This is a genomic window from Photobacterium leiognathi, assembly GCF_030685535.1.
Taxonomy (GTDB): Bacteria; Pseudomonadota; Gammaproteobacteria; order Enterobacterales; family Vibrionaceae; genus Photobacterium; species Photobacterium leiognathi.
Map to the genome: position 1 here is coordinate 461,371 of NZ_CP131599.1, position 461,373 is coordinate 922,743.

Annotated in this window: 409 protein-coding genes and 17 pseudogenes (1 of these 426 only partly in view); 225 read left to right on the forward strand and 201 right to left on the reverse strand. The window is 39.2% G+C overall.

All coding sequences use genetic code 11. From position 1 onward, the window contains the following. On the forward strand, nucleotides 1-482 hold the 3' portion of the coding sequence (locus tag Q7674_RS02185) for a rod shape-determining protein (RefSeq protein ID WP_045064594.1). It extends 13 nt beyond the left edge of the window; the window shows 482 of its 495 coding nt (coding positions 14-495); its start codon lies off the left edge, out of view; the stop codon is at nucleotides 480-482. Between the two features lie 2 nt (nucleotides 483-484). On the opposite strand, the gene Q7674_RS02190 is transcribed toward Q7674_RS02185, so the two are convergent. From Q7674_RS02190 to Q7674_RS02200, 3 genes are all read right to left on the reverse strand, one after another. Then, nucleotides 485-1,147, reverse strand: a complete 663-nt coding sequence (locus Q7674_RS02190; protein ID WP_045064593.1) for a DNA alkylation repair protein — start codon at nucleotides 1,145-1,147, stop codon at nucleotides 485-487. A gap of 35 nt (nucleotides 1,148-1,182) precedes the next feature. Further along, the gene (locus Q7674_RS02195) at nucleotides 1,183-1,761 is read right to left on the reverse strand and encodes a DJ-1/PfpI family protein (RefSeq protein ID WP_045064591.1); all 579 of its coding nucleotides are present in this window, start codon (nucleotides 1,759-1,761) and stop codon (nucleotides 1,183-1,185) included. 195 nt (nucleotides 1,762-1,956) lie between these two features. Continuing rightward, nucleotides 1,957-2,274 carry a hypothetical protein gene (locus tag Q7674_RS02200; RefSeq protein ID WP_023934639.1) on the reverse strand — a complete coding sequence of 106 codons (318 nt, stop codon included), beginning with the start codon at nucleotides 2,272-2,274 and terminating at the stop codon, nucleotides 1,957-1,959. Nucleotides 2,275-2,583: 309 nt separating this feature from the next. Between Q7674_RS02200 and Q7674_RS02205 the strand changes: the two genes are divergently transcribed. Both Q7674_RS02205 and ykgO read left to right on the forward strand, forming a co-directional pair. Beyond that, nucleotides 2,584-2,838, forward strand: coding sequence for a type B 50S ribosomal protein L31 (locus tag Q7674_RS02205; RefSeq protein ID WP_305422439.1), 255 nt, complete (start codon nucleotides 2,584-2,586; stop codon nucleotides 2,836-2,838). Between the two features lie 5 nt (nucleotides 2,839-2,843). Continuing rightward, the gene (gene ykgO, locus Q7674_RS02210) at nucleotides 2,844-2,987 is read left to right on the forward strand and encodes a type B 50S ribosomal protein L36 (RefSeq protein WP_023934641.1); all 144 of its coding nucleotides are present in this window, start codon (nucleotides 2,844-2,846) and stop codon (nucleotides 2,985-2,987) included. A gap of 112 nt (nucleotides 2,988-3,099) precedes the next feature. Here the strand turns inward: ykgO and Q7674_RS02215 are convergent, their stop codons facing one another. Beyond that, nucleotides 3,100-3,375, reverse strand: coding sequence for a nitrogenase-stabilizing/protective protein NifW (locus Q7674_RS02215; RefSeq protein WP_008989615.1), 276 nt, complete (start codon nucleotides 3,373-3,375; stop codon nucleotides 3,100-3,102). 150 nt (nucleotides 3,376-3,525) lie between these two features. Here Q7674_RS02215 and Q7674_RS02220 point away from each other — a divergent pair, with 150 nt between their 5' ends. After that, nucleotides 3,526-4,170: a LysE family translocator gene (locus Q7674_RS02220; RefSeq protein ID WP_045064587.1), complete on the forward strand. Its 645-nt coding sequence runs from the start codon at nucleotides 3,526-3,528 to the stop codon at nucleotides 4,168-4,170. A gap of 90 nt (nucleotides 4,171-4,260) precedes the next feature. Here the strand turns inward: Q7674_RS02220 and sigZ are convergent, their stop codons facing one another. The 3 genes from sigZ to Q7674_RS02235 form a co-directional block, all read right to left on the reverse strand. Beyond that, nucleotides 4,261-4,818 carry an RNA polymerase sigma factor SigZ gene (gene sigZ, locus Q7674_RS02225; protein WP_045064585.1) on the reverse strand — a complete coding sequence of 186 codons (558 nt, stop codon included), beginning with the start codon at nucleotides 4,816-4,818 and terminating at the stop codon, nucleotides 4,261-4,263. Between the two features lie 95 nt (nucleotides 4,819-4,913). After that, nucleotides 4,914-5,606 (reverse strand): glutathione S-transferase family protein, encoded by a 693-nt coding sequence (locus Q7674_RS02230; protein WP_045064583.1) that lies wholly within the window; start codon nucleotides 5,604-5,606, stop codon nucleotides 4,914-4,916. A gap of 105 nt (nucleotides 5,607-5,711) precedes the next feature. Further along, nucleotides 5,712-6,188 carry a DM13 domain-containing protein gene (locus Q7674_RS02235; RefSeq protein ID WP_045064582.1) on the reverse strand — a complete coding sequence of 159 codons (477 nt, stop codon included), beginning with the start codon at nucleotides 6,186-6,188 and terminating at the stop codon, nucleotides 5,712-5,714. A gap of 215 nt (nucleotides 6,189-6,403) precedes the next feature. On the opposite strand from Q7674_RS02235, the gene Q7674_RS02240 reads away from it, so the two are divergent. Next, nucleotides 6,404-7,045 carry a DUF3313 family protein gene (locus Q7674_RS02240; RefSeq protein ID WP_045064580.1) on the forward strand — a complete coding sequence of 214 codons (642 nt, stop codon included), beginning with the start codon at nucleotides 6,404-6,406 and terminating at the stop codon, nucleotides 7,043-7,045. 31 nt (nucleotides 7,046-7,076) lie between these two features. Here the strand turns inward: Q7674_RS02240 and Q7674_RS02245 are convergent, their stop codons facing one another. The 4 genes from Q7674_RS02245 to Q7674_RS02260 all read right to left on the reverse strand — a co-directional run bounded on the left by Q7674_RS02245 (nucleotide 7,077) and on the right by Q7674_RS02260 (nucleotide 10,405). After that, on the reverse strand, nucleotides 7,077-7,865 hold the full coding sequence (locus tag Q7674_RS02245) for a nucleotidyltransferase family protein (protein ID WP_045064578.1): 789 nt from the start codon (nucleotides 7,863-7,865) through the stop codon (nucleotides 7,077-7,079). 206 nt (nucleotides 7,866-8,071) lie between these two features. Beyond that, entirely contained in the window at nucleotides 8,072-8,863 is a 792-nt protein-coding gene (locus tag Q7674_RS02250; RefSeq protein WP_045064576.1) for a nucleotidyltransferase family protein, read from the reverse strand. Between the two features lie 714 nt (nucleotides 8,864-9,577). Next, nucleotides 9,578-9,931: a HopJ type III effector protein gene (locus Q7674_RS02255; RefSeq protein ID WP_045064574.1), complete on the reverse strand. Its 354-nt coding sequence runs from the start codon at nucleotides 9,929-9,931 to the stop codon at nucleotides 9,578-9,580. Between the two features lie 81 nt (nucleotides 9,932-10,012). Next, nucleotides 10,013-10,405, reverse strand: a complete 393-nt coding sequence (locus Q7674_RS02260) for a DUF2750 domain-containing protein (protein WP_305422443.1) — start codon at nucleotides 10,403-10,405, stop codon at nucleotides 10,013-10,015. A gap of 169 nt (nucleotides 10,406-10,574) precedes the next feature. Here Q7674_RS02260 and Q7674_RS02265 point away from each other — a divergent pair, with 169 nt between their 5' ends. The 3 genes from Q7674_RS02265 to Q7674_RS21905 all read left to right on the forward strand — a co-directional run bounded on the left by Q7674_RS02265 (nucleotide 10,575) and on the right by Q7674_RS21905 (nucleotide 13,765). Further along, nucleotides 10,575-12,116, forward strand: a complete 1,542-nt coding sequence (locus Q7674_RS02265) for a phospholipase D family protein (RefSeq protein WP_244149355.1) — start codon at nucleotides 10,575-10,577, stop codon at nucleotides 12,114-12,116. Nucleotides 12,117-12,415: 299 nt separating this feature from the next. Next, nucleotides 12,416-13,459: a sigma-54-dependent transcriptional regulator gene (locus Q7674_RS02270; RefSeq protein ID WP_305422445.1), complete on the forward strand. Its 1,044-nt coding sequence runs from the start codon at nucleotides 12,416-12,418 to the stop codon at nucleotides 13,457-13,459. A gap of 9 nt (nucleotides 13,460-13,468) precedes the next feature. After that, nucleotides 13,469-13,765 (forward strand): helix-turn-helix domain-containing protein, encoded by a 297-nt coding sequence (locus tag Q7674_RS21905; RefSeq protein ID WP_305422447.1) that lies wholly within the window; start codon nucleotides 13,469-13,471, stop codon nucleotides 13,763-13,765. 61 nt (nucleotides 13,766-13,826) lie between these two features. On the opposite strand, the gene Q7674_RS02280 is transcribed toward Q7674_RS21905, so the two are convergent. Further along, the gene (locus tag Q7674_RS02280; protein WP_045064573.1) at nucleotides 13,827-14,678 is read right to left on the reverse strand and encodes an endonuclease/exonuclease/phosphatase family protein; all 852 of its coding nucleotides are present in this window, start codon (nucleotides 14,676-14,678) and stop codon (nucleotides 13,827-13,829) included. Nucleotides 14,679-14,955: 277 nt separating this feature from the next. On the opposite strand from Q7674_RS02280, the gene Q7674_RS02285 reads away from it, so the two are divergent. Beyond that, complete coding sequence (locus Q7674_RS02285; RefSeq protein ID WP_008989601.1) at nucleotides 14,956-15,378, forward strand: hypothetical protein; 423 nt, start codon at nucleotides 14,956-14,958, stop codon at nucleotides 15,376-15,378. Between the two features lie 61 nt (nucleotides 15,379-15,439). Here Q7674_RS02285 and Q7674_RS02290 read toward each other — a convergent pair whose 3' ends face one another. Further along, on the reverse strand, nucleotides 15,440-16,546 hold the full coding sequence (locus Q7674_RS02290) for a GGDEF domain-containing protein (protein ID WP_045064571.1): 1,107 nt from the start codon (nucleotides 16,544-16,546) through the stop codon (nucleotides 15,440-15,442). 328 nt (nucleotides 16,547-16,874) lie between these two features. Between Q7674_RS02290 and nrdD the strand changes: the two genes are divergently transcribed. From nrdD to Q7674_RS02310, 4 genes are all read left to right on the forward strand, one after another. Continuing rightward, a complete protein-coding gene (nrdD, locus tag Q7674_RS02295) occupies nucleotides 16,875-19,001 on the forward strand; it encodes an anaerobic ribonucleoside-triphosphate reductase (RefSeq protein WP_045064570.1) in 2,127 nt (708 codons plus the stop codon). Nucleotides 19,002-19,109: 108 nt separating this feature from the next. Then, entirely contained in the window at nucleotides 19,110-19,586 is a 477-nt protein-coding gene (gene nrdG / locus Q7674_RS02300; RefSeq protein WP_045064568.1) for an anaerobic ribonucleoside-triphosphate reductase-activating protein, read from the forward strand. Nucleotides 19,587-20,107: 521 nt separating this feature from the next. Next, nucleotides 20,108-22,189, forward strand: a complete 2,082-nt coding sequence (locus tag Q7674_RS02305; protein WP_305422450.1) for an EAL domain-containing protein — start codon at nucleotides 20,108-20,110, stop codon at nucleotides 22,187-22,189. 123 nt (nucleotides 22,190-22,312) lie between these two features. Next, nucleotides 22,313-22,576 (forward strand): DUF2960 domain-containing protein, encoded by a 264-nt coding sequence (locus tag Q7674_RS02310; RefSeq protein ID WP_008989596.1) that lies wholly within the window; start codon nucleotides 22,313-22,315, stop codon nucleotides 22,574-22,576. 51 nt (nucleotides 22,577-22,627) lie between these two features. On the opposite strand, the gene Q7674_RS02315 is transcribed toward Q7674_RS02310, so the two are convergent. After that, entirely contained in the window at nucleotides 22,628-22,984 is a 357-nt protein-coding gene (locus Q7674_RS02315; protein WP_045064565.1) for a nucleotide pyrophosphohydrolase, read from the reverse strand. A 148-nt stretch (nucleotides 22,985-23,132) separates the two neighbouring features. Between Q7674_RS02315 and Q7674_RS02320 the strand changes: the two genes are divergently transcribed. Continuing rightward, nucleotides 23,133-24,464: an IS4 family transposase gene (locus Q7674_RS02320; protein ID WP_305422452.1), complete on the forward strand. Its 1,332-nt coding sequence runs from the start codon at nucleotides 23,133-23,135 to the stop codon at nucleotides 24,462-24,464. A gap of 41 nt (nucleotides 24,465-24,505) precedes the next feature. Here the strand turns inward: Q7674_RS02320 and rarD are convergent, their stop codons facing one another. Next, nucleotides 24,506-25,411 carry an EamA family transporter RarD gene (gene rarD, locus Q7674_RS02325; RefSeq protein ID WP_023934693.1) on the reverse strand — a complete coding sequence of 302 codons (906 nt, stop codon included), beginning with the start codon at nucleotides 25,409-25,411 and terminating at the stop codon, nucleotides 24,506-24,508. 273 nt (nucleotides 25,412-25,684) lie between these two features. On the opposite strand from rarD, the gene Q7674_RS02330 reads away from it, so the two are divergent. Next, the gene (locus Q7674_RS02330) at nucleotides 25,685-26,038 is read left to right on the forward strand and encodes a DUF2750 domain-containing protein (protein ID WP_008989593.1); all 354 of its coding nucleotides are present in this window, start codon (nucleotides 25,685-25,687) and stop codon (nucleotides 26,036-26,038) included. Nucleotides 26,039-26,111: 73 nt separating this feature from the next. Here Q7674_RS02330 and Q7674_RS02335 read toward each other — a convergent pair whose 3' ends face one another. After that, nucleotides 26,112-26,876 carry a 1-acylglycerol-3-phosphate O-acyltransferase gene (locus tag Q7674_RS02335; protein ID WP_045066169.1) on the reverse strand — a complete coding sequence of 255 codons (765 nt, stop codon included), beginning with the start codon at nucleotides 26,874-26,876 and terminating at the stop codon, nucleotides 26,112-26,114. 628 nt (nucleotides 26,877-27,504) lie between these two features. Beyond that, a complete protein-coding gene (locus Q7674_RS02340) occupies nucleotides 27,505-27,987 on the reverse strand; it encodes a GNAT family N-acetyltransferase (protein WP_023934695.1) in 483 nt (160 codons plus the stop codon). Nucleotides 27,988-28,215: 228 nt separating this feature from the next. Between Q7674_RS02340 and Q7674_RS02345 the strand changes: the two genes are divergently transcribed. Then, the gene (locus tag Q7674_RS02345; protein ID WP_042117932.1) at nucleotides 28,216-28,737 is read left to right on the forward strand and encodes an NlpC/P60 family protein; all 522 of its coding nucleotides are present in this window, start codon (nucleotides 28,216-28,218) and stop codon (nucleotides 28,735-28,737) included. Nucleotides 28,738-28,795: 58 nt separating this feature from the next. Here the strand turns inward: Q7674_RS02345 and Q7674_RS02350 are convergent, their stop codons facing one another. The 3 genes and pseudogenes from Q7674_RS02350 to Q7674_RS02360 all read right to left on the reverse strand — a co-directional run bounded on the left by Q7674_RS02350 (nucleotide 28,796) and on the right by Q7674_RS02360 (nucleotide 32,207). Then, complete coding sequence (locus Q7674_RS02350) at nucleotides 28,796-29,320, reverse strand: protein disulfide oxidoreductase (protein WP_023934696.1); 525 nt, start codon at nucleotides 29,318-29,320, stop codon at nucleotides 28,796-28,798. 11 nt (nucleotides 29,321-29,331) lie between these two features. Continuing rightward, nucleotides 29,332-31,438 (reverse strand): annotated as a pseudogene (locus Q7674_RS02355) (protein-disulfide reductase DsbD family protein). 226 nt (nucleotides 31,439-31,664) lie between these two features. Then, the gene (locus Q7674_RS02360) at nucleotides 31,665-32,207 is read right to left on the reverse strand and encodes a hypothetical protein (RefSeq protein ID WP_045066170.1); all 543 of its coding nucleotides are present in this window, start codon (nucleotides 32,205-32,207) and stop codon (nucleotides 31,665-31,667) included. Nucleotides 32,208-32,283: 76 nt separating this feature from the next. Here Q7674_RS02360 and Q7674_RS02365 point away from each other — a divergent pair, with 76 nt between their 5' ends. Then, complete coding sequence (locus Q7674_RS02365; protein ID WP_045066171.1) at nucleotides 32,284-32,763, forward strand: glutathione peroxidase; 480 nt, start codon at nucleotides 32,284-32,286, stop codon at nucleotides 32,761-32,763. Here Q7674_RS02365 and Q7674_RS02370 read toward each other — a convergent pair whose 3' ends face one another. Further along, nucleotides 32,764-33,693, reverse strand: coding sequence for a CHAD domain-containing protein (locus Q7674_RS02370; RefSeq protein WP_045066173.1), 930 nt, complete (start codon nucleotides 33,691-33,693; stop codon nucleotides 32,764-32,766). A gap of 224 nt (nucleotides 33,694-33,917) precedes the next feature. Here Q7674_RS02370 and hppD point away from each other — a divergent pair, with 224 nt between their 5' ends. From hppD to rimK, 3 genes and pseudogenes are all read left to right on the forward strand, one after another. Next, on the forward strand, nucleotides 33,918-34,988 hold the full coding sequence (gene hppD / locus Q7674_RS02375; protein ID WP_023934701.1) for a 4-hydroxyphenylpyruvate dioxygenase: 1,071 nt from the start codon (nucleotides 33,918-33,920) through the stop codon (nucleotides 34,986-34,988). 164 nt (nucleotides 34,989-35,152) lie between these two features. Next, nucleotides 35,153-35,614, forward strand: a pseudogene (locus Q7674_RS02380) (ATP-dependent zinc protease family protein). Between the two features lie 5 nt (nucleotides 35,615-35,619). Then, the gene (gene rimK, locus Q7674_RS02385; protein ID WP_008989581.1) at nucleotides 35,620-36,522 is read left to right on the forward strand and encodes a 30S ribosomal protein S6--L-glutamate ligase; all 903 of its coding nucleotides are present in this window, start codon (nucleotides 35,620-35,622) and stop codon (nucleotides 36,520-36,522) included. 74 nt (nucleotides 36,523-36,596) lie between these two features. Here the strand turns inward: rimK and Q7674_RS02390 are convergent, their stop codons facing one another. Both Q7674_RS02390 and Q7674_RS02395 read right to left on the reverse strand, forming a co-directional pair. Beyond that, nucleotides 36,597-38,126, reverse strand: a complete 1,530-nt coding sequence (locus Q7674_RS02390) for a phospholipase D family protein (RefSeq protein ID WP_008989580.1) — start codon at nucleotides 38,124-38,126, stop codon at nucleotides 36,597-36,599. Between the two features lie 204 nt (nucleotides 38,127-38,330). Beyond that, nucleotides 38,331-39,350 (reverse strand): Preprotein translocase subunit SecY, encoded by a 1,020-nt coding sequence (locus Q7674_RS02395; RefSeq protein ID WP_305422457.1) that lies wholly within the window; start codon nucleotides 39,348-39,350, stop codon nucleotides 38,331-38,333. A gap of 411 nt (nucleotides 39,351-39,761) precedes the next feature. Between Q7674_RS02395 and Q7674_RS02400 the strand changes: the two genes are divergently transcribed. After that, nucleotides 39,762-40,247, forward strand: coding sequence for a hypothetical protein (locus Q7674_RS02400; RefSeq protein WP_305422459.1), 486 nt, complete (start codon nucleotides 39,762-39,764; stop codon nucleotides 40,245-40,247). 57 nt (nucleotides 40,248-40,304) lie between these two features. Further along, nucleotides 40,305-40,556 (forward strand): hypothetical protein, encoded by a 252-nt coding sequence (locus Q7674_RS02405; protein WP_045066175.1) that lies wholly within the window; start codon nucleotides 40,305-40,307, stop codon nucleotides 40,554-40,556. 106 nt (nucleotides 40,557-40,662) lie between these two features. Here the strand turns inward: Q7674_RS02405 and Q7674_RS02410 are convergent, their stop codons facing one another. Then, a complete protein-coding gene (locus tag Q7674_RS02410; protein ID WP_045066176.1) occupies nucleotides 40,663-41,910 on the reverse strand; it encodes a GGDEF domain-containing protein in 1,248 nt (415 codons plus the stop codon). Nucleotides 41,911-42,056: 146 nt separating this feature from the next. Beyond that, nucleotides 42,057-42,638 carry a DUF1415 domain-containing protein gene (locus Q7674_RS02415; RefSeq protein ID WP_023934704.1) on the reverse strand — a complete coding sequence of 194 codons (582 nt, stop codon included), beginning with the start codon at nucleotides 42,636-42,638 and terminating at the stop codon, nucleotides 42,057-42,059. Between the two features lie 149 nt (nucleotides 42,639-42,787). Between Q7674_RS02415 and Q7674_RS02420 the strand changes: the two are divergent. Continuing rightward, nucleotides 42,788-44,175, forward strand: a pseudogene (locus Q7674_RS02420) (IS4 family transposase). A 45-nt stretch (nucleotides 44,176-44,220) separates the two neighbouring features. Here Q7674_RS02420 and Q7674_RS02425 read toward each other — a convergent pair. Then, the gene (locus tag Q7674_RS02425; protein WP_045063720.1) at nucleotides 44,221-46,245 is read right to left on the reverse strand and encodes an exoribonuclease II; all 2,025 of its coding nucleotides are present in this window, start codon (nucleotides 46,243-46,245) and stop codon (nucleotides 44,221-44,223) included. Nucleotides 46,246-46,987: 742 nt separating this feature from the next. Here Q7674_RS02425 and Q7674_RS02430 point away from each other — a divergent pair. Next, nucleotides 46,988-48,871, forward strand: a complete 1,884-nt coding sequence (locus Q7674_RS02430; protein WP_008989113.1) for a DEAD/DEAH box helicase — start codon at nucleotides 46,988-46,990, stop codon at nucleotides 48,869-48,871. Nucleotides 48,872-49,195: 324 nt separating this feature from the next. Here Q7674_RS02430 and Q7674_RS02435 read toward each other — a convergent pair whose 3' ends face one another. Next, nucleotides 49,196-50,842 carry an ABC-ATPase domain-containing protein gene (locus tag Q7674_RS02435; protein WP_045063721.1) on the reverse strand — a complete coding sequence of 549 codons (1,647 nt, stop codon included), beginning with the start codon at nucleotides 50,840-50,842 and terminating at the stop codon, nucleotides 49,196-49,198. 235 nt (nucleotides 50,843-51,077) lie between these two features. Between Q7674_RS02435 and Q7674_RS02440 the strand changes: the two genes are divergently transcribed. Next, complete coding sequence (locus Q7674_RS02440; protein ID WP_045063723.1) at nucleotides 51,078-51,425, forward strand: gamma-glutamylcyclotransferase family protein; 348 nt, start codon at nucleotides 51,078-51,080, stop codon at nucleotides 51,423-51,425. A gap of 72 nt (nucleotides 51,426-51,497) precedes the next feature. Here Q7674_RS02440 and Q7674_RS02445 read toward each other — a convergent pair whose 3' ends face one another. Beyond that, nucleotides 51,498-51,875, reverse strand: a complete 378-nt coding sequence (locus tag Q7674_RS02445) for a DUF2541 family protein (RefSeq protein WP_008989534.1) — start codon at nucleotides 51,873-51,875, stop codon at nucleotides 51,498-51,500. A 443-nt stretch (nucleotides 51,876-52,318) separates the two neighbouring features. Continuing rightward, a complete protein-coding gene (locus Q7674_RS02450; RefSeq protein ID WP_045063725.1) occupies nucleotides 52,319-54,247 on the reverse strand; it encodes an alpha/beta hydrolase family protein in 1,929 nt (642 codons plus the stop codon). A 123-nt stretch (nucleotides 54,248-54,370) separates the two neighbouring features. Between Q7674_RS02450 and Q7674_RS02455 the strand changes: the two genes are divergently transcribed. The 3 genes from Q7674_RS02455 to Q7674_RS02465 all read left to right on the forward strand — a co-directional run bounded on the left by Q7674_RS02455 (nucleotide 54,371) and on the right by Q7674_RS02465 (nucleotide 56,871). Beyond that, the gene (locus Q7674_RS02455; RefSeq protein WP_045063727.1) at nucleotides 54,371-54,856 is read left to right on the forward strand and encodes a GNAT family N-acetyltransferase; all 486 of its coding nucleotides are present in this window, start codon (nucleotides 54,371-54,373) and stop codon (nucleotides 54,854-54,856) included. 352 nt (nucleotides 54,857-55,208) lie between these two features. After that, entirely contained in the window at nucleotides 55,209-56,105 is an 897-nt protein-coding gene (locus Q7674_RS02460) for a phosphotransferase (RefSeq protein ID WP_305422463.1), read from the forward strand. Between the two features lie 76 nt (nucleotides 56,106-56,181). Then, entirely contained in the window at nucleotides 56,182-56,871 is a 690-nt protein-coding gene (locus Q7674_RS02465) for a putative ATP-dependent zinc protease (RefSeq protein WP_237156734.1), read from the forward strand. A gap of 91 nt (nucleotides 56,872-56,962) precedes the next feature. Here Q7674_RS02465 and Q7674_RS02470 read toward each other — a convergent pair whose 3' ends face one another. After that, nucleotides 56,963-57,775: a DUF2797 domain-containing protein gene (locus Q7674_RS02470; RefSeq protein ID WP_023934714.1), complete on the reverse strand. Its 813-nt coding sequence runs from the start codon at nucleotides 57,773-57,775 to the stop codon at nucleotides 56,963-56,965. Between the two features lie 310 nt (nucleotides 57,776-58,085). Here Q7674_RS02470 and Q7674_RS02475 point away from each other — a divergent pair, with 310 nt between their 5' ends. Then, nucleotides 58,086-58,451 (forward strand): DUF3703 domain-containing protein, encoded by a 366-nt coding sequence (locus Q7674_RS02475; RefSeq protein ID WP_045063730.1) that lies wholly within the window; start codon nucleotides 58,086-58,088, stop codon nucleotides 58,449-58,451. 50 nt (nucleotides 58,452-58,501) lie between these two features. Here the strand turns inward: Q7674_RS02475 and Q7674_RS02480 are convergent, their stop codons facing one another. The 4 genes from Q7674_RS02480 to Q7674_RS02495 are packed head-to-tail and all read right to left on the reverse strand — an operon-like array spanning nucleotide 58,502 to nucleotide 62,035. Beyond that, a complete protein-coding gene (locus Q7674_RS02480) occupies nucleotides 58,502-59,365 on the reverse strand; it encodes a metal ABC transporter permease (RefSeq protein WP_045063732.1) in 864 nt (287 codons plus the stop codon). Next, the gene (locus tag Q7674_RS02485; protein WP_045063734.1) at nucleotides 59,358-60,251 is read right to left on the reverse strand and encodes a metal ABC transporter permease; all 894 of its coding nucleotides are present in this window, start codon (nucleotides 60,249-60,251) and stop codon (nucleotides 59,358-59,360) included. The genes Q7674_RS02480 and Q7674_RS02485 overlap by 8 nt, the downstream gene beginning before the upstream one ends. A 9-nt stretch (nucleotides 60,252-60,260) precedes the next feature. Further along, nucleotides 60,261-61,124, reverse strand: a complete 864-nt coding sequence (locus Q7674_RS02490) for a manganese/iron ABC transporter ATP-binding protein (protein WP_045063735.1) — start codon at nucleotides 61,122-61,124, stop codon at nucleotides 60,261-60,263. Next, nucleotides 61,124-62,035, reverse strand: a complete 912-nt coding sequence (locus Q7674_RS02495) for a metal ABC transporter substrate-binding protein (RefSeq protein ID WP_201798091.1) — start codon at nucleotides 62,033-62,035, stop codon at nucleotides 61,124-61,126. Before Q7674_RS02495 ends, Q7674_RS02490 begins: the two co-directional genes overlap by 1 nt. Nucleotides 62,036-62,243: 208 nt before the next feature. On the opposite strand from Q7674_RS02495, the gene Q7674_RS02500 reads away from it, so the two are divergent. After that, nucleotides 62,244-62,933 (forward strand): SDR family oxidoreductase, encoded by a 690-nt coding sequence (locus Q7674_RS02500; protein WP_045063737.1) that lies wholly within the window; start codon nucleotides 62,244-62,246, stop codon nucleotides 62,931-62,933. 29 nt (nucleotides 62,934-62,962) lie between these two features. Next, on the forward strand, nucleotides 62,963-63,475 hold the full coding sequence (locus tag Q7674_RS02505) for a GNAT family N-acetyltransferase (protein ID WP_023934722.1): 513 nt from the start codon (nucleotides 62,963-62,965) through the stop codon (nucleotides 63,473-63,475). 110 nt (nucleotides 63,476-63,585) lie between these two features. Here the strand turns inward: Q7674_RS02505 and Q7674_RS02510 are convergent. From Q7674_RS02510 to Q7674_RS02535, 6 genes and pseudogenes are all read right to left on the reverse strand, one after another. After that, nucleotides 63,586-63,919 (reverse strand): annotated as a pseudogene (locus Q7674_RS02510) (DMT family transporter). Between the two features lie 193 nt (nucleotides 63,920-64,112). Then, entirely contained in the window at nucleotides 64,113-65,807 is a 1,695-nt protein-coding gene (locus tag Q7674_RS02515) for a bifunctional diguanylate cyclase/phosphodiesterase (RefSeq protein ID WP_045063739.1), read from the reverse strand. A gap of 252 nt (nucleotides 65,808-66,059) precedes the next feature. Beyond that, complete coding sequence (locus Q7674_RS02520) at nucleotides 66,060-66,992, reverse strand: amino acid ABC transporter permease (protein WP_045063741.1); 933 nt, start codon at nucleotides 66,990-66,992, stop codon at nucleotides 66,060-66,062. 5 nt (nucleotides 66,993-66,997) lie between these two features. Next, on the reverse strand, nucleotides 66,998-67,810 hold the full coding sequence (locus Q7674_RS02525) for a transporter substrate-binding domain-containing protein (RefSeq protein WP_023934725.1): 813 nt from the start codon (nucleotides 67,808-67,810) through the stop codon (nucleotides 66,998-67,000). A 29-nt stretch (nucleotides 67,811-67,839) separates the two neighbouring features. Further along, entirely contained in the window at nucleotides 67,840-68,658 is an 819-nt protein-coding gene (locus Q7674_RS02530) for an amino acid ABC transporter permease (RefSeq protein ID WP_045063743.1), read from the reverse strand. 7 nt (nucleotides 68,659-68,665) lie between these two features. Continuing rightward, nucleotides 68,666-69,406 carry an amino acid ABC transporter ATP-binding protein gene (locus Q7674_RS02535; protein WP_045063744.1) on the reverse strand — a complete coding sequence of 247 codons (741 nt, stop codon included), beginning with the start codon at nucleotides 69,404-69,406 and terminating at the stop codon, nucleotides 68,666-68,668. A 450-nt stretch (nucleotides 69,407-69,856) separates the two neighbouring features. On the opposite strand from Q7674_RS02535, the gene aroG reads away from it, so the two are divergent. Beyond that, the gene (gene aroG / locus Q7674_RS02540) at nucleotides 69,857-70,909 is read left to right on the forward strand and encodes a 3-deoxy-7-phosphoheptulonate synthase AroG (protein ID WP_045063746.1); all 1,053 of its coding nucleotides are present in this window, start codon (nucleotides 69,857-69,859) and stop codon (nucleotides 70,907-70,909) included. Between the two features lie 134 nt (nucleotides 70,910-71,043). Here aroG and Q7674_RS02545 read toward each other — a convergent pair whose 3' ends face one another. From Q7674_RS02545 to Q7674_RS02560, 4 genes are all read right to left on the reverse strand, one after another. Further along, nucleotides 71,044-73,077 carry an acetoacetate--CoA ligase gene (locus Q7674_RS02545; protein ID WP_045063748.1) on the reverse strand — a complete coding sequence of 678 codons (2,034 nt, stop codon included), beginning with the start codon at nucleotides 73,075-73,077 and terminating at the stop codon, nucleotides 71,044-71,046. A 22-nt stretch (nucleotides 73,078-73,099) separates the two neighbouring features. Continuing rightward, on the reverse strand, nucleotides 73,100-73,729 hold the full coding sequence (gene maiA / locus Q7674_RS02550) for a maleylacetoacetate isomerase (protein WP_045063750.1): 630 nt from the start codon (nucleotides 73,727-73,729) through the stop codon (nucleotides 73,100-73,102). 62 nt (nucleotides 73,730-73,791) lie between these two features. Next, a complete protein-coding gene (locus tag Q7674_RS02555; protein ID WP_045063751.1) occupies nucleotides 73,792-74,784 on the reverse strand; it encodes a fumarylacetoacetate hydrolase family protein in 993 nt (330 codons plus the stop codon). 17 nt (nucleotides 74,785-74,801) lie between these two features. Further along, a complete protein-coding gene (locus Q7674_RS02560; RefSeq protein ID WP_045063753.1) occupies nucleotides 74,802-75,947 on the reverse strand; it encodes a homogentisate 1,2-dioxygenase in 1,146 nt (381 codons plus the stop codon). Nucleotides 75,948-76,479: 532 nt separating this feature from the next. Between Q7674_RS02560 and phhA the strand changes: the two genes are divergently transcribed. From phhA to Q7674_RS02585, 5 genes are all read left to right on the forward strand, one after another. Next, nucleotides 76,480-77,310: a phenylalanine 4-monooxygenase gene (gene phhA / locus Q7674_RS02565; RefSeq protein WP_305422475.1), complete on the forward strand. Its 831-nt coding sequence runs from the start codon at nucleotides 76,480-76,482 to the stop codon at nucleotides 77,308-77,310. Then, nucleotides 77,294-77,635: a 4a-hydroxytetrahydrobiopterin dehydratase gene (locus tag Q7674_RS02570; protein WP_045063755.1), complete on the forward strand. Its 342-nt coding sequence runs from the start codon at nucleotides 77,294-77,296 to the stop codon at nucleotides 77,633-77,635. Before phhA ends, Q7674_RS02570 begins: the two co-directional genes overlap by 17 nt. A gap of 284 nt (nucleotides 77,636-77,919) precedes the next feature. Continuing rightward, a complete protein-coding gene (locus tag Q7674_RS02575; protein ID WP_045063757.1) occupies nucleotides 77,920-79,254 on the forward strand; it encodes a paraquat-inducible protein A in 1,335 nt (444 codons plus the stop codon). Nucleotides 79,255-79,284: 30 nt separating this feature from the next. Then, nucleotides 79,285-80,928, forward strand: a complete 1,644-nt coding sequence (gene pqiB / locus Q7674_RS02580; RefSeq protein ID WP_305422477.1) for an intermembrane transport protein PqiB — start codon at nucleotides 79,285-79,287, stop codon at nucleotides 80,926-80,928. Further along, a complete protein-coding gene (locus Q7674_RS02585) occupies nucleotides 80,928-81,500 on the forward strand; it encodes a PqiC family protein (protein ID WP_305422479.1) in 573 nt (190 codons plus the stop codon). Before pqiB ends, Q7674_RS02585 begins: the two co-directional genes overlap by 1 nt. A 274-nt stretch (nucleotides 81,501-81,774) precedes the next feature. On the opposite strand, the gene Q7674_RS02590 is transcribed toward Q7674_RS02585, so the two are convergent. From Q7674_RS02590 to Q7674_RS02615, 6 genes are read right to left on the reverse strand one after another with little or no spacing between them, the layout of a single operon-like run. Beyond that, nucleotides 81,775-83,895: a type I secretion system permease/ATPase gene (locus Q7674_RS02590; RefSeq protein ID WP_045063760.1), complete on the reverse strand. Its 2,121-nt coding sequence runs from the start codon at nucleotides 83,893-83,895 to the stop codon at nucleotides 81,775-81,777. A 1-nt stretch (nucleotide 83,896) separates the two neighbouring features. Further along, complete coding sequence (locus Q7674_RS02595; protein ID WP_305422482.1) at nucleotides 83,897-85,825, reverse strand: bifunctional diguanylate cyclase/phosphodiesterase; 1,929 nt, start codon at nucleotides 85,823-85,825, stop codon at nucleotides 83,897-83,899. Between the two features lie 13 nt (nucleotides 85,826-85,838). Then, entirely contained in the window at nucleotides 85,839-86,492 is a 654-nt protein-coding gene (locus Q7674_RS02600; protein ID WP_045063764.1) for a transglutaminase-like cysteine peptidase, read from the reverse strand. Between the two features lie 15 nt (nucleotides 86,493-86,507). Then, the gene (locus Q7674_RS02605) at nucleotides 86,508-87,098 is read right to left on the reverse strand and encodes an OmpA family protein (RefSeq protein ID WP_045063765.1); all 591 of its coding nucleotides are present in this window, start codon (nucleotides 87,096-87,098) and stop codon (nucleotides 86,508-86,510) included. Nucleotides 87,099-87,110: 12 nt separating this feature from the next. After that, the gene (locus Q7674_RS02610; protein WP_023934741.1) at nucleotides 87,111-88,421 is read right to left on the reverse strand and encodes a TolC family outer membrane protein; all 1,311 of its coding nucleotides are present in this window, start codon (nucleotides 88,419-88,421) and stop codon (nucleotides 87,111-87,113) included. Between the two features lie 4 nt (nucleotides 88,422-88,425). Next, entirely contained in the window at nucleotides 88,426-89,820 is a 1,395-nt protein-coding gene (locus Q7674_RS02615) for an HlyD family type I secretion periplasmic adaptor subunit (RefSeq protein WP_023934742.1), read from the reverse strand. 414 nt (nucleotides 89,821-90,234) lie between these two features. Here Q7674_RS02615 and Q7674_RS02620 point away from each other — a divergent pair, with 414 nt between their 5' ends. Together Q7674_RS02620 and astB are read left to right on the forward strand one after the other, a co-directional pair. Further along, on the forward strand, nucleotides 90,235-105,183 hold the full coding sequence (locus Q7674_RS02620) for a retention module-containing protein (RefSeq protein WP_305422484.1): 14,949 nt from the start codon (nucleotides 90,235-90,237) through the stop codon (nucleotides 105,181-105,183). A gap of 241 nt (nucleotides 105,184-105,424) precedes the next feature. Continuing rightward, entirely contained in the window at nucleotides 105,425-106,759 is a 1,335-nt protein-coding gene (gene astB / locus Q7674_RS02625; RefSeq protein ID WP_045063769.1) for an N-succinylarginine dihydrolase, read from the forward strand. 74 nt (nucleotides 106,760-106,833) lie between these two features. On the opposite strand, the gene Q7674_RS02630 is transcribed toward astB, so the two are convergent. Both Q7674_RS02630 and lysM read right to left on the reverse strand, forming a co-directional pair. Further along, nucleotides 106,834-107,286 carry a YidB family protein gene (locus tag Q7674_RS02630; protein WP_008989028.1) on the reverse strand — a complete coding sequence of 151 codons (453 nt, stop codon included), beginning with the start codon at nucleotides 107,284-107,286 and terminating at the stop codon, nucleotides 106,834-106,836. Nucleotides 107,287-107,308: 22 nt separating this feature from the next. Then, entirely contained in the window at nucleotides 107,309-107,740 is a 432-nt protein-coding gene (gene lysM, locus Q7674_RS02635) for a peptidoglycan-binding protein LysM (protein ID WP_305422486.1), read from the reverse strand. Nucleotides 107,741-108,197: 457 nt separating this feature from the next. On the opposite strand from lysM, the gene Q7674_RS02640 reads away from it, so the two are divergent. Continuing rightward, nucleotides 108,198-108,719 (forward strand): DUF2058 domain-containing protein, encoded by a 522-nt coding sequence (locus Q7674_RS02640; RefSeq protein ID WP_008989030.1) that lies wholly within the window; start codon nucleotides 108,198-108,200, stop codon nucleotides 108,717-108,719. 93 nt (nucleotides 108,720-108,812) lie between these two features. On the opposite strand, the gene Q7674_RS02645 is transcribed toward Q7674_RS02640, so the two are convergent. Next, nucleotides 108,813-109,262, reverse strand: coding sequence for a hypothetical protein (locus tag Q7674_RS02645; RefSeq protein WP_045063772.1), 450 nt, complete (start codon nucleotides 109,260-109,262; stop codon nucleotides 108,813-108,815). 458 nt (nucleotides 109,263-109,720) lie between these two features. Here Q7674_RS02645 and Q7674_RS02650 point away from each other — a divergent pair, with 458 nt between their 5' ends. Next, entirely contained in the window at nucleotides 109,721-111,427 is a 1,707-nt protein-coding gene (locus Q7674_RS02650) for a phospho-sugar mutase (RefSeq protein WP_045063773.1), read from the forward strand. Between the two features lie 202 nt (nucleotides 111,428-111,629). Continuing rightward, nucleotides 111,630-111,806 (forward strand): ATPase, encoded by a 177-nt coding sequence (locus tag Q7674_RS02655; protein ID WP_008989033.1) that lies wholly within the window; start codon nucleotides 111,630-111,632, stop codon nucleotides 111,804-111,806. Nucleotides 111,807-111,901: 95 nt separating this feature from the next. Here the strand turns inward: Q7674_RS02655 and brnQ (Q7674_RS02660) are convergent, their stop codons facing one another. The 4 genes from brnQ (Q7674_RS02660) to yjjG form a co-directional block, all read right to left on the reverse strand. After that, a complete protein-coding gene (brnQ, locus tag Q7674_RS02660; RefSeq protein WP_045063775.1) occupies nucleotides 111,902-113,236 on the reverse strand; it encodes a branched-chain amino acid transport system II carrier protein in 1,335 nt (444 codons plus the stop codon). A 162-nt stretch (nucleotides 113,237-113,398) separates the two neighbouring features. Beyond that, the gene (locus Q7674_RS02665; protein WP_155395148.1) at nucleotides 113,399-113,539 is read right to left on the reverse strand and encodes a hypothetical protein; all 141 of its coding nucleotides are present in this window, start codon (nucleotides 113,537-113,539) and stop codon (nucleotides 113,399-113,401) included. Between the two features lie 266 nt (nucleotides 113,540-113,805). Further along, a complete protein-coding gene (brnQ, locus tag Q7674_RS02670) occupies nucleotides 113,806-115,122 on the reverse strand; it encodes a branched-chain amino acid transport system II carrier protein (RefSeq protein ID WP_080892201.1) in 1,317 nt (438 codons plus the stop codon). Nucleotides 115,123-115,486: 364 nt separating this feature from the next. Beyond that, nucleotides 115,487-116,158, reverse strand: a complete 672-nt coding sequence (gene yjjG / locus Q7674_RS02675) for a pyrimidine 5'-nucleotidase (RefSeq protein ID WP_023934753.1) — start codon at nucleotides 116,156-116,158, stop codon at nucleotides 115,487-115,489. A gap of 270 nt (nucleotides 116,159-116,428) precedes the next feature. On the opposite strand from yjjG, the gene Q7674_RS02680 reads away from it, so the two are divergent. Then, nucleotides 116,429-116,677: a GlsB/YeaQ/YmgE family stress response membrane protein gene (locus tag Q7674_RS02680; RefSeq protein WP_008989037.1), complete on the forward strand. Its 249-nt coding sequence runs from the start codon at nucleotides 116,429-116,431 to the stop codon at nucleotides 116,675-116,677. Nucleotides 116,678-116,746: 69 nt separating this feature from the next. Here the strand turns inward: Q7674_RS02680 and Q7674_RS02685 are convergent, their stop codons facing one another. Further along, nucleotides 116,747-117,649: a chemotaxis protein gene (locus Q7674_RS02685; protein WP_107229601.1), complete on the reverse strand. Its 903-nt coding sequence runs from the start codon at nucleotides 117,647-117,649 to the stop codon at nucleotides 116,747-116,749. A 521-nt stretch (nucleotides 117,650-118,170) separates the two neighbouring features. On the opposite strand from Q7674_RS02685, the gene Q7674_RS02690 reads away from it, so the two are divergent. The 8 genes from Q7674_RS02690 to Q7674_RS02725 all read left to right on the forward strand — a co-directional run bounded on the left by Q7674_RS02690 (nucleotide 118,171) and on the right by Q7674_RS02725 (nucleotide 124,599). Further along, nucleotides 118,171-120,252, forward strand: coding sequence for a glycosyl hydrolase family 18 protein (locus Q7674_RS02690; protein ID WP_045063778.1), 2,082 nt, complete (start codon nucleotides 118,171-118,173; stop codon nucleotides 120,250-120,252). Nucleotides 120,253-120,377: 125 nt separating this feature from the next. Beyond that, nucleotides 120,378-120,530, forward strand: a complete 153-nt coding sequence (locus Q7674_RS02695) for a hypothetical protein (protein WP_008989040.1) — start codon at nucleotides 120,378-120,380, stop codon at nucleotides 120,528-120,530. Nucleotides 120,531-120,690: 160 nt separating this feature from the next. Beyond that, nucleotides 120,691-120,936: a hypothetical protein gene (locus Q7674_RS02700; RefSeq protein ID WP_045063780.1), complete on the forward strand. Its 246-nt coding sequence runs from the start codon at nucleotides 120,691-120,693 to the stop codon at nucleotides 120,934-120,936. A 116-nt stretch (nucleotides 120,937-121,052) separates the two neighbouring features. Next, on the forward strand, nucleotides 121,053-121,883 hold the full coding sequence (locus Q7674_RS02705; RefSeq protein ID WP_045063781.1) for a GGDEF domain-containing protein: 831 nt from the start codon (nucleotides 121,053-121,055) through the stop codon (nucleotides 121,881-121,883). A gap of 149 nt (nucleotides 121,884-122,032) precedes the next feature. Further along, complete coding sequence (locus Q7674_RS02710) at nucleotides 122,033-122,701, forward strand: SH3 domain-containing protein (RefSeq protein ID WP_045063782.1); 669 nt, start codon at nucleotides 122,033-122,035, stop codon at nucleotides 122,699-122,701. 161 nt (nucleotides 122,702-122,862) lie between these two features. Continuing rightward, a complete protein-coding gene (locus Q7674_RS02715; RefSeq protein WP_023934759.1) occupies nucleotides 122,863-123,615 on the forward strand; it encodes a TatD family hydrolase in 753 nt (250 codons plus the stop codon). Nucleotides 123,616-123,771: 156 nt separating this feature from the next. Beyond that, nucleotides 123,772-123,921 carry a hypothetical protein gene (locus tag Q7674_RS02720; RefSeq protein ID WP_008989045.1) on the forward strand — a complete coding sequence of 50 codons (150 nt, stop codon included), beginning with the start codon at nucleotides 123,772-123,774 and terminating at the stop codon, nucleotides 123,919-123,921. Nucleotides 123,922-123,930: 9 nt separating this feature from the next. After that, complete coding sequence (locus Q7674_RS02725; protein ID WP_045063783.1) at nucleotides 123,931-124,599, forward strand: glutathione S-transferase family protein; 669 nt, start codon at nucleotides 123,931-123,933, stop codon at nucleotides 124,597-124,599. A 91-nt stretch (nucleotides 124,600-124,690) separates the two neighbouring features. Here the strand turns inward: Q7674_RS02725 and Q7674_RS02730 are convergent, their stop codons facing one another. From Q7674_RS02730 to Q7674_RS02755, 6 genes are all read right to left on the reverse strand, one after another. Then, complete coding sequence (locus tag Q7674_RS02730; RefSeq protein WP_008989047.1) at nucleotides 124,691-125,680, reverse strand: LBF_2804 family protein; 990 nt, start codon at nucleotides 125,678-125,680, stop codon at nucleotides 124,691-124,693. 227 nt (nucleotides 125,681-125,907) lie between these two features. Then, a complete protein-coding gene (locus tag Q7674_RS02735; RefSeq protein WP_045063784.1) occupies nucleotides 125,908-126,333 on the reverse strand; it encodes a hypothetical protein in 426 nt (141 codons plus the stop codon). Nucleotides 126,334-126,520: 187 nt separating this feature from the next. Then, a complete protein-coding gene (locus Q7674_RS02740; RefSeq protein WP_305422493.1) occupies nucleotides 126,521-127,900 on the reverse strand; it encodes a D-alanyl-D-alanine carboxypeptidase family protein in 1,380 nt (459 codons plus the stop codon). Nucleotides 127,901-128,102: 202 nt separating this feature from the next. Continuing rightward, nucleotides 128,103-129,026 (reverse strand): DnaJ C-terminal domain-containing protein, encoded by a 924-nt coding sequence (locus Q7674_RS02745; protein WP_023934764.1) that lies wholly within the window; start codon nucleotides 129,024-129,026, stop codon nucleotides 128,103-128,105. A gap of 237 nt (nucleotides 129,027-129,263) precedes the next feature. Then, nucleotides 129,264-131,159: a molecular chaperone DnaK gene (gene dnaK / locus Q7674_RS02750; protein ID WP_305422494.1), complete on the reverse strand. Its 1,896-nt coding sequence runs from the start codon at nucleotides 131,157-131,159 to the stop codon at nucleotides 129,264-129,266. A gap of 247 nt (nucleotides 131,160-131,406) precedes the next feature. Next, a complete protein-coding gene (locus Q7674_RS02755; protein ID WP_006644850.1) occupies nucleotides 131,407-131,847 on the reverse strand; it encodes an Hsp20 family protein in 441 nt (146 codons plus the stop codon). A 591-nt stretch (nucleotides 131,848-132,438) separates the two neighbouring features. Here Q7674_RS02755 and Q7674_RS02760 point away from each other — a divergent pair. Both Q7674_RS02760 and Q7674_RS02765 read left to right on the forward strand, forming a co-directional pair. After that, entirely contained in the window at nucleotides 132,439-133,704 is a 1,266-nt protein-coding gene (locus Q7674_RS02760) for an efflux RND transporter periplasmic adaptor subunit (protein ID WP_045063786.1), read from the forward strand. Further along, on the forward strand, nucleotides 133,701-136,823 hold the full coding sequence (locus Q7674_RS02765) for an efflux RND transporter permease subunit (protein ID WP_045063787.1): 3,123 nt from the start codon (nucleotides 133,701-133,703) through the stop codon (nucleotides 136,821-136,823). Before Q7674_RS02760 ends, Q7674_RS02765 begins: the two co-directional genes overlap by 4 nt. Before the next feature lie 52 nt (nucleotides 136,824-136,875). Here Q7674_RS02765 and Q7674_RS02770 read toward each other — a convergent pair whose 3' ends face one another. Both Q7674_RS02770 and Q7674_RS02775 read right to left on the reverse strand, forming a co-directional pair. Beyond that, the gene (locus Q7674_RS02770; RefSeq protein ID WP_045063788.1) at nucleotides 136,876-138,213 is read right to left on the reverse strand and encodes a YadA-like family protein; all 1,338 of its coding nucleotides are present in this window, start codon (nucleotides 138,211-138,213) and stop codon (nucleotides 136,876-136,878) included. A gap of 243 nt (nucleotides 138,214-138,456) precedes the next feature. After that, nucleotides 138,457-138,795, reverse strand: coding sequence for a Csu type fimbrial protein (locus Q7674_RS02775; protein WP_237156736.1), 339 nt, complete (start codon nucleotides 138,793-138,795; stop codon nucleotides 138,457-138,459). A 285-nt stretch (nucleotides 138,796-139,080) separates the two neighbouring features. Between Q7674_RS02775 and Q7674_RS02780 the strand changes: the two genes are divergently transcribed. From Q7674_RS02780 to Q7674_RS02835, 12 genes and pseudogenes are all read left to right on the forward strand, one after another. Then, complete coding sequence (locus tag Q7674_RS02780) at nucleotides 139,081-139,431, forward strand: hypothetical protein (protein WP_061012723.1); 351 nt, start codon at nucleotides 139,081-139,083, stop codon at nucleotides 139,429-139,431. 12 nt (nucleotides 139,432-139,443) lie between these two features. After that, complete coding sequence (locus Q7674_RS02785) at nucleotides 139,444-139,629, forward strand: hypothetical protein (protein ID WP_023934771.1); 186 nt, start codon at nucleotides 139,444-139,446, stop codon at nucleotides 139,627-139,629. A gap of 185 nt (nucleotides 139,630-139,814) precedes the next feature. Beyond that, nucleotides 139,815-140,138, forward strand: coding sequence for a metalloregulator ArsR/SmtB family transcription factor (locus tag Q7674_RS02790; RefSeq protein WP_080562923.1), 324 nt, complete (start codon nucleotides 139,815-139,817; stop codon nucleotides 140,136-140,138). A 61-nt stretch (nucleotides 140,139-140,199) separates the two neighbouring features. Continuing rightward, nucleotides 140,200-140,919, forward strand: a complete 720-nt coding sequence (gene arsH / locus Q7674_RS02795; RefSeq protein WP_023934772.1) for an arsenical resistance protein ArsH — start codon at nucleotides 140,200-140,202, stop codon at nucleotides 140,917-140,919. Between the two features lie 4 nt (nucleotides 140,920-140,923). After that, nucleotides 140,924-141,985: an ACR3 family arsenite efflux transporter gene (gene arsB / locus Q7674_RS02800; RefSeq protein ID WP_045063789.1), complete on the forward strand. Its 1,062-nt coding sequence runs from the start codon at nucleotides 140,924-140,926 to the stop codon at nucleotides 141,983-141,985. A 4-nt stretch (nucleotides 141,986-141,989) separates the two neighbouring features. Beyond that, nucleotides 141,990-142,409: an arsenate reductase (glutaredoxin) gene (gene arsC / locus Q7674_RS02805; RefSeq protein ID WP_008989061.1), complete on the forward strand. Its 420-nt coding sequence runs from the start codon at nucleotides 141,990-141,992 to the stop codon at nucleotides 142,407-142,409. Between the two features lie 250 nt (nucleotides 142,410-142,659). Beyond that, nucleotides 142,660-143,466 carry a GIY-YIG nuclease family protein gene (locus Q7674_RS02810; protein WP_045063790.1) on the forward strand — a complete coding sequence of 269 codons (807 nt, stop codon included), beginning with the start codon at nucleotides 142,660-142,662 and terminating at the stop codon, nucleotides 143,464-143,466. 213 nt (nucleotides 143,467-143,679) lie between these two features. Then, nucleotides 143,680-144,360: a hypothetical protein gene (locus tag Q7674_RS02815; protein ID WP_045063791.1), complete on the forward strand. Its 681-nt coding sequence runs from the start codon at nucleotides 143,680-143,682 to the stop codon at nucleotides 144,358-144,360. A gap of 169 nt (nucleotides 144,361-144,529) precedes the next feature. Then, nucleotides 144,530-145,600: a hypothetical protein gene (locus Q7674_RS02820; RefSeq protein WP_045063792.1), complete on the forward strand. Its 1,071-nt coding sequence runs from the start codon at nucleotides 144,530-144,532 to the stop codon at nucleotides 145,598-145,600. A 328-nt stretch (nucleotides 145,601-145,928) separates the two neighbouring features. Beyond that, nucleotides 145,929-146,810, forward strand: coding sequence for an NAD-dependent epimerase/dehydratase family protein (locus Q7674_RS02825; protein ID WP_045063793.1), 882 nt, complete (start codon nucleotides 145,929-145,931; stop codon nucleotides 146,808-146,810). Between the two features lie 389 nt (nucleotides 146,811-147,199). Next, nucleotides 147,200-148,414 (forward strand): hypothetical protein, encoded by a 1,215-nt coding sequence (locus Q7674_RS02830; RefSeq protein ID WP_052679874.1) that lies wholly within the window; start codon nucleotides 147,200-147,202, stop codon nucleotides 148,412-148,414. Between the two features lie 360 nt (nucleotides 148,415-148,774). Next, nucleotides 148,775-149,003, forward strand: a pseudogene (locus tag Q7674_RS02835) (IS1 family transposase); the annotation flags it as partial. An 811-nt stretch (nucleotides 149,004-149,814) separates the two neighbouring features. Here the strand turns inward: Q7674_RS02835 and Q7674_RS02840 are convergent. From Q7674_RS02840 to Q7674_RS02870, 7 genes and pseudogenes are all read right to left on the reverse strand, one after another. Then, entirely contained in the window at nucleotides 149,815-150,948 is a 1,134-nt protein-coding gene (locus tag Q7674_RS02840; protein WP_045065035.1) for a M14 family metallopeptidase, read from the reverse strand. Nucleotides 150,949-151,106: 158 nt separating this feature from the next. Further along, entirely contained in the window at nucleotides 151,107-151,427 is a 321-nt protein-coding gene (locus Q7674_RS02845) for a c-type cytochrome (RefSeq protein ID WP_023934494.1), read from the reverse strand. Between the two features lie 106 nt (nucleotides 151,428-151,533). Continuing rightward, a pseudogene (locus Q7674_RS02850) lies at nucleotides 151,534-152,724 on the reverse strand (dihydrolipoamide acetyltransferase family protein). After that, nucleotides 152,721-153,704, reverse strand: coding sequence for an alpha-ketoacid dehydrogenase subunit beta (locus Q7674_RS02855; protein ID WP_045065039.1), 984 nt, complete (start codon nucleotides 153,702-153,704; stop codon nucleotides 152,721-152,723). Before Q7674_RS02855 ends, Q7674_RS02850 begins: the two are co-directional and overlap by 4 nt. Continuing rightward, entirely contained in the window at nucleotides 153,697-154,803 is a 1,107-nt protein-coding gene (gene pdhA / locus Q7674_RS02860; RefSeq protein WP_045065040.1) for a pyruvate dehydrogenase (acetyl-transferring) E1 component subunit alpha, read from the reverse strand. Before pdhA ends, Q7674_RS02855 begins: the two co-directional genes overlap by 8 nt. Nucleotides 154,804-155,040: 237 nt before the next feature. Further along, nucleotides 155,041-155,982 (reverse strand): DNA ligase, encoded by a 942-nt coding sequence (locus Q7674_RS02865; RefSeq protein WP_052679894.1) that lies wholly within the window; start codon nucleotides 155,980-155,982, stop codon nucleotides 155,041-155,043. Nucleotides 155,983-156,141: 159 nt separating this feature from the next. Next, nucleotides 156,142-156,684 carry a hypothetical protein gene (locus Q7674_RS02870; RefSeq protein ID WP_023934489.1) on the reverse strand — a complete coding sequence of 181 codons (543 nt, stop codon included), beginning with the start codon at nucleotides 156,682-156,684 and terminating at the stop codon, nucleotides 156,142-156,144. Between the two features lie 309 nt (nucleotides 156,685-156,993). On the opposite strand from Q7674_RS02870, the gene Q7674_RS02875 reads away from it, so the two are divergent. Further along, the gene (locus tag Q7674_RS02875) at nucleotides 156,994-157,698 is read left to right on the forward strand and encodes a hypothetical protein (RefSeq protein ID WP_045065042.1); all 705 of its coding nucleotides are present in this window, start codon (nucleotides 156,994-156,996) and stop codon (nucleotides 157,696-157,698) included. Nucleotides 157,699-157,764: 66 nt separating this feature from the next. Here Q7674_RS02875 and Q7674_RS02880 read toward each other — a convergent pair. After that, nucleotides 157,765-159,234 (reverse strand): annotated as a pseudogene (locus Q7674_RS02880) (FAD-dependent oxidoreductase). Between the two features lie 527 nt (nucleotides 159,235-159,761). Here Q7674_RS02880 and Q7674_RS02885 point away from each other — a divergent pair. From Q7674_RS02885 to Q7674_RS02900, 4 genes are all read left to right on the forward strand, one after another. Further along, entirely contained in the window at nucleotides 159,762-160,805 is a 1,044-nt protein-coding gene (locus Q7674_RS02885) for an OmpA family protein (protein ID WP_045065044.1), read from the forward strand. A 127-nt stretch (nucleotides 160,806-160,932) separates the two neighbouring features. Continuing rightward, nucleotides 160,933-161,361: a hotdog fold thioesterase gene (locus Q7674_RS02890; RefSeq protein ID WP_045065046.1), complete on the forward strand. Its 429-nt coding sequence runs from the start codon at nucleotides 160,933-160,935 to the stop codon at nucleotides 161,359-161,361. Between the two features lie 6 nt (nucleotides 161,362-161,367). After that, nucleotides 161,368-161,604 carry a DUF3389 domain-containing protein gene (locus Q7674_RS02895; protein ID WP_023934481.1) on the forward strand — a complete coding sequence of 79 codons (237 nt, stop codon included), beginning with the start codon at nucleotides 161,368-161,370 and terminating at the stop codon, nucleotides 161,602-161,604. Nucleotides 161,605-161,770: 166 nt separating this feature from the next. Beyond that, nucleotides 161,771-162,817, forward strand: coding sequence for an outer membrane beta-barrel protein (locus tag Q7674_RS02900; RefSeq protein WP_045065047.1), 1,047 nt, complete (start codon nucleotides 161,771-161,773; stop codon nucleotides 162,815-162,817). Nucleotides 162,818-162,872: 55 nt separating this feature from the next. On the opposite strand, the gene rodA is transcribed toward Q7674_RS02900, so the two are convergent. Next, nucleotides 162,873-163,964 (reverse strand): rod shape-determining protein RodA, encoded by a 1,092-nt coding sequence (gene rodA, locus Q7674_RS02905; protein WP_045065049.1) that lies wholly within the window; start codon nucleotides 163,962-163,964, stop codon nucleotides 162,873-162,875. A 262-nt stretch (nucleotides 163,965-164,226) separates the two neighbouring features. On the opposite strand from rodA, the gene Q7674_RS02910 reads away from it, so the two are divergent. Next, on the forward strand, nucleotides 164,227-165,138 hold the full coding sequence (locus tag Q7674_RS02910; protein ID WP_080892235.1) for an ROK family protein: 912 nt from the start codon (nucleotides 164,227-164,229) through the stop codon (nucleotides 165,136-165,138). 79 nt (nucleotides 165,139-165,217) lie between these two features. Here Q7674_RS02910 and Q7674_RS02915 read toward each other — a convergent pair whose 3' ends face one another. Beyond that, on the reverse strand, nucleotides 165,218-166,378 hold the full coding sequence (locus Q7674_RS02915; RefSeq protein ID WP_045065050.1) for an MFS transporter: 1,161 nt from the start codon (nucleotides 166,376-166,378) through the stop codon (nucleotides 165,218-165,220). A gap of 799 nt (nucleotides 166,379-167,177) precedes the next feature. Further along, nucleotides 167,178-168,131, reverse strand: coding sequence for a ribosome biogenesis GTPase YlqF (gene ylqF / locus Q7674_RS02920; RefSeq protein WP_045065052.1), 954 nt, complete (start codon nucleotides 168,129-168,131; stop codon nucleotides 167,178-167,180). A gap of 214 nt (nucleotides 168,132-168,345) precedes the next feature. On the opposite strand from ylqF, the pseudogene Q7674_RS02925 reads away from it, so the two are divergent. Beyond that, a pseudogene (locus Q7674_RS02925) lies at nucleotides 168,346-168,552 on the forward strand (IS4 family transposase); the annotation flags it as partial. Nucleotides 168,553-168,558: 6 nt separating this feature from the next. Here the strand turns inward: Q7674_RS02925 and Q7674_RS02930 are convergent. Further along, nucleotides 168,559-169,419, reverse strand: coding sequence for a helix-turn-helix transcriptional regulator (locus Q7674_RS02930; RefSeq protein WP_305422602.1), 861 nt, complete (start codon nucleotides 169,417-169,419; stop codon nucleotides 168,559-168,561). A 146-nt stretch (nucleotides 169,420-169,565) separates the two neighbouring features. Between Q7674_RS02930 and Q7674_RS02935 the strand changes: the two genes are divergently transcribed. Genes Q7674_RS02935 through Q7674_RS02960 form a run of 6 tightly spaced genes read left to right on the forward strand, consistent with a single transcriptional unit; the run spans nucleotide 169,566 to nucleotide 175,056 of the window. Further along, complete coding sequence (locus Q7674_RS02935) at nucleotides 169,566-170,861, forward strand: MksB family condensin complex protein (protein WP_305422506.1); 1,296 nt, start codon at nucleotides 169,566-169,568, stop codon at nucleotides 170,859-170,861. Then, nucleotides 170,833-171,402, forward strand: a complete 570-nt coding sequence (locus tag Q7674_RS02940) for a condensin complex protein MksE (RefSeq protein WP_045065057.1) — start codon at nucleotides 170,833-170,835, stop codon at nucleotides 171,400-171,402. Before Q7674_RS02935 ends, Q7674_RS02940 begins: the two co-directional genes overlap by 29 nt. After that, entirely contained in the window at nucleotides 171,396-171,533 is a 138-nt protein-coding gene (locus Q7674_RS02945) for an ATP-binding protein (RefSeq protein ID WP_237156737.1), read from the forward strand. The genes Q7674_RS02940 and Q7674_RS02945 overlap by 7 nt, the downstream gene beginning before the upstream one ends. Before the next feature lie 27 nt (nucleotides 171,534-171,560). Beyond that, entirely contained in the window at nucleotides 171,561-172,754 is a 1,194-nt protein-coding gene (locus tag Q7674_RS02950) for an Mks condensin complex protein MksF (protein WP_237156738.1), read from the forward strand. Further along, the gene (locus Q7674_RS02955; RefSeq protein WP_305422508.1) at nucleotides 172,709-174,178 is read left to right on the forward strand and encodes an Mks condensin complex protein MksF; all 1,470 of its coding nucleotides are present in this window, start codon (nucleotides 172,709-172,711) and stop codon (nucleotides 174,176-174,178) included. Before Q7674_RS02950 ends, Q7674_RS02955 begins: the two co-directional genes overlap by 46 nt. After that, on the forward strand, nucleotides 174,175-175,056 hold the full coding sequence (locus Q7674_RS02960) for a DUF7281 domain-containing protein (protein ID WP_045065058.1): 882 nt from the start codon (nucleotides 174,175-174,177) through the stop codon (nucleotides 175,054-175,056). The genes Q7674_RS02955 and Q7674_RS02960 overlap by 4 nt, the downstream gene beginning before the upstream one ends. 157 nt (nucleotides 175,057-175,213) lie before the next feature. On the opposite strand, the gene Q7674_RS02965 is transcribed toward Q7674_RS02960, so the two are convergent. Then, on the reverse strand, nucleotides 175,214-177,211 hold the full coding sequence (locus tag Q7674_RS02965; protein ID WP_305422511.1) for an FUSC family membrane protein: 1,998 nt from the start codon (nucleotides 177,209-177,211) through the stop codon (nucleotides 175,214-175,216). 602 nt (nucleotides 177,212-177,813) lie between these two features. On the opposite strand from Q7674_RS02965, the gene Q7674_RS02970 reads away from it, so the two are divergent. After that, nucleotides 177,814-179,442, forward strand: a complete 1,629-nt coding sequence (locus Q7674_RS02970; protein ID WP_045065062.1) for a methyl-accepting chemotaxis protein — start codon at nucleotides 177,814-177,816, stop codon at nucleotides 179,440-179,442. Between the two features lie 183 nt (nucleotides 179,443-179,625). On the opposite strand, the gene Q7674_RS02975 is transcribed toward Q7674_RS02970, so the two are convergent. Then, the gene (locus tag Q7674_RS02975) at nucleotides 179,626-179,877 is read right to left on the reverse strand and encodes a DUF2999 family protein (protein WP_008989100.1); all 252 of its coding nucleotides are present in this window, start codon (nucleotides 179,875-179,877) and stop codon (nucleotides 179,626-179,628) included. 323 nt (nucleotides 179,878-180,200) lie between these two features. Here Q7674_RS02975 and Q7674_RS02980 point away from each other — a divergent pair, with 323 nt between their 5' ends. Both Q7674_RS02980 and Q7674_RS02985 read left to right on the forward strand, forming a co-directional pair. Then, on the forward strand, nucleotides 180,201-180,632 hold the full coding sequence (locus Q7674_RS02980) for a septal ring lytic transglycosylase RlpA family protein (RefSeq protein WP_305422513.1): 432 nt from the start codon (nucleotides 180,201-180,203) through the stop codon (nucleotides 180,630-180,632). A gap of 44 nt (nucleotides 180,633-180,676) precedes the next feature. Next, nucleotides 180,677-181,435 carry a hypothetical protein gene (locus Q7674_RS02985; protein ID WP_305422515.1) on the forward strand — a complete coding sequence of 253 codons (759 nt, stop codon included), beginning with the start codon at nucleotides 180,677-180,679 and terminating at the stop codon, nucleotides 181,433-181,435. 82 nt (nucleotides 181,436-181,517) lie between these two features. Here the strand turns inward: Q7674_RS02985 and Q7674_RS02990 are convergent, their stop codons facing one another. The 3 genes from Q7674_RS02990 to Q7674_RS03000 form a co-directional block, all read right to left on the reverse strand. Next, nucleotides 181,518-182,309, reverse strand: coding sequence for a DUF2076 domain-containing protein (locus Q7674_RS02990; RefSeq protein WP_045065065.1), 792 nt, complete (start codon nucleotides 182,307-182,309; stop codon nucleotides 181,518-181,520). A 344-nt stretch (nucleotides 182,310-182,653) separates the two neighbouring features. Continuing rightward, nucleotides 182,654-183,355 (reverse strand): HAD family hydrolase, encoded by a 702-nt coding sequence (locus tag Q7674_RS02995; protein WP_008989104.1) that lies wholly within the window; start codon nucleotides 183,353-183,355, stop codon nucleotides 182,654-182,656. A 154-nt stretch (nucleotides 183,356-183,509) separates the two neighbouring features. Continuing rightward, the gene (locus Q7674_RS03000; RefSeq protein ID WP_008989105.1) at nucleotides 183,510-183,833 is read right to left on the reverse strand and encodes a hypothetical protein; all 324 of its coding nucleotides are present in this window, start codon (nucleotides 183,831-183,833) and stop codon (nucleotides 183,510-183,512) included. A gap of 228 nt (nucleotides 183,834-184,061) precedes the next feature. On the opposite strand from Q7674_RS03000, the gene Q7674_RS03005 reads away from it, so the two are divergent. Then, nucleotides 184,062-185,801: an amidohydrolase gene (locus Q7674_RS03005; RefSeq protein ID WP_305422518.1), complete on the forward strand. Its 1,740-nt coding sequence runs from the start codon at nucleotides 184,062-184,064 to the stop codon at nucleotides 185,799-185,801. A gap of 82 nt (nucleotides 185,802-185,883) precedes the next feature. On the opposite strand, the gene Q7674_RS03010 is transcribed toward Q7674_RS03005, so the two are convergent. Next, the gene (locus tag Q7674_RS03010; protein ID WP_008989107.1) at nucleotides 185,884-186,375 is read right to left on the reverse strand and encodes a hypothetical protein; all 492 of its coding nucleotides are present in this window, start codon (nucleotides 186,373-186,375) and stop codon (nucleotides 185,884-185,886) included. Between the two features lie 454 nt (nucleotides 186,376-186,829). Here Q7674_RS03010 and Q7674_RS03015 point away from each other — a divergent pair, with 454 nt between their 5' ends. Beyond that, nucleotides 186,830-187,117: a PepSY domain-containing protein gene (locus tag Q7674_RS03015; protein WP_305422520.1), complete on the forward strand. Its 288-nt coding sequence runs from the start codon at nucleotides 186,830-186,832 to the stop codon at nucleotides 187,115-187,117. Nucleotides 187,118-187,172: 55 nt separating this feature from the next. Here Q7674_RS03015 and Q7674_RS03020 read toward each other — a convergent pair whose 3' ends face one another. Then, entirely contained in the window at nucleotides 187,173-187,358 is a 186-nt protein-coding gene (locus Q7674_RS03020) for a hypothetical protein (protein ID WP_008989109.1), read from the reverse strand. A gap of 489 nt (nucleotides 187,359-187,847) precedes the next feature. Beyond that, nucleotides 187,848-188,627 (reverse strand): DsbA family protein, encoded by a 780-nt coding sequence (locus tag Q7674_RS03025; RefSeq protein ID WP_023934463.1) that lies wholly within the window; start codon nucleotides 188,625-188,627, stop codon nucleotides 187,848-187,850. Nucleotides 188,628-188,899: 272 nt separating this feature from the next. Between Q7674_RS03025 and aphA the strand changes: the two genes are divergently transcribed. Continuing rightward, nucleotides 188,900-189,619 (forward strand): acid phosphatase AphA, encoded by a 720-nt coding sequence (gene aphA, locus Q7674_RS03030; protein WP_045065067.1) that lies wholly within the window; start codon nucleotides 188,900-188,902, stop codon nucleotides 189,617-189,619. 47 nt (nucleotides 189,620-189,666) lie between these two features. Here the strand turns inward: aphA and Q7674_RS03035 are convergent, their stop codons facing one another. Then, entirely contained in the window at nucleotides 189,667-189,996 is a 330-nt protein-coding gene (locus Q7674_RS03035) for a DUF3392 domain-containing protein (protein WP_008989574.1), read from the reverse strand. 158 nt (nucleotides 189,997-190,154) lie between these two features. On the opposite strand from Q7674_RS03035, the gene arfB reads away from it, so the two are divergent. The 3 genes from arfB to Q7674_RS03050 all read left to right on the forward strand — a co-directional run bounded on the left by arfB (nucleotide 190,155) and on the right by Q7674_RS03050 (nucleotide 192,122). After that, nucleotides 190,155-190,568, forward strand: coding sequence for an alternative ribosome rescue aminoacyl-tRNA hydrolase ArfB (gene arfB, locus Q7674_RS03040; protein ID WP_045065068.1), 414 nt, complete (start codon nucleotides 190,155-190,157; stop codon nucleotides 190,566-190,568). 126 nt (nucleotides 190,569-190,694) lie between these two features. Then, on the forward strand, nucleotides 190,695-191,144 hold the full coding sequence (locus tag Q7674_RS03045; RefSeq protein WP_305422523.1) for a hypothetical protein: 450 nt from the start codon (nucleotides 190,695-190,697) through the stop codon (nucleotides 191,142-191,144). A gap of 90 nt (nucleotides 191,145-191,234) precedes the next feature. Further along, nucleotides 191,235-192,122: an aspartoacylase gene (locus tag Q7674_RS03050; protein ID WP_045065070.1), complete on the forward strand. Its 888-nt coding sequence runs from the start codon at nucleotides 191,235-191,237 to the stop codon at nucleotides 192,120-192,122. Between the two features lie 112 nt (nucleotides 192,123-192,234). On the opposite strand, the gene Q7674_RS03055 is transcribed toward Q7674_RS03050, so the two are convergent. The 4 genes from Q7674_RS03055 to Q7674_RS03070 form a co-directional block, all read right to left on the reverse strand. Next, nucleotides 192,235-192,993, reverse strand: a complete 759-nt coding sequence (locus Q7674_RS03055) for an ABC transporter ATP-binding protein (RefSeq protein WP_008989570.1) — start codon at nucleotides 192,991-192,993, stop codon at nucleotides 192,235-192,237. 2 nt (nucleotides 192,994-192,995) lie between these two features. Beyond that, complete coding sequence (locus tag Q7674_RS03060; RefSeq protein WP_045065073.1) at nucleotides 192,996-194,039, reverse strand: FecCD family ABC transporter permease; 1,044 nt, start codon at nucleotides 194,037-194,039, stop codon at nucleotides 192,996-192,998. Next, nucleotides 194,036-195,193, reverse strand: coding sequence for an ABC transporter substrate-binding protein (locus Q7674_RS03065; protein WP_305422525.1), 1,158 nt, complete (start codon nucleotides 195,191-195,193; stop codon nucleotides 194,036-194,038). The genes Q7674_RS03060 and Q7674_RS03065 overlap by 4 nt, the downstream gene beginning before the upstream one ends. A 239-nt stretch (nucleotides 195,194-195,432) precedes the next feature. Then, nucleotides 195,433-195,906 carry a hypothetical protein gene (locus Q7674_RS03070; protein ID WP_023934457.1) on the reverse strand — a complete coding sequence of 158 codons (474 nt, stop codon included), beginning with the start codon at nucleotides 195,904-195,906 and terminating at the stop codon, nucleotides 195,433-195,435. A gap of 373 nt (nucleotides 195,907-196,279) precedes the next feature. Here Q7674_RS03070 and Q7674_RS03075 point away from each other — a divergent pair, with 373 nt between their 5' ends. Continuing rightward, nucleotides 196,280-196,918, forward strand: a complete 639-nt coding sequence (locus tag Q7674_RS03075; protein ID WP_045065076.1) for a nuclease-related domain-containing protein — start codon at nucleotides 196,280-196,282, stop codon at nucleotides 196,916-196,918. 172 nt (nucleotides 196,919-197,090) lie between these two features. On the opposite strand, the gene Q7674_RS03080 is transcribed toward Q7674_RS03075, so the two are convergent. Beyond that, on the reverse strand, nucleotides 197,091-205,886 hold the full coding sequence (locus tag Q7674_RS03080) for a retention module-containing protein (RefSeq protein WP_305422526.1): 8,796 nt from the start codon (nucleotides 205,884-205,886) through the stop codon (nucleotides 197,091-197,093). Between the two features lie 812 nt (nucleotides 205,887-206,698). Between Q7674_RS03080 and Q7674_RS03085 the strand changes: the two genes are divergently transcribed. Further along, the gene (locus tag Q7674_RS03085) at nucleotides 206,699-207,811 is read left to right on the forward strand and encodes an NADH:flavin oxidoreductase (RefSeq protein ID WP_045064769.1); all 1,113 of its coding nucleotides are present in this window, start codon (nucleotides 206,699-206,701) and stop codon (nucleotides 207,809-207,811) included. 112 nt (nucleotides 207,812-207,923) lie between these two features. Here the strand turns inward: Q7674_RS03085 and Q7674_RS03090 are convergent, their stop codons facing one another. The 6 genes from Q7674_RS03090 to Q7674_RS03115 all read right to left on the reverse strand — a co-directional run bounded on the left by Q7674_RS03090 (nucleotide 207,924) and on the right by Q7674_RS03115 (nucleotide 219,369). Continuing rightward, nucleotides 207,924-209,120: an EAL domain-containing response regulator gene (locus Q7674_RS03090; RefSeq protein ID WP_305422527.1), complete on the reverse strand. Its 1,197-nt coding sequence runs from the start codon at nucleotides 209,118-209,120 to the stop codon at nucleotides 207,924-207,926. Between the two features lies 1 nt (nucleotide 209,121). After that, the gene (locus tag Q7674_RS03095; protein ID WP_305422529.1) at nucleotides 209,122-213,039 is read right to left on the reverse strand and encodes an ATP-binding protein; all 3,918 of its coding nucleotides are present in this window, start codon (nucleotides 213,037-213,039) and stop codon (nucleotides 209,122-209,124) included. Between the two features lie 211 nt (nucleotides 213,040-213,250). Next, the gene (locus tag Q7674_RS03100; protein WP_305422531.1) at nucleotides 213,251-214,657 is read right to left on the reverse strand and encodes a response regulator; all 1,407 of its coding nucleotides are present in this window, start codon (nucleotides 214,655-214,657) and stop codon (nucleotides 213,251-213,253) included. A gap of 353 nt (nucleotides 214,658-215,010) precedes the next feature. Continuing rightward, a complete protein-coding gene (locus Q7674_RS03105; protein ID WP_107229670.1) occupies nucleotides 215,011-216,864 on the reverse strand; it encodes an ABC transporter ATP-binding protein in 1,854 nt (617 codons plus the stop codon). A 292-nt stretch (nucleotides 216,865-217,156) separates the two neighbouring features. After that, a complete protein-coding gene (locus Q7674_RS03110) occupies nucleotides 217,157-217,774 on the reverse strand; it encodes a DUF3157 family protein (protein ID WP_045064765.1) in 618 nt (205 codons plus the stop codon). A gap of 164 nt (nucleotides 217,775-217,938) precedes the next feature. Then, nucleotides 217,939-219,369: a sodium-dependent transporter gene (locus Q7674_RS03115; RefSeq protein WP_305422534.1), complete on the reverse strand. Its 1,431-nt coding sequence runs from the start codon at nucleotides 219,367-219,369 to the stop codon at nucleotides 217,939-217,941. Nucleotides 219,370-219,845: 476 nt separating this feature from the next. On the opposite strand from Q7674_RS03115, the gene Q7674_RS03120 reads away from it, so the two are divergent. Next, entirely contained in the window at nucleotides 219,846-220,544 is a 699-nt protein-coding gene (locus Q7674_RS03120; protein ID WP_305422536.1) for a DNA alkylation repair protein, read from the forward strand. A gap of 132 nt (nucleotides 220,545-220,676) precedes the next feature. Here Q7674_RS03120 and Q7674_RS03125 read toward each other — a convergent pair whose 3' ends face one another. Further along, nucleotides 220,677-221,171, reverse strand: coding sequence for a peptidylprolyl isomerase (locus Q7674_RS03125; RefSeq protein ID WP_008989555.1), 495 nt, complete (start codon nucleotides 221,169-221,171; stop codon nucleotides 220,677-220,679). A 74-nt stretch (nucleotides 221,172-221,245) separates the two neighbouring features. After that, nucleotides 221,246-222,091 carry a patatin-like phospholipase family protein gene (locus tag Q7674_RS03130; RefSeq protein WP_045064760.1) on the reverse strand — a complete coding sequence of 282 codons (846 nt, stop codon included), beginning with the start codon at nucleotides 222,089-222,091 and terminating at the stop codon, nucleotides 221,246-221,248. A gap of 424 nt (nucleotides 222,092-222,515) precedes the next feature. Here Q7674_RS03130 and Q7674_RS03135 point away from each other — a divergent pair, with 424 nt between their 5' ends. Together Q7674_RS03135 and Q7674_RS03140 are read left to right on the forward strand one after the other, a co-directional pair. After that, nucleotides 222,516-223,169: a DNA-methyltransferase gene (locus tag Q7674_RS03135; protein ID WP_045064759.1), complete on the forward strand. Its 654-nt coding sequence runs from the start codon at nucleotides 222,516-222,518 to the stop codon at nucleotides 223,167-223,169. A gap of 32 nt (nucleotides 223,170-223,201) precedes the next feature. Then, entirely contained in the window at nucleotides 223,202-223,816 is a 615-nt protein-coding gene (locus Q7674_RS03140; RefSeq protein WP_045064757.1) for a DUF1294 domain-containing protein, read from the forward strand. Nucleotides 223,817-223,877: 61 nt separating this feature from the next. On the opposite strand, the gene Q7674_RS03145 is transcribed toward Q7674_RS03140, so the two are convergent. The 4 genes from Q7674_RS03145 to gcvH all read right to left on the reverse strand — a co-directional run bounded on the left by Q7674_RS03145 (nucleotide 223,878) and on the right by gcvH (nucleotide 230,131). Further along, entirely contained in the window at nucleotides 223,878-224,510 is a 633-nt protein-coding gene (locus tag Q7674_RS03145) for a hypothetical protein (protein WP_045064756.1), read from the reverse strand. A gap of 177 nt (nucleotides 224,511-224,687) precedes the next feature. Beyond that, nucleotides 224,688-225,815: an HD-GYP domain-containing protein gene (locus Q7674_RS03150; protein WP_052679888.1), complete on the reverse strand. Its 1,128-nt coding sequence runs from the start codon at nucleotides 225,813-225,815 to the stop codon at nucleotides 224,688-224,690. A gap of 939 nt (nucleotides 225,816-226,754) precedes the next feature. After that, entirely contained in the window at nucleotides 226,755-229,634 is a 2,880-nt protein-coding gene (gcvP, locus tag Q7674_RS03155) for an aminomethyl-transferring glycine dehydrogenase (RefSeq protein WP_305422541.1), read from the reverse strand. A 116-nt stretch (nucleotides 229,635-229,750) separates the two neighbouring features. Beyond that, nucleotides 229,751-230,131, reverse strand: a complete 381-nt coding sequence (gene gcvH, locus Q7674_RS03160; protein WP_008989115.1) for a glycine cleavage system protein GcvH — start codon at nucleotides 230,129-230,131, stop codon at nucleotides 229,751-229,753. Between the two features lie 365 nt (nucleotides 230,132-230,496). On the opposite strand from gcvH, the gene Q7674_RS03165 reads away from it, so the two are divergent. Together Q7674_RS03165 and gcvT are read left to right on the forward strand one after the other, a co-directional pair. Continuing rightward, on the forward strand, nucleotides 230,497-231,123 hold the full coding sequence (locus Q7674_RS03165; protein ID WP_045064755.1) for a helix-turn-helix domain-containing protein: 627 nt from the start codon (nucleotides 230,497-230,499) through the stop codon (nucleotides 231,121-231,123). 60 nt (nucleotides 231,124-231,183) lie between these two features. Further along, nucleotides 231,184-232,302 carry a glycine cleavage system aminomethyltransferase GcvT gene (gcvT, locus tag Q7674_RS03170; protein WP_305422543.1) on the forward strand — a complete coding sequence of 373 codons (1,119 nt, stop codon included), beginning with the start codon at nucleotides 231,184-231,186 and terminating at the stop codon, nucleotides 232,300-232,302. A 257-nt stretch (nucleotides 232,303-232,559) separates the two neighbouring features. Here the strand turns inward: gcvT and Q7674_RS03175 are convergent, their stop codons facing one another. Together Q7674_RS03175 and Q7674_RS03180 are read right to left on the reverse strand one after the other, a co-directional pair. Beyond that, entirely contained in the window at nucleotides 232,560-232,724 is a 165-nt protein-coding gene (locus Q7674_RS03175; protein WP_008989118.1) for a hypothetical protein, read from the reverse strand. 196 nt (nucleotides 232,725-232,920) lie between these two features. Next, the gene (locus tag Q7674_RS03180; RefSeq protein ID WP_305422545.1) at nucleotides 232,921-234,030 is read right to left on the reverse strand and encodes a M20/M25/M40 family metallo-hydrolase; all 1,110 of its coding nucleotides are present in this window, start codon (nucleotides 234,028-234,030) and stop codon (nucleotides 232,921-232,923) included. A gap of 591 nt (nucleotides 234,031-234,621) precedes the next feature. On the opposite strand from Q7674_RS03180, the gene Q7674_RS03185 reads away from it, so the two are divergent. The 6 genes from Q7674_RS03185 to Q7674_RS03210 all read left to right on the forward strand — a co-directional run bounded on the left by Q7674_RS03185 (nucleotide 234,622) and on the right by Q7674_RS03210 (nucleotide 241,366). Further along, nucleotides 234,622-235,089 carry a 2TM domain-containing protein gene (locus Q7674_RS03185; protein WP_023934431.1) on the forward strand — a complete coding sequence of 156 codons (468 nt, stop codon included), beginning with the start codon at nucleotides 234,622-234,624 and terminating at the stop codon, nucleotides 235,087-235,089. A 234-nt stretch (nucleotides 235,090-235,323) separates the two neighbouring features. Then, a complete protein-coding gene (locus Q7674_RS03190) occupies nucleotides 235,324-237,345 on the forward strand; it encodes an FUSC family protein (RefSeq protein WP_305422547.1) in 2,022 nt (673 codons plus the stop codon). A 316-nt stretch (nucleotides 237,346-237,661) separates the two neighbouring features. After that, nucleotides 237,662-239,254: a BCCT family transporter gene (locus Q7674_RS03195; RefSeq protein WP_045064749.1), complete on the forward strand. Its 1,593-nt coding sequence runs from the start codon at nucleotides 237,662-237,664 to the stop codon at nucleotides 239,252-239,254. 201 nt (nucleotides 239,255-239,455) lie between these two features. After that, nucleotides 239,456-239,665, forward strand: a complete 210-nt coding sequence (locus tag Q7674_RS03200; RefSeq protein ID WP_045064747.1) for a KTSC domain-containing protein — start codon at nucleotides 239,456-239,458, stop codon at nucleotides 239,663-239,665. Between the two features lie 165 nt (nucleotides 239,666-239,830). Next, nucleotides 239,831-240,823 (forward strand): RelA/SpoT domain-containing protein, encoded by a 993-nt coding sequence (locus tag Q7674_RS03205; RefSeq protein ID WP_045064745.1) that lies wholly within the window; start codon nucleotides 239,831-239,833, stop codon nucleotides 240,821-240,823. A gap of 123 nt (nucleotides 240,824-240,946) precedes the next feature. Further along, the gene (locus Q7674_RS03210) at nucleotides 240,947-241,366 is read left to right on the forward strand and encodes a PACE efflux transporter (protein ID WP_045064743.1); all 420 of its coding nucleotides are present in this window, start codon (nucleotides 240,947-240,949) and stop codon (nucleotides 241,364-241,366) included. Between the two features lie 382 nt (nucleotides 241,367-241,748). Here Q7674_RS03210 and Q7674_RS03215 read toward each other — a convergent pair whose 3' ends face one another. Next, nucleotides 241,749-241,937, reverse strand: a complete 189-nt coding sequence (locus tag Q7674_RS03215; RefSeq protein ID WP_023934426.1) for a hypothetical protein — start codon at nucleotides 241,935-241,937, stop codon at nucleotides 241,749-241,751. A 299-nt stretch (nucleotides 241,938-242,236) separates the two neighbouring features. On the opposite strand from Q7674_RS03215, the gene Q7674_RS03220 reads away from it, so the two are divergent. Continuing rightward, complete coding sequence (locus Q7674_RS03220) at nucleotides 242,237-242,710, forward strand: hypothetical protein (RefSeq protein WP_023934425.1); 474 nt, start codon at nucleotides 242,237-242,239, stop codon at nucleotides 242,708-242,710. 20 nt (nucleotides 242,711-242,730) lie between these two features. Here the strand turns inward: Q7674_RS03220 and Q7674_RS03225 are convergent, their stop codons facing one another. Further along, nucleotides 242,731-244,170: a hypothetical protein gene (locus Q7674_RS03225; RefSeq protein WP_045064742.1), complete on the reverse strand. Its 1,440-nt coding sequence runs from the start codon at nucleotides 244,168-244,170 to the stop codon at nucleotides 242,731-242,733. Between the two features lie 211 nt (nucleotides 244,171-244,381). Between Q7674_RS03225 and Q7674_RS03230 the strand changes: the two genes are divergently transcribed. Beyond that, complete coding sequence (locus tag Q7674_RS03230; RefSeq protein ID WP_045064740.1) at nucleotides 244,382-244,975, forward strand: rhomboid family intramembrane serine protease; 594 nt, start codon at nucleotides 244,382-244,384, stop codon at nucleotides 244,973-244,975. Between the two features lie 77 nt (nucleotides 244,976-245,052). Further along, on the forward strand, nucleotides 245,053-245,385 hold the full coding sequence (locus tag Q7674_RS03235) for a DUF1840 domain-containing protein (RefSeq protein ID WP_023934422.1): 333 nt from the start codon (nucleotides 245,053-245,055) through the stop codon (nucleotides 245,383-245,385). Nucleotides 245,386-245,411: 26 nt separating this feature from the next. Here the strand turns inward: Q7674_RS03235 and Q7674_RS03240 are convergent, their stop codons facing one another. After that, complete coding sequence (locus Q7674_RS03240; RefSeq protein WP_045064738.1) at nucleotides 245,412-246,029, reverse strand: DJ-1/PfpI family protein; 618 nt, start codon at nucleotides 246,027-246,029, stop codon at nucleotides 245,412-245,414. 176 nt (nucleotides 246,030-246,205) lie between these two features. On the opposite strand from Q7674_RS03240, the gene Q7674_RS03245 reads away from it, so the two are divergent. After that, entirely contained in the window at nucleotides 246,206-246,409 is a 204-nt protein-coding gene (locus tag Q7674_RS03245) for a DUF2986 domain-containing protein (RefSeq protein WP_045064777.1), read from the forward strand. Nucleotides 246,410-246,555: 146 nt separating this feature from the next. Then, nucleotides 246,556-248,040: a DEAD/DEAH box helicase gene (locus Q7674_RS03250; protein ID WP_045064736.1), complete on the forward strand. Its 1,485-nt coding sequence runs from the start codon at nucleotides 246,556-246,558 to the stop codon at nucleotides 248,038-248,040. 152 nt (nucleotides 248,041-248,192) lie between these two features. Here the strand turns inward: Q7674_RS03250 and Q7674_RS03255 are convergent, their stop codons facing one another. After that, nucleotides 248,193-249,251, reverse strand: coding sequence for an endonuclease/exonuclease/phosphatase family protein (locus Q7674_RS03255; RefSeq protein ID WP_045064734.1), 1,059 nt, complete (start codon nucleotides 249,249-249,251; stop codon nucleotides 248,193-248,195). Between the two features lie 56 nt (nucleotides 249,252-249,307). Next, nucleotides 249,308-249,952, reverse strand: a complete 645-nt coding sequence (locus Q7674_RS03260) for a 3'-5' exonuclease (protein ID WP_045064733.1) — start codon at nucleotides 249,950-249,952, stop codon at nucleotides 249,308-249,310. Between the two features lie 218 nt (nucleotides 249,953-250,170). Between Q7674_RS03260 and mrdA the strand changes: the two genes are divergently transcribed. After that, a complete protein-coding gene (gene mrdA / locus Q7674_RS03265; RefSeq protein WP_305422553.1) occupies nucleotides 250,171-252,150 on the forward strand; it encodes a penicillin-binding protein 2 in 1,980 nt (659 codons plus the stop codon). A gap of 75 nt (nucleotides 252,151-252,225) precedes the next feature. Here mrdA and Q7674_RS03270 read toward each other — a convergent pair whose 3' ends face one another. The 3 genes from Q7674_RS03270 to Q7674_RS03280 form a co-directional block, all read right to left on the reverse strand. Next, the gene (locus tag Q7674_RS03270; protein ID WP_052679887.1) at nucleotides 252,226-253,956 is read right to left on the reverse strand and encodes an ATP-binding protein; all 1,731 of its coding nucleotides are present in this window, start codon (nucleotides 253,954-253,956) and stop codon (nucleotides 252,226-252,228) included. After that, nucleotides 253,956-254,492 (reverse strand): heme NO-binding domain-containing protein, encoded by a 537-nt coding sequence (locus Q7674_RS03275; RefSeq protein WP_045064730.1) that lies wholly within the window; start codon nucleotides 254,490-254,492, stop codon nucleotides 253,956-253,958. Before Q7674_RS03275 ends, Q7674_RS03270 begins: the two co-directional genes overlap by 1 nt. 177 nt (nucleotides 254,493-254,669) lie before the next feature. Further along, the gene (locus Q7674_RS03280) at nucleotides 254,670-255,191 is read right to left on the reverse strand and encodes a hypothetical protein (RefSeq protein ID WP_045064728.1); all 522 of its coding nucleotides are present in this window, start codon (nucleotides 255,189-255,191) and stop codon (nucleotides 254,670-254,672) included. A 331-nt stretch (nucleotides 255,192-255,522) separates the two neighbouring features. Here Q7674_RS03280 and Q7674_RS03285 point away from each other — a divergent pair, with 331 nt between their 5' ends. From Q7674_RS03285 to Q7674_RS03295, 3 genes and pseudogenes are all read left to right on the forward strand, one after another. Then, nucleotides 255,523-255,969, forward strand: coding sequence for a lipoprotein (locus Q7674_RS03285; RefSeq protein WP_045064726.1), 447 nt, complete (start codon nucleotides 255,523-255,525; stop codon nucleotides 255,967-255,969). Nucleotides 255,970-256,129: 160 nt separating this feature from the next. Continuing rightward, nucleotides 256,130-257,087 (forward strand): annotated as a pseudogene (gene dmeF, locus Q7674_RS03290) (CDF family Co(II)/Ni(II) efflux transporter DmeF). Then, entirely contained in the window at nucleotides 257,050-257,466 is a 417-nt protein-coding gene (locus Q7674_RS03295; protein ID WP_008989498.1) for a MarR family winged helix-turn-helix transcriptional regulator, read from the forward strand. The pseudogene dmeF and the gene Q7674_RS03295 overlap by 38 nt, the downstream one beginning before the upstream one ends. A 120-nt stretch (nucleotides 257,467-257,586) precedes the next feature. On the opposite strand, the gene Q7674_RS03300 is transcribed toward Q7674_RS03295, so the two are convergent. Beyond that, nucleotides 257,587-257,922, reverse strand: coding sequence for a hypothetical protein (locus tag Q7674_RS03300; protein WP_008989497.1), 336 nt, complete (start codon nucleotides 257,920-257,922; stop codon nucleotides 257,587-257,589). Nucleotides 257,923-258,097: 175 nt separating this feature from the next. Between Q7674_RS03300 and Q7674_RS03305 the strand changes: the two genes are divergently transcribed. After that, on the forward strand, nucleotides 258,098-258,562 hold the full coding sequence (locus Q7674_RS03305; protein ID WP_237156777.1) for a GyrI-like domain-containing protein: 465 nt from the start codon (nucleotides 258,098-258,100) through the stop codon (nucleotides 258,560-258,562). Nucleotides 258,563-259,004: 442 nt separating this feature from the next. Here Q7674_RS03305 and Q7674_RS03310 read toward each other — a convergent pair whose 3' ends face one another. After that, nucleotides 259,005-259,796: a nitroreductase family protein gene (locus Q7674_RS03310; protein ID WP_045064723.1), complete on the reverse strand. Its 792-nt coding sequence runs from the start codon at nucleotides 259,794-259,796 to the stop codon at nucleotides 259,005-259,007. A 187-nt stretch (nucleotides 259,797-259,983) separates the two neighbouring features. On the opposite strand from Q7674_RS03310, the gene Q7674_RS03315 reads away from it, so the two are divergent. Further along, nucleotides 259,984-260,952: a nucleoside hydrolase gene (locus Q7674_RS03315; RefSeq protein WP_045064721.1), complete on the forward strand. Its 969-nt coding sequence runs from the start codon at nucleotides 259,984-259,986 to the stop codon at nucleotides 260,950-260,952. A gap of 148 nt (nucleotides 260,953-261,100) precedes the next feature. On the opposite strand, the gene Q7674_RS03320 is transcribed toward Q7674_RS03315, so the two are convergent. Continuing rightward, nucleotides 261,101-261,439 (reverse strand): hypothetical protein, encoded by a 339-nt coding sequence (locus Q7674_RS03320; protein ID WP_045064719.1) that lies wholly within the window; start codon nucleotides 261,437-261,439, stop codon nucleotides 261,101-261,103. A gap of 258 nt (nucleotides 261,440-261,697) precedes the next feature. Between Q7674_RS03320 and Q7674_RS03325 the strand changes: the two genes are divergently transcribed. From Q7674_RS03325 to Q7674_RS03340, 4 genes are all read left to right on the forward strand, one after another. Beyond that, on the forward strand, nucleotides 261,698-262,408 hold the full coding sequence (locus Q7674_RS03325; RefSeq protein ID WP_162184327.1) for a hypothetical protein: 711 nt from the start codon (nucleotides 261,698-261,700) through the stop codon (nucleotides 262,406-262,408). A gap of 120 nt (nucleotides 262,409-262,528) precedes the next feature. After that, nucleotides 262,529-263,026 (forward strand): hypothetical protein, encoded by a 498-nt coding sequence (locus Q7674_RS03330; RefSeq protein WP_305422558.1) that lies wholly within the window; start codon nucleotides 262,529-262,531, stop codon nucleotides 263,024-263,026. Between the two features lie 163 nt (nucleotides 263,027-263,189). Next, entirely contained in the window at nucleotides 263,190-263,690 is a 501-nt protein-coding gene (locus tag Q7674_RS03335) for an opioid growth factor receptor-related protein (RefSeq protein WP_045064716.1), read from the forward strand. Nucleotides 263,691-263,869: 179 nt separating this feature from the next. Then, a complete protein-coding gene (locus tag Q7674_RS03340) occupies nucleotides 263,870-264,073 on the forward strand; it encodes a DUF3955 domain-containing protein (protein WP_080892229.1) in 204 nt (67 codons plus the stop codon). Nucleotides 264,074-264,170: 97 nt separating this feature from the next. Here the strand turns inward: Q7674_RS03340 and Q7674_RS03345 are convergent, their stop codons facing one another. Continuing rightward, nucleotides 264,171-265,226 (reverse strand): IS30 family transposase, encoded by a 1,056-nt coding sequence (locus Q7674_RS03345; RefSeq protein ID WP_305422560.1) that lies wholly within the window; start codon nucleotides 265,224-265,226, stop codon nucleotides 264,171-264,173. 295 nt (nucleotides 265,227-265,521) lie between these two features. Further along, nucleotides 265,522-266,004, reverse strand: coding sequence for a tetratricopeptide repeat protein (locus Q7674_RS03350; protein WP_023934392.1), 483 nt, complete (start codon nucleotides 266,002-266,004; stop codon nucleotides 265,522-265,524). A gap of 486 nt (nucleotides 266,005-266,490) precedes the next feature. Here Q7674_RS03350 and Q7674_RS03355 point away from each other — a divergent pair, with 486 nt between their 5' ends. Then, the gene (locus Q7674_RS03355; protein ID WP_023934391.1) at nucleotides 266,491-266,775 is read left to right on the forward strand and encodes a hypothetical protein; all 285 of its coding nucleotides are present in this window, start codon (nucleotides 266,491-266,493) and stop codon (nucleotides 266,773-266,775) included. A 113-nt stretch (nucleotides 266,776-266,888) separates the two neighbouring features. Here Q7674_RS03355 and Q7674_RS03360 read toward each other — a convergent pair whose 3' ends face one another. Both Q7674_RS03360 and Q7674_RS03365 read right to left on the reverse strand, forming a co-directional pair. Further along, on the reverse strand, nucleotides 266,889-267,269 hold the full coding sequence (locus tag Q7674_RS03360) for a hypothetical protein (RefSeq protein ID WP_045065946.1): 381 nt from the start codon (nucleotides 267,267-267,269) through the stop codon (nucleotides 266,889-266,891). 238 nt (nucleotides 267,270-267,507) lie between these two features. Next, nucleotides 267,508-269,814 (reverse strand): methyl-accepting chemotaxis protein, encoded by a 2,307-nt coding sequence (locus Q7674_RS03365; protein ID WP_045065945.1) that lies wholly within the window; start codon nucleotides 269,812-269,814, stop codon nucleotides 267,508-267,510. A 324-nt stretch (nucleotides 269,815-270,138) separates the two neighbouring features. Here Q7674_RS03365 and Q7674_RS03370 point away from each other — a divergent pair, with 324 nt between their 5' ends. Continuing rightward, nucleotides 270,139-270,387, forward strand: coding sequence for a DUF3297 family protein (locus Q7674_RS03370; RefSeq protein WP_008989404.1), 249 nt, complete (start codon nucleotides 270,139-270,141; stop codon nucleotides 270,385-270,387). A gap of 78 nt (nucleotides 270,388-270,465) precedes the next feature. Here the strand turns inward: Q7674_RS03370 and Q7674_RS03375 are convergent, their stop codons facing one another. Beyond that, on the reverse strand, nucleotides 270,466-271,077 hold the full coding sequence (locus tag Q7674_RS03375; protein WP_023934387.1) for a flavin reductase family protein: 612 nt from the start codon (nucleotides 271,075-271,077) through the stop codon (nucleotides 270,466-270,468). Nucleotides 271,078-271,192: 115 nt separating this feature from the next. Then, on the reverse strand, nucleotides 271,193-271,624 hold the full coding sequence (locus Q7674_RS03380) for a hypothetical protein (RefSeq protein WP_008989402.1): 432 nt from the start codon (nucleotides 271,622-271,624) through the stop codon (nucleotides 271,193-271,195). Nucleotides 271,625-272,012: 388 nt separating this feature from the next. On the opposite strand from Q7674_RS03380, the gene Q7674_RS03385 reads away from it, so the two are divergent. The 16 genes and pseudogenes from Q7674_RS03385 (at nucleotide 272,013) to Q7674_RS03460 (ending at nucleotide 285,980) form a co-directional block, all read left to right on the forward strand. Beyond that, nucleotides 272,013-274,103, forward strand: coding sequence for a TonB-dependent siderophore receptor (locus tag Q7674_RS03385; protein WP_045065943.1), 2,091 nt, complete (start codon nucleotides 272,013-272,015; stop codon nucleotides 274,101-274,103). Nucleotides 274,104-274,260: 157 nt separating this feature from the next. Further along, nucleotides 274,261-275,034, forward strand: coding sequence for a DUF3450 domain-containing protein (locus Q7674_RS03390; protein WP_023934385.1), 774 nt, complete (start codon nucleotides 274,261-274,263; stop codon nucleotides 275,032-275,034). After that, nucleotides 275,034-276,401, forward strand: coding sequence for a MotA/TolQ/ExbB proton channel family protein (locus tag Q7674_RS03395; protein ID WP_045065942.1), 1,368 nt, complete (start codon nucleotides 275,034-275,036; stop codon nucleotides 276,399-276,401). Before Q7674_RS03390 ends, Q7674_RS03395 begins: the two co-directional genes overlap by 1 nt. Then, entirely contained in the window at nucleotides 276,401-276,934 is a 534-nt protein-coding gene (locus Q7674_RS03400) for a MotA/TolQ/ExbB proton channel family protein (protein WP_023934383.1), read from the forward strand. Before Q7674_RS03395 ends, Q7674_RS03400 begins: the two co-directional genes overlap by 1 nt. Next, the gene (locus Q7674_RS03405; protein WP_045065940.1) at nucleotides 276,931-277,335 is read left to right on the forward strand and encodes an ExbD/TolR family protein; all 405 of its coding nucleotides are present in this window, start codon (nucleotides 276,931-276,933) and stop codon (nucleotides 277,333-277,335) included. Before Q7674_RS03400 ends, Q7674_RS03405 begins: the two co-directional genes overlap by 4 nt. Continuing rightward, nucleotides 277,335-277,991: an energy transducer TonB gene (locus Q7674_RS03410; protein ID WP_045065939.1), complete on the forward strand. Its 657-nt coding sequence runs from the start codon at nucleotides 277,335-277,337 to the stop codon at nucleotides 277,989-277,991. Before Q7674_RS03405 ends, Q7674_RS03410 begins: the two co-directional genes overlap by 1 nt. Next, on the forward strand, nucleotides 277,991-279,175 hold the full coding sequence (locus tag Q7674_RS03415; protein WP_045065951.1) for a tetratricopeptide repeat protein: 1,185 nt from the start codon (nucleotides 277,991-277,993) through the stop codon (nucleotides 279,173-279,175). The genes Q7674_RS03410 and Q7674_RS03415 overlap by 1 nt, the downstream gene beginning before the upstream one ends. Before the next feature lie 248 nt (nucleotides 279,176-279,423). Continuing rightward, complete coding sequence (locus tag Q7674_RS03420) at nucleotides 279,424-280,050, forward strand: PepSY-associated TM helix domain-containing protein (protein WP_305421681.1); 627 nt, start codon at nucleotides 279,424-279,426, stop codon at nucleotides 280,048-280,050. A 17-nt stretch (nucleotides 280,051-280,067) separates the two neighbouring features. Continuing rightward, nucleotides 280,068-280,592 (forward strand): DUF2271 domain-containing protein, encoded by a 525-nt coding sequence (locus Q7674_RS03425; RefSeq protein ID WP_045065935.1) that lies wholly within the window; start codon nucleotides 280,068-280,070, stop codon nucleotides 280,590-280,592. A gap of 13 nt (nucleotides 280,593-280,605) precedes the next feature. After that, nucleotides 280,606-281,437 (forward strand): annotated as a pseudogene (locus Q7674_RS03430) (DUF4198 domain-containing protein). A 92-nt stretch (nucleotides 281,438-281,529) separates the two neighbouring features. After that, a complete protein-coding gene (locus Q7674_RS03435) occupies nucleotides 281,530-281,853 on the forward strand; it encodes a hypothetical protein (RefSeq protein WP_023934378.1) in 324 nt (107 codons plus the stop codon). After that, a complete protein-coding gene (locus Q7674_RS03440; RefSeq protein WP_305421683.1) occupies nucleotides 281,850-282,446 on the forward strand; it encodes a DUF6162 family protein in 597 nt (198 codons plus the stop codon). The genes Q7674_RS03435 and Q7674_RS03440 overlap by 4 nt, the downstream gene beginning before the upstream one ends. 55 nt (nucleotides 282,447-282,501) lie before the next feature. Next, the gene (locus Q7674_RS03445) at nucleotides 282,502-283,422 is read left to right on the forward strand and encodes a metal ABC transporter solute-binding protein, Zn/Mn family (RefSeq protein WP_008989387.1); all 921 of its coding nucleotides are present in this window, start codon (nucleotides 282,502-282,504) and stop codon (nucleotides 283,420-283,422) included. Continuing rightward, complete coding sequence (locus Q7674_RS03450) at nucleotides 283,419-284,177, forward strand: metal ABC transporter ATP-binding protein (RefSeq protein ID WP_439788033.1); 759 nt, start codon at nucleotides 283,419-283,421, stop codon at nucleotides 284,175-284,177. The genes Q7674_RS03445 and Q7674_RS03450 overlap by 4 nt, the downstream gene beginning before the upstream one ends. After that, complete coding sequence (locus Q7674_RS03455; protein WP_305421685.1) at nucleotides 284,177-285,052, forward strand: metal ABC transporter permease; 876 nt, start codon at nucleotides 284,177-284,179, stop codon at nucleotides 285,050-285,052. Before Q7674_RS03450 ends, Q7674_RS03455 begins: the two co-directional genes overlap by 1 nt. A gap of 43 nt (nucleotides 285,053-285,095) precedes the next feature. Next, a complete protein-coding gene (locus tag Q7674_RS03460; RefSeq protein WP_439788035.1) occupies nucleotides 285,096-285,980 on the forward strand; it encodes a metal ABC transporter solute-binding protein, Zn/Mn family in 885 nt (294 codons plus the stop codon). A 180-nt stretch (nucleotides 285,981-286,160) separates the two neighbouring features. Here Q7674_RS03460 and Q7674_RS03465 read toward each other — a convergent pair whose 3' ends face one another. The 3 genes from Q7674_RS03465 to Q7674_RS03475 form a co-directional block, all read right to left on the reverse strand. After that, nucleotides 286,161-286,676: an NUDIX hydrolase gene (locus Q7674_RS03465; RefSeq protein ID WP_045065930.1), complete on the reverse strand. Its 516-nt coding sequence runs from the start codon at nucleotides 286,674-286,676 to the stop codon at nucleotides 286,161-286,163. An 11-nt stretch (nucleotides 286,677-286,687) separates the two neighbouring features. Next, a complete protein-coding gene (locus Q7674_RS03470) occupies nucleotides 286,688-287,740 on the reverse strand; it encodes a GGDEF domain-containing protein (RefSeq protein ID WP_023934370.1) in 1,053 nt (350 codons plus the stop codon). A gap of 228 nt (nucleotides 287,741-287,968) precedes the next feature. Continuing rightward, entirely contained in the window at nucleotides 287,969-288,892 is a 924-nt protein-coding gene (locus Q7674_RS03475; protein ID WP_045065929.1) for an alpha/beta fold hydrolase, read from the reverse strand. Between the two features lie 277 nt (nucleotides 288,893-289,169). Between Q7674_RS03475 and galE the strand changes: the two genes are divergently transcribed. Continuing rightward, entirely contained in the window at nucleotides 289,170-290,189 is a 1,020-nt protein-coding gene (gene galE, locus Q7674_RS03480; RefSeq protein WP_008989380.1) for a UDP-glucose 4-epimerase GalE, read from the forward strand. A 64-nt stretch (nucleotides 290,190-290,253) separates the two neighbouring features. Here the strand turns inward: galE and Q7674_RS03485 are convergent, their stop codons facing one another. Beyond that, the gene (locus Q7674_RS03485; protein WP_045065927.1) at nucleotides 290,254-290,850 is read right to left on the reverse strand and encodes a DUF2238 domain-containing protein; all 597 of its coding nucleotides are present in this window, start codon (nucleotides 290,848-290,850) and stop codon (nucleotides 290,254-290,256) included. Between the two features lie 223 nt (nucleotides 290,851-291,073). On the opposite strand from Q7674_RS03485, the gene Q7674_RS03490 reads away from it, so the two are divergent. Next, on the forward strand, nucleotides 291,074-292,414 hold the full coding sequence (locus Q7674_RS03490) for a DEAD/DEAH box helicase (protein WP_045065925.1): 1,341 nt from the start codon (nucleotides 291,074-291,076) through the stop codon (nucleotides 292,412-292,414). Nucleotides 292,415-292,960: 546 nt separating this feature from the next. On the opposite strand, the gene Q7674_RS03495 is transcribed toward Q7674_RS03490, so the two are convergent. The 6 genes and pseudogenes from Q7674_RS03495 to Q7674_RS03520 form a co-directional block, all read right to left on the reverse strand. Next, on the reverse strand, nucleotides 292,961-293,221 hold the full coding sequence (locus Q7674_RS03495; RefSeq protein WP_023934366.1) for an Lpp/OprI family alanine-zipper lipoprotein: 261 nt from the start codon (nucleotides 293,219-293,221) through the stop codon (nucleotides 292,961-292,963). Between the two features lie 415 nt (nucleotides 293,222-293,636). Next, nucleotides 293,637-294,257, reverse strand: coding sequence for an SCO family protein (locus Q7674_RS03500; protein ID WP_305421691.1), 621 nt, complete (start codon nucleotides 294,255-294,257; stop codon nucleotides 293,637-293,639). A gap of 136 nt (nucleotides 294,258-294,393) precedes the next feature. Continuing rightward, nucleotides 294,394-295,782 (reverse strand): annotated as a pseudogene (locus Q7674_RS03505) (IS4 family transposase). A gap of 140 nt (nucleotides 295,783-295,922) precedes the next feature. Beyond that, nucleotides 295,923-296,843: a polyprenyl-phosphate transporter gene (locus Q7674_RS03510; protein WP_305421693.1), complete on the reverse strand. Its 921-nt coding sequence runs from the start codon at nucleotides 296,841-296,843 to the stop codon at nucleotides 295,923-295,925. Nucleotides 296,844-296,975: 132 nt separating this feature from the next. Then, nucleotides 296,976-297,638, reverse strand: a complete 663-nt coding sequence (locus Q7674_RS03515) for a hypothetical protein (RefSeq protein ID WP_045066376.1) — start codon at nucleotides 297,636-297,638, stop codon at nucleotides 296,976-296,978. 492 nt (nucleotides 297,639-298,130) lie between these two features. After that, nucleotides 298,131-299,081: a chemotaxis protein CheV gene (locus Q7674_RS03520; RefSeq protein WP_045066379.1), complete on the reverse strand. Its 951-nt coding sequence runs from the start codon at nucleotides 299,079-299,081 to the stop codon at nucleotides 298,131-298,133. Between the two features lie 647 nt (nucleotides 299,082-299,728). Here Q7674_RS03520 and Q7674_RS03525 point away from each other — a divergent pair. Next, a complete protein-coding gene (locus Q7674_RS03525) occupies nucleotides 299,729-300,154 on the forward strand; it encodes a hypothetical protein (RefSeq protein ID WP_045066380.1) in 426 nt (141 codons plus the stop codon). A gap of 110 nt (nucleotides 300,155-300,264) precedes the next feature. Here the strand turns inward: Q7674_RS03525 and nagA are convergent. Continuing rightward, nucleotides 300,265-301,399: pseudogene (nagA, locus tag Q7674_RS03530) on the reverse strand (N-acetylglucosamine-6-phosphate deacetylase). Between the two features lie 381 nt (nucleotides 301,400-301,780). Here nagA and Q7674_RS03535 point away from each other — a divergent pair. Beyond that, nucleotides 301,781-303,130, forward strand: a complete 1,350-nt coding sequence (locus tag Q7674_RS03535) for an MDR family MFS transporter (RefSeq protein WP_045066381.1) — start codon at nucleotides 301,781-301,783, stop codon at nucleotides 303,128-303,130. Between the two features lie 156 nt (nucleotides 303,131-303,286). Beyond that, nucleotides 303,287-304,045: a polysulfide reductase NrfD family protein gene (locus Q7674_RS03540; protein WP_045066383.1), complete on the forward strand. Its 759-nt coding sequence runs from the start codon at nucleotides 303,287-303,289 to the stop codon at nucleotides 304,043-304,045. A gap of 141 nt (nucleotides 304,046-304,186) precedes the next feature. Here the strand turns inward: Q7674_RS03540 and Q7674_RS03545 are convergent, their stop codons facing one another. Continuing rightward, nucleotides 304,187-304,732, reverse strand: coding sequence for an isochorismatase family protein (locus tag Q7674_RS03545; protein ID WP_045066385.1), 546 nt, complete (start codon nucleotides 304,730-304,732; stop codon nucleotides 304,187-304,189). A 132-nt stretch (nucleotides 304,733-304,864) separates the two neighbouring features. On the opposite strand from Q7674_RS03545, the gene Q7674_RS03550 reads away from it, so the two are divergent. The 4 genes from Q7674_RS03550 to Q7674_RS03565 all read left to right on the forward strand — a co-directional run bounded on the left by Q7674_RS03550 (nucleotide 304,865) and on the right by Q7674_RS03565 (nucleotide 310,448). Beyond that, nucleotides 304,865-305,551, forward strand: coding sequence for a VC0807 family protein (locus tag Q7674_RS03550; RefSeq protein WP_008989261.1), 687 nt, complete (start codon nucleotides 304,865-304,867; stop codon nucleotides 305,549-305,551). 808 nt (nucleotides 305,552-306,359) lie between these two features. Then, a complete protein-coding gene (locus Q7674_RS03555) occupies nucleotides 306,360-306,851 on the forward strand; it encodes a hypothetical protein (RefSeq protein ID WP_023934354.1) in 492 nt (163 codons plus the stop codon). A gap of 312 nt (nucleotides 306,852-307,163) precedes the next feature. Next, nucleotides 307,164-308,078: a cation diffusion facilitator family transporter gene (locus Q7674_RS03560; protein WP_023934352.1), complete on the forward strand. Its 915-nt coding sequence runs from the start codon at nucleotides 307,164-307,166 to the stop codon at nucleotides 308,076-308,078. A gap of 747 nt (nucleotides 308,079-308,825) precedes the next feature. Beyond that, on the forward strand, nucleotides 308,826-310,448 hold the full coding sequence (locus Q7674_RS03565; RefSeq protein ID WP_237156711.1) for an EAL domain-containing protein: 1,623 nt from the start codon (nucleotides 308,826-308,828) through the stop codon (nucleotides 310,446-310,448). 84 nt (nucleotides 310,449-310,532) lie between these two features. On the opposite strand, the gene nagZ is transcribed toward Q7674_RS03565, so the two are convergent. Beyond that, nucleotides 310,533-311,537, reverse strand: a complete 1,005-nt coding sequence (gene nagZ, locus Q7674_RS03570; RefSeq protein WP_305421702.1) for a beta-N-acetylhexosaminidase — start codon at nucleotides 311,535-311,537, stop codon at nucleotides 310,533-310,535. Between the two features lie 292 nt (nucleotides 311,538-311,829). On the opposite strand from nagZ, the gene Q7674_RS03575 reads away from it, so the two are divergent. Beyond that, on the forward strand, nucleotides 311,830-312,327 hold the full coding sequence (locus tag Q7674_RS03575; RefSeq protein ID WP_305421704.1) for a DUF1097 domain-containing protein: 498 nt from the start codon (nucleotides 311,830-311,832) through the stop codon (nucleotides 312,325-312,327). A gap of 74 nt (nucleotides 312,328-312,401) precedes the next feature. On the opposite strand, the gene Q7674_RS03580 is transcribed toward Q7674_RS03575, so the two are convergent. Then, nucleotides 312,402-313,340, reverse strand: a complete 939-nt coding sequence (locus Q7674_RS03580) for a siroheme synthase (protein ID WP_107229558.1) — start codon at nucleotides 313,338-313,340, stop codon at nucleotides 312,402-312,404. A 131-nt stretch (nucleotides 313,341-313,471) separates the two neighbouring features. Then, nucleotides 313,472-314,590 carry a S1 family peptidase gene (locus Q7674_RS03585; protein WP_045062520.1) on the reverse strand — a complete coding sequence of 373 codons (1,119 nt, stop codon included), beginning with the start codon at nucleotides 314,588-314,590 and terminating at the stop codon, nucleotides 313,472-313,474. Between the two features lie 192 nt (nucleotides 314,591-314,782). Here Q7674_RS03585 and Q7674_RS03590 point away from each other — a divergent pair, with 192 nt between their 5' ends. Both Q7674_RS03590 and Q7674_RS03595 read left to right on the forward strand, forming a co-directional pair. Beyond that, nucleotides 314,783-315,619, forward strand: coding sequence for a DUF5718 family protein (locus Q7674_RS03590; RefSeq protein WP_045062518.1), 837 nt, complete (start codon nucleotides 314,783-314,785; stop codon nucleotides 315,617-315,619). A 47-nt stretch (nucleotides 315,620-315,666) separates the two neighbouring features. Further along, nucleotides 315,667-316,542 carry a sulfurtransferase gene (locus Q7674_RS03595; RefSeq protein ID WP_045062516.1) on the forward strand — a complete coding sequence of 292 codons (876 nt, stop codon included), beginning with the start codon at nucleotides 315,667-315,669 and terminating at the stop codon, nucleotides 316,540-316,542. Between the two features lie 88 nt (nucleotides 316,543-316,630). Here Q7674_RS03595 and Q7674_RS03600 read toward each other — a convergent pair whose 3' ends face one another. Further along, the gene (locus Q7674_RS03600; RefSeq protein WP_045062514.1) at nucleotides 316,631-317,461 is read right to left on the reverse strand and encodes a phosphate ABC transporter substrate-binding protein; all 831 of its coding nucleotides are present in this window, start codon (nucleotides 317,459-317,461) and stop codon (nucleotides 316,631-316,633) included. 303 nt (nucleotides 317,462-317,764) lie between these two features. Here Q7674_RS03600 and Q7674_RS03605 point away from each other — a divergent pair, with 303 nt between their 5' ends. Both Q7674_RS03605 and viaA read left to right on the forward strand, forming a co-directional pair. After that, nucleotides 317,765-319,423, forward strand: coding sequence for an ATPase RavA domain-containing protein (locus tag Q7674_RS03605; protein WP_045062513.1), 1,659 nt, complete (start codon nucleotides 317,765-317,767; stop codon nucleotides 319,421-319,423). Between the two features lie 76 nt (nucleotides 319,424-319,499). Then, nucleotides 319,500-320,957: an ATPase RavA stimulator ViaA gene (viaA, locus tag Q7674_RS03610; protein ID WP_107229557.1), complete on the forward strand. Its 1,458-nt coding sequence runs from the start codon at nucleotides 319,500-319,502 to the stop codon at nucleotides 320,955-320,957. Between the two features lie 61 nt (nucleotides 320,958-321,018). Here the strand turns inward: viaA and Q7674_RS03615 are convergent, their stop codons facing one another. Then, nucleotides 321,019-322,218: a transporter substrate-binding domain-containing protein gene (locus Q7674_RS03615; protein WP_305421706.1), complete on the reverse strand. Its 1,200-nt coding sequence runs from the start codon at nucleotides 322,216-322,218 to the stop codon at nucleotides 321,019-321,021. 169 nt (nucleotides 322,219-322,387) lie between these two features. Between Q7674_RS03615 and Q7674_RS03620 the strand changes: the two genes are divergently transcribed. The 17 genes and pseudogenes from Q7674_RS03620 (at nucleotide 322,388) to Q7674_RS03700 (ending at nucleotide 337,930) form a co-directional block, all read left to right on the forward strand. Further along, nucleotides 322,388-322,945, forward strand: a complete 558-nt coding sequence (locus Q7674_RS03620) for a hypothetical protein (RefSeq protein WP_045062508.1) — start codon at nucleotides 322,388-322,390, stop codon at nucleotides 322,943-322,945. Nucleotides 322,946-323,088: 143 nt separating this feature from the next. Beyond that, entirely contained in the window at nucleotides 323,089-324,510 is a 1,422-nt protein-coding gene (locus tag Q7674_RS03625) for an NfeD family protein (protein WP_045062507.1), read from the forward strand. 37 nt (nucleotides 324,511-324,547) lie between these two features. Continuing rightward, a complete protein-coding gene (locus Q7674_RS03630; RefSeq protein WP_305421711.1) occupies nucleotides 324,548-325,363 on the forward strand; it encodes a slipin family protein in 816 nt (271 codons plus the stop codon). A gap of 114 nt (nucleotides 325,364-325,477) precedes the next feature. Next, the gene (rlmF, locus tag Q7674_RS03635; RefSeq protein WP_045062558.1) at nucleotides 325,478-326,479 is read left to right on the forward strand and encodes a 23S rRNA (adenine(1618)-N(6))-methyltransferase RlmF; all 1,002 of its coding nucleotides are present in this window, start codon (nucleotides 325,478-325,480) and stop codon (nucleotides 326,477-326,479) included. Nucleotides 326,480-326,681: 202 nt separating this feature from the next. After that, the gene (locus Q7674_RS03640) at nucleotides 326,682-327,629 is read left to right on the forward strand and encodes a YbgA family protein (protein WP_008989279.1); all 948 of its coding nucleotides are present in this window, start codon (nucleotides 326,682-326,684) and stop codon (nucleotides 327,627-327,629) included. A 55-nt stretch (nucleotides 327,630-327,684) separates the two neighbouring features. After that, the gene (locus tag Q7674_RS03645) at nucleotides 327,685-327,900 is read left to right on the forward strand and encodes a TIGR02450 family Trp-rich protein (RefSeq protein WP_008989280.1); all 216 of its coding nucleotides are present in this window, start codon (nucleotides 327,685-327,687) and stop codon (nucleotides 327,898-327,900) included. A 23-nt stretch (nucleotides 327,901-327,923) separates the two neighbouring features. Beyond that, nucleotides 327,924-328,727 carry a MerR family transcriptional regulator gene (locus Q7674_RS03650; RefSeq protein WP_045062503.1) on the forward strand — a complete coding sequence of 268 codons (804 nt, stop codon included), beginning with the start codon at nucleotides 327,924-327,926 and terminating at the stop codon, nucleotides 328,725-328,727. Nucleotides 328,728-328,824: 97 nt separating this feature from the next. Beyond that, nucleotides 328,825-330,295 (forward strand): annotated as a pseudogene (gene phrB / locus Q7674_RS03655) (deoxyribodipyrimidine photo-lyase). Between the two features lie 19 nt (nucleotides 330,296-330,314). Continuing rightward, entirely contained in the window at nucleotides 330,315-330,755 is a 441-nt protein-coding gene (locus tag Q7674_RS03660; protein WP_008989283.1) for a nuclear transport factor 2 family protein, read from the forward strand. Then, entirely contained in the window at nucleotides 330,752-331,477 is a 726-nt protein-coding gene (locus Q7674_RS03665) for an SDR family NAD(P)-dependent oxidoreductase (RefSeq protein ID WP_045062499.1), read from the forward strand. Before Q7674_RS03660 ends, Q7674_RS03665 begins: the two co-directional genes overlap by 4 nt. A gap of 2 nt (nucleotides 331,478-331,479) precedes the next feature. Beyond that, on the forward strand, nucleotides 331,480-332,826 hold the full coding sequence (locus tag Q7674_RS03670; RefSeq protein ID WP_305421715.1) for an NAD(P)/FAD-dependent oxidoreductase: 1,347 nt from the start codon (nucleotides 331,480-331,482) through the stop codon (nucleotides 332,824-332,826). Beyond that, nucleotides 332,826-333,694 (forward strand): annotated as a pseudogene (locus Q7674_RS03675) (DUF1365 domain-containing protein). The gene Q7674_RS03670 and the pseudogene Q7674_RS03675 overlap by 1 nt, the downstream one beginning before the upstream one ends. Then, complete coding sequence (locus Q7674_RS03680) at nucleotides 333,687-334,925, forward strand: SAM-dependent methyltransferase (RefSeq protein WP_045062495.1); 1,239 nt, start codon at nucleotides 333,687-333,689, stop codon at nucleotides 334,923-334,925. Before Q7674_RS03675 ends, Q7674_RS03680 begins: the two are co-directional and overlap by 8 nt. Further along, a complete protein-coding gene (locus Q7674_RS03685; protein WP_045062493.1) occupies nucleotides 334,913-335,464 on the forward strand; it encodes a DUF2878 domain-containing protein in 552 nt (183 codons plus the stop codon). The genes Q7674_RS03680 and Q7674_RS03685 overlap by 13 nt, the downstream gene beginning before the upstream one ends. Further along, on the forward strand, nucleotides 335,464-336,027 hold the full coding sequence (locus Q7674_RS03690; protein WP_045062491.1) for a chalcone isomerase family protein: 564 nt from the start codon (nucleotides 335,464-335,466) through the stop codon (nucleotides 336,025-336,027). The genes Q7674_RS03685 and Q7674_RS03690 overlap by 1 nt, the downstream gene beginning before the upstream one ends. A gap of 28 nt (nucleotides 336,028-336,055) precedes the next feature. Beyond that, on the forward strand, nucleotides 336,056-336,571 hold the full coding sequence (locus Q7674_RS03695; protein ID WP_045062489.1) for a DUF3833 domain-containing protein: 516 nt from the start codon (nucleotides 336,056-336,058) through the stop codon (nucleotides 336,569-336,571). Nucleotides 336,572-336,649: 78 nt separating this feature from the next. Then, entirely contained in the window at nucleotides 336,650-337,930 is a 1,281-nt protein-coding gene (locus Q7674_RS03700; RefSeq protein WP_045062487.1) for a hypothetical protein, read from the forward strand. A 56-nt stretch (nucleotides 337,931-337,986) separates the two neighbouring features. On the opposite strand, the gene Q7674_RS03705 is transcribed toward Q7674_RS03700, so the two are convergent. Continuing rightward, nucleotides 337,987-339,627 (reverse strand): DUF2813 domain-containing protein, encoded by a 1,641-nt coding sequence (locus Q7674_RS03705; RefSeq protein WP_045062486.1) that lies wholly within the window; start codon nucleotides 339,625-339,627, stop codon nucleotides 337,987-337,989. Nucleotides 339,628-339,821: 194 nt separating this feature from the next. Between Q7674_RS03705 and Q7674_RS03710 the strand changes: the two genes are divergently transcribed. Both Q7674_RS03710 and Q7674_RS03715 read left to right on the forward strand, forming a co-directional pair. After that, nucleotides 339,822-340,217, forward strand: a complete 396-nt coding sequence (locus tag Q7674_RS03710; protein WP_045062485.1) for a VOC family protein — start codon at nucleotides 339,822-339,824, stop codon at nucleotides 340,215-340,217. Between the two features lie 205 nt (nucleotides 340,218-340,422). After that, a complete protein-coding gene (locus Q7674_RS03715) occupies nucleotides 340,423-342,183 on the forward strand; it encodes a bifunctional metallophosphatase/5'-nucleotidase (protein WP_107229556.1) in 1,761 nt (586 codons plus the stop codon). Nucleotides 342,184-342,236: 53 nt separating this feature from the next. Here the strand turns inward: Q7674_RS03715 and Q7674_RS03720 are convergent, their stop codons facing one another. Next, nucleotides 342,237-343,181, reverse strand: coding sequence for a hypothetical protein (locus Q7674_RS03720; protein ID WP_107229555.1), 945 nt, complete (start codon nucleotides 343,179-343,181; stop codon nucleotides 342,237-342,239). A 268-nt stretch (nucleotides 343,182-343,449) separates the two neighbouring features. Here Q7674_RS03720 and Q7674_RS03725 point away from each other — a divergent pair, with 268 nt between their 5' ends. The 10 genes from Q7674_RS03725 (at nucleotide 343,450) to Q7674_RS03770 (ending at nucleotide 352,854) form a co-directional block, all read left to right on the forward strand. Then, on the forward strand, nucleotides 343,450-343,641 hold the full coding sequence (locus Q7674_RS03725) for a hypothetical protein (RefSeq protein WP_008989296.1): 192 nt from the start codon (nucleotides 343,450-343,452) through the stop codon (nucleotides 343,639-343,641). Nucleotides 343,642-343,811: 170 nt separating this feature from the next. Continuing rightward, complete coding sequence (locus Q7674_RS03730) at nucleotides 343,812-344,093, forward strand: HlyU family transcriptional regulator (protein WP_045062481.1); 282 nt, start codon at nucleotides 343,812-343,814, stop codon at nucleotides 344,091-344,093. A gap of 448 nt (nucleotides 344,094-344,541) precedes the next feature. Then, entirely contained in the window at nucleotides 344,542-346,095 is a 1,554-nt protein-coding gene (gene pntA / locus Q7674_RS03735) for a Re/Si-specific NAD(P)(+) transhydrogenase subunit alpha (RefSeq protein ID WP_305421725.1), read from the forward strand. Between the two features lie 14 nt (nucleotides 346,096-346,109). Further along, nucleotides 346,110-347,495 (forward strand): Re/Si-specific NAD(P)(+) transhydrogenase subunit beta, encoded by a 1,386-nt coding sequence (gene pntB, locus Q7674_RS03740; RefSeq protein WP_305421727.1) that lies wholly within the window; start codon nucleotides 346,110-346,112, stop codon nucleotides 347,493-347,495. Nucleotides 347,496-347,665: 170 nt separating this feature from the next. Then, a complete protein-coding gene (vxrA, locus tag Q7674_RS03745) occupies nucleotides 347,666-349,105 on the forward strand; it encodes a sensor histidine kinase VxrA (RefSeq protein WP_045062478.1) in 1,440 nt (479 codons plus the stop codon). After that, entirely contained in the window at nucleotides 349,080-349,739 is a 660-nt protein-coding gene (locus Q7674_RS03750) for a response regulator transcription factor (protein ID WP_008989301.1), read from the forward strand. The genes vxrA and Q7674_RS03750 overlap by 26 nt, the downstream gene beginning before the upstream one ends. 14 nt (nucleotides 349,740-349,753) lie before the next feature. Further along, complete coding sequence (locus Q7674_RS03755) at nucleotides 349,754-350,629, forward strand: DUF2861 family protein (RefSeq protein ID WP_008989302.1); 876 nt, start codon at nucleotides 349,754-349,756, stop codon at nucleotides 350,627-350,629. 79 nt (nucleotides 350,630-350,708) lie between these two features. Continuing rightward, nucleotides 350,709-351,893: an NnrS family protein gene (locus tag Q7674_RS03760; protein ID WP_369526300.1), complete on the forward strand. Its 1,185-nt coding sequence runs from the start codon at nucleotides 350,709-350,711 to the stop codon at nucleotides 351,891-351,893. Nucleotides 351,894-352,020: 127 nt separating this feature from the next. Continuing rightward, nucleotides 352,021-352,206 (forward strand): YoaH family protein, encoded by a 186-nt coding sequence (locus tag Q7674_RS03765; RefSeq protein ID WP_045062477.1) that lies wholly within the window; start codon nucleotides 352,021-352,023, stop codon nucleotides 352,204-352,206. 123 nt (nucleotides 352,207-352,329) lie between these two features. Then, the gene (locus tag Q7674_RS03770) at nucleotides 352,330-352,854 is read left to right on the forward strand and encodes an HD domain-containing protein (RefSeq protein WP_045062475.1); all 525 of its coding nucleotides are present in this window, start codon (nucleotides 352,330-352,332) and stop codon (nucleotides 352,852-352,854) included. A gap of 107 nt (nucleotides 352,855-352,961) precedes the next feature. Here the strand turns inward: Q7674_RS03770 and nadE are convergent, their stop codons facing one another. Next, a complete protein-coding gene (nadE, locus tag Q7674_RS03775; RefSeq protein ID WP_305421730.1) occupies nucleotides 352,962-353,798 on the reverse strand; it encodes an NAD(+) synthase in 837 nt (278 codons plus the stop codon). A gap of 234 nt (nucleotides 353,799-354,032) precedes the next feature. Between nadE and Q7674_RS03780 the strand changes: the two genes are divergently transcribed. Then, entirely contained in the window at nucleotides 354,033-354,554 is a 522-nt protein-coding gene (locus Q7674_RS03780; RefSeq protein ID WP_023934309.1) for a nicotinate-nicotinamide nucleotide adenylyltransferase, read from the forward strand. A gap of 110 nt (nucleotides 354,555-354,664) precedes the next feature. Further along, nucleotides 354,665-355,114 carry a hypothetical protein gene (locus tag Q7674_RS03785; RefSeq protein WP_237156710.1) on the forward strand — a complete coding sequence of 150 codons (450 nt, stop codon included), beginning with the start codon at nucleotides 354,665-354,667 and terminating at the stop codon, nucleotides 355,112-355,114. Between the two features lie 104 nt (nucleotides 355,115-355,218). Here the strand turns inward: Q7674_RS03785 and Q7674_RS03790 are convergent, their stop codons facing one another. Next, nucleotides 355,219-355,896, reverse strand: coding sequence for an AraC family ligand binding domain-containing protein (locus Q7674_RS03790; protein WP_305421732.1), 678 nt, complete (start codon nucleotides 355,894-355,896; stop codon nucleotides 355,219-355,221). Nucleotides 355,897-356,155: 259 nt separating this feature from the next. On the opposite strand from Q7674_RS03790, the gene Q7674_RS03795 reads away from it, so the two are divergent. Beyond that, the gene (locus tag Q7674_RS03795) at nucleotides 356,156-357,268 is read left to right on the forward strand and encodes a 1-acyl-sn-glycerol-3-phosphate acyltransferase (RefSeq protein WP_023934306.1); all 1,113 of its coding nucleotides are present in this window, start codon (nucleotides 356,156-356,158) and stop codon (nucleotides 357,266-357,268) included. Nucleotides 357,269-357,317: 49 nt separating this feature from the next. Here the strand turns inward: Q7674_RS03795 and Q7674_RS03800 are convergent, their stop codons facing one another. Both Q7674_RS03800 and Q7674_RS03805 read right to left on the reverse strand, forming a co-directional pair. Continuing rightward, nucleotides 357,318-357,761, reverse strand: a complete 444-nt coding sequence (locus Q7674_RS03800; protein WP_305421733.1) for an OmpA family protein — start codon at nucleotides 357,759-357,761, stop codon at nucleotides 357,318-357,320. Between the two features lie 193 nt (nucleotides 357,762-357,954). Further along, nucleotides 357,955-358,887: a LysR family transcriptional regulator gene (locus Q7674_RS03805; protein WP_008989312.1), complete on the reverse strand. Its 933-nt coding sequence runs from the start codon at nucleotides 358,885-358,887 to the stop codon at nucleotides 357,955-357,957. 185 nt (nucleotides 358,888-359,072) lie between these two features. Here Q7674_RS03805 and chrA point away from each other — a divergent pair, with 185 nt between their 5' ends. Both chrA and Q7674_RS03815 read left to right on the forward strand, forming a co-directional pair. Next, the gene (gene chrA / locus Q7674_RS03810; protein ID WP_023934304.1) at nucleotides 359,073-360,224 is read left to right on the forward strand and encodes a chromate efflux transporter; all 1,152 of its coding nucleotides are present in this window, start codon (nucleotides 359,073-359,075) and stop codon (nucleotides 360,222-360,224) included. Between the two features lie 79 nt (nucleotides 360,225-360,303). Then, nucleotides 360,304-360,810 carry a GNAT family N-acetyltransferase gene (locus Q7674_RS03815; RefSeq protein ID WP_023934302.1) on the forward strand — a complete coding sequence of 169 codons (507 nt, stop codon included), beginning with the start codon at nucleotides 360,304-360,306 and terminating at the stop codon, nucleotides 360,808-360,810. A 113-nt stretch (nucleotides 360,811-360,923) separates the two neighbouring features. On the opposite strand, the gene Q7674_RS03820 is transcribed toward Q7674_RS03815, so the two are convergent. Beyond that, nucleotides 360,924-361,469, reverse strand: coding sequence for a YceB family lipoprotein (locus Q7674_RS03820; RefSeq protein WP_023934300.1), 546 nt, complete (start codon nucleotides 361,467-361,469; stop codon nucleotides 360,924-360,926). A 99-nt stretch (nucleotides 361,470-361,568) separates the two neighbouring features. Continuing rightward, the gene (gene rpoS / locus Q7674_RS03825; protein ID WP_023934298.1) at nucleotides 361,569-362,444 is read right to left on the reverse strand and encodes an RNA polymerase sigma factor RpoS; all 876 of its coding nucleotides are present in this window, start codon (nucleotides 362,442-362,444) and stop codon (nucleotides 361,569-361,571) included. Nucleotides 362,445-362,893: 449 nt separating this feature from the next. On the opposite strand from rpoS, the gene Q7674_RS03830 reads away from it, so the two are divergent. Continuing rightward, a complete protein-coding gene (locus tag Q7674_RS03830) occupies nucleotides 362,894-364,135 on the forward strand; it encodes an Nramp family divalent metal transporter (RefSeq protein ID WP_305421738.1) in 1,242 nt (413 codons plus the stop codon). 14 nt (nucleotides 364,136-364,149) lie between these two features. On the opposite strand, the gene Q7674_RS03835 is transcribed toward Q7674_RS03830, so the two are convergent. Beyond that, on the reverse strand, nucleotides 364,150-364,401 hold the full coding sequence (locus Q7674_RS03835) for a hypothetical protein (RefSeq protein ID WP_045062463.1): 252 nt from the start codon (nucleotides 364,399-364,401) through the stop codon (nucleotides 364,150-364,152). A 118-nt stretch (nucleotides 364,402-364,519) separates the two neighbouring features. Next, nucleotides 364,520-365,944: a tyrosine-type recombinase/integrase gene (locus Q7674_RS03840; RefSeq protein WP_237156709.1), complete on the reverse strand. Its 1,425-nt coding sequence runs from the start codon at nucleotides 365,942-365,944 to the stop codon at nucleotides 364,520-364,522. 321 nt (nucleotides 365,945-366,265) lie between these two features. On the opposite strand from Q7674_RS03840, the gene Q7674_RS03845 reads away from it, so the two are divergent. After that, nucleotides 366,266-367,000 (forward strand): GIN domain-containing protein, encoded by a 735-nt coding sequence (locus Q7674_RS03845; protein WP_045062460.1) that lies wholly within the window; start codon nucleotides 366,266-366,268, stop codon nucleotides 366,998-367,000. A 55-nt stretch (nucleotides 367,001-367,055) separates the two neighbouring features. Further along, a complete protein-coding gene (locus tag Q7674_RS03850; RefSeq protein ID WP_045062458.1) occupies nucleotides 367,056-367,406 on the forward strand; it encodes a hypothetical protein in 351 nt (116 codons plus the stop codon). A gap of 77 nt (nucleotides 367,407-367,483) precedes the next feature. Here Q7674_RS03850 and Q7674_RS03855 read toward each other — a convergent pair whose 3' ends face one another. Next, nucleotides 367,484-367,861 (reverse strand): cupin domain-containing protein, encoded by a 378-nt coding sequence (locus tag Q7674_RS03855; RefSeq protein WP_045062456.1) that lies wholly within the window; start codon nucleotides 367,859-367,861, stop codon nucleotides 367,484-367,486. Nucleotides 367,862-367,996: 135 nt separating this feature from the next. Next, entirely contained in the window at nucleotides 367,997-368,245 is a 249-nt protein-coding gene (locus tag Q7674_RS03860) for a DinI-like family protein (protein WP_045062455.1), read from the reverse strand. A gap of 263 nt (nucleotides 368,246-368,508) precedes the next feature. Here Q7674_RS03860 and Q7674_RS03865 point away from each other — a divergent pair, with 263 nt between their 5' ends. From Q7674_RS03865 to Q7674_RS03875, 3 genes are all read left to right on the forward strand, one after another. Further along, nucleotides 368,509-369,939, forward strand: a complete 1,431-nt coding sequence (locus tag Q7674_RS03865; RefSeq protein WP_305421747.1) for an amidohydrolase — start codon at nucleotides 368,509-368,511, stop codon at nucleotides 369,937-369,939. Nucleotides 369,940-370,401: 462 nt separating this feature from the next. Beyond that, entirely contained in the window at nucleotides 370,402-370,881 is a 480-nt protein-coding gene (locus tag Q7674_RS03870) for a YbhB/YbcL family Raf kinase inhibitor-like protein (RefSeq protein ID WP_008989324.1), read from the forward strand. 62 nt (nucleotides 370,882-370,943) lie between these two features. Further along, the gene (locus Q7674_RS03875) at nucleotides 370,944-371,723 is read left to right on the forward strand and encodes a helix-turn-helix transcriptional regulator (protein ID WP_045062451.1); all 780 of its coding nucleotides are present in this window, start codon (nucleotides 370,944-370,946) and stop codon (nucleotides 371,721-371,723) included. A 55-nt stretch (nucleotides 371,724-371,778) separates the two neighbouring features. On the opposite strand, the gene Q7674_RS03880 is transcribed toward Q7674_RS03875, so the two are convergent. The 3 genes from Q7674_RS03880 to Q7674_RS03890 form a co-directional block, all read right to left on the reverse strand. Beyond that, a complete protein-coding gene (locus Q7674_RS03880; RefSeq protein WP_045062450.1) occupies nucleotides 371,779-372,714 on the reverse strand; it encodes a Gfo/Idh/MocA family protein in 936 nt (311 codons plus the stop codon). A gap of 92 nt (nucleotides 372,715-372,806) precedes the next feature. Next, a complete protein-coding gene (locus tag Q7674_RS03885) occupies nucleotides 372,807-373,073 on the reverse strand; it encodes a hypothetical protein (protein ID WP_045069084.1) in 267 nt (88 codons plus the stop codon). Nucleotides 373,074-373,251: 178 nt separating this feature from the next. Then, complete coding sequence (locus Q7674_RS03890; RefSeq protein WP_305421751.1) at nucleotides 373,252-373,674, reverse strand: hypothetical protein; 423 nt, start codon at nucleotides 373,672-373,674, stop codon at nucleotides 373,252-373,254. A 106-nt stretch (nucleotides 373,675-373,780) separates the two neighbouring features. Between Q7674_RS03890 and Q7674_RS03895 the strand changes: the two genes are divergently transcribed. Both Q7674_RS03895 and lepB read left to right on the forward strand, forming a co-directional pair. Next, nucleotides 373,781-374,170, forward strand: coding sequence for a hypothetical protein (locus Q7674_RS03895; protein WP_045062447.1), 390 nt, complete (start codon nucleotides 373,781-373,783; stop codon nucleotides 374,168-374,170). Nucleotides 374,171-374,305: 135 nt separating this feature from the next. After that, nucleotides 374,306-375,196: a signal peptidase I gene (gene lepB / locus Q7674_RS03900; RefSeq protein WP_045062553.1), complete on the forward strand. Its 891-nt coding sequence runs from the start codon at nucleotides 374,306-374,308 to the stop codon at nucleotides 375,194-375,196. Nucleotides 375,197-375,291: 95 nt separating this feature from the next. Here lepB and Q7674_RS03905 read toward each other — a convergent pair whose 3' ends face one another. Together Q7674_RS03905 and Q7674_RS03910 are read right to left on the reverse strand one after the other, a co-directional pair. Next, nucleotides 375,292-376,407 (reverse strand): hypothetical protein, encoded by a 1,116-nt coding sequence (locus Q7674_RS03905; RefSeq protein ID WP_045062445.1) that lies wholly within the window; start codon nucleotides 376,405-376,407, stop codon nucleotides 375,292-375,294. 391 nt (nucleotides 376,408-376,798) lie between these two features. Then, a complete protein-coding gene (locus Q7674_RS03910; protein WP_045062444.1) occupies nucleotides 376,799-377,194 on the reverse strand; it encodes a hypothetical protein in 396 nt (131 codons plus the stop codon). 250 nt (nucleotides 377,195-377,444) lie between these two features. Here Q7674_RS03910 and trhO point away from each other — a divergent pair, with 250 nt between their 5' ends. The 4 genes from trhO (at nucleotide 377,445) to Q7674_RS03930 (ending at nucleotide 380,982) form a co-directional block, all read left to right on the forward strand. After that, nucleotides 377,445-378,428, forward strand: coding sequence for an oxygen-dependent tRNA uridine(34) hydroxylase TrhO (gene trhO / locus Q7674_RS03915; RefSeq protein ID WP_045062442.1), 984 nt, complete (start codon nucleotides 377,445-377,447; stop codon nucleotides 378,426-378,428). A 314-nt stretch (nucleotides 378,429-378,742) separates the two neighbouring features. Continuing rightward, nucleotides 378,743-379,282 carry a porin family protein gene (locus Q7674_RS03920; protein WP_305421755.1) on the forward strand — a complete coding sequence of 180 codons (540 nt, stop codon included), beginning with the start codon at nucleotides 378,743-378,745 and terminating at the stop codon, nucleotides 379,280-379,282. Nucleotides 379,283-379,420: 138 nt separating this feature from the next. Further along, the gene (locus tag Q7674_RS03925; protein ID WP_006645195.1) at nucleotides 379,421-379,681 is read left to right on the forward strand and encodes a helix-turn-helix domain-containing protein; all 261 of its coding nucleotides are present in this window, start codon (nucleotides 379,421-379,423) and stop codon (nucleotides 379,679-379,681) included. A 2-nt stretch (nucleotides 379,682-379,683) separates the two neighbouring features. Then, nucleotides 379,684-380,982: a type II toxin-antitoxin system HipA family toxin gene (locus Q7674_RS03930; RefSeq protein WP_045062437.1), complete on the forward strand. Its 1,299-nt coding sequence runs from the start codon at nucleotides 379,684-379,686 to the stop codon at nucleotides 380,980-380,982. A 72-nt stretch (nucleotides 380,983-381,054) separates the two neighbouring features. On the opposite strand, the pseudogene Q7674_RS03935 reads toward Q7674_RS03930, so the two are convergent. Beyond that, nucleotides 381,055-381,879: pseudogene (locus tag Q7674_RS03935) on the reverse strand (oxidoreductase); the annotation flags it as partial. A 5-nt stretch (nucleotides 381,880-381,884) separates the two neighbouring features. Here Q7674_RS03935 and Q7674_RS03940 point away from each other — a divergent pair. Next, nucleotides 381,885-382,074: pseudogene (locus tag Q7674_RS03940) on the forward strand (LysR family transcriptional regulator); the annotation flags it as partial. A 358-nt stretch (nucleotides 382,075-382,432) separates the two neighbouring features. On the opposite strand, the gene Q7674_RS03945 reads toward Q7674_RS03940, so the two are convergent. After that, nucleotides 382,433-383,062, reverse strand: a complete 630-nt coding sequence (locus Q7674_RS03945; RefSeq protein ID WP_052679850.1) for a hypothetical protein — start codon at nucleotides 383,060-383,062, stop codon at nucleotides 382,433-382,435. Nucleotides 383,063-383,758: 696 nt separating this feature from the next. On the opposite strand from Q7674_RS03945, the gene Q7674_RS03950 reads away from it, so the two are divergent. Genes Q7674_RS03950 through Q7674_RS03965 form a run of 4 tightly spaced genes read left to right on the forward strand, consistent with a single transcriptional unit; the run spans nucleotide 383,759 to nucleotide 389,863 of the window. Continuing rightward, nucleotides 383,759-385,222, forward strand: coding sequence for a site-specific integrase (locus Q7674_RS03950; protein WP_237156708.1), 1,464 nt, complete (start codon nucleotides 383,759-383,761; stop codon nucleotides 385,220-385,222). Further along, nucleotides 385,209-386,840 carry a site-specific integrase gene (locus tag Q7674_RS03955; RefSeq protein WP_244149326.1) on the forward strand — a complete coding sequence of 544 codons (1,632 nt, stop codon included), beginning with the start codon at nucleotides 385,209-385,211 and terminating at the stop codon, nucleotides 386,838-386,840. The genes Q7674_RS03950 and Q7674_RS03955 overlap by 14 nt, the downstream gene beginning before the upstream one ends. A 10-nt stretch (nucleotides 386,841-386,850) precedes the next feature. Beyond that, nucleotides 386,851-389,394 (forward strand): hypothetical protein, encoded by a 2,544-nt coding sequence (locus Q7674_RS03960; protein ID WP_045062435.1) that lies wholly within the window; start codon nucleotides 386,851-386,853, stop codon nucleotides 389,392-389,394. After that, on the forward strand, nucleotides 389,387-389,863 hold the full coding sequence (locus Q7674_RS03965) for a hypothetical protein (RefSeq protein WP_237156707.1): 477 nt from the start codon (nucleotides 389,387-389,389) through the stop codon (nucleotides 389,861-389,863). Before Q7674_RS03960 ends, Q7674_RS03965 begins: the two co-directional genes overlap by 8 nt. A gap of 206 nt (nucleotides 389,864-390,069) precedes the next feature. Here the strand turns inward: Q7674_RS03965 and Q7674_RS03970 are convergent, their stop codons facing one another. The 7 genes from Q7674_RS03970 to Q7674_RS04000 all read right to left on the reverse strand — a co-directional run bounded on the left by Q7674_RS03970 (nucleotide 390,070) and on the right by Q7674_RS04000 (nucleotide 397,025). Then, the gene (locus tag Q7674_RS03970) at nucleotides 390,070-390,894 is read right to left on the reverse strand and encodes a hypothetical protein (RefSeq protein WP_045062432.1); all 825 of its coding nucleotides are present in this window, start codon (nucleotides 390,892-390,894) and stop codon (nucleotides 390,070-390,072) included. 149 nt (nucleotides 390,895-391,043) lie between these two features. Further along, a complete protein-coding gene (locus tag Q7674_RS03975; RefSeq protein ID WP_045062431.1) occupies nucleotides 391,044-391,748 on the reverse strand; it encodes a hypothetical protein in 705 nt (234 codons plus the stop codon). 152 nt (nucleotides 391,749-391,900) lie between these two features. Next, complete coding sequence (locus Q7674_RS03980) at nucleotides 391,901-392,857, reverse strand: HEPN domain-containing protein (RefSeq protein WP_045062430.1); 957 nt, start codon at nucleotides 392,855-392,857, stop codon at nucleotides 391,901-391,903. A 112-nt stretch (nucleotides 392,858-392,969) separates the two neighbouring features. Next, nucleotides 392,970-393,707, reverse strand: coding sequence for a DUF4062 domain-containing protein (locus Q7674_RS03985; protein WP_045062429.1), 738 nt, complete (start codon nucleotides 393,705-393,707; stop codon nucleotides 392,970-392,972). Nucleotides 393,708-393,818: 111 nt separating this feature from the next. Continuing rightward, nucleotides 393,819-394,502, reverse strand: coding sequence for a hypothetical protein (locus tag Q7674_RS03990; RefSeq protein WP_045062427.1), 684 nt, complete (start codon nucleotides 394,500-394,502; stop codon nucleotides 393,819-393,821). A 607-nt stretch (nucleotides 394,503-395,109) separates the two neighbouring features. Continuing rightward, nucleotides 395,110-396,504, reverse strand: coding sequence for a DEAD/DEAH box helicase (locus tag Q7674_RS03995; RefSeq protein WP_107229552.1), 1,395 nt, complete (start codon nucleotides 396,502-396,504; stop codon nucleotides 395,110-395,112). Beyond that, on the reverse strand, nucleotides 396,498-397,025 hold the full coding sequence (locus Q7674_RS04000) for a VspR family transcription factor (RefSeq protein WP_107229551.1): 528 nt from the start codon (nucleotides 397,023-397,025) through the stop codon (nucleotides 396,498-396,500). The genes Q7674_RS03995 and Q7674_RS04000 overlap by 7 nt, the downstream gene beginning before the upstream one ends. 101 nt (nucleotides 397,026-397,126) lie before the next feature. Here Q7674_RS04000 and Q7674_RS04005 point away from each other — a divergent pair, with 101 nt between their 5' ends. After that, entirely contained in the window at nucleotides 397,127-397,435 is a 309-nt protein-coding gene (locus Q7674_RS04005; RefSeq protein WP_045062422.1) for a helix-turn-helix domain-containing protein, read from the forward strand. Between the two features lie 321 nt (nucleotides 397,436-397,756). Here Q7674_RS04005 and Q7674_RS04010 read toward each other — a convergent pair whose 3' ends face one another. The 5 genes from Q7674_RS04010 to Q7674_RS04030 form a co-directional block, all read right to left on the reverse strand. Then, entirely contained in the window at nucleotides 397,757-398,707 is a 951-nt protein-coding gene (locus Q7674_RS04010; protein ID WP_045062421.1) for a DUF2971 domain-containing protein, read from the reverse strand. A 37-nt stretch (nucleotides 398,708-398,744) separates the two neighbouring features. After that, a complete protein-coding gene (locus Q7674_RS04015; protein WP_045062419.1) occupies nucleotides 398,745-399,677 on the reverse strand; it encodes a hypothetical protein in 933 nt (310 codons plus the stop codon). A gap of 119 nt (nucleotides 399,678-399,796) precedes the next feature. Then, nucleotides 399,797-401,164 (reverse strand): hypothetical protein, encoded by a 1,368-nt coding sequence (locus Q7674_RS04020; RefSeq protein WP_045062418.1) that lies wholly within the window; start codon nucleotides 401,162-401,164, stop codon nucleotides 399,797-399,799. A 184-nt stretch (nucleotides 401,165-401,348) separates the two neighbouring features. Continuing rightward, a complete protein-coding gene (locus Q7674_RS04025) occupies nucleotides 401,349-401,939 on the reverse strand; it encodes a hypothetical protein (protein ID WP_045062416.1) in 591 nt (196 codons plus the stop codon). A gap of 574 nt (nucleotides 401,940-402,513) precedes the next feature. After that, nucleotides 402,514-402,666: a hypothetical protein gene (locus Q7674_RS04030; protein ID WP_155395143.1), complete on the reverse strand. Its 153-nt coding sequence runs from the start codon at nucleotides 402,664-402,666 to the stop codon at nucleotides 402,514-402,516. Nucleotides 402,667-402,850: 184 nt separating this feature from the next. On the opposite strand from Q7674_RS04030, the gene Q7674_RS04035 reads away from it, so the two are divergent. Next, nucleotides 402,851-403,666 carry a hypothetical protein gene (locus Q7674_RS04035; protein WP_107229550.1) on the forward strand — a complete coding sequence of 272 codons (816 nt, stop codon included), beginning with the start codon at nucleotides 402,851-402,853 and terminating at the stop codon, nucleotides 403,664-403,666. Here the strand turns inward: Q7674_RS04035 and Q7674_RS21945 are convergent. The 7 genes from Q7674_RS21945 to Q7674_RS04065 form a co-directional block, all read right to left on the reverse strand. Next, nucleotides 403,597-403,794 carry an adhesion domain-containing protein gene (locus tag Q7674_RS21945; protein WP_501037463.1) on the reverse strand — a complete coding sequence of 66 codons (198 nt, stop codon included), beginning with the start codon at nucleotides 403,792-403,794 and terminating at the stop codon, nucleotides 403,597-403,599. The genes Q7674_RS04035 and Q7674_RS21945 overlap by 70 nt on opposite strands. A gap of 172 nt (nucleotides 403,795-403,966) precedes the next feature. Beyond that, nucleotides 403,967-404,137 carry a hypothetical protein gene (locus Q7674_RS04040; RefSeq protein WP_155395142.1) on the reverse strand — a complete coding sequence of 57 codons (171 nt, stop codon included), beginning with the start codon at nucleotides 404,135-404,137 and terminating at the stop codon, nucleotides 403,967-403,969. A 90-nt stretch (nucleotides 404,138-404,227) separates the two neighbouring features. Beyond that, entirely contained in the window at nucleotides 404,228-404,458 is a 231-nt protein-coding gene (locus Q7674_RS04045) for a hypothetical protein (protein ID WP_045062412.1), read from the reverse strand. A gap of 87 nt (nucleotides 404,459-404,545) precedes the next feature. After that, nucleotides 404,546-405,904, reverse strand: coding sequence for an Ig-like domain-containing protein (locus tag Q7674_RS04050; RefSeq protein WP_305421779.1), 1,359 nt, complete (start codon nucleotides 405,902-405,904; stop codon nucleotides 404,546-404,548). Then, entirely contained in the window at nucleotides 405,901-406,578 is a 678-nt protein-coding gene (locus Q7674_RS04055; RefSeq protein WP_237156706.1) for an outer membrane beta-barrel protein, read from the reverse strand. The genes Q7674_RS04050 and Q7674_RS04055 overlap by 4 nt, the downstream gene beginning before the upstream one ends. A 1,758-nt stretch (nucleotides 406,579-408,336) precedes the next feature. Then, nucleotides 408,337-409,224, reverse strand: a complete 888-nt coding sequence (locus Q7674_RS04060; protein WP_107229548.1) for a C40 family peptidase — start codon at nucleotides 409,222-409,224, stop codon at nucleotides 408,337-408,339. A gap of 334 nt (nucleotides 409,225-409,558) precedes the next feature. Then, the gene (locus tag Q7674_RS04065) at nucleotides 409,559-409,864 is read right to left on the reverse strand and encodes a DUF6482 family protein (RefSeq protein ID WP_023935073.1); all 306 of its coding nucleotides are present in this window, start codon (nucleotides 409,862-409,864) and stop codon (nucleotides 409,559-409,561) included. A 131-nt stretch (nucleotides 409,865-409,995) separates the two neighbouring features. Between Q7674_RS04065 and Q7674_RS04070 the strand changes: the two genes are divergently transcribed. The 4 genes from Q7674_RS04070 to Q7674_RS04085 all read left to right on the forward strand — a co-directional run bounded on the left by Q7674_RS04070 (nucleotide 409,996) and on the right by Q7674_RS04085 (nucleotide 414,961). Beyond that, nucleotides 409,996-411,471, forward strand: coding sequence for an FAD-binding domain-containing protein (locus Q7674_RS04070; RefSeq protein WP_045062409.1), 1,476 nt, complete (start codon nucleotides 409,996-409,998; stop codon nucleotides 411,469-411,471). A gap of 131 nt (nucleotides 411,472-411,602) precedes the next feature. After that, the gene (locus Q7674_RS04075; RefSeq protein WP_237156705.1) at nucleotides 411,603-412,496 is read left to right on the forward strand and encodes a fructose bisphosphate aldolase; all 894 of its coding nucleotides are present in this window, start codon (nucleotides 411,603-411,605) and stop codon (nucleotides 412,494-412,496) included. Between the two features lie 335 nt (nucleotides 412,497-412,831). Next, nucleotides 412,832-413,974, forward strand: coding sequence for a cyclopropane fatty acyl phospholipid synthase (cfa, locus tag Q7674_RS04080; protein ID WP_045062406.1), 1,143 nt, complete (start codon nucleotides 412,832-412,834; stop codon nucleotides 413,972-413,974). Nucleotides 413,975-414,019: 45 nt separating this feature from the next. Then, nucleotides 414,020-414,961, forward strand: a complete 942-nt coding sequence (locus Q7674_RS04085; protein WP_305421784.1) for a patatin-like phospholipase family protein — start codon at nucleotides 414,020-414,022, stop codon at nucleotides 414,959-414,961. Nucleotides 414,962-414,969: 8 nt separating this feature from the next. Here the strand turns inward: Q7674_RS04085 and dtpA are convergent, their stop codons facing one another. Further along, a complete protein-coding gene (dtpA, locus tag Q7674_RS04090; RefSeq protein WP_305422610.1) occupies nucleotides 414,970-416,466 on the reverse strand; it encodes a dipeptide/tripeptide permease DtpA in 1,497 nt (498 codons plus the stop codon). Nucleotides 416,467-416,692: 226 nt separating this feature from the next. Between dtpA and Q7674_RS04095 the strand changes: the two genes are divergently transcribed. After that, entirely contained in the window at nucleotides 416,693-417,988 is a 1,296-nt protein-coding gene (locus Q7674_RS04095; protein ID WP_045062402.1) for a hypothetical protein, read from the forward strand. After that, nucleotides 417,969-418,184, forward strand: coding sequence for a hypothetical protein (locus tag Q7674_RS04100; RefSeq protein ID WP_023935080.1), 216 nt, complete (start codon nucleotides 417,969-417,971; stop codon nucleotides 418,182-418,184). Before Q7674_RS04095 ends, Q7674_RS04100 begins: the two co-directional genes overlap by 20 nt. A gap of 105 nt (nucleotides 418,185-418,289) precedes the next feature. Here Q7674_RS04100 and yciH read toward each other — a convergent pair whose 3' ends face one another. Continuing rightward, a complete protein-coding gene (gene yciH / locus Q7674_RS04105) occupies nucleotides 418,290-418,613 on the reverse strand; it encodes a stress response translation initiation inhibitor YciH (RefSeq protein WP_305421787.1) in 324 nt (107 codons plus the stop codon). 121 nt (nucleotides 418,614-418,734) lie between these two features. On the opposite strand from yciH, the gene Q7674_RS04110 reads away from it, so the two are divergent. Next, nucleotides 418,735-419,364: an HAD family hydrolase gene (locus Q7674_RS04110; protein WP_045062400.1), complete on the forward strand. Its 630-nt coding sequence runs from the start codon at nucleotides 418,735-418,737 to the stop codon at nucleotides 419,362-419,364. 80 nt (nucleotides 419,365-419,444) lie between these two features. Beyond that, complete coding sequence (locus Q7674_RS04115) at nucleotides 419,445-419,957, forward strand: ATP-dependent zinc protease family protein (RefSeq protein WP_008989355.1); 513 nt, start codon at nucleotides 419,445-419,447, stop codon at nucleotides 419,955-419,957. Between the two features lie 89 nt (nucleotides 419,958-420,046). On the opposite strand, the gene Q7674_RS04120 is transcribed toward Q7674_RS04115, so the two are convergent. Further along, complete coding sequence (locus Q7674_RS04120) at nucleotides 420,047-420,406, reverse strand: DUF3319 domain-containing protein (RefSeq protein ID WP_045062398.1); 360 nt, start codon at nucleotides 420,404-420,406, stop codon at nucleotides 420,047-420,049. 211 nt (nucleotides 420,407-420,617) lie between these two features. Between Q7674_RS04120 and Q7674_RS04125 the strand changes: the two genes are divergently transcribed. Beyond that, nucleotides 420,618-421,586, forward strand: a complete 969-nt coding sequence (locus Q7674_RS04125; protein ID WP_045062397.1) for a tyrosine-type recombinase/integrase — start codon at nucleotides 420,618-420,620, stop codon at nucleotides 421,584-421,586. 85 nt (nucleotides 421,587-421,671) lie between these two features. Here Q7674_RS04125 and Q7674_RS04130 read toward each other — a convergent pair whose 3' ends face one another. Then, entirely contained in the window at nucleotides 421,672-422,667 is a 996-nt protein-coding gene (locus Q7674_RS04130) for a D-alanine--D-alanine ligase (protein ID WP_045062395.1), read from the reverse strand. Nucleotides 422,668-423,007: 340 nt separating this feature from the next. Further along, on the reverse strand, nucleotides 423,008-423,967 hold the full coding sequence (locus Q7674_RS04135) for an SPOR domain-containing protein (protein ID WP_305421791.1): 960 nt from the start codon (nucleotides 423,965-423,967) through the stop codon (nucleotides 423,008-423,010). Nucleotides 423,968-424,255: 288 nt separating this feature from the next. On the opposite strand from Q7674_RS04135, the gene Q7674_RS04140 reads away from it, so the two are divergent. After that, the gene (locus Q7674_RS04140) at nucleotides 424,256-424,765 is read left to right on the forward strand and encodes a DUF2301 domain-containing membrane protein (RefSeq protein ID WP_045062393.1); all 510 of its coding nucleotides are present in this window, start codon (nucleotides 424,256-424,258) and stop codon (nucleotides 424,763-424,765) included. A gap of 130 nt (nucleotides 424,766-424,895) precedes the next feature. Here Q7674_RS04140 and Q7674_RS04145 read toward each other — a convergent pair whose 3' ends face one another. Beyond that, a complete protein-coding gene (locus tag Q7674_RS04145) occupies nucleotides 424,896-426,593 on the reverse strand; it encodes a GGDEF domain-containing protein (RefSeq protein WP_237156704.1) in 1,698 nt (565 codons plus the stop codon). A 299-nt stretch (nucleotides 426,594-426,892) separates the two neighbouring features. Here Q7674_RS04145 and Q7674_RS04150 point away from each other — a divergent pair, with 299 nt between their 5' ends. Beyond that, nucleotides 426,893-429,631, forward strand: a complete 2,739-nt coding sequence (locus Q7674_RS04150) for a bifunctional acetate--CoA ligase family protein/GNAT family N-acetyltransferase (protein WP_045062390.1) — start codon at nucleotides 426,893-426,895, stop codon at nucleotides 429,629-429,631. A gap of 80 nt (nucleotides 429,632-429,711) precedes the next feature. Further along, nucleotides 429,712-430,119, forward strand: a complete 408-nt coding sequence (locus tag Q7674_RS04155; protein ID WP_045062388.1) for a GNAT family N-acetyltransferase — start codon at nucleotides 429,712-429,714, stop codon at nucleotides 430,117-430,119. Between the two features lie 119 nt (nucleotides 430,120-430,238). On the opposite strand, the gene Q7674_RS04160 is transcribed toward Q7674_RS04155, so the two are convergent. Then, the gene (locus tag Q7674_RS04160; RefSeq protein WP_045062386.1) at nucleotides 430,239-432,188 is read right to left on the reverse strand and encodes a CHASE3 domain-containing protein; all 1,950 of its coding nucleotides are present in this window, start codon (nucleotides 432,186-432,188) and stop codon (nucleotides 430,239-430,241) included. Nucleotides 432,189-432,727: 539 nt separating this feature from the next. Here Q7674_RS04160 and Q7674_RS04165 point away from each other — a divergent pair. From Q7674_RS04165 to Q7674_RS04190, 6 genes are all read left to right on the forward strand, one after another. After that, nucleotides 432,728-433,066, forward strand: a complete 339-nt coding sequence (locus tag Q7674_RS04165; RefSeq protein WP_305421796.1) for a hypothetical protein — start codon at nucleotides 432,728-432,730, stop codon at nucleotides 433,064-433,066. Next, nucleotides 433,063-433,965: a hypothetical protein gene (locus Q7674_RS04170; RefSeq protein WP_305421798.1), complete on the forward strand. Its 903-nt coding sequence runs from the start codon at nucleotides 433,063-433,065 to the stop codon at nucleotides 433,963-433,965. Before Q7674_RS04165 ends, Q7674_RS04170 begins: the two co-directional genes overlap by 4 nt. 38 nt (nucleotides 433,966-434,003) lie before the next feature. Further along, nucleotides 434,004-436,388 (forward strand): intermembrane phospholipid transport protein YdbH family protein, encoded by a 2,385-nt coding sequence (locus Q7674_RS04175; RefSeq protein WP_305421800.1) that lies wholly within the window; start codon nucleotides 434,004-434,006, stop codon nucleotides 436,386-436,388. Nucleotides 436,389-436,407: 19 nt separating this feature from the next. After that, entirely contained in the window at nucleotides 436,408-436,647 is a 240-nt protein-coding gene (locus Q7674_RS04180) for a YnbE family lipoprotein (RefSeq protein WP_023935094.1), read from the forward strand. Beyond that, nucleotides 436,637-436,984: a YdbL family probable chaperone protein gene (locus Q7674_RS04185; protein WP_045062382.1), complete on the forward strand. Its 348-nt coding sequence runs from the start codon at nucleotides 436,637-436,639 to the stop codon at nucleotides 436,982-436,984. The genes Q7674_RS04180 and Q7674_RS04185 overlap by 11 nt, the downstream gene beginning before the upstream one ends. Before the next feature lie 114 nt (nucleotides 436,985-437,098). Continuing rightward, entirely contained in the window at nucleotides 437,099-438,049 is a 951-nt protein-coding gene (locus Q7674_RS04190; RefSeq protein WP_305421803.1) for a YeiH family protein, read from the forward strand. A gap of 93 nt (nucleotides 438,050-438,142) precedes the next feature. Here the strand turns inward: Q7674_RS04190 and Q7674_RS04195 are convergent, their stop codons facing one another. From Q7674_RS04195 to Q7674_RS04230, 8 genes are all read right to left on the reverse strand, one after another. Further along, nucleotides 438,143-438,748 carry a sugar O-acetyltransferase gene (locus Q7674_RS04195; protein ID WP_045062377.1) on the reverse strand — a complete coding sequence of 202 codons (606 nt, stop codon included), beginning with the start codon at nucleotides 438,746-438,748 and terminating at the stop codon, nucleotides 438,143-438,145. Nucleotides 438,749-438,919: 171 nt separating this feature from the next. Then, on the reverse strand, nucleotides 438,920-440,233 hold the full coding sequence (locus tag Q7674_RS04200; protein WP_045062376.1) for an anaerobic C4-dicarboxylate transporter family protein: 1,314 nt from the start codon (nucleotides 440,231-440,233) through the stop codon (nucleotides 438,920-438,922). Nucleotides 440,234-440,654: 421 nt separating this feature from the next. Next, entirely contained in the window at nucleotides 440,655-441,497 is an 843-nt protein-coding gene (locus Q7674_RS04205; RefSeq protein WP_045062375.1) for a tetratricopeptide repeat protein, read from the reverse strand. Nucleotides 441,498-441,735: 238 nt separating this feature from the next. Continuing rightward, the gene (locus Q7674_RS04210) at nucleotides 441,736-441,972 is read right to left on the reverse strand and encodes a hypothetical protein (protein ID WP_045062373.1); all 237 of its coding nucleotides are present in this window, start codon (nucleotides 441,970-441,972) and stop codon (nucleotides 441,736-441,738) included. Nucleotides 441,973-442,163: 191 nt separating this feature from the next. After that, nucleotides 442,164-442,853, reverse strand: a complete 690-nt coding sequence (locus Q7674_RS04215) for a histidine-type phosphatase (RefSeq protein ID WP_305421807.1) — start codon at nucleotides 442,851-442,853, stop codon at nucleotides 442,164-442,166. Nucleotides 442,854-442,923: 70 nt separating this feature from the next. Further along, nucleotides 442,924-443,532: a histidine-type phosphatase gene (locus Q7674_RS04220; protein ID WP_305421809.1), complete on the reverse strand. Its 609-nt coding sequence runs from the start codon at nucleotides 443,530-443,532 to the stop codon at nucleotides 442,924-442,926. Nucleotides 443,533-443,644: 112 nt separating this feature from the next. After that, a complete protein-coding gene (locus tag Q7674_RS04225; protein ID WP_305421811.1) occupies nucleotides 443,645-444,949 on the reverse strand; it encodes a Y-family DNA polymerase in 1,305 nt (434 codons plus the stop codon). A gap of 3 nt (nucleotides 444,950-444,952) precedes the next feature. Further along, nucleotides 444,953-445,249, reverse strand: coding sequence for a LexA family protein (locus Q7674_RS04230; protein WP_305421813.1), 297 nt, complete (start codon nucleotides 445,247-445,249; stop codon nucleotides 444,953-444,955). A gap of 389 nt (nucleotides 445,250-445,638) precedes the next feature. On the opposite strand from Q7674_RS04230, the gene Q7674_RS04235 reads away from it, so the two are divergent. Continuing rightward, on the forward strand, nucleotides 445,639-446,193 hold the full coding sequence (locus tag Q7674_RS04235; RefSeq protein WP_008989377.1) for an SPOR domain-containing protein: 555 nt from the start codon (nucleotides 445,639-445,641) through the stop codon (nucleotides 446,191-446,193). A 235-nt stretch (nucleotides 446,194-446,428) separates the two neighbouring features. Here Q7674_RS04235 and Q7674_RS04240 read toward each other — a convergent pair whose 3' ends face one another. The 3 genes from Q7674_RS04240 to Q7674_RS04250 form a co-directional block, all read right to left on the reverse strand. Further along, on the reverse strand, nucleotides 446,429-447,331 hold the full coding sequence (locus Q7674_RS04240) for a L,D-transpeptidase family protein (RefSeq protein WP_045062368.1): 903 nt from the start codon (nucleotides 447,329-447,331) through the stop codon (nucleotides 446,429-446,431). 371 nt (nucleotides 447,332-447,702) lie between these two features. Next, the gene (locus tag Q7674_RS04245) at nucleotides 447,703-448,836 is read right to left on the reverse strand and encodes a fatty acid desaturase (protein ID WP_045062366.1); all 1,134 of its coding nucleotides are present in this window, start codon (nucleotides 448,834-448,836) and stop codon (nucleotides 447,703-447,705) included. Between the two features lie 92 nt (nucleotides 448,837-448,928). Further along, nucleotides 448,929-449,411, reverse strand: a complete 483-nt coding sequence (locus Q7674_RS04250; RefSeq protein ID WP_045062364.1) for a hypothetical protein — start codon at nucleotides 449,409-449,411, stop codon at nucleotides 448,929-448,931. A gap of 205 nt (nucleotides 449,412-449,616) precedes the next feature. Between Q7674_RS04250 and msrP the strand changes: the two genes are divergently transcribed. The 5 genes and pseudogenes from msrP to Q7674_RS04275 all read left to right on the forward strand — a co-directional run bounded on the left by msrP (nucleotide 449,617) and on the right by Q7674_RS04275 (nucleotide 454,456). Next, the gene (gene msrP, locus Q7674_RS04255) at nucleotides 449,617-450,633 is read left to right on the forward strand and encodes a protein-methionine-sulfoxide reductase catalytic subunit MsrP (RefSeq protein WP_045062362.1); all 1,017 of its coding nucleotides are present in this window, start codon (nucleotides 449,617-449,619) and stop codon (nucleotides 450,631-450,633) included. Next, a pseudogene (gene msrQ / locus Q7674_RS04260) lies at nucleotides 450,633-451,301 on the forward strand (protein-methionine-sulfoxide reductase heme-binding subunit MsrQ). Before msrP ends, msrQ begins: the two are co-directional and overlap by 1 nt. Before the next feature lie 213 nt (nucleotides 451,302-451,514). Further along, nucleotides 451,515-452,141: a hypothetical protein gene (locus tag Q7674_RS04265; RefSeq protein WP_045062359.1), complete on the forward strand. Its 627-nt coding sequence runs from the start codon at nucleotides 451,515-451,517 to the stop codon at nucleotides 452,139-452,141. Between the two features lie 122 nt (nucleotides 452,142-452,263). Next, entirely contained in the window at nucleotides 452,264-453,592 is a 1,329-nt protein-coding gene (locus tag Q7674_RS04270) for an MATE family efflux transporter (protein ID WP_305421817.1), read from the forward strand. Nucleotides 453,593-453,877: 285 nt separating this feature from the next. Continuing rightward, entirely contained in the window at nucleotides 453,878-454,456 is a 579-nt protein-coding gene (locus Q7674_RS04275) for an outer membrane beta-barrel protein (protein ID WP_045062357.1), read from the forward strand. Nucleotides 454,457-454,511: 55 nt separating this feature from the next. Here the strand turns inward: Q7674_RS04275 and Q7674_RS04280 are convergent, their stop codons facing one another. The 5 genes from Q7674_RS04280 to Q7674_RS04300 all read right to left on the reverse strand — a co-directional run bounded on the left by Q7674_RS04280 (nucleotide 454,512) and on the right by Q7674_RS04300 (nucleotide 459,513). Then, complete coding sequence (locus Q7674_RS04280) at nucleotides 454,512-454,985, reverse strand: hypothetical protein (protein WP_045062356.1); 474 nt, start codon at nucleotides 454,983-454,985, stop codon at nucleotides 454,512-454,514. Beyond that, the gene (locus Q7674_RS04285; RefSeq protein WP_045062355.1) at nucleotides 454,985-455,767 is read right to left on the reverse strand and encodes a winged helix-turn-helix domain-containing protein; all 783 of its coding nucleotides are present in this window, start codon (nucleotides 455,765-455,767) and stop codon (nucleotides 454,985-454,987) included. The genes Q7674_RS04280 and Q7674_RS04285 overlap by 1 nt, the downstream gene beginning before the upstream one ends. A 150-nt stretch (nucleotides 455,768-455,917) precedes the next feature. After that, nucleotides 455,918-457,312 (reverse strand): peptide MFS transporter, encoded by a 1,395-nt coding sequence (locus Q7674_RS04290; RefSeq protein WP_045062354.1) that lies wholly within the window; start codon nucleotides 457,310-457,312, stop codon nucleotides 455,918-455,920. 411 nt (nucleotides 457,313-457,723) lie between these two features. Beyond that, on the reverse strand, nucleotides 457,724-458,680 hold the full coding sequence (locus Q7674_RS04295) for an electron transfer flavoprotein subunit alpha/FixB family protein (protein WP_045062353.1): 957 nt from the start codon (nucleotides 458,678-458,680) through the stop codon (nucleotides 457,724-457,726). Further along, on the reverse strand, nucleotides 458,680-459,513 hold the full coding sequence (locus tag Q7674_RS04300) for an electron transfer flavoprotein subunit beta/FixA family protein (RefSeq protein WP_045062543.1): 834 nt from the start codon (nucleotides 459,511-459,513) through the stop codon (nucleotides 458,680-458,682). Before Q7674_RS04300 ends, Q7674_RS04295 begins: the two co-directional genes overlap by 1 nt. A 146-nt stretch (nucleotides 459,514-459,659) precedes the next feature. On the opposite strand from Q7674_RS04300, the gene Q7674_RS04305 reads away from it, so the two are divergent. Next, nucleotides 459,660-461,366, forward strand: coding sequence for an electron transfer flavoprotein-ubiquinone oxidoreductase (locus Q7674_RS04305; protein WP_045062352.1), 1,707 nt, complete (start codon nucleotides 459,660-459,662; stop codon nucleotides 461,364-461,366). Nucleotides 461,367-461,373: the final 7 nt, after the last annotated feature.

Genomic DNA, 461,373 nt, shown 5'->3' on the forward strand with positions numbered 1-461,373 from the left:
TTTTACAAAAACTAAACCGCGATCTATTAGTTGAACTTAGCACTAAACAACTGTCTGTTCATATCTTTGGAACAGGAGAAAAGGTCGAATTATCACCTTATATTGCCATTGAAACGAAAGGTAAGAAAAAGACCGTGTTAGCGGTTGGCGACAAGGCTAAGTCTTTAGCGGGGTCAAACATTACCGTGCTTAATCCATTTGATCATAAACGCTCATTTGTCGGCAATTTTGCTTATGCAGAAAAACTGCTGCAACATGCAGTACGTGAAGTATTAAGTAAAAGTCGGTTCGCTATAAGCCCAAGAATAGTGATGCACCAGTTGGAAAAAGTTGAGGGTGGGCTAACGGATATTGAAGAGCGAGTATTAAAGGAATTAGCGATGGTGGCAGGGGCAAGGGAAGTCTTGGTCTGTAATCATCAGACTCGTATTAATGCCAACAACAGCAGTTATAGCGAGCTTAAAAAGCAATTAAGCGCGTAATATTATAGAGCCATCAATTGTTGTTGTGTGCTCTTGTCGAGTTTTTCTAATGCGTAGCGAAAAGCAGTACGTGTCATGGTGCTGTGATGCTGCGTTAAGTAGTTAATGACAGTTTCTGGGTCGTGTTTAGATAATACTTTAAGCATCCAGCCATAGCCTTTTTGTACTAGGTCATGCTTATCATTTTGTAATAGATCTGCTACGGCTAAAGGATCTAGCTGACTGTAATTATTTTTATTGATTGGGTAAATCAAGATCACCGCAGTAGCACGACGCACAGCAAAGTTAGAATGTTCAGCCCATTTCAAGACGTGATCAAATAGATGTTGATATTGTCGTAATAACTCGCCAAAAGCATGAGTGCAGAAGTCATCGCAATCATTCCAATCGGTCACATAAGTAAATAGCCAGCGTTCAAAGGTCGTAAAAGTATGTGGGGTATAGTGTTTTCTGACTCTAAATGCCCAATCGTAAGCAATGACGCCATAAGCCCAATCACCTTGTTCGAGTAAAGCATCACATTGCGCTAAAACAGCATCAATATTTTTATTGGTTAGTTTTTTAAAAACATCGGCAGAAATAGCCCGTACCTGAGCCGTTTTTACTTTCTGTTCCGGGTAACCAATATCGGTCAGAGCTTGGTGAATTGTAGTGATGATCGTCATGGCGTTTTACTTATTTGATAAATGGATAGCGTTAATTAAGGGCATTGTTTCCAACGGTATTCCATTTGATGTGCTACTTGTTCGGCAAGTACAGTACTGTGTAACTTGGCAACAAGGTGCAAGCTCATATCAATACCTGCTGAAATCCCGCCAGAAGTGGTGTACTTACCATCGGTTACCCAACGTTTATCTTCAATGACATTGAGCGTAGGAAAACGATAAATTAAATCAGGAATATCTTCCCAATGGGTTGTCACAAAAAGGTTATTTAACAAGTTAGCTTGTGCAAGTAAAAACACACCTGTACACACGGAAACCACCTGCATTGCGGTTTTATCAATTGTTCTTATCCAATTAATCACATGAGATTTGTGCATTTCTTCTGTGTGATCACCTCCGACAACAATCAATACATCAATTGGTGGGTGATCATTAAAACAATAGTCAGGTAATACATTAAATCCGCCGCGGGCAGCAACGGGCTCTATGGTTTCTGCTAATAAACTGATATTCCAATTTTTCGCGACTAAACGTTTTGCTGTACTGAAAACTTCAAAAGGACCTGCAAAATCGAGCACTTCTGCATTCTCGTAAATATAAATCCCTATATTCATGATGACTCCGCAAATGTTTAGATAAGAGCTTCAAATTATCAGCAGATGGTTGCATTGAATAGCATGAAAAAACGCAATGTGGTGCATTTGTGAGTCACTGGAGAGAAATTGGTGAAAATCGATACCAGAGAGAGGGTGGAAATGAAGTGTCAGCAAAGAGAGAAAGCGAACACTTCATTAGTCACATAAATAAAATTAGCTTGTGACTTGGCTAATGAATAAAAATACGCTGATAATCGCTGGCATATAGGCGTATTTAAGCACTTGCTTTGGCGTGAACTGTGTTAAACGTGGTGCGAAAAAGCTAAACAGTACACTGAAGTTACATAACAGGAACACAGCATAAGTTTTGATAGTGGCATCGTGATCTTTTAAAAGTTTGATTTGCGCAAGGATGATCACCACATTAAAAATCACACTGATAATACGGGTCATCTTAAATTGTGCAGATTGAAAATCATTGCTTGGATCTGGTTTGTCAGTCTTCGCGGTAACGTTAGCGGCTTGGCTCATTAATAACTGTTCCTAATTAATGCTCTGAGGATGGCAATACATGTGTCATTAAGAGGCATGTTTTCAACCATATTATTTAGATATTTTAACCACCGATAGATTTTGTGATACCCCAAACCACTGCCAAATTTTGCAATATCAAATTGTGGAATTATCTCAAAATAATAAGCCATTGGTTTACATTCGATAGCAGTTTAAATCTTTTGGTTATCATCGTTACCATTATTACTGATAACTATTCTCATTAAATGTTGATTTGTCTTTATTGTTACGTTATAACATAACAATAAAGACAAAGGAGAGTATGAGATGAAAGTAGGAATCCATCCCGAATACCGAACTGTGGCGTTCCATGACACAGGGGCTGATAAGTACATCATGGTGGGATCAACGATACAAACATCACGAACTGTTGAGATTGATGGAGAAACATATCCATATGTCACCTTGGATGTTTCTATGCACTCTCATCTGTTCTATACCGATAAGCAAAAAATGACGAAGCGTGATGGGCGTGTTGCTCGCTTTAATAAACAATTTGCGATGACAGGATTAAAGGGGTAACACTGATGCAAGTATTAAGTTCATTAAAAAGTGCAAAGCAACGTAGTAAAGATTGTCAAGTAGTTAAGCGCCGTGGACGCCTTTACGTGATTTGTAAATCAAACCCAAGATTTAAAGCGGTACAAGGCAAGGTAAAAAAGAAAAAGTAACATAATAGTGAAAAGATGACGTTCAGCTGACTAGGTATCATCAATCTTATTAAAATAACATATTGAACCTGAAGCCCATTACGAACCATCGTGATGGGCTTTAATTTTATTATCAGCGACGCTGACAACTTGTGCAGCCACGACAAGCTTGCCGTGTAGATTTGTCTAATAAAGAGCGTTGTACACGGCAGTATGCGTTTTTTAGTGCACGACGACCTGAAAACCAATCATCTGGCTTTTCCATGATCAAATAACCACCAAAACGTTTCACTAATTCCTCACGATTGGTATTGATAAACTGGCTATCGTAGCCAATTTCAAAGTAATCAAGTGCTTGCTCAATAGAAGTAAAACTCTTAATCGTGGTGAGAATGTCTGGTTTGGTCATGGTGCTGTCTCTCTATGCTGAAAGCGAAAGGTAGCACAGAGGAAAGTAACGTGTTTGGATTTTGATCTGTAGTTGGGATTGTTAATAAATTGTTTATTTATTAAGCGTTTTTAATTATGGTGGGAGTACGAAAAGAAAAAGGATGCTGAAATGGAATTGTTATTTACGACCTACCTAACAGAACTAATAGCCGTTGTTACCATTACGATTTTAACCATTATTACACCGGGACCTGACTTCCTGATTGTGGTTAGAAATAGCCTCGTTCATTCAACGCGCTCTGGTATTCTCACTGCATTAGGTGTTGCTGCTGCGATTTGGGTGCATATCTTTTATACCTTAGCAGGAATTGGTGTATTGCTTTCACAATCCATTGTGCTCTTTTCTATCGTGAAATACCTTGGTGCGGCTTATCTGCTTTACATTGGTTATAAAAGTCTAAAAAGCACAGCGAAGGCAACATTAGAAAATGGTGATTTTAAAAAGCAAGATATTAGTGCTATTGCGGCTTTTAAAATGGGTTTCTTAAACAATATGTTAAACCCTAAAGCGACGTTATTCTTCCTGAGTTTATTTACTCAGTTAGTCAGTGCATCGACACCTATCGCTATTCAAATTATTTATGGTGCCATTGTGTCGATAACGTGTTTTGCGTGGTTCTCGCTAGTCGCTGTGTTCTTAAACCGCAGTTACATTAAAAATGCTTTCCTATCGGCACAACAGTATGTTGAAAAAGTGATGGGGGCGGTGTTAATGGCTTTAGGAGCAAAGGTAGCGTTATCAAGCTCTAATTAATATCGTGTTTGCTTGAGATAAACGAAAGCGATCTGAGGATCGCTTTTTTGATCATATTAAAAATAAATGATCAGCAAGTGTCTGCTGAAATTAAGAACATTTACAGGATGGGCGATGTACTTTGGGTTGATAATCCATCAGATTACCTTGGCTATCGACAGAAAAAGTACAACATGCATTAAATAGCTGATGTAATGACTTACGGCTTTTTTGCACCTGTGACTTTAAAGTAGAGTATTTAATGCCAGTTTGTTTCGCATAGTCTTTTTGCGACATACCGTTAATTTCAATAGCGGTTAGCAGTTGTGCTTCCGCCTCAGGTAACGCATTTATAAATGGGCTCATGCATTCAGATAATTGTTGAAGAATGCTTTGCTCTTGCTCTTCATTCCAGAGTGAATTTTCTTGGCTGTCTTGATGCTCTTTTTCTACTTGTTGACGACGATAAAAATCAATAATGGTGTTTCGTGCGATTTGAAATAACCATGATTTGATTTTGCTTTCATCGTTAAGTGTTGGCAGCTTGTGATGTGTTTTGATCAGAATGTCCTGCAATAAGTCATCCACATCATCAGGGTTAGCAATATTGTTATGTAAATAACCTTTTAGCTTGCTTTGGTATGCTGACCAGATCTGCTCAATATTCACTAAGGTTTCACTCTGTTACTGAAAAGTTTTTCTACAAATTATTTCTAAAACGTAGAGAAGTGCGACTAGCACACTTCTCTTGTTATTTATCTTATTTAAGCACAGCAATTGCTAGATTGGCAGCTACATTGTTGATCTTTACAGCTGGCCAAATAAGTATTCGTCAGATAAAAATCAGTAAATTTGTCAATGAAATCAGGTGCAACAGATTTTTCAGCTAATCCTGTTTTCAGCAGGGTACTTTGCCATGTTTGTAGTTTTGGCAAACAGCAGAGAAGATCATAGCCAGTATGATCTTTGATGATTGCTGCACGGTGAAGTAAAGGTAACCATGCAATATCGACTCTGCTGATAGTGTCTGATTTAAAAAATAGCGTTTTATCAGACAGCTGACTTTCGGCTTTAGTGAATGCTTTTCGCAAGCTCTCTTCACGCTGTATAAAAGTGTCTTTATCTTTACTGCCCATCGTGCCGCATTGTGGAAGATAACTTTTGGCAGCTAAGTAACTCCACGCGCGATCTAATGCCCGTTGCTCGTTAGTTAAGCCTTGCTCTAATGGGCCATATTCATCTTCAATAAACTCAATAATGGCATCAGACTCAAATAGCGCTGTATTGTTCTCAGTGATCAATACTGGCACTTGTCCGTTGGGTGAAATGTCTAAAAACCATTGTGGTTTGTTCTTAAGGCTAATGTATTCAATCTTATAAGGAATGTTTTTCGCTTCAAGTGTAGCAGTAACACGTTGAACGAAAGGGCAGATTGTAAAGCTTACGATTTTTAACATTAGATAGTCTCACTACGTTTGTTATGTTGATACTGAGTAAGACGAGCCAGATTTTAAAAAGACGAAATTATTTTGCACAAAGTAAAAAAAATGCGGTGTTAAAGGTTACTGATACTTAGCTGCAGTAATAAATTGACCAAAAGACTCACACCAGACGATCACAGTATCGTATTTTGTTATATCAATGTTTTGAGGCACATCCACAACAAAGTTATTAAAGGTTTTCACATCGCCTATTAGCACCATATTGGTCTTTTCTTGATTAAATGCAGCTTCGGTTTCTACAAACTTAGGCGATAGATATAACTTATAGTCAGGCCCTGGAGCGAGTTTTCCCATTAAGGTGATTGTTGTTGGTGATAGCGATACTTTCCCTTCGCCCCAATGAAGAAAATCGCTGCCTTCCAAATTCTTCTGAAACTCTCCAGAATACTGTGCTTGTGAAGAAAGGTTCGATATTTCAGATGCTGCAGGCGCTGTTGGTGCAGTCAAAATAGGCAGCAAATAGATCCCAAGTGCTACACCCAATCCACCTGCCAGTAAGTGAGTGATGATAAGCGCGATTGTCTTTTTGAACGTCATAAGTTTGCCTGTGCTGAAATAATAGATTTGTATAGATATTGCTTAAAATCTATATAACTTCAAGTTGTTATTACCTTATTTCTCATAAAACTCATGGCACTGAAACAAAATAATTGAGTAATGCATTGCTGCAAAAAACTGCTTGATACAAATATTTACACCCACACAAAAATACAGTACGATATACTATATAAATTAAAGCGAAGGCAGGTGAGATGATGTTGGTAAAGTGGTGCGTAATATTTCTTATTGTTGGTCTACAAACAGGGTGTGCGTTTTTTCCTCGTGATGTTGCAATTAATGTTGAAGGGAAAAGTACCTTACATTTAACCCCACAAGATTACGACAAACTTTATATTTCTCCTGTTCAGGTCACACAAGCCAGTGATCGCCAAGTTTCTAAACGTATTGTGAGCCGACTAGAACGCTCAATTCATGATGATTTACACACTAAGTTTTCAGATAGCATTAAGGTAGTGGAGTCAGTCGACGATCGAACTTTGCAGCTTGATGTTGCGTTAGCAAAAGTACATACCTCTTTAGAAGATATGAGTATTGGTGAGCTGTTTCCGTATCGTGCAGCACTAGAAGGGATGATTTTAGTGCTAGGCGAGCGTGATAGAGATGTGCATATTGCAGCTCAATACCGTTTAAAAGATGCGAGTACGCAAGAGTTACTCGCAGAAAGAGAAACCTTGTTTACTTTAGAAGCGGTACTTGAAAATGATGAAGCACATTTGGAATATCATGAGCTACAGTCGCTTAAACCTAAGATCCAGCAAGATATTGTGTTATTTGCAACTCAGGTGGCGGCAAGTCATATCAATACTCAAACGATAGATAGCAAAACGCCCTAAGAATAGGGCGCTTGGGTAATGGGGAAGAAGATTAAACGGCAACACTGGTCGGGTGTAAGTATTGCTGCCAAGCTTCTTGGTATAAATGTAATGACTCTTGACGTAAGTTTTTAATTTTCTTCTCTTCAAACTCTGTCAGGGGGCGTTTCTCATGCAGAGCTAAACGCTCCATCTTCTGAATTTGTTCGTAAATATCATGCTCTTTACCATTCTTCACATCAGAAATGTCTTTTAGGTGAAGTTGAACTTCAGCAATGATTTTGCTGTGTGGTAGTTCAACTAGTACCTTTAAATCACGGTAGCCAGATGCGGTTGGCTTTTTGAAACGGTTTTTAACACCAACAATCGTTGCCTCTTTACTTAGTAATTCGAATGACTGCACCAGTGATGAAATGTCTTCTGCAACCAGTGAAGCACGTGCAATGTCAGTAATCTTGTTGGTTTGACCGTTTAGTTCAGTTGCAATTTTTTGTTGTGCACGTTGTGCTGATTTTACTGGTGGAATTAATGCTTCAGCTGAAGAAACAAGGCAGATGCTACGCATTAATTGTTCTAGTTCTACTTGCGCTTGTGTTGACGCTTGGTATAGCGCATCAAAGTTATTGTAAGGTTGCATGATGTTGTCACTTTTCCAAGATTGAATGCTGTATAAGCCACTAATATCACGCTGAAAGGCTTTACGGCTTGCTTGTGATAGGCGCGTAGGTGATGGTTGATCAGTAATTGTATATGCAGGCGCTACAGCAGGTGCTGCAACAACCGAACGACTTAACATACAGAACAGAATAAAGCTTGTACGTAAAGCAGATTTTATATCCATTAAACAACTCCCAACGATATTGCTTTGTTGCAATATCAACACACAAAAATGAGTAACAAAGGTGGTGTGTTTTGTCGTGCTTTATTGTCTAAATTGATACTAACAATATAACCTGAATGAACAGTAAACTCTGTGTCAATATTCATAAAATGATAAAAAAGCCGCATATAAATGCGGCTTGGATCACATAATTGAAGGCTGTTTTATTAGCTGACTAGGCTTAAAGGTGTGGTATAACTTTTCCAAGCTTGAGCATAAAGCGCTTTTGATTGTTGTTGTAGACGCTTTATCTTCATTTTCTCAATATCGTTGAGTTCACGATCCTGTGCAATGGCTAGGCGTTCGATACTTTGGATCATCTCGTAGATGTCATGCTCTTCACCATTTTTAATCTCAGCAATGGCTTCAAGGTGTAGTTGAACCTCGGCAACAAGGCCACTGTTATTAAGGCGAACAAGCATTTTGATGTCGCGGTAACCCGATGCAGCAGGTGCGCTGAAACGGTTTTTGACTTCTAATACTGACGCATGTTGAGCGATAAAATCATAGGTTTTGATCAAATCTGAAATATTGTCACACACTAGGCTGCCACGAACGATGTCTGTTAATTTATTAGTATGACCATTCAGTTCTGTGGCAATTTTTGTTTTAGCACGTTGTTGAGACTTAATGCCGGGTAGTAGAGCTTTCGACTGACTGTAAAGCGCGCTGGTTTCCAATAGCATATTAAGCTCTTGCTGAGCTGGAAATGCATTAGTGTATAGCACACTTAATTGATTGTAAGGTTGTGTAATATTGTGCGCACGCCAACTAGGAATCTGCTGTAGCTCGTTGATAGAATGCGTTAAGTTATGTAGCGTTGATTCGGTATGAATTGCTGTTAACTCATTTACTTGCTTGTGAGCTGAAGGCTGAGGCAAGGTTTGAGCAATAGGGTTACGACCAAAAGTTAGTAGCAGTAAACAACATGTAGCACGAGCTACGGAATGAACAACCATTTTTACTCCTTTAGCACAGTCCTCTAGCAAATGGCGGCTGAGGCTGTGGTTTATCTTTGAACGTCCTGTTCTGGCGCTAAAGATAATACGGAATGTTGTTTTTTGGTAATAAAATTCGTTATTTTTTTTAACCACAAATCAACATTGTGAGTAGGGTCATAAAATAAAGGGCTTTAAAAGGATAATTATGCTTTGCTATAAAGTGATAAGTAGCTTTTATTGTTTAAATAATATCCAATTCAAGTTTTTGTAGTGTTTAATCGTAGGGAATGTAAGTAATGCAGGAAAATCTATTAATTGGCTTTATCGTTATTTGGGTTGCGTTAGTGTTGGGGAGTGTGATGCTTTTTCAACGTGGTAAAGATGTGGTACGTAAACGCAAGCTTTGACCAATTTACACCGTGTTCAGTAATGTGATAATTGGTGCTTTTATTGTTTATATGCAGCCGCCTACAATGTGGATGATAGCGATTTTAGTGCTGTTAGTACCATTAACCTTACTTACTATTCGTTCAACTAAATTTTGTGACAGTTGCGGACAAGCGAGTCGATCACCTTTCTTTATGAAGCCACCACAAGTGTGTAGTCACTGTAATAAGCCGCTTAGCTGATTAACGTTACTAAATTATCTACTAAAAAAGCCATCATGACTCTTCGATATATAAAGAAAGACAATGATGGCTTTTTGTTTATGGAGGATACTGTAAACGAGGTTTAAGCTTTCGCTGTCAGTGGAAAGGTTTCAAATTGAATACCTGACCAGCCAAACTTCATGAAGTGACGAATGTTCTGATGATCGTCATTGTCAGGATGTGCTAATACATCGTTACGATAGTACTGACCAAAACAAGCCAATGTTTCTTGCTTTGAAAGCTGGTTTAATTTCGCAAAAGCAAAAATTTTGCACGAACCTTCATTAGTGCCTGCGTAATTTTTTAGCGTATCGTTATCCAGACCGTTGTAAAACGTTGCTGCTTGATAATCATAATGCTCTGCGATCACTGCCATAACTTGTGGAAATTCGACACTTTCTGGGGCGTTTTTAAGTGCTTGTAGTAATGCGTCCATTTGAGTTTTTCTCCTTATAAAAAAGGTCAGATTTGATCTGACCTTTATGTTACAAAATCTATAGTGTTAAAGCTGAATTGATTAACGCTGCTTTTTCGCTTGGTTCTTAAGCTCGTAATCTAACTCGTCTGGGTAGATCACTAAACCTTCTTGATCTTGAATTGGGAACACCACGATAGCCAGTTCGTCATCTTCAAGGCCGTGAGTCCAACGGCTATGCCATTTATTTAAAGAAATAGACTCAGCTTTACAGTTATCCCATTCACCAGTTGCCCATGCCTCGGCAAACTCTTTGTTTGACCATACAGGTACGCAATCTTCGTCGTCTGTATTTAGCATTACGCAGCCGTGTTCATCGATTAGGATCCAAATTTCGCGGTTAGCGACAACTTCTTTTACTAAATGCTTATAACGCTTTTCTGCATCAAAACCTTGGATTGTTTCAATTGCTGTCGCATCTAATGGCGTAGACATGATGTGATACCTTGATGATTATGTCGATTGGTTGTAAGAATAAATCAAAATAGAACAGAGATCTTGTTTTATCCTGTTGATATCACAATTTAATGGGGTTTCGCCATCTTCTGGTGCAAGATCCTTTTCAGGTTTTAATACTTTACTTAGTTAACTACACAAGGAGTAGGTGTTGTTACGTTTGTTGCTATCTGCTGCTACGGCTATGTCATTATCATTCATGATGGCGGGATGTAATTGGGTCTATTGGGATGAAGATTTTGACAGCTATAAAGATCTTTCTTTAACCAATCCTTATCCGTTTCACAAAGTGGATCATTTTGATCCCCAAACCGGGGCTGAGCGAAACGAGGTCATGGTATTAAACAATGGGCTGGTGGCACTCCAAGCGCGTATTGATATGATCCGTAGGGCGAAACAAACTATTGAGGTGGAGTACTTTATTTTCTCTCCTGATATGAGTGGGAAAATCTTGGTACAAGAGCTGGTAGATGCCGCTAAAAGAGGTGTAAACGTTCGGATCTTGATTGATAAATCCGCCACTGTTTTTGAATTTGATGAGTTTTATGCCGAAGGATTGAAACCTTATGGAATAGAAGTGCGTTATTACAACGCTGCGCCTATCTATTATGTCTCGACTATTAACTTTCGTAATCACCGTAAATTGTTAGTAGTTGATGATCGCGAAGCAATCACTGGTGGTCGAAATGTTGAAAATGATTATTATGATTTATCTGAGCATTATAATTTCCTCGATCGTGATTTATATGTAAAAGGCTCAATAGCGAAAGCGATGCGTGCTTCCTTTGATGCTTTTTTTGAACATGAAATCAGTGAGCGTTATCAAGCGCCCGAAATACCGAGTAGTCGTATCGAGTTACAAAAATACGAACGAAAAATGTCTGATGTAAAAGCCTTTCTCGCGCATAACCCACATGAAGCAGAGACTCGAGCAAAGATTGAAGCGATTGCTCGACCTGTATTAGCGTCAAAACCTTTATATTCCTGTCCTGAAATGACCTTTACCTCTGATGCGCCAGGTGGCTCGTTTTGGACCCGATTTAAAGATCCGTATAGCGATAATTACCGTTTTTTGCGTAAGACTATTTTCGATAAGGTAATGACGGTAGATAAAGGCTTGATTCTCGCCTCGCCGTATTTATTGAATAATCGCAAGTCAGAACACTTAATGCATGTGTTACTTGATAAAAATATCGATATGACTTTGTACAGCAACTCATTATCGTCAACGGATGCAACCTATGTGGCTGCTCAGCTTTATACCCATGTTTACGATTGGCAAGCAAAGGGGATGAAAGTGTACCTCCATGCTGGTGAATGGTTAGATGAAATGACAACGATTAGCCCATCCATTCAATCTGCACGGTGGGGGATGCATGCGAAAACCCAAGTGTATAAACGTAGTGGTGCAGGGCAAAACGAAATCATGGTAGGTACCTACAATATTGATAATCGCTCAAATCACTACAATGCAGAAATGGCACTATTTTGTCGTGGTAATGATCTGCTGGTTACCGAGGTAGAGCAAAGTATTCTTTCAAGAGCGAACAATGGCTATCAAATTGTTGGGAAAAACCAAGCAGTAGATAGCGAAAGAAAGGCAGTAAATGTGTACGGTGCAGGCGATCCTGATACCACAAAAATGAAGTTTATGTGGTTACCATCATGGCTGTTTAATTTCTTACTATAAGTAAAATGTAAATATATTCATACAATAAAATACAAGTAATTAGATATGAAAAAGATATTTATGTCTTATATTTTATTGTCAAAATGAAAATAGTATAAAAATATTACGTCAAAAAAAGATATATATTGAATGAATAAGGTCATGAAATAAAAAATATATTATTTCTTTCGCATTTTAAAATGCAAAATAACTAGTGTGTTTTTTCTTTATGTCTCGCTATTAATACGAGGCATGATATTGATTTTTTGCCTATATTGTAAAAAAGAGGGAAATAAACGATATCAGAAAAGGTGACCGCAATGGTAGCACAGTGTGATAAGAAAACATTTAAAGCTCAACTCGTTGCTATTGGCTGTACTTACGAACCTTGGATTGCGTTATTGGAGCAAACAGGATGGAAAACACATTGTTGTTATGATCTTCGTACAGCTGATGCTATCTTAGAAGAATACAGTCCTTGTATTTGTATTGTAGACTTAAGCAATAATGATTTTAGTTTGAACAGTATTTCTTTAAGGGCGAATAAAACTAAACAAGTAAAATGGATAGCTGTTATTAAAAAAGAGCAGCTAGATATGGATGCAATTTGCCAGTTTATTAATAACTACTGTGTTGACTATTTTTCAATTCCTATTCCATCGACGCATTTATTAGAAACTGTTGACTACCAACTAGGGATGTTAGAAATTGAAGCTAACTCATGGATAGAAATAGATGCTCAACAAGATATAGGTTTATTTGGGGAGTCTAAATCGATTAAACATTTAAAAGATATGGTGCGTCGTGTTGCAATGACAGATGTAAATGTCTTTATTAGTGGGGAGCAGGGAACAGGGAAAGAACTTATCGCAAATTCAATTCATAGTTTGAGTAAGCGTAGAAACGAAGGTTTCAACATAATTAACTGTGCATCACTGACCGAAGATGATGAAAAAATCGCTTTTCTCGATCCGGAAAGTAAGCATGTTACAGAGCATACAATCAAAGAGGGAACAGTATTATTAAACGGTGTTGAAGAGTTATCTAAATCGTTACAACAAAATCTGTTAGCTTATTTACAGCAACCTACTAAAGATACATTAGATGATACAAGAGAGTGTGATGTTCGGGTTATTGCGTGTTCAAGTGCAAATTTAGAGCAGGCGATTTTAAATGAAACTTTCAGCAAAGAGCTGTATTATCGTCTTAATGTTTTCCATATTTCAGTTCCGACGTTACGTGAAAGAGGGGCTGATATCATCGCGCTAGCTGAGTATTTTCTGCAAAAATATTCGAGAGAATATAATACTATCGCAACCCAATATAATGAAGAAGCCAAGCAATTATTGCTGAGATACAATTGACTAGGAAATGTGCGCGAATTGATTAACCAAATTAAGCGAGTTTCATTATTAACGGATGGTAATGAAGTTGGAGTAGAGCACTTTGACTTACCTAAGAAGATTAATATGAAGCAAAGCTTAAGAAATATTAAAGATGAAGCGGAAAAAGACGTACTGGTTGCGGTATTAGAAACGCATCGAGGTCAAGTTGCATCAGCGGCAAAAGACTTAGGTGTATCTCGTGCCACCATGTATCGACTGCTGAATAAACATAATATCGTTCCTGATGTTCGTTACTATAATGGTTCGAATTACGCGCAAGATTAATGTTTTACTAATACAATGAAGCCCACTTATCAATGAGTAAGTGGGCTTTTTTGTGTCTTTATTATGTATCAGCAAGAGTGAGATTAAATAGCAGAGGGCAGTGATCACTTAACTGGTATTGTTCAACTTGATGTTTAGCAAACTGAATTTGTTGAGCGCTATTTAATATGAAATGAACACTACTAAAACCATGATCGATAAGTTGTTTGTATTGGCGGTAATACACGCGATTGTTTTTGGTCACCTTAGCAAGGCAATTACCATTGATATTCTGACTGAGCCATTTGAGTGGTTTATTGGCGGAACTTGAGATAAAGCTATTATTGATTGATGGTGACTGATGAATACGGTGGTTAAAGTCACCCACGACAATAAACGGTACTTGCTTCGTTTGTTGATTATTTACCCATTGTTGAACTATTTGGCGCTGCAAATTCAATGTACGGCAGGCTTTCTTTTTATTATGGCTTAGTTGCTTTGGATAAAAACAGCCAGATTTGAGATGAAGGTTGGCTATTGTTATCGCATTATTGTTCAGCTTTATACTGATTACAGCGCCATAGCGTAATTTCTGTTGGTAGTGGGATGTTAAGCCTAATGAAGCGGCAGGAGAGCTAAGATCACTGATGTCATTAAGTTGTTTGGCAGAAATAGACGTTTTAACCGCAAAGCCTGTGAATTGATTTATCCCATTGAATTTATCTTCCTCGCTCATCATTCTTGATGACATAAATACTTGATACTGATCTTTGGGGAGTACCCGGTAGAGATTTTTCGCTGAGTTCACTTCTTGAAAGGCGAGTACATCAGGTTGATGAGTAAGAAAGATTTGTTTTAATGCTTGGTAGTCTTTTGCTGTTCGTTGGATGTCGTTTCTGGGATGATCCGCTAACCATTGAAAATTCCACGTCATTAACGTGAATGAATTTGCCTGACAAACACTAGCGAGTATGAATTGAATCGCAAAAAAGAATAAATACGGGATCAGGTACTCCTTATTTTTACGTTAAATTTTAAAGTGTTATTATAATATTTATGATGAAAATTCAGTTTCACTGTTACTGGTAAACGTAATTTTCTGGAGTTAGTTATCACACCACTTGAAAGCCACTCTCAATATAGTATGCAGTGTGTTATCTCAAACAAAATCTAGAGCCGCACTGTTCACTTCGTCTTAAAAGGAATCAAAGATGGAGATATTACTGCTTGACCCCGAGGTTGCGTGGGGAAAATTTAAGATCCTTGCGTGGTTTGCTGCTTTATCTATTGTGTTGGTCTATGTCGTGCTGCGTGTCGAAGCATATATGAAGTGTAAGTCATTAACCGTTAAAAGCGTTGTGCTTAAGTGCTCTTTTCTACCGATATTATTTTTAACGGTAGGCTACATAGAGCATTTAGATCGATTTTATAGTTTTGCGATTCAACCTAATGGCAATGTTATTTTGAACTATGTATTTCCAGAAGGGAAAAAGGTAGCGCTACAGCCAGAAAAAGCATGGATAGATCATGATCGTGCTGGGTGCGCTGTGTATATTAAAGCACAAGGTGAGCGCTATAAAAGTGTAATGTCTGTACGATCATCCAAATGTCGCCAAGCCGTTGAAGCGATATAACAAAACAGCCACTGACGGTTATCAGTGGCTGTTTATCTTGTATTGTTCAATGTGGTATTTACTAAGCTGCAATATAGCAATTACGTCCTGCTTCTTTGGCACTGTATAAATTGTTATCCGCCGTTTCGATAAATTGTGTTGGACGCTGATCGGGATGGTATGTCGTAATGCCTTGGCTAATGGTGACGATATTACTGATATTTGAACCTGGGTGGATAATAGCGACTTTAGATAAGTTTTCTTGAATACGCTGTGAAACAAGAATTGCACCATCTAAATCGGTATTTGGCAGCAATACAACAAACTCTTCCCCACCATAGCGAGATACACTATCGATTCCTCGTAGTAGGCTTGCATCAATGATCTTTGCCACGAGCTTTAGGCATTCATCGCCTGCAATGTGCCCCTGAGTGTCATTGAAGTTCTTAAAGTAATCAATATCAATCAAAATCATCGATAGCGGAATGTTGAGTCGTTTCGCGGTATTGATTTGCCTATCCAACTCAGATTGAAAGAAACGACGATTTTTAATTTGTGTTAGCTGATCACGAGAAGCGAGATGATTAAGCTCTTTTAATAGCTTTTTATTTTCATGTTCTTGCTGCACACGATTACTAAACCAGCGATAAAGCACACGGCGACCTGATTCTACAATAATGGCGGTGATAGCCAGCTTTTCAAATGAAAAGAGGTAAGTGAATCTGTCATCTTGCAGGGTTACCCAAGTGCTAAACAATAAAATTGGCACTACTGCTAAATATAATGCATCGCGATAGGTATAAAAGCCGAGCAAAGCAACCATAATCATGAGGTTGGCAATAACCTCAGCTGTCAGTGTTGAACCGGAAAAATTACCAAGAATTAAGACGGTTGCTCCCCAACTTAAGCCATAGACAAAGGTATAGAATGCTGCGACATAACGGTAGTTGGATGGCTCTGACGTTCGATTGAAATAGGCTAACCCAAACAGAGATAGTACAATTTGCCAGCAAAACTGGGCTGTGAGTACATATGTCGCATTATGATTGTTGTCTATGTGGTTAATCCATAATGTGGTGAGCATTACCGTTAAGATCATAAGAGAGATTTTTGATGCCCATAAAAAACCAATGCGTAGGTTCTTATAGGTAACTCTATTGATCCGCTGTGTAAGTGTTAAGCCATCCATTTATTTTATAAATCTACCTTTCTAAGTGGTCAAACAAGTTTACTTCATTAGCCATAAAAGCAAGAATTTTTTCTCAATTTTTTTTCGAAAATGACAAATAAACTTATTGACAATTGTATATAAAAAACCGCTTTCAAAAAGAATTTTGTGGCGTATCAAACGCATCGCTCGCAACGTAATCTCTCTTTAGCTGATATTGATTTGGATCAATGTTTGTTTTTGGAAAATCTCGCCTAATACCCACATCTTGTTGTTACACATATACCAAATGCCTATATTTTGTGTTTGTGTGACACTGTAATGAATCTTGAGTATTTAGGAGCCTGGTGTGAAACTTGTTGTGATTAAGCGTGATGGCTGCCGTGTACCTTTCGAAATGCAACGCATTAAAGAAGCGGTTATGGGTGCAGCTAAGTCAATCAATGACATGGAAATGAGCGAAGTGTATGCAATGTCTGTGGCAGAAGCGGCATTGGCTCAGTTTCAGCATGCTGAAGAAGTAGAAATTCACGCCATCCAAGATGCAGTAGAGAACCAATTGATGGTTGGCCCTCACCAAGCTGTTGCTCGTGCATACATTGAATATCGTCATGATCGCGATATTGCACGTGAAAAGAAAAGCCGTTTAAACAACGAAATTCGCGGCTTGATTGAACAAAGCAATGCTTCTTTACTGAATGAAAATGCGAACAAAGACAGTAAGGTGATCCCAACTCAGCGTGATCTACTTGCAGGTATCGTGGCTAAGCACTATGCGACTCAACATTTATTGCCGCGCGATATCGTAAAAGCACACGAGTGTGGTGATATTCACTTTCATGATCTGGACTACTCGCCGTTCTTCCCAATGTTTAACTGTATGCTGATTGATTTAAACGGCATGTTGACGCATGGCTTTAAAATGGGTAATGCGGAGATTGATACGCCTAAATCAATTTCAACAGCAACAGCTGTGACAGCTCAGATCATCGCTCAAGTTGCTAGCCACATTTACGGCGGCACAACGATCAACCGTATTGATGAAGTATTAGCACCTTATGTTGCCGTTAGTCATGAGAAACATTTAGAAGTGGCTAAAGAGTGGGGCATTGCTGATCCTGAGGCTTTTGCTAAAGCCCGCACGGAAAAAGAATGTTATGACGCATTCCAATCACTAGAATACGAAGTAAATACGTTACATACGGCTAACGGTCAAACACCTTTTGTTACTTTCGGTTTTGGTTTAGGTACGTCGTGGGAATCACGTTTAATTCAACAATCTATTTTGAAAAACCGTATTGCAGGTCTTGGTAAAAACCATAAGACAGCGGTATTCCCTAAACTGGTTTTCGCGATTAAAGATGGTTTAAACCACAAACAAGGTGATGCGAACTACGATATTAAGAAGCTAGCGCTTGAATGTGCTTCTAAACGTATGTACCCAGATATCCTTAACTACGACAAGTTAGTTGAAGTTACAGGTTCATTCAAAACACCAATGGGTTGTCGTAGTTTCCTTGGTACTTACGAAGAGAATGGTGAATTGATCCATGAAGGTCGTAATAACCTTGGTGTGGTAAGTATCAACCTACCTCGTATCGCACTCGAAGCGAAAGGTGATGAAGCACGTTTCTTCGAACTGTTAGATGAGCGTTTAGCACTGTCTCGTCGTGCGCTTGATGCTCGTATTTCTCGCCTTGATGGTGTGAAAGCACGTGTTGCACCAATCCTTTACATGGAAGGTGCGTGTGGCGTTCGTTTAAAAGAAGATGATGATGTTTCTGAAATCTTCAAGAATGGTCGTGCTTCTATATCACTGGGTTACATTGGTATCCATGAAACAGTGAACGCATTGTACGGCAATGAAACACACGTTTATGACAGTGAAGAACTACGTCAAAAAGCAGTAGCAATTGTTAAACGTCTTCGCGATGCAACTGATGCATGGAAGAAAGAAACAGGTTACGGTTTCAGTTTATACAGCACGCCAAGCGAAAACTTATGCAGCCGTTTCTGCGCTATTGATACTAAAGAGTTCGGTATTGTTCCTGGCGTTACAGACAAAGGTTACTACACCAACAGTTTCCACTTAGATGTTGAGAAGAAAGTTAACCCGTACGATAAGATCGATTTTGAAATGCCATACCCAGATTTAGCGAATGGTGGTTTCATTTGTTACGGTGAATATCCAAATATTCAGCACAATATCGAAGCATTAGAAGATGTGTGGGACTACAGTTACACCCGTGTGCCTTACTACGGCACTAATACTCCTATTGATGAGTGTTACGAGTGTGGCTTTACGGGTGAGTTTGAATGTACAAGTAAAGGTTTTACTTGCCCTAAATGTGGCAACCATGAACCATCAAAAGTATCAGTAACACGTCGTGTATGTGGTTACCTTGGTAGCCCTGATGCGCGTCCATTTAACTTCGGTAAACAAGAAGAAGTGAAGCGTCGCGTTAAACATATGTAATTTCATCATCATATGTGAAGAGAAAATAAATGAAGAAGTGCCTTAAACGGCACTTTTTCTTTTTAAGATTATTATTGAACAAGACATCAATGAGTGTAGGTAACCTAGATGAATTATCACAATTATTACCCTGTCGATATTGTTAATGGACCGGGCACTCGTGCAACGTTATTTGTTTCTGGTTGTATTCATCAATGCCGAGGTTGCTATAACCAAAGTACATGGCGATTAGATGCAGGGCATTGTTTTGATCAAGCAATGGAAGATCAGATCATTAATGATTTGAACGATACTCGTATCAAACGCCGTGGTTTATCGCTGTCTGGTGGTGATCCTCTACACCCAAATAATGTGCCTGATATTCTGAAATTGGTAAAACGAGTGCGAAGCGAATGTGTAGGCAAAGATATTTGGTTGTGGACGGGTTACACCTTGTCTGAGTTATCGGAGCAACAACGCGAAGTCATCGCATTGATTGATGTGGTTGTTGACGGTAAATATGAAGAAGACAAACGTGATCCATCACTGGTTTGGCGTGGAAGTGAGAATCAAGTGATTCATTATTTGAATAAAACGGAAGAATAATGTATCACGGTAGGTATTATTAACAATTTGAGTTGAAATCGGCGGCTGTTAATAAGGTTGTTGTGTTTGATTTTTATACAAAAGGTGTGATTTTTCACAATGTTAGTAAAGTTATCCACTGTTTCTGTGTATAAGTATGGGAAAAGACAGTGCATGACTTTACTGATCACAGTATGTGGATAATACGTTTAAAACATGCTGTATCAATACCTGATTGTTTTTATAAATTAATTTTATTCCTTCCAGATAAACAATCAGTTCTTAAATCATGTTTCAATAGGTAGATGAGTAACAACTTGTTACATACTTTGTGTGAAGTGATAGGTAGCACAGTATTTTATAAATTTTCAGCTGTTATATGATGGAATTATTGATAGTATAATTAACTGAAAATAATAATAAATTTACATGATTCGTGAGCTTTAAGCATTTCTATAAACACGAATGTTGGCCTTCTAAATGAAATACTTTATACAAATGGATTATAAGTATTCGTTATATAAAATGATAAGAAAATAGTTATGACTGCATATCGAGTAATGTCACAGCTTTCATCAAATAAGTACCTTGTCGCGGTATCGAATGTCTTCATTATGGCATTACCGCTGGCATTGATATCTACATTCTGTGAACTCATTGCTCTTTTTACTGATCATTACGGTTATGAGTCATTCAGTGGCACTATTCGATATGTAGGTGAAGCCACTGGGCTGATGTTTCCTATCTTGTTGAATTTCTACCTTGTTACCTACCTATCTTCCGTTAAACGAATACCTAAAGGGTTATCCATTGCCAGCGCGCTGACCGTTTATTTTATTGTCTCTTATCAATGGGGCTTTATCTCTGTCATCATGCCCTTGCCTAATAGTTTTCCTCTCTCTTTACTTACGGCCTATGTGACCTGTGAATTAATATATCGCTTAAAACAGTTTCGTATTTTCCGGGGTAGTGAACGTGATTCAGTTATCGATAGCTCGGTAAATATGATGTCAGGGGCGGTAGTTTCTATTGCAACCATGATCCTGATAAGCCAAGTGTTGCATTTTGTTTATAAAGTTGCAGTACTTCCATTTGATTTGATGCCTTCACTGGATCCAACATCATTTGTTGATGGTTTTATTTATGAATTACTGCGTGGGCTATTTTGGTCGGTAGGGATCAACGGTCATAACGTTTTACATATGTACAAAGCCGAATTGTACGACATCACAGTGATGAACATTTCGGCATGGCATAATTTTGGTTTAGATCTGAATATTATCAGTACCAACTTTTATGACTTTTTTACAGTTATTGGCGGCAGTGGTAATTTGCTCAGTCTTGTAATTTGTATGCTGTTATTTGCCAAAAGTGATGGTTATAAAGTGTTGGCGAAAGCATCATTGATCTTGTGTATCTTTAACGTTAATGAGCCTGTATTGTATGGTGTGCCAGTTATTTTTAACCCCATTATGATCATTCCTTTTCTTGTGGCACCTGCAATTGGCTTTGTTGTTGCTTATGGAGCCATGTATTTCGGCATTGTGCCGCCATTAAGCGAAATCCAAAGTTGGTTAATGCCACCTATATTGAGTGGTTATATAGCAACTGGTGGGGCAATATCAGGAGCTGTTTTACAAATCGTGATCATTGCGATTGGCGTGGCTGTTTACTATCCGTTCTTTAAAGTGATGGATAAACGTAACCTAGGTATTGGCGTTTCGGATGTTTTCTCAAACCGATTGTTTACCAGTGACGAAATTGAAGTGAAAACCCGTTTAACCAGCTTTATTCCGTCTTTACATCAGAATCTAAAAGCGCAGAAAGAGATTGAACGGCTGCAAGCAGAAGGTGAGTTTTTACTGTATTTTCAACCTCAGGTTGATGTGAAAACTAATAAAGTGATCAGTTTTGAAACGCTCATACGTTATCAAAATAATGAGGGTAAAATTCTACCTCCGACCTTTCTTGCGGCATTTAGACAGTTAGGATTAATGCCTGATTTAGATTTCTGGGTATTTGACAAGGCATTACGTGCAGGGGAGCGCTTTTCACAAGAAAATCAGCATGTGAAGCTTTCGATTAATATCTCACCTGATACGGTGCTATCGAAAAACTTTGTATCAAAGATCAAAGCGCACATTGAAGAAAGCACCTTGTCGTTTTCTCAAATTGAGATCGAAATTACAGAAGAGTTACTGGTGCAGAATGAAGTTGATGTCGCTCGTGTGATTGATCAACTGCATGATTTGGGAATAGCGGTTGCGTTGGATGATTTTGGTACTGGTTACTCATCGTTGGCGTATTTATCACGTTTTGATTTCGATAAGGTGAAGATTGACCGTACACTTGTTTTGAACCTAGATACACAACGTGGTCGTGACTTGTTTAGCCTTGCGGTGCAACTCGGTAAGATCAGTAATGCAGAGATTGTTGTTGAAGGGGTAGAAGAGCTCAAGGAAGTCGAGTTTGTCTCTTCTGTTGGTGTTCGTTACATCCAAGGCTATTACTATTATCGTCCAATGTCTCAACAAGATATTTTTGCTCAGAATTTATTGAAAGACTTTGGCTCAGAGCAAGATGAAAGTGATAACAGCCAGAGGGCAGTTACTAAGAGCGTTTAAGCTTAGGTTGAAGATAACGGGCTTAAAGGATCATTAATCAAGTCAGATAAAGTGTTAATACTTCCATATTGATGGGATATACGGTAAATTTCGTGTCCATTTTCACGCTCTACTGGGGACGTTATGTCACGCACAATTATCTATACCTACAAAAAAGAAGAAAAAGAGATCATTTTCTCTTTTGATCAATTCCGTAATATTCATGAAGCGGTTGCTGCGGCAGAAGGTATCGACTTAACGTCATTTTTAAAAATGGAACAGCAAGTAGAGGCGGTTTCTAACTCAAGTAAAGCTGCACGTGATTTCCGTGATAGCCACTTCCGTAAGCTAGGTTTTGGTAAAATTGCGTTAGCGAAGAAAGAAAACCGTGGCGTTGGTCAAAAGTAATTGAACCAAGTCTGATAGAAAAGCTGGCTTTTAACGCCAGCTTAATTGATCTTATAACTCGTTATACTTTTTAGCTGAGCCGTAGCATTTATCAACGGGGTATTTTTCGTTATTTTTTTCTAGTTTTCGTTGGCAGGCATCTGAAATATCGATATCGCATTTATCGGCTAATCTAACGAGATACATCATTACATCTGCAATTTCTTCTTCAAGTTGTTGTTTCTTTTCCACTGAAAGCTCCTCGCTTTGCTCTGGTGTAAGCCATTGGAATATTTCAGTGATCTCTGCGACTTCGCCACTCAGTGCCATTGAAAGGTTTTTTGGAGTATGGAATTGATCCCAATCTCGCTGCTCTGCAAAGGCGCGTAACTGTTGTTTTAAATGTAGAAGATCAGAACTGTTAGACATAATGCGTTACTGGTTGAGAGTTTGAATGCAGGATAAACAAAAACACCGCGCTAAGCACTAACACCTATCACTTAAGAAATTGATTGGTTGCACGATCTTTCAGATAGTTAAAAATACCCTCAGTTTTGCAAAACTGGGGGTATTTTTTATGTTGTCACATTGGCTCATTGATGTAGATGCGTTTGCAGCACCAGAATCACTCTCATTATTTCAAAGAGACTTACCTCTTGAGTGGATTCAACAAGCATTAGATGAAACCAATAAGGCCAGTATACGCAGACGAAAATTACCTGCGGAATTGGTTGTTTGGTTAATCGTTGGAATTGGCCTATATCGTAATAGATCGATAACCGATGTCTTGAATAAACTTGATTTGCAATTATCGCGATCACAAGGTGATTCTATTGCACCAAGTGCTATCCCTCAGGCGCGAAAACGATTGACAGCACAGCCTCTAAAAGCACTTTTCTCACTCACTGCCAAATATTGGACGAAAGCCGAAGATAGCGGAGACACATGGAAAGGCTTACGCCTTTTCTCTGTCGATGGAACTCAATTTAGAAGTCATGATACTCCAGAATTAGCGAGTCACTTTCAGTATGTCAAACACGGTAAGATACAGCATACAGAATACCCTATCGTCAGGTTATGTGCTTTATGCTCCCTTCGTAGTCGATTAATACACAACGTAGCATTTGGTCCCAGCAATATTGGTGAAGAGAACTATGCTAAACAGCTTATATCCTCAATAACGCCAGATTCTTTAACTATTTTTGACCGATGTTATCTTGGCGCCGAGTTGATGATTAATTGGCAACGTCAGCATGATTCGAGTCATTGGATGACTCCAATTAAATCAAATACGCGATATACCGTCATTAAGCAGCTTGATGAAGCAGGACGAGATTTGATTGTAGAAATGGATGTATCCAAATATGCAAGAGCTAAAGACCCAAGCCTTCCTGAAAAATGGCAAGCTCGATTAGTGCTTTATCCAGAAAAAACTCAAAAATATCATATCCAAGGGCTTCTTACTTCCTTAGTTGGTGAGCATTATAGCTATCAAGCTTTGCTTGATGTTTATTTCGAACGTTGGGAGATAGAAAACAGTTATGGTGAAATAAAACGTGACATGCTTGAAGATGAAATATTATTGCGTAGTCAATCAGTAGAAGGTATTGAGCAAGAAATATGGGGAATATTGATAGCTTATAATCTTGTTCGCTTAGAAATAAGTAGAATAGCGGCAGAAGCGAATGTTTCACCATTACGGATAAGTTTTATGATGGCGTTAAGAGATATTCAAGATGAATTAATGTGGTGTGCCATCGCTTCGCCAGGTTCAATTCCTCAAAAACTGAGAGCAATGAGAAAACAAGTAAAGCGTTACATATTACCTGAAAGAAAAAAACGGCCCAAGCAGAGAGCCGTTCGTATCAATAAAACTCGTTATCCAGTTCGTTCCAAACACCTTAAGTGATAGGTGTTAGCGCTAAGCACGGTGTTTAACGGTGTATATGATTAGTGAGGAAGTGCGATTTTCTTCTTTCTGTGGAACAGACTAGGCAATGCTTCAAGGGTACATAGGATCAAGCCAAACCAAATTAAACCAAAGCTTACTGCTTTTGTTTGATCAAACACTTCGCCAAACAAGAACACCGCTAGTAAGAACTGTAAGCTTGGCTCTATGTACTGCATTAAACCAACCATGGTTAAACTTGTACGGTTTAACGCTAGTGCAAAAAAGATCAATGGTGCAACGGTAACGGGTGCTGAACCGACATAAAGTAAGAATGTAGTTGCGCCTGACGTTAACGATACACTGTCGCCTGACAGATATAGCCAGATCATGTAGATAACAGCAAAAGGTGTTAATACTGCCGCTTCAATGGTTACAGAGGTTAATGCATCATACTTGATGTACTTCTTTGTTAAGCCATAAATGGCAAAGAAACTACCCATGATCAGTGATAACCAAGGTAATTCACCGTACTGCCATACTTGATAACCGATACCAATAATAGCTAATGCGACAGCTGCAACTTGGGCTTTACTAAGCCTCTCACTTAAAAAGAATAACCCTAGCGCAATAGCAAATAGTGGGTTAATGAAATAACCAAGACTAGCCGCTAAAACTTCACCATGGGTGATAGCCCAGGTAAACGCATACCAAGAAACACTCATAATACAGCCAGCAATAAAGCACATAAACAGTGATTTCTTATCTGCCAGTAGCGTGCTGATTGTAGGTAACGGGCGTTTTAGTAATAACATGACCAATAGCATAACAGGCACTGAGAAAATAATTCTAAGTGCTAATAGTTCATTGGTATTTGCTTGTGGCAGGAACTGATAATACAGAGGGAGGATACCCCAAAGTACAAAAGAAAACGCCGCCAGCATATTTCCAGCACGACGAGATTGCATTTATCTACCTAAAGTGAAATGTAAATATTTGAAATAGAATTTGTTGGCAAGAGTTTGCCATGTCGGCTAAGTTAGAGAGAACTAGTCGATAATCGCGCTATTTTGGCACTGAATCGTGATAAGTCAATAGCAACCTATCTCTATATAGCATAAAATTATAAACAATATTTAATCACTGTTTATTCGGTTTTTTGTTAAACTTCCTAAGTTAGGTTGTGGTGGTGCAAATGGCCGCTACGGCTCACTTTTAGGGCTTATAATTGAGAGAAAATGATGACTAAACTAACGTCAGATATCCAAGCTAACAAGCTAATGTTTGTTGAAGAAACACAAAATACACGTATTGTTTGGAGCCTTCGCAACGAAGAGGGTGATTGGCTATCTGTTGCTTCATCTGAGTTTGAAGATTCAGAAGTAATGCCTTTCTGGTCAAATGAAGCAGATGCGAAAGCTCAATGTGCTGATGAGTGGGCTGAGTTCCAACCAAGCGAACTGCCTTTAGATATCTTCCTAGAAGACTGGATGATCACTTTAGCTGAAGATGGTGTTCTTGTTGGTCTTAACTGGAACCAAGATCTTGAAGGTCTTGAGCTAGAGCCTAGCGATGTTGCTAAGCTTTACATCTAAGCCAGTAAAGTTCTAAAAATCGCCCCTCATTATTTTTTGCATATATAGCAAACGATGTGAGGGGCGATGTTTTTTAAGCTTCGTTCTGATGGCTGTTATCCATATCAACAGCACTTTTACGTTCTGCCAGCTCGTTATCTAATTGAGCGATTTTATCAGCCATTAATTGATGGCATTGTTCAGCCAATTCTCTTGCTTGTGTCGCTTTCAATCCTGTTGTTTGAATTGGTGGCAGCATTTCAGCAATAACAGTTCCGTTATCCCATTTGTTTAAATCAATTTTATTGTGTGTTGTGCTGATAACAACGGGAATAATAGGCACACCAGCTTCAATCGCCATTCTAAAAGCTCCTGTCTTAAACGGCAGTAATCCACGCCCTTTACTTCGTGTGCCTTCAGGATAAACCCACACAGATAAGTCACGGCTATGAATAGCATCCGCGACTTGTTGAATGGTATTACGGGCTTTAGATTTGTTTTCTCTATCAATCAGAATATTACCAGTGATCCAATAGAGTTGACCAAAGAAAGGGAGCGAAACCAGACTCTTTTTACCTAAAGAAACGGTTCTCGGACGCAGCATACCGGGCGTAGTAACGAAATCGAAAACACTCTGGTGATTGGATATATAAACAGCGTTAGGAATGTCCTGACTATTGTCTAAACCGCGCTGTTCTATCTTAACACCTGTAATTTTTTGCAGTTGGTTAAACCAGCGACAAAAAGTATATACATGTTTAGGTGCACGAGGTCGATTTATGAGGCAATAGATAAGTGCGCAAAGGGTAGTAATGATAATAAATAGTGTGGCAATTAAAATCCGTATAAAAGACAGCACATAAACTCCTTATGCTATTTACTTGAACTAACAACAGGTTAGCGCAAACTTAGCTCAAATGCTAATTGTAACAGTATTGTAATTGTATTAAGCGATTAAAGTTATACCCAAGCAACCTCAAGATGCAGTGTTCAGCGAGACGACCTTAGTTCTCAGGCGCGGCAACGATTCGGAGATATAGTGGTTCTACATTGAGAATTGTTAACAAAGTCTGAGAGCTAAGGACGCTCGCCCTTTGGGAGCGTGTCACTGAGCCGACTTCTTGCGTCAGACAACTTGGAAAGAGCTCGCTATTCCGCTTCGTTGTCTTCCTTGAATTCAACTCAGTGACTTCGCTCTGAATCAGGCATCTTGAAGTCGCTTGGGTATATTTATAAGTAATTAATATCTATAAAAAATACATAAAATATGATGTGGGATGCATATTGTTAACAGATCTAACAATTACATTTTCAGCTTTGATCGTGAAGAAAATCGCAGATGTATTTATAGATAAGTAAATTACTGGATCTTGAAAAGAAATCACGTAAGAATCACTCGCAGATAACGTTATGTTGATTTAGTAACGGTATCTCTTCTGTTGTATGGAATTTCAGGCTTGCGTTTATCGTAAGCCTTTTTTTTAAGCTTAGTTGGGTAATAGTTTTACCATATTATATCGCTCAAATTCTATTCCATTTCTTACTGCGATTTCTGTATCTATTAATTCGAAACCGAGTTGTTTAAATAAAGGCTTTGATAATTTGCTAGCCGTTACGCTAATCGTGGTTTGATGAGTTTTTATCGCTATTTGTTCCAACTGTTGATATATCGCTCTTCCAATTCCTTGACGTGATACTTGAGGTGATACGTACAGTAGCGAAACATAATTATGAGGATGCAACTGACCAAACCCAATAGCATGATTATGAGCATCAATAGCAATAATGACGTCGCCTTGTTGAAGTAATTCAGCAAATGCTTCGGGATGTTGTTGCGGATAATTTGCCCACATTTCAATTTGTGCTGAGTTATAGAAGCGGGGCGCAAGTTGAATGATAGACTGGCTGTAAATTTCAGCGAGTTGTTTTTTAAATGTATCGTTGTAATTAATGAATGTAATTGGGCGCATAGGATTTTAATATATTTCTGATATTTGAGATTAAAATTTAAAATATTGTGAACTGTATTGTCGGCTGGACGTCAAATTTATTATGATAATGTGCACTTCGTCCCTATTATTGGTATTATTTTAGGACATAATTAATTTAGTTATATGAAATTTAGTGTTGCAGGGTAAATTTTGAAGAACGGATTTAAATACAATAAATATGCATTAGTCGCATTGGCTTTAATGTCAGTGGTTGGGTGTTCTTCGACTAACTCTGTAAATGATGAAACGGCATCGAATGCTAAATCTGCAGAAACAAAGTCTGTAGGTAAGGAAATAGCATTTACCAATAGCATGTTGAAAGATGATATTCCTAAACAGTTAAAAAGGAATTCATCTATTGATACAGGTATGTTTGATGGCGTTTACCACACATGGAAGGGTACACCGTACCGCTTAGGCGGCACGACGAAGAAAGGGATTGATTGTTCAGCATTTGTACAAGTGGGTTATTCCAGTGTTTATCAAATGATGCTGCCACGTACAACGTTAGAGCTGGTGAAAAAAGGACGTAAAATTTCACGTAATAATGCTAAAGAAGGAGACTTAGTCTTTTTCCGAACGGGTCGTAATACACGTCACGTGGGCATTTATTTAGGAAATTCAGAATTCTTGCATGCTTCTCAATCAAGAGGGGTGATGATTTCACGATTAGATAATCCTTATTGGAAACGACACTTTTGGCAAATTCGACGAATGCCTAAATCGTGAGCTTAGAAATATAAAAAAGCCCAGCATAAAATTGCTGGGCTTTTTATTTGTGTAAAATTTAAAGATATTTGGCTGCGGCTATTCTCGCTAATAATCCCATAGGCGTTGTTACACCGGTAGTGGCATTAAATAGCTTGCCATTTTTTACAATCAAAATAGTGGGTGTAACGGTAATGCCTAATTCTTGGCTGAGTTGGCCGTTTGCGTCATTAATAACAGGGAATCGATAATCTTTGCTCCCCATATAAGCACGTAGCTTTCGGTCATCACCAGAGCGAATAGCAATGCTGGTTACTTTTACATTTAAATCGTTTTGATACTGCTGTAGTAAATTAATCGAAGGACTAACAAAACGACAGCTAGGGCACCATGTTGCCCATAAATACAGCACAACAGGTTGTTGATAACTACTGGTTAGCCAATCAATGTCATGTTGATTAATGGTTTTCTCTACTGATTGATGTTGTACCGAAACCTTTAGATCTTTATTACGCCAAAGATCAACAGCAATACTGATCACAGTAACAACAAGAATGATAACAATACTGCTTTTTAGCCGTCCTTGGCCTAACTTCCATGTCATTTTCTATCCCTTTACTTTTTGCTTGCTTGTTGAATAGCGTTTAGCACTTCATCGTTGGTTAAGATCACTGGTAGTGGAATACCTTCTGGGGCATTCGGGCCATAGACAATATTGAATGGCACACCAAAGCGACCATGAGATTGTAAAAAGCCTGTCACGTAATCAGATGGCTTGGTCCAATCGCCACGCATTAGCTCAATGTTGTCAGCTGATAGGGCAGAGTACACTGGCTCTTGCAGTAATACGCCAACCTTGTTTGCTTTACAGGTAATACACCAATCAGCAGTGACATCAACAAAGACAGTTTTTCCTTGTGCGACTTGCTCGGCGATCTTATCTGTATTCAGAACGTCCCAGTGATGATCATCAGCTAATGGTTTAGCCCAGTGGCTGGTGGTTAGGCTGCCTACAATTAAGCTACCTGCCACACCAAGCAGTAATACGGCGGTTGTAATAATGACACTTTTACGGCCTTTCTTACGACCAAGTTGCCATAAGATAAATAGCATAATGGCAATACCAATTGCCCAAACTACAGCTGTATTAAAGAAACTGGTCATTAAGCTTAACAGCCACACACTGGTTGCCTAGCATCATTAAGCCAAATAGGGTCTTAACACGATCCATCCATAAACCTGGCTTGGGCAATATATTCGCAAGTTGAGGGAAAATGGCAATGAGCAGCCACGGTGCAGCCATACCAACAGCTAATGCAGTGAAGATAGCAAACAAGGTGATGTAATTAGCCCCTAATGCAAACGCAACCGCAGTACCTAAAAATGGCGCACTACAAGGTGTTGCTAACAGTGTTGCAAACATCCCTTGGATAAAGTGACCTAAGTGTGAGTTATCACCTTTTGATGCCATCCATGTATTGGCATTGCTTGAAAGTCGAATTTCAAATAACCCCAACATATTGGCACCAAATAGCACGGTGATAGCGATCATAATGCCAATAAACCAAGGGCTTTGGAATTGAATACCCCAGCCAAGTGCTTGTCCTGAGAACTTCATCAGTGCTAAGAAGCCTGCAAGTAGCCAGAATGAAGTTAGAATACCTGCCGCAGAGGCAATGAATTGGGTGCGAATTTGACGCTTCTCCAATCCTTTAGCAGAAATAACGCTGCTTAGTTTCATACCCAGCACTGGCAGTACACAAGGCATGATATTAAGAATTAAGCCACCTAATAGCGCAAAACCAATGATTTCCAACAGATTGTTATTGGTGTTTGGAATGATCACTGGCTCATCTGTTGCGGTTGCTTTCATCTCAACAGCTAAATCATTATCACCAATGGTAACTTGTAGTGGTTCGCCAACAAGTTTAGGGGTGCCAAACCAACTGGTTACAGGGACTGTTGCGTAGAGGGTTTGATCTTTAATTGTCACTTTAGGCGCAAGGAAAGAGCTATCTTTAACTGCTTTTGAATGTCCATCAATCAGTACATCCGGTTTTGTCCAACCCGCTTTGTTGGTCGCAACAACAGTGACGATTTTTTTGTTCTGATCGTAAGAGACTTTGTCTAGCGTAACAGCTGGTGATGACTTAGGAACATGGCTATAGCCCTTGTTATATAAGAACATCGCATCAGTTGATGTGGTTAGCTTGGTCGGATTAAAGTCTAATGCTAATTCATAGTCAGTCAGGACACAGATGCTAGTACAAGAAGACATGGTTAGCTTACCTGCAAGAAACACAGGTTTGTTCATGTCTTTAACATGAATAGACAGCGGGAAGATAACATCATGCTTATAGCCTAAGGTTTCTACCCCTAGGAATTCATAACGCTTTGGCATCGGCCATTGCCAATCAACACTTTCAACGTTACTCGACATATCCCAATTAACAGACGGGGCAACGCCACCTTCACCTGGTGATCGCCAATAGGTTTTCCAGTCTTTATCAAGTTTGACTTCTAATAAGCCTTGGACCGTATGGTTAGCGAGATCTTTCTCACCTGTTAGTACCAAGCGTACTTGCACAGGTGGATGCTGGGGATTGGTTACCCAACCTGTCGTGATCTCCGGTGAGGCATAGGAAAGTGGGGTGAAAAAGATACTTAGCAGCGCACCGAATATGGCATAGATGAAATAAGTATTCAGATATAGTTTTTTCAATCTTGAACTCCGTGTTAACAATGCGCAGAAACATTGCAATGTTATCAAACGTGGGTGTAACGATATTAGTGTTATGACTAAATAGACCCGCTAGAGAGAAGATCTATTTCATTGAATTACAAACTTTTATCACAGTAGTAACAGACATTACTTTGTATTTTTAGTTCGTTTGTCTAAACCTAATATGGCGATATTAATCACTATTGTAGGTTCATAGTAATAGCTATTAGGATGTGAACCAATTTTTTAATTTTGTAACGAGGCTTTGCTGGGAGGATTTTTTCCCTAAATAGTAAGCCTGCATTAAGCGTTGACGTAGTAGCTCCGCTTGAGGATCTGCATTTTTCATTGTTGCCGAAGTTGTAAATAATTGCTGACAAATCGTTTCGGCTTGCTCGTTAGCGTAGCTATAGTCAATCTGGCTTGCACCTTGTACAAGTAACCACAACAGAGAAACAATGGTGTATTGTTCGCTCTCTTGATGTTGGAATTTTGAAGCATGATCTGCGCCAACAGTGTTCTCAAAGACAGACTGCATCTGGTGATAAGCTTGCTGCTGTGTATGCCATTGTTGTGACAACAGTTGGTGTTGTTGTGTCATTAAGCCTAACAGTAAATCGAGAGGTGCACGATCAGGGCGTTGTTGGCAAATATCGAGAAAACGAGGCGTAAAACTAGAGATAAATTGGTTGATAAGCACTTGATCTTCTGATGATAAATCAAGCTTCTCTATGCCGAGTGAAAAAAATAGTGATTTGAGATCTGTCATGGCATTAATATCGTACTGAAATGGTCGCACAGAATAACATGGACACCTAGCGAGTAATAATAAATAGGAAATGAGAATGACTAAAATTTACGATTTTGAAGTGAAAAACATCACAGGGGATATGCTTTCGCTTGAAAAGTACCAAGGTAAAGTGCTTTTGATTGTGAATACGGCTAGTGAATGTGGATTTACCCCACAATATGAAACATTACAGGCGCTGTTTGATAAGTATAAAGAGCAGGGGTTAGTGATCCTTGGTTTTCCATGTAACCAATTTGGTGGGCAAGAGCCGGGCACTGAAGCGGAAATAGCACAAAGTTGTTTAGTTAATTATGGTGTTACTTTCCCGATGTTCAGTAAAGTGGATGTAAAAGGTGCACAGGCAGATCCGCTATTTACTTATTTAGTCAAAGCGTTGCCTGGTGTGTTAGGAGCAAATATTAAATGGAATTTTACTAAGTTTTTAATTGCACCGGACGGTACGCCTGTTAAACGTTATGCGCCGACGACTAAACCGTTGGATATTGAGGTGGATATTGTCAAATTACTAGCATGATCATGTCTTCGCAGTGGTTTGAGAAAATTGGATAATTTCTATAATTAACTGCTGCTTATTATTCGCGTGTTGCTCCCTCATTTTATGAAGGAGCAAATTGATTGCTTTTGCCCGCCGTCCTGCTTTTTTATATTGCTCCAAATAGTGATTGAGAAAATCAATTTGTACTGCGCTATCGTTAAAATCCCCTAATTTGGATTGCATTGACTTCATGGTTTTAGCGGTGATAGTCAACGTCAGTTGTTCGGAAACAGATGAATAAAGTTCTAAACCATAACGAAGCTTCTTACATTTAATTCTTAAGGCATGAAGTTGGTTATCTTCTGTTTCTGTATTGATCGTTGCTGTGAGTTTTAAAACCTTTTTGCTGAGCTGCGTTAAAAGCCTATTAATGCTTGTTATGTTTGATGAGGTTGTTTGATTGTCTACAGCTAATAAATGTTTTAGTTGGAAGGCAATTTCACCGTGGGCTGCTTTATATTCATCACTCTTAAGCCAATGTTTATTTTTTTTATAGGTTTTCTGGCGTTGGTGCTGCAAATCATCGAAAAACCGTGCCAGCCCTAAATGATGTTTATGTTCAATCAAGCTGAAGTAATGCTCCATCTGCATTAGATAGACATCAAGATCTCGCTGTAGGTTAGTGAGTTGCATGAGATTTTTGATGGCAAGATTAAGCAGTTCAACTTGTGTTGGATTAAACAGTGAATGGTGCAGGGTTAAAATGGCTCGGATACGGCGTAATGTAACGCGGTATTGATGAAGAAATTCAGGATCATCGTCTTTAATAATGCCTTTTTCATATTGAGTACAAAAGGCGAATTCTTTTTTAAGGTAGCGACGAATGTCTGTAGCTAGCGGTAATTTTGAATCAATAGGATAAACATAGGACGTTTTTCGAGGAAGCTCAAAAGTGTCTCGTTTATGCATAATCCTACCCAAGTAATAAAAAGCACTATAAGGATTAAATATAGTTCACGGCTACGCTTTCTGCTTGAATCATAACGGTAAATACAAGCTGTAAAATCAATGGCAATAAGATGTTACAGCAATAAATTAATTAATATTCAATTTGCTAATGTGAAACTTACCACTGCAAACCACTCCCTGCTAAACGTTAAAAGAGTTATCGATATCTTTAACAGGAGACTGCAATGACTGAACTATGGAATCCTTTAGGTACAGATGGTTTTGAGTTTGTTGAATACACTGCGCCATCAGCGGAGGGCATTGAACTGTTAAAGCAATTATTCTCAAAAATGGGTTTTGCAGAAATTGCTAAACATAAGCACAAAGCGGTTTGGTTATATCGGCAAGGTGATATCAGCTTTATTGTTAATGGTGATCATTCATCACAAGCGGATCAATTTGCTAAAGCGCATGGTACAAGCGTTAATGCGATGGCATTTCGTGTTAAAGATGTCGATAAAGCGTTAGCTTATGCAGTTAAACAAGGTGCTATTATTCATCCTACACAGGCAGGTCCCATGGAGTTGAATATTCCTGCAATAGAAGGAATAGGCGGAGCCTTGTTATATTTGGTTGATCGTTATGGTGAACATGACATTTATGAAGTGGATTTTGACTACTATCACGACTATCAACAACGGTTAATGAAAGCTGATAAGGGATTGAAAAATATCGATCATCTTACTCATAACGTTCAAATGGGTAACATGAATAAATGGTCTGATTTCTACACTAGAATTGCCAATTTTCGCCAAGTTAAATATTTTGATATCAAAGGTCAGCTAACTGGTTTAAAATCTCGCGCAATGACATCCCCATGCGGCAAGATTCGTATTCCTATCAATGAATCTAGTGACGAATACTCACAAATTGCCGAATACCTAAAACAATATAAAGGCGAAGGCATTCAACATATTGCTTTAAGCTCTGATGATATTGCTACCACGGTAGCGAAATTGCGTGAGTCGGAAGTGATTTTTATGGATACGCCTGATACTTATTATGAGTTAATAAGTAAAAGGATTGACCGTCACGATGAAAATGTTGCTATGTTACAGCATCACAAAATACTGATAGATAGTGATGAAGATGGTATTTTGTTGCAAATTTTTACCGAGACCGTGATCGGACCTGTGTTTTTTGAGATTATTCAGCGTAAAGGAAATGAGGGTTTTGGTGAGGGTAATTTTCAAGCCTTGTTTGAATCAATTGAACTCGATCAAATTCGTCGTGGTGTGTTAAATGCTAAAGCTTAATTAGGGACGATTTAAGCAACGTGTTTCTCTGTTCATAAATATAAATTTGATATTTTGTCAATGTTAAATTTATGTCAGAGAGATGGTTAATGCTCGCTATACTGTAGTATTATCCTTATAAAGTATTGGATTTATTACTACTACAGCAATAGTGGGTTTGTAATATGATTAATAAAGATACAATAGTGAACAAAAATAATAAATTTCTTGTTGGGTGGCGTGAAATCGCAGCTTTACCTGACCTTGGTATCAGTGATATTCACGTAAAAGTTGATACTGGTGCACGTAGTTCATGTTTACATACGTTTAAGATTGAAGAATTTACTCGCGATGGCGAGGCATGGGTTAAATTTTGGATTCACCCAATCCACAATAACACTGAAGTAGAACAAGTTTGTGAAGCGAAAATCGCAGACAAGCGTATTGTACGTAACTCAGGTGGTGACGAACAACTACGCTACTTTATTGTTTCTACAATTGATTTTAACGGTCAGCAATGGTAAATTGAAATTTCGTTAACAAGTCGTGATAACATGGCGTTCCGTATGCTACTTGGTCGTACGGCGATGCATGAGCGTATTATTGTTGACCCGGAAGCTTCTTATCTCATTAAAACTCAAGGCTAGTTGTCATGAAAATTGGTATTTTATCTCGTAACCGTTCACTTTACTCGACAGCTCGTCTTATTGAAGCCGCAGAGCAACGTGGTCATGAAATTAAAGTGATTGATGCACTACGTTGTTACATGAATATCAACTCAGAAAAGCCACAGATCCACTTTAAAGGTGAAGATCTAGTGAATTTTGACGCGATTATTCCACGTATCGGTGCTTCTGTGACGTTCTACGGTACAGCGGTATTGCGTCAGTTTGAGATGATGGGCGTTTACACAGTAAATGAATCTGTAGCGATCAGCCGTTCTCGTGACAAACTGCGTTCAATGCAACTGCTATCTCGTAAGTGTATTGGTATGCCTGTTACTGGTTTTGCAAGCAAGCCTGATGATGTTAAAGACTTACTTGACATGGTAGGTGGTGCACCTGTAGTGATTAAACTACTTGAAGGTACACAAGGTATCGGTGTTGTACTTGCTGAGACACGTAAAGCTGCTGAAAGTGTTATCGAAGCATTCATGGGTTTGAAAGCAAACATCATGGTGCAGGAATACATTAAAGAAGCAGGCGGTGCAGATATCCGTTGTTTCGTGATTGGCGATAAAGTAATTGCAGCGATGAAGCGTCAAGGTGCTGAAGGTGAATTCCGTTCAAACCTACACCGTGGCGGTAGCGCAGCACTTGTTAAGATCACACCAGAAGAGCGTAAGACAGCAGTGGCTGCAGCGAAGATCATGGGCTTAGGCGTAGCAGGTGTTGACCTACTTCGTTCTGATCGTGGTCCACTAGTGATGGAAGTAAACTCATCACCAGGTCTTGAAGGTATCGAGAAAGCAACAGGTAAAGATATCGCGGGCATGATCATCGAGTACATCGAGAAAAATGCAGTGAAAAAATCTTCACTTCGTAACAAAGGCTAATTTAACCTAAGTTATTCTTTGTATTAAAAAAGGCGTCCATTGGACGCCTTTTTTGTTGCTAATAGAATGTTATCTTATAGCTGCTTTTCAATAGGTAATGCACCTGCAACCCAAGCGCCCATTTTTAGCAAAATACCGCTATCTGGCTCTGAGGTGTATTGTTGACCAGTTGTATCGTCATTCCATACGATGTCACCATTTTCATCAAGGGATAAGCGGTAAGCATCTTTTAGTAGTGAGTTGCTGATCTGGTTATACACTTGACCAGAAAACTCAGGAGAATCCACAATTACACCAAGCTCAGTATTTAGGTAAGCTGAACGTGGGTCAAAGTTAAATGAACCAACAAAAATCTTTGATTTATCAAGAATAAACGTTTTTGCATGTAAGCTAGTACGAGAACGGCTTAGCCACTTATGCTTCGTTTTTTGCCCTGGCTCAACTTTCACTTCATATAGCTTTACACCACCTTCAAGCATAAGCTTACGGTATTTTGCGTACCAGCCATGTACAGCGAACACATCGTTTGATGCTAATGAGTTCGTTACGATGGTGATGTTCTTACCACTTTTCGCCGCTTTTGCTAGTTCTTTAGCGCCTTCTTCTGTTGGTACAAAGTAAGGTGATACTAAGAAGAAGTCGTGATCTGCTTTTGCAATCATTTCAGATAGCTTATGTAACAGTAGATCATCTTTGCTGTTAGCCACTTTGTACGGTGTATCGTAAAGCAGCTCTGCATCCGTCCAGAATAGCGGCAGTGTTTCATCCATTAATTGTTTCACCATCGGGTGGTGCTTTAATGAACGAGCGTAATCAGTTGACATGTATTTAAGCTGAGCTTGTTTCCATTGGGCTAGTTGCTCAGGTGTAGGCTCATGTGCTTCGCTTACTAACGCCTCAATAGGGGTTGCTGGCTTACTGTTCCAGTATTCATCGAATTGGCGAGAGAATTGTGGGATCACTTTACCTAACATGATCAGGTCGAAGTCACCAAATTCTACATCGCTGTTTGCCGAGAAATATTCATCACCAATATTACGACCACCAGTGATCGCGAAAACACCATCAGCAATGATTGCTTTGTTATGCATACGACGGTTTAGACGATCAAAATCGGTCAAAAAGCTTAGTGGCTTAATCGTACGGTTTGAAAATGGGTTAAATAAACGCACTTCAACGTTAGGGTGAGCCGATAAACTTGCTAGTGCTTGATCATCACGATTTTGCATGTCGTCAAGTAATAGACGTACACGAACGCCACGCTCTGCTGCTTGGTATAAATACCAAGTTAATAGACCACTTGTCGCATCGTCACGGTAGATGTAGTACTGCACATCCAACGTTTTTTCTGCACCTTCAATAATCGCTAAACGTGCCAGTAGGGCTGCTTGGCCATCACCTAATGGGTAGAAACCTGTTTTATCTGGGTGCTTGCTCGTATAAGGCAGTGAGCTTTGGTATAGGTTGGTTTTGAAGTTATCAACATTAGAGTAGCTCGTCTGTTTTTCTGTTGATAATGGTTGCGCACAACCAACAAGAGTCAGTACACCCGTCGCGATAATTGAATGGGTGAAAAGTTTTTTATAGTGTTTTAAACGGTTCATGAATACTACAACAAAATAAATTTGGGCGAATTCTACAGAGGAATAACCTCATACGCTGTAAGGAAAGCTAGTTTATGTGATCACTGCAATATTTGATAAAACAAATATAGAAAGAAGTGTAACAAATTGAGAAATAGATAAAATCAGTCAATAAAAAAGCCCGAAATCATCACTGATATCGGGCTTTTAAGGTAATGCTATGACTTAGTTAGCTGTTGCTTCAACACCATGCCATTGGTAGTGATTATTTGGCTTCTTACTCACAATACCTTCATCAAGTAATTGCTTGAAAATCGAATCCACTTCATCAGTAGAGATGTTTAAGAATTTACTCACCGCGCGTTTGCTACAGTTTACTTTATTGTGGCTAAGGGCATCGATAGCTTGCTCATAAGGTGTTTTTGGCACCTCAGGTTCAATGACAATTTCTTCAGCCTCATGTACTTCAACATCAGTAATTTCAGATGTACCAACACTTGATGGATCAAAATGCTCTAGTAGCTTCGGTTGTTCCATCTCATTGTAACCCGCCATTTCTAACATCTGATTATGACGGAATTTATGACGGAAACGGTTTTCTTCACCAATTAAGCCAACGAAGAAAGCGGCAAAGAAATCCAACAACACTGAGAGGAATACCACTAAGCCAAGCTGCGCTGATTGCGGTGTCACATGTAATGTATCCGCTAAGCTGTCGATTAAGCCTAATACCGAACCTTGGCTCACAACAGGAATGCTATCGCGCTCCATTGCCAATTGTTGTTGCTGTTTACGTAATTCATCATTTTGTTTTTGAATACGCGTTACACCTGAAGCAATACGTTCCATTTGAATGTATTTCTCAGCAGCCACATTGTTAAGATCGATCTGTTTTTCGATCGCATCAATTTGCATGTTGTATGCATTGATCTTACTTTTTTGTACGTTTACTTCACTCTGTGCTTTATTGGTTGCACTGTTAATACCACCAATAGAGCCGCCGATAGAAATAGCCGCTAATACCGCATAGAAGGTAAAGGCTGAAAGCGTACCCGTATAGTTACGTCGTGCTTTTCGTTCACCAACTTCATACCAAGCAAAGAATTTACCTAATTCGAAAATGACAGCTAAGCCACCGAATAGGAATTTCATCAATGGATCATCATCAATAGAAAGGAATAATAGCAGCGAGAAGACAATAGAGGCGAGAATGGCTGCGCAGGTAAAACTATAAACTGTCCACATTGCGAATAATCCTTTCGGATAGCGAATGTGGCTTTTCTGATCGTAAAGCATAAATAAGTCTGGCTAATAAGCTCGTGGTCGCTTGTCGTATATAACGCCAAGCAAAAATTAAGGGCTTATAGGATACCTTAAAAAAGCGTTGAACCCTTATAAAACGTGGCTTCCAGCGTCTTTTCGATGGAATTTTACACACCGCTTTCATTGCTGTTTAAAACGCAATCAATTACTGCTTAGAAACTACACATAATGCGATGTTAAATACGATTGGTGAACATAAATAATTCATTTTGGATAAGGCGTAGCAGAATATTCATGTATTTGGATACTGGCTGTTTTTCTTAATATTCGAGCAATAGTGGAAGAAGAGTCATTATTATTTGTCATTTTGCTGACATGTTTCGATGGTGTAATTTGAATAATATTAGCAATACAGTTTTTACGGGTAGTTTTGTGAATTATCAACCACAATCGAATGCGATGGGAAGCATCGATCAACGGGTTAAGGACAACACCACACCGATTTTTTACACTGAAAGAGAGCGCGTTATGTACGAACGCTTAGGTCAGTCCTATGCGTGGTACAAAATAATGGAAGACGAATGGTTAGACATTGAGCAAAAGTGTCTTGATGCTTTTTATGCTGCATGTGCACAATTGAAAAAGTTTGATTTTCAATCTTATAAAGAAATTAGCAGCAATAAACCTCATGTTTTGTTTGAAATACAACGTGTTCAGATAAAGCATCCAGTGTCTCCGGCAGTACAAACATATTTAGATAACTTATTAATTCAACGAGATTTAATTTATCCTGAATGGCTTCGTGCTCAAAAAGCATTGGAGTATATTGAGTCTGAAAAAGCATACTTACGTGCCTTAAAAGACGTAGCACATAATTAATCCTGCTAAAAGCTGACCTATACTTATTATTAATTTTAACTGATAAGGGGGTCAGCAATGTTCTTTACCAGTGAACATAAAATGACAAATGAAGAGCAATTCTTTATTAAATCTCAATATATCGGTAGCAATTTACCCTCTGATTTACAACTTCATCTCGCCTTGGTTTATGTCGATGATCATACTTTTCAATGTGTTTGGGAAGCAGAGTCCATAGAGTCCGTTGCACTCTATGTAGAATCGCAATTGGCAGGTTGTTGTCATAGCCACTATTTTGAAGTTGATCCATTTACAGCGGTTGGCGCTTAATATCGACTCTCTAACATATTTATAGGTATATTGCTGTGTAGATTGCGGGTATCAAAAGGTAAATGATTTTTCATACAGAAAGCACTAAAGAAACTCTGGGTTATTTTTAATAGCAATCAGCCTGATGTACGCAGTTTCTCCCCGCGTTCTTTGCTTCATATAAAGCGTTATCAGCGAGTTTTAATACGCTTTCGGGCTCATGCTCTATATAGTTTTCAGCCACGCCAATACTTACTGTAACTTTGACCGATTTGGATTTTTTACGTTGTCCGCGTTCTTTTAAGCCTGCATGATCGCTGTGAGGGCGGTTATCATGATCGCGGATGATCATTTTGTATTTAGCTATCTTTTCACGCAACTCTTCGAGTAAAGGTAAACATTGCTCAATGGTTTTCCCTTTAAATAAAATCGTAAACTCTTCACCACCATAACGAAATGCTTTACCACCACCTTCTATCTGTTTTAAAAGGCTAGCTACAAGCTTTAGAACATCATCACCAGTTTCGTGACCGTATTTATCATTAAACTTTTTAAAGTGATCGACATCGATCATCGCTAAGGTAAATGTTCTGCCTAAATGTTTGAGTTCATTATCAAGGGCTCTACGTCCTGGAATTTCAGTTAGTTGATCAATAAAAGCAAGTTCATGACTACAACTAATTATATTAATTAACAGCATTAGAGCAACGATGCTAAAGGCAACGCTGGAGATAAAGGGATAGTGGAAGAAGGTAAATGTGAGAAAACTAAACAGTAAGCAGATGAATACAGCCTGATCTGAACTATGGTTACGCTTTAAGATCGTAGAAGCGTTGCTACATGTTAGCGCTAAATTCAAAACGAGTAAGATCAAAGGTAACGGGGATAAATTGCGATAGGAAAATAAGTAAACCTCCCACCACGCACTCAGATCTGAATCTTTGAAATGATGGTAAACAAGGGCAGCCCAGCCTATTTGTAGCAATAAGAAACAGCTGAATAATGCGCCAAAGCGAGAGAATAGGCGTTTGTCAGGCATGATATGTACTTGCAGAAGATTAAACGGTAATAACCCTGCGAGTAAGCTGAAAACAAGTTTAATTTCGTCATTGGTGAGAGGAGATTGTAATTGATTGATGATGATGGTGTATGCCACCAACATGATAAGAGCGACGAAACCAGTTCTACCTTGATTAAATGGCTGGCTGAGAAAGATAACAACAGAAAATAGAATGTAAGGGATATTAATAAGCAAATTTTGATAGTTTGCGAGTGTGGCAGTGCAGAATGGTAAAGCAATGAGCATTAAGGTTGCAATCGTTAGCGGGATCAGCAACCGCATGCCAGCAGAACGAAAGTGTGAAGAAAAGAGCATGAATCTAAAACCTTAATTAAGAATAAATACGTATATCTGTGAGCTAATATGAGCTGGAAATCTATCGTATTTGTAATCTTCCTTGAATGAGTAGCCGTTACAACCCGTTATTGTAGTTATATCGGCTACTACATCAATAACTTAAGTTACTGATCTTTATTTAAATAAGGAAACAGTGTTTTAATTTGCTCTGCGGTTAAATTTTCAACACACTCAATATTACGTTCAGGGATCGCTTCAGGATCTGGGTAATGCTTTAATACTTTTTCCATACTGTCTTCACGGATCAGGTGAAAAACAGGATATGGAGAGCGGTTCGTGAGGTTTTCTGCATCATCCGGTTCAGTACCATAGAAGCAGTAATTAGGATGGAAGCTAGCAATTTGATAGACACCACTTTTACCTAATTGAACGACGAGCCCTTCCACTAGATCTAAGAACTGATTGTAGTCATCAAATTCTTTAAATAAGTAAGGCGCGACAACCAATGTGGTTTCTAATTCAGAAACTGGCGTTTCATCAAGCTCTTTCAATTGGAGATAGATTGTTTCTAGTAAATCATTTTCAGTTGTATCGCTACTAACAAATATTTTGATCTGCTTGTTACGTTGCGGTTTAGCAGCAAAAGGGCAGAGATTTAATCCGATCACCACATCGTTTAGCCATTGTTCAACGGCTTTTTCAATATCTTTGATCTGTTGAGTATTCTGTTCTGTTGTTGAGTTCATGGACTGACTTTCCAATATTTTTATTATAAAAAAGGCCAGCAAAGGCCTGTCTCTTATACACAAATCCCTAAGCCAATGCTTGGGGATTTTTTTGAACTAATTTTATGTTTCATGATCTGATCATCTAAGCAATGATAAGGATGATTATGATGACCTATATAGAACCAACTCTTTGGGCTCAAAAACAATTCGGTCAAGCCGATCTTAATGACCCAAGACGAACTCAAAGACTCGTTGCTCTAGCTACCTCTCTGGCTGAACAACCTGGTATCCCTATCTCAAAACTCATCATCTCCCCAGCCGATATGGAAGGGGCTTATCGCTTTATTCGTAATGACCAAATCAAAGCAGAAGATATTGCAGAAGCTGTATTCTATGTCACAGCACAAGAAGCTTTAGAGCAACAAACACTGCTTGCATTGGAAGATACCACTTCTCTAAGTTACTCACATCACAGCATACAAGATACACTCGGGCATTCCAATCAAGGTAATCGACACCGAGCAATGTTCGTTCATTCAACATTGCTTTTTGCTCCCGAAACTCACACTGTGGTTGGTTTAATCGAACAACAACGCTGGACCCGAGATATTGACAAACGTGGTCAAGGACACCAGCACGCACTCGACCATACAAAGAAAAAGAAAGTTATAAATGGGAACAAGCATCTCGCCATGTTGCAGAGCGACTAGGCGAGAAAATGTCAGAGGTTATTTCTGTATGTGATAGAGAAGCCGATTTATTCGAGTACCTCACTTACAAGCACGAGCAACAACAACGATTTATCGTTCGCTCAATGCAAAGTCGCTGTATCGAGGAGCATGATAATCGTCTTTATGACTACGCTTCCAAGTTGTTATCAGCAGGAAGCAAAGAGCTAAAAATACCGCAAAAAGGCGGTCGTAAGTCCCGCACGGCTCATCTAGACATCAAATATGCTCCCGTGACACTTAAGTCTCCCGCCAATAAAAAAGAGTTCGATAATATCTCTCTCTACTATGTTGGATGTATAGAGCAAGGTGAGAGTGACGACAAGCTCGCATGGCATTTACTGACATCAGAGCCTGTAACGAACAAAGAGGAAGCACTTAACATCGTCAGTTATTATGAGCGTCGTTGGCTGATAGAAGATTTTCACAAGGTTTGGAAAAGTGAAGGCACGCAAGTTGAACAACTGAGAATGCAAAGTAAAGATAACTTAGAAAGGCTCAGTGTTATTTTGGCATTTATTGCTACTCGTTTACTCCAGTTAAGATTTATGAACGAATCTAAAGAGTTATCTAGTAGTTGTTGTGAACGGGTGTTAAAAGGTAAAGCGTGGAAGCTTGTGTGGTTAAAATTGGAGAAGAAAAAGCTGCCCAAAGAAGCACCAAATATATCGTGGGCTTACAAAAGTATTGCACGGTTAGGTGGTTGGAAAGATACCAAGCGGACGGGTCGCGCTTCTGTAAAGACATTATGGCAAGGATGGTTTAGGTTACAAACCATCCTTGAAGGATATGAACTAGCTAAGTCTCTTGAACACAATGACTTGTGATCAAGAGACAGAGCAAAGGCTGGCCTTTTAAGAGGTTAATAACAATTATGCTTTAACTTCTTCTTTATTCTCTTCTGTAGCAGATGCATCAGTATTTTCTGTCGCTTCTGGTGCAGGGAATTGCTTCACAGGTTTTGCAATTAGTTGGCGAGTAGTACTACGAATTTCAGCTAGTGTTACATCAAATGTGTCACCTAGCTGGTACTCTTTAATACCATCAATAGTGATAATACCTAGCTCGCCACTACAGCTAATGCGCTCTTTATTATCCAAGATAAGCGGACTTGGAATAAACGCAGATGCACCGTTTTCAAGTAGACGAACACGCATACCTGCACGGTTAATATCAAATACTTCAGCGTTAAATATGGTTGCATTTTTTACTGCATCTTTTAAAAGGCGCACGTATAACCAATCAGATACGTCACGCTCAGCCATACGGTGATGACGGCGGTGTAGTGCAATTTCATCACCTACATTATCATCAGGTTTTTGGCTTGGCTCGTTACCTGTGATCAATGCTTTTAATAGGCGATGGTTGATCATATCGCCGTACTTACGAATTGGTGATGTCCAAGTTGCGTAAACATCTAGACCCATCGCATAGTGAGGAGCAGGCGTATTTGCAACTTCACTGTAAGCTTGGAATTTACGCAGACGGTTATCTAGGTAAGTTGTTTCAAGGGTGTTTAACCAACGGCGTAATGCACTAAAGCCTTCGAGCTCAAGTAGCTGTTCTTTCTCGAACGGCGCTTCAGCTTCAGTGAGGAATTCCATTGCAGTATCCAGTTTTTCTGGATTAAAACCGCTATGAACGTTAAACACACCTGTACCGAATTTCTCTTGTAGCGCACGACCAGCACAAATGTTTGCTGTGATCATGGCTTCTTCAATCATACGGTTTGCTGTACGACGTGCATCAGTGTGGATTGCGATAACGTCGTTATCTTCGCTTAGTTCAAAGCGGTAATCTGGACGATCAGGGAACACAACCGCATTCTCTTTACGCCACTTGCTACGCGCATCAGCAAACGCATGTAGTGCACGAACTTGTGCTTCAATGATGTCGTTTGGAGCCCAGTTTTCAGTGCTGCTGTTTTCAAGGAAATCAGACACATTATCGTAAGATAGACGGCCTTGAGATTTGATCCATGCTGCAAAGAATTCGATGTTATCTTGGATAACGCCGTCTTTATCAACAGTTACACGACAACAAATAGCTGGACGCTTTTCGTTTTCGATCAGTGAACATAGCTCATCACTGAGTTCACGCGGTAGCATTGGGATATTACGACCAGGTAAGTAGATGGTAAAACCACGTTCACGGGCTTCATCATCCATCTTATCGCCAACAGCAATGTAAGACGTTGGGTCTGCAATCGCAATGGTGATATCAAAGCTACCGTCATCGTTAGCAACGGTATAGATTGCATCATCCATATCTTTGGTTGATTCACCATCAATAGTGATAAACGGTAAATCAGTCAGATCTTGGCGCTCAAGACCTTCATCTAACATATTCCAACTTTCTTGTGGTGCAGGCTCTGCGTTAGGAAGGTTGTGATGTGCAAGTGTTACCCACCAAGGTGCAATCTTATCGTTGCTATCGGTGATTTTTTCTTTGATATCGCAGAAGAAAGTCTTGTTATTATCAACAAGAGGGTGGCGAGTTAAATAAGCGACAACCCAGTCACCTTCTTTTAGTGATTCTGGATTTAGGCCTTTAGTAGCTTTCGCTTTAATCGCTTCTTTTAACTGAGGATGATCAGGCACAACGTGCAGACGATCACGAATGAGTTTTACACGACCAATAAAACGAGTGATTGATTGTTCAACCAACTCTTGTGGTTCAGCCACTTCACGTTCTTTTTCTGTACGGATAACTGCCATAACACGGTCACCGTGCATAACATTTTTCATGTATGCAGGCGGAACGAAAAAGCTTTCTTTATTATCAGTCTCTAGAAAGCCAAAACCGCGATCAGTCGCTTTGATATTACCTTCCTTTTTAGGAAGTGTTTCTTGAATTTGCTTTTTAAGCTGTGCTAACAGCGGATTATCTTGAAACATTATGCCTGGTCTCAGATTTGTAACGCTGACACTATACTTTTTTGGGTTGATAAAACCAATATTTGGCTAATGAAATTTTACGTTAACTTCGATAACAGGATAAGCCATTAGTAAATAGAAGCATGAAATTATCATAATGAAGTGAGTTTAGTCGTTATTCGAAAATATAAGAGAAAATGTAATAATATGAAAAAATAAGCTTTGTGATTAATAATCGTAATAAATGAACATTTTGCAGCCTTTAGCATGTGGAACGGCTGTTTTAGATAGCCTTATATTCTATTTTTATGATTAATTTTATATAAAATTCAAATGTTTAGTTTGTTAATTGTAATGTGGGAGATGCTTAGTTAAGCCGAGTGATTTTTCATCAATTAGCAAAAATATAAAATTAATAATAAGAAAAGGAAATGCTAGATAGATAATAAAGAAGGGTAGAATATAAAAACACTTTTATTCTATTCTAACCTCAGTTTAATGCATGTATTGTAAGTATTTACAATAACATAGTGCATCCTATCGTTGTTCTATAAAGCAGTGTGTTTGTCTGTTATTCTAATTGTTCAATAAATGGTTGCTTGGTCGGTGTTTTGTGACGTTCCTCAATTTTTTCTGGCTTTTTATCAAGTATTAGCGCACAATGCGTCCCCTATTAGTCGAGGCCCGTGCTTGAGGTTGCTGTTGCAGAACCCTTGGTAGCAAAGGGGCCCCGTTTTTAAGTTGATCATATATTGGGATCCCAATGCAAGAAACTGTTACAGAATTTCGCCAACTAGATTTGGCCGACACACTATTATCTGCACTAGACAACATGGGCTTTGTTGCTCCTACGCCTATTCAGGCTGCGTCAATTCCTCTTCTACTTACAGGTGTTGATGCACTAGGTAAAGCACAAACTGGTACAGGTAAAACAGCAGCTTTCTCACTTCCAGTTCTAAATAAAGTAAACCTATCTCAGCATAAGCCTCAAGCGATTGTTATGGCTCCAACACGTGAGCTTGCGATTCAGGTTGCCGCTGAAATGAAAACGCTTGGTCAAAACATCAAAGGTCTTAAAGTTCTTGAGATCTACGGTGGTGCATCAATCGTTGACCAAATGCGCGCACTAAAAAATGGTGCACACATTGTTGTTGGTACTCCTGGTCGTGTTAAAGACCTTATCTCTCGTAAGCAACTTCACTTAGACGAAGTACACACTTTCGTTCTTGATGAAGCTGATGAAATGCTGAAGATGGGCTTCGTTGACGACGTAACTTGGATCATGGAACAAGCACCAGAAAGTGCACAGCGTGTACTATTCTCTGCAACTATGCCTCCAATCGTTAAAGAAATCGTTGACCGTTTCCTACGTAACCCTGAGCGTATTGACGTTGCTGGTGAAAACCGCACTGTTTCTAAAGTAGAGCAGCAGTTCTGGGTTGTTAAAGGCGTAGAGAAAGACGAAGCGATGAGCCGCCTTCTTGAAACTGAAGATACAGATGCTTCAATAGTATTCGTACGTACTCGTCAAGATACTGAGCGCCTAGCTGATTGGCTATGTTCTCGTGGCTTTAAAGCTGCGGCACTTCACGGTGATATTCCTCAGTCTCTACGTGAGCGTACTGTTGATCACATCAAACGTGGCGTGATTGATATTCTAGTTGCAACTGACGTTGTTGCTCGTGGTCTTGATGTGCCACGTATTACACACGTATTCAACTACGATATCCCATTTGATGTTGAGTCATACATCCACCGTATCGGTCGTACAGGTCGTGCAGGACGTACAGGTAAAGCGATCCTACTAGTTCGCACTAACCAAATCCGCATGCTACGTACAATTGAGCGTGTAACTAAGTCTCGTATGGAAGAAATCCAACTTCCTCTACGTGATCTTGTTGCTGCAGCTCGTCTAAGCCGTTTAGGTGAAGAGCTGCAAGCTCAGAAAGAACAAACAAATGTTGATGCATTCGTTGAACTTGTTGAAAAACTACAAGAGTCAATTGAAGTTGATGCAGCAACACTAGCAGCTATGCTTCTTCAGCGTCAGCAGGGTAACCGTCCTTTATTCTACAAAGGTCCAGATCCAATGATCGCTGCAATTGAGCGTGAAGCGCAACGTCGTGAGCGTCGTGGTAACGACCGTGACCGCGGTGAGCGTGGCGATCGTCGTGACCGTGGTGAGCGTCGTTCATTCAACAGCGCTGACTGGGATACTTACCAGTTACAAGTTGGTCGTGAGCAAGGTGTTCAGGTTAAAGATATCGTTGGTGCTATCGCTAACGAGCTTGGCCTAAGCAAAGAGTTCATCGGTGCGATTAAACTAGCTCCAACTCACACGTTCGTTCAACTTCCTAAGAAGATGACTGCAGAAGTTGCAGCACAGCTTAAGAAACTACGTATTCGTCAAAACGAAGTGAAAGCGGTAGTTGTTGAAGGTGAAGTGCTTCGCGAACACCGTCCTCGTGGTGGTAACCGCGATGGCAACCGTGGTGGTTACCGTGGTAATCGTGATGGCAACCGCGATGGTAATCGCGGTGGTGAGCGTCGTTTCGATCGTAACCGTGGTAATGACAACCGTGGTGGTTACCGTGGTAACCGTGATGGTGCTCCACGCGGTGATCGTAAGCCTCGTTCAGAAGCATAATTTCGCTGAATTAAGCTAGAATCAAAAAAGCCGAGTTATTTAACTCGGCTTTTTTTATGCCTGTTATTTGGCGTTTGTACTGTTAAACTTAAACATTGCTTGTTGTGTATAAATGGATTCATCTAAAGTCGCTTTTACTCAGCAATATTTCTGTATTAATAAAGAAAGAACGCTAGTTCTTAAATACACTTAACATACATTAGATAATGTGATTGACACTAATGACCAATTATTAGCTTACCGCATAGTATGTTTAGTGATAGATAGCAAAAAGCCCGCATGATAGCGGGCTTTTACGTATTAGCTTATTGTATAAGTGGGACGTTACTTAAACTCAGCCTTACGCATACGGTTTAACACAGCCATGACTTCGATAACACGAGGCTTAGACATTTCACCGTACTTAGGCATCATTGCTGCCCAATCGTCGTGTAGCATGTTAGCAAACGCACGAGCTGGCGTTTTTTCCCAACCTTTTAGTTGTGCAAGTTGGAACCATAGGTAACCAATCGCTAATAGCTGGCTTGAATGTGCAACTTGCTCAAGTGCTTGAAGATCGACATATTCACGACCAAAGCGTAGTGATGTTTTATCTTTAACTTGAATACGGAATTTACCTTCTTCAAGTAGTGATTGTAGTGCACTACGGTTCACCTGACGTGTACGTGGTCGTACGATTACTTCCGTACCTTCAGCCTTACGACGAGTAGGGTGAGAGGCTACAACGTCACGGGCTTTTTCTGTCACATCTACAGCTTCGTAGTTGTGCATTTGAATGACGGTATCTGCAACATCAAGGTAGTCACCCGAACCACCCATTACTAACATCACTGAGATATCGTGTTGATCACGTAGTAGAGAAATACGGTCTACAAGTGGTGTGATTGGCTCATCGTCTTTACAAATCAGTGCCTGCATGCGCTCATCACGGATCATAAAGTTAGAAGCAGATGTGTCTTCATCGATCAGTAATGCTTCAGCACCCGCTTCAATAGATTCTTGTAACCAAGATGCTTGTGAAGTTGAACCTGATGCATTTTGGCTTGTAAATGCTGTTGTGTCTTTACCCATAGGTAAGTTGCTGATATATGGTGATAAATCAACGTTGTGTACACAGCGCCCATCTTCAGCACGGATCTTTGCAGCATTGTAATTGGTTACGATGTATTCACGACCATCACCTGGAATATGATCGTAAACAGAGCGCTCAATCGCACTTAATAGTGTTGATTTACCATGGAAACCACCACCGACAATTAGCGTGATGCCTTCAGGAATACCCATACCACGGATCTTACCTTTGTGCGGTGCTTCAAGCTCAACAGCAAGGTTTTCTGGGCTCATAAACGGCACAGCGTTTGGCAGTGGTAAATCACTGTTACCAGCAAGACGAGGCAGAACACTGCCGTCAGCAACGAAAGCCAATAGTTTGTGCTCTTTTAATTGTGCACGTAATGCAACTTGATCTTCTGCTGCTTCACAGTGTGCTTTTAGCTGATCCATCGGTAATTCACGGGCAATTGTTGAACGGCGGATCATCTTTGGCAGATGGAAAGTCAGCAGGTTCATGGTGCGCTTAGCAATGATAGTACGACCATCTGCAGGCAGGTTTACACGAAAACGTAATTCGATACCTTCGTCGTCAAACATAACCGCAGTACGATCTAAGATCACTTGTCCTGGCATGTCGATTAAAACGGCATTGTCTTGCTGTGATAGTTCAGCAAAGAAGCGTGCGATGAAGTCACGTGCGGCACGTTGGTATACTGGTGATTTTTCACGAAGCCATTCAAGATCCGTTAACGACCATGCACGACGGGCGCGAACACGAGAAGCTGGCGCAAAAGGATCCGTTTGAACGGTATCAATAAAGAAGTCGTAATCAACGAAGTGGTATTCACCACGTAAACTGGTGTAACTACGGTAATTATGACGGTCAATTTTATGGAGTTTGGCTTCGAGTAATTGCATATCGCCTCGATATCGTTCGTTATGGTGCAAGCACCGAGAATCTAGTGTGTTCGGGGGCAGAATATTACACTAAAGTCCGATAGTTAGCATGTAAACTTTAAACGGGATCACAAAAAAGAATATCAATGACCAGCGCTATTGTGAAAGGGGCTGCTGTTTAATCATTATATTTTAGTCAATAGCTTGCAGTGTATTAATGCTGACTATTTTGCAGTAACTAAAGAGTAGGCACCCCATGACAGAAACGATTAATGGATTATTTGTTTATGGCACATTAGCGCCAGACCAATCAAATGCTTACGTTCTAGCTGGTCTAAAAGGAAGGTGGCAGAAAGCCTATGCTGTTGGCTTTGTTTACCCAAATGGTAAAGGAGCTACTGTTGGTTATCCGGCATTTGTACCACAAGCGCAAGGTGAGCAGGTGCAAGGCTTGTTATTTAGCTCTGATGAATTAGTCGATCATTGGCCGCGAATCGATGAATTTGAAGGCGAGGGTTATGATCGTGTTGAGATCACTGTTTTACTTGAAGATGGTACGAAGCATCAGGCATTTGTGTATCGACTAAGCCCAAGTGAAATGTAAGTAGAGTCACTTTTTATAGATATAAAAAGAGCGTTCATCGATTGATTAACGCTCTTTTTTAACGGATTAAGTTTATTTACGACCGTAAACTCTAATACCAGCGCTGCCATCTTCTGCACGGCCATGTACTTGAATATCAGTTACACAGCGCTCATAAGAGAAACGACGCCAGTCCGTTCTTTCATTTTTGTCTAGCTTACGCTGGAATTGAAATACGCGTGATGAGCCATTCTGAAATTTGAAAATGACTTTCGATAAAAACACATCACGTTCAGCTTTGATCTGAATTGATTTTGCATTACGGCAAAGAGGCACAGGGATCTTTGCGTGATTATTTTTCGCTTCAAGAAGAATAGTACGACCTAATGTGAATGTATCAGCAGAAGCCGTTGTTGAAAACGCCATAGCTGACAGGATCATTGCTGCAGCCATTGTAGCTTTTAGTTTCATAAAGCAATCTCATAAGTAAGAACTGCACTAATTATAATGATGAGAATTTGAAATAGCGAAAGGATAGGTTGTAAGCAATTGTAATTTTATAACTCAGAATATATGTAAAAAAATATAGATAATATCTGTGTTTAATTGTTGATATTTATATTAAATATTGAGTTTTACTTACAATCATGAAATTGAAGATGAACAGTCAATGAATGCAGGTTTATAGAGCATATTTATTGGGTGAAATTGACATTGTGCTGACGATAGTGGCTCTCTTTAAACTGTCAGATTTGCCATTGGTTAGGAAGTGCTGCTTTTTACTATCAGCGATTTAAGATAAAAATGATAAATATTGAAACGTTCTTAAGCCTGAATGAGAAACAATGGGTCTTTTAACGGCAGTATTCGTCGTTAAGTAATGCCACCTCAACGAGATGGCATTACTATCATTGCTATTCTGCAGAACGTCCACCAATACATTGGCTTAAGAAGTTATCTACTTTTCGAGCAAGTTTCTTTGTTTGTGTTGGTGTGCCGTAATGGTGGCCTGTATTGTTCATTTCCCAGTATTGAACATCTTTTCCGGCTTTTTTGGCCGCCTCGACAAATCGACGAGATTGCTCAGGGATCACAACCGCATCATCTTCACCTTGGATCACTAACAGTGGTGCTTTCATATTATTGACGAAATTAATAGGTGATTGTTGTGAACGTTGCTGTTTCATCTTTGGATCATTAAAGTCACCAATGTAGTTCTGCCAAATATCTTCATGTCGCTTCCATGGTTCAGGGAAGTTGTTAATCATTAGCTCAAGATCCGACATACCAAAAATATCGACGCCACAAGCAAACTTATCAGGAGTAAGTGTCATGCCGACTAGGGTAGCGTAACCACCATAACTTGCTCCCATAATCGCAATATTATTAGGATCACTGATGCCTTGTTTAACCGCCCAATCGATACCATCAATCAGATCGTTATGCATCGCTTTTGAAAACTCCCCATATCCAGCGGATATAAAATCATAACCATAACCCGCAGAGCCTCTGAAGTTCACTTGAATCACCGCATAGCCACGGTTGGCAAGTAATTGTGCTTCGGTATTAAAACCCCAATAGTCGCGAGCATGAGGTCCTCCGTGAACAAGTAAAACTGTTGGGAGCTGTTTGGCTTTTATGCTGTTAGGTAGGGTTAAATAGCCATTAATATTTAATCCATCACGGCTAGTAAATTGAATCGGTTTTTGGTGTGCAAGGTACTGGGTGTAATAGTGTGACTTACTTTGTGAAAGAAGTTCTTTTTTATCAGTGACTGTATCGTAACGATAAATTTTAAAGCCATGGTCGTTATATTGGCTTAAGGTGAATTTCTCATTGTTACTATCACGACTAAAAATTAGAACACTGTTTTTACCTTTACTGTAGAACTTGTCGAGTAGCTTTTGATAAGCAGGGTGGAACGCTTTTGCCTCTTGGTAATCTGGGTAACTAAAAGCGATAGCTGGATTTAAGTTGTTATCTGAATAGTATAAATCGACATCAACACGATCATTGGCATAAAGGGTAGTTATATTGTTTGTTGTTAAATCTAACTCGAGTAACTGGATTTTATCTGTCTCGTTGTTAGCTAATATAGAAAGGGTATTTTTTTTATGGTTAAGCATCGCATGAGAGACTTTGCCATTTTCGCCAGCATCGAATAACAGTTTACCTGTACTTAATTGATATATTTCTTTCTTATTTTTTATATAAGCAAAGACTGACCCACTTTTAACGCTGTTATTAATAATAAAGCCATCGATAGCTAACTTATCATCGATCTCAAATAATAAGGTTTCTTGTTTCGTTTTTATGTTAAGGCGATAAAGGTTAAAGACTTTGGGGTCAGTACCGTTATGTCTAACAATGATATTGTCAGGATCATTTTTGAGGATATCGACGACATAAACCTGATTGTTGCCATCATAAAATGGTTTGATATGGCGTGTTGGATGCTCTGTATCTAAAAAGAATATTTTAGACTTCATATCATCGAAATTGGGAACATAGATTAAATTACGGCTATCTGGCATCCATTCAAAAAAAGAAATCCAACCATCAAACTTGCCTGTTTCAACTGTTGCTAAATTTTTAAAATGAAGTGCAGTGTAAGGATTTCCATTATTATCAAAGCTGTCTTTTAACCATGCTAACTTTTTACCATCAGGAGATATTTGGTAAGAATGGGTACCGTTTGTTGTGGTCGTGAGATCTTTAAAATCGAGTAACATGGGTAGTGTTTGGTTTGCAAGAGATTGGTGAGTTGCCTCTTTAGGTTGCACACACCCGGTTATTAATAAAAGAATGGCTATTTTTACGTATAGTTTTTTTATTAACGTCATTGTTATACCTATCCCACTGAATTGATTTTATTCACGTGAAATATATTGTGATAACAATTAATTTACGTCCAGTTTTTATTAAATATGCGATCGAGTTAATTAATATTCTTATAAGGATACGAGATGATCGAAATTAAGCCTTTTACCAACCGAGATGAAAATGCAGTTAAGCGGATTGTTGTACCTAAATCGCAAGTAAGATTTGCATCAACTGCTGAGGATTTCATTGCGAGCGCCACTGAAACTATGCATCTTTATGTGATTTATTATCACGGGAAGATCATTGGCTTTTTTAAACTAGACATTGCTTATTCTGAACAAATGAAATTTTGTCCAATCAATACGCTTGGCTTACGTACTTTTGTGATTAGTCAACATTATCAAGGTAAAGGGATAGGAACGGCAGTAATTAAAAGGATATTGCACTACACCGCAGTACACTACGCTAGATATGATGCCATATATTTAACCGTTAATTGCAAGAATCCTGCTGCGAAACGTTGCTATGAGAAAAGTGGATTTCAATTAACAGGAGATCTCTTTCTTGAAGGAGACTTTGGTCCACAAGAGGTTATGTTTGCTTATAATCATCACGACTTGAAAAGTTGAGATTAAATCTTATTAAGCTTCAAAGGAATATTCTGTATTTTGTCACATTCCTTTTAATGGATGGTGTTTTATTTTGCATTTAAGTGTGATTCAAATCATGCTTTTTATTTATCGCTAAAAAAGAGTTTTATTCACTGGTTTTTAACTGGTATAGCGCAAGTAACCTCTGAAAAAAATCAAATGTAACTAAAAGTAAAACATTTTAAGTTTTTTTTACCCTTGATACTGGTCATATTTGCTGTTCTGTTGCATTCTTAACTCATAATAAAGATTAAAAAGCCAATAAAACCAGAGTGTTATGCTTTTAAGGTATTTATTGGTTACAGTTGCTAGATAGTCCAAGGTATCGAATATGAATAAAGCTCAGCTCAAAAATATTGCTGAAAAGTCTTTTTTTGCAATGTTCCATAGAAAAGCTGATGTATGTGATATTCAGGAAACCTTTTATGGTTGGGTTGTATTTCTTGCCACAGGGAAGGCAAAGATTGTTGTTAAGTTTTCACGTGAAGTCGGTCGTATTAGTAAAGAAGTATCTTGCTTACAAAAATTACGTTCAATTGTAAGTTGTCCGGTACCTCAAATTTACTTATTCGGTCGTGAAGAGGGGTATGACTATATCGTGCTAGATTGGCTCGAAGGTCGTCCTGCCAATGAATTGCCAAATGATAAATTCGTAATTGAGACATTCCGTGAAGATTACACAGATATATTAATCGCATTACATGAGCATAATCATCCTCAGGGTTTTGAACTGACCAATGGTAAGTTTGATTGTGATTTTAATAATGCTTTCGATGACTGGATGGAAGGGGTTTATAAATACCTTTCATGTGCAGTATCGCCATTTAGTGCTCAATTAAAAGATAAATACACTGAGCTATGGGAACGTCGTAGAGAGATCCTTTCGCCTATCGCCAATGAATCATCTTCTTTCGTGCATGATGATTGCCACTTAGCGAATGTGTTATTTGATCCAAAAACATTCAAGGTTGCAGGCTTGCTTGACCCTTGTGATAGCGGTTTCAAACACCGTGAATTGGATGTGATCCACCTTTTTGATGTACGCGGCGATACACATATTGCTGAGCGTTATATTGAAAAGCGCCAACTTGATGATGGCTTTGAAGCGCGTCGCTATTTCTTTAGTTTATGGGATGATGCCAAGCACAGTCGTAATATGGGCTGGTATGATGAAAATTGGTTAACAAACAAGTTTAACAAGTTTGAATCTGTGATTCGCATGCAGTAAATAGTTGCCTGTTTTCTGTTATGGGTATTATGTTTTGTAAGGTAGGGGTATAAAAGAATAGCGAGAAGAGGTGCTTATGATGCGTATAGTAAGTGGAATATTGTTGTTTTTATTTGCTGGTGGTGTATCGCTGGCAGAAGAACGCGAAAGTATTCATTATGCTATTGCTCAAAGCCGTATTTCCCATGATTCTTTTGTACCCATTACTAAACAACCACAGAATGAATTTGAAAAACAGGCATCGGCTTACTTTTCTTTATCCACCGCACAACATGTACTACCACCAAATAGCTTTCTTGCTATTGATTCCTCGTCCTTAACGCTAGCCCATAAGAAAACCCATTCTGTAACATCTGCAATATCAAAAGAAACAGCGGAAGGTTTATATGTTGTTGGTCGTCATGAATGGATATTACTTGGAACATCGAAAGAATATTTTTCAGCTTACGTTGATCAAGCATCTAAAAATTCACGAATAGGTGTTAGTGAGTTAGTGGAATTTGAACGAGAGGGGAAGGATTGGGTGCAGTTCGTATTACAAGGAAAGGAATATAAATATGCGATCAGTGAGTGGGTGAAAGATAGTGAAAAAAGTGACGAATCACTGCCTGTGGTCAAATTGAGAACAAAGCTTGGTGAAATAAACGAAGAAATTGAATATGTGCTTATTGATGGCGGTAACGGGATTGTATTAGGCGAGAACTTCTTACGTGATCTGGCTGTACAAAATGCCAAATATGATTATATCCAAGGCAGAGTAAAATAATAAAAGCGAAGTGTTTTTAGTTATGTTTTCTCGTTGAAACATAAAAGTGCACTTCGCTTTTTAGTTATTATCTATTTTGCTGCTTATTCTATTACGCTTCAGCAATCACTTCGTAGCTAGTGAATTTGCGAATATTGATCACACCCGTATCAAAAATCAGGTACTGACCTTTAATACCTTGCAAAATGCCTTCAACCACTGGCTCTTTATCAAAATTATGTGAACTAATTTTGGTTGGGAACGCATCAACAGGGAAGTGAATATCTACGATATTGTTATCAAGATATTCTATAGCATCATCACCATATTCAGCTGTGATCTCTGCGAGTTTTGCTTTTACCTCAGGGAGCAATGCTGCTGCTTGATCAACAAGATCGATCTCTACGTTGTCACCTTTTAGCATCGCGCGCCAGTTAGTTTTATCAGCGACTAATTCAGCAATCGCCACTTCGACTAAACCTGAGATCTGACGTGTTTTTACTTTTAAAATAGCTAATGCTTGTGTCGCACCTTGGTCAATCCAACGTGTAGGTAATTGTGTATGACGGGTAATACCTACTTTTAAACCAGAGGTATTTGATAGATACACATAGTGCGGCACCATGCAATTTTCTTCGCCCCATTGTGGCTCTCGGCAGGTGCCTTTTGCGTAATGGCAGGTTTCTGGTTTCATGATGCACATATCACACGAGGCAAGTTTCTTCATACATGGAAAACAATGGCCTTGTGAGTAGCTCTTCTTGGTTTTCTTACCGCAAGATTGGCAAAAGATATTACCAGTATGAGTAAGTTTTAAATGTTTGCCGATCAAAGGGTTTAAGTGAAGACGTTGATCGCCAATAGGTAGATGATAGTCAACAACATCGTTTAAGGTTGACTTCATTTTACTTAATGTTCCTTGCATACATTGCTCGTTGCTTGTTTTTATAGTGTGGTGATTCTAGCAGTTGTTGATAGAAAGGGGCTAGAGAAGTAGGGATAAAACCCTGTTATGCATTTTCAACTAGAAAGAGTACATGAAAGAACAGAGATTTATTGATGATAGTTTTCCTCCGTGATATTGATCATTATCTTTCTCTGTTATGCGTAAACGATACATCAGCATTAATTTAAACGTGATCACTACCTAGATGATCAGGATATGGGCTGAATTATTGAGCGAGGTGATCTAGTGTCAAAAGGTCACTCAAGTATCGGCGATCATGGAGGGTGAAATGCTGAATCGATTTTCAAAAAACATTTCTTATGCAGTATTAAAAGAGTTGTCGTTAGCAAGGAAGGCGAGACGAAATAACGATGTGTTACAAGAATTTTTACATTTAGAAAATGCACATGTATTAGGGCAAAATTCCACGTATTGGCATACTAAAGTGCATTGTCACATGTTGTATTGGGCTAGACGTAACGGCGATCACCAAGAGTTAAGAGGCCAGTTACTACGTGTGTTTGGTGCGTTCACCAAAACGGCAGTAGGCCTAGTTCCTGATGGAAATACTGGTGGAAGTAATGTTAGCCCATTCAAGCCATTGCCGATATCAGCGTTGCATCAGCAAAAAATTACCCGTGCTAAGCAGATATAAAACAAAGGCTATTAAAGTAATATCATTGTTTTAATAGCCTTTTGTTCGCTTTATTCCACAGAAAGCGGTGATGATGATAATTTTTCCGTGTTTCGATTTTTAATGCTGGTATAGATAAAGACCCCAATGAAATTTGCTGTCAGTAATAAAATAATGGTGGGACCGGGAGCACTATCAATAAAAAAGCTTAGATATAAACCTAATACAGAATTAAAAACCGCTATTAGTAGTGAAATAATCAGCATTGATTGAAACTGACGAGTAAGCATAAAGGCTGTCGCACCAGGGGCTATTAGCATAGAAATAACTAAAATCATGCCAACGGCCTTTAGTGCTGTCACTATAGCTAATGAAAGCAGTGAAAGTAATCCATAATGTAATACCTTGGTCGGTAAGCCAATCGCTTGCGCATGTTGAGGATCAAAAATAAACAGTAGTAAGTCTTTTCCTTTTAGCAAACACAGAGTGACTACAAGTAAAGCAATTACGCCGCCTTCTATAATCTCCTGCCAACTAGCACCAAGTGGATCACCATAGATAATATGATCTAAATGAATATTGCTATGGATCTTAGTAATAAGCACAATCCCGAGTGCAAACATGGCAGAGAAAACGACACCCATGATCGTGTCTTCTTTGATTCTGCTGTTTTCTTTTAAATATCCCGTCGCTAACGCGCATAACATACCCGCAATAAAAGCACCAATGATAAAAGGAATAGAGAATACATACGCTAAAACTATCCCCGGTAGTACCGCATGGGAAATAGCGTCTCCCATTAAAGACCAGCCTTTTAACACCAAGAAACAGGAAAGCAATGCGGTTGGAATTGCCACTAAGATCACGATGTAGAATGCCTGCTGCATAAAGGTGAATTGAAAGGGAGAAACTAAGGTAGCTATCAGGTTATCCATTATTCATTCCTTGTTGCTTGTCAGTGAAAAATGGTGATTGTTTTAACGCTTGTTTCGCCTTTTTATATGTTGCAAGTTTTCCATATTTAGGTGCCAAGAAAAAAGTGAAGATAAAGAAAACGGTTTGTAGTAATACAATGATCCCACCTGTAGCACCGTTAATAAAATAACTTAAATAAGCGCCTAGCAATGCGCTGATCACGCCAATGAACACACTAAGAATAATGACGGTGGAAAAACGATCTGATAACAAATAAGCGGTAGCGCCTGGTATAACCACCATGGCTATAACAAGGAAAGCGCCAACCGTTTGTAAAGCAGCAACGGTACATGCACTTAAAATACTGAAAAAGAGTACTTTGAGCAGGTTAGGTGATAAGCCGATGGTTTTGGCATGATTTTCATCAAAAAATACCACCATGAAATCTCGCCATTTGATAATAAGTAGCAATAAAGAAGTACAGCCAATAAGCACGATTTGTAACGTATCTGTTGGCGTGATGGCTAAGATATTTCCCATCACAATGGTTTGAATATTAACGCTGGTGGGAAACAGTGATACAAGAAATAACCCAAGGCCAAAGAATGATGTGAAGATCAAACCAATGATCGCATCTTCTTTTAATTTGCTTTGTTGGCTGAGAAATAACATGCCAGCCGCTGCTAAACCACCGGATAGAAAGGCGCCAAATGAGAAAGGGAGGCCAATCATATAAGCACCAGCCACACCGGGTACAATGGAGTGTGATAGCGCGTCCCCGATCAAAGACCATCCTTTAAGCATTAAATAGCAAGATAAAAAGGCACAAACGCCGCCAATCAAGGCACTTACCCACATGGCATTTAGCATATAATTGTATTGAAAGGGTTCTAATAAGACATCCATATATCCCCCTTATTGATGGTGACGAGCAAGAGATTGTGACTGTTGCTCACCATTCTCTCCATACATCACCACTGGACGCTCATGATCGGAAATCACTGATAGTTGACGTTTATCATCATCTTCGTGCAGATCTTTTCCTGCTAAAATGAAGTGACGCAAAACACCACCGAAGGCTATTTTTAGATTTTCCGGTGTGAATATCTCAGACGTCTCTCCCGACGCTAAGATTGTTTTATTGATCAATACGGTACGATCGCAAAAATCAGGAATACTGCCGAGATTGTGTGTAGAAACCAACATGACTTTGCCTTCATTACGTAGTTCACGTAATAACGCCATGATTTGCTCTTCGGTTTGAACATCAACACCTGTGAATGGCTCGTCGAGGAGAATGACCTGACTTTCTTGTGCAAGTGCTCGTGCAAGAAACACACGTTTACGTTGCCCACCGGATAGTTCTCCAATTTGACGATGGGAAAAATGTTGCATGTTCACACGCTCTAAAGCGGCATTTACCTTTTCGTGATCGATTTTACGAGGAATACGCAGCATATTCATATAGCCATAGCGTCCCATCATGACCACATCCTTCACTAATACTGGGAAGTTCCAATCGATCTCTTCACTTTGTGGAACATAGGCGACCATGTTCTTTTTGAGTGCTTGTTTAGCGGAATGATTAAGGATTTCTACCTTGCCTTTGCTGGTGGGCACAAACCCCATAATGGCTTTGAATAGTGTTGATTTACCACTACCGTTGATCCCAACTAATGCGGTTATTGATCCTTGAGGGATGGAAAAAGTGGCATCATGAAGTGCGGTATGCCCATTACGGTAAGTCACTGTAATATCGTTAATATTAAGACCTAGCATTATAAACTCAGTCCTTTTGCAATGGTTTGTGTGGTGACTTTAATTAAGTCTAAATAGGTAGGTACAGGACCATCTTGTGCGCTGAGAGAGTCTACGTAGAGGACGCCAGCGTATTTTGCTCCTGTCTCTCTCGCCACTTGTTGAGCAGGTTTGGCAGATACCGTACTTTCGCTAAATACCGCATGTATGTGGTGCTCTCTGACTGCGTCTATAAGTTTACGTACCTGTTGAGGTGTACCTTGAGCATCAGCATTAATAGGCCATAAATACAGCTCTTTTAAACCGAAATCGCGGGCAAGATAAGTGAATGCACCTTCGCTTGTTACTAGCCAACGTTGCTCAATTGGAATGTCCTGAATTTGCTGGCGAATTGGCTCTATGGTTTGCTTGATTTGTTGAATGTATTGCTCAGCGTTGCGGTTATAAATGTCTGCGTTCTTAGGATCATGTTTCACCAAAGCTTGGCGAATGTTTTCAACATAAACCACGCCGTTAGTAGGTGACATCCAAGCATGAGGATTTGGCTTTCCGTTATATGGGCCTTGGGAAATGCTTAAAGGTGAAATGCCATGGGTGACAGTGACAGAAGGAACATCATGTAGATTGGCAAAAAATTTATTAAACCAAAGCTCAAGGTTTAGCCCGTTGTATAATATGAGATCTGCGCCTTGTGCACGTTTTAGATCCCCTGGAGTGACTTGATAGTTATGAATTTCAGCATTTGGTTTAGTGATTGACTCTACGATTGCAGCATCACCAGCGACATTTTTTGCCATATCCGCAATGATGGTGAAAGTGGTAATCACTTTGAACTTATCATCGGCATAACTGGTTGCACTAAATACTAAGCTAATGCACATAAGTGAAGCCGTTGTAACATGTTTCAACAGTCGCTTTGTTCCAAATCTCATCGCATTTATCCCTTAAATGAAATCAATTCTTTGAGTTTTATAGCAAAGCAAAAAATTAAATGCAAATGAAAATCATTATCGTTAAGTGGTTTGATAATATTTGTTCATTGGGGTTGTTTGTCATCACTTAAACGGTATATTGGATTAATAATCAGTTAGTTATTTATATAACTAATAATATTTTCTGTTGGCTAATTAAGGACATAACATGAAAAAAACTGTCATGATCACTGGTGCTAACCGAGGTATTGGGTTAAGTCTCGTTGAGCAATATTTAGCTCAAGGTTGGGTAGTAAATGCTACCGTACGAGCTGTAGATCCTGCGGGAGCACTTGAACAGCTGGCTGCTATACATACAGATTTAGCGATTCATGTTTTGGATGTAACGAATTACAAGCAAATGGAAAGTTTAGCTTTGCAATTACCTGTATTGGACTTGTTGATCAACAATGCAGGTTACTATGGGCCTAAAGGATACGGCTTTGGTAATACCGATGTTGATGAGTGGCGTAAAGTCTTTGAAATTAACGCCATTGCACCACTCAAATTGGTTGAGAGCCTTTATCCACTACTGAGTAAAAGTAAAACAAAGAAGATCGCTTGTTTGTCATCAAAAGTGGGCAGCATGACAGAGAATACCTCTGGTGGCGGTTACATTTATCGCTCATCAAAAGCGGCATTAAACTCTGTGGTAAAAAGCTTAAGCAATGATTTACGCGGCGAAGGGTTTACAGTACTAGCTCTGCATCCAGGTTGGGTACAAACAGAGATGGGTGGACCGAATGCACTGATTGATACCGCAACATCAGCACAAGGCTTGTATGAGGTAATAGAACAAAGCGCACCAAATAATAGCGGTGAGTTTATTAATTATGATGGTAGCCGCATCGCGTGGTAACCACAGATGAAGAGAAAAGGGAGTATGTAATGGAAAATGTCATTATTCGTCACAGTGAACAAGCTGATATTGATGGTGTTAAAGCGATTTATGAATCAGAAGTCGCGTATGGTGGCACACTCCAACTCCCATTTCCTTCTCTCGAACGTTGGGCATCACGATTATCAAATCTCCCACAAGGTTGTTATAGCTTGGTTGCTGAATACGATGGTGAAATTATCGGTCAATTAGGTTTGTCTGTTTGTGATAATCAACGTCGTAAACATGTCGCGAGTTTTGGTATGGGAGTTAAAGAGGCGTATCAAGGAAGAGGTGTGGGCTGTCAGCTATTGCAGGCAGCCTTAATGCTTAGCGATAAATGGCTCAATGTTCAGCGTATAGAATTAGAAGTGTACACCGATAATTTAGCTGCGATTAAGCTGTATCAAAAGTATGGTTTTGTTATCGAGGGTGAAGCTAAGCATTACGCGTTTAGAAATGGTGAATATGCCAATGTTTACCATATGGCACGACTACGTAGCTATGCAGAAAGTGTCGGATAATATGAGAAATACATTATAGCCAGATAATAAAAAGGCAGTCATACCTATAACTCGATCTAGTTAAAGTATATGACTGCCTTTTTGGATTTGATAATGGGTAAAATTAGACGTTAGTGACCCACTGTTTTTGAAAGTAGGTTAACAATCAGTACACCTACGATAATAAAGCCAATACCAACAATCGCAGGTAAATCTAAACGCTGACCGTAAATAAAGAAGCTAATCGTCGCTACAAGTACAATACCTGCGCCACTCCATATCGCGTACACGATACCTACTAAGCATAGTTTTTACTGTGACTGAGAGTAGGAAGAATGCAACCCCATAACCGACAAGTACGACAGTACTTGGTACCAGTTTAGTAAATTGTTCAGCTTTTGGAATAAATGACGTTGCTATAACTTCAAAAACGATCGCAATAGATAACGCTAAGAATGGTGGCATAGAGGTGATTAGTTTAAACATTGCGTATTTCTTCCATCAATTATGAGGAGCGCATTTTGCTCGAAAACAGCCGATTTACCAAGCGCTATTTATACAAATGATTATTACTATTTCGTAATAATTGAACGTGTTTAATGGTTATTAGGAATGATTAGACGATAAGCACTAACTATCGTCCAATCATTAGACATTATTAAGCATTAACTAAGGTATTTTTTCGATCGTACTTTTGCTTATACATCAGTTGATCGGCTGTAACGATAGCTTCTTGGTAATCATGCTCTATGTTAGTTACACCATAGGCAATTGAAACAAAGTTTTTAGTTGCGATTTCGATTTCATGATTCACCTGAGCTAATCGTTTATCGAATTTCTCATGAGATTCAATATTTGAAAAAATCAAAAACTCATCACCACCTAAGCGGATAACAATATCACCATAACGGAAGTGCTTTTGGATGATTTCTGCGGTTACCTTTAAAACATCATCACCTTTTTCATGACCATAATTGTCATTAATGTATTTGAAATTATTAAGGTCAATGAATGCAACATATTGATAATCATTCAAATCATTAGATAAATGATCGCGAGTGTAGCAAGATGTCAGCGAGTCTATTTTCTCTACTTTGGCATCATCTTTATCGTAGACGCTGGTCATAACAAAGAGGTTATCACCACAAATAACCTTATTTCTTTGAGTTACAAAGGTTTTCTCTTCACCATTAATGAGAACCACCTCTTCTTTTGATAACACAATATTATCTGACTCAATCAATTCCAGATCGGCTTGTAGGCAGGCATCATAGCCGGGTAAGGTTTCTTTAATCTCATCAATAGAATGACCGACTAAATCGAACCCATAAAACTGAATATGCTTTTTATTATTAAAAATTGCCTCACCATTGATATCACGGATAACAACCATACATTCAGCGTTATTTATCATAGCGTTAGCTAAAAAGTTACCGATATCAAATGACGTGTTTGAGTTATGGTAAAAGGCTGAAATAAAGTTGGAAACAATCTCTTTATTACTTTGCTTATAATTGATGTTGAAGGTATTAAATGGGTCAAACTTCAATAATTCATTAACATTGTCGAAATCATTTTTGCAAATGGTTTTGTATATTTTTTGTTCTACTTCATTGTAAAACGAAGAAATATCATCGAGTTTTTTAAAGTTATATTCAATCTTCTCATTGTTTTGTAACGCTGAGATAGGTAAAGGTTTTGAGTAATAATACCCTTGGTGAAGGAAGTTGACGTTGTACTTCCTTTCTATGTTTTTGATTAGCTGTAAATTCTTCTCGCTTTCGATACCTTCAATCACAATTAAGCTATTGGTGAGGGATGAAATATCACTCACAATACTTTCTAGCAGTTTATAAGAGAAGAAACTGGTTTCTATTTTGTTCGTAAGTAACTTATCAATTTTTACGTAGTCAAAATCAATGCTAAGTAGTATGTCAGTATTTGAGTAGCCTTTACCGTAATCATCCAACGCGATTTTTAAGCCATTTTTTTGCAAAATCTGGCAGTTTTCCCTCATTTTCTCGATATCTTCTACGTTATCGTGTTCAGTGATCTCAAGATAGAAGTACTTAAAATCCTCTTTGATAGAGAGTAGGTAAGCGATAAATTCATCGTTGATTAAACTTGTCGACGAGATGTTGATACTAACGTAAACCTGTTTATTGTTTTTCTTTATGTCAGATAAAACGTGAGTAATAACATTTAAGTCAAAATAACCTTTGTTAACATAAGTTTGTACAAAGTTCTCGATATTAACTTTCTTATCCGGTAGGCGTAATAGTGCCTCGTATGCGACAGCTTTATTTTTATAGACAATAGGTTGGTATTGAAAGTATTTAGAGCGTAAAAGCATTATTTATTCTCAATATACAATGCATAAGCATGTTTAATTATGATTAAGCCAAATTAAGGAAGAGGCTTTAAAGTGAAGGTTGACTACTCTCGTCAATATTTTGACACGAACAGTGTATTATTAAAAAGAAATAATGAGCAATGAAGCCATTTTTTTACTTAATAATAACTATGTGAGCGAATATCTAAAATTAGTGGTCTTTGGGTGGAATTGCGGCTGGTATTTACTGGTTAAATATCAACCGCAAATTGATCATGAGAGGTGACGTAAGCTACGTTTTTCTAATTTGCTAAATAGAAGAGATAAGGAAAGGCAAAGTACAAGGTATACCGCACCAACTAACAGCCAAATTTCAAAAATCAGCCCAGAAGAGTTCGCAATTTCACTGCCGACAAAGGTCATTTCTTGGATTGAGATCAGCGAGATGATCGATGAATCTTTAACGATAGAAATAAACTGCCCTGCAAGAGCGGGAACAATGCCTGCTATAGCTTGCGGAAAAATCACATAGCGAAAACGATCCCACTTTGATAAGCCAAGTGAGTCAGCGGCTTCCCATTGTCCTTTCGCAATCGCATCAATGCCGGAACGTATCACTTCAGCTATATAGGCTGCTGCAATAAGCCCTATACATAAAATGCCTGAAAACAGGTTTTCCCATAATTGTGCATCCCCAAAGAGAAAATACTGTAATCGGTTTTCATGACCGTGATAGTTACGGAATAAATCATCTAAGCCAAGTAAGGGAACCAATTGACTAGAAATAAAGAAATAGAAAATAAAAACAAAAACTAAAGGTGGAATATTACGTACAAGCTGAATGTATGCATTTGCTGGTACACGGAAAAATACTAGCGATGAACGACGACCAAGCGCAAGTAATAAACCAAACGCAGCAGCAAAAACCATGCCCCATAAACTAAGGCGAATAGTGCTGATCACACCTTGAAAGAAATAGGGTAGCTCGCCATTTCGCCCCGGTGTAAAGACTAAATCAAAAGCTTTGTGCCATTGCCAATGGTAATTAATACCAATAGATGAACGGTAATATAACCAGCCTAAAAAGCATCCTACAATTGCTAGTAAGACGTAATCGAGCAATTTGAGCTGAGGTAAAGAAAATCTTGCAGCCGAACGATTATTCGGCTGCGAAGACGTTTTCTTTGCTGTTGAGCAAGAAGACATAGTGATTATTGACCTTCTGCCACTTGGCTTTGCCAATCTACAGTGGTGAACCAGTAGTCATAACGCTCTTGTAGCCAACCATCTTGGGTGCGAAGTAAGATCCAGTTATTAAAGAAATTCAATAAATTGAAATCTCCTTGGCGAATAGCAAAACCTTCAGAACCTTGGCTTAAACGCTCTTTAAAAGGAATAAATAGCTTGTCTTTGTATTGCAGTGCCATCTGTTCAGGCTTAGGTGTCGAAGCCAGTACTGCTTGTGCGTTGCCGTTTAACACTTCTTGGAACGCTTGTGATTCATCATCGAATTGACGAAGTTTGGCTTTAGGGAAGTATTTCTTCGCTGTTTGAACTGTTACCGCCCCACGACGAACGGCTAATGTCACACTGCGTTTGTTGTAATCGGCAATGGTGAGTTTATCACCCGCTAACTCTTTACTAGCCGCAAGTTGAATACCTGAGTGTGAATAAGGAGTGGTGAAAAGAACACTCAGATTACGTTGTGGAGTAATAGACATACCACCAATGATAACGTCAAACTTGCCCGCTAATAGGGCAGGGATAATACCGTCCCAAGCTGTTGGAATAAATTCAACTTTAACGCCTGCATCTTTTGCGACACGTTTAGCGACATCAACTTCAAAACCAATTAATTCGCCTTGTTTATCACGCATAGCCCAAGGAACGAAGGTTGATAGGCCAACACGTAATGTCCCACGCTCTTTAATTTGTTCCAATGTGCCTTTTTCAGCGGCAAACGCATGGTTTACACTGAATAAAAGGGTGAATGCAGTAAGTAAAACTGCAAATATTCGCTTCATTTTTTTGTCTCCATACCGTTAAAAAGTCATTAATGTGTAGGTGTTGCTAATTTATGTTCGAGTAATGTGGCGAGTGCAGATAACAGTAAAGTAATACATAAATACATCGCAGCAATGGTGAACCAAATTTCAAATGGCATTGCTGTATCTGCAACGATATCTCTTCCTTGAGTGGTTAAATCGAAGATAGCCATAATGCTGACAATAGAAGAGTTTTTCACCAGTGAAACAGCTTCATTGGTTAATGGTGGTAAGATCCGACGTAGCATTTGCGGCAAAATGATGTAGCGATAACTATCCATTTTGCTCAATCCTAGGCTTTCTGCAGCTTCAAACTGTCCCTTAGGAATATTGATCAAACCTGCGCGAAAGATTTCAGCGGTGTAAGCACCTTGGAATAAAGATAAGGCTAAAACTGCGGTGGTAAATCGCTCTAGTCCCAGCATGGGACCAAATACAAAATAGAGTAGGTAGATTTGTACTAATAATGGCGTGTTACGGATTAACTCTATATAACCACGGGCTAATCCACGTCCAACCACAGAATGTGAAATACGCAGCAAAGCGGTGATTAGACCAAACAGCACAGTAAAGATCAGACTAATTGCTGAGATCTTTAGTGTGATAAGTAAGCCATCAATGAGCTCGGCTGAAAACCATTCACCATCTTCTTTAAAGAAAAGATATTGTGGAACACGATACCATTGCCAATGGTAGTTCATGGCATCAGCACCACTATTGAGTAACCACATAATGGCGAAAGCAATAACTGTGATTTGTAATAGCCCACTAATCACAGGTTTAAACACTTTCCAAATCGCTGAGGTTGACTGAGGTTTCGTTGTCATAACCGCCTCAGTAGCTCAGAATTTTGGTTAAAAAGCTTTGGGTGCGTTGCTGCTCTGGTGCATCAAAGAGTTCTGCTGGTGGTGCAATTTCGACAATTTCACCCTCATCCATAAACACAACGCGATCAGCCACTTTACGCGCAAAGCCCATTTCATGGGTGACGCAGATCATGGTGATACCTTCATAGGCAAGCTCTTTCATGACATCCAGCACTTCATGGATCATTTCAGGGTCGAGCGCAGAGGTTGGTTCATCGAACAACAGAATATCTGGCTTCATACATAATGAACGAGCAATTGCGACACGTTGCTGTTGACCACCAGAGAGCTGTCCGGGAAACTTATCGGCTTGATGCGCAATATGAACCCGTTCAAGGTATTGCATTGCTAAGGCTTCAGCTTCTGCTTTGGACATACCTAACGCGCGACGAGGCGCTAGTGTCAGGTTGTCTAATACCGTCATATGAGGGAAAAGATTGAAATGCTGAAACACCATTCCCACCTTCCCACGAATGGCTTTAAGGCTTTTAGGTTCGAGTGTTTTCCCGGTAACAGTGATTTCCCCTGAGTCATAGTGCTCAAGGCCATTAATACAGCGGATTAAGGTTGATTTGCCCGAGCCAGAGGGGCCACAGATCACTAAGCGTTCACCTTTGTGTATGGTGAGATCAATGTCCTTTAATGCGTGGAAATCGCCATACCATTTATTCACATGGTTAAATGTGATTACTTCGTCTTTAGCCAACAAGACGTACCTCAACTGATAAATTTATAGCTTTTGATAATAGGAAGGAAAGACTAACCTATTACAGCAATAGCTTTAACCGATTAAAATTAATAATTATTTCAATATTATATAACAATGAACCTTAAATGCTGATAAGTCACCATTTAGTTTGATAAGTGTGGATTATGTGAACGAATATTACCCATTATTTTCTTAAAATGAGAGCTTTGTATAACATAAAAGTATTTGTTTTATATCTGTATTAGGGTAGTGAAACGCATTTTGTTATGATTTATTGGACACAATAGTATTATTGATGATGTAAATTGGTTAAAAAATGTCGACTTTTATGTCAATAACCCATTGCACTAGAAGGGTTAAGGCGATAAGTTAACAACGACTATTTGGAGAAAATACACTACATCAATTTGACCGACATGGACGTAGTGTAGCGATACGGGAAGTATAAGCATGCATAAAACAGATGATGTCCGCATTAGCGAGATCAAAGAACTATTACCACCAGTAGCAATATTAGAAAAATTTCCAGCAACAGAAAGTGCTTCTGAAACGGTATATCAAGCCCGAAATGCCATTCATAATATCTTAAACGATGAAGATGACCGTCTTCTTGTTATTGTTGGCCCTTGTTCAATCCACGATACAGCAGCTGCAATTGAATATGGTCAGCGCTTGAAGGAACTACGTGATGAACTTAGTGCTGATCTTGAAATTGTTATGCGCGTTTACTTTGAAAAGCCACGTACTACCGTGGGTTGGAAAGGTTTGATTAATGACCCCTACATGGATAACAGTTTCCAACTTAATGATGGTTTACGTATTGGTCGTAAACTTCTACTTGATTTAACCGATTCTGGTTTGCCTACAGCTGGCGAGTTCCTGGATATGATCACACCACAGTATATGGGTGATTTGATCAGTTGGGGTGCGATTGGTGCACGTACAACGGAATCTCAGGTTCACCGTGAACTAGCATCAGGTCTTTCTTGCCCTGTTGGTTTTAAAAACGGTACTGACGGTAACATCAAAATTGCAACAGATGCAGTAGGTTCAGCAAGCGCACCGCACCATTTTTTATCTGTAACTAAGTATGGTCATTCAGCGATTGTTGCAACAGCTGGCAATGAAGATTGCCATATCATTCTTCGTGGTGGTAAAGCACCTAATTACAGCGCTGAAGATGTGAAAGCCGTGACTGATCAGCTAGAGAAAGAAGGTCATCGTGCTAAAGTGATGATCGACTTTAGCCATGCAAACAGCCTAAAGAAATTTGAGAATCAGCCAATTGTTTCTCAAGATGTAGGTGAGCAGATCGCAAATGGTAATAAGTCTATCTTTGGTGTGATGATTGAAAGTCATTTGGTTGAAGGTCGTCAAGATATCGTAGATGGTGTAGAGCCAACTTACGGTCAAAGTATTACCGATGCTTGTATTGGTTGGGCTGATACTGAAAAAGTGTTGCGTCAACTAGCAGCAGACGTACAAAAGCGTCGCCAAGCATAATCTAAACATTATGATTCAAGTAGAACCGACGTTGTTACAGCGTCGGTTTTTACTATGTAAACTGTTAATACATATCGAAATGGATGGTTGAAATACAGTTTTAACCAATGTTAGTAATAAATATATAGCGGTATTTATTGCAACTCCTTCCTATTTCGATATTCCTCCAAGCACTCAGGATTTGCGATAGCGCTGGTATTCACCACATGTCGCCGATGGATCACATCACGTACTGCTTTTTCTGCAATTTTGCCTGATTTGGTTCTGGGTATCGCATTCACTTGCAGGATTTTTGCTGGCACATGGTGAGGGGAGCATTGCGTTCGCAGTTGAGTCTTGATCCTGTCTATTAAGCTATTTGTTAGATGAAGGTTCGGTTGCAGCTGAACAAACAAAACAATTCGTACATCGTTTTGGTATTGTTGGGCGACAACCACTGAATCAACTATTTCATCAAACGGGTTGACTTGGCGATAGATTTCAGCAGTGCCGATGCGTATGCCTCCAGGATTAAGAATTGAATCGGAACGCCCGTAAAAGGTTAATCCGCCATGGTGAGAAATACTCACATAATCACCGTGGTGCCACGTGTTAGGGTAGGTATTCCAATAAGCGTTGAAGTATTTCTCGCCGTTTGGATCTTGGCTAAATGCGATGGGTTGATTTGGGAAACTATTGCAGCAAACAAGCTCGCCACATTGATCCGTAATTGCATCACCTTCAGCGTTATACACTTGCACATCCATGGCTAAGGCTTTGACTTGGGATTCACCTTGCCACACCGCACCAATAGGGTTACCAATGGCAAAACAGCCACAAATATCCGTACCGCCAGAAATAGACGATAGTTGCACATCTTGCTTGATATTTTGATAAACATAATCAAATTGCTCGGGCGCTAAAACAGAGCCTGTTGAGCAAATCACGTCAAGTTGAGTGAGTTTACATTCTTGGCGTGGTGATAGTTTTTGCTTTTCAATTGTTTCTAAGTACTTCGCTGAAGTGCCAAAGAGTTGCAGATGCTCTTTATCTGCCAGTTGCCACAGTTGATTGGGTTGCGGATGAAGTGGCGAGCCATCATATAAAATCAAGGTTGCACCAGAAGCTAGCCCACTGATAAGCCAGTTCCACATCATCCAGCCACATGTTGTGAAATAGAATATCCGATCTTTGGGTTTGATATTGCAGTGTAATTGATGCTCTTTAAGGTGGTTAAGTAAGGTGCCACCGACAGAATGAATTATACATTTGGGTTTACCCGTTGTGCCTGATGAATAAAGAATATAAAGCGGATGATTAAATGCTGTTGGAGTAAAACGGAGGTGAGGTGTTTCAACAATATCTTCCATTTCCGCCCAAGTGCTAAGACTAATAGCTTCGGGTAGTGGCGTTGAATTGAGTAGCAACTGGCTGATTGGCTGAGTATTTAAATAAGGAAACACAATCAGTTTTTTCACACTCGGAAGTGCAGGTAAAGCTAGGGCTAATGCTGTGATGCTTGATATGTGTTTGCCGTTATAAATATAACCATCAGTGGTGAAGATGATCTTTGGCTGAGTTTGGCTAAAGCGTTCTATCACGCTTTCTGTACCGAAATCGGGCGAGGTCGATGTCCAAATTGCACCGAGCGATGTTGCAGCCAACATAGCAATCACGGTTTGTGGAATATTGGGCATATAGGCGGCAATCACATCACCTTTTTGTATTCCTTGTTGTTGCAGATAATGGGCGACAATTGCCACTTGTTCATAAAGTTGTTGCCATGATAATCGCTGCTGCGCCTGAAGGTGATTAGTATCACTAAAGCTAAGTTCGTTGTAGAACACTAATGCATCTTGCTTTTCTAATGCAGCACTATGAGCTAATAGATTTTCCGCAAAGTTAAGCTGTGCTTCGGGAAACCAACGACGATCTTTATTAGGAATTGGGCTATTTGGTGGGCAATACGAAATGGCATTACCTTGCTTGCCAATCACGTTACAAAATTGCCATAGCTGATGCCAAAACTCATCACTGTGTTTAATAGACCAACGATGAAGCTGAGTGTAATCATGAAATAAACGGTTTTGCTGCTCGCTGATCTGCACCATAAATTGATATAGCAAACTGGTTTGAATGCGCTCTCGAGTGGGCTCCCAAAGGCATTGGTTATAATCATCGTTTGTCATTATGGCTTCTCCGTTTTAATTTCTAGCTCTCAGGTGCTGCTTTTGTAAACGGTTCAAGTTGTTCGCAATGGTGATAGATAGCTGCAATAGTTGGAAAAGGGCTAAGGTCAAATTCAAAGCGTTTGGCGTTATAGACTTGCGGTATTAAACAGATATCAGCAAGAGTTGGGTGTGTACCAAAACAAAAGTGTTCGGTGTAAGGGCTTTGTTGTAGCTGTTGTTCTAACGCGGTGAATCCTTGTTGTAGCCAATGGTGATACCAGTATGTTTTTTGCGCTGAAGTGCAATCAAATTGTTGTTCTAGTTGCTTGAGTACTCGCAAATTGTTGAGAGGGTGGATATCACAAGCAATAGAAAGCGCAAAAGAGCGGCATTGTGCGCGTTTAATTAGGTTACGTGGTAACAAGTAAGGAGTAGGGTAACATTCATCAAGGTATTCAATGATAGCTAAAGATTGATGCAATAAGGTTTGATGTTGCTGTAATGTCGGAACTAAGCCTGATGGGTTAATGGCTTGGTATTCGCTGCTGTATTGCTCGTTATTGAGTAAAGAGACATGCACGCAAGTATGATCTAACTGCTTTAGGTTTAAAGCAATTCGAACCCGGTAGGATGCGGATGAGCGAAAATAGTCATATAAGGTGAATGCCATTGCTACTCTCTTTATATTTTTAATATTAGTGTTTCGATAGTGCGCTAATTAGGCTCAATGAGTTAATGTTTTTGTTTTTGAAAAGGAACGACTGTTTGCTCTATTGCACCGAAAATAGAGTAGTCTTGAGCATCAAACATTTCTATTTTTACGGTGTCACCATATTGCATAAATGGCGTGCTTGGCTTGCCGTTTTCTATGATTTCAAGCATCCGTTTTTCAGCAATACAGCATGAGCCTGACTGACGATCTTGGTTTGAAACTGTGCCAGATCCTATGATGGTGCCAGCACTTAACTCGCGGCTTTTTGCTGCATGATGGATCAGTTGGGCAAAATCAAATGTCATATCAACACCAGCATTAGGATTGCCAAACAATTGTTGATTTAAATGCACATTGAGCCTGTTATGAACTTTGTTTTCTCGCCATATATCACCGAGTTCATCTGGAGTAATCGCGACAGGGGAAAAGGCGGATGCAGGTTTGGATTGAAAGAACCCAAAACCTTTTGCTAGCTCGTCAGGGATTAAGTTACGCAGTGATACATCGTTTACAAGCATGATTAATTTTATGTGCTGCGCGGCATCATCAACCTTGGTTGCCATCGGTACATCGTCAGTAATAATCGCAATCTCTGCTTCAAAATCGACACCCCAATCTAAATCTTCAATTTCTATTGGTTGTTCTGGGTCGAGAAATTTATCTGACATGCCTTGATACATTAGTGGATCTTGCCAAAAGCTTTTTGGCATTTCCGCGCCCCGGGCTTTTCGGACTAATTCCACGTGATTTACATAAGCACTGCCATCCGCCCATTGATATGCGCGAGGTAATGGAGAAGTGCAATGCTGAGGTTGAAAAACAAATCGGTGCTCCAATGCTTTTTTGTTTAGCGCATGGTAGAGATCTTGCAATATAGGCTCGACGTTATCCCAGTTATCTAAAGTATATTGTAAGGTTGGGGCAATATGATGAGCTGACGTTGCCCACTTCAAATCCTTTGAGACAACAATTAGCTTTCCATCACGACCGGGTTTTAGCGAAGCAAGTTTCATTGTTGATCTCCTAGCTTTTATTCATTGTGATTGTTGTGCGTAGTGTCTCGCCATGAATGGACGTAATCATGGAGTTCAACCTTATCAATGTTAGACCCAATATCGAGAGGGTTACGGCTATCAATCATGACAGCGACTTCATCGGTAAAGGGTTTTGGCTTTTGTTGACTACTTTTCAACGCCTTAGGGTGAGGACCATGAGGAAAGCCGCAAGGATGAAAAGTGATCATGCCGGGTTTGATGTTATCTCGGCTAAAAAAATCACCTTGATGGTAAAAAATGACTTCATCGTAATCGTTATTACTATGAAAAAAAGGCACTTTTAACGCATGAGGGTCGCTTTCTGTTGGGCGAGGTACAAAGGTACAGACAACAAAATTATTAGCAGAAAAAGTAGAGTGTGCAGAAGGTGGAAGATGGTAACGATGGCTCATTAACGGGCGAATATCACGCCAATTGAGTTTTAAAACGGTAACCGCTCCTTTCCAACCAATGGCATCTAACGGGTTAAATGGGTAGCCGATAACGTTAATTTGATTACGGGCTTTGAGTAAAAGTTGCCAAGATTCTTCCGTTTGTTGGGCTTTAAATGCAGCATTGATTGTGGGGTATTCCAATATCGCAGGATCGTAAATCGCATGTTCACCCACAATGCCTCTATCGACATTACGATAACTGTTATTGGTTGCCTCTATCATCAGTAAACTAACGTGGCTGGTGGTTTCAATACGCCATGATGTTGAACGGGGGATGACGATATAATCGCCCTCACTAAAACTGAGATGCCCAAAATCACAATATAAGTCACCTCTACCTTGGTGAATAAACAGCAATTCGTCACCATCCCCATTTCGCACAAGGTGATCCATATTCTTGGATGTTTGCCATAAGCGCAGTTTAAGATCGGCATTAGAAAGCAGTAATGGTGCATCCCACGGAGTGTTACCTGATTGAGGTAACGCTAAGGCATCAAAGGCTCTTGGTTTATGGTTTCCTTGCCATGAAAGCCAGCCCGTAGGTGGATGTTGATGATACATGTGGGTTGCTGGGCCGTAGAATCCCTCACGACCGCATTCACGCTCAAAACTGTCGTGGGGTAAGTCGCAATGCGCTTGTTTACTTGATAGCCCTTCAATAATTGGGAGCTGAAACCATTTATGCATTCCTTGCCTCATTAATTACTGTTGCTATAGCTTAAATGTGGTTGAAAGCAGGAAAATCGCAACGTTAGTAACAAGATGAATATTTAAAACTGTTCATTAAGCTTTACAGCGATCCGTAAATTTGTGGGTAGTGTCAGTAATGTTAGGCATTAAATCTGTGTTTTTAGTCATATTAAATAGCTGAGTGCAGGGATCAGTTCTAATCTTATATATACCCAAGCTACTTCAAGTTACTAGGTTCAGCGAGAATATCTTGGTTTGTAGACTAGGAGACGACTTGAAGATCTAGTGGATCTAAATCAAAAGTTGTCGACAACGTATACAAGCCAAGAGAACTCGCCCTTTGGGAACATGTCATAGCCCCGATTTCTGTGTCATGCAACTTGGAAATAGACAACTATTACACTTCGTTGCTTTCCTTGAACTCGAAGCTGTGACAGTGTTCTGAACACTGTAACTTGAAGTTACTTGGGTATAGACAATAATAAAAATAAAGTTGTCAGTTGGAGGTGGGCGTATAGACGGAGGCATTATGCATAATCAAAGTAGTGATCCCCGAAGCACGCATCACTATGTTTCTAAACCCGTTAATAGTAATGGGACTATAGATTGGAGTGATGAAGAGAATGCGATTTGGCATCACCTTGTTACACGTCAGCTTGAATGTATTCAGGGCAAGGCATGTGATGAATATCTTGCGGGATTGTCTGAGTTAAACTTACCCCATGATTATATTCCTCAATTAAAGGAAATTAATCGGGTACTGCTTGATGCGACAGGATGGCAATGCGTTGCTGTGCCTGCGTTGATCAGTTTTGATCGTTTCTTTTCCCTGTTATCTCGTAAACAATTTCCTGTAGCCACCTTTATTCGTACCCGAGCAGATATCGATTACTTGCAAGAGCCAGATTTTTTTCATGAAATTTTTGGACACTGCGCAATGTTAACCAATCCATATTTTGCACAATTTACCCATTTTTATGGAAAATTAGGAGCCAAAGCGACACCTGAAGAGCGCGTGTATCTTGCTAGGCTATACTGGTTTACGGTTGAATTTGGTTTGCTTAATCAAAGCGGTAAATATCAAATTTATGGCGGTGGGATTTTATCTTCGCCACAAGAAACTGTTTATGCCGCAACGAGTGAGATCCCACAACGGGTGGAATTTGATCCTGTAGAGGTGATGCGAACGCCTTATCGGATTGATATTTTGCAGCCGAAGTATTTTGTATTGCAAAACATGGAGCAGCTTTACCAAGTGACGAACCAAGATATTTTTGCGTTAGTAGCTGAAGCACAGCGAAGAGGACTACGAGCGCCCATGTTTGAGAACAAGGAAATAGTGAATGACGAGTTTAGATAAATTGAAATGTGAAGCCTGCCATTCAGGTTCACCAGCGTTAAGTGATGAAGCATTGGCTGAGCACATGGCATCGCTACCAGAATGGCAAGTAGTTAGCCCAAATGGAATTAATCGCATTACACGTGTTTTTAAATTCAGTAACTATAAAAAGGCATGGGATTTTAGCAATAAGATTTCTGAGCTTGCAGAAGAAGAATTCCATCATCCCACGATTGTTTTAGAGTGGGGGAAAGTCACAGTAACATGGTGGACCCACGATATTAATGGCATCCATTTGAATGATGTAATTTGCGCAATGAATACCGAAAAACTGTATAAAAATTAAAATAGCACTTTATTGCTTCTTTTGTTGCGTTTAATCAAATGCATATAATACACTGTTTTAAATGGATATTTACATTAATATCAAGGGTTTTTCATTTTGGAAAGTTAAAGTTTCTTGCTCTAAATGCGTTGAAGGACGACAATACGCACCTATTTACATTGAGTGTGTTTAGTTTTTTGGCTAAGCACGTCTATTCTTACTGAGTCACGCTGCAATTAATTTTATTAATAGTATTCAATAGCAAAATGGCTCAGCTAGGAATAAGGATAAAAAGAAACTTTACGATGACAACACAAACGCCACAGCAACAAACGCCATCAGATTTGATGATCGCTTGTGAAGAATGCGGGTTAGTGGTCGATATCCCTGATATACAAGACGGACAAAAAGCAGACTGTCCGCGCTGTGGACACACTTTAACCAAGAAGATCACCATGCCATATCACCGTCCACTTGCGTACGGTATTGCGTGTTTGATCATGCTAGTTCTTAGCCTCTCTTTTCCTTTCCTTTCGTTTAGCGTTAACGGAATGGGGCAACAAATCATGCTGCTTAATGCGGCTGAAACGTTGCAGCATTTTGAAAATAGCGTATTGGCTATTTTACTGATGCTAACGGTATTGGTGTTTCCTGCAATCTACATCATGTTGGTGCTGTATCTTTATGTGCGTGCCGCTCGGGTGAAACATGCAGGGCATTTATCAGGTAATACTGAAACACTGAAAATGCTTTGTCGCATTCTATTTAGAGTGCAGCCATGGTTGATGGTCGATGTTTTTTTGATTGGCGTATTAGTCAGCTTGGTGAAGATCTCTGCATTAGCACACATTGGTATGGGCTACTCTTTCTGGGCATTCTGTATTTACAGTGTACTCGTTGTGAAATGTGTATCTATGGTGGACAGAACATGGCTATGGGATCAGTTCTTTGCCATGAAGCATATTGACGGTGTGCATGAAGGGGATACTCATTTAGACAATAACCATGTGGGTTGTCATGTGTGTAACCAAATTAACCCTATGCCACAAGATCACCATACTAAATGTATCCGCTGTGAAAGTAAGTTACACGGTTATAACCCGCAGCATTCGTTGCAGTATTCATGGGCATTTTTATTAGCATCGGTTGTTTTTTATATTCCAGCTAACTTATATCCGATGATGTACACCGTGAGTTTAGGTCAAACTGAAGGCTCAACCATCATGGGTGGTGTAGTAATGCTATGGCAAATGGGTTCTTGGCCGATTGCCTTAGTGATCTTTATTGCCAGTGTGTTCATTCCGATGGCGAAAATGTTTGCGTTGGCATGGCTTTATTATTGTGCAAGTAAGAAGCCTAATGATTCGACCAACGAAGCGATTAAGCGTTTGAAAATCTATCGAATGACAGAATTTATCGGTCGATGGTCTATGGTTGATATTTTCGTGGTAGCGATTTTAGTGGCTTTGGTGCAATTGAAAAACCTAATGGCGATTTCACCCGGTCCTGCCGCTATTTGTTTTGCCACGGTGGTGGTATTTACCATGCTATCGGCAATGAGTTTCGACCCGCGTGTGTTTTGGGGTAAAGCAAAAACTAATCATGGTTCAGAGTTAAACGCTACTGAATCTAATCAGTAGCAACTAGCTAGTATTAACGAGAAACAGAAGATGAGTGATAACCAGCCAGCTAAGGCTAACGTACATAATCTGAAGCAAGTATCTGCAATCTGGATTATTCCTATTGTGGCTCTCGCTATTGGTATTTGGATGTTTGTTCAGTATCTAAATAGTAAAGGTCCAGAAATAACCATCCGCCTTCCGAATGCTTCGGGTATTGAAGTGGGTAAAACCGCTATTAAATCGCTAAATGTTAATGTTGGTGTTGTCACCAAAGTGAAATTGAGCGAAGACTACAGCTATATTACTGTTACCGCGCAGATGAATAGCGACACAGAGCGCATGTTAAAAGATGACACTAAGTTCTGGGTTGTTAAGCCTCGCATTGGTAAAGAAGGGGTAACAGGCTTAGATACGCTACTGTCGGGTTCATATATTGAAATGCAACCTGGTCGTGGTGCTAATGATAAGTATCACTTTGTTGCTCTAGAAGTACCGCCAGTTGCACCTGCTGATGCAAAAGGTTTACGTGTGGTATTAACTAGCCATGAAGCAGGTAAATTAAGTGTGGGTGATCCTGTACTTTATGATGGCTTCACTGTGGGTCGTGTTGAGAAAACAAGTTTTGATATCAATAGCAAACAAGCGAACTATCAGCTATTTATCTTCCAGCCTTACGATCGTTTAGTACGTACAACCAGTAACTTTATTATGAAATCTGGTATGAACGTACAAATGGGTGCGGAAGGCTTCAACGTTAAAATTGGCTCATTAGAATCGTTAATCACTGGTGGTGTGACATTTAAAACGCCATCCGATGATCAAGGTTTTGTCCAAAAGAAACAGCTTAAGCACTATCGTTTATTCGATAGCGTTCAGGATTACCACGAGAAAATGTACGATAAGCACATTAACTTCGTGATGCTGTTTAAAGAATCGATTCGTGGTCTAAAAGCAGGTGCGCCGATTGAATATCGTGGTATTCAAATTGGTTCAGTACAAAAAGTGCCATTACGCTTACCAACGAGCTCTGAAGGTTTTACTAGCGATCAAATCCCTGTGCTTGTACGCATCGATTTAGGTCGTGTATACAACAATCTAGATGAAGGTACGCTAGATGATCTTCGTGCTAACTTTGAAGAAGAATTCAAGAGTGGACTACGAGCAACACTGAAAACAGGTAACCTGTTAACAGGTGCGTTGTACATTGGTACAGATGTTTACAAAGGTGAAAAACCTGAGAAACCATTGAAATATGATGGTTACGATGTGTTCCCAACGAAAGAGGGTGATTTAGCCGAAGTTCAAAAACAAATCAGTATGTTATTGAATAAGTTTAATAAACTACTGGTTGAAGACACATTGAATTCTATGACTGCAACCTTGAAAGCGTCTGAGAAAACAATGAAGTCAGCAGAGCGTGTAACACAAGATCTTGATCGTCTATTAAGTCAGAAAGATACACAAACACTACCTGCAGATATTAAAGCAAGCTTGAAAGAGATCCAAACTACGCTAAATGGCTTTAGTCCAAATGCTGCACCGTACCAGAATCTACAAGGTGCATTAGCACAATTTGAACAAGTGATGACAGAGCTACAACCTGTACTACGTCAATTAAATGAAAAACCAAATTCATTAGTGTTTGGTGATGAGAAAGCGAAAGATCCTATTCCAGTTGGAGGCCGTGAGTAATGAAAAAGTGGTTATTAATTGCAGCGGTAGCGCTAGTTGGAACGGGCTGTAGCTCAACAGAGCCAGTAATGACAACTTACATGTTGCCAATGTCGACAACGGCAAATACAGCACACAATGTAAGTAATAAATCATTACTGATTGTTCGCCCTGTAGAAGTGGCGGCACATCTTGCAGGTACTGGTTTAGTTTACCAAACAAGCCCAACAGAGATTGTTGAAGCGCAACAAAATTTATGGGGTGAAGCATTAGGTAAGCAGCTAACACGACGTATTACTCAGGACTTACGCCAAAAGCAAACCAAGTTCTTACCAACACAGTTAACACCAACGCTATCAACAGCGGGTGTTCCTCGTTTGCAGGTACGTATTAACCAGTTCAATGGTGTCTACACTGGTGTTGCAGAAGTAGCGGGTGAATGGTTGTTAATCAACGGTAATGGTGATTTGCAAACGGTACACCCATTTACTTTCCGTGTGCCATTAGCCAAAGATGGCTATCCTGCACAGGTTGAAGCCTTATCTAAAGGTGTTGATGAGTTAACAACCCAGTTAGCACAATCTATTAAGTAATGACGCTAACAGCTATTTATTAAGCATCATCAATGACAAAGCCGACGTTAATGCGTCGGCTTTTTATTACTGGTTATTATTCTAGTCGACTTAACGCAACGAGAAGCGGGATATGATGATAGTGAGTTGTGAAATATAACATAAGATGAACTAAAGGCTAAATGGGTAGAAATCATAATTCTATTACAATAAATAGACGACAGAGTTCTAAATAATAAAAAAGCCGATAACAAATCAATGTTTTTCGGCTTTTTTGATTTCGTTGCTAAACGAATTAGCTTGTTTTTGGCTGAGTTACGTTACCTTCACGAAGTGATTTTAACACCGCTTCTTTAGGGCCATCAGCCACGATACGGCCCTGTTCCATAACGATAAGACGATCTACTATATCAAGCATACTGGTTTTGTGAGTGATCAGAATTAGCGTTTCTTCTGGACTCATATTATGTAGTTGGCGTTTGATAAACATTTCTGAACGATTATCCATGCTACTGGTTGGTTCATCCATGATCATCACTGGCGGATTAGATAAGAATGCTCGTGCAATCGCAATCGCCTGACGTTGACCACCGGAAATTGCATGACCACCTTCACCAATTTGTTTCTCAAGACCTGCGGCATCGTGTTGCGTAAAGGCTGTTACACCTGCACGTTCAGCAGCTGTCAGAATCTCTTTATCACTTGCTAACGGACGACCTAGGGTAATGTTGTCACGGATTGAACCAAAGAACAGCGTGATATCTTGTGGCACACAACCAATATTACGGCGAATATCAATGTGATGTAGCTGATTGATATCAGTATCATCAATTAATACAGAACCTTCCGTAGGCTTATACAAGCCCATCAGTAGACGTTCTAAACTTGTTTTACCCGAGCCAATACGACCGATAATCGCCACTTTTTCACCAGGGTTAATGGTGAGGTTAATATTCCTTAACGCTGCATGGGTGGCATTAGGGTAGGCGAATGATACGTTATCAAATTCAATTTTACCGCGAATTACAGGGCGGTGAATATAGCGCTTACCGTCTTCTTGCTCTAACGGCATTGCCATTAGCTGCTCAAGGATTGTCATCGCAGATTTTGCTTGGTTGTAACGGGTTGATAGTAAAGCAAGTTGCACTAATGGACCAACCGCTCGACCGCTTAACATGGTCGAAGCGATCAAGCCACCCATGGTTAAGTCACCGTTGGCAATTAGATAAACACCCACCACAATCATGGCAACAGATACAAACTGCTGCAAGAAGCCTGCTGTGTTTTGTACTGAATCTGTTAGGCGACGGGTTTTTAAACCCCAGTTAGACATGTGCGATACTGCTTCTTCCCAACGGTATTGGAATTGGCTTTGCGCACCAAACATCTTAACTGTTTCCAGACCTGATAAGCTCTCAATTAGGTTGGCGTGTTTTTGTGAAGAAAGACGTGAGCCTTCTTCAATGCTTCTGCGTAATGGACGCTGAATTAAGAAGCTGTAAGCCACTAAGATAAGAACGGCAACTAATGGTACTAGCGCTAATGGGCCTGCAAGAATATAAATAATAAGTAAGAAGAACAGAGCAAAAGGCAAATCAATCAAGGATGACACCGTTGCCGATGTAAAGAACTCTCGGATTGATTCAAACTCTTGCAAGTGGCGAGCAAAAGCACCGACTGACGCTGGTTTTGCTTCCATACGAATGCCCATAACACGACTAAAAATTTTAGCCGAAATAAGCAAATCTGATTTTTTACCAGCAAGATCGATAAAGTAGCTTCGAAGTAGCTTTAAAACTAAATCGAAGATAAAGATCACACTGATACCAATTGCCAGTACCCATAATGAATCAAACGCCAAGTTAGGGACAATTTTGTCGTACACCAAACGTGTGAACAGGGGAGCAGCAATAGCAAAAATATTAATTAAGATAGAGGCAATGAAAACGTCGCGGTAAATACTACGTGATTCCCACAACGTGCTCCAAAACCAGTGACCATCACGGGTTTTTAAAATCTCAGGTGAACGTTCATCATAGCGGAAACGCTTTTTGATTAAGAATAAACGACCAGCGTATTGCGCATTAAGCTCATCAAGCTTGATCCATTGTTCGCTACCATCATTTTGAGGGAGAACAACTTCGGCTTCGCCTTTTTCTTTATCAATGCTTAAAACAACACAGGCTTCACCGCCTTTTAGCAGAGCAATAACAGGAAATAGGAGTGAAGATAGCTCCCCCAACTCTATTTTGTTTTCTTTTGCCTGTAAACCTGCCTTTTCTGCTGCGCGAGGCAGTAGAAAAGGGGATAGCAAGCCATCAGTTAGGGGTAAATCTGCAATTAAGGCGTCAGGAGAGTTTGCCTGACCATAAAAGCGGCTGATGTATACGAGTGACTGAAGTAACGGATCTTTCATTTTAATTCTCGTGTTTCAACTGATCAGTAACAAAACCTTGGAAGCCGAGAATGTCCATTGCTGCTAATTTATCCATTTGCTCAGCTGTTTCAACACGTGTTGCAATTGTCTTCACAGACAGGTTATTTGCAGTACGTGTAATAGATTGAAGCACATCTGTCTTAATCTGATCATCAAGTTGCGAAGTGTATGCAAAGTCTAGTTTTACATAGCTTGGGCGTAGCTTGCTTAAGTAGCCTGTTGAGCTGAAGTTATGACCATAATTATCAATACCAAAGCGGAAACCATTCTGGTGGATAATTTCGCAAAGTAGAGATGCATTATCGATTTGTTTAATAAAGCAAATTTCAGGCAGCTCGAACAGCACTCGCTCTTTTAGCTGTGGTGTTGATTTTAACTTGCTGTTTAACCAACGAATAAAGCAGGTATCATTAATACTGCTTTGAGTAATGTTGATTGCAACAGGTACTGATTTTGGATTGTTCTCTAAGCGTTCAAATAACTGCTCAACGATATAACGGTCAAATTGAGCACCTTCATTAAGTTGTTCAATCGCTGATAAGAATTGACCTGCATTGTAACGTTGGTTGTCTTTCTTGATGTACGCAAAGGCTTCTTTATGTAGCGTATTGTTTGCTACATCAATAGCTTTCTGGAATGTGAAGTGAATAAGCTTATTAGCAATGGCCTCTTCTACTAGGGCTTTCCACTGTTGTTTTCCCAGTGTTGGCATTTCTTTCTTGTCGCTAGGTTCAATAATAGCTAGCGGCTCTTTTGGCTCTTGGCGTGCTTTGGTTAATGAGTTATCTGCACTTGATAAAAGGCTAGAAATCGTTTCATTAGCTGAACACATAACCACGCCAACTGCAGCATGGAGTGGGGCAATGCCTAAAGGATCCGAGTTTAGATCAGATGCCATTGATAGCATTTTACGACCCGCTTGGATTAACTCCTCTTTAGATGCATTTGGAGAAACTAAAGCGAACTCAGATTGGTTTAAGCGTGCAATGGTAACATCATCATTAGCTAAGTCTTTTAAACGTGATGATAGATCTTGAACCAGCTTATCACCTGATTCGTAACCGTATTGAGCATAGCTGTCTTCAATCGCATCTGCTTTTAGTAACACCATACCGCCGCTTGGTTTACGAGAAAGCCATGAGTTGATTTTTGACATTAGATAACTACGGTTAGCAAGACCCGATACAGGATCTTGGTAGGCACGAATACGTAAGTTATCTGCTTCCTGTGCTTGCTGCTCAAAGTGATTCTGCAATTGTTCACTCATAGAGTTGAACGCTGTCACAACGTCTGCAAGATCACGAGTGCTTGGCGTCGGAAGTGATGATGTAAAGTGCTGAGTTGCCATCTCTTTAGCACTTTCTTGAATTTGTTTTAGTGGCTTTAAAACTTTTTTAAGTATCACTGACAGAATTATTGCACCAATGATTGAGCATACAATAAAACCTAACATTAATTGTAACGTTGCTTTCCATAACTGCTGGTAAGCTGTTTCTGGACTACTGGTTACAGTTAAGTCTGCTAGTTGCATCCAACCGCTTGTTAGTGTTGTTGATTGCGTGATTGGTTTTATACTCACCAGCGTTTGGAACCAGTCAGGAACACCTGCAATAGTTTGTGGATATTGGCGAACTACTTTTTTATCTGAATCAAGTAGTGACAGTTTTACTTCACGGTAAAAGCTTGAGTCGAAAGTTGCATTGATCACTGATTCAGCAGAGACTATATCTTTGTCTTCAAGGTAAGGAGATAGTGCAAAACCGACTGAACTTATAGCATTGCTCAGTTCTTTTGATTGCTGATGCACGAGATAGTCTTTAGTAGTGTTAAATTGGATTGCAAAGACTGCGCTTATCAGTACAAAGAATACAATTAGCATCCATAGTAAGAGTTGTCGGTAAAGGGTCATAGGTGTTCACTCGTTAGTAAGTATTTCTAGGGCGGTGTAATATTATTTTACTAGAACGATGACGCAGATCGTTCCACAAACTTAATCGTGATGCATCGCCTGCAATTTGCGTTTGACCTTGTTTTTTAATCAACCACAATTTATTACCATTAAAGCTGTAAATAGGCAGTAAATCTTTTCTTTTTGTTGCAGGTAAAATTTTGCCTTTGAGGTTGTCTAAAATCACAGGCACAGAGGAGGGAGTTTGATAGTAGGCGACGACCATATGAAATTGATTCAATTCAAGAGCTTTTACATAAATTAGTCTCAATTTTTTATCCGGAATATCAAGATCCCTCAAGGCTTGGTATTTAGCAATACTGAAATCTTCACAGTCACCAGCCCCCACACCTACAAATTCATAAGGTGTTGCCCAGTAGTCCTCTTGTCCCCACAATTTTTGATCGCTAACAAACACGAATTGATTGAAAAAGTTGTTAACGGCACGAAGTTTTTGTCTTTCGCTTAAATGTTGCGAGTCATGGATAAGCGAGCGCCATGCTGTCGCGCGCTTGCCAGCCCGTTCCCCGTAGAATTGTTTGATTTTTTCGATCTGTTGTTTGTTGCTAGCAGCAAGTACGTTTGCTGCCAGCACAAAGCACAGTATCCAGAATATTATTTTCTTCAACGTGGATTCTATTGATTAGTTTTCACGAACTGTGTATATAGTCCATTCTTTCACAACATCACCTTGAGAGCCAACAACTTGAGCCACAACACGGCGACTTAAAGTGTTACTTTCTTCAATATCGTCAGCTTTAACTGGATCACTATCACCAAAACCTACGGTCTTAATGCGAGCAGGAGAAACACCTTCAGTGATCAGTGCTTGGCGAATCGCTTGTGCACGACGCTTAGATAATGCAACGTTGTACGCAGCGCTACCTACAGGACTTGCATATCCTTTAAGCTCAATGTGTGTATCAGGATATTTCGCTAAGAATGCGCTCATATTAGCGATGTTTTCCATGTAACTTTCTGGGATCTCTGAAGAGTCGTTAGCAAATAACACGTGAATATTATTTTCTTCAGAGTTTTTAACAAATGTTGGACAACCATCGTTATCAACCACAGCATCAATTGGTGTATCTGAACAACGGTCACGTTGATTGATCACACCATCACTGTCCTGGTCATAAAGGTTTTTAGTTTGTTTTGCCACTGGCGGCTGCTGAACTGTTAATGAACAGCCAAATAGAGATAAAGCCAGTAAACCTGTAATTACGTATTTCATTTTTAAATCCTCTTATTTAACTGACTTAGCCCAATTTTCAGGGATATCAACACGCATCTCATCAAGGATCAGACCTGTTGCGTTAAGTACACGGTACTTGGCTAAAATGCCGTCGTACTCAGCAGTTAAATAAGCTTTTCGTGCTTCAAATAATTCGTTTTCAGTGTTTAGAACGTCAAGTAGCGTACGTTGGCCGATCTTAAATTGCTTTTCGTATGCAATAACAGTACGTGCAGAAGCATCAACGTGTTCTTGTAGGAACAGTTTTTGGTTCTTCGCTAAATCCAGCGCACTCCAAGATAGGCGAGTGCCTTCTTCTAGCATGTGGTGAGCACGATCACGAATGTCTTTTGACTTATTAATTTGGTAAGCCGCACGACGAGATTTCGCTACATCACTACCACCATTAAATAGGTTGTAGCGCATTTTTAGCATTGCTTTTAGCTCGTCAGTCTTACCTTCAACACCATTTAGATCGTCACCCCATTCTTGAGAAGCTTCAATGCTAAATGAAGGGTAGAACGTACCTGTTGCTTGCTTATATTGGTATTCAGCAGCATCAACATCGTTAGCAGCCATATGTACAACAGGGTTGTACTTTTTCGCTTTTTCTAACGCATCATCAAGTGACTTAGGTAAGTAATTGACGTCAACTTCAGGTTTAACAAGATCTTTTGGATACTGGCCTACAACACGTACAAACTGGGTGATCTTGTCATGAAGGTTACTTTGTGCTGAAAGTAGGTTAGCGTTAGAGCTTGCTAAACGACCATCAACTTGTGCTAAATCGGCAGTTGAACCGATACCTGAATCAGCACGCTTTTTAATGTCTGAATACATTTTCTGGTGAACTTTTAGGTTCGACTCAGATAGAGCTAGTACATCTTCAGCATGAAGTACGTTTAGATATGCTTCTGTTGCTTTTAATGCCTTATCTTGCGCGTCAGATAATAATTGGTAACGCTCAGCTTCCGCTTCAGATTTATTACGTTGAATATCATTGTACGTAATCGAACCGTCCCAAATTAACTGGCGAATATTAATTGATGCACTACGTGGATCTGTTTCCGATTTTAAATTGGAGTTGTTGTACTTGTTGTAGCCAACACCTGCTTCAAGATCTACAGAAGGTAAATAATCACCTTTAGACGCATTGATTAACTCATGCTTACTTTGGAACTCATTGTAAGCACTTTTGATTTCTGGGTTACTGGAAATGGTTTCCGCTACTGCTTGCTCCAATGATTGCGCCATTACTGGCGCAGTAACACATTGAAGGCTAACGAGAAGAGCTGCTTTTTTTAATTTATGTTTCATTGTCATTTTATTATTCTCTTAGCGCCGTGTGACGCGCTTTGAGGACTGGTTTAAGAAGATAATCAAGAACAGAGCGTTTGCCTGTAATGATATCAGCTGTGGCTGTCATACCAGGAATAATGGGCAGAGCCTCCCCATCGGGTCCTTTTAAGCTACTTGCATCAGTACGAATCCTTACTTGGTAAAAGCTATTACCTTCTTTGTCTTGGATTGTATCTGCACTGATGGTTTCGAGTGTTCCATGTAAACCGCCATAGTTAGTAAAATCATAGGCACTAAATTTAATGATCGCTGGAAGATTTGGACGTAGGAAACCAATATCTTGTGGCGCAATTTTAGCTTCTATGAGTAACGTGTCTTCAGTTGGGACAATCTCAACCAACGGCATGCCGGGTTGAATAACACCACCAACTGTATTCACGTGGATCTTTTGAATCGTACCGTTAACAGGCGAAACAACAGTCGTTCGTTTAACACGATCTTCCAGACCAATTTGTGTTTCGCTTAGGCTTGATAACTTATCGCTTGTTTCGTTTAGTTGTGCTTGGATGTCAGAGCGGAACTGCAAAGCAATATCAACGTATTTAAACCCCGCCTCTTGAATGGCTGCTTGCGTAACAGGGATCTGCATTTTTGCTGAGTTCAGATCTCGCTTAGTATCGTTAAGTGAACGCTGTAATTTCAGCAATTCAATACGAGGTACGACACCTTCATCAGCAAGTGGTTTTGTGATGTTGTATTCTTTCAACGCAATGCCGTAACTGCTTTGTAAATTACTGACACGAGATCGTGTTTCTGCTAATTCTCTTTCTTTTTGTGATGCCTGTTGTGATGCAACTTCAAGTTGATTTTGCAGATTATTTATTTTATCCGTGAATTGGTTTAATTGACGGCGAACTAATTCGGGATGCTTTTTTTTAAATTCTTCATCAAATGCTGGCGGTTTATTTTCAACGGTCACACTATTTCGCCATTTAGTATTATCTGTTTTATTATTAACGGTTACACTGGCGAGTAGGGCATTTAAACGAAGTGAGTCAGCTTGCATTGCTGCTAAGCTTTGTGTCTTCTCTTTAAAATCTGATTTGAATTGCGTGTCATCAATTAAAAGTAAGGTTTGACCTTTCTTTACTTGCTCCCCTTCTTTAACCAGTACTTTCTTAACAATACCGCCTTCAAGATTTTGTACGACTTGTAATTGTGACGATGGAATTACCTTACCAGAGCCAGTTGTGACTTTGTCGAGTTTGGCGAAATATGCCCATACGAAAGCAGTAATAAAAAACAGCACCATTACCCATAAGATAATGCGTGCACTTTTCGGGGTATTGAGTAGTAATGCTGCTGACTTATCATCAACAAAATCTAAATTATTAGCCGAAACAGGTGCATCTTTTTTGTTCATTTATGATCCATATCGGTAGTACTTATCATTTTACGAAGACAATGATTTCGTACACCTATTAGAGAATAATTATACTGATGTTAGACGTCGATTATTATGATTGTTTTAACATTACTATCTTTGGGTGTAATATGCCACTGGCGAATAAGTAAATAGTGATATTAATTCCCTTTAGTGTGTGTGGTATTCCCAGAAAAGACCATATTTATGATAAAATATACTTATATTCTGGTAATGACATAACGATTTGACTGTTGCGTCAAATTATTGACGAATTTAATTGTAATCAATAAGAAAATCAAGTACCAATTATCATTACACTAAAGAATAAAAAAGGGCGGCCTTGTTCTTTGGGGGAATAGATGAGAATTATCAATATGTTAATTGGACTAAAAGTAGGAAGGTTCTAAAAGTATGAATCAGGTAGAAACAAAAGGTAAAAACGACATTAATCTTTTAGATGGTGAAGGATTTATTCTTGCTCCTGGAAAAGCAGTAATACCTGTCGTTAACGAATTTACTCTTCAACCTGATGAAATTTTGGTTGCTAATGGAGATGCAAGGTTCATTTTTGTAAAAGATGGCATTGAACAAGTGATCAACCAACCATGTCCAACTTGTACCATGGTGACACCTGATGGCATTCAATCTGCTGATTTAAATGAAAAGATCGCATTCAACTATGAAGGTGCTGGCAGTACGTCTTTTGCTTCGAATGATATTGATGCAATTCAATCTGCCATTTTATTGGGGCAAGACCCAACATTATTATTCGAACCAACGGCTGCTGGTAATGAATCAGCGGGTAATGTAGGTGTAAATGGCTCATCTTCAGCTGCGAGTTTTGTATCGATTAATTATGATAATGATTCAATGCTTGCTGAGGCAGGATTTGATACTGCCTACGATCCAAATCAAGCACGTAATGAGCTAGATCCTCTCGTTATTGTCCAACCTGATGGTGGCGAATCTGCATCTTTAGTGGTTACTGAAGGTGATCTTGGCGATAAAACATATCCAGTGAGCTCTTCAACATCTGTTTTAGTTGAAGCGTCCACGTTACCTCTTGACCCTCAATCTTTTGTTTTTGACCCTCTCACCGTCAACACATTATTGACTGAATTAAGCCGTGATATTACTTCTGGTGGTCAAGCTGTTACTTTCATTTATGACACTCAAGCTAATGCCATTATTGGTACGCTTGATGGCAAGCAAGTGATGTCTATTGCACTTGAAGCAACGTCAATCAACGGGCGTGATGTGACAGTTACTGTTACAACAACCATCAATCAGCCTATCGATCATACGGGTAATAATACGGATGGTTATGTAGTACACAACGGCGATCAGATTAATATTGATGTGGCTATTCAAGCGCAAGATAGCAGCGGTAATTCACTAGAAAAACCAGTTAATGTTGATATTGGTGTGATTGATGGCGCTAACCCTGAATTCGGTACAGATAAAGGTACATACATTGATGAAGCCACTGAAACGGGTAAAACCATCAGTGGTGATGTGCCATTAGATCTGGGATCTGATGCTATTGCTTCTATCCGTTTTAATGGTGAGCAAGCTGGACTGTCAAACATCACTAGTGATGGTAAACCTACGAGCTTTTCTATTAATAGCGAAGGCAATGAGCTAACCATTTTAAATAGTGACAATGAACCAGTAATGGTTGTGACTATTGCTAAAGATGGCAGTTACACCGTGACACTAACGGGTGTTATTGATCAAGATATTAATGATCTAACAACCATTAACTTAGATGTGACAGCCACTGATAAAGATGGTGATACAGCAAATGGTCAAGTTAACATCTTTGTAAAAGATGGTGCTGATGCTGCAGGTGGTGAAGTCGTTTCAATGACGTTAACTGAAGGCGATCGTGATGTTGATGGTAGCGGCACAAGCACAGGTGGCGCTGATACGACTTACCCTGTTGTCAAAACTGGTGAGTTAACCCTAGTTGCAGGTGAAGATCGCTTAGATCCGAATACCGTTGCGATTGACGCAAGCCAGCAAGCTGCACTTATTAAAGAGCTAAACACAGAGTTAACCTCTGGCGGTCAAGCATTAACATTTACGATTGATGCTAATGGTAATCTGATCGGCACGATAGCAGGTACAGATACTGTTGCGGTATGTGTTGAATTAACGCCAAAGCAAGACGGCCAAAACGTTAACGTTGAAATCAAAATTATCCAAGAATTACCACTTGATCATAATGCATCTGGTAACAGTGATGGTTTTGTTACCGTTAATGGTAATGACATTTCAATTAAAGTACCAGTGCAAGCGCAAGACGTTGAAGGCGATGCACTAGATAATGCTGCAAATATTGATATTACGATTGTTGACGGTGCGAATCCTGAGTTTGGTACTGACAAAGGCGTACTGATCAATGAAAGCACTGATGCCAACAAAATCATTAATGGTCAGATCCCTTTAGATGTGGGCTCTGATGATATTGCACATATCCACTTTAATGCTGAACAAGCAGGGCTTGCAGATATTACCAGCAATGGTGAGAAAACCACGTTCACTGTGGATGGTAACGTCCTAACTGTACTTGATTCAAACTCAAACCCTGTGATGGTAGTGACTATCGCTAACGACGGCACTTACACGGTAAAAGTGACAGGTCCTGTTGATCAGAAAAGTGAAGATCTTGCCAATATTAAGCTTGACGTAACAGCCACCGATAAAGACGGTGATACGGCGCAAGGCGAGCTAAATATCACGATCAAAGACGGTACTGATGCAGCAGGCGGTGAGAATGTACATATCACTTTAACTGAAGGTGACCGTGACGTAGATGGTAGCGGCACTAGCACGGGTGGTGATGATACGACTTATCCTGTTGTTAAAACTGGTGAGTTAACATTAGTTGCGGGTGAAGATCGTTTAGATCCAACTACCGTGACGATTGACGCAAGTAAGCAAGCAGACCTAATTAAAGAGCTAAACACCGAACTGACTTCTGGCGGCAAAGCGTTGGTCTTTACTGTTGATGCTAATGGTAATTTGATTGGTACTATTGAGGGTACAAATACGGTTGCGGTACGTGTTGAATTAACACCAAAGCAAGACGGTCAAAACGTTAGCGTTGAAATCAAAATCATCCAAGAGTTGCCATTGGATCATAAAGATTCAGGTAATGGCACTTATGTATCAGTTAATGGCGATGATATTTCTATCAAGGTACCAGTTCAGGCGCAAGATACTGATGGAGATCCACTAGAAAATGCTGCAACAGTAGATATTACGATTGTTGACGGTGCTAACCCTGAATTTGGTAAAGACGAAGGCATTACTATTGATGAGTCGAAAGACTTAAACAAGGTAATGAACGGTCAAATCCCACTTGATGTGGGTTCTGATGATATTCAGTCAATTCACTTTAATGCTGAACAAGCAGATCTTGCCAATATCACCAGTAATGGTGAGAAAACCACGTTCACTGTAGAAGGTAACGTACTAACTCTTCTTGATTCACACTCAAACCCTGTGATGGTAGTGACTATCGCTAACGACGGCACTTACACGGTAAAAGTGACAGGTCCTGTCGATCAAAATAGTGAAGATCTTGCCAATATTAAGCTTGATGTAACCGCAACGGATAAAGATGGTGACAAGGCTCAAGGTGAGCTGAACATCAATATTCTTGACGGTAAAGATGCTGCGGGTGGTGAGAATGTACACATCACTCTGACAGAAGGCGATCGTGATGTTGATGGTAGCGGCACGAGTACAGGCGGTGATGACACGACTTATCCTGTTGTTAAAACTGGTGAGTTAACCTTAGTTGCAGGGGAAGATCGCTTAGATCCAAATAGCGTTGCGATTGATGCAAGTAAGCAAGCAGACCTAATTAAAGAGCTAAACACAGAGCTAACTTCTGGCGGCAAAGCGCTGGTCTTTACTGTTGATGCTAATGGTAATTTGATCGGTACCATTGAAGGGACTGATACCGTTGCGGTACGTGTTGAATTAACACCAAAGCAAGACGGTCAAAACGTTAACGTTGAAATCAAAATTATCCAAGAGCTGCCGCTTGATCATAATGCATCTGGTAACAGCGACGGTTTTGTTACGGTTAACGGCAATGACATCTCAATTAAAGTGCCAGTACAGGCGAAAGATACCGATGGTGACCCATTAGATAACGCAGCAACAGTTGATATCACGATTGTAGACGGTGCGAATCCTGAGTTTGGTACTGATAAAGGTGTCGTGATCAATGAAAGCACTGATGCAGATAAAACCATTAATGGTCAAATCCCGCTTGATGTGGGCTCTGATGATATCGCACATATCCACTTTAATGCTGAGCAATCAGACCTTGCTAATATCACCAGTAATGGTGAGAAAACCACATTTACTGTTGATGGTAACGTTCTAACCGTACTTGATTCTCACTCAAATCCAGTGATGGTGGTGACTATCGCGAATGACGGTACTTACACAGTTAAAGTAACGGGCCCTGTTGATCAAAATAGTGCAGATATTGCCAATATTAAGCTTGATGTCACCGCAACCGATAAAGACGGCGATACCGCACAAGGTAAGTTGGACATTACGATTAAAGACGGTACCAATGCAGCTGGCGGTGAGAATGTACACATTACCCTAACTGAAGGTGATCGTGATGTTGATGGTAGCGGCACTAGCACTGGTGGTGATGATACGACTTATCCTGTTGTTAAAACTGGTGAGTTAACCCTAGTTGCAGGTGAAGATCGTTTAGATCCAACTACTGTTACTATTGATGCAAGTAAGCAAGCAGATCTAATTAAAGAGTTAAACGCAGAGTTAACCTCTGGCGGTAAAGCGCTAGTCTTCACTGTTGATGCTAATGGCAATTTGGTTGGTACCATTGAAGGTACGAATACGGTTGCTGTACGTGTTGAATTAACACCAAAGCAAGATGGTCAAAACGTTAACGTTGAAATCAAAATCATCCAAGAGCTACCACTTGATCACAACGGTTCAGTTAATGGCACTTATGTTTCGGTTAATGGCGATGATATTTCTATCAAGGTGCCAGTTCAGGCGCAAGATACTGATGGTGATCCACTAGAAAATGCTTCAACTGTAGATATTACGATTGTTGACGGTGCTAACCCTGAATTTGGTAAAGACGAAGGCATTACCATTGATGAGTCGAAAGACGTAAACAAGGTAATGAATGGTCATATTCCGTTAGATGTGGGTTCTGATGATATTCAGTCAATTCACTTTAATGCTGAGCAAACAGACCTTGCTAATATCACCAGTAACGGTGAAAAAACCACGTTTACTGTAGAAGGTAACGTATTAACTGTACTTGATTCACAATCAAACCCTGTGATGGTAGTGACTATCGCTAACGACGGCACTTACACGGTAAAAGTGACAGGTCCTGTTGATCAAAATAGTGAAGATCTTGCCAATATTAAGCTTGATGTAACCGCAACCGATAAAGATGGTGATACCGCGAAAGGTGTGCTAAATATCACGATTAAAGATGGTAATGACGCTGCTGGTGGTGAGAAGGTAACGATCACTCTAACTGAAGGTGACCGTGATGTTGATGGTAACGGCACAAGTACAGATGGTGCAGATACCACTTATCCAGTAGAAAAAACAGGTGAGTTAACATTAGTTGCTGGTGAAGATCGCCTTGTTGCGAGCTCTGTGGCTATTGATGCAAGTAAGCAAGCAGATTTAATCCAAGAGTTAAATACTGAACTGACATTTGGTGGTCAAGCGCTGACATTCAGTGTCGATACTAATGGCAACTTGATTGGTACGATTGCTGGGACTGATACGGTTGCAGTACGTGTTGAATTAACATCAAAGCAAGACGGTCAAAACGTTAACGTTGAAATCAAAATCATCCAAGAATTACCGCTTGATCATAAAGAATCGGGTAATGGCAAAGGTTTTGTAACGGTTAACGGTAACGACATTTCAATTAATGTACCTGTTCAAGCACAAGATACTGATGGCGACTCATTAAAAAAACCTGCGATTGTTGATATTACCATTGTTGATGGTGCTAACCCTGAGTTTGGTAAAGATCCCGGTACTACGATTACGGAAACTGAAACAGGCGCAACCGCAAGCGGTAAGATCCCATTAGATGTGGGCTCTGATGATATTGCGCATATTGATTTCGCGGATGATCAGCCATCACTTAAAGGTATTATGTCTAATAACCAAGCAACCCGTTATGTGGTTGATGGTAATGAAATTAAAGTTGTTATCGATGGCGGTGCGAATGATGGCGCACCAGTCATGACGATTGAAATTAATATCGATGGTAGTTATACGGTTCATCAATATCTGCCAATAGAGCAAGATAATAGCAAAGGCGATACTGTTGATATTAATCTAGCTGTTACTGCAACCGACAAAGACGGTGATGTGAGTAACACAGGCCAATTAGAAATTCATATTAAAGATGGCTTAAACCCAACTGGTGAAGGTGTTGTCGCAAACATCACCATTACAGAAGGCGATCTTGAAGATCCAAAAGCAGGTAAGGGTTACCCGGTTTCTGCGGATATGCACTTTACTGTTAATGCAACTGATGATGCATTAGTGGCGAACAGTTTGAAGATTGCAGATAGCGCACAAGCTGATTTAGTGAAAGAGCTCAATGGCTTAACGTCAAATGGTGAAGCACTGAACTTCACGGTACATACTGATGCTAATGGTGTGATCACGATTACTGGTGTGACAGCGAGTGGACAGGAAGCGGTGAGCATTACCATGACGCCATCGTCATTGGCGAATGGTGATGTCACGGTTGATTTGGCTATTAAGCAGTCTCTACCACTTGATCACCTTAATGCTGATGGAAAGTACATTGATGTTACAGACGGTAAGATCACGATTAATGTACCTGTTCAAATGCAAGATGCTGATGGTGACTCATTACAGAAACCTGTTGATGTGAATATCACTATCGAAGATGGTCAAAATCCTTCATTCGGGCATGATTCAACAGCGACCGTTGAAGAAGGTGCATCTGGTCATGGCACTGCATCTGGCACTATTGATATTGATACTGGTAGTGACCAAGTTGCGAAAGTGTACTTTACGGATCAGCAATCATCGTTAGACGGTTTAACCAGTAACGGCCATGCGACAACGTATTCATTGAGTCCAGATGGTTCAACTATCACAGTTGTATTAAAAGACAATCCATCTCAAGTTGTCATGGAAATCAAGATTGATGTGAATGGTCATTATGTTGTTGAGCAGCAGCAACCGATTGATCAGGTTGACGATACAGCTAAAGATAATGAAGTTATTAAGCTAGATGTGATTGCTCAAGACTATGACGGTGATAAGAGTAATCCAGGTCAGATCACGATCATTATTCATGATGGTGAGGATGCAAAAGGTGGTGAAACAGGCTCTATCGTTATCACTGAAGGCGACTTACAGCCAACCGCAGGAGAGCAAGGCTATCCAGTTACTGGTGATGTAACCATTGCCGTTAAAGCTGGAGTGGATCGTTTAGATCCAAATACGGTAACGATTGATGATACGCATCTTACTGCGTTAATTAACGAGCTACAGTCAGAGCTCACCGCATCGGGTGCAAAAATTCACTTTGAATATCAAGATGACCAATTAGTTGGTATTTCGGAATATGGTGAAAAAGTACTAACAGTAACCGTTTCTGCTGATCAGGCGGCTAACGGTCATGACGTTGATGTAAAAGTATCTATTACTCAGCATGCACCTTTAGATCATAGTGGTACTAACAACGACGGTTTTGTTTCCGTTAATGGCGACAAGATAGTAATTGATGTGCCAGTACAAGTTAAAGATACCGATGGCGATAATCTTGCTAATGATGTAAATGCGCAAATCACCATTAATGATGGTGCTGCACCTGTCATTATTTCTGCACCAGCACTGAGTGTTGATGAAGATGCATTAGCTGATGGTTCGCATACATCACCAGCTGGTATTACGGCTAATGGTACTATCAATGTCGATCAAGGTAGTGACTATATTGCTGACTTTAAAGTTGACGTTAAAGCTTTCAATGAGCAAAACAGTATCAAATCTGAAGGGCATGATGTTGTTCTAAAAGAGGTTGGTCCTGGCACATACCAAGGTATGGCAAACGGTCAAGTCGTATTTACTTATACCTTACTACCAAATGGTCGTTATATTTTCGATCTGAAAGGAACCATCGATCATCCAACCCAAGGTGAAGATGAGTTTAAGATTGAATTCCCTGTTTACGCCGTTGATAGAGACGGTGATACCAGCGGTACAGTTAATATTGATGTATCAATTAAAGATGATATTCCATCTGTACATGACGTAACGCTAAATACGGTTGAGCACAGCACGACGACACTTGAAAATGTGATTGTGAATACAGGTGCGGATGGTGCACACGTCACAGCATTGATTGTTGATGGGCAACATATTGATCTATCAACATTACCTGAGTCTGGCGGTTATCGTATTTATGAAGTAACAGAGAATGGTCAAAAGTTAGGTGATCTGATGATCAAGCCTAATGGTGAGACTTACTTTGCTGCGAACGATAACTTGGATCATAACCAAGAAGAAATCATTAAGAAGATTGGATTTGAGGTTACTGACGGCGACGGTGATAAGGCACAAGGTACGATCACACTGGAAGTGTCGGATAAAGATGCAACTTTAAGCTTGCAAAATAGCACAGGTCAGGAAGAAGACGGTCGTCACTCTACCGATCCTAACGATAACGTTGATGTAAATCGTGATGGTATTGCCATCAACATGAGTATTAACGTTGGTGATAACGATCGTGGTGAACACATTGGTACTGTAACGATTCATCCACAGGGTGAAGCACACGGTGTCTTTATGTTTAACGGTCAACCTTTAGCTGTAAATAGCGATGGTTCAATTACGATCCCTGCAAGTGCATTTAAAGCAGACGCTAGTGGTGAGAATTATACTCTGCAAGGTATAACCTTTGTTCCTGCAGAAGATTTCTCGACCTCTGCTAACGGCATTAAATTTGATGTTAGCGCACAAGTGAGTACCACTGATGGCGGTAATCACCCTGTAATGAATGGTGAATTCTCGATTAATGTTCAAGGTATTGCTGATACGCCAACATGGAATTCAAGCTCTGTTGATCACTATGTTGTTGACGAAGATGGCTCAAATGTTCAGTTAAGTGTGGTTGCTGATCTGCAAGATACTGACGGCTCAGAAGCACTGTTCTACTACATTACGGTACCAAAAGAGTACCAAGATAAATGTACGCTAGAAATTGACGGTAAAACGTTAGTTGAAACATCACCGGGTTCAGGTATCTACAAGGTAGATGCTGAGCAAATGAAGTCTGTTGAGGTGAATCCGGCAGATAACTTCAGTGGTGATATCAAGCTTTCCATTACCGCTGAAAGTAAAGAGTTGGACAACTTTGTTAATGGTCATCAGACAGCTGAATCAACAGCGAAAGAAATTGTTATCAACGTGAATCCTCAAGCCGATGATGGCACGTTAAAAGTGACACGTGTTGAATCGAAAGAAGATGAGCGTATTGATCTATCTACTCACATTAACTTTGTGTCGTTAGATGATAACACCGATAACTCTGAGCATTTATTCCTACAAATCTCTGCACTTCCTGAAGGTGCAGTATTGTACTTAAATAATCACATCCTGACGCCAAATGCCGATGGTATGTATGAAATTAAATATGAAGATCTAAACGGTTTATCACTTCAGCCGCCATTAGATAGCAACGTTGATTTTAGTATCTCAGTGAAAGGCGTGATCCGAGATGTCGCAACCATTACTGATGCTAATGGTAATGTGACAACGGAAACTAGCGAGAAAGTGGTTGGCCCACAATCTATTGATATTGCACTAACAGGTGTGGTTGATGCGCCAGTGATTGAATCTGATAGTGCAGATTGGAAACCATTAGAAGATGGCAAGATCGGACTTGAAACAACCATCAAAGAAGACGGTAGCGCGAAGTTTGATTTTAAAGTGGTATCAGGTGAGCACACGGTTGATGGTAAAACTGATGGTTCTGAAACCTTAAGTATTGTGGTCTCTGGTATTCCAGAAGGAGCAAAACTGTACGATCAGAACGGTAATCTTCAAACCTTGGTTTACGCTGGTGAAGATGAACATGGTCAACCTATTTATCAGGTAAACCTAACAACGTTAAACGATGTAAAAATCGTGCCGCCAGAAAATAGCTTAGAAGATATCACGCTTGATCTTCGTGTCGTAGTGACTGAAAACGACGGTGCGAGTAAGGCGTTTGATGGCGAATTGGTTATTCATGTTACGCCTGTAATTGATGCGACTGACTACGATACGGTTTCTAAAGGTTTTGAAGATCAACCGATTCAAATTGATTGGTTACCACCTGAGTTTACTGATCCGAAAGAACACATTACCGCAGTAGCGCTAAATGGTTTACCGCAAGGTTACCAGTTGTTCTTAGGTGATACGTTATTAGTTGCCGATGCATCAGGAAAAATCAGCTTTACGGATAGCCAATTACAACAGTTATTGAATGGCACTAAGTTAACCCTGCATGCGCCAGAAGATTCAGATAAAGATATTACCTTAACTTCAACAGTAACGGTATCTGAAACGGATGTTGATGGTGATAAAGAGACGGTAACGAAAGATATTACAGGTACTTTAACTGTTGATATTGAAGCTGTTGTGGAAAGCGATGGTCAGTTAGTTGTAAGTGATGACGGCAAAACTGTTACCAATATTAGTTGTGACAGTGATGGCGTTATTGATCTCTCTAATAGTGCTGACTCAGATGGCAAAATCACCTGGGTTAATGACGATAAATCCAGCTCTGAAGTTATTCAGCAAGTCGTACTAGAACCAATTCCGGAAGGTTTTGTGATTGTTGGCGGTATTAACAATGGTGATGGTAGTTGGACGATTCCTCAGTCGCAATTAGGCAACTTGCAGATCAAAGCTCCAGAAGGCTTTAAAGAGACTCTAGTGCTACAAATTAGCGCTATGGTTCAAGATTTAAGTGACGATGGTGATCCAAGTGCATTAGTGGTTAAAAAAGACACTATTACGCTTGATTTTAGTAAGAATACTGAAAGTCACGATGAAAAAGCGGCAGACATCATCATTGAAGATCACGTTGTAACGGGTACAGAAGATCACACGGTAGATTTAGGTAAACAAATTACTGATCACATCCTAAAAGTGAGTACTGTTGACGGTCATCAATTGAATGATGAGTTAACCATTGTTATTGATGCTAAAAATCTACCAGATGGGGCTTCGATTTCTGGAGCTGATTATAATCACGTAACAGGTGAGTATGTACTGAAAGTACCGGTATCTGAAAATGGTGAAGTGGACTTATCTAGCATTCACATTAACTTGCCGAAAGATTTTGCTGGTGACTTTAAGCTAGATGTGAAGTTTGTAACTACCGATACCGAAAGTGGTGATTACAAAACACAAACTAACACGATTTCAGTTCAAATCGCCCCTGAAGTGGATGGACCTAAATCGGTTGAAATCAACGTGGTTGAAACTGAAGGCTTAAACGGTGATAAGCAGCCGATCTCGTCTTCTGATGATAAAACAGAGCAAGTTTACAAAGATGTTGCTTATGAAGATGGTGATATCAAGCTCGATCTATCTGTTGCACTAAAAGATGTCAGCACTGAGCTAACTGACGGTAAAGAGAGCGTTGAGTCTGTGACATTAACGCTTAAAGACAGTGCCGATGGTGTGTTTATTGATGCAAATGGTAATGTACTAGGTTCATCTATCACCATTGATGCTAGCCAGATGGGGAATATTCATTTCCGTCCAGCCCCTGATTTTAGTGGCAAGGTTGATATTGATGTTAAAACTACTGTTGTCGATACCACTGTTTATGATGAAACGGCTGGTGGCAAAGAAGTATCAGCATCAAAGACATTTGATAACACAGTGAGCTTTGAGGTTGTTGCGGTTAATGACGATATCAAATGGCATGGCATTGATAAGCCTATTACTGGTAATGAAGACACGGCTATTTCATTGAGTGGTGTTGGTGGCTCATTACAAGACAGTGATGGTTCAGAGCACATTGTTTCAATCAAATTGGAAAACGTGCCTGATGGCTTTATCGTTCAAGGTGCGGTGAACAATGGCAATGGTGTATGGACGATTACAGCATCTGGTGAAACGTTCGATTTAAGTAACGTGAAGGTTGAACCACCAAAAGATTTCAGCGGTAAAGTTGATATCGATATTGTGGTGTATTCAAAAGAAGAAACCTTAGATAAGCCAGCTGAAAACCGTGAAACCATTACTATTGTTGTTCAGCCTGTTGCTGACAAAGTCGATACTGATGTTAATCCGAATGCATCGGGTGATGAAAATGGTTCAATCACATTAGATCTAGGTATTAAAGCTTACGATGATGAAAACACTGTTAAGCATCCTGGCTCAAATGTTCATGAAAATGGTGCTGAATCGCTACAAATCACCATTACTAATGTGCCTGATTCAAGCTCATTTACCTTACCGGATGGCGTAAAAGGTAGCTGTGAAAAACAAGCAGATGGTTCATGGATCATTAAAGTTGATGGTTCTGAGCTTGATAAATTGATCTTCCATCCAGGTGATGCGAACAATCAAACTGTGATTGACGGTAAGGTTTGGACGGGTGATTTAGACTTTGATATTCGTGCGGTGGATAACGGTGTTGTTGGTACAGATAGCGTCGCAATGGATAAAACAATCCACGTGGATGTGACACCGGATAACGATGCACCAGTAAACCATATGCCAACGGATCCGTTAACGGTTGAAGAAGACACAACATTAGTGATTAAGAATCTGCAAGTGACTGATGTAGATAGTAATGATCATAATGCTGTGATGAACATGACGGTGACGTTAAGTGTACAACATGGTCAATTAAGCATTGCTGATGGTGTCGATACAACAGGTTTGGTGATCAAAGGTAATGGTGATGGCACATTAACCATTGAAGGTGATATCACTAAGATCAATCAGCTACTAGATAAAGGCATCAATTATGTTGGTGATAAAGACTTTAACGGTACTGATAGCTTAACCATGACAACCAACGATAACGGTAATTCTGGTGCAGGTGGTGCATTAACAGATACCGATAGCGTTGATATTACAGTTACACCTGTTAACGATGCTCCAGTGAACACAGTACCTGATGCATTTACTGTTGATGAAGACAGTAGCCATGTGATCAGTGGTCTTAAGATCAGTGATGTAGATGCGAAAGAAAATGGCGCATCTGGTGACATGACGGTGACCTTAGCTGTTGGACACGGTCAATTAGCGATCATTGCAACTGATACGCAAGGTTTGAATATTACTGATAACGGTGACGGCAAGTTAGTTATCAGCGGTGATATTAATAAGATCAATGCATTGCTAGCTGACGGTATCAAATACACGGGTGATGAGAATTACGCAGGTAAAGATCAGTTAACCATGACTACTAGCGATAACGGTAACGCTGGGGCTGGTGGCGTGCTAACAGATACTGATACGGTTGATATTACGGTGACCCAGGTTAACGATGCGCCTGTTAACCATGTACCAACCAGCATTACAGCGGATGAAGACGTTGCTACTGTGATCACTGGATTACAAGTATCAGACGTCGACTTTAATGAACTACCAAATAACACCGGTATGTCGGTGCAGTTAAGTGTGGCTCATGGTTCATTAACGATCACATTGCCAGAAAACAGCCCAGTGAAAGTGGTTCAAAATGGTGCAGGTAATGTCACCCTTGAAGGTTCAATGGATGATATTAATGCCGTACTTAATAGCGGGGTAAGTTATACCGGTGATGAAAATTACAGTGGTAAAGATGAGTTAACCATTACCACTAACGATGGTGGTAATACAGGGTCTGGCGGTAACCAAGCTGCAACTAGTAAAGTTGAAATTAATGTGGCTCCTAAAGCGGATGCGCCATCATTAAGTATCAGCCCGGAACATTTACAAACAGCAGCGATCAGAAGCTCTGTTGGTACCATGTTGCCACTGATTGGCTTAATTGCTGCAGCATCAGCGGATGCATCTGAAACCTTAACCGTTAAGTTAACGAATTTAGGTTCAGGTCAGGTTGTTGATAAAGACGGTAATGTTATTGGTAAAGATCTTGGCAATGGTAATTGGGAAGTGCAGGCAGAGAAGGTTGATGGCTTGTACATCAAAGATCTTGACCAAGGTACGCACTCGATTAATGTTGTTGCGGTTTCGACTGAATCTGATGGCTCTTATGCAGAATCAGCTCCTGTAAATATCAATGTTGTAGTTGATGACTTATCACAAACAAATAATGTGATAGGCAATAACTCAAATGTTGATGGGGATAATCTGATCATCGACAGTACAGCAGCAGCAACGCTGTATGGTGGTGATGGTGATGATGTATTAGTGGGTGGCTTAGGTTCAGATATTCTTGTGGGTGGTGCTGGTGACGATATCCTATGGGGTGGTGAGCTAGGCGGTCATGGTGACGGGGTGAAAGATACCTTCCTATGGACAGCGAGCGACTTTGGCACTGCTGATGCACCAGCAACTGATAAGATCATGGACTTTGAAGTTGGTATCGATACTATCAGCCTAGGTGATGCATTAGACACGAAAGATATTCACTCATTAGCGGATTTGAATAATCGTCTAAATATCACAGAGCAAGATGGTAGCACCTTAATTCAGATCTTTAACGATCAAGACAAGGTGGTGCAGAATATCATTCTAGATGGTGTGACTAACCATGATTTATTTGGTAGTACGTCTAGTGAGATGACGGCAACGGATAAAGTGACGACGTTATTGAATAACGGCAGCCTTGAGCTTAGTAAGAACTTTGGTAATGAAGAGAGCAATGACTTAATTGCAGATAACCAAGGTGAATCACTGTTTGGCTTTGATGGTGACGATACTTTAGTTGCTGGACAAGGTAGCGATATCCTAACCGGTGGTGCTGGTGATGACCTGTTTACATGGCATGAAACATCATTGTCATCAGACAAGCCAAATGCCGATACCATTGCTGACTTTGAGCTAGGTAAAGACAAGATCGACATCCGTGAGTTGCTATCAAATGAAGGTGATGGCAGCCAATCTGATATGGATAACTTACTGAAGCATGTTAGCGCAGGTGTTGATGACAAAGGTAATGTTGAACTGGATATCACAACTGATGATGGTAAGCAGCAACATATTGTTTTAGATAACATTAACCCTGTTCATGATCTTGGTTTAATGGATGGTGCATCGTCTGCTGATATTGTGAATTCACTGTTCGATCACAATGCATTTAAGCTAGATAATACGCACTAGTTAGCAAAATATAGGAAAAAGCAGCCGAATCTGGCTGCTTTTTTTTGCCTTAAATTGCGTAGTTATTCACTTGTATACCTCAAAAATACGGCAAGATAGCGAAATCGCAAAGATCTCAAATTTCAATGAAATAATAATCTACAAATGATGACTAAATAACCACAAATAGGTTTAGTTGCTGTAAATGTAAAAACTTTGTTATTTTAATTGTTACGTGATTAGCAGATAACATGGATGAGAAATGAAAGCAGTAGAAGCAAACTTTGATGGATTAGTTGGTCCTACGCATAATTACAGCGGGCTTTCTTACGGTAATATTGCGTCTGCTAAAAACAGCGCAAAAGCCTCTAACCCGAAGCAAGCTGCCAAGCAGGGGCTGGCGAAAATGAAGACCCTTGCTGATCTTGGTTTAGTGCAGGGGATCATAGCTCCACAAGAAAGACCTGATCTTATCACATTACGTCGTTTGGGATTCTCTGGTTCTGAGCAACATATCATTCAACAGGCAGCAAAACACAGTCCGAAACTGTTGTCTTCTTGCTATTCTGCGTCGAGTATGTGGACAGCTAATGCGGCGACGGTTTCTCCCTCCGCTGATACATCAGATAAGCGGGTTCATTTTACACCTGCAAATTTGGTTAACCAGTTCCATCGCTCGATTGAGCATGTGACGACAGGAAAGCTCCTAAAAGCAATGTTTCCAAATGAGCAGCATTTTCATCATCATGATGCTTTACCAACAGTAAATCATTTTGGCGATGAAGGGGCAGCAAACCATACCCGTTTTTGTCGTGAATACGGTGATACAGGTGTTGAGTTCTTTGTTCATGGCCGCCATGCGTTTGATAATCGTTTTACTCAGCCTCAGAAATACCCAGCAAGACAAACATTTGAAGCCTGTGAAGCCATAGCACGTTTACACCAGTTAGATGAAGCTAATCTTGTTATCGCTCAGCAAAACCCTGCTGTGATTGATCAGGGTGTGTTTCATAACGATGTGATAGCTGTAGGTAATAGAAATACCTTGTTTTGCCACGAGCAAGCCTATGTTGATCAAGCTAATGTGTATGCGCAGTTAAAGCAAAAAATGGGAGATGACTTTAGGATCATCGAAGTACCAACATCAAGTGTGTCAATTGACAGTGCAATCTCCAGCTATTTATTTAATTCGCAATTATTGTCATTACCCAATGGGGAGACTGTGCTGGTTTTACCGCAAGAGTGTGAAGAAAATAGCCAAGTTAAACGCTATGTTGAGCAGTTAGTCAGTAGTCAGCAGGGTATTGATAAAGTCATGATCTTTGATTTAAAGCAGAGCATGGCAAATGGTGGGGGACCTGCATGTTTACGCTTGCGTGTAGTGCTTAATGAACAAGAACTGCAGGCTGTAAATCCTGATGTGTTAATGACAGATCATAAGTTCACTATCTTGAATCAGTGGGTAGATAAACACTATCGTGATCGTTTGGTAGAAGCGGATCTAGCGGATCCTCATTTATTGGTGGAATCACGCACAGCACTAGATGAGCTAACGCAAATACTAAACCTTGGCTCGATTTATAACTTCCAACAATGATCTTTTAAATAAACAAAAGGCGATAAGTAGAATGTCTACTTATCGCCTTTAATCATACTTCAATTAGCTGATGGTTATTTTTTACCAAACAAGCTTGAAGCTAGATTCATGATACCGTCCATGCCACCAACAGCTTGGAACAACTCAGAAGCGATATCACCGTTTGGACTTGCTTTATCAATCATGCCTGGCAAGGTTTCCTGTAAACCTGTTACAGCTTCATCTTTTGGCATTTGTAGATCGTTAGCAAAGCTTGATAACTGATCTGGATTGAAAATCTTAGCAATATCATCAGCAGAGATAGGTGAGTTCTCACCATTGCCCAACCATGATGCAACGATATTGGCTAAACCAGCACCGTTTAGTGATTGAAGGATGCTATTGAAATCAATACCTTCACCATTGCTGTTACCACCAAGTAGGCGAGCAAGTGCTGACATAATGTTGTTTTCGTTTAGGCCATCAGTATTTGCACTTGATTGAGCAAATAGTTGAGCACCAATACGTAGAATTTGTGCGATATCCATAGTTAAACCTTATTTATTTAACTTAAGCAGCTGCTGGGATACGAAGCTTTTGACCTGGGAAGATTTTATCTGGGTCAATGATAACTTCACGGTTAGCTTCAAAGATTTTCTCGTAATCAGCACCGTTACCTAGTGTTTTTTCAGCAATTTTCCATAGGCTGTCACCAGATTGAACTTCGTAGTAAGACACTTCTTCTGTTGATTCAGGTGCAGAGATGTTATCTACAACTGATTCAATACCTTCAGTATTACCTGTCATTAGGATCGCTTTTTCACGCGCTTCTGCACTATCAGCTTGGTAAGATAGTGTTGCTACACCGTCTTTTACTTCAACTTTAAGATCAGAAACACCAGGGTTATTGTCTTCAATATGCTGTGTGATTTTCTCTGGTGCTTCTTCTTCGTTACCGAATAATTTTGTGCCGATATTACGTGCGAAATCTAATAAACCCATTGTTTACATTCCCTAAATGAAGAAATAGTCATTAAAAAGACTAGATGAAAAAATAAGAAGAACTCATTTTTATTAAATTCAGTCTTATGAAAGTGTGCTCAATATCAACTCACTGTTGTATTTAGATATTGTTGTAATTTTTTATTGAGATGCGACTTAATTTCGATACTAGGTCATCGCTTATCGATAAGCTATATCCTTATAAGAAAGCATATTTTTTAAAAATGAAGAATGACAACAGTGTTTTATTACAGTATATGAAATGGTGTTCTGTTAAATTTTGAACATTGATTTATTACCTGAATAGATACCAAATATAAACCTGTTATCTGTTATATAAAAGCGGTAGGGTAATTTTTATGTTTAGGCTTGACCTGTTTTAGCGCTAAAAGTGATAATAAGCCTATAAATCAGTGGGTCTACACTGGTAATGCATGAATAAATTTATGGAGTTTCAATGGCAAAGCTAAGTCTACAAGAGCAGATGCTACAAGCAGGGCTTATTGATAAGAAGAAGCTTAAAAAGGCGGGTAAATCGTCTAAAAAATCGCGCACTCAAGCGAAAGAAGCAAAAGCTGCTGTTGAAGCAAATCGTCAGGCGCAGTTAGAAAAAGATAAAGAGCTTAACCGTGCTCGTGACGAAGAAGCGAAAGCAAAAGAGTTAGCCTCTCAGATTAAACAACTTATTGAAATGAATCGCCTTGATCGTAAAGAGGGTGATATCGGCTATAACTTTACTGATGGCTCAACAGTTAAGAAGATTTATGTTGATAAAACGATGCAAGATCAGTTGGTAAACGGTCGTTTAGCGATTGCTCGTTACCAAGATGGTTACGAGGTTATTCCTGCAGGTGTTGCAGATAAGATTGCACTTCGTGATGAGCAAAGCATCGTTGTTAATAACACTGTAGATGAAAGCATTGTTGATGAAGACGACCCATACGCAGATTTCGTTATTCCTGACGATCTAATGTGGTAAGCCGTTGCTGCTATTATTAGCAAATGCATTAAAAAGCCGATGTTAGTTATAACATCGGCTTTTTTGTTACCTTTATTTGAGCTGAAATATGGGTTATTTTTGTGCCATGGTTTCATAATGAACATCACTCATATCAACCGTGATGGTTTCCAACGCTTTCTTTCCGTTCTCACTATAACTGACCACAAACGACACAGATGGACGCTTTTCTGAATACTTGGTGGTTTTCATCCAATCCCAATGTTCAAAGGTAAAGTTAGGCTGCTTTTCTGTTACGTAATAGGTTTGCTGCGGTATCTCACCATATTGCGACACAGCAATATATAACTGCGTCTGCGGGCATTTACCATTATCACATTCGCCATTCTCGGTTAACGAATATACCTTTACCGCTAAAGGTGGAACGATCTCTTTCGGTGTTGTTGCTACTAAACGTTGGTTATTCAGTAAAAAAGCTAAATCAACATTAGTATTTTCTGTAGAGCTTTCAGCAGGAGAACAAGCGGTAAGCAGTAAGGCAAGTGAGATGAGCATCGCACGCATAACAATATCCTTATATTTAGTTAACGATAGCAGAATGAAGTATTTAATAAATATGGGGTTAGGTTACTGGGCTTTTGTCAGTGTTTAATCATCGTTATGTATGAATAACCCCATGATTTTACGTTATTACGGCAAATTCTATCGCTGCACTATTTATTGTTTGGATACTGAATTTTTTAATAGATCATTAGTGGTAGGCTAGCAATTAGTCTCACAGAGATATAACAAGGTAACGGCATTCATCGCAGTAATAACATTGTATAACGGGATAGTTACGCTATCGTTTGCGTGTGTAATAATTAAACAGATGGATGCGAACATGATAAAAATATCACTATATCTAATGCGAATGTTTATCATTTATGGTTAAGTGGTGATATTAAATATCATATAGCTATTATATGAATCAGACATTCGATAGTGATTAAGATAATCATCAACATAGCAGGACAATAATAATGAATAGTGATATCGCTCGTTGGTTGAAACGCGACCCTGATCTGAAAACACGCAATGAACTAGAACAGTTAATTGAAGACAATAACCAAGCTGAGTTAGCCGATCGTTTTAATGGTCGTCTAGAGTTTGGTACAGCGGGTTTGCGAGGTGTAGTTGGTGCTGGTCCTAATCGAATGAATAGGCTAGTTATCCAAGAAACCGCAACAGGCTTAGGTCAATATTTATTACGAACAGTTCCTGATGCTGCAAGCAAAGGCGTGGTGATTGGTTATGATGGTCGACCTGATTCACAGCAATTTGCCCACGACACCGCCTCCGTTTTAACTGCACAAGGCATTAAAGTGTATTTAACAGTAAAAGTTGCACCAACACCAGTTGTTGCTTTTGGTGTTAAACATCTTAATACCGCAGCCGCTGTTGTTGTTACAGCAAGCCATAACCCACCTGAATATAATGGTTTTAAAGTGTATTGGGGCAATGGCGCACAGATCATTCCGCCACAAGATGCAGGTATTGCAGAAGAAATTGATAAAGCCACAACACATGAATTACCACAATTATCATTAGAAGCCTCAGCAGAAAAAGGGCTTCTTGTATGGTTAGATGATGACTATTACCAAGCTTATCGTCAAACCATGAACAGTAATCCATTGTTGACTAACCATACTGAGCCTCAAGCGATTAAAGTCGCTTACACTGCAATGCATGGTGTAGGTGCTGAAATGGCAGAAACATTATTGGCTGATGCTGGCTTTACCCATATTCATAGTGTTGCTGCACAAAGAGAGCCTGACGGTGCTTTCCCAACGGTTAAATTTCCGAACCCTGAAGAAGCAGGAGCGATGGATCTCGTTATTGCAGAAGCGAAAAAACATGATGCCGTTTTAGCTTGTGCTAATGATCCTGATGCCGATCGTTTTGCTGTCGCTGTTCGCCGTGAAGATGGTGAATACCAAATGCTAACAGGGGATCAAGTGGGAACATTGTTTGGCTACTATTTATTAAGTCATGCGCCAGCAAACCAAAACCTTGTCGGTAATACCATTGTTTCATCAAGCCTATTAGGAAAAATTGCAGCTACATTAGGAGCTCGTTATTACCAAACCTTGACAGGTTTCAAATGGTTGACGAATGTTGCCATGGCACAGCAAACAGAATCCCATCAATTCCTATTCGCCTATGAAGAAGCGTTAGGTTACACCGTTGGCAGCAAAGTATGGGATAAAGATGGTTTATCAGCATTGGTTGCTTTTGCTCAACTAACGGCGGAATTACATGCCAAAGGACAAACCATTTGGGATCAACTTGAATCGATTTACCGTGAACACGGTTTATATGTCAATGCGCAACGAAGCATTGCGTTAGATCCTACAGCTGCGCCTATTGGTGACACATTGCGTGCAACACCACAGACAGAAATTGCAGGTTTGCCTATTGTTTGCACAGAAGATTATAAACAATCGTTACGTATGTTTAGTGATGGCACAGTAGAAGCGATTGAATTACCTGTCAGTGATGTTCTTATCTATCACTTACAAGGTGGAGCCCGTGTGATTGTTAGACCATCAGGCACTGAGCCTAAATTAAAATGCTACTACGAGGTAGTGGAGCCAATGTTACATGAAGACACCATGGTACATGCTCAGCAACGTGCTCAAGAGGCAATGGAGCAGTTAATTGACAAGCATCAGCAATCTATTAAGTAATTAATCACACGATTCTTTAGCTTGCTATACGGCAGTGATATGACTGGTATCACTGCCGTTTTTTATAACTGTTATCTGCTGTTTTAAATTGTGTTTCATCAAAGACTTCCCCACAGAGCCTCGTCTAATCCAGGTGCGCTCAATAGCCGTTTACGTGTATAATCAAGCCAACATTAATTATTTAAAAAGTTAGGGTTTTCCGATGCATGATTTAAATCTATCTATTCCTGATGATTTCGAAAAAGAGCCAGAGTTACCAATCCCTGAGATTGATGAGCAAAAGAAAATTGTTGCTGAATTAAAGCGTTTAGAAGAAGCAGGTGAGTTAACACCAGAAATTCTTCATGCATTTATGACTGGCGAACGTAAGCCTGAATAAGCATTAAAAAAGCCTCTGCACTGACAACAGTACAGAGGCTTTTTACTTTAGAGTAAACAAAAGCAGCGATAGCCCCAACTATCGCTGCTTTTTTATTACTCGTTGTTAGCTGTTTTTAAGCGGTAATCTACACGACCGAATTTGTTTTCAGCTGCTGCTGTGCGTCCAATGGCAGCCGTCGCAATCAGCATGAATAGAGAAGGCAGTAACCAACTAGCATGGGCATTATAAAGTGGTAATGCATCAGCGAAGAAAGTACCTAACTCTTTTGGCATTTTGCCTAAGATATTAATTGCGTCGATAGTACCGAAAGCGGTGGCTGTGACTAATACTGCTGTATGCGTTAAGCGTGATACCGTTAGTGTTGATGCTGCCAATGATGCTAACACTAGTGCAATCGCAACAGGGCAAAGTACCAAGATAGCAGGCAGACTTACTTTTAGGATATCGTTTAGACCAAAGTTTGCGATAGCGCAGGTAAGTACCACAATGATGGTCGCGGTTAAGCCAAAAGAAGCTTTAAATGTATCTTGGTAGTATTCAGCACATGCGTTAGTTAAACCAACCGTTGTCGTTAAACATGCCATTAAGATAATTGCAGCCAGTAACCATTGACCGTAATGACCAAATTCACCAGCAACATAGCGAGTAAGGATCACGCTACCATTTACGCCATGCTCAGCAATAGACGAAGACGTTGCACCCACGTAGCCCATCACAATGTAGCAAGCGGCCATTAAGGTTGCATAAATCAATGCAACTTTAATTGATGCCGACGCAATACCTTGTTGAGTTGTCACGCCTTTCGCTTTAATCGCATGAATGATCACCCAACCAAAACCAACTGCCGCAATTGCATCCATTGTCATGTAGCCTTGGATTAAGCCACTGGTTACAGCACCTGTTTGGTAATCACCATACGGAGTGGCTGGCACACCTAATGGATTTAGAAAAGCAGATAAACCAAGACCACATAATAGAAGGATCAATGCAGGTGTCATGATCTTACCGATGTAAGTCACAAGGTTACCCGGTTTAAAAGCAAGAAATAATGTCAGTGCTGAAAAGATCACTGAGAACGCAATAAGGTGATCGCTTTTGAAAAATGGCTGAATACCCATTTCATAAGCAACAGTTACCGCACGTGGCATACCAAAAGCAGGGCCAATTGCAGTAAACAGCAGAACCCAAAATGTAGTACCTAACCACTTAGGTAGTGCTTTGGTGAGGTTATTGGTATTACCAATACGACCTAATACGATAATCGTAAAAGCAGGTAGACCAACCGCTGTGATCAAAAAGCCACTCATGGCAGAAGTGAGCGAAGTACCTGCGTCTAAACCCATCGCTGGTGGAAAAATTAAGTTACCAGCGCCCAAAAAGAGGGCAAATGTCGTGAGACCTAGTACGAAGATGTCTTGTGTTTTCAAATTGGATACCTGCATTTTTTGAAGTTATAGACAAACATCGGCGTATTGCGCAATGAGCTACACATCCATGATTAAAATTGTATTCCGCAGGTTTGCTGATAGAAGATAGTTGACTTGATAGTATCCTCCGCCAGCTCGGCTGACGGAAGTTTAACCGCCAGCCTAGCGAATAATCACTAGGATAATAGCGGTAATAATTCGTGCTGTTTGTTGCAACACAGCAGCAGAAGTTTCGCCCCAACTGGTTAGCTGGTTCGATGCTAAGTATTTTCTTGTTTTATGTTCTAGCTTTGCTGAATACATAACTTAACAACTTCTGATATGTGACGAATTTAACGGCTACAACATATAAAGAAAACGTAGGGTTGTAAATGATTTTTTTATGGTGTGCGATTTTTTACTTGCAAAGGTAGATAGATTAACTATTAAAAATCAAAATATTAGTGATTTATTCAATGAAATAGTAATTTAATAAATTACTTTGAGATATGGGGAATCTACGAGGGTTAAAGAACAATAAAGGAAAAAGGCTGAAGTTAACGAAGAGAAGAGAACTTCAGCCGATAATATTATTGAGTCACAACATCACTACGACGTTGAGTCGTATGAATCACTTTACTGATCACAACCGTTGCTAAGACAGGCAGTAACCATGAAGCGTGAGCATGGAATAATGGTAACCATGTATCTAGCTCTTTTAGGATTGATGCTGGGATCTTGCCAAGAATATTTAACGCATCAATGGTGCCAAATAATGTTGCAATAACCACAATAATGGTTTGGCTCATAGAGAGTTTACGCGTTTCATTGCTTACTGTTTTTGGCATGAAAATAATAGCAATGATCAGTGATACTGCGATGGGGCATAAGATCAAAATAGCAGGTAAGCTAACTTCAATAATCGTTTCCAAACCTACATTAGAGATCAATGCTGTTAGCGACATGATCACTGTTGCACTAATAGTAAAAGGTACACGATAGGTGTTTTTATAGTATTCACCATTAGCGTTAGTTAAACCAATTGTGGTGGTTAAACATGCCATTAGTGTAATAGTCGCTAGTAGGATTTGACCAAAGGTACCAAATTCACCAGCAGCGTAGCGCGTTAAAATTTCACCACCATTGGTAGAGTTTGGCGCGATAGACGATGACGTTGCACCAAGATAACCCATCGCTAAGTAACATAGCGACATCAATACCGCATAAATACCAGCCACACGTAAGGTGTAGTAAGAAATGGCTTTATCACACTTAACGCCTGTACTGCGGATCGTTTGGATGATCACCCAACCAAATGCCACAGCAGCAATGGCATCTAGCGTCATGTAGCCTTGGATCATACCGTTAACTGTAGGGGCGGCTTTGTAAACAGCATTAGCATCGGTTGGTGAGCCTAATGGATTAACAAGTGCTGCAATAACCAATAATGCCAGCATAGCAATGAGAGCAGGCGTCATGACTTTGCCGATGTAATTAACTAACTTACCAGGCTTTAAGGCTAATACTAAAGTCAGTAGGCAAAAGAGAACGGAGAACATCATCAAGCCATCGCCATGATAAAAAGGCTTAATACCCATTTCATAAGCTACCGTCACTGCACGTGGTAGAACAAAAGCAGGGCCTAGTGTAGTTAACACTAAAAACCAGAAAGTGCGATCCATCCAGTTAGGCAGTGAAGCAGTCAGTTTATTGGCTGAGGACAAACGGCCTAAAACAATTAAGGTTAATGCAGGTAGACCAACAGCAGTAAGTAGAAAACCACCAATAGCAATTAACCAGTTTTCGCCTGCTTGTTGCGCCATCATAGGTGGAAATATTAGGTTACCTGCCCCTAAAAATAAGGCAAAGGTCATAAATCCAATAGCGGCTAGTTCTCTTCTCTTCAAACGACATACCTTCTTAATGAGTGTCAGTTTGCTGGAAGATAAAAAGAGGTGAGACAGTATCCGCCAGCAGTAACTGACGAATAAGCTTAAACGTCAGCGTTTAGTTGACGACGACGACAGAGACAAGCGCAGATGTATTCATAACAAATACAACAGAAGATACTGTTAAATTGTTTTGGCTGATTGAATACATAATATATGCGCCCGAATGAAATAATTGACCTAAAACTAAAGCTATTTAAGTGGATTGTAAAGATATAATAGGTATTTATTTGTTTTTCATTTTTCACGAACAGTGTATTTATCACCATGATGCAGCACAAAATAGTGATAAACACAGTTTATAAAATATAACCGATTGATATTACTCTAGGATTTTCTCAAGTTCTATTAGGGTAGCAACTTGATAGGTTGGGGTAATATTTTCAGGTTGAGGTTGGTTTTGATGATTAAACCAACAAGTATCAAATCCTGCATTAATGCCACCTAGAATATCTGATTGCGGATTATCGCCAACCATAAGTACACGAGATGGGTCTGGATTGCCCATTTTTTCAAGGCTGTAATCGAAAATACGACGATCAGGCTTAGCGACACCTACTTGTTCGGAAATAACGAGTAGATCAAAATAGTCGGCAAAACCTGTTCTTTCCAAACGAATGCGTTGTAGTGCAGTAAATCCATTGGTAATGATGCCTAATTTAGCTTTACCTTTTAGTGAATCTAACAAAGATTTTGCGCCTGGCAGTGGTTTACAGATGTCAGCCATAGCATTCATAAAATCATCATTGAGTTGTTGCTCGGTGGTATTGAGTTTTTTAGCCCATGGTCGAAAACGGGTTTGTTGCAATTCAGCAGCACTAATTTCTCCGTTTTGATACTGAACCCATAATGGACGATTGATTTTTTCGTACTCAATAAAGTCCGCCTCATTAAAAGCAATACCATGACGAGAAAACATAAGCTCAAGACCTTTGAATGCGTCAAAAGAAAACAAAGTCTCGTCTGCATCAAAGAGAATCCAATCGTATTTCATTTTTGCTGTAACCTCGGCGCGTTGTATTTATCTAAAAAACATCAATATTCTCGCATATTACACTAAGAGTTAGCTATTTGCTTATATAATTACGTGTGAGCATTTGAGAATGAATTGCGTGCTAAATGGATTTAAGTTGGTTAAATAATTAGCAATTGAACAATATTTTTATAAATATTCGTTATTGATAGTGAACATTGTGAAACAAGAACAGTCTAAAATTACCAAATATACGTTTTTACTATATTTAATTTTTATGTAGGAGTCCCTATGGGTATTTTTTCTTGGATCATTCTTGGTTTGATCGCAGGCGCATTGGCTAAGTTTCTTATGCCTGGTAAAGACGGCGGTGGTTGGATTGTAACAATGGCACTAGGTATTGGTGGTGCATTTGTTGGTGGTTATGTAGGTAAGTTCATTGGTTTAGGCCATGCGACGGGTGTAAATATTGGTAGTATTATCACTGCGACGCTAGGTGCATTTATTATCCTATTCATCTATAACCGCTTTATTCGCTAAGTTATTCATTTAAATGGCGAGTAAAAAGCGAGAAAGTGTCAAATTCACTGACGCTTTCTCGCTTTTATTTTAACTGATTAACGTTTTATGTTGTTCAGCACCACGTAGCATGGCGTGGATCAATTCATTCGCTTCAAACTTCGTTAATGCTTCTTGTGCCCCGACTTGGTGAGCTTGAGAAACACTGATCTCGCTCGAAAGTGAGGTGTGAAGAATAATATAAGTTGATAGTAGCGCTTCACTGTTTTTGACATTAAAGGCTAATTCATAACCATCTAATCCTGGCATTTCAATATCACTAACCAAAATATGGAATGGCTCATTAGCTTGTGCGGATGTTTGCATCATATTAAAAGCATCTTGTCCGTTTGTTGCCACAAAATAGGGTACGCTGATACTTTCTAACGCTTGAGTTAACTGTTTTCTCGCTACTGCAGAATCATCGACTAATAAGATTTTAAGAGGACGTAATGTTTCCCTTTCAACATCCGTTAACGAAGGTAATAGCGTAGAAGGATCATCAGGAAATATTTTAGAGAGTAGTAACTCTACGTCTAATAACTGAATTAGCTTGTTGTCTTCACGCATAACACCTGTCACAAAAATATCACTGCCTAAATGTTGTGGCGGAGCTTCAATGTTTTGCCAATTACATTCGGTGATCCGATCGATTCCTCGTACTAAAAAGCCAACCAGTTTACGACGGCAGTCAGTAATAATAATGAAACAGCGTTGGCGTTCTTCTCGGCTAATCGCTGGGTAGCCAATAGCTTTTGCCATATCAATAACGGGTACGGTATCTCCGCGTAGCGTAGTGGTTCCCAATACTGTGGGATGAGATTGAGGTATAACACTCAGATTGGTGTAAGGTACGATTTCTCTGACTTTAAGTGTACCTATAGCAAAGCTTTGTAAAGCAGATAACTTAAATAACAACATCCCTTGTGACGTATTAGTTGTATTCTTTATCATACCTAGTCCATTAAATTGATATTTTGTATTAATTTACTATCTTCGTAACATTGTAGCAATGAATTATGTACTTTTAAAAATACCAAGAAATAAATAAATTATATGTCAAGCAATGTGTTATAGCTGTCACATCATTATTTCCTATCAAAGTTTAATTTTTAGATCTTGCTTTAATAGTTAAATAAATAATGTTTATAAACTTTATTTTTAGTGTGAATATCCGCTCCACGAACGACTATTTTGATATTTAAAATCTATGTAACCTCATTCGCTTTATTCGTTATGTTTTAATCTTATTTAGCCAGTTAATAAAATGAGATAAACATATAAATATAATGACTGCTAATCATGATTTGTATTTACAAGGTGATTAATTAGAAAAATACAAATAAGAGATTGGTTTTATAATAACAATATAAAGCTTAATACATGGACGGTAACAGAGAAGGTAGTTGGGAACTACAGTGTATTTTCTGTTAGTTAGGTGATTGCACTATCTGTATAGATATGTGGAGTGGAATATGACAAAAATTAATAAAAAAGCATGGATTGCAAGTGTTGCAGTAGGCGCATTGCTAAGTGGCACGCCAATGAGTACTAGTGCAGCGCCTACACATAATAAAAATGTGATTGGATACTTAACGCAATGGGAAGCCTCTAAAGGTGTTGAAGCTGGGTATTCGACTCAAGGTGAAGCAACGCATTTAAACGTCAATTTAGATATTTATTCCATTATCAATTTTTCATTCTTTGGTGTTGCGAATGATGGTTCATTGCATAGTACTGATTTTCGAAATCCAGCGTTATATTTAGCAGGCGAAGAACAACAGCCCGCGCCACTATTGAATACGCAACAACATAGCGGTTGGGATTTACCTATTTTGTGGGGTGAACTCGAATACCTTAATTATTTTCCATTTAACGAAGTCTCTGATGCTGTAAATATGGCAAAAGTAAAAGAACAAGGATTTGTGAAATCAGGGCATGGTTGGTTACATCAGCCTTCTGGCATTACTGGTCATTTACCTATACCACTAAAAAAGGAGGGAGGTGCTCCAGGCTTAATTGATTTAGCACATCGTAATGGCGTTAAAGTCATGGCATCGATTGGTGGTTGGAGCATGTCTAAACATTTTCCTGCAATGGCAGCAGATCCTGTTAAAAAGGCACGCTTTTTATCTGATATTGATCGGTTAATGGCATTGGGTTTCGATGGCGTTGATATCAACTGGGAATTTCCAGGCTTTGGAGGCTTAAACTTTAACGGTAGTGTTGATGATTTCGATAATTTCGCTCAATTGATGGAAGATATTCGAGCTCGCATAGGTGCTGATAAACTACTCTCTGCTGCATTTTCAGCATCAACAACCAAACTAGAAGGTTTTGATTGGAAACGTTTAGATCAGTCAATGAACTTCTTTAATATGATGACATACAACCTTGATGGCGGTTGGTCTGATGTTGCAGGGCATAATGCGCCTTTGTATCCTTACCCTGAGCAAGAGAGTGACGCACTGAATTTAGAGTCACTGCGAACTTGGCTATTTGAACGGGGTATTGCCTCAGAGAAAATAAATTTAGGTCTGGCTTTTTATGGTAGAGGGGTACAAACAACAGCCCCTAAAGCTTATATCGGTGCTCCCACAGCCAAAAGAAATATTAGTTTTGCAATCGATGGCTCTGTATATTCAGCAGCAGATGTGACTAACTGGTCTTCACATGATGGGCAACCTAATTACAATGAAATTGTAAAAGCCACTGGCTGGGAACATCTTTGGGATGCTAATGCTGAAATCCCTTACGCTGTAAAAGAACAGTACATACTAAGCTACGACAACCCTGAATCGATCACCAAAAAAGCAGAATATGTACTTAATCATGATCTCGGTGGTGTGATTGTTTGGCAAGTCAATGGTGATATTCAATGTGAAAGTGCCTTTGTTAATTATGGTAATAATTTAAAACAATGTACTCAGTTGCGATCACCTTTAGCAGAAGCCATCGATAAGGTTTTTAGTTTTAGCGGGAAAAATACGCAGCCAGTATTAAATGTACCTTCAGTATTAACCGTTGGTTCTGGTGAGGCCTTAACGTTTTCTGTATCAGCAACAGATGTAGATAATCATTCTTTAGAATTTACTGCTGTAAACGCCATTATTACCGATCATGGTAACGGTACAGCAACCATCAGTTATTCAGCGCCAGATACAACAGAAGCGCTAACAATCAGCATTTCAGTTATTGTTTCTGATGGGCAAGCCAGTGTATCAAAATCAACGCTTGTTAATGTATTAGCTAAACCATCAGTACCGGATGTTAGTGAGTGGGATGCAAATACGGTTTACCACGGTGGTGATAGCGTGACTTATAACGGGAATAATTACACTGCACAGTGGTGGACACAAAGTGAACGACCAGACTCTTCATCAGTATGGATTGAAGACAGTGCGACAGAACCCGATACGATTGCTAAATGGAAGCTTTCAATGGCTTATAGTGGAGGGCATAAAGCAGAATATCGAGGTGATATATACCAAGCGAAATGGTGGACGAAAGGTGACAAGCCTGATAAAGCAGGTTCACCGTGGGAATTGATTAAGTAATATGACGAGTGACTGAATAAATACAGCCTATTGGGATAATGTTCGCAATAGGCTTTTTTCTCTTCAATAATTTTGTCCATGGTTATACTCATATAGGTATTAGGTCGTAACAATGGAGAAATAGAATGGAATTAACAAATAATAAAGGTGAAGTTACCGTATTGGCTGATAATTTAACTTTGAAAGAAATTGCTGAAATGGGATTTTCAATTGATTTATGTGATAGCGCCTATGATGAAAATGAACACTGGGTAGCAAAATCTGAACAAAATGAATAATAAACTAAAGAATAAAACACCTCTTTATATAAGAGGTTTTTTATTTTAATCGATTGAAAAAAGTTAAATAATTAAGGCCATGATCTAAATAGATACAGATGCAATAGTAATGGCAGAGGAGTACTGTAATGACATTACTTAATGGTTAAAGAGGCTTAAAATGAATTCAGAAGATAGGGCATTGTTAGATAACGTTGTCGCGTTAGAAGGTAAAGATTTGACGCATTTAACCAAAGAAGAGAAAAATATTTTCGATACCTTTAAAGCCCGTGAACATGAATTTGGCATCCGTGTTGAAGTGGTGTCAGAAGCACCGTTGGCTGATGTAGAGCAGGGTACTTCGCCTTATCTTATCAATGGATTAGAAAAAGCTTACCCGAACCAGATAGTTATTATAAAAGAGTGAATAAAGATTTGTCTGATCAGTGTACAATAAGTGCGCTTTGTTTCATAAATTGCTTGCGTTCAAGTTGATACCTATTATACATTTTACAAATATTGGTATATTTTATAATTCAAATTATGGTTGAAACAGTTGATGGCTATTTGACGCCTTTTTTAGTCAATTTCCCTGGGCTTTTATGTGTAAGAGACAAGAACAAACGTATTGTTTTTCTTAATGAAAGCTTAGAGCAGTGGGTACATCAATATACCAACGATTGTTTGTTAGGAATGACGTATGAAGAGCTAATGACTCGTAATGTCATTCCTAACTGTTCGATTAAGAACGTTTATCACCATAATTTGATGGTAGATCAAAACGTACGCTCATCAAGTAATGTCATCGAATGTTGTCTCGATGAAACGATAAAATATTTTGATGTTGTGGAGTTTGAAACAAGAGTAAATAACGATACTTATCATTACATGATCGCTAAAGATATTACTGATCTTTACTGCGAGAAAGAGTTGTATTTAAAAACATCATTAGTTGATGAATTAAGCGGTTTATATAATAAACGTTTTTTAAAAAGCTATCATTTTACTAATAATAGTCTGATTATCATGATTGATTTAGATAACTTTAAATTAGTTAATGATCATTATGGACATGTTAAAGGTGATGAATTAATTCAACGATTTTCTGCATTATTACGCTCAGTTTTTCGCTCAGATGATTGCGTAGTTCGTTATGGTGGTGATGAGTTTATTATCATTACCGAGAGTAATTTTATCTCAATAGTAAATCGAAGAATGAGTCATATAAAACAGTGTATTGTCAAAGAGTTTGATGAGCTTTCATTTGTCACATTTAGCTATGGTGCTGATTTTTATAAAGACGACTTTATTCAAACAATGAATAACATTGATAAAAAAATGTATGAGAATAAAAACTCAAAAATAAAAGTTTGATTGTTATTTTCTAATATTGGAATTTAATTATTCAGCCTCTTGTTCATCTTCAATTAATTTTAGATACATATTATATCTCTTAAAGGTTATGCATGGTGTAACAGTATTTTTCACCTTTTAATAAAGTCATTATGCATAGGGGATATCTTATGAAACGTTCAGTTTTGGCATTCGCAGGTATTGCAGTAGTCGCATGTATGAGTACTGCTGTATGGGCAGCAACGAACAAAGCTGATGGTGTGAAGCTATACAATGAGCCAAATGTATCAGCAAAAGTAGTCGAAACGGTTAAAGCAGATACACCATTAATTACTATTTATAAGCAAGATGGTTGGGCGAAAGTCGGAAACCCAAGTAATGGTCAAACAGGCTGGGTTAAGTTAGCAAGCACCAAAGATGTGCAAGCAGCAAAAACAAACATTCAACCAAGCCAAACAACTAAAACCGTGAAGACTGATAACGGTGAGAAAACAGTAACTAAGGGTACGGTACAAACACCACAAGGACCAATGAATTATGAAATTGTTCAGTTCCAATCTAAAGGTGATAACGCCAAGGTTGATAAAGCCTTTTTTGATCAACTGCAAAAGCAACAAATTGAAATGAACAATGTGTTTGCAAACTCATGGAATGACATGGGTGGTATGCAAATGAACATGGCAAACTTAATGGCCAAACAGCAGCAGCAAATGCAAGAAATGCAAAAGCAATTTCAACAGTTTGCTCAACAAACCATGGCACAGCAGCCAAACCATAAAATTGAGCTAAAAGATGCAGCTCCTGCACAGCCAGCAACAACACAAACGACTACCAAGTAAATGATGCTAGTTTGTTAGGAAAGCCTCCAATCGCTTTGACTCATAGAGAAAAGGCAATTGGAGGCTTTTGCGTTTAATGAAGCTAAGTCAGAGAGAAATATAGCATTAGTCATCATTTAGTTCGGTATAATCCAGATTGTATTTCAGTTGGAGAAATTACTGTGTTGACCGATATTCACTGCCACCTAGAAAGTGTTCCTCTAGAACGATTAAATAAGTATATTGCACAAAACGGACGCATTGGTGCAGTCTCCATGACGGAAAAAAGCGCGCAGCAGTTAATTCGCTTAAAGCAGCAATATCCTGCCAGTATTTATCTCTTCCTTGGTATCCATCCTGAAAAAGACTGTGACGAGACAACGATCCAAGCAGTTATTGATTTGATTTATAGCCATCGAGAACTACTCTCTGGTATTGGGGAAATTGGTATTCCGTTTTTCTATTTGGACGACAAAACCGAGCACGAAAAGCATCTAATCAAGCAGCAGGGCAGTGTATTACTAGAACGCTTTATCAAAATAGCAGCGGAGCTCTGTTTACCAGTTAATCTTCATGTAGTGGAAGATGATATCCACTATGCTTTACCGATTTTGCAACGCTATCAAATAAAAGGAGCGTTATTTCATTGGTATGAGGGGAGTGATGAAAATCTTGAATTACTTCATCAACAAGGACATTTCATCTCTGTCAGCCCTTGGATTTTTGTTGAGTCACATTACTTTGAATTTGCTAAGAAAATACCGCTTGATATGCTGCTGGTGGAATCGGATTCACCGTGCAAATACAATGGTGAAATCGGTGAACCCATGATGATCCACAATGTTATTGCAGCGTTAGCGGAGCATCATCAGCTAGCGGTAGAACAACTGCAACAGATAATTGAAACCAATACACGACGTTACTTACAACAGTAAATACACCTAAGTGGGATTGAGATAGTTTTATATTCACTTTGTTGCAATTGTGCAGGTTTATTTTGAAGCCTTTCTTATAATAGAATTCTTGCGTTGGGGAAATGGCAAGAACTTATTAATGTATTCAAAGCTTTAGTTTATTAAAAGGATTTTGTTATGACACTTTATCAAAAGTTAGCATTAGGGCTTGGGGGTGGATTGATGGTCGGTTCATTATCAACCGTTTTGCCAACCTTCCAGTTTTTCTGCTTTGTTGTTGGCTTGACGTTATGGAGCTATGTTCTTGTTACTAAAACCAAGTCATAGAGGAAGTAGATGGATATTCAAACGCAGTTGAAACTCTATTACTATCCCAATAATGCCAGTTTGGCACCGCATTTTTTACTTCATCACGTTAATGCTAACTATGAACTGGTGTTAGTCGATAAAAAATCTGATGCGCAAAAATCCCAATCGTATTTGGCATTAAATCCCGCAGGGCGTATTCCTACCTTGGTGGTAGGGGAGCAAGCGATATTTGAAAGTGCAGCCATTTGTATTCATATTTGTGAGTTATTCCCGCAGTATCAACTGATGCCGACACTTGGTGATAGTAATCGTCCATTATTTTTTCAGTGGTTAATGTTTCTGACAAATACACTGCAAGCACAGTTAATGGTTCGTTATTACCCACATCGTAATACTGAACAGCAAAGTGACATATTCAGTATCGTATCGGCACAAGAACAGCGCATTATTGAAACCCTTGCCATTATTAATGGTCAATTAGCGAAGAATCGCTATCTATTAGGCGATAAGCTTTCTGCCTGTGATTATTTCTTATTTATGTTGGCTGAATGGTCTTTTCCGCTGCCATCATCAACGTCATTTCCATATTTATCTCAATACTTAGAGCGTTTATTGTGTGAGCCGACGATTCAAGCGGTATGTGAGATTGAAGGTATCGATATCGCTTTAGTTCAAGCGAAGTTTCACGGCATTTAAGCAGTAGTAGTGACAAAAAAGCTAGCGTTACTTTTTACTCGAATACGTAGAAAAGTATCAGCTAGCTTTTTAAGTATATTAACGATGCATATTAGCAAAGTAGTGGATTGGTTTTAGACGCTTGTAATACGCCAAGTTTACACAGCAAGTCTTTCTCATTACGGGTTGGCGAACGACGGAAATAGAACAGGTATTCAGTCATTCCGATCAACTCTGATTTTTCTTCTGCTGTGAGTGCATCCACACTATCAAGCAACAAATCAACAGATTCTAATTCCGTTAAACAACATGGCTTGCTCTTGTTGAGCTGATCGTAGAAGTACTCTAAATTCACATCACATTCTTGTTTGTAGCTCTGTCTTACTGCAATTAAACGCAGCAATGCCGTGATGTAAGCTTGGCTCATTTCTTTTGCTTCAAGCTCTGCTAGTTGATTAAGTACATAGACGCGTGCAGAAATACGTAATCGCACTTCGCTTAACGCTTTTTGCTGTACCCAAGCATCCCAAAATCCGGTGATCAGGGTAGACACGAGCGGGATGTAGACACGCACACTACTACGAGAAATCGACTTCTGCAGAATCGCTTTAATTACAAAGTTACTGAGGATGTCTTTACCTGTATACAGTGCCACCTTGATGTAGCGAAACTTGCTGAATTTCTTATATGGCTTAATACCGTGAATATTTTCAACTGGCTCTGATAGTTCCATAACTGCACGTACGAGTGATGCTTTCATCTTATCGCAGAACTGGTACTTTTCGCTGGCGCGGTTAATCAAAATAGCGGTAGTAATAAAGCCGACTTCAAACAGTAAAAACAGCTCAAGACCAATAAAAATCAAGTTTACAAATGCCAACTTTAACAGGTTGTCTAAAGCTAGCCAGTTTTCGCCTAAAAGCTCTAAGTAAATCTCAAAGGAGACGATAAAAAATGTCGTGATAAATCCAATAAAGAAGGAAAGCGCAACACATAACTGACAAAGTCGTTTGTCATTGATAGTACTAAAAATGCTTTGAGTGATTGGTAAATAACGCTCAACGCGCTTCAATCCCCAACTTTCAATTTTTGCTTCAATCATGCTTCAATTATCAAGTGTGAACAGAATAAAATAATGCGTATTTAATGCGATGCGTATTTTAAGTGGCGAGGCTAGAATCACATAGCAAATTTATTTTGTAGTGCTAAAAATAAACAATAAATAAGCTAATCAGTTAAAAATAAAAAATAATGAGTTGAAAATAACTCATTATTTTTCATATGGATAAGGTTAATAAAACAGTATTTAATTGATATTGTAAATAAGTGTTACTTAGCCAGAAAACTGACGTGAGAAAGCTGTTTTTTCGCAGACTGTGCATTAGGCTCTGTTTGAGACGCTGGTTTATTCTCAGCTTTAGGGAGTAGGCGAAACACAGGCTGACCGTCTTCTTTTCTTATAAACGCCACTTCGCGATAAAGTAAATCATCACTGTCTTTTGTCGCTGCTAAGGTTTCATCTTTTAACAAAGATAAAGGACCAATCATCGCTGTACAGTGATAGATTTTATGCTCGTAATTGTTAAACAGTTTACATGGCTGATCGAGTGTGAAGGTTTCACCAGGCTCTAAGTGACGGCTGTTTTCAACGGCTCGGTTAATGTCACTGATCCCTGCGGCAAATGTGGATGTTGTTCCCATCAGTAGGGCACAGGAAAACAGTGTGAGAGATGATTTTAGTAATGTGTTGGGCATTGTTATATCCAAATAAAAGCCAATACTTTATTCGACTAAAAGTATTGGCTTTATTAGTACGATGGCTATTGCGACAGGAGTTTACTATCCGTCAGGGATAAATAAAAATACAATTATCACGGTGTTGTTTTTATTTACCACATGGTGTTTGTTGTACCATCCAAAAGCTAAGCCCAATTCTCTGCGTCTATAGACCGTAAGATGCTAGCAAGTTATGAAAATACAGTGAGATACTTGCCCAAATTCGGGTGAGCCAGCTACCTTGTTGAACGTTATTGAGCGCGATAAGTGGCTCAGTTTGAATAACGTTGCCTTTATAGGTCACGGTCATTTCGCCTAATTTATCACCCTTATTAACTGGTGCTTTGATATCACGATCAATTTGAAGCTTAGTTAGCAGATCTTTCTCATCAACACTGGAAGGAAGCACCAAGGTTAGTGGTTTATCAAGGCCTAGAGAGACAGTATTTTGTTTTCCTCCCCAAACATTTTGTTCAGAAAGTTTACTGTCTGCTGCATATAAGGTGTCTTGTTTGAAGAAGCGGAAGCCGTAATTGAACAGTGCCTTACTTTGCGCGGCAACATCATTCAGTGATTGTGTACCTAGAACAACGCCTACTAACTTCATCGGGTTATTGGGTATTTCAGCAGAGCTTACCAATGAATATCCCGCAGCTTCTGTACTGCCTGTTTTCATACCAGTCGCATATTGATAAGTGAATAATAAGCGATTGAAATTGGGTTGGCGGATATGATTGTATTCAAAATACTTTTGACTGAAAAAATGAAAGTATTGCGGGTAGTCGTTCATGATGTGCTGTCCGAGCAGCCCAAGATCATAAGCGGTTGAGAAATGTGCTGGTGCTGGCAAGCCCATGACAGTCGTGAAATGGGTATTGTGCATGCCGAGTTTAACGGCAGTCGCGTTCATCATCGAAACGAATGAAGATTGCGAGCCTGCTACGTAATTTGCCAAGGTAACAGCAGCATCATTCCCCGACTCAACAATCACACCCTGAATAAGATCTTTTACTGAAACATAAGAGCCGGGCTTCAAGAACATTCTTGAACCACCTGTGCGCCATGCAACTTCCGGCACTTGTACTTTTGAGTCTAGTGAAATTACACCGTCGGCAAGTTTTTGCTCAACAATGTACATTAGCATTAACTTGGTGGTGCTGGCTGGTGCCATACGCATGTTGGCATCATTTGAGGCAATAATCTGTCCCGTATTGGCATCCATTAAAATGAAAGCGCGTGCCTCAAGCTTAGGTGGGAATACGCGAGCCTGAGCCCACTTTTGCACCATTGTTTCTGGGATCCCATTTACACCGCCTGCTTCAACTGGCGCAGAAGGCACTTGCACACTTTCTGGGATATTGGCTTTTACATCGATAGCGCCGAAACTATTGAGTGGCGCTTGAGCGTCTTTGTATTGTGTTGCCGCGTAGTAATCACTATCAGGCATAGTGTTCGCCGCATCATTGCTAGGCGTGGCAAATACTGTGCTGGAGGAGAATAATGCAGCGATTGCTGCGGCTAAGGAGAGCTGTTTGATAGTCGTCATAGGAGTTTTAAATTTATAGTTATTCACTAAAAGCGCAATATAAAAAACGACTAGATAGGATATTGGCTATAACCAAATCATGGTGCTTAAGTCCTGCTTTCTAGCGAACTATGCGATACCCGTGTTGGTTATAGCCTTTCGTATCTTGTCTATTCCTATTCTACCAGCAGCTCCATGATAGGAACCTGAACAGCAATGATGTTTATGCAGCAGCAAATTCTGCTAATAGTTCTTTTTGGCGATCGCTTAAGTTTTGTGGTGTTTCAATGTGTAATTGAACAATTAAGTCACCAGTATTACCTTTACGATCCGTTACGCCTTTACCTTTCAGACGGAACTTACGACCATTTTGCGTGCCTTCTGGGATCTTAAGGCTAATTGCGCCACCTAAGGTATTCACTTCGATTTTACCGCCAAGGGCTGCTGTGACGAAATCAGTGGTAGCTTTACAATGTAAATTGTTGCCTTCACGTGTGTAGCGTGGGTGAGGGCGAATATTCATTTGAATATAAACATCACCTTGTGCGCCACCGTTAATACCTGGATGACCTTTACCGCTTAAACGGATACGACCGCCATCTTCGATACCTGCTGGGATCTTGATGTTTAGTTTTTTGTTTACTTGGGTGTTGCCTTCAAATACAGGCAAATCAATTACACGAGAAGCGCCATTGATAGCATCTTCTAAATCGATTTCCATGGTGTATTGTAGATCTTCACCCTTTTGAGGACGTGTTGAATGACGGCTACCGAAGCCACCACGACCACCGCGTGCATTAGAGAACATATCGCCAAACGCACCGCCGAAAATATCTTCAAAATCAGCGTAATTACCACCACCGAAGCCACCATTAAAGCCTTGATGACCACCGCCATGATGTCCGCCCCCCATGCCTGGGTTATCAAACGCAGCGTGACCAAATTGATCGTAAGCAGCACGTTTTTCTTTGTCAGTTAAAATCTCGTAAGCTGCTTTTACTTCTTTGAATTTGTCAGCAGCAGTTGGATCATCCGGATTTTTATCTGGGTGAAACTTCATTGCGAGCTTTTTGTAAGCTTTCTTAATTTCTTTTTCTGATGCAGTTTTGGCGACACCAAGAACTTCATAAAAATCACGTTTTGACATTGGTAACACCTCTTATCCCAACTGAGATAACTATCTGGAACATTCGATGGCTTATCATACCCAAAAACGATAATTGGTTTAAGCGTATTGAATGGTGAAAAGGCACAGATAGTTAGCCAAATTAGATTTACGTTTTACTGGTTGTTATTGCAGAAAAGGGCGAGAGAGATGATCTCTACGCCCGTATCTATTCTTAGCGCTAGAATGCTATCACTGATAGCATTCTATCTATAGCAATTACTTCACTTCTTCAAACTCTGCATCAACAACATCGTCGTCTTTTGCATTGCTCTGAGCATCAGCTTGTTGCTGAGTGTTCGCTTGAGTTTGAGCATGTTCCATCAGCTTTTGCGCTGCAGCCATTAGTGCTTGAGTATGTTGCTCAATGACGTCTTTGTCGTCGCCAGATTTCACATTCTCAAGTGCAGTAATTGCGCTCTCAACTTGCTCTTTATCAGCCGCTGGAAGTGCATCACCTGCTTCTGCTAATTGCTTACGTGTACTGTGGATCATGTGGTCAGCTTGGTTACGAGCCGTGACCAGTTGTTCAAATTGCATGTCAGCGTCTTTGTTTGCTTCAGCTTCTTGAACCATTTTCTCAATCTCGGCCTCAGTTAAACCACCTGATGCTTGAATCGTGATTTTTTGCGCTTCTACGGTAGCCTTATCCGTTGCAGAAACATTCAAGATACCATCAGCATCTAAATCGAATGTCACTTCAATTTGCGGCATACCACGAGGTGCTGCTTGAATTCCTTCAAGGTTGAATTGACCAAGTGACTTATTGTGCATCGCTTGCTTACGTTCACCTTGTAGTACGTGAATGGTTACCGCACTTTGGTTATCTTCCGCCGTAGAGAAAACTTGTTCTGCTTTAGTCGGGATGGTGGTGTTCTTATCAATCAAGGTTGTCATCACACCACCCATGGTTTCGATACCAAAGGATAGTGGTGTTACATCAAGAAGAAGCACATCTTTCACATCATCGGCTAATACACCACCTTGAATTGCAGCGCCCATAGCGACAGCTTCATCAGGGTTTACGTCTTTACGCGGCTCTTTACCAAAGAAATCAGCAACGGTTTTCTGTACGAGTGGCATACGTGTTTGACCACCCACTAAGATAACGTCTGTGATGTCATTCACACTCAAGTTAGCATCTTTTAGCGCTGATTTTACAGGGCTTAAAGTACCTTGTACTAGCTCATCAACCAGTGATTCCAATTTTGCACGTGTGATCTTAATATTCAAATGCTTAGGACCTGTTGCGTCCGCTGTCACATAAGGTAAGTTCACATCTGTTTGTTGTGCAGAAGAAAGCTCAATTTTTGCTTTTTCAGCAGCTTCTTTTACACGTTGCATTGCAAGTGGATCATTACGTAGATCGATGCCTTGCTCTTTCTTAAATTCATCAACAAGGTAGTTGATCAAACGAGTATCGAAATCTTCACCACCTAAGTGAGTATCACCATTGGTTGCCAATACTTCAAAGGTTTGCTCGCCATCAACGTTATCAATCTCGATGATTGAAATATCGAAAGTACCACCACCTAAGTCGTACACAGCGATAGTGCGATCGCCACCTTTTTTGTCTAAACCATAAGCAAGTGCAGCTGCTGTTGGCTCGTTGATAATACGTTTAACTTCAAGCCCTGCAATACGACCAGCATCTTTGGTTGCCTGACGCTGAGCATCGTTAAAGTAAGCAGGAACAGTAATTACCGCGGCAGTGACTTTTTCACCTAGGTATTCTTCTGCTGTTTTCTTCATTTTCTTCAGAACTTCAGCTGATACTTGAGGCGCAGCCATTTTCTGGCCCTTCGCTTCAACCCATGCATCACCATTGTCTGCTTTAACAATTTTGTATGGCATAACTGAAAGGTCACGTTGAATTTCTTCGTCTTCAAAACGACGACCGATCAAACGCTTAATTGCAAATAGCGTATTTTCTGGGTTGGTTACTGCTTGACGTTTTGCTGGTTGACCAACAAGGGTTTCACCATCGGTGTAAGCAATAACAGAGGCCGTTGTACGTTCGCCTTCGGCGTTTTCAATCACGCGTGGCATGTCGCCGTCTAATACAGAAACACAAGAGTTAGTTGTACCTAAGTCAATACCGATAATTTTACTCATAAATTTTTTCCTCAATGTATCGCATTGATTAGTTATTCTTATCTGAACTTTGTTCGATATTTTAATAAAGATAAGAAAGATCCACTTGATGAAGTGGCATCAAGATGAAGTATCAATGCAATTTAAATACGATTTCCCGATAGGGGATAAATATGATGAGCTATCAACCAGTCGATACTTGGTCGAAATAAAAGGGTGATAGCTCTTTACTCTGTTATCTATTCAAAGCTAATAAATAGCGTTGATATTACTCTTCAGTTGGCAGTGTTGCTGCTTTACCGATAGCAATTTTACGTGGTTGCATCGCTTCTGGTACTTCACGCTCTAAGTCGATATGAAGTAGACCATTTTCTAAGTTAGCACCAACCACTTTTACGTAATCCGCAAGTTGGAATTTACGTTCAAAGTTGCGCTCTGCAATACCTTGATAGATAAAGTTCTTGTTTTCTTCAGGAGCCTTAGTTCCTGTTACAACAAGCATATTTTCATTTTGAGTAAGATCTAAGCGATCTTCAGAGAAACCAGCAACAGCCATTGTGATGCGGTAATTGTTCTCATCAGTTTGCTCGATATTGTACGGAGGGTATCCGGTTGCTTGTGCTTTGTTACTGCTTGCTTCAACTAGGTTGAATAAGCGATCAAAACCAATAGCGTGGCGGTATAGGGGAGTGAAATCTACATTACGCATAGTAACTATCCTCAATAATAAGCAATAGTCTTAGTGTCGACAGAAGATATATAAAGCTGTCGTTTTACACTAAGCGGATCGATTAAGTGATCCGATAAAACAGAACTAATAAGGCATTCCCTAATCAGGCGAATCTTATTAGCATTTAGAACTCCATTTGGCAGTTCGTGTAATTAATATATGCTTCCGGAGTTATCCGGTCAACACATTTTAATAAGTTTTTCTAATCTTTTTGTTGGTTTTTATGTAACTAATTGATTTTACAAATTAACCAAGACTAAAAAAGTTGAGCATTAACAAAATTAAGCCATTTATAAGCCTGAATCGATGCGAGATTGAATACAATCTTGCTGCTCTTCATATAAAAATAAGGGCGATATTTACCTTTTCAAGGGGAAAGGTGAGAAGAGTTCAATCTTTTCGATTTGAAGTTGAACCTGATAACCGCCTGAGGTATTTCATTAAAAAGTGAACGGATTGTCTTGTTATTGCGTATAAATTTTTATTGCCTTTATAACGTCAGCAGTACTCCTGCTCTACACTAAAATAGCAAGGCTGATAATTCTAATGTGCTGATTAGGAATGGAATGAATGCATGTAATAGTAAGGCGAATATTGCCCTTAGTGATTATCGCAATCTTTATTGCGTTGTCTGTTTTACTGCTCAATAACAAAAAACGCCCTGAACAACAAAAAGCCCAAGTGAGAATGCCCGTTCTTGAAGTGATCAGAATAGAAAAGCAAGATGTCCAACTCTCGGTAGATTCTTACGGCGTGGTAGAGCCCAAATATAAAGCGGAAGTGGTTTCAGAAGTTATCGGATCTGTTAACTATATTTCACCCGATTTCGCAGTGGGTAAGTTTGTTAGTAAAGGTGACCTGTTAGCCCGACTAGATGACAGCGATTACCATGCGGATCTCGCTCAAGCAGAAGCATCTTTAGCACAAGCTCAAGCTAAACTGAAAGAAGAAATTGCCCGAGGGAAAGTGGCAAAAAAGACTTTGCGTGATGTGTCGCCTAATAAGAAGACCGCATTGGGTTTACGAGAGCCACAACGAAAACAAGAAGAAGCTAATGTAAAGTTTGCTAAAGCGGGTGTCGACCGTGCTAAACGTAATTTAGCCAAAACCGAAATTCGTGCACCATTTGATGCGCTAGTCAAAATGAAGAACATCAATATGGGAAGTTACTTAACCCAAGGTAAGTTAATTGGCGAGCTATATGGTACTGAAACTGCTGAAATTCGCTTACCTATTACCCCAAATTCTTTTTCATATCTGGATCTCAATCGGTTAGATAGCCGAAAGCTGAATATTGAAGCGCAATATGGCGATATACAAATCAATCATTGGGCTGCGAAACTTGTACGTAATGAAGGGATCATCGATAAAGATAATCGGATGATTTACCTTATCGCTGAAGTCGATGACCCTTATAACTTAAAATCCCCGCTTGATAAGCCATCGATAAAATCCATCTCGTCACTATCTACCTCGTCACCGTCTCTCACCTTACCTGTTTTGCAGTTTGGCACCTTTGTTACCACGACTATTCAAGGCAAGAAAGTCAAAGATGTGATCAAGTTACCTCGTCACGTTGTTCGCTCAGAGCAAGTTATCGTGGTAGATAGCCAAAATAAAACCCAAACCCGTCAGGTAAATGTGGTTCGCTCCGATAATGAAAATGCGTATGTAATCGGTGGGTTAGAAGATGGCGAGTTTGTTTCACTTATTAGATCTGACAGTTTAATTGATGGCACAGAAGTTAAAACTGTAATGAGTCAAAGCTACACGCCAGAGATCGCACCGTTAATGGCTGCAGAGCCTAAAGTGGTGAATGCGGGAGAATCGCCATGAAGCAAAAGGGATTGATTGCATGGTTTGCCCATAACCATGTTGCAGCGAACTTATTAATGCTGGTGGTGATGCTTGGTGGTTTGTTTTCCATTAGTTTGATCAATAAAGAGATTTTTCCTGCTTTTGCTTTAAATAGGATAATGATCTCGGCGAGTTATCCCGGCGCTTCACCAGAAGATATAGAGCAAAGTATTAACGTTAAAATAGAGCAGTCGTTAGATAACGTTAAAAACATTAAACGCATACAATCTGTGGCATCACAAGGCTCAGCCTCTTTAACTTTAGAGCTAGAGTCTGAAGCTGATCTTGAGCAAGTATTAGATGATGTAAAACAGCAAATTGAGGCGATATCCACCTTTCCCGTTAATATGGAAACCCCGTTAGTTAAACGGGCAGAATTTACTAGCAACGTTGTTTTTATCTCGCTTTATGGCGATTTGAATGAACGCCAATTAAAAGAATATGCAAAGCAAGTTCGTGACGATATTTTGCAGCAAACAGATGCATCTGATGTTGTTGTATCTGGCGTTAAAGATTATGAAATTGCCATTGATGTTTCTGAAAATGCACTGCGCAAATACGGTTTAACGTTTGAGCAGGTAGCGCAAGTTGTTCAGCAGCGTTCGATCGATTTACCTGGTGGCATGATCAAAGCCAAAGACGGTGACTTACTGGTTCGTACCAATGGTCAGTTATATAACGGTGATGGGTTTTCATCGATAGTGCTGCAAACTCGCCCTGACGGTAGTCGGTTATATCTATCCGATGTTGCGACTATTTCTGATGGTTTTATTGAAGATCGTATTTTAAACCGTTTCAACCGCGAACGTGCTGCGGTGATCCAAGTGCGTAATCTCACCGATGAAGATGCTACTAAAATTGCCGAACAAGTGGGTAAATACGTCGAACAAGCACAAACCAAATTACCAACAGGCGTATATTTAGATTCATGGGGTGATATGTCCCATTATTTGGAAGGGCGTTTGAATATGATGCTTTCCAATATGTTCTACGGCGGTATTTTAGTCTTTATTATTTTGGCGCTCTTTCTTGATATCCGCGTTGCTTTTTGGGTGATCCTCGGTATTCCCTTTTGCTTTCTTGGTACTTTGCTTTTCATGCCAACACCGCTGGTGGCAGTCTCCATTAATTTGATCTCCCTATTTGGCTTTATTTTAGTTCTCGGGATAGTGGTGGATGACGCCATAGTGGTTGGTGAAAGTGTTTACAGTGAAGTTGAAGACAAAGGACAAAGCATTGATAACGTCATAGCAGGTGCGAAGAAAGTCGCTATTCCTGCCACGTTTGGGGTGTTAACAACCATGGCTGCATTTATCCCCATGTTGATTTCAGATGCGCCTCGCACTGAGTTTTTCAAAGCTATCGCATGGGTTGTATTGCTGTGTTTAACCTTTTCATTAATTGAATCAAAATTAATCTTACCCGCGCATTTAGCACGAGCGCGATTAGCACAAGCTAAGTCGCGAACCAATGCATTATCACGGTTTAAACAGCGTTTAAACTTAGCGGTTGATCGGTTTATCAATCAGGATTATCGCCGTTTTATCTCAGTATGTATTGTGCATCGTTACAGTGTGCTAGCGACGTTTAGCGGTATTTTGATGCTAGCGATAGCCTTAGTGGTAAGTGGACAATTGCGCTGGGTCTTTTTCCCAAATCTTCCTTCGGATTATATTCAGGTGAATGTCGATATGAATATCTCTTCATCTGATGAAAATAACGCCAAAGTTGCCGCCCAAATAGAAGAAGCGTTATATCAAACTGATGCAGAAATTTTCCAAGAGCTTGGTGTTCATGTTGTCAAACACACGTTTATCAATATGGAAAATCGCCAAGACTTATTCGTTCTTGCAGAGCTGCATAAAACAGAAACGCTACCGATCACCAGTTTTGAAATCCTAAAACAGTGGCAAGCGCAATTACCGCCGTTAGTGGGAGTGAAAAATATCACCTTTGAAGCCTCTATTGGACGTAAACAAAGTGATGTGCAATTTAGCTTAAAAGGGGATGATTTGGCGCAGTTAGCACAAGCTTCAAAAGCGATGCAGCAGTTGCTATATCAATATGATGGGACATTGAATATCAAAGATGATCTTTCATCACCAACACCAGAAGTGAAACTGCAATTAACTAAAGCTGGGGAAGCATTAGGGTTGTCGTTAGCCTCATTAGCCAGTCAAGTGCGTCATGCTTTCTATGGTTATGAAGTGCAACGTGTGCTGCGAAATAACGAGGAAGTAAAGGTCATGGTGCGCTATCCACAACAAGAGCGTAGCACGATTGGCTATTTAGAAAATATGAAAGTCATTTTGCCTAATGGACGTTTTGTACCTTTTACTGAAGTGGCAAAAGCGAATATTGAATCGTCATATACAAGTATTAATCGAGTAGATAGAAAGCGCTCTGTGATTGTGTCTGCCAATGTTGATAAATCGCAAACCTCACCGTCAGATATTTATAACGACATATTAGAAAATAAGTTAGATCAGCTACGTCAGGCATTTCCGAATGTAAAATTCGCTTTAGATGGGCGAGCCAAAGATGAAAAGAACACCAAAGGCAGTTTGATCCGTGATTCTATATTGGCACTGATCACTATCTTCGCATTAATGGCGATCCCGTTACGCTCTTACAGTCAGCCGTTGATCATTATGTCGGTGATCCCGTTTGGTATTATTGGTGCCATTGCAGGGCATTACTTAGCTGGGCTTACCTTAAATCTACTCAGCGTATTTGGCATATTGGCGTTGGCTGGGGTAGTGGTGAATGATTCTTTGGTGTTGGTTAGCTTTATTAATCGGGCATTAAAGCAAGGAGTACCTTTAGAGCAAGCCGTGGTTAATGCGGGATGCTCGCGATTTAGAGCGATAGTGTTAACCTCGCTGACTACTTTTTTCGGACTTGCGCCAATTTTGCTAGAAGATAGCTTACAAGCGCAAATTGTGATCCCAATGGCGACTTCGTTGGCGTTCGGTATTTTGTTCGCCACCGTTGTCACACTGTTACTTGTTCCTTCGCTGTATTTGATCTTGGCAGACATTAAAAGAGGGATGAAGCGGTTTTATCATTGGTGGTGGCAACCACGTACATTAGAGTGATCGTTAAAACCAAACACTAACGACGTGGTTTAAGCCATCAAGTTTTCTTTTGTTAGAAACCAAAACCAACACCAGCTGAAACACCTGTATTATGTTCAGAATCATCAGAGGCAGCTAAGGTCACAATACAGCGTTTACCCACATCAAATTTACCACCGATAGCGACAGCACATTGGTTATCGTAATGAGCAGTACCTAGCCCGATAGTGTAGTGATATCCCTGACGCATCGGAATGGCACTCATCGCCATTGCACTAGCAATACCAGCATTGGCTTGATCATGGACACGATCAATATCATGGCGTAATGCGTTAACACGTTGATCTGTGTATTTGTTAGCGGCACTTAATGTGGATGCTGCATTCTGGTCACTATAGTGATTAGCTTGTTCAACAGCACTATGAGCCTGTGCATTTGTGTAACTATTGGCTTGGTGCAGCGTTGTTGTCGCTTTATTGTTGGTGTACTGGTTTGCTTTTTTTACCGCTTGCGTTTCATCTTGATCGGCATGTTGGTTCGCTTGCTTAATTGCATTAGTTGTTTGGGAATTGGTGTAGTTATTCGCTTGTTTAATCGCATTGGTTGTTTGGGTATTGGTATAATTATTTGCTTGTGTAATGCCTTGATGAAGCTGACTTACATTGACAGCATCGGTTTCAGCAATACCCGCATGAACATGTTCTAAACGACGTTGCGTTGTACTGTTACCAAACGAAACTTGCCCATCCGTTGATACTGACTGATTGCCTATCGCAATAGAGCCGGGTGTACCTGATGCAGTCGCACTATTACCGATTGTGATGTCTTTTTCACCTGCCGTTGCTTTTGTACCTATTGCCATCGAATAGTTACCATCAGCTTTACTACTTGTGCCAACTGCCATGGCATAAGCACCTTTTGCTTCACTTGTGGTACCCATAGCGGTTGTTGAGTAACCTGTCGCTTTTGCACTAGAGCCAAAAGCGATTGACGCATTACCGTTAGCTGTTGAGGTTGAGCCAAAAGCCTCGGTTTGAACACCTTTTGCGGTTGCACCAGAGCCAAAAGAAGAAGAGCTGTTACCATAAGTTTGGGCATTTGAACCAAATGATGCAGATTGATCGCCTTTACTTTTCGCTGCAATACCCACAGCAACAGCGGCATCACCATCGGCATCAGAAGAATAACCTTCAGCGACACTGGATTGTCCTTTCGCTGATGCAGCATAACCAATAGATACGGAGTTATTACTATTGGTAACAGCAGTATTATCACCAATCATGACGTTATTAGAGTATTGAGCACCTTTAGGTAATACTTCGGTTTGTTGTTCGCCTAATTTAATACTGTGTGCAAAGCAGGGTAATGTAAAAAACGACAATAATAAGTAAGTTGCTTTATTTGTTCGCATAATATGATCTCCAATATTTTTATTGGCATGAGCATATAGAGAACAATCATGAAGCGAATATAGATAGGAATAGAATGAAAGATATCAAAAATAGATTTCATGCATAAAATTAGAGCATTATGCAATCACAAGGCATGTTTAATTAATAAATAGCGAAAAATGTCAATTTTTTGACTGGTTTGATGCAATTTAGATAAACGAGATAATATTTCCGTTATTTGCTTAATATGATAAATGCGTTATTTATGTCTTATTTTCACTGCTTTTATCTTTATTCTTTTTGTCAGTTAAACATTCCGTGTAATCATTAAATCCTTTACTTTGACACTGAATCACATTTTCTTTGAGTTTATTTAGTTCGGCTTTGTTACGCACAGAATACACAGTGCCATTAGTACAAGAGATAGTGATCATGCCATTAGGTGAAAACTGGTAGCCTTCAACCTCACTACCGCAAGGATTAAAATCAACACCTGCATCAACGCTGACTTTTTTCGGCACAACTCTGACATTCTCTGTCACGCAGCCAGTTAAGCTCATAGGAGCTATGATAAGTAGTAAAAGGGCAGAAGTGGGCTTCATGTATATTTCCTGTCAGTGTCATCGTCATAAATTATGGAGAGTCTTGCCAGTGGATGCAATAACAGCAGTTGCTTGCTTATCTTTCTTGTTTCGTTGTACAGACTTTCAGCCTTATTTGACTGCTTTTTGCATGAATAATGATCCAATTGGGTCGGAATTACCATTTCTCGATGATAGTCGGTAGAATAGCGTAGTAGATTTTTGCTAAGTTAATTAAAGCCTTGCGAATTTTTAATGATGTTATACCCAAGTGGCTGGGTATGTTTATCAAAAGGGAGCAAAGATATGTTAAATGATCTGCTGTGGTTTGTTCCTTTTATCGCCTTGTTTTTGATCTTCAATTTATTTATTAGAAAGCGCAGATCGCTGCGTCGAGAAAGTGGTTTCTCTGCTTTGAAAAATCGCATTGTTTCCAGTGTTCAAGCGATGAGAGACGTTGAAGATGAAGTTGAAGACGATGAAACCGAAGCAGAAGTAGAACCAGAGCCGCCAGTAACGACAAAAAAAGCAGTGAAGCCTAAACCTGCAAAGAAACCAAGAAAGCTGAAACCAGAAGAGCACAACAATGCTCAAATTGATGGTGAACATTGGCTTCATGAAAAAGCGAAACGAACACGAAGTAAAAAAGCGCAATAGATAGGAACAGATATGACCAAAAAAGAAAAAAAGCTGTGGACAGGTTATAACTGGTTTGACGTCATCATTAGAATTGCCGTGCTTTTGGCACTGGTTTACGTAGCGATGATGATCAAAGATTTCTTCGCCGTTGATGCCTGTTTAGACGCCGGAAACAGTTTTAACTATGACACTGACAGCTGCGAAATGGACGTTTAGATTCCGTACCTCACTATTTTAATCACACTCAAACTAGGGATATTTAACCCGTTAAATATCCCTCTTTCCGCTAAATACCAGCAAACCCCTGCTTATTTTTATCTAACTTTACGTCTTTAGTTGACAAAAAATTCATCTCGTCATATATGTATAATCATATATATGAAAAATCGTATGTGAGTTTTATGGAAACACTATCATTCTTCAAAGCCATGGCGGATGACACTCGCCTTAAAGTACTTATGCTCCTTAGCTTAAAAGGGGAGCTTTGTGTCTGTGATCTACAAAATGCATTAGAGATCAGTCAACCGAAAGTATCGCGTCATTTAGCGGAACTACGTCGTAATGAACTGCTGGTGGATGAGCGTCGTGCGAAGTGGGTGTATTACAAGTTAAACCCAGCTATGCCAGCATGGATGAATGACATTATTTCAACATCGTCACAAAACAGTCATCAATATTTAGAAGACTGTCTATCTCGATTGAATAGTGATTGCTCTAACTGCTAATCACAATTTATAGCCAGATTATTTATTAAATCTCAACGATATATTGATCATAGGTCACTACATGGAAATCAAAGACTTCTCATTACCGAATCTTGATGAAAGCCAGTTTAAACCAACGGTTTCTGAAGATTTAATCGCACCAAAATCGACGCATAAGCCACGTATTTTGCTGCTTTATGGATCATTACGTAAGCGTTCATTTAGTAAGTTAGTGATTGAAGAGTCAGCACGCTTATTAGTTAAAATGGGTGCAGAAGTACGTATTTTTAATCCTGAAGGTTTACCGCTTCCTGATGCTGAAGATCCAACACATCCAAAAGTGGAAGAGCTACGAGAATTAGTGCTGTGGTCAGAAGGGCAAGTGTGGTGTTCGCCAGAGCGTCATGGTTCGATGACGGGCATTATGAAAGCGCAAATTGACTGGATCCCACTATCAATGGGGGCTGTTCGTCCTACTCAAGGTAAAACACTGGCGGTAATGCAGGTGTGTGGCGGCTCTCAGTCGTTCAATGTCGTAAATCAGCTTCGTGTATTGGGTCGTTGGATGCGTATGATCACTATCCCTAACCAATCAGCAGTAGCGAAAGCGTTTTTAGAATTTGACGATAACGATCGTATGAAGCCATCAGGCTATTACAACCGCATCGTTGATGTAATGGAAGAGCTAGTAAAATTTACGTTATTAACGCGTGATAACAGTGATTTCTTAGTTGATCGTTATTCAGAACGTGTCGAAAGCGCAGAACAATTAATGCAACGTGTAAACCAAAAAGAAGGGTAAGAAAATGGGACTGTTTGAACGTTACTTAACAGTTTGGGTGGGGGCTGCCATTATTGCAGGTATTATTCTTGGCAGTGCAATCCCACAATTATTTAGTATGGTGGCATCGCTTGAATACGCACATGTTAATATCGTCATTGCGGTATTAATTTGGTTAATGATCTTCCCAATGATGATGCAGATTGATTTCTCATCGATCAAAGATGTGGGTAAAAAACCGAAAGGCCTAGTACTAACGCTGGTGATTAACTGGTTAGTAAAACCATTTTCTATGGCATTTCTTGGTTGGCTATTCTTTAAAGTTTTCTTCGCCTCTTGGGTTGAGCCAGAAACCGCTTCTCAATACATCGCAGGTATGATCTTGCTGGGTGTTGCACCTTGTACCGCAATGGTATTTGTGTGGAGCCAAATGACCAAAGGTGATGCGAACTACACCTTGGTACAAGTATCAGTAAACGATCTGATTATGATCTTTGCTTTCGCACCGATTGCTGCATTCTTGCTAGGTGTGACAGACATTACTGTGCCTTGGGATACCCTAGTATTATCAGTGGTACTTTATGTTGTGATCCCATTAGTGGCTGGTGCCATTACTCGTAAAGCGTTAGATAAATCAAACGACCATTCTCGTTTAGATAACTTATTAGCCAAGCTAAAACCATGGTCAATTATTGGTTTGTTATCAACAGTAGTTTTATTGTTTGGTTTCCAAGCTGAAACAATTATCGCTAACCCTGAAGCGATTGTATTAATTGCTATTCCACTATTGATCCAAACCTATGCGATTTTTGCTATTGCTTACTGGGCTGCAAAACGCATGAAGCTAGCCCACAACATTGCAGCACCCGCTTGTATGATTGGTACATCTAACTTCTTTGAATTAGCAGTAGCCGTTGCGATTTCACTATTTGGTTTACATTCAGGTGCAGCCCTTGCCACGGTTGTTGGCGTGCTGGTGGAAGTGCCTGTGATGCTGTCTTTAGTATGGTTTGCCAACCGTACCCGTCATTGGTTTGATGAAAACGAAATGCCATCAAACACTATTTCAAAAGTACACGGAGAGTAAAAACATGGTTGTTATTCACCATAATCCAGAATGTGGTACGTCAAGAAACGTGCTACAAATTATCCAAGATGCAGGCTATGAGCCAGTCGTGATTGAATACATTCAAGAAGGGTGGACCAAGCCTCAGCTTCAAGCGTTATTTGCAGCGGCAAACCTAACACCACGCACAGCACTGCGTACCAGTAAATCACCAGCTAAAGAGCTCGGTTTATTAGATGAAAGCGTGTCAGATGACGTGATCCTAGAAGCCATGCTAGAGCATCCAGTGCTGGTGAATCGCCCAATCGTATGTACAGCAAAAGGCGTGAAACTGTGTCGCCCAAGTGAAGCCGTATTAGACGTATTAGAAAACTGGCCGAAAGGACCATTAATCAAAGAAGATGGCGAAGTTATCATTGATGAAAATGGTAATCGCTTGTTGTAATTAGCATTACTACGAAAGCTGTAAAACAAAATAAAAGCTCTGATGAAAGTCAGAGCTTTTTTAGTTTTCAAACCCACAACACACTATTAATTCTTTACATTATTTCTTTTCGTTAATTTTTGTGTAATGCGCTGGAAAAAATAAATAGCAATATAAAAAGTAAGGCTAAAACAAGTATGGTCACATCAACTTCAAGATTAATTAAGTAGTCAATATCAGATTCAATGTTTATGAGTAAATTGAGGTTTCTATGATTGGTTTAAATGAGTTGCTTTCATTAAAGTCTGATATGTTAGCTAAGTATAAAGTGAAGTATGTTCGCCATAAAGACAGTCGAAAAGAATACCGTGAATTAATTAAAGATAGAGAAGAGCTATTAAAGTATCAGGCTCATCAATCAAAAAATGTATTTAAAGACTGTGATTATATCATTTCATTTTTTGGTCAAGATGGTGCTAAATCTCTATTTATTGGTACATTTAAAGTTAATGGTTGGTACGAGAGTGCTGGTGAGTTTCATTATGATTTACAAGAAGTAGATATTTTTGAAGACTTTAAAGATCGTCTTGTTGTTGATTGGGGAAAAGCAACTCTCTCATGGCATCAATGGGCAAACGATAATGATAAAGAAGTCGTTGAAATGTTGCCAAAAGGCTACTTAGGTGAGTTTCCAGGATTACTCAATTTCATTCTAGACTTTGATGAATTAAAACAATTACACAATAACATTGATGCTAATAAAGAATGGTATCACCATTTGTCTTCAGTTAATGGTGTTTACCTTATTCTGGATGAAAACGCAGGAAAGCAATATATCGGTTCTGCCTATGGTAAAGATGGGCTATGGCAACGATGGAGTGAATATGCTCGCAGTGGTCATGGTGGAAATAAACTGCTAAAAGAATGTTTTGTTAACGATGCTAATTATGCAAGAAACTTTAAGTTTACTGTTTTGCAATCATTACCAAGTAATACAACCAATAAAGAAGTGATTAATATAGAAAGCCTATATAAGAAAAAATTAGGTACTCGTTTATTTGGTTTAAATGATAATTGATTTTAATCCGATAGCTAAAAATACTTCTTACTTTTATCAAAATAAATCTATCAATTAAATGTGTTTTTTGTGACTAATGCTATGAAAAATAATGATTTTTTTGAGTAAAATGCTGTTTATTTAGCGTATTAATAGAGCGTAAAAGTAAGAATGCTTATTAATATACTGTTATGCACTTGAAATTAATTGTTTTTAGTTATGAAAGGAGTAAAAATGGAATTAGTAAAAAATGGAGAGCTTCAATTTCCCGTTTATCATCAAACATCGTCAATATTTCTTAGCTCGATACAAGAAAATGGATTTTGTGGCATTAATGTTATTGAAAAATACGGGGTATTTGATTCGTTAAATAAAATTATTTCATATGCTAAAGAGCATAATATAGACATTCCGTTTGACCTATCTTATATGGTTAAACAAGAAGCAAAAAATGGTTTTAATTTTCGTCATGGGGGAGGATATGTAACTCCATCCAAAACGTCAGCTATAAGATACGCTACAAGTAATAAATTTGGTTCTGAACTTATAAGTCATACTTTAGGGTTTGCAGATACTTTAAAAAATATGGGGCATAATATTGATTTATTATTAAGCCTTGAATTATTAGATATAATGAAGTTACAGCCATTCCCGATACTATTGAAGATTACACATTTACCAGTAAATGTGTTGCAAGGGGAAAATAAAGAACATGTAGATAAAGTTTTAAGTCATATTCGAGAGTTTGCAGGTGAACCTGGAAGTAATTTATTTGAAGTCCTAACTCAACAATTAAACTTTGAGATAATTAAAAAGTTGTCGATTGATAAAATTGAAATTTATAAAATTATTTTTTCAAAGACGGGATCTCAAATATTTCCTGAATATGAATTAATTGAATTAAAACGTGCATAACAAAGCAATCAACACGATTTACTACGTTCGGCGTTGTATGTTTGTCTTTAGTTTCAGTGATTAAGGCAGTAAAATTCAACTAAGTCTGTATCGTAGTAAACGTGTTATTGCGGCGTTAGTTGCCTTCAAGCATTTACCTCATGGAAATATTTTAGAAAAGGAGCCTTAGTTGGAAGACTTTGAAATTGTCGATTTAGCAATTGACGTTTTATCGAATGTTACAAGCTTAGTAAATGAGAGCTTATACTCTGAGCTAGGCGGAGAACTCAAAATCCTATGGAGTACGAAGAATTATTTTTATGCTTGTGCTTCTGTCGGTTCAGAGGTTGATGAACCTCCCAAGCATTACATTACGTTATCTTATGAAACTGCAGTTTTGCTTTATCGCGATATTGAGCTCTATTCGAAATATATAGAGTCTGGTATAGATAATGGAATGTTTGATAAAATCTTTAAAGACTTCAATTATCCTAAAACACTTTTCTTTCATTCTGATCAAGAACTAAGCTGCAAGCAAATGTTTATAAGTGGGGTTACGTGGATTTTCTATCACGAATTGGGTCACCTCATTCAAGAGCATGGATATATAAGAAAGAAGCATGGTTGTCATGTCTGTACCGATATAGTTGACTGCGCATCTAATGATATTGAAAATCATACTGTACTCTCAGGTAGAGCTTCAGCTGTTTCACATGTTACGGAAATGGCAGCTGACTACTATGCGACAGTTTCATGCTTAATTGCGTTACTGATGCACTTCGAAGGTGAAGAGTTAGAGGCAGAGACAAGAAGTTTTACTTCTGCATTGGCTCTTGTTTTATATCGCTTTCATGGAATTAATCCGTACGAACGAACAGAAGTTCCATATGGCTCGCATCCTCAACCATTAATTAGGCTTGAGCAAACAATGCCTCTAATCTTTGAGTTTTATGACAAGTTCGATCTTGCCGATGAAAAAAGCTGCAATTTAAATAGAGCAGACCTTGTTAATATGACTTCCTGGTCATCATTCACTGCAGGAATTTTTTGGCTTAAAAAAGGAAATCAGAAAGGCATTCCGGAAGACTTTATGATTTCAGGAAGTTTACAAAGACCGGGTATGATTGAATATCATAGAGTTATGGTGGATATCTGGGATGCAATTAATCCTGAGATAGAGAAAGTTAAAAGGCACTCTAATCCATATGCTGAATTACAGTTTAGTGACCAGTACAGAAAAATTCTACAAAATGGCGGCTAGAAGGCGCCTGGTTAAAGTTAGTGTTTTGTACGAAATATAGCAACTAACAAATAAGGATATGTGTCGCGAAGCCGACACCTATCCGGAGTGTTGGACAAGCCCAAGCCACCTTATATAAGTAATTATTGGAAATATCATGAAGGGTGATGACAAAAGCAGTCGAGCGTTATCCTTGGCGTGACCAAATAACTTTAATGCTCTGATTTGTAACAAAATTCCCTTAATTACATTACATGTTGGCAATAGGGGTAATGGATAGAACATCTCATTACTTCAATGCAGGCGTTAGCTGTTAAAACAGTTTCGTGTATTCAAATAGGCAGTAAAGTTGAAAATTTTAATTACAGGTACGGCGGGTAGAGTAGGTCGTGCAATCTACATCAACTTAATGAAAAACCATGAAGTTGTTGGAATAGATAGGACACCATGTTCAACCGCTGATTACGTTGGGGATATCCGTGATACAGCTTTATTGAATAAAGCTTTAGAAGGTGTTGAAGTTATTATTCATACAGCGGCTCTCCATGCCCCTCATGTAGGTTTGGTATCTGACAATGAATTTGAAGACATTAATATAAAAGCAACCGAGCAATTAGCCTTGCTGGGTGTAAAAAAGGGCATTAAACATTTTGTGTTTACGAGCACGACAGCCCTTTATGGTTTTGCATCAACACCAGAGGGAATCGCGGGTTGGGTGAATGAAACAGTAACGCCAAGCCCTAAAACGATTTACCAGAAATCAAAGATTCAAGCAGAACAGATACTTGAAAATATCTCTAATTTATTCAATTTACCTGTCACTGTTCTTCAAATGTCTCGCTGTTTCCCTGAGCCAGTAAACTTAATGGCTGTTTATCGTTTAACTCGTGGCATTGATGCCCGAGATGTTGCCAGTGCTCATGCTTGTGCTGTAGAAAAACGTTTATCGGGTTTTAGACGTTATATCATTTCCGGACAAACACCATTTAGCAAAGCATGTTGTGAAAGGCTGTATCAAAACGCGGATGAGATTATACGAGAGTTTGCTCCAGATATTGCTGAAAGCTTCGCGAAGCGAGGTTGGCGTTTACCTCAATCACTTGATCGTGTTTATGATTCAACGTTGGCACAACAAGAACTCGCTTGGCAGCCAAAATATGGTCATGAGAGCGTCTTAAGTATGCTCGATAATGAAAGTGCTGAAGTTCTCCCGATCATAAGCAACAACTAAAAAATAAGGATATGTGTCGAGTAGTCGGCACATATTAGCTTTGGCGAAAATTTATAATTAAACCTTCTTAAAGACTGACGCATTAATGCCATTCTTTTTATTCTAGCCGAAAATCTCCTCTTAATTGATACATGTTGTTTTTCCAATTTCAAAACATGTAATCAATCACGATCAATTTAAATGGTAATCCTTAAATGAGTATTCAACCGTGTGCGGTTTGAGATAGTTAACATGTTTAGTGATGTATCTAACTAACGAGTAATGGGATGGAGTGCACTACTATCGTTATTGATGGTTGGCGTTCATTTATTTTGTTCGGTGGGGTGACTAAGGTGATATTGATAAAAATTATCTGAACGGATAGATAACCATAACGTAAGGATACAAAAATGGTAAAAAATTACTTTAGAGTTAAAAATATATTTAACTATATTGGTAGCCTTTGTTTAATTACAGCGAGTAGTTCGGCTGCTGCATTTTATGATGCATACCCTGAAAGTGAAGGGCCTTATATTAGTGGTCCAGCATCTGAAAATTTACAGTGGTTAGGTGAAGATTTCTCAAGTTACACCGATGGTCAGCAACTAGAATGTTCGAACAATAAAAATGCCATAGATCATTTTGATGTTACTTCAGGATGTTTACAGGCTAAATATGTGGACAGTTGGAAACTAGGTTGGACGGACGATAAAGTCTTTCGTGTTGTGGCGATTGGTAAAGACAGTAACGGCAGTGAAATAAAGTACACCGATCAAACGAATCAATATCGGGCGTACATTAAAACATGGAAAAATTCCGGCTCTATACCTGCGTGGTCTGGTTTACATGCGTTTGCTCGTTATCAAACATCTGATGACTTATATGTTGGCTCTATTCGTTATGACGGTAATGTCACGATTAAAGTTAAATACCAAGGGGCTTATACCACTCTTGCTCAAACCAAATTAACCAATGGCGTTAAAAACTACCTTAATACACAAGGTAAACTTGCTGTTGGTAAATGGTATGACATTCACTTTTCTGTTGTGGGTAATAAATTAACACTCGCTCTTGATGGTGTTGAACTATTGTCTGTTAACAACGATTTATTAACAGAGGGTACGATAGGTATCCGTACTGATAATCTTTCTGCTTATCTTGATGATTGGCAATTACTTCCTAGTGATTCAATTGTTGTCGATCCGCCAACCGATCCTGAAATACCAACCGATCCCGAAACACCAGCAGAAGTCGTTGAGTTTATCCCCGGAAAAACCAAAGTCATCAATGGTGATATCTATTCGTATGATGGACAGTGTTATCAAGCCAAAAATAACCCTGGTAGTTGGGAGGTTCCAAGTAATGCGTCATGGTTTTGGACTGCCGTTGAATGTGTAGATAACCCTTCGCCACCAACTGATCCTGAACTACCGACAGAGCCTGTGCCGCCAACAGATCCGCTACCACCAACAACCGCTGTTGAGTTTATACCGGGTTCAACAAAGGTTAACAATGGAGATACAGTTACTTATAACAATATTTGTTATCAAGCAAAGAACAGTCCGGGTAGCTGGGAAACGCCTAGTGCGAATTCGTGGTTTTGGGATGTGGTGACTTGCCCATAGTCACCACAATATAAAAGCCTCAGTCTAATTATCGGACTGAGGTTTATTTGCAAAACAGTTTAATAGGTTGGATAAACTAAGCGATCCTATATTAATTAACATTATAAATATTTATAAAGCTAAAGTTGTTCAGTAATGAACGGTTTTATATTTAAGTTATTGCTTATAATTATATTTGGTTAATATTGATTTTTCAGATGTCAATTATTGGTCATAACCCAAATCAGTGGCTTCGTATTAATATTGCCATCTTGTTTCTGATTTCTTTTATTGTGTGTGTTATCCAGGCTTAATGTTTATGCAATCAAAATAACCCTCCCATAAGCATGGAAAAGGGCGTTTAGGCTGGCCTCGCTTAAGATATCTTTCGACATGAGCATCTTTTAAACAGATGACTTCAGTGTCTGCACAAAAGAGTTACCTATAGAAAAACATATCGTAGGGAAAAGATTCGCTCAACGAAGTTAACGAACCAATCTGACATTGCGCTCACGATTTAAGGAGACTTGATCGTAGAGTTATAGGCTTTTCAAGAACAGAAGAAATGCATGATAAAATTATAGGGACATTCATTGAGCGGGATTTTTATTGTCCCGATTTGAATCATGACCTTATTTATACTCAATATTGTGGGCGGCGGTATTGGTGCACTTTTTTTAATCTTACCCATTTGATCTTTTTCACTTATCCGATGTTGGCAAGATAATACAATAAAGAAACGGTCACTTGATGTGACCGTTTTTGTTTGTGCGCCGAGCATGGTGTCAACCTAAGAGGTGAAAGTCCTTTACGCGCCTTGTCGAGCGGGAAGCGTTAGCCTATGCAAGGGTGTCCATAGTGAGGTGGAATCTGAAGGAAGCAAATGGCAAAACATAGCTTTGACGAATAGAAACCTGATAGTAGGCATAATCAACTTGGGTAACCTAGCAATAAATAGAACAGCCCAAAGTCTCGAACAGAAGTGTGATTATGTAAATCAGGCAGAGCTATGGGAAAGGGTGACATCTTACCTCGGGAGGTCTTATCGATTGTCTCCGTGACTAGGCTAGCAGTGATGCTAGACGAAGATTGATAAGAAGTCAGCAGAGGGCATAGTACCTAAGCAGTAGGGAAGGCCTGAACCAAGGCTTTAGATAAAACGGTAACAAATTCTCAGTGTGTGCGGAGTTTCAGTAAAGAGTAGAGTCCCTACAGCTACGTTATGAATATGCGGTGAAGTCGGAAATGGAACTGCAACTAACGAAGAGAGACAAGACACAGTGGCGTTGAAGTTAGATAGTTCATCTAGGCCAACAAATGTTGGTATACCTTGGAACCGCCGTATGCGACCCACGCTTGTACGGTGGTGTGAGAGGACGGAGGCCGCGAGGCCTCCTCCTACTCGATTGATTAAGTAGCTATTAACGCAAATGATCCATAACAACAAGCGCTGCTGCTAGGGTATCGCTACCAAAAGCAACGCTACGTTCAGGTGACCAACCGTATAAGCTATCAGGTTGGTTATTGTGATCTTTGAACGGCATTTCGATAGTGTAAGACAGACAATTAAACTGCTCAGCAACCCAGTTAGAGCCAACGGTTAGGTTTGCTTCACCTGGTTTATCTTTGTCGTAACCGTGTTCTACTTGGAACTCAGGAGTGATGGTTAACAGTGCTTGCTTGAACATATTTTCAAGGTTTTCTAGGCGAGCATCGTATGATGGAATACCTTCTGAGCCTGCAACGAAGTTATATGGGATAGCTTCATCACCATGAATATCTAGGAAGAGATCAACGCCTGTTTCAAACATCTTTTCACGGACATAGTACACTTCAGGGCTGTTTTCTAATGATGGTGTTTGCCATTCACGGTTAAGGTTTACACCAATTGCATTTAAACGTAAGTGACCACGGGCGCTACCATCTGGGTTCATGTTTGGTACTACGTAGAATACTGCTTTTTCAAGTAAAGCACGGCCTACAGTATCTGTTTCATCAAGTAGACGTTGTACTAAACCTTCAACAAACCATTCAGCCATGGTTTCACCTGGGTGTTGGCGTGCAATAACCCAGACTTTTTTCTTTTCAGTGTCGCTTGCTTCATCACCAATTACAAGCAGGCTCATATCACGGTTATCCAGTGTATGACCTAATGTTTCTAAGCGGCAGTTGTAGTGACTTTGTGCTAGATGTAGCAGATCTTGGTGGCGATCGTAGCTGTATGGTGCAAAGTAGGCAAAGTACATTGAACTGTTTTCTGGGATCACGCTAAAGCTTAATGTGTCGCCATCAAATTCAGATGGAATGCGGAACCACTCTTCACGATCGTAAGACGCTACTACATCATAGCCTTTCCAACCTTCAGGGTAAGCTGAATTTGCTAGGTCAAGAATTTTGAAGTTGTGTGTTTGCTGTGCTTCAGATTCTAAACGGAAGTGGAACCACTGGTGTAGCTCTGAATTGTTATCGTTAGGAATAGTCAGTTGAATATCGTCTTTGCTGTCAGCTTTTACGACGTTAATACTTCCACTTTCAAAGTTACTGAAAATTTTCATTTTATGTTTCTCATTATAGGTTTTAACCTCAAGTTACCACAAAGATAGACTGCCTATAATGTTTTTTCCGCTATAAACTACGGGAAATAAGTTTGTATGACTAATAAAACAACAGCCGCTGTTCACAATAGAAATAGCGGCTGTTATTAAGCTATCTATTACTTCATTTGTGCGTAATATTCAGCAATGTCAGCAATGTCTTGTTCCGATAAATTTTTAAGCTGTGCCTTCATCATTGCCGACATAGTGCCTGTACGACTGCCATCTAAATATGCCTGCATTGAGTTATAGAGGTACTCAGCTTGCTGACCTTTTAAGTTAGGGTAGTCGGGACGAGGTGCAATGCCATTGCTACCGTGACAAAAACGACAGCTTGGTGTTTTGATTTCACCTTGGCTTGCGTCACCTTTAGGCATTGCCATCAGCGAGCTTGAAAAAAGTAAGGTTGCAATACTTGCAGTAAACAGTGAGTAGCGCATAAGTTCTACTGGAAAAAGAATAGGTGTTATTCATCATAAGCGCTTGTTGCAACCTTGCAATGTTTTGTTTTTGTTAGATGTAACAAACTGTTATCGAAAGATTAGCTTACTCTATTTTGTCGTGAGTTGGATGTTCCAAACTGTGTACGAGTGCTTTAATAAAACGTGCAGCTTCACCAACGGTACAGGCACGATGATCAAAGGTGATAGACAGTGGTAGCACTTTCACACTACTGATACGTTCGCCTTCCATGATTACTTTATCCATGATTTTACCTGCGCCGACAATGGCAACTTGTGGCGGTGTTACTACAGGTGTGGCGTAGATTCAGGCAATCGCCCCATAGTTTGATAGCGTGATAGTTGCTTTTTGTAATTGATGACGACTTATCTTTCGGCCTCGAATACTGGCAGCTGTACGATCAATCCAACGACGAATACCTTCATTATGATATTGCTCAGCATGGTGCAACACAGGGACATATAAGCCGTGGGTACTATCAACGGCGATCCCAATATTGACCGTTTTATGTAAACAGCGCGTCATGGTGTCGGCATCAAACCATGCATTTAGTGCAGGTTCAATATGACAGGCATTATTAATCGCTTGGACAAGGCTGACCGTAATATCATCGTTTTTATGCCAATGGTATAAATGTGCCTCTTCAGTGATGGTGACAGCGGCAACATCATGGTGCGATTGCGCCATATTCTTTGCCATGTTGCGACGGGAGCCTTTGAGTAATTCCGTTCCCGGTGTTTGCTGTTGGTATGCCTGATAAATATCGTTATCAATAATGAGATGGTTAGCACCTGAACCGTCAATGTCTTCGATTTTTACACCTAGCTTTTGTGCTAGTAACCGAGCTGATGGCGTCGCAATTAAAGGATGTTCGGTATTGGTAATAGAGTTAGCATGAATGGCATGTACTTCGTCATAAGAGAAATGATCAATATCAACGTGCTTATCGAGTTGTGATATTTTCCCTACAACGGTCGCCGATGCGTTTTCGTTAGATTCTGGCTCTCTTTCTTCTATGGTTGATAATGCTGATGAGGTGCGCAGTTCATCGATTTCCAATAAACACTGACCAATATTGATGGTGTCGCCTTCATTACCATAGCGGTGAATAATTTTTCCACTGTATGGGGCGGGGACGTCGACGGTTGCTTTTGCTGTTTCAACAGTAACAACGACTTGATCTGTTGTGACGGTATCACCAATATTGATATGCCATTGTACAATTTCTGACTCAGCAAGACCTTCACCTAGATCGGGTAATGTGAATGCTTTCATTGCCAACCCTCCATGAGTTCACGTGCGGCATTTACAATGTCATCGTGATGGATCATAAAATAATCTTCATTGCGGTAGTAAGGCATAATGGTGTCAAACCCAGTTAACCGCTTAGGTGGTGCTTTGAGTAAACACATGGCACTTTCTGCTACTCTCGTAATGATCTCTGCACCAACCCCACAGGTCTTTACTGCTTCATGGACAACTAATAACCGTCCTGTTTTTTCTAATGAATGTAGGATAGTTGCCATATCAATGGGTTTAATGCTGGCTAAGTCAATAACTTCAAGTTCTATGCCATGATACGCTAAGGTTTCTGCGGCTTGAAGAGATTCGACCACACAGGCGCCCCAAGTGACTAAGGTAATATCTCGCCCTTCACGGAGAGTGAAACAACAATCGATAGGCAGTGCGATACCGTTGTTTTCAACTTGTGATTTTACGGTGCGATAAATGCGTTTGGGCTCAAAAAATAAAACCGGATCATTACTTCTAATGGCGCCAAGTAATAAGCCATAAGCACGCTGTGGAGATGAGGGAATGACAACTTTTAAGCCGGGAATGTGAGCAAATAATGCTTCGACACTTTCGGAATGATGTTCTGGCGCATGAATACCGCCACCAAAAGGGGCACGGAAAACCGCAGGGCAGGTTAAACGACCACGAGTACGATGACGCAGTCTTGCCGCATGGCAAACTAAGTGTTCTATGGCAGGGAAAATAAATCCTTGGAATTGAAACTCGGCAACAGGGCGCAACCCTTGTGACGCCATTCCAACGGTGATACCGCCAATGAGTGCTTCAGCCAAAGGGGTATCCATTACTCGTTTGCAACCAAAAGCTTGTTTTAAACCAACTGTTGCTCGAAAAACACCGCCGTTTTCTCCTATGTCTTCACCTAATACAACGACATTGTCATCATGTTGCATTTCATAATGAAGGGCGAGGTTAACCGCTTCTAATAATGTGATTTCAGCCATGCTCACCTCCGGGGGATTGTTTCTCCATTCGTAGTGCTTTATTGATCAAGCTGTCACGTTGGTGTTGTAAATCGTCATCAATATGTTCGTAAAGGTGATCAAAGGTAGATTCTGGTGCCTGAGCAATGAGCTCAAGGTAATTTTCGACCGCTTTATTAATGTATTTATCGCATTCGTGTTGCCACTCTATTTCTTGCTCTTCAGACCATAATCCTTGATTGATGAGGTAGGTTTTAAGGCGTGAGACAGGATCATATTGCCATGCTTGCTCAAGTTCATCGTCTGAGCGATAACGAGAGGCATCATCAGCTGTAGTGTGATCACAGAGCCGATAGCTGATAGCTTCAATTAATGTTGCGCCTTTGCCTTTTTTTGCTTTATCTAGGCTATATAACATGGCGTCGTACATAGCGACAATGTCATTGCCATCAACTAACATCCCCTCAATCCCAGCGCCTTTAGCTTTATCGACCAGATGTTCAGCATGACATTGTAAATGAAGCGGAACTGATATTGCCCATTGGTTATTATTGATGACAAAGACTAACGGGATATTCCAGATCCCCGCGCAATTTAGTGATTCGAGAAAATCACCTTTAGACGTGGCGCCGTCACCACAAGTAACCACTGTGGCTCTATGTAACCCTTTAATCTTCATGGCAGCAGCGATTCCAACGGCGTGAGAACATTGTGTCGCAATAGGTACGCAAAATGGCATATCGTCATTGTGTAATTGATTTGGTGCCGGAGGAAAATCACTGCCTAATTCATCGCCGCCCCAATATTGGAGATTTTTCTCCATGCTGACGCCGCGAGCCCATAATGCAGGCATATCTCGGTAGTAGGGGGCAAAGGTATCGGTTGGTTCCATTGCGTGACCTATGGCAATACCGATGGCTTCAGCGCCAAGATGTGAAGGATAGGTACCTAATTTTCCGGTTCTTTGTAACGCTATCGCTTTTTTGTCGTAGTGACGAACTAATACCATGTCACGATAAAAACGTAGTAATAACTCATTGCTCGCCCAATCAGGAAGAGGGTTTATAAGCTTGCCACAATGATCAATATAACGATGCATGGGTTGTGTTTGAATGGTCATCCCAAGCTCCTTGTGTTTATTGCCTCTTAACGTTAATAGTCAAAGAGGTTAATCGCTATAAAGGCTTGAACTGGATAATTTAAGTGTAACGAATTGGCAGCAACTTGCTTGAGGTTTACTGCTGATATAACAGTAAAGAAAAGAATACAGTGGAAAGGTTTGAAAATAGAGTTATCAGTTTATCTATCTTAGTCTTTTATTCTGATAACTCTGAATTACAATGAAGTAATATGCTGCTCATGAGTCAGGGGAAAGTCTAATGCGACTAAAGCGAGCAAAACGTGGGATGCCACGATCGGTATAGCCATTAAAGCGATACTGAATTGTTGTACCTATGGCTGGTGGACTTTTTCGTTGTTGGTCGGTAAAACCTGAGCCTATTTTAAAGGTTTCATTGCTCGCTGTTTTTACCCAAACCGCCCCCATTTGCCCTTGGTACTTACCGTTTCCTTCTTCGTAACCAATCACAATCGCTTCAGCATCTTGATGTTGCTTAAGTTTTAATAGCTGATTAGTTCTTCCTGCAACATATTGATTGTCACGATGTTGAAGCATTAATCCTTCGCCATGATTATTGACAACAATATCGAGCCATTGAGTGAGAATGGTAAGATCATCAACGGATTTTTGTTCAATTGCAAAAAGGTAATCATTTTGTGTTGAAATAGCACTGATGAGCTGCTGTAGATTCTGATAGCGTTGCTCAAATGGTAGAGGTGACAGTGGTAAATCAAATACCATGTATTTCACTGATCGCCATGCGTCTTCGTCAGGTGTTTTATCCATTACGATTTGAGTGAGTAACTGGAATTTACCGCGTTCGATCCATAATTCACCATCTAAAGGGGTGGTCGGGAAATGGGCGGTAAACCAATCTGGTGCATGGATTTTATTACCAGAACGTGTGATTAATTCATTACCATTCCAATAAGCTCTTATGCCATCTAGTTTCTCACTGATCAGATATTCGCTAATTGCGAAATCAAGGTAAGCTGTATCGATGTTATTGCCAGTGATTTTTTGTATATCAAGAGATTTTGCTTTCATTATCTTAAGTTCAGCGTTAGCTGAAAATGAAAGTGTTAGCATAACGAGTGCAGCCAGTGGAGCGAGGGAAGTGTTAATCGCTTTTACATAATTTTTGTGTGAACACCTATCAGGGGTAACTATATACGTCATCGCACAACCTCCTAACTACTTTAATCAAAATAAAGTATGAGAAGTTGAAGGTAATAGAAAATATTAATTTAGTTTCATATGAATGTGTTGTGTAGTCGCTCGAAATATAAGTATTTAATTTAGCAAAAAATTACTCACAAATGTGCGTTTGTTATCGTTTTAGGGCGAAGAAAACGGTGAAATTGACTCTGTTTTCTTTGTTAAGATGCTAGCTTTAGTTGTGAATTTATCTGCACATTTATAAAAGTCTTGTGCTTGCTTATTATCAGCAACAAATGACAGCGGATGCTCTAACCCTTCAATTTGAATAAGAGAACGGTTTCCATAAGAGCGAAATGTATCAATAAATAGCTTAGGACTAACATTGTCATTAGCGATAGTGGTGCTGTAGATAACTTGCTCATTATTGATTCGCTTGAAAAGGTTATGATCAACAAGATAGTTAATATCAGTTTGGGTTTTGTTGAAAATAGGCTCTTGTATTAGCTTTCCACGTGATGGTGCTGACAAGTCATTGAAATGATAAATTTTAATATCATACTTACCTTGGTGGTTAGAGGTAAGTGCTAAAACGGATTTATCTTGATAGCGCTCTTCTTTTATACGCAAAGTACAAGCTGAGCTTTTTTTGATGTATGCAGAATTTTCAAGCAATGGCGTTGAAAATGCAGATACGGTGAGAAAAAGTATAGGTGTAATCATAGTACGCACCATATTATGATAATAGTTAACAAAAAGTGTTAAGCATTTTGTCTTTATTAAAAACATTAGCGCTTACGACAACCTAAAATGTTACTAAGTGTTGTAACACTTATTTATAATACATATTTTTATTTCTGAGACGACAATCTAACTTTATTGATAGGTCTCTTTATTAAGTATGGTGTGGTGAAAATGCTCATAGCTATATTATAAACATGACAATTGTTTACATTTTAAGTGTTAAATTACGCATTAAGACATTCATAATATTTATAAATTTTTCTTTTTTATTCTTAAGGGAGAAGCAACATGGCAACAAATACTGCCAAAATTAATTGGAAACTGTCTTTAATTGCAGGGTTAGTTGCTGGTGGTGCTTTGGGGGCTGGAGCGCAATATTATAATAATGTACCTGATAATCAGGCTTACAAAGCGTTACAAGCGGAACAACAAACCTTGCTTGCTGAATTGGCTCATGAAAAAATGTTGGCAAAACAGCTTACAGAAGAAAAAACACAGTTAATGAGTGACTCTACTCAAAAGCTTATAGAGCTTAATCAGCAGCTTGATACTCAGAAAAAACAGTTATTAGCGCTAAATCAGCAATTGGAAACAATTCAAAAGCAACAGATTCAAGTTAAGAAAAAGCAGCAAGAACAAGCGAAGAAACTAGTTGTCACAAAGAAAAAATTAGACAAAGAAGTGGTGGCTTTAAAAACGCAAACTAAGCAGCAAAAAGAAGTCATTGATAACTCTAGTCAACTATTTGAACAAAAAGCAAAATTACAAAGTGAGTTAGCGGCAGCGCAAAAAGTTACCTCAGATCTAAAAGCGCAGAGCAAAAAATCCAAAAAGGCGTGTGATGAATTTAAATCTGGTGATAGCTGGAATTGGGTATCACAAAAAGATTGTGATAAATACAACGCACAGCAGGCAGAAGTAAGTAAAGCTGAAGCGAAGGAGATGAAATTAAAACAAGCTTTAGCTGAACTAAATAAAAAGATAGGTGCTTGATAACGCGTTAATCAATTTATGCCTAATTAAAAAACGCCGCTATAAAATTTAGCGGCGTTTTTTATGTTAGCCAATAGGCTGAGCTAAAGATGCTGGAAATCCACGTTCTTCAGCAATCTTCTCAGCATAACTGACGATATCATGCTTAGAAAGCTGTAAGGTGATAGGGAATGATTGCTCTCTTGTGCTTTCAACATTTAATTGGGTGATTAATTGCTTATCCATTAACTCTGAGACAATAGCGTCAGCAGCAGATAAGGCAGAAGACGCCTTTACGATCTCTGAGCGTGCGTAATTACTACCTGAGAATGAAATATCTGCTGCACGTAATGTTGGATCAGCTCCAGGGATCTGCTGCGCACCAAATAGTGGCTTACCACCGACTTCAGCATCTTTAAATGAATGTACGTATTGAGCTACATGCTTTATAGCTTTTTCTGTACGTTCAACGACTTCGGTATGTGGCTATTGGCGGTTTAGTTTTTCTTGAAATGATGCATTCAGTACTGGTTGAGCAGTACTTTTCGATGATGACACTAAACCATCTTTAAATAAGGTGATGTCTTGGGTCATACCATGCAATTGGAAATAACCATTTGGGTAGGGCGTTAATTGCGCCATACCTTTAGGTGTTCCACGCTCACCATGAATGATCAGCTCTGGCATTTCACCTTCACATTTTGCCCAATGAGTAACATAAGCGGCTTTAAATTCCACCATGCGTTCACGTGGAATATGAGCTAAGTCATCAATAGAGCCTGAACGGTAACCGCAAGCATTGATTAAGTAATCAACGGTACATTGTTGTTCGGTGTTATCTGAAGCTCTATAAGTAATCTGCCACTGTTTTGATGTCGTATCGCTCTGTACGTTCGTAACTTTAGAGGATGTTAATATATGGCAGTTATCCATTTTAGCGAGAGCAAGAGCTGTTGTTGCGGCAATACGAAATACACTTAAGCCGTACTCTTGAACCATAACAATGGGATATTTGAATTGATCCAGTTGGAGTGATTTAGCAACCGGGATCATCCATTCATCAGGCGTTACAGGGTGAGAAGGGTTCTCTAACTGTTGTAAATGCTCTAAATCTTGTCGGCTATATAAGGTGAAGTAGTCTGAAGGCTCACCTAGAACTTTATTCTTTTCATCAAGTGCGACGAGTGATTGATATGCTTCTTTAAGTACTATCAGCCTTGGGAGCAACTCGCAAGGAAAGCCTTTATCATCTATGGGTACTGCAATGACTGTTGGGCGAATATTAGCCGTATGCTTGAAAACTCTTAATGTATCAATGGATTGCTTTAATAGGTCAAGACATTGTTGCTCAGAGATCTCTCTGTAAAGGTTCCCCCCAGCATGTAAATGACAGATAGGAGGACCATTGACCAGGCTTTTTCCTTCTTCAAACAGGTTTATTGAAATTCCTAATTCAGCTAAACGAAGTGCGATTGTAGCGCCAGCTACGCCTCCACCAATTATCCCAATGGTAGCATGGGGTATACAAGCTGGTGAGTTGTTTCTCGATATATTCATAATGATTAAGCTTAAATCTGAAATTCAATAATAGTTATTTTAAATGCTTTGTCTAACATGAATTGTGCTGACTAATTGATATGCATTTTACAAGTTTCAAACTACGAGAGAAATATAAAGTTGGATCTGATTTGTTTTTATCTTTTATAGGGTGGGTTATTGACAGGTTGACTAAATGGTGGTTGGGAATATCAAAAAATATAGATATAAGCTTAGTCAATATTGCAAATGTAAAATTGCATCTTTATGAATGGTTTTATATTTGTTACTAAAATGTGATGTCGATTTCTTTTTATACGAGTAGGTTTTTATTTGTAATATTTATGAATCTTTTAAATACAGTGAGTTAAATTTATTAAATGTTACAAAAAATATTTTACTATAGCTTTTTGTGTTTTTGTTTGCTAAATTAAACCCTGTTTTTTTGATGTGTGCCGCAAAAGATAAATCTAGGTTTGTATTTGTGACGTTAAGCATCTAAAAAAGCACCTGTAGTGGCAACAATCATAAAATAAAGGATAAAAAACATGTCTAAAGCACGTTTTGCGATTTTACCTCTTGCACTTCTTATTTCTGGTGCTGTAAACGCAGCAACTGAAAACCCATTCTACGCTGGTGTTCGTGCTGGTGGCGTTCATTACGCTGATTTTGATACTAAAGATTACGCAAACGGTACTTATGGTAACGGTTCTGACGGTATCGATCGTGATGACTTCGCTGCAGGTGTTTTCATGGGTTACAACGTAACTCCTTGGTTTGCAATTGAAGGTGGTTACACTTGGTTGGGTGAAGTTACTGCTAAGTACGATGATCACCACGACCTAGGTAAAATTGAGCAACAAGCTATCGATCTAGTAGGTAAGTTCACTTACCAAGCTACTGATAAAGTAGATCTATACACTAAAGTTGGTGGTGCATGGCAGTTCACTCGTGCTAAAGGCTTTGGTCCAACAGACCGTGATGACAGCCTAATTGCAACTGCAGGTCTAGGTGCTGAATACCACTTCACTGACAACCTATCTGCACGTGCTGAATACCAGTACTACCACAACATGGAAACTAAGCCGACTGGTACAGATACTAAGATCAACTGGGATGCAAACTACTACGGCGTGAGCCTAGTTTACGGTTGGGGCGCTCCAGCACCAGTTGTTGCACCAGTAGTTGAAGAAGTTGTTGAAGCAACAACTGTTCAAGTTGAGCCAATCTCTGTAACAATGCCTTTCGCATTTGACAGCGACAAGCTAACGGCAGAAGACGAAGCACGCCTAGAGCCAATCGCTCAGCGTCTAGTTAACTTCCCTAACGCAGAACTAGTAGTTATCGGTCACACTGATAGCCGTGGTTCAGAAGCTTACAACCAGAAGCTATCTGAAGAGCGTGCTAAGACTGTAGCTCTATACCTAATGAATCACTTCAACATCGACGCTAGCCGCGTTAAAGGCGAAGGTCGTGGCGAGCTAGATCCAGTAGCTTCTAACGATACTGCAGAAGGTCGTGCTCAAAACCGTCGTGTAGACGTAACTACTCCTGGTTTCGAAATCGAATCAGAAGCAGCAGCTGCACAATAATTAACTCTTTCTGAGTTATAAAAAAAAGCGCCGAAAGGCGCTTTTTTTATGTCTGAGGTATATGGTTTATTCAGTGGTAAACTTGTAGCTTAAATGAGATGTCGCTATTTAGAGATGAGAAAACAGTATGTCTATTTGGAAACGAGAATTTAGTCTTGCGAGCTTAAATTTAACGTCAAAAAAGACCCTTATTGAACATTTAGGAATCGTATACACTGCTTTTGATGACTGTTCATTATCGGCGACCATGCCCGTTGATTATCGGACGCATCAACCGCTTGGTATGTTGCATGGTGGGGCATCTGTCGTATTAGCAGAAACCTTGGGTTCTTTGGCAGCTAATTTAGCTGTTGATACTGATAAGTATTGTGTCGGTTTAGATATTAACGCTAATCACATACAAGCAATAAGAGAGGGAGCTGTAACAGGATGTGCAACACCAATACATATTGGTGCAACGACTCAGGTATGGCAAATCGAAATAAAAGATGAACGTCAGCGTTTAATTTGTACTAGTCGCTTAACGATGGCTGTTATGACTAATAAGAAGAAGTAGTTCGTAATGATAATAGAATTTGAACAAGGAAAAATAATAGCGACGCAACATGAAGTTGTTGTGCGCATTAATGGTAATGCAAGAATTAATCTTCAAGCACAAATAGACGAGCTTACTCTTATTGCAGGTGCGAATGTGGTAACGGCTGTTGGTAGTGGAATAAATTGGTCACTGAAGTTAGATTCAAATGAACAATTACAATTACTAGCTGATGAAATAGGTATTGCGATTACTTGTTATTAGTTGCATGAATGTAATTAGTGTTAGTTATAAGTTGGCATTATTTCATTGTCACTTTATTGATAAATAAGCTAGTTGAATGATTAAATATAGAATATTATTCCTAATACAAATATTTATTAAAGCTCAATATTTGTTCAATATTTAAACAATAATAAAGAAAATGAATATGTCTAAAAAATATATCGCACTATTACCGCTTGCGTTAATTATCTCTACTGCTGCTTCTGCCGCAACTATGACCCCATTTTATGCTGGTGTACGTGTTGGTGGTGCTCATTACTCTAATTTTCAACAGAACTACCAAGATGTAACAGGTATTAATTTAAATAAAGATGATGTTGCTGCAGGCTTGTTTGCAGGTTACAACATCACGCCTTGGTTTGCTGTTGAAACTGGTTATACATGGTTAGGCGAAGCTAAATTCCAACACAATAAAATTAAACAACATGCTTTTGACTTAACAGGAAAAGCAACATGGCACTTAAATGATAAGTGGGGTGTATTTGGTAAGTTAGGTGGTAGTTACATGCTAACTGATTTCCATGGCTACGGTATTAAAGATATTGATGAGCACCTTGTTGGTACTGTTGGTGCTGGTGTGGAATATCAATTAACAGATCATTTATCTACACGTCTTGAGTATCAGCTATATCATGATCTTAAGTCTAACCCGCGTTACACAAACCAAGAGTATAATTTCGATACTCAATTCTATGGTTTAAGCTTAGTGTACAGTTGGGGAGCGACTAAGCCTGCTGTTGTCGAACCTGTTGTAAACACTGCGCCACCACAAGAAGCAAAAACAATCACAATTGAACCTGCAACAGTAAGCATTGCTTACGGTGTGAATGGAAACCATTTAACAGCTGAAGATCAACAGAAACTTCAGCCAATGATGCAGCGTTTAACTCGTTACCCAAGTGCAACAGTGGAAGTAACAGGTTATACCTCAAATACAGGCTCTGCTGCTTATAATCAGAAATTATCTGAAAAGCGTGCAAAGAATGTCGCTCACTTACTTTCTCAGTATGTAGCGAACCCAAATCAGATCACTGCAAAGGGTATGGGTGAAGCAAATCCAGTGGCTTCTAATGATACAGCGGAAGGTCGTGCAGTTAACCGTCGTGTAGAGGTGTATTCACCAGCATTGAAGTTAGCAACTGAAGATGCTGCAGAGCGTCCAGATTGCTGTGCAATGGAAAACAATTTATAAGTGCATTGCTTATAAGAAAAAAGCGCCGATAAGGCGCTTTTTTTGTTTTTTACAATTAGTTACTTGGTGCACAAATCGATTTTTTTCGCAGGCACAATGCCATGATAATACCGAAAATTGCACCTTGGGTAATGATTGCTGAGCCACCATAGCTAAAGAAAGGTAGAGGGCTACCCATAACCGGTAGTACGCCACTTACCATACCGATATTAATGAAGCTATATAAGAAAAAGCTCAGGGCAAAGGAGCCACTAACTAATCGAGCGAAAGTAGATTCAGATTGGTTTGCCAACCACAGCACACGAAATGTCATAAAGGTGTATATCGCTAAAATCACAAAACTACCTATGTATCCCCATTCTTCTGCAAAGGTTGAGAAGATAAAGTCAGTGTGACTTTCTGGAATAAAACCTAAATTACCTTGTGTTGCATCCATCCAACCTTTACCCATCATACCGCCTGAGCCAATCGCAATTTTTGATTGAATGATTTGATAGCCCGAGCCAAGAGGGTCTGATTCTGGATCTAAAAACTGCAAAATACGTTTCTTTTGGTACGTTTCCATTACAAAGTACCAAGCAAGTGGCAAGCTAACAGCAATAATACCAACCACTGAGCCAATTAACTTCCATGACATACCTGCAAAATACAGCACGAATAGCGCATACATTACGGTGAAAATGGCACCATCGAGATCGGGCTGAATAAAGATCAAACCTGCTGGAATCGCTGTCAGAATCAAACAGGTCATGATTTTCTTGAGGCTAGGTCGTCCAGCATCAATAACCAGTATCCATGCCATCATCATTGGGATAGCGATTTTTACCAGCTCTGAAGGCTGAAAACGAATAGGTCCTAAGGCTAACCAGCGTTGTGAACCATTGGTACTATCACCTAATACAAATACACCAACCAGCAGTAGGACAGTGACTAAAAATAAATAAGGCGCGCTACGCTCGTAAGCAGCTGGCGAGATTGACGACATAAATAACAGTGCGGCAATGGCAATCCCCGCACGAATTAAATGGCGTTCAATGATAGGAACACTAAAGCTACTGGCACTCCACACACTCAAAGAGCTGAATGTGATCAGAATTAAAATCGATATCAGCAATGGAACATCGATATAAGGGCGGAATTTACTCATCGTGTACTTCAATACTCACGCGAATTTACGCAGAAGATATAAATACCGACACTTTAGGTCACTTCTCGTTAGCTGCAAGATAAAAAGTGCAACGAAATGTACCGCGAGCATTTTTTTAAATAAAGTGAGTGAAAATCTAAGTGATAATTTTATTAAAAAGACATCAGAATATGCAGGAGAAAGACTAATAATAGTGATAAAGCGCTGAGAACAAAATATTAAACAAGCTATACTCAGCAAGTCAATTTTGCTGGAGAATCAGATGGATCGTTATTACTGGGGAATAGATTTAGGCGGCACGAAAATCGAATGTATTGTGATTGATCGTGAGACAGACCAAAGTGTTATCCGTGAACGCATTGCAACGGAAAGTGCAAAAGGTTATGCACACATTTTAGATCAAATAAAGACGCTCATTGATCGCTGTGCAGATAAATTAGGTCAATACCCACAATCTGTAGGGTTTGGCACTCCTGGTACATTAGATCCTATTCACGGGGTAATGAAAAACTGTAATACCACAGCTTTAAACGGTAAAGCATTAGATAAAGATCTTAATCAACAGTTGAATATTAAAGCCGTACTAGCCAATGACGCTAATTGCTTTGCTCTTGCCGAAACCCATTATGGTGCTGTTAAACGCATCAAGCCTGATGCACAAATTGTGTTTGGTATCATTATGGGAACGGGCGTTGGATCCGGTATTGTGGTTGATGGTAAATGTCTATATGGCTGTCACGGTATTGCTGGTGAATGGGGCCATAACGTTATCGAATCACAGGGCGCAGATTGCTACTGTGGCAAGCGAGGTTGTGTCGAAACCGTGATCTCAGGTAAAGGCTTAGAGCGCTATTATCGTGAAATTTCAGATCAAGATTTATCATTACCTGAAATCGTTGCTGCTGCGAAAAGCGGTAATGAATATGCCCAGAAAACCATCAAGCGTTTACGTCATTACTTTTCGTTAGCCGTTGCAAAGATCATTAATGTTATTGATCCTGAAGTTATTGTAATTGGTGGCGGAGTGGGGAATGTTGATGCGCTTTATGACAATATTGACCAGCTCATTCTTCCACATTTATTTAATCCAGAGCTAAATACCCTGATTGTAAAACCAGAGTTAGGTGACAGTGCAGGTGTATTTGGTGCTGCTGCGCTTGTGAAGCACCTTTAGCAAAGTATAAATAAAACAAAAGGCGTGGCTCATACCCTGATACAGAGTATAAGACACGCCTCTTTTCAATTGGTTATGCTTAGCTTGCCAATACTTGTGGCTTACGCTGTAGACTTGCAAATAGCATGTAAATTGCAGTTGCTAATAGCACAATAAAGAAGAAATCCATTAAGCCGTTTGTTTGTGCCATAAAGGTGTTTGCACCAATAGGACCAAGCGCAGAGCCAATGCTGTAGCTAAATAGCATCACTTGTGTTGCAGCAACAATGTAAGATGAATCTAAGTTGTCACAAGCCAATGTGATTGCAATAGGGTATAGCGCAAAAGACGACATACCAAGCAGTGCAAGTGCAGTTACTAACACAGTAAAATCAGATGATAAATGGGTAATACCCATAGCAAATACACCAACAAGCGACATCAATGCTAGCAGTAGTGTTTTACTCATTTTCACAGAGATCTTACTGATGATAGGTTGGATCACCATACCACCAAGAATGATCGATGCCATTAATACGCCCACTTGGTTAGTTGAAAGTGAGCTTTGCTTTAATGCAAGTGGCATTAAACCGTAAATACTGCCCATTACTACGCCAGAAGTCATGCAACCAATAATTGCAGGTTTACTTAAACGTGTAATTTGCTTAAACGATAATACTTGGTGCGCATCGTTGCTTGGTTGACCTTGTTTAACCAGTAACGGTGGTAAAATAGCGATAAGTAATAACGCCATAACAACCATAAAAGGAATAAAACCTTTAACGCCAAATACACCCACAGCTAATTGACCAATTGTGGTACCACCGTAAAGCGACGTCATGTAAAAGCCTAAACGTTTCGCACGCTCTTTTTGGTTATCACCAATCAATAGCCAAGATTCAACAACGACAAAGATCCCAGCAACAGCCATACCCGCGACTAAACGTGCAAATAACCATACTTCCTTATTAGGAAAAATAGGCAATACAACAACAGTTGCAGCAAGTAAGCTTAAGAAAGTAATAAATGCAACACGGTGACCAATCTTTGCAATGATTGGCTCAATCATCATTGATCCTAGAAGAAGACCAACATAATAAATGCTCGCTAACCAACTGGCATAAGAACTATCAATATTAAAATTACCTAATGATAGTGGGATCAGACTCATTAGATAGCCTGATGCAATTGCGAATACCGTTAGTCCTGCAACTGGCACAAAAACGCTATTGGTTGCGCGAGAAGTAGTGATGTCTTGCACTACCTTGATCTCCAAATAAAAGAGGTTGTAATTAACTGTCTTTATTAAGAATTTAACGCTATGAATGCGAATATCCAGAAATCAAGGAATGATCACTGGAGCTAGAAGACAGCACTGATTATAAAGGTGTTTCGACTGAAAACGCGGCGATTATTCATCTAATATTCACATTAGTAAAATGAGAAAAACTAATGAGAAAATGCATTTCTGATAATATTCAATAATGACGAAAAATAATCATTAGAGTTGTGTTTATTCTAATGGTCATAGGAAAGAGGATTTATTGCTTAATATATTTATTATTAAGGGATTAGCGCAGAAATGAGCTAATAAATGTGATTTTCAGCCAAAGAAATAGTTAGTGTTGTAATCGTTGCTTTATGTATAAAAAGCACTAATTTGGGTTAAATTTTTTTAAAATTGTATATACCCAAGCGACTTCAATATGCTTGATTCAGAGCGAAGTCACTGAGTTGAATTCAAGGAAGACAACGAAGCGGAATAGCGAGCTCTTTCCAAGTTGTCTGACGCAAGAAGCCAGCTCAGTGACACGCTCCCAAAGGGCGAGCGTCCTTAGCTCTCAGACTTTGTTAACGATTCTCAATGTAGAACCACTATATCTTCGAATCGTTGCCGCGCCCGAGAACTAAGGTCATCTCGCTGAACACTGCATCTTGAGGTTGCTTGGGTATAAGCCAACTAGCAAACTAACACGATGTTTGGATTACAAATAATAAAAAACCACCTGCTATAACAAAGTAGTGTTAAGGCGAGGTGGTTTTTAGATAAAAGCTATCAATTAGCGTTTATTTTTCAGGTAGCGCTTACGGCGTTCTTCTTTCGTTTTTGCTTTTTGCTCTGCTTTACGTTCAGCTTCAATGGCAACATCAATTAACTCTTGAGTGATCATCTCTGGATGCTCTAGAGTAATGTGACCCAGTGTACCGTTGCGTAATTCATTGATGAGAATGACAGACGCTTTGTGCAAGTCAACACGACCTCCACCTTTTAAACAACCACGCTTGCGTCCGATCTCTTCCATTAGCTCAATTTCAGATTCAGGCAGAGCATCATCAAGGCTATAACGTGCCTTAATCATATCTGGGTATGCTTTGATCAGGTACTCAATTGTAAAGAAAGCCACATCGATGTAATCCATCGCTGTATCTTTAATTGCACCTGTTGCAGCAAGGCGGAAACCACTGTGAGGGTTTTCAACTTTCGGCCATAGAATTCCCGGTGTATCAGAAAGCAGTACGCCGTTATCTAGGTTAATGCGTTGCTGTTGGCGTGTTACAGCGGGTTGGTTCCCCGTGATAGCTACAGTTCGGCCAGCAAGTGCATTGATAATGGTTGATTTACCAACGTTTGGAATGCCCATGATCATGGTACGAATTTTTTTGCCTGCTTCTTCACGGTGAGGTGCAAGCTTACGGCATAAATCCATGATCTGGTTAACTTCGTTGATATTTTCAGTGGTGATTGCAATCGCTTTAACGTTTTGTTCTTTTTCTAAATGCTCAATCCAAAGTTGAGTCATTTCGGGATCAGCTAAGTCACGCTTATTTAGTACTTTAACGACAGGCTTGTCGTTTTTATCACGAAAAGTTTTGATCAGTGGGTTTTCACTACTAAACGGGATGCGAGCGTCTAAAACTTCAATGATCACATCAACTTTCGGTAGCGCTTCCTCAATCTCTTTACGAGCTTTGTGCATATGGCCCGGAAACCACTGGATACTGTTACTACTCATTTGATTTATATACTCTTTATTTGTTCTGTGTGTCCCTTGGGGTACAACCAGGGGTACTAAAAGTTTCTGCTAGGGAGATAGATACTTTATCGTTAATAAAGACTTTACTGCCAAGCGCTTAAAATTGTGGCTAAGTTTATCATAATTGATGTGAGTTGACTCTCTACTAGCAAAGCTATCGTTTTAGTTTCTATGTGAACGACGCAGAACGGTCTTTGTTAACTCAACCTTGCTTTTTGCTCCCGAAACTTAAACAGTCGTTGGTTTAATTGAACAACAACGTTGGACACGAGATATTGAAAATCGCGTGCAGGGGCACCAGCATGCAACTCGACCATACGAAAGAAAGTTATAAATGGGTGCAGCATCTCGGCATGTCGCAGAGCGACTAGGCGATAAAATGTTAGATATTATTTCTGTGTGATACCTAAAAGAACAAATACGGCTTCAATTCCTCAAAGTTCCCCACAATAATCTGCTGCCCTTTAGGATTCGAATCTAGCACATTAATATCGATGTTGTAGCTATCGAGAACATAGCGAACCAAAGCAGCATTGGTTGGTATTGTGAGTGTACCATTTTCCATACCGTAGTCATGGGCAACGACAGCTGCCTGAGCTTCTGTCAGTCTTGGGTCAGGTATCAACTCAATAGTGAGAGGAGTATTCCATCGGTCATCGTTGGACTTCCCCATTATATTTTTAGCCTCAAGGTATGGAATGCCTCTTATACGGCTGAGGACAAAATCACGATAATCATTTGCATATTCACAATAGGCCCGAACATGCCAGCGTAGAGTTGTGCAAACGAGGGAATGAGGAGAGATAATCCTTTCTACTTCTAGCCCATCTTTTAGCGATGTGTAGCTTATATCGACACGTTTTTTCTCTCTGATAGCTTGAACTAAAGGACGCAAGATTTGTGGTGATATATTACGAGTTACAGGGCGGATCATGGCAACATTTTCAAAACCCATATCCAGTTCTTTAAATGTGATGGTCATATCTGCACTTCTTGAAAGTATGTGCAAATATTCATCAGCATGACCTTTTGTTACTTGTGGGCTAAAGCCATCACTGGGCTTGTAGCCTTTCAGCTGTTTATCATAAACAAGGTTTCCTGGCGCGATATCTGTTAGATAGGTGTTGATGTCTTTCGAAGCTTGCTGCCTACCAATGCCAAAGCTCTTGATCAAGTGATTGGTTGTTAACCGTCCTTCCCACAGTGCGATGACTTCTATCATTCTGTAGCGGAACAGTAGATCCCAACGTATTGACCATTTGCTCATCATCTAACTCCTGTCTATTTATGCGATGTGTGTATGTAATCAGTATTTACCTGTCGTCATTGGCGTCATAATATTTTAAGGGTATCTAAGAGTCAACGCAGAACAAGGTTTGTTGGGATCTAATTTTACAATTAAGGCAATGACAGATGGCGGCACCTAAAAGTCTCACCTTTCATCTACACCAACATTGGGAGGTGGTTGAACAGTTAACTCGGCTTTCGAGAGAGTTTCCAGCATTTGAGCTAAGAGTACTTGAGCAAGTGATCAACCAGTACAAAAGTAAAAATATGGAAAGTAATGCTGTGCTCACCAGCCTTGTTAATGCAGATATATTGCAGCCTATCAATCGCAGTAGCGATTATCAGCTAAACACGCTAGTTGTAGACTTTGTCAGAGGCTTAACCCAAGAACATGAGTTAGGTCTATCAGCAGTGCTAAAAGCGCGAGTGGATGCGATTAAAGTCGCCACCAGCCAAGTGTTAGAAGGGCTCGATGTGGCTGACAACGATTTACTTCGTACTGGCGCGAACAGGCTGTCGGAACTGGTTAGAAAAATTACCCAACAGTTAATTCAGGACAAACAAGCCATCTTTGAAATAGCAGAAGTGGCGAAGTCTGCGAATACCAGTGTCCCAATTGAACGCCGTTACCGTGAAGTGTTGGAGGTGTATGACCAATACGTAGAACCCATGAATGAAATGATGGATAGCGGTCTTGGAGGTAGTTTCTACCCCTTATTAGAAAAGGCTGAAGAAGCACTCGATACTGCCGTTGACATACTTTCCATGCGCGGGTCTTTGTATCAACAAAGGCTGGCAATGCGTCAGATAGCTTATCAAGTCAAAGATCTTCGATATCAAGGACGAGTCATTGCTCAGCAATGTGCCGACACTTTGTTGCCATTAAGAGAGGAAGCTAGGCAGCACAATCAACTTTCAGTGGTGATTAGCAAGCAGCTAAGCCAAGTTCGTAAGAAGGGTTTAGCGCGAGGACTGAATGCCGAAGGTTTGCCTATGTGGAAAAGTAGCCGCGTGACTAAAATTCAATTGGGTAATGAAGTACGTGAGTTGATGGCAGAATTTTTGGACTTTGAGCCTAGCTCGATACCGTTCCCAGATGAAGAGGAAGTCCCAACCAGTCCAATGATCAACTGGGTTGATGAAGAGCTTCTGAGGAAACAACTTGCTGACTCGCTACCGATCAAGAATCTAATGACGTGGCTCAGAGAAAACTACCAGTGTATACCAGATGCCGAGCTGTTGCGGCTCTATCACGAGCTTGTCCGTGACTCTCAGTGGCAAAGCACATTAGGGGCGAGCTCAAGTACTACAATGCTAAACACAGTAGCCGTAACCTACCACCCTCACGAAATTAAGATGTTGATTGGCTCAACAAATGCGAAGGATATTGATAATGCAAACGAGCAAAATCGATTTAAATGAGCTGGCTCATTTGACTGAGCTATTTAACCTTTTTAACTCTGGTCGGCATCTCAACCGCTCGACGGATGTAGCTCTATGGCATGAGTTAGAACAGCTATCAGAGCAGTACCAGCGCCTATTTACTAGCTTAGGTTTTGATTTGCGCATTGATGGACGGGGTTTTGCTTGGTTTCATGATGAAGAAGGTAACCCGAACATCAATAAACAATCACGCCAGTTAGGACTATTGCTGATGGTGATATTTGACCATCAAGCTGATAGCGGCCGCTCTCTTGGTCAGTTTTACCAATGGACGATTGATAATGCCTTGCTAGCTGAGGTCTATGAAAAGCATCAAGAGCTTTTGGATGCAGAAGAGATCGACCTGGATGGATTAGCAAAGATACTCGATAATGCGGTGCGAAAAGGTTTTGCTGTTCGAGAGAGCAATCATTGGCGTTTGCTGCCTTCGGTATATCGCTACCTAGATCATTTCGAAGCTATTACAGAACAAGCATCTGAAAGCGATGTGGCCGCTTATGAGGAATGTGTATCATGCTAAGTTACGGTTTCCAACGTTTAGCGTTAATTGGCAGTGCTGGTTATCAGCGAGCTGAACTTCCCCTTGATGACTCCGTATCATTAATCGCACCAAATAACCACGGTAAAACAAGCCTAATCAACGCACTCTAATTTCTGCTCATCATCGATCAAAGAAGGATGGATTTTGGCTCTCATACATTAGAGAAAGCTCGCCGTTTTTACTTCCCGAACAATAGCGCTTACATTCTGCTCGAAGCCATCCTGCCACAAACTGGCACTGTGGTGTTTGGCTGTGTTGGTAAAGGGGTAGGTTATGACTACGAATACTTCGCTTATAAGGGAGAATTAAACTTAGATGATTTCCGTATGGATGATGGCAATATTGTTGCACAACCTAAGTTAGTCAATCACTTAGCGACAAAACAACATCGAGTCTATAAATTCAATGATAAAGAGTTCAGACACTCGATTTATGGTGGTGCAAAAAGTAAGAGGACCAGCGAAATCGATTTTACGGTGTTTAAACTTGAACACATAAGTGACGCTCGTTCGTTCCAGCAAGTCCTCACCAAAACGCTCAGGCTCGACAAGCTAAACTCTAGTGATGTGAAAGACTATTTGTTGAAGATATTTAGTCGAGAGTTACCGAATTCTAGCATCGATTTTAAGCAGGAGTGGGAGAAAGCATTTCAAGACATCAATCTAGAACGCGAGCAGTACCTAGCAGTCCTTAACAATCTGGAAACGATTCAAGAGCTCGAACAAAAGTTTGGACGTACCTTGTCGCTACGAGGAAAGATCGCCGTATCCCAGCTGAATGTTAATGAATTGCTGCAGAATTGGCATGGTCATGTTCAAACGCTGACTGAGAACCTATCAACGCAAAAAACTAAGCTTGAGCAAACACAACGTGAGCTCCGAAGCCAAGACATCGCCCGTGCAGGAGAACGTACAGACTTAACCAATAAACTGGAAGAGTTAAATCGTATAGAGATGCAGCGACAAGAGTTGGAAGAGCGGTTTACTTTGATCCCGGATCAATCGTTTTTAGAGAGTCAATTAAAAGCTGCGGAGCAAAAATATGATTCCCAGGCTGCCTTGTGTGTTCAATCACAGCGGTCCTCTTCTGTTGCGATTGGCAAACAGTTGAAAGAGAAAGAAGATCAGCTGCAAAGTTTGCACTCTCAACATCAAACTTTGGGTGACAATTTATACCTTCATCTTTCTAAAGTGCTTAATGTAGATGAGTTAGAAAAGCTGAACAAAGTGCTTAGCCAACGAGTAATGCTTCGCAGTATTCGTTTGACATCAATCAGCTTCGACACATGCTCAATGGTGAATCTTCTGAGCAACTCTCGCTTTCAGGTATAAAACTTTCCCTTGGGGAGCTTATTCCACAGCATGTTCAAAAAACAGAGCAGGAGTTGGTAGAGGAAATAGGTGATGTTAATAAGCAAATAACGGAATTAAAACAGCTTCTTGCAGTAAGTAGAGAAAGTGAAGCCGCTGAGAGTAAAAAGAATGAATTAAATCAAACAGTAAAACAGTGTGAACAGGACTTGAGGGACTACGATCAACTGCAACAATTAACAAAAGGCAAGGCGCAGAGAAACGAGCAAAGGCAGACATTTGAGATCCAATTGGTAGCGATTAATACAGCTCTTGAGAATGCAGACAAGAAGCACAATGAATTGGCACAGCAAATTGGTGAGATTGCGGATAAATTAAGTCAGCTGTCTTCGGACGTTAGCAGTGTTGAAAAGCTAAAAAATCAGAGAATTGATGATCAAGTGCTGTTTAACGCTCTTTCGGAGCAACCCCATACGCCTTGGATTATTGAGGATGAATGGTCTCTCGAGTATCTACCTGCTCGACTTGAACAGTACATTGAGGATTGCAAAGATCTCGATAAGTTGTCCAAAGAATTGCGACAAATGAAAAATGACTTGAGTCAAAAAGGCCTCACTAAGTTTCAGATGGCACAAACTCAGGATGAAGAGTTAAAAGGCATCATTAAATTCAGTTATTGTTTGGATGATGAGAAGAAAGCACTGGAGAGACGTGCCCGCTCGGCAGTGGTAAACGTTACTGCGAGTCTAAGAGAACTACGTAGTGGACTCTATTCACTACAAAGCAAGATGAAGGAATTCAACCTGCTAATTAGTCACAGGCAGTTATCAGATCTCAAAACTTTCAAAATTGAACCAGTTGAGGAGAGCCAGCTTGTAGATGCGATGAATGTACTGATACAGCAAGCAGAGCAAACTGAAAGTGGTCAGAGTTTCGAGCTGTTTGACCAAGGCAGTATTCTCGATGATGCAGAGTTAGACCGAGCGAAAAGCTTGCTGATAGAAGAAGGAAACGCTCGCCAAGGTCTAAGAGTTGCAGATTTGTTCAGGCTTGAGTTTGTCGTTGCCAAGCAAGGGCAGCAACCAGAGTCATTTGAAGATATTGACAGTGCGGCTTCTAACGGAACCGTATTGATGGCTAAGCTTGTGACTGGTCTGGCGATGTTGCATCTAATGCAAGATAAACGTCACCAAATGAAAGCGGTATGTTATTTGGATGAGGCGTTGGCTCTGGATACCAAGAACCAAGCTAACTTGATAGAGATTGCTAATCAGTTCGGTTTTGCATTGATTTTTGCCTCACCAGCACCGTTAACCACAGCACGTTATTGTGTCCCAATTCATCAAGCGAATGGCAAGAACCACATCAGCAAAAATAGTTGGCAGATCTTCGAACCAATTGAGAGCCAAGAACTATCGCAACCACAAGTGGAGCCATCACTATGAGCCAGGTATTGGTTAAAGCACTAACGCGACTAATCGAGGTGTACCCTGATTCCATTGCTGGAAGCACATTGACGCTATCTCAGAAGAAGCAGCTTGATGAGTTCAGCCGCAAAACTCAGAGCGTACAAGTGACTCCTAAAGGCCGTGGTGTTGTCTACCTCATTCTAGATATGGATGTCGTCAAAGTCACACTTGAGCAGTTGGCACCAAATCAAAATGTGTCTCCATCGGCCCCGCAAAGAGCTATAAACATCGCCTCTACACGCAGCAGTAAAAGAGGAAGAGTAGGTCACGACGTCACCTACGTGCTGGCTAAAGTGGTAGCGAATCCATTATGGCAGGTTTCTGGAGTACTAACAGAGCACTTAAATGCATCGACAGAAAAGTTTGGCGTTTTTTCCCTTGAGGTGGGTGGAGAAAGAAATAGGGATCTTACCACTCATCATTCTATTTGGCTGGTGGAAAACCAAGCATTGTTTGACCGTCTAGATTGGCTACCCAATAACGAACCCACAACCATTATTTGGTATCGAGGGCAGCTACACAACAAATTGATCGAGTGGCTATCAGTGCCTGAAAGGGCGTCAATGGTCTACTTTTTTGCCGACTACGATGGAGTAGGGCTGAATAACTTCCGACGCCTGAAAGAGAAGTTAGGAGAAAGAGCCGAGTTTTGGATGATGCCTAACTGGAAAGCACTCTTGAACCGTTACGGGCAAAACCAACTTTGGGTTGATACTGCAAGAGAATTCACCTCATTTATTGAGAATAGTAGTAATTTATTGACTAAATCCTCTCATCTACAAGCGCTAGTTCTAGAGATGCAAACGAACGGGTTAGCACTTGAGCAAGAGTCCATTTGGCTTAGTAAGAAATAGGCTAGTGAATTGAGTAGGTGACCAAATTTAATGTACCACTACAATCATAATTGCGGTGAGATAACGCTTTACTGCTAAGTAAACTCATTGTTACTTGATTGGTTTTAATGCAGATCAATGCCCATCCATGGCAAATGACATGGATGGGAGAGGGAAGTTAAGCTGTAGGGTTCTGAATTGCAGAGACAAACAGATCCACTTCTTTTGATAACAATTGCAGCAGAGTGTGGTTATCAAGTTTGTAGATTTCATTTTCAATGTAGATAAAAGATTGATAAATCAACTTCTCTTGCTTTGAAATCTGTTTGAATAGCTCTGTATGATTTTGTGATTTTTCTAGTGTTCTTTCTAATTCTTGTAATGAGGCAATTGCACTGTCGAGATCATTGCTAATCGTTGCGTCAAATGGCAATGATTGTTTATTTTCATTCAGTTGAGTCAAAATACGTAAAATGATATTTGAACTTCGGCTACATAGCAGAATGTGTTCACAAGTCTGAGATTTTCTATGTGGTTCACCTAAATACCCCATCCAATGATCAAACAAGTTAGTATCATTAACAACACAATCTTGGTAGTGACGTTGTAATTCAGATGTCACATTATCTGATTTGTCACCTATATATGTTTTTAATGAATCAAGATAACTCATATAGCCTTTGACTGTTGTGGTTAACTGAATTGGAAATGATTTTTTCTTCCAACCAGGGGTTAATATGAAAACAAAGAATAGCGGTAAGAATACGCCAAGAACCGTGTTATCAAGTCGTGGCAGCATAATGTTGTCACCTTGACCGTTAAGCGAGAAGCCAGCGAATACAAAGAGAGTGACGAAAAATACTGCAAAACCATAATGACGAGCTGCGGTATGGAAAAAGAGCACCACAGCAATACAGAAGATGAAAGGCAGAATATCACTTGATACTTGGAAGTGAAGTAAGCCTCCTACAACAATTAAACCACAAATAGTCCCTGTTAAACGTTGTAGTAAGCGTGTCCAAGTCATTGATAGGTTAGGGCGTAGAACTAATAAACTTGTCATTAACGTCCAGAAGCCAAACTCTAAGTTTAAAGCACGTACAATGATTAATCCTGCCGCTAAACTTAACGTTCCTCGTAATGCATGACGGAAGTAGCTCGACTTTAATGTCATCTGACTTGTTAATTTAGCGAGGATCTCATTCCACTTCCATGAAATAACAATCGGCTTAATGACACCAGAGTTTTTTACTTCATTGATTTGTTGACTCAACTGTAGAAGTGACAGATAGATGATATCGAGCTTATTAATGTAAGCATAAGCGGCAATGGCTTCTTCTTGTAATGCTGGTTGTACCGAAAATCGGCGTAACGCATCAAAATCAATATCAGGTGTCGTGATGCGATTAACGTTATCGACAGTCACTTGTGCTAAATATTGGCTAATTTTCAAGTTTGCTTGATGGATGCTTTCTAACCATTGTGGACAAGCCTGTTTTAATTTTGATGTAGGCGTGAAGTAGAGCAAACGTGTTTGTTCATTAATACGTTCGGCAATGGTCAAAAATCGGTAGATATCTTGCAGTTTTGCGCTGTCTTCACAAGCAGTAAACTGCTGATGTACTCGATTTTCTAATGTGTGTGATAAGCCTGCTATTTGTGAACGTAACTGTGCAGATTCAATGAAAAGTTGATTGTTATCTGAAGTAAAGATAAAGCCATGATCGTGTGCCATCACTTTTTTAGCGAGTGCTTGATAGAGATCGGACAGAATATCTTTGGATTCTTGGTTCGGTAAGAAGTAAATCGCTAATGCTTGCCAAAAAATATACCAAAGCGCACCACCAGTTAACCACATAGGGACAAGCCAAATGGGTCTTCCATCCATATGAAGTAGCATAGCGTAAATAGCCAATAGAATAGAGGCGAACCCAATCGCACCCAATCTCGGGCTGAGTACAGCGAGCATAAATAAGCTGAAGCTCACAATAGTAAGACTAATAACAAAGAGCACTGAATGTGAGAAAACAGCTTCTGTTCCTAAACTGATCAAAAAGAACAGTGGAATTGTGATAATAAAATCTAAAATGCGGTAGCGAGTAACACTGGAGGTATCAGCAAAACCACAACTAATACTACCGAGTGAGAACGCGATCCCCATCGTGACATGTCCCATAAGAAACAAAGGTACGGAACATGTGATGAAACTAAAGGCTGCAATGTTTGTTCTGAAATTGAGAAACGTCCGTAGTGTAGGATACCGGAGCAATAAATTAGATAGATTCATAATTTTAGTATGTTTATAGGGTGTAATTTACCTTGTTAATCATAATCCCTTTTACAAAAGAGTGAAGCCTTTTGGGTATATTTAATTAATGGATGATTACAAAAAAAGATGTTTATTTATTTCTATCTAATGAATGTTTATTCTCAAATGTCGATTTTATATAAATATGTTTTTTGTAGAAGAGAAGCATATTATTTTATATTCATAGCAGCGCTGGTTATTTAATCTAATATTATTTCCCACATTATTAAAAACATAATAATAGTAATGATTTTAATATTTATCCTATTTTAAAACATACAATACTAATTGTGACTATAAGCATGTTTTACGCAGTGATATGAAAATAACCACTTGATTTATTGTGGATATTTTTGCGTCAAGAAGTTGACATAAATATCAATAAATTTATTGATATATCTCATTAATACTGTTTATTATTCATTTCCAATAAGTTACCAATACAACAAACAACATGGAGAAAGTTGTTAATGTCATTGCTTAAGGATATGTCTGTTAAGTTACAAATAGCATTACCTGTAATATTTATTGCTATTTTATTATGCATTGCACTATTTATGGGACGAAGTAATTTAATAGAAAGTGTCGATAAAATGAATGTAACCACTTCTCAAGTTGTGGAAGCAAAAGACAGTACGGCGATGTTAATTAGCAGTAGTTACGCAATGCGTGTAAGTGCTATTTATGCTATTTACGATAAAAAATCATTGCCTCGTTTGTCAAAGTCATTAGACAGTAGCGAGTTAACTAATCAAGCCGCTATTTTACAGTTACAAAAAATTCCAGAAATTAATAAAGAGCTAGAATTATTTCGTACAGCGATGTTGGCTTATATCAATTTTAGCCGCGATACGGTGCTAGATATTTTAGATAAAAGACATGCTGGCAATATCGCAGACTCAGAATATCAACAGTTCATTGTTAAGTATCGTCAACTCGGAGACGATATGATCGCTGCTATCAATGCGCTAGATGAACGCGTAAATGCGACTGTAAATGCATATATAAAAGAGCAAAAAGCGGAACACAGTAAGGCGATTAACCAAATTGGGGTTGAGTTTATTATTACTTTACTGATTGCTCTCGCCATCTGTTTTGTTATTGGTTCAATGATTGTTAAACCGATTACTGTTTTGCAACGCGCAATGCAAAAAATAGCAGAAGGTAATTTGCAGGATGAAATTAATGTTGATGGCACCAATGAAGTTGGCGAGTTAGCGAAGAACCTTAATCGTATGATCCGCAAATTGCGCTCAACGGTGACAGTGCTTAATGATGTCGGGCGTAATGTTGCATCATCATCGACAGAGTTATCGACAGTAATGAAAGACTCTGAGCAACATGCCAACGATCAAGTTATCGAGATTGAGCAAGTGGTAACAGCGATTGATCAATTGACCACAACAGCACAAGAAGTCACGCAAGCGGCACAGAAATCCGATGAAAATGCTAAGAGTGCAAGTGACTTAGCGATTAAGAGCCTAGATTTATTTTCTAACAATCAGCAAGCTAATGAAGAGATGGCACATTCATTAATGGAAGCGGCAGAAGTGGTTGCGCAGCTTAAAGTACAATCCGCGCAAATTAGCCAAGTGATTGACTCTATCCAAGGGATTTCAGAACAAACTAACTTGCTAGCGCTAAATGCTGCGATTGAAGCGGCACGTGCAGGGGAAAGTGGTCGTGGTTTTGCGGTTGTTGCTGATGAGGTTCGTCAATTAGCGGCAAGAACACAGGATTCAACCAAAGAAACGCAGCAAATCATTGAGCAATTACAAGCACAATCGACATCTGCGAACGAGCGTATGCAATCAGCGATAGATACATTAGAGAATAATAAAGTGGTTTCAAGCCAAGCTAATGAAGCATTAGAAGGTATTACTGCTGCAATTTCCATGAATAGTGATATGAATACTCACGTAGCTACAGCATCAGAGGAGCAGTTACAGGTCACCATGGATATCAGCAATAGCATTGAAAATATTCACCATATTATTCGTCAGAATGCATCAGGACTCAGTCAGTGTACCATTGCTAGTAAAGAGCTATCAGATTTGGCTGAAAAGCAAAGTGAGCAGCTAAAGTATTTTACCTGCTAGTTGGCAGTATACATTATGGTGGAATTGCAAATCACACCTTTTCTAATGAATTGTCTTCTACAGACCAATTACTCCTAAGTTTTGAAAAACTTTATTCTAAATCCTAAGTGAAAAAATGCCGTTATAAAAACAGAATACTGTATTTGATAACGGCATTTTTGTATCAGTAAAAGTTTAGAAAACTTATTGGTTAAGCTTCGCTTTTGCTTCTTCTACTTTAGTGAAATCTAAGCCTAATTCTTCAACAGCTTCTTTAATTAGCACTGGGTTTTGCATTACCTGCGCCATTAACGCCTGCAGTTTATCTTGAGGTAAACCTAGCTGACTAATTGTTGTCATTGCTGCAAGAGGATTTTGCGTCAACGTTAGGAAGATCTCGTTGATTTGTTCATCACTGATATTGTTCTCTTTCAACAGGGCAATAATTGGGTTCATCACATTACCTTTAACAACTAAATAAAATAAGTGTGCAGTTTAGCATTTGGCTCGATGAGAGTGTACTGAGAACTTTCGCCATCACGCGACTTTAGACTTATCTTTTATAAATTAAATTTTATTAATCATTTCTATGAGTTATAACTTTTACATTGTTCTTACATATCTGTTATTAAATCGTTATATGATTGCAGTTAATTGCTTTGGTGCTTAGGCATATCTCGTTCTTTCAGGTGAGAGACTCTGAACATTGTTACGTGTTCGGATTCAATGAATACTCTGATGTGCGGATTATTTCTAAGTGGTTTATATAAGGATTTGTAATGTTTTCACTAAGAATGAAGTTTCTCCAGTGGGCTGTGCTTGGCACTTGTTTATTAGCCGTAGTGGGTTGTGCAAAAACAGAAACTACAAATTTACATAACACACCGCCAGTTTTGTTTAATCAGCACGTTAAGCAACAGAATGGTGAAATAGGGAAAGCTTCTTATTATGCTGATAAGTATCAAGGACGTAAAACAGCCAGACGTCAGCGTTATGATAAAAATAAGCGAACAGCTGCGCACCGAACTTTAGCATTTGGCACACGTGTAAAAGTAACGAACTTAGCGAATAACAAGAGCGTTGTCGTGACGATCAATGATCGTGGTCCTTACTCAAAAGGGCGTATTATCGATTTATCACGTTCCGCGTTCAGTGCAATAGGAAACACTTCATCTGGAATACTAAAAGTGAAGGTTGAGACGCTAAATTAAACCATTTTAGTTTGCCGCCATCACCACAACTTAAAGGGTACAAAATGATTTTAGAAACACTGCATCATTCAGTTCAAACAGTTTTCGCTAATAAAATGCGATTAGTGAAGGCCTTGTTGATCCCATTTATTGTGACGTATTGCTTACGTTCTTTGAAAGTTTCAATGGCAGGCAGTGAACTGTATGAAGAAGTGCTGGTATTTGTATTGAATATCACGATATTTCTTGTTTCTTCAATTATTTGTATGAGAACGCAGCAAATTCTTGATAGTTATGGTACTGATGATACGCGTTTTTCTCGTTGGCAAGGGATCAGTTTTGATGCTCAGCAACGTCGTTATACAGCTTATTTATTCTTATGTTTCGGTTTATTGAATGCGATTTGGGCAGTATTTCAAATTGATTATGAATGGGTAAATAACGGTGTGCTATATAGCTTGTTACTCGCACTAGGCGTAGCAGGTTGGATTATTTTCTCGCGTTTATCTTTCGTTCTTCCTGCTATTGCTGCAGGCAAAAGCGCATCATTTAAAGATGCATTGATCTTAACGAAACATAAAAAGCTCTATGCTTTTGTGATTGCAGGCTTATTACTGGTTGCGTTTTATATGCTGTTTATTGGCTTACCGATTTTCATGCTATTTGCTAATCCAAAGTTTGCGATGAGCTTGAAGTTTATTTATGTGTTTATTTGGGGAGTAATTGTTATTGCGATCCCATTTATTATCGCTGCCATTGAAGGTACTGCTTATCGTGAATTAATGGGGAATTCAGAAGCGACAGAGCTAACATCAATTGAATAGATGAAGTGATGGTAATCAAATAACACTGATGTAATAAAAAAGAGCGCTAATTAGCGCTCTTTTCTGTTTATGGTGTTATGACTTATAGGTCATCATCAAAGTCGCCGAAGCCACTATCATCACCACCTAAGAAGCTGTCGTCGCCGCCACCAAAGCCATTGTTAGCGTAGGTATCTTCGTCGCCAAAGCCACTGTCATCGCTACCAAAGCCTGAATCGCCGAAACCACCTTGGTTATCATCAAAACCAGCGTTACCAAAACCACCTGTGTAATCAGATGTGAAGTTGTTTGCTGTGTTGTCAAGGAAGCTTCCTTGATCATCAAAAGCTGGGTTTGCTACATCATCCGTTGGTACTGATTGATCTGCAGAAGTATCTGCCGCTGCTGTATCAGGTGTTGCGTCTTGTGTTGCATCCGCTGTAGGAGCTGCGGCTGGCGCTGGATCAGCTGCTGCAGTTTCTGCTGGTTGATCATGGTCAAATAACATATTGCTGATCACACTACCCGCAACCATACCTGCAGCAACACCTGCTGCTGTTTGCATGAAGCCACCAAAAGCACTTGGCTGACGAACAGGTGGTTGTGGTGGTTGAGGAGCAGGACGAGAGCCACCAAACATACGGCTTAATGAGCCACGGTTAGATTCTTCTTTGTAGTATTCAGCGTTCTTTTCTAGGTAATCGTTCTTTTCTTTAAGCTGTTTTAATGCCATTTCTTGCACTAGCACAGCTTGAGTTAATTTGTAGATAGCATCAGGTTGTGATGCGATTTCATCTGCAATGAATTTTTCAGCATCTGCATCTTTTTTGCTTTCTGGGCTTTGTTTGAGCTTAGTAGCAACGCTTTGAATAAGATCTTTTTCTTGTGGAGTCATGGTTTTTACCTTCTCAATACCCTACGTGCAGGGATATGCTTCAATTGCTTAGTTGATGTCTCATTTATTAAACATATCAACTTTGCTTTATAGGTTAGTTCTATATTGCATTATTCACATTATATTCTTGAACAATAGCTGAATAACGCCATACAAGACTTAAATCGAAATAAAATGCACAGGTAATGTATTACGAATTTTGTAACACATCTAGCACCTGCTACAAGATTTAAATGCGATTATTGTTACTATCTGTAAATGAGGTCGGTAATGGCTTTTATCAAGTAAGGAAATAAAAAGACCTAACGAATTAAATTTTAACTTGTTAATAAATAAAATAATTATTAACGCAAGATATTGTTATCATGACGCCAATCCATGATCGTCCACTCATTCATTTGAGCATGCAGCGCTAGGGCAGGATCTGGATTAACTGCAAAAGGTTTATTTACGTGTTGGAGTAGTGGCAAATCATTAATGGAATCACTGTAACCATAACTGCTTCTGTATTGATTGGACTGATTATTCAACCATGATTCTAGACGATCAATTTTGCCTTGACGAAAACTGAGAACACCATGAGTTTGTCCCGTATAGACACCATTAATGGTTTCAAGGTTGATAGCAATTGTGTTTTCTACGCCTAAATGTTTAGCAATAGGTTTAACCAAATGCTCCGCTGAGGCTGAAATTATTAAGATGTCGTCACCACGTTTTTTATGCCATTCAATACGCGCAACTGCATCAGAATAGATAGCAGGTAAAATATCTGATTCGATAAATGAAGAGACAAGCGTGTTTATTTCTTGCTGGCTCTTACCAACCATAGGAGCCAGTGTCGCTTGCATATAATCAGCCATATCCAATTTACCTTGGGCATAGGCTTTCATCATGGCTTCTTCTTGCTGTTGAAGTTCTTCGCTTGCGAGATTGTGCTTAACCATATATGCGATCCATAAGCTGGCAGAATCTGCAGCAATCAATGTTTCATCAAGATCGAAGATAGCTAAACAAGGGTGAATGTTACGTTCAATATTTAATGACAAATTTCATTCCTTAATTAGTTTGGTATGTTGAAGTGCTGATTGAGACTAGGGGGATGAAATGACATTTTAGTGTCGTAACCATGTATTTTTTGCTAATCCATGATCACGACAAGGAGAATAGATAATTAATGATGGTTGGTCACTTTATGGAAGATTAAAACAAGCTTTCTTGGATCAGCTTATTATTAAGGTATTTACATTGATGATGCTCAGGTGGTTGATCATCAAACTCTTTTTTCATGGTAAAAGGTGTGCCTTTAGAGAAATGCCAAAAATATTTTTCTAGCTCTTCATCAAAATGTTCTTCGTTACAGTTGGTTGTTGGCGCAAAAAAAGCAAAAGTTACTGTGTTGTCTTTTGCTGAACGAATAAAGCTACGTTCAAATCCATTAAAACCAAACTGTTTGCAATCAGGAGTAGGGAGCCCTCCCGGTACAAAATGTGAAGGCACTGTTATCGTGACACTTGTCATACTCATCGCGTCAACTCCATTGATGATTGATGTTAAGTATACTCTACCGAAAAAAAATGCATTTCACTATATAAAAAACAAATTGTTGTATTGGTATAACTTATTGAAATAAAACATTTATCGTGATGTGAAAGTAAATTTGTGATCGTCTTATCTTATTTGAATTGAAAATCAGTAATATCCAGTCATTAGTCTACAGTAGCGAATAGGTTATTATTCTATATAAAGAGTGTTATGAAATATTCAAAGCTTACATCATCATTAATGCTACTACTTGCTTCAGCCTCGACTGCCGTTTACGCCGCTCCAGAAGTAAAATCTAAGACGACCATTTTCTATGGTGGTCCAGTTATTACGATGGAAAATACGCAGCCAAGTGCTGAAGCCGTTGTGACAAGTGAATACGGTAAAATTGTATATGTGGGCTCTGAAAAAGAAGCACTAAAACAATATCCTAATTCTAAAAAAGTAGATTTAGACGATAAAGTATTAATGCCAGGTTTCATTGAGCAACATTTGCACCCATTCCTTGCAGCATTGACGCTTAATATGCCTGTGCTTGCCCCTGAGGAATGGAAGTTACCGACCAAGACATGGCCTGCCGTTACTAACCATGACGATTATATCGCTGCTTTAACTGCGCAAGAAAAAGCAATGAAAGATCCTAATGAAGTGTTATGGACATGGGGATTTAATAACTTTTTCCACGGTGAATTATCTCGTCAAGAATTAGATAAAATTTCGGATACTCGACCAATTGGTGTTTGGCACCGTTCAGCCCATGAGTTCTATGTTAACTCTGCATTTATTAAAAAGTTTGGTTTAAACCAAGCTGATATTGATAACTTAGGAACTGAAGTGGCAAATCAGGCCGATCTTGAACAAGGTCACTTCTATGAAGGCGGTGCACTGATTTACTTATTACCTCGTATCGCACCTGAACTCGCTAATGAGGAACGTTTCGCAGCAGGTTTAAAGCAAATGGTTACCATGTTGCATCAAAAAGGTGTTACGGCTTATAACGAACCAGGTGCATTTATTCCTGAGAATATGATCCAACTTTACTTGGATGTTTTAGGTAATGAGTCAACGCCAATGTATTCATACTTCACACCTGAAAGTAAAACGCCATTTTTTGCTAAGGGGAAAGAAGGGGTACTGAAAGAAGTTGAGCGTATTACAACCACGCTGCCTGAAGACGGTAAAGTGCGTTACTTTGATAAGCAAATTAAATTGCTCTTCGATGGTGCGATTATTTCTCAGCTAATGAAGATGAAAGACGGTTATACCGATGGTCACCATGGTGAGTGGATCCAAACGCCTGAAGATGTTGAGACTATCACTAAGATCTTTTGGGACAACGATTACCAAGTGCTTGTACACGTTAATGGTGATTTAGGTGTTGAGAAACTGATAAAGATTTTGGAAAAGCGTCAAGCTGAAAATCCGCGAAAGGATCACAGGTTCACTATTATTCACTTTGCTAATTCAACCGATGAGCAAGTGGCTAAGCTAAAGAAGTTAGGTGCGATAATCAGTGTTAACCCATATTACGTAACAGGCTTTAGTGAAAAGTTTGGTGAAGTTGGGTTAGGTAAAGAGCGTGCACATGCCATGGTTCGTTTAGGCACCATTGAGAAAAAGGGGATCCCTGTTTCTCTTCACTCTGACGCACCAATGGCACCGTCTGATCCTCTATTGTTAGCATGGAGTGCGGCAACGCGTATTACCAATGAAGGAACCGTTGTTCGTCCTGATTTGGCCTTGTCGCGTGATGCAGCATTACGTGGTATCACCATTGAAGCTGCCTACTCTTGGGGCCAAGAAGACCGTTTAGGTAGTATCAAAACCTGTAAAGTGGCTAACTTTACTATCTTAGAACAAGACCCATATAAAGTGGACGTGAAGAAACTCAAAGATATTCCAATTTACGGTACGGTTTTCGAAGGTAAAGTGTTCCCAATTGATAAGTAATCTTGGTTAGCGTTAGATAATAAAAAACGCCTATACAGCTTGAGACTGAATAGGCGTTTTTTCTATTTTAGTGATCAAGAACTTAGTCTTTAACCCATTGATCGTTTACTTTTTTCAGTGAAACCTCTTCAGAGATCGTATCAACAACTTGACCAGCTTTGAAATCACCATATTTTGCGCCATAAGCAACAACCATCACTTCTGCAGATAAGTTGTTCTTTAAGCTATTTAATGCTGAGCCTAAATCGTCTTTAGTTTGTGTTGCTGCATTGTTCTCTTGTGCAGGCTGCTCAGCAACTTTGCGCATTGATGCTTTGAATTCATCAAGGCTCTTGGTTGCTACAAGATCGTAAGTTACTTTAGCTTTGTAATCTGTTTTGGTATCAAGTAGAACTTTATCAATCTTTAAGTTCTTAACTTCAAACGGTGTTGTGTCAGCAGTAATACCAAGATTTGGCTGTTCGTATTGGCTTGCTTGAACAACATTGCTGATTGTTGATTCGTCTACTTTATCGCTACATCCAGCAAGAAGTAAGGATGATGCAATGGCTGCCGCTAAAACAAACTTTTTCATTTATAACGCTCTTTAAACGATGATATATGCCATATTTTATACTCCTTGTGTCACAAAGGGGCAAGTATGCACTTGTAAATCTTTCCTAATGCTAACAATTGAATAATGACTGGATACGTCTTTTAACATATTTATATGATTTAATTTTTTATTTTGTAATAAACAAGCAAAATATAGGTGTTCTGAAGAGATAAAAGGGAGTGTTAAGAATAGCTTAGTTTTTAAATGCGGTGATTCTAGTTGCTCTTTATTAATAACGATTCTCTTAATCAAGAATCCGAACATTGATGCATTATTTACACTTATATTGGGTGAATGGAGTTGTGTGGGAGTATAGGATTTATAACTCGATATGTTATTGTAGTTAGAATGTGATAGCGATAATTGGCTAAAATAAGCTCTTTTAATGCTGCAAGCCAATATGATTGTTTAGTTCATACAGTGGTTCATGTTAATGATGAAGAATATGAAATTTAAGTCTCTTTTACTTTTGTGCAGTGTATCGGGTGTGCTTTTTACGCAACATTCTTTTGCTGATCCCACTGATGAAGCGCCTGAAGTGATCGGTATCCCTACGGCGGTGAAAATTCTAGAAAAAAGTGGATATTACGATTTTCGTAAAATCAAGGTAGTGCGGGAATATAACGAAATTGCCGTTGATGCGAGAAATAAAGAGGGACATCGGGTAGAGCTTGAAATGGATTTATACACTGGTGAAGTAGTACAAGAGCAACTTGATTAGCGATAAAAAGGCGATGGGATTTAGCATCACACCGCCAGATAAGTTCGATTAGTATTCAGTCATTTTCATCGTAATAAAAACGCCCTTCAAGAGAGTAGGGGTCATTTTGATCGTATAAGTTATGATGCCCACGCAATTTTTTGAGTTGTTTTTCGAGGGCTCTGGCCTGTTCGAAATGACCTTCCTGATAGGCAATTGATATTTTGTGTTCGATATCTTCAATTCTATCTTGGTTATTCATCTTCAGTCCTCCATCTAAGTCATTACTTATGTCACGATGAATGGTTGCTAGTTGCTGCTGATTTTATAATTTTATACTAAAACTTGGATGTTCATGGGGAAAGACGGCATTTTTACTACTAGTAGGTGATACATTTATAGTTATTCATTTCCAGATATGTGCATTTTATATCAAAAAAGACGCGATTGACTTTGTATGTTGAAATTTTAATGTGATGTAAAAATATTGTGATATATTTGATTTGTTGATGATTTTGATGCTTTAAATTGGGACATAAGTAAAAAATAGAAGATAAGTCTCAAGGCGTTCAAATTCAAATCTCAATTATTACGCTCCTATTATGGTATTGACTAAAAGTGTGGCCGCTGCTTATCAATAGTGTTGCTATTCTCGTTAAAGCATCACTTTCTTTGATGGCTATAAATTTTCGAGGTCTCTTGAACACAATTTCTTGCGTTCAAGAGACAGACTTTCTAGTTTGACATCGTATTACTTAACGCTATTTTTCACTTCTTCGATTGCTTTTTCTAAACCTTTCGGATCGTAACCACTGATAATGTGAACATTCTTTGCTGTTACATTGTCAGTTGGCATAACAATTAATGCAGGCGTACCTTGGAAACCAAGTTCACTGAATAGCTGGAAGTTTTCTTCGAACGTATTGTTTGCATCGAACTTGCTGGTATCAACACCCAGCTTAGTCGCAATACTGTTGATATCTTGTTTCGTTAGTTTGCCTTCATCTTTGCCTGTTGCAAACACGGCATCATGGTATTTACCGTAAACAGCACTGCCATTGTGAGCAAAAATCCAGTTACCCATATCGGCAGCATACTTAGACGCATCCCAACGTGAAGCAAAAATTGGTGTTTCTTTAAAGATGAATTTTACATCAGGGTTAGCTTGTTCAAGAGATTTCACAATAGGTGCAATCTTAGAACAGTACATGCATTGGTAATCGAAGAATTCAATGACATTCACTTTTGCGTCTTTTGGACCCACGAATGGTGTCTTGTCGTTCTTAACTAATTTGTCAGTATAAGTGATCACAGTTTGTTTTGCAGATTGCTCTTGTGCCTGCATTTGTTGTTTTTGTAGTGTCTCAGATGCTTTAACTAATACTTCTGGATGCTCAATAATATATTGACTAGCGATCTTTTCGATTTGCGCTTTCTGCTCAGGACTAAAGTCTTTATTGTTTACTGCTGTGGTTTCATTACAGCCAGCTAATAATGCTGTAACCATAAGAGGCAAGATTAATTTTTTCATTATGACTTCGATTTGAATACGTATTTATAAATTATTCACAATTAGATAATAATGAATATGAATAGGAGCTGAATATTATTCAGCTTTTTTATTACGTAAGAATGTAGCAAATTACAGTGCTGTAAGTGATTAGTTTTATGTTCATTTTATTTAGACAGACCAAAATATAAATCTTATATTTCGTATAGTGATAATTCCTCTGTGATCCAATCGGCATTTTTATTCTTATTTGCAACGTAGATTATGCACACTTATCTACAGGGTTCTTAATTATGAATAAGAATATTACATTACTCGCCGTTGGTTCTTTATTTGCGCTATCAACATTCTCTTCTACGGCTTTTGCAGATCCTAAAGTGACCCCAACCCATCCTGGATATAGCACCATTCAAATATTAGAAATGGGGCAGCCAAAAGATATTAATTGGGTATCTGTTGATGATATTGCAGCAAAACTCAAAGGCAAGCCACCAATGGCTGTCGGCTTTGATATTGATGATACTGTATTGTTTAGCACACCAGGTTTCTATCGTGGTCAGCAAGAGTTTTCACCAAATTCTTTCAGTTACTTACATAACCAGAAGTTCTGGGACAAAATGAATTGTGATTGGGAAAAGTTCAGTTTACCAAAAGAAACGGCAAAGAAACTGATTGAGATGCACCAAAAACGTGGCGATCAGATTTACTTTATTACTGGTCGTACCGCATCTAATTGTGAAATTTCTACTCAATATCTAAAAGATGTTTTTGGTATTAAGGATATGCATAAAGTTATTTTTGCAGGCTCAAGCAAAACTGAATTTACTAAGACACCTTACATTAAAGAGAAAAATATCAAGATGTACTACGGCGATTCAGACGGTGATATTATCGCTGCACGCCAAGCTGGTGCTGAAGGTATTCGTATTATGCGAGCAGCTAACTCGAGTAACCGACCAATTGCAAAAAATGGCATTTTAGGTGAAGAAGTTGTGATTAATTCGCAATACTAATTGAGATTAAAGCCTAGAGAAAAAAGCGACCATCATGGTCGCTTTTTTTATGCTTGTTTATTACGCTGAGCCCAGCAACCAATAAAAATGAAGATAACGGCAATAATACTAATTGATAAATAATTAGGAATATTTAATAGTTCTCGGTGGAGTAATGGTGACAAATTAACAATTAATAATCCGTAGCCAAAAGCGTTAACTAAAATAAAGGCGAGGGTACGAATAATAAAATTGTATTTTGATAAACGTCGTCGTAAAAAACGGTTAATATCTCCACCAAAAACAATCAGTAAACAAGCAACAATAGCTGTTGAAATATCATCCAACCAAGGGCGAATACTGTGCCCTAACTCCGATAAGAAAATAATAATATCCATTTATTTTAACTATTCATGTCGATGAGTGAGTGATCAGAGTAATCGGTTTAGGCGCAAAAACCCAGTTGTGTGCTTTGAAGATGCAAACAAGATCACTTTGACGTTCAATAGTCCTATTATGTTAATATTTAAAAGGTATTCAGTAAGAGAGTTACTCCATGCTAGTCATATCAAATTCTGTTCAACTTGCCGATTGGGAAATTGAGTTAACGGCAATCCGTGCACAGGGTGCTGGAGGGCAAAACGTTAATAAAGTATCGAGTGCAATCCATTTACGCTTTGATATAAAGCGTTCAACTTTACCTGCGTTTTATAAAGAGCGATTGCTTAAACTGTCAGATAGCCGTATCACCAAAGATGGTGTTATTGTGATCAAAGCACAGCAACATCGAACTCAAGAGATGAACCGTGAAGAAGCGTTAGAGCGTTTAAAATCACTGATTCAAAGTGCCGTTGTGACACAAAAGGCCCGTAGAGCCACTAAGCCAACAAAAAATTCCCAAATCCGCCGTATGGATAAGAAAACCCAACGAGGTAAAACTAAATCCCTCAGAGGTAAGATCAATTATTAGTATATTTAATGTGATGCTGACTACATAACCCATTGTTAATGCGTGACATTATATTGCTCCAACTAATATCTTAGCTAGTAATACTGATTTCAATTTATTGTTGGCTTTTTAGTTTGGGTGGCAGGGATGTTCGAGAAAAAAACGCTTCAACTTTTACAATTATTTTATCGTGAAACCGAGCGTGTTCGCTTATTTGGTTTAGCCGATCTCCCGCCGCTAGCGTTAGAGCAGCAACAACAAATGAACCTGTGGCTAGAAACCAAACGTAATTTTGAATTGTCTGAAATCTCAGAGCAGTATTGGATCAAAACCTGTAGTGCTAGCTACATCACTGAATTACGTTTACATGCTGATGGCACATTAGATGAATACACATTATTTAATCGCTTACATACCACAGGGTACTGGGAGTTGGTGGATGGTGTGATTGAAATTGAGATCTATAAGGAAGAAAACACCTACCGTTGTGCGGTGTTTGCCAACCGTTATTCTAATATTCATTCAGCTATTGAGTATAAAAATGGTGAGTTGCATTCTTATCTGAAATTGGCGCAAACGCGACCAATTAAATTCTAACCTATGCCGTTTGGGTCGAATAAATAGACTGGTATCAATATAAATTTTCAGTATATTGAATGAAGCATTTGGATATTAGGAAGGTCAAGGATGAGTAAGATAAAGAATGTTGCAGTAGTAGGCGGTACACACGGTAATGAATTCAGTGGTATTTACTTACTCAAGAAATGGCAGAGTACGCCACAATCACTAGCTCGTGAGAGTTTTTCAGTAGAAACGGTATTTGCTAACCCGAAAGCATTTGATGAAAACAAGCGCTATGTCGATCATGATTTAAACCGCCAGTTTGGATTACATGATTTAACTAACTTTGAATTAGCCAGCTATGAGCAATCTCGCGCAAAAGCCCTAAATGAGCAAATTGGTCCAAAAGGGAATGCGAAAAGTGATTTCATTATCGACTTGCATAACACTACTAGTAATATGGGTCCTTCGCTGATCTTATTACAATCAGATCAATTTAATCGCCAGCTAGGTGCTTATGTAAAAGAGAAGATGCCAGATGCGGTCGTGGTGTTTGAAGATCATACATCTGTTGACGATCATTTATTTGTTTGTTCAATTGCCAAGCAAGGTGTGATCATTGAAGTTGGGCCCCAGCCGCAATCTGTGATCCGTCAAGATGTATTGGATTGGATGGAAGACATGACTGGGCATATTCTTGATTTTGTCCACTTATACAACACCAATGAAATACCAGTATTAGCTGACAGCTATGATGCTTATCGCTATGAAGAAACCTTAAAGCTGCCAGTGGATGAGCAAGGTGAACGCATTGGTATGGTGCACAAGTCAGTTCAAGATAATGATTTTGAGCCGTTAAATCCAGGTGATCCTATTTTCACTTTGTTTGATGGTACGGAGATCTTCTGGGAAGGCGATTATGTGGCTTACCCGCACTTTATCAATGAAGCAGCGTATTACGATAACAACCTTGCGATGTCGCTTGGTAAGAAGATTGTGGTATCAACAAAGTAATCTGTTTTTTACAGAGTTAGCAATCAATAGATAAAGAAAAACCGGTTTACTCTTACACACTTCTAACTAGAAAGTGCGAGGGGTAAACCGATTTTTTATTGGTAATAATAAGTTAGTGTACGTTTTGAGTTTTCATCACTACTATTGGTGTGTTTTCGACCTTAACAATGTGAGCGTCAACATTAAACACATCCCAGATCAACTCGGGCGTAACGGTGTGATTGGGGGCACCATAGTCAAATAGCTCACCTTGATGCAGCACTGCAATGTTGTCGGCATATTGCAGAGCCAGATTAAGATCATGGATCACCATAATTACACATGCCCCGGTACGCTCTACATATGCTCTAACAAAGTTGAGTAATCGAAGCTGATTTTGCATATCAAGTGCAGAGGTTGGCTCATCGAGTAATAACACTTTGGGATTATTTATCAACGCTTGTGCCAGCCCGACCATTTGACTTTCACCACCAGAGAGATCCATACACTGCTTATTGGCTAAATGTAGCACGCCCATCTCTTGTAACAGTAATAAGCCAAGCTCTGCACATTCTTGTTTCGCTATTAATGACGTTGAATGAATGTTCATTGTCGTTATTAATAACTCTAATACTGTCACATTAGCATGTATGCGATGCTCTTGTGGTAAATAACCGATGTCGTTCAATTGCAGTGGCGTATGAGCATATTGGATCTGCTCAGGGTACTGTTTTAGCAACATGGTCATTTGGCGTAACAAGGTTGATTTACCAGCTCCATTTCGACCAATTAACGCTACCATTTCACCATTGTGAATTGTTGGTAGGGTTAAATCTTGCAGTACAGTCTGATCGCCAAAGGTCACAGAGATATTTTTAATATCAAGGCTCATAATTAGCGCCCACCTCTTTTGATGACTAAAAAGATAAAGAAGGGGATACCAACGATCGACATTACAACTGTCAGCGGTAAGATGATCCCCGGCATGATCGCTTTACTGGCAATAGAGGCAAGCTCTAATAACACCGCACCGACAAGAAACGAAGCAGGTAAGAAGAAGCGTTGATCTTCACCTAAAATCATTCTCGCAATATGCGGTGCGACTAAACCGACAAAGCCAACAGCACCCACGAATGATACCGATAGCGAAGTAATGATTGAAACTAACACCAGGGTCTTCATCCGCAGTCGTTTAACGTTGACGCCCATTGCTTCTGCACGTTCTTGTCCCATCTTTAACGAAGATAAACGCCATGCATCTTTCATCATGATTAACAGCACGATCGGCAGTAAAATCGCTAATGTAATGATTTTCTCCCAACTACCGCGATCAAGTGAGCCCATTTGCCAGAACACCAAGGTTTGTAACTGGGTTTCGCTGGCAATGTACTGCATCATGATCAGTAAGCTGTCATAAGCAAACATCACCGCGACACCAAATAACATCACGCCTTCAATGGAAATCCGTTTAATGGATGAAATCCCAGCAATGAGTAACGTGGTGAGTAAACACATGACGAAAGCCATTACTGCGATTTGGTACTGTGCAGGAATAAAAGGGATTGCGATAACATTGGTGATCACCAAAGAGGCACCAAAGCCAGCTGCAGCAGAAACACCAAAGGTATACGGATCGGCTAACGGGTTATGCAGTGTGGTTTGCATTTGTGCGCCAGCCAAAGCTAATGCGCCACCAATAAACGGTGCCATTAGGGACATTGGCATACGAATGTCCCACACAATCACTTTGCTTGCCATTGCGCTATGAGTCGGTGAGAAAATCGCAGTAATGACTTGGCTAAAGCTTAAGCCTTGCGAGCCAATTAATACATCTGCGATAACGCAGAGTACACTTAATATAACTAATACGATGAGCGCGATTTTCTTATTACGAGCACGGGTGTAATGGGCTTGTAATTCAATAGAAAGGCTTGTCACTGTGTCATTGCCTTAAAGTTATTTTGACCGAATAAACCCTTTAGATGACGATCACCAAATTTCAGGTTCATCTCTTCAAAAGTTTTCTCTGGTTGTAATGTGCTAAACAGTGTTGGGTGGATCCATTTTGCGAAATATTCAATTGCCACTAAGTTATACGGCGAGTTGTAAAACGGCATGTAAATCGAATAAACATCTTTGTTTTGGTAAGCATTGACTGCTTTTAGCCAAGGGCGATCCATTAAGCTTTTGGTTGCTTGAGCAATAGCTGCTTTATTAGGTGAATAACCGAGTGGAATACCGTTAGTCGGTTGACCATCTTTGGTTAGCCAGCCAGTTGTTTGCATAATATATACATCAGGCCTTGCGGTGATCACTGTCTCTGGTGACATCTCACCCGTATTAGCGCCTTTTAATGGTGCTGTGGCGACGTTGATTGCTTTGAGCATTGGAATGTAGGCACCCATATTGCGAGCAGCAAACGTGCGACAACATGAATCGCTATAACCTGCCGCTCGCTCAATAAAGACACGCTTCATTGGTACATCTTGGTGGTTAGCTAAGGTATTTTTAATTACATCTAAGTGTTGTTGATAATAGTGGGTGAAATCACTGCCTTGCTTAGTACGGTTCACAGCATCAGCAACAACTTGTACCGATTTGATGGTGTTCTTAATCGGGTTTTCACGAAAATCGACTGCAAGTACCTTGATCCCTGCATCATCCAGCTTTTTCAATAAGCCTTTATCTTGCGCTAACTTAATATTTGATAGATCAACGATAAACAAATCAGGTTTTGGTTTTAAGTTAATGAAACGCTCTGCGTCAAATTCACCTGACTTGATAAGCCCAATCACAGGGACATGCTGTAGAGCAGGGTATTGTTTAATATAACTGGCATACATACTTGGCGCAGAAACACGCATATCATCACGGGCAGCAACCAAGTGTTTAGCGGCATCACCTTGGTAAATAATTTCGAGTAGAGGGAATATACGGCTGGTGGATAGAGCAATATTCGTCGGTTGATGATCAAAGGTAACCTGACGACCCGCGACATCTGTGACGGTTAAAGGGTAGCTATTTGCAAGCGCGGTGCCTGAAAAACTAAGTAGTGTGCTGAAGGCTAAAATGCTGGCTGTGACTATTTTCAAAATGATTATCCTTAAAATTTTTCGAAAATCTTAATGATAATAATTCCCATTATAAACCTATTTTTGTGAGAGATAAGAATCCGATAATAAAATTAAATGATATTGATTTTTATTTGTGTTTATGGTCTAGGCTCATAACATTCAACGGTAATAAGAGAATCACAGAAAAAGAATTCGGAAGGAGGGTATAGATCCAGATACGGATCAGACAGTATCTGAATCTATCTTTGTTTTGAATATTAGATGTCATCTAACGCAGAATCAAAACCATCAGCTGAAAGGTTAAAACCTGCAATATCAACATAACTCTTGGTTTCGAATAAATGCATCACTTGTGACATTTGTACACCGTTATTACTTAAATAAGCATGAGCCGTACAGGTGTGGTTAGTCGGATCATAATCCGTACTCACATGGAGTAAAATTTGGGCTGCAACGTTCCAATTACTTAACGCGGAAACATATTTCCAACTGTTGCAGACATTTTGGCTTGTTTGCATGTGATCAATGAAATCAATGCGAGTTAATTGATGACCACCGCCATTAAAGTGAAAGATATAGTTTTGATTACCGAAATCAGTATGGGTGAGCAATTCATCTTTTGAAGGCACAGCTTGAAAGGTGTTGTGTTGAGTGGTATCAGCAAAAGCATTGGATGTTGTCAGACAAGAAAAAAGCACCATAGAGGTGAGGATTGTTGAACGCTTAAGCACTGATATTTACTCCCAGAAGCGTGAGTGATAATTAGGGAAAATAACATGCCTTTTGACAATAGCGATTGCAAACTTTTTTGAATGATATAATTGTATAATTACATTCCATTTGTCGATGATAACTATCTACACTGGTTTTTATTAAACGTTGTTCCTATACCTTGTCACATGTTTAGTGATGTTTATTACATTTGTATCGATATCATTACGAATATTTACAATGCGCTGGAGCAGGAATTAAAACGTTACACTTTAAAGCTTTAAAAATAGGAGTGGTGCTGTCATATTTTTGACAAGTCATTCTTAGTGTAGAAGCGTCAGTGAATAACGCTTATATAAACGCTTAATAATTTTATAAAATGGATTGTTTTACATGGATATAGCTTCAACAGTATTTAATGCATTGCAACCTTTGCTCTGGGTGATCCCCGTTCTTATTCTAATTTATATTATTAAAACACCATGGTTTAAAGGCTGTGCTGGCGAGCGCCTTGTTCACTTTTGCCTAAAAAGATTACCCAAGAGTGACTATAAGGTATTAAAAGACATTACATTGCCTTGTGAGTCAGGTTCGACGCAGATCGATCATATTGTTGTTTCAAAATACGGCATTTTTGTTGTTGAAACTAAGAATATGAAAGGTTGGATTTTTGGTGGTATTTACCAACCCATGTGGCAGCAAACGTTTTTTAAGCGCTCATCGGTATTTAAAAACCCACTGCATCAAAACTATAAACATATTAAGACATTGCAGTCTTTGCTAGGTATTGATGATACCGCGTTTCACTCTGTGATTGTGTTTGTAGGCGAAGGGGTATTTAAAACAGAAATGCCTGAAAATGTGACCAAGTCTGTTCGTTCTATGATGAAGTATATTCGATCATTTGACACCGTTATATTTAATGAACAGCAACTACAAACATTTATTACTGACATCGAACAATCACGTTTTAAGCCGGGATTTGCTACGGATTTTTCTCATGTGCAATCGTTGAAAAAAGCAGATAAATAAATTTAAATAGAAAAACTGGCTTGTTGAATATCATTGCCCATAGTGTGGGGTTAAATGGTAAAGAATTATTAATTAATCTGGTTATTTATATAATAGACGAGATTAAATAAATGTAATTTTAGATAATAAAAACCCCTCAATAAATGAAGGGTTTTTGTTGTTTTATAGAGGATTAATGCGTGTCACTAAAAGCATTATGTTGATACAAATGACTAATAATGTCATTGGTTGATGTACCTAGATCATGATAAGTAGCACTAATATCATTAACGATAACATGATGTTTACCCTTATCGAATGATATGTCTAAGTTACCATTATCTATTTTTGCATCAGATACTTTTGATAATAAATTATCCAGAGTCGTATCTTTACCTAAAATGGAATCTAAATTTATTTTATCATCAGCACTGAAATCTTTAATTTCTGTCACCGTTTTTTCGTCGGTTTTCAGTACATCAAGTTTAAATTCGTCAGCACCTTCTCCACCCCATAGATGATCTGAACCCGCATCAGAAATAAGAATATCATTACCTTGTTGACCAAAAAGTAGATCATTACCTGTGCCACCGGTTAGGATATCGGATCCTGAATCACCAAAGATCACATCATCCCCAGCATCACCAAATAACTTATCAATACCACCGTCAACACTGTGATTATCTAAAATCAGGCTCTGCTGATTTTTTTCCATAAAATCAAAAACATCATGGGTAGTTAATTGCTCTACACTCACATTAGCATCCTTTGCTACAACAGAATACAAGATATCTTGAACTGATGTACCATGAGCGATTAGATCAGATAAATGATCGATATCTGAACCATATTGTTCTAACAACCACGTGTTATTTAACGTATCACCGACAATAATGTCATTACCAGCACCGCCATGGATAGTATCATTACCTGCGAGTATGTTATCGAAAGAGTTATTAAGCTCATCACCCAATTTACTGATATCTTTAACGAGAAGTACCTTACTCGTACCATCATTATTAGAAAGGTATCCTTCACCTAACGAAGTAATATCGGATACTTCCTTAGGAACTGTGTTGGTTACATCAGAACCAATTAACGTTGAAACAATAATTGGATCATATTTATCTAATCCATCACCAGATAATTCTTTAATTTTATTAAGATCAGTACTGCCATCTAGTCCATCCGAAACAAAGTAAAGCACATTGGTACTTGAAGTATCATTAAAACTATCGATACCTTGTGCAATAGCAGTATTAAAGTCATTAGTAGCACCGTATGCTTTAACACTTTGCAGCATCGTATCAAGGTTAACGCCTTGATCATCGACAAACTGATGACTGTTGAAATCCCAATGAAACTTAATGTTTTTTTGAATATTTACAGCAAAAGTAATGACGGTGAATGTCATATTACTTAGTTGGTCATGATCTAATACTTCACCATAATGCTGGGCAATTTCACGAACCGAGTCTTTGGCTTGATCAATTTTAGTATGTGTTACTAAATCACTGTATTTAAATGTTTGAAAGCTACCATCAGGAAGTCTTAATGTTGTTGTCGGTACTATTTTTTCAAGAAAACCTAAAGATCCTGTATTTTCAAAATACTTAATCACATCTTCTTTAGAGTGAAAGTCTTGGATAACTTGGTACTGATTATGCCCATCAAAATAACCAATAGTTCCTGATGTATAATTATGTTCAATTTTCAAGCTGTCAGGTTCAATAATAAATCCAGCCATAGAGCCTGAGACATCGAGTACTAAATTCACATCAACATCAGGTTGTTCAACAGCAGAATCACCAATCAATACATCATTATAACCTGTACCATCAATCACATCTGAACTTGGAGTACCGATAACAACATGACCGTTTGCATTGTAGTCTTTTTGAGCATCAGCTAATGCATCATTACCATATGAATCTGAAATACTAATGGTTGCATTTACTTCACCAGTAAAGCCATTATTTTGGTTTGGCTCAAAATATCCACCGGGTACATGTGCGGTGTAACCTAACTTACCAGCACCATGATCTTCCACTTTTACATCAACAGTTTGATCACCAAAATGTAGCGTGACAGTATCACCGACTTTAGCGTCACCACCAACACTACCCGTTACAGTGATCGGTGTATTGTTATCATGCTCTTCACCCGTGATCGCTTTGCCGCCATTAATCGTGTCAACAGTCACAGATACATCCAGCGTTGCCACTTTATAGTCATGGGTGGCAGTCGCAGTTTCCGAGTTACCAGCTTTATCACTAATGCTTACAGATGCAGAAATTTGATCTGCGGTTGCATTAGCTAACACACTACCTGCAACTTCAAGTTGCCAGCCTAGCTTACCGTTACGCTCAGTCACTTTAGTTGTATAGTCATGGACATCAAGCGTAATAGTCACGTTATCGCCAACTTTCACGTCACCGCCAACATCACCATGAAGAAGCTGCTTTTCAGTTGCTTCTTTTTCATTGATCACATTGTCACTTGTAATATCGTCAATAGTGATAGAAGCATCTAAAGTTTTCACGCTGTAATCATGCTCAGCGTTTGCAGTCATACTGTTACCAGCACTATCCGTTGCAGTCACTTGTGCTGTGATGTGATCTTTTGAAGCATTCGCAAGTACGGAACCTTCAACATCAACTGTCCAACCTAGTTTGCCGTCTTGCTCAACGACTTTAGTTTTGTATTCATAGCTATCAACATTGATAGTAACTTCATCACTAGCTTTAACATCACCACCAACAGTACCGTGAAGTGGAATGATTTCTTTCGCTTCAGCTTCATTGATCACGTTATCAGCGGTGACATTATCAATAGTGATCGTTGCATTGATCTCGGTATCTACTGTGTACGGTTTATCATCATTGGCAGTTGTACTGTGACCAGCACCATCATTCGCTGTAACAGAGGCATGGACATCGTGACCTTTGTTGTTCACTAATGCACTGCCGTCAACATCGACTGTCCACGTTTTATCAGCGGTTACGGTTGTGGTGTAGGTTTTATCACCGATAGTGACCGTGACAGTATCACCTGGCTCAACATCTTTACCAACAGTACCTGTTACTGGCACTTTGCCTTCTGATTCAGCTTTATTAACAACATCATCGCCTGCAATAGAAGTGATCTTGATGCTTGCATCGATCTGCACATCGTAATGCTCTGAAGTAGTTGCAGTAGCTTCGTGAGGGATACCGTAATCGGTAGTCACTGTCGCGGTTGCTTTATCGGCATGCAAAATATCATCGCCAGTCACATTTACTGACCAAGTCTTATCGGCGGTGACAGTGGTGTTGTAGTGATGACCATTTACTGTCACTACGACTTTATCACCGGCTTGAACGTCATCACCCACCGTACCTGTAATAGGTAAGGTTTTCTCGTGACCTTCCGCTTGCGTAATTTGGTTATCACCGGTAATAGGGTTGATAGTGATGCTCGCTTTCACATCGATACTGTAATCATGAGTGGTATCAGCAGTGGCAGTATTACCAGCGGCATCCGTCGTTGTTACACTTGCAGACACCTTATCCGTACCTGATTGCAGTAAGGTTTTACCGTCCACATCTAACGACCAGGTTAACTTACCGTCGTGATTTTCAACGGTTGCTGTACCTAATGTTTTACCATCAAGGGTAACAGTGACAATATCGCCAGCTTTAACATCATCACCCACAGTACCTGTAATGGTCTGTTTACTGTGTGATTCAGCGGCTGTCACCACATCGTCTTGAGAGATAGCGTCAATCACGATCGATGCTTTGATATCGGTATCTACTGTGTACGGCTTATCATCACTGGCTGTTGTACTGTGACCAGCACCGTCATTTGCAGTAACAGAGGCATGTACATCGTGACCTTTGTTGTCCACTAATGCATTGCCGTCAACATCTACTGTCCACGTTTTATCAGCGGTTACGGTTGTGGTGTAGGTTTTATCACCAATAGTGACTGTGACAGTATCACCCGGTTCCACATCTTTACCAACCGTACCTGTTACTGGCACTTTGCCTTCTGATTCAGCTTTATTAACAACATCATCGCCTGCAATAGAAGTGATCTTGATGCTTGCATCGATCTGCACATCGTAATGCTCTGAAGTAGTTGCAGTAGCTTCGTGAGGGATACCGTAATCGGTAGTCACTGTCGCGGTTGCTTTATCGGCATGCAAAATATCATCGCCAGTCACATTTACTGACCAAGTCTTATCGGCGGTGACAGTGGTGTTGTAGTGATGACCATTTACTGTCACTACGACTTTATCACCTGCTTGAACGTCATCACCCACCGTACCTGTAATAGGTAAGGTTTTCTCGTGACCTTCCGCTTGCGTAATTTGGTTATCACCGGTAATAGGGTTGATAGTGATGCTCGCTTTCACATCGATACTGTAATCATGAGTGGTATCAGCAGTGGCAGTATTACCAGCGGCATCCGTCGTTGTTACACTTGCAGACACCTTATCCGTACCTGATTGCAGTAAGGTTTTACCGTCCACATCTAACGACCAGGTTAACTTACCGTCGTGATTTTCAACGGTTGCTGTACCTAATGTTTTACCATCAAGGGTAACAGTGACAATATCGCCAGCTTTAACATCATCACCCACAGTACCTGTAATGGTCTGTTTACTGTGTGATTCAGCGGCTGTCACCACATCGTCTTGAGAGATAGCGTCAATCACGATCGATGCTTTGATATCGGTATCTACTGTGTACGGCTTATCATCACTGGCTGTTGTACTGTGACCAGCACCGTCATTTGCAGTAACAGAGGCATGTACATCGTGACCTTTGTTGTCCACTAATGCATTGCCGTCAACATCTACTGTCCACGTTTTATCAGCAGTAACGGTTGTGGTGTAGGTTTTATCACCAATAGTGACTGTGACAGTATCACCCGGTTCCACATCTTTACCAACCGTACCTGTTACTGGCACTTTGCCTTCTGATTCAGTTTTATTAACAACGTCATCGCCTGCAATTGAGGTGATCTTGATGCTTGCATCGATCTGCACATCGTAATGCTCTGAAGTGGTTGCGGTAGCTTCGTGAGGAATACCGTAATCTGTAGTCACTGTCGCGGTTGCTTTATCAGCGTGCAAAATATCATCGCCAGTTACATTTACAGACCAAGTCTTATCGGCGGTGACAGTGGTGTTGTAGTGATGACCATTTACTGTCACTACGACTTTATCACACGCTTGAACGTCATCACCCACCGTACCTGTGATAGGTAAGGTTTTCTCGTGACCTTCCGCTTGCGTGATTTGGTTATCACCGATGATAGGGTTGATAGTGATGCTCGCTTTCACATCGATGCTGTAATCATGTGTGGTATCAGCAGTAGCTGTATTACCAGCAGCATCCGTTGTCGTGACACTTGCAGACACCTTATCCGTACCTGATTGCAGTAAGGTTTTACCGTCCACATCTAACGACCAGATTAGCTTACCATCGTGATTTTCAACGGTTGCTGTACCTAATGTTTTACCATGAAGGGTAACAGTGACAATATCGCCAGCTTTAACATCATCACCCACAGTACCTGTAATGGTCTGTTTACTGTGTGATTCAGCGGCTGTCACCACATCGTCTTGAGAGATAGCGTCAATCACGATCGATGCTTTGATATCGGTATCTACTGTGTATGGCTTGTCGTTAGTAGCAGTAGCTTCGTGACCTGCACCATCGCTTGTGGTCACTGATGCATGTACATCGTGACCTTTGTTGTCCACTAATGCACTGCCGTCAACATCTACTGTCCACGTTTTATCAGCGGTGACGGTTGTGGTGTAGGTTTTATCACCGATAGTGATTGTGACAGTATCACCCGGTTCAACATCTTTACCAACCGTACCTGTTACTGGCACTTTGCCTTCTGATTCAGTTTTATTAACAACGTCATCGCCAGCAATAGAGGTGATTTGAATACCCGCATCAATCTGCACATCGTAATGCTCTGAAGTAGTTGCAGTAGCTTCGTGAGGGATACCGTAATCTGTAGTGACTGTCGCGGTTGCTTTATCAGCATGCAAAATATCATCGCCAGTCACATTCACTGACCAAGTTTTATCAGCAGTGACAGTGGTGTTGTAGTCATGACCATTTACCGTCACCACCACTTTATCATCAGCTTGAACGTCATCACCCACCGTACCTGTGATAGGCAAGGTTTTCTCGTGACCTTCCGCTTGCGTAATTTGGTTATCACCGGTGATAGGGTTGATAGTGATACTCGCTTTCACATCGATGCTGTAATCATGTGTGGTATCAGCAGTAGCTGTATTACCAGCAGCATCCGTTGTCGTGACACTTGCAGACACCTTATCCGTACCTGATTGCAGTAAGGTTTTACCGTCCACATCTAACGACCAGGTTAACTTACCGTCGTGATTTTCAACGGTTGCTGTACCTAATGTTTTACCATCAAGGGTAACAGTGACAATATCGCCAGCTTTAACATCATCACCCACAGTACCTGTAATGGTCTGTTTACTGTGTGATTCAGCGGCTGTCACCACATCGTCTTGAGAGATAGCGTCAATCACGATCGATGCTTTGATATCGGTATCTACTGTGTACGGCTTATCATCACTGGCTGTTGTACTGTGACCAGCACCGTCATTTGCAGTAACAGAGGCATGTACATCGTGACCTTTGTTGTCCACTAATGCACTGCCGTCAACATCTACTGTCCACGTTTTATCAGCAGTAACGGTTGTGGTGTAGGTTTTATCACCAATAGTGACTGTGACAGTATCACCCGGTTCCACATCTTTACCAACCGTACCTGTTACTGGCACTTTGCCTTCTGATTCAGTTTTATTAACAACGTCATCGCCTGCAATTGAGGTGATCTTGATGCTTGCATCGATCTGCACATCGTAATGCTCTGAAGTGGTTGCGGTAGCTTCGTGAGGAATACCGTAATCTGTAGTCACTGTAGCGGTTGCTTTATCAGCGTGCAAAATATCATCGCCAGTTACATTTACAGACCAAGTCTTATCGGCGGTGACAGTGGTGTTGTAGTGATGACCATTTACTGTCACTACGACTTTATCACCGGCTTGAACGTCATTACCCACCGTACCTGTGATAGGTAAGGTTTTCTCGTGACCTTCCGCTTGCGTGATTTGGTTATCACCGGTAATAGGGTTGATAGTGATGCTCGCTTTCACATCGATGCTGTAATCATGAGTGGTATCAGCAGTGGCAGTATTACCAGCGGCATCCGTCGTTGTTACACTTGCAGACACCTTATCCGTACCTGATTGCAGTAAGGTTTTACCGTCCACATCTAACGACCAGGTTAACTTACCGTCGTGATTTTCAACGGTTGCTGTACCTAATGTTTTACCATCAAGGGTAACAGTGACAATATCGCCAGCTTTAACATCATCACCCACAGTACCTGTAATGGTCTGTTTACTGTGTGATTCAGCGGCTGTCACCACATCGTCTTGAGAGATAGCGTCAATCACGATCGATGCTTTGATATCGGTATCTACTGTGTACGGCTTATCATCATTGGCAGTTGTACTGTGACCAGCACCGTCATTTGCAGTAACAGAGGCATGTACATCGTGACCTTTGTTGTCCACTAATGCATTGCCGTCAACATCTACTGTCCACGTTTTATCAGCAGTAACGGTTGTGGTGTAGGTTTTATCACCGATAGTGACCGTGACAGTATCACCTGGCTCAACATCTTTACCAACCGTACCTGTTACTGGCACTTTGCCTTCTGATTCAGCTTTATTAACAACATCATCGCCTGCAATAGAAGTGATCTTGATGCTTGCATCGATCTGCACATCGTAATGCTCTGAAGTGGTTGCGGTAGCTTCGTGAGGAATACCGTAATCTGTAGTCACTGTAGCGGTTGCTTTATCAGCGTGCAAAATATCATCGCCAGTTACATTCACTGACCAAGTTTTATCAGCAGTGACAGCGGTGTTGTAGTGATGACCATTTACCGTCACTACCACTTTATCACCCGCTTGAACGTCATCACCTACCGTACCTGTGATAGGTAAGGTTTTCTCGTGACCTTCCGCTTGCGTGATTTGGTTATCACCGGTAATAGGGTTGATAGTGATGCTCGCTTTCACATCGATACTGTAATCATGAGTGGTATCAGCAGTGGCAGTATTACCAGCGGCATCCGTCGTTGTTACACTTGCAGATACATTATCTGTACCTGATTGAAGTAGCGTTTTACCGTCCACATCTAACGACCAGGTTAGCTTACCATCGTGATTTTCAACGGTTGCGGTACCTAGTGTTTTACCATCAAGGGTAACAGTCACAATGTCGCCAGCTTTAACGTCATCACCCACAGTACCTGTGATAGGCTGTTTGCTGTGTGATTCAGCGGCTGTCACCACATCGTCTTGAGAGATAGAGTCAATGGTAATTGACGCTTTAATATCCTGGTGAGCTTCTTGACCACTATAGTCTTGTGGGTATTTTACTGAGCTAGGTTGATATGCGGTATCAAAACCCGCTTTAGCCAACATCTTGTCGTTATCATAATCGATAGTGACAACGCCCCAGTTAGACGAGCTTTCATTTCCCACAGCAGTTGCTTGTTGTACTTTGGTTGGATCGATGCCATCTAAAATTACATCATGTATTTTTTGAACATCAATATTAGATGCTGTTTTATGTCCAAGAGAATGGTGAAGATTTTCACCATTCTGGATTACACCGTTGTCACGTGTAGAGAAGGTATGTTCATAAGTGGTAGGTAAAGGAATATCTTGAACCAACTCGTAAGACAACTCAGCAGGTACTCCCGCTTTATCAGTAGCAGAGATTGCTCCATTATCAGTCAGTACAATAATAGTACCTGAATTAATTGTCATGCCAGTATTAAGGGGAGATAAACTACCATCATCTTTAAGTATAAAGGCAGAACCACTTATTTTAGTTATTGTAATGTTTTCTTCTAGATTTATTGTTTTCATTATTTTTTATCTGCAAGGCTGTACTTTGTAGATAAGGAAAATAACAGAAATTAGTAATTCGTCAATTTTTTGACTGCTGGCTTTAACAAAGAGTTTACATCTTTTTGTTGTGGTAAAAACATGAATTAAACATTTGGATTTGAAAGTTTTCTATAAAATTAACACGTTAAACATTTATGCATAAACTTAATGGAAATGATAATTCTTATTATTATATATAATAGTAGTAGTTTGAAATTAATGGTTTAAATTCAAGTTATATCAATTGCTTATAATTTAACTTGTAATTAAACTATTAAGTTTACTTTATTTAAATATGAAATATAATTTTTCTAAAATAGATATTAATTGGTTGGTAATAGAATATTAAAAGATTTGTATATGATATGTGGGTTGCAAAATAATACTCATATAAATCGAACTATTTCACCTGCTATATATCCAGTTAGTCATTATCAAGTGTTTAATGGAAATAGAAATATTAGTTATATCGAAACTATTTATAAAATACCTTAAATCGAGACGTGCCGGATGAGTAAGACTATGTTTGAACAGGATTACATTCACGCCATTTAACAAAGCTACGAGCTACAAACGTAGGTTAACTTAATCTAGATTAAAGTTTTTAATAAAAATATCAGTACAATTTACGCGTATGACTAAAAAGTCACTGTATGAAAAAGAACAGGTATACCGAGTGTGCCTGTTCTTTTTTGTCTTCAAATCCGACCATATACCCAAGTGACTTAACGTTAAATTCAGCACTTTGAGGTTACTTGGGTATAAATCAATAAAAAGTAAGAGGCTTCACGTTGAGTAAATTGTTTTCTGTGACTCGCATTGGTTCGATGACCTTAAAAAACCGCTTTGTCCGTAGTGCTACATGGGAAAATATGGCTACAGAAGATGGACATATGACAGACAAGCTCTATGCGATTTATGAAGAATTAGCGAAAGGTGAAGTAGGGTTAATCGTTACTGGTTATGCCAATATCGTAGAAGAAGAAAAGCCCAATGAAGGCATGATGGGTATGTACAATGATTCGTTCATTGAAGAATACCAAAAGCTCACTGAACTTGTTCATCAATATGATTCAAAAATCATTATGCAGCTGGCTTATGGTGGTACAAAAACCACTTATAATGTTGGCGAACGTGTAATTTTTGCCCCAAGTGCCGTGTGCGAGAAAAGCACCCAAACACTGGGCAAAGCGATGACGAAAGAAGAAATCGATTATATTGTTGATGCGTTTGCTAAAGCCAGTGTGCGAGCTAAGCAGTCAGGTTTTGATGGTGTAGAAATTCATGCTGCCCACACTTACTTGATCAATCAGTTTTTAAGCCCTTACTACAATCAACGTGAAGATGAGTACGGCGGTAGTTTAGAAAATCGTATGCGTTTCTTGGTTGAAATCTTTAATGAGATCAGAAAGCGTGTTGGTGATGATTTTCCTATTCTTGTAAAACTGACGGCAACAGAGTTTTTTGAAGGTGGCTTAACCTTTGACGAGACTCGCGTGGTTTGTAAGAAGCTTGAAGAGTTAGGTGTTGATGCACTTATTATCTCAGGCAATATTCATGGTAAAGCAGACACTATGATTGGTGAAATGCACGACGGCTACGCAATTCAAGAAGAAGGCTACTTCAGCGAATACGGTCGTGTGATCAGCGAAGAAGTGAATGTGCCAATCATGACAGTGGGTGGTTTAAGCGATTACTGCGCGATTGAGGCATTGGCTGATAACACCAATATTGCACTGTTTGCATTCTCTCGCCCATTACTTACCGAGCCTCAGCTAATTAAACGTTGGAAAGACGGTAATTTAACAGAGGTCGAGTGTGAGCGATGCTCAAAATGTCGTACTCGACGTGGTAACTTCTGCGTAACTTCAAAACAACGTAAAGCGCAAATTGCCGCATTATAACTAGCGTTATTGAAATAAAAGAAAGAGTTAGCATCAAGGTGCTAACTCTTTTTTTTGATAATAAGATAACTCGGTGCCCAATGATTAAGTTGGAATACAAGGTACAGTAAAGTTATGCAGATAACGTTAAATTACCACTTTTTTGCTGCCACTGCTGATACCATGCATCAATACTGTTGTACGGTAGTGGAGGTGAAATAAAGTAACCTTGTGCTAGCGGGCAGTTCATTTCTTGTAACTGTTGCCACAGTGATAAGCTTTCTACACCTTCAGCGACGGTTTCTAGATTTAAACGTTTAGTCAGCAGTAAACAAGATTCCACAATTGCCGCTGCGGTAATGCTGGTTGGGATAGCTTGGATAAAGCTTAAATCCAGTTTTAATGAGTTAAACGTTAATGTCTCTAATTGTTTGAGTGACGAATAACCCGTTCCGAAGTCATCAATTGATAAAACAAAGTCATGCATACTTAAACGTGATGCTGATTCGATAGCTTGACCGACCGATTCAAAGATCTCAGATTCTGTCAGTTCAAAATATACCCACTGATTTAAATCCTGATATTGCTCTTTAAGCTGTAGCACACAGTTAATGAAATGCGGATCAACCAGCGTTTTCGACGAAATGTTAATGGCAATTTTTCGATTATGAAAATACGAGCGATAACAAATCACATAGTTAAGAATAAACAGCGCTAGTTTTTTCTCTTTATTGTGCTGCATGATTTGATCAATAAATTGATATGCTGGCACAGTGCCATATTCGGGATGCACTAAGCGGATCAAGGCTTCACAAGCCACCCATTCAGCAGTTGATAGTGATACAATCGGTTGAAAATAGGGAACAAACCAACCTTGCTCAAAAGCATTATCAATAAAAGCGTCATCCAATATAATTTCAGATGTTGAGCCTTGATTTGTAAGAGTACTACGTTCCTTCGCTTGTTTTAAAAGTACACTTAATTGTTTTAAACAAGTCGGCTTAGATAACGTACCTAACAGGTTTAAATCATAATTAAGGCACATCTTTTCAACACTCATCAAAATATCTTGCTTAAGCGCACTGGTGATAATAATTGAGCCTTTATAGTGTTGTTTTGCAATGTGACCAAGAAAGCTAATTCCGTCCATTTCAGGCATGTTTAAATCGCACAACAATAAATGAGGTTGATACTGTTGCATGATCTTCAATGCGTCAGCACCATTGATAGCGCACTGGATCTCATCATTTTCCGAGTCAATAATGCGCGCTAATTGTGTAGTTAACACTTGGCGTTGAAAATCATGATCTTCAATTAAAAGTATACGCATACTATAGGCTCTTAATAGTAATGACTTGTTGTTTTAGTGAACTAACAAGTGTTGTCATATTTTGATAATATTCTTCAAATTCAATAGGTTGATTTTGACTAATTGCACCTTCAATGGTTTGACATAATTGATCAAGTTGGTGGAATGCCATTACCCTTGCAGCCCCTTTTGCTCGATGTACAACGAGGCTAATTAAATCAATATTGTTCTCTTCAATGGCTTGCTTAAATTCACTTAAGTCGCTGTCACAAGAGGTTAGGTATTGGGTCAGAATATCTACGCTTGTTTCGCGATCACCAAAGATAGCATCGAGTTCATTGATATCGATTAACTCACTATACGACGCTTCATTGATATTGCTTTTCTCTTCGTGAGCAAGGGGAGAGGTAGCACTATTGACCTCATTCACCGGAAGCCATTGATAAACGACAGTTTCAAGCTCTTTTAATGTAATAGGTTTAATCAAATAGTCATTAAAACCAATATCTTGGAAATGTGCTTTATTTGATAACGCATCAGCTGTCAGAGCCAAAATAGGTAAAGGTGCTGATGTTGATAATTGTTCTTGCTGACGAATCGCTTTCACTAATTCAAAGCCATCCAATTCAGGCATATGACAGTCGGAAATCAACAAATTATATTTTTTGTTCGCCAGAGCGTCGAGTGCTTTTTTACCATTATCAACAATATCAACAGCGCAATTTAGCAGCTCTAATTGCTGTTTTAGAATTTGCTGATTAATCGGGTGGTCTTCGGCCACTAAAATATAACGACCTTGCTTAATCGCTAGCTCACGATCAAGCTTATTAGCTACCTGCGGCTGCGTAGTTTGCTCTGTATCCTGACTGTCTTTTTCATTGGCAAGAACACGATATAGTTCATTAGGCAGTAATGGACTAAGTGATAGTTGAGAGCCATTCGCTTGGTTTTGCGTTAAATAATGATCCGGTGAAGTAATCATGATCACGTTCACTGAGGGTAAATTTGCTTTTAACCATGCAGAATCAACCTCGTTTTCTTTACACCATGTATCATGAATCAAAATGGTGTCGATCTTTTCAGTTGAAATCACGACAGGTAACTTTGCTTTATTAGTGATCGACAAATATGAATATTCACATTGCCAAGCACTGAGATATTCATTTAGATGTAGATCATAAATATCGCCAATAAGACCACAGTGCTTATGTAGTGGGGAAACGTCACGTTTCTCTATGATCGGAAAAGGAACGATCACTGTAAATGATGTACCTTTACCTACTTCGCTAGTTGCATGAATATCTCCATTCATGAGTTGAACCAGTTGATAACAAATCGAAAGCCCAAGCCCTGTACCGCTAAAACGACGATTACTGCTTTGTTCTACCTGTACGAAAGGCTGGAATAACTGACTTAAATCTTCAGGTTTAATGCCGATCCCTGTGTCATGGATAGTAAAAGCGAGTGTTTGCTCGGTATTTGTTTCTTTTACGACATCCACAGCAAGGTGAATATTTCCCATCGTGGTGAACTTAATAGCGTTATTTAATAGGTTGTTAAGTACTTGCGTAAGACGAAAATCATCAAACGATAAGTAATGGGCAACGGCTGGATCGAGCCAGAGCGTAAAGGAAACCTCTTTTTGATTTGCATGGATTGAATGAGGCTGTACTAAGGCATGAATCAGATCCGATAGTACATGTCGACTTGGATTAATGTTTAATTTACCCGCCTCGATTTTAGAGAAATCTAAAACATCATTAACAATATTGAGCAAATTAAGCCCTGATTGCGATAAGTTATGATGAATTTGGCGCAATTCTGGCTTTTGGGCATGGGGTTCCATTAATTCTAATAGACTTAGAATTCCGCTGATTGGTGTGCGGATTTCATGACTCATCATGGCTAAAAAGCGAGATTTAGACTCTGTTGCTGCTAATGATTTCGCATTGGCTTTCATTAGCGCTACTTGCTGTTCTTTGGCTTGAGTAATATCAATAATGATGGTGTTCCATTGCCAGCCATTTTCTACTTCTGATATTTGGCAGCGTAATTCAATCCAACGAGGATGATAGGTTTGGGTTTGAATTTGTAAATTAGTACTCCAATATCCCGCATGAACCGCTTGTTGCATGGCAGCATGTAATGAATCAATATCATCACGCTTTTTCATTTGTTCAAACAGAATATGAGGGTGGCGGTATAATTGAGATGCATTAAGGTTGATGAAGTTACTGATCTTTTCACTGATGAAAAGAAATTCAACATCAAATGGATCTTCACTTTTTTGAATATGCTGGATTAACGCACCATCAAAGTTATTTGTAAGATACGTAAGCTTTTGTTCGACATTTTTACGTTGAGTAATTTCTAGACTTAAACGACGATTCCAATAAATAATAAAAATCACAATGAAAGCAGAAACTGTTATCACAGAAACTAACTTAGAATAGTTAATGGAGGATTTAATCGTAACCGAATTTAGTCTTCGTTTTATGTCAGAAAAGGTTTCTTCCGGAAATGAATTCAATATCTTATTGATGATGTTTCTTAAAACAAAATTATCACGACTGACAGCAAAACTAACATTGCGAGGGTGATTATCTAATTTGCTAGGAACAATTTTCAATTGCCCTAAAAACTCATTTTGTAATAATAATTGAGCTTGAGAAAGTGAAATGATTGCATAATCAATCTCATCATTCATAAGTCTTAACAGCATGTCTTTTTGAGCGTTGAAAGTGAGCATCTCATTATTTGGATATAAGTTTCTTGCAAGATTGACCACAAATGCACTATCAACCACACCTATTTTATTTTTTTGGGTAATACCATAAATATTTTTATCTTCAATTTTATTAACGATTACCCATGATTCACTACCAAATGGCATAGTGAAATTGACTTGCTTTTTACGTAGAGGAGAGATGGCGACAGCACTGATGATATCGATCTCACCACGATCGAGCATCTCTCTTGCAGCATCGTAACCATGGACGTTAACAAACTTAAAATCTACATTCAGAATGTTACTAAATTTATGAACAATATCAGCTATTTGAAGGTAGAAAATATCATTGTCTTTATAGCATTTTTGATCAAATTGATAGCCAATACGTAAGATGGATTTTGAGCGAATATAAGCACGCTCTTGTTGTGAAAGTTTTATTCTATTTGGGTGTTCTAATAGCTCAATTTGGCTTCTTGTTAACCACTTTATATATATACTTCTTAGTTCTCCATCTTCTAATGACGATATTTCATCATTGATGATATTAAGTAAGTACGAATTTACCTTAGAGGTTGCAATATGCATTTTCTCTAATGGTAATTGTTCAAGAATAGAAAACTTAAGTGGCGTTTTAATATTTGCTTGAGTAAATAGGTTATTAAGTGTGATAGCATTACCAATATAAGCATCACTAATACCCGTTTTTACTGAATTTAATGCCAGTAATATATCAGGCATAATAAGAGCAGATACTCTCTCATCTTTTTGCTGAAGTAAGTCATTGGGCATGAATCCATCTTCAATAGCGATGATTTTTTTCTCTTTCTCTCTATCTTTATATGAATCATTACTTATCATGCCATAGGGTACAGCAAGTATAGGTTGGCTAAATACCATATTTCTTTTTCTTTCAAAAGAAAGACTAATGCCAACAATAAAGTCAATTTCATTTTTTTCTAATGCAGAAATAATCTCTTTAGGATTATTAAAGGCAACAGACTCTAGTTCTAAATGACTTTTTTTAGCTATATGGTTCATTAAATCGGGCAGTAGACCGGATAGCTCATTTTTACTGTTCGTAAAAACAAGTGGTGACGATCCTAATGTTAAATAGCCTGCTTTGAGTACTGTCTGTTTGTGCTCAATATCAGTGTTAGCCCAACTGTGTGAGCTGAACCACACACTTAATATGATGAATAAGTAGCGCATCAGTAATTCTCGAAAATTAGTAAAGGGGCTTATTGAGCACTGCGTGCTTACTTTTAAGGGTTAAATACCAGTTAGGTTTTAGGTCTTGTGTTTCAAACACCCAACGGGCCTCAATAACGGTGTTTTTGTCTGTTATATATAAATCAAGATGACCACGAGCATATAACTCAACAATGCAGCGAGCGAGTGTGATATCAAAACGGTATAGTAGCTAAAGCGATAAAATAACTTTTCCTGCAGTAAGGAATTGCTTTTGTTTTACTAATTGCAAAGCATATTTGTATTCAGCTGATTTGCTTTCATTAATCTTTGCCGTTTGAGCTTTAAGCCAGATTTGTTTAATCACATTGTGTGGCTCATAAGGCTGTTGATTGAACTTGTCAGTTAATAGCTGTGAAAATTTTACGATGTATGTATGCATTGATAAGCGAATTGCCACACTTAAACCAATAATTAAAAACTCACTTGATACTTCATGCTGCTCTATTGCTTCAATACTTGATACCGCCGTCATAAAGTCACGGTATGCCACAAGGTTCGATTGGGTTTCAGTGGCTTGGTATGCCTGTAATAAATACAGATAGGCACGATCGTGTTTGGTGATCTTTTGTTGTTGGTTGATGATGCCCCAAAGCTTTTCTACAGAGACATTCTTCTTTGCGCTTAGGTGTAGTTGTACCCAAACTAGAAACGCGTAGTTTTGTGGTTTGTCCCAAATGGAATAGCGAAGTGTAGCGCAAGCTTCTCTGATATGACGTTCAATTTCAGTATCGTGTTGAAGGCAAAATTCAATCCATATCAAGCCAAATAAACGGTATAAATTATTACGGCTTAGTTTATGTGCTGCTAACCAAAACTCGTAGCCCATGCTAATACGGTTCTGTTTGATTGCCGACCTTGCTTTAAGATCAAGCAAGCTAAGATGCTGTTTTGAACTCGAAGAGTTAATTGATGTTAGTAAAGGGGTGAGTTGCTCGAATTTGTTTTGAGTTAGCAGTAATTGCGCTAACAACAGTTGTGCAGGTACATACTCATTTTGTTGGAGTATATCTTCCAACATCATTTCAATATCATCGTACTTATCAGCAGCATTATTAATAAGTAATCGTTTAGCTAACGTTGTTACACCTGACCAATACTTATCACAGTAAGAATGATTTTCTAAAAAACGTTGAACACCAAACCAACCTTTCGAGTGGTAAGTGTTAAAAACGGCATCATCGAATATTCGTTTATTTAAATGGTAATTGATTCGAGCTGTAAGGGTTTCTAGCCGAAAAGGTTTGATTAAATAATCTGTTGGTTGATATTCGGAAAATCCCATCAGAATAGAACCTGAATCATCAGCGGTGACAATAAAGATCAAAGGATTATGGGTAATCAATTTATTAAAGTGAAGTCTTTCAAGAAGTTGAAGACCTGTGCTACCTAAGCCAAGGTTGAAATCAATGAAAATAATATCAAATAAATTGCGTTGACAAAGTTTTACTGCATCTTGTGCATTAGATGCACAGTAAATACGCTGAGCTTCAAATTTTGCTTTGAGTAATATTAATTTTGTTGTTTGTTGAATAATAGCGCTATCGTCGACAATAAGAATGGATTGACTATTTGTCATATAAGCTCATTTACGGAAAAGGATCTAAACTGAGTATTTATACCCAAATAATATTGAGATACTCGCTAAAGCGAGAATAACTTAGGTATATTTAATAAAGGATGCGCATAGTATTTCTTCAGGATAAAACGCACAATTTATGATGTGTAAGAGAATGTAATATTCTTAAAGGAAATAATTTGACCTATTGTTATATGTGATGATAGATATCGAAAGGGTAGAAGTGGTATTGTATTTTTGTGTTTATTTTGACCTTATGACTTATGGCTTATGACGTTCATTAAATTAAAGCCGCTAAAATGTAGCGGCTTTGGTCTTGACTGAAAGGATAAACTAGTGATTACTTTTGAGAGTTAATTTACCGTTTCAGCTGTCTTGTTTTGCTCTCCGATAAATCCACCCGTTTGATGAGCCCAGAGCTGCGCATAAATACCACCGTTATGGATTAACTCTTGGTGGGTGCCTTGCTCAACAATTTGTCCTTTATCAAGCACAATTAAGCGATCCATCGCGGCGATAGTGGACAAACGGTGAGCAATCGCAATAACAGTTTTACCTTCCATCAGCTCATTTAAGCTTTCTTGAATTGCGGCTTCGACTTCTGAATCTAAAGCGGAAGTGGCTTCATCTAAGATCAGGATAGGCGCGTTTTTAAGTAATACACGTGATATAGCGATACGCTGACGTTGACCGCCAGAAAGCTTCACACCACGTTCACCCACTTGCGCATCATAGCCTACATTACCAAACGGATCGGTAAGGGTTTCAATAAATTCATGAGCATGTGCTTGTTTGGTTGCGGCATATAATTGATCTTCACTAGCGTTAGGATCACCGTACAGAATGTTGTCTTTAATTGAACGGTGAAGCAGGGACGTATCCTGTGTCACCATACCAATCTTGCTGCGTAGTGAGTCTTGGGTAACTTGCGCAATATCCTGTCCATCAATACGAATATTGCCATTTTCCAGATTATGGAAACGCAATAATAGGTTAACCAGCGTTGATTTACCTGCACCAGAACGACCGACTAAACCAACTTTTTCACCCGGTTTAATATTAAGGTTTAACTGGTTGATAACGTCTTTGTTTTCACCATAGTTAAAGCTGACGTTATCAAACTCAATACCACCTTGTTTCACCTCTAATGGTTTTGCTTGTGGTGCATCTTGGATCTCAACTGGTTTAGACAGAGTTTTCATGCCATCAACCACAGTACCCATGTTTTCAAATAGGGCACCCACTTCCCACATGATCCACATCGACATGCCGTTGATACGCAACGCTAAACTAATTGCAATGGCGATAGCCCCGATTTGAATAGCATCATGCATCCATAGGTAAATCGACAGGGCAGCAATACTAAATAGCAAGATATAGTTCGCCAGTTGAACACATACATCAAAGCCTGTGACTAAACGCATTTGTTGATAAACCGTAGCCAAGAAGCCTTGCATGCCTTTCTCTGCATATTCTGTTTCACGCTTACTGTGTGAGAACAATTTCACCGTGGCGATATTGGTGTAGCTATCCACAATACGCCCAGTCATGAGTGAGCGGGCATCAGCTTGCTCGGCTGCGACTTTTTTCAACTGAGGAATGTAGTGGATCTGAATGCCAATGTAAGCAAGCAGCCAGCCAAGCATAGGTAGCATAAGTAACCAGTCTGCTTGGGCTAAGATCACCAACATTGAAGTGAAATAAACCGACACATAAACAAACACATCAGCGGTTTTCATGACGGTTTCACGTACCGCTAATGAGGTTTGCATGACTTTGGTTGCGATACGTCCGGCGAAGTCATCTTGGTAAAAAGACAGACTTTGTTTCAGCAAATAGCGGTGTGCTTGCCAACGGATCGACATTGGGTAGTTACCCAGTAACGTTTGGTGTGAAAGCAGGGACGAAACTAACACCAGCAGTGGCATGACAATCAAGATCACCAATGATAGCCAGAGCAATGTCGTGCTGTTTTCTGCTAAAAAGGTTTTAGGATCGCTAGCTGCAAGCCAATCGACTAATTTTCCCATAAAGCCAAATAAGGCCACTTCAATGATAGCCACGGTCGCACTGAGTAGTGCCATACAGAGCAATGGCTTTTCAAATCCACGGGTATAATGACGACAAAAAGCGAAGATCCCTTCGGGTGGTTGAGTTGGTTCTTGCTGAGGAAAAGCTTCAGTGAAACGTTCGAAGCGTTTAAACATAGTTCACCTAATAATATGGTTATTATCTTTATATTGGTTTTAGCGAAATTGTTTAACTCAGATGAGGGTGGAGGCTTTAAAGTGGTTTTTCTGAGTTTAATATAGTTGTTAAGGCAGTTATAAACAAAATGCTATTTTTTGCATTGTATGTTTTTTATGCAGCACTATCAATGTGATAAGTGAGTTTTATAAAAATGGTGCGATGTTGAAAAGGTGTTTATTTTTATCAGGTTATACTTGGTCTTATAATTAAACGCTTAGAGCTACGATGCCCTAAGCGCGAATTTTGTTTCTACCAAAGCTCGATATCAATCACTTCAGCTTGAATGGTGTAGTTATCCATTTTGGGTACTGAGAAAATAATATCTTTGCCATGTTCCTGTGTTTTTGCACGGAAGTAAGTGTCAGGCATACGCTTAATCGAACGCCACAATACAACGTCTTTTGATTCAAGTTTTTGGTTATCTGCATCGTTTAGGGTAACGCGCAAAGCAACAGACATAACAGATTTTGAACCTTGGTTGGTCATCATGGTTGGGATGAACAGTTCACCATCTTCGTAATGTGGTGCTTGTAGTAAAATATCAACACCACTATCGCTAATTTGCTGAATATTTTTCGGTGATATTAATGAAACTTTTGCCGTCTTTACCGCTGTAATTACAGGGATGGCGCTTTGAGTATTAAGACCAGATTTCACCGGAATCGCTTCGACTGTCGTTGCTGGTTTTGTAGTTGTACTGTTTGCAGACAAAGCAACGTCAGGTTGCTGTGAATAGCTCCATGTAAAGTCATCGTGAAGAACAACTTGGCGACCATCCTCCAATGTAACAGTTTGATCAGCAGCCCAAACAGGGTGAGCACTTGTGATTGCTACAAACAGCAGCCCTAGTTTAGTCGTCGTTTTCATTTCATATCCTTGGTGTTAAGTATCCGATAAAAAGATTTTATCAGCTTTATCCTCTAAATGGATAATGGCTATATAAATTATTGCTATTAGAAATTAAAAAGGGCTTACACATAGTAAGCCCTTTGTTTTCTTAAGATTGCTTGGCTTCAAGTTTGTTAGTGAGGTTATAGTTTCTTAGAGAACACACCGCACAGCGCAATAATAGCTAAACCAAGTAACATAATGTCGCCTTTATCACTGTCGAAACCAGCTTTCACACCAGAGATTGCAACAATCGCAATGGCTACTGGAATGATGTACTTGATCAGTGCATACCATAGGTTAAACAGTGGGAATGATACTTTTCCATCGTTAGTGATTTCTTTTTTCAGCTCACTACGATCTAAACGCCAGCCCGCAAATAGACACACCAACATACCGCCAACCGCCAGGAAGATCTTATCGGTCAGTAGGTCGAAGATATCAAATGCACCGGTATCGAATAGCTTAGGACCAAGACCACCGATAGACAGTGATGCCAAGATACACAATAGCGCCATTACAATACTTGCACTGATCACCGCTGTTACACGGCTAAAGCCTTTCTCATCAATTAAGTAAGCAACAACCACTTCGAGTAGTGATACCGATGATGTTAATGCCGCCACACTTAAACCAATAAAGAACAGCAGCGCAAGAATAAAGCCAATACCGCCCATTTCAGCAAATAGCTGAGGAACAACCACGAATACTAGACCAGGGCCTGCTGATGGCTCCATGCTAAATGCAAACATAGCAGGGAACATTGCAATACCAGCAAGTAATGCAACATCGGTATCCATTGCTGTTACCATTGCAGTGGTTTGAACTAGGTTTTCTTTTTTATGTAGGTAGCTACCGTAAGTAAGCATACAGCCCATACCTAAGCTTAATGAGAAGAATGCCTGACCCAGTGCAGCAAGCACGACAGAGCTATCAATTTTCGAGAAATCGGGCTTGAAGAGGAACTCAAGACCAGCCATCGCACCCGGTAGGGTTAAACCTTTCACTGATACGATAATCAAGATAATGAAAAGCAGTGGCATTAAGATTTTACCTGCTTTTTCAATACCACCAGAGACACCACGGATAACGACAAAAATATTGAGTAAAAGGTAAAGTCCCATCCAAAATAGTGGTTGCATTGGATCAGCAATAAAGCCACCAAAGCTATCCCCAATAGCTGTCGGTTGGCTTAGTAGACCAGTAGAGATTTTGTAGATATAAGCTATTGCCCAGCCACCAACAACAGGGTAGAAGCCCATGATCAATAAGCCACTTAATACCCCCATGATGCCAACAAAAGTCCAACGGCGATCGGTGGTTTTAAATGCACCAACGGCAGATAACCCGGTTTTACGACCAACAGCAAATTCGGTCAGCATGACGCTAAAACCAATAAAAATAACGAAGAGTAGGTAAATGGCAACGAATGCACCACCACCATTTTCACCTGCGGTATAAGGGAACTTCCAAATGTTACCGAGACCAACAGCAGATCCTGCTGCAGCCATTACAAAGCCAATCTTGGAACTCCAGTTTCCTCGGCTTGGGCTAGTTGAACTACTTACGTCCATAAAACATCCTGTTAGTTATTTAATGTTAAGTATTAATTGTTATAAATGTTGCCTGCTTAATAACCATTTATTAAGTGTGTGATTGATTATGTTTAACCATAAATTGTCACTTATTAAGTTATTTGAGCTGTTTGTATTTACATATTTAACATTTTTATCACGCATTAATCTGATTGCAAATAGCTAGGTGTCTTAAAAGTCCGATTTATTAGAAAAAATACGTTTTTGTGAAATGAGGTTTACAGAATGGCTGTTTTGTACATTGTACAGGGAGGTGAGTGTATAGAAAAACAGCGGCACAATAGCATTTTCGACTAGCTTAGGTTTATAAATTTATTGTGCTTTCTCTACTAATATGAAACAGTTCAGGAAACAGCACTCCATTTGGTTTAGCTAGAATAATAAGTCAGTTACTTCGTAACAATGTGTAGTTGTAATATCGCGACCACACTGTGCAATAAGGAAATCTTTCCATCATGTCATTTGTTATACCCATGGTTATCTATATGCAGCAGCAATTGGCACAATCTGCTGATAAAGCCATTGCTGCACAGATACAGTCTTCCCTTAGTGTTAAACAGCCTTGTTATGGGGTAAGCACAGAACAACGACACGACATTTTTCAATTGGCAGTGGCTCATACCACAATTGATACTGCTGATAACTATCATCGATTACTGCTTTGGTTATGGTCAGGTGTTTATCGTGAAGAACGTTATCTTGCTTTGAATGCGAGTGAGTATTATCAGTCGTTTATCAATGAGCAGGCATGGCCTATTTATAGTGAAATGCTAGAAACAGTTGATGGTGCAGACGTAGGCGATCGTTTAGTGACTAATTTGATCAGCCCGGTATTGAAACAGCACCGTCAATTTGAATCAGATGTGATTGCTTGGCGAGATTCTGATAATAAATGGTTAAGACGTGCAGCATTATTAGCACAGATGAATCATCAAACAGAGACCAATGTTGATCTGTTATGTGACACCATCTTGCATCTTGCTGATGACAAAGAATTTGAGGTGCAACAAGCGATTGGTTTAGCGCTACGTAACTACAGTGAAACAGATTTTCCGTTTGTCGATCAGTTCATTAAAACCCATTTCTCACGTTTACAGCCTCAAGCAAGGCGTGAAGCGAGAAAAGTTTCAATGGTGTTGTCGGTCGATAGCTAAGCCATTGATAAAAAGTTAAAAAGTCACAGATAAATAAATCGCATTAAAAAAGCCCGTGTCTGATGCTCTATCTATTTAGAGAAAAAGAAACGGGCTTTTTACTTATCGCAACGTGATGAAAGAACCAATCACTTAATCAACAATCGTTACTTTTTCAATCACGATTGGCTCTTTTGGCACATCTTCATAATCACGGATAGAAGTTGTTTTCACTTTGGCGATTTTGTTCACCACATCCATACCTGCAGTGACTTGTCCAAACACGGCATAACCCCAACCCGCATTTGTCGTTGCCGTGTGATTGAGAAAATCGTTATCTGCAACGTTAATGAAAAATTCAGCAGTTGCAGAATGAGGGGCATCTGTTCTTGCCATTGCAATTGAACCAATCACGTTTTTTAAGCCACGGTTAGCTTCATTCACGATAGGCGCACGTGTTGGCTTTTCTTTCATATTAGCGGTGTAGCCACCACCTTGGATCATAAAGCCTTTGATCACGCGATGAAAAATAGTGCCTTCGTAGAATCCATCTTGACAATATTTCAAAAAGTTCTTCGCACTGACAGGGGCTTTTTGCTTATTGAGCTCAATGGTGATATCGCCAACATTGGTAGTAAAAATAATCATGTAAAACTAACCGTGGTGTTAAGTGAATGCGGCAGTATACGTAATTGTTATTTTTTTAGTAGTGATAATAATAATTAACCGTTAAAGCTAGGATCATTATCGACTAATTTCAGCCCTGCGTTACGCCCTTGCTGATAGCCTTGATCTAACTTTTCTAAGTCTTTAGTGAGCCTTTTGATCACAAAGGTTTTATCAGGTGCAATTGCTGTGATTTTGCAATCTTTCGGTGGGTTATGAATAAAATATAGTGCCTTGTTGTAACGAGACTCTTTAGTTAAAAACTCTTGTCCGAAAACAGGATTGGTTCTAAATAAACGACGAGTAAGCCAAGGCACTTGGCGGTTTTTCGCAAACAAGCCCTGAGCATGTGACAAAATCACCGTAATATCACGGGCACCTTTGTTGTAGGCCTCAATAACAGGGATCGGATCAGCAATACCGCCATCACTCATAGCGATACCATCTATTTGTGGAAACTGGCGATAAATAATAGGTAGGGCACATGTCGCTGTCATCACTTCGTCTAAGTTATGACGAGTCACCTCAACATAGGATGGCTCACCTGTATCAACCACAGTGGTGGTGGCATAAAGAGGCACATTGCGGCTTTCATATTTTTGTAGCTCTAATGGCAAGTTGTTAATACTGGTATTCCACAGCCAATCAATATCAATCAGGTTGCCACCTTTTACAAAGCGTTTGTAATTAATAAACTCCTTGCTCCGAGCATATTCGGTGATCACTTTATAGTTACGTTGATAACTTTCACAAAGGTAACCCATAAGGACAACCGAGCCTGCTGATACGCCGATGGTAAAGTCAAAAGGGTTATATTCTCGTTCGATAAATGCATCTAAAACTCCCGTGGCAAAAATACCACGCATTGCACCACCTTCGACAACTAAAGCGCGTTTACTCATTACTGTTTCCTATATTTTTTATTCTTATACGGAATTTGTTGATATTACTATTTAGAATATCAATGAGTTGAAATAGGGATCACATATTTATGAGAAAACAGGCAATTTAACGTATGATACAGGGCGCTATACCCAAGTGACTTCAATATGCCTGATTCAGAGCGAGGTCACTGAGTCGAATTCAAGGAAGACAACGAAGCGGAATAGCGAGCTCTTTCCAAGTTGTCTGACGCAAGAAGTCGGCGCAGTGACACGCTCCCAAAGGGCGAGCGACCTTAGCTCTCAGACTTTGTTAACGATTCTCAATATAGAACCACTATATCTTCGAATCGTTGCCGCGCCTGAGAACTAAGGTCGTCTCGCTGAACACTGCATCTTGAAGTTACTTGGGTATCTTTACATATTTCATTAGTTAGGTTTTTCGATGCAGTTATTCCAACAAGATGCGGTTGAGTGGTTATCTTCTTTACCCGATCAAAGTATTGATTTGTTGATCACAGATCCACCTTATGAATCATTGGAAAAGCATCGTGCCGTCGGCACAACGACACGTTTAAAACAGAGCAAAGGTTCGAGTAACCGATGGTTTAATATTTTCCCGAACGAGCGATTTGATACTTTACTGACACAAGCATACCGAGTTTTAAAACAAAATAGCCACTTCTACTTATTTTGTGATCAAGAAACCATGTTTCACATAAAGCCGATCGCAGAGCAAGTAGGATTTAAATTTTGGAAACCGATAGTGTGGGATAAAGTCGCGATTGGTATGGGATACCATTATCGTGCTCGCTATGAATTCATATTGTTTTTCGAAAAAGGCAAACGAAAACTCAATAACTTATCAATTCCAGATGTATTGGAATGTAAGCGGGTATATCGCGGCTATCCAACAGAAAAACCTGTGCCGTTACTTGAGATTCTTATAGAACAAAGCAGTATGGAAGGGGAAGTAGTGGCTGATCCATTCTTTGGCTCAGGTTCAACGCTTGTTGCTGCGCAAAAACTATCTCGCCAAGCGTGGGGTAATGACATCTCGGATTCGGCGCATCAACACCTAACACAACGCATCATGTAGCGGTCAGTAATATTGATTAGCTAGGAATAAACATGACCCAAAAGGGAAAAATAATTAGCTGGAATCAGCAAAAAGGCTTTGGATTTATTGAACCAGACAATGGCGGTGATGATGTTTTTTTTCACGTTTCAGCATTAGTAGAGAAGCAAAGTCGTCCACGTATCCAAGAACCAGTGAACTTTAAACTGTGTACGGATAGCAAAGGACGTTTATCAGCAAGGAATGTTGCGTTTGTAAATGCTCATTCAGGATTAGATAAGTACACAGCACCATTTTCAAAAGCACAGTGGTTCAGCGTGATCTTCTTAGGCTTTGTTGCATTGTCTATTGTGCTATTTCAATGCCCGTACCAAGTGCTGGTGGCGTATTTAGTACTAAGTGTGGTGACATTTGCTGTTTATGCTCATGATAAACGTGCAGCACAAGCAGAGAAGTGGCGAACAAAAGAGGCAACATTACATTTATTAGCATTAATTGGCGGTTGGCCTGGTGCATTATGGGCGCAAAAAATCTTACGTCATAAATCACAAAAGCAGCCATTTAAAGCGATTTTATGGCTAACCATTATCGTTAACTGTGCTTCATTTGTGCTGTCATTTACTCCAGAAGGAATGGCATTGATCAAGCAAGCACTTCAGTTAGTTTAATACTGAGAAAAATAGCCCTGCTTATATCAAGTTGGGCTATTTTTTTATTCATACGTTAGGATTAACGTGCTATTGAAATGTGACCTTCATCGTCTGCATACCAGTTAAAGTGCTGGTTGTCTTTACCTGTGATAACACCGTTACCTTTTGTTAGGTATGGGTGAACAGTATTTGCATCGTATTTGTAAGTAAATGGTGCTTTCGCTTCTGTAGACCAGTATTTAGCATTACTTTCAGCAGTATTAATCAACATACCTTTAAACATGATCTGACCGTAGTCATTCATTGTCATGATGTAATCATCATCTGTTGTGTTGTTAAAGCTTAAAGTGATCACTTCGCCATTGGTGATAGCGTTATGAGTAGTGAACTGCATTGCTGTCGGTGTGTGGATAATGATTTCGTTTTGTTGGCGTTCTACTTTCACACTACCTTTAGCGACGGCAATATCGATGTTGCCCTGAATTTCAGGGATATCACATTGATTAGTATTACCTACTGCAAGGCCTGTAGCACAGTCTTGTGCAGCGCGAGCAACAACAGTCACTGCGTCAGCAGTCACGTCAGCGTAGCCTTGTAGATCTGCTTGGCTCATATTATTAATATCGATGCCACCATGCTCTACAACTTCATCACCAGCGTTACAACCAACAAGTACTGTAGCTACCATTGCTGCTAAACATAACTTCTTCATGCAAGACCCTTTTTTCAATATATGAATAAATGTTGCAGCGGATGTTAGGTTATGAACAAAGCACAAACAAGCATTCATGGGCTGAATGCTTGTGTTCTAACAAAGAGATGACATTAATAGCGGTTTTGAGCGATTTTCATGACATTTAGCTTACATTACTGTCTATAAGCTGAATTTTTAACCTGTCGATTTTATGGCATTATCGGTGAGATGATCTGGGTACTGGTTTTGGATCTGACTCGCTTTTGCCATGTTTTTGGTGATTGCCTCAACGCAAAGCGGATCAAATTGCTTTCCACTTCCTTCTTGTAAGTATTTGATAACATCACTTAAAGGCCATGGTTTCTTATAGGGGCGGTGGCTGAGTAGGGCATCAGTAACGTCAGCAACTGTCACAATACGTGCTTCTAAAGGAATATCTTCGCCTTTAAGCTTTAACGGAAAACCGTCACCATCAAAGCGTTCATGATGATGCCTGATAATATTGAGAATGATCTTTAAATTATCATCAGTGATCCCGCCCCATTGCTTTAAGGTTTTTAAAATAAGCTGATACCCAAGCTCTGGGTGCTCATTCATTATCTGCCGCTCTTCTGGGGTGTAAATGTTAGTCGAAAATAGAATCTCATCAGGGATCATATACTTACCGATATCGTGCATATCGGCATAGTGATAAACAGCATCAATGAAATGACCATTACACAGTTTTCGTTTGCCAAGATAAAGCGCAATTAAACGGCTGTATTCAGCAACACGCTTTAAGTGATTTTGGGTTTCAGGATCTTTGTGATGGCTGATCAGTAGGATGGTTTTAATAATATTATGAAAAGAACGCTTCACATTAAGATCATCATTAATAAAGAGTGAAGCGATAAGCGAAATTGTATTGAAAAAGTTGAGATTTTGCCTGAAGAAATAGGGAATACGAGCATTTATAAACATAATCCCAACGAACTCATCGTTCTTATTATAAATAGGCGTAGCCATACTCGATAAACAAGATTTCCTGATCAATGTTTGATGAATATGTTTAATTGATGGTAAGTGGCAGGTCATATCATCAATAATGTCAGGAGAGCGCGTCTCTCTTAGCGTGGAAAGCCTTGATGATTTATGAATAGCTTCAATGAAATCAGGAAACTTAACTCCATAACCTTGGCTGCGATAAACTGAATACAAGTTATTGTCATTGTCCAACATAGCAATCGCAAAGCCGACATAATCAGGATACCAGTCTTGGATCAGCGTATTAAGATGATCGAGTTTCTGTTTGAGCGTTAAATTATCACTGATCTTTAATTCCATTTTATAACCTCCCTTCGCCTTTGTGCACTCTTACTCATATTGATAAAGGGAAGGGAGCTTGTATAGAAAAATCTTAATCAATTTATCGTCAGATTGATATTTATCAATTAAATAACTAATAATAAATATAATCTTTAAATTAAGTTTATAGCGAGTCGGTGAGTATTTTAATGTTGAATTTGTAAATTATAATATTTTCGGATAAACAGTTAACTATTACAGATATTAATAATTTATGAGGTATCAGCAAAGATAATAATGAGTTACCGAGTGTAACCTAATTTATTACAAAATCACTTTCTGATTTAGTTACAAAGAATTACGCAACAAAGTTGTGATAAGCAGAAAATGAAATTAATATAATAGGTTAAATTCGAAATATTATTTAAAGCTTGAGTAAAGGATAAAGCAACAGTGTTATTGTCCAAGCCAACGTACTTTGTAATGGTCAATAACTTGGTCAATGTGATTGAGGGCAATGTGAATCATGGATGTCTTTCCTCTGCCACTTAAGCCACAGAGTAAATAGCTAAACGAGTCTCCAAGAAGGTTTAAGCGTTTAATTTTCTCAGCTTTCGGCGGAGAATCTTTGAGGCTAATAGGCGTTGGTGATCTGGACCGAGAGGGATACGTTTTCGATAGTCAGTCTCAATAGGTTGTCTAATGGTTTCATAGGCTTAAGTCACCTGATCTTGACAGATATGCTCATCTAGCAAGTTGTTCAACAACGAGCGTATGTAATACCCATGAAGTTGAACTGGCACTTCATTTAAATCTCTTACAAACGAACGATTGGGTGAAGTAGGATCGTTACTAGCCCACAACGCAAAAAGCGAACCTTGTAGGGGTTCGCTTTTTCATTATTTAGACTTAACTAATTTAATGATTTATTGTCAGTATTAGAATATCACTGTTTCTAACTTGATATGATCAGAAAAATTAGTCCTCAATATAGTTCTCAATACTTGGGCATGAACACACTAAATTACGATCCCCGAATACGTTATCGACACGATTGACACTCGGCCAGTACTTTGCTGCTTTGGTATGTGCTGATGGGAAACAAGCTATTTCACGGCTATAAGTGTGGTTCCATTCTTGTTCCATCATATCGACTTGGCTGTGCGGTGCGTTAACTAGTGGGTTATCGTCTAATGACCATTCGCCAGATTGGACAAGGTTGATCTCTTCTTTAATGGCGATCATCGCATCACAGAAGCGATCAAGCTCGGCGATATCTTCAGATTCTGTTGGCTCAATCATTAATGTGCCAGCAACAGGAAACGACATGGTTGGGGCGTGGAAGCCGTAATCCATTAAACGTTTTGCTACATCTTCTTCTGAAATGCCGGATGCTTCTTTAATTGGGCGCAAATCGACAATACATTCGTGAGCAATACGACCTTCAGTACCACGATAAAGGACAGGGTAGTGTGGACGTAAACGTTCCATCACGTAGTTTGCATTTAAGATGGCAAGTTCGGTTGCTTGGGTTAACCCTTGTTCCCCCATCATCGCAATGTAAGCATAAGAGATTGGCAGAATAGATGCTGATCCTAACGCTGCTGCAGATACTGCATATTGAAGTTTGTTATTGTCTGAACCTTCAACATGTCCCGGTAGGAATGGTGCAAGGTGCGATTTCACGCCAATTGGTCCCATACCTGGGCCGCCACCACCGTGTGGAATACAGAACGTTTTGTGTAGGTTTAGGTGAGAAACATCAGAGCCGATAAAGCCTGGGCTGGTTAAACCCACTTGGGCATTCATGTTGGCACCATCAAGGTAAACCTGACCGCCAGCTTCGTGTACTAGATCGCAGACTTCTTGAACGGCTTCTTCATACACACCGTGAGTAGATGGGTAAGTGATCATGATACATGACAGTGCATCGCGGTGTTTGTCGATTTTGGCTTTGAGATCATCGATGTCAATATTACCCAGCTCATCACAACCTACAACGACCACTTTCATAGAAACCATTGCCGCAGAAGCTGGGTTAGTGCCGTGTGCTGAGCTTGGGATCAAACAAACATTACGATGGCTATCGCCATTGGCTTCATGGTAACGCTGAATCGCAATTAAGCCTGCATATTCACCTTGTGCACCAGAGTTAGGTTGTAGCGAGAATGCATCATAACCTGTAATTGAGCACAGCATTTCAGATAGCTTGGTTGCTAGTTCTTGATAGCCAAGGGTTTGTGTTGCTGGCGCAAATGGGTGTAGTTGTCCGAATTCAGGCCAAGTAACAGGGATCATTTCAGCTACAGCATTTAGCTTCATGGTACAGCTCCCTAGAGGGATCATGCCGTGAGTTAATGAGTAGTCTTTGTTTTCTAGTTGCTTCATGTAACGCATCATTTGCGTTTCGCTGTGATAGCGATTGAACACTGAGTGGGTTAGATAGGCACTTGTACGGCGACACGTAGGTGGAATAGCTGCAAACTCATCAGCGGCAATATCATCACTGAACATAGACACTTTAAGATCTTGATTAGTAAACAAGCTAAGTAGTTGTTCGATGTCTTCTACAAGGGTGGTTTCATCAATACTTACGCCTAGCTTATCGCTGTATTTGCGAAGGTTAACACAGGTATCTAGCGCTTTTTGATAAAGAACGTCAGTTTGAACACCTGTTTTGATGGTTAAAGTATCGAAGAAGTGTTGGTTTTCAAGTTCGAAACCATTGTTGGTTAAACCTGAGGCCAATACAGCGGTGAAGTGGTGAACACGACGACCGATTTTCTTTAACCCTTCAGGACCATGATACAGGGCATAAAATGCAGCCATGTTGGCAAGCAGTGCTTGAGCGGTACAAATGTTTGATGTGGCTTTTTCACGGCGGATATGTTGTTCACGGGTTTGCATTGCCATGCGCAGCGCTTGATTACCTTTGGCATCTTTAGATACCCCAATCACACGACCCGGCATAGTACGCTTGTGCTTGTCTTTGGTTGCCATAAAGCCAGCGTGCGGACCACCAAAGCCCATCGGTACACCAAAACGTTGCGCGCTACCAATAACAACATCTGCACCCATTTCGCCCGGTGCTTTGAGGACTGTCAATGCTAGTAGATCCGATGCCACAGCGACTAATGTTTTCTTATCATGCGCCGCTTCAATGATGTCGGTGAGATCAAGCAGTTCACCGTTACTGGCAGGGTATTGGAGTAAAGCGCCGAATACATCGTATTTTTCTAAATCTTCTGCACTACCTGTGATGATTTCAAAGCCGACGTATTTAGCACGTGTAGTCACCACATCAATGGTTTGTGGGTGAAGATCCGTTGAAATGAAAAACGCATTACTTTTGTTTTTACCAGCGCGTTTACATAAGGTCATGGCTTCTGCGGCAGCCGTTGCTTCATCTAACAGTGAGGCATTGGCTAGTTCCATGGCGGTTAAATCCATGATCATTTGCTGGTAGTTCAGTAATGATTCTAAACGGCCTTGCGAGATCTCTGGCTGGTAAGGAGTGTAAGCGGTGTACCAACCTGGGTTTTCTAATACATTGCGAAGAATGACGTTAGGGGTAAAGGTGTTGTAGTAACCCTGACCAATATAACTTTTGTTAATGATGTTCTTACGGGCAATTTGCTTAAGATCGGCAAGCATCGCTGCTTCACTTTGAGCTGGCGCTAGTTCCATAGGAGAGGAAAGGCGAATAGAAGCTGGCACGGTTTGCGCGATAAGTTGGTCAATACTACCGACACCGATAGTTTCTAGCATACGTTGTTGTTCGTTGGCATTAGGGCCATTATGACGATGAGCAAAAGAATTATCGTCGCTGAGTGTTTGTAGAAAAGTAGTATTGGTCATGGTTCTTTCCTGAACGTTGTACGTTTTCACATAAGCGTTAGCGGTTATTCATAGAGAAAAGCGTTAACGCTAGATAAACAAAGATCGAGCATGGACTCGATCTTTGTTGTTATGAATTAGTCTTCTTCGATAGAAGCGAGATAAGCTTTAGCATCGATTAATTCTGCTAGCTCATCGGCATCACTTAATTTGATAGTAGCAATCCAACCACCTTCATAAGGCTCGTCATTAACAAGCTCTGGGCTATCTTCAAGATCTTCGTTAATTGCGACAACTTCGCCTGTTATCGGAGCATAAATATCAGAAGCTGCTTTTACCGACTCCACTAAAGAGAACGCATCGCCAGCATCTGTTGTGTCACCAATTTCAGGAAGATCAACAAAAACCACATCGCCTAATAAACCTTGCGCATGATCAGAAATACCTACAGTTACCGTTCCATCACCGTTGTCACGAACCCACTCGTGGCTACTGGTAAACTTTAGTGTTGATTCCATGTTTGTACTCCTTAACTCACCGATAAAATGTATTGATACAAAGTTTCTTATAGTGGAACACGTTTTCAATTTGTTTTGTGTGATTTTACGCAAACGTTTGCTATTTGTCATGCTTGATTGTTGCAAACTGGTTATCTTAAGTTTAAATTTAGTTAAAAATCACACACGGACACCATTAAATATAAACTTATCGCCTAGTTATAGATGTAAATAGCGATAATGTATGCCTCATGGGTAACATTATTTTAAAAAAATTATGACTTTGTGAACTAGGTTTAACTAAGTTTCTTATAGGAAACTATGATTGTTCAGTGTGCATAATGTTCACGTAGACATCGGTCAATTTTGATAATCAAGGGAACAATATGGCAGAGGAACAGATCCAAGATATTTATCCATCAATGCGTGTTGAGAAAGAGCAGTCTCCTCAGCCTATCGCGCCTTTAAAATTAGGGGAGCGACTTAAAGAGATCCGTGTCTCTCATGGCTTAACCTTAGAAGAGGCCAGTAAGCTAACAGGGCTTGCGCGTTCTACGTTATCTAAAATTGAAAATGAACAAATCTCGCCAACTTTTCAAGCGATGCAAAAATTAGCGGCAGGGTTAGCAATCGATATTCCTCAGCTTTTTGAACCACCACAAACCATTACAGCAACAGGTCGTCGTGATATTACTCGTTGTGGTGAAGGGCGACCGCATCCCACTTCTACCTATGAACATGAACTTCTCGCCACCCAGCTGACCAATAAGAAAATGATGCCGTTTAAGTCTCATGTACGGGCTCGCTCATTTGACGATTATGGTGATTGGATCCGCCATGACGGGGAGGAGTTTTTGCTGGTGTTAAAAGGGGATATTACTTTTTATTCTGAATTCTATGAGCCGATCAATTTAACTGAAGGTGATTCGGTTTATTACGATGCCACTATGGGGCATATGCTGACATCTATCAGTGAAGAAGATGCACTGATTTTATGGGTTACCGCTTCATAATTACCAATAATTCCAAGATGCCACCTTTAACGGATACAACTTTACTAACGGAGTACAACTATGTCTCAACAGCTAAAGCAAACCCCTTTGCATGGATTACATATTGAAATGGGCGCAAAAATGGTGCCTTTTGCAGGTTACGATATGCCAGTGCAATACGCATTAGGGGTGAAAAAAGAGCACATTCATTGCCGTGATGCTGCTGGCTTGTTTGATGTCTCTCATATGGGACAGCTTCGTTTAAAAGGTGATAACGCGGCTGCGTTTCTTGAGAGCTTAGTACCTGTCGATATTATTGATTTACCTGTTGGTAAGCAACGTTATGCGCTTTTTACTAATGATAAAGGTGGCATTGAAGATGATTTAATAGTGACAAACTTTGGTGATCACTTGTTTCTTGTAGTGAATGCTGCCTGTAAAGAACAAGATATTGCACACCTTAAAGCGAATTTAGCTGATGGCGTTGAACTGGAGGTGATTGAAGATCGTGCACTACTTGCACTACAAGGGCCAAAAGCAGCTACGGTATTAGCTGAACTAAACCCTGCGGTTGCTGATATGGTATTTATGGACGCTGCACATATCGAGCTAATGGGCATTGAGTGTTATGTCAGTCGTTCTGGCTATACCAGTGAAGATGGTTACGAAATCTCTGTACCGAGTGATAAAGCAGAAGCATTCGCACGTAAGCTTTTAGCTTTTAATGATGTTGAGTGGATTGGTTTAGGTGCCCGTGATTCACTGCGTTTAGAATGTGGTTTATGTTTATACGGTCATGATCTAGATCCTACTACCACACCGTTTGAAGCAAGTTTATTGTGGGCAATTACACCTGTTCGTCGTGCAGGTGGCGAGCGTGAAGGGGGATTCCCAGGAGCCGAGGTTATTTTAGATCAGATCACAAACAAACAAGCTTTACGTAAACGCATCGGTTTAGTGGGGCAATCTAAGGCGCCAGTACGTGAGGGAACAAAACTGTTTGATGCCGATGACAATGAAATTGGTATTGTGACAAGTGGTACTTTTGGCCCTACAAAAGGTATTCCTGTTGCTATGGGCTATATTGCCGCTGAAGCAAATCAGTTAGGTAACATGGTATATGCTGAAGTACGTGGTAAGAAATTGCCAATGACGATCGAAAAAATGCCGTTTGTGCCACAGCGTTACTATCGCGGGTAGCGGTACGAATAACACTTTATAAGTTTATTATTTATGTAATAAAAAATGACGTTAAGTATGATGCTTAACGTCATTTTTTGTGTGTCACCAGCATGCAGTAGAGCGAATAATTGCAGAAATGTTTGCTCGAAGACGCTGCATTATTGTTTACTTCGGAGTTAGAAAAAACGTCCTGTTTTAATGCTTCGAAATTTGCCATTGTTGAATACTTTTCCTGAATATTCTGATCTCACAACAAATGTTGTTAATGAAACAACTTAATTTGCGGTAACAGCTTTGTACGCTGATTTAAAAAGTAGCGTGAAACCTTCTTTAGATAGATCTTTTACAGTTAGGCCTGTTTCGTTGAGGCGACGGTAGCATTCGTTTAACGCAGTGATCATTGTATCTGTATCTATTGCGTTACTATGGTTAGATTTCATAACAGTCATCCTCAATTAAATTATCTTGCGCCAACATTATGGCATAAAGAAGATGAATAATATCTGAATAGAGTAGCGGCTAGTGTTAGTGGAACGTTAATATTGGTCATGGTAAAAAACCTCAAGTTACACCATAAATAGTGCAATCTTGAGGTTAAGTCATTGTCGATTATATAAAATCGAATAAGTGACTAAATTACTTTTTAGTCAAATAAGTGTATAAAAATTCAGTAATCTTGGTTATGTCTTCGATGGTGATGAACTCTTCAGTAGTGTGTACTTTGCTCATACCGGTTGAAAGGTTTACAGTTTTTAACCCTTTCGCATTGAAGATGTTTGCATCACTACCGCCTCCGGTAGATTTAGTGAATGGCGTTAAACCAATTTGAGTGAAGCTTGTCATTATGTCGACAACATGTGGGTCACTATCAGCAACCGTAAACGCGTTGTAAGAGCAAGTTGATTGAATATCAATATTCGCACCGTGCTTTTGTGCTGCTTGATTGAAGGTGTCGATCATGTGTTCAACTTGTAATGACAGTTTATCATCGTTTAATGAACGTGCTTCTGCAGCAAGGTATAGCTCTGGCATAACAATATTCGTTGCTTGACCGCCTGACACGATACCAATATTGGCTGTGGTTTCGTTATCAATGCGTGATAGTTTCATGTTCATAATCGCATCAGAGGCAACCGTTAGCGCATTGATACCTTCTTCTGGAGCAAGACCTGCGTGAGCTAGCTTACCTTTAATGATTACCTTTAGGCTTTGTTGACCCGGAGCACTGGTTACGATGGCGCCAATTGCACCACCTGTGTCTAATACAATAGCTTTATCGGCTGTGATATATGACATATCGAAGTGTTTAGAACCTTGCAGTCCGCCTTCTTCATGAACAGTGAAAGCCAGTTCAATGGTTTTATGTTCTTGGTTCTGCTCTTGAATAGTACGTACAGCTTCCATAATCGCTGCAATACCAGATTTATCATCACCACCTAAAATAGTGTCGCCTTTAGAGCGGATAACGCCATCTTCAATGATGGGTTCAATATTGTTGCCTGGTGCTACTGTATCCATGTGGCAGCTTAAAACGATGCTATCTTCTAGTTTGCCTTCAAGTTTTGCATAGATATTGAAACCATTTGAAATTGATTCTGGAACAGGAAGTTTTGCAACATTAAAGCCAAGTGTACCAAGTTGTTCAGCTAACGTTTCAGCAATTGCTTTTTCGTTGCGAGATTCACTGTCGATTTTTACAAGGTCAATAAAGTGTGAGATCAGACGATCTTGATTGATTGTTGTCATATTGCTTCTAACCACTTAATAGGAGTAATAAAGATCACTCTAAACATAAAGTGGTTGTGCAGATGAGGGGTTAAATCAATAAAAGTGAAGTTATCGCTGGGGAACGTCACTTTTATCAAAGAAATTTGAAGCTTTTTGCAATGATAATATGAAAGCTATTTTCTTTCTTTGGGTTTGGATTCACAGGCATTTCATATTCATTAATGAGAAGTCAAAACCCTTTGTCTTTTTTATATTAGAGAGCTAATTATTTATTGGTTTAAAACCAGAATAAGCCAAGTTAACAAAGACTGAATTGTTCGTCATATTTACAAAATAGTACGATGCCTTTCACGAAAGCTAACATTGGAGAGGTGAAATACAACGATAGAATAAATTGATGGTGGATATCGGCATACAATAGATAGCTAGTATTATGAGTTGTTTAACGGCAAAAACGTCAAAATCGCCTGACAGGTAAATATCTATCCATAGATGGTTTTTGTAACATGCTGATAAATAAAGATTGTCGTGTTTTTGTCAGGCTTGTGACGTGATGTTTTGAACTCGATATCTGTAGGCTTTAGCGGAAAGTAGCAAAAAGGATTTGTAATGATTATTCGAAAATTACGACTACAGCGTGGTTGGTCTCAAGAGCAACTTTCTCAATTAAGTGGATTAAGTATTCGTACTATTCAACGTATTGAGCAAGGACAAAAAGCGGGGCTAGAATCACTCAAATCTTTAGCTGCTGTGTTTGAAATACAAGTATCAGACCTTCAAATGGAGCCGCCAATGAACAAAGAAATCACCATCACAGAAGATGAAAAACAAGCGATTGAATATGTGAAGAGTATCAAAGAGTTTTATTCACACTTAGTCACGTATCTTTTGGTTATAACTGGATTGTTCGTGATTAACTATTTTACTAGTCCTGATTATTGGTGGGCGGTATGGCCTGCATTGGGCTGGGGGATAGGTATTGTTAGCCATGCTCTTAGTGCGTTTGAAATACTTAATATTTTCGGTCCTGAGTGGGAGAGAAAGCAGGTCGAAAAACGTTTAGGCCGAAAACTGTAATTGGTTCATGTAAAGCCAATGAATACTGATGCCACTTTTATTATTAATTGTTGGTATCAGTCTTATTGGCTTTTTGTTTTTATTTGAAAGAGAGCTGCTTAGTTATTGGTTTAAAAACAGAAAAAGCCAAGTTAAGAAAAACTGAATCGTTCGCCATGTTTATAAATGTTACATTAAATGTTAATGAAAGTTTGAAATAAATAGGGGGATAGATTGGGTTCAGCAATAAAAAAAATGTGGTATTCCCCGTCCATCAATTTAGGTCTACGTGCTTCAGTTATCTTCATTATCCTCATCTCTATCGGTGTAGCATCCAACCAAATCAGTAGCTTAATGACAGCTTTAATGACGTTACCTGCGGCATTAATTAGTGGTTTAGATACAGCAGGCCCAAAACGTTGGATACGTTTCTTTATTACTGCCATTGCGTGGTGTTTATCCATAGTACTTTGCTACACCTTGCTAGAAACAGGGTTACCATTGTGGCTAGTGTATGGCGGGTTAGCAGCACTGTTCGTTTGCTTTGCGGCTAATGGCGCATTTTGGGGACGGCTAGGGATGTCGTGCCTGTTAATGGCGGTTATCTCTCTTTCACTGCACAATTTAAACACCGAATTTCTTCAGTATATTTATCTGGTCATCGGTCCATTAGCTTTCGCCTTATTAAGTTGGTTATGGTTTGCAATATGGAAGCATTTTGCGCTCAGAGTTGGGCTCTCAGCGATTTATGACAGTTTAAGTGAGTTAATCAAGCAGCGTACCGCTATTTTGTTAGGTGAACACAATGAGGCTAAAGGGCAAAAGTTAAAATACCAACTGGTTGAATTATTCGAACAAGCTATTCAATCCGAATCATTTCGTTCACAAAGACAAGAAGTGGATCCATTGCGTCAAGAGCTCTTTCTGGCGCTTGATATCTTTGAAGGTATTTTGGCAAGCCAAACGAAAAATCCTGAGCTTATTTACCAGTTTGAGCATGATGTCACTAAGCGAGAGCTATTGTTACGATGGAGTGAATGTTGCCAGCTCCAACTCAAAAATAAAGCAGCACAATTTCAACATCGCAAAACAAGCAATAACTCTTATTCTTGCATTGCTACAGCAGAGCAATTAATTGATGCAGTGAAAGGTGAGTTAGAACAACAAGCCCGTTTTAAATATTGGGCTGCTACAGTGAAACACATTTCTCGCAGAATAGAGTTAAATGAACAAAGCTATGAGCGAAAAATCGACATTCAGCCCTTTCAATTAACTTGGCATCTTCCTAGTTTAAGTCATCCTATTTGGCGCCATGTAGCTCGGGTTAGTTTTATTTTTGCTGCTAGTGCTGGTGTTGCAGAAACCTTCAAATTGATCCATCCCGAATGGGTGTTGATCCCTATGAACATGGTTATTCAACCTACCTTTGCCGCTATCAGAAGTAAGATTTGGCACCGCTGTTTAGGCACGATTACGGGGTTATGTATTGCGACAGTGTTAATTCATATTGGGATACCAACCCCATATCTATTGGTATTAGTGGCTGTTTTATTGGTCACTGCAATGCTCAATATTATGCGAAATTACGGTATCGCTATTGGTTGTGTAACCGCAATATTGGTGCTAATTACCCAAGTGATGACAAGTCAAGGTATTGATATTGTGATACCGAGAATCATGGATAATGTGATTGGTTGTTTGCTTGTTTTAGTCAGTTACGCGGTTCTATGGCCGCAATGGCGAGGTAATGAAATTCATGCTCAAGCGTTGAAATCACTGGGAGCGGCAAAAGCACTATTTTTAAACAGTTATCAGCAATTACAACAACCAATGGAACAGCGATCACCGTCTACATTAACGCAGCTGAGGGGAAAAATGCTGGTAGAGGAAAGCAGCCTTGAATTGATTTATAAGGAAATGCTCAATGAACCTCAGTTTACTCGTCGTGATCCGCTTTATTACGAAGAAATGCTAAATCAATATCGATTGTTATCGCATTATTTGTGTTTGTTGGTACCACTTGTGCGTAAAGGTACGCAGCAACATGTACTTAAAGAATGGGAGGCAATGATCACTTCATCAATGGACGCATTAATTAACAGTGTTAAAACCCAAAGCGTGGTTGAATTGCCGATAATAGATGAAGACTTATTGCAACAACATCAAGATAAATCAATCAATGAACGTGCTGCTTATGAATTAATGTGGTTGTCTTTAATGACGGTAAAACAAATGCACGACTTGGTGCGAGATAAAAATACGCAAGTGGTAAGCTAATATTTATCGCCAAAGTTATAGAGAGTGAGCTGATATGTTCACTCTCTTTTTATCTGGGTGCTATTCATCATCAATTAATGTTGTAGATATGTATAAAAATACTAACGTACTTTCTCAAATTATCGCTTTCTATAAATCAGCTAAATGTTTAGTTCGATAAATAATAAATACCTGGCTTATGTAATTTTTATGTAAGTAATGACCATAAAAAGCTTGTTTTGTTTGTTGTTTGTACTCTTGGTTGGTATGGTTGCGCTCAAATATTGTTTAGTACTCTAAATAATATTATTGAGTTTACATAACAAGGTAGGTTTTTTTGAATACTTCGACGGACAAAGTAAGTAGTAAATACAGTATAGAAACGACCGATTATCAGGTTGGTCAAGATAACATCCAACGCTGGGGATTTGATATCCACAAGCCTGTATTTGGCATTAGCGCATTATTAATTCTGATCTTCATTATAGTAATGTTGGTTGTTGATCCTCAGTCAGCAAAAACCACATTAAATAATATGCGAAACGGCATTCTTGAACAGTTTGATAGCTATTTTATGTGGACGATGAATATGTTCTTCGTTTTCTGTGTGCTGTTAATGGTTTCACCATTAGGCAAAATTCGCATTGGTGGTAAAGATGCAAAACCAGAGCACTCAACCATCTCATGGAGTGCTATGTTATTTGCAGCAGGTCTTGCAAGTGGTGTGATGTTCTTTGGTGTTGCAGAGCCAGCAGCGCTGTATACCGACTGGTATGGCACACCTTTTAATGCTGTTGGTTATTCACCAGAAGCAAAGCAGTTAGCGATTGCGACAAGCTTTTTTCACTGGGGGATTACGGGTTGGTCTGTTTACGGTATTGCTGCACTTGCATTGGCCTTTTTTGCTTATAACAAAAATTTACCGCTTTCTATCCGTTCATTATTGTTCCCAATCTTTGGTGATAGAGTGTGGGGCTGGTTAGGCAACGTTGTTGATATTCTAGCTGTTGTGTCTACCTTGTTTGGTCTTGTTGCATCACTAGGTTTAGGTGCGCAACAGGCGGTAAGTGGTATTAACTATGTATTTGGTACACACGGCGAACTAGGCATGCAGTTTGCTATCATTGCAGGTGTCACGTCTGTAGCGATTTTCTCTGTGGTTCGCGGTATTGAAGGTGGCGTTAAGCTATTAAGTAACATCAACATTGTATTTGTTGTTGGGCTACTTATTCTTGTAGCTGCACTTAACATCGAAACCGTTATTCATGTATTACCACAAGGTGTCATGGATTATGTCAAAAACTTTGTTGCGTTAAGTAATCCAATTGGTCGAACTGATACCACCTTCCTTCATGGCTGGACAATTTTCTACTGGGCTTGGTGGATTTCGTTTACTCCGTTCGTGGGTATCTTTATTGCCCGTGTATCAAAAGGGCGTACCGTTCGTCAGTTTATTTTCTCTGTGCTGGTGATTCCAACCTGCGTCATTATCTGTTGGTTCTCAGTCTTTGGTGGTATTGCTGTAGAGCAACTCGCTAATAAAGTGGGTCAACTAGGTATGAATGGTTTACAAGATATCTCATTAACCTTGTTTTACGTTTATGATGCAATGCCAATGAGCATGCTACTTTCAGTGGTATCGATTGTCTTGATTCTGGTGTTCTTTGTAACGTCATCAGATTCAGCATCTCTGGTTATTGATAGCATTACCGCTGGTGGTAAATTAGATGCGCCTGTGCCACAACGTATCTTCTGGGCAACCATTGAGGGTGTCATTGCTGCTATTTTACTGTGGGTAGGTGGCTCTCAAGCATTAGAAGCCTTGCAGTCAGGGGTTGTTATTACGGCATTGCCGTTTAGCTTTATTCTGGTGTTTACCTGTGTGAGCTTAATTAAAGGCTTGAACAGTGAGCGACACTTGTATCGATAAGCAAAGCTAAAATCACGAAATAGAATGAAGTAAGCAGATTTGTCGGCTTTTGTTTTTTATAACTATTCCAACAAATGATACAAAGTGATCGAACCCTTAAATTTAAAATAAATGCTTTATTTAGCTTGTCTACTACTGGCGAACATTAAAGCCTTTCTGCAAACTGATGTCAGTAATAGATGAGTGAATGGAGTCACTGTAATGATTAATTGGATCACCGTTGAATCAAACTCAATTCGTAAAGTTGGTTACAATGAAACTAACAACGAGCTTTATGTCGATTTAGGGCAGCGCCAACCGTATTGCGTTTTTTCTGACGTTTCCAAATATGCTTTTTATCATTTTGCCTCAGCGGAATCGGTAGAAGAGCATTTCAATAGCCATATCAAGCCAGTGTATAACCAAGTGTAATGAACCGAGTTATGCGCTTATTTTCATGATGCTATCGTATCTTAACATTGCATTTTTCGGCTTAAATACTGATTGATTAATAAGTCTAGTCAGCCTATTTTAACTGTAATATAGCGTAATCAATGATGAGAATTACGCTTATTACATAACATTATGGTAGGCAAGATGTCAGTAGCAGAACTCACCGAAGACAGCTTTTTAAAAGCAAATCGTATTAGCCAAGAAGAGTGGCAAGCCAGCGCTATTGATTGGCAAACACTTCATCAAATTGGTTTGAACCATGAAGCGAATATTGAACAATTAAAAGAAACAGCAGAAATGTACGCACGTATTATTCAACGATGCCAACAGGTACATTCTGTTCGCTGGCGGGTGAAAGATCCGCAGCACCTAATGGAAAAGATTGTTCGCAAAACTCAACCTAATACGCCGACATTTAAAGAAAAATACGTTGGTATTAATGAGACCAATTACGACAGCATTGTTACTGATTTAATCGGCGTACGTGCGCTACATTTGTTTAAAGAAGATTGCTTACCTATTCACGATTATCTGTGCCAAGAGTGGAAAAACGCAGAAGCGCCGATTTATTACGTCCGTAGTGGGGATGATAAAGTCTTTGCGGATTTACCGGATGATGTTGTCGTAAAAGTGCATCCAGCAGGTTATCGTTCGCTGCATTATGTATTTGGTTCACAACCATTAAGCCGAATCGTTTATACTGAAGTACAAGTACGCACAATTTTTGAAGAAGGCTGGACGGAAATTGATCATAAAATCCGTTATCCAAACTTTTCTCATAATGAACAAGTATGCTCGTTTTTATTAATATTTAATCGTTTGGCGGGCTCTGCTGACGAGATGGGATCATTCGTAAAACAACTAGTAAGTGAGCTTGAACTTCACCAACATGCAATTGATGAGATCACTCAAAAGAGCGAAGAAAACGCACAAGAAGTGGCAAACCTGTTTAAATTACTAGAACAAAATGAATCAAAACAACAAGGCTCTCAAGAGCTTATTGATAAATTACGTGAACAAGTAGAGCAGCTTCAAGCTGAGAAAAAAGCGCTTCATCGTGCGGCAAAACAACATGCGATAAATACACTAAGTTTGAATGCAAAAGCAAAATGTAAAGCGTCTGAGCTGATAAAATAACAACATAACTATCCGTTTTTCGGATAGTATCTAGCTTGTTAGGCATGGAAAACTGCTTATAATCTCTCTATTCCTTTTAGGTATTTATAAAATATAAGAAAAGTTGTACTGAGGTTGTTTGTGATGAGAACACGTTTTGATCGTATTCGTCATGCCGTTTGTTTTGAAATTATTGGATTAGTGCTGTTAGTTGGTGTGTTGAGTCAATTCGGCTATGATTCTGGTCATGTTGGAGCAATCGGTATTGCGTTTTCCTTTTTAGCTACAGGTTGGAACTACCTTTATAACCATTGGTTCGATTGCTTTATGGCTCGTCGTTATAACACCTTAAATAAAACGACAGTGCAGCGTATTGTGCATAGCATTGGTTTTGAAGCAGGTTTATTGATTGTAACGATTCCAATCTTATCTTGGTTCTTGAAAGTTTCACTATGGGAAGCTTTCGTACTGGATATCGGTATGGTGGTTTTCTACTTAATCTACGCTTATATTTATAACCTTGCGTACGATAAGATTTTCCCAGTACCTGAAGTGGCACACTAATTGTTGATGCTACTGGAAATGGTTCATCTTAATTAGTAGAAAATGAAAAAATACGGTAGTCAGATATATGGTTTATTCGTAAAGCAAAAATCGTATATGCGCTACCGTTTTCATATTCTGTTATATTCTTTCTATCCCAATTATGGGATGCATCCAGATCTTAAAGTTAGTTAGTATTTTTTATATCGTCTGTACTAATACCTAATTTGCTGAAAAGTTGGAGGGCTCTTTTCTTTGAAATCTCTAATTGTTTGGCAGAAATCTACTCCTGCAATACATTATTCAACAGGATATAAATGTATGCTTGGTGCAGGGAGGACACTGAGTCATCAATGCCTCACTCTACTCGATATGATTTCCTTAAAGGAAATAGGCAATTGTTCTATTTCTCGTTTTGATGTCGGTAGCCGTCGTTAAATTCAATATCAAATTCTTCATCATATTGATGTTTATCTAATATGCTTTGGCAATGTGGAAATTGGCAATAAATTGGATATTTCTTATGTAAGCCATTTTCAATAAATGCATCCAGAATGCTATGTGTATCTGCAATAAGTGTTTTATCTTCCATAGGATTACCTCAAACAAATATATGCAACTATGTTACCGATCCCTATATGAAGAATGTAGCGCACACGTAGTTTAAAAGTGTCTTATAGATAAGAATTATCCCTCTTATGTATGTTGTTATTATAGCAATGATGAAAAATGTACACATTTAATGCCACCAATTTTGCCATAGATTATGCGATATTTTTCATAAAGATTAATTTTTTCTTATAAAACCTGCTATAACCATAGCTAAGTAAGGAGATTCTTCTGCTGCTATTAGTTTTCCCGATTCATTAAAGCAATATAAAGGTGGGATATATGAAAAGCATCGTTTCATATTTAGTGAAAGCAGGCTTGTTGACCATGGCATGTGCAAGTTCTGCAGTTTATGCTGTCGAGAACAATCCCGCACCTATGAGTTTTGTTCGTGCTATTGAAACTGATACACAACTAGTACAGCACCAAGGTTTAGTTATTTATCATCCCACACTCGGTTTTGTTAATTATGAAGCGACACTGTGTGGAGCTAAGGAAAAAACAGAACAAGCGTTTAAGCAATTAGTCACTTCTGTTTGTAGTGAACAGCAGGGCAGAGTGGAGAGTAATTGGTGCATAGATACAAAATCGAATGCGCCATTATTTAATGCTGAACTGGGATCTTTTGTTATGACCTGCCAAGACGGTGAATACTCATCGATCATCCATGTTTTAGAGGCGTTACCATCAGTGAAAATTAGTGCAGAGCAGAGAAATAACTGGCTTCAAGTCGCAACATCCTTTGGTTATTTATGAACCGAGTAGAGAGATTGTGCTTATACGTACTTGAACCATTTCTGTTTTAAATTATGCTCAATCACTTTTTCTAAACCACAATCTTTTGTCTGAACATGATTGGTTTTAGATGTAATAACCTCTGGTAAGCTTTTCGTTTCGGTAGCCTGGTAAATAATGCTACAAGACGGCTCTACGCTGAAATATAACGAGTATTCACGATCTTTAATTTTTGGCTTTATATACTTGCCATTTTGACTAACAGAGATCGTGTATTCTTTTGGGTACGTGTCGATAATTTTATGTGCGTATTCAGTGGTAAAAGCACTCACGATCTGAGGATCACGATACAAAGTAGCAAACCCAGTAAGGGGATCACTAAGTCCTAGATTTTCAGATGTAAATGCCTTTTTAAGCAGTTGACTGAAAGCGACTGAGTGAATATTAATTTTATTATTTTCATCAACCAATGCTTTATCAATCAGATTTAACTTATCTTCTTTTAACTTCACTAACTGCTGTTCTAGAGCAAGCAGTGAAGGACATTTACGACGGCAGAGTGTTTGTTTATCTGCATAGTTATTTTGAGCTTGAATTAGTTGAGAACGTAAATTATTCACAAAGTAATGTTTGTTAGTTTTAGTATCATAAAAACCGTTTAAGTAAGTCATTTCTTGCCATACTTTTACCGCTTCTGTTTGAATGATATTTATCACTTGTTCTTTATTATTCGGCGTAATATAGCGAACTAAAGCGTCAAGGTTTATATAAGTACAATACTTTGCATCTTTTATGTTTAATAACTCATAATCACCCCAAAAATGCTCACATTTTGGCGTTTTTTTCTCTTTCAATTCAAAATTAAGATTGTCATTAATATTAAATGCAGTGACAGGATCTTTAACAACCTTATTTAAATGATCATAAAAATCATTTCTTGTATCAAAGAATTTCTGTTGTTGAACTTGAATTTGTTTTTCAAGAACAGCAATTTTGTTTAAATAATAATCATTAGAATGAGTCAATAAAGCAATTTTTCTTTCATGCTCACTGATTTCATTATTATATCGTAGTGACGTTTTATCTATTGCGCGCTGGAGCGTTTGAGCATACGCGTTTATACGCAATAAATTCGTACGATACGTGCGCTTAGCTTGTTCAAGTTCATTGATAAAGGGTTGTGCATCAGTCAATTGTGTTTCTTTTAACAGCAACAATAACTTACTGATATCTGAAGCATAATTGGGTGACGATAACCAATCGCTATTAAGTAATTCGCTCGATATTTGTTGAATTTGATTGAATTTCTGTGGAATTGCTAAAGGATTATTTGTATTCGTGATAATAAAGCCATGAATATCATTCGCTTTAATTTCATTAGGCGAAAGTGAAAATGATTCAAAATCAACTTTTCTTTCCACATCACATGCAGTTGTCGTTGCAATGATCGATATTAATGCAAAATAACGAAATTTATTCATGGTTCTTGAGTATCAAGTTACAAAACGCCGACATTCTACCGTTATAAATTATGTTCTGAAAGTGCATGTATAAACTTTGTGAGCATTTTCCCTTAAAATCATAAATAAGACATTTGTTTATAATGTTAAGAGTAAGATTAAGTTATCATTATGTAATGTATACCTAAGAGTGTAACGTTAATTTTAATGGTTGATATGCAGTGGCGGTGTTATGGTTGATGCTAAAAGAGGGTGGAAAGAGGTATTTTTAGTCATACTTTCAGTGTGGGTGATCTCATTTATCGCTTTTATTATTAATCATATTTTTAATGGCGTTTTAAATAATTATGGATTATTGCCTCGCCATGTTACTCACATTAGTAATATTGTTGTTTATCCCTTTATACATGGCTCTTGGACGCATTTATTCTTCAACTTATCGTCGTTTACACTATTGGCATTAGGCGTCGGTGTTAACGGTGTCGCACGCTTATTGAATGTTATCTTGTTATGTTGGCTATTAGGCAGCATTAGTGTGTGGCTGTTTGGCCGAATAAGCTATCACGTTGGTTTAAGTGGCATCATCTATGGCATCTGGGGATACCTCTTAATATATGGATTAGTGCGAAGAAGTTTACTGTCCTTTATCATTACCTTTTTAGTGATGATTTATTTTAGTTCGATGATCTGGGGCGTCTTTCCCACGAACTATCAAGTGAGTTTTGAAAGCCATTTGTTTGGGGCTATTACTGGTGGTTTTGTCGGTTATTTTTTAGGGAAAAAGGATGCTGCAAAGTTAAATTGCCGTATTGATGAGCAACCCTGAGCCAACAAAGTGGTCTAATAATATGTTCAACAACTGATGTTATTCAGGAACATAATAAGTGAGAAAGGGAGTGATTTATGCTGATTACATTTTGTAGTAAAGGAAGTCATGATATTACGATGTTTGGTGATATCGCTCAGCAACTCATTCACATGATGGGGTTTTGTGAAACCGTACCGGGTGCGATACGCGAAGAAGATGTTAATCAAGCACTGCGTAATTTACAGCATCAAATAGAAGTTACTAAGCAGGAAAAGAAACAAGGTGACGTCGAACAACCTAATCCTTTAGATGCCGATCTAGATGAAGACGAGTTCGAGCCGGAAATTTGTTTATCAGTACGCGCAATGCCATTGATTGGTTTACTAGAGTCCGCGATAAAAGATCAAAGCTACATTATGTGGGAATAGATGCTAGTGAATCGTCTGATTGGGTATTAACGCACAATATGCAAAGGTGCAAAAGGATCGTCATCAGGGTCGTTTTGCCATAAATATTCAGCTTCAATAGCCACTTTACGTGCCACACTATCGCCCAGTTGATACCCAATCACAGCCAGCGCCATATCAATACCAGATGAACCGCCAGAGGCAGTAAAAATATTACTGTCTCGTACCCATCGAGCAGATGACTGCCACTCCACGTTATGTCCTAGTTTTTGAACCCAATGAAATTGTTTTTTATTGGTTGTCGCTCGGCGGTAATTTAATAATCCTGCGGTAGCGAGTAAAGCGGCTCCCGTACAAACAGAGCAAATTAACGTTTGTTTAGGAGCAAAGCGTTTAAGCCAAAACAGGGTGAGAGGATCGTGAATGATCGCTTGCAAACCAGCGCCCCCAGGAATAATTAAAATGTCAGACTGAAATGTGTCGTTGAAACTAAATTGAGGCTCAATTTGTATCTGCTGTTGGCTAGTTACCGTGATGCCTGTTTGCGATACCGTTTGTAGAGTATAAAACTCAGGTAGCAGTGAAAACATCTGCAATGGGCCAAAAGCATCGAGTAATTGAAAACGATCGAATAAAAATAGTGTTACTGTTTGTGGAGTATTCATTTTTATTTCCTATTTTCTACCTCTTAAGGATTAGCATAGCTAACTGATTTCATCGTATTTGTTCGTTATTGAGATGGTTTTCGCTGCGGTTCGATGGATAAAGCTTGTTATTCAGCGCTGAACCATTACAATCAGCGCCTTGTTCAAAAATGATGAAAATATCAGCTGGCGCGAATATGAATAGAAAGAAGAAAATTAACGAAACGCTTAAAAAGAGAATGAAGAAAGCGAATGCAAAATTACACAAGAGTAATAAGCCTCGCTACATTTCTAAAGCGGAACGTGCCAAGTTAGAAGCAGAAGCGGCATTGCAAGCAGCTGAAGCAGCGACAACACCATCAGAAACAGAAACTATGAGTACGGAAACAAGCGTTTCTTAATTACGTACTCGTTAGTACTTTTTGGACAGGGAAGGTAGCAGCTACCTTCCCTGTTTTATTCTTATTGAACAGCGCATTGTTCAAATGCTGATTTGTGATCAGCACAATTACCGCCACATTGGCGTTCTATATAAAAGAGAGATGCTATGAGTTTTGCCTCTTTAGGCCTATCTGCCCCAATTCTTGATGCTGTAGCGAAACAAGGCTACGAAAAACCATCCCCAATTCAGGAAAAAGCGATCCCAGCGATTCTTGAGGGAAAAGATGTCATGGCGGCAGCACAAACGGGTACAGGCAAAACAGCAGGTTTTACATTACCTTTGCTAGAACGCCTAGCTGGTGGTCGTCCGGCTCGTTCTAACCATGTTCGTGCGCTTGTGCTTACACCGACACGTGAGCTTGCAGCACAAGTAGGCGAGAGTGTTGCAACTTACGGTAAAAACTTACGTATTAGCTCTGCTGTTGTATTTGGTGGGGTAAAAGTTAACCCACAAATGCTACGTATGCGTAAAGGCGCGGATGTACTGGTTGCAACACCGGGACGTTTAATGGATTTACACAGCCAAAATGCAGTAAAGTTTCGTGATATTGAAATACTAGTGCTTGATGAAGCTGATCGCATGTTAGATATGGGCTTCATTCGTGATATCCGTAAAATCCTTGCATTATTACCAAAAGAGCGCCAGAACCTGCTTTTCTCTGCAACATTTTCTGATGAAATCCGCGAGTTAGCGAAAGGTTTAGTGAACGATCCGGTTGAGATTGATGTAAACCCACGCAACCAAACAGCACGTACTGTTAAGCAGTGGATTTGCCCAGTTGATAAGAAGAAAAAACCAAACTTATTAACGAAGTTACTCAGTGAGCGTAACTGGAAACAAGTGCTTGTTTTCACCAAAACAAAACACGGTGCAAACAAGTTATCAGCGCATTTAGAAAGCCGTGGTATTACCGCAGCTGCTATTCATGGTAACAAGAGCCAAGGTGCACGTACCAAAGCATTAGCAAACTTCAAAGCAGGCGAAATTCGTGTATTAGTAGCCACTGATATTGCGGCGCGTGGTTTAGATATCGATCAACTACCACAAGTAGTTAACTTTGATTTGCCACACGTAGCAGAAGACTATGTGCACCGCATTGGTCGTACAGGTCGCGCGGGTTGTGAAGGTGAAGCGATTTCACTGGTATCAGCAGATGAGTTTAAAGAGTTGGCTGCGATTGAGCGTTTAACACAGCAAGTGCTAGAGCGTGAAATTGTAGACGGATTTAAACCAACAAATGCATTGCCAGCATCTAAGCTAGACACACGCCCAATTAAGCCGAAAAAACCGAAGAAGCCAAAGAAAGATAAGCCATTTACACCACGTGAAGGTACTACGGCATCGGAATCACGTCCGGCTAACAACCAAGCGAAACGTAAGCCTGCCTCTCGTCGTCCACAAGGGCAAGGTAACGATGCTAAAGAGCAAGGTAATAAGCCAGCTCGTAGCAAACCGCGTAACCCAGATGCAAAGCCAAAATCAACAGACAGCAAGCCTCGTCGTCGTTTTAACGATGAAAAGCCTCGCTCAGATGATCGTCGCCGTGCACCGCAACGCAATCGTAAGCCAAAAGCAGCAGCGACAGCGTAATACAGTTAATGCGCTTTAGCTAAAAATAAGCGTTAAAGATAAGTATTAATGAAGAAACGATTGATAGCTAACAATAGTATCAATCGTTTTTTGTATTTGCAGTATACGGAATCCAGTACAGGAAGAGGTATGTGGTGATGTGTATGAAACGTTTATTGTCTAAGTGACAATGTCACAACAGGAATTGCGTGATCGGTACTGTAACCATCAATATCAAAGCTTGAATTGACTAAGTGTTTATCTTCAGTGTGATAGTGACTCACTTCAAACAGTGAGCCCAAATAGCCTGCGTTAAATTCCTGCGAAAGCAAAATATAATCTAAAACCGAACCTTTGCCATTGTAGTAATGGGTCGCAGGGCGTGGCTGTGAGGCATCGTCATTAATAGAAGTAAACAGCTCCCAGCCATCATATAAACAGTAAAAATGGATCAAACGTTCAATTTCACTGTCAGACATACCAAACACGCTACTTGCAACCAATTGCTCCAAACAACTACTTGAAAGCGTATCGTTAAAATCGCCAAATAAGATCATGGGATATTGCGTTTGCTCACGACGTTTCACCATGGCTAATTGTAATAATGCCGCCTCGGATCCTCGCTGCATGGCAGAGCCCCAATTGCCTAAACGTTGACGAATAAAACCTGATAACGCGGTATCAGCAGGGGTTATTGTGTCTGGTAGTGGATCATCAAACAATGAGCGTTTTGATTTAAGGTGAGTGACATAGCAATCTGTCGCGCCAATATGCGGAATATCAATCGTGGCACGCAGTGGTTTGCGGCTAAAATCAAACGTATTCCAGCCCATTAATTGTGCAGCTTCACTCTCTGCATCAACGGCAGCGGCTTCTAAGATCGGGAATTTCGATGCAATTGCTACCACAGGGCTACGATAGATGAAATCGCCTTCTACAATGGGAGTATCAATGGTTTCAAAATAAGGATAACCCGCTTCAAGCAGTAACGCTTTTAAGTTATCAATACTAAATACTTCTTGAAAGCCAATAATATCCGGTTGTTGCGCGTCAAGCGTTGCTAATATCCAACGTTGCTTTTTCTGCCATTGCTCTAAGCTATAAATGTTTTCAAAGTCATAGTACGCATCAGGCGGAGCAAGATAGTTCAGCAAGTTAAAACTCGCGATTTTTATCGTTGACTGAGCGATAGGCGTAGATGATGAAAATTGTGGTTCAGTCTGTGGCAACATCAAATTCTCAGTATAGTAATAAAATAATCAGCAAGCATGACAGTGTAACCTAATGATTAACGGTAACTGCTAAGTAATGCTGCAATCTTTGCTTTAGGTGTTTTTGCCAGCTTCATCATTAACGCAAATGGGATGGTTTCAATGCCATATTGCTGCTTTATATCATCAAGCATCACAAGCCATAATCGCGCTGTCATTTCTGAGTCAGCTAACGCACGGTGGAAAACTCCATTATGGTAGATATTTTTATAATCCACTAATGTTCCTAACTTATGATTAGGTGCATCTTGATAGAGACGACGAGCGATCAGCATAGAGCAGGTAAACGTACCGCCATAATGACGATTAATTTGCTCAAGCTCGGCATCTAAAAAACGTTGATCGAAAGAAGCGTTATGAGCGACAAGATTGGCATCACCAATAAAATCAGCAAACTCATTCATCACCACATCACAAGAGGGCGCAGTACGTAACATGTTATTGCTGATCCCTGTGTAGCCTTCAATAAAACTACTTACACGAAAACCCGGATTCATCAGCTGTTGGAACTGACCAACAATTTCACCGTTTTGTAGTTTTACAGCACCAATTTCAATGGCGCGATCCCCTTGGTTAGGAGATAAACCGGTTGTTTCGAAGTCGAGAATAACAACATTATCAGCAGGACGAGAAAGGCCATTGGCTGAGTGAGAAAAGGTCATGGTAAAGCCTGTTACAAAGATAAGAGCTTCATTTTAGCGGCCGAAGATAGCTTGTAAACTGCGGAAAGAGAATTTATTTGTGGGAGTAAGGTCAATTTATCGTCAAACAGCCATCGTGTTATTACATTCTAACGATAGATCGAGCATTATACGAGATAGGTATAAAATTCGTTATTTCAACGAGTGCATCTAGCCATTGAGATCTCATTAAGCATTCTATGAAGAAAGAAAGAAGTCAGTTTCGCGATCATGGTGCGGAAGCATCATTGTTTAATCGTCGCGCGGTCGTTTCATTTATTGGGATAATTATCTTATCGTTTGTGCTTATCGGTAACCTTTACCATTTGGAAGTGCAAGATTATAAAGAGTATCAAGCTCGCTCGAATAATAACCGCATTAAAGTGATCCCAATTGCACCTAACCGAGGTCGTATTTACGATCGAAATGGTGTCATCCTTGCTGAAAATGTACCTGTTTATTCTTTAGAAATTATTCCTGAAAAAGTGGCGAATTTGCCAGAAACCCTGACTAACTTAAAAACCTTGTTGGGTGTGACTGATGATGAAATCGCGGCTTTTATGAAAGAGAAAAAACATACTCGCCGATTTAAGCCTGTAACCTTAATTGATCAGATGAATGAAAAGCAGGTTGCAGAGTTCTCAGTTAATGAATTCCATTATCCGGGTGTTGATATTGATGCACACCTAGAGCGTTATTACCCGTATGGTTCAGCACTTACTCATACTTTAGGTTATGTCGCTAAGATCAATGACCGTGATATTAAGTCGTTAAAAGAACAGGGTATTTACAATAACTACAAAGCAACGCGTACCATTGGTAAGTTAGGTATTGAGCGTTACTACGAAGATTTATTACATGGTCAATCTGGCTATGAAAAAGTAGAAGTGAATAGCCGTGGTCGTGTGATCCGTACCTTAGAGTATGTACCGCCTGTCTCGGGTAAAGACATTAAGTTAACCATTGATTTAAACTTACAACTCTATGCCAATAAGTTGCTTACGGAAGATGTAAAAGATCCTAAAACTGGCAAGATGGTGACCAAAACACGTCGTGGTGCAATCGTGGTGCTTGATCCTCGTGATGATGCGATCTTAGCTATGGTTTCAAGTCCAAGTTACGATCCAAACTTGTTTGTTCATGGTATTTCATCAAAAGAATACAGCCAGTTACTAAATAGCCCTGCACACCCACTGGTTAACCGAACGACGTTAGGTGTATACCCACCGGGCTCTACAGTGAAACCACAAATTGCAGTAGCTGCGTTAGCTACAGGGGTGATCACGCCGAATACAGTGCGAAATAACCCAGGCTGGTGGCGTATTCCAAACAGTAATAGCCGTAAATTCCGCGATGATGTTCGCTGGGGACATGGTAACGTTGATGTGTATAAAGCCATTGAGCAGTCGGTAGATACCTTCTTCTATCAAGTGGCTTACGACATGGGTATTGATCGTATCTCTAAATGGATGAACAAATTTGGCTATGGTGAATTAACAGGTATTGATATTCGTGAAGAAACGGCGGGTAACATGCCAACTCGTGAGTGGAAACGTGCTCATACTAAACAGCCTTGGTATCAAGGTGACACCATTCCAATTGGTATCGGCCAGGGCTATTGGACGGCAACCCCAATGCAGATCGCCAAAGCGACATCGGTTGTGGCTAACTCGGGTGTTGTACACCGTCCACACTTGCTATACGCGATCATTGATGGTGATAAAGAAGACATTGTGAAGTTTAAAGACTTCCCGAAAGTTGAGCCTGTACCAGAAAAATATTGGAAAATCGCACAAGAAGGTATGCATCTAGTTACCACTAAAGGTACCGCACGCAAAGAGTTCCAAAATCTAGGCTATGAAGCTGCAGGTAAAGCCGGTACAAGTCAGGTTTACACCATGTCTGATACTGAAAACTATGATGCAAATGAAGTTGCAGAACACCTACGTGACCACGCTTTGTTTACGGGGTTTGCACCTGTAAATCATCCGCAAGTATTGGTATCAACCATTCTTGAACACGGTGGTTGGGGACGAAATGCAGCGCCTATTGCTCGTAAGATCATGGATTATGTTTTGGTGAAACCAACGCTACATCCTGAAGCACAAAAGCAAGAAGGTGATGATAAATCAGCAACACCTGTGGATGTCAGTAAAACGACGGCAGTAAAAACAAGCTAAAGATTTAAATAATCATCAGCTAATGAAAAGGTCACTTCGGTGGCCTTTTTTGTTATCGGTTTGTATTTTCATTATTTACTCGGTGGGAGTGCCCCAAATTGTCAGAATGTCATGAAGTTCAGAGGCAAGGTAGGGCTTACATAAAATATCATTCATACCAGCATTAATGCAGGCATCACGTTCAGCACTTGTTGTGCCTGCGGTTAAAGCAATGATCGGCTTATCATAGCTATTTTTGCGCAGCTCTTTCGTGGCTGTATAACCGTCCATAACGGGCATTCGGCAGTCCATAAGCACAATATCAAACGATTCTGCTTCTAAGATCTCAATAGCTTGCTGACCGTTATCGACAATAACTGGATTGATTTGGATTTTATTAAGCATCAGTTGAATGATCATCTGATTGGTTTTTAAATCCTCAACCACAAGCACTTTTAAATGCTTGATCGGTACCTGCTGTGGACGTTTTATTTCAGAGTTTACATTGGCGGTATTACTTATCGTTAAAGGCAGTGAAATTTGAAAACATGCGCCACGGCCAAGCGAGCTTTCGACTCGAATAGAACCACCCATTTGTTCGCAAAGCTGTTTACAGATCACCAGACCTAATCCAGTACCTTCATGACTACGTTTACTGGTGATATCAACTTGGCTAAACGGTTTAAACAGTTTGTGTTGATCCGCTTGATCAATGCCACAACCGCTGTCTCTGACAGAAAATTGTAGCTTTTGATCTTCCCACCATAGTTTTGCATGCACAAAACCATCGCTAGTAAACTTAATCGCATTTGAAATTAAATTAACGAAGATTTGTTTGATCCTATCTTCATCACCAATCAAAGCAGTAGGTAAGTCTGGCGCATAGTAAATATTGAAATCGAGCCGTTTCTCATTGGCTTTATGGGTAAAAATATCTTCGAGTTTAGTCGCAAGTAAATGACTATCGAACGGTTTTTCAATTAACTCCAACATACCAGCGTTAATTTTACTGTAATCGAGCAAATCATTAATGATTGCCCTTAGTAGCTCGCCAGAGTGATTAAGTGTCGTTAATAGTTTTAATTGATGAGTATCAAGAGAGGTATCGTGTAATAGCTCAGCTGAGCCTAATAAGCCGTTTAGCGGGGTACGTAATTCATGGTTGATCATGGCAAGAAAATCACGGGTAGACTGCTCAGATTCTTCTGCCCGTTTTTTGGCATTAATGGCTTGATGAAAAGTAATTAACCGTCCAATGGCAGAGCGGAGTAATTCACAAAACAGTGCCATCTGTTTTTGAATTGCATTGAGCCTATCTTCCGAGCATACGATCCTGACTGCAAATATACCCACACAACCGGAATGTGTATTGATGTTATGCCATAGAACATGTTTATCAGGTTCCCAGTAAATATCCGTCGTATTAAGAGTGGCAGGGGGCGACCATTCTTGCATACGCCCGCTACTGTATTTACCTGAAATATTGATTTTATCGGTAGGGTAGACAGCGAGATAACATCCAGTGACGTAATTTCCATCGATCAAGCTGTCTAACAATTGCTGAATGTTTTCATGAGTTGCACTTTCTTTTAAAAACAGACGCGCGTTGATTAGCAGCAAGTTCTCCATTCTGTTTTGATAGGCTAACAATTCAGAATCGAATTTCGCTTGCAGCTTTAACTTCTCTAAAGAATCATTAAGCATCTGATTAGTATTATAAAGCTCGTGACTTTTAGCCTCTAACAGCTTCTCAGCGACCAATCTTGCTTCATGTTCTCGATCGAGTTTACGTTGTAATAATTCAATGTGCTTTTCATGATCAATCATCAATTATCACTCAACAATAAATGAAAGCGGACATGATCTTTCTGATCTGTTGGCTCTAACGTAATTTCAAGAGCTTGATTAAAATAATCCGCACAACCTTCCAGCAGACCAAGACAAACATAGCCCATACAACGAGCGGAATGGTAATCCATCGTCATTGTGGTTTCTGTTTCATTGGCAAATTCAAAACGTGGAGGAGTGGTATCAGGGTAGAGCTTTTTGACTTCCTGATGGATATAAGCTTCAACACTACGGATAAAATCAAACGTATTAGAATCAACAAAATGATAGTTGGGTAGAAGTTGCAATAAACGGGGGAATACGGCACGACCAAAAGTCTGCTGTAATTGCTCGGCAGGAACGCCTGTGACTTTACTTAAGCTGATAATTAACTTAACTAAGCGTTGGTGTTCATAACTACCAACCGAAGTATACGCACCAGAATCTCCTGCCTTATCGAGCATAGATTGGCACACTTCAAGATCGAATGTGTTTTCGACAATATCGATAAATTCAGTAAAGATGATTCCTTTCATACATGCCACCAGATAATCAAATATATGTATATTTAGCTGAATATATTGAGCATTATTCAGTATGGCAGAGAATGAAGTTTCGTCAAAAACAATGAGTTAGTTGTTAGATATAGATATAAAAACGAAGCCTGATTTTCAAGCTTCGTTATATACCCAAGTCGCTTTGGTATTAAGAGATTATTTTTTCAGAGTAACCGTGTCAGAGGCTTGCTGAGCGGTATGAAGCAAGTAGTTTTCCATATCAGTCATTAGCTGATCTTGATTTGGTAATGGCAGGGCGAAAATATCAGAAACAAGGCTATGATGCGCGCCATCTTCTAAATGATTAAAGATCATGCCACAAGCTGCAGGTTTACCTTTAAAGAAACCCACATAGAGCGTCGCTTCTGCATCCGGTTCAAACATAATTTGAGTTAAATACTCAATAACTGCTTCTTTTTCTTGCTCATTTTCCCATTGGGATGCACGAACTAAAGAATAGCGGATAGTAAGAGGATGGCAATCTACAGGATAAAAAGACAGGGAAGGATCTGAACAAGTAACAGGAGTGTCGACAGTGTGCTTGGTTAACTCGGATTGGGACAGTTGATACAGATTTAATCCCTTCTCACTTAACGGTGTTGGAAATTCAGCATCAGTAATATGGCTTGCCATCCAAGCATTTTTTAAAGTAATCAGTTTTTCTGTAATAACTAGCATAGATTCGCTTCTTTTATTTAACTACTTACACCTTAACCTAAATACGCTAGAGAAGGTACGTAAAATCAAGTAAGTGGGTAAAAAACAAACATTAATGTAAGTGAGGTGTCAGTATTTTGTTTGTTAAGCAAGATTTGACCAATTCCAGATACTTTTTGCTTCTATATCAGATAAGGTTAGATGCACAAGTGACTAGAAATAGCGCTATCTTATTATTTTCAAGTGGCGACGTGACTTGAGTATATACCCAAGCGTCTTGAAGTTACTTGGGTATAAGTGTTTGTACCGTGGCTAGGGGAAATGATGCGGTACATTAATCTAGGAATGAAAAATGAAAAAATTATTATTAGCGACTTCTGTTGTTCTACTACTGGCTGGCTGTAACGATAAAGCACCTGAGGCACAACAACAAAAACAAGCAGAACCAGCGGCAACGCAAACAGTAACAGCAGAGAAAACGCAAGCAACGGAAGCGCAAAAGCTGCCAGAATGGATTTCTGGCGATAAAGTAACAGCACCACTGAACAATATCGTAGTGGGTGATGAGTCATACAAAGCGATGTCTTACTGTAAGCCACATAACTGTGCGGGTGATTTTATGATCACGCTAACAGGTAAAGACAAAAAAGAGTATTCAATGGTTGTGCACGTGAAAGACACAGATGGCGCAATCACTAAGCCAAGCGAGTACGCAACATACCAATACATTGGTAACCCAAGTGACGATATGAAAGGCTTACTACAGCAAGCATTACTACAGAATCCTAACTGGAAATAAACGTAAGTAATTATTGTTATAAATCCAAAGAAACGTGCCGTACTCGTAACGGCACGTTTTTTTATATCTGAGATTTATTGATAGCCGCCATTGACATTGTTTGATGATCAAACTAAATTTCCACTCAAATAATTTGATAATCAAACTAAATGGAGGATTTATGAAGTTCGAACTACAACACGATCATGATTTTTCATCTCATGATCAGCAGGGAGAAAAAGGGACGTTTTATGTGCTCTTGCTGACTCTAACAACAATGCTTATCGAAATCGTAGCAGGGACAGTCTATGGTTCCATGGCACTATTAGCTGATGGGTGGCATATGGGAACCCATGCCGCTGCATTTTGTATCACGTTATTTGCTTACCGCTACGCAAGAAAACACAGTAATAATGACCGTTTTTCCTTTGGTACTGGCAAGGTTAGCGTGTTAGGCGGATATACCAGTGCAATCGTATTAGGCATTGTAGCGGTGTTAATGATTGCAGAATCCATCCATCGTTTATTTAACCCATACATGATTCAATTTAATGAAGCAATAATTGTTGCGTGTATTGGCTTAACCGTAAATTTAGCCAGCATATTCTTACTTAACGGGCACGGTCATTCTCACGACCATAGCCACGACCACGATCATCACGGTCACAGTCATGGGCATCATCATCACGATCACAATTTAAGAGCCGCATATTTACACGTGCTTGCTGATACCTTGACCTCTTTACTTGCCATTATTGCGCTATTGTTCGGAAAATATTACGGCTGGGATTGGATGGATGCAGTCATGGGTATTGTTGGTGGGTGCGTGATCATTAAATGGACAATGAATTTAATGAAGCAAACAACACCAATATTGTTAGATGAGAACATTGATTCAGACTATAGAAAATCCATCCATGATGCATTGTCACCTTATGCAAAGGTTATGGATTTACATATCTGGAAAGTGAGTGGTAATCACTATTCTGCGGCGATAACACTTCAGTCAACCAAAGACTTCATCGTCGATGATTATAAACAAATCTTGTCAAAATTTGATAAGATTAGCCATCTTACTTTAGAAGTACATTAATCATAATCATGAAAAATATAGAACGCCTAAACCAATTAATAACTGAATTTTATGACAAAATGTCATCATGGGAGCAATCTGTTGTTAAAGAAACAGGTTACACCTTAGCGCAAGTTCATACGATTGAAGTTTTAGGCGTTCAAGGCCCGCTAAGGATGAAAGAGCTAGCCGATAAATTGGGGATCACAACAGGTACATTAACCGTTCAAATTGAGAAATTAGTGAAAGCGAACTTGATTGAACGTTGTGCTCATCCAACGGATCGCCGTGCGATTGTTGTTACTTTGACAGAAGCAGGACAAGCCATTCATGTTAAGCACAATCAATTGCACCTTGATTTAGTGAATGATCTAACCATGCACATAGAGCCTGAGCATGAAGAGATATTAATTTCGTGCATTGAAAAGATGAATAAAGAGTTTTAACCATAGTTTTAAAACAACTTACTGCTTTATGTGAGTTGGTTATTCATAGTGATATTTTTCAAAAAGTTGCCAACGGTTATAAGACATTGTTGGCAACTTTCTCATCTAAAATATCGAACTTTATACTAACTCAACAGGGCCATGATCATCACAGTGATCGCCATGTTGATGATGTAACCTACCATTTACGATGTAATCAATGTGATCACCGTGTTGAATTGCTTCATGTCCACAGTTTGGCCCATGAACGTGATCGCCACAAACATGTACAGGATTACACTCATTAGGGTTATTGCTATCAACTGCAAGAACATGCTCATCGCAGTGTTCACCGTGAGGGTGGTGTAATTTACCTTCAACTAAATAATCCACATGATCATTATGACGAATCGCAGTGTGACCACAATCAGGGCCATGAGTATGATCTTTGTGAGTGTGCGTATTTAAACAAGACATTATCCAAGCTCCTTTTAATAGATAAATCTCTTTCAATAATACGCAATCAAATGCTTATTATATGTGATGAAAAAGCATAAATGCGATTGAGTTCACTGCTTATAAATAACGAATGAGTTTTTCTCTCTTTGCTTATCGGCTTCAAAACGTTAGGGTCGATAATTGGAAAGCGTTAATGAAGTGGAACAATGTAATGGAAAAAGTACAAATAGAAACGTTTACGGTTTACGGACTCACTCTGCGAACAGCAAACTCTCTTGAAATGAACCCTGAAACGGCCAATATCCCTAAACATGTTCAACTTGTTGATTCTAATATAGAGATTGATTACCTATCAGACGCCAGAGCTTACAGCGTTTATACAAATTATGAGTCTGATGTGAATGGTTTTTATGATCTACTAATGGGCTCTACTGAGATAGCATCAGCTAAGAGAAAATTGCAATCCATTGATGTCGTCGCAGGCGAATATTTAAAGTTTGATGCCGAAGGTGAGTTCCCCGATGCGATTATTCGTGCATGGCAAACTGCTTGGGCATACTTTAGTTCGCAAGACTGCAAGCATAGCAGAGCGTATACCACGGACTTTGAATACTATCAGAGTACGAACCAAGTCAGTGTGTTTATCGCATTAAAATAGCGATTAATAGAAACACAAAGCTTAAATCACAACAGCCAACATTTTTGTTTATAAGGTATCGATCTTACGCTATTTAAATGGAAAACGTCAGTTGATGTCTCTGTTTTCTGTACCTAGGCTGACTTGCAGATTGAATTAGCGCGTAACTGTAACAAGATGTTTATGCGCTATATTCAAGTGCTTTTTAAATGAAGTAGTTTTAGATAAAACACCATTCAATTACAAAAAGCGCGCATTAACCATGAAACTATTACTACTTATACCTTGCTTATTTCTGTCGGCTTGTAGCTTAACCCCACATAAGGGATCGCCAATATGTATTCCTATGCCAGTAGGTGGTATTTATTGCGGTAAGTAGCTAGTTATCATTGTGGTGAGGAAGCAAAAGGTGGGGAGAACTGGCGGAAGACTTATTCGTTCCGCCATATTGTTAGGCAAGGGATCAGTGCTTAATAATCACTTCGCTGTTGTCTACACGATGGCGGTCGCCATAAATGCCGTCTTCAGCACGAGGGCCACAACCAATAATCATCGTGATTTCATCTTTAGGTTTTAAATCAAGCAGTTGCTTAACACGCTTAGAATCAAAACCTTCCATTGGGCAGGTATCGTAACCTTCAGCGCGCATCGCCGTCATAAAGGTCATTGCCGCAAGGGATGTGCTTTTATGTAAACACACACGTAAATCGGCTTTGCTCACTTCACGTACCATCGGCTTTTTACGCCCTAAATACGCCACAAGCACCTTACGAATAGCGCCCATAATGCCAAAACGATCATTACGGTAAACAAACGGGATCAGCTTTTCATAATACTTCACAGCACGTTTAGATGTTGCATCTTCACGACCTGCAAACGCCTCACGAATTTGTGTAGCATTACGTTTAGCACGTTCTTTCCACTTATATGGCGTAGTGGTGATCACAATTAACTCACGGGCTGTTTTTGCCGCGTTTTGCCCCATACATAATTGTGCGAGTTGTTCACGCTTATTGTCGCTTACCACACGGTGGAATTGCCACAATTGCATGTTGGAGCTATTTGGCGACAGCGTTGCTAATTCTAATGATCGTTGTACCACATCATGGTCAAAATCCGCCTTGGCATCATATTTACGTACTGAACGACGACTATGCACTAGCTCAGCATAGTGATCAGCTGCGGATGCTGTTGCTAACGGTGATGTGACTTGCGGTTCAGACACAGTGCGTTCTTTTTCAGGGGTATCAATCATGCTGTAAATAACCTACTCAGTAAGAAAATAGCTGTGCATATTTCTACCTGTTATTGAATTGTTAAGCAAGTAAGTTCATGTGTGAAAAAACGATAGGTTATAACCTCACCATGAGATTAAAGTCACTTTTATATGTATCCTTTAAAGGTATTGTTTATTGCTTTCAGTTATTTGATTGGAGGCTGAGATGGCAAAGAAAATCATCCTAGATACAGATCCAGGCATCGATGATACAATGGCAATCCTATTTGCAGAAGCGCATCCAGATATTGACCTGATAGGGATCACTACCGTTTATGGTAATGCGACGATAGACAATGGCATGCACAATGCGCTCTATTTGAAGCAGAGATTTAGTATGGAGGCACTCGTCGCGAAAGGTACGGATAAGCCCTTAATCAGAGATCCCGTTGGAGCAACAGTTGTGGTGCATGGTGAAGCAGGCTTAGGTGATGTAACAGCACCCCATTCACTAGATACTAAAGCAATTGAAAAGCCTGCTCATCAGTTCATTATTGACAGTGTTCGAGCAAACCCTGGCGAGATCACTCTTGTGGCTGTCGGTCCTCTAACTAATCTCGCTCTTGCACTTAAAGCTGCACCTGACATTGTCGATTTGGTAAAAGAAGTGGTCGTTATGGGTGGTGCGTTTGGTGAAAATGATCACAGAGGAAATGTAACACCCTTTGCAGAAGCGAATATTCATGATGATCCTCATGCTGCCGATAAGGTGTTTACCGCATCATGGCCAGTCGTCATTATTGGGCTCGATGTGACGGAAGAGAGCTTTTTTACCAGCGAATACCTTGATGAGTTACGAGATGATGCTGGCGAGGTAGGGCAATTCATCTGGGACATCAGCCGTTACTACTTAAAGTTCTATTCTGAAAAAGTAGGAATGGATGGTTGTCATGTTCATGATCCATCAGCCATTGCTTATGTTATCCAACCCTCTCTTTTTAAAACTCGTCGTGGTCCGATAAGGGTTGTTACAGATGGACCAGCGGAAGGGATGACTATTCAGAAAGTGGATCAACGTAATTATATGAATGATGAATGGCGTTTATTTCCGGCACAACAGGTTGGCGTTGAAGTAGATAATAAAACGCTACTCTCACTCTACAGAGAGACATTAGTACAGTATTCACAGCAGTAAAATGGCTTCCTGTCGCAGATGTAACGAAAGGCGCGGCAGGACAATCCTTATACCCAAGCATCTTGAAGTTACTTAGGTATATATAATTACCCTGCAAGAGTGTAGCGATACTCAAAGAACTCGTATTGTTTCAACTATCTGAATAATATTAGTTTATTCGGGTAATCAAGGTTTGCTCGTCATCCACAAACGCCACAAAGCCACCGTGATAAATAAACACACGACCACGCCCTTCAACTATGCAAGCAAGTTGTGGGTTTAAATCTTCCTTGTTATTTGGACTTTGAAACGTGCCTGTATCGGTAATTACGCCGCTGAGTGTCGGCAAATATCCATAAGTACGTTTTGCTTGATCAATCAGGCTCAACTCGCTGGTGGTTGAGAAGCAAGAGGGAATAGCACCTGCTTCTTCGATAAACATAGTTTTAAATTCTTCAAAAGCTGTAATCACCAGCCAGTCGATGTCGTTAACACGATGGATAAACATAGATTTTCTCGGTAGTTCTGATGTGAGGATTCTATCATTTTCAAACACTAATTCTATGCTATTTCTGGATATTCATTAGACAGACTGGAATACAATTCTTTCTACATTTCCAATAAACACTTTGAAACAAAATAATGCAACCAAGCTCATGATACTTCTGAGTTAAATTGATTATGATCGTGGAGGTTTAGGGGTATTTTTTGCATAAAAATAATAATGCTTATTAATGAGAAACTATAAATTTATTGTGAGGTTTAGGTGAGAATTCAACATATTTGCCCGTATTGCATGAATGAAGCTTTCGACAGTACTGGTGCAGAAGTATTAAGTTTTAAAGTAGCTCCTCACATGATTCATGATAGTGGTGTTCACTATTTCAAATGTAAAAAGAATCATGAGTATGCCGTTGTATTAGATGCAGCAAAATATGAAGTACTTTTTGATGTTGGAATGAATGCGTTAAACGATGGTTATATGCGTGAGGCTGTATCATCGTTTGCATCTTCTCTTGAACGATTCTACGAATTCTTTATTAAATTCCAAATGAAAGTTAGCAGCATCGACAGCGATTTGGTTGATAACGCATGGAAGTTGGTCTCAAATCAATCAGAGCGACAGTTAGGTGCTTTCTCATACCTATACATACTTGCTTTTAATGATTTACCTCCTGAGCTATCCAGCGATGATCGTGGGTTTAGGAATAAAGTAATTCATAAGGGTTACATACCATCTACAGAAGAAGCACTGAGTTTCGGCAAGGTCGTTTATCACCATATTATGGCTGTTATCTCTGAAATTGAAGATAAATATGGTCATGATGCGTTGTATGACTTTTATACAACACAAACACCAAATGCACAATCCAGTTGGATTGTTAGTGAGTCAGCTAAATCGATGAATGCCTCTTGCACATCTAATGGCACGTGTGTTCGTGACTTTGAAAGCGTATTAAATATGTTCCGTAGATAGAAAAATTATAGCAAAACATCAAGTTGAAGTGTTTTACTAGGAATTTGGGGTAGTGCAAGTTGGTTTGCTTATCGTCGCGCAGCCTATGTTGGGCGTTATGCACTAGTAGGAAAATAAAACATGGGTAATATAAAGGCAGCGAGTGCGCTAGCTAAAGAGCAACGATTCAACGAGGCTATTGACGTGCTAGATTCATTCTATTCACAAGGTGAAGCTAGTAGAGATGACTTACTCAAAGTCATTCCATACTTTCAAAAAGCTGGAAGGTATTCGGAAGTAGAAGCTTACTGTAAAAAAGTAATTGTCCCAAACTTGAAAAGTCACAATGAATCAATATTTTCTCACAAATGTGTAGAAATTCGGGATGCGTTTTTCAATTTAGCGCTTCATAAAATGTACGCAAAGCTTTCCCTATGTGCTAAAAGGGAAAAAATCAGAGATGAAGAGGAAAACTATAATAAATTAAGTGATGATGCTTTTATAAAATATCAAAGCCAGTTAGCGATAGGCGAAAGAATTGAAGATCGTAAAGGTTTTGACCAGGCGCTAGAAATGTTTGGAAAAGATCCCAACGACTGGACAAATATTTTCAAAATGAAGTATCTGCATTTTCTGTGAGTTCGTGGATAACAATTTAAGAATGATTCCCCACGCTTGGCATTTTGGTTTGGGCTTAGTTCAGTGTTTACAGCGCTCAAATTGGGTTATGTGGTGAGGGTTTACATCACCTTAATGTGGCACTAATGTACCAAGATAAAATTACAGTAAGCAGGATTTTAAAATGAGTGAAATTGCTAGCTTCATATCTGGCAAAACTCCTGATAAATTGGGTCGAAATATAGAGCAGTTGCTAGCATACAGTCATTTCTGGCTAGAGTATGATCATAAATACATTCAAGTTCTTTTCCCGATAGATGAGGGCACTAAGTTCAATCAACATGCTCCTTTGGTAACTCAAGCGGACCGAGAGGCTTTTGCTAATTCAGAAGATCTGCGTGCAGCTCACTTAAGAGCACTTGACCTTATGCTTGAGTTTTGGGGTTTGCAGCGTGATGGGTGTGAAATATCCTCAATGTTCGAATTCAGTCCTGCTAACCATGTATGGCTTAAACGTCATGATCATAACCAACTTCGCTTGACTCGAGCTATTCGAAGTTTGTATTTACTAGGCAATGGTCAGGTGGCGGCTAACCTATGTAATTTTCTAGTTACCGCAGCTAATGAAACAGGCATGGTTTCAGATAAAACGGTGGAGTTTTGGCGTAACGCGGTAAAGGATTAGGGAAACACAAAGCGCTACTCTTACTTTTCCCCAAATAGAAAAAGCGGCTTAGCTAATTTACTATTATCACCAAACGATTCTTTCGGAACTGAGTTAGCATACTTTTTAGAGTAGATTGGATAAGGTATGCATAATCCACATTTAGTTTCGCTTGAGTGAGTATATAGAAGTAGGCTCAGATGACGTTAATAAGTAGATATAGAGTAACTATCCTCTTGAGTCTTCTTGGGTGGGGATGTCTGGCTATATACGCCTATAAAGGTTCTTATGTCGATGATAATGGTGTGTTAATTGAATCATTTGGTTTTATTCCTCTGTTTTGGCTGTTTCAATTATTGGCATTCGTGAGTTTGATTTATACCGCCGTAAAACATAGAAAATGAGATAAGGTATAAGACTTAAATAAAAAAGCGATGCTGTATCTCTACAGCATCGCTTTTTTATTATCATTTAGTAATCAAATGGAGTGGGTTTTAAACTTTATCGTGACTCCAACGGATATGAACGGTAACTCCACATGCCGTAAGTACGTAGCGCATCACGGTAAATACCTAACAATTCACCATCGTTCGGTGTTGCTAATTCTTTAAGTGGTTTATCTGGGTAACTTACCGTATCAAAGGTGATGTTTTGTGGGCCTGTCTGCCAACTTGCGATTTCAAACAGAGTTTGACCACGACGAACATGACTTGCAGAGCTAATAATAGTGGCGTGTTTAATATGATGACGTGCTAATGCATAGCTACTGAATAGGGCATTATCAACGGTGCTGGTGGCGTAGTTCTCTTCAATAATACGATTTTTATTAATACCTTTTTCAATAAGCCAATCCGCCATTAGCTTACCTTCGGTTTTATGGTTCATTGGTACACCACCTGTTAATACGATTAACGCATCAGGGTTGGCTTTTGCCATAGCAAGGGTTGTTTCAAGACGTTCAACTAAGATGGGATGCATCGAACCATCAGGGTTTAGTGCATAGCCTAAGGTGACGATTGCGCCGATGTCGTGTTTGCCTAATACTGTGTCGATTTCCCAGTCTCCAAACCGTTCTCGGTTATCGACAATCGATGGCCGCTCATCAATCGATACTGCATTTTTAATCGTTAGAGCCTTCTCTTTCAGCCCTTTACGATATCGTTTATGTCCTTGCCTCAAGTGGTGATAGAGCTTGCCACCTTGACGTTTGTCTTGAGCAATATAGCGATAAATCCATTCTTGGCAGATTGATGCTCCTGCTTTAGTTAGAACACTCGCAATCTGCTCAGGACTCCAATCTATGCTGATTAATAGACGAACAAATTCAATACGCTCAACGGGTATCCGGTACTTATGAGCAGTCTTACGCCTGCTAACAGAAGACGCGTGAGCGTGCTTGGGGCAATATTGGTTATGTATTCGGTTTCTTTTTAACTCACGATAAACCGTTGCACCATGGCACTTCACTTTTAGGGCAATTTCAGAGATTGAAATTCCCAGCTCCAAAAGGGTAGAAATCTGGTACCTTTTCCCCTCGGTCAACTGCTGATAACTCATGGTAGTACTGCTTGTTTCTTTGGCGAGAAGGGCGTACCACTTTCAGCAGTTGGCTTCCTCTTCTACGCCTTTCCATAAGTGTCGCACTTATTATCTGAAATCGGGTGTAACTAACAAATAACGATATGTGTCGCGCAGCCGACACCTATCTGAAGTGTTGGACAAGCCCGAGCCACCTTATATAAGTAAATATCGGAAATATCATAAAGGGTGATGTCAAAAAGAAGTCGAGTGTTATCTTTGGTTTTAACCAATAATTTTAACGTTCTTGTTTACAGGGGAAATATTGAAAGCTTCATATCTTTTCGCCAAATATAAACATAAGACTACGTTGAGCATCTAAGTTTCCTTGTTTAGCAGCTTTGTGGAACCATTTTTTCGCTAATTTGTAGTTTTGGCTAACACCTTTTCCTTCTAAGTACATCGTAGCAAGGTTGTTTTGAGCAAGAGAGTATCCTTGCTCGGCACCTTTGCGATACCACTTAACGGCACGTTTGTAATCTTGAAGTACTTCTATGCCATTGGCGTAAATCAGACCAAGGTTGTTTTGAGCACCTGCGTTACCTTTAATAGCTCTTTTCTTATACCAAATAACTGCTTGAGACACATCTTCATTGTTTATATCAATTGCCGTAACATTACTGAGTAGTCCATCATTTTTTGTTTTATGTGTATAAAACCAAGGTTCATCTTCTTTTTGATCAATCTTAGGTGAATATCCACCCTGAATAGTTAAAGTGAGAGCGATAGAAGCAACAACAAATTTGAAATATCTCATCGTTAGCCTTTTTGTGTATTTAAATATGATGATTGACAGCCTGATACAACAGCGATCAATGATGTCTTTCCTATATGAACGGCAAAGTTGTCACTTTATTGCGAAAATTTTAAATTTTTTAATAAATGAGATAGGTACTGGAGTATATAAAGTAGAAATTAACTGAATAACTATCATTTTCATTTTTCGCTTGTTGCTCTAATAAGTGAATTAAACAAAATATTTGTTAAGGCTAAATAGTATTTAGAGGACAGGATTATAAAAAAATTAGTAAGTTAACTATCTCACATGATGAAATTGTGGGTATTCGAAAGCAGTTTAATATGTATCGTGGTGTGTTTGCTCGTTTGGTGCACATAACATTTCGTAGACTACATAACAGGGAGCAAGGGCGAGCCATTCCAAGCTTTACTCCTACGAATAAAAGACCGATTTGATAATCTCATCAACGCTCGCTATTTAAATCTGATGCTGAAGGAGAAGATAATGAAGGATCCGGATATCGAGTTATCTAAGTGGAAGCAAGAACGTAAAAAGGGAAGGCTTAGATTCGTTGTCCGTACTGCGACACCTGTTATTGTGGGAATGATGATATGGTGGAGTATTGAGCCAATGTTCATATCTGAAACGCCTTGGGGTTGGGTACAAACCATCGATATATTAAGCAAAGGTTTTGGGGCGGTGGTTGGTGCAATTACTTGTAGTTGCATATGGTGGTGGCGAGAGAGAAAGTATAAACGCCATATCGCTAAATTTGATAAACATATATAAACACTGTGTTCAAAGAGCCTAGTAATGATTCAACGCCATAAGAAAGTGGAATAGAAACTAGGCCGACAAAGAAAACCCAAAGCTAAGAATGAATTTGAGCACGGATACTTATATCAAATTTCAAAATAGAATTTGTAATCACGCACACCATCAATATGCACGCCTTTTTCTCGAAGTTCTTGGTATTGCTTGAGCTTAATGGTTCTAAAATCCATGGCTTTTAGGGCAAGAATAATGCGCAGTTCATCCATCGAGCGTGTTTTCGCTTCTGCACTACACGTACCACAAATCACATGTGATTTTTGTTTAAAGCCTCCTTTATTGAGCCAGTTTAGATCTTTGCTGTCTTTACGTGTTCCGCAAAAATAACAGTGATTGTCTTGCTGTAATGCGGCTTGTTCCCTTAATGCTTTAGGGCTTGGTGTGGCGTTAGTTGGAGTCACATTTTGTTTCTTGCTACCACTAAACTGAGAGAACTGAACGACATTAGACATAAGCATTGCTCTTTTTCATCAAGGGAATACAGCTTATAACAAGATTGTATCGTCATAAGGATCTATATCCTATTGCTTGTGGCTTTAGTTAGTCAAATGCTCGTTTAGGTAACGGTGGCGTTATTTAAATTTAAGACAAAAGAGTTAGCTTTATCTAGCAATAGCTTTTCACGAAAGATAGCTTTGTGAGTGGCTAACTCTTTTGTTTTGTAGCGAATATGCTTCTTATTTGCTTGGGTTATGAGTATTGCTTGATGATACTATCCATCTGTTCAGATTGAGTTTTTAGCTCAGCAGAAACAGCTTTGATCTCCAGAGACTTTTCATGAGTTGATAACGATGATTCTGCAATAACCGTCATAGATTCACTGATATTACTGGTGACATTGGCTTGCTCGTTGGTGGCTTGCGCGATTTCCTGACTCATGTTTTGTAACTCATTGAGCATGGTGTGAATGTCGTGAAGGTGTTGATTATTAATATGACAGCTCTCGACACCGTTATTGAGTAGCTGGTGGGCTTGCTCAACACTTAATGCAACTTTGCTCGATTCATTTTGCAGACGTTCAATTTTCTCTTTGATGTTTTCTGTTGAATCTTTGGTCATTGAAGCAAGAGTTCGCACTTCATCGGCAACCACGGCAAATCCACGACCATGTTCGCCTGCTCGAGCAGCTTCAATCGCGGCATTTAAGGCAAGCAGGTTAGTTTTCTCGGCAACGGTATTAATGACGTTTAGTACATCGGCAATGTCTTCACTTTCCGTTTTTAGCTGGTTAATAATGGTGAGAGCTTCATTCATTTGTGCCATTAGTCCATCGATGTCATTCATTAGTTGATCTGCGCTTTGAATTGAAACAGTGCTTTTGCTATTGGCTTCTAACACATGGGTTGAAGCGTTATCGGTATAACGTGCAATCTCATTGACTGAGGTGGTCATTTCAGTAACCGCTGCGGCAATGTTTTCACAGTTAGCACTTTGCTTACTGGCTGATTGCGACATAGTGACAGCGTTGTTTGAGATGGTACTAGATTGGTTTTTTAGTGTTTGGCTAGCGTGAGAAAACTGATTAAATGAGTCTTCAAGAGTGGCAATGAATTGGTTAAATGAGGTGGATAGATCATTTACTTCAGAGCCACCATTGCGGATTGTTAAGCGTGCAGAGAGATTCTTATTATCACTAATCGCAATGATCTTTTTCGATAATATCTTGATAGGTTTAGCGATAGATTCTCCAATAAAGTAGGATAAGAATGCAGCCAACAACAGCAGTAATACACTACAAATAGCGACTGCTTTATAAAGTTGGGTTTTGAGTGCGCTAACATCTGCTAAGGCTTCTGCTTTATCGATTTCACTGATGATCATCCAATGCTGATTCAACAGGGTGATTGGGGCGTAAGCGGAAAGCACAGCAATATCACGATAATCAGTGATGGCATGGCTACCTGTTTTGCCATCTCGGGCAAATTGTACACTTGAGGTATTTACTGGCTGAAAGCCAATGGCGGTATCTTTTTTACTAATGTTATCAATTACATTACTTGAAATATTATTCGCTTGAAGGGTTTGTAAATAGGCTTGTTTATCTTCAATAAAGAAACGGGACTGGCTACGTAGGGTAGAATCCATTCCTACTAAATAAATCTCACCGCTTTTACCTAACCCGGCTTTATTCCAGTTTTGATCAAAGGTCATGATGTTGTTGATCGCATCAATCGGGGTTTGAATGATCATGTAACCAAGACGTTTCTGGTTATCAAAAATAGGGGTAGAGAGAAATGATGACGGCAACTCGAATGAGGGAGTATAAGGCTTAAAGTCGGTTAAGGTAACTTCACCGTCGGAGAGTTTAAGCGCGCCATGATAAGCATTGGCTAAGCCACTATTTTTAAATGGGCCTTGTTGCAGGTTGGTCGCAAAATCCACTTCTTTAAACACGCTGTACACCACGTTACCTTGGTTATCGACCAGGAAAATGTCATAAAAACCAAAGGATTCTAGGTAGTGACGAAGTACCGGATGGAAGACTTGGTGGGTTTTATTGTAGTCAGTATTTAGTGTGTCATTATCAAGAAAATGTTTTTGACCTAACTTGTTGCTGTTATTGGCGATATAGCGAGACTGTAGGCTCACTGCGGTATCACTGAGTTGCTCATAAATATTGCCGATTGTTGCTTCTTTGTTTTTGTCACGATAAAGGGCGGCAAATTGTTCTTGATAAAATTGCATTAAAGCCTGTTTATCGCCCATTGCGATATCTTGGTTAGGATAGCTATTAAAGGCAGCATCAAAACGCTGCATGGCTTGCTTAATACTAGGATCGGATGAGAAGGTACCAATGAGGGTAGCTGTAGTATTAAAGTGATTTTCGATTTCTGTTTTCTTAATTTCTCTGATTGAGATCAGCTGCTCAATCGCTCGGTCATAAAGTGCTTGTTGGCTTATTGCTGCACTTTTCCAAGCAATATAAATTCCTGACAACACCACACAGCAAGCACATAGGACTGATAAAGTAAGACTGATCTTATTTGCTATTTTCATTGTTTTCTTATTCCCTCAAGTACCTAACTCAACCGTGTTCATATCATTCTATATACCAATAAGGATTATCCTAATGGATGTGTAATCGATTTCATTATTTGGCGATAAGTTGCGAGTTGTTTCAGAATAAAGATGAAAATATTTTATGTTTAGTTGTTATTTAGTGATGCTTATAGCCATGAATTGTCATAATTCTTTAATATTTCAGATAGATAAAGCATCGTGTTGGCGGGAATATCCTAGAAAGAGTAGGGAATTTATCTTGTTAGCGATAATGAAATTCTCTACAATGGCGGCGTTTTTTACTAACGATAGAATTTGATCATGACAGATACTACATCACAACCAGCATTACCAGATCGTCTTTCAGGTAACCCTCGCAGCCCACACCACGTTGCAGAATGTTTTAACTACGACATCGGCATTCGTCTAAACGGCAAAGAGCGTTTTGATGTTGATGAGTACTGCATCAGCGAAGGTTGGGTAAAAATCCCTTCACCTAAAGCACTAGACCGTCGTGGACAGCCAATGCTAATCACGTTAAAAGGTAAAGTGGAAGCATTCTACAAGTAATGTAGATATGTACACAGAATTGAAAGCCTAGAGTATTGCTCTAGGCTTTTTTGCTCTTGGAGTAAGTAAATTTGAGTATTACTTCGGCCTTGCCACTGAAAATGTCTTTTCTAATACTGCGTATTCACTGCCGCCTAAACGTGAGAGTGGATTTACCTTTAATGCATCAATGACTAGGCGTTCTTGTTCGCTATTAATCACAGTCTCATCAATGTAAACCTGTTCAATTTCAGCGAAGATCAGGCTTTGTGGCGTTTCACCAATCTCTTTTACTTCATACAAACTGCAACCAAAAGCGATAGGGCAATCTTTAAGTCTTGGCAGATCAAAATCATCGAAAGGCACTAAGGCTAAGTTTGATTGTTCAACCTCAGATTCACCATGATCTAATGTTGCTGCGGTTTGGGTTACTTGCTCTGCCAGTGAAATGTCTGCGATATGAACCACCAGCTTTTTATTTGCGATGACATTACGGGTTGTGTCTTTGATTTCTCCACTTGGCTTTTTACCCACAGAGAACATTAATAGAGGTGGACTGCTTGCCACTGGGGTGAAATAGGAAAAAGGGGCAAGGTTATAGTTGTGCTCACCAGAATCTGTCAGTACCCATGCGATAGGGCGCGGGATAATAGTTTGGGTCATCAAGTGGTAGATTTGAGTTGACGAAAGAGAGCTGAGTTGCAAGTTCATGGCACATCTATCCTTAGTGTTAGTCATCCTTGGATTCATTTTACGTTGGTAATGGCTGAACTCAATCTATTCGTAGATAATAAAAAACCGACACGAGGTCGGCTTTTTGAAAAAATTACGCTTTAATTACGTTCTTAAAGTGCTTTTTCTTTGTAAATAAGTAATCCACATCAGGCGGGAAATCTTTGTTTGTTTTGGCATGTTTCATCATGTCGAAAACTTTAAACTCTGCTAGCACCGCGTACTGGTATGGTTCAAAATTTTCACTGTTTGCCTGTAATGTTGGATCGTAGTATTTGCCATCTTTGAAAATGATTGCTTGGTCTACGATAGTTTCTTCATTACAACGATAGCCAAGAACATAACGCTCACCTTTGCAATAAATCACATTCATGTAACTGTTATAGAAGGTTTCATCTTCTGTAGTGGTACATGTCGCCAGCACTTCTGGGTCCATTGCCTCTACTGTCACAATACGGACTTTTTCAGCAATAAAGTTGCGTTCATTGAGTTGTTGGTGAATAGCTTCAAGACTTAGTTGAGTCACATTAAATACCGCGAAATGAAAAAAAACGGGCAGATTATACGACTGTTAATAACAAATGTCTTCGTTAAAAACAGTACCGAATACGGATAAAGGGCTTGTTCTTCGTGGTTGTGGCGATAAATTCATCAAGTTCATCTTTGCATATCTTTACAAACACCGACAAAATCTTTACGAATGCAAAGAATGTAAATTTAATGCAAATGGTAATAATTATCACTTATATTCCTTTCTCGTTGCTGATAAGCGTATTTTTACTTATCAGCGGCAGGCCATGATTTGCTCTCGATATTATTAAAAACATTACCTTGTACTAGCTAACACAGGGGATAGCAGCAAATCAAACATGGCGTTTATTTTCGGTTATACGTTTATTTGGAGTTAAAGGAATATGTTTTCTAAAAGCCAGCTGACGCTGTTAATTGGTGCTGTACTTGCTGCACCTGTTACTTATGCTCAAACCATGGAAACGGATGAGCACATGGTGGTAACGGGTCGTGACTATGGTTACAAGGCAGATACTAACTCAACAGCGATGCGTATGGAGATGACTCAATTAGAGACTCCTGGGCAAGTTGCAGTGATTGATGAACAACTTATCGATGAGCAGCGTGCAAGTACGCTGGGTGAGGTGTTACAGAATGATGCAAGTATTTCAGCTGGTGGTACTGGTCGTAACCGTGAGCGTTTCTCGCTTCGTGGTTTTGAACTAGGTAGCAGCAGTGGTTTCCTACGTGATGGTCACCAACACTGGTCACATTACCGTCAGCCTGTAGAGCTATTAGAGCGTGTTGAAGTAATGAAAGGTCCTGCTGGTCTGCTTTACGGTAAATCTGCGCCGGGTGGCCTAGTTAACATGGTTGCGAAGAAACCGACTTACGAAACTCAAGTAAACTTTAGCCAAGATATTGGCTCAAAAAATCATACTCGTAGTGTGTTAGATGTAAGTGGTTCATTAAACCAAGATGAAACACTACGTGCACGTGCTGTTGTTGCAAAAGAAGATTATGACTCATGGCGTAAATACGGCGATGGTTCTACACCTTCAACCGATCGTTTTGTTGGCGGCCTATTTGTTGATTACGATATTAACGATGACGTGACATTGTCACTGCATTACGATCGCACAAATGATAAAGGTAATGTAGATTCAGGTGCTTACATTGTTGATGGTAAGCCTGTATTAGGTCGTGATCATGTGTGGGATGCACAGTGGTCAAAAATTAACAACGAAGTTGAAAACTACGGCTTTGATGTTAAAGCTCAGCTAACCGATGTGTGGGCATTAAATACAGGCTTTAACTACCAAGATTTTAAACGTCACGATGTGGAAAGTTACCCGAATTTTGCAAACTTTGAAGAATCAGGTTTAGTGAAGCAAGGTGGTAATGATCGTCAAGATCATTGGGTATTTAAAACCGCTTATGCAGATTTTGTTGGTGAGTTTGATGCACTAGGTATGCAGCATCAGCTATTAGTGGGCTCTAACTGGCTAGGTTACAGTTACGATCGTTTCCAACGTTCATTTAACTCTGTAGAAGTAGCACCAAACCAATCAACACCAGTACCAACATTTAAAGCGGGTAAGCCAAAAGTGTCTAATTCGTCTTATGATGCTTGGGGCTTCTATGCACAAGACATGGTGACGATTAACGATTACTGGCAGGTGTTAGCAGGCGTACGTTTTGACCGCCAAACGCAGGAAGGCAAAGCGGCAGAAGAAGCGGTTTCACCAAAAGTAGCAGCGATTTTCCATCCTGCTGAAAATGGCTCGATTTACTTAGCGTACTCAGAAAGCTTTGAACCTCAAGGTACAGTATCATCAGGTTCTAAAAACTACGTGAACGATGGTGAACAACTTGATCCACTACGTGGTAAGCAATATGAGCTTGGTACTAAGTGGGAACTGCTAGATAATCGTCTGTTCGTATCGGGGGCGGTATTTAACATCACGCAAGAGAATTCAACCATTGACGTTGAAGTGGGTAAGAATCTGTATAAGAAAACCCAAGCGGGCGAGCGTGTTCACAATGGTGCAGAACTTGCGTTACAAGGTAACGTAACTGATAAGCTAAGCATGAGCGCATCTGCAATGTACCTTGATGCTGAATACACTAAAGATCAGAAATACCAAGGTAATCGTCCTGCGGATGTACCAGAATTTGCAGCAAGTGTTTGGTCTACTTACAACATAACACCTGCAACTGATGTTAACCTTGGTGTGATTTATGAAGGCTCACGTTATGGTGATGCAGCAAATACCTTTAAGAAAGACGGTTACACTCGTGTTGATTTAGGTGTGGCGCACACATACAAGTACGATGCTAACTTAGATATCATTGGCCGTATTAACGTAGAGAACGTATTTGATACTGACTACATGGCTGGTGGCGGTTCAACAAGTAAAGACTATGTTGGTGCAACAGGCGTAACACTTGGCGAAGGCCGTAACTTTATGGCAACCGTTGAGTTCAAATACTAATTTGTAAACCTGTAATGAAAGGGGAAGTCATGGCTTCCCCTTTGTTACGATTAAGTATTATTGGCAAAGTTATTATCAGTTATAATCTTTAACTTTTTATTTTTAAAACTCTTTTTTATTTCTTGTATTTAAAGATTACTCATTACTAAGTTTGATTATGAATTTTATTAAAACCAGTTTAGCGGTTGTTATTTTGAGTGTAACAACTGGGGTACAGGCAAGCAGTCTTGATACAGCACGTTCGATTGAAAACAAAACCAACGCCGCATCGGCAGTTAGCCAAGACAAGATTGATCGTAATGCTGATGCTTCTATTGCGATGAAAGCTGAAATTGAGCAAATTCAAGAAGAATTAAAGAACCTTCAGGTGTACCACGATCACCTTGCACGTATGGTGGATAATCAAACCCAAGAAATCACGTCTATTCATGAGCAAATCGCCAACATCAAAGAGACTCGCCAAGGTGTTGTGCCTTTGATGTATCAGATGATTGATGGCTTATCGACGATTGTTGAGCAAGATAAACCTATCAAGCACGACCAACGTCTAGCACGTATCGAAAAGCTACAGAGCATGATGTCTCAAGCAGATATCAGTGATGCAGAGAAGTTTCGTCGTATTCTGGAAGCATACCAAATTGAAATGGATTACGGCACTAAGCTAGGTACTTACCAAGATAAGATCGCGCTTGCTGGTGGTAAAACCATTGAAGCTGATTTGTTGTACTTAGGTCGCATGGCATTTGTAGCGCGTAGCTTAAATGGTTCGCACTACTGGAGTTGGAATAGCCAGACAAAACAATGGCAAGCGCTTGATAGCAGCGAAGCTGAAAACATCAATAAAGCGTTTGAAATGGCAAATAACCAAGTTGCACCGAGTCTATTACGTTTACCTGTTTCAGCAACTGTCGCTAACGTGGAGAGCAAATAATGAAATTAAAAGCGTTAGCCATCGCACTATGTATGGCATCTGTGCCATTTACTGCATCGGCAGAATCTGTAGTGCAACAAGCAAAACAAGAAAACGTTGCTCAGCAACAGCATAATGCACAGCGTGAAGCGGGCTTTAATCAATCGACGCAAAAAATTCGCAGTGAACGTGATGCACTATTAGCACAGCGTAATGCGTTAAAGCAGCAAACTGAAACCCTAAGTCAAAGCTTTAGTAAGAATGAAGCAGAATTAGCAAAGTTAGAACAACAGCTACAACTGGACTCTGGCAGTTTAGGTGAGCTTTTTGGTGTTGTTCGTCAAACAGCTAAAGATTTGAAAGCTGAACAAGGTTACGCTGTCACTGGTGTTGATGTCACTCAATATGTACCTGTGGTCAATCAAATTGTTGATGCCAAAGCACTGCCTTCAATGACACAGCTAAACGGCTTATGGCAAGCAATGGAAGCACAAATTATTGCAAGCGGTGAGTTGGCTAAAGTGAAAGTGCCATTTATCAATGGTGAAGGCGAGCAATCTACTGAAGATGCATTACGTTTAGGTGCGCTAGGTTTAGTCGCACAGCAAGGCTATTTAAAATGGGATGGTGCGCGTCACATTTCAATGGCTTATCAGCAGCAACCTGAAAATGGTCCACAATTAGCGGATTTAGCTAATATTGCAGCAGAAGGCAAAGAGACCATTGCACTTGATCCTTCTCGTGGTGTGATGCTGGATCAATTAGATAATGCACCAACGTTGGAAGATCGCCTAACGGCTGGTGGTGTTGTTGGTAAAATTATTCTGTTACTACTTGCTATTGGTGCGGGTATCGCCATTTTCCGTGGTGTGAAATTGGCAACGATCAAGCAACAAATTAAGAAACAGCTTAAAAATCCAGACCAAGCGGGCAACAACCCGTTAGGCCGCGTTCTGGCTGTTTATAATAAAGAACAAAATCGTAGCGTAGAAGCACTAGAGTTGCGTTTACTTGAAGCCATTGTTGATGAGCAACAGGGGCTAGAGAAAGGTTTGTCTATGCTGAAACTGTTTGCTGCACTAGCACCAATGCTTGGTTTATTAGGTACGGTGACAGGTATGATCGAAACGTTCCAAGTGATCACTCAGTTTGGTAACGGCGATCCAAAAGTAATGGCAGGTGGTATTTCAATGGCATTGGTTACAACTGTTCTTGGTTTGATTGCAGCTATGCCATTATTGCTTGCTCATAACGTACTAAGCACACAGGCAGAAAACATTCGTTCAATCCTTGAAAAACAAGGCATTAGCTTGGTCGCTGAACAAGCAGAAAAGAACGATGAGAAAAAAGCGACCAATAAACCCGTAGTTGCAGGACAGGCCGCATAATGGATATCAGCATTTTACAAAGCTGGTGGTTCTCGCTTTCACATTTTATGGCGCAAGGTGGCGCCATATTATGGTGGCTTGCAGCGGTTGTGGTGCTGTGTTGGCTACTGGTGATTGAACGTGTGATTTATTTGTTCTTCTATTTTCCTAAACAAAAAAATCAATGGTTAAGCCAATGGATGGCACGACAAGATCATGAATCATGGCATGCTTGTGCCATTCGTGATGGTTGGCTTAACGAAGCGAAAATTGCTTTAAATCATAATCTTAATTTCATTAAAGTGTTAGTTGCTATCTGCCCTATGCTGGGTTTACTTGGTACGGTCACAGGCATGATTTCAGTGTTTGATGTGATGGCAACCCAAGGCAGTAGCCAGCCTAAATTAATGGCCTCTGGTATTTCATTAGCTACCTTGCCGACGATGGCGGGAATGGTGGCTGCATTGGCGGGTATGTTTGTTCACGCGCGTTTATCTAAAGCTTGTCAGATGCGTGAGCTTAAATTGGAAAAATTATTAAGGAGTCAGCAATGAGACTCGGTCGTCGTTCTTCAAACCGTGAAGATGCCCAAATTGATTTAACGTCGATGCTCGACATTGTATTCATCATGCTGATCTTCTTTATTGTTACTAGCTCGTTTGTGCGCGAATCAGGTGTTGAAGTTAATCGTCCTCAAGCAAACCATGTGGTAAGTCAAAAAGATGCTGGTATTTTTGTTGCAATCACCTCTGCTAACGATGTTTATATTGATAAGCGCGTTGTTGATGTGGAACGTGTACAAGCAACACTAGAGCACATGTTAACGGAACAACCAGATGCATCATTGGTGATCCAGGCTGATGAACATGCTTACAATGGTACAGTTGTGAAGGTAATGGATGCTGCGAAAGGCGCGGGCATCAAGAATATTGCATTGGCGGCGGAGAAAAACTAATGATCCGTTTATTAATGGCATTGCCACTCGCCATTGCGGTTGCGTTAGGTTTGTTTACTTTCATGGCGTGGATGGTGGATAACGGAAATCATAAAGCGCCGGATAATAAAGAGCCTTTGGCTTTCAATATGGTGATGGTGGAGCAAGAACAAGCGCCGCAACGTCGTCAGCGAGTTGCACCACCGCCACCTGAAACACCGGAGCCACCGCCAGAAGCAAAGCCTTCAATGTCTAAAATGGCAACAGCAAGTGTTCAGCCTGTTGCTTCTGTTAATAGCTTAGGCTTAGACACCGCAGTGACGGGCATTGCGATTAATATGCCGAAGTTTAGTGATTTTAGTAGTGCTGCAGCTGCTGTTGGTGAGCCGAGTGTAGGGCTAAGCCTGCAAGCGATGCCGTTATATCGAGTAGAGCCTCGATATCCACCTCGTGCTTTAAAGCAGGGTAAAGAAGGCTATGTGGTGTTGAAATTCACCATTGATCCGCAAGGTCGCCCAATTGATATTAGCGTGGTGGAAGCTAAGCCAAGTCGCCTGTTTAATAAAGAAGCGATCCGTGCATTGCGTAAATGGAAATACCAACCTCAAGAGCAAAACGGCACTGCTGTGGCGCAGTATGGTCAAACCGCACGTATAGAGTTTAAGTTGAATCAATGATGAAGAAACTAGCATTTATAATTGCTTTAACTGTTGCGACAAGTTTACCGTTATCAAGTGCTTATGCGGGTGGGCAATTGTCTCAGCCAATCGCGGTAAAAGTGCAACGTGCCAATAACTTACAGTTAGATAATAAAGTCGATCAGGCAATTGCTTTATTGGTGTCGTTAAAGCCAACCCAAGCTTATGACAAAGCGTTTGTTCAACGTATGCTTGGGGTGTTTTATTGGCAACAAGGTAATAGCGCCAAGGCAATCAGTAACCTAACCCAAGCGGTAAAAAGTGGCTTATTGCAAGACGATCAAGCTTGGGTTACTGAACGTATGCTGGCAGATATTTTGTTATCAGAGCAAAAATACAGCCAAGCGTTACCACATTATTACCAGCTAACAAAACGTATCCCTAAAAATCAAAAGGGATACGAGCTATGGCTTCGTATTGCGCAATCCCATTACCAATTAAGCCAATGGTCAAAAGTGCTAACGGCGATGAAGCGTTACGATGGTTATAACCGTAAAGATGAAATGTCGCCGCTATCAATTAAACTTGGTGCGCAATTGCAGTTAAAGCAATGGAGCGGGGCGACATCAACCTTAAATCGGTTAATTGCGTTAGAGCCTACTAAGCTGAACTGGTGGCAACAACTGGCAAATATTCAGATCAGAGCTGGAAAGCCGAACGACGCTTTAAGTACATTGAAGTTAGCAAAATACCAAGGTGTGGCGTTAACACAGCAAGACTTACATCGTTTAGCTCAGCTTTATGCTCAACGTGGTATTCCCGAGCGTGCAGCGAAACAAATTGCTGAGCTTGATGGCGCTGATAGCAATACACAATTGCTGGTAGAGCAAGCAAACTATTGGCAAATGGCAAGAGAGTGGCAATCAGCGATTAATGTATGGCGAAAAGCAGCTCAGCGTAATAACAAGTACCGTTGGCAGTTAGCACAGTTGTTATTGCAAGAAGGCCATTACCAAAAAGCGTTAACGGAACTAAATAAAGTAAAACGTAAAGATAAACAGGCTGATGTTGAATTGGCGAAAGTACGTGCATATTACAAGTTGAATGATTTTGACAATGCAATTATTCATGCCAAACAAGCGAATAATATTAAAACATCAGCGGCGGCATCTAGCTGGGTAAAATATTTATCGCAAATGCGTGAAATGGAAGAAACCAGTTAATTATTCATAAGCATAATTATCTGTTTTGAGTAAGTTAAAGAGGCGAGCCACTGTGCTCGCCTCTTTTATATTTGAGATATTAATGTTTATTTAAATTAATAAGTTAAAGTCTCTTCGTAAGTTTTGAAACTTCAAGCTTTGTTACGATCTAGTCACCAACGTAAACAATGTAAATTAAATGCCAATAAGAACGATTATCAATTAAATTCACATCTATTCTCAGTCGGTAGTTAGTTTCTTTGGCAACAATGTTAAAGCATAAAAGCGTTCAACTGTGGGCTCGACGCCTGCACATTTACATTTCAATGGCACTGTTATTAGTCGTTTTGTTCTTCGCAATTACAGGTATTACGCTTAACCGTCCTGAAGTGTTTGTCTCTGATTTTCCGAACATTACAGAGCAACAGCTAACACTACCTACTGAACTGTTTTCTTCTCAGCAAGGCAAATTTGTACCCAATACAAAAGCATTGCTCGATTACTTATCTCAGCATGCAAATGTGAGTGGCATACCTTCTGAAGTTGAAGTGTTTACCGATCTTGATGGTAACGAACTCATCGAAGGGGAGATCTCGTTCGATTACAAAGGCCCTGGTTATAACGCTACTGTTTTCATCGATATGACGACTGCAGAAGCCACGATTGAAAGCACCCATTACGGGATCATTGCGGTTTTAAATGATCTTCATAAAGGGCGAAATAGTGGTGAAGTGTGGAAGTGGTTTATCGATATCACTGCAGTATTAATGATTTTCTTCGTTTTAACAAGTGTGTGTTTATTGCTACCTAAGAAGAAAACACTAATCACTTCAATGAAGTGGATGGGCGCTGGCTCAATCATCACAGCATTCATTTATCTTGCTTTTGTTCCTTAGTATTTAACAGGTTAACGATGACCATTAAAAATAAAATGAAAAAGACCTTACTGGCAACGTTACTGTTGGCGCCATTATCAACGGTATTTGCAAAGCCTTTACCAGAGTCAGCCAAATTAGATGTTGAGTTGACCTTACCGAGTATTGAAACCTCCATGTACGCACGCCCTTACGTTGCGGTGTGGATTGAAGATAGTCAACGTAAGCCTGTTCGCACGATGCAGCTGTGGGTAGGAAAAGATGAGTGGCTAAAAGATTTACGTAGCTGGTGGCGAAAAGTTGGTCGTTACGATCGTGAACTGGTTGATGCTGTTACCTCTGCGACTCGTCCTGTTGGTGAATACCGATTCTCTTGGGATGGTTTAGACGATAAAGGTAATCGTGTAGAGCAAGGGGATTACACCTTCTATGTTGAAGTGGTTCGTGAGCACGGTGGTCGTAACTATCTGCGTCAAAAACTTTCTTTAGGTGAAAGCGAAGCTAGCTATGTTTTAGCACCAACTCAAGAAACAGGCACCATCAAGATTAACTACAAACTTTAAGTGAATTGTCATCATGAATAATAAATATAAAGCGCTATCTCTGGCTTGTTTGGTTGCTGCAGGACTTGGCATGACGTCAGTGGCTCAAGCTCACCCTCGTTGGGTTGTACCATCACACTTTACTGTTTCGAAAGAAGGCGGTGACTGGCTATCTTTTGACGTGACAGCGTCACATGGAACCTTTGTTTACGATAAGCCAGCAAGTATTGAAACTACACAGGTGATCATGCCTGATGGCCGTATGACAACCCCTAACTTTACTATCCGTGGTAAACGTCGTGCGATTTTTGATTTCTTCTTTGAAGAAGAAGGGACACACAAAATTCAAATTAATCAGACGCCTAAATACTACACATATTATAAAGCGGGTCGTCGTGACACTGTTAAATGGGCTGAAGCTAATAAAGCTAACCGTTTGACCGTATTACCAGAAAAATCACGTGACGTTGTCACTCAAGTTAACTACACCCGTGCAGAAACCTATGTGACTGTTGGTAAGCCATCGAAAAAGGCAATGGAGTTAACCTAGTGAATACTTGGAAATGGTACCTGTGACACATCCATCTGACATTGTTGAAGGTGAGCCTGTGACATTCCAGTTCTTCTTTAATGGTAAACCGCAAGCTGGCGTAACTGCCGACATTACTCGTGAAGGTACTTTATACCGTAACCATCAAGAGCAAATTGATGTGGTGAGTGACAAAGACGGCATGATCACATTTACACCAGCTGTTGCAGGTCGCTACCTGATGAAGTCGAACTACAAAGGCATGGTAGAAAACGATCCTATGTATGATCGTGCGAATGTTAACGTTCATCTAACCTTTGAAGCGCTTCTTCAGTAATTCATCGTTAATTTACTGTTTCGTTAGGCGTGTGATTAATGCGCCTAACCTTTTATAACGTTTAAGCCATTAGTGGCTTGTTTGAGATAGTTATGAAAATTAAATCTTCCCTTTTATCTGTATCGCTATTTTGTGTGGGTACGTTTTCAAGCGCAGCTTTTGCCCACTTTCCATTGATGAGTTGTTGGTTTGAATCTGACAAGGTGCTTTGTGAAGCAGGGTATAGCGATGGTAGTACTGCTGTTGAATACAATGTTGATATGTTTGACTACGACGACAATTTGATTGCTAAAGCAATGACAGATAAACGTTCAATTGCGGAATTTACCAAACCTGATACCGATTTTTACTTGGTATTCGATGCTGGACATGAAAACCCAGTGGAAGTGGATGTGGTAGAGATTAAAGAGAAATGATCCGTCAATCTGTTCGATCTGATAACGGTGATCGTGAAGGCAAATGGGTTGGCTTGTGTATTGGCTTAATTTTACTGATTGCTTTTGTGCTATTGCCTTATCACCAAGCGAAAGAACCAGAAGCCGCGTTACTTTCTCATCAGGTTGCGATCAATGATTTATCACCTGATGAATTGGCAATGGTCGCGGAATTACGTTTAGCCCATGAAGAAATTCGTAACTTGTTCCAAGACACAGTTCTAGAAAATGGCACAGGTAGTTTACCAAAACTTAATGAGCTAGAAGAGTTTTGGATTGCACCTTTTGTGAAAGATAAAAGCTGGCAACGTAAAGGTCGTCATCAATGGACACTGGTTGCAGACGGTACGTATCAAGGTCTTCGTCAAAGTGATTCGGGTTCGATGTCAATCGTACTAAACAGCCATACTAAAGCTCCTGATATTTGGCTTGCTATGGATGACCAAGCTAAACCTTTTGAAACTAAACAAAAGGTTGATGAACAGCAATTAATTTCAAACGGTTGGACACAAATAGTCTTCCAACCTGTTGCTGAAAATACATCATCTTCAGCTAATTCAACCCATTCTCATTAAATGAGGCAGAACATTGGTCTCTGCCTTTTCTCAATCTACTGAGATATTTATAACAATGAACAAATTAATTAAATCAAGTCTTAGTGCCTTAGCTGTTTTGGCTGCAATGACGGCAAGTTTTAATAGCTTTGCGGCAGAAAAGAAGACAATAGGTATTACGCTTCAGCCTTACTATAGCTATGTAAAAGCAGTGGTAGGAGATAAAGCGGAAATCCTGCCGCTAGTCGATGCAGGCTTTAACCCTCATAACTATTTGCCTCAACCTAACGATCTTAAGCGTTTGAAACAAATGGATATCATTGTAGTAAATGGTATCGGTCATGATGATTTTGCATTGAAAGTGATTCAAGCGGCAAACCGTGATGATTTAATTGTAATTGAAGCGAATAAAGATGTGCCTCTACTGCCTGCGATGGGTCAATCAGTAGGCACTGGCGCGGTAAACCCACATACGTTTGTTGGCTTATCGACCACAATTCAAAAGGTTTACACCATTGCCAATGAACTGGCGAAAATCGATCCAGAAAACGCAGCTGAATACCGTAAGAATGCGCGTAACTATGCCAAACAATTTCGCTTGATGAAGCGTGATGCGATGTTGACGTTAGGTGACTTAGATACCGCAGGTATGAAAGTGGCAACTACACACAATGCTTATGGCTATCTATTACAAGAGTTTGGTGTAGATGTAGCTGCTGTTATTGAGCCTGCTCATGGGGTAGAGCCAAGCGCAAGCCAACTGCAAGAAACGATTGAAAAGATCAAACAATCGGGCATTGACGTGCTGTTTTACGAGCTAAATATGCCAAACCGTTATGTTGATACCATAGAAAAAGCAACAGGTGTTCAGTTATACCGCTTTTCTCACATGACTCATGGTCAATACGATCCGAAGAAAGTCGAAATTGAAATGAATGAAAACCTGATGACGTTAGTTGAAGCAATGAAATTTGCGGCTAAGAAGGATCAAGCATGATCATCGGCCCAAGTATTCAGCTTAAGAACGTCAATCTTCAATACGGTGTGAATCAGATTTTGTCTGATATCACCCATCAGTTTGAAGGTGGTCAATGTCACGTTGTGATGGGGCCAAACGGTGGTGGCAAAACCTCATTGCTACGTTCAATTTTAGGCTTAACCCCGTTCGGTGGGGAAATTGACATTTTATGGGATGAATCAGTCAATAACGGTAAAGCGGGCACTATCGGTTATGTTCCGCAAAAAGCCATGTTTGAGCAAAGCTTACCACTAACCGTGATGGATTTTATTCTGCTGAATCAAACTCGTTCACCGCTATTTTGGCGTCAACGACAAAAAGACAAACAACGCGCATTGGCTCAATTAGATCGTGTAGGTATGGCAAGCCGTGCTGAACGACGTATGGGGCAGTTATCTGGCGGTGAGCAACAGCGCGTTTTGTTCGCACAAGCGTTACTCGATAACCCCGATCTGTTGGTACTTGATGAACCAACAACCGGGATGGATGAGCAAGGTGTTCGTTATTTAGAATCCTTGATCAAAGATTTTGTGGGACAAGGCAAAACGGTGCTGGCTGTTCACCATGATGTTACAGCTGTGCGCCGATTACAGGCACAAGTACATGTTGTTAATCGTGTTTTGGTCGATAGCGGTGATTACAGTGAAGTCTTAGTGCCAGAAAAAATTGAGCGTTTATTCAATCACTATACTCAGCCGTTTGAATCAGATTCAGCGAAGAAAGAGGTCGCATAATGGAACTGTTAAGACATTGGGCACAATTAGGTGTTGATGCTAGCTGGTTGAGCGAAAGCTTCTCTTATGCGTTTATGGTCAATGCCATTGTAGCTGCATTGCTACTTGGGCCGCTACTTGGTGGCTTAGGGACATTAGTTATTGCAAAGCGTTTGGCGTTCTTTTCTGAAGCTGTTGGTCACGCTGCATTAACGGGTATTGCTTTAGGTGTGTTACTCGGCGAGCCGCCAGAGAATCCATTTATTGGTTTATTTAGCTTTTGTATGATCTTTGCATTGTTACTGCATTTTGTCCGTAACCGTACCAACGTACCGTACGATACCTTAGTTGGGGTGTTCCTAGCGCTAGCATTGGCTGTCGGTGCTGCCTTATTGATGTATGTAGCCCGTAAGATCAATATTCACATGTTAGAAAACGTGTTATTTGGCTCGATTTTAACGGTGACAGATTATGACTTAATGGTGTTAGCCGTTAGCTGTGCATTAATTGTGTTGCTATTAATCCCAACTTTTAATCGTATTTTACTGACTTGTATAAGCCCTGATATTGCCCGTGTACGTGGCTATAAAACCAATTTTTACGACTACTTGTTTGTCATGATGATCACTTTAGTCACCATTGCATCTGTCAAAATTGTCGGTGCGGTATTGGTTGGGGCATTGCTGCTTATTCCGGGAGCGACAGCAAGACTGCTTACCAAAAATATGGGGAGCTTTGTTTTACTTTCAGCGCTGTTAGCAACCATCAGCTGCGTCATTGGTACTGTATTACCGATGGAGCTGAAGATGCCAGTTCCATCAGGGGCTGCGATTATTATTGTGTCTGCATTCTTCTTTTTATCAGCAACGATTTTCCGCATTGTGCGTAAAGGTTAATAAAGGAAACATTATGTTTTTAATCAATCCGTTTTCTCGCGCTATGCGTAAGTCACAAACGTTAATCGTTGGGGCTTGTTTAACTGCATCAGTGCTGTTGCCATCAACAATGGCGAATGCTAAAGATATTTTAACCGCAACGCCTGTTACTTATATGTTGGCATCTGAATTGACCAAAGATACGGGGATCACAACGGGGTATTTGCCTCCGAAACGTTACGGTATTTCTCGTTTACCGAATTGGTTTGCCACTAAAGGTTCAGAAGTTGCCAGTGTAGCAAGCCATTCCGCAACCGCGGTTGTTTCGTTAGGTGCTATTTGGCATCAAGATCCTTTGTTCCAGCATGCTCGTGAAGGCAATATTAAAGTGGTCGAAATTGATGCGTCACAAGCAATTTCACCGCGTGCGCAGGGGGTAGCGACGTTACGTTTAAATGATGGTTCAACATCTATGTATGCGTGGTTAAACCCGAATAATTTAACTGTGATGTCATCAATTGTTAGTCGTGATCTTCAGCGCTTATACTCAGAAAAAGCACCGCAAATTAAACAGAACCAACAAGATTTAATGACAGATGTACGTCAACTGATCAATCGCCAGCAAAAAGCGTTAATGGAAGCGAATGTTGACGCTGTTGTGTTGTTATCCTCGGAATTAGAAGATTTCGCATCAGGTAACCAATTGTTTGTTGTTGATCGCCTCACTAAGCCTGAGCTGGAATGGAATGACGAAGATAAAGCCCGTTTAGTGAAATTGGTGGCAGAGGATCCTTCAGTTACTTTGCTCACGACTAAAGCATTGAGCCAAAGTATGAAAAAATTAGTTACAGAACAAACCAAAGTGATTGTTATTGATAGTATTGATCGTTGGGGACGTGCTGGTATTAACAGTGAAAAACCATTACAGCGATGGGAAGTGAATTTTTAAAAAGTCTACTTATTCATATGGTTGTAAATAAATTGTAACCGTGAATTGTGATAGTAGAAGAGTCAAGCGTCCACTGCTTCGACGTGTAAGTACTTATCTGTTACCCATGAGAACAGATAATTAAAAGGTACTACTTTTGCCCAGCTTAATGCTGGGCTTTTTTATGGTGTTTTTAAGTGATTATAGATAGCCAGCAAGACGGGCTTTAAGAAAGGCTGCTAAGGTTTTGTTATCTTGAATTTCGTTTTGAACAATCTTCTGTTCGACTTGTTGTACTGAAAGTGTGACAACTTCAATAATTTCATCGTCATCCAATTCACCAATGGTTGGTGTTAAATCGGTAGCAACAAACAGGTATTGGATTTCGTCACAAAAGCTCGGAACGGGGAGAAGCTCACCGAGTGATTGCCAGCTCTCAGCTTTTAAATTCACTTCTTCAGCTAGTTCACGTTTAGCACATTCAAATACATCTTCATTTGGCTCTAATGTGCCAGCTGGAAACTCTAAAATCCATTGCTTAATCGCTGGGCGATATTGGTTAACGAGAACGATATGTCCTTGGCTATTAATAGGAATAATCACGACAGCGCCGGGATGCTTAATCGTCGTGAAATTCACTTGTTTGTTGTTTGGTAACAAGTGCGCTTGTTCTTCGACTGAAAAACACTTCCATTGATAGCGTATTTTTGAGGACATAGAAATAACCTTTATTCGTTGGTTGCGATTTGATTATATCCCCAACGTTTCGCACGCATCAATGCACTCTCAGCCTTTATGTAATCGTATCTAAAATCTTGATATTCCACTGCGGTTATCCCTACACTAATGGTGATATTAATACGATGTCCGGTTTCTAATTCTAGTGACCATTTAGCGACTTCATTACGTAGTTGAATCGCCATAAATTCAGCTTTTTGAATATCGGCATCAGGTAATAAAATACAAAACTCTTGGCAACTTAAACGGGCGATTTTGGCTTTATCACCACAATGTTCATTGAGGCATTTCGCAAGCATCATGATGGTTTTGTCACCTGCATCTAAACCAAAGCGATCATTGATTTCTCGTAAATTATCAATATCAAGCAATAGCATCGAAATATCACGGCGATAACGCTGACAACGTGATGATTCAGTTAAATATAGTGGGACAAAACCTTCACGGTTAAGTAGACCTGTTAGGTAATCGTGCGTGGTGGTGCGTTTTACTTGTTTAATAGCATCGTAACGGTGACGAGAAAGTAAAAATGCCATCACGAAAATAATGGAATAAGCACAGATATTCTGCAACGCAGAGGAGATCTGTAAGTGTTTATTAGTGATTTCTGAAATGCTTAATACAATATAAATAAAGCCAAAAATCAGACTATACCAGCCTGCAGTTTTAATTCTAAGTGCAAAAAAGCACAGTAACGGAATAGTTAAACCAATAGTGTTACTGATATGACGTGCACCATCAAAGTAAAAACCACTGGCGCAAACAAGGGTGGTTGCAACTAAGAAGATCCAAAATAAAACTTTAGATGAAATGGCAGAGCGGTTAAGTATGGCTAAGGCATAACAAAGCAACATCCCAACAACACCCACAAAGGTAAAGTAGTATTCAGCGTTAGAAACAAAGTAAGTAAATGCAATAACCGCACAAATTGCACCAGAGAAAGGGAAGAGTAACGCTAATTGTTTCTTGAGTGTGTTTTCGCTTAGTTCGATATAAGCAAAATTTGTAGGTTGGAGTTGATGGCTTTTTATTAATGTCGTCATAAAGTTAGAAACGCCTTGCACAGAGTAAAAGAATGCAACATGTTGTGCATCGGCGAGGATAACAGTATTTCACTTTATGTCTAATTATTTTTGAAAATTAATGTAACTAGCTATAACAATGACAAATAAAAAGGGGCAATTGTAATTATTTGTTGGCAGGGTGATCAAATAAGTGTCTAAAAGGTCAAATATAAGAGGTAATTTCTTACCTCTTATATATTCGATGAGTTATTGCTGTAGAAAATTATTAATAAGTTTTGATGTTAATTCTGGTTGCTCATTGGTAACGCCATGAGCTGTGTTAGGTAATACAACAATAGGGGCTTGGGTGTATTTACTTAATTTAATGCCGTTTGATAGTGGAAATATTTTGTCTTTTTCACCCCAAATAAGCATTAATTCAGGTAATTGTTTTGGATCAAATTGCTGAATACGATCACGATCGGAAGGCAGGGTTTGAATTAACTGGGTACGCTGTGGTTTCCATTGTGAAAAATAGCCTTGGTAAATCTGATTGGCGAGGAAATCAGGGAGAGGCTTTTTACTCACAAAAACGTTGTCGTATAGGCGACGAATACCATCCCCATTTTCTGGCACAAAGAGATCTTCTGGCGCTTTAACACCAGCACGTTGCACTAAATCTGCTAAGTCACTATCGCTAAAAAGTGGGCCTGGGCTTGCGATAATAATGGCTTTATTAATACGCTCAGGTGTTGTCATCATATCGTAAGTGACAAAACCACCGTATGAGATACCAACGACGTTGATTTTGTCGATGTTCAAACTGTTGAGCAATTGCCAAATCGCTTGGGTTTGAGTGGTTAAGCGAGGCTTTGCGTCACTTTGTGACTCACCAAACCATAATAAATCAGGTGCAATAACACGGTAATCTTGGCTTAATTCAAGCATTTCTGCTTTCCATGTTGCAGCAGCAGTACCACCAAAGCCATGGAGTAACAACAAAGGTTCACCTTTACCGCCTTCCCAGTATGTCAGTTTGCCGCCTTCTTTTAATGCTAATGTGTGCTTTGTAAACCCATCTTCATGTAGGGCTGTATTGTCATGATCTGTTTTCCATTGAACAACTTCACAGCCAGTGAGCAGAGTGAAAAGGCTACAGACCATAAGGGCCTTGGATAATAAACGTTTCATAATGGCTCGACTAATAGAAAAACGTGAACTAAATAATACGGTGTTTTATAATTCTCAGGCAAGCTGATAACAATAAGATTTCATCGATAATTGTAACCATAGATAAATGGGGTTAAGTGACGCTGATGACATACTTCAGCATCATTGACTTGATTAATTGATGTATTCTCATGATAATTATCGGCAACTGATTGATTAACCTTTTGTTTGACGTTTGATTCAATGTTTTGAGCGTAAGTTTATAGGTAGTCAGCATTTTTAAGGATTAGGAGACACTATGCGTGTTTTAGTTACTGGTGGCATGGGCTATATCGGCAGCCATACTTGTGTACAAATGATTGAAGCGGGTATGACACCGATCATCGTCGATAATTTATATAACAGTAAAGAAACAGTATTAGGTCGAATTGAAAACCTAACAGGTGTTAAGCCTGCTTTCTATAAAGGTGATATTCGTGATCGTGCATTTTTAGACAGTGTATTTGCTGAAAATGAAATTGATGCGGTTATTCACTTTGCAGGCTTAAAAGCCGTTGGTGAATCAGTAGAAAAGCCACTTGAGTACTACGACAACAACGTTCACGGTACATTAGTGTTAGTAGAAGCGATGCGTGCCGCTGGCGTTAATGCATTGATCTTCAGTTCATCAGCTACAGTTTATGGCGATCCTGCTTCTGTGCCAATTACAGAAGATTTCCCAACCAGCGCAACGAATCCTTACGGTCGCAGTAAGCTAATGGTTGAAGAGTGTTTAGCTGATATTCAACATGCTCACCCAGAAATGAGCATTACGCTATTGCGTTACTTCAACCCAGTGGGCTCTCATAAATCAGGTACCATGGGTGAAGATCCACAAGGTATTCCAAATAACTTAATGCCATTTATTTCTCAAGTGGCAGTCGGTCGTCGTGAATTCCTATCAGTGTTTGGTAATGATTACCCAACGATTGATGGTACAGGTGTACGTGATTACATCCACGTTGTGGACTTAGCAGATGGTCACTTAGCTGCGCTGAACCATAAAGGCGCTGAAGCAGGTTTGCATATCTACAACCTAGGTACAGGTAATGGTAACAGTGTGCTGCAAATGGTTGATGCATTCTCGAAAGCATCAGGTGTTGAAGTGGCATACCGTATTGCACCACGTCGTCCTGGTGATATTGCTGAATGTTGGGCAGATCCTGCGAAAGCAAAAGCTGAACTACATTGGGAAGCGAAGCTAACCTTAGATGACATGACTCAAGATACTTGGCGTTGGCAGTCAACTAACCCAAATGGTTACCCTGACGCTGAATAAGTTTTGATGGTTACAAATAAACAAGGCGCTCAATGAGCGCCTTGTTTTTATCTAGCTAAATGCTTTAGCGTTCTTGTTGATACGGTTTGAAAATAAAGAACAAACTCAAGCTAAATAGTGCACCTAGTGTATCTGCTAGCATGTCTTTTTGTGCATCCCAAATATCACCCTGAGAGCCTAAGAACTCGATACCAGCTTCACCACCAGCACTTGCTGCATACCACCATTCAATGATTTCGTAAGCGGCGGCGGTTGCCATAATAGCAAATAAGCCAAATAAACCAGCAATGAGCGGTTTACAGTGATTTTTTCTTACAAGGTATTCAGCGATAGGAAAAGCATAAAAGCCGATAGAAAAGTGGGCGAGGCGATCAAAGTTATTACGGCTTGAGCCAATCAAATCGTTGAACCAATCAAATGGGACATTCGCAAACGTGTAATGTGCGCCAATATTATGCAGTACCAGCCAAATTGCCATTAAGCTATAAGCAAGGTTACTAAAGCGGAAATGGCGAAAAGTGAAGAGCAGTACACCAAAGATTAGTACGAGTGGAATCGCTTCAGCTATCCATACTTCTCTAAATGCTGGGTTTATTCCTAAAATAATAAAAAAGAGGCCATAAGAAATGGCTAACCATAAAGGAAATTTATTGTCTGACATCATATATCCCTATTGAATAAATCTCGGCTAGATTAGACTAAATGCTCATTAATTTCCAATTCACACGATTTTTCATTTTAGCTACGAAATGAAGCGGGTAAATTTTCTTTCTTAGTCAGAACTTGTGTTATAATCCGCGGCTAATGTTTTTCACGTTATTGTGATATTCATCATAGTTAACAGTAAACTCTATCCTGAGAGTTGTTTTTACCGGAGCATCATTTTGCATTTTAAAGATCTTGGATTAGACCCACGCCTACTTAAAAAAATTAATCACTTGGCGTTTGATCGAGCAACCGAAATTCAGCAAACAGCAATCCCTGTTGCTATCGCAGGCAAAGATATTTTGGCCTCTTCGAAAACGGGTTCCGGTAAAACATTGGCATTCTTGCTACCTGCAATGCAGCGTATGTACCGTAGCAAGCCATTTACACGTCGTGATCCTCGTGTAGTTATTCTTACGCCAACACGTGAACTAGCAAAACAAGTCTTTGCTCAGTTACGCACTTTAAATGCAGGTACACCCTACGATGGTACGCTAATTGTAGGTGGTGAAAACTTTAACGATCAGGTTAAAGCACTGCGTAACGATCCTATGTTTGTTGTAGCAACACCGGGTCGTTTAGCCGATCACCTAGAGCACCGTAGTACGCACCTTGATGGTTTAGAAATGCTGATCCTTGATGAAGCAGACCGTATGCTTGATTTAGGTTTCGCGCCACAGTTACGTCGTATTAATGAAGCGGCAAATCACCGTCGTCGTCAAACACTGATGTTCTCTGCAACACTTGATAACCAAGAAGTGATTGAGATTGCATCTGAAATGCTGGACAACCCGAAACGTATTTCTATTGGTCACTCAGCAGAAGAGCATAAAGACATCACGCAACGCTTTATTCTTTGTGATCACCTAGATCATAAACAAGCACTGCTTGATAAAGTGTTAGAAACAACCGATTACAACCAGGTCATTATCTTTACGGCAACACGTGCAGATACTGATCGTCTAACCAATGAGTTGAACGAGCGTAAACTAAAAGCGGTTGCGTTAAGTGGTAACTTAAATCAGAACCAACGTAATAGCATCATGAGCCAGTTCGAGCGTAACTGTCACAAGATCTTAGTAACAACGGACATCGCATCACGTGGTTTGGACATTGATAACGTATCACTAGTCATTAACTTCGATATGCCAAAACATGCCGAAGAATATGTTCACCGTGTAGGTCGTACTGGTCGTGCGGGTAACAAAGGTGATGCAGTATCACTTGTTGGTCCTAAAGACTGGAAGAGCTTTAAGAACGTTGAAGCTTTCCTTAACCAACGTATTGAGTTTTCAACTATCGAAGGTCTAGAAGGTAAGTTTAAAGGTCTTAAGCCTGCACCGAAGAAGAAATTCGTTAAGAAGAAACCAACAGGCGAGAAAGTGGTTGCACAGAAGAAGCAAACACCTAAAGCGAAACGTAAAGTGGATAAGCGTTTTTACGAGAACCAAGCAGTGGGTAATGACGTATTTATTCCTAAGAAAAAACGTAATGTTGATGTAAGCAACGATAGCGAATAATCAACATCGTATAGTATGGAAAGTCAGAGCAGCACTCTATTGTTGATGAATTAAGACCTTACTCTGCAGTTCTGTTGAATGATCCTTTCAGTGTGTAAAAACCGATAAACCCAGTTTATCGGTTTTTTTATGCACTTATTTTATGTCATCTACATAACAAGCTATAAAAGAGTTGAGAATCAGGATAGAAGTCAAACCAGAAACAGTTACAAATGTATCTATACACTCATACACGCGACTATCACGTTTATATCGTGCACGTTTCACATTGTTTCTTATTCAAATTCATTTTATGGAAAGCAGGATTATCCTGATAGTATTGAAATCAAGTATCTGCAATGATTACTGATATCAGCACTGTGAGGTGATGATTGTTTTATATACAGTGAAAGTAATGGTGTATTTTATATTAACCACTGTATTAACAAGATTTACGTCGTTATTGTTAGAAAGGATAAGTTTGGTGAATAATACGGGGATATGGATTATTTAAGAAAAAAGAGATGGCTAAAAAGCCATCTCTCTAAGTATCTAGCCTAAGACAAATTACTTAGTGTAAGAACCAGCAATGTTGTCGATACGCTTGTTAGCACGCATTGCTTCTTGGTAAGCTGCGTCAGACGCTGCACGAGAATCGTTTACTGCGCTAACGATTTGGTCTTGTTGACCTTGTAGTGCACTTACTTGCTCCGCTAGAGTGTCTACTTTGTTAGTTAGTTGTTGCATTTGATCTGCTTCAGTGCTTGAACAGCCCACTAGAGATGCAGATAGTAGAACACCAGCTAAGATAGATACAGTACGTTTCATTTTTTATAAATCTCCATATTGATTTTGCCACTACAAATGAGTGTGAAAGTTTGAGTTGGCAAATTCATTATGGCATAACTTCTTAAAATTGCTCATTAATTTTTTTGGTGAAGTTCAAAAAAAATAGTGTTTAATACGTTTTTTGGTTAAAAACCATACAAATCTTACATTAAATTTTCATACTGTATTACTGACTAACTATGCGCAACACCGCTTGCAATAAGGGATAGAGGCATATTTATGACTGTTACAGAATCAATAAGTCAGCGTTATGTAAAAAAATACGATTAGCAAAAAAAGAAACATAACAGACGAATAAATGAACGAAAATGCAAACGATTTTTGTGATCAGTTTCACGTTAATGTTAAACCTGTTACTTGCTGATTTTAGCTATTACTTATTGTGATTATAAAACTATATGCTCTCATTTTGTTTAGATGGTGAATTTGATACTTGTTTTAGAATATCTGGTATTGCTGAAATTAATGGTGCAGGGTTGTGAAGATGAGGAATTTTTTTAATGAGCTCACCGTTTGGCGCGATAAAGTAAAAATAGGAATTATGATCAATCGCATATTCAAGCGCTGAATCTTTTAGTTCTGTTCGTATTTTCAGTACACCATATTTTTCAGTTAATGCTTTTGTTTGTTTATTTGTCCCCGTCATACCAGAAATCATTGGATGGAAGTGTTTTGCATATTTAGCACTTGTGATAGCGTCATCTCGTTCAGGATCGAGGGTAATAAACACTGACCATATATGTGCTAGTTGCTCTGATGGGATTTGTTTTAAAGCTGCTGACATAACAGCGAGGGACGTTGGGCATACATCAGGGCACTGTGTATAACCAAAATAGACTAAACGAACTCTGTTATCTGCAGGGTCATATAGGTCAACGGCATCAGTTCCTGACTCTAATATATTGATTGGGTAATCAGGTTCGACAGAAAGGTTAGGATCACGACTATCAAGAATATAGCTGGTCGTTAGTCCAGCGATTAAGGCGAGTGACAGAATCATCCATTGGTATTTCATTTGTTTATCCTTAAACAAGCACAACAGTAAAACCCGATTATGCGTTTAGCTTAATGATAAGTGTAGGTGAGTTTTATACTTTTGTGAGGTAGGATTTTAAGATAGAAAAAAGGCAGCTCAATGGCCTGTCTCTTGATCACAAGTCATTGTGTTCAAGAGACTTAGCTAGTTCATATCCTTCAAGGATGGTTTGTAACCTAAACCATCCTTGCCATAATGTCTTTACAGAAGCGCGACCCGTCCGCTTGGTATCTTTCCAGCCACCTAACCGTGCAATACTTTTGTAAGCCCACGATATATTTGGTGCTTCTTTGGGCAGTTTTTTCTTCTCCAATTTTAACCACATAAGCTTCCACGCTTTACCTTTTTACACCCGTTCACAACAGCTACTAGATAACTCTTTAGATTCGTTCATAAATCTTAACTGGAGTAAACGAGTAGCAATAAATGCCAAAATAACACTGAGCCTTTCTAAGTTATCTTTACTTTGCATTCTCAGTTGTTCAACTTACGTGCCTTCACTTTTCCAAACCTTGTGAAAATCTTCTATCAGCCAACGACGCTCATAATAACTGACGATGTTAAGTGCTTCCTCTTTGTTCGTTACAGGCTCTGATGTCAGTAAATGCCATGCGAGCTTGTTGTCACTCTCACCTTGCTCTATACATCCAACATAGTAGAGAGAGATATTATCGAACTCTTTTTTATTGGCGGGAGACTTAAGTGTCACGGGAGCATATTTGATGTCTAGATGAGCCGTGCGGGACTTACGACCGCCTTTTTGCGGTATTTTTAGCTCTTTGCTTCCTGCTGATAACAACTTGGAAGCGTAGTCATAAAGACGATTATCATGCTCCTCGATACAGCGACTTTGCATTGAGCGAACGATAAATCGTTGTTGTTGCTCGTGCTTGTAAGTGAGGTACTCGAATAAATCGGCTTCTCTATCACACACAGAAATAACCTCTGACATTTTCTCACCTAGTCGCTCTGCAACATGGCGAGATGCTTGTTCCCATTTATAACTTTCTTTTTCTTTGTATGGTCGAGTTGCGTGCTGGTGTCTTTGACCACGTTTTTCAATATCTCGGGTCCAGCGTTGTTGTTCGATTAAACCAACTACAGTGTGAGTTTCGGGAGCAAAAAGCAACGTTGAATGAACGAACATTGCTCGGTGTCGATTACCTTGATTGGAATGCCCGAGTGTATCTTGTATGCTGTGATGTGAGTAACTTAGAGAAGTGGTATCTTCCAATGCAAGCAGTGTTTGTTGTTTAAAAGCTTCTTGTGCTGTGACATAGAATCCAGCTTCTGCAATATCTTCTGCTTTGATTTGGTCATTACGAATAAAGCGATAAGCCCCTTCCATATCGGCTGGGGATATGATGAGTTTTGAGATAGGGATACCAGGTTGTTCAGCCAGAGAGGTAGCTAGAGCAACGAGTCTTTGAGTGCGTCTTGGGTCATTAAGATCGGCTTGACCGAATTGTTTTTTAGCCCAAAGAGTTGGTTCTATATAGGTCATCATAATCATCCTTATCATTGCTTAGATGATCAGATCATGAAACATAAAATTAGTTCAAAAAAATCCCCAAGCATTGGCTTAGGGATTTGTGTATAAGAGACAGGCTCAATGGCTGCCTTTAGGTATTGTTTTATTCGTTGTTATTTTTGTTCTGCTGCAGCAAACTTCTCTAGTCCCCATACCACAGCAATACCTAAGATCATTGCAAGTACAGCGTAAGTAATGAGAGCAGGTTGTCCAGTCACTTGCTCGAAGCTAAATGGAGATAGGTTATGCTCAAGCAGTGGTACTTGTTCTCCATGTGAGTTTACACGCCAGCTAATGACTTCTTTCCAAGGCCAAATCTTACTTAATGTACCGATCATCAAACCTGTAAGGAAAGTTAAAGCGAGATCTCGGTAGTTACGAAGAAGCCAAGATAAGAAATGAGAGAAACTTAATAAGCCAATTAAACAGCCGATTGCAAAAGTTCCAAGTGTTACAACATCAAATGATTTTGCAGCTGCAAGGATAGGAGCATACATACCCAGAAGCAGTAAGATAAAGCTACCTGAGATACCCGGTAAGATCATGGCACAAATAGCAATAGCACCAGCAATTAATATGTTAATTGGTGTTGGTTCCATCGCAACAGGGTGCAATACAGTAATGCCGTAAGCGAATACAGCACCAAAAATAATGGCAATAAAGCGGCCGATAGTCCACTTATCCACTTGTTTAAACATATGGATAACAGAGATGATGATGAGACCAAAAAAGAATGACCACAATGGAATTGGATGTGTTTCTAGCATCCAAGTAATAACTTTAGCGAAAGTGAAGATGCTAGTTAAGATACAAGCAAATAAGCAAATTAAGAAGGTACCATTGATATGCTCATAGGCACCTTTAATACCATCTTTACGAATAATACCAATTAGAGAAGGATTAACACGACGAATACTCTCAAGCAGGGTGTCGTAGATGCCAGTGATAAAAGCAATGGTGCCACCAGAAACACCAGGTACGACATCGGCTGCACCCATAGCCATGCCTTTTAGAAAGGTGAAAAGTTTATTCATTAGATTATGTATCTCTATGATAGCCAATAAAATTTGGCACATTATACAAGTAAGAGCAGAGATACTACCACAAATCACTGAGTTGATAAGGTGGCTTATTTGTAAGCAAAATCATTATGTGAGCAGAGTGCGTTATAAGGCTGCAAATTTGGTGGTTTTCGCTTTCTTAGCAAATTCAGCAAAACGCTCACATGGCTCTTGGTGGAAAGTAAAACTTGTTTGCTTACTGCCAATAATATCAAGCAGTAATAGTTCTGCTTGGTACTTTGCTTCTAATAATTGATCATTATTAAAATAACTCAATACTGGCGAGATAAGTGTTTTGTCAATTTGTTGTAAAGAGTAATAGCACTGGTTAATCGCAATCGTATCGTTGAACAACTCTAATGCTTGATACGGTGTTTTAATGCTTTCTTGCGATTGTAAAAGACGAAGTAACTTATCCCAGCGCTCAGCAGCTAAAATCCCCATCGCAACATACTCTGAGCGTTGGTAGCTTTTTAACAGCATGCGTTCATAGTCATCACGAATACCATTGTTATTAAGATCAACGCCAAAAAGAGAAGCTTGGTTATTTCCGGTGAACTGATAGGGACGTGGCACTTGACCGCTGCTGACGTTCTTAGCGGCTAAAATTTCTAATGACTTAAATTGGTTTAAAGGTAAATCAACATTATGTTGGGTGATTTTTTCTGGTGATAATTTAATTATTCGCGGTGAATCGCTTTCTGCATTAACGTTAAATGAAGCAAGGTAAGAAATACATATAAAAGTTAACTTTGTTATATTTCCCATAAATACTCTTCTTCACAACAATCCATAATGTGACATATAAGTAATAATCATCACTTTATTAGAAAGAAACTTCAATTTTCTTAGAGTAGAAATGAGATCCTTAGATAAGTATTTTTTTACTGATGTAATAACAAGATGAAAGAAGTTTGCGAGTGGTCTCAAATCAAAAGAAAGCGTTAGAAAACATGAAAATATGTGTAGTTAATGACCTTACATATGTTCAGCTTATATTTAGATTAAAAAACTATACTAAAGATAGAGAATGGGATATTCACCATTGTTCTACTCCTGCAACGGATTGTTTATATTACATTGTAATATCTAGGAATTATATGTCAGAGCATGTATTTGAAGTATTACTCATAGTGACCGCGATAATAATCGCACTTGGCTTATTTTTAATAATGGTTGCTCACTAAATTTCCAATTCCACACCATCAAATGTCAATAAAACAAAGTGACTTGTCTTATTGGCTTTTGAATGGATTTTAATTAACTTTCGATCGCTAGTTTTTCTAATAATCTGTTATGAACAACTTCTACGATAAGATCTGGTTGGAATTTAGAAATAAACTTATTACAGCCTACTTTTTCAGTCATTGCTTCATTAAAGTTACCACTTAATGATGTATTTAGCGTTATGTATAAATTAGACATTCTTGGATCATGTCGAACTTTATGCGTAAGGCGATAACCATCCATTTCAGGCATTTCTGCATCAGTAAACATCATTAGGATCTCATCCGTTACGGTTTTACCCACATGGCACCATCTATCGAGTAGATCATAAGCTTGCTGACCATTATTTGCTTCAATGACCTCAATACCTAATTGCATTAGTGTTGATTTGATCAAGTTACGTGCAGTAGGAGAGTCATCAACAATTAAAATCTTGTGACCTTGTAACTTTTGGCTAACTTCATTGTTTAATAATGCGTCGGAAATCTTAATGTTGTAGTCGATAATATTGGCAAGTACTTTTTCTACATCAATGATACCCACTAATTGATCCACGTCTTCTCGTTTAATTTGGCAGATAGCAGTGAGAAAGTTGTTTTTACCCACTTGATCTGGCGGTGGCTGAATATCTTTCCATGTCATATTGACGATATTCATCACCTGACCAACTAAAAAAGCCTGAACAGTACCGTTGTATTCGGTGACGATTAGGTTACTAAGCTCATCTATGCCAGTTGATCTCATCCCAATCGATGCACGTAAATCAATAACAGGAATAGATGTTCCGCGAATAGATGCAACGCCTTTTACATGTGAATGAGAGCCCGGGAGACAATTTAAAGTAGGAACCTTAACGACTTCTCGAACTTTAAAAACGTTGATGGCAAATAATTGATGGCTGTTGAGTTTAAAAATCAGCAGCTCCAATCTATTTTCACCAACGAGTTGGGTTCTTTGGTTAACACTATCTAGGATTGTTGCCATGTATAACCGTCCTTAGTTAATAATTGTGGCGCTACTGAATAGGTTAATAGTATCGACATATTTATTATTTAATTAAATGAAATGTCATTAACACTCTGATTTTTAGCTGAAAAAGTGAGCTAGATCTTAACTTGATGATGCAGCATCAAGTAGTTGACAAGATTAATCGGGTAAAGAAAGGCGGGTCGAGTTGTTCAAACACGAAAATCATTTAAAGCTGCATGGCAGTTAAAATATTTAAGCCAGAACGCGCATAAAATAGTCTCATCACTGTATATGGAAAACAAAATCTGTAATGAGTATTTTATAATTAAAAATTTGAAAGAAAAAACTGCTTTTGATACTGAATGTTTGGATTTAACGGATATGTTTACCTGTTTGAGCTGATAATTATTATCTGATCGTCTAAAAATATACCTTTTATCGATATTGTTAACAATAATAATCATTTAACCATTAATTTACATTGTTTTTGGTGGTTATTTAAAATCAACAGCTTGGGTTTTTATCTTTGTTATAGCAGAGATTTACATTCATTTTTGCAAAAGTGAAATCTTTCAATGCATATATACATATTGCCATTAAAGTGAGAAAATATTCCTAACAGCAATATTGAACTGTTTTAGCTGTAAACTAGAGAGGCATATATGAAATTAGCGTTAATTTTTTTACTATCATCGATTGGTGGCGTGCTTTCTGGTGAACATCTGCATTCTTTTATCGCAGGGTTTGGAATTGCAGCCGTTTCAGTTGGCACAGCATACTGGTTAGCATTTCGTTCAACGCGTTACCCTCAATTAGCGGTATTGCTTTTACTATTAGGTATGGTGGCAAAACTGGCTGTGACAGTTGTTGGTGTAATGTGGGGCTTAAAAGCGGACGTTATTAACTCACCATTTGTATTCTCGCTGTCTTATTTATTCTTCTTAATTGTTGTCTCTTATGGTTATTTCAAATTAAGAGAGTTTCAAATGGCAATGGTTGAGAAGCGTGCTGTTGTTTTAGAAAGTCAGACGGTAGAGCCTAAGCAAGGCAAAGATTCAAAACCAGCAATGACATCACAAGCAGCGTAAACAAAAAAGCGCTGCAAGATGACAAAGAAGTCACTTATTAAATTTGAACAATAAAAAAGAGGGCAAATAATAGCCCTCTTTTTTGATCTTATTGAATAACGACGTTTATATTAGAAAACGTGTTTACCCATTTGGAACACGTGCTTAACTTGGTTGTCATCAGAAAGCAGTGTGATGTTAGCTTTGTAACCTGCTTTTAGCATACCGTATTCGTTATCAATCTTCACAGCTTGAGCAGGATATAGCGTAGCCATACGTAGTGCTTCTTCACGAGAAAGACCAACATGGTCGATTAGGTTGTTTAGACCTTGGATCATAGTGACAGCTGCACCTGCAATTGTACCGTCAGCGTAATGACACTTACCATCAGTCACAAATGCTTTTAGACCTGCCATATCGAACTCAGTCATATCAGTACCAGCTGGTGCTACTGCATCTGTTACCATGAATAGTTTCTCACCCATGATTTCATGTGCGATACGAACAGAAGGGAATGATGCGTGGATACCGTCAACGATAATACCTGCATGTGGTTTTTTATCGAAGATGTAACCTACAACGCCTGGTTCGCGTGAACCTAGTGGAGTCATTGCGTTGTATAAGTGAGTTGCCATTTCTAGGCCGTTTTTCTCGCTCACTTGATCGTAAGTTGCATTAGTGTACGGCAAGTGATACTGTAATGCCAGCTTCACGAACGATATCGATAACAGATTGTGGTGTGTTTTCTGGTGCAACTGTTAGTACACAGATCTTGTCAGCATTGTCTGCTAGGTAGTGAGCAGTTTTCTCGTCTAGTTGACGGATAAACTCTTCACGGTGAGCACCTTTTTTCTCAACGCTGATGAATGGACCTTCAAGGTGAAGGCCTAGTACACCAAGTTGCTCAGGTTTTTCTGTGCCTTCAACCATCTCGATAACTTCAACAAGAGATTCACCATCACTTGTAATGAAAGTTGGTAGGAACTGAGTCGTACCACTCTTAAGGTTGGTTTCGTTCATGATTTTCAGTGTTTCAGTGCTAATTGCAGTGTTTAGAAGCACACCGCCACAGCCGTTTAACTGAAGATCAATAAAACCTGCAGAAGCTAGCATGCCTTTAGCATCAACAACCGTTTCAGGTAGTTCTGCCTGGTTTACTTCTGACATAGGAACGATACGTTGAATTACGTCATCTTGAACGAAGATAGCTTGATCGTTTAGCGTGTTCTGTCCATCAAATACATTGACATTAATAATTGCGATCATTGATTTCTCTCTTGTAATTTCCGAACTGAAGCTAGTATCGCTCAGTTAATCCTTTCTCTATTTACAATGTCTCGCCAATTTCGCGTTAATGCGCAACGAAACATTGACAGAATTCGTTAAAATGTATCTTATTTTTCTATGTGAAATAAGATAACTGTTTAGTCCCTGATACGTCAAATCATTTCATTAAAAAAACAGCATAATTCGACATTATTGGTCTTTAGTTATTCAGAAAAAGCATCGTTGAATATGATTTTTTTATTTAGATAATAAGTCGATTAGTATCATTAAGTGTTCGATTGTATAGTAATCGATATATAATTCATCACTTTATTTCAAGATGTAAGCAGATGCAGTATCTTATAGGGGAAGGAGAACAATATGACCACCCCTAAAACCATTTTCGGCAGTGTAGCGTTAGTGATAGCGCTTGGCTCATTAGAAAAAAGTATTGTAACAACACCCTTGCCTATGATTGGGCAAGAATTACAGGCAGGTGAATTGCTCACATGGGTTGTTGCTGCTTATTTATTAGCTTCGACAGCAGTTTTACCCTTATATGGAAAGTTAAGTGATCTATTTGGTCGAGTGCGTATGCTTAATATAAGCATCGTACTTTTTGTGATGGGGGCTATTGCATGTGGTCTATCGCAAGACATTAATATGTTGATTGCTGCGCGAGTTCTTCAAGGCATTGGCGGAGGTGGTTTGATTGCGCTTGCGTTTACGGTGATAGCAGACACGATTCCAGCAAAAGAAGTTGGTAAATATCAAGGTTATATATCCGTGGTTTATGCGGTATCGAGTATTGCAGGGCCATTACTTGGTGGCTTTTTTACTGAGCAATTGAGCTGGCGCTGGGTGTTTTGGATAAATATTCCATTAGGGTTGTTAGCCGTTTTCTTGATTAATAAGAACTTGAGCCTTTTAAATATTAGGCGAAAAAGTCGGTTTGATTGGCTTGGTGCATTATTACTGATGGTTGTCACTACGTTACTATTACTTGCGATTTCACCTGAAGCACATTTATCTAAAACAGTATTAGTAGGGTTACTGCTTGGTTTTTCTTTATTATTACTCGTTGTAGAAGCTCGTGTATCTGATCCTATCCTTCCTTATAAACTTGTTCACTTATCAGGTTATGCAATCAGCGTATTTTTGATCATGTGCTCACAACTCTTGATGTTTGCTGTGCTGGTTTATTTACCTCTGCAGATGCAATGGCAACAGGGTATGACGGCATCTCAAAGTGGTCTAATTATGGTTTTCTTTATGTTTAGTATCACTACTGGGGCATATTGTTCAGGCAAATATATTGCAAAGTCAGGGATATATAAGCGCAGTGCAGTTATTGGTTATGCTTTAGCGACGTGTTCATTAGTGCAATTGTATATGGGCTGGAGCGTTCATTTATCTTTGGTATTTGCAGGGCTTGGGTTAGGTTTTACATTGCCGGCATTGAGTGTCGTGGTTCAACATATTTTACCGCCAAAAGACAGGGGCATCGGGATGTCGATGTTTAGTTTTGGGCGAGAATTAGGCGGTGCTGTAGGTGTTGCTATCTGTTCAACTGTTTTTCATAGCCAAGTACCAACAGCTGATATTTCACAAAAGATCGATGTACTGGTTTTACAGCAAGGGTTTAATTTAACTTACCTTACAATGGCTGGGATTGCTGGGTTGGCGTTAATACTGACCATATTTGTACTAAAGAGTAAATCGTTAGATTGAGTGCAACTTATTAGCTTATAGGCAAGGGATAGTGATCAGCTATCCCTTTTCTTTGCACTTAATCTGGCTTTTCTGCAAAATAGCGCCCTTATCAATACTTGTGCTATCAAATATTACGGTAATTGGCAGCACACTCATGCAGTACAGGAGTCATTAATGCAGTGGGCTGACTGGCCGTTTATCTTTTCTCAGGTATTAACGCAATTTTCAATTGGCGCATTCATCATCTTAGGCGGCATTATGCTGTCAGGGAAATTATGTTTTGGGCAAAGTGACAGGGTACTAAAAACACTACCTATTATCTGGGTGTTACTCATCATAGCAATGCTATTACGAGAGGGCACACTGATGTTCTCTGGGGTGAATAGCGTATCAAGTTTTGGATTAGAAACCTTTTTTGCTTTGAGTTTTATCATTCTGACCATCACTTATTGGTTTTGTGAGAAGCACCTTATTGGTAGTGACAAGTGGAGAAAGTTATTTCTTATTCTGATTGTTACTTGGGGCGGGTTATATTTTATTGATGGTGTGTTAATACATGCGGTTCAAATTCAGCTTGTTGTACAGTTTATTGTAGCCGTACTTCTAGGCGGCTCGCTTTTGGCACATAGCATGCTGGTTAAAGCTGAGCATAAATTAACAGCGTTAAATCATGTATTTCCGTTATGTGGTGTCGTTTTGGCGATGATTGCTGTTGCTGCGAATATTAATGGCATTGGCAATTTAGTGTTACTGGCTGAGCAGGGTGCGATAACTAGTTTTGTGTTACGTGCAGTTAGCATTGGCACGTTATTAATAGCAGTAGGTTTATGGCTTATGCCGTTAATAACAAAAAGCAAACCTGTAGCAGCAATGATGTTTTTAAGCTGTGCGGTGATGGGTATTTCGAGTATCACTGCTGGGTTATCTATGTAGTTACTACTTTGATGCATTCATTGCATAATGAAAGGCCTCATATATATCTTCATATTGAAAATGTATATGAGGCCTTTTTATCATCGTATGCCAAATCAATAGTGATATGGGCACTTACTTTAAGTATATTTGAACACATCACTATTTAATTAAATTTAGCAGTGCTTTGAAACGAGCGCCACTGGCGACACGTTGTAATTCAAAAAGCAGCATTTCAGTTGAGCTTATTTGCGCTCCAGCACGTTGCATCTTATTTATTGCAACGATCTTGTTTTCCTCTGTTCTTGAGCTAACCGCATCACTGATTACTGTTACTTGGTAACCTTCTGCAATAAGATCGATAACGGTTTGATATACACAAATATGTGCTTCAATACCTATAATTATAATGGACTTACGTTGTTTTAACTGAAGCTGTTCAAGGAAGCTGATATTTTGAAAGGCACTAAACGTATCTTTAGCGATAGGACTATAGCCTTGCTGCTGTAGAGGAGTGGCGATTTGTGGAATGGTTGCACCTAATTTATCGGGTAATTGTTCTAGCCACAGTGTTGGAATATCGAAAAGTTCAGCGCCTTTTACCATGATTTCAGCATGGTGAAAGAAGTCATCCTTCTTGTGCATTAAGTGCGCGAGGTTGCCTTGGACGTCAATCACAACCAATACAGAATTATGGATATCAAGCATTGCGCGATTCCTTTTGTCTGTTAAAAATTTAATGGTTTGTAACCATATAGCTCTTTACAGTGTTGTAGAGAAACGGAACAATGCAAAGATACAAACGTAAAATAAATGTAAACAAAGGAAGTGGCGTCAACCATGGCTGAAAAGAAATCGAATCCGTTAAGTGAAATTGTTTTTAACGTTATTGTGCCTTCTGTGATCTTAATGAAATTCAGTGGTGAAGCTCAACTCGGTGCAGTAGGGGGCTTATTAGTTGCGTTAGCATTCCCTGTGGCATTTGGCGGGTATGAGCTTGTTCGCTATAAGAAGTACAATTTTATTGCTTTGCTTGGTATTGTCAGTGTGCTTTTAACAGGTGGTATTGGTTTGTTAGAGCTAGATACTAAATGGTTAGCCATTAAAGAAGCGCTGATCCCTGGTTTGATCGGTATTGTGGTATTTGGTTCAACATTTACTAAGTTCCCAGTCGTGCGCAAGTTAGTATTGAATGACAGCGTATTAAATCTAGGCTTAATCAACGAGCGTTTGAAAGAGAACAACAATCAGCATTTGTTTGATCGTTGCTTAACACAGTCAAACTACATGTTTGCGAGTACTTTTCTTTTCTCGTCAATCATGAATTACATTCTAGCGACAGTGATTGTAACCAGTAAGTCCGGTACAGAAGCTTTCAATGAAGAGTTAGGTCGCCTTACGCTACTTAGCTACCCAATGATTGCAATTCCATCAATGGTCATGATGATGGGGATTTTCTATTTTGTATGGCGTCAGATCCGTCGTATGACTCAGCTAGAAACAGCGCAAATTTTTAAAGCGCAATAAACAGCAGAAATAGATAGTGAAAGCAGTGGGTAACACCACTGCTTTTTTGTTGTGCGCCGAGCATGGTGCCAACCTAAGAGGTGAAAGTCCTTTACGCGCCTTGTCGAGCGGGAAGCGTTAGCCTATGCAAGGGTGTCCATCGTGAGGTGGAATCTGAAGGAAGCAAATGGCAAAACATTGCTTTGACGAACAGAAACCTGATAGTAGGCATAATCAACTTGGGTAACCTAGCAATAGATAGAACAGCCCAAAGCCTCGAACAGAAGTGTGATTATGTAAATCAGGCAGAGCTATGGGAAAGGGTGACATCTTACCTCGGGAGGTCTTATCGATTGTCTCCGTGACTAGGCTAGCAGTGATGCTAGACGAAGATTGATAAGAAATCAGCAGAGGGCATAGTACCTACGCAGTAGGGAAGGCCTGAACCAAGGTTTTAGATAAAACGGTAACAAATTCTCAGTGTGTGCGGAGTTTCAGTAAAGAGTAGAGTCCCTATAGCTACGTTATGAATATGCGGTGAAGTCGGAAATGGAACTGCAACTAACGAAGAGAGACAAGACACAGTGGCGTTGAAGTTAGATAGTTCATCTAGGCCAACAAATGTTGGTATACCTTGGAACCGCCGTATGCGACCCACGCTTGTACGGTGGTGTAAGAGGACGGAGGCCGCGAGGCCTCCTCCTACTCGATTGTGCTAAAGGAGGGTATTGAGATAAGTGTCTTAGAGATAAGATAAATATAATGTCTAAAACACAAGATGAACTTTTGAGTAATAATTTATACATGTAGATTTGATAATAGGCACGTTATGAAGCCAACCTCAATAATCATTGCATCATTATTTATTGTTGCTTGCTCAATTATCGATATTGCAAACTCTACAAATGAAGAAGGCGTGCAGTATGTGGATAAGAAGTGCAGTAATCTTCAATCAGATAGCCAATCATATTTCTTTTATTCATTTCTGGATAAACAATACCAAAAAGTGAACAAGCTCAGAGGTTTTATTAGTGAGCAAAATTACAAAGATTTAAATGTTGCATTGGCACAATTTAATGAACATTGGGAAATATTAAATCTACAAACCTATCAAGCATGTAAAAAATTAGCACGGTGTGAGTATCTAAAAAGACAGTACATTTCATCCTATAACAAGCAGCAACGAAATCGCTCTAAACTTGATATCAATAAGCAAAGAATGTGCGATAAAAGCAGTTTTGAGTTTGATTTAAGCAGAGTGAAAAGAGTGTCTTTTTACAGCGATGTTGAACGCCTCGAGTTAGTGAAAGAACACCATTAGTTTGTCCTTTCGTTAAATATCTATATCTTGTTTTTATAATTAAAAGAAAATCGTCGCTAACTCACTTAAAATTAATGCTTTAATGCCACTTTTCTGATGTAACTTACTTTATATTGTCTGTAATTATTGGCATTTAAAGGAATGCAATTAGCATTATTTAATACTGAATACATATCAAAATTTTCTCAAAAAACAGTTTTAGTGATATGGTATTAGTATCTATATTATTAAATATAGGTGTGTTCTTAGACGTAAATTTTCAATTGTGACGGATAGTTACACAGTATTTTAAGTAAAAACTAGGAGGATATTATGGCTACATGCCGTAAAATTAGTAAAGAGAGAATGGCTCTGAAGATATCGTTAGCGGGTACGATTTTTGTTGCTTCGCTGGGTATTGGCTATGGCTTATATGTAGGCTCTAATGCCATTTTACTTGATGGTATGTTTTCTTTCTTAAGTATGGGGATGACCGGGCTAAGTCTTTACACCGCATATTTAGTATCTAAGCCCGATGATGAACAATTTCAATTTGGATATGCCCATTTTGAACCTCTCATAAACGTAGTAAACGGCTTATTGATTTTAATCACCTGTTTATTTGCATTTATAACTGGCGTACAAACAATCATGCATGGTGGTCATGACATAGTATTGGGCGACGCAATTATCTATGCGGTACTTTCTACAGTAAGCTGTTTTTCGATTTACTTCTTTGAAACACATATTGCGAGAAGTGTCGATTCTGAATTAGTACGTGTTGACTCCCAAGAGTGGCTAGTTGATGCCATCTTGAGCGCTGCAATACTCGTAGGTTTCATTTTAGTTGTGATATTTGATGCGCTGGGTTATTCAAAATGGAATGCCTATGTCGATCCAATTCTTGTAACAACACTGTCTATCGCAGCATCAATATTGCCGATCAAAGTGTTAAGACGAAACTTAAAAGAAGTATTACTTGTTGCACCGCAAGACAGTGCGCAAGAGCACGTTGATCAAGTGATTGCTGAACTGTCAGAAAAGTACGATTTTGATGACTACACTCATCACTTTGCCAAAATTGGTCGTCAATATGATCTCGAAATAAACATCTTAGTCAAAGATGAAAACAAATGGACGACAAAGCAGCAAGATCGTATTCGCCAAATCATCTGGGACAGACTTGAAGATGATCTCGGTGAAACATGGCTTTCTGTTAGCTTTACGGCTCAGGAGCGCTGGTTATAGCATAGAATAAAAATTCTGCTGTGATTATGTTAGGATAATTATCTATTTAATAGCGATTATCCTAACAATCCTTTATCAATTGTTACATTTCTAAAATTTCTTCTTGAATTTTACAAAACATTAACCCTCATAATGCAATCACTACAGCATTCTTGTATGATTTCTTCGTTCTAAAAATTATCTTTGCATTTTAGAGTTAATTTTTAGCCATTGCTAAAATCATAAATTTTATCATAGGTGAATCATGGAAACCGCTTTAGTATTAGCGTTCATTGTGGGTGCGTTTTTTATCATTTTAAAAGAGAAAAAATGTACAAAGAATATTGATTATAGCAAGGAAAGCTTATAATCATTGTTCGACTTATACTCTATATTGATGAATTAAAAGAGCGCATTTGGCGCTTTTTTATTATTTTGATTTTAGTCACAAATATTATATGTGTGATTTAGTTCTAACTTTATTTCTATTCTTTTCAATCTACTTATTATAATTATTACCTACATCATCAATTACTATTTAAAGGTGATTAAATACAAATGCATTATTTGTATTTGGTATCTAAATATAATCGAAAACCAATATCACTTTGTTTTATAAAATATTCTGGGTTTTTATAAGTGAAAATCATACTTTAAAAGCTGTGATCCATGACATTATTTTATTTCTTATGATACTTGTTTAACTAAAGATTAGATCTTAACGTTAATAAAGGTAATAAATTATTACATTTACCTGTAAGGAAGCAGGTGAGCGTAATTTTAATAATGGTTCTTAGGATGTTTAAACGCGACAAATTCACAAAGAATATTAATGATATTTTACTAATGCGATTTTCAGGGCAGATAGGCATTGGTTTAATGTTCTTTATCATACTCGTTGGTTTTGGTTGTACAACCATGGCACCATATTTCGCTGTTAAACAGATCTCCAGTAAAATTCAAGTCGATACGGATGAATTAGTACAAACATATATCAAGAATATTGGTGATTATCAGGTTTTTATTAATAATTTAAGTCGCAATTTTGATTTCACTTGCAGCGAGAAAGAGCAAACTCAACTTAGCCGTATTGCTTACAGTAACTATCTGATCCGTAAAATATCTTTAACGCCCTATGGTCAAAATACTTGTTCTAGCTACTCTGAACAAACACATACCCATGATATTAATTCAACGAAGATAAGCAATTATGGCGAAAATATGTCGTTATGGCTTTCTTCAAAAATTGATAGCCTTCAGCGTATATTTGAAGTGCATTGGAAAGGCGATAAAGGTGAATTAATTGTTTCTTTAGAGCCGATAGTTGAAGAGATTTTAAGAAATAAATACTGTGATGATTGCGTCCTAACGTCCGTATCGATGAATGAAGAAGTAGAAAATTTCTCTTGGCAAGGAGATATTAAACTTTATTCTAAAGAACCGATTTACTATGTTTCATTACCTAATGGTTTGCGGCTTTCTAGTTATATCAAACCTGAAATTATTGATAAAACAGCTCAAGAATTACGAATGCCCTTATTCTTAATAGGGTGTTCAATCGCGGCATTTCTTATCTTATTACGTCGCTCTTTAATTCGTCGTCGATTATCTTTACATGCATTAGTACAGCGAGGGATCACTAAACGTGAATTTATCCCGTATTATCAACCGATCGTTAATGTTAAAACGAATGAGCTTTATGGTTGTGAGGTTTTAGCGCGGTGGAAGAAAAAAGGGGCTGGGCTTATTTCTCCAATGGAATTTATTCCTTATGTTGAAAAAAGTGGGCAAATTATTCCAATTACTAATCTGCTAATAGAGAAGACCATAAAAGATCTAAGTATCATTAATTGGCAATTAACCAATCGTGTTATCAGTATTAATTTAGTTCCTCAGCAACTCGAAAATCTAGAATTAATGAACAGCTCTTTACAGCTATTTAGTAAGTCAAAAATATCAGTAAAGCAGGTTGCGTTTGAAATTACTGAGCGTAAGCAGTTTGAAAACTTAGCCATTGCCTCTGAAGTGATTGCATACCTTAAATCGCAAGGCATCGACATTAAACTCGATGATGCAGGAACTGGCTATGGTGGTTTTAGTTACATTCAAGAGCTTAATTTGCGCAGTTTAAAAATCGATAAGATGTTTGTAGAAAATATTGGAACAACGGATATCAAACTGTCACTACTCGATTCGATAATCGCTTTCGGTAAGCAAGCTGGAATGGAGATGATTGCTGAAGGGGTAGAAACAAAAGAGCAATCATTATATCTGTTAGAGCGTGATGTTTATCTGCAGCAAGGCTATTACTTTGGAATGCCGATGGATGCTGAAGAGTTTTCTTTGTATAACCAAGAAATTCAAAAACGACACAGTATCATTCTTGGATAGCTTTGGTGATTGAAATAAAAATGATGACTCGATAAAAAAGCCGACATTATGTCGGCTTTATTGCATCAGTACTTAATTAGTTGATTATGCGTTTTTCTCTTTCCACTCTTGGGCTAAACGAGAAATCGTAGCTTGTGTCTCTTGCCACATACGCGTGTTGATCAGATCGCTGTACTCACCAGTCGGTTTTTTCAGTAGAGTTTCTAAAATAGGAACCTGTATTTGAGGTAGGCCATCAAGAGCTTGCACAGCACCTTCACGGTTATTACATAACATTACCATGTCACAATCGGCTTCCTGAGCTGCCACAGCACGTTCGCTGTAACTGCCTAATACGTCAGCACCTTTCATATTAAGATCATCAGAGAAGATCACACCTTGGTAACCAAGCTCTTCACGCAACACCTGTTTTAACCAGTATTCAGAGCCACTTGCAGGTTTTTCATCATAAGCATCAAATACAACGTGTGCTGGCATCATGCCTTGTAGCAGATTGTTCTCGATAAGATGCTTAAACACTGTCATATCATGTTGTTTGATATTGTCACGAGAATCATAAGGTGTTTCTAAGTGAGAATCTGCAATCACACCACCGTGACCAGGGAAGTGCTTACCCGTTGCAGCCATGCCTGCTTGTGCCATACCTTGGATAAACTGACTGGCATGGCGGATGATTTCTTGTGGATTATCAGAAAAAGCACGATCGCCAATGGCTTTACAATCGTAACCAAGATCCAACACTGGGGCGAAACTGATATCAATATCCATAGCTAATAATTCAGCCGCCATTAACCAACCGCCTTGTTTTGCTAATGCTTCGCCATTTTCAGATGCTGCAAAGGCACGTGCAGGTGGGAGTTGAGTAAAGCCATCACGGAAACGTTGAACACGACCGCCTTCTTGGTCAACACCGATCAAAAGAGGGCGTTTAGCGGCTTTACGAATGTCTTTTACTAACGCACGAAGTTGCTCTCGGTTGTCATAATTACGTGCGAAAAAGATGATCCCACCAACGGTAGGATGTTGAATAATTTCGCGTTCTTCTGCATCAAGTTCGTAACTTGATACATCAAGCATTAAAGGTCCCATGACTGTGCTCCGAGTAACATTAGGTTAGGCGATTAAATTACCATAGTAAATTTTATCCGCAATTCATAATCTACTTTTACTTATTGATATTACGGTAATTGTTTAGTGACTGACCGTTATTAACCAATCACTGACATTTTAACCACCAACGCCAAAATCATAGAGTGACGCATAACTTACAATCAATGAAACAGGATGTAATAACTTTCATTGTATGTGATCTTGGTTGATTAATTTCTCTTAATCTTACGTTACACTTAGCAACATACTGAGTGTTGTTAAGAGTGAAATTATGTCTGTACTTGTTACGATTGCTATAACTACTGGGATCTTATCTGGGATTTGGGGATGGGTTGCAGTATCGCTCGGCTTGTTGAGTTGGGGAGGATTTCTAGGCTGTACGACATATTTTGCACTTCAACGTGATGGTATTAAAGGTGTTGGTGTAAGTATCGCAACGAACCTTAGCGGTGTGTTTTGGGCTATGGTGATCATTAAACTATCATCAATGGTTAGCCTTGATATTATCGGTTACGTTGTCACTGCTATTGTTGCATTTATGATGTGCGTACAAGCGAAAAAATCGTGGCTATCTTTTATTCCCGGTACATTCATTGGTTCATGTGCGACGTTTGCTGCCAATGGAAACTGGCAATTAGTGATACCGTCTTTAGTTGTTGGTGTAATTTTTGGCTATCTAATGAAAAGCTCTGGTTTATGGCTTCATGCAAAACTGGCTGAAAAAAAAACAGCCGACACTGATTGTGACACTCAACTTATTAAAGATTAAGACCATCTGAATTTGAAAAAGCCGCTGCTGTGAATCGATCACACCAGCGGCTTTTTTGTTTATGTGATAGTAGTCTAGCCGTGGCTAGGAACAAAGATACCGTTTATATCAGCGCAGAGTTTCTTTAATGCAGGACGATGCTGATCTTTAGGCGCTAATACACAAACACGTAATCCTTCTGCTAGTAGTGCTTCTACTCGCTCAACAAGCTCGGTGTATTGATAGCTTTCTCGGTCTGCATCGCGGCGGCATAGATCAACGAAAATGTCATTTTTATCTTGAGGATAAAGAACAAATTCAGACTGTTGCATTAAACGTAATGCTTTGATTGTTAGTAATTCAGGATCATTACCTGTTTCAATTAAATACAAGTTAGCACCTGTATCTTCATGCTTTTCTAATAACTCAGTAAAGATTTGTTCTAGTTGTTCAGTTGTTGTTGCCTCTTCAACGGCAGGAGAGCGGAAGAAATGCTCCCAAAACTTACGACGCTCATCAACGGTTTTATAGTATTGCTTAATACGACCACGTTGCTGACCTGAAAAACTCGCCAATAAGCTGAGATTTTGTGGCAGTTGTGTTTCAAGTTGTTCACGAATATAGCGAACAAGAACTGGAGATGCGCCGCCACTTGAAATTGCTACCTGAATTGGTGAGCGATCAATCATCGATGGGGTAATGAAATCACAAAAATCAGGATCATCAACGACGTTCGTCCAAATTTGTAATGCATTAGCGTCATGGTAAACCTGATGGTTAAGGGCTTTAACATCTGTTGTAGCCCAAACCTGATCAAAACCTGTAATTTGCGATTTATCGTATTCCGCTTGGATGTAAGTAAACTGCCCTTCATTTAATAATGTAGCAAGGTGAGGGTGTAACTCAGGTGATATAAGGGTGATATTGGCGCTCGCTTTTAAAAGTAAATCAACCTTACGGCAAGCGACTTCGCCACCACCGACAACAAGCACTTTTTTTTGTGTTAATTTTAAAAATACTGGGAAAAAATCCATTTTATTAAATCCGATAGACGAGCATAGATTACTGTAAGCATTAAGAAATCATTGTTAACAAAGCATTACGTGATTAAACGTGTATTAGAACTAGTATCATGAAATTGTACTTGCCAGCAAGCACATAACGTTTAGCTGTTGTATTTATACCGCTTTGTTAGATTGCGACGCCAAATCATTATGATTAAACCTGAAAAAAGCCAATTGAGTGATATATTTCCTCCACTACGATATGTGTTTTTTATAATTTCCTCATTGTTATCAGGAATATCTTTTGCCACAGAAAAAGGGTCTGTATCTAAAGTTGGTCGAAGTGAATTATCATCTAGCGAGAAAGATGGTTTTTTTCCATGTAAACGTATTTGTTGTTCAATCCATTCGCGGTGTGTAGAGACTTGAGTGTATTGCCCTGTGAGTTGATTGTATTGATTTTCGCTTTCATTAATTCTTATTGAGCATCTTTGACCATTGCTGGTTAAACCAATTAATCGAATGCCTTTATCACTGTCCATAATGTTGGATTTATTTTGCCAAATCAGTGGTCCTCCAGAATCACCACGACATACATCTTTAATTAAACCATTAATATTTGAATCTGCACAAACCATCTGATCATCATTAAGTATTAGACCGTTGCATTGGTTATCAGGAACACCTGCGAGCGTGATGACTTGTAATGTTGTTGGTGAGTTGAATTCAAGAGTATCTCCCCAACCAGAGGCTATGACCGTTGCTGGAGAGTTGCCATAAGTAATCCAAGAGCTCTCAAATTCAATATCAGCTAAATATTGTTCTTCGATAGTCGCAATTTTAATTGGTTGAGCAACTTCATAAAGAGATCTTTCAACACGTAATAGTGTAATGTCGTTAAGGAAATAATCTTCGTTGTAATCAGGATGGGGAATGATTTGCTTAATTTTAAATTGATACTTTTGGTCAAGATCACTGAAGTCACCGTCTTTGATTAAGCTTGTACCAGCGATAGCAATTTCATCAATATCAATAGGGTTACAATGTGCAGCTGTAAGTAACCAAAATTCACTTATAACCACGGCGCCACAGCTGATACTATCGTAAGAATTTTGTTTTATTGCTGCTTGCCACGGTAATAGTAGTGGGGCGTACAATGTTGCATCTGTTCCATTGATTGCTTTGGTTATAGGTTGAGAATTTGTACTTGAATAAGTATAAGGATTGATAAATAAGAAAAACGATAAAAATATGTATCCCACCCAAAGATGATACTTCATATGCAGCTCCGCCTTGAACTGATTGTTTCTTTAAGCGTAGCTTTGCGTGTCAATAAAATGACGTCATGCGTTTTAGATCTCAAAAAAGTGAATGCTTATTGATTTTGATACTTGAAAATGCATGGTCGATTACAGATTCAGTGTTCATAAGCCTTTAAAATGCCAATAATTTTATTATTTAATGGATGCGATATGTTTAAGTCATGTATTGGTTTTGGGGTTGCTGGCAATTTTGCGGGTCATCTTGAACAAGCTGGGGAAGCGGCTGATTTCTTAAAGGTTGAAGTAAAAGAAGCGGTTCAACCCAAAGCGATTTTCCCTTTTTATTTGTCTTCTAATGTCGATTCATTTCTAACGGTGTATCCATTATCGTCAACGAATATTACGCCACCCAATGATGCTGATAATCTGCAAATTGAACCAGAAGTGGCGTTGATTTGTGACATCGAATATACACCATCTAGTGATGGTAATATTGAAGTTGCAGCGTTAACTCCACGTCAATTTGCTGCTTATAACGATTGTTCTATTCGTAAGCCTAACGCCAATAAGATCAGTGAGAAAAAGAACTGGGGCGCGAATAGTAAAGGGATCTCTAACACCTTGATTGATATTGATACGTTTGAGCAAGGTGGTATTTTAGATCGTTATCGCATTGCCAGCTTCCATCAACATAACGGTCAGTTACACACTTATGGTGAAGATAGCCCTGTCATTGGTTATAGCTACTTCCATCAGAAATTGCTTGATTGGGTTATTGAGCGTATGAACTGTCAGCAAGATGTAGGTCCGACAGAAAACATTAAAGCATTGCTTAATATTACTGATCATCCTAAACAAGCCATTATCAGTATTGGTGCTACACGCTACACACCTTATGGCGAAACGCATTTCTTGCAATCTGGTGATACCAGCATCGTTGTAGTATATGACGGTACGCTATATAACCATGATGATATTGTTAGCATGGCTGAAAACAATGATTGGCAAAGTGATGGCTTGTCTGTGCTAGTACAGACCGTTGATTAAGTAGTAAAATAAACAAGTTAGTTATTTAAACAGAATAAGGATCAGCAATGTCGTTACCCAATCAGCATGAAGATTTAGTCTCGGTACAATGGTTACACCAAGCATTAGAAAATCAAGCCAATGCGAGTAACACACTGCAAGATCTTGTGGTATTAGATGCTAGCTCGTTTATGCCTGGTGTTGATCGTAGTGCAGAGCAAGAGCTTATTGATAAGCGTATTCAAGGGGCTCGCTTTTTTGATATTAACGACAAGTTGGCTGAACCCAATACTGATTTACCCCATATGTTGCCATCGGCTGAGCAGTTTGCTCGTGAAGTTAGCAAGCTAGGGATCAGTAATGATACCCATGTGGTGATTTACGATAGCTTAGGTATGTTTTCATCAGCACGTGGCTGGTGGATGTTTAAAGCGATGGGTCACAATAAAGTTTCTGTATTGGATGGTGGTCTACCTGCTTGGATTGCTGCTGGATACGACACTGAATCAGGCGAATTGACTACTATTACGCCATCAGTCTTTAATGCAGAGCTACAGCCTGAGTGGGTGATTGATGCTGATGGTTTAAATCAGTTATTGGCAGATGATAGTGTTGCTGTGATAGATGCTCGCCCAAGAGCGCGTTTTCTTGGCTCAGTAAAAGAGCCGCGTGCAGGGATCCGCAGTGGTCATATGCCTAATGCGAAGAACTTGCCTTTTGCAGAATTGCTTAATGATGGACATTTTGTTGAATTAGCCGATATTCAAACCAAGTTTGATGGTATTTCTCGCCCCGATCAGCGTTTGATTTTTAGCTGTGGTTCCGGCATCACCGCTTGTATTTTAGCGTTGGCTGCACATCGTGTCGGTCGTAACGTACTTACAGTTTATGATGGTTCATGGACTGAATGGGGCGCTAACGAACGTTACCCTGTTGTGAAGTAGTTTTTCTATCAATATAAAAAGGCGAACAGTTGACTGAATGTCATTGCTGTTCGCCTTTTATTTTGTCAGTTAGTGACTCGCTGCGTTGTTATGCTTTCTCATCAATAGAGACATAACCTTTATCACGAATTATGGTTTGTGCTTGATTTGATAAAACAAACTTAATGAATTGCTGCGCATCTTTATCTAGTTTGCTTTCTTTGAACATCAACAGGAATGGGCGTGCAATTTTGTATTCACCTGACTCAACTTTTGCAATGGTTGGGAAAACATTATCGTAAGAAACCGCTTTAACAGAATCATCAACAGATCCCAGTGATACATAGCCAATCGCATGTTTATTACGAGAAACTAAGCTTTTCACCATGCCATTAGTGCTAACCACTAAAACACGTGGGCTAATGTCTGAAACGGTAAATTCAGAAACTTTCTTGGTTAACCCCATAAAGTGTTCAAACGAAAAGCGGGAGCCTGAGGCATTTTCACGGCTAACGACAGCCATGTCTAAATCGATACCGTTAATTGATTTCCAGTTAGTGATCTTACCTTGGTAAATATCCATCACTTGCTGATGAGTTAAGTTCGATACAGGGTTATCTTTATTTACTACTAGCGCGATACCATCATGAGCAATGGTCACTGTTTTGTAATCACCTTCAAGCTCAGTCGGTTCAATAATACGAGAGCTCATGCCAATTTCAGCCGCACCTTGCTTTACAGCAGTGATGCCTGCAGTAGAGCCTGTACCTTGGATCGCTATCGTGGTGTTTTTGTGGGTTAGTGAATAGGTATCAGCCAATACATCCATAATGTGACTAACTGAAGTCGATCCTGCAACAGTAACTGTTTCTTTGGCTTGTACAGTTGCTGAAGTGACACATAGCCCTAATGTCAGCAGACTAATTATTGTTTTAAGCATTTTTTACTCCATGAGCTTAATTATTTCGCGCTGTATCTTATTTCAAAAGTGTGACAATCTTGTGAATAAGACACAGAATCAAAAGTGATTTAAAGTCAAAATTAAGCTAGGAATAGCCACTAAAAAACGTTAAGTATATGAATCTATATAGCCAATAACTGAGTGATTACAAGATAAAATTTTGAATCAACTTGTTACAGTGATAAAGTCGTTTTATAGATATAACATTAAAAGTAGAGCAGTGCTCTTAGTGATATAGACGCAGTTAAAGCGTAAGCAGGATATATAAACAAGGTTGGTTTTATGCTCACAATGGCAACAACAGCAACAACTCCGAATAAAGCTATTTTATCTGAACGTATTCAAAAACTGATCAAAGGGCTTTCTAATGGCGTTTACGAACGCGAAGAAGTGATAAAGCTGTGTTTGCTAGCTGCATTAGCAGGGGAAAGTGTTTTTCTTTTAGGTCCTCCTGGTATTGCAAAAAGTTTGATTGCGAAACGTCTTATCCAAGCTTTTGATGACAGTAAATTCTTTGATTACTTGATGACGCGTTTCTCAACGCCGGAAGAAGTATTCGGTCCTCTATCTATTCAAGAATTAAAAGATAACGGTAAATATGTACGTTTAACTGATGGCTATTTACCGACTGCACAAGTGGTTTTCCTTGATGAAATTTGGAAAGCTGGTCCTGCTATTCTTAATACCTTATTAACCGTGGTGAACGAGCGCACATTCAAAAACGGCCAAGATGTGCTACCTGTACCAATGCGTTTATTGATCACGGCATCTAACGAATTACCAGATGAAGATAGCGGTTTAGACGCCCTATACGATCGTATGTTAGTTCGTGTATTCGTTAACCGTATTCAAGAGAAACAAAACTTTAAAGCCATGTTGATGGGCGAAGGCCCTACGTTACAAGAAATCGATCCAAGTCTTACGATTAAAGATGAGGAATACATTAACTGGCAACAGCACATTGATGATGTTCAGTTAAGTGAAGCGATTTTTGAGCAAATCTATCAATTGAAATCCATGGTTGAAAATAAAGTGAACCAAGGTGATGTGATTGATAGCGACAATGAGCTTTACATTTCTGATCGTCGTTGGAAGAAATCAGTACGTTTATTAAAAGCCAGCGCTTTCTTTAATGGTCGAGACGAAATTAACCCACTTGATTTATTACTGCTACAAGACTGTTTATGGCATAGCCCAGAATCGCGCAACGTGATCTGTAATATCGTTGATAAGTTTGCCTCTGATTATGCATTCAATCAAAAAGAGTCTGCGTTAGATGCCAATGAAGCAGAAACCATCATTAACACTATTAACGATGATGTAGCAGAGAAACTTGCTATTACTTTCACCAAAGAAAGCACCATGCGTAAAGAGTGGTTTAAGTATAACTTTGCAACTGCTGCCCGTTTTAATGTTAATAACAATCCACGCATGATCAAATTAGTGATGCTGCAACAAAACCCATCTGTTTCTGAGCAAGAGCCGGGAGATAGCCGTTGGGTTTATGTGGATGGTGATGAGTTTGATAAGAAGATCCGCACAGGTAAATGTGATATCTACGGTTTTGTTAATAAGAATACTCATCTGTGTCGTTTGCAGTTTGAAATTGATGCGCAAAATCGCTTAACCGTTAAAGACATTGCCAACCGTGCAGTACTGGTAGGGATTGCGGGTAATAAAGGCATTACCGAAAGCATGCAGCAAACATGGCAGCAAGGTGTAGACAGCGCAATGGCGAAGATTGTGGATGCAGAGCATAGCATCATGAAATCTCGCTCACAGTTCCACGGTGCATTACCACATAACTTTATTAATGATTCATTCCCTGCGTTAATTGAACAAAGCATCAGTGATGCTGCAGATAAAGTGACTGAGCTTAAGGGTTTGGTTGAGAAGAGTGCTTTCCGCATAAGCCATCTTTCTGAATATTTTGCCAAATAGTGTCTGATAATCAGTGTGTTTAGAAACAATAGAACAAGCCAAGCTGATATTAGGCATGGAAAGAGGAGAATAGCGTATGCCAGTCTCTGAAGGATTAAACTTTGCACTGATGCTCGCTGAGTCGGGCATCATTGACAGTGCCGTGCATGAGGTCATGGTTCGACCGCAATTATTAATGGCAGCAGAGCAAAGTCCCGGCATTAAAACCGCCATGAAAAACCAAGTTATGAAATGGCGTGGGCAAATGATCCGGCAAACTGCAAAAGGGACAGTGGAAGAGCGGTTTCATGATGAGATTGAGCTCTACCATCAAGCCTGTAAGTGGGATCAAGATTACTTCATCGAACATGCTGATGAGTTGGTTAAAAAGCTCGAAGGGCAATCCTCTTTTTACTTCAAAGCTAAAAGCCTTGTAGCTAAAGAGCATCAAAAACATAATCCGATGTTCCAACGTTTCTTCTGTAATAAATGGTATGAGTACATTGCTCACGCCTTAACTGAAGCACAAGAGTCAGAGATAGAAGAACGTAAAGAAGCCTTGCTGAGAGATATGTATCAGCGCATTGAAACCATGAAGCAAATGGAAGAAGTCACTGAAGCTGGTGATGAAACCAAAGCAGGGCGCTTATGGGATATGGCAAAAGCCAAGTTGACCCAAACTGACGTTGATGTGATGAAGAAAATAGCCAAGTTTTTGAAAAAGAATAACGGCTTACAAGACATTGCAGAGAAGTTAGGGCGAATGGCGAGTGAGGTTGATGATCCCAACAAAGAGCGTGTAAAAGCTGAAGAATTTAAGCTGGTGGAAGAAGTTAGTGACAATGTCACTGATGATATTGTTGGTATTCATGAAAGTGATGATCTTGCCAAACTGCTACCAAACGAAGCGATGTTCTTAGCGTATCCTGAGCTTGAAGTGGTGTTTTATAAACACTTAGCCGATAAGCGTTTGATGAACTATCGAATGCAGGGAACTCAACGAAAACTGCGTAAGGTTAAAGCCTTTAAACGTCAAACCAAGCGTGTTGATCAAGATAAAGGACCATTTATCGTTTGTATTGATGCATCAGGCTCAATGTCGGGTTTTCCTGAGAACTGTGCTAAAGCCTTAGCTTATGGTTTAATGCAGATTGCGTTAGCTGATGATCGCGATTGCTACGTGATCATGTTCTCTACTCAGCAAATCACTTACGAGCTGACCAAGCAAGATGGCTTGAGTGAAGTGGTTAACTTCTTATCTTACTCATTCCACGGTGGTACCGATTTGGGCCCTGTGCTGGATCAATCCATTGATTTAATGAGTGATGGTAAATACAAAAACGCGGATTTAGTGGTGTTATCTGACTTTATTGCACCAAGCCAACCTGATGAAATGCTGACGCGCGTAGAGAAGTTAAAAGCGCAAAAGAACCGTTTTCATGCGGTGAATTTGTCGAAGTATGGTAATCCAGAACTGCTTGAAATGTTCGATCATTGTTGGTCGTATCATCCATCAAAACTAAGCCAATTAGGTAAACTCTTTAAGGTTCGTTAGAAGTTAAAACGCTATATTTCAAAGTGGTTACTGATTGAAATATAGCGTGATTCTTTTTTACCTACTTGATTTTAAAATACTCTAACAATGAGTTTCTCCATTCATTGCTTTGTCTAAACTGTAATAACTCACGGTTAATTGACTCTTCATACGGGCTTTTTTCAGTTAAAGCGATGCCATAGTTTTGTTTTTCAAACTGGTATGGCAACACGTTAAGTTTTTCGTATTTTCCTTTCTCTTTAGCCATTTTTATGCGGTATTTCACAATCGCATCATCACCAACAACAGCGTCTATTTCACCTCTGTCTAATGCATCAAGCATGTCAGGAACAGTGTCATACTGCAAGTGGACGATACTATGACGAGTGAGAAATTGAGATGAAGTTGATGCTGTTTTAGCTCCAGTACTGACATTGACTAAATCATGAGGGCTTTTAATGTCATTGCTGATCAAACCAACGGTAAATGTGCTGGCTAATACCGCAGTAATACTGGCAATAAAAAGTGTGGTAAATACCGCAAGGCAAACGGTTAAAACTCGTCCGGTTAAGGTTTTAAATTCATAGTAATTAAATGGCCCTTTGGTGATAAACAGTAAGCCAAGAATAAAGCCTTCAATAAGTTGTGCAGGGCGAGAGCGCATTGAGTAAAGCTTATCGTTAACTCGATGTTCTAACAGATAGTACAAACCACCGACTAAAGCGGCTGCGGTGAAGAAAATACCAATGATCGTCAGCAAATGTCGGTTGGTAATAATGCTTTTGAACGTATCAAAATAACCTGCAGATTTCACTACGATAGCCAAGTGAGTTTCATAAAAAGAATGGGAAAAATCGATGATTTCTTCACGCTCAGGGGTTATCGACAAGCAAGATAATCCAATATCTACCTCTTTATTAGCAACGGCTTGTAATAACTCTTTCAGTGGGTAATTTTGAAAACGATAGGGTAACTGTAACTTCTCGGCTATTTGCTGCCACAGTAAGACACTTAATCCGGTGTATTCCCCGAATTGATCTTGCATAACAAAAGGCGGACATAAATAAGTGCCGATGATCAGCTCCTTTTTATTGCCTTCATTGGTTACTGTGGATTGTATTGTTTGAGGAGGGCTCGCAGTTGTTTGCTCTGTGATTTCTTGTTGTGCTGCCAATGATGAGGATATCCCATAGCACAAGCATGTTAACGCCAAAAACAGCTTCAATAGGCGTGAAATAGAATGAGTAGAAAGAGGGAATAGCATTAACGTCTTATTGGACATAGATCTATCCTTATTGTTTTTATTATTAAGTATAAGTCGTATCTTTGTATGCTGCTTTAGGTAATAAATACTAATGATTGTGATGCTTATCAATGAGTTGTGTTTTTCTTATGAATTAACTAAAAAGTGGAGATAACTTGGATTAATTATATTTATTGAGAACATTTATATGGACGAAAGTAAACCTACTTCATCAACAGCTAAAAGTTTTCCCTCATTACTTGAAAGTGTTGTTGATATGAAATTCCTAATTTTACTATTTTGCTTTGTTGTGTATGTAGATTTGTGGTTAGTCGCTAATCATTTAGATCCTAGAGATATGTCAATTATCGATGCATATTCAGCTTTATTATCTATACCTATTTTTCAGGTTTTCTTGTTTTTAGGTTCATACTCATTATTAATGATCGTTGGTATACCAATAATTCGAAGTGGAATTTTATTGTTCCGTTTACATGTACTTGATAGTTATACCATTAATAATTTAACTAAAGAGGAGAGTAAGTTATCAGATTGGGCTATGGGGTTTGTTTGTTTTTCTTCTTATAGTGTAATTGATAGCTTATTTATGAGCTCAGATAAATATAAAGGTCTCGTTTATTATATTTTCAGCTTTAATTCTTCTCACGGTATTTTGAATCTTTTATTTAAAGCTAGCATTGTGATCTTTTGGTTTTATTGTTTATCTCTTGCTTTGAAAGCGGATGATTTTGAACTTGAAGATTGAGTCTTTCTTGATAAACCACATCGTTCTTTCTGTATTTTAAGAAAACTAAATCTCCTTATAGCTCGTATAGTTAAAGTGTTAACTGTTCTTTGTATCAGTATTAATAGTTTCAGCTTTTATTCATTACAGTGGTGGGTGAAGCGATGAAAACGATTATTCGATTCTTATTTATGTGCGTCATGCTTTTGGGTTTTAGTGTGGTTGCTCAAACACAACAAGAGGTGTGGGTGATTGGCATTAAAGGCGGGATTGGTCCTGCCACCAGCGATTATGTCACCCGAGAAATTAGCGAAGCACAAAACAACAATGCAGCGATGATCATCTTGCAGGTTGATACTCCAGGCGGGCTTGATACCTCGATGAGGCAAATCATTCAGGCGATAACAGTCTCACCAGTACCCATTGCTACATGGGTTGGTCCTGCAGGTTCAAGAGCCGCCAGTGCCGGAACTTATATTCTGCTAGCAAGCCATATAGCGACGATGGCTGATGGTACAAACTTAGGTGCTGCGACACCTGTTTCTATTGGTGGCGGTAAAGCAGGTAGTAATCCTTTGTCAGGAAATGATGAAGAAAAGCCAACCGATACTTCTGATAACACTCAAAATAAACAACCAGACAGCGAAGAGAAGCAAAATAGCGCTGAAAACGATAAAGCGCCAACAGCTGAAACAAACAGTTCATCAGCCATGGAAAGCAAAGTCATTAATGATGCTGCGGCTTATATTGAAAGCTTAGCGAAGTTACACAATCGTAATCCTGAATGGGCAATTAAAGCAGTACGAGAGGCTGCCAGTATTGATGCACAGACCGCACTAAAAGAAAACGTGATTGATTTTATCGCTCAAAACCGAGAACAAGTGATAGAGAAAGCCAACGGCAGAATGGTCAAGCTCAATGGTGTTGAAACACCGATTGAATTGACTAACGTGAGCTTTATTGAGCGTGAACAAGACTGGCGATTCAAATTACTCTCAGTGCTCACCAACCCTAATGTTGCTTACATCTTAATGTTAATTGGTATGTACGGCTTACTACTTGAATTTTATAGTCCAGGTGTTGGTTTGCCCGGTGTATTAGGTGGAATTTGCTTTGTATTAGCGATGTATTCAATGCAAATGTTGCCAATCAGCTATGCAGGATTAGCACTTATTATTCTTGGTGTCATGTTAATGGTAGCGGAAGCCTTTAGTCCAAGTTTCGGTATTTTAGGGCTTGGTGGCATCGCCTCATTTGCACTGGGATCGGTGATGTTAATGGATACCGATTTACCCGGTTATCAAATTGCAGCACCGTTAATTATTGGCTTTACCGTTGTCTCTGCGCTATTTTTCTTTGTCATTATTGCCATGTTGGTTAAATCTCGTAAACGACCTGTCACTACAGGTATCAATACCTTAATAGGTCAACAAGCCACAGTGATGTATGTCGATAATGAAGCGGGTAAATACCATGTTTTTGTTGCGGGTGAAATGTGGCAAGCTACCAGTACAGGTGTTTTTCATAAGGGAGATAAGGTGATAGTAACGGGAGTCAGAGGCTTATGGCTTGAAATTGATCCTTAATCTATAGAGCTATTTAATACGCTTAAAGGAGATAAGTATGATCACTTATTCACTTGCTATCATCGTTGTTTTAGTGGTGGCGTTGATCTTCAGCATGTTCAAGATTTTGCGGGAATATGAAAGAGCCGTGGTATTTTTGCTTGGGCGTTTTTATGAGGTCAAAGGACCGGGTCTAGTTATCATTGTGCCGATCATTCAACAAATGGTGCGTGTTGATTTACGTACCATTGTGCTTGATGTTCCTACCCAAGATTTGATCACTAAAGATAACGTGTCAGTTCATGTTAATGCTGTGGTCTATTTTAAAGTGGTTGATCCAAAGATGGCGATCAACAATGTTGAGAACTATCTAGAAGCAACAAGCCAGCTATCTCAAACCACCTTACGCTCAGTGCTTGGGCAACATGAGCTTGATGAATTATTGTCTGCCCGTGAAGAGTTAAACCGTGATTTACAAGGGATCTTAGATCAGCATACGGATAATTGGGGTATTAAAATCGCCAATGTGGAAATCAAACATGTTGATCTCGATGATAGTATGGTACGAGCGCTAGCAAGACAAGCCGAAGCCGAGCGTTCTCGTCGAGCCAAAGTTATTCATGCAACAGATGAGCTTGAAGCTTCCGCTAAACTGCAAGAAGCCGCCAGAGAGCTAAACAAATCACCGAATGCTATTCAGTTACGTTATTTCCAAACCCTGACGGAAGTGGCAAACGAGCGAACATCCACTATAGTGTTCCCATTACCGATTAATTTGATTGATAAGTTAAGCGGAGACGATATGGTAGAAATGGCGAAATTAAAGGTGCAGCAAGAAGTAAATAAGCACAATGACAGCAAAAGCGACCAATAAAAGACATGAACCGTGGGTAATTTAGCCAGTTAATACCTTAAATGCTAAGTATATGACGCATAACCATGTACAATGCTGCGCTCTGATAAGATCCATTCTGCGAGTAGCAAAAAGATGAGCCAAAAGAAAAACGCACAGCCTAAAAAAGGTTTACACCCACGTAACCCACATCGTGAGCGTTATGACTTTGCCAAGTTAATTCAATCGACACCAGAATTAGCTCAGTATGTTAGCGAAAATCCTTATGGTGATCTTTCTGTTAATTTCTCAGATCCTGCAGCAGTTAAAGCACTAAACAAAGCTTTATTGAGCCATTTCTATAAGGTGAATTACTGGGATATTCCAGCAGGTTTCTTATGCCCGCCAATTCCTGGTCGTGCAGACTACTTACACTACATTGCAGATTTACTGGCTGAATCTAATGACAACACTATCCCACAAGGTAAAGGTGTCCGTGGTTTAGATGTGGGTGTTGGTGCGAACTGTGTGTACCCAATTATTGGTCATCGTATATATGGTTGGCAGTTTGTTGGTGCAGATATTGATCCTATTTCGATTAAATCAGCTAAATTCATCGCTGATGCGAACCCAAGCCTCAAAGGCAATATCAAACTACGTTTACAGAAAAATGCAGATAACATTTTCACAGGCATGATCAATGCGGATGAAGTGTTTGATTTTACGCTTTGTAATCCACCATTCCACGCATCGTTAGAAGAAGCGACAGCAGGTTCAGAGCGTAAAGTACGTAATTTGGCAGCTAATGCTAATAAGAAACAAAAGCCACGCCAAACTAACTTTAATGCGCAAACTAAGCCCGTATTAAACTTTGGTGGTCAAAAAGCCGAGCTTTGGTGTCCGGGTGGTGAAGCGGCATTTATTCAAAAAATGATCAAACAAAGTGCTGAAAAAGCAGGGCAATGTTTCTGGTTTACAACGTTAGTTTCTAAAAAAGAAAACCTGCCTGAAATTTACCAACAGCTACAAAAAGCGAAAGCTGTGGATGTAAAAACGATTGAAATGTCACAAGGTCAGAAGATTTCTCGCATCGTTGCGTGGACGTTTTTAACTGAAGAACAACAGCAAGAGTGGCGTCAAGAACGTTGGTCTAACTAACTGATAGTTAAATACTATATTTGAATTAAGCGGCTATTATCGTCGCTTTTTTTATGCCTGTAATTTGGTGTGATACACCTCTCAATTTTTATTCACCAAGTCCAAAATCCGAAGTTGTACATAATTTTAATCTTGTACAACTTTAAATTATTGTCTACAGTAATTGTACAAGGTTAAGAAGTTGTACAAGTTTGGAGGCGTTATGGGCATTCCTGTTGGTATTAGTGCATGTGTATTAGGTGAAAAAGTTCGCTTTGATGGTGGACATAAACGTAATCGTTTTGTGGCTGAAGATCTAAGCGAGTATTTCGATTTTAGAGCTGTTTGTCCTGAAATGGCGATTGGGATGCCTGTTCCTCGTCCTGTGATTAGATTGCAAGATAACGGTATTGAAGTACGTCTTGTTGATAGCAAAGATGACAGTATCGATCATACCGAGAAAATGAAGGCATTTGCTGATGCGATTATTCCTAGCTTTGAGTGGTTACGTGGCTATGTGGTATGTGCTAAATCACCTTCTTGCGGCATGGAACGTGTGAAATTGTATTTAAAAAATGGTAACTCAGTACCGGGTGGTTCAGTTGGTATTTATACTCAGCAACTAATGGAATCCATGCCGTGGTTACCAGTCGAAGAAGATGGACGTTTATGTGATCCGGTATTACGTGAAAACTTCATTTTCCGCGTATATGCTCTTGATGATTTATATCGCTCAGTAGAAGGTGGTATCACCCGTGACAAAATCATCAAATTCCATTCTCGCTATAAACTTTGCCTTATGGCACATCATCAAGCCTCTTACCGAGAGTTAGGGCGTCTAGTTTCTAAAATCCACGAATGGGATGATCTGGTTGAGTTCTTCTTAACTTATCGTCAGCAATTTATGGATGCGTTGAAGAAACGCGCAAGCCGTAAAAACAACACTAATGTGTTAATGCACATTCAAGGTTACTTTAAACGTGATTTAGACAAGCAACAAAAAGCCGAACTGCGTGATGTGATCATGCGTTATCGTGAAGGTTTGTTACCACTTGTTGCACCATTAACCTTGATTAATCATCATCTTACAGTAAACCCTGATGAGTATTTATCGCAGCAAGCGTACTTAGCACCATACCCTGAAAAACTACTATTGCGTTATTCATTATAAGGCAATTGTAAGAGCAAATGATGGTGGTGAATTTAGCAAGTCGATAGAGGTCATCATGAACAGGCTTAGTCCGAAAAAGCTGCTGAATAGCAAATGGACAGCAGCACAGCCACAGAACAAAGAGAAGCACTTCATCATTACCGATGTCGAAACCAATGAAAGTGGTGAAGTGTTGTTCTGCACTATGGAAGCGGTGATGTCGAAACGAGAATTTAACGTAAATTGGCAAGATTTAAAGAATAACTTGGTGTGGTACCAAGGCTGGAAATAATGATTTTAATCCAAGGATAAAGTGTGAACGTTGAAGTGAAGTTGTATTCAATCAGTGAAGTATCGGAGTTAACAGGGGTGAACTCTGTAACCCTACGTGCATGGCAGCGTCGTTATGGCTTATTAGTGCCACAACGAACGCCAAAAGGGCACCGATTATATACCGACAATGATATTGCCAAGATCCATGACATTCTTGCGTGGTTAGATAAAGGGGTATCTATCGGTAAAGTGAAACCGTTACTAGAAGGAGCGGTTGAACATCAGCAATCTGATGTAGAGAAAATAGAGCTGGTGGAGGAAACCTTAAGCTTTATTGAGCAAGGGAAATTGCAGCAAGTAGAAAATAGACTGCGTGAAGCTTTAAAGCTCTATCCATTTAAGACCCTAGAAGAGCAGTTTTTACAGCCGATTGAAGATTATATTTCACGCACGGAAAACCCGCTTAAAGCGCTACATATGAGCATCTGGAATACCGTGGTGGTGCAGTGTTTTGTCTCGATTTTTGGCAAAGTAAATGCTGAAAAAAATACACCTTGTTTAGTCATGAGTTATGCCTCGATTAATAATCATCATGTGTGGCAACAAGCATTGAAATTAGCTTATGACGGTAACTATGTAACGGTGCTTTGTGATATTTCAGGCAAGTTAACAGGGCTGTCTTCATTGCTGCAAGATCAGCAGATCAAAGCCATGTATATCGTTGGTGAAAATAAACTGGATAACAAACAGTTAGCGGAAATAGAGAGCTTGATCAGCGAATGTGACATCACTTGTGAGTTTATTGGCAGTATCAAAAACATTCACCAAGGGGAATTTGGGGTGTAGCACTTAAGTTAGTGGTTAGTTTCGACACATTTTTCACGTACTTAGTGACAATGTAACAAGACTAAACGATTGAGCATAAAGTAAATAGGGAGAAATAATGACAAACGCTAACGTAAATGAAGATCACGTCATTATCTGGTTTCGTGATGATTTACGCACTGTAGATAACACTGCACTTAATCATGCTATTGAAACGGGTCTTCCTGTTATTGCACTTTTTGTTGCAACGCCAATGCAGTGGCATGAACACCATGTTGCAGCTATTCAAGTAGACTTTATTCATCGTCGTTTACGGGTATTAAAACAGCAACTTGCAGTACTCAACATTCCATTACAAGTGATGCAATGCAATGACTTTAGTGAATCTGTCGATGCCATTGCAGAGTATTGTCATCAGCATCGAGTGGTGCATGTGTTTGTTAATAAGCAATATCCGCTTAATGAACAATTACGTGATGAAAAGCTTGGAGTTTTGTTAGCGCAATCAGGCATTAAGCAAAGTTTGTTTGATGATAACTATGTACTTGAACCTGAGACGATCTTAAATCGTGAAGGTGAGTTATTTAAAGTTTTTACCCCGTATCGCAATGCTTGGATAAAACGTTTTTCGGCTGAACCTAGTTACCCTGTCACCACAAGCAAAGAAGTAGTACTAAGTGATACCACATCAGCAATGCTTGCTGATAGTACAGATATTCAATCGTTAGGTTATCCAGTCATCGAAAGCGTACTTTGGCCTGTCGATGAAGAAGCAATATTACAGCGATTAGATACATTTTGTGTCACTAAAGCACAGGATTATCATCAGCAGCGAGACTTCCCAGCCATTGATGGCACTAGCTGTTTATCACCATTTCTCGCGATTGGGGCGCTATCGGCAAGGCAATGTGTTCATCAGTTGCTTCAGCATTTTCCCCATGCTTTGGAAGTTAATAAAGAAGATGGCGCATTTACATGGCTAAACGAGATCATCTGGCGTGAGTTCTATAGTACACCTACTTCATCGTTATCCAGAGCTGAGTAAAAACCATCCATTTCAAGAGTACACCCAGTATGTGTGCTGGCAGGATAACCCAACATTATTAAAAGCTTGGCAAGAAGGTAAAACCGGTTTTCCGATTGTTGATGCTGCGATGCGACAACTAAGAGCAACTGGTTGGATGCATAATCGACTTCGCATGATCACCGCCAGTTTCTTAACCAAAGACTTACTTTGTGACTGGCGAGCAGGTGAGCAATGGTTTATGCAGCACCTTATTGATGGTGATTTTGCATCCAACAATGGTGGTTGGCAGTGGGCTGCATCTACAGGGACAGATTCACAACCTTATTTTCGTGTTTTCAATCCGACACTTCAGGGGCAACGATTTGATCCAAAAGGTGATTTCATTCGTACATGGGTAAAGGAGCTTGCAAAAGTTCCAGACAAATATATTCACACTCCCCACCAATGGGACAGTAGTGGATCCCTTGATTACCCATTACCAATAGTAGATCACAAGGAAGCACGTTTATTGGCGATTGAGGCTTTTAAACAAGCAAAAGCCGTTATGGATAATCATCAATAAATAAGTGGAGGAATGAAAAATGGACGCAGTGAACAATCCAGCATTAATTAAATTTTTTGATGTGTATGCACAGTTAGGGAAAGAAAATTTAGCACAGCTTGCGGACGTTTATCATCATTCTGTCATTTTTGAAGATCCAGCTCATAAGATTGAAGGTTTTACTGCGTTAGAAGCATATTTCTTCAATCTCTACCAAAACATCAACAGTTGTCGATTTGTGATCAACAGTTACGTTGAAGACGATCATGAAGCCTTTGTGCAATGGACCATGCATTTTTCTCATCCACGATTACAAAACGGTAAAGAACGTAGCTTAGAAGGGTGTACTCAACTGAAGTTTGAACAAGAAAAAGTCATTTATCACCGAGATTATTTTGATATGGGTGAAATGATTTATGAAGGTTTACCCATGTTCGGACGGATCATCCGCCATATTAAAGCAAGGTTAGGTCAATCATGAAACAGGTATTGATCACCGGAGCCAGCTCTGGGATTGGCAAACAGCTTGCATGTGATTATGCAGATAACGATTGGAATGTCATTGCTTGTGGGCAAAACCAAGCAAGGTTGAATGAATTAGAAAATCATCATTCATCAATCCAGAGTTTACGGTTTGATGTAACTGACATTGAAAGCACTAAAACAGCGCTATCACAGTTAACGCTATTACCTGATTTGATCATTCTAAATGCAGGTACCTGTGAATACATTAATGAGGGTGTAATTGATACAGCGCTATTTAAACGTGTGTTCAACGTGAATGTTTTTGGGATTTTGCATTGTATTGAAGCGTTGCAAGACAGATTCACAGAACGAACGCATATAGTGATCATCAGTTCATCAGCGAGCTTTATTCCGTTACCGCGTGCAGAAGCCTACGGCGCTTCAAAAGCTGCGATAAGTTATATATCGCAAACCTTAGCTCTGGATTTACAACATAAAAATATCAAGGTCACATTAGTTAATCCGGGGTTTGTAAAAACTCCACTGACCGATAAGAACGACTTTGCGATGCCCATGTTAGTGACGCCTGAATTTGCGTCTCAAAAAATAAGACATGGCATTGAAGTAGGGAAAAAGGAAATTCATTTTCCTATCGTCTTTACGCTTTTTCTAAAAACAATAGCGCTTTTGCCATTCACACTTCGGATGGCTGTGATTAAACGAATAACGGGGAAATAATAATGAAAATAGCCATTATTGGTTCCGGTATTTCTGGCTTAACCTCGGCTTGGTATTTGCACAAAGAACATGATGTTACTGTGTTCGAAGCAAATGATTATGTGGGTGACCATACCGCAACTGTCGATATCACTGTGAAAAGTGGTGAGTACGCCATTGATACGGGATTTATCGTCTTTAATGATCGCACTTATCCTAATTTTGAAAATCTGTTAGAGCAGCTTGATATTGTGGGCAAGCCAAGTGAAATGAGCTTTAGTGTTCACAATAACAAAACGGGGCTTGAGTATAACGGTCATTCACTGTCTTCGCTCTTTGCTCAAAAGCGTAACCTTATCAATCCTGTTTTTTACCGTTTTTTATATGAAATCACCCAGTTTAATAAAATGGCGAAAGAAGCTGTTGGTGATAGCGAGTTAATGGAGCAAACCTTAGGTCAGTTTTTAGAGCAGCATAACTTCAGTGACTATTTTGCTGAAAACTACATTTTGCCAATGGGTGCTGCAATTTGGTCTTCTACTTTGTCGGATATGCGTAGTTTTCCACTGAGTTTCTTCCTACGATTTTTCTTAAACCATGGTTTGTTAGATATTACTAATCGACCGCAATGGTATGTGATCCCCGGTGGCTCTCGTGAATATGTACGTAAAATGCAGCAACACATTGGCGATTGTATTCGTTTAAATAGCCCTGTTAGCTCGGTAAAACGTACAAACGGCAAAGTGATTGTTACGTCAAATCACAAACCAGAAGAATTCGATCAAGTGATCTTCGCTTGTCACAGCGATCAGGCATTAGCCATGCTGTCAGATGCCACTTCAGAAGAAGCCTACGTGCTGTCTGATATTCATTACCAAGAAAACGAAGTGGTGTTACATACCGATACGTCTTTGCTGCCTAAACGTCGTATGGCATGGGCATCATGGAATTATTCATTACCTAAAGATCGTGATGAGCGAGAGCGAAACTTAGCTTCATTGACTTACAACATGAATATCTTACAAGGCATTTTTGCCCCAGAGACATTCTGCGTCACCCTTAACCAAACACATGCCATTGATGAAGATAAAATCTTACGTAAGTTTGTGTATTCTCACCCAGTGTTTAATAACAAAAGCATTGCTGCCCAACAGAAGCGCCATTTAATCAATGGTGTGAATCAAACATGGTTCTGTGGCGCTTATTGGTATAACGGATTCCATGAAGATGGGGTACGTAGTGCGCTTGATGTGGTAGAGGCGATAAAAACTCAAAGTCTACCTAGTGGGACACATGATTATCACAACATGGTTGCTTTTACTTCTAGCATCGAACCTGCGACTAAAAACGTAATAAGAAGTTGTGGATGATGGAACAAGGTAAGCAGCTAAATAGCGGGATTTATCAAGGCTGGGTTAGGCATCGTCGATTTACCCCTGTGGATCATCGTTTTACCTACTCGATGTTTATGACTTATATCGACTTAGCTGAATTATCACAACTCAGCCAGCGAGTAACGGGTTTTGGCTTATCCGTATTGAGCTTTGCGCGTTTTTGTCGTGATGATTATGTTTCAGGCGATCAAGATCTTGCTCAAGCAGTAAAAGATAAAGTCTTTGAACTGACGGGAAAACAGTTCAAAGGCAATGTCACCATGCTTTGTCATCTTCGTTACTGTGGCTTGTATTTCAGTCCGCTTAATCTTTACTACTTACATGATGAGGTCGGTAACTGGCAATACACATTAGCAGAAGTCAGTAATACGCCTTGGAATGAAAGACATTATTACGCAGTACCAGCGCCACAATATTGGACGGGTAAAACCTATAACCATGATAAGGCATTTCATGTATCACCGTTCAATCCTATTAAGCAAGAATATTGCTGGCGCTTAACTGAGCCTGATAGCAATTTACTGGTTCATTTGGCTGTTAATAAGAATATAGATAGCACCGCTCCGAGCGAGTATCAAAGTGATTTAAATAATCGCAATCAAAAAGTGTTTGATGCCACCATGCAAATGCGCAAACACAGCTTTAGCTCCAAGACATTAGTAAAACAACTACTACTGACACCTATTATGACGATTAAGGTAGTAGCCGGATCTATTGGCAAGCGCTAAAGCTCTTTATTAAAGGCGCACCCATTTACGATCACCCAGATAAAAACACAGCCAATAACAATCAAATCCAATCAAGTAATGATCACGTAATTAAACGAGGGAATGATAATGCTTAGAAGCGAATTACAACAATCAACAACATCAGTTTCGGCCTCTGATCACGCCTCTAGGAAACTTCTATTCACGGTATTAAATCAGCTAAGTAATGCAGGTTTAAGTGTCTCTGATCCAATGGAAGGAACCGTTTTCTTTGGTGATAAGCAAGCGTCGTTGCAAGCCAATATTGTGGTACATAATCCTTTATTTTATAAGCGACTATCAAGTGATGGCAGTATTGGTGCTGGTGAAGCATATATTGAAGGCTGGTGGGATTCACCAAACCTGACTAACGTAGTGCGAGTACTAGCGAAGAACTTAACCACACTTGATAAGCTAGAAGCGAAAATGGGTTGGGTGAGTAAATTATCAAGCCAAGTCAGTCACTTTTTAAGAAAGAACAATAAACAGAATGCCCGTAAAAACATTTCTGCTCATTACGATCTTGGTAACGATCTTTACCGACACTTTCTTGATCCTAGCATGTTGTATTCATCGGCTATTTATCTCAACGATCACGATAGCCTTGAACAAGCGCAATGGAACAAGATGGATCGTTTATGCCGTCAACTAAAGCTCACCTCAGATGATCACTTATTAGAGATCGGTACTGGCTGGGGAGGCATGGCAATTCACGCAGCGAAACATTACGGCTGTCGAGTTACTACCACTACTATTTCAGAACAACAATATTTGTGGGCGAAACAACAGGTAGAACAAGCTGGCCTATCTGATCGTATAACGCTCTTAATGGACGACTATCGTGATTTAACAGGGCAATACGACAAGTTGGTTTCGATTGAAATGATAGAAGCCGTTGGTAAGCAGTATTTGAAAACCTATATCGAGAAATGCCAGTCGTTATTAAAACCAAATGGATTAATGGCAATTCAAGCGATCACTATTGCCGATCAACGTTATGCAAGTTACAGCCGCAGTGTTGATTTCATTCAAAAGCATATCTTCCCTGGTGGTTTTTTACCGTCTGTTACCGTACTGCTGGATAACTTAACCCAGCATAGTGACTTTGTAATTCGAGATATTAAAGACATTGGGCTGGATTACGCCAAAACCCTAGAAGACTGGCGAGATCAGTTTGATGCCAATGCCACACAATTAGAGAAATACGGCTACGATGAAAGGTTTATGCGTATGTGGCGATTCTATTTTGCTTACTGTGAAGGTGGATTCTTAGAGCGAACCATTAGCACCATTCAATTTGTAGCGAGCCGACCGCAATGGAGAGAGTAAACCCACTTGCTAACAAGCTAAAAGTCATACTTGCAGGCATGGTATTTAATCTGTACTGGTTACTTGCCGTATGGGGGCAATATCGCTTTGTCTACATCCTGTTTTTCATCCTGCTTGTGACGTGGTTTCTTGAAGCTAAAGCGTGGCGTTTTTCATTACTGGCTGCGCTTCCCGGTATTGTTATTGATTCATTGCTTAAACAGTGGAATATCTTTGAATTTGGGGCTCCCAATAGAGCGCCTTTATTCATCGACTTTACAACCATAGGGCTTATTCCAACTTGGTTGATGATGCTTTGGTTAGGCTTTACCACTTTTGTGTGGAGCATACGAGACACCATTACATCCATATCAACTAAATGGTTGCTGGTGGCTGGCAGTATAGGTGGTGCGTTGAGTTATTGGTCTGGTATGAAGCTAGAAGCCGTATTCTTTACGCTGCCAGTATTCGATACCAGCTTAATCTTAATGTTGATTTGGCTAGCGCTAACACGTTACATGCTTTGGTTATTATCAATATTCAATAAGAGGGCAAACTAATGCGTGCGTTATGGCTGCTGTTGAGTCTCGTTGTAATAACGGCTCCACCTGCGCTAGCTTCAAATCAAGCTCCTACGATTACAGAAACGTCAAACAAAGAGTCTGCGATTAAGAGTGTTACTAGCCAGTATCCTTGGTATCAGTGGAAAACTGTGGGGCAAGCAACATTAACATGGGGGCTTTGGGATATTTACAACTCTGAGCTAAAAACACCAACAGGGAAGTACAGTGGGTTAGACTCGAATTTAGCGCTAATCATTCGCTATCTAAGAGATATTGATAAAGATGATCTGCTACAAGCGACTAACGAGCAATGGCAACATTTAGGTTATAGCAAACAACAAATCACACCTTGGCTTACAACCTTATCGGCTATTTGGCCAAATGTGAAAAAGGGTGATCGTCTTATCTTTGTGCAACGTAATGGCATTGGACAATTTTACCAAGGGACTCAACCTTTAGGTAAGCCATTATCTAAATCGTTAACACGCAGTTTTATCGCTATTTGGTTATCACCTAAAACTGATTATCCCGAACTTCGTAAACAACTTATAAATCAATAATATCTAGCTCAATATCTGGAGGTGTGCAATGAAATGGTTACTTGCCTTAATGCTATTACTAACGGGTTGCACAGTTTCAACGTCGGATTATCAACAAACTGAACCTAAGTTTGATTTGTTCGGCTACTTTGAAGGCAACATTACTGCATGGGGAATGCTGCAAGATTACAAAGGTAAGCAAACACGACGCTTTACTGTGGATATTGTTGGTACAATTGAAAATAACACCTTAACCCTTAACGAAGATTTCTTGTTTGATGATGGCGAAACTCAACAACGTATTTGGGTGATCAACAAACTCCCTGATGGTCGTTATAGCGGTAAAGCCGATGATGTGATTGGTGAAGCTCAAGGGGTTGAATCTGGCAATTCGCTGCAATGGCAATATACCTTAGCGATTCCGGTTGATGATTCAGTCTATAACATCAAGTTTAACGACTGGATGTATCGCCAAGACGAAAAGCATGTATTCAACATCGCCACCATGACCAAGTTTGGTTTTGAAGTGGGTAAAGTGACGCTGTTTTTTCAGAAAGTAGATTAGTAGTTTAAAATGAATACTATTTTATTTAAGGGAGGAGTTTGTATAAAATGAAGTTTGTTAACTACGAGTTTTATATGAATGTCAAAGTCGAAATGGAAAGACCCTAAAACTGCAAACGAACTTATAAATAGAATTGTTAATATACAAGCTAAAGAAAAAAACACTAGTTCTCTTCTTTCAGGGTATATTGGATTTAAAAGTCAATTTGATAGCATAAAATTTGACGTTTTTTCTGAACTTTTAAAAGAACAGGTTCGCTTTAATAAAGAAATCCCGTTATTCAACCAAAATTTGTTCTTTAGGAAATCTTTGTTTAAAGCTGCTGATGAAGAAAGACTTAATACAAGCTATGTTAGCGATAATATTAAAATTTTAGAAACCGATTATCTGAATAAACCAAAAAGAGAATATGTATTTATAACAAGGATAAGCTTATCAGGATTAAAAAGAACTAAAAAAACAAAAACACCAAACTCAGAAATTATTTTCTCCAAACAGTGTCCTAAATGTTTTAAAAAACATTATAATTTTGAAGAAGCAAAAAGTCTTTTTCCTAATACAGATGGTTATAATACATGGGTTTCAGTTCATGTTATTGCTAGATGTGAACACTCGGCTTCTGGAAAGGCACTTGATGAATTAGGATATTACCTTGGAATTATAAATTTGATTTATAATTTTAATAAGAGTAGAAGATCATCTGGAACAAAAATTAAACCTATAAATAAAATTCGGAAATATCCTTATCATTCATTGCATTATGATAGTGGAGAAAGAGCAACAAACTTATATTGGTATGAACCAAATTTTTCTGAAATAGGCGATGTCATCTTTGATGATGATGATTTTATAAAAGTAAATAAGCTGTTTAAAAAAATATCAAGAGATATATTGAAAACATCTCGTTATGAGTATTTTAATGAGGTTTTTAACAACTATACAGATAGTTTAGAAACTAATGATCTTAATAAGTCATTTAAAATGCTATGGTCTATTTTAGAAACGTTAACTTTATCTTCTAAAGATAATTATGATGTGACAATAAATAGAGCATTAGTTCCATTTTCTGATAAGTTTATAGTGAAAATGCAACTGGAGATGCTAAGGGAAAAAAGAAATATTGCAGTTCATACAAACAGACAGTTTGAAAATGCTGAGCAATTGACCTATATGTTATTGAATATAATTAATAATTATATTCAATTTATGATAAGGTTAAGCATAAATATAAAAAATGAAAAACAAATTAAACAAGTAATAGACTTGCCAACTGATAGTGATAAGCTTTTTAAAAAAATAAATGATTTAAATTCTCAAATCGAAAATATAAACTCTATTAAAAATATAATGAATATTTAGAAAAAAGCCTACATCACTGTAGGCTTTTTCGTTCTAATCTCAGCTTACTTTAACTATTACCCAAATCCACGCGCCATAGCGATAATGCGTTTTAGCACCCAACGGATCAAAAGCGGAATACGTTCATCTCGTTCTTCTTGGGTATATTGCACAATCGCTAACGCCATATCTGGTTTCGCATTCTTACGCAGTGCTTTGTAGATAATCTTCTTCATGGGTAATGGATTATTTGCTGATACATTTGCTAATTTACGAAAGAGCGCTTCATAACCATTACGATATAAGAAATGCTCAATGTCTCTTGCGGGTAACACGGTTAGGCGTACACGTTCTGGATCATCGCCTAACATATTACGAACTTTATCAGCGTATTTCTTACCCGCAGGATCGCCATCGGCAACAAGGTGCCATTCAATGCCTAATAACTTCGCTAACTTGATTAACGGTTTTAAGCCACTTTGCGCAAACTCGATGATTTGAATACCTTCAGCGGCAAGGTTATAACCGTTTAGCCGTGCCATTTCGTTAAATAGCCAAACCTCGGTTTCACCTTCAACTAATAACCAAACACGAGCAAAGAAAGCGCTTGGTCGATGCATTCGCACATGGAACGTGACTTTACGGGTATCGTCTTTGTTCAACTCACCGTGATCGACACCATATACTTCAGTCTTATGTGGCTGACGGATCAACTTCTTGATCGCAGTTAAAGGCGCAGAGGACAATAACTCAGGGCTATTGGTCGTTAAGATCTTTTGCATCGGCATACTTTGAATAAACGCCCATGCTTGGTGCAACATGATCGGATGCAATCGACCTTCAGGATCTTCAAGGATCATAATAGGGCGAGAAATACGTTTAAGCTCTACAGGCCCTCGGGCACGAATATATTCGTTTAATAAGCTCATTAACATCAAACGAGCCTGTTTTGTCATGGCTGGTTGTATAAGCTGATCAAACGGATTTGAATTTTGAATGGATTGATAGTGTATCGAATGATCTTTACTACGCTGATGGGGCGCAAAGGCAAAGTAGTGATCTACTAATGATCGTAGCGTTGTAATACTACTTTTGATCTCGGCGGTACTCACGTGACCGGGATGGGTCATTAATCGTCGACACGTGTTATCTAATCGGCGTTGTACCCGAGCTTCTTTCTGCGTTTGTGCTGGTAGTTGATCTTGATGGAACTCATGCCCGTCTTCATGCAAACGCCTTGCATCCCGAATACGCACGATAGGGTGTAACACCATAAGCTGTCGAATAAACTTATCGGTGTCTTCATGTGTAATGCCATGTCCATCAAGCTGTAAAAATTGACGTTTAGTAATGATCTTGTCGTTTTCGATATGACTATGGATTTGGTAATAGAAATGCTTAATGCCGTCCTTATCAATTAAGAATGGTTGAAAGCCGCGATAACGACGTGCAAGATGTTCACCTTCGTAATCTTCTTGCCAATGTAAAACAATTTGAATTTCAGTCGAACGCTCATTCCCTAAGGCATGGTCGATATGGAAATCTGAAAAATTGAAATCATAGAATTTCGCGTCTGGCGACAACGCTAAGCATAGGGCATCCAGCAATGAGGATTTACCCCATGCATTTTCACCAATAAGCACGGTTAGCTCATTAAATGAAAGGGATAAACGCTTAATGCCACGGAAACCTGAAATCTCAATGCTTTCTAAGTGCATAAAACTATATAAACCTCGTTGCTTCCCTTATATACCCAAGTGACTTCAATATGCAGGATTCAGATTGAGGTGACTTAGGTATACGATATAGTAAATTAATGGCTGATTAGCTAGCTCTGATCACATATTGATAGCATAATTAGCTACAAATAGTTGAACAATTTCAAATAAATAATGATTGAAGGAATAGTTAGATGGCTAAAATTATCCACTCAATGATCCGTGTTGTTGATTTAGATGCGTCATTAAAATTTTATAAAGAAGCATTAGATTTGGACATTGCTGAGTGTTTGGATTTTGAAGGCTTTAGCTTAGTTTATCTTCGTAATGAAGAAAATGATATGGAACTTGAGCTAACTTGGAATGAAGGTACAGAAGAGCCTTACACTCACGGTACGGGTTATGGTCATATTGCTGTTGCTGTCGATAATTTAGAAGCTGAACATGCCAAGCTTGCAGAGTGTGGTTATGCACCACTTGAGATCAAAGAGTTCTTCCGTGATGGTCAGTTATTGGCGAAATTCTTCTTTGTTCAAGATCCAGATGGCTACAAAATTGAGTTCCTACAACGTCACGGACGTTACAAATAACTTTCGAGTATAGAGTTTGAATGTGAGGTAAGGCGGTATAATTTATTACCGTCTTACTATTAGTACGTCTAATATTCTCATTTATGATATATTGACATTTATCACAAGTATTTTGTCTTTCTGTGTGCGGAGAGAGCTTAATCGGTGACAGCTTACGAATAATCTCTCATTAGTGTGAGTCTTTCAGGGAGAGACATAATTTTTTATGACGAAGAATAATAAAAAGGCAAAGATCACATTTGCTCATATCAATGATACGCATTCGAATTTTGAACCATCTTCTATATCACTAAACCTGCCGCAACATGTTCTGAATACAGAAACTTCTGTTTATGCGAGTTGTGGTGGTTTTTCTCGTATTTCGTCTGCGGTAAATGAACTCAAATCAGAGGCTTTCTTAAATCAGCGTGAATTCATGTTTTTACATGCTGGTGACTGTTTCCAAGGTACGCTTTATTTCTCGTTATATAAGGGCGTAGCAAATGCTGTTTTACTAAATGCAATTGGCGTTGAAGCAATGGCATTAGGTAACCATGAATTAGATATGGGTAATAATAGTGTTGCTGATTTCCTTGATCAGACTCATTTCCCATTGCTTTCTGGTAACTGGGATTTATCCCAAGAAGATCAAACCAAACCCAATCCTCTTCGAGATAAAGCGAATGTATTTGCCTACGATAATCAAACACAAACAGCAAAATACATTACGAAAGATGTTCACGGTGAGCCGATCGCTATCTTTGGTTTAGCGATTGAGAATATGGCAGGTATTGCTAACCCAGATCCTGATACTCACTTTATGAATGTAACTACGGTTGCTCGAAATACGGTTCAGCATCTAAATCAGCAAGGTATTAATAAAATTGTTGTGCTGAGTCACCTTGGTTATGAGCATGACATTGAATTAGCACAAGAAGTGGATGGTATTGGGGCGATCATTGGTGGTCATACTCATACCATGCAAGGTGACTTTACGAATATTGGCTACGGTAAAACCGACCAATACGCGCACATGGTGAATAACACTTGTGTTGTACAAGCTGGTTGTAACGCGTTAGCTGTGGGACACGTTACACTCGAATTTGCACAAGATGGTAAAGTTGAGCAAGCCTTTGGTGCTAACCAGCTGTTACTTGGTCGTCAATTTACTGTTGATGCAGGGCGTACTGAGCATCTTGAAAACGAAGAGCATGACATTGTTCGCGATTTCTTAAGCAAGCAAGATAACATTCGTTTTGTGGTTAAAGATCCCATCATTGAAAACATCCTAAACGAGCATTACCGTCCTGCGGTTCGTGCGCTGCAAACAGAAGAAATCGCAGTGATTAATGAGCCATTACGTCACATTCGTATTCCTGATAGCAGAGGACCAAGCCAAATTGCCCCTTGGGTAGTTGAAAGCTTTGTCTGGAAAGCTCGTAAGCTTGGTTATGATGTTGATTTCGGTATTCATAATGCTGGTGGCGTAAGATGTTCATTTAATCCCGGTGTGATCACCCCTGCGGATATTGCTGGTAAATTACTGCCTTTTGCCATTGGTATTATGATTTACAGCGTGAAAGGTAAGCGTATTCGTCAAGCATTAGAAGGTGCTATCGATAATGCAATCAGTAATGGTGTTGATGGCACAGGTGACGGTAGTTTCCCGTATGTTGCAGATCTGCGTTTTACCTATCGTTGCTGTTCGGTGAAAGGGACACGTATCGAAACCTTAGAGCATTTAAAGGACGGTGAGTGGATCCCTGTTGAAGATGAGAAAGTCTATACTTCTGTTTCTTCTGGTTACACTGCAACAGGTAAAGAGGGCTATGCGCCGTTATTAGATTACGCCAAAGAGCCTAAGCCTATTAACGTGACTATGGCTGATGCGTTTGAAGATTTCGCTAAGCAAAAGAAATCGTTTGATGCGCCAGTGAATAACAATACGATTTATTTTCCATGCACTGGCAATGAAGACGTAGCTTAACGTTTGCTGTTAAGTAATAGCAAAAGCCGAATAGCTCATTCGTGATGAATAGGTTATTCGGCTTTTTTGTGCTCCACGTTTGGTGATGGTTGTGATTTTAGTTTCGCTCTGGCTTTTACGATCACAGGTAATGCATAAGTAGGTATTTGAATTGCAGCCATTAACGCAAGATATTCTGTGCCTAAATAGCTACTAGCAATGGTGTAAGTTAAAAGAACATTTCGATTAGTTGCTGTAATGGCAAACAGTGTGGCATTAGCTTTGTTATAGCGGTGATAGCAGAGGAAAGTGACGGTGAAAAACACTACGCAAAGCAACATACCTAGCATGAGATAATATAGCCCATCGTTAAAGGAGCGGTTAAACATCTCTCTCAATGGGGCTACCAATCCTAATGGGAAGGCAAATATCAACAATACTGTGAATTTGGATAGCTGCCCATGAATATAAACTAATTTTTCACGATTAATGGTGTTATAGCAGAAAGATGAGATAGCCATAGGACCAATAATAAAAATAACCAAACGCTGTATATATTCAACCAGATCAAGCTTTACCGCATCGTCTTGTAGTAGCGTCAAATTGATAAATAGCACCAATGGCATCATTAACGTTGAGGCAATGGTGAGTGCCATCGCATGTAAAACATCATAGCCAAGGGTTTTAGCAATAGCAGGCGTTGCAAACAGTGTCCCCGTAGCAGTTACAGCGGTAACAGCAATGAATAGGGATGTTGGGGCATTGAGCAACCATAAGAGACTCGCGGCAATAAGGGTTAACCCAATACTGTGAAGACAAGCATAGCTCCACACAGAGCGTCGCATTAACTGTTTGATAAGCTGTTCTTGTTTGATCCCAAGTAGGGTGAAAAGCATGAGAAAAAACAAGATAAAGGGCAGAGTAGGAAAGACGGTTTTACTCACATTAGGGAAAATAAAGCCAATAATGCCAGCCACCATCAGTAATGGTGCTGAATGTTTATTAATAAAAGAAAGCATAAGTTAAAAATCCTTTGTTAACTTATTGTTATCATAAATTCTATTGAAACATAGAAAGTAGCCAAATTTGAAATAATATATCGCAAGTAAAATAATGTAATCGTTATTATTGGCGTAATCTGCTCAAAACAAAAAATCCATTTTAATCAAGCATTAACACATAAGAAAAACTAATGTTAATAACGAAATATTGTCATTTAAAAGCGATGAAGTAGCTGTATAAACTAGCCTTAGTTTTTGAGTTAACAATGTATTTTTAGGGGCAATCATGGCACATACTTTCGATATCGATGCTGCGTCACCACTAACAGCTCAGGATAAGAGAAGTTATGAAGTTACAATCAAAGGATTGATTGCACACCTGTATGATCTTGTATTTAACCGATCAAAAAAGACGGTTGCTTACAGTATTGAAGATTTACCAGTACATTTACAGAAAGATATTGGTCTGTACCGATAACATTTTGTATTGAAACTTTTAAAGCCGACATCATTGTCGGCTTTTTTTTTGCGCTAATTTCGGCTATAACCTTACAAAAATAATGAATATTTTTAACTTTTAGGTTAAAGAATTCTTTGTTGTATTGATTAAACATGTAGTCACTCTTTGATGACTTGGAGAATAAAAAGATGGGCTTTTTTTCAAAGCTATTTGGCTCAAAAAAATCAGAGTCAAAAAACGAACAGATCGAGCCAACTCATTATAATGATTACTTAATTTACCCAGAGCCTAAACAAGAAGGCGGGCAATTTAGGATTGCTGGACGCATTTGCAAAGAGATCAACGGAGAACTGAAGACACATCACTTTATTCGCTCTGACTTGTTAAGTTCTCGTCATGATGCTGAAACATTCATGATCAAAAAATCTGAAATGTTCATCGACCAGATGGGCGAGAAAATGTTTGATTGAAAATTGTAGTAATATTCAACAAATTTCATTGCAATTGAGTTGGTATGTCAGTATCTTCTTTAATCATAAGATGGATATCGCACAGCATAGTTATGCTTTTTGTGAATAAGTTAAAGTTAGATTTGTCAGTTATATGGATTTTAAACCCGGCTAGGTGTTTTTAAACAATAGGTTATACGATTATTTTGTGGCTTATTGGGTATAACGAGTCATTACTGTTTTAACAGCTAAAAGCAAGCATTAAAGAAGATACTGCATCACATTGAAAACTGATAAAAATAGAATGTATACATAAAAATGTATTTTAATTTCAGTTAAATAATTACTAATGTGCGATTTTTGACTAACAGATGCGGGGATTTTTGTATTTTTACTACAAAAGGCTTGATATTGCCGATTGGGTTGGATACAAAATGATTATGTTATAGCCAATGTTCAGGGAATAATAATGCAGATTGGTGTACCAAGAGAGGTGCTCGCGCATGAAACGCGAGTGGCTGCGACGCCTAAAACAGTAGAGCAGCTATTGAAAATGGGGTTCAGCGTTGTCGTTGAGCAAGGAGCCGGACGCTTAGCAAGCTTTGATGATTCAGCTTACGAAGAAGCAGGCGCAAAAATTGTTTCAGTAGATGAAGCATGGCAATCGGATCTTATTCTTAAAGTTAATGCCCCTCAGGTAAACCCTGAAAATGGTGTTGATGAGTTTGATCTTATTAAAGATGGTGCAAGCTTAGTTAGCTTCATTTTACCAGCACAAAATCCAGAGTTGTTAGAAAAACTTTCTTCAAAAAATATCAACGTAATGGCGATGGATTCTGTACCGCGTATCTCACGTGCACAGGCATTAGATGCGTTGAGCTCAATGGCAAACATTGCGGGTTACCGTGCTGTAGTTGAAGCTGCACATGAATTTGGTCGTTTCTTTACAGGTCAAATTACTGCTGCTGGTAAAGTACCTCCGGCGAAAGTATTAGTGGCAGGTGCAGGTGTAGCTGGTCTTGCTGCTATCGGTGCTGCTGGTAGCCTTGGTGCTATCGTTCGCTCTTTTGACGTTCGTCCTGAAGTAAAAGAGCAAGTTGAATCAATGGGTGCTGAATTCCTAGAAGTGGATTACAAAGAAGACACTTCTACAGGAGACGGTTACGCAAAAGAAATGTCAGATGAATTCAACAAAGCGGCTGAGCGTTTATACGCAGAGCAAGCGAAAGATGTTGATATCATTATCACAACAGCACTTATTCCAGGTCGTCCTGCACCTAAATTAATCACCAAAGAAATGGTTGATTCAATGAAAGCGGGCAGCGTTATTGTCGATCTAGCGGCAGCTAATGGCGGTAACTGTGCTTACACTGAAGCTGATAAAGTGGTAACAACACCAAACGGTGTGAAGGTTATCGGCTATACAGATATGGTGGGTCGTCTACCGACACAATCATCTCAGCTTTACGGTACAAACCTTGTTAACTTACTGAAGCTACTTTGCAAAGAGAAAGACGGTAACATCGATATTGATTTTGAAGATGTCGTTCTACGTGGCGTTACTGTTATTAAAGACGGTGAAGTAACGTGGCCTGCACCACCTATTCAAGTATCAGCACAACCTCAAGCAAAAGTTGAACCTCAACCTGTAGCAGAAGAGAAAGTAGAAGAGCCAACATCACCTGTTAAAAAACTGGTAGGTTTGGTTGTTGGCTTAGGTGCGTTTGGTTGGGTGGCTTCAGTTGCTCCTCCAGCATTCCTATCACATATCACAGTATTTGTTCTAGCTTGTGTTGTTGGTTACTACGTAGTTTGGAACGTTACACACGCACTGCACACACCACTGATGTCAGTGACGAATGCTATTTCAGGCATCATCGTTGTGGGTGCGCTACTTCAAATTGGTCAAGGCAACGGGGTAGTTTCTTTCCTCGCATTTATTGCCGTACTCATTGCAAGCATAAATATCTTTGGTGGCTTTACGGTTACCAAGCGCATGCTTGAAATGTTCCGTAAAGATTAATAGGAGTAGCGAGAATGTCTGCAGGATTAGCACAAGCGGCATATATTGTTGCTGCACTTTTTTTCATTCTGAGCCTTGCTGGCTTATCAAAGCAAACGTCAGCAAAATCAGGTAACTATTTTGGTATCGCTGGTATGAGCATCGCGCTCATTGCGACTATCTTTGGCCCATACGCGCAAGGTTTGACATGGATCATTCTGGCGATGGTTATTGGTGGTGCTATCGGTATCTACTACGCAAAACGCGTAGAAATGACAGAAATGCCAGAATTAGTCGCAATTCTACACAGCTTTGTAGGTATGGCGGCGGTTCTAGTGGGTTATAACAGCTACCTTGAACCACCAGTATATTCTGGTGAGTTCGCTCACACTGAACACGTTATCCATATGGTTGAAGTGTTCCTAGGTGTGTTTATCGGTGCGGTAACCTTTACAGGCTCTATCGTCGCATTCGGTAAGCTACGTGGCATTATTTCATCTTCACCGTTGAATCTGCCTCATAAGCACAAAATGAATCTTGCAGCAGTAGTTGTCTCTACTTTGCTAATGATTTATTTCGTGAAAGCTGACGGTAGTATGTTTGCTCTTATCGTGATGACGCTGATTGCTTTTGCATTTGGTTACCATCTTGTTGCTTCAATCGGTGGTGCGGATATGCCAGTGGTTGTTTCAATGCTGAACTCATACTCTGGTTGGGCAGCGGCGGCGGCAGGTTTCATGTTAGCAAACGATCTGCTAATCGTAACAGGTGCACTTGTTGGTTCTTCTGGTGCGATTCTGTCTTACATTATGTGTAAGGCGATGAACCGCTCATTTGTTAGTGTTATTGCTAGTGGTTTTGGTCAAGAAGTATCTGTTTCTTCAGATGTTGAATACGGTGAACACCGCGAAGTATTCGCTGAAGATGTGGCAGAAATGCTGAAAGAAGCACGCTCTGTAATTATCACACCGGGATACGGCATGGCGGTAGCACAAGCTCAGTACCCAGTTCACGAGATCACTGAAAAGCTACGAGCTAAGGGTGTTGATGTTCGCTTTGGTATTCACCCTGTAGCGGGTCGTTTGCCTGGTCACATGAACGTACTGCTTGCTGAAGCCAAAGTACCTTACGACATTGTGCTAGAAATGGATGAAATCAATGATGATTTCCCTGAGACTGATGTTGTTCTTGTTATCGGCGCGAACGATACGGTTAACCCTGCTGCAATGGAAGATCCAAATAGTCCAATCGCAGGTATGCCTGTTCTCGAAGTATGGAATGCAAAAGAAGTTGTTGTCTTCAAGCGTTCGATGAATACAGGCTATGCAGGTGTTCAAAACCCATTATTCTTCAAAGAGAATAGCCAGATGCTATTCGGTGATGCAAAAGATACATGTTTGAAGATTCTTGAACATCTTTAATGGATAATCTCCACTAAGACAGAGCCACTCAATTGAGTGGCTTTTTTCGTTTAGTAGGGTATAGACATACAATAATATTATGGGATTCAATGCATTATTCTGTATTAGCTGTATAGTTTTACATGACATTTCATTGACAAATCTCTTAAAAATAGTGTTAAACTGGATTGATGAAAACGTATGTACTTTTATTTACACTTGCATTCTCTGCTGCTAGTTATGCAGATGGAATTTCTTTACCGGAACGTTTAGCCGCTGTTCGTGCTGAATTGCTAGAAAGCAAACCGGTGGCATCATACGACTTTCGAAAATTTCAAAGTAATTATCCATCACCTTTGTTGTTGTCATCGAGTTTACTGCCTCAAACAAAGAAATACCCACTTTCGGCATTACGGCAGCTCTATCAAAATTCGTTGACATGTAAAGGTCCTTGGCCTTACAGCCCTTTAGTGACGCAACCTGTTGTTTTTACAAGAGCTATCTGTAATAAAACGATTTTACCTCCGGGTTGGTTTATCCGTTCGGGCTACATTCATCCCGGTGGCGGTAGTTATGCTATTCGTTATTTAGCAAAGCATCCTGATAAAGCAGCAGAGCTAAGTAAGTTTTTACACATAAATGAACGCCCTTTAGCGTCAGCAACATCATTGCTTGGTCGATTACAGCGTATGAGTAGTGATGAAAAGAAAATTTTAATCTCAGGTTCACAATACTTCATATCTAATGGGGATTTGTGGGTCAGAAATGGCAACAAGTATAATATTTATAACCAAAGTACGTGGCTAAAAGTCTTAGAACAACATGGTTTGCATTTAAAACGTTTTAACCGTAAGGACTTTTGTTTAGTACAAAATGGTAATATTTGTTGGCGCGAGGAGAACAAGTCACATTTAACCTACTATTTATTAATTAGTTTGTTAGTGAGTAATGCGTTAGTACTGGTCGGGTGGGGTATTTACCGTTTCCGTATTCGTCGACGTGATATGCAAGAGCGTATGCTTGTTCTACAAATCTTAACTCACGAGTTAAGAACGCCAATTGCAAGTTTATCAATGACGGTGGAAGGCTTCAGGCGTCACTTTGATATATTACCTGAAGCTTTATACGATGAATTTAGACGTCTAACCGATGATTCAAGGCGGTTAAGACAATTAGCTGAAGCGAGTAAAGATTATTTGCAAGCAAATCAGCAGCAATTAAGCACGCAAGAAGTGGAGTCTTTAAATGAATGGCTTACTTATCTTGCTGAAGAATATGATGTAACTTTGCATCTTTCTGAAGATAGAAGTGTACATGTTAATATTTATTGGCTAACAACCTGTTTAAACAATTTGTTATCAAATGCCCATAAATATGGCGTAGCACCAATTACATTAACGTCATCGTACAATGATGGAAAACTTAAGATTATCGTGCAAGATCAAGGTCCTTTAACAGCCAAAGATTGGTCTCGCTTGAGAAAGCCATTTGTAACAGAGAAAGGTTTAGGCTTAGGTTTAACGATTGTAGAATCGATGATTAATAGAATGGGGGGGACGTTGAAACTCTCTGGCCCACCAACAACGTTTATATTGGAGATACCGTGTGAATCAAACTCTGCTACTGGTTGAAGATGACCGCAACCTTGCCGATGGTTTACTCGATTGCTTGACGCAAGCTGGATACAACTGTTTATACGCAGATTGCGCAAGTAAAGTAGATGCTTTATGGAAAGAAGCTGATCTTGTTGTGCTTGATCGTCAGCTTCCTGAAGGTGATTCTTTAAACTACTTAGGCGCATGGCTTAAGAAAAAACATCTACCAGTAATCTTATTAACAGCAATGGTATCAATTAACGATAAAGTTGTAGGTTTAGATTCTGGTGCAAAAGATTACCTAACTAAACCCTTTGCTGAAGAAGAATTGTTAGCTCGAGTTCGTGTGCACCTTCGTGGTGATGACGATGATACTGCGGCAGCAAACATCATTAAAGTGGGGGGTATTATCATTAACCAAGAGAGCCGTGAAGTGCTTCTAGGTGATGAAAATATTACTTTAACGCGAACTGAGTTCGAACTGCTTGTGTTCCTTTCGAAGAATGCGGGTCGAGTGTTTACTCGTGATGAACTACTAGATCAAGTGTGGGGCTATAACCATTACCCAACAACACGAACAGTAGATACACATATTCTGCAGTTACGCCAAAAGCTACCAGGTATTGATATCGAAACATTACGTGGTGTTGGCTATCGTATGAAGCCATAAGTATTGGCTGTCAAATGAGAAGAATAACGACTTTTCTATGTGGTCTAGGTATTGCGCACTCTCTGTTTTTTGCAGCGAGTGCCAATGCTGATTGGTTTGTTAACCAAAGTGTTTATTCTGAAGCACATAAATATTTGCTCCAAGGGAAAACCGCTCAAGCATTTGGCTCTATTGTAGAAGCGTGGCAGCAATCACCTAACTATGATCAAGAGTCAAACCTTAATGATTTGCTCGATCTTGCGATCGGTGAAGATTGTGGTCATAGCCTAGATAAAGCCGTACTACCCACTTGGTTGTCTAAGCTATCGATTGAACGTGCTGTCGTTCAAAATATTAATCAACAAATATTAAAGCTTTCTATCGTTGGTTTAACTCGTGTCGATATCACTCAGATCACATTCTCTAAATACCCTAATTACTCATTGATTGATGCGACACCTGTCATTGATGATGGTGGCTATTTTACGGTTGAAGCACATAAGCTTGACCACAAGGTTGAAGCGGGTCTTTATAAACTCACAATAGTGGCTAAAGGTGAGCCTGTTTGGAACAAATGGGTAGTGCTTAATGAACCGCCAGCGAAACAAACACTAGGGTGGAAAGACAGTAATTCATGGCGCATCGATAAGATTAAGAAGCCAAATAGCTCTTGTCCTGCTCCAATATTATCGATCAAAATGTATGATTTGAATGATACTGATTGGCGACCATTATGGAGCGAAGAAGTGGATACTCGTTTACCGACTGAGTTACCAAAACTGAACATTCCTGAAGGTCGATATTGGCTTGATGTGGGTTTAATTCAGAGCCGTTGGCAGGGTGAGTTATCTATCTTAGATATTCAAAGTATCACGCGCCCAATTGACTACTCAGATGATGAGCTGGAATAGCTGATAAAAGCCACTTTTAATGAGTGGTTTTTTTATAACATTAAACATGTATAATTAATACATGTTTAATGTTTGAGGCATGACAATGCAAATAGTTGATAAGAGCAAAGAGGATAAAATCCCTGCTATCTTACGTTTGGGATTTCGGCCGTTCTTTCTTGGTGCCAGCACATTTTCTGTATTAGCTATGGTTATTTGGGCACTCTTCTGGTCTGGTCAATCTCAATTCTCTAGTATTATGTATTCAAACCCGATTTGGTGGCATAGCCATGAGATGTTATTCGGTTTTTCTGGCGCTATCATTATTGGGTTTCTCTTAACGGCGGTTCAAAATTGGACAGGGCAGACTGGCATCAAGGGAACGAAACTGCTTGTGCTTTTTGCTCTGTGGTTATGTGCACGCTTAGGCTTAATGTTTGGATCAGTAAGTAGTATTTGGCTATTTGTCGATACAGCATGGATTTTCCTTGCTATGTATTATCTTGCAGTGCCAATTATTAAGGTTAAGCAATACAGAAACCTATTCTTTGTACCCGTGCTTTCACTATTTGGTATGATGAATGTTAAGTTTCACTTAGTGGCGCTTGGCGCATTACATTCATCGATTAGCGCGTTGACGTTACCTATTGTGCTTGTTGTTACCTTAATCACCTTAGTCGTTGGTGGTCGAGTGATCCCATTTTTCACATGGCGTGGTACACAAACAGAGCAAATTACGCGTGTTAAAGTGATTGAATTTGCTGCACTAATACCTGTGTGGTTATTGTTATTGGCAACTCTAATGCCGTCTAGCCTGATACCTGCAAAGTGGGTAGGTGTACTCGCTATTATTACTGCGATGACGAATTTAATTAGATTTAGCCGTTGGCGCAGTTTTTCTACATTAACAAATCCATTGTTATGGACTCTGCATCTATCATATTTGTCCTTAATTGTTGGGCTATTAGTACTAGGATTAAGCGAGTTTAGTTCTGTCGTTAATGTGTCTATTGCAATCCACATATTGGCAATCGGTGGTATTGGCGGCATGATTTTATCAATGATTTCACGTGTTTCACTGGGGCATACAGGTAGGACATTGAAAGTAAATATGATCATGCAAGTGGCGTTTATTGCTCTATTTACCTCACTATTAGTGAGAGTTGTTTTAGTCTACGCAATACCAAGTTTAACGATGAACAGTTATGTTTTATCAGCCTCGCTTTGGGCATTTGCATTTGCAATTTTCGCCATCGTTTATTTTCCTATTTTGACGAAGCCATGAGTTGATGGGCATCCTGGTTAAACCTTGTTAATTGATTTTTTCATTGAACATGAAGGGTTTTATAATCAGTGACATTACAGATTAATCACTCTAAAATAACGCCTCATTCATCAAGAAGAAGACAGTTATGTACAATCACACTCCAACGCTCACTCACGAAGAACAGCAAAAAGCAGCAGAGCGTATTCATGAGTTGATGGCTCAAGGTATTAGTAGCGGTGAAGCTATCATGATCGTAGCTAACCAAATTCGTGAAGAAGATGCTAAACGTCGTGAGGCGGCGGGTGAATCTTTCAGTGATGAAGAAGAGTAATTAAAAGAAGAGCTTAGCGGCTCTTTTTTTATATCTGAATTCTAGCATTCCAAATAAAAGGCTGTTCAATTATCAAGTTTTGTTATAAAAGATAAATTAGCAGTTATATTTTGGGGTAATGATATGAATGACCGTTATTTACAGGCACAAGCATTTGCGAAGGAACGCCATGGTGAACAAAAATATGGAGATTACCCATACTACATTCATCTAGATGCGGTAGCAGAGCTCGCAAGCCCGTACGGTACCGATGCGATGATTGTTGCCCAACTTCATGATGTTATTGAAGATACAGAAACTACATTTGACGAATTAGCAGATGTATTTGGCTACACCATTGCTGATGCAGTTAATTACGTAACTGATGTTAAGTTAGAAGACAGAGCGAAGCGCAAATTAGAGATCAACCAACGTTTATTCTCGCTTAATCCTGCTGAAGATGCTGCGCGTTTAGCATTGATCGTAAAAGCTTGTGATCGATTAGCGAATGTTCGCTCGAGTAGTAATAGTTCCCGTCGTCATTATTTAATGTATCAAGCTGAGCATGAAGCGTTTAAACATGCGGTATTCCGCCCTGGTTTATGTGATGAAATCTGGGATGAATTAGACTCACTAATACATGCAAAAGACTGTGTTAATTGCTATTAACAAGCTTGGTTAGATAACTAATAAAAGAAAGCCTTTGTGTTTAGATAAACTAAACCAAAGGCTTTTTTGTTGCCGCGATAATCCACTCGCGGCAGGCATGAATAAGATTATTCTTCGTCGTAAATAGTCGGGATTGGTTGACGTTTGTGTTGAGTGACTTTGTAGATAGACACTAAACGATCACGTACGAAATCATCAACAGGCTTACCTTCAAGGAAATCATCGATTTGATCGTAAGAAACTTGAAGCGCATCTTCATCTGCTTTTTGTGGTGCTAGCTCTTCCAAATCAGCTGTAGGCACTTTAAATACGAGCTGCTCAGGCGCACCCAGCTTCGCCGCAACCTTACGTACTTGACGTTTATTTAGGCCAAATAAAGGAGCAAGATCGCAAGCGCCATCACCAAACTTGGTATAGAAGCTAGTAATGTTCTCGGCAGAATGGTCTGTACCTAAGACTAAACCACCAACAAGGCCTGCAATTTCGTATTGAGCAATCATACGAGTTCGTGCTTTTACATTACCTTTAACGAAATCGACTTTTGCTTCATCAGCAGGGATAAGGCCAGTACCTTCAAGAGCAAAAAGGGTACTTGCATGTGTACCATCAACACCATCTTTAATATTCACGCTAACCGAGTGGCTAGGCTTAATGAAGCGTAATGCTAGCTGAGCTTCATCTTCATCCTGTTGCTCGCCGTATGGCAGGCGTACAGCGATAAATTGGTAATCATTAGTATTGGTTTCTGTGTTTAAGCCATCAATAGCTAATTGAGCAAGGCGACCACAGGTTGTTGAATCCACGCCACCACTAATGCCTAGCACAAGAGATTTACAGCCTGATTGTTTAAGTTTTTTCTGAATAAATGCCACACGACGTTGGATTTCAAAATCAACGTCAATTTCAGGTAACACACGCATTTCAGTGCGGATAAGCTGTTCCATGGTATATGAATCCTTAAGGGCGTTAGCCCAAATATTAATCATTTGAAACGATATAATGGAGAAATGAGAGCCAAACCATTACACCTTTTTCAAAATCATGCGATAACTCTTAATTATGATCAATGCTAAAGATAGATTTAACTAAAATTAGTCAGCAATTTTCTAGGAAATGCTTAAATAATAGTTACATCATTAGGAAATCTTAGCGAAAAAACAGTTTGATAGGTCTGATGGATGCAACAAACACTCGCCGTCTTTGGTAGCGCATTTAATCCGCCCAGTTTAGGGCATCGCTCAGTGTTAGAACGCTTAGCGCATTATGACAAAGTTCTTTTATTACCAAGTTATAGCCATGCTTGGGGTAAAACTATGCTGGATTATTCACTTCGTTGTCAGCTTGTCTCTGCGTTTATTAAAGATATTGCTCAGAGCAATTTAGAACTCTCAACCTTAGAGCAAGAGATTGCCATTGATGATGAAGCAATAACAACCTTTGCTGTACTTGAAGAGCTTGAAAAGCGTTTTCCAGAGCATCAAATCACTTTTGTTGTCGGCCCAGATAATTTCCTGAACTTTGGCAAGTTTTATATGTCAAAAGAAATACTTAGCCGTTGGCAAGTGCTAGCTTGTCCAGAAACGTTACCAATAAGAAGTACCTTAATTCGTGAAAAGTTGGCTAAGGGAGAAAACATCTGTGAGCTGACAACACCAAGTGTTAGTCAGTTGTTGATGACAGATGAGCGCTATCAATTTTAAGTTTCAGGGGTTATGACATCGTGCTTAAAACAATCCTGTTATCGATTATATGTAGCTTTTCGTTTATTTTTTCTTCGTCAGCGTTGGCATTCAATTGCAATGACTCATATTTGGAAGGCGGTGCATCAAACCAGTTTCATCAAAATTACGGCGCAACATGTCCTGTTTTCTCTAATAGCCATGATCTTACACGTTACCGTCAGCTAAATGATGTAACGGCACAAGAGCATTCATCACCATGGAAGTTAGATCAGAGCAACTACGGCAGCCAATTTTGGTTACATTGGAATGATGATTTTGCCGATTCCCCCGTTTTTATGGATCACAGTGCCTCGACATTTTATGGTTTAGGATTTTGGATGCCAGAGCAATATGATGAAGAAGACGTTTCAGATGTAGCTGGCGCTGAAAGTTGGATCTTAAACCATGGTTTGCAAATGAGTTTAGGATTTGGTGATCCAAAAGGGCACACGCCGAGAGTGAGGTTTGATTATCGTTGGCACAACAATAGCCATGTTGAAGATGGTGTGTCGATGCAACTACATTTTCCTATCAATTAACGTTTTCCAAGTAATAAAAAACGCCCGTTGTGGGCGTTTTAGTTATTCTTTTCTTCACTTTTTTACTGAATCTGCTATCAGATTGTGTATTCAAAGCGGTTATTTCAAGGTTTCACCAAGAACCTAAGCAGTGATAATGCTTCAATCATCTGCTCGGTTGTATTTAGCTGAGCTGCAATTTGTGGCAATTTACGACCGGAACGACTCAGTTTCAGCGCTTCACGCATCATAATGCAGGCTTCACATTCTTTAACTGTCATATTCATAACAGCTTCAAGGCTAGTGATTGTTGCTTTTTCTGTTAGCTTATTACCCGATAGCATCAGAGCTAACGAATTATGATGTTGCTTATTAATAGCAGGGCATAGCGACTGAGTTGAGACAGAGAGCTTAGAGGTTTGATCAGCAATTACACGTAGCAAACGACCTTCAGCGCCTTCCCATTGGTGTTCATCAACAGGCGTTTTTGATAACTCGTCAAGTACAGCTCTGATTATAGGAGAAACAACAAAGAAGCCAGCGTCTGTACACAATGGCTGTGTCATTCGAACTGAAAACGCGACTTTGTAATATTGAGTACCAGGAAGCACTGTAATTGCATGTAAACAGTCAAATGGGATCCAAAAGCCATGGCCTTTAGTGATCATATGTTCATGTTTACCTAAACGGATCAGTACGCTGCCATTGGTGACGACAATAAAGTAAGAACAATGACTTTTACGACGTGAACCCACAAAAAGGAAAGGATGTTCGTTGTTTGAAAACTCAATAGCTTGTTTCATAGTGACTCTCTAACACATAAGCCTGCACATCTTCGTGTTTTTTTCTGATAGCGTCAACACAGAGAGGAATGTAATAACTAAATACTGTAGATAACAATCACTAGTCGAGCAAATCAGGACAAAACATCGAAATAACGTTTAAAAATTCGCCTAAATAATGAGGTATGACCTCCAACCATCACGGTTATTGATGTAGGTTGTTTGGCTAATGTTTTTTTATAAGTAAAATAAACCAGTTTTTTCAAGATGAAGCATGACTGTGCAAATAGATAACGATATTTATAAAGAAATCCGCCCTTATAACGACGATGAAGTTAGTGGTGCGATTCAACGCCTTATTGATGATAAAGATTTTATCAATGCTATTTTAAAATACCGATTCCCGCATGCATCGGGCATGTTTGGGTGGTTACTTATTCCTTTAATAAAGCGTTTTCTTGTCAAGAAATGGTCTGGTATCAAAACGGTTAAAGACGTACAAGATCAAGTTGCTAAGTACATGAATGGCACGATTGAACATTCATGTGACGGTGTCATTTATACCGGTCTGGATAAGCTTGATCCTAACCAATCTTACTTATTCGTTTCTAACCATCGTGATATCGCGATGGATCCTGCGATGGTGAACTGGTGCCTATATCAAGAGAAAATGGGCACAGTAAGAATTGCGATTGGTGATAACCTTTTAAAGAAACCTTGTGCGACAGAGCTTATGCGCTTAAATAAGAGCTTTATTGTTAAGCGTTCAGCTAAAGGTCCGCGTGAGTTAATGAAGTCGTTAGGTTTGCTATCAAGCTACATTTCGTACTCACTAGAAACTGGCAACAATATTTGGATTGCACAGAAAGAAGGTCGTGCGAAAGACGGTAACGATAAAACGGATCCTGCTATCCTAAAAATGTTTTACATGGAAGGCCGTAAGCGAAAACAATCATTTGAAGACTTTATGAGTGGTTTAAATATTGTGCCTGTGGCGATTTCTTACGAAAACGATCCATGTGATGTAGCAAAAGCTGAAGAATTACACCAGAAAGCGACAACAGGTAGTTACGAAAAAGGTGAGTTTGAAGATATCGAAAGCATCATTCAAGGTATTGTAGGTGAGAAGCGACGTATTCATATTAGCTTTGGTGATGTGATTACTAATGCCCCTGAAACACCAGAAGAATTAGCATTAGAAATTGATCGTCAAATTACGCAGAACTACCATTTATTCCCAGCAAACTATATTGCAGCAGAAATGGATTCAGAGCTTGTTACAGAGGATGAAAAATCCTTATTTGCTAAGAAGTTTGAAAATCACAGTGATGCAGTAAATGACATTTTAAAACAAATGTACGCATTACCAGCATTGAAAAAACAGCAGCAATAATAAAATCTTAAACGGCACTTAGGTTTATCACGAGTGCCGTTTTCTTTTGTTAATACATGTCTAGTTCAGGATCATAAGTCACGATAATAGTTTTTGGCATGATTAATTCGGTACTGTTTTTCCAGTTCTTCTCATACTGCTTGTAGTGTTTCGTCTCTTCCTGACTCGTTAGTATTATTTGTATTCTTTCTTGTTCGATCTTAAATTGCATCGCAATGTAATCAGCCATGCTATAAAGTCGATCGTATGCTAAATCATCTGATGTGTGTAAAGTGATAACAAGATAAGTTTCTTTATATGTATCAAGTAAATAGCCAATATTATTTAAAATAGTCTTCATATTAATGGTTAATTGACTACTGTCATTTTCAAAATAAATGACGTCATAGTGAGTTGGAAACGCCACCAATATACCTTGTTCAGGGTAGTGATTTAGCTCGGTTATCAATGGGTGTGATATAGGATTAGTTTGGCTAAAACTGTGAATGGTCATTGCCGATTTTGGTATAAGTAGAGCCAATAGAAAGACGATACTTGTAGTACAAGCATTTATGGAGAAACAGCGCTTAAAGCATTGATGAATTAACAACATAGCTTGCTCAATATACATGCTTTATTATCAGTCTAGTATATTGAGCAAGGTTACTTGGAGATATCTTCTATTAACTTATTGCAAGTAAGGACAATCAGTTGTTAGTCAGAATAGGGTTGTTGTTTTTATATGGCGGCATAGCCATTCTTTCAGCCATAAAATCGATAAAGCATCTTACTTTAGGGGCTAGATATTTACGTCGTGGGTATACCGCATAAATAGGTAAATCTACCGTTGTTTGCCAGTCTGATAACAGGGTAACAAGCTTGTTTGATTCAATTTCATCAGTCAGTAAATAGGTAGACAGATAAGCAATACCTAAGCCACTGACAGCGGCATCAAGGACTGCAGGGGCGTTATCAATACGGTAATTGCCACTAACACGAATAGACTGTTTAAGACCATCACGGCTGAATTCCCAATTGACATATTTACGCTCGCGGCTTTCATAAGTGATACAATTATGTTGGCGTAAATCACCCGGTACTGTTGGCGTGCCATGTTGCTCAATGTAGTCAGGGGAGGCGACAACGACAAACTCACATTTGGCGAGTTTTCTTGCGACCATTCCTTCCGGTGGATGCTCATGAATAGCGATCCAGCAATCAAAACCTTCTTCCAATAAATTAGGGCGATGATCAAACAAGCTGATCTCTAGTTCTAAATTAGGGTTTTGTTTCTGAAATTCAGCAAGGGCAGAGGTGATATGAATATTGCCAAATGATTGTGCGATACCTATGCGTAAAACACCTGTGATTTCATTACGATAACCTGCAACCATCGCTTCTGCTTCACTTACCGTATCAATAAGTTGCTGACCATAATCAGCATATTGAAGTCCAATCTCAGTAAGCACGACTGTACGTGTACTTCGCTGTACAAGTTGACAACCGAGCCTATCCTCTAAGCATTTTATTTGCTTACTTACCTGTGATTTAGAAATACCTAAACGCTCGGCTGCACGAGTAAAATTTTGTTCATGGCCTACTGCTGCCAATATTACCATTTGTTGTAAATTATCAAGCATTCATAAACCTAGGTGACGTTGTCACATAAAATAAGAGGAGGAAGCTAATAACCAAAGCATTATTATGGTTTAGCTACTAAACATCAATATAACTATTAGTAAAAACAATAAATAACATCATTTTAAACGATTTTAATAATGAAGAGGTTAACGCTATGATAATACGATAGTTTATGGAGGAACCCATGTTTACCGTTTTCACCACATTTTTACTTTTAGGTTTTTACAGTTTCGGTGGTCCAGCCGCACATATCGGCTTTTTTCAGCGTGCGTTTGTACAAGAAAAGAAATGGATCAGTGATGATGATTTTAACCACGCTGTAGCCCTGTGTCAGTTTTTACCCGGCCCAGCAAGTAGCCAATTAGGTATGTATATTGGCTATAAAAAAGCGGGCTATTTAGGAGCTGTTGCCGCTTTTATTGGTTTTACATTACCTTCATTTGCACTATTAACCGCTGTTGCGATGGCGAGTAGCAGTGTTACCCAGAATTCTGTTGTTGATAGCTTAATTCTAGCCGCAAAATTGCTAGCTGTTATCGTGGTTGCTGACGCATTATGGGGAATGGCAAAGAAGAATCTTACCTCTGCATTGACTATCACGATTGCTGTTATAACGGCAATCTGGGTTTATTTCAGCACAGGTTTACTAGGGCAAATTTTGCCGATTTGTATCGCCGCCGCTATTGGTTATGGGCTTTCGTACAAAAATGCCGAGCCTGCAAAAACACAGCAAGCCATTAGTATTAAACCGCACATGGGAATACTAAGTACATTTATTATCTTATTGGTTGTATTGCCATTTATCGCAAGTTATAGTCAAGGTTTTAATCTGTTTAACATCTTCTATCAGGCTGGTAGTTTCGTATTCGGTGGGGGGCATGTGGTACTTCCATTATTACAACCTATGATGGAAGGACTTGTTAGTGAATCAACCTTCATTAATGCTTATGCATCAGCACAGCTTGTTCCTGGGCCAATGTTTACAATGGCAAGTTACTTAGGCGCATCTATTGATTCCTTACATCCTGTATTGGGGAGCCTTATTGCTACTATTGCTGTATTTTTACCGGGAGCACTTCTACTATTTGCTTTTGTACCTGCATGGAAAGCGTTATTTGCTCATCAACGTTTGAAGCACTCAATTACATTAGTTAATGCATCAGTAGTAGGTTTGTTAGCAAGTGCATTTGTGACGCCAATTATGACAAGCGGCATAAAATCTTGGTTTGATATCGTATTAGTTGTTGTGGGGTTCATTGCATTTAAACAGTTCAAATGTCCGGTATGGTTACTAGCGGCACTGCTTTTTGTTGCGAATTATTTCATTGTGATTTAACAGCGATAAGCGTATAACAGTATGATTATTATAAGGATCTGAGCACATGCCAGATCCTTTTTTATTCTAGGAACCATGAATGAATATTGTCTGTGAAACTGAATCGCTAGTGATCCGCAAATTTGAACTAACTGATACTGACTTTATTATCAGTTTACTCAACGAAGAGTCATTCTTTCGTTATATTGCAGACAAAAATGTTCGTACTCACGACGATGCTATTCGCTATTTAACGCAAGGTCCAATTGCTTGTTACAACACTCATGGTTTTGGACTAAATATGGTTATTTTGAAATCGACAAATACACCTATTGGTATGTGTGGATTATTAAAAAGGGATGAACTGGATCTTCCTGATTTGGGTTATGCATTCTTAAGTCAATACTGTGGCAAAGGCTATGCATTTGAAGCTGCAGAAGCCGTAATCAGTGATGAAATGAAACGTTATGAGCTAACCAAAATTCAAGCGGTTACTTACCCCGATAACATAGCTTCAAACAAATTGTTAGAAAAATTAGGATTTGAACTGCTCGGGGAAATGGAACTCTATGGCTCAGTGAATAATTTATATCAATTTCAATGCTAACAAGAAGAATGTTTTTTGGGCGATGAGTAAAAAGAGGCACATTAAGTACCTCTTTTTGTTTATGTCTAACAACCTAATGCACTATAACTTTATATTGTGATTCTATAAATAATTTACCAATCGAGAACAAGTTGATGATTTTTAATAATTAAGTCAGGCTTAGTAGATTTTAAAAGGGCTTGCTTCATCTCAGACTCATCAAGCTTATACACTGGTTTAGTGGATAACACCTGACCAATCAGTGAAACAAAAGGCGTGACTACAGGCTTAGTTAGCATGTTATTGTATTTTTCTGGCTTAATATTAAGAGATTCGATGTTTAGGCTACGTAAGTAGATCGCGCCTTCGTCGGGATTGTAGAAGGGAATAGCACTAAAGTTTGCTTTTATAACAATATCTTGTGGTTGTTGGCCTGCAAGTTCTAGATTTGCACTTGCAGTAGCGTCAACGTTCACACGATTATCTGCCACACGACCAATACCGACTTTTACGTTATCAAAACGTCCTGTTGCGTAGGCGATACCTTGAATGCCAACAGAGCGCTCAACGTTAGTTTCTTTATTTATGTAGTTTTGCATTTCACTTTCAGTGACACCGTAACTACTACAGCCAGCAAAAATGAATGCAGAGCTAGCGATGATCAGAGCTTTTAAACGCATATAAATCCTTAGTAAAAGAATAACGATTCTATAATTTATAGCTCATGATAAACAAAAGAAGCACGTAAACCTACGTGCTTCTTTATTAAAATGAAAAACTTAACCGTTTGCGAACAAAACTGACAAGTCGTATTTATCTCGAGTCAGTGAATTTTTTAATTTTGATAATGATATTACTTGTAATTGACGAATCCGTTCTCGGGTTAACCCCACTTCCTCTGCGACCTCCTGTAGCGTTTGGGCTTCATAACCGAGAAGACCGAAACGGCGGCAGATGATCTCTTTGTCTCTTTTATTTAAACAATTAAGGACATTCGTTGTAATTTTTTCAATGGCTAAGTCATCAACATGTTGATCTGGCTTTGCCATGGTTTCATCAGCGATAAGCACTGCCATAGATTGAGCATTTACTTCACCGTTAACTGATTGATCGTACGAGATAATAGGGGTTTCGTAAGAAAGTGTCGTCGATACATCATGCAGTGATTTGTTCAATATATTAGCAATTTGCTCTTTACTAGGTTCCTCGTTATTTTTCTTAACTAACTGTTTGTGGGCTCTGACAATGGTATTAATTTCTTTTGAAACATGAACGGGCAATCGAATCGTTCTACCTTGATTATGAATAGCGCGTTCAATGGTTTGTTTTATCCACCATGTTGCGTAAGTTGAAAAGCGAAAGCCTTTCTCTGGGTCAAATTTTTCTACTGCTGTAATAAGACCAATATTTCCTTCATCAATTAAATCACTGATATGCATTGGACTACCACGGTATTTTTTGGCGATACTAACAACAAGTCTTAAGTTACTTTCAATTAAAACCTTTTTACTATTTTCATCGCCAGCTAAACTTTTTCGGCTGTATAACACTTCGTCTTCCTTGGTCAAAAGATCTTTTTCAGCGATATCTTTTAGGTATAAATGGACGATATCTCCACCATGTGAAAGCAGGTCATCTTTGTTACTAACATCCATATAATTATCCTTATTATACTTTTTACATATACTTATTTATAAATCTTAGTAAGCAACGGAGGTCACACTACCATAAAGGAATATCGTGTACAGCTTTTTTATTTAATTGTTAATAAAAAACGAATATTCGGTCACATAATCAAATGTATTCTTAATATAGTTAAGTGATATGGTTAGATGTATATTTTTGCTAATTCTTTTTAGGTTAAGTAATTAAGTGTTTGTTAATAATGGATATATTTATATTTCTTTATGGCAGCAAATATCTACTAATAATATATATATTTATAGCGTGCGTAATATTAATTTTAAATTACAACGATTGTTGATACCTATTAAAGTCAACAGATTCATTTTTGAAAGCTTACAAATCAATAATAGATCTTAAATGATATTGATTCTCATTTGTCGGTTGGTAGTATAACTCTATCTTAAATAAGGAGTTAGCCATGACCAGTTCGACACTTTCAATAAAGCCTGATATGGCTAACTTTAGCTTAAAGCTAAAAAAGAAACTTTTATTACTAGGTCCTGCTTTTATCGCAGCGATTGGCTATATCGATCCTGGAAATTTTGCAACCAACATTGAATCAGGTTCGGCATTTGGTTATCAATTGCTTTGGGTTGTTTTATGGGCAAACCTAATGGTCATGTTAATTCAATACTTGTCTGCAAAACTAGGCATCGTAACAGGCAAAAATCTCGCTGAACATTTACGTGATCACTTACCTAAATGGGCTATTGGTCCATATTGGATTCAAGCTGAAATTATTGCGATGGCAACGGATTTAGCAGAATTTATAGGTGCATCTGTTGGTTTCCAATTGTTGTTTGGTATTTCTTTAATGGAAGGGGCGTTGATCACTGCTGCTGCAACAATGGCGATTCTTCTACTTAGTAATAAAAGCCAGAAGCCATTAGAAGTGGTAATAGGATCACTGTTACTGTTAGTGGCTGTGGTATATGTTGTCGAACTATTTTTTGCCCACCCAGCAACCAGTGAAATGGTGAAAGGTTTAGTGGTTCCAACATTAGATAATTCGCATCAAATTTATTTGGCTGCGGGTATCTTAGGCGCAACCGTGATGCCGCATGTTATCTATCTTCATTCTGCACTGTTTAAAAATACTTACGGTGAGACTAAACAAAGACGTTTAAAATCAACACGTATTGATGTGTTAATTGCGATGGTCATCGCTGGTTTTGTGAATATTGCGATTGTTGCAATGGCGGCAGCAGTATTTCATTACTCAGGTAATCAACACATTGCTGAAATTGAAACTGCATATCAAACATTGACGCCTCTTGTCGGTAAAGCTGCATCAACCTTGTTTGCAATCTCATTAATTGCATCAGGTTTATCTTCAACAGTAGTGGGGACTATGGCTGGGGATGTAGTTATGCAAGGGTTTGTTAAATTTAGAATTCCAGTGTTATTACGTCGTGTGATTACCATGATCCCTTCATTTATTGTGATCGCATTAGCTATTAATACAACTGAAATTTTAGTGATGAGCCAAGTGGTTCTAAGCTTTGGTATTGCACTTGCTATCATTCCATTGCTCATTTTTACAAATAGTAAAAAACTGATGGGTGAATTTAAAAACAATACTTATGTTAATTATGCTGGCGTCGTTATTGTTACATTAGTTGTTGCGTTAAACGGTTATCTATTAGTTACATTATCGTAGTTTTAAACAAAAAGTTACGAACACTTTTTCACCTTAAATAGGTACTTAATTGCTTTCTGTTTGTTTTTAAAAGTTTTTAACTCTTGATTAGATGATACATCTTTTACCATCGGAGCACGTTTATTTAGGCTAAGAAGTTTTGTTTTTAAGCCGCTACATGGCACAACGTTATACTGTTCGACAAAATGCTCAAAACTACGTGCTCCAGATGGGAAAGATATAAGCAAAATAATCGATATTATTGAAGTGATAAAACACATTTTCATGACTTACTCCTTTAATATGGAATATTATATTTCATTTATGTAAATCAATGAAATCCAATATGTTTTAAAATGAGAGTTAGGCCGTGATTTTATAAATACTATTAATCAGTTAATTACATCACCTTGCTGGAATAACACCTTTCAAATCATCATCTGTTCGTCTATCGTAGCGCTGTGTTGTCGTAATACTGCTATGTCCCATGAACTTACTTACTAATAGTAAGTCAAATCCCGAACGAAGTAAGTTGGTTGCCACAGAGTGACGAAAGTCATGGGGCGAAACAACTCTATTAAATCCTTTTTTATTCAGTCCCTTACATAAATCATTAAGTGTTTGTGTTGTTAATCTTTGATGGGTTAACGCTTGGTATCGATTAATGGTACAAAATAAAGCAGGCTTATCCATTTGGCTATTTTGCTGACGAACCACAAGCCATTGCTGCATGGCGCTATAAAGATCGCTGTTGATTGAAAAGGGTACATAACGCTCTTTATTACCTTTACCTACCACTCTAAGTTGGCAACGATCCATATCAATATCATAAATATTTAAGCTGACAACTTCTGCTCGACGTAAACCTGCCTCATACATTAACCAGAAAATACCATTATCTCTCAATGCTTTAGCTTTGTTTTTTTGCTCTAAAGTGAGTGCGGAAATATGATCTAACTCTTGATAACTCAAATAGCGACCACTTGATTGACGCGAACCTCGCGGTAATTTTATTGCTTTAATACGTTCAAGTGTTTCAACCGAAATGAGTTCAGCTAACCATGCATGCTGTGCGACACCACGTAACATTCTGAGCAAATTATCTGCTGTAGCAGGAGCGTAAGATTTCTTCTGATCACCAAATGTATTTTCGATTCGATCCGTTAAGAATGATTGCATTGTCGATTGAAGTACAGGCGCATATAAAAGGGTGATCCAATCAAAACGTTCCACACAACTGCGAATACAAAAACAACTAAATGCTTCTAACATAACCCTTGACTGCGTACTTAATTCAAAACGATAAAATTGAGGTTCAATAGGTTGTAACCATCCTTGTTCTAACGTTATTTTTTTATCTTCATTAAGATTAAAACATGAAAGATGTTCTTCAAAGAGTATTACTTCAGCCAAAGATAACGTTTTTTCAGATTGAAGGTATTTCGCTACCGTTAATAACGCATTGAGAAGGGGTTTAACCTGAAGATTTTTCAGTGGTAATTTCTCAGAAAAGTGCTGACTTTTCATTTTCGCTTTTTGGCGAGCACGCTGAATTAAAAACGCTTTTACAATCTCAATTAATCTTGTTGGATCAGAAAATAACAAAGCCCAATCAATAAGTTGAAAGCTATCGCCAATAATATATCGAGACAGTCTTTCAAGCGTATATTTGGCATTCGCTTGTCCGCCAGTGGTGTCCGTTGCTGCTAAAGAGTAAATATACGAAAGCGCTGGATTTGATGAAGTATATTGAATCTGGTTTACACGTTGAGCGAGTTCAGTTTGCTGGCGTAACGAAGAGGCTCTAAGAGAGAAGGAACGTGGATCCATTGGAACATTATTAGGCATTACAGGTGTTATTCTAGATCTGCTATAAGGGATATTATATAAGACTGAGATTAAATTACTATATAAATCTGTCAGTTACGTAAATTTAAAAGATCACTAGCTTTGATCTTATCACTTCATTATTGCTTAAAATTTAGTCTTATTTTTTCTCCGAATTTACGTAATTTATCGATATAGTAGTCGTTAGCTAGCTCAGAATTAAACTGTTACGGTGTCACTTTAAGTTGTAAACTTGATACGCTTACATCTTTGGTAATTACATATACTTAGACTATTAGGGTGGAAAGGGATCTAGGTGTGACTATGAAACGATTAAAGCGTCTTATCTTACTTTGCTACTTTTGTTCCACCAGCGTAAGCGCAACAAATATTTATTTAAAACAGTTTAACGAGATTGATAGCAACATTAATAACTTAACCATTAATATTAGCTGCGGAAAATTACCGTCTATATCCTTTGAAGGAGATGAACTCGAAAACGTTAAGTTACAAGTTTACAACGCGACACTTAAGTTATATTCAGCAACAGAAGAAAACCCAAAAACAAATATCGTTGCGAATGTTACCGTTGCAAAGCCCCTTGTAAAAATGATCATAGAAAATCATGCAAGGGTAGATATCGATGATTGCGCTATCGATACTACTCGGTTCACAGCGACTCTAGTTGAAAAATCGTATGCTGAACTAAACGGCTCAACGACAAACTTAGATATGACGTTAACTGATAACGCTCACGCAAAGGTGAATGTGGTTGCTGAAAATATGACCATCACTGCTTTTCAGTCGTCATCGGTTGATGCGAAAAAAGCGTTAGGAAAACTTAACTTATCACTGATGACTGATTCACTATTTGAATTATCAGCAAGAGTGAATCAAGTTGAAATTGATATGAAAGAACACTCAATTGCCACTATGTGTAATACAGTAAACAGCACTATCGGTGGTGTGATGGAAGATGATTCGTCCGTGGTGATCAATAAAAAAGCAGAAGCAAAAATAACAACAAACGATAATAGCAAAATCACTTTTTGCTACTAAGACTGACGTTTTATGCTAAATGTGTAATGATGATGGCACAGAAAAGGAGTGCATTATGACGACACAATCCGTTAGTTTCGATATCAATACTGAAGTTTCTGTTGCAGAAAATATTATTGAATATCTACAAGGGCATGAAAACGAATTTTCATCTGCATTATTCAGTAAACATGATCAGCAGGATCTTCGCTACCAGTTCGCAACGGGAAGTTTGAATGTGGATATGGTCGAGCTATCGCCTGATTCAAAAAGTGGTTACGCAACAGTTAGTTATGGTATTCATTTTTTCTGGCCTTGTAACAACCAAGATGAAATTGATACCTATAATGAGAAGCTACATTTTACCGTCGATAATAGCAAGGTGTGCTTTGAACTGGTTCATCATGAACCTTGGATAGTGTTATAAATAAAAACAGCCACTCTTTGAATGGCTGTTTTTTTGTATTTATTTATACAGATCATTTAGATATTGCTAATGAAAGCTTATTCGTCACTTTCAAAGCCGAATACACGATCTTGAATATAAACCATGTCGCAATCTGTTTTGTATAGCACACTGTGAATACGATTTGCTTGAATGTAGCCAGTTTGACCCGTACTCAGAATCACTTCTTCACCATCTTTTACTAATTCACCGTCTTGCTTAATGTAAAACTGAATCGCAATTTCACCTTTAACAATGATCGACATATCGTCATTTGGGTGGTGGTGTGGTGCTTCGTAAGTGCCTGCATCCCAACGTTCAAGTAGTGCAGTTACACAGTTCTCGTTTTTCTCATCTGTATCGCGGAAGCTAAATCCTGGCATTTCAGGATCTTTTGTAAAGTCAGACCAGATATTTTTAGAAATAAAATCACTCATAGTAAACCACATAACTGTTTGATGAATATGTGTTTATTATAGGTGATGAAAACTGCTTTATAGATAGACAAATTAGCAAGCTAATAAACCAAATAACCGTGCTACATGATTTATGCAATCTTGCTGCATTACTAATTAATACATATCGATATCGTTGTATAACCACTCATCTGCTTCATCAAACATTTCTTGTAAAAGTGCTTCTACACGTTCTTTTTCATCGCTTAAGCAACCTAAAACGCTCAAATCATTGTTACCACCAAGACGAACACGCACATTGGCATCAGGCCAAACAGTAAGAACTCGGCGAGTAAACTCTTCATCAATTTTAGTAAAATGAGTTTCAGATAGGTTCAGTTTGTTAATCATTAATTCAATACGCATAGTATTACTTATATCCAACTGTATATAACAACAGTGATTTTATAAACAGTATTTATGAACATCAATTCAAGATTCAAATGGTCGTAATTAGTTGAATTTATTGATCTGTGAATAAACAGGATAGTTTTAACCGAGATTAAACAGTATAAAAATCAAAATCTATATTGATCACAGATTTGATGTAACAAGACTAGGCAAACGTTTACTTGGTGTAATGGAGTCGGCATACTCACGCCACTTCCTTTACTGTACTTATCCTTTTTATGAAAAAACTGACTCTTTCACTACTGGCTGTAAGCTTACTTTCTGCTTGCTCTCAAACTTCACAACTTAACCATAATGCAAGTCTGATCATTAAAAATGGTCAAGTGCTAACCATGAATGACAATAAAGACATCATTGAACAGGGTGTTGTTGTTGTTAAAGGTGATCAAATTATCGCGATTGGTACTAAAGCGTTACTTAAGCAGTATTCAGCAAGTAAAGTGATTGATGCAGAAGATGGCATTGTCATGCCGGGTATGATCAACACTCATAACCATTTACCTATGATTGCGTTTCGTGGCTTAGGTGAAGAAGGGATTGCGAATCGCTTATTTGCTTATTTCTTCCCATTAGAAAAAGAGAAATTAAGCCGTGATCTCATTTATCAAGCAACCCGTTTAGGTACCCTTGATTTAGCGCAAAGTGGTGTGACTACTTACGCTGACATGTATTACCACATGGATGAAATGGCAAAGGCAACCAAAGAGATCGGCTTGCGTGCAGTTCTTGGTGAAACCGTGATTAAATTCCCAGTGGTAGATGCTAAAGAGCCTCATGGTGGTATTGAATATGCCAAGCAATTTATTCGTGAATACAAAAACGATCCACTGATCACACCAGCTTTTGCACCGCATGCTGTTTACACTGTAGCAGAAGATAAACTGCAAGAAATCAATACATTATCTAAACAGCTTGATGTTCCTGTATTGATCCATGTAAGTGAATTTGGTAATGAAGCAGAGCGCATTCAAGATAACACGGACAAACTCAGTCCTGTCGCATGGTTGAATAAAATCGGTGTATTAAACGATCGCATGGTGCTAGCACACAGCATTCATTTAACCAAAGAAGACATTGCGCTAGTTAAACAATCAGGCGCAGGTATTGCTTACAATCCTATGGCAAATGCGAAAGGGGCAACCGATATTGCGCCTGCATGGGAAATGTATCAACAAGACATTCCAATGGGCTTAGGTACTGATGGACCAATGAGTTCGAACCAAGTCGATTTATGGCGTACCTTAAGTTATGCCGCTAACATGCAACGCTTAAAGCATGATGATCGTACGATTATGATCCCAGAACAAGTGATTGAGTTAGCAACCATTGGTGGTGCAAAAGCGCTACATATGGACGATGAAATCGGTTCGTTAGAAACGGGGAAGAAAGCTGACATCATTATTGTTGAAACCGATTCCGCGAATATGCGTCCTAATTACAATCCGTATGCAACATTGGTGTACCAAGCTAACCCAAGTAATGTTGATACCACCATTGTGAATGGCAAAGTCGTGATGGAAAACCGTCAAATGAAGACGGTGAATGTGAAATCTATCAATCAAGAAATCGATAAGATTGAATCAGATATTCAAGACTTTGCTAAAGAGTTGGCGAAAGACGCAATTAAATCACCAAGCTTAATGAAGTAATCTCTATCTGTAGCGTTTGTGATAATCCATCATTATTGCAAACGCTAGTTTTCCCATCAAAACAATGCATTAGCAGATATATACCCAAGCGACTTCAAGATGCCTGATTCAGAGCGAAGTCACTGATTTGAATTCAAGGAAGACAACGAAGCGGAATAGCGAGCTCTTTCCAAGTTGTCTGACGCAAGAAGTCGTCTCAGTGACACGCTCCCAAAGGGCGAGCGTCCTTAGCTCTCAGACTTTGTTAACGATTCTCAATGTAGAACCACTATATCTTCGAATCGTTGCCGCGCCTGAGAACTAAGGTCGTCTCGCTGAACACTGCATCTTTAGGTTGCTTGGACATAGATACAATAAGTCTCAAATATAATAAATAAAACCTAATTTTGACACTTTTTGATGTGTATCTTTGTTCGATTCGTCTTATTATTATCCCAACAAGAAAACAATAGGACATCAAAAATGACAGCTTTTACATTACGCAGTAATGACCTTGCTGAAGGTCAACCAAAAGAAAAGCGTTTTTCATTCAATAGCTTTGGTCACGATGGTGATAACGTTTCTCCGCAACTAGAGTGGGCAAACGCTCCTGAAGGTACAAAAAGTTTCGCAGTTACTTGTTTTGATCCTGATGCACCAACAGGTTGTGGTTTCTGGCACTGGCAAGTGATCAATATTCCTGCATCAACAACATCTTTAGAGCAGGGTGCTTCTGGTAAATTAGCCGCTGGTCTTGAAATGCGTAACGACTACGGTTTCAACGGTTACGGCGGTGCTTGTCCTCCAGAAGGTCATGGTATGCACCGTTACCAGTTCACTGTGTGGGCGCTACCTGTAGAAAAACTAGAAGTGCCAGATGATGCATCATGTGCACTAGTTAGCTTCATGTTAAACATGACCTCTCTAGGTAAATCAACAATTACAGCGACTTACACTCGTTAATTTAATTAGAGTGAAAGCCCTGCTTACCTTTAATTATGGTAAACAGGGCTTTTGTATATGCTATGAAAAGTTTTATTCAGCTTAACTATTACAACGGTATCCAACCGCAACGCTTGCGTAATGTTCCCATTATTTATCCTTCTATTTTTTGGATTCAACAAGGGGAGAAACAGCTGCAATGGCAAAACGATTGGATCAGTTTCAATAATAAAAATTGGTTATTGTCGCACGGCAATGCGTCGCTAACTTTTATCAATAATCCTAATCAAAGCCAGTTTTTCTCAACCCAACTGAGTTTTTTAATCCGCCCAAGTGATGCACTCATTGAACGCTCATTAGAAAATCAGCAAGTTGATCAAACACCAGAATATACAATTGACGGCACCGCGAAATACTTATGGCAAAGTATCATCACAATGCCAAAAGATATTAGGCCAAGCGTACAGCAACATATCGTTAATGCTTTGTTTGAGCATCTTGCAAATAGCGGACAGTTACATCAACTGTTCACGGTGCGAAACTTAAGCTGGCGAGACAAACTCACTCAATATTTTAATGAGGATCCCAAAGCGAACCATTCTATTGAATCGGTTTGTGAGCATTTTGGTTTGAGTAAATCAACGTTAATTAGGCGTTTGAAAGAAGAGAACACTCAATTTAGGGAAGTGTTAGCACAGCTTAGAATGGGCTATGCACTGAGCTTGCTGCAAAACAAACCTTACTCACAAATAGAGTTAGCACATCTATGCGGTTATAAGTCGGAATTACGTTTTGCTCAGCGATTTCAACATCAATTTGGCCTAACGCTAAAACAATACCAAAAGACATTTGAATACCATTAACACCGAGTGTTAATGGTATTTTCTTCTGTGTGACAAAGTCACCAATCAACGTTTATTAATGACGTTCAAATAAACTGTGTAGTTGGTGAGAGAGTAAATCTGCTAACTGATGAGATGATATATTACGTTCAATAGTGTGTAATGGCATCGAGCCTTCTTCGATAACGCCCAACCAATCATTAATCATCCCTTCAAAGCCTTTGGTTGCTAACATTGGTGTCCAATCTTCACTAGTAAGAATACGCTCTTCGTTATTTAGCCAACGTTGACCACGAGTAAATGAGCTAAATTGATAGGATTGATTATGATAAGTTGCAGAAACCGTTTCGTTAGTGATACCGGTTAAACGGTTCATAGATGCGTGCAATAAACATTGTCCCGCTTGCCATTGCACATCAACACGCGATAGCTGGTTACCAAACATTTGGTGAGTGATATACACATCTTCAAGAGTGGCTTTACAATTTAAGTTCACACTGTCGAGTGCATGAATAAAATCATCAAAAATAAAGGTTTGGATATCACCTGGTAAATTATGGCGATTTTTCTCCCAACGTAGTGATAACAATTCACCCACGTTGCCAGAAGCTAATTCAGGTAGGTGTTTATTATAAAGAGGGATGTGGCGGCGATTAAAGCCAACGTAAAGGGGAGTTTGATGCTTTTCCGCTAAGTTATAAAGCAGTTCAACTTGTTCACCACTATCTACTAATGGTTTATCAACAAAGGTAGGAATACCTTGGGTTAAAAACCAAAATGCGATATCAAAATGAACACTGGTTGCAGCATGTATCATCACAGCATCAACATTCTTTTTAGTTAGCTGACGATAGTCACTGTAGCTATGTTTGATGCGATATTTTTCTGATAATGATGCTAATACCGCAGTATCACGAGTACATAAGACAAGCTCAACATTGTTTAGTTGTGTCATGATAGGTAGATATGCTTTTTGTGCAATATCACCTAAACCAATCACCCCAATTCTCATTTATTACCCTTATTTTAGGCTTACTTCCTTTTTGCTTTATATCTTACGAAAGCTGAAGTTAAGCTGACAATATACGTATATTGCATACATCATTAATCAATATAATCACGTTTGATAGCACGATTATCATATTTAGCAAAGCGTTTATTCAAATGCTTCTCTTCTTGTCGATAGCTCGCACGTAATACGATCAGGGTAATAATGCCACTCGCGACACATTTAAATAGAGCCAGGATGAGGCATTGCGGCAAAACAGAATAGCGATTAAATGCTAACGAAAAAAAATGGTAGGTATAGAAGATCGTTATTGCTAGTGATGAATAGTAAAACATCTTATAGCTCAGTTTGATCACACTCATTGACTTACCTTTTTTATAACACTCTCTATGCATCAAACTTAACATAGTAAAATGAGTCAATAACAGAACAAAATGAGAGAATTTATAAAAAGTACAACCAATGAGACAAAAAACATTCAGTTAGGGAATGTTTTATACTGTAATTTTTAGTATTTTCAAAAATAACTGAAATATACGATTAACACTTAGTAAACTTGCGAGATTGAATTAACAGCAAGACGGGCAAAATAAACACTGTGGTTGTTAAAATATCCGCAACAGTATGATAATGCTGATGAACCATAATCAAGGCATAGCTGAACATTGATATCACTATTAAGTGCATTAAACGTGATTTATAGACAATAAAATACGCAACAAACACAAGAGCAATAGCGGTGTGGGTACTGTAATCAAGTCCAAATGCTGACCAAATATGCAAGATATTATCAATGAACATCATGGTATAGATAAATATAGTCGACAGAATTACCAAGACTAACCGCATTAACCCTTGTTGCATGCTACCTTTTAACATCACCCGTAGAATTGAAATAAAACACACCAATGCGATCACTGGCGTATAAATATCTGCAATAAGAGCCCATTGTTGATAAGTCATGGTTATCCTTATATGGTTGCGTTTCTTTAAAGTTACTTATCTTCAGCCATCATGCCATTTGGCAAATTAATAGCGGCTGAAAACAAGATATAGAAAGGTAGTTATCATGGAAACAACATATATCACTGTCGATTTGGAGCTTCATGGAGATCAGCCATTCTATACATTGCTGTCGTTTTTAAATCAAAAATACCAAGGGACGGAAATTTATCCGCCAGATCAATACCATTCTCAATGGATGGCAAATATTTCATTCACTGATCACAGCTCAGCGAATCGCTGTTTGGAAATCCACTGTAAATGGCTTGAAAGTATGCCAGAAGACGTCAGAAAAGAATGGAATAATATTTCACATAAAGTGATGAATGTTGGCTACAACACATCATCGACTCACCAAGCATTCATTGAGCAAATCAAGCCGAGTGTGATCAAACAACTTGCAAATTTGGCGTTGGGATTTGCGTTTACCTTATACCCAATAGAGCTTGAAGATTAATAACAGCTTTTCCTTAAATCGTTATCGCTCAAGTGGGATCAAAGTTTGCGAATTAAGGGCATTTTCCTTAATAAGTTATTCATGTTCAATATGCTAGAACTATTATTAGAACAATACATAGCCCTTGGACAAAACATGCTTTCATTTATCAACTCTGCGGAATTGTTTTCGCTAATACTCACTCTAGCTACTGTAATAACAGGGGGCGTTTTCTTTTTAGATAAGTACCGCTGGCAACCTCAACAAGAAAAAGAAACAGGCGTTACCGATAAAGAACAAACAGGGTGGGTTGCACAAGCTCGCTCTATGTTTCCTGTATTATTTGCCATTTTGATCATCCGTTCATTTATTATTGAGCCATTTCAAATTCCTAGTGGTTCAATGCAACCAACTTTATTACCGGGTGATTTTATTGGGGTAGAGAAGTTTGCTTATGGTTTACATGATCCTGTATTTCACAAGACACTGATCCCAACGGGTAAGCCACAGCGTGGTGACATTACCGTATTTATCGATCCAGAAAACCCTAAGATTGATTTAATCAAACGGATTGTGGGTTTACCGGGGGATACGGTTATTTACCGTGATAAAACCTTATACATTAAGCCTGCATGTAATGGTCAAAAAGTATGTCCGGCAGCGTATGAAGTGCCAAAACAATTCGTAGGTGTTACTAAGTTTACTGAGCTAGGTACAGATCTCGATGAGTACAAAGAGCATTTAGGTAATGTAGAACACCATATTCTACGTGATCCTAATCTACCTGAAATGTATAGCCGTTATTACCAACAACCAGGTTCACCTGTTGGTGAGTGGGTTGTACCGAAAGGTCATTACTTTGCAATGGGTGATAACCGTGATAACAGCCTTGATAGCCGTTATTGGGGCTTTATGCCAGAGCAAAACCTAGTAGGTAAAGCGACATTTATTTGGATTAGTTTCACCTTTAACCATAATCCTGATTCATCATGTCCAAGTTGGTTACCAAATGGGGTGAGATTCAATCGAATTGGCGCGATTCATTAAACGCGAATACCAAAGGCCGAATCAAATACTTAACGTCTAAAACAGCAAACCGACATGCCAAAACATGTCGGTTTTTTATTAGCTATCATTTGTTTTTATTCGTAATAGCTACCTGAGATTAAGCCATATTTAGCAGATTCATCGTTCGTTACCCAGTGCTCACCTGATGCTGGTGCTGAATCTAGAGTGTATAGGTAGAAATCCACGCCTTTATTACCCAACATTTTTGCAAAGTAGGTCGCTTGTTTACGATGACTTAAATCTGTAAAAGGGAATTCTTTTGCTGTTTTATCATCTTCAGCCCAGCTATGAACACCCACTTGTTTCGTTAGCTCAATGTTAGTTACTGGCTGAGCTAGTTCTAAAATGCGTTCTTCACCAGCAGTAAATAAATCAGTACCACCAGAAAACACCGAACCATTGCGAGTCACCATCGTTCCCATATGATTATTTCGAATCATCAAGCCAGTATACATATTAATATCATCATCCATGCTACCACCAATATGATTATCAAACTTCAATAGCATATTCTGACCGTAATAGTCTTGAACAATATTAGATAACTGCTGATAAGTTGTTAAACCTAACGATGAACGATTAAGATCACGCTCTGTGATATCCTGATTATCTTTTAAGAATTCGTTATAGAAGTCTTTAAATACAAATGAAGTTAAAATATCAATTTGATCGCTATAATATTCAACTGTTAATAAGGTTGAACCAATAACAGGTAAATATTCAATTTTATCGTTTTCATAAGTCAGCATGACATTATTCATATGCGGTATTGATGTTGATTGAATAAATGTCGAATCACCTGTTATGGATTTATTAAACTCACCACAATCAAAAACTTCTTTGTACTTGTCTTTTTTATAAATAATACATCTTGCGTCATCACTAAAATCAATCATTAAATCAATATCATGATCGTAATTATCAGCTAATTTCACAACCATTAACTCGTCACTCATTTGTTGTGCGAACTTAACGTGATGATAAATTGTACCGTCAAAAGAAAGGTCAAGACTGTTACGATACTGTTCACGATCATTTACAAGCTTCGCAATTTCTTCATCATTAAAATTGTAGTCTGCGGCAGGTTTAACTCGTGTCACTGTTTTTGTTTCTGAAGAACTCGAACCTGAATTACAGCCAGCAATAATAGAAAGTGAAGCAGCAAATAGCCATTGCTTATAATGTTTCATTAAACCCTCGATCATGTTTACGTGTTTGGTGTTGATGAATACGAGGTTATAGATTTTGTTAAAAACCGTCTAAACCATCACCACATAAAAACCAAACCAAAATCAAACCTTAAGTAACCACATGATATTTAATTAAATAATTACAATATAAAAAGGCGACAAGTTTAAAAAACAACAAGTGATTGTAACGTTTAACTACGCTAATTTTAGTTACATTGTCACTTTACCCATAGTAACTAACATTACACTGTCACTTTTTGTGTGTTTTTTACTCTGGTTAATATTAGAAATTAGCTACCTTAGGGATATAAAAAAGCCTGTACTGATAGCTCAATACAGGCAAACGAACGATAAAGATAAAATAGTAAAAAGGATTAGCAATGAAAGGAGGTTAATAAACTTCTACGTCATATTGTTTTAATTGCTTCATGTCTTCAACTTTAATTGCAGTACCGCCCGTATAAGGAGCCCCCCAAGAAAAAGCAGTAACTGTATGACCACCATATAAATCAATAACGGCATTCGCACCAATTTTTCTCGCTTCATCGGCTAGTAGTGGATATAAGGTCACCACACTGTCATAACCATATCTGGCATTGGCTTTAACTTTACCTACTTCTGTATATTTTACATTAGCTAGTAAATCAGACTTGATAATATAAACCCGTCCTTTAGTTTGCTGACTAATAGGTAAATTAGGCACATTAGATGAAGATACATTACTTGCCGCACAACCTGTTAATAATAGCCCTAGCACTAATGCTGAGCATAGTTGTTTAAATTTCATAGATTACTAATATTTTATTAAGAAGATGCGGATACTTTAATGTTCTCATTGAAATTAAACCAAACAGAAATCAAATAAATTTCAAATCATTATAAATAACACTATTAATATAGTTGTTATATATCCCTAATTTTAGTTGGTTTTTGTCATAGATTGACTCAGATATACTGCGTCGACTTTAAAAAAGTCTATGGTTATAAAATACGGATAACGCTCTGGATTTACGCTCCAGCTCGCAGAAGGAAAAAACATGTCTCAATACGTTGTATGTGCGCTGTATAAATTTGTTGCACTTGATGATTACCAACAGATCCAACAGCCACTAAAAGATCTATTAGAAGCCAATAACATCCGTGGCACATTGCTACTGGCCAGCGAAGGGATCAACGGAACTGTAGCTGGTAAACGAGAATCTATTAATGCGTTACTAAAGTGGTTTAAACAAGATCCGCGCTTAGCCGACGTTGTTTATAAAGAGTCATTTAATGCAGAGCAGCCATTTAACCGCACCAAGGTAAAACTTAAGAAAGAAATCGTTACCATGGGTGTAGAGGGGATCGATCCTCGTCACGTGGTGGGAACCTATGTAAAACCAAAAGAGTGGAATGCTCTTATTTCTGATCCTGATGTTGTTCTGGTTGATACCCGTAATGATTACGAAGTCGATATTGGTACTTTCAAAAATGCCGTAAACCCAAATACAGAAACCTTCCGCGAGTTTCCGCAATACGTGAAAGACAACCTCGATCCTAACAAACACAAAAAGGTTGCGATGTTCTGTACTGGCGGTATTCGCTGCGAAAAATCAACCGCATACATGAAAGAGCAAGGCTTTGAAGAGGTCTATCATCTTGAAGGCGGTATTCTTAAATACCTAGAAGAAGTCCCACAAGAAGAAAGCATGTGGGAAGGTGATTGCTACGTGTTTGATGGCCGTGTAGCGGTTAATCATCAACTAGAAAAAAGTGATTACGATGTGTGTAATGCCTGTCGATTACCAATCACTGAACAAGACAAAGCTTCTGAGCATTTTGAACAAGGGGTAAGTTGTCCGAAATGTATTGATAAACACAGCGATGAGCAAAAAGCCCGTTTCCGTGAACGTGAAAAACAAGTGCAATTAGCAAATGCCCGTGGCGAAACCCATGTTGGTGGTGATGCAGCACAACTTATAGAACAACGTAAAAAAGCCAAACTTGACCATAAAGAGCTGCAACGTGCGGCTAAAAAGTAAATAGTACAAACACAAAAGGAATAGGTAGCCATGCTTATTCCTTTGTTATAACTCAGCTTATATGTTGATATTTAACCTACCGTTGCATACACACAGCCAATTCAAACCCAGCTAGATATTATTAACACAAATACAAATTATACACTGTTCAGTTTCCATTCATAATCTATTCATATACTTGCCGACCTAAACAAATAGCGTCACTTAAATAGTAGATAAACCGTCTGCTTCTACTTATTCATATAATTATAAAAAACATATAAATATCAATAAATAAGCTTATAACATAAGCCTGTTTACTGATAGGAGATAACATGCGATTAAAAACAGCTTTCACTTTATTATCACTTACTTTGCTATCTCAAACTGCAGTAGCGAACGAGAATATCATTGGTGGATCTATTGGCTATGGTACCCAAGATTTTAATTTAAAATACGATGCCAATGATGGAGATACCGTAGCATTTGATATCTATTACCGTCATATGCTTAGCGATCACATGGGTGTAGAAGCCGATTATACCCGAAGCTACGATGGTATTTTTAGCGACTTTACCAGCTTGCTATCATCTGCTGATGTATCGTCATACGGTGGGCCACGTTTGTCACTGTATGGGCAATATCCACTAAGTCACGGTAATGCACTTTACGCAAAAGTTGGTGTTGCTTATCACGATGTTGATTACAAAATGAATAACGTAAAACACAATGAAAGTAAGGTTGGTGCTGATCTGCAAGTGGGTTGGGAAAAACGCTTCCACAACGGAATGGGTATCAACGTAGGTTACCAGTTTGCTGACAGCTCAATTTTAACTATGAACAATTTCTATGTCGGCACAAGCTACCGCTTTTAATCGCCTTTCCTAGCTCTAATTATTATCCGCTACAGGGGATAATATTAAAATATCCTTTATAGCGGATAAATTGAAAATATCCGCTGTAGGGGATATGCTTTAAATAACCTTTATAGCGGATAATTTAAAGTGGGAACCATGCAAATCACATCAGCTAAAATGCTCGCCAATGCCGTGCGAGACCAACGAAAAGCCCAAAGCAGAACCCAAAGTGATACAGCTAAACTGGTGGGGATTAAACAAACCACCGTATCTGCGTTTGAAAATAACCCAGAAAGTACCAAGCTAGAAACGCTTTTTAAATTACTCGCCGCGTTAGATCTAGAGCTCCATGTTCAACCACGTAACACAAACACCGAACCACACACCACACAACAGAAATGGAATGAGGAGTGGTAAACATGGACGTGTTAACGGTTGCAATGAATGGGATCTTAGTCGGCAGCTTAACCAAAGCAAGCTCTGGTGCAATATCGTTTCAATATGATCCATCATGGTTATCACGACCTGGTGCCCGTGCGATTTCACTTTCTATGCCGTTACGTCACGATGCTTATCATGGTGATATTCCTTACAACTTCTTCGATAACTTATTGCCTGATAACGAAGAAATTCGCAGCCGTATTCAAACTCGTTTTCAAGCAGCCACTAAACGACCTTTTGATTTACTAAGTAAAATAGGCAGTGATTGTGTTGGTGCTATTCAGCTTTATTCACCACAACATAGCCTACAAGATGTGAGGCAAATACAGACAGAGCCATTAACTGAAGCTCGTATGGCACAGGTATTACGAGGTTACCAAAGTGATGCGCCGCTAGGAATGCTAGATGATATGGACGATTTTCGTATCTCTATTGCAGGCGCACAGGAAAAAACAGGCCTGTTATGGTATCAAGATCAGTGGCATTTACCGTTAGGTTCGACCCCAACGAGTCATATTCTGAAATTGCCAATAGGGATCTTACCGCACAAAAACATAGACTTAAGCGATAGCTGTGAAAATGAATGGCTATGTTTAAAAATCGCGGCTGCATTTGGCTTTGAAGTGAACGATGCCAACATCATCTATGTTGAAGAAGTAAAAGCATTAGCATTAACCCGTTTTGATCGTCGATGGTCACAAGATGGCAGTTGGCTAATGCGTTTACCCCAAGAAGACATGTGCCAAGCGTTAGGTGTTGCACCTGCATTAAAATATGAATCAGACGGTGGGCCTAACATTGCCAGTATCATGCAATTTCTATTAGGTTCACGAACATCCACCCAAGATCGAGAAATGTTTTTTAAAGCACAGATCTTGTTTTGGTTGTTAGCAGCCATTGATGGACACGGTAAAAATTTCAGCTTATTTCTAGAGCCTGAAAGCCGCTATAGCATGACACCGCTATACGACATCATTTCTGCTTATCCTTTAATGGATTCAAACAGTATTCCAAAACAGAAAGCAAAAATGGCGATGGCATTAACGGGCACCAAGAAATATTACAAATGGCAAACCATTCAGCCTCGTCATTTTTTAAGTACAGCAAAAGCGGTCGGATTTTCGACTCAACGTGCTAATGAATTAATGTCTGAAATGAAAACCCAAGCACCAAGTGCGATAGAAAAAGTCCGTCAGCAATTGCCTAACGATTTTCCTACTGAGATTAGTGAGTCGATATTTAATGGGGTATTAAAGCAAGCAGGGCGATTGGTATAAAAGCCAAGTATAAACAAGGCATGAGCAAACAGCCCATGCCTTAATACTTATGCCTTCAGAATTAGGGCTTAATTAACCAAGAGTAGGATAGTCGGTATAACCATGGTCATTACCGCCAAATAACGTCGCACCATCCAGTTCTGCCAATGGTTGTTGCTGTTGTAGGCGCGATACAAAATCAGGATTAGCCACAAACGGACGTCCAAACGCCACCAAATCCGCATATCCTTTATTTAGCACTTCATCCGCACGCGCTTGCGTGTAACTGCCAGCAACAATGATCGTATTAGTGAAATACTTACGCAGATCAATTCTAAACTGTTCAGGGATAACTGGTGCATCTTCCCAATCCGCTTCCGATAAATGCAGATAACCAATACCACGGGCTTGAAGTTGTTTTGCCGCCTCTAAAATAGTCGGGACAATATCAGGACAATTCATATCTTTAAAAGTGATGAAGGGCGCAAGTCGAACACCCACTTTATTAGCACCAATGACAAGACTAACGGCATCAACCACTTCTAATAAGAAGCGAATACGGTTTTCTATAGTGACACCGTAACCATCTGTACGGTGATTAGAGTTAGTACGTAAAAACTGATCGATAAGATAGCCATTACCGCCATGAATTTCGACACCATCAAAACCAGCATCAATGGCACGTTGCGCAGCATAAGCAAAATCCGCAACAACCCGATCAATATCCGCTTGTGTCATTGCTCTTGGCTCAACGCAATCGACCATGTTGCCATTGCCTTGTTCATCCGCAATCCACACCTTAGTTTCAACAGGTCTAAGTGCCGATGGCGCAATCGGCTTATCACCATTTTGAAATACAGGGTGAGACACACGCCCAACATGCCATAGCTGGCAGAACATGGCCGCGCCGTTCTTATGTACCTAATCGCAGTACTAGGCATATCTCTTTAACCGAATCTGGCGCGCTGTACCATCAGGCCTGTTTAGAGATCATCGATAGCGTAAAAGAGACAGAAAACTTACTTCAAACCGGTAGCCAAGAAGTGCGCGGAACGCTAAAGATCTCAGCGCCACGAGACATAGGCAAACAATATATCTCACCAATACCAAGCAGCAAAACCAATGACTACGAGAAAAATCAACTTCTTCATACCATTCCTTGTGTTGTTATAAACAGTAAAATCAAACACAGCAATCCTTGCGGTTTAAAAGCGGTTTAATATACAAAACAATGAATATGAGCATTTGTGTAAAACTTCACACAATAGCAATAACACTAACTCTCAGATACTAAATGTGTCGAATCCTAGACGTAAATAGCGATGTAATACGCTGATATATCAATAGGAAATAGAAGGGGGATCACAGGCTAAATTAAAGAGGAAATAGTACAATTATAAAAGTTGTTTTTAATTGCATCATTAATTAATCGTTATTAAAGCTAACAATACTGTTAGCTTTAATATATACGTCAGAATGGAATATCATCATCAAAATCAATAACTTTTGTAGTGGTATTCTTTTGATTACTTCTTAAACGTTCTCTAGCAGCCAACAGTCCATCTCGCGCACTCATTGTTGGCACTTGTTGTAAACCATCATTAAGTGATTGAGTTATTTCAATAGAAGACAATTTCTTTTGCATTGTAGAAACATTTTCCATAAGAGAATCTAATTTTATTTGAATCAAAGCTCCTTCACGCTCTTCACCAGACATAGAATTTCGAGGTACCTCTGCTGGTGACGTTAACTCTAATAAACGTATAAGAGAATTTACTTCACCTTTATTGTCTTTCTTATTGTATGTTTCAATTAACATATCACGTAATCGATGGACTGCACTTTTTACATCACGATGCTTCATCTCATGATTATAGTCACAATACCTTAATCCATTAATATCAAAAGGAGCATCTGTAATATTATCTTTTAATAAGACAGTAGGTAAATCGAATGCCTGTCTCAATCCTAGTTCATAAAACACATTAGGATTCTTAGAGCTTATATCGCAAATAGCAATCGGTGACTTAATCACATTTTTTAAGATATCCAACTGAATTAAATTAGAGTTTTTCGTTTCATCAGCCCGTACAGGGAGCATGTCAGCTTCTTCAATAGCGGGTTTTATAATATAAGAAAGTGAGAATCTTCATAACCTTTTTGGTTTGAGATTGGCATGATAACAAAACATTTAACTTTTTCTAAACTGCTACTCACTAAGGCACCAATGTTAATTCTGGTTTATACGTCTAAAGGTAGCATTTTTTATTTAAAAACAAATCAGTTAGAAATACTTTATGCAAAACATATGCATTTAGTAACAAATTCTATAAAGGTCTATAAATTTCTCACTATCAAAGATAAAAAATGGTACCTAGGATTCTAAACACTAAGAAATCATGACACCCTACATTGGTGCGCATTATGTACCTTATGTTAAATATGTCTGGTTTTAAGTTAAGTTCATGAGCAGATCAATATCAACAACTTAGCCTCATCCTAAGCACTTGCCAAAGTTTCGTGATGGGCTTACGATAACTTCACAAAATTAAATTTTGGGTTTTTGTTAGGTTCATAGAATGCTGACTATTTAACAGTATTCTTGATTTACCATAAAATAGGTAATAAACATCAATATAGTTGTTCTGCGAACGCTAAGCATTCTTGTACAACTATATTTTGCTATTACCTTGGTGACTTAAACAAGGATCTCAAATTAAATACTTTGAGGGCTTTCGTTAGGTTCATGGAATATACAAACTTACATCTCAAAAGAAATGGTCAATGGACTCATGTCATGGTTGATAATGAGACCACCTTGCCTTCGATGTTTCTCTCAATCTATGGGTTAAACGAGCTATCCAAGAGAGCTCTGGGAACCCAAGAAAATGCTATGGTGTCGTTGCGTTTTTTTTATGTGTACTACTACAAGAAGCACAAGCGAACTTTCGATTTTGACTTCTATCGCAGCAAGTATGACGTTTCCCGCTTCATAGATGAGCTTGATGGTTTCTTTTACTACCTACTTGGCAAGCAACATCTTAACAATGAGTCAGACATACTTGGTCTCGGGTTCTTTGGCACTGTCATTTCCAAACACAACAAGATCACTTATGGCGGCCACATTCGCGCAGTTGGGCGATTCTTCAAATATCTCAACCTAAGGTATATGAACGTCAGGTTTCAGGATTTGTCACCTGCTGACGCCCACGATATACACAAAAACAACGATAAGGCGCTTTCTGCTAAGATCAAGTCATTCAGTGATTTGGAGGTGTCGAGTAATGAGCCAGCCAATCGATATAAAAGCATCACTGATTTGCAAAATATAGAATTGAACAACATGCTCATACCCTCTACTCCAGAGTTTACCGATGTGGATACAGGGGAAGTTTATGAGGCGGTCATCAATCCACAAAACCCATTTAATGATGGGTTTGAGCAATATCGTAACTACTTAATACACAGGCTAATGTACACCTATGGGCTTCGCGTGGCTGAGTGCTTATTGCTGACGAAGGATTCTATTGGGCCAACGTTACCAGATGCTCGGGGGGATGTGCATTACATCCTTATTGTTCAGAACCTTCCTGACGATATCGAAGATCCAAGGAAGCGTCCACCTTCGTTAAAGACGGCGAACTCTTACCGCCATATCGAGCTGGATGTGGATGATTACAGCCTATTGACGATTTATATCGAAAGTTATCGTGATTCACTTTTTGAAGAAAAAGAAATGGATGACCACGACGTCTTATTTATTAAGAGTACGGGTAAGTTGACTCCGTTAACTTACGATGCCGTTAGGACTTTTTACAAGAACAAAATCGATCCTTCTTTTATCGTACTTCACCCCTACTACCGAAGTGAGAAGAAGCGCAATATTGATTCCATGGTCATGCTTACCCCTCATGTGGGTCGTCATACTTGGGCATATATGACTTTAGAATACATCTATAACGATTTGCTGAAGGAGGAGCTAAGGCTATCTAAAGATTATGGTATCACTTCGAGGATGAAGGGACTCCTTGATGCAGCCGCTGATCAGCTTAGGGTATTAGGTGGGTGGTCTGAAACTAGTACGATGCCTATACGATATGCCAGACGATTCATCGAAATTGTTGCGAATCGTAGCAACCTAGGCAGAACAAAACAATCCAATCAGTATGTGGCTGTCCCTGAAGCGATAACCAATACGAATAATGACAACACTTATACATTCGACGTGTTAGATGATGAGGGCTTTGATGAATTCTTATAATGTTCAGATGCAAGGAAGCACACAAACAGAACAGCTGAGCCCGCTTCTCACTCCCGAGCAGAAGGCTTGGGTTAACTCCACTATCCTACCTACACAGGTATTCCTGAAAGGTGCTACTGAATTCGATGACCAATGGCTTAACCTTAAAGGCGATTGGCGTTTCCGCTTTTCAGGCGCTAACAGGAGTATCCCATTTGTTAATGGCAAACATTTTAATAGCTTGAAACCAGAGATTTTAAAACTCGTTAAGTTGGTGTCCGTTGAGTATATAAAAGAGAACTCTGCCTCTGTTGTTGATGATGCTGCAAGATACATTGCTATCACTTTTTCTCAAGTTGATGCCATCACACGTGAAAGTTTACTTTCGAAATTGCGCTCGATAGTTGCCAACCCTGAAAGAAATCACAGTGATATCTCGCAGTTTTATTTCACCCTATTTTGCCTAAGAGTACTCGATCGTAAGGATTTCTTCGAGAGTTCTGATGAAAAGGCAGACTTGGAAGAATTATTACTTGAGGTGCCACGTCCAAGGAATGGTAATTGGGGTGTCTATCAAAACCTAGATAATGTGATACCTAGTGAGGTCTGCCACATGATTGAAAGTGGTATCCAACGCTGGGCGTCAAAATTAACGCCTCAATTGAAAACTAAGGAGGAAAAAATTGCACATTTACATACAATTAAGGAGATGATTAACCTAGATAAGCTAAGTGATTGTGTGATAACAGGCATTGTTTACTATGTTGGAATGCGCCCTGTCCAGTTAGGTAAAACGGCATGTGGAGACATTGTTGTTGATACTCAAAATGAGAATGGCAACCGCTTCTCAATCCTTGTTCCATATGCAAAGAAATCAAAACTCACCATTGACCGTATTCGTGTGGCAATCCCTGACGAACTTGGGAAGTTAATTTTACTTTATAAGCGCCTGAAGGGACTGAGTGATGAAGATTCCTTGCTTCCAAAGAAAAGTACTTCAATCAAGCCAGTGAATGATGCGATCAAGCGTATGCTACTACTATTCTCACCAGATGAAATCAAAAAAGCAGTAGCTGAAGAAGATTACGAGCTACCTTCATACACAGCAAGCCTTTTCCGCCATAACGTTGGTCACTCGATGGCTATGAATGGCGCTAGTGCTACTGAGATTGCCTACATTCTAGGTCAGTCTTCACTTGTTGTTGCCGAACGCTATGTTGCTGCCACTCCAGATATAGCAGATATTCGTGAGCAAGCCTTAGGCCGCAATCCTGTATTTAAAAATATGCTTATTTTAATGATGACAGGTGACGTGGTTCATAGTTCAGAGTGGAAAGGTCGCAAGGTTGCTTGCACCATTGGTGAACGACTTCACTGCCACATGGGTGGATGTAGTTACGAAGAGTCTGCCTGCCCTTTCTCTCAGGGGCGTGCTTGTTATGGCTGTTTATATTTCAGACCATTCTCTGATGGTCACCATGAAGCAGTCCTCAGCTCCTTCAATGATGAGATAGATTCAATCCGAAATGTTGCTGACGACACTAATACGAAAAATCACCCTTTGCTTGTTGAGCTTACCCGTTGTAAACAGAATGTGATGCGGGTAATTGCTCGCATTCAAATCATCGAGGAAAAATAGGAACAACAAGATGCTTGAACAAAGGAATAATCTGACAGCCTACATAGAAAAGTTCCGTGAAAAATTTGACGCTCGATTAACTGAGTATAATGCTACTGGAAAAATGGAATGGGATGCACCCTATTGGTACTTCGGTGAAAAAGGCGTTGCGTGGCTCAAAGAAACTAAACACCATGGCTTTAACTTTTCCCTTATTTCCAAGAAATACCAAGGACTAACAGAGCTGGCGATTTCAAATGAGTATCAATCGTTTATGCGTGCCTATCACATGCAGGTAGTCTGTTCTACGGATGGACTTCCTTCAGGTTCGAAATTAAATAAAGACTTGCAAGTCATGAAGCGTTGGTATTTCGAGATGGTCGAGATAACTGGGCAAACACATCCGATGTACCTCACTGCTGAGATCATTTATGCAGCAATGGATCGGCATAAAGAGAATTCAAAAAGCCCTCCCAATGTTAGTGACTATTGTGATGTTGCTGTAACTATTATTAAAAACATTCGCAGATACAACCTGACCATAGTGAATATTGAAGTTGCTAACAGATACCCTTGTCGCAATCAGAGTAACGGTACGAAGCAGAGGCGTAAAGCAGTAGATGCAAGCCCAGAGCACACAAACGATGAAAAGTTGATTTCTATACGTGCATTCATGTGTGTAATTGAACTGATAATGCTTGCTGAAAAAGATTCGGAACGTATATTTTACAATATGCTCCTACTAGGTATTATCTGTGGATTCCGATTTCAAGAGTTATTACTCCTGACAGAAGACTCCCTCGTTAAACGGGACATTACCGATAAGGATAAGCGGAAGCACGCTATTGACAATGGTTGGCCTTCATATCGTTTAGGTATTGAGTATCTTGGTGCCAAACAAGCAGGCTGGCGTATCCATTGGCTGGCACCAAGTTCATACCCTGTTGTTGAAGCTATCTTCGACAATGTGAAGGCGCTTACAGCTGAAAGCCGTAAGATGCTTAAAGGTTACAGAGCGTCGGCCTTTACAGATTTTCTGCCTGATGAAATCAAGGAGCTACCAGATGAATTGATAGAGTGTCGTGATTTGGTTGGCCTAATGTTTACTGGTACTGGTGGTGTCCGTAAAGCAGTAAGCAAAAGCATTATCAACTCGATTAAGAAGTTCTCAGGACATGAGCCAAAGGTAATCCCTGTTAACAACCAATTGAAGAATAACTACTTCACCAAAGGTCAACTAAATGACTATGTATACCAAAGATATGCAGCCATCAAGAACTTTGAAACGGGTCACCAGTGTGTAATCTCTGCTAAAAACGGTGGTGATTGGGAGCACTTCAATTACGAAGATTTGCTATTTATTGCCCCTAAAGGGAGCTTCTTTATCGATTTTGATTTGGTATCTTTGAGGCACCCTGTGCCGTTAGATGAGAAGTCTGTTGAGGCATGGCTGGGTGGCGCAAAGAACCGAAAGTCTATCTTTGATTCTTACGACTTACATGAGGATGATGGCTCTAGGATTGAGCTCAAGAAGCATGTTCCTCGTCACAACATCAATACATTCCTTGCTATTGCGGGTGTAACAGATCATATCCAAGCAATTTTAATGGGACGTGTTGATATCACGCAGAATAAGCATTATCAACACCAAGAAGAGTCTCAGGAGTACCGGACTGCTGCTCTAGCTGTGACAGCTCTTGAAAAAACAGTGGAAGAGAACAAGAAAGCCCTGTCCAAAGATGACCAGCTATCCCTGTTTGATTCTGAGGGTGAGCCAACACCGCCTCTCCCACAAAAATCTCTGGTGCCAAAGGAGCAAACGGCTGTAAGTCGTCGTATGGCAGCCATGGCTAAAGCGGCAGATAACCGCCCTCGTTCAGGGGTTGATGCCGTTAAAAAGAGTGCAGCTATGATGGTTGATCCAAAGCTAAGCATGGAGCTCAATATGAAGCAAAACATGCAGACCTATGGTGAGACTCCAGCAGAAGTTGCCCACTTTGTTAAGGGAGCTATGTCTGACAATTTTGTACCTGACATTAAAAAAGCCCATGACAAATTAATCGAACAAAAACAAGCTGCTGCGGCAAAAGCCCTGCTAGAACGCCATGCAAAGTTACATCCTCTCGATTTTGGTAGTTGTACAAGGGATGTTGCTCGCTGGGGCTGCCCGCATGCCATGAAATGTCAAACAGGTTTACCTTGTGGCTACTTCTCCCTGACAAGCCGTATGGGCGAAGAAGTCGAGATTTCACGGAGCTTAGTAGCCAAGAAGAAAGACATCGTTGTGCTTCGGAAGCTGCATGAAGAAGACCCCTCTTTCGAGCTTGCATTAAAAGAACAGGAAGAAGCCCTGATTGTTTTGGAGGCATTTGAGAGTAAGGCCATTGACTCGCTTAAGCCCAAAAAACTTGTATCACTTCTTTCCGAAGACAAAGACAACCCATTGGCTCGAATCATCGAACGCGCAAATGAACAAACCGTGATTGGTAAAAAGCCAAAAACCCTTGCCGACATGTTCTTCATTGAGCAAAAACGGATGGAGAGAGATGCGAATAAGGAAGCCCAAGATGCCTAAAGTACGCAATAAAGATGACAAAGTAATTCAAGGCAAAGAGCTTGATAACTACATCATGAGTGAGCTTCTTGCCATGGAACGTGAGGGGCTTGAAAAAGCCCCTATCCAAGCCTCAACGTTACATGCTCGCTTGAAGGCCAAAGGTATCATTAATGGCAAGCTAAGCACTTTAAGTACTCCTACTCGAAAGAAAATGATCGAGGAAGCCAAGCAGCGTCAGCACAGCAACAATGAACTATCAGATGTTGAACTGGCAATGCTGGCTCAAGGCCGGACAGGTGCAGCCTATATCAGCAAAGCTGAGCGCCTAGAGAAAGAGCTGAATAGTTTTAAAGCTAAATATGACAGGAACATCTTTGCTGTTATGGACATCATCGCTCAGATTGATGCAGTAAGCCCATTTAATGTTGAAGACTTACTTGCAAAAGACTTAATCCGCGAGCTATCCGCCAAGAAAAGGCATAAGTAATAAGCAAGAAGGTAAGGATAAGTCTATAAAATAAAGACAACCATCTTTTGATGTATTAAAGAAAAAGAGTCAGCGCATGATAACGCTGACTCAAAAATGGACAAAACTTTGTTTGATAGCTAGCTCTATTTGGGCTGGTAGGTATTAGAAAAAGTATGGATAGGTGTCGGCTTCGCGACACATATCCTTATTTGTTATAAATCTGTTCAGACACTCTCTCTAAGTAGCATTGCTTCCCACTTTTTTTCACGTTCATCTAACTCGACCTCATCAAGCCCGTTCTCCCAAAAGCCTTTGCGATACTGAGCATTTTTTAAATGACTTTTAAGTTTCACTATTCTGATGAGGGACATCGAGCCATTAACTTTTCGTGTTTCCTCACCCAATCTATTATTTATTTTGTTAGCTGTATGGACTTTAGCTATAGCTGCTTTTTTTATGTCAGTAGGGCATATATCACCAAGACGAACGCCTTCTGCCCATAAGAGATCAATCAATATCAAGCAGCGTCGTCTTATTCCGTCATGATAAACCAACCAATCTTGCACTTCCCTCCTAATTCCTCTATGCGCTCTGCTCTCCATTGGGTCATGATTTTGAGGGTAGTAAACATCGAGAAGTACTCTTAGTGGACGACCTTGTCGCAGTAACTCACTGCCAAATATCGGATATACATCTTTGATGTCTAAGTGCCCTTGAAGAATACGTATACAGATATCACTAAATATATTAGATACTCCTCGCACTGACTCTAGTGCCCATACTGTAGGCGCACTTAAAGAATAATCCCCTTTTAATTGCTCTAATTCTGTAAGTTGAACTTGGTCTGCGACTTGATAATAGTCCTTTTCTCCTCGTCCAATATACACAGTTCTCGCCCATTGTTTTTTTAAGCCCCACCACCTGTTTCTATAATCCTGAAGTAAAGCAAGTTGATTTTGATGCTTTTGGCTAAACAGCATTCTAATCTGAGCAATACCTACTAAAACAAGCAGTGCAGTCAAAAAAGACATCGTTAATTCATTACTCATATTTAATTACACCCAATGTTGAGTAGGATTTATAACGCCCAATTAAGGTGTGAGGCACGCAATACCAATGCCACCGCATACCGCTGTAATCACTAAAACCAACGCATGGTAAAAATGCCACGCGTGCCGAATCACTCTTAAATTGTTTGTTATATGTCTTTGCCCATTACAGATTGGATCAAGGCATCCATTCGCTTTATCGTTTTTTGTATGACACGCTGAGTGCCTTCCTTAGTTGTGTACTGAATTTCGTCTGGATAGATGTCTTGCTCGACTAATTGTCGATAATAATCATCTCTCTTTTCTTCTTCAATTCCAGCCTGCTCACACAACTCGTCAAATGGACTGGCAGCTCCAGTAAGTGCAATAATTTCAGAACCTTTTAGTGGAGAGCTTAAAATGACCTCTCCTTGCGTTGCTTTGAAGTTATTTAAAGCATCACTGTGCTCACCCAGCCTTTCAGTGTAATTTTGTACCGCAAGAGTAAACTGCTCACACTTCCATAACTCGCAAATATTTACGATTACCTCTTCCGAGGTTGGTGAATGCTCAAAAATAGCACCACTTACTGCATTTGCTTTGTATACCCCTTTAAACCGTTCAGCATATCGCTTATCTATAGTCCAACTTGTAACACCTTCGTCTTTTTCATCGACCATTATAATTTCATATAGCTCACCTTTGTGAAGAAAGCGTTTCCTATAACAAGGAGTAGACACTGACTTGTACTTCTTAGGCAGATGTTCGGTTGTAGATTTAAGTTCTATTTCTAATTCCGCTTTTTTAGATTGGTCTTCATTCCAACCTTTTTGCCAAGCTCCTAAAGCTTTCAAAAAATCATCTGTAAACGTCATTCTGACTCCTCTATTTCATTGACATATAACGCCCAATTAAGGTGTGAGCCACGCGACCACGACACTCATTTTGGACACCGTAAACACTAAACTAGACCCAAACCAAAAATGCTAAGCGTGGGGAATCACTCTTAAATTGTTTGTTATAAGTACTAATTCACCATAAACAGTTTCTTTTTAAAAAACTGCTCGAAAGGCTCTTTTTTACCATCAAACAATGCCATAAGCTCACTATCGCTAAGGATAATATTTAGTGTTACTCGTAAGTAGTTATCGCACTTTTGGCTCAAGCTAGACAAAGATTGCTCTTTATTAGTCTTTAAACTATCTCCATGAGTAACCTTTGAGCGTATTACATAAAATGACTTTAGATCATCAAAAACTTCAACAGGGTTAAAGCCAAAGTCTTTTAGAAAAAAAGCAACGCGCTCAGAAAGTTTATGAGTTAACTCAGAATTATCAGTCGAAAACAGACTCTCGAAAGCACTACAATAATGAGCTAATTTGACTGCTGGATGTCTTTCACGTGCAGCTGCTTCAATGAACCTCATACTTCGCCCGATACGTGAGAAATTAGTGTTGGTAAATGAGTCCTTGAATGTAGACTTAGTGTTACATAGATAAGATTGAATTTGATGACTTTTTTCATCCCATTGCTTCAGTTCTTCGATGGTCATTTCAGTATTCTGAAACGAGACTCCCGAGCTCACGTAAGTAGGAGCAGTCAAATTATTTCTAGTCCATGAGCTATGATTTGAGTCCGTTAACTTACAAAAAGCAGCCTCACAAACAACCGCGTTATCTTTTAAAAACCATAGATCATTTAAAAGCATTTTTAGCCAAACTAACCAGACATACAGTGCTTGGTGACTATCTTCACCTTTATTGAAAATTGTCTCGTCAATTTCACAATAAATGATATTGGCAGCATTTTTAAAGTGCTCATATTCGATTATCCCAGCGACTTCTTTAAATTCACTGTCGATAATGTTCGATATGAGTTTTTTATTGTTTGTAATATCAATTCCCGGCACCAAAGTTACCCATTCTTCTACCGGTTCAGAAATCGAAAGGTAACGAAGTGTAGATATAAATTTATACTTTTTCATTAACGACAAACTCTCATGTACTTATAACGCCGCATTAAGGTGTGAGCGACGCTTGGCTATACTTGAGCGAAGCGAAAATGCCAAGCGTTGCGAATCACTCTTAAATGCTTTGTTATGCTTTATTTCTACCCATCAAAGACGCCAGCCCTGTTAGAGAGTTAGTATTACCTGTTGGCTCTTTAAGGTTACCCAACCCCAATGAAAGGAAGTTTGGCTGGGATTCTGTAGCTTTAGCAGGCTGCCCTAAGCTCGTTTGAGATTTTAACCTAGTAAGTTCACTCTCCAGTTCTACTATTTTTGAATTCAACTCTGATTTTTCAGAGGTTAGCTTTTTTACACCTGATCGGTAGATGCTAATGAGAGATTTATCTAGCTTATCAGCTAACTCTTCTGGAGATGAGTAATATGCTGGATTGTGGCGACTAGACACGACACTTTTAAAGCGTTCAAATAGCTTCCTTTTCTTGGCATACTCTTTATCACTTTTATCGTCATGATATATAGGGTCAGAGCTAATTCCTGATTTGAAATAAGCGATAACTGGCTTACCCATTTTAATGGCATTGTTGTATTCCCAAAACGTAATACTTAACGTCGAGCTACCCGTCATACTTGGCAAAATTGATCCGTATCTGTCGCCAATAATGAGAATTACAAAGTCGCTTTCTCGTATGCCAGTTAAGATTTCTTTTTTAGATGTTTGGCTAGATGCTGGTTGGATATCCAAAGCATTAACATTCAACCCTCTATCAGCAAGTACGCTTGCAACTTGTGCTCTATCAGACTTCAAATCAACAAATGTTGAACTTATAAAAGCTGAAGGATGAGATGTGTGCATATTTATTTTCATTATTTTTAATACTCCGAAATCTATCTTAAAGCATAACGCCGCGTTAAGTAGTGAGCAACGCGACCACCTACCTAAATCATTACACCTTAAACACCAAAACTTGACTTGAACTTAGAATGCCGAGCGTTGCGAATCTGTCTTAAACGCTTTGTTATGTGTTTGTTTTCGCATAGTACAAAACTCTTTCTTTATATTGTCACAAACGGTTGATAAGGATTGTTCGGCAGAAACCGAATACGCTACTATTTTTGCACTTTGCTGTTGATATGGAATTGAAGCTAGTAAGTTTTCCATTAATCCCTCGGTTAAATCGACGGTATTCGAGATATTTCCCACTTCTTCATCTGTACAGAACGTAGCCACCCACTCTAGGTCTGATTTTGACTGGGAAATTGAACGAAGCCATGCATATTTAAGCGGTTCATTATCATTTGCCAATTTTTCAATATCAGGGTGAACGATCGCACCATTCTCAATTCGAGCCACCCAAAGAGTTGATTCCTTATATGTTTCAAAGTTCCGAAGCAACTGATAGTAATTTTTTTCCAATTTAATTATTGCTTCGTATCTTTGGGAATGCGCAAACTGTTCTTTCCACGTACTTAAAGCACGGTAAGCAAAAAAAGCCGCTACAGCAGTTGCACCACCTCCGATTAGAGCACCAACACCCGCTGCTACATCAGTCCATTTTACACCAGTAAAATAGTCCCCTACAAAGGTACAACCTAGCAAAAAGCCAAAGCTTAAGTTGGTCAAAGTGAACATCGCAACTACCGCAGTTCCCGTTATTTTCAAACTTTGAACTCCCAATTAAAGAAAAACACATAACAGTATATTAATAAGCATTCTTACTTTCGCGCAAAAATACACGCATAAAAGACCTTTATCATACTAGATATAATCTATATATATCATGAAGTTGATAACAGTTTTTCACGCCTGACGCCAATGAGAGGATGTGAAAAGTAAGAATTGTATTTAATCAGTCTTATTAAATACAAACTGAAATATTAAATGATTTGATTTTCAATTAGTTATGATTTCACTTCTGTTTTTAACAAGAAATATTTCTTATTAAAAACAGAACTAAAGCGATAAAATCACCACGTTTCATTATAACTGTTCATATAAACAGTAAATAAAACTAATCCAAAACCACGTTAATAAAAAATGAATGAGTATTTGATCTAGCAAGTTTTGGGGCATTTCTGCTAAGAGGCTCGGGCTTGTTCAACTCTGAATAAAGCTGTCGGCTGCGCGACAGCTATTCTTATTTGCTAGCCATGGAAGCTAGCTCGTGTGATCACCAAGCGATTCTGTCGTATCTTAACTACCAAGCGACTATTTCGTTCATTTAGTTGCTCACAAGATTAAACAGCCTAGTAAACACTTTGTATTAAGATTAACTGCGATACTTTAATTTAGAAAAAGCAGCAATTACTCGCTCTCTATATTGCCCTAATTTGATACGTTCAGATTCTTGATAAATCATTTCGCTACTACTGTTAGAACTATTTGACACTTCGTCTTCCCAATCAATTAAAAGTGAAGAAAAGCCACTATCTGTAGTAGTACTACTTTCAGTTGCTTTTACTTTCGTGTTACTAATGATGTCTTCGACAGGCTGCTCAACATCGATATACAAACAAGACTCTGGTATATCTTGCTCTATACGTTCAGCAAACTCGACCAAATTACTTTCAGCAAATGTATAAAGCCATGCATCTTGATTAACGCTATTAGTTACACGCAAAATACGCCCCAAGACCTGTCTAAAATATAACTCAGTTTTAACCGCACTTAAGTGACAACAAACTTGAAGTCTTGGTATATCAGTACCTTCACTAATCATTCCCACACTGACTATCCATTGTGTTTTATCATTTCTAAAACGTTGAATTTCTTCCATTGGAGATTGATGGTGATAAGTAACGATAGAAACAGTTTGCTTAAGTTCAACATCTAACAACTTTTGTATCCATTTAGCGTGTGATACTGAAGCTGCAACAATCAGCCCTGCTGCATTCGGTGTTCTTTTTCTAATCTCGCAGAGCTTTATACAAGCCGACTTTAATATATAGATAACAGCAGCCTGATTATGGATAATCGATTGATATGAAGCTTTTGTATGTTGAAGTAAGTCAGCAATTGATGAAAATGAGTGACTAGATTCATCTTTAATCGATAAACCTTCATTATCAACCAATACAATCTTAGGCCGACGACAGACATTATCTTTAACAGCTTGATTTAACGTGTATTGATAATCACAGACAAGCATTCCTTCAGGATCAGAATATTCCGCCATTGCTATGGGTAAACGATCAGAGCGCCAAGGCGTACCTGATAGCGCTAATGTATATTTAGCTAGTCGCTGTACTTTACATACGACTTGCTCTCCCCATGAATTACTTTTCCCATCCTCATCAAACGAACAATGATGGATTTCATCAAACACGACAAAAATTCGATATTTCTTTAACGTTTCCCAAAAGGAATCATCAAGATATTTGATGCTTTGGTATGTGTATGATGCTCCTAAAGTTCCTAACCTGCCACTAAACGTGCATGATAAATAAGATGAAAATGTCGCTTTAATTCCCTCAGCGACTGCAGAAGAAGGCGAAAAACAGAGTACTAAGTCTATTTCATCATTATCCAATAATGATTTGGCGACATCTGCAGCCATAATGGTCTTTCCAGCACCTGGCGTCGCTTGGCAAAAGAAGTGTGAATGTCCATTTATATATTTATCTAACGCTTTATTAGCACATTCCGACTGCCACAACCTCAGCATAGGGACACCTTACTATTTTTTACCTGCAAACGATTTGTTAACGCATTTACTTTGCCCAAAAGTTTAGCGGAGCGTTCTTTAGCAGCATCAAAAAGCGGAGTCAATATTTCCTCATCATTGGGGAAACGATTAAGTAATGATTGGTATTCTTCTACTTCGCCCAGTGTAATTGCGAGCTCAGCCTCGTACTCCTTTTTCTCTTGAACTAGGATTTCAATAATGTTGCCAACACAACTTGTTGATCTTACTTTTTCATCACGTTTTGGCGCAAAAGATTGAGATCGAAATTTATCTGTTATTGAGTAGCGTTTATCTCTTCTTTTTCCTAAAGATGTTAGCCATCCATTTTTTTCAAACGATAGAAGTTGTCTATACACATATTGTCTCGCATCTTCTTTATCAGTAAACGACACATCCAGACTAAGTAGCGCATCTCTAAGCTCTATCACCGAAAAATCATCCATCTTATTTTCAATCAATAGGTTAAACATATGAGTATTTATTTTGATGATTGTATTCATGTGTAAATTTAGACCAATAAAAACTTAGGATTGCTAAGTATACAAAAATCGGTAAAACTTAGACAATCTAAGTTATCTATAGGTCTTAAAGAAATGTCTAAGTGGAATACAACAACCCCATTCCAGCGAGGCTTAAAGCAGCGCGTAAAAAAGCAAAAATCACCCAAAAGGATTTAGGGGTGAAGATTGGTATGGAAGAAAGCTCAGCAAGTGGACGAATGAATCATTATGAAAAAGGGCGTCATGTGCCAGATATTGGTACTTTGAAGCGTATGGCTGAAGAGCTAGGTGTTCCGCTGCAATATTTCTTCTGTGAGAATGAATTAAGTGCGGAGCTTGTGTGTGCAATTGAAAAACTAAGCGATGAAGATAAAGCTTCGTTACTTGAAAATTTGCTTTCCTCTAATTAAAGAAATCTTTTATCTTCTCTAAAACGATGTAATTAACTATCTGTTTCAAAGTACGATATTCAACACTTAGTACATTAATCGCGACACATTCCCTTGGTAATTACGATACGACAGAATCGCTTGGTGATCACACTGTCGTTCAGGGCGTGGAAGAACGCCCATGGACAAAGCTTCTTAGACCGTTTGTTCTATTTAGGCTTTTAGGTATTAGGAAAAGTAAGGGTTTGACATTACTCTTGATGATATTTACTTATATAAGGTGGCTTGGGCTTGTCCAACACTTCGGATAGGTGTCGGCTGCGCGACACATATCCTTATTTTTTATATTTCAATAAACTCCAAACTATAATAGTCATCATTTTTTTTTGCCTTCCAAACATCTAGATAACCGACAGAGTTTGCATACCCATCTAAAACATCTTGTTTTTGAAGGTTTGAATTTAATCCAATAAGACAGTTATTGATGCTGCTAGCACTCAATTTCATTAGAAAAATTGAACTAGGATCCGTACTAAGTTTTGCCAAATTGATAGCTACAGCAATACGCTGGTACTCATCATCAAACTGCCATAAATCGATGATGCACCGCCCCGTAGATTGATCTATGGATACATTAGGATTGGTAGATAGTAAGTTGCGAATTGTTACATTCTCAATATTTTCGATAGAGTTGATAATAACTCTATCTGCTTGCTCAAGCCTCAGTACGACCCGATGTTCTTGCTCGTAAATCCACTCGTCACTTTTTTGCATGAACACCTCATACAAAATTCTATCTGCACCTTCTACGTATATGTTTGAGTAATCATTATCAAATTTATCATTTCTATAGCGCAAACCTTTTCGGTATGAGACAGGCTTCGCTACACCATCAAACGGAGAGAACTCATCTCCGAAAGATGTATTTATCAAAGTACACGCTCTGAAAAGATTATGGAAAATTGAAAAATCGCGATGCTGAGCGATACCCGCAATAAGTCCTTTATGCTCGTTGGCATAGTGAGCCCACATCAACAAATTCTCTTTGTTTTCTGAGAAGCTAATTATGCCAATATGATTCATTTTAATTTGAACGTAGTCAGAAAAACTGACTTCACCCAACTCAGTGTCAAACTCATACGATTCATCGAAGTGTGATGACAATTCATCAAGACTTGTTTTGCAAAAAGAAGCTTCAAAAGGATCGTTCAGAGCGACAATCTGAGAAAGCCGAATAAATCCATCGACGAAGAGATCTCTTGGCTCAGGTAAATACTTAAATAATTGTTTCATGGAAATCTCAATAGGAAATATAACGCCCTGTTATAAACTAGCACTCGATGAAGTGATCTTTGTTATCTATGTACATCTCTATATTCTCAAATACCCATTGCGTCTTTGAGTTCTCATTGCGACCACTACGTTTTCTTTCACGAGGCTTCCAGCGTCCGAAAAATATATATTCTTTTGAAGAATCTATGTACTTAAGCAATGAACTATTTTTTAAAATAATTTGTGGAATTGGCTTTTTAATTACTCCATTTTTATCAGGTTCCACAAATGGAGAATTTAGCTCCACTACATGAAAAGGGAACTTCTCATTCGTTGGTTTTCTAAGTTCATGAATATGCCCAGAAATGGCAAGAGGCATAGTGTATTCACCAACTTTATAGTGCTTTACAAAGTTATGAAGGTTCTCATGATCAAAGTAGAAACGTTCCCAACTAACTTTCTTGCCCCGATAGTTAAGCGTTACTAAACTTTTCAGCTCTTTGTTATCTTCACATAGTGCTCTCAACTGAAGTATTTGCTTCAATGTTTTCAGATAGTTGGTTAGTTTACCTTTGTTGGAGTATTTCTTATCAGACTCTCCCGAAGAACCCCAAGTCTTTCCTTTGTTTTCTATCTCAGGTTTAGACATCTCCCAAAGTGCTTTAAGAAGAATATGAAGTCGAAATTCATATTTTGATTTCTCAATTGCGGAAAAGACAGCAGAGTCAGATGATTTTGCTATGATGTTGAGCTGACCACCAATGTTATACTTACATTTTGCGCTATGTTCTTCATTTCTTTTTAATCGAAAACATGGAGCTATTTCTACAGTTTTAGTGGCGTATTTTCGATCATGCCTTTTCACAAATGATAACTGTGCACTACAACTAGGAGATGCACAAAATAGAGCCCCATAGGGCTTATTTTCATAATCAGTTGCAGCTACACGATTGCCAGATCCCAGCCTAGCTTCAGGGATCTTACTTCCCATCGAAAATCTCCTCTTGTTTATAACGCTTTGCTAAGCGGCAATAAAATAGCTGGCTAAAATTAGCGAGGAACGAGCAAAAGCCAGCTGTTTTTTGTCCGTTTAAGCAACTTGTTAAGTGGCTATTCTTCTTCCACTTTTTCTGATTGTGCAGTGGTAGTTTCAACTTTTTGTTTTGGTTTCTTAGGTTTACTTTTTAAAGCGGCTTTATTTGCAAATTTTCCAGCTTCTTTAGCTAAAGATGGAAACGTAGCCATAGCATTTTTAAAAGACTCAGAGTCAACAAACTCATGCCATGGACTATTATAATCTTTACCTTCAATTAATCGGAGAGGCATTTCATCTAAACGATCCAGGGTTGAGTTGAATAACCTTTCTTCTGTTTCTGGTTCAAAACGCTCAGCAAACTTTTTAAAACCAGTGAATGATTTAGCCACAGTAGCTTTATAAGAATAATCTTCTGATAACTTAAATCTCTGGTTAATTTGCTGAGTTGAAATCCATGCTAGCCATAATGGCCCACCTATAGAGAAAACAGACATAACCGTGTGTAATATTGCTTGCCCCGCGGTAAGGTTATTATTTAAAGCTTGAGTAAATGCTTCTACTCTTTCAGAGCCAATCCACGCACCAGCGACTAAAGCAATTAACAATCCGAAAATCCATACCCAAATTGAATTTTTTAGTTCTTTTGCTTTTTGGTCGAACCCTGCGGAAAGACCTTGCGTTGTTGTTATTTGCAAAGCATTATCACATTGCTCAACTAATTTCTCAGCTTCTTCAGCTGAAGATGTTGCTTTGTCTTTTAACAACTCAACTTCTTCGCTAGATTTTTTAGCTTCATTTTTTAAAACTAATACTTCTTCTTTTAAAGTTGAAAGTTCTTTTTTAGTTGCATTGAGTTCGCTATTTGCAGCAGAAATTAAACTAGTTAGTTCTATTTTTGCTTCTTTTAAGCTTGCTAAATCAGTTGGTAAAGACTCAGCGGCTTCATGGGCTTCATTTATAACGGCTATTTTACCTTTGAGATCCTCACTTGATTCATCGATCTTATCTAAATTAGCATTCGCACTTCTCAGTCGAGCAGCTAAACCCCTTGGTAAAAGCTTTTTATCTTGGATATTTTCGTATGAGAACAATTCATAATCTATATCACTAAATATAACTTGGAGTGTAAGTAATATTACGGGAACGGAATGTATGAGATGCTGTTGATGATCAGTAAAATAAGTTTTTGAATTAGTATTTAAAAGGTCAATTTTTTCAATGTGGCTATTTATGGCTGTCGTAAATCCATCAGTGACTTTTTTATTACCATAAGATTTTAGTTTTGAAATTTGGTTTGCTATAACATATGAAACTTGTTGTTTATTTAGGTGTACTTGATTCCAGCCATGGACTTGAAAACCAGCTTCATTAATAGCAGCCCCATCAATAGTGGCTTGTAGAGATTCAAGTGACTTTATAAAAAGAGATAAATTTTCGTCCATTTGAACAGTTTCCTTTTCCGTAATGGTGAATTGATAACCAAGCTTGGCCTAGCCACCTAACGCCGCGTTAAGGGGTGAACAACGCGATCACCTAACCTAAACCATTGTGCAGTAAACACTAAAGCCGAATCAAACTGAAAATGCCAAGCGTTGAGAATCCCTCTTAAACGCTTTGTTAGTTTTCTTAGTATACAGACTGAGTCTTAGGAACTTCATAGCAGGGAGCACCAAAACAATTGGTGGTAACTTTTGAAGCAACAATTTGGTTCAAGTCGACAATATTATATATTTTGGCTTTCCAGCTTTCATCTAACTCCATTACTTGAACAAACACCACATAGTCAATATTGTTGGTCTTATACTTATGAGCATGATCGACGAGAATTTGCCCCTCTGGATCACCAAACCTAATTGTTTTAACTTCGATCTTTCGATTTACTCCAGCTTGTTTACATTCTAAATCTGCCAATTGATAATCAGGTTTCCCATCAAGAATCGAGATTCGTTCCTTTCCAGCAAGCCAAGACATATCAGTAAAATCTTGTAAACTATCCAATTCGTGATATACCGCTATTTCTCCAAGAATTCCTACCATTGAACTATCGACAGAATTATTGATTTGCCGACCATATTTGTTTTGATAGTAAGAAAAATCTATCTTTGCCAATTCTTGAGCCAGTTCGATATCGTTTGCAGAAAAAGTAAATGTTAAGCTTTCAAAATCAGACTCTTTCTTCGTTCGAATTTTCTTACGGATCTCTTCTATTTTAGTCATATTCACCTCTTGAAAACTAACAGTATATTAATAAGCATTCTTACTTTCGCGCAAAAATACACGCATAAAAAATCTTTATCATACTAGATATAATCTATATATATCATGAAGTTGATAACAATTTTTCACGCCTGACGCTCAATGAGAGGATGTGAAAAGTAAGAAATGTATTTAGTCAGTCTTATTAAATACAAACTGAAATATTAAATGGTATAATTTTCAATTGGTTATGATTTCACTTTCTGTTTTTAACAAGAAATATTTCTTATTAAAAACAGAACTAAAGCGATAAAATCACCACGTTTCATTATAACTGTTGATATACACAGTAAATAAAACTAATCCAAAATCACGTTAATGCGATATGAATGAGTATTTGCTCTGAATGATAATGGGGCAAAAGTGAGTTTCAAACTTTGTTGTCACACTTTTCTTTGTTAGCCATGTTGATACACCTTAAGTTTCGATCTTTAATGATCTCAGACAGCTTAGCGCTCTGAAAGTTAGCTATATAACTAACATTTGGTCAGGGTTCCTAGGCACCATGGAGAGTAGAGATACGCATTTTGCGTATTTAGGTTAGATGCTCATTGATTTGGTTGCGGATAACCCAGTGACCAACACCACGTAGCTCCACATTCTCAGTTACAACAGAGTGTGGAGTTTTTAGCGAGGCAAACTGAATTTCTTTGTGACTAATCTCACAAATTTGATTTATGAACTTCATGAACCTAAATTTCTTTTCTGTGCATTTTTTGTACTGTGATTCATGACTTCATGAACTAAAATGTGGTTAATGAATGCGTGCTCCCTGCCCCGTTTAACATAAAATCTAAAAAGTACAGTCACTTAGATGCATTTTATGTCACTCACTCACTCACGCACTTCACCGAAACCCAGAATAGTTAAATATGGATGAGTTTACGTCTTACACCAACTTACATATCTCAAGAAACGGACAGCTATCGCATGTCATGGTCGATGACGTGACCACCCTTCCGTCATTGTTTGTGACTATCTATGGACGGAATGAGCTGAGTAAGAAAAGTTTAGGTATTCAGGAAAACATTTACGCTTCATTGCGCTTCTTCTATGTCTATTACTTCAAAAAGCACAAGGTAACCTTCGATTACGCCTTCCATAAGGCTGGCTACGATATCTCGGAGTTCATCGATGAGTTTAATGGTTTCTTCAAGTACCTACTTGGTAAGCAGCACCTCAATAATCTAGAAGATATTGTCGGTCTGGACTTTCTCTACTCCGGGATCACCAAGTCAAACAAGGTTACCTATGGCAATCACATAAGGAATGTTAGCGGCTTCTTCCGGTATCTCAACATTCGTTACATGAACACGGCATATCAAGATCTAACGCCACATGAAGCTCACATCTTCAGCAAGGCAAATCGTGAAAAGCTAGAATACGTGATGAAAGATTTTAACAGCATAGAGGTGGCGCAGAACGCTCCTGTACACAGGTATAAGAGTATCTCGGAAAAGCAGAATGTTGAGCTGAATAATATGCTTATTCCCTCTACCCCTGCGTTCGCCGATACAGAGACTGGTGAATATTTCGAGGAAGTGGACAACCCTCAAAACCCATTCAAGGATGCATTCCAGCAGTATCGTAATTACCTTATTCACAGGCTGATGTTCGCCTATGGTTTGCGTGTCGGTGAGGTGCTGTTGGCATCTTTGGACTCTATTGGCGAGACGCAGGATGCGTAGTTCGTGTTGCTCGGATTGTTGCTGTTGACGATGCCATTGTTGAGGTTCACGTTGTAATAGTTAGAACCATCAGGAGTCGCCGACCAATAGTTGTTGTTCGTCGGCCAACCGCGCGCGTTTGCATTTATTGTTTAACTCGAAGTGTTGCCTTTCGACTCGCTTCCCTTGAATACCCATAAGGTCATAAATGCCGATAACATACCAGGGCCCACATGTTAACACCTTAACGTTAACATTCTCTGAGCACGACATTGTCGCTATGTTCCCTGTTGATTTTCCGAGAACCATCTTATTAAAACGTTATATCGCTTGCTTGACAGGAATCAACAACCAATCTGATGAAGAGCTTGAAGCTTTCGTCATCATCACTTTATTGACGATTGCTTCGGGTAAAAATAATCGAACATATCGACGATTTAACAGATCGTCATCACAAGGGGCACAAGATGATTTATCTTCAATATTGTCCATTTGAGCACGCTGCTCTTGCCTCCAAGACTCCCACTCAGAAAAATCGATGATTATTTCTAACTCAATAACAGCCTTTGTACCTATGTCAATTCAAGCTTGCTTTAATGATTCTATAGGAAGCCCACCATACAACACCTCTCTTCCATTCAATTTCTTAACCTTTTTCCTTAACACCTTCAATGTCGGTAATTGGTCCTGTTTAGATACCCACTGCTGCCAACCAAAGAGTGATTGCTCATAGAAACGTACAAACATCCCCTCTTTTATGCCAACAATACGTTGACTGCTTTCAACCAATGCTAATTTAGTTTCAATATTCACCTATCTTCCCCCTTTTAAAAAGTGCCAGATGCAACTCTGACACTTCAAAAATTAAAAATTAAAACGTTAAACTCTAAACGCTCAACTTTAAGGATTTGAGACGCAGGATACGTAAATTGCGAAATGGTCGGGAGGGCGGCTGGCGGTGCCGCTACTGGTACTGCGAAGGCTAACTAAGTAATAGTTAGAACCATCAGGAGTCGCCGACCAATAGGCGGGGCTGATAGACCAATCGCGCGCGTTAAATCCACCTGAATGTAATGCTGGTTTTAGCTCAAATAACTCGTCTTGTGTCGGTAAATGCCAGTTCGTCCGTCCGCCGAGACTAAGGGTGTTGTAGGTAGTACATAGTTCATTTGCGTTAGTCCAGTAGAATTTGTAGAAATCACCAGCTGGGCCGAAAGAATTGGAAGGATAAGTCACAATATCGTCTGTAGCACTTCCGCTAATGCTGTCTAGATAGGCCACTGATGGTGAATTGGTAAATAACTTACCGCTACCCGTATCAAAGATATCAATACATGCACCCGCCAAATCCGCACATACATTCACATCCACCATATTACTGGTTACACCATCTTTGGTAGCCGTGAGGGTCGTATTACCCTCCTCAACCGCAGACAATAAACCCGCTGATGACACGGTAGCAGTCGCCGTATCGATAGGAGTCCACGTCACTGAGTTAGACACGTCAGAGGACGTCGCATCACTGAATGTCGCTGTTGCAGTTAACTGCTGAGTCAGACCTTTTGCTACGTTGACCGAAGGCGTCACTTGAATCGATGTAATGACCGCTGCCGACACATTCACATCCACCATATTACTGGTTACACCATCTTTGGTAGCCGTGAGGGTCGTATTACCCACCTCAACCGCAGACAATAAACCTGCTGATGACACGGTAGCAGTCGCCGTATCGATAGGAGTCCACGTCACTGAGTTAGACACGTCAGAGGACGTCGCATCACTGAATGTCGCTGTTGCAGTTAACTGCTGAGTCTGACCTTTTGCTACGTTGACCGGTGAAGGCGTCACTTGAATCGATGTAATGACCGCTGCCGACACATTCACATCCACCGCATTACTCGTTACACCATCTTTGGTGGCTGTGAGGGTCGTATTACCCACGTTAGTCGCGGTAAATACGCCTGGAACATCAAAGCGTCCTACATCAGAGTTGCTTGTGTGCCAAGCACTCACGGTAAAATCCGTCAATGTGCGAGATGAACCATCAGAGTAGTGACCAACCGCTTCAAAGGGCTGCTTGTTACCTACCGCAAGCGTCAATCCACTAACACCTCGTGTTGTTATCGGTGAAGCGGTGATGTCTATACGTTCTAATTTTACGGTTGAATCGGAGAAAGCACCTTCTGAATTACAAACGGTTAATAGCATTAATAGTGGAAAAATCACGATTGCAAATAGTGATTTAAAATATTTATTCATAACAATCGATCTGTAGTTTTTGGTGAAAAGGCCTGTATTTGAGGAGGTACTTTTACAGTGGCAGTCTCTTTAACAGGAGTATCTTCAATAATAGAAGTTGGCGCTGTTTCGACTAACGCTGGTTGTGTTGTACTGCCAAATGTATAGGTTAAACTGACCAATAATCCATGGCTATCATACTTACCCGTGTTTGAATTACCAATACTGTCAATATATTGATAGCCCGTTGATAATCGGGCGTTAGGGTTAAAGTGATAGTTAATCCCTACCTCACCGAGAGGAGAAAAACCTGTTGCATCGCTCTCATTTGAAGACAGTTGCGTTTTTTCCATGTCCCAATAAGCAGCACCAATTCGACCGTATAAACTTAGGTCATCTTGTAGGTACCAATCGTAACGAAGAGCACTTTCAATCAACCAAGTTTTAACATTAACCGATGTGGCGTCCGCCTTTAGTTCATCGTGATATTGATAACCTAAATCCCAACTCCAAGAGGGAGCAAACTGTAACCCACCATAGAGACCTAAAATTGTGCCCTCTGGATTTGAATGGGAATAATTGTCGTCTAGGACCCATTGATAACCACCCTTTACCCCAACAAAAATTTGAGGGGATTCCGTCGCAGCCAGTATTGGAACGCTGAACAAACCTGTAAGCAATATTGCCTTTTTCATAATTCTCAGATAAGTATATAGATATATAGGTATATACCTATATAATACACCTGCGTGTTGTAAGGTAAATTTCATAAGCGTAACGAAATATTACTGGAAATTTAGGACTGTTTTTGTGGGCATATTTTAGCTATGTTTGGTATGCATCTATCCACAAACCAGATCTAAGTTTGTCAGGGCAACATATGACATCATTGATGCCTGATGGCACAGGTCGAACATCGTTGTAATTCTTCCGGTTGATCACCAATATGCTTTTCTTGAAGCTAATAACGTATCCATACACTATTCAGGTTGGTTTGCCTCTTTACTACGCATCTAATTGTCACAAACTTATACCATCAATGTTCACTAAAATTATTCAATTGATATCGTAGTAATACTTCTGGTCGATCACCAAGATGCTTATCTTGAAACGAACAGCGCCCATATTCAGATTGGTTTGTCACTTTGCAGCGTATCCGATTGTCACCAACTTATATCCCCAACACTCTACAAAGCAATAATTACATAACAATCAATTGCTTAAATTAATTGAATTCAACAGATATCGTTATTGCGTTTCCTAAGGTTCAGAAACGTTTTTGTCAATCAACCATAACAACGATATCATTGTTATGGTTGACTAATGAGTCACCTCATACGATCACCAAATGTAATTGGCTGTATATGTACCTCAAGCGATTCAAGGATGATAGAAGGGTTATTTCTTTGATGTTTCTAAGATACTCTTAATAAGTTACGGTTATTGTTAGCTATTCATTTACGTAATCAACAGGACATTGTGACCATTAAACAATTAGTACTTATTACTCCGGTACTAATACCAACTTTTAGTGTTGCCGATACTTACTACCAAGGTAATACAACTATTCAATCTTTCAGCAAGGCAAAGAAGCACATGCAGAGAGATATTGGTTCATATTCAAACCCATCTCAAAAATCAACGTACATTCTATTTATCAGACTAGGTTCACATGCACTCTGAATGTACTTAACAAATACCTAAACTCTCTCTTTTGAATTTAAGCTTATACTCATCAACTCTGCGAACGATGGATATCACTGTTTTATTATCTGAGTAAAATTCAAAAAGTATTCAACTCCCACATTGCATCATTTTTGCTATATTCAATTTAGATTATTATTAGGTTTATTGCAGATGAGCTTTCAATATCGCTATCATAAATAATAGATTCCTAATTTCCATCAGATAATGATGTGGCTTGGATTAATAGCGTCGATTTCATTGTGATTAATATCACAATTTAAAACATTAAAGTTCATGAACCTAGGTACCCATTTTTGTATATTTTTTATACGTAGATTAATGAACTCATGAACTAAAACAAGGTTCATGAATGTAGTTCGACTGCAATATTTAATATTAAGTTAATATATACAGTTACTTGTGTTTTTTTTACTCATAAACCTCACTAAAACCCAGAATAGTTAAATAGAATGTCTGGGGTAATAATGTTGTTTATAGTTGGAATTTAGTTGTCACACAATCCACACTACTTTACTGATTAAGCGTGCTTTTTAGTTTGTTACAGGGTCATTTAACAGTATTGCGGATTTACCATAAAATAGGTAATTACCATTAATAATTCTTGTTCTGCGAACGCTGTGCATTCTTTAACAAGGATTATCTGGAATTACCGAAAAGCAAAACGGCTTCAAGTTCTCTATCAGATCTTGAGGCTTTTAAAACATTCAGACAAATAAAAACGCAGCTACCATAGCTGCGTTTTATGTTTAAGCGGCGACTAAACGTCTAATTTGCCATAAACGTTTTCGCCAGTATGGATGGTTGATATTAGATATTGCCACACCACGAGAACTTGTAGCATTTACAAATCGTCCGTGATCTAAATAGATACCAACATGATGATGCGAACCCTCAGTTTTAAAGAAAACCAGATCACCATAATGGGCATTTTCTTTTTTAACTTTAAAACCTAGCTTAACTTGTTGCAGCGATGTTCTTGGTAAATGTATATGGAAAACTTCAGAGAAAACTCGCCTTACAAACGCAGAGCAATCTATACCTCGATGAGTTGTGCCACCATAGCGATACGGTGTGTGTGCCCAGCGTTCATAAGAATGCCAGATTTTAGACTTTATTCTGCTTGGTAGCCTGAAATGCATTAATGAAGACCACATCGAATGATGATGTCCGTAATGCCCTGCCGTTGTGAAGTAATCAACTGGAATCGTGTGTTTTCTTTTTACTATATGGTGATATTTATGAACACTTGAGCGTTTTTTTGTATGCAAATGATGCTGTACTTCATGCCTTTTCGTTTTGTGATGCTCATGTACAACAGCATGATGTGTACTATGTTCTGAATGGTGCTTAGGTGCACTTTTTAATTCATGTGTTGTTTTGTGGTAAATAGCTGACTTATGTTCTGTCTCACTTTTGTGGTGATGTTTGCTATGTAGTGTATGTGTTTGGGCTACATGATGTGTATGGTGCGATGTAGTTGAGTGTTCTTTTAGTGAATGGTGTTTTTTATCAAGATGAGAATGATGGTCGGTATAAGTATGCGCTGAAGCAGTAATCGGTAATGCAATTAAGGATAAAAGTAACGTTTTTTTTATTTTTGTTTTTAATGTGTTGTTTAGGCGATAAGAAGACATGAATGCTTCCACTATGTTTTTAATCGTCTATTAATATAGTCGCTTATTATTGCGAGATAATAAGGAACATATTGATTTTTGCCGATAGTGAATATTGTACTCTAAAGTCTATAGAAAACATTTCTATCGAAAAATAGGAATATAATATTACTAACTTTTTATTTTTGAAACATATCCTAGCAATCACCATTATGAATAACGCAATTTTACACTTTAGCATTAAATCGCGCTTATTAAACGTTTACACCCCTACCATTCACACTGTGATTAATAAAGTCATTTAATATATCTATAATAAATATATTAAAGATTTTAAAACGGGCACCAACTAAGATTAATATAGCTTATTATTGCTCAGTGGCACTTCTAGCGTGTTATCTTGTTTACCATTTGGCATACCTACCATTTCATCGTAGGCACTTTGTTGTCTGAGCACCCAGCTTTTTACTTTTAATTTCCTACACATTTTTTGTATTTCTAATATAGAAATCGCTCGGATGTAATCACCTTTTTCATTCGTAATGTAATGTTCTTGATCATCTATAACTACTGATGCTTGATACAAGGATAGATCTAACGAATGAACAACCAATTTATCAATGTAGAAGAACTTTTCCAGTTTACTTAGTGGCATTGTCATGTGTACCTCCTCTTAGTTTTAAACATTAAACGAAATGAGTGCTGCAGCATGTTTACGTGCCAAGTGAGAAAAAAGATTAATTACTTCGTATTGCTATAGGTTGTTTTAATCATAGAAGAACGTTTAGATTGATGAAAAAAGTAAATGTGGTGTGGCTTAAACGTGATTTACGCCTCTCCGATCATCAAGCGCTTTCAGCTGCTGCAAATAGCGACTTGCCTGTGATGCTTATTTATATCATGGAGCCAATGTTACTCAGTGATCCTCATTATAGTGAGCGACATTGGCGATTTATCTGGCAATCTTTAGAAGATATGAATCATCAACTTGCTGGTGCAAATAGCCAAGTCTTTATCTTTCATGGTAATGCTGTTGAGTGTTTAGATAAATTAATGCACCACTTCCCTATTAATGCCTTGTTTTCTCATCAAGAAATTGGCTTAGGTTGTACCTTTGAGCGTGATCTTAATATAAAAGCATGGTGCGATAAGCAGCAGATTCAATGGCACGAATTTCAACAAGGTGCTGTTATAAGAGGCGCAAAAACCCGAACGAACTGGGATAAGCATTGGAATCGTGTCATGCGAGCACCTTTATATTCGGTTAATTTAGACAAGGTTAACTGGGTAAGTATTTCACCTGATCAATTGGCCGATATGCTATTTTCTCCACCAAAGTCATGGTGTGAGCGTGTACAGGGAATGCAAACGGGAGGAAGCACGTTAGCATTGCAAACGCTTGATGATTTTTTTAGCCGACGCGGTAAAGAATATTATCGTTCCATTTCCAGCCCAACTGCATCACGTACGGCTTGTAGCCGCCTTTCTCCCTATTTAGCTTGGGGCAATATTTCGTTACGGCAGGTTTATCAACAAGTTCTCGCCCACTGGAACGTTAAAGGCTTTCGCCGAAGTTTGATCGCTTTGTCATCTCGGCTGCACTGGCATTGCCACTTTATCCAAAAATTTGAATCAGAGCCTGATATTGAATTTTTTTGTATGAATCGTACTTATGATCGCTTATTGGCTCAGTATTGTTCTAAAGACGAATTGAAACTTAACGCTTGGAAAGAAGGCAATACTGGGATCCCTCTTATAGATGCTTGCATGCGATGTTTGTATCACACGGGTTATATCAATTTTAGAATGCGTTCAATGCTTGTTAGCTTTCTGACCCACCACTTAAATATTGACTGGCGTGACGGTGTCACTCATCTTGCTCAATTGTTTTTAGATTTCGAACCCGGTATTCATTACAGCCAATTCCAAATGCAAGCTGGAGTCACTGGTATTAACACTATTCGTATCTATAATCCGACCAAACAGGCACAAGAGCATGATCCTGATGGAGAGTTTATCCATAAATGGGTACCTGAATTAGCAAATGTCCCCGCTCCTTTGCTATTTGAACCTTGGACTCTCACAGAATTAGAAATTGTGATGTACCAACTTGATAACAACAGCTGTTATCTCTCACCCATTGTTGATCTCGAACGTAGCTCCAAAGAAGCAAGAGAACGTTTATGGGGATGGCGAAGCCGTGATGATGTTAAATCCGAGGTAAATGCCATTCTTAATCGACATGTCCGCATAAAAAACACACGATGACTGTTTTTAGATTTTTTTTGTCAAACATTAAAAATTCAGCAATCAAAGAGTTCGTTATAGTTTGTACCAAATAAACGTGTAGAAACGCTGAAGCATGTGGCATTGAATCACAAGCAGCCCCAGGGGGAATTATGATGACATTTTCAAAACAGCTAGAAAAAATGCGTACTCAAGATGGTTTCATTGCAGCGCTTGACCAAAGTGGCGGTAGCACTCCTAAAGCATTAAAAGCTTATGGTATTAATGAATCAGACTACAATAATGACGAGCAAATGTATGATCTTGTTCATGCCATGCGTTCTCGTATTATTGCAAGCCCTGTCTTCACAAGTGATCGAATCATCGGCGCTATTTTATTTGAAAATACGTTAGACCGTGAAATTGAGAGTAAACCAACTTCACAATATTTATGGGAAGAAAAAGGCATTGTTCCCTTTTTAAAAGTTGATAAATGCTTAGAAGATAAAGCTAATGGCGTACAATTAATGAAACCAATGCCAGAGCTAGATCAGCTTTTAGCTAAAGCCAAAACTAAAGATGTATTCGGCACTAAAATGCGCTCTGTGATTTGGGAAGCCAATGAACAAGGCATTAGAGATGTGGTTGCACAGCAAATTCTATTTGCTCAACAAATTATCAATGCTGGTTTAGTACCTATTATTGAGCCTGAAGTAAGCATTGATAGTCCTGAAAAAGCACAAGCTGAAACTATATTAAATCGTGAGTTAATGTCTCAATTAGACAATTTGCACCCTAACCATTACGTTATGCTGAAACTCACACTGCCAGAACAACCTAATCTCTATGCCGATACGATCTCACATCCTAATGTGATTAGAGTTGTTGCTTTATCAGGTGGTTTCCCACTAATAAAAGCCTGTGAAAAATTAGCAGAAAACGACGGTATTATTGCAAGTTTCTCTCGTGTACTTACCGATAATTTATATGCAGATCAGCCTCAATCTGAGTTTGATGCTGCTTTGGCAGAAACAATCGACCCTATTTATCAAGCTTCCCGCACCTAAGTTTGTAAATAAACCGCTTAGCGGCTCATGGCTAAGCTATATTAATCGAATTACTGCCACGGCGAGCAATCCCTTTTGGTCGCCGTTTTTTGTCTTTATTTAGTGTCTGGCTGATATTTGTTTTTAGCACTTATCTGTCATTAATCATAAATACAGTAAATAAAACATATATTAAAATATTCACACAAAGAAATGATACATAAGTCGTTGTTTGTATTATACGTTTTATAACGCTTAACACGTCTTTCACTTATTTAAAATTTTATAAATCATATTGCTTGTTAATATATTTATTAAAAATAATCAATCGAAACAAAAATATAACCAGGTGTATTATGCCAAATAAAGAACTATTTTCAGATCTATTACGTCAAGCTGACATTGAAATTAATGGTGATCGTCCTTGGGATATTACTATTAATGATGAAAGATTATTTGATGATATTCTTGCTAGAGGTACTATCGCTTTTGGTGAAGGTTATATGGATAATCTTTGGGATTGCCAACGTATAGATATCTTAATTTCAAAACTGTTACGTGCAAATATTGAAGAAAAATTATCAAATACAGAAAAGTTTAAACTGGCGGCTAAAATTGGCGTATCTAAGTTAAAAAACTTTATTAACAACCAATCTGTTTCCCGTGTAAAAGAAGACGTCCCTTTTCATTACGATATAGGTAATGATTTATATACCAATATGTTAGACAAACGCATGGTTTACACTTGCGGATATTGGAAAGATGCCGCGAATCTAAATGAAGCACAAGAAAATAAACTAGACCTAATTTGCCGTAAATTAGATTTACAACCGGGTATGCGCTTATTGGATATCGGTTGTGGTTGGTCAAGCTTTATGAATTATGCCGCTGAAAAATATGGCGTTATTTGTGATGGTTTAACTTTATCTAAAGAACAAATGAAGCTTGGTCAGCAATTAGCTGATGAGAAAGGCTTACCTGTTACGATCATCCTTCAAGATTACCGTGAGTACCAACCGAAAGAGCAATATGACCGTGTTGTTTCCATCGGTATGATTGAACATGTGGGACCTGACAACTATGATGAATTTTTCCAATGTGCAGATCGATTCTTAAAAGATGACGGCATTTTTGTATTGCACACCATTGGTAGCCCTATTTCTGTAAATCATACCGACCCTTGGATTAATAAATATATTTTCCCGAACGGTGTCGTCCCGTCAGTAGCGCAATTAAGCCAAGCCATTGAAGGTAAAATGAACATTGAAGATATTCATAACTTTGGCCCTGATTATGATCTTACTCTAATGGCGTGGTGTGAAAACTTCGAGAAGAATTGGTACAAAATTTCAGAACAATACAGTGAACGTTTTCACCGTATGTGGCGCTATTATTTACTAAGTTGCGCTGGGGCTTTCCGTTCTCGTGATTTAAACCTCATTCAATTATCATTGACTAAAAATGGTCGTGAACTACCATTAACAGTCCGTGCTGCTTAATATATTTACTAATAATAATAACTAATTTTAAAATGGATTTAATTCATGTCCGGCAAACATATTTCTTACTGTCTAAATAATTTAGAAGCTTTATATGCAAAAAAATCAAATATTGATGATATTGCGTTAGTCACGGAAGGTGGTGGTCAACGAGGGATATTTACTGCCTGTGTACTTGATATATTTTTTGAACATGACTTTAATCCATTTTCATTATTAATCGGAACATCTGCAGGTTCATTGAACCTTGCCTCTTATATTTGTGAGCAAAAAAAACATGCTTATCGTGTTATTACAGAAATAACCACAAAAAAGCAATTTTTTAGTTATACCAAACTATTTTCTGCTCGCGGTGGAATGAATTTAGATTGGTTATTAGAGCAGACACAAACCAATTTAAAATTAGATTGGGAAACTGGTCGAAAGAATATGACTAATCGAACGGTATTAGCTACAGCATCAGGTATCGACCATAAACAAACAGGCTATTTTGATCTCAATTCGGATAAGTGGGATCAACATTTAAAGGCTTCCTGTGCGATCCCTGTGTTGAACCGTAAACCAATATATTCAGAAGAGCATTACTGGGTTGATGGTGGTTTACATGCGCCTATTCCAGCCATTGAAGCCTATAAACGGGGTTATAAGAATATTGTAGTGATTCGTACTAACCCTATCGGCTGTAATGGCAATCATGAATGGCTAAATAGAGTGAAATTAAGCTTACCGAAAACCAAAACAGCTGAGCTAATAGATATGTTGTTAACCCATGAACAGGCATACAACGAAACAGAAGCGTTTTTATTGAATCCACCGGATGACGTTAATATTTTTGAAATACATCCTCACCGGGCATTGAAATCTAAGCTAATTGGCAGCGATATTCACTCACTAAACCATGATTATGAACATGGAAAACATATTGGTCAGTATTTCTTACGCACCATGATGTCTTATTGTCAGTGTGACTGTTGCCAATCAGCTTAGTTAATTTGTTAGTTTTGACCTTGAATAATACGGGTTAATTTAGGTGCAATTAGCAATGTAATAAGTGCAATTACCCCTGTTGCGATACCAATTTCTTGGAAAACAGTACTGTATAAATGCAAGGTTTGTTGCGGATCAGTAATTCCCTTTGGTGCTGCTGTTAATGTTGCCACCCAGCCTGCAATTACCGCAGCGGTTGCTGATGTTAAAAACCACATACCCATTGCAAAACCCATCATGCGTTGTGGTACTAACTGAGCAATCATTGCCAAACCTAAACCAGAAACAAGTAGTTCACCAAGTGATTGTAATAAGTAGCTAAATACTAACCAGTTAGAACTTAATAGCCCTTTGCTATCTGCGAAATGGCTGCCTAAGGTTAAGACTAAGAATGCACAACTACATAGCACCATACCTAAGGCAAATTTGTATGGCATTGAGAACTTTTCACCAGCTTTGTTATAAACCATCGCAAGGATTGGGCTGCTAACCATGATCCAAAACGGGCTAAGTGCTTGGAACTGCTCTGGTTGAACATCAACACCAAAGATATTGTGGTGAATATTATGAATAGCAAAGAAGTTTAACGAGGTTGGCATTTGGAAATACAACACGAAAAACACGATACCTTGTAGCATCAGTACAAAGGCCACTAACATTTTTGCACGTTCTAAACCTGTTGTTTTCGCTACTTCTTTAAAATAAAGCGCAACAATAGTAACACCCACAATTGCTAAGATAAGGTGAGCATAAAAGACGTGTTGTAACAAATAAGCACTAACTAGGCTCAGTACAATGGTACCAAGAATAATAAGCAGGTACTTCCCAACATTTACCGACTTTTTATCAGGTTCTGAACCAATATTTTGTACCAAACGACGGCTAATCACGAAGTTTGCAATGGTGATCAATAGACCAATAGCACTTACCCCAAATGCCATGCCATAGCCTAACTTGCTTGAGATCCAAGGTGTTAATAGCGTTGAAATAAACGAGCCGAGGTTAATCGCCATGTAATACATGGTAAATGCACCGTCTAATCTCGGATCATTTTCTTCATACACTTTTGCCAACAAGCTTGATGGGTTTGCTTTAAATAAGCCGTTACCCATAGTAATAAAGCCCATAGCAATGAAAATAAGCTCTTTACTATTAAACTCACTCGATGCTGAAAAGCCTAATAAGGCATAACCAATCATTAGCACTATTGCACCTAAAACAATGGTGCGTTTTGTACCAAGGACTTTATCACCTACCCATCCACCAATCGCAATGGAACCAAACACTAATGCTGAGAAAGCCCCAAAAAGCGTAAAGGACTCAGCTTCCGTCATTGCCAGTACATCAACTAGATATACAGTGAGAATGGCTTGCATGCCATAGAAGCCAAAGCGTTCCCAAAATTCTATAGAGAAGATGAGATAAAAGGGTTTTGGCTGTTTAAAAACGTTGAGTTCTGACATATTAGTTCTCTTATTTTGCGTTTTAAAGCATTTTTTTAAGATATTATCACGCAGTATTTAGGAAAGAGTATTTATGTGCTGAAACATAAGTTTGTAAATTGCATATATAACCCAGCAGCATCAATATCCCCTTTAGCAATAACTCTTCCTTCACTATAGAACATTCCTGTTTTTGTTCTGCGATTCTTAACTCTGAAATCTCGTTACACTTTTAGTCTCACTATCATGTTTTAAGTTGCTTTACTTCCGATAGATATGGGACTTAATCATGAAACTATCTTCACTCTTAATTGTGCTTACTTCACTGGCCTATATGGGATGTGGCGGTGGAGGCTCTGATGATTCATCAACAAATTCTACACAAGATGCTGCAGATACGGTTACTGACGTCGACGACCAGGTAGAAATTCAGATTGAAGATCAACAAAATGTACCTAAATTTGCTGTGGAAGATATTGCTATTGGCTATTATGGTCTTATTTACGATGAATCAGGAAAAGGGCTGGAGATAGATAAAGATCAAGTTCTACTAATGCAAGACAAGTTAATTAACGATGTATTACTTAATCTCGATGACGAGCAACAAAAAACATTCACTGAAACACAAACTGCGTTTGAAGCATTAAAAGACTCGGAAAATGTCGATAAGGTGTTATTTAAGAATAGCCTTATTGATGCCATGCTAAGCAACGCTGATAAATCGGTACAAGATAAGTATTTCCCTTCTTTCCGTTTATTTCGCCATCACACTCACCTGCTTTATCCTATTTCACGTTTAGCGGACTACTCTTGGATTCTTGATTTTCTTAGCCAACGTTCGTTACTAGAGCACTTAATTCTTATTCCACCGCAGCAACAAGATTCCGATGATTACATTGAAACCTGTCGTGATAACGATGTACCAATCCCGCCTGATTGGGGTTCAAATGATTGGGAATACCGTGGCGTTGCAGAAACTGATTTCTTAGGCAGTGATCGCACTGAAGTATGGGCGTATAGCGATCCAGCTGTACCAGGGGCTTGTATGGCATTACCTCGTTGGCGTATTAATGAAGCAGCAGGTATCAACGAAGTGGATTTATTGGGTATCATATGCCAGAGTGCAAACACAGGGAAAGCCTGTTTCTGGGACAATATTAGTAAAGAAACCGGACAACGTATTCGCGGCGGTGAAGATCTCACGTTCAAAATTGCCGACATTCATAATGGTGATATGCTCGGTGAAAACTGTACCCAATGCCATCGAGGTAAGAATGTTTTCTTAATCCACCCTGGTACCGCTATCGATATTTCCAATGACTACGATATTGATCCTAATGTACGTTATCAGCCAGTATCATCACAAGGTTGGACTAACCCTCCTGCCTTTGCAGAATTAGGAGATGGGGCTTGTGCTGGATGTCATGAAATCGGTGATCTTTCCTTCAGCTATTGCAATATGCTATTGAAAAAAGCTGCAAATCTAACTATGCCTAATGCTGACAATCCTGCTGGCTGGGTTGGCGATGATTCTTTCTACGGCACACATATCCAAGCCATGATTGATGAAAGGTGTTCACCTTAATAATAAACACCTTACAAGGTCGGTACTTAATGATTACACCATTTTGGCATCCGTTGCTGATACCCGAAATAAAGACTATCACTTGCGAACTTACCTTTCTCCACAGCAATGTAAGATAAATATTGTTGAAGCACTTGAAGGCATAGACGCAACGAAAGTGATTGAAATGGAATCACCACATACTTATAAAATGTGACAGCACAATTTGCTCAAAATAAAAAACGTATAACGCTCAAAAAGTTGTTGGCAATAAACAAACAGACCAGTCGTTATCGACTGGTCTTTCGTTTGTTCAGATTAATTAACCACTAGTTAATTTAACTGTGTGCCCTTTCTTTTCAAGGTGAGCTTTGATCACATCACGCTTATCACCTTGAATTTCAATACTACCGTCCTTTACAGAACCACCACAGCCACACACTTTCTTCAACTCTGCCGCAATTAATTTTAGTTGAGTATCTTCAACATCTAACCCGGTCACAATACAAACCCCCTTGCCTTTGCGTCCTTTTGTTTGACGTTGAATACGTACGATACCATCGCCTTTTGGACGTTCAGGTGCTACTTTTTCTTCTTTAATTCGACCAGTTTCGGTTGAGAAAACTAAACGGCTGTTATCATTCATTATGCAATCAGTCTCATTATTTGCGGAGTTAATGTGAATAAGCCTTAAAGTTCAGGTATGAGCCTTGCTTATTCACTTTCAGCTAATATTATCAAGAAAAGAACACTAAACGGAACTGCTTATGATTCGGAACATTGTATTTGATTTTGGTGCCGTGTTATTTCAATGGAAGCCTCAACATATTGTTGAAACTTTCACTCAATCTGTTGATGAGCAGACTATTTTAATGCGTGAAGTGCTGGGACACCCAGACTGGCTTGAACTTGATCGTGGCACCATGCTTATTGCTGAAGAAATCCCGAAATTTGCAGCAAGAACGAGTATCTCCGTTCAACGTATGGAAGACTTCTTTAATCATATTCAATTAAGCCTAGAGAAAATTCCTGAAACTGAAGCGTTATTTTTTAGATTACTAGATCAGAATTACCCACTTTATTACTTAACAAATATGTGCAGTGCTTTTTTTGAAACCCTTTATGAAAAGCATCATTTCATATCGTTCTTTGATGGTGGCGTTGTCTCAGGCAAAGAGCTGACAATGAAACCAGAGCCTGAAATATTCCTTCTTTTATGCAAACGTTATGAACTAAATCCTCATGAATGTTTATTTATTGATGATCATTACCCTAATATTGAAACCGCAAAAGCGTTAGGATTTAACACCATACATTTTACACCTACTCAATCTTGTATTGATGAGATAGAAGAACTCCTTGCTACATTTAGTATAAAAACACAGTTAGTTAAATAATTTCTGACACATATTTGAACCAATGAGCATGAAATAAGTCTATTATTTGAAAGAATAATAATGTTCATTCAGGAGTACGTGTGAAAAACATTCTTATCTCTGCGGTGCTATTACTTGCCTCAGGAACAACATTCGCATCACCACAATGTGATGGAAAATCAATTGTGGGTCCAGTTGAAACGATCCAAGTGAAAGATTTAGGGATTAGCTACAAAGCCCGTATAGATACAGGTGCTAATACAACGTCGATTAATGCTTACGATATTAAAGTTGATGGCAAGCCTGATACTGATGATAGTAAAAAAGCGATGTACGACAACTTAGGTCATATGGTTACGTTCAAAACAAAAAACGAACAAGGTCAGGAAGTTTCTCATACAGCTAAGATAATTAAAGTAAGCAAAATCCGAAATGCCCAAGGTGTTGAACGTCGTTACGCGGTAGTGATGGACTTAATTTGGAATGGTCAAAATAAAGCAATTCCAGTGAACTTGCGTGATCGCAGCAAGTTAGAATACAAACTATTAATTGGTCGTAACTGGTTAGCAAATGACTACCTTGTTGATGTGACCAAAAATGATGAAGACGATTAAGATTTTTGTCGCTAATAGACAAAAAAGCCTGCATTGAAGCAGGCTTTTTTATGAACTGTGTTTTACCAAACGATAATGCTGTCGCAAAACTATTGTGCTTTCGCTCGTTTTTCTATCACTTTATCAAGGTATTGCTTAATAGATGTCGCATTACCTTTTAAAAGTTGACCTCGCAACAATAAATACCATTCATTGGGTTTCCCCGTATCATTACGAATGATGAATCCACGATAATTCTCTGATGTTGAACTCGTTGCGGGCTTTGAGGCTGGAGATGAGAATTTCTGAGGATGAATAAAAGTGCTCATATCTAACCACCAATCGACGCTTTTTTTCACCTCGGTTAATGTGCCGCTGACAGAATTTCCTTTAATCGAAGTCGTCCAGTCATTGGTGATACCCGTTGTATTTTCAATCGTATATCCACGGTGAAAAATCCGTTTTTTCATAGAGTTGATTCCTGCTCTACCTTCAAACAACTTGATAATAATGAAGTTGCAATCAGTTATAAATACACAACAATTTAATCACGTTGTCTTAATTATAACTAGTAATTTCATACTACTAGAACTTTCTTTGGTTATTTTTTGCCTATCTTGTTCAAGTTTATATGTTATAATTTAACTTAAATATAAAGTTATAGTGCATTAGGTATCTCTAATGGCAAAAAAGATCCCCGTAATTGATAGCGAAACGCAAAGAAGTTCAAGCATTGCTGAATTCAGCCAAGTATCAGATAACATCTCTATCTGGCAAGCGCTCACCCATAACCATTACGCAGCAAATACATTGGTGGCATTTAAGAACGATTGGAACCACTTCTTGGTATTTTGTGAAAAGAACAAGGTCGCACCACTTCCGGCTTCTGCATCAACGGTTCATCGTTTTATCGAAAAAATGGCAGAAAGTCGTAAACTATCAAGCCTTAAGCGTTACGTTGTCACCATAGGGTTAATCCATAAATGTCATGCCCTACCTAACCCGTGCCAAAGCCAAGAAATCAAATTAGCGATGCATAAGCAACGACTTGATAAACATGATGATTATACTCATGCACAAGGCTTTAGAGATGACCACTTACAAGCCCTGCTAGATACCTTCTCGATCTCTACAAAACCGAAAGACGTTCGTGATATGGCAATTTGGGCTATCACCTTCGAAGCGATGTTAAAACGCTCTGAAGTGGCAGCCTTAACCATTGATAACGTCGAAATTGAACCTTCGGGCTTAATTAATATCACTGTTGATGAACGCATTATTGCGTTAAGTGACGTGTCATCGAAGGCGGTACAACGCTGGTTAACCCTTGGTATGATCGTTCAAGGTTATCTGTTCAGACGCATCGATCGTCATAGCAATATCGGTGATAACCCACTGGATCACTCTTCTATTTATCGTGTATTCCGTCGTGCCAGCCAAGAGTTAGATTTACCTACTGATGTCATTTTCTCAGGGCAATCTCCTCGAGTTGGGGCCAGCCAAGATCTGGCAGATGCTGGATTAACCGTGAGCCAAATACAGCACCAAGGTCGTTGGCGAAGCCCTGCCATGCCAGCGCAATATATTGGACAACGTGGTAAACGCGATAATGAATTAAAGAAATTTGCGAAGAAAAACAGCGATAAATAACTTAACATCCACCAGCAAAAAGCCCGTTAACTACTTGCTTATAAGTATGTTAACAGGCTTTATATTTAGCTAAATGTGGTGATGATTACTTCACAGCGTTCTTGATTGCTTGTTCAATAAACTCAGCAAACTTATGACCATGATGCTCTAACATCTTAGGGAACATTGAAATTGGCGTCATACCTGGGAAGGTATTGATTTCATTTAGTAAGATTTCGTCATCTTCGCTTAGGAAGAAGTCAATACGAGAAAGATCTTTTAGCTTCATTTGTACGAACGCTTTACGTGCGTAAGTACGGATCGCTTCAACTTGTTCTTCTGTTAAGTTATCAGCTTCAACTTTCGTTGTTGATAGGCTGTCTGAGCTGTATTTTTCTTCGTAGCTGTAGAACTTATCCGTCGGGCAAGAGACTTCACCTGGCTTGGTGATCACTAGCTCATCACCGTATTGGTAAGCAGCAATTTCTAGTTCACGTGGACGAATCGCTTTTTCAATCAGCACTTGATCAGAGTAACCAAAAGCATTGTTTACAGCATCCGTTAACTCTTGTTCAGTGGTTACACAGTAACAACCTACCGATGAACCCTGACATGCCGCTTTAACGAATACCTTGCCCCACTTTTTAAATGCTTCAAGTGCTTCCTGATGCGCTTCTTGGTTATTTTCACTTAGGAAAACGTAAGGCGTGTTAGGAATGTTTAGCGCATCAAACCACAGTTTAGTCGTGATCTTGTTAAAGCAATTTGTGCTTGCTTCAGCACCACAACCAAGAAATGGAAGACCAGCCAATGTTAGTAAAGATTGCAGATCGCCCGTTTCGCCAGGGAAACCGTGAACACAAGGAATAACGTAATCAATGGCAACTTCTTGATCGCCAACAATCAATGTTTTATCTAGGTTTAACTCACATGGACGATTTTCAGAATCTAACCAACCGTCATTTTTCGTCATTTCTACACGAGTGTATGTAACGCCATTGATCGTTTTTAGTTGTTCTTCGATAAAGTTCGCTGATACGAGAGAAACTTCATGCTCGGCACTACCACCGCCGCATAGTAATAAAACATGGATAGAACTCATCATCATCCCTTGTAAATGCCGCTAGCCAATCGGATACGCTAACGTAAAATAAGTAATAACTTTGATATAGATAAAACCAATGCAAAATCGTCAAAGTCTGTGTGAACAACATAGTAATCAAAAAACACGAAACTGTGCACCCTCTGCTCGCGTGATTAGTGATTTATTTTAAGTTTAATTACTTACTTGCTTAGTAAATCAGCGCATCTAACACACCACTAACAATCAAATGAGAGTCTTCAACAATCAAATGAGAGACATCGCACAATTTTACTCAAAGAAAAAAGCCACTTACCGCAGTAAATGGCTTCTCGCTATAACCTTGAAACGTAGGTTTTAATTAACGGATACGCTCTAGTTTTGGAAATTGAGTCGTTTCAATATCAGCAAGGTTTCGCACAAAGGCATAGGTTTGAGTGATTTTCTTTGGCATACCTGCTAATGCCGCTTTTGCCGCATCGTAATCGCTGTAATGACCATATAGTAAGGTATACACGCTGCTGCCGTTAATTGTCTTATCATTTAACCAAGCTGGCTGATCACTCGGTAATTGTTTTAAGTAAGGCAGAAACTCACTCGCATTTCGCAACGCTAATAGCTGAATACTGTAACCTTGAATAGATGTTGTCTTCTCACCTATCGGCGTTTCTTCTGTTGCCGTTGTTTCTCCACCTTCAACTGTTGTTTGTTCAGGTTGCGTAGCTTCAATAGCTGGTTCATCAGCAACAGGCGCTTCATGTTCAGTAGTGTGGTTTTCTTGTTGCGCTTCAACAGCTGGCTCTGAATGTGTTGAAGTATTATCTGTTGCTTGATCTGTCGCTACCGCAGCAGCTGCAACTTCTGCACTATGCGCTTCTGTTGTTTGCTCTACACGATCCGAAGAAACCTGATGATCTTCACCTACGATCTCAACCATACGTTCTTGATCATTATTAACCTGATCTGGATGTGTTTGATCTGCGACTTCGGCAGCCACCGGATCTTGCGCTGCAGTTGAGGTTTGATGATCAACCTGGGCTGCTTCCACCGTTTCTGTACTATTAGTGGCAGCTTCAGTTGGAACTGCATGTGCTTCTGAATCATTCACAGGAAGTTGTGTTTCACTGATCGCCACTGAATCACTTGAAAGATATAACGGCTCTGAAACAACAGATGCTTCAACTTGAGCAACAGTATCAATAGGCTTCATTTTTTGCGTATTAACTGGCTGGTTAACCTTTTCGACAGGCGCTGGATTATCAGACAGAGACATACAACCAGTAAGTGTAGCTAGCATACTGATAGCGAAAATTTTTTTCATAATTATATTCAGACCTAAGATAAGTGAAGCAACATCATGCTCGGTATTTTGCCGTGCCTTCATTCACCAATCAACTATAACCTGTGCTTAGTTCAGGCATCGTTAATATATGCTAGCGTGTTCACGTTCTTTACTTTCGAATAAAAGCTAACCTTGACCATGTATTCACTGTTTATAACCCTTCAAGTCAATGAAATGACAAATGATCCAAATACTGTTTCATGGTTCTCCTCCTACCACGTACACTATGAACAATTTTGTAATTAGTCTTTTCCTATAGGAGCTTATATGGCTGATCCCCATATTCAATGCGATCTTGATGCATTAGATAAACTCACCGTGATCCTTTATCGCTCAGCATTAAGTATTGCAGCTTTAATCATGGCAATCATCGGTTACGAGACCGTTCAAGCTACCCCATTTCTCGTTATCGTTGCCTTATTAGCATCAACAACAGTCCATGTTTATGACAAACGCTTTCGTTGGTTAATTCAAGGTGCAGGCTTATTTGCTACTATGTGGATAATCGCGGGATTATGGCAGCCGTTGGCATTAGGTGCCGCTTTATTTGTATTTAGTGCTTTAGCGGTAAAAGAATACTTTTGTTTTCAAATCAAAGCTCTCTTACTAACACCATTGGTATTAGCTGGCTTTTGGTTCTGCTTAATCTTTAATGTGCAAGCTGGCGTAATCGCCTGTGCCATGTTGGGCGCGATTTTGTTAGCCCTTGCTGCATTTAACAAATGGCGTATGCCACTGCACTTTGATATTGGTGATAAATCTCGTTACCAAGTGTAATGGGTTTAATACATGCACCAATAACAAAAAAGAGCTAACTGATGAGTTTCAGATTAGCTCTTTTTTATTGAGTGATTAACTGCATGGATATATAGACAAAAAAGAGACCATGACGATCTCTTTTTACTGACTAAGCGATTTGCTTACGTTCTGATTTCTGCTGATACATTTTTTTATCAGCCATTTCTAGCGCTTGCTTATAGCCATTTTCTAATGTTGAAACACCATAAGAAAAGCTAAGCTGTAAATTCATATCAGCAAAATGTTGCTCTATATTTTTTCTGATCTTATTCATTCTTTTCAACACAGTATCCATTAGCTGGCTATCAAACAATAAAATAAACTCATCACCGCCGAAGCGGATCATAATATCGCTTTCACGGAGCATACTTTTCATTTTAAAAGCAAACTCTCGGAGCACTTCATCACCTTTATTATGACCATAATGATCATTAATCGGCTTGAAACCATCTAAGTCAACAAAAACCATTTTCTGGTGATCTTTTACTTCATTCGACTCTAGATACTCTTTATTAAAACAGCCTGTCAGCTTATCAACTGAGATCCTGTTTTCATCTTTATAAACACTACAAATAACGAAGTCTTGCCCAAAATGCATTAATTTCTGACGGTAAGTGTGAAAGAAAGATGTACCGTTTTCAGTTTCAACCGTTTCATTGGACATAATAAAACAAGAGTTACCATTAAGTAGCTCCTGATCTAACGCTAAACAAGTGCGATAATCTGGAAAAACACGGCACACTTCTTCAACGGACACATTAACAAGATCCATATTAAGGTAGTTAATATGTTGCTCATTGTTATAAATAGCATTGCCTTTATTATCACGAATAATCACGAACGCATCACAGGTTCTGATTAAGGACGACATCAATAGAAAATGTGCGCTATTGGAGTTTTCTAATATTTCTTTATAGTTTTCATTGATTCGTTGCTGCTCAGCATAAACATCAAAGCTATTAGGGCTCACTCCAACAATGTTGTAATGATCAACCTTAGTAAGTTTCTGTATCGCCGCTCTTATTTCGATAGGGTTTTGCGCACGATTAATATCGTAAATCGCTTTATCTAACGCTAAAGACAGCGACTTTTTCTTCTTTTGTTTATTACAGATACCTAATGTTGGTTCTAATTGCTTAGCTTGTAAAGTATTAGAAAAATAGAAACCTTGATATTCCATCTGTCCAAACTGCTTTAGCAAGTTTAGCTGTTCAAAGGTTTCCACACCTTCAACAATGACCTTTTTACCGAGTACATTCGCTATTTTTTCATAAGTGGTGCGCACTAAAGAGTAAGCCACATAGTTTTGAGCGATGTTACTGATCAGTTTTTTATCTAACTTTATATAATCAACATCAAGATGGATAAACATCTCGCTGTTTACATAGCCTTTACCGTAGTCATCTAACGCAAAACAGACATCAACAGTTTTCAACTCAGCAATAGCCGCCTGAATTTGATCAAAGTGATGGCAACTATCATGATTTGTTAGCTCAAGAATAATATTTTGTTCAACGGCGAATATCGCTTTGCAATTTGTTACAAAATCTTTATCAATCAAACTACTAATTGAAATATTTATCGCAACTCTGATCTTGGACTCACAATCGTATTTTGCACGATCTTCAAGTACACGCTTGATCACCAATAAATCAAAACTAACAGTATCTTTTATTGATATAACGAAATCTTGGACATCAACAGGTTCACCAACTGAACATAAAAGTGCTTCGTAGGATGATATTTCACCGTTGATATATCTGGGTTGGTAGTGGAAATTAAAGTTTGATAGCATCTTGTTCTTCATTCTTCTTATTATATCCGCGCGAAGAATAATCTAGATGTTTCTAAGACACCAAAAGAAAGTGTAACAAAAATTAAATACAACGTTCATAATTCTAAAGAGGAATACAGCCTCAACAAAGTGCGCGTTTTGCACAATTTTCTGGGCATATTATAATATGGATTTTATAAAATATTGTAAGGATATTTTACTTAGTTAATTTTTGCGTTCAGATCACAGCTCTTCTACTGTTTTCACCTTCTTCTCAGATAAAAGCTTATTCTCTATAAATAGATAATATTCAACACAGTAGGATATCAATCATGGATGGGATGAGAAGCTTACTCAAACCGAAATCAATTACCGTTATTGGGGCATCAGATAATCCATTACGTGCAGGTAATGTGGTGATCCGTAATTTATTATCAGGGCAATTTCGTGGCCCTATTATGCCTGTTACCCCTAAATATGATGCCGTAGCGGGTATTCTTGCCTATCCTGATATTGCTAGCTTACCTCGCGTCCCTGATCTTGCGGTGGTTTGCACTCGCGCAGAACTCAATGTTGATATTGTTGAGCAACTTGGCAGAAAAGGTGTAAAAGCTGCGATCATTCTTGCAGCTGGCATGAACAATCCTCAACTACATACCAATCCTTTTTGCCAAAGCCACCAGCCAAGTCTAGAAGAGCAAATGTTGGCAAAAGCAAAAGAATACGACATGCGCTTGATTGGTCCTAACAGCATGGGGTTGATACTGCCTTGGCTGAACTTAAATGCCTCGTTCTCTCCTATTAGTGCTAACAAAGGTAAAATTGCTTTTATTTCCCAATCTGCGGCGGTGTGTACCACGATATTAGATTGGGCAAAGAACAAAAGTATTGGTTTCTCAACGTTTTTATCATTAGGTGATGCCTGCGATATTAACTTTGCAGAATTGCTTGATACCTTATGCCAAGATTCCAAAACCGATGCGATATTGCTCTATATCGATTCCGTTAAAGATGCCCGACGTTTCATGTCTGCTGCTCGAGCCGCTGCACGTAATAGACGCATACTAGTATTAAAAAGTGGACGAACCCAAGCAGGCAGTTCTGCTGCACACTTACATACTGGTGGTGATATTGGCTTAGACGCTGTTTATGATGCCGCAATAAGACGTTCAGGTATGTTACGGGTGAACAATACCCATGAGTTGTTTGCTGCGGTAGAAACCTTGGCGCATTCAGTGCCCCTTCGAGGTGAACGATTAGCGATATTAACCAATGGTGGTGGTCCTGCGATCATGGCTGTCGATGCCTTATCAGATCGTGGTGGTAAGTTAGCTAAATTAAGCCAAGAAACCATTAATCGCTTATCCGCCGTATTACCTTCTTGTTGGTCTCATGCCAACCCTATCGATATTATTGGTGATGCTGACATTCATCGTTATCAGCAAGCGGTAAAAATTCTATTAGATAGCGATGACTTTGATGGTTTGCTGATCATGCACAGCCCATCGGCCATCGCTCCCGATATTGAAACTGCTAATGCGTTAATTGAAATGTTACATCAGCACCCAAGAACCAAACGCTTTAATATTCTGACTAACTGGGCTGGCGAGAACGAAGCGAATATTGCCCGTAAAACCTTTACTGAAGCAGGCTATCCCGCATATCGCACCCCAGAGAGTGCTATTTCCGCCTTCATGCATATGGTCGAGTACCGTCGCAACCAAAAACAATTAATGGAAACGCCAGTTTCAATTGGTTATAGCAACCACAATACGCATCAAGCCCATGAGCAAATTACTGAGTTACTTGACAATAATATTCGCCATTTAGAAACCCATGAAGCCCGTCCTATCTTAGAGTGTTATGGTTTTACAACCCTACCGACATGGATTGCACTTGATGCTGCAGAAGCGGTACATATTGCCGAGCAGATTGGTTACCCAGTTGCAGTAAAACTTCGCTCGCCAGATATTCGTCATAAGTCTGAAATTCACGGTGTTGTGCTGCATCTTCGTACCGCTAATGAAGTTGAAAATGCCGTCCAAGCAATCTTTGATCGTGTTGCTATGCATTATCCAACCGCACGTATCGATGGTTTGTTAGTTCAACGCATGGCTGATCGTTCTGGAGCGCAAGAACTGCGTATTGATGTTCACAACGATCCCATTTTTGGACCTGTGATCTTAATGGGTGAAGATAATGCCCGTTGGGATATTCATCGTGACGCCGCCGTTGCCATTCCGCCACTCAATATGGCGCTGGCTCGCTATATGGTGATCAACGCCCTTAAGACTGGGAAAATCAAACAGCGTAGTGCATTAGAGAAGATTGATATTCCTGCACTGTGTGGCTTGCTGGTCAAGATCTCGCAATTGATCATTGATTGCCCAGAGATCAAAGCACTGAATATTCACCCACTACTCGTAAGCGGTAGCGATCTAACTGTGCTTGATGCATCAATGGATATCGAGCCATTTACAGGTGATAAACAAAAACGCCTTGCTATTCGTCCTTACCCTAAAGAGTACGAAGAAACCTGTACCTTAAAAGACGGACAAACCTTGCTATTGCGTCCTATCTTGCCCGAAGATGAGCCACTGCATAAAACCTTTATGTCGAAAGTCTCGGTAGAAGATTTATATAAGCGTTTCTTCTCCGATATTGGTGAGCTAAACCATGAAGCCTTAGCCAAATTCACACAAATTGATTACGACCGTGAAATGGCATTTGTCGCGGTTGCCAAAGATGCCCATATCAACCTTGAATCGAATGAAAAAGAAGATATTGTATTAGGTGTTGCTCGTGCCCTTTCTGATCCTGAAAACCATGATGCAGAATTTGCCATTCTGGTACGTTCTGATATGAAGGGATTGGGCTTAGGTAGCATCTTAATGAATAAGCTAGTGAACTACTGCAAACTCCGTGGCTTACAATTTATGACGGGTATGACCATGCCTTCAAATCACGGTATGATCCACTTAGCAGAGAAAGTAGGCTTTAGTATCGATATTCAACTAGAAGATGGCATAGTTGAAATGCTACTCCCTCTTATTGATAAAAAAGATAGCTAAGCTCCTAGGAAGTAATAACATCGATTTAAATTATTGCTACCTTTTTAAGAATGCATTCAAGACAGGAAGTCACAAACAATATGAGCGTTATAGTCGAAATCAGTAAAGAGATTGAACAAGACGAAGTGATCAATTTATACCGAGCCAATGAATGGTCTTCAGCGGAAATTCCTGAAAAATTGATCCCTGCATTATTAAACTCAGAAACCTTAGTCACTGCACGTAGAGGTGGAAAACTTATTGGTATCGGTAACGCTATTTCTGATGGTCATTTAGTCGTCTATTATCCGCATATGCTGGTCGATCCTAATTACCAAGGTCTAGGTGTCGGCAGAATGATGATGGAACTTATGCAAAGTAAGTACCGTGGTTTCCACCAACAAATGCTGACAGCCGATGGTAAAGCCGTCGAGTTTTATAAAGCATTAGGTTTTGAGAGAGCAGGCAAAACGGAACCCATGTGGGTATACGCTGGTAACGATCATTAATAACACCTATCTATATAAAGTGCTCACAAAAAAGCAGCCTAGATATTAATCTAAGGCTGCTTTTTTATTGTCGTATTACTTGTTATAGCGAATACAATGCCTTGTTCCACCAGCTAAGGCTAAATTTTAAACTGCCTAATAATACTGTGCATTTGTTGCGATAATTCAGATAACACTTGCATAGATTTTGCTGTTTCACCGACACTTTGGGCACTTTGCTGAGAGATGATATTAACCGATTCCATATTACGGTTAATTTCCTCTGTCGTAGTGCTTTGCTCTTCTGATGCATTGGCATTTTGAATGTTCATGTCATTGATTTTAGAGATGGATTCAGTAATCACATTAAACGCATCACCAGATTTAGTAGCGTTCGACACACTTTCTTTTACGATGCTATTACTCTTATCCATGTTCAGCACAAGCTCACTTGTACCGTGTTGGACTTTTTCAATTAGAGACTGAATTTCGGTTGTTGAATCTTGAGTACGTTTTGCTAGCTCTCGCACTTCGTCTGCAACAACGGCAAAACCTCGACCTTGATCGCCAGCACGCGCAGCTTCTATCGCCGCATTAAGTGCTAATAAATTGGTTTGCTCAGCAATGGCACGAATGACATCCAAGATACCACCAATATTTTCTGTTTCATGTACGAGTTCATTAAGCCTAACTGAAGTTAAGTTAATCTCTTCATCAAGCTGACTAATGCTTTTTACGGTATTTTGTACAATCACAATGCCTGTTTGTGCTTCGGTATGTGCTTCATTCGCAAATTGTGCCGCTGTACCCACGTTTTGTGCGACTTCTTGAACAGACATCGACATCTGATTCATTGCCACAGCTACTTCATCGGTCATTTGCTGCTGCTCTTTTACGCCCTGACTGGTTTGAGTCGTAATAGCAGTCAAATTATCTGATGCGCTACCAAGTTGATCATTGGCATCACTCATTTTAACGATAATACCTTTCAAGCTATCGGCGGTAGTTTGCAGTGCCGTTAGCAATACACCCACTTCATTATTACCATGACGTGATATTTGTAAGGTTAAATTCCCTTGTGCTAACTCTTTTGCAGCATCCACAGCGCTACCAATAGGTTTAGTTATGGTTTGGGAAATAAAGACACCAACAGCAAAAGCGAGTATCGCAGTAATAATGCCACCAACGACGATGACCATTATTGCGAGATTTGCCGCTTCAATGGCAGATCCTTTTCGCTGTTGCATCAGTGCTTGCTCAACACCAATGATCTCAGCAACACGATAACGAAGATCGTCCATGTACGCCTTACCTTGCTTCTTCTCTAATTCAAGGTAAAGATCATTCATGGCTTTGTATTGAAGCCCATGTTTGATTTGTTTAATCGCAACTTCGGCGTAATCGTTGATCCATGCATTAATATTTTTATCATCAAGATCGTTAGTTTTCAGAATACGATTAACTTCTTCTTTACCTTGATAGTAAGGTTCTAAATAATCATCCGTCTTATTAATGATGTAGCCTCGCAAACCCGTTTCCATATTCACCATTGCTTGCAAAAGCTCATTACTTTGATAACCAAAGCGTCGCTCTTCAGCTTCAATACGAATTTTATCCATAAGCTGCTTGCCAATGCCTGATGCTAACAATTTCTCAATCGCTTGCTCGGAATATTCGCCTTGCTGGATATCTTTACGTAACTGAATGATTTTATCTGCGTATGCTTGCCAAGCTTTGGCTTCAGTGGCAACAAAAGCATAGCGCTCTTGCTGTGCTGGATTATCACTGGTTAATTCAGTGACTATGTTTAAGTGTTTATCAAACTCCTTCTTCCCTGAAATATAAGGTTCAAGGTATTCTTCTTGCCCACCAATGGCAAAGCCGCGTAAACCTGTTTCCTGATCAACCATCGAAGACACTAAGATATTTGAGTTATCGATAACTTTATAAGTGTGTTCAACCATCTTCGCGGTTTTATCCATCGTAACAATGGCATTCCAAACAATTGCGCATAATATGCCTAGCAACAGCACAATAAGCCCATTCCCTATGAGTAGTTTGTTTCTTATTGATATATTTTCCATATTCATTGTTATCTAGCCTTCCGTAAGTATTCGTTGTGTAACAATAAGTTCTTACTTTTAGCGCCGCATACACACTATAGAAAACCCTATTAACCCTGTGTAAATAGATAACCTGTTTTGTTTTAGAAATGAGAATATAAATTCATATTGAGAAAGTTATCTGTAGATAGTTAGCATATTTATCTGGATATTTTCCTTCATACACTATAAATATCACGAAAAAGACATAACGATAAAATATGCGGGGAAGTAGTATGTGTAGCAATTTACCCGTAGCAGAAAGGAAACAACAAAAGTTACGTTGTCCCGAATATTTTACGGTGATAAACCAAGGTTGGTTACACTATTTAGCAGAGTAAGTAATATTGAGCACTAACGTGACACCGTCACTAATATTTGAGAAGTTTGTGAGCAAAATCTATAAATAACCTAAATATGACAAAGCAAAAAAAAAACACCTTTATTATAAGTAATTAATATATTTATTATTGTCATGTTAATATTAGTGATGGGTTTCATTGTTTTTTGGGGAAAGATTGAGTTCTATGTCGGATAAAAAAGAGCAACAAAATGATGATATAGAACCAAACTCATCAAACACTGATGAACAACTTAAAGTAGTACCACAAAACAAGCGTTTCCGACGTTTTCTGTTTTGGTCTATTTTGATTTTTGTTGTCACACCACCAGTGATTTTATCAAGTTGGTTAAGCACCAAGGGCATCCACTTAAATAATGTCTCTGGTTTAACCTTCAATAACGGCATTGCAGCAAAGAAAATCTCTGTCAGTATTGATAATACAACGATTGATTTAGAGAGCCTTTCGTTACGTCGTAACAAAAATAAAGAGACGGGTGATGTCTCCTATCACCTTTTGCGGTGAAATCTTCTGTTAAGCTACCAAAAGCAGCGACTAAAACGTTAGCTGATCAGAATATCAAACTTAACTATATCCACTTTTACGATGCTGATCTGAAATTTACCCATTTCTCAACGCCATTTCGTTTCACTGCTCATGCTCGAAAAGTGACATCATCAGCCCTACATACTAACAGTGTGACTGGTTGGCCTAATGCCGTTCAAATTCTTGAAGATGTGAACGTAAATTTTGATAGCGATCCGCATATTTCACTAACGGGTAATATGGCTAAAGGCGTGATCACGCTATTTTTCCCCGACTATAATCCTTCGCCTCACTACCGTTTGCCTTTTAACGACGGCAGTTTTTCCATTAGCTGGCAAGGTGATGCAACACCTTTTAAAATTAACATTGGTACTATGGAGCCTCAGTGGGAAACCCTGTATTCAATTTTAGAAAAGCAGATCATTACTAATGCTGGGTTTTCTATCGACTTTAAACACCCAACTGAATCTATGGTGTTAACCGCCAATAAGCTTCATCTTGAAGAACCAAAGTTTTTACCCAAATTCGTGGAACGCGCTGATATCAATAACAAGGGATATCACCTAGGCCAAACTATTGCTAATTTGGCTCAGTTACCTATGCACAAATTCAGAGTTAAATCGTTCACTTATGGTGATCTGATTTTAGATGCGCGTGTTCTACTTGAAACACCAACAGCAGATAATAAGAAAGCCACTAAAAAGACCAAGAAGAAGAAAAAAAGAAGAAAATTCAAACTCAGCAAGATCTTGATAGGAAAGAAGCTGAGCTTAAAGCAAAGCAACAAGCGAAAGAGCTTAATATTGCAGAAGAAACCCACACTAAAGCCAAGTTTATTGTTCGTGGTAAAGCCCTTGCGCCAGATCCTTATAATTTAGATGTAACGGTTCGCCATTTAACGAAAACCGATGCCCGTGTGCATACCAGCCTTGTACGTAATGATGGTAATCGCCTTGATTGTGATACTGTCATTCTCTTTGCTCAACCTCTTCCTAAGTACATGAACTGCAATGCCAAGTTTAAAGGTACTAAAGAATTTACAGATCGCCTTGGCCTTAAAGGTTTACCTGACGCCAAAATCAATGGTCCTTTACGTTTTGTTGCGATACAAACCGAGGCCCCTGTTGATGCACCAAAAGATAAACGTATGCTGGTGGATAACAAACTAGCTACGGCATACTACGATGTTGGTTTTGAATTACCTGAATCTTTTGCTATTTCTCTTAATAAATATGCAATACCAGCAGGTCTTTTTAAAAAGAAAGCTGAGAAAACAACTAATAGATTAAAAGAAAAGCAGCTTGCCGACGTACAGATGATCACTGATGGAAGAATTGATTTTAATGTCAACTTCTACGATAAGCTGTTACGTGTAATTTTAAGGGACAAAAAGGAAAAGATTAGCTTTGTAAATAAGCGTACCCAGTCATCTATAAACTTTGATTTCAATGACTTGAACTGCTTATATCCTGATCTGCAATGTCACATCAATGCAGAAGTAGAAGCACAGGCAAAGACCATTTACCCAATGCCTGAAAGCCAAATTAACGACTTCACATTCAAAACGCATATGGTTGCAACCTGGGCTAACCATTTATTGATCGCTCAAATGACGAACAATAATATCTCTATGGATCAAGTGAATGTTAAAGGGATCCCCGGACTACAAAAAAGCCTAAGTAAAGATATTAACTTCCATCTGGATTCTTTAATCGGGCTTTATACTCAAGATAAGTTTAAAACAGTGGGTAACTTTACAGTTTACCAACCCGCAGATACCAAGGCTTCTTTAACATCCGAGTTCATTGTTAACCGTAATGAAGATTTTGATAATAACGATCATGATTCATTAAGTCGTTATCGTGCGGATTTAGGCATTAAAGTGAACAACTTTTATCTAAGCCAAGAGATCAAATTGATCAAGCCGCTACCACCTGTTAAAGCAAAACCAGTGGTTGTTAAAGAAAAAACTACGACTGATAGCATCGATACAATACTTATTAAAAAGTTAATACTTATTAAAAAGTTGGTCGAACTAACGGGTTTATCACATCTAAAAGATTTATCTCCACAAGTCGATTTTACCGCTCCTTATAAAGTAGGTGCCGATATTGCTGCGATCCAAGCAAAGATCCGTGCAGAACACCAAGTTTTGTATGAATCAGTAACAGTAAAGCCGTTACAGCTTAAATCTGATTACGATATTACTTTTAGTGCGCAACGTAATAACCAAAAACTGGGTAAGATCTACAGCCAAGGTCATGCACAGCTAAATGGCTCAGAGTTAAATATTAATAGTAAGTTTAAAAACAGTAATCATGCTTTATTTGCTGATATGCGCTTACTATCTAACTTCGATACAGGTGTGTCTAACATTAAATTAAAACGCCATACATTCACCTTTACACCAGAGCAAGATCTGAAAAGCTTTTATATCCCAGTGTTGCCTATTGATCTGAACATTACTCAAGGTCAGCTAACAACAAGTGCTGACATAACAGTAAATAAAGATAAGCAAATATCTGGGTTTATTGATCTTTCAACGCATCGTATTACTGGCGAATATGAGTCGTTCCGATTTGGTAACGTGGGTAGTCATATTCATCTGGCGTTATCATCGACAGGCGTTAAAACCCAATCGCCATTAGAGATCTCAGCAGATTATCTTGATGTGGGTGTGCCTATGTCTAACCCTCGCCTATTGGCTGAATTTGATACCAGCAATGATTACTACCACATTGCCCATGGCACGACTGAACTGTATGGCGGCAATATCACCATTGAGCCAATTACAATCACTAGCCTAAGTAATATTAAACAAGTACGGTTTACCGTCTCTGGTGTTGATCTTGCTCGTGTCATCGCAGAAGCCGATCAAGATAATATTGAATTAACTGGTCGTATCGATGGTGTTATTCCAATTGCATTAGAAGACGGCAGTATCGTTATACGTAACGCAACACTACAAACCCAAAAGCCAGGTGGTGTTCTACGCTATATCCAAGGTTCAACCATCGATAAAAAAGTAAAAGAAGTAGGTACTTATAGCCCACTAAATATTGTGGAAGTATTAGGCAATTATCATTACAACTCCATTGCGCTTGCCTTTGATTATGCTAAAAACGGCGATTTATCGTTAAAAACACGTATCGAAGGTAATAATCCAGATTTCCAACATGGACGTCCTATTAACGTCAATATTAAACTTAATGATAATATCCCTAAGTTATTACGTTCAAAGGAATTCATTGACTCATCACCGATTGTTGCTCAAATCAAACAACAACTTGGCGTTCAATAATAAGAAGATTAAAAACTGTATGACAACGAATAGAAAACTCAATCAAGCTCTTTTTCCAACGTTTCGTTTCCGCAAACTTCATGGTTTGTTTGTACTCATGATGGGAACTGCACTTATGAGTGGCTGTACACCGAAAGTTGAAGTCGCACTTTCTGAAAAGCCGATTGAAATTAACTTAAACATTAATATTAAACATGAAATCAACGTGAAAGCCGATCATGAAATTAATGAGTTATTCAAGGACAAAAATGTTTTCTAAATTCCATCGTTCAGTTATTAAAACAGCATTGATTATAAGCGTATTATGCTTAGCTAACACTGCAATGGCGCTCACCTTACAGCAAGCAAAGCAACAAGGTTTGATCGGTGAAGCCAATAGTGGCTATGTGGCAAGTGTTCAATCGGCACCAACAGCGAAAGTAAAGCAGCTGATCGATGATACCAATCAAAAAAGAAAGCTAGGCTACCAACAAATTAGCCAGCAAAATAACATGAGCATTGAAGAAGTCACCGCATTGGGACGTGCTAAAGCTAAGCAAAAGACCTTACCAGGGTACTATTTTCAAACAAAAACTGGTGAATGGATTAAAAAATAAACCCACAATAATGTTAAGTTTTTCTTAACCCCACGCTCAATCAATTTAACTCTTATAAATTCAGTGGTAAGCGTATAATTTTTAAATATATAACTCTATTATTATCGCTATCACATGACCATTATCGACAATTTCAAACGTCTTCGACCGACAGACGCTGTGTTTATTTGCACAGCGCTATTGTGTCTTACCCCATTTATTAGCTCACCCATTGCTTTAATTTTAGGCTTTCTCTTAGCCAGTTTCGGGTTTGTTCCAACGCAATTTAATATCGCCGCCCTCACCAAAAAACTTTTGTCATATTCCATTATTGGTTTAGGTTTCGGTATTCACTTAAATGAGGCTATTGAAGCAAGTAAAGCAGGTTTAGGGCTAATCATTTGTTCGATCTTTTTCACTTTACTACTAGGCTGGATTGCAACACACTTTTTAAGTCTGGATAAAAAAATAGGTCACCTTATTGCTTCGGGTACTGCTATTTGTGGTGGTAGTGCCATTGCAGCGGTATCACAGGCTATCAATGCTCGTGACGATCAAACCTCTCTCGCACTTGCGACAGTATTTGTATTAAATGCAGTAGCTCTGTTTATCTTCCCTGCTATTGGTCATTTACTAGATATGAGCCAACACGCTTTTGGTACATGGGCAGCCATTGCTATTCATGATACTTCTTCCGTTGTAGGTGCTGCAGGTTCGTACGGTGATGAAGCCTTAAAAACGGCAACAACACTAAAACTTGCACGCGCACTGTGGATCATCCCAGTTGCCTTTATCAGTGCGTTACTGTTTAAAGGTAATAGTAAGAAAATTGCCGTTCCTTACTTTATCGTATTGTACTGTGTAGCGATTTTAGTCGCTCACTTCTTACCGCAATTCCAACCTGTGTACGATATGATCTTCATTGCATCTAAGCGTTTGTTGGTTGTCTGCTTATTCTTAATTGGTTCAGGTATTACCGTTAATAAACTTCGCAATGCAGGACCAAAGCCTATGCTACTTGGCGTGTTGTTATGGTTAGCAATTGGTATTGCCTCTTTGATTTATATTGAAATGTTTATTCCTTAAATCAAAGCTTACGTTTCAAAATAAGACAAGTAAAAATACAAAGCCAGAGTACAACTCTGGCTTTGTTATATGATGAGCTATAAATAGTTAAACCTACATTTCCATTACAGGTCGCCACAACTCTTCGAGTTCAGCTTCTGTGGGCATTTCACCGTGTTCAATCTGCTTAACAACCCGACATGGGTTACCAACCGCAATACAATCTGCTGGAATATCTTTAGTCACCACACTACCGGCACCAATCACGCTACGATCACCAATGGTGACGCCATCTAAAATAATTGCACCAGCACCAATCCATACACAATCGCCAATTGTAATAGGATTGCCTGATGCCACAGGCAATACACGTTCAGCCATATCAATCGGATGTCCTGTTGTACTGATCACCACATTAGGGCCAATCAAAACATGCTCGCCAAAATAAACAGGAGCGATATCTAAAATCTTCACGCCAGCATTTAAAAATCCACCTCGCTTGAAGTGAATGTTCTTACCCATATCGCAATAAAAAGGCGCAACAATCACGGCGTGATTAACCGCTCCCAATAATTCATTAAGGATCTTACGTTGTGTCACTTCATCGCTAGGACGAGCATGATTAAAGTCATACAGTTTTTCTTTTACTGCATTTTGGAAATGTACCAGCTCAGGATTAATGGAAATATGTACTGAATAATCTTCAAGTTTACTGCTCATCCATGGCCTCATTTATCATATTAACCCAACAAATATTGGCTTTCACATTCGCAGTAATAACAAAAAAAAGCGACCTTTACTTGGTCGCTTCGTGAGCTTAATCATAAAAGCCTTTATACCGAATTTTACGATATAAAGGCTTATGCTGTGTTATTACAGTAACTTATTCAATTACAATACAAAGCTTGCAAAAATGAAGCCGAAGATAATACTGAACACCATGCTCAATAAACCTGGGATCATAAAGCTGTGGTTGAAGATAAACTTACCGATTTTAGTTGTACCCGTACGGTCAAAGTCGATTGACGCAATGATTGGACCATAGTTAGGAATAAAGAAGTAACCGTTAACGGCAACGAACGTCGCAATGATCACTTCAGGTGGTAAGCCTAATGTAATACCTACAGGTACAAGTACTGCTGTTGTCGCACCTTGACTGTTCACCATCACAGACAGTGCAAACAAGGCAAAAGCAAATGTCCAAGGCGCAACTTCTACAAGACCAGATACTGCCTCTTTCACCATCAGATCGTGGCCTGCGATAAACGTATCACCTAACCATGCAATACCGAAAATCGCTACAATGGCACGCATACCCGCATGGAACACTGAACCCTGAGTGATCTCATAACCGTCTGGTTTACAGATCAAGATGATCAATGCACCCATTGCTAACATCACGATTTCAATGGTATGTGCCATCCCCATTGGTGAACCATCAAAGTGTGGACGTAAGGCAGGAAACGCACCCATTACAACTACAGCTAATGCACCAAATAGGAATAAGCCTACCGCTTTTTTCGCACCTGGTTTGATCGCAATTTCTTCGACCTTCACTTCCTGCTCCATTTCTTTACGGAAAGCAGGATCTTGCATACGACGTTGGTATTCAGGATCGTCTTTTAGCTCTTTACCTAGCTTGTTTACAATCACACAAGCTAATGCCAAGCCACAGAATGTACCTGGAACTGTAACCATTAATACGTCAGCTAAAGTAATACCTTGCGGCTCAAGGAAGGCAACTAGCGCCACAACTGCAGCAGCAATTGGACTTGCAACAATCGCAAACTGAGAAGCGATAACAGCCATCCCCATTGGACGCTCAGGGCGGATACCACTGCGACGGCTCACTTCAGCAATCACAGGTAATACTGAATAAGCAACGTGACCTGTACCAGCTAAGAAGGTAAAGGTGTAAGTCACTAATGGTGCAATAAAGGTAATATGACGAGGATTTTTACGCAGGATATTTGAAGCAATTTTGATTAAGTATTCAAGACCACCAGCCGCTTGCATTGCAGCAGCCGCCGCTACAACCGCCATGATCATTAACATGACATCAATTGGTGGGCTTGTTGGTTGCAACCCAAAGATAAAGCTTAAAATCGCTAAACCTACACCACCCATAACACCTAAACCGATACCGCCAAGGCGGGCACCGATCAAGATACAACCTAATACAATTAAAAACTCAATTAAAAACACATCGCTCTCCCTGATGATCGCTTTTAAACAACAAAGTCAAAATACAAAATATGTCACTTGTATTTTTGCGGTAAATTCGAGGCGATAATATTAAGTTTATAACAGCAGAAAATAGCGTTGAATCACACATTAATAAATTTAAAAACAAATAAATAAAAGATATGAAATATTATTTATGGTTAGGTTTATTTATATAAGTTTTAATGTAATTATTTTGTATATATTATAAATATAATTCTAAATAAGGATGTATTACGTTTTTTAGGTATTGTGCCTTATTATTTTTAAATAGAATCCAGTTATACCTAATAAAGATAAATATATTTAGAAAAAGACAGTTATTTTAAAATAAAAAGAAGCGGTAATTATTTACCGCTTCTTTAATAGAACAACTAATTTTAGAAAAAGATAAACCGGAGCTTTAGTCAACGGATATCAGCAATAAATCAAAACGATTATTACCATGCAAGATATCTAGATCTGGCTCATCTGCAATCAAGTCTCTAATTGAAGGGCTTGCAACAATTGCTCGTTCTAAATCTTCAATCGCTTGCTCTTCAATACCTAGACGAGAATAAGCACACGCACGTTGATATAGCGCTGGACCATTAGTATCGTCGACTTCCAATACACGATTACATAAACTCAACGCCCAGCGATATTCTTTTATCTCCATCGCAGCATCAGCTTTATACGTTAATGCTTCAAGATCACCAGGTCGGATCAATAATATTTCATCGTAAACATCAATACGTTGCTCTGGCGTTTGAGAACTTTGCGCACGAAGCCATAAGTTATGAATTTCGTTAATTTTCTCAATCTCTTTATTATTTTCACTGATAATGCGTGTTTTACGTTTTAAATCTCGCTCAAGTGCTAAGAATTTCTTTTCATATTCTTGAGCGATTTGCTCTAAACGCTTATCTGCCATCTCTTTTGTATTGCTCTTAAACTCACGCAATGACTGCCAACCAACAAAAGCAATCAGTGATGCGACACCTGCAATAATATAGAAAAAGTAAGTCACTGTGACATTGGCGTAATTCAGAGATTTATCAGCAACAGCTAACTCACGGTCAGTAATTTCAATCACCATTCGACGTTCAAGATCTTGCTGAGATTCACGTAAATCTTTCAGCTCATCGAGAATATAACGTTCCATGAATGGCTTTTCTAACATATCGGTTTCTGAATATTTTTTTTCACTTGCCTGAGCGGAAAAACAGATAAGTAGAGAGGCTAATAGACTTATAAGCAAGCGCATAAGCATTCCTTTTGCATGAATAGAAGAGACATCTTCAGCAACCTTAACAAATGGAGAGGTTAAATAGCAAAGGTAGAGGGGAAATTGCTAAATTTTCTAAGTATAGATAGTTAATTAGTCATAAAAAGAACAATTTATCAGCACAATCTGGTTAATAGCAATGAAGTGCCGCCATTGTAAAATCATCCATTGAGCAAATTTAATCGAATGAGATAGTTATTCCTTATTACCTCACTATTTAAGGTTCAATCTCTAGCTTTTCATTGCTATTAACCAAGATCTTTTCTTGAGATTGTTCCTTATTATTGTCTATTTTCATCCAAACGACAGTGATCAAAATTAAAAAAGCAGCAAGATCACATAACGCACTCGCTAAACCTGATGTCATTAGAGACACCATGATTAAACCAATAGTTAATATTGCGGCAGTAACTCTGGCTTTCGTTTGATTTCTTTCCTGTATCCATTTTTTCATACTTCACTCCTATCTGTTCTATTAATACTAATAGAGTGAAGAATGTTAAAAAATATCGATTCACTATTTGATAGAGGAAAAAGATCTATCTAGCTCGTATATATAAATAAATAGATCACGCATCTACAAGCAAAAACGTACATAGCGATTGTTTGCTTCACACTTAACTTTCACTATGTACGCATTTTTATTTATTGGTTATAACAACTCTTTAGTTCCGAGAAGCTATAAAAGTAGCTATCAGGCTCAATAGGATGACATGATGATTTAAAGCTAATTTCTTTCTCGTTATAGAGCATCTTCACAAGCAAATCATCAGCTTCACCACGATACACATCCCACTGAATATTACTACTATAAGGCGCTACCCATTTACCGTGCCAATCATTGTTGTCATAACTAAAGGTTTTTTGAGGATCAACACCCTCTTCACTACCTTTCAATTCCATATTCGCAGCAAAAGGCATAATAGTTTCAGCATGGGCAAAACGTACCTTTAGTGCCGCCTGATCATTACCTTGCTTAATTTTTTCGATTTCATTAAAAAAGTCATCAACCAATACCCATGCCATCTTGTAAGTAATATCAGTATTGTTAAAGCTTGGGCCTTTTTCATAAAAGTCTTCACCGTCTAATACATAGCTTAACCATTGCGTTTCTTCTGGGGTAAAGAATTGCTCAAAGTGCCAAGGCTCTTGACCTGCTTCTTGTGCCATACCAGGCGCAATTAAGTAGAGGTTAAACAAATGAATCACTACATCGACTTCATTTTCTGCTAATAACTCATCAGGCTCTTCTGTTGAATAAAACTTCAGTTCACCATTTACTAATTGTTGTACAAACTCAGGACTATAGAGACGCTCTAATACTGTTTGTGCCACTTGATGAGATTTATCGCTATCAAATAAGCGATCAATAGCAGCTCTTAATTCAGCATCGTTATCAACATAGTCATTGTATTCTTTGTTTTTTATGGAAATACAGCTGCGCTTTGTTAACTTTTGGTGCTAACAGTAAATCGGTAAGATCTTGGTTATTTTCTGTCAAACCTTCAGTGAACGCATTGGCACTTGCAAGCGCGCGATCTTTACCTGAATACTCGACCACAATATGGCGTTGATTTTCTGTTGCTTGGTCAATCAAAGACTGGTTACGCTGCGCTGCACGCTGACCAATCGCCACCAACTCATCGTGACCTAAACCGGATAAATTACCGTAGCCTAGCGCTTCGTTAGCTGCAGTCATACGTTCGATTTCAGCACCGAGCTTTTCACCTAATGGAGTAAGTGCACCTTGCTTTTGTGCCTCACGCCAAACTTGCATTGAAATATCGTCGTATTTAAAACTGGAAAGTGCACGGGAGCCATGACGAGAGACCAACTCAGAATAAACTAACTCATAACCTTGTGGTGCTTGTTGGTAAGTTCCGAGTTTCTGCTGCGGTGCATAAGTTGTTTTTGTACCAAATTGATACTCAGTAACGGGATCGGGTTTATCATCTGAATGACAAGCGGTGATCCCCACAACGCCCAGAGCACAACACAAAGCAAGATAACGCATATAAAACCTTAATATTCGTGTAAAAAACGCGAGATTAAGCGAGTTATGTGACAACTTATCTTCATTTAGGTCAGGCTTTTGTCAACTTAAAACTATTCGCTGCGACAGAGGTTCAACATTTAGCAATCGGTAATTCATCTAATCGTGTTGTCCAACGATTAGAGCGAAATGCTTGTTTCATATGCCAATTTGAGGTGGCAATAACAGAAGCTGGCTTTATACCATTCTTGAACTTGGCATTCATCATATCGGTAATTGCCATTAACTCTCGACGTTTAGCTTCATCAAAGGCGCTGGTATCAAACATATCTAGTTGAAAGCCTTCATCTATAGCAGGCGTTAGTTCATCTAAGATCACCCCTACTTTCTGGTATTCATATCCGGGCTTATAGATATGTTTTAACTGCTGTAGCGCTGAATCAATAAACTTATAGTTATCTTGGCTCGGGCACATTAACGGTACAGCACTACTACGATTCAATTGTGGTAATTGTTTATAACGGTTAGTACGAAGAAAAACACCGACGACATTTGCTTGGCTACCTTGTCGCCTTAGTTTTTCACCTGCTCGCTGACAGTGAAATGCTAATGCTGATTTCAGCTCTTCAAAATCAGTAATGCCCTGACCAAAACTACGACTAGATAAGATCTGCTTCTTGGTTTCATCAATATCACCGGGATCGATACAGGCAATGCCTTGCAACTCCATAACGGTACGTGCCAATACCACATTCCATATCCGGCGAATCTCTGGGGCACTTTTTTGTGAAAGTTGCAATGCGTTATCAATTCCCATCGTACGTAATCGAGTTGCGGTTTTTGCGCCTATTCCCCAAATGTTCTGTACATCTGTACGGGCTAGTAACCATTCTCTTTTATGATCGCTATCTATTTGAACCACACCTTGAACACGTTGCTCATAGACTTTCGCTGCTTGATTACCTAATTTTGCCAATGTTGGTGTTGCACCAATACCAACACGTATCAGTAAGCCAATATTTTTATAGATGGTCTGCTTGATTTGACGGCCATAATCTTCCAGTTGATCAAGCTTAAAACCATCTAATCGAACAAAGGCTTCATCAATACTGTATTGCTCCACACAAGGCGAAAAGTTCGAAAGTTCTTCAATAAAACGTCGACTCATATCCGCATATAAGGTGTAGTTAGAACTACGTACCACAACACCTTTTGAACGCGCTTCTCGCTCGACTTTAAACCAAGGAGCCCCACGAGTAATACCAAGAGCTTTGGCTTGTTCAGATAACGCGACACAACAACCATCGTTATTAGAAAGCACCACAACAGGTTTGTTGGCAATAGTAGGATCAAAGAGTTGTTCGCAGGAGCAATAGAAGCTTTTGGCATCAATTAATGCCCATACTTGATCCCGCTTCCCGATAAGATTGTCAGACATACGCTATAGCAAGTTATGGATATTACGAGTGACGACACCAAATATTTCAGCATCTTGAGGTAGTGGAAAAGACTTCATTGCAGGGTTTTCGGCTTTTAGCCACCACACTCCCTGATGGCGAACTAAACGTTTGCAGGTAAATTCATCATAAATACGTGCGATCACAATTCTGCCCGGAGCTACCGTTTCAGCACGGTCGACCACCAGCAAATCACCATCATAAATGCCAGCCCCAATCATGGACTCGCCAGAGGCACGCAAAAAAGAAAGTCGCATTAGGATGACGGATAAGATATTCATCAAGGTCTAAGCTCTCTTGATGACCATCAGCAGGAGATGGAAAACCACAAGGAACGGATTCAATAAAGTACGGATACGCACTCATTAGATAACACTCAATATACTGTACACTTATACAGTTTAATACAAATTATGACCTAAAATCACTTTTTTATTGCTTTCATTTCACCACTCAAATAATAGAAAGCACAAACATACAAATAACCAATAAAATACTGTTTTAATCGAATAAAAAAACATCAAACAACGTTTTTTATAATATTTTAATGCGGTAAATATGCCTTTATTGGATACAATAGACGAAATAACATTTGATACTAAACATCCATACCTTCAACTAACGGTATTTTTCAATTTAGTATTCTCGTCTAAAGATTATGGAGAGACGTATGACGTTGCTGAATCGTAAGGCAGCTATTCTTTTAGGACTATTCGCATTATCTGGTTGTGCATCTTCTGACAGCCCATGTGATTCAGGTTACCTAATGCCATCTAAAATTGATGGTGCTAACTTTCAGTGTCAACAACAACCAGCTGACACTGTAGTACCAGAAACAACAGTAACACCGCCACCAGTGATTGACAGCGACTACATCAATAATGATAACGCACATTTAGAAGATGAAACGTCAATGACGAATGATCAAGCATTCGGTGATATTTCGCCTTCTCGTTACACGGTACAAATTCTTGCGTTAAGTGAGGAGCGTAACCTTCGTGGTTACCTACAACCAATCACAGGTAACGAGCCAATCTGGGTTAACTGGAAGCGTGTAAACGGTCGTAACTGGTATGCAGTGATCTACGGTAACTTCGCAACAAAAGATGAAGCTCGCCAAGCAATCCAATACCTACCAGCATCAGTTCAAGCACAAGGTCCTTTCCCACTAAGCTTTGCTGCTGTTAAAGCAGATAAAGAAGGTCAAGTTTACCAACTACGTTAATCGTTGTTAGTTAGCAGACACGAAAAAGCCAGCATCATAACTGCTGGCTTTTTAATGCTTGAAATTTATCGTTATGATATCGAGATCTAATACACATATATAATAAAATCCGATAACTAAAGCCATCGGATTTTTGCATATCAATAGGATCACTTACCTCTTTGATACGAGTGCAACAGCTATCATCTCAATATCAATATCAATATCAATATCAATATCAATATCAATATAGAAATTAATTTAATACGACTGGAATACCAGATTGATCATCTAGTGCCTTATTTAGCACTTGGTAAGCATCATTATCGTAGTTTAGATCTTCGATTAACTGCTTAGGTGCTGTTAACGTCTTCTTCTCACCAATTTGCGACTCATCTTTCGATAATGGTGAATGCACTTCTACGATAATCTTACCGTTAGGCTCTACCGAATATTTTACTGGCTGGTTGATGATGCGTACTTGTGTACCCAAAGCTACATGAGGGAATAACCACTCAACATCCCACGGGTTCATTCGAATACAGCCACCACTTACGCGCATACCGATACCAAAATCTTTATTAGTACCGTGGATCAAGTACTCACCGTGACCATAAGCAAGACGCATTTTATAGTCACCAAGTGGATTATCAGGGCCAGCAGGTACAACGGCAGGAAGAATATCACCACGTGCAGCGTGTTCTTTACGAATAGATGCTGGCGGTGTCCACGTTGGATTTTTCACCTTTTCATTGATTGTCGTTGTCATGCTTGGCGTTTCACGTCCAACTCGACCGATACCAATAGGGAAAATATAAACTTTAGATGCATCGTCTTTTGGGAAGTAGTACAAACGAAGTTCAGCAAGGTTAACAACAATACCTTTATGAGAAACATCTGGTAGTACAACTTTGGTAGGAATTTCTAATAAACGTCCAGGAGCAGGAAGAAACGGATCAATACCTTTATTAGCAGACATCATACCAAGGAAACCAACATTGTATTTGTTGGCGATATCAGCAAGGCTGTCTCCCTTTTGTACTTCGTAATAATTAGGTGTACCAACGATATTACTACCATCGGTTGGTAACTGATATTCAATTGCATTTGCTGCAGATGAAACCAAGCAAGTAAGTGAAAGAAGTAATGCGCGGTACAAAACGATGTCTCCGTTAATAAATTTCTGAGTGTTGCAACAATCCAAACGATATTGTTGCCATAGTCAGTATGAATACTTACTACCAACTATAAACAAATCTCTACAATCCATAGTACTTTATAAAGACCAATTCTACTAGCATAGCGCTATGCAGTACATTAGCCTCATTATGTATAGTCAATCAGTTACGTAGCTTAACTATACAATTAACAGTAATTGTATCTTTTTAATGAAGTAACTTCGATATATGAAATTCTACATAATTGAAGTCACCGAAAAGTATTACTATACCGTTTATATGAAAAAAGAGCTGTTAGGTTACGGTTAAACCTGACAGCTCTTAGTTTTATTTCACTTTTCGCTTGAATAACTTACAACGCATATTGCTGTATTAGCCCTTTCCATTCGCGTCGTTGTAACTCTAAACGCTCTTTCATAGACTTATATTGCTGCACAAACTCAAAATTATCGTAACTATCAGCGAGCTTCTGCTTCTCTAATTCAAGTAAACGTTTTTTAGCTTGGTAGTAGTCTGAGATTTTCGCTATCAATGCGTTATATTCACCTTCTAGTTGCGACATCCTTGCCATGTTGTTTGGCATTGAACTTAGGTGCGCTTGAATACGAGTAAACTGCATCTTCGCTTTGGTTTTCTCGATACGATCCGCAGGTGTCACTTTTAAATTCTTTGTCCATCCAATCCAAGAGCATAATTTGATCAGCCATTTAGTGGGATCAAACTGCCACCAGCAAATACCATTTCGATAGTCATTTTCGAAAATATGATGATAATTATGGTATCCCTCACCAAAAGTTAACAGCGCAAGAAAACCATTATCACGGGCAGTATTTCTATCAGTGTAGGGCTGTGAGCCCCAAATATGCGCTAATGAGTTAATAAAGAATGTGGTGTGATGACTTAATACCAAACGTAAGAAACCCACCAGCAACAATGCGCCCCATACATCACCATGGATCAAACCAAAAGCAAGAGGGATCCCAAAGTTAGTGATAATGGCTAATGGTAAGTAATACTTATGCTGCCACATCACAATATTATCTTTTTGTAGATCACGGCAATTTTCATAATCGTGATAACGGCTTGCTTGATATGCACGAAGCATCCAACCGATATGGCTGTAGAAGAATCCTTTTTTCGCTGAATACGGATCTTTATCGTTATTATCAACGTGACGATGATGGATACGATGATCTGACGACCAATGCAAAATACTATTTTGCAATGCAAACGCCCCACCAATTGCAAAAATAAAACGCAAAACTGCATTAGCTTGATACGTTTTATGTGACCATAAACGATGGTACCCCGCTGTTATCGACATACCACAAAAGCTAAATGCCACAAGCAGCATCGTGATTTGTATCCAATCAAAGCCATAATAATAGGCGTAAAGTGGCACACCAATTAGGGCAACCAAGAAAGTTACACTAAAGACGGCTACATTTAGCCAAATGACTGGGGGTTTTTGCTGTTGAGTTATCATCCTTCACTTACTCTATACTCAGCGTACACATGTAAGCCAGAATATAGGTAAATTTCAGACTATCAAGTGACAACCCTTTATTTACACTAAAGCTATTCGACTAATGTGATATCTGCCACATCATAACGTGCAGTATTTTGCTGATAATAATGACTGTTTGTCTGATAAAAACCGGCTGGCATCGCTTCTTTTAAGCCCTGTTTAACAAGCTTTGAATACTCAACACGCGTCAAAATGACATATTGTAGCTTTTCATCAAGTAACTGACGTAACCCATCAATGGTTAAATCATCATCTCTTACCATGACTTTCATCATTCCGACTAATACTGAAAATGGCACCAACATATCTCTTACTAGCAATTTACGATCCATGACACCACATGATTGCGTTGTTCTGAGTCCAGTATCAAAAATTGCTTCCCAGTCAGGCTTATCATTTTTAGTTACAGCGCCATGGGTAAAGCAATAATATGCCTCGACAAATGCTTTTAGATGATGATAACGCTCAGCATATACTTCCAAATATATGTGCTGTAATTCCAAATCAGCATTAAATTGGCTCACACTCGCCATAGTTTCCTCAACCAAACTCAATGAATAACTTTTCTACATTAAACGGCAAACAGATTTATTAGTTCAACTACTACAACAGCACAAAAGATTATTAGCTCAATTAAATAGCATTATTTGCAAAAATTTTAACTTTTATGTGAAAGATAATCGGTACTCGGTGGTTCTATTTACTTGTACCGATTATCAAAATTAGAAAAGGAAAGCTATGTTAATTAAGAAGACTAACAAGTGGGATTTGCGTGAAAGCGATATCACGCCGGAGCCTATTTACCACCAACGACGCGATATTTTAAAGAAGCTAGGTATTGCCGCTGCCAGCCTTCCGTTAGCATCAAATGCTACGGCGGGTATTTTTGATGTGTTCAGTTCTGATGATCAAACGAGTGTTGTTGATAATCGTCGCTCGTTAACCACGATAAAATCATCATTATCCAATCCAACACTCTCACTCACACCTGAGAAAAAGATCCTTCAATACAATAATTTCTATGAGTTCGGTACCGATAAAACCGATCCAGCAGAACGCGCTAAAAACTTTATTACCAATCCATGGCAAGTAAAAATAGATGGTTTAGTCAATAAACCACTAACGTTAGATTATGACGACCTATTCTCATCATTTCCGTTAGAAGAGCGTATTTATCGCTTACGATGTGTAGAAGCGTGGTCGATGAATGTTCCTTGGATTGGCTTTAGCCTTGCCGACATCATCAAGCGTGCCGACCCTACTAGCAAAGCCAAATATGTTGCTTTCCAAACTTTATACGATCCTAAACAAATGCCAGGACAAGCATCACGTTCGCTGGGTGGCGGAATTGATTATCCTTATGTCGAAGGCTTACGTCTTGATGAAGCGCTTCACCCTTTAACGTTACTTTCCGTTGGCTTATATGGAAAAACCTTGCCACCTCAAAATGGTGCACCATTACGTTTAGTTGTACCTTGGAAGTACGGGTTTAAAAGTATTAAGTCGATTGTTCGTATTACCTTAACTGACAAACAACCGCCAACTACATGGAATATTCTTGCTCCAAACGAATATGGTTTTTATGCCAATGTAAACCCTAACGTTGATCATCCTCGTTGGAGCCAAGCCAGTGAACGCTTCATCGGTGAAGGCAGTTTATTTAGTAGTCGACGTCAGCCAACGGCTATGTTCAATGGTTATAGCGAAGCTGTTGCGAGTCTATACCAAGGCATGGATTTGAAAAGGAACTACTGATGGCAAACACAAGCACCAAAAACCGCAAGTTTAAATTAAAACCACAGCACATCACTTGGCTTAAAGTGTTAATTCACGCTATAAGTCTATTGTTTGTCGCTATACTGATAATACAAACTTTCAATGGTGGTTTTGGTGCAGATCCAGTTAAAGGTATTGAACATTACACAGGCAAAGCTGCACTAAATACACTCTTTCTCACTCTTCTTCTTAGTCCAATTGCGCGTTGGGGAAAACAAGCAACACTCGTTAAAGTGCGTAGAGTACTCGGCTTATACAGCTTCTTTTGGGCGCTACTCCATTTAAGTAGTTATGTCTCATTGGATTTAAGTTTCGATTGAGCATTAATTGGTGAAGAAATCATCCAACGCCCATATTTAGCCATTGGCGCTATTAGTTGGATTATATTATTGCTACTCACTCTGACATCAATGCAAAAGATACAAAGGAAGTTAGGGGCTCGCTGGCAACAACTACACAACTGGGTTTATGTTGCACTACTCCTAAGCCCTATACATTATCTTTGGTCTGTGAAATCTGGTATTACTGAGCCTGTTATTTATCTTATTGTTGCTTGCGCCCTACTGTATTGGCGAAAAGACAAACTGAAACGCTGGCTTTTTAAATTGGGTAGTAATAGAGAGCAAAAAACCTCGATGCCTAGCTAACAAATAACCGAATTACACCGATTTAAGTGAATGCTTTTCACTGTCTAGTAACCTGTACCTAAATCCCAATTGGTACAGGTCTTTTTTTGAATTCTGTGTCAAAAATTATCAAATCTTCATGTATTACATGACATTAGAAAATTATATGCTACGATAATTAACTCGCATATTGAGTATTTATTGTGTTTATTTATCCCATGCAGGTCATTCATTTTGTTCAGTGATATTTTAGCAACCAGCGTAGAGCAACTCGCTCATGACTGTATGTTGCTATGTGAGCAACACTACCCGACCATTCATAGCCGTGGAATGCAAGAAAACCACCTCGCAAAAACATTGTGTCGTCGTATTATCACTAACGCTGCACAAACAAATATTCCTTTAATAGCCAAACGTATTGAAGATAGTCATTTAATTTCACAGGCTATTTATCGTCTAGAACATGACAACAGCTGTATTTGGGTGATTGCACATCATTTTGTTAGTGCGAATAAAGCAAGACGTGAAGCCCTACTCAATACCATTGCACTATTGCAGCAAAACTTCGCTCCAGGTGAACAACATTATCTTATGATCGTTGCCGATCATTGGTTTGATCGTAGTAAAGCGAGTAAAGAAATCCCCGCTTGGTGGCTCGGTGAGTTGCCTGCTAATCATCAAGACTACGCCACTGTTGGGATAAAACTTCAAGCTTGTGATGATTCATTAGCAAATAGCATAAAGCAACGCTTCAACTACGCAACTGGAAGTATGGCATTGCAGCATCCCTTTCAAAGAACAGATGATCTGTCTCCCGTTTTACGTTATCTCTTCCTAACTGCAATTTATAAGATTGACTAAGTTGCAATAACCATCGAAAATGCGCCAACTTTTTGGACTGATCGAGTGAATAACGTTTATTTTCTACATTATTCATCGGTTGCTAGTGTGATATTTCACTATCGCTTTACACGGAAGTCTTTATGTCTGGCTCATTAACGCAACCTTTATCTTTACGCGACGATTCTATTTTTCGCTTATTCTGGCGTTACACCCTTCCTACGATTGCAGCCATGCTGGTTACGGGCGTTTACGTGGCCGTTGATGGCATGTTCGTTGGTCACTTTATTGGTGAAGACGGTCTCGCTGCCATTATTCTTGGTTACCCAATTGGCTCTATTCTTTATGCGCTAGGTGCGTTAATTGGTATGGGAGCTTCTGCACTGGTATCAATTAAACTCGGCGAAAATAAAACAGAGGAAGCCCGAAATATTGTCGGCAATGCGTTCAGTCTTTGTTTAATAGCTTCTGTGATCTTCTGTGGCTTAGGTATTAGCTTCGGTAAAGACATTCTTCAGTGGGTTGGTGCTGAAGGTAAAATTCTGACCATGGCAACAGATTATCTGTTCTGGTATTTCAGCATGGGCTTCTTTGCCATTCTTTCAATGGCATTTTCATCATTATTACGTAACGACGGACAACCCAACCGCGTTACCTATATTATGATTTTCGGTGGCGTACTGAATATCGTTCTAGATTGGTTACTGATTGTAGTTATACCTTGGGGTTTAACGGGAGCTGCTATTGCAACTATGCTTTCACAAGCTGCAACCAGTGTATTGTGTTTACAGCACTTCTTTAGTGACAAATCATCACTGCGTATTCGCTGGGATAGCCTAAAGCTAAAACTTGATACCTGCCTACAGATCTTAAAACTCGGTACATCAAGCCTATTAATGTATATGTACCTTTCTGTGGTACTGATCCTGCACAACAAAGCTTTTTTAATGGTTGGTAAACCTATTCATGTCGCAGCTTACGGTATCGTCAGTTACACAGAAGCGTTTTTCTATTTGATCTTCGAAGGGATTGCATTAGGTACTCAACCAATCACTAGCTTTAATACCGTTGCTGGATTAAAAGATCGCGTAATCAAAGCCCGTAATCTTGCCTTTGCCGTCACTCTTGCCGTTGCAGCCATTGGTATTACTGTACTTTATAGCTTCCCTGATTATGTGGTGTACCTGTTTGCAGGAGACAATGCACTACTACAGCCCGTCGCAACGAATGGCATGTTCCTCTACTTCTGGGGATTACCCTTTGAAGGCATGTTACTTGTAGGCGCGACTTACTTCCAATCGATCAACATGCCAAAAGAAGCCTCAATCTTAACTGGCGGCAAGCTGTTACTGATCTCAGTTTTTATCTTTGTTTTAGCCCATCTGTTTGGTGTAAACGGTGTTTGGGTAGCATTACCTATTTGTAGTTTGCTGCTGACGACATGGATGGTTTACAAAATCAAAAGAAGCTAATAGCTCTTTAAAAATAGGTAATGATTGTTAAGTCATCACTACCCATTAATTTAAACATCATTCAATAATCTAAAACACTATTTTTTCATCTTTATAATTAAGGAACACATCTAAATAAATGTAAAAAAACAAACCCAACTAATTGTTTAATAATGATTTATATTTAATCCGCGTTTATCTTTGCTATTCCCTTAGCTTTTCTCGTTTCTCCGCTTATTGTGATGACCAACGAAGAGTGACAAGCACTCATGTTATGAAATTTTTCATCATAAATAGGACTAAAACATGAAAAAAGTAATCACGCCATTAGCAGCATTAATCGTTTCTTCTTTCGCTATGACTTCAGCACACGCAGCTGTTAAACAAGACTACTTTGTAGGTGGCGATCTTGGTCTTCGTCTTTCAGGCGGCATGATGTTAAAAAATACCATTACGGATCATGAATCTGACAATGATTTAGACAATAGTGCGATTTACGGTATTCATGGTGGTGTAACACTTAATGATCATCACCGTATAACATTAGGTTACACTCACGAAGAACTCTCTTTAAAGGACGATAGTGAATCAACAGGTTTAGATACAGTAAAAGCTAAATATGATTACGTGTTCAACTTAACAAATAATATTAACTTAACCGCTGGCGCTAACCTAGGCTATGAAATGGTTGAAGACAACAGCAATCTTGATGGTATGGTTTACGGTATTCAAACCGGGGTTGAGTACAACCTAAATCATTGGTCATTTGGTGGAGAATTAGGTTACACGCTACACAATGCTGAAGATGACAGTACTATGGTCATCTTTAAAGCAAGCCTTCAAGATGAAGCTACATTAATGACAAATGTAACGTACCATTTCTAACTCACCCAATTACAAAAACGGCGTTATGTGAATACATATCGCCGTTAGTTATTATCTATTCGTTTAGCCCTTTCTTCATGTATAACTGCACGTAATCGTTATCATTAACATGAATAATAACTATCTTTGAATCGTTATATATCATCTTGAAATTTCGATATTTCCCTTGCTGAGAAGTAAAAAGGAAATGAGTATAAGGCGATGATTTAGCAGCATTATTAACTTTTACTTGCTGCAGTAATACCAGATTAGATTTCACTCGATAACTACCATCAAAAAAACTATAAAACTGTCCTTTTTCTCTAAAGATTGCAGTATCACTGATATCATCACCATCAACAAAAACTTCTGCTGTATATGTATTGCGCTTAAAATTAACTTTTGTATAAATACGCCAATCACCATGCTGGTCAGTAAATTCGCGAAGCTCTGAAACAAACTTTGTATGATTCACAAACTGATCATGGCTGAACCAAAGTGAATAACCAAATAAACATAAACAAGAAATAAAGAATAAAATGGCTCTCATTACTTATCACCTTTAGGCAAATTACTACCTAACTTTTCTATCAGGTTCTTCTCATCAAGAATGAGGCTCACCCCTTGAGATTTTGCAGGATTAAAATAAGAAATATTAAAATGGCCTGAAATTTTATCGACAAAGAAAAGGCAGTCACATTTTTGCTGTGATAATAGATAGCTTATTTCTTGAGGTAACTCCATGCTTTTAGGTGTGATCACCGTATGAGTAAAACCATTACTGCTCAATTCTATTAAGTGATAGCTATCATCAATATAGCGCTCGTTATCAGAGGGAAGAAAACGTAAAAAATTAAATAAAGACCCACCAATCAAAAGTGCTGATAGCACAAATAAAATTTTATTGCGTAAAGACATTGCCGACGGTTGTTCACTCGTCGACTCAGTAGCTTGAATAAGGCTATCTTCAGTTGCTAAATACTCCTCTAGATCAGTTAAATTATCCATTTCTGCTATAGGAGTAACGTCGTTAGAAACCAGCTTATAACCAACTCTTGGGATAGTTATAATTAATTCTTCATCTTCCAAAAAAAACGCTAAAGCTTTCCTTAACTTAGCAATAGATTTGGTTAAAGATGAGTCTGTTACTACAGTATGTTGCCAAGCAAATTCTTTTAACGTTTCCTTTAACACTATCTCATTAACTTCGTTTAAGAGTAACTCTAGTAACTTAGTTTCAGTAAAACTTAATACCTGTTGCTTATTCCCTTGGCTTAAAGTGCCTCGTTTGCAACAAAAGTTTATATTTTTAATTTTAAAATCATTCCGCATTTCAAAATGCTCACAGCTCTACCACATATGATTATTCCTATCATCAAGATAACAAAATAAAAATAATCACAACAATCGACCATCAAATTATAACAAAAAAGCCCATGGCTATACCTAACCATGGGCTAAACAAAAATGATTTATTTAGAATTAATTCGCTTCTGCAAGTTGTGCTTCTGCTTCTTTCATTTCAGTTGTTGACTGACCTTCAGCACCGTGCATCCAATCAATAAGTTTACCTGAGAACAAGATAAGAATGAGGCCAGAAACCGTTGCTGCTGAAGCAATACCACCGAAGATAGCTAGTGCGCCTGCATCACCAATGTGAGAACCGATAATACCTGCTAGGTAGTTTGCTAATGCGTTAAACGAGAACCACACACCCATTAGTAATGAACATAAACGTAGCGGTGCAAGTTTTGTCACCATAGATAAACCAATCGGTGATAAACACAGCTCGCCTAACGTATGGAAGAAATATGCACCTACAAGCCATAGCATTGATGTTTTCACTGTTAAGTCACCGCCTTGCTCCATTGCAGCGCCTACCATGAATAGGAAACCAATCGCTAAGAAGAACAATGCTAATGCAAACTTAATTGGTGAGCTTGGCTCTTTAGGACCCATTTTCACCCATAGTGCAGCGATAACAGGCGCTAGTGTAATAATGAAGAACGGGTTAAGTGATTGGAACCACTCAGTTGGTACTGTAAAGCTACCAATAACACGGTCAGTATATTGCTGAGTGTAGATATTCATTAAACCACCAGCTTGCTCAAAACCAGCCCAGAACACAACAACAAATAGACCCATGATCATGATCACTTTTAGGCGATCACGCTCAACTTTAGTTAATGGCTCTTTCTTACCTGATTTGTTTTTCGCAGCGTCACGTTTTGCTGCAGGCTCAATACCAATGCGACCAAGTAAACGACGAGCAAATAGCATTTGCAGTGTTAGACCAATACAGATACCAATACCTGCTGTCGCAAAACCTGCTTTATAGCCCCAAATTGAAACTGCCGTACCTGCGATAATACCCGCAAGTAGCGAACCTAAGTTGATACCCATATAGAAGATAGTAAATGCACCATCACGACGGTTATCACCCTCTTCATATAAGTCACCAACCATGGTTGAGATATTGGCTTTAAACAGACCATTACCAACAATCATTAAAGTCAGGCCAGCATAGAAAACATGCAGTGCAGAATCACCAACAACGGAGTTAGGCAATGCCAAAACAAACTGAGCGGCTGCCATTGCTACACCACCGATCATCACACATCGGCGCTGACCTAAAAAGTTATCGGCAATCCAACCACCAATCAAAGGCGTTAAGTAAACAAGACCCGTGTATGTTGCGTATAGACCCAAGGCATCTTTCGTTGTCCAGCCAAAACCACCATTCATGGTTTTCTCTGTAAGGTAAAGAACGAGGATTGCACGCATGCCGTAAAAACAGAAGCGTTCCCACAATTCAGTACCAAAAAGTAGGAACAACCCTTTTGGGTGTCCTAATAGAGTGCCTTGCTCTTTGCTCATAACTATTCCTTTCAATCTCAATTTTATTCAATAAATGAATACCAGAAACGTTATAAAGCATAGTGAGTTATCATTCAACAAAGGATAATATCGCTACATTGTATAATTTATGTAACCACATGTTATAAAAGCAATTAATTAAAACACCCAAAAAACTATGAAACATTGTGTTACATTTACCTTTCAGACTATAAGACTAAACAAATGCTTAACAAGTAAAATATAAAACCACAAAACAAACACGATACAGTTATTAAATCTAAATTTTAGATTAATTTTTAATCTTAACAACAAAATGCATCATGCATAGCAAAAAATCACTATTAAAAAGTTAAATACGAATTATTCCACTAAGATGCAAATAGATATACTGACAATGCTCTGACAGTCAATACTCTATGCTAAAAAACATTATTCATATTTATGAATAAAATCAGGGATCAGTTCAAATAGATCTCCCACTAATCCATAATCCGCATAACTGAAAATTGTAGCTTCAGGATCTTTATTAATAGCCACAATGACTTTGGCATCTTTTATACCTGCAATGTGTTGAATCGCCCCTGAAATGCCCACAGCTATGTACAGATCGGGGGAAATTATCTTACCCGTCTGCCCTACTTGGTGATCATTTGAAATATAGTCAGCATCTACAGCGGCTCGTGATGCCCCCACTGCACCACCTAACACATCGGCTAGTTGTTCGATCAATACAAAGCCTTCTTTACTTGCGACACCTCTGCCACCAGCAACCACGACATTGGCATTAGCTAACTCTGGACGTTCACTTTTAGATACTTGTAACTCAACAAAGCGTGTCGATGTACTTTCAAAAGCCTTATCAAGATGAACAATCTCAGCACGACTATCACTACTATTACAGGCATCAAAACTTGCGGCACGAATGGTTGAGACGATATAAGAATCACTTGAACTCACTTCCGCAATCGCATTGCCTGCATAAATAGGTCGAGCCACAGAATGTAGAGACGTAAATCCCATCACATCTGACAGTTGTTCAACATTCAGTTTTGCTGCAATACGAGGGAGCAGATCTTTACCTTGAGTGCTTGAGCTTATAAATAGATGAGTATATTGAGGGGCGATGTCGACAACCAACTTTGCAATATTTTCAGCAAGCAAATATTGATAACATTCATCATCTACAACCAATACTTGCTCTACACCCTCTAAATACGAAGCTTGCTCTGCCGCATTCGCACAATCACAGCCAACCACCAGCACAGATATAGTGACGTTGTCACTGTATTGTTTTAATGAATGAGCCGCTGTTATTGCTTTACGTGTAGCGATAGATAGATTCACCTGATCATGTTCAGCAATGATCAATACTTTAGCACTGTCCATTAGATCACCTTCGCTTCCTGAGTAAGTTTATCAATCAACTCATCAATGCTTTCCACCATCACACCTGCACTGCGCTGTTGAGGTTTACTATATTTAATAATGGTTTGAGAAGATGGTTTAGCTAATGACGCTAAATTGGGATATTGCGAGATGTTGTCATCAATGAAAGTAGCTAAAGAAAAGCAAATAAGCGGCTTGGATTTCGCCTTCATGATATTTGGCAAAGACGCAAAACGCGGTGTGTTTAGTCGAAGATCACAGCTAACCACACAAGGTAAATTGACCGATAAGGTTTCAAGCCCTGTATCCACTTCTCTTGTGACTAATAACGCAGGATTACCACGATTTGGATCCGGCGTTATCTCTGAAGCAAATGTGGCTTGAGGCCAATCTAATAAACCAGCCAACATTTGTGGCGTTTGATTATTATCACCATCAATAGATTGTTTTCCCATCAACACCAAATCGCAGTCTTGTTGTTGTGCCAATACAGCTAACACATTCGCAACTTTTAATGGTGTAAATAGGCTAACACTGGAAGTTGTAGCATTATCTAATGGAAAATCAGCAGTATTAATATGAATAGCACGATCACCGCCTAATGCTAATGCAGTTCTTAATGATTCATTAGAACTGTCATCGCCAATACTTACTACAATGATTTCTTGTGCTAAGCCTTGCTCTTTCATTTGTACCGCTTGTTCAAGAGCAATAGCACAAAACGGATTAATGGTCATTTTCACATTGTGATCATCAATACCACTGTGATCGTCTTTGACACGAATAGCCACATACGGGTCTATTACTCGCTTAATCGCAACAAGAATTTTCAAACTAGACTCTGCCATATCGCACACCTCTTATAAGAAGTCGTTGATTTAACGGCTAATACTGGAATGTGTTACTTTCTTTGAGCCTAGTTGAATTTACGTTTACGTCAACTGGACTATAGTTAAATGAAACAGTAAAGGAGCACGCAATGGCAGAAGAAAACAGTACGCTAGAAAGTATCTCTTTTGATGTTTTGATTGTCGGGGCAGGTCCGGCGGGGTTATCAAGTGCAATTCAATTAGCGCAACTAGCCAAAGACCATCAACGCCCACTCTCCATTGCTGTAATAGAAAAAAGTGCTGACATTGGCGGGCATATCTTATCGGGGGCACTGTTTGATCCCCACGCATTAAACGAACTTATTCCCGACTGGCAACAAACCGATTGTCCCGTTATCACCAAAACAAAACAAGACGATTTCTACTGGCTTACTAATGATCACGCATCAATTACTATTCCTGCCCTTTTTCGCCCGAAAAACGCCGACAATAAAAACAGTTACGTGATCAGTTTAAGTGAATTATGCCGCTGGCTAGCAAAACAAGCAGAACAACTTGGTGTGGAAATTTATCCTGGATTCAGTGCAGAGAAAGTATTATTCGAGCATCAAAGAAGTGACATTGTCACTGAAGATAATGCAGATCTGCCCATCTATATGAGTAGTGTGAAAGGCATCATTACCAAAGCCATGGGAATAGATAAGCAAGGCGAACCTAAATCGACCTATCAACCTAGCATGATGATTAATGCACGCTATACCATTTTTGCCGAAGGTAGCCGAGGTCACTTGGGTAAATCACTGATCAAAAAACTGAAATTAGATAAACATAGCCAGCCACAACACTATGCGCTAGGCATTAAAGAAGTGTGGCAAGTACCTAAACATCATAAAGCTGGGCATGTCATTCACACTCTAGGTTGGCCTTTGAGTGAATCGCAGACCACTGGCGGCGCTTTTATGTATCACATGGATGATGAACATATCGCAGTTGGCTTGATCACCGACTTAAACTATCGCACCCCCTATTTAAGCCCATTTGATGAGTTTCAACGTTTAAAGCATCACCCTGTTTTTGCCACGGCACTTAAAGACGGCAAACGGATTGAATACGGTGCAAGAGCGATTACCAAAGGTGGTTTAGCCTCCCTACCTAAACAATCATTCCAAGGCGGTGTACTTATTGGTTGTGATGCTGGCACATTGAATATGAACAAATTGAAAGGTTGCCATACCGCTATGAAATCCGGGATGTTAGCAGCAAGAGCGATATACAGTGAATTGATGAAAGATCACAGCCATACCGAACCTTGCTACCAAGCCTTATTTGAAAGTAGTTGGCTATATGAAGAATTACATCAAGCCAGAAACACCTGCGCTAACATTCAGAAATTCGGACAACTTACAGGTGCTTTTGCAACGTTAATCGAGCAGAACCTCTTTAACGGTAACGCCAAATGGCAACTTAATCACAGCAAAGCCGATCACCAATGTTTACTACCTATTTCCGAAGCCACACCTATTCACTACCCCAAACCTGATAACCAATTAAGTTTTGATAAAACATCGTCGCTGTATCTTGCCTCGATTAATCACCCAGACGATCAACCCTGCCACCTTGTATTGCATGATGCTTTAATTCCAATACAGCAACACCTCACCAAGTTTGATGAACCCAGCCAACGCTACTGCCCAGCAGGTGTTTATGAAGTTATAGAAGAAAATAACCAAGTACGATTTCAAATTAATGCAGGGAACTGTCTACAGTGCAAAGCCTGCGATATAAAAGATCCATCACAGAACATTTCATGGACACCACCCGAGAGTGGATCAGGGCCTAATTATAGAAAAATGTAATAAGTCC

What these genes read in the sequence shown, in the direction of transcription:
- Q7674_RS02190 (WP_045064593.1), bottom strand. Translation starts at nt 1,147, where the DNA reads ATGACGATCATCACTACAATTCACCAAGCTCTGACCGATATTGGTTAC.
- Q7674_RS02195 (WP_045064591.1), bottom strand. Translation starts at nt 1,761, where the DNA reads ATGAATATAGGGATTTATATTTACGAGAATGCAGAAGTGCTCGATTTT.
- Q7674_RS02200 (WP_023934639.1), bottom strand. Translation starts at nt 2,274, where the DNA reads ATGAGCCAAGCCGCTAACGTTACCGCGAAGACTGACAAACCAGATCCA.
- Q7674_RS02205 (WP_305422439.1), top strand. Translation starts at nt 2,584, where the DNA reads ATGAAAGTAGGAATCCATCCCGAATACCGAACTGTGGCGTTCCATGAC.
- ykgO (WP_023934641.1), top strand. Translation starts at nt 2,844, where the DNA reads ATGCAAGTATTAAGTTCATTAAAAAGTGCAAAGCAACGTAGTAAAGAT.
- Q7674_RS02215 (WP_008989615.1), bottom strand. Translation starts at nt 3,375, where the DNA reads ATGACCAAACCAGACATTCTCACCACGATTAAGAGTTTTACTTCTATT.
- Q7674_RS02220 (WP_045064587.1), top strand. Translation starts at nt 3,526, where the DNA reads ATGGAATTGTTATTTACGACCTACCTAACAGAACTAATAGCCGTTGTT.
- Q7674_RS02230 (WP_045064583.1), bottom strand. Translation starts at nt 5,606, where the DNA reads ATGTTAAAAATCGTAAGCTTTACAATCTGCCCTTTCGTTCAACGTGTT.
- Q7674_RS02235 (WP_045064582.1), bottom strand. Translation starts at nt 6,188, where the DNA reads ATGACGTTCAAAAAGACAATCGCGCTTATCATCACTCACTTACTGGCA.
- Q7674_RS02240 (WP_045064580.1), top strand. Translation starts at nt 6,404, where the DNA reads ATGATGTTGGTAAAGTGGTGCGTAATATTTCTTATTGTTGGTCTACAA.
- Q7674_RS02245 (WP_045064578.1), bottom strand. Translation starts at nt 7,865, where the DNA reads ATGGATATAAAATCTGCTTTACGTACAAGCTTTATTCTGTTCTGTATG.
- Q7674_RS02250 (WP_045064576.1), bottom strand. Translation starts at nt 8,863, where the DNA reads ATGGTTGTTCATTCCGTAGCTCGTGCTACATGTTGTTTACTGCTACTA.
- Q7674_RS02255 (WP_045064574.1), bottom strand. Translation starts at nt 9,931, where the DNA reads ATGGACGCATTACTACAAGCACTTAAAAACGCCCCAGAAAGTGTCGAA.
- Q7674_RS02260 (WP_305422443.1), bottom strand. Translation starts at nt 10,405, where the DNA reads ATGTCTACGCCATTAGATGCGACAGCAATTGAAACAATCCAAGGTTTT.
- Q7674_RS02270 (WP_305422445.1), top strand. Translation starts at nt 12,416, where the DNA reads ATGGTAGCACAGTGTGATAAGAAAACATTTAAAGCTCAACTCGTTGCT.
- Q7674_RS02280 (WP_045064573.1), bottom strand. Translation starts at nt 14,678, where the DNA reads ATGACGTGGAATTTTCAATGGTTAGCGGATCATCCCAGAAACGACATC.
- Q7674_RS02285 (WP_008989601.1), top strand. Translation starts at nt 14,956, where the DNA reads ATGGAGATATTACTGCTTGACCCCGAGGTTGCGTGGGGAAAATTTAAG.
- Q7674_RS02290 (WP_045064571.1), bottom strand. Translation starts at nt 16,546, where the DNA reads ATGGATGGCTTAACACTTACACAGCGGATCAATAGAGTTACCTATAAG.
- nrdG (WP_045064568.1), top strand. Translation starts at nt 19,110, where the DNA reads ATGAATTATCACAATTATTACCCTGTCGATATTGTTAATGGACCGGGC.
- Q7674_RS02305 (WP_305422450.1), top strand. Translation starts at nt 20,108, where the DNA reads ATGACTGCATATCGAGTAATGTCACAGCTTTCATCAAATAAGTACCTT.
- Q7674_RS02310 (WP_008989596.1), top strand. Translation starts at nt 22,313, where the DNA reads ATGTCACGCACAATTATCTATACCTACAAAAAAGAAGAAAAAGAGATC.
- Q7674_RS02315 (WP_045064565.1), bottom strand. Translation starts at nt 22,984, where the DNA reads ATGTCTAACAGTTCTGATCTTCTACATTTAAAACAACAGTTACGCGCC.
- Q7674_RS02320 (WP_305422452.1), top strand. Translation starts at nt 23,133, where the DNA reads ATGTTGTCACATTGGCTCATTGATGTAGATGCGTTTGCAGCACCAGAA.
- rarD (WP_023934693.1), bottom strand. Translation starts at nt 25,411, where the DNA reads ATGCAATCTCGTCGTGCTGGAAATATGCTGGCGGCGTTTTCTTTTGTA.
- Q7674_RS02330 (WP_008989593.1), top strand. Translation starts at nt 25,685, where the DNA reads ATGACTAAACTAACGTCAGATATCCAAGCTAACAAGCTAATGTTTGTT.
- Q7674_RS02340 (WP_023934695.1), bottom strand. Translation starts at nt 27,987, where the DNA reads ATGCGCCCAATTACATTCATTAATTACAACGATACATTTAAAAAACAA.
- Q7674_RS02350 (WP_023934696.1), bottom strand. Translation starts at nt 29,320, where the DNA reads ATGACATGGAAGTTAGGCCAAGGACGGCTAAAAAGCAGTATTGTTATC.
- Q7674_RS02360 (WP_045066170.1), bottom strand. Translation starts at nt 32,207, where the DNA reads ATGACAGATCTCAAATCACTATTTTTTTCACTCGGCATAGAGAAGCTT.
- Q7674_RS02365 (WP_045066171.1), top strand. Translation starts at nt 32,284, where the DNA reads ATGACTAAAATTTACGATTTTGAAGTGAAAAACATCACAGGGGATATG.
- Q7674_RS02370 (WP_045066173.1), bottom strand. Translation starts at nt 33,693, where the DNA reads ATGCATAAACGAGACACTTTTGAGCTTCCTCGAAAAACGTCCTATGTT.
- hppD (WP_023934701.1), top strand. Translation starts at nt 33,918, where the DNA reads ATGACTGAACTATGGAATCCTTTAGGTACAGATGGTTTTGAGTTTGTT.
- rimK (WP_008989581.1), top strand. Translation starts at nt 35,620, where the DNA reads ATGAAAATTGGTATTTTATCTCGTAACCGTTCACTTTACTCGACAGCT.
- Q7674_RS02390 (WP_008989580.1), bottom strand. Translation starts at nt 38,126, where the DNA reads ATGAACCGTTTAAAACACTATAAAAAACTTTTCACCCATTCAATTATC.
- Q7674_RS02395 (WP_305422457.1), bottom strand. Translation starts at nt 39,350, where the DNA reads ATGTGGACAGTTTATAGTTTTACCTGCGCAGCCATTCTCGCCTCTATT.
- Q7674_RS02405 (WP_045066175.1), top strand. Translation starts at nt 40,305, where the DNA reads ATGTTCTTTACCAGTGAACATAAAATGACAAATGAAGAGCAATTCTTT.
- Q7674_RS02410 (WP_045066176.1), bottom strand. Translation starts at nt 41,910, where the DNA reads ATGCTCTTTTCTTCACACTTTCGTTCTGCTGGCATGCGGTTGCTGATC.
- Q7674_RS02415 (WP_023934704.1), bottom strand. Translation starts at nt 42,638, where the DNA reads ATGAACTCAACAACAGAACAGAATACTCAACAGATCAAAGATATTGAA.
- Q7674_RS02425 (WP_045063720.1), bottom strand. Translation starts at nt 46,245, where the DNA reads ATGTTTCAAGATAATCCGCTGTTAGCACAGCTTAAAAAGCAAATTCAA.
- Q7674_RS02430 (WP_008989113.1), top strand. Translation starts at nt 46,988, where the DNA reads ATGCAAGAAACTGTTACAGAATTTCGCCAACTAGATTTGGCCGACACA.
- Q7674_RS02435 (WP_045063721.1), bottom strand. Translation starts at nt 50,842, where the DNA reads ATGCAATTACTCGAAGCCAAACTCCATAAAATTGACCGTCATAATTAC.
- Q7674_RS02440 (WP_045063723.1), top strand. Translation starts at nt 51,078, where the DNA reads ATGACAGAAACGATTAATGGATTATTTGTTTATGGCACATTAGCGCCA.
- Q7674_RS02445 (WP_008989534.1), bottom strand. Translation starts at nt 51,875, where the DNA reads ATGAAACTAAAAGCTACAATGGCTGCAGCAATGATCCTGTCAGCTATG.
- Q7674_RS02450 (WP_045063725.1), bottom strand. Translation starts at nt 54,247, where the DNA reads ATGACGTTAATAAAAAAACTATACGTAAAAATAGCCATTCTTTTATTA.
- Q7674_RS02455 (WP_045063727.1), top strand. Translation starts at nt 54,371, where the DNA reads ATGATCGAAATTAAGCCTTTTACCAACCGAGATGAAAATGCAGTTAAG.
- Q7674_RS02460 (WP_305422463.1), top strand. Translation starts at nt 55,209, where the DNA reads ATGAATAAAGCTCAGCTCAAAAATATTGCTGAAAAGTCTTTTTTTGCA.
- Q7674_RS02465 (WP_237156734.1), top strand. Translation starts at nt 56,182, where the DNA reads ATGATGCGTATAGTAAGTGGAATATTGTTGTTTTTATTTGCTGGTGGT.
- Q7674_RS02470 (WP_023934714.1), bottom strand. Translation starts at nt 57,775, where the DNA reads ATGCAAGGAACATTAAGTAAAATGAAGTCAACCTTAAACGATGTTGTT.
- Q7674_RS02475 (WP_045063730.1), top strand. Translation starts at nt 58,086, where the DNA reads ATGCTGAATCGATTTTCAAAAAACATTTCTTATGCAGTATTAAAAGAG.
- Q7674_RS02480 (WP_045063732.1), bottom strand. Translation starts at nt 59,365, where the DNA reads ATGGATAACCTGATAGCTACCTTAGTTTCTCCCTTTCAATTCACCTTT.
- Q7674_RS02485 (WP_045063734.1), bottom strand. Translation starts at nt 60,251, where the DNA reads ATGGATGTCTTATTAGAACCCTTTCAATACAATTATATGCTAAATGCC.
- Q7674_RS02490 (WP_045063735.1), bottom strand. Translation starts at nt 61,124, where the DNA reads ATGCTAGGTCTTAATATTAACGATATTACAGTGACTTACCGTAATGGG.
- Q7674_RS02495 (WP_201798091.1), bottom strand. Translation starts at nt 62,035, where the DNA reads ATGAGATTTGGAACAAAGCGACTGTTGAAACATGTTACAACGGCTTCA.
- Q7674_RS02500 (WP_045063737.1), top strand. Translation starts at nt 62,244, where the DNA reads ATGAAAAAAACTGTCATGATCACTGGTGCTAACCGAGGTATTGGGTTA.
- Q7674_RS02505 (WP_023934722.1), top strand. Translation starts at nt 62,963, where the DNA reads ATGGAAAATGTCATTATTCGTCACAGTGAACAAGCTGATATTGATGGT.
- Q7674_RS02515 (WP_045063739.1), bottom strand. Translation starts at nt 65,807, where the DNA reads ATGCTTTTACGCTCTAAATACTTTCAATACCAACCTATTGTCTATAAA.
- Q7674_RS02520 (WP_045063741.1), bottom strand. Translation starts at nt 66,992, where the DNA reads ATGTCTTCTTGCTCAACAGCAAAGAAAACGTCTTCGCAGCCGAATAAT.
- Q7674_RS02525 (WP_023934725.1), bottom strand. Translation starts at nt 67,810, where the DNA reads ATGAAGCGAATATTTGCAGTTTTACTTACTGCATTCACCCTTTTATTC.
- Q7674_RS02530 (WP_045063743.1), bottom strand. Translation starts at nt 68,658, where the DNA reads ATGACAACGAAACCTCAGTCAACCTCAGCGATTTGGAAAGTGTTTAAA.
- aroG (WP_045063746.1), top strand. Translation starts at nt 69,857, where the DNA reads ATGCATAAAACAGATGATGTCCGCATTAGCGAGATCAAAGAACTATTA.
- Q7674_RS02545 (WP_045063748.1), bottom strand. Translation starts at nt 73,077, where the DNA reads ATGACAAACGATGATTATAACCAATGCCTTTGGGAGCCCACTCGAGAG.
- maiA (WP_045063750.1), bottom strand. Translation starts at nt 73,729, where the DNA reads ATGGCATTCACCTTATATGACTATTTTCGCTCATCCGCATCCTACCGG.
- Q7674_RS02555 (WP_045063751.1), bottom strand. Translation starts at nt 74,784, where the DNA reads ATGAAACTTGCTTCGCTAAAACCCGGTCGTGATGGAAAGCTAATTGTT.
- Q7674_RS02560 (WP_045063753.1), bottom strand. Translation starts at nt 75,947, where the DNA reads ATGCATAAATGGTTTCAGCTCCCAATTATTGAAGGGCTATCAAGTAAA.
- phhA (WP_305422475.1), top strand. Translation starts at nt 76,480, where the DNA reads ATGCATAATCAAAGTAGTGATCCCCGAAGCACGCATCACTATGTTTCT.
- Q7674_RS02570 (WP_045063755.1), top strand. Translation starts at nt 77,294, where the DNA reads ATGACGAGTTTAGATAAATTGAAATGTGAAGCCTGCCATTCAGGTTCA.
- Q7674_RS02575 (WP_045063757.1), top strand. Translation starts at nt 77,920, where the DNA reads ATGACAACACAAACGCCACAGCAACAAACGCCATCAGATTTGATGATC.
- pqiB (WP_305422477.1), top strand. Translation starts at nt 79,285, where the DNA reads ATGAGTGATAACCAGCCAGCTAAGGCTAACGTACATAATCTGAAGCAA.
- Q7674_RS02585 (WP_305422479.1), top strand. Translation starts at nt 80,928, where the DNA reads ATGAAAAAGTGGTTATTAATTGCAGCGGTAGCGCTAGTTGGAACGGGC.
- Q7674_RS02590 (WP_045063760.1), bottom strand. Translation starts at nt 83,895, where the DNA reads ATGAAAGATCCGTTACTTCAGTCACTCGTATACATCAGCCGCTTTTAT.
- Q7674_RS02595 (WP_305422482.1), bottom strand. Translation starts at nt 85,825, where the DNA reads ATGACCCTTTACCGACAACTCTTACTATGGATGCTAATTGTATTCTTT.
- Q7674_RS02605 (WP_045063765.1), bottom strand. Translation starts at nt 87,098, where the DNA reads ATGAAATACGTAATTACAGGTTTACTGGCTTTATCTCTATTTGGCTGT.
- Q7674_RS02610 (WP_023934741.1), bottom strand. Translation starts at nt 88,421, where the DNA reads ATGACAATGAAACATAAATTAAAAAAAGCAGCTCTTCTCGTTAGCCTT.
- Q7674_RS02615 (WP_023934742.1), bottom strand. Translation starts at nt 89,820, where the DNA reads ATGAACAAAAAAGATGCACCTGTTTCGGCTAATAATTTAGATTTTGTT.
- Q7674_RS02620 (WP_305422484.1), top strand. Translation starts at nt 90,235, where the DNA reads ATGAATCAGGTAGAAACAAAAGGTAAAAACGACATTAATCTTTTAGAT.
- astB (WP_045063769.1), top strand. Translation starts at nt 105,425, where the DNA reads ATGAAAGCAGTAGAAGCAAACTTTGATGGATTAGTTGGTCCTACGCAT.
- Q7674_RS02630 (WP_008989028.1), bottom strand. Translation starts at nt 107,286, where the DNA reads ATGGATATCGCACAAATTCTACGTATTGGTGCTCAACTATTTGCTCAA.
- lysM (WP_305422486.1), bottom strand. Translation starts at nt 107,740, where the DNA reads ATGGGTTTATTAGATTTCGCACGTAATATCGGCACAAAATTATTCGGT.
- Q7674_RS02640 (WP_008989030.1), top strand. Translation starts at nt 108,198, where the DNA reads ATGGCAAAGCTAAGTCTACAAGAGCAGATGCTACAAGCAGGGCTTATT.
- Q7674_RS02645 (WP_045063772.1), bottom strand. Translation starts at nt 109,262, where the DNA reads ATGCGTGCGATGCTCATCTCACTTGCCTTACTGCTTACCGCTTGTTCT.
- Q7674_RS02650 (WP_045063773.1), top strand. Translation starts at nt 109,721, where the DNA reads ATGAATAGTGATATCGCTCGTTGGTTGAAACGCGACCCTGATCTGAAA.
- Q7674_RS02655 (WP_008989033.1), top strand. Translation starts at nt 111,630, where the DNA reads ATGCATGATTTAAATCTATCTATTCCTGATGATTTCGAAAAAGAGCCA.
- Q7674_RS02665 (WP_155395148.1), bottom strand. Translation starts at nt 113,539, where the DNA reads ATGTATTCAGCAAAGCTAGAACATAAAACAAGAAAATACTTAGCATCG.
- yjjG (WP_023934753.1), bottom strand. Translation starts at nt 116,158, where the DNA reads ATGAAATACGATTGGATTCTCTTTGATGCAGACGAGACTTTGTTTTCT.
- Q7674_RS02680 (WP_008989037.1), top strand. Translation starts at nt 116,429, where the DNA reads ATGGGTATTTTTTCTTGGATCATTCTTGGTTTGATCGCAGGCGCATTG.
- Q7674_RS02685 (WP_107229601.1), bottom strand. Translation starts at nt 117,649, where the DNA reads ATGATAAAGAATACAACTAATACGTCACAAGGGATGTTGTTATTTAAG.
- Q7674_RS02690 (WP_045063778.1), top strand. Translation starts at nt 118,171, where the DNA reads ATGACAAAAATTAATAAAAAAGCATGGATTGCAAGTGTTGCAGTAGGC.
- Q7674_RS02695 (WP_008989040.1), top strand. Translation starts at nt 120,378, where the DNA reads ATGGAATTAACAAATAATAAAGGTGAAGTTACCGTATTGGCTGATAAT.
- Q7674_RS02700 (WP_045063780.1), top strand. Translation starts at nt 120,691, where the DNA reads ATGAATTCAGAAGATAGGGCATTGTTAGATAACGTTGTCGCGTTAGAA.
- Q7674_RS02705 (WP_045063781.1), top strand. Translation starts at nt 121,053, where the DNA reads ATGGTTGAAACAGTTGATGGCTATTTGACGCCTTTTTTAGTCAATTTC.
- Q7674_RS02710 (WP_045063782.1), top strand. Translation starts at nt 122,033, where the DNA reads ATGAAACGTTCAGTTTTGGCATTCGCAGGTATTGCAGTAGTCGCATGT.
- Q7674_RS02720 (WP_008989045.1), top strand. Translation starts at nt 123,772, where the DNA reads ATGACACTTTATCAAAAGTTAGCATTAGGGCTTGGGGGTGGATTGATG.
- Q7674_RS02725 (WP_045063783.1), top strand. Translation starts at nt 123,931, where the DNA reads ATGGATATTCAAACGCAGTTGAAACTCTATTACTATCCCAATAATGCC.
- Q7674_RS02730 (WP_008989047.1), bottom strand. Translation starts at nt 125,680, where the DNA reads ATGATTGAAGCAAAAATTGAAAGTTGGGGATTGAAGCGCGTTGAGCGT.
- Q7674_RS02735 (WP_045063784.1), bottom strand. Translation starts at nt 126,333, where the DNA reads ATGCCCAACACATTACTAAAATCATCTCTCACACTGTTTTCCTGTGCC.
- Q7674_RS02740 (WP_305422493.1), bottom strand. Translation starts at nt 127,900, where the DNA reads ATGACGACTATCAAACAGCTCTCCTTAGCCGCAGCAATCGCTGCATTA.
- Q7674_RS02745 (WP_023934764.1), bottom strand. Translation starts at nt 129,026, where the DNA reads ATGTCAAAACGTGATTTTTATGAAGTTCTTGGTGTCGCCAAAACTGCA.
- dnaK (WP_305422494.1), bottom strand. Translation starts at nt 131,159, where the DNA reads ATGAGTAAAATTATCGGTATTGACTTAGGTACAACTAACTCTTGTGTT.
- Q7674_RS02755 (WP_006644850.1), bottom strand. Translation starts at nt 131,847, where the DNA reads ATGCGTAATGTAGATTTCACTCCCCTATACCGCCACGCTATTGGTTTT.
- Q7674_RS02760 (WP_045063786.1), top strand. Translation starts at nt 132,439, where the DNA reads ATGCATGTAATAGTAAGGCGAATATTGCCCTTAGTGATTATCGCAATC.
- Q7674_RS02765 (WP_045063787.1), top strand. Translation starts at nt 133,701, where the DNA reads ATGAAGCAAAAGGGATTGATTGCATGGTTTGCCCATAACCATGTTGCA.
- Q7674_RS02770 (WP_045063788.1), bottom strand. Translation starts at nt 138,213, where the DNA reads ATGCGAACAAATAAAGCAACTTACTTATTATTGTCGTTTTTTACATTA.
- Q7674_RS02775 (WP_237156736.1), bottom strand. Translation starts at nt 138,795, where the DNA reads ATGAAGCCCACTTCTGCCCTTTTACTACTTATCATAGCTCCTATGAGC.
- Q7674_RS02780 (WP_061012723.1), top strand. Translation starts at nt 139,081, where the DNA reads ATGTTAAATGATCTGCTGTGGTTTGTTCCTTTTATCGCCTTGTTTTTG.
- Q7674_RS02785 (WP_023934771.1), top strand. Translation starts at nt 139,444, where the DNA reads ATGACCAAAAAAGAAAAAAAGCTGTGGACAGGTTATAACTGGTTTGAC.
- Q7674_RS02790 (WP_080562923.1), top strand. Translation starts at nt 139,815, where the DNA reads ATGGAAACACTATCATTCTTCAAAGCCATGGCGGATGACACTCGCCTT.
- arsH (WP_023934772.1), top strand. Translation starts at nt 140,200, where the DNA reads ATGGAAATCAAAGACTTCTCATTACCGAATCTTGATGAAAGCCAGTTT.
- arsB (WP_045063789.1), top strand. Translation starts at nt 140,924, where the DNA reads ATGGGACTGTTTGAACGTTACTTAACAGTTTGGGTGGGGGCTGCCATT.
- arsC (WP_008989061.1), top strand. Translation starts at nt 141,990, where the DNA reads ATGGTTGTTATTCACCATAATCCAGAATGTGGTACGTCAAGAAACGTG.
- Q7674_RS02810 (WP_045063790.1), top strand. Translation starts at nt 142,660, where the DNA reads ATGATTGGTTTAAATGAGTTGCTTTCATTAAAGTCTGATATGTTAGCT.
- Q7674_RS02815 (WP_045063791.1), top strand. Translation starts at nt 143,680, where the DNA reads ATGGAATTAGTAAAAAATGGAGAGCTTCAATTTCCCGTTTATCATCAA.
- Q7674_RS02830 (WP_052679874.1), top strand. Translation starts at nt 147,200, where the DNA reads ATGGTAAAAAATTACTTTAGAGTTAAAAATATATTTAACTATATTGGT.
- Q7674_RS02840 (WP_045065035.1), bottom strand. Translation starts at nt 150,948, where the DNA reads ATGAAAATTTTCAGTAACTTTGAAAGTGGAAGTATTAACGTCGTAAAA.
- Q7674_RS02845 (WP_023934494.1), bottom strand. Translation starts at nt 151,427, where the DNA reads ATGCGCTACTCACTGTTTACTGCAAGTATTGCAACCTTACTTTTTTCA.
- Q7674_RS02855 (WP_045065039.1), bottom strand. Translation starts at nt 153,704, where the DNA reads ATGGCTGAAATCACATTATTAGAAGCGGTTAACCTCGCCCTTCATTAT.
- pdhA (WP_045065040.1), bottom strand. Translation starts at nt 154,803, where the DNA reads ATGACCATTCAAACACAACCCATGCATCGTTATATTGATCATTGTGGC.
- Q7674_RS02865 (WP_052679894.1), bottom strand. Translation starts at nt 155,982, where the DNA reads ATGACGTATATAGTTACCCCTGATAGGTGTTCACACAAAAATTATGTA.
- Q7674_RS02870 (WP_023934489.1), bottom strand. Translation starts at nt 156,684, where the DNA reads ATGATTACACCTATACTTTTTCTCACCGTATCTGCATTTTCAACGCCA.
- Q7674_RS02875 (WP_045065042.1), top strand. Translation starts at nt 156,994, where the DNA reads ATGGCAACAAATACTGCCAAAATTAATTGGAAACTGTCTTTAATTGCA.
- Q7674_RS02885 (WP_045065044.1), top strand. Translation starts at nt 159,762, where the DNA reads ATGTCTAAAGCACGTTTTGCGATTTTACCTCTTGCACTTCTTATTTCT.
- Q7674_RS02890 (WP_045065046.1), top strand. Translation starts at nt 160,933, where the DNA reads ATGTCTATTTGGAAACGAGAATTTAGTCTTGCGAGCTTAAATTTAACG.
- Q7674_RS02895 (WP_023934481.1), top strand. Translation starts at nt 161,368, where the DNA reads ATGATAATAGAATTTGAACAAGGAAAAATAATAGCGACGCAACATGAA.
- Q7674_RS02900 (WP_045065047.1), top strand. Translation starts at nt 161,771, where the DNA reads ATGTCTAAAAAATATATCGCACTATTACCGCTTGCGTTAATTATCTCT.
- rodA (WP_045065049.1), bottom strand. Translation starts at nt 163,964, where the DNA reads ATGAGTAAATTCCGCCCTTATATCGATGTTCCATTGCTGATATCGATT.
- Q7674_RS02910 (WP_080892235.1), top strand. Translation starts at nt 164,227, where the DNA reads ATGGATCGTTATTACTGGGGAATAGATTTAGGCGGCACGAAAATCGAA.
- ylqF (WP_045065052.1), bottom strand. Translation starts at nt 168,131, where the DNA reads ATGAGTAGTAACAGTATCCAGTGGTTTCCGGGCCATATGCACAAAGCT.
- Q7674_RS02930 (WP_305422602.1), bottom strand. Translation starts at nt 169,419, where the DNA reads ATGAGCAAATGGTCAATACGTTGGGATCTACTGTTCCGCTACAGAATG.
- Q7674_RS02935 (WP_305422506.1), top strand. Translation starts at nt 169,566, where the DNA reads ATGGCGGCACCTAAAAGTCTCACCTTTCATCTACACCAACATTGGGAG.
- Q7674_RS02940 (WP_045065057.1), top strand. Translation starts at nt 170,833, where the DNA reads ATGCAAACGAGCAAAATCGATTTAAATGAGCTGGCTCATTTGACTGAG.
- Q7674_RS02945 (WP_237156737.1), top strand. Translation starts at nt 171,396, where the DNA reads ATGCTAAGTTACGGTTTCCAACGTTTAGCGTTAATTGGCAGTGCTGGT.
- Q7674_RS02950 (WP_237156738.1), top strand. Translation starts at nt 171,561, where the DNA reads ATGGATTTTGGCTCTCATACATTAGAGAAAGCTCGCCGTTTTTACTTC.
- Q7674_RS02955 (WP_305422508.1), top strand. Translation starts at nt 172,709, where the DNA reads ATGCTCAATGGTGAATCTTCTGAGCAACTCTCGCTTTCAGGTATAAAA.
- Q7674_RS02960 (WP_045065058.1), top strand. Translation starts at nt 174,175, where the DNA reads ATGAGCCAGGTATTGGTTAAAGCACTAACGCGACTAATCGAGGTGTAC.
- Q7674_RS02965 (WP_305422511.1), bottom strand. Translation starts at nt 177,211, where the DNA reads ATGGGACATGTCACGATGGGGATCGCGTTCTCACTCGGTAGTATTAGT.
- Q7674_RS02970 (WP_045065062.1), top strand. Translation starts at nt 177,814, where the DNA reads ATGTCATTGCTTAAGGATATGTCTGTTAAGTTACAAATAGCATTACCT.
- Q7674_RS02975 (WP_008989100.1), bottom strand. Translation starts at nt 179,877, where the DNA reads ATGAACCCAATTATTGCCCTGTTGAAAGAGAACAATATCAGTGATGAA.
- Q7674_RS02980 (WP_305422513.1), top strand. Translation starts at nt 180,201, where the DNA reads ATGTTTTCACTAAGAATGAAGTTTCTCCAGTGGGCTGTGCTTGGCACT.
- Q7674_RS02985 (WP_305422515.1), top strand. Translation starts at nt 180,677, where the DNA reads ATGATTTTAGAAACACTGCATCATTCAGTTCAAACAGTTTTCGCTAAT.
- Q7674_RS02990 (WP_045065065.1), bottom strand. Translation starts at nt 182,309, where the DNA reads ATGACTCCACAAGAAAAAGATCTTATTCAAAGCGTTGCTACTAAGCTC.
- Q7674_RS03000 (WP_008989105.1), bottom strand. Translation starts at nt 183,833, where the DNA reads ATGAGTATGACAAGTGTCACGATAACAGTGCCTTCACATTTTGTACCG.
- Q7674_RS03005 (WP_305422518.1), top strand. Translation starts at nt 184,062, where the DNA reads ATGAAATATTCAAAGCTTACATCATCATTAATGCTACTACTTGCTTCA.
- Q7674_RS03010 (WP_008989107.1), bottom strand. Translation starts at nt 186,375, where the DNA reads ATGAAAAAGTTTGTTTTAGCGGCAGCCATTGCATCATCCTTACTTCTT.
- Q7674_RS03015 (WP_305422520.1), top strand. Translation starts at nt 186,830, where the DNA reads ATGATGAAGAATATGAAATTTAAGTCTCTTTTACTTTTGTGCAGTGTA.
- Q7674_RS03020 (WP_008989109.1), bottom strand. Translation starts at nt 187,358, where the DNA reads ATGAATAACCAAGATAGAATTGAAGATATCGAACACAAAATATCAATT.
- Q7674_RS03025 (WP_023934463.1), bottom strand. Translation starts at nt 188,627, where the DNA reads ATGAAAAAATTAATCTTGCCTCTTATGGTTACAGCATTATTAGCTGGC.
- aphA (WP_045065067.1), top strand. Translation starts at nt 188,900, where the DNA reads ATGAATAAGAATATTACATTACTCGCCGTTGGTTCTTTATTTGCGCTA.
- Q7674_RS03035 (WP_008989574.1), bottom strand. Translation starts at nt 189,996, where the DNA reads ATGGATATTATTATTTTCTTATCGGAGTTAGGGCACAGTATTCGCCCT.
- arfB (WP_045065068.1), top strand. Translation starts at nt 190,155, where the DNA reads ATGCTAGTCATATCAAATTCTGTTCAACTTGCCGATTGGGAAATTGAG.
- Q7674_RS03045 (WP_305422523.1), top strand. Translation starts at nt 190,695, where the DNA reads ATGTTCGAGAAAAAAACGCTTCAACTTTTACAATTATTTTATCGTGAA.
- Q7674_RS03050 (WP_045065070.1), top strand. Translation starts at nt 191,235, where the DNA reads ATGAGTAAGATAAAGAATGTTGCAGTAGTAGGCGGTACACACGGTAAT.
- Q7674_RS03055 (WP_008989570.1), bottom strand. Translation starts at nt 192,993, where the DNA reads ATGAGCCTTGATATTAAAAATATCTCTGTGACCTTTGGCGATCAGACT.
- Q7674_RS03075 (WP_045065076.1), top strand. Translation starts at nt 196,280, where the DNA reads ATGGATATAGCTTCAACAGTATTTAATGCATTGCAACCTTTGCTCTGG.
- Q7674_RS03080 (WP_305422526.1), bottom strand. Translation starts at nt 205,886, where the DNA reads ATGAAAACAATAAATCTAGAAGAAAACATTACAATAACTAAAATAAGT.
- Q7674_RS03090 (WP_305422527.1), bottom strand. Translation starts at nt 209,120, where the DNA reads ATGCGTATACTTTTAATTGAAGATCATGATTTTCAACGCCAAGTGTTA.
- Q7674_RS03095 (WP_305422529.1), bottom strand. Translation starts at nt 213,039, where the DNA reads ATGCGCTACTTATTCATCATATTAAGTGTGTGGTTCAGCTCACACAGT.
- Q7674_RS03100 (WP_305422531.1), bottom strand. Translation starts at nt 214,657, where the DNA reads ATGACAAATAGTCAATCCATTCTTATTGTCGACGATAGCGCTATTATT.
- Q7674_RS03105 (WP_107229670.1), bottom strand. Translation starts at nt 216,864, where the DNA reads ATGTTTAAACGCTTCGAACGTTTCACTGAAGCTTTTCCTCAGCAAGAA.
- Q7674_RS03110 (WP_045064765.1), bottom strand. Translation starts at nt 217,774, where the DNA reads ATGAAAACGACGACTAAACTAGGGCTGCTGTTTGTAGCAATCACAAGT.
- Q7674_RS03115 (WP_305422534.1), bottom strand. Translation starts at nt 219,369, where the DNA reads ATGGACGTAAGTAGTTCAACTAGCCCAAGCCGAGGAAACTGGAGTTCC.
- Q7674_RS03120 (WP_305422536.1), top strand. Translation starts at nt 219,846, where the DNA reads ATGTCATTTGTTATACCCATGGTTATCTATATGCAGCAGCAATTGGCA.
- Q7674_RS03125 (WP_008989555.1), bottom strand. Translation starts at nt 221,171, where the DNA reads ATGATTATTTTTACTACCAATGTTGGCGATATCACCATTGAGCTCAAT.
- Q7674_RS03130 (WP_045064760.1), bottom strand. Translation starts at nt 222,091, where the DNA reads ATGAGTAAACGCGCTTTAGTTGTCGAAGGTGGTGCAATGCGTGGTATT.
- Q7674_RS03135 (WP_045064759.1), top strand. Translation starts at nt 222,516, where the DNA reads ATGCAGTTATTCCAACAAGATGCGGTTGAGTGGTTATCTTCTTTACCC.
- Q7674_RS03140 (WP_045064757.1), top strand. Translation starts at nt 223,202, where the DNA reads ATGACCCAAAAGGGAAAAATAATTAGCTGGAATCAGCAAAAAGGCTTT.
- Q7674_RS03145 (WP_045064756.1), bottom strand. Translation starts at nt 224,510, where the DNA reads ATGAAGAAGTTATGTTTAGCAGCAATGGTAGCTACAGTACTTGTTGGT.
- Q7674_RS03150 (WP_052679888.1), bottom strand. Translation starts at nt 225,815, where the DNA reads ATGGAATTAAAGATCAGTGATAATTTAACGCTCAAACAGAAACTCGAT.
- gcvP (WP_305422541.1), bottom strand. Translation starts at nt 229,634, where the DNA reads ATGACCAATACTACTTTTCTACAAACACTCAGCGACGATAATTCTTTT.
- gcvH (WP_008989115.1), bottom strand. Translation starts at nt 230,131, where the DNA reads ATGGAATCAACACTAAAGTTTACCAGTAGCCACGAGTGGGTTCGTGAC.
- Q7674_RS03165 (WP_045064755.1), top strand. Translation starts at nt 230,497, where the DNA reads ATGGCAGAGGAACAGATCCAAGATATTTATCCATCAATGCGTGTTGAG.
- gcvT (WP_305422543.1), top strand. Translation starts at nt 231,184, where the DNA reads ATGTCTCAACAGCTAAAGCAAACCCCTTTGCATGGATTACATATTGAA.
- Q7674_RS03175 (WP_008989118.1), bottom strand. Translation starts at nt 232,724, where the DNA reads ATGAAATCTAACCATAGTAACGCAATAGATACAGATACAATGATCACT.
- Q7674_RS03180 (WP_305422545.1), bottom strand. Translation starts at nt 234,030, where the DNA reads ATGACAACAATCAATCAAGATCGTCTGATCTCACACTTTATTGACCTT.
- Q7674_RS03185 (WP_023934431.1), top strand. Translation starts at nt 234,622, where the DNA reads ATGATTATTCGAAAATTACGACTACAGCGTGGTTGGTCTCAAGAGCAA.
- Q7674_RS03190 (WP_305422547.1), top strand. Translation starts at nt 235,324, where the DNA reads ATGTGGTATTCCCCGTCCATCAATTTAGGTCTACGTGCTTCAGTTATC.
- Q7674_RS03200 (WP_045064747.1), top strand. Translation starts at nt 239,456, where the DNA reads ATGATTAATTGGATCACCGTTGAATCAAACTCAATTCGTAAAGTTGGT.
- Q7674_RS03205 (WP_045064745.1), top strand. Translation starts at nt 239,831, where the DNA reads ATGTCAGTAGCAGAACTCACCGAAGACAGCTTTTTAAAAGCAAATCGT.
- Q7674_RS03210 (WP_045064743.1), top strand. Translation starts at nt 240,947, where the DNA reads ATGAGAACACGTTTTGATCGTATTCGTCATGCCGTTTGTTTTGAAATT.
- Q7674_RS03215 (WP_023934426.1), bottom strand. Translation starts at nt 241,937, where the DNA reads ATGGAAGATAAAACACTTATTGCAGATACACATAGCATTCTGGATGCA.
- Q7674_RS03220 (WP_023934425.1), top strand. Translation starts at nt 242,237, where the DNA reads ATGAAAAGCATCGTTTCATATTTAGTGAAAGCAGGCTTGTTGACCATG.
- Q7674_RS03225 (WP_045064742.1), bottom strand. Translation starts at nt 244,170, where the DNA reads ATGAATAAATTTCGTTATTTTGCATTAATATCGATCATTGCAACGACA.
- Q7674_RS03230 (WP_045064740.1), top strand. Translation starts at nt 244,382, where the DNA reads ATGGTTGATGCTAAAAGAGGGTGGAAAGAGGTATTTTTAGTCATACTT.
- Q7674_RS03235 (WP_023934422.1), top strand. Translation starts at nt 245,053, where the DNA reads ATGCTGATTACATTTTGTAGTAAAGGAAGTCATGATATTACGATGTTT.
- Q7674_RS03240 (WP_045064738.1), bottom strand. Translation starts at nt 246,029, where the DNA reads ATGAATACTCCACAAACAGTAACACTATTTTTATTCGATCGTTTTCAA.
- Q7674_RS03245 (WP_045064777.1), top strand. Translation starts at nt 246,206, where the DNA reads ATGAATAGAAAGAAGAAAATTAACGAAACGCTTAAAAAGAGAATGAAG.
- Q7674_RS03250 (WP_045064736.1), top strand. Translation starts at nt 246,556, where the DNA reads ATGAGTTTTGCCTCTTTAGGCCTATCTGCCCCAATTCTTGATGCTGTA.
- Q7674_RS03255 (WP_045064734.1), bottom strand. Translation starts at nt 249,251, where the DNA reads ATGTTGCCACAGACTGAACCACAATTTTCATCATCTACGCCTATCGCT.
- Q7674_RS03260 (WP_045064733.1), bottom strand. Translation starts at nt 249,952, where the DNA reads ATGACCTTTTCTCACTCAGCCAATGGCCTTTCTCGTCCTGCTGATAAT.
- mrdA (WP_305422553.1), top strand. Translation starts at nt 250,171, where the DNA reads ATGAAGAAAGAAAGAAGTCAGTTTCGCGATCATGGTGCGGAAGCATCA.
- Q7674_RS03270 (WP_052679887.1), bottom strand. Translation starts at nt 253,956, where the DNA reads ATGATTGATCATGAAAAGCACATTGAATTATTACAACGTAAACTCGAT.
- Q7674_RS03275 (WP_045064730.1), bottom strand. Translation starts at nt 254,492, where the DNA reads ATGAAAGGAATCATCTTTACTGAATTTATCGATATTGTCGAAAACACA.
- Q7674_RS03280 (WP_045064728.1), bottom strand. Translation starts at nt 255,191, where the DNA reads ATGCTAGTTATTACAGAAAAACTGATTACTTTAAAAAATGCTTGGATG.
- Q7674_RS03285 (WP_045064726.1), top strand. Translation starts at nt 255,523, where the DNA reads ATGAAAAAATTATTATTAGCGACTTCTGTTGTTCTACTACTGGCTGGC.
- Q7674_RS03295 (WP_008989498.1), top strand. Translation starts at nt 257,050, where the DNA reads ATGAAAAATATAGAACGCCTAAACCAATTAATAACTGAATTTTATGAC.
- Q7674_RS03300 (WP_008989497.1), bottom strand. Translation starts at nt 257,922, where the DNA reads ATGTCTTGTTTAAATACGCACACTCACAAAGATCATACTCATGGCCCT.
- Q7674_RS03305 (WP_237156777.1), top strand. Translation starts at nt 258,098, where the DNA reads ATGAAGTGGAACAATGTAATGGAAAAAGTACAAATAGAAACGTTTACG.
- Q7674_RS03310 (WP_045064723.1), bottom strand. Translation starts at nt 259,796, where the DNA reads ATGATTGATACCCCTGAAAAAGAACGCACTGTGTCTGAACCGCAAGTC.
- Q7674_RS03315 (WP_045064721.1), top strand. Translation starts at nt 259,984, where the DNA reads ATGGCAAAGAAAATCATCCTAGATACAGATCCAGGCATCGATGATACA.
- Q7674_RS03320 (WP_045064719.1), bottom strand. Translation starts at nt 261,439, where the DNA reads ATGTTTATCCATCGTGTTAACGACATCGACTGGCTGGTGATTACAGCT.
- Q7674_RS03330 (WP_305422558.1), top strand. Translation starts at nt 262,529, where the DNA reads ATGGGTAATATAAAGGCAGCGAGTGCGCTAGCTAAAGAGCAACGATTC.
- Q7674_RS03335 (WP_045064716.1), top strand. Translation starts at nt 263,190, where the DNA reads ATGAGTGAAATTGCTAGCTTCATATCTGGCAAAACTCCTGATAAATTG.
- Q7674_RS03340 (WP_080892229.1), top strand. Translation starts at nt 263,870, where the DNA reads ATGACGTTAATAAGTAGATATAGAGTAACTATCCTCTTGAGTCTTCTT.
- Q7674_RS03345 (WP_305422560.1), bottom strand. Translation starts at nt 265,226, where the DNA reads ATGAGTTATCAGCAGTTGACCGAGGGGAAAAGGTACCAGATTTCTACC.
- Q7674_RS03350 (WP_023934392.1), bottom strand. Translation starts at nt 266,004, where the DNA reads ATGAGATATTTCAAATTTGTTGTTGCTTCTATCGCTCTCACTTTAACT.
- Q7674_RS03355 (WP_023934391.1), top strand. Translation starts at nt 266,491, where the DNA reads ATGAAGGATCCGGATATCGAGTTATCTAAGTGGAAGCAAGAACGTAAA.
- Q7674_RS03360 (WP_045065946.1), bottom strand. Translation starts at nt 267,269, where the DNA reads ATGTCTAATGTCGTTCAGTTCTCTCAGTTTAGTGGTAGCAAGAAACAA.
- Q7674_RS03365 (WP_045065945.1), bottom strand. Translation starts at nt 269,814, where the DNA reads ATGAAAATAGCAAATAAGATCAGTCTTACTTTATCAGTCCTATGTGCT.
- Q7674_RS03370 (WP_008989404.1), top strand. Translation starts at nt 270,139, where the DNA reads ATGACAGATACTACATCACAACCAGCATTACCAGATCGTCTTTCAGGT.
- Q7674_RS03375 (WP_023934387.1), bottom strand. Translation starts at nt 271,077, where the DNA reads ATGAACTTGCAACTCAGCTCTCTTTCGTCAACTCAAATCTACCACTTG.
- Q7674_RS03385 (WP_045065943.1), top strand. Translation starts at nt 272,013, where the DNA reads ATGTTTTCTAAAAGCCAGCTGACGCTGTTAATTGGTGCTGTACTTGCT.
- Q7674_RS03390 (WP_023934385.1), top strand. Translation starts at nt 274,261, where the DNA reads ATGAATTTTATTAAAACCAGTTTAGCGGTTGTTATTTTGAGTGTAACA.
- Q7674_RS03395 (WP_045065942.1), top strand. Translation starts at nt 275,034, where the DNA reads ATGAAATTAAAAGCGTTAGCCATCGCACTATGTATGGCATCTGTGCCA.
- Q7674_RS03400 (WP_023934383.1), top strand. Translation starts at nt 276,401, where the DNA reads ATGGATATCAGCATTTTACAAAGCTGGTGGTTCTCGCTTTCACATTTT.
- Q7674_RS03405 (WP_045065940.1), top strand. Translation starts at nt 276,931, where the DNA reads ATGAGACTCGGTCGTCGTTCTTCAAACCGTGAAGATGCCCAAATTGAT.
- Q7674_RS03410 (WP_045065939.1), top strand. Translation starts at nt 277,335, where the DNA reads ATGATCCGTTTATTAATGGCATTGCCACTCGCCATTGCGGTTGCGTTA.
- Q7674_RS03415 (WP_045065951.1), top strand. Translation starts at nt 277,991, where the DNA reads ATGAAGAAACTAGCATTTATAATTGCTTTAACTGTTGCGACAAGTTTA.
- Q7674_RS03420 (WP_305421681.1), top strand. Translation starts at nt 279,424, where the DNA reads ATGTTAAAGCATAAAAGCGTTCAACTGTGGGCTCGACGCCTGCACATT.
- Q7674_RS03425 (WP_045065935.1), top strand. Translation starts at nt 280,068, where the DNA reads ATGACCATTAAAAATAAAATGAAAAAGACCTTACTGGCAACGTTACTG.
- Q7674_RS03435 (WP_023934378.1), top strand. Translation starts at nt 281,530, where the DNA reads ATGAAAATTAAATCTTCCCTTTTATCTGTATCGCTATTTTGTGTGGGT.
- Q7674_RS03440 (WP_305421683.1), top strand. Translation starts at nt 281,850, where the DNA reads ATGATCCGTCAATCTGTTCGATCTGATAACGGTGATCGTGAAGGCAAA.
- Q7674_RS03445 (WP_008989387.1), top strand. Translation starts at nt 282,502, where the DNA reads ATGAACAAATTAATTAAATCAAGTCTTAGTGCCTTAGCTGTTTTGGCT.
- Q7674_RS03450 (WP_439788033.1), top strand. Translation starts at nt 283,419, where the DNA reads ATGATCATCGGCCCAAGTATTCAGCTTAAGAACGTCAATCTTCAATAC.
- Q7674_RS03455 (WP_305421685.1), top strand. Translation starts at nt 284,177, where the DNA reads ATGGAACTGTTAAGACATTGGGCACAATTAGGTGTTGATGCTAGCTGG.
- Q7674_RS03460 (WP_439788035.1), top strand. Translation starts at nt 285,096, where the DNA reads ATGCGTAAGTCACAAACGTTAATCGTTGGGGCTTGTTTAACTGCATCA.
- Q7674_RS03465 (WP_045065930.1), bottom strand. Translation starts at nt 286,676, where the DNA reads ATGTCCTCAAAAATACGCTATCAATGGAAGTGTTTTTCAGTCGAAGAA.
- Q7674_RS03470 (WP_023934370.1), bottom strand. Translation starts at nt 287,740, where the DNA reads ATGACGACATTAATAAAAAGCCATCAACTCCAACCTACAAATTTTGCT.
- Q7674_RS03475 (WP_045065929.1), bottom strand. Translation starts at nt 288,892, where the DNA reads ATGAAACGTTTATTATCCAAGGCCCTTATGGTCTGTAGCCTTTTCACT.
- galE (WP_008989380.1), top strand. Translation starts at nt 289,170, where the DNA reads ATGCGTGTTTTAGTTACTGGTGGCATGGGCTATATCGGCAGCCATACT.
- Q7674_RS03485 (WP_045065927.1), bottom strand. Translation starts at nt 290,850, where the DNA reads ATGTCAGACAATAAATTTCCTTTATGGTTAGCCATTTCTTATGGCCTC.
- Q7674_RS03495 (WP_023934366.1), bottom strand. Translation starts at nt 293,221, where the DNA reads ATGAAACGTACTGTATCTATCTTAGCTGGTGTTCTACTATCTGCATCT.
- Q7674_RS03500 (WP_305421691.1), bottom strand. Translation starts at nt 294,257, where the DNA reads ATGAAATACCAATGGATGATTCTGTCACTCGCCTTAATCGCTGGACTA.
- Q7674_RS03510 (WP_305421693.1), bottom strand. Translation starts at nt 296,843, where the DNA reads ATGAATAAACTTTTCACCTTTCTAAAAGGCATGGCTATGGGTGCAGCC.
- Q7674_RS03515 (WP_045066376.1), bottom strand. Translation starts at nt 297,638, where the DNA reads ATGGGAAATATAACAAAGTTAACTTTTATATGTATTTCTTACCTTGCT.
- Q7674_RS03520 (WP_045066379.1), bottom strand. Translation starts at nt 299,081, where the DNA reads ATGGCAACAATCCTAGATAGTGTTAACCAAAGAACCCAACTCGTTGGT.
- Q7674_RS03525 (WP_045066380.1), top strand. Translation starts at nt 299,729, where the DNA reads ATGAAATTAGCGTTAATTTTTTTACTATCATCGATTGGTGGCGTGCTT.
- Q7674_RS03535 (WP_045066381.1), top strand. Translation starts at nt 301,781, where the DNA reads ATGACCACCCCTAAAACCATTTTCGGCAGTGTAGCGTTAGTGATAGCG.
- Q7674_RS03540 (WP_045066383.1), top strand. Translation starts at nt 303,287, where the DNA reads ATGCAGTGGGCTGACTGGCCGTTTATCTTTTCTCAGGTATTAACGCAA.
- Q7674_RS03545 (WP_045066385.1), bottom strand. Translation starts at nt 304,732, where the DNA reads ATGCTTGATATCCATAATTCTGTATTGGTTGTGATTGACGTCCAAGGC.
- Q7674_RS03550 (WP_008989261.1), top strand. Translation starts at nt 304,865, where the DNA reads ATGGCTGAAAAGAAATCGAATCCGTTAAGTGAAATTGTTTTTAACGTT.
- Q7674_RS03555 (WP_023934354.1), top strand. Translation starts at nt 306,360, where the DNA reads ATGAAGCCAACCTCAATAATCATTGCATCATTATTTATTGTTGCTTGC.
- Q7674_RS03560 (WP_023934352.1), top strand. Translation starts at nt 307,164, where the DNA reads ATGGCTACATGCCGTAAAATTAGTAAAGAGAGAATGGCTCTGAAGATA.
- nagZ (WP_305421702.1), bottom strand. Translation starts at nt 311,537, where the DNA reads ATGGGACCTTTAATGCTTGATGTATCAAGTTACGAACTTGATGCAGAA.
- Q7674_RS03575 (WP_305421704.1), top strand. Translation starts at nt 311,830, where the DNA reads ATGTCTGTACTTGTTACGATTGCTATAACTACTGGGATCTTATCTGGG.
- Q7674_RS03580 (WP_107229558.1), bottom strand. Translation starts at nt 313,340, where the DNA reads ATGGATTTTTTCCCAGTATTTTTAAAATTAACACAAAAAAAAGTGCTT.
- Q7674_RS03585 (WP_045062520.1), bottom strand. Translation starts at nt 314,590, where the DNA reads ATGAAGTATCATCTTTGGGTGGGATACATATTTTTATCGTTTTTCTTA.
- Q7674_RS03590 (WP_045062518.1), top strand. Translation starts at nt 314,783, where the DNA reads ATGTTTAAGTCATGTATTGGTTTTGGGGTTGCTGGCAATTTTGCGGGT.
- Q7674_RS03595 (WP_045062516.1), top strand. Translation starts at nt 315,667, where the DNA reads ATGTCGTTACCCAATCAGCATGAAGATTTAGTCTCGGTACAATGGTTA.
- Q7674_RS03600 (WP_045062514.1), bottom strand. Translation starts at nt 317,461, where the DNA reads ATGCTTAAAACAATAATTAGTCTGCTGACATTAGGGCTATGTGTCACT.
- Q7674_RS03605 (WP_045062513.1), top strand. Translation starts at nt 317,765, where the DNA reads ATGCTCACAATGGCAACAACAGCAACAACTCCGAATAAAGCTATTTTA.
- viaA (WP_107229557.1), top strand. Translation starts at nt 319,500, where the DNA reads ATGCCAGTCTCTGAAGGATTAAACTTTGCACTGATGCTCGCTGAGTCG.
- Q7674_RS03615 (WP_305421706.1), bottom strand. Translation starts at nt 322,218, where the DNA reads ATGTCCAATAAGACGTTAATGCTATTCCCTCTTTCTACTCATTCTATT.
- Q7674_RS03620 (WP_045062508.1), top strand. Translation starts at nt 322,388, where the DNA reads ATGGACGAAAGTAAACCTACTTCATCAACAGCTAAAAGTTTTCCCTCA.
- Q7674_RS03625 (WP_045062507.1), top strand. Translation starts at nt 323,089, where the DNA reads ATGAAAACGATTATTCGATTCTTATTTATGTGCGTCATGCTTTTGGGT.
- Q7674_RS03630 (WP_305421711.1), top strand. Translation starts at nt 324,548, where the DNA reads ATGATCACTTATTCACTTGCTATCATCGTTGTTTTAGTGGTGGCGTTG.
- rlmF (WP_045062558.1), top strand. Translation starts at nt 325,478, where the DNA reads ATGAGCCAAAAGAAAAACGCACAGCCTAAAAAAGGTTTACACCCACGT.
- Q7674_RS03640 (WP_008989279.1), top strand. Translation starts at nt 326,682, where the DNA reads ATGGGCATTCCTGTTGGTATTAGTGCATGTGTATTAGGTGAAAAAGTT.
- Q7674_RS03645 (WP_008989280.1), top strand. Translation starts at nt 327,685, where the DNA reads ATGAACAGGCTTAGTCCGAAAAAGCTGCTGAATAGCAAATGGACAGCA.
- Q7674_RS03660 (WP_008989283.1), top strand. Translation starts at nt 330,315, where the DNA reads ATGGACGCAGTGAACAATCCAGCATTAATTAAATTTTTTGATGTGTAT.
- Q7674_RS03665 (WP_045062499.1), top strand. Translation starts at nt 330,752, where the DNA reads ATGAAACAGGTATTGATCACCGGAGCCAGCTCTGGGATTGGCAAACAG.
- Q7674_RS03670 (WP_305421715.1), top strand. Translation starts at nt 331,480, where the DNA reads ATGAAAATAGCCATTATTGGTTCCGGTATTTCTGGCTTAACCTCGGCT.
- Q7674_RS03680 (WP_045062495.1), top strand. Translation starts at nt 333,687, where the DNA reads ATGCTTAGAAGCGAATTACAACAATCAACAACATCAGTTTCGGCCTCT.
- Q7674_RS03685 (WP_045062493.1), top strand. Translation starts at nt 334,913, where the DNA reads ATGGAGAGAGTAAACCCACTTGCTAACAAGCTAAAAGTCATACTTGCA.
- Q7674_RS03690 (WP_045062491.1), top strand. Translation starts at nt 335,464, where the DNA reads ATGCGTGCGTTATGGCTGCTGTTGAGTCTCGTTGTAATAACGGCTCCA.
- Q7674_RS03695 (WP_045062489.1), top strand. Translation starts at nt 336,056, where the DNA reads ATGAAATGGTTACTTGCCTTAATGCTATTACTAACGGGTTGCACAGTT.
- Q7674_RS03700 (WP_045062487.1), top strand. Translation starts at nt 336,650, where the DNA reads ATGTCAAAGTCGAAATGGAAAGACCCTAAAACTGCAAACGAACTTATA.
- Q7674_RS03705 (WP_045062486.1), bottom strand. Translation starts at nt 339,627, where the DNA reads ATGCACTTAGAAAGCATTGAGATTTCAGGTTTCCGTGGCATTAAGCGT.
- Q7674_RS03710 (WP_045062485.1), top strand. Translation starts at nt 339,822, where the DNA reads ATGGCTAAAATTATCCACTCAATGATCCGTGTTGTTGATTTAGATGCG.
- Q7674_RS03715 (WP_107229556.1), top strand. Translation starts at nt 340,423, where the DNA reads ATGACGAAGAATAATAAAAAGGCAAAGATCACATTTGCTCATATCAAT.
- Q7674_RS03720 (WP_107229555.1), bottom strand. Translation starts at nt 343,181, where the DNA reads ATGCTTTCTTTTATTAATAAACATTCAGCACCATTACTGATGGTGGCT.
- Q7674_RS03725 (WP_008989296.1), top strand. Translation starts at nt 343,450, where the DNA reads ATGGCACATACTTTCGATATCGATGCTGCGTCACCACTAACAGCTCAG.
- Q7674_RS03730 (WP_045062481.1), top strand. Translation starts at nt 343,812, where the DNA reads ATGGGCTTTTTTTCAAAGCTATTTGGCTCAAAAAAATCAGAGTCAAAA.
- pntA (WP_305421725.1), top strand. Translation starts at nt 344,542, where the DNA reads ATGCAGATTGGTGTACCAAGAGAGGTGCTCGCGCATGAAACGCGAGTG.
- pntB (WP_305421727.1), top strand. Translation starts at nt 346,110, where the DNA reads ATGTCTGCAGGATTAGCACAAGCGGCATATATTGTTGCTGCACTTTTT.
- vxrA (WP_045062478.1), top strand. Translation starts at nt 347,666, where the DNA reads ATGAAAACGTATGTACTTTTATTTACACTTGCATTCTCTGCTGCTAGT.
- Q7674_RS03755 (WP_008989302.1), top strand. Translation starts at nt 349,754, where the DNA reads ATGAGAAGAATAACGACTTTTCTATGTGGTCTAGGTATTGCGCACTCT.
- Q7674_RS03760 (WP_369526300.1), top strand. Translation starts at nt 350,709, where the DNA reads ATGACAATGCAAATAGTTGATAAGAGCAAAGAGGATAAAATCCCTGCT.
- Q7674_RS03765 (WP_045062477.1), top strand. Translation starts at nt 352,021, where the DNA reads ATGTACAATCACACTCCAACGCTCACTCACGAAGAACAGCAAAAAGCA.
- Q7674_RS03770 (WP_045062475.1), top strand. Translation starts at nt 352,330, where the DNA reads ATGAATGACCGTTATTTACAGGCACAAGCATTTGCGAAGGAACGCCAT.
- nadE (WP_305421730.1), bottom strand. Translation starts at nt 353,798, where the DNA reads ATGGAACAGCTTATCCGCACTGAAATGCGTGTGTTACCTGAAATTGAC.
- Q7674_RS03780 (WP_023934309.1), top strand. Translation starts at nt 354,033, where the DNA reads ATGCAACAAACACTCGCCGTCTTTGGTAGCGCATTTAATCCGCCCAGT.
- Q7674_RS03790 (WP_305421732.1), bottom strand. Translation starts at nt 355,896, where the DNA reads ATGAAACAAGCTATTGAGTTTTCAAACAACGAACATCCTTTCCTTTTT.
- Q7674_RS03800 (WP_305421733.1), bottom strand. Translation starts at nt 357,761, where the DNA reads ATGACCATTCACAGTTTTAGCCAAACTAATCCTATATCACACCCATTG.
- Q7674_RS03805 (WP_008989312.1), bottom strand. Translation starts at nt 358,887, where the DNA reads ATGCTTGATAATTTACAACAAATGGTAATATTGGCAGCAGTAGGCCAT.
- chrA (WP_023934304.1), top strand. Translation starts at nt 359,073, where the DNA reads ATGTTTACCGTTTTCACCACATTTTTACTTTTAGGTTTTTACAGTTTC.
- Q7674_RS03815 (WP_023934302.1), top strand. Translation starts at nt 360,304, where the DNA reads ATGAATATTGTCTGTGAAACTGAATCGCTAGTGATCCGCAAATTTGAA.
- Q7674_RS03820 (WP_023934300.1), bottom strand. Translation starts at nt 361,469, where the DNA reads ATGCGTTTAAAAGCTCTGATCATCGCTAGCTCTGCATTCATTTTTGCT.
- rpoS (WP_023934298.1), bottom strand. Translation starts at nt 362,444, where the DNA reads ATGGATGTTAGTAACAAAGATGACCTGCTTTCACATGGTGGAGATATC.
- Q7674_RS03830 (WP_305421738.1), top strand. Translation starts at nt 362,894, where the DNA reads ATGACCAGTTCGACACTTTCAATAAAGCCTGATATGGCTAACTTTAGC.
- Q7674_RS03835 (WP_045062463.1), bottom strand. Translation starts at nt 364,401, where the DNA reads ATGAAAATGTGTTTTATCACTTCAATAATATCGATTATTTTGCTTATA.
- Q7674_RS03840 (WP_237156709.1), bottom strand. Translation starts at nt 365,944, where the DNA reads ATGGATCCACGTTCCTTCTCTCTTAGAGCCTCTTCGTTACGCCAGCAA.
- Q7674_RS03845 (WP_045062460.1), top strand. Translation starts at nt 366,266, where the DNA reads ATGAAACGATTAAAGCGTCTTATCTTACTTTGCTACTTTTGTTCCACC.
- Q7674_RS03850 (WP_045062458.1), top strand. Translation starts at nt 367,056, where the DNA reads ATGACGACACAATCCGTTAGTTTCGATATCAATACTGAAGTTTCTGTT.
- Q7674_RS03855 (WP_045062456.1), bottom strand. Translation starts at nt 367,861, where the DNA reads ATGAGTGATTTTATTTCTAAAAATATCTGGTCTGACTTTACAAAAGAT.
- Q7674_RS03860 (WP_045062455.1), bottom strand. Translation starts at nt 368,245, where the DNA reads ATGCGTATTGAATTAATGATTAACAAACTGAACCTATCTGAAACTCAT.
- Q7674_RS03865 (WP_305421747.1), top strand. Translation starts at nt 368,509, where the DNA reads ATGAAAAAACTGACTCTTTCACTACTGGCTGTAAGCTTACTTTCTGCT.
- Q7674_RS03870 (WP_008989324.1), top strand. Translation starts at nt 370,402, where the DNA reads ATGACAGCTTTTACATTACGCAGTAATGACCTTGCTGAAGGTCAACCA.
- Q7674_RS03875 (WP_045062451.1), top strand. Translation starts at nt 370,944, where the DNA reads ATGAAAAGTTTTATTCAGCTTAACTATTACAACGGTATCCAACCGCAA.
- Q7674_RS03880 (WP_045062450.1), bottom strand. Translation starts at nt 372,714, where the DNA reads ATGAGAATTGGGGTGATTGGTTTAGGTGATATTGCACAAAAAGCATAT.
- Q7674_RS03885 (WP_045069084.1), bottom strand. Translation starts at nt 373,073, where the DNA reads ATGAGTGTGATCAAACTGAGCTATAAGATGTTTTACTATTCATCACTA.
- Q7674_RS03890 (WP_305421751.1), bottom strand. Translation starts at nt 373,674, where the DNA reads ATGACTTATCAACAATGGGCTCTTATTGCAGATATTTATACGCCAGTG.
- Q7674_RS03895 (WP_045062447.1), top strand. Translation starts at nt 373,781, where the DNA reads ATGGAAACAACATATATCACTGTCGATTTGGAGCTTCATGGAGATCAG.
- lepB (WP_045062553.1), top strand. Translation starts at nt 374,306, where the DNA reads ATGCTTTCATTTATCAACTCTGCGGAATTGTTTTCGCTAATACTCACT.
- Q7674_RS03905 (WP_045062445.1), bottom strand. Translation starts at nt 376,407, where the DNA reads ATGAAACATTATAAGCAATGGCTATTTGCTGCTTCACTTTCTATTATT.
- Q7674_RS03910 (WP_045062444.1), bottom strand. Translation starts at nt 377,194, where the DNA reads ATGAAATTTAAACAACTATGCTCAGCATTAGTGCTAGGGCTATTATTA.
- trhO (WP_045062442.1), top strand. Translation starts at nt 377,445, where the DNA reads ATGTCTCAATACGTTGTATGTGCGCTGTATAAATTTGTTGCACTTGAT.
- Q7674_RS03920 (WP_305421755.1), top strand. Translation starts at nt 378,743, where the DNA reads ATGCGATTAAAAACAGCTTTCACTTTATTATCACTTACTTTGCTATCT.
- Q7674_RS03925 (WP_006645195.1), top strand. Translation starts at nt 379,421, where the DNA reads ATGCAAATCACATCAGCTAAAATGCTCGCCAATGCCGTGCGAGACCAA.
- Q7674_RS03930 (WP_045062437.1), top strand. Translation starts at nt 379,684, where the DNA reads ATGGACGTGTTAACGGTTGCAATGAATGGGATCTTAGTCGGCAGCTTA.
- Q7674_RS03945 (WP_052679850.1), bottom strand. Translation starts at nt 383,062, where the DNA reads ATGCTCCCTGTACGGGCTGATGAAACGAAAAACTCTAATTTAATTCAG.
- Q7674_RS03950 (WP_237156708.1), top strand. Translation starts at nt 383,759, where the DNA reads ATGGTTGATAATGAGACCACCTTGCCTTCGATGTTTCTCTCAATCTAT.
- Q7674_RS03955 (WP_244149326.1), top strand. Translation starts at nt 385,209, where the DNA reads ATGAATTCTTATAATGTTCAGATGCAAGGAAGCACACAAACAGAACAG.
- Q7674_RS03960 (WP_045062435.1), top strand. Translation starts at nt 386,851, where the DNA reads ATGCTTGAACAAAGGAATAATCTGACAGCCTACATAGAAAAGTTCCGT.
- Q7674_RS03965 (WP_237156707.1), top strand. Translation starts at nt 389,387, where the DNA reads ATGCCTAAAGTACGCAATAAAGATGACAAAGTAATTCAAGGCAAAGAG.
- Q7674_RS03970 (WP_045062432.1), bottom strand. Translation starts at nt 390,894, where the DNA reads ATGAGTAATGAATTAACGATGTCTTTTTTGACTGCACTGCTTGTTTTA.
- Q7674_RS03975 (WP_045062431.1), bottom strand. Translation starts at nt 391,748, where the DNA reads ATGACGTTTACAGATGATTTTTTGAAAGCTTTAGGAGCTTGGCAAAAA.
- Q7674_RS03980 (WP_045062430.1), bottom strand. Translation starts at nt 392,857, where the DNA reads ATGAAAAAGTATAAATTTATATCTACACTTCGTTACCTTTCGATTTCT.
- Q7674_RS03985 (WP_045062429.1), bottom strand. Translation starts at nt 393,707, where the DNA reads ATGAAAATAAATATGCACACATCTCATCCTTCAGCTTTTATAAGTTCA.
- Q7674_RS03995 (WP_107229552.1), bottom strand. Translation starts at nt 396,504, where the DNA reads ATGCTGAGGTTGTGGCAGTCGGAATGTGCTAATAAAGCGTTAGATAAA.
- Q7674_RS04000 (WP_107229551.1), bottom strand. Translation starts at nt 397,025, where the DNA reads ATGAATACAATCATCAAAATAAATACTCATATGTTTAACCTATTGATT.
- Q7674_RS04010 (WP_045062421.1), bottom strand. Translation starts at nt 398,707, where the DNA reads ATGAAACAATTATTTAAGTATTTACCTGAGCCAAGAGATCTCTTCGTC.
- Q7674_RS04015 (WP_045062419.1), bottom strand. Translation starts at nt 399,677, where the DNA reads ATGGGAAGTAAGATCCCTGAAGCTAGGCTGGGATCTGGCAATCGTGTA.
- Q7674_RS04020 (WP_045062418.1), bottom strand. Translation starts at nt 401,164, where the DNA reads ATGGACGAAAATTTATCTCTTTTTATAAAGTCACTTGAATCTCTACAA.
- Q7674_RS04025 (WP_045062416.1), bottom strand. Translation starts at nt 401,939, where the DNA reads ATGACTAAAATAGAAGAGATCCGTAAGAAAATTCGAACGAAGAAAGAG.
- Q7674_RS04030 (WP_155395143.1), bottom strand. Translation starts at nt 402,666, where the DNA reads ATGAAGTTCATAAATCAAATTTGTGAGATTAGTCACAAAGAAATTCAG.
- Q7674_RS04035 (WP_107229550.1), top strand. Translation starts at nt 402,851, where the DNA reads ATGGATGAGTTTACGTCTTACACCAACTTACATATCTCAAGAAACGGA.
- Q7674_RS04040 (WP_155395142.1), bottom strand. Translation starts at nt 404,137, where the DNA reads ATGGACAATATTGAAGATAAATCATCTTGTGCCCCTTGTGATGACGAT.
- Q7674_RS04050 (WP_305421779.1), bottom strand. Translation starts at nt 405,904, where the DNA reads ATGAATAAATATTTTAAATCACTATTTGCAATCGTGATTTTTCCACTA.
- Q7674_RS04055 (WP_237156706.1), bottom strand. Translation starts at nt 406,578, where the DNA reads ATGAAAAAGGCAATATTGCTTACAGGTTTGTTCAGCGTTCCAATACTG.
- Q7674_RS04060 (WP_107229548.1), bottom strand. Translation starts at nt 409,224, where the DNA reads ATGTCTTCTTATCGCCTAAACAACACATTAAAAACAAAAATAAAAAAA.
- Q7674_RS04065 (WP_023935073.1), bottom strand. Translation starts at nt 409,864, where the DNA reads ATGACAATGCCACTAAGTAAACTGGAAAAGTTCTTCTACATTGATAAA.
- Q7674_RS04070 (WP_045062409.1), top strand. Translation starts at nt 409,996, where the DNA reads ATGAAAAAAGTAAATGTGGTGTGGCTTAAACGTGATTTACGCCTCTCC.
- Q7674_RS04075 (WP_237156705.1), top strand. Translation starts at nt 411,603, where the DNA reads ATGATGACATTTTCAAAACAGCTAGAAAAAATGCGTACTCAAGATGGT.
- cfa (WP_045062406.1), top strand. Translation starts at nt 412,832, where the DNA reads ATGCCAAATAAAGAACTATTTTCAGATCTATTACGTCAAGCTGACATT.
- Q7674_RS04085 (WP_305421784.1), top strand. Translation starts at nt 414,020, where the DNA reads ATGTCCGGCAAACATATTTCTTACTGTCTAAATAATTTAGAAGCTTTA.
- Q7674_RS04095 (WP_045062402.1), top strand. Translation starts at nt 416,693, where the DNA reads ATGAAACTATCTTCACTCTTAATTGTGCTTACTTCACTGGCCTATATG.
- Q7674_RS04100 (WP_023935080.1), top strand. Translation starts at nt 417,969, where the DNA reads ATGAAAGGTGTTCACCTTAATAATAAACACCTTACAAGGTCGGTACTT.
- yciH (WP_305421787.1), bottom strand. Translation starts at nt 418,613, where the DNA reads ATGAATGATAACAGCCGTTTAGTTTTCTCAACCGAAACTGGTCGAATT.
- Q7674_RS04110 (WP_045062400.1), top strand. Translation starts at nt 418,735, where the DNA reads ATGATTCGGAACATTGTATTTGATTTTGGTGCCGTGTTATTTCAATGG.
- Q7674_RS04120 (WP_045062398.1), bottom strand. Translation starts at nt 420,406, where the DNA reads ATGAAAAAACGGATTTTTCACCGTGGATATACGATTGAAAATACAACG.
- Q7674_RS04125 (WP_045062397.1), top strand. Translation starts at nt 420,618, where the DNA reads ATGGCAAAAAAGATCCCCGTAATTGATAGCGAAACGCAAAGAAGTTCA.
- Q7674_RS04130 (WP_045062395.1), bottom strand. Translation starts at nt 422,667, where the DNA reads ATGAGTTCTATCCATGTTTTATTACTATGCGGCGGTGGTAGTGCCGAG.
- Q7674_RS04135 (WP_305421791.1), bottom strand. Translation starts at nt 423,967, where the DNA reads ATGAAAAAAATTTTCGCTATCAGTATGCTAGCTACACTTACTGGTTGT.
- Q7674_RS04140 (WP_045062393.1), top strand. Translation starts at nt 424,256, where the DNA reads ATGGCTGATCCCCATATTCAATGCGATCTTGATGCATTAGATAAACTC.
- Q7674_RS04145 (WP_237156704.1), bottom strand. Translation starts at nt 426,593, where the DNA reads ATGAAGAACAAGATGCTATCAAACTTTAATTTCCACTACCAACCCAGA.
- Q7674_RS04150 (WP_045062390.1), top strand. Translation starts at nt 426,893, where the DNA reads ATGGATGGGATGAGAAGCTTACTCAAACCGAAATCAATTACCGTTATT.
- Q7674_RS04155 (WP_045062388.1), top strand. Translation starts at nt 429,712, where the DNA reads ATGAGCGTTATAGTCGAAATCAGTAAAGAGATTGAACAAGACGAAGTG.
- Q7674_RS04160 (WP_045062386.1), bottom strand. Translation starts at nt 432,188, where the DNA reads ATGAATATGGAAAATATATCAATAAGAAACAAACTACTCATAGGGAAT.
- Q7674_RS04165 (WP_305421796.1), top strand. Translation starts at nt 432,728, where the DNA reads ATGTCGGATAAAAAAGAGCAACAAAATGATGATATAGAACCAAACTCA.
- Q7674_RS04180 (WP_023935094.1), top strand. Translation starts at nt 436,408, where the DNA reads ATGACAACGAATAGAAAACTCAATCAAGCTCTTTTTCCAACGTTTCGT.
- Q7674_RS04185 (WP_045062382.1), top strand. Translation starts at nt 436,637, where the DNA reads ATGTTTTCTAAATTCCATCGTTCAGTTATTAAAACAGCATTGATTATA.
- Q7674_RS04190 (WP_305421803.1), top strand. Translation starts at nt 437,099, where the DNA reads ATGACCATTATCGACAATTTCAAACGTCTTCGACCGACAGACGCTGTG.
- Q7674_RS04195 (WP_045062377.1), bottom strand. Translation starts at nt 438,748, where the DNA reads ATGAGCAGTAAACTTGAAGATTATTCAGTACATATTTCCATTAATCCT.
- Q7674_RS04205 (WP_045062375.1), bottom strand. Translation starts at nt 441,497, where the DNA reads ATGCGCTTGCTTATAAGTCTATTAGCCTCTCTACTTATCTGTTTTTCC.
- Q7674_RS04210 (WP_045062373.1), bottom strand. Translation starts at nt 441,972, where the DNA reads ATGAAAAAATGGATACAGGAAAGAAATCAAACGAAAGCCAGAGTTACT.
- Q7674_RS04220 (WP_305421809.1), bottom strand. Translation starts at nt 443,532, where the DNA reads ATGCGTTATCTTGCTTTGTGTTGTGCTCTGGGCGTTGTGGGGATCACC.
- Q7674_RS04225 (WP_305421811.1), bottom strand. Translation starts at nt 444,949, where the DNA reads ATGTCTGACAATCTTATCGGGAAGCGGGATCAAGTATGGGCATTAATT.
- Q7674_RS04230 (WP_305421813.1), bottom strand. Translation starts at nt 445,249, where the DNA reads ATGAATATCTTATCCGTCATCCTAATGCGACTTTCTTTTTTGCGTGCC.
- Q7674_RS04235 (WP_008989377.1), top strand. Translation starts at nt 445,639, where the DNA reads ATGACGTTGCTGAATCGTAAGGCAGCTATTCTTTTAGGACTATTCGCA.
- Q7674_RS04245 (WP_045062366.1), bottom strand. Translation starts at nt 448,836, where the DNA reads ATGATAACTCAACAGCAAAAACCCCCAGTCATTTGGCTAAATGTAGCC.
- Q7674_RS04250 (WP_045062364.1), bottom strand. Translation starts at nt 449,411, where the DNA reads ATGGCGAGTGTGAGCCAATTTAATGCTGATTTGGAATTACAGCACATA.
- msrP (WP_045062362.1), top strand. Translation starts at nt 449,617, where the DNA reads ATGTTAATTAAGAAGACTAACAAGTGGGATTTGCGTGAAAGCGATATC.
- Q7674_RS04270 (WP_305421817.1), top strand. Translation starts at nt 452,264, where the DNA reads ATGTCTGGCTCATTAACGCAACCTTTATCTTTACGCGACGATTCTATT.
- Q7674_RS04275 (WP_045062357.1), top strand. Translation starts at nt 453,878, where the DNA reads ATGAAAAAAGTAATCACGCCATTAGCAGCATTAATCGTTTCTTCTTTC.
- Q7674_RS04280 (WP_045062356.1), bottom strand. Translation starts at nt 454,985, where the DNA reads ATGAGAGCCATTTTATTCTTTATTTCTTGTTTATGTTTATTTGGTTAT.
- Q7674_RS04285 (WP_045062355.1), bottom strand. Translation starts at nt 455,767, where the DNA reads ATGCGGAATGATTTTAAAATTAAAAATATAAACTTTTGTTGCAAACGA.
- Q7674_RS04290 (WP_045062354.1), bottom strand. Translation starts at nt 457,312, where the DNA reads ATGAGCAAAGAGCAAGGCACTCTATTAGGACACCCAAAAGGGTTGTTC.
- Q7674_RS04295 (WP_045062353.1), bottom strand. Translation starts at nt 458,680, where the DNA reads ATGGACAGTGCTAAAGTATTGATCATTGCTGAACATGATCAGGTGAAT.
- Q7674_RS04305 (WP_045062352.1), top strand. Translation starts at nt 459,660, where the DNA reads ATGGCAGAAGAAAACAGTACGCTAGAAAGTATCTCTTTTGATGTTTTG.